The sequence below is a fragment of the Serratia sp. CY40230 genome (assembly GCF_052168835.1).
In the GTDB taxonomy this organism is placed as follows: Bacteria; Pseudomonadota; Gammaproteobacteria; order Enterobacterales; family Enterobacteriaceae; genus Serratia; species Serratia nematodiphila.
In genome coordinates, this window is the sequence record NZ_JBJNLX010000002.1 from 397,389 (window position 1) to 847,940 (window position 450,552).

Sequence of the window (450,552 nt, forward strand, 5' to 3'; positions counted from 1 at the left end):
GTTCCAACCGATTTGCGTCAGCGTAGCTTCCGCCTGGCCGATGTAACCCGCCATATCTATCTGTTCGAAATGACTGAAATTGGCGGCATTGCTGCTCACCGTACTGATGCGCACGCCAAAAAGATCGAGCGTCGAGGTCATTTTGACGATCAGGTTGGCGGACAAAATATCGTGCCCGTCACCGCCATCGGCGCTGAATATCCACCCCACATGATTGGCGCCGCCATCGGCATTGCCTCCCCACAGCAGGCTGTCATTGCCGTTGTTCAGATAAAAGTGCCCTTGGGCGGCGGCGAGATCGGCCTGCGAAGTGAGCTGCACCCGATCGTCGCCATAGGTGCCATGCACTGTCACATTGGCATTGTTTAGCGTCATCTCCACCCCATACCGAGCCGCAGGGCTATTATGCAGCCGGATATCCGCCGCAGCGTCGCCATTGACGATCAGGTAAGAAAGCTGCGAGGCATAGCTCAGGTCAACCGTAACGTCCGCGTCAGCATCCAGGAACACCCTGAACAGCACGGCGGTCTCCGCATTGCTCAGCGTATGGTGAGCATGCGTATTCACCGTACCCGACGCGTTGCCGCCGCCCTCGCTGGTGGCGAGAGAAGCAGTCGTTTTATACGCCAGGCTGGCGCCGACATCACGCGCGAACATCCACTGTTCATACTGAACGTCACCTGCCGGCGGCGCATTGATCAGATCGGCGATCACCGCCTGCGTGACCAGTGCCTTGTCGCCGCCCAACGCCCGATAGTGTTCCAACTGCTGTTCATCCGCCGCCCGGCCATGCACCGCCTGATAGACGTGCTGAATAAAGTCGTCCCCCTGCAAACCACCGATCTGCGCCTGAAATTCCGGCGTCGCCAGAAGGGCCGAGACCAATTCGGTATAGCTCAACGTACCGGAAGCCAGCGTCTTGCTCCAATTGTCCAGCGAGACGCTGTCCACCGCCCGCTCGGGCAATGCACGGAACAGCGCCGATATCTGCTCCAGATACTCGGTCGCCGGCAGTTCGCCCGGCGAATATTCCTGGCCCGCCGCATTGAAATGCTGTTGAGCCGCCGCATCTTCCGGCGCCACCACCCCGCGCAACTGCGCGATCATATCCACCAGCAGATCGCCACGCGTCGCGCCTTCCGCCAGCCGTTGCTGGTAAGCGGCCAGTTCAGGTGCCGTCGGCGGCCGTTCGAATCCCTGAGCGAACAGATGCAAAATGAAGTCATGATCGGAAAGGTCGTTAAGCGGCAGGGTGGCAATCTTGCTCTGCGCCAACGCAGCCAGATCGCCCCCCTGATTGAGCAGCTTGCCGTCATGCGCAATTTCATCGGTCTGCCAGGGCGCTCGCAGCAGATAAAACATCGCCTGCGCGTCGCCGCTTCCGCCGGCGGCATCGGCGGCCGTGCCGGGGTACAAACCTTCAGCAATGCGCTGATCGAGCGCATCACGCTGCGCCAGCATCACCGGGTCGTCCCCCAGATAGTTGAAGAGGTCGATAACAACGCTGGCGACAGCGCTGTTGAAATGCCCCTGTTGCAGTAAGGCATTGATGTAATCCGGATCGGGAGCGGTATTGTAAACGGAGAAATAAACCTGGCTGAGAATGTCGTATTCGCTTTGGCCGCTCATCCAACCGGCATCGGGTTGGCTCATTAAAATACTGGCCATATAGGCGGGCGGCTGGCTGCCGATATCAAATGCGCTGTCGTAGAAATCGATTTCCGCCGCCGTCGGCAAACGCCCGAAAATGCCGATGATTAAGGCGCCGACCTCTTGTTGCGTAGCTAAAGGAATCATAATAAATCCCGTCAGTGTAATGGACTAAGTTCGCGGCATGGCTGCGCCGCGGCCTGTCTCCTACATCGCGAAGAGAGACATTGCACACTGCCTGGAGGGGTTTTTATAGGTATGACTACAGTTAAGAAATGCTGATGCGATAAGTCAATAAAACGGGGAGAACCGATTCTCGGTATGGGACTTTGCTCCCATACCGAGGCACCTGAAGACCTAGCGCCAGCGTTCGGCTGCCCAGGCGGCCTGTTGCTCGGCGTCGTGGAAGGTCCAGGCGACGAAGCGGCTGATCTTCTGCCCTTGCGCCATCTCGATGGTGCGCACCTCGGCCGCCCCCGCCACGTTCAACGCATGGTAGATGGCCGGCAACGTGGTGTTTTTCGAGATGAGCGAGGTGAACCACAGGCAGTTGTTGGCCTTGCCGACGCTCTCTGCCACCATCTTGCGCACAAAGGTTTCTTCGCCGCCTTCACACCACAGCTCATTGTTCTTGCCGCCGAAGTTTTGCACCGGCTTGGCGGCCACTTCCCCTTTGCCCAGTTTATGCAGTTTGCGGCGGGTGCTGGCGCGCGCTTCCTGCTCGGACGCGTGGAACGGCGGGTTGCACAGGGTGGCGTCGAATTTCTCGGCCGCGCCGATAATGCCGCTGAAAATCAGCTCAGGCTGTTTTTGCAGCCGCAGGCGCACGCTGTTGCGCAGCGTCGGGTTCATCTCGACGATCATCTTGGCCGAGTTGAGCGACACCGGATCGATTTCGGAGCCGGTGAAACGCCAACCGTATTCGCGCAGGCCGACGATCGGGTAAATGCAGTTGGCGCCGACGCCGACGTCGAGGATCGCCACGCCCTTGCCGCGCGGGATCTCGCCGCCGTTGCTGGTCGCCAGCAGATCCGCCAGGTGATGCAGATAGTCGGCGCGGCCGGGGATCGGCGGGCACAGATAATCAGCCGGAATATCCCAGTGTTCGATGCCGTAAAAGTGTTGCAGCAACGCACGGTTGAGCATTTTCACCGCCGCCGGATCGGCGAAGTCCACCGAGACATCGCCCCAGGCGTTCGGTTTTACGAACGGCGCCAGCGCCGGGCAACTGGCGATCAGCGCCGGGAAGTCGTAGCGCGAACGATGACGGTTGCGCGGATGCAGGCCGCTTTTCTGCTGCGGGAAGGTTTTCTTTTTTTCCACCGTGACGGGCTCTCTTGAAGGGATTTCCGGCGCGTAAGATAACACATCCGGCCCGCAATGGCGCAGCGGCGGGAAACCCGGCACAATGAAAGCCTCATCGATTGCCGCAGGGTCTCCCATGAACCGTGAATCTCGTTATTATTATGAACCCGCCGCCGGCCACGGCCTGCCGCACGATCCGCTGAACGCCATCGTCGGCCCGCGCCCCATCGGCTGGATCTCTTCCCGCAGCGCCGCCGGCTTGCGTAATCTGGCGCCCTACAGCTTTTTCAACTGCTTCAACTATCGCCCGCCGATCATCGGTTTCGCCAGCACCGGCTGGAAAGACAGCGTGGCGAATATCGTGGAAACCGGTGAGTTCGTCTGGAACCTGGCGACACGCCCGCTGGCGGAAGCGATGAACCACAGTGCCATCAACCTGCCGCGCGGCGAAGATGAATTCGCCTTCGCCGGCGTCACGCCGCTGCCCGGGCGCCGGGTCAAAGCCGAGCGCGTGGCCGAAAGCCCGGTGAACTTCGAATGCCGCCTGACCCAGTGCATTCAGCTGCAAACCGCCGCCGGCGAACAGGTGGAGACCTGGCTGATATTGGGCGAAGTGGTGGCGGTGCACCTCGATCCGGCGCTGCTGGACGAACACGGCGTCTACCAGACCGCTGCTGCCGAACCTATCCTGCGCGCCGGCGGCCCAACCGCCTACTATGGCATTTCCGAACAGCACCGTTTCGATCTGGCGCGCCCGACGCGCTGATCGTCTCCCCCTGTTTATGCAGAAGATGAACGGGGGAATTAACAATCAAAAAATCTGAACAAAACTGTCAACACTCTCCGATTTCATCCCGCCTGTCACTGCGCAATAATCCTCCCATCGAAAGGCAAACCCCTTTCTCCCTAATTCACTTTGACAGGAATGACCAACATGAAAACCATCAAAACTTTTGCTGCCTCTATCGCCCTGGCCACCGCTTCTTTCACCACTTTCGCCGCTGAACACGTCAGCGCCCAAGATGCCGCCCAATTCGAAAAAGCCGGCGTGATCGTCGCCAGCGGCGCAACCGACCTGAGCAGCCTGAAGTCTCAGCTGGCCGCCAAAGCCGATGCCGCAGGCGCCAAGGCTTTCACCATCACCTCCACCAGCGGCAATAACCTGATGCACGCGACCGCGGTTATCTACAAATAATCGCCGCCCCAGACGTCAAAAAGCCCGCCGGATATCACCCCGGCGGGCTTTTTTTATGTTCGCGTACGTCAGCGCTGAATGGGCACAACAGCGAATTTCTTGCCGTCCGCTTTATCAGCAACCCACGCGCCAACAAGCCGGAAAACTCTGTCGCAAACAGGCAGAAACCCTGTATTCAATGGGGTTTGCGGGGGGCTTGCACACACATTTTTTTACCTGCCCATGGCTGGACTAACGGGAGAGGATGATTATCATGTTACGCAGACTACAGATGCAGAGAGCGTTGTATGCAACATATCATTGAAGGTTTCCTCAGTTTCCAGAAAGAGATTTTCCCACAGCGTAAGGAACTGTTTCGCAGCCTTGCCTCCAGCCAAAATCCTAAAGCGCTTTTCATCTCCTGTTCCGACAGCCGTCTGGTGCCCGAGCTGGTGACGCAGCAAGAACCTGGGCAGCTTTTCGTTATCCGTAACGCCGGCAACATCGTCCCTTCCTTCGGCCCGGAGCCGGGCGGGGTTTCTGCGACCATCGAGTATGCAGTGGTGGCGTTGGGAGTTACCGATATCGTGATTTGTGGCCACTCGAACTGTGGCGCCATGAAGGCTATCGCGTCCTGCCAGTGCCTCGACCCTATGCCTGCGGTAGCTCACTGGCTACACTATGCGGATGCGGCCAAAGCAGTGGTCGAGAAGAAAACCTGGAATAGCGAAACAGACAAAGTTAACGCTATGGTGGAAGAGAACGTTATTGCTCAGCTAAATAATATCAAAACCCACCCTTCTGTGGCGGTGGGTCTGCGCAACAGCGGGCTGCGCCTGCACGGCTGGGTGTACGACATCGAAAGCGGCGAAATTCGCACGCTGGACAGAAACACCAAGAGCTTCGTGTCTCTGGCCGATAATCCCGACGTCTATTTCGAATAAAATCACGCCTGGTTTTAACCATTAAATAAAATCCACGCTTCCGCGTGGATTTTATTGCCAGCCTTAAACCAAACGCGCCTCTATCGCCGCGGCGAAGTCGCGGCACATCCGTTCGTCACCGTCGGCGTTGTCTGCCAATACCGTCTCGCCATCCACCACCCGAATATGCGCCTGCAAATCGAAATCCGCCGGCGGCTGCGGGCGTGCAGCGGCGGCGGCCATCGTCTGCTGCGCCTCATGCCACGCCTGCGCCACCGTCTGGTTGCAGGCCTGCGCCAGATAGTCCGGATTAAACCCTTCGCCGGTCAGGCTGCGCAGCGTGTCGTCGTGGCTGACGCTGTTGCCCGGCAACCAGTAGTGTTGCGCCAGATCCGGGCCAATGGCCGGGTTGTCCGTCAGATAACCGTCGCGCTGCAGGAAGAAGTGACGGGTTTGCTCCACCGCTATCATCGCCAGCAAATAACCCTGATAGGAACAGGCGGACTCCAGCGACAGCAGATGCGGGATCGCCAGCGTCGGGCGCGGGCTGCCGCTGATGCCGAGGATCTTCTGCTCGACCTCGCGCGCCAGCGCGGTGATGGCTTCCGGCGTGCGCTGCTCGTCATCCCACTGATACAGCGCCCACTCGAAGTACGGCACCAGCAGGATATGGCGTTCGTTGAACGCGCGCATCGGCTGGCGCGCCGCGATGCCGGCTTCGATCAGCGCATCGGGCACCGCCTCACCGGCGGCGTTTTTCGCATAGCGTTTCAGCCAATCGGCGTCGTCCAGCAGGCTGTCGCAGAACATCGACTGGGTTTCGGCATAGGCCATCGAGGTCGGCGGGAACTCCTGCGAGAAGCACGGCGCATTCTGGCGAATATTGGCGAAGTGCGCCGCGTGGCCGCCCTCGTGGAACAGGGTGTTGAGCCCGTAAGCGCCGCTGCCCACCTGCCCCGGCTGCGCCAGGCTGGTGAAGTTGATGCGCGCCGGCACCCATTCCCCCTGGCGCACAAACGGCGGCACCGGGCCGTGCATGAAGCCGTTCTCATACTTGCCTTTGCGCACCAGCAGATCGAGGTTCATCTCCGCGCCGCCAAAACCGATGTGCAGGCGTTTGAAGCTGTCGACCCAGCGTTCCAGCGAACGGGAAAACGGGAAGTAAGGATCCAGTTGGCGGGTGACGTCGCCGGCGCTGGCGAAGCGCACGTTCCACGGCTCCAGCGCCTGGCTGCCCCTCTCGGCCGCCAGCTGCTGCAGGCTGCGCGCGTTGGCCTCGCGGGTTTCCCGCTCGAAACGATCCAGAATGGCGAACAGCTGCTCCGGCGTCATGCGCTCGGTTTTGTTCACCTTGTAGTCGAAATAGTTGCGATAGCCCATCTGGCGCGCAAAGCGGTTGCGCAGGCCAATCAGCTCCGGCAGGCCGTTATGCAGCAGCCATTGCTCCAGATCGCGCAGCGCCTGCTGCGAGCTGCGGCGATACTCTTCGTTCGGGTTGGTCGCCTGATTGGTCAGCAGCTCGCCGAGCGAAGCCGCCACGCGCTGGCCGTCGGCGTTCAGATGGGTGACCTGATAGCCCTTGCGGCGCGAGTAGAGATCGGACTCGGCGTGGATGATCTGATCCAACAGCGCCTGCGCCTGAGGATCTTCGATGGCGTTGCAGTCGAAAAAACGCAGCCAACCCTGCAGGCCGTGGATCAGCGCATCGCGCTGCGCCTCCTGCGGCAACGCTTCCAGCCCAGCCAGCAGACTGCGGATCTCCCCGAGCCGGCGCGGTTCGGCGATAAAGCGCTTATAGGCGCTTTCGGCGGCGGAAAAGCGCGCCGAGACGTCTTCGCCGCCGGTGCCCATGTAGTTTTGCCAGAACAGCTCTTCTTTGGCGCGGTGTACGTCGAGGTAATCCTGGTTCAATTGATTGAAGTAATCGAGAGCCTGTTGCATAACCGTCCTTCTCAGCCGATGAGGAAATATCCCAGTATAGTCTCGCCTAGGCCTGATGCAGGCGACGCAGCCCCTGCTCCAGCGTCTCGCTTTCACCGGTGGCCACCAGACAACAGGCGATCTGCCGCTGAATGGCCAGCGGGATCGCCACCTCGCCGGCCAGGCAGCGCTCGGTCCAGCGCGCGGTGGTTGCCGCGTCTTTCGCCGCTGGCAAGAGAGGCGTTTCATCCTGCAAGGTGCGTTCCAGCAAGATGCGCTGTTCGCCGCCGACGATATGGTGAATCTGCGGGCAGCGCAACGGGTTGGCGTAGGCTTCGCCTTCCGTGCCGTGCATCAGCAGCCCGCGGGCGCCGATCTGGCGGAAAAACGACGCCACCCGGCCGACATACTCCGGGTGTGAAACGCTGGCGAGGCGCAACGCATCCTGTTCGCCGAACGGCGTCGCCAGCTTGGCCAGCGTATGGGCGCTGTTACGCACCCCCATGCGCCAACGCAGCCCGAGCTGCCGCGCCAGCGGCGCCGACAGCGCGGAAACCGGCATGAATACCGCCTCGCCGTTATCGAGACGCTGTTGGGCGTGAGCGGCCTGTTCCGACCACGGCAGCCCAAGCGCGCGGAAAATCTCGGCGCTGGTCACGCGGGTGCTGTCGTCCAGCACGCCGTGCACCACCACCGGCAGGCCCACTTTCGCCAGCAGCAGCGCCAGCAGCGGCGTCAGGTTGGCCTGCTTGCGCGCGCCGTTGTAGCTCGGCAGCACCACCGGCAATGGCCTCCCCTGCGGCGCCTGCAACGGCAAGACCTGCTGTTGCATCGCCTGGTAAAAACCCAGCATCTCTTCTTCGGCTTCGCCCTTGATACGCAGCGCGATCAGAATGCCGCCCAACTCCAGCTCGGGGACCTCCCCGGCCAGCATCGCCTGATACAGCTCAAAGGCGGTCTGTCGATCCAGATCGCGCGCATGGTTTTTGCCGCGGCCTATTTCTTTGATAATTTTGGTGTAATCCATCCGAAGGTTCCCTCAGCCCACTCTTCGGTTAGCATACCCTATCCGCGCCGCCGCTCAACCTCCGCCGCCAGTCGCCGCTGCGCTTCATCGCCGTCGCGCAGCCCGGCGATCACCCCGCCGGCATCCTCGGCGCTGCGGTTTTGGCTCATTTTCCATTTGCCTTCGCGCCGGGTGACGGCGATCTCAATACCGACGATGCCTTTAAGCTGTGCGGCGATGTAGTTGGCCGGCGCATCCTCGAGCCGCCAGGGTTCAGGACGCCGCCCTTCCTGCTGCGCGGTGAGATCGATCAGTTGGCGGCGCAGCCAGGCCGGGTCGTCCGTCACCGTCGGCACGCCATGCAGTTGCACCACGCTATAGTTCCAGGTCGGCACCACCTTGCCGGTCTGGCGCTTGCTCGGGTACCAGGAGGGCGACACATAGCCCTCCTGGCCCTGAAAAATCACCAGACATTCCGCCGCCTGTTGCAACCGTCGCCAGTGCTCGTTGGCGCGCGACAGGTGCGCCCGCAGCCGGATCTGCCCCTGTTCGACATCGGCCAGAAACGGCAGCGGATCGGCCGTCAATCCCTGCTCGCCGTGGCTGACCAACAGCCCCAGCGGGTGGGCGCGCACCAACGCCAGTTGGGCATCCAGATCGTCTTCGCGAAATGCGGCGGGTTGAAACATCAGTGTGGCTCCTTATCGCGCTCTCATGATGACGACAGTAAAGCACCCGCCAGCGGCCTACTTAAGATCCGCTTTCTGAGTATTTCGAGTGATCCGGTTTAACAAGATCAGGGCGACGCCCATCGCCACCAAATTACAGAGCATCGCACCGGCAAAGGCCTGGGCATAGCGTTCCGCCGCGCCGCCGCTCGCCAACAGCGGCACAAAACCGACGCCGCTGACCACGATACCCAGCGCCCCTCCCACCTGCTGCACGGTGGCCACCAGACCCGCCGCCATGCCCGCCTGCCGCTCCTGCGCCAAACCCAGCACCAGATTCAGCAGCGGCGTCATACTCAGCGCCTGGCCGAATCCCAACACCACCAACCCCGGCAGCAGCCGCAGCGGATGCGCCAGCGCCTCCCCCCACAGCGCCTGCGCCATCAATAGCGCCAACCCGGCGGCGTAAATCGCCACGCCCACGCTCAGCACGCCGTTGCCCCAACGCAGCGTCAGCCGGGGCGCCAGCATCGAGGCCAGCATAAAGGCCGCGCTGGCCGGGGCGAACAGGCTGCCCGCCTGAAAAGGCGTCAGCCCCGCCCCCGCCTGCAGCAGCAGCGCGAAGCACAAGAAAAACGAGGAAGCGGTGGCATAAATCGCCAGCACCACCGCCATACCCGGCGCGAAGCCCGCCTGGCGGAACAGCGCCGGATCGAGCACCGCATCATCACCGCGCTGCGCCAGGCGGCGTTCCCAACGCAGGAAGCCCCACAGCGTCAGCAGCGCCAATGCCAACATCGGCGCGATCCACCACGGCCAACCGCGCGCCGGGCCTTCCAGCAACGGCAGCAGCAACAGCGACAGGCCGGCCGCCGCCAGCCACAGGCCGACGCCGTCCAGCCGCTGCGCCTGCGCCACCCGCGATTCGGGAATGCGCCGCGCCGCCCACAGCGCCAGCGCGCCGATAGGCAAATTGATCAAAAAGATCATGCGCCAGCCGCTGCCGAACAGGTTGGCCTCAATGATAAAGCCGCCGAGGATCTGGCCGAAGATTGCCGCCAACCCCAGTGTCATGCCCAGCCAGGCGAAAGCACGCCGCCGCTGTTGCGGCGCGTACAGCACCCGCATCAAGGCGTAAATTTGCGGGAACAACAGCGCCGCCGCCGCCCCCTGCAGAATACGCGCGGCGATCAGCAGGCCGAGCGATCCCGCCAGCCCGCACAGCAGGGAGCTCAACGTGAATCCCAGCATGCCGAGGCTGAACAAGCGCCGACGCCCGAAGCGATCGCCCAGACGCCCACCGGCGATCAACAGCACCCCAAACGCCAGTTCATAACCGGCGACGATCAAACCGATACCGGCGAAATCGGCGGCGAACTGTTGCTGGATCACCGGCGCCGCCACGTTGACCACAAACAGATCGAACACCGTGACGAAGCCCCCCAACAGCAGCACCGGCAGGCCGGGCAATCCCCGCCGTTCAACAGATAATGAATGTTCCATACCACCTCCAGAGATTATGATGGTCGCAGTATGGAATAGAGTTTAAACTGTTACTATATAGCCATTTATACTATTACTAACAGCAACAGGACGGCCGACATGCCCCCACGCACCCTCGAACGCACCCGCCACGAACTGGGGGATTTTCTGCGGCAAAAGCGAGAACAACTGTCGCCGGAGGCAGTCGGCTTGCCGAGCGGCAGCCGCCGCCGCACGCCGGGCTTGCGGCGCGAGGAGGTGGCGGCGCTGGCCGGCGTCGGCCTCACCTGGTACACCTGGCTGGAGCAAGGCAGGGAAATCAATGCGTCGGTGACGTTTTTGGAAAATCTGGCGCGGGTGCTGCAGCTCGATGCCGCCGGCCGCTACCACCTGTTTTTATTGGCACATCAGCGCCCGCCGGTGCCGGTCGGCCATCAGTGGTGCCAGGTTTCGCCGTTGGTGCGGCGCCTGCTGGACGACCTGACGCTGCGGCCGGCCTACGTCATGAACCTCAGTTGGGACATCATCGCCTGGAATCCGGCGGCGCAGCGGCTGTTCGCCATCGGCGAGCGCCCGGCGCAAGAGCGCAACATGTTGTGGATGCTGTTTGCCGATCCGCAGCTCAATGCGCGCCTGCTGGAGTGGCGGGCGCAGGCGCCGCAAATCCTGGCCAGCTTCCGCCGCGACTACGCCCGTGCGCCGGAGGATGAGGTGATGCGCCAACGGGTACAGGCGCTGGAGCAGGCATCGCCGCAGTTCCGCCAGCTCTGGCGGCAGCATGATATTCACGGACGTTGCCAGGGGCGGCGCAGCTTCACCCTCCCGGAGATCGGCCCGGTCACCTTTGACCACGCCTCTTTCATCGTCGACGAAGAGAACCACCTGCGGCTGGTGATGTACAGCGCGCTGCCGGACGAACCGGCCAGCGCAGCGTTTGAAGCGCTGCTGCGCGAAGATTAACGACGGCTGTCGAAAATGAGTTTGCAGGCCAGCCCGGCGAACACGCCGCTCAGCAGATAGTTCGGCCAACGGGCGCTGAAGCGACGGCCGACAAAACGGCTTTTCATGCCGCTGACCGCCAGGATCACCCCGCCGTTAATCAGCAAGCCGACCAGATTCAGCACCGTCGCCAGCGCCAGCATCTGCACCACCACCGAGCCGGCGCGCGGATCGATAAACTGCGGGAACAGCGCCAACACGAACAGCGCCATCTTCGGGTTGAGGATGTTGGTGAACAATCCCTGACGGAAAATGCGCGCCGTCGGCACCGCCTGCAACCCGGAAGAAGCCTGCAGACTGCTGCCGGATCGCAGCGTTTTCCACGCCAGATAGAGCAGATAGGCCGCGCCCAGCATTCTCACCGCGTCGTAAGCCAGCGGTACGGCGACGAACAGTTGCGACAACCCCAGCGCCGCCGCCAGCGCGTGGCAGTAAGTGCCGAGCTGAATGCCCGCCAGCGAAGCGAAACCGGCGCGCCGCCCCTGGCTGACGCTGCGCGAAGCGATCAGCAGCATATCCGGGCCGGGGGTCAGCGCCAGCGCCACGCAGGCGCCGGAAAACAACAACAGCGTTGCGGCATCAATCATGAATCACCTGATAAGAAGACGGACGGGGATGGAGCTTCCATCATAGCGACGCTGACGTAGCTTGTCAGCGCCGCTCGCGTCAGATCACCCACAAATCGAGGTACTCGTTGACCGGCATCTGCGCCAGCCGCTGCCGATCCAGCGACACCTCGAGAATGCGCTGCTGCTGCAGGGCCGGGAACTGGCGCGCCAGGTTGGTTTTGAACTTCTCGATCAGCAGCGGGATGCCCTCTTCGCGCCGCCGCGCATGGCCGATAGGGTACTCCACCGCCACCTCATCCAGACGGCTGCCGTCGGCGAACTCCACCGTCAGCGCATTGGCGATCGAGCGTTTTTCCGGATCGTGATAATCGCGCGTGAAGGCGGGATCTTCATGGCAATGTATCTTGCTACGCAATGCGTCGATGCGCGGATCTTCGGCCACCCGGTCCTCGTAATCCGCCGCCGTCAGCCGGCCGAACAGCAGCGGGATCGCCACCATATACTGAATGCAGTGATCGCGATCCGCCGGGTTATCCAGCGGCCCTTGCTTGTCGATAATGCGCAGGCAGGCTTCGTGGGTGCGGATGCTCACCCTGGCGATATCGGCGGCGGTTTTGCCGGCGGCCTGCATCTGGCGGTGCAGCGTCATGGCCGCCTCCACGGCGGTCTGGGCATGGAACTCCGCCGGGAACGAAATTTTAAACAGCACGTTCTCCATCACATACGCGCCGTACGGCCGCTGGAAGCGGAAAGGTTTGCCGTTGAACGAGACGTCGTAGAATCCCCAGGTCGGCGCCGTGAGCGCCGAGGGATAGCCCATCTCGCCGGTGGCGGCCATCAGCGCCAGCCGCACCGCGCGCGCGGTCGCATCCCCCGCCGCCCAGGATTTGCGGGTGCCGGCGTTCGGCGCGTGGCGGTAGGTGCGCAGCGACTGCCCGTCCACCCACGCCAGCGACACCGCGTTCAGGATCGCCTCGCGGCTCAGGCCGAGCAGCTGCGCCACCACCGCGGTGGACGCCACCTTCACCAGCAGCACGTGATCCAACCCCACCCGGTTGAAGGCGTTTTCCAGCGCCAGGCAGCCCTGGATCTCGTGCGCCTTAATCATGGCGATCAGCACCTGCCGCATGGTCAGCGGCGCTTTGCCCGCCGCCACCGCCTGACGCGAGAGCCAGTCGGCCACCGCCAGGATCCCGCCCAGGTTGTCCGACGGGTGGCCCCACTCCGCCGCCAGCCAGGTGTCGTTGAAGTCGAGCCAGCGGATCATGGCGCCGATATTGAACGCCGCCTGCACCGGATCCAGCTGGAAGCGGGTGCCCGGCACCCGGCTGCCGTTCAGCACCTCGGCGCCCGGCACCACCGGCCCCATCAGTTTCTTACAGGCCGGATAGCTCAGCGCCTCCAGCCCGCAGCCGAGGGTATCGAGCAGGCAATAATGGGCGGTACGGTACGCCGCCGGGGTATCGACGGCCTCTTTCATCACATAATCGACGATATCGACCATCTCGCGATCGAACGGCGGACGGCCGGTGTTGGCAGACTCAAGCATCATGATCCCCAAAGGCTCCATAGTGAAAACGACACGATAACGATCGGCGCTCAGCGCTGATCCAGCGGTACGAACGCCCGCGCTTCCGGCCCGGTATAGTTGGCGGACGGGCGAATGATTTTGTTGTCCTGCCGTTGCTCGATGATGTGCGCCGACCAGCCGCTCACCCGCGCCATGACAAACAGCGGCGTGAACATTTCGGTAGGCACCCCCAGCTGGTGGTAAGACACCGCCGAGAACCAGTCGAGGTTGGGGAACATGTTTTTGGTGTCGCGCATCACGCTTTCCAGCCGGTCGGCGATGTCATACAGCTTCATCGCGCCCGCTTCCTGCGACAGGCGCAGCGCGATCTCTTTGATCACCTGATGGCGCGGATCGGAGACGGTGTACACCGGGTGCCCGAAGCCGATCACCACCTCTTTGTTGTCGATGCGGCGGCGAATGTCGGCTTCCGCTTCGTCCGGCGTTTCATAGCGCTGCTGGATCTCCAGCGATACCTCGTTGGCGCCGCCGTGCTTCGGCCCGCGCAGCGCGCCAATGGCGCCGACGATCGCCGAATAGACGTCGGATCCGGTGCCGGCGATCACCCGGCCGGCGAAGGTCGAGGCGTTGAACTCATGCTCGGCGTACAGGATCAGTGACGCGTGCATCGCCTGCTCCCAGCTGGTGGAAGGCGCTGCGCCGTGCAGCAGGTGCAGGAAGTGGCCGCCGATGGAATCGTCGTCGGTCTCCGGCTGAATGCGCTCGCCGTTGTGGCTGTAGTGATACCAATAGAGCAGCATCGATCCCAACGACGCCAGCAGCCGATCGGCGATGTCGCGCGCGCCGGCTGCGCCGTGCTGTTCTTTTTCCGGCAGGGTGCAGCCGAGGGCCGAAACGCCGGTGCGCATCACGTCCATCGGGTGAGACGCCGCCGGCAGCGCCTCCAGCACCGTGCGCACGCTAGCGGGCAGGCCGCGCAGCGCTTTGAGACGGTGTTTATAGGCCTGCAGCTCGTCGCGGTTGGGCAACTTGCCGTGGATCAGCAGATGGGCGACCTCTTCAAACTCGCAGTGGCGCGCGAGATCGAGAATGTCGTAACCGCGATAGTGCAGATCGTTGCCGCTGCGTCCTACGGAACACAGCGCGGTATTCCCGGCGGGCACGCCGGATAACGCCACGGATTTTTTCGGCTTAACGCCAGTCGGGCTTTGCGGGGGGATCGCTTGGCTCATACTGTCCTCATTTGGCTTCTGCGTGAATGGCGCTTATTCGTCGCGCTGGCGAGCGAACAGAGCGTCGAGTTTCTCTTCGAACAAATAGTAGTTGATGCTTTCGTACAGCTCGTTGCGGGTCTGCATGGTGTCGATGACGTTTTTCTGCGTGCCCTCTTCGCGCAGGGCGCGGTATACCCGCTCCGCCGCCCGATTCATCGCCCGGAAGGCCGACAGCGGATACAGCGCCATATCCACCCGGGCGCTGCGCAGCTCGTCGGTGGTGAACAGCGGCGTCGCGCCGAATTCGGTGATGTTGGCGAGGATCGGCACCTGCGTCGCTTCGGCGAAGCGGCGGTACATGCCCAGTTCGGTGATCGCCTCCGGGAACAGCATGTCGGCCCCGGCCGCCACGTAAGCCTGAGCGCGCTCGATGGCCGCCTCCAGCCCCTCCACCGCCAGCGCGTCGGTGCGCGCCATGATCACGAAGTCTGGATCGCTGCGCGCATCCACCGCCGCCTTGATGCGATCCACCATCTCTTCGGTGGAGACGATGGCCTTATTGGGCCGATGGCCGCAGCGCTTGGCGCCGACCTGATCTTCGATATGCAGCGCCGCCGCCCCGGCCTTGCTCACCGAGCGCACCGTGCGGGCGACGTTGAACGCCGATGCGCCGAAACCGCTGTCGACATCCACCAGCAGCGGCAGCGGGCAGACGTCGGTGATACGGCGAATATCGGTCAACACATCGTCCAGCGTCGAAATGCCCAGGTCCGGCAGCCCCAGCGAACCGGCCGCCACGCCGCCGCCGGAAAGATAGATGGCCTGGAACCCCGCCCGCTGGGCCAGCAGGGCATGGTTGGCGTTGATCGCGCCGGCGATTTGCAGGGGTTTCTCTTTACTCAGGGCCTGTCGAAAGGCGAGCCCGGGTGAGCGCAGCGTCATGACGTTCTCTCCGATTAGCTAGATGGAACAGACAGAGCAAGGGGCGGGCCAGGTTGCACTTTGGCGGGGAAAAAATTAAAAGCGATAAAAATAAGTGAGTTATAAAATTCGCGTCGCCATTGGGCAGACCAAGCGATAAAAAACGTTTCAGTTAACGTTTCAATCGCGGTTTCACGCGGCATATTTGAAACATGACTGAAACAAGGCTACACCTAATGCAGCCACTTTCATTCGGTAACCCACCATGAGCGATCACATCACGCCGTCCCGCACGCCGGACAAACCGGTGATCTGGACCGTCTCCATCACCCGCCTGTTCGATCTGTTCCGGGATATCAGCCTCGAGTTCGACCATCTGGCGGTCATCACCCCGATCCGCCTCGGCTTTGAGGAGGCGGTGCAGCATATCCGCGCTCGCCTGGCGACCGAGCCTTGCGACGCCATCATCGCCGCCGGCTCCAACGGCGCCTACCTGAAAAGCCGCCTGTCGGTGCCGGTCATTTTGGTCAAACCCGGCGGCTTCGACTTGCTGCAGGCGCTGAGCAAGGCGCGCAGAACCGCCGATCGAATCGGCGTCATCACCTACAAAACGCCCCTGCCCGCGCTGCTGGAGTTCCAGCAAACCTTCGATCTGCCGCTGGAGCAGCGCAGTTACGTCACCGAAGAGGACGCGCGCGGCCAGATCGCCGAGCTGAAAGCCGCCGGCATTCAGGCGGTGGTCGGCGCCGGCCTCATCAGCGATCTGGCGGAAGAGGCCGGGCTCACCGCCATTTTTCTCTATTCCGCCGCCACCCTGCGCGCCGCCTTCAGCGACGCGCTGGACGTGACGCGCCTGATGCTGGGCGGCGCCAAACGCGGCGGCGACTACGCCGCGCGCAATACCCTGCAGCCGCGCTATGGGCTCGGCGATTTACAGGGCGATTCCCCGCAGATGGAGCAGACGCGGCGCACCATCATGCTGTACGCCCGATCGCCGGCGGCGGTGTTGATCGAAGGCGAAACCGGCACCGGCAAAGAGCTGGCGGCGCAGGCGATCCACCGCGAATACTTTTCCCGGCGCGGCGCGACGCCGCCGTTCGTCGCCATCAACTGCGGCGCCATCGCCGAATCGCTGCTGGAGGCGGAACTGTTCGGCTATGAGGAAGGCGCCTTCACCGGCTCACGGCGCGGCGGCCGACGCGGGCTACTGGAAACCGCCAACGGCGGCACCCTGTTTCTGGATGAGATCGGCGAAATGCCGCTGCACCTGCAAACCCGACTGCTGCGGGCGCTGGAAGAAAAAACCGTCACCCGGGTGGGCGGGCAACAGCCGGTGGCGGTCGATTTTCGCGTTATCAGCGCCACCCACAATCGCCTGGAGCAGGCGATTCAACAGGGCGATTTTCGCGCCGATCTGTTTTACCGCCTGAGCGCCCTGCGGCTGCAGCTGCCGCCATTGCGGGCGCGCGGCGACGATATTGCGATGCTGGCGGAACACTTTCTGAAACAGTCGCTGGCGGCGCTCGACGTGCCGCTGACGGAGCCGCTGCGCGCCACCCTGGCCGGCTGCTACGCCGCGCTGAGTCATTACGCCTGGCCCGGCAACCTGCGCGAGCTGCGCAACATGATGGAGCGGGTGGCGCTGATGCTGAGCACCGGCGTCGCGCCGAGCGGCGAGACCCTGGAGTGGCTGCTGCCGGAGCTGGCGGTGGCGCCGCCGCCCGAGACGCCGGCGGCGCCCGTCTCCGCCCACGAAGCCCTGGCGCGGTGCGGAGGCGACCACGCCGCCGCCGCCCGGTTGCTTGGGATCAGCCGCACCACTTTATGGCGCCGGCTGAAAAAACCGCGCTGAGCATCAGCCGGCGCGCCGGCCGTCCGAGGCCGGCAGCAGTCGCGCTCGCCGCTCGCCCAGCAGGTTCATGCCCGCCGCCGCCAGCAGGATGATCGCCGCGCCCAGCAGCTGCCACACAGACAGCCGGTGGCCAAACGCCAGGCGATCCACCAGCATGGCGGCGATCGGGTAGATGAACGACAGCGAGCCGATCAGATTGGTGGGCAGCTTCTGCAGGGCGCCGTACATCAACACGTACATCAGGCCGGTGTGCAGCACGCCGAGCGTCGCCAGCATCCCCCACTGCCCAACGCTGGCCGAAACGTGGAAATCCACCAGCGGCAACAGCATCACCGCCCCCACCGTCACCTGGATCAGCGCAATAAGATGCGGCGGCGTGCCCTTCAGCCGCTTGGCCGCCAGCGCCATCAGGGCGTAGAAAAACGCCGCGCCGAGCGCCAGCGCGATGCCCGCCAGATAATGACTCTGTTCCCCCGCCTGCCGCGGCTGCGCCAGCACCACCAGCATCATGCCGCCGAACGCCAGCCCCAGCCACAGCAGCTTGCGGGCGGTCAGCCGTTCCCCCAGAAACAGCGCCCCCAGCCCCACCAGCATAAACGGCTGGGTGTTGTACACCGCGGTGGCGATGGAGATAGACGCATAGGAATAGGCGGCGAACAGCAGCAGCCAGTTGATCACCAGCGCGACGCCGCCGGCGATCGCCAGCAGCAGCGTGGCGCGCGTCAGCGCATCGCGTCGCAGCTGCCCCAATACGCCGCACACCGCCAGCAGCACCAGCGCGCCTACCGCGCAGCGCCAAAACACCACGTTGATAACCGGCTGGCCGGACATCAACACAAACCAGCCGATGGAGCCGGAAATCAACATCGCCGCCGCCATCTCCAGCGATCCGCGTTTTATCTCTGCATTCATTCTGCGTTCCTCGAAGCTTGCCCAGAGACATAGCTTGCGGCTTCGCCGGGCGGCTTTCCATAGCATAAAAAAGGCAGATATGCTTAACTGCCTTTTTCTCGAAGCTATAATAAATAAAATACCTAACGGAGGCGTTATGGATGATATCGATCGCCAAATCCTGACCATTCTGGCGGACGATGCGCGCGCATCGTTGAAGACGCTGAGCGCGCAGGTGGGCCTGTCGTCGCCGAGCACGTCGGAAAGACTGCGGCGGCTGGAGGAAAGCGGCGTGATCCAGGGCTATACCCTGAACGTCAATCTACAGGCGGTGGGCTACGCCTTCGAATCGCTGGTGCGCATCAAGCCGCTGCCGGGCATGCTGAAGAAGGTCGAGCAGCTGATTCAGGCGATCCCGGAAGTGGTCGAATGCGATAAGGTTACCGGCGAAGACTGCTTTATCGTGCGGCTGGTGGCGCACTCGATGGAACAGCTCGACCACACCCTCGATCGGCTGGCCGAACACGCGCAGAGCAACACCTCGATCGTGAAAACCACGCCGGTCAAGCGCCGCCTGCCGCCGCTGCTCTGATTAACGCCGCCGCTTGCGGGCGAACGGGTTGCCGCGCTTCTTCTCTTTTTTGGCCGCGTCGGCGGCGGATTTCAGCGCCGCCAGATGCGCCTTGTCGGCCTCCGGCACCGCGCGCTGCTCGATCGGGAACACCGGCAGCGACGCCAACAGCCGCGAACCGTAATTTTTGGTCAGCAACCGGCGATCGTAGATCACGATCTCGCCGTAGCATTGGTTGCTGCGGATCAGACGGCCGACCTGCTGGATCAGGTTGAACGAGGCGCTCGGCAGGCTCTGCACTTCGAACGGATAGCGCTTCAGCGATTTCAGCCACTCACCTTCGGTGATGATCACCGGGCTGTCGATCGGCGGGAACGCGATTTTGTGAATGTGCACCTGGGTCAGCAGTTCGCCTTTCAAATCCAGCCCTTCGGCGAACGATTGCAGCCCCACCAGCACGCTGGCGACGCCCTTCTCCACCCGCTTGCGGTGCTCTTCCACCAGCCGGTAGCGCGGCTGGTCGCCCTGCACCAGCAGCATCAGCCGCAGATCGGTCACGTAGCTGAGGAAAGTCTGCATCGCCCGGTGGCTGCTGAACAGGATCAGCATGCCTTTGTGCTTGCCGCTCGCCTGCTCGGCGCGGAAAAACCGCGCCATCTCCTCGAGGTGCTCCGCCTCGTTGGCGAGCGCCGGTTCGTAGCGCATCTGCGGAATAACAATCTTGCCCTGTTCGACGTGATTGAACGGCGAAGAGAGCGTTTCGAAGCGATCGCCGGCCTTCTCGCTCAGCCCGCTCATCTCCTGCAAACGCGCGAAGCTGTTCAGTGAACGCAGCGTGGCCGAGGTGACCACCACGTGCGGCACCTTGCGCCACAGCAGCTTCTCCAGCTGATCGCTGACGCGGATGCCGACGCAGTGCAAATACAGATGGGTGACGTTATCGCGCAGTTCGCGCGTGACCCATTTGGAGATCGGCGCGTTGGACGACTTGTCGAGCGCCGCCAGCCGCCACAGCTTGCTCATCGCCTCCAGATAGCCCAGCGTGCGGCTCATCTGAATGATCGAGCGGTGCAGGCGCATGATGTCGTGCTTGCCGGTCTGCTCAGTAAGATCGTTAAGCACGAACTCCGCCAGCCCGCGCAGTGCATCGGTCAGTTTAAACAGCCGCGCGCAGCTCTCCACCATCTCCGCCGGCAGCTCGCCCATTTCAAAACGATGCTCGGCCGCCACGCTGTCGCCGGGCAGGTAGGCGCTGACCTGATGCTCGAAGATCTGCACCAGTTCGCGCAGCTCCTCGCAATGGTTTTTCAGCCGTTCGCTGCTGGCCAGCCCCGGCGGATTCTTCGGCCGGTACTGCGTCATGCACTGTTCGACCTGGCGCACGATCATGTCCAGTTGCAGGTTGGTCGACAGCGCGGTGATTTCCCCGTCGATCTCCAGCGCGTCGCGCGCCACCTCCGGCAAATGGTGGCCTTCGTCCAGCACCAGCAGCAACTCTTTCGGGTTCGGCAGCACCGATTCCGTCTCCAGCGCCGCCATCACCAGCGCGTGGTTGGCCACCACCACGTCGGCGCTCTCGATCTCTTTGCGGGCGATATAGAACGGGCATTCGCGAATGTAGTGACAGTTGCGCCCCAGGCAGTTGGCCTTGTCGGTGCTCAGCTTGGCCCACAGCGGATCGTCGATGCTCTGCTGATAGTGATCGCGCAGCCCATCCCACTCAAAGCGGGCCAGCGCCTTGGTCAGTTTCTGGCACAGCGCCTGCTCTTCGCCGCTGGACGGCGCCAGCTCGTCGTCGAGGAACAGCGTCAGATCGCCCTGTTGACTGACGTCGGTGCTCATCGCCGCCAGGTTGCGCGGGCAGACGTAACGCCCGCGGCCAAAGGCGCCGGTAAATTTCAGATCGGGGATAATCTTCTTCAGCAGCGGCAAATCCTTGCTGTAAATCTGATCCTGCAGCGCCACGTTGGCGGTGCTCACCACCAGCGGCTTGCTCTCCGCCCGTCCGACGGCGATGCCCGGGATCAGGTAAGACAGCGTTTTGCCGACGCCGGTCGGCGCCTCGATCGCCAGATGGCGCGGGTAGTCGCCGGCCAGCGTCTTGGCCACCTCGGCGATCATCTGGCGCTGGGGCGCGCGGGAAATAAAATCCGGTATTTGCTGCTGCAGGGCTTTGTACCACTGGCCAATCTGATCTTTAACTGCGGAGGAGAGCGCCATTCAACTCTTATCTAAACGAAATGATGGCGCTATTGTCCCACAGACCGCCGACGACGTCAGCCCGAGTTACGTCTGCGGATCGATCATTGAGGCGCGCCCGCCGCCGAATGACCACTCGTCCAACTGGGTGGTGGCGATCACCACCATCACATCCTCGGGGTTCAGCCGCAGGTTTTCCGCCAGCAGCGCCGTCAGCCGCCCGTAGAAGCGCCGCTTGGTGTCGCTGTCGCGCGGCCGCCCGGCGGTGATGTAAAACAGCACGAAATCCGCGCTGCGCGGCCCGCCGAGATAGTCGCGATCGTAGATAAGCTCACCGGGGCGGTATTGATCGATCGCCTGAAACCTGTCCGCCGGCGGCACCTCGAAGGCCTCCACCAGCGCCTGATGCAGGCTGTCGGACAAGGTTTGCAGATAGTCGGCGGACTTGCCCTGATGCAGGGCGATGCGGCTAAACGGCATGGGGCGCCTCCGGTTCCAGCTCGCGCAGGCGCGCCACGGCCGACGCCGCCGCGGGCCAGCCGGCGTAAAACGCCAGGTGGGTGATGAGCTCCGCCAATTGCGGGCGATCGACGCCGTTGCGCTGCGCCAGCTGCAGATGAAACGGCAGTTGCTCCAGGCAGTTGAGCGCCACCAGCGCGGCGACGGTGATCAGGCTGCGCTCGCGCGGGCTCAGCTCTGGCCGCTGCCAGACATCGTCAAACAAGACGCTGTCGCTGAGCTGCGCCAGCTTGGGGGCGATATCGCCGAACGCCTGTTGCCCGGCCTGGGATTTTGATGGCATCACTCTCTCCTGTCAGTTGCGGATAGCGTTACGCTACCCGCCGCCGAGGCGAGTGAAAATCGGGATTTTCGGCACTCTCAGTTCAGAAAAACGGGAGGGTTCCCCGCCAGGCGGCGGGGCGATTTCACGGTTCCAGCGAGGCAACGCCGTCGAAATGGGCGCTCAGCAGCGCATTCAGCTCCGGCCGCTGCTCCACCCGTTCGGCAATGGCGTACAGTCGCGGGCAGTGTTGCCGGAACCACGCGCGGCCCGGCCGCCAGTTGCACATTACCGCCACGTACAGATCCAGCGCGCTGAAGCTCTTGCCGAGAAACCACGGGCCAGACGCCCCAGCGGCGGCGTTCAACTGCCGCAACAAACGCTCGCGATAATCCATTACCGCGTTTTTCAGCTGTTCCGCCCCTGCCGCCTGCGGCTGCCAGCGCTGCGGATGGTCAGCATAGGTGAAAGTGGGGTAAATCTCCGCGTTGATGAACAGCAGCCAGCGCAGAAAACGCGGCAACAGCGGCGAACCGCCGGGCGGCGCCAGCTCGGCATGCGGCGCGCGATCGTGCAGCAGCAGGATAATCGCCGCACTCTCCGTCATCACTTCGTCATTGGGCAGCACTAAGGTGGGCACCTGACCCAGCGGGTTCAGCGCCAACAGGCGATCGCGCTCCGGGCCGTCCTGCGTGTAATCCACCTCCTCATAGCCCCAAGGGAAGGCGGTCAACGCCAACGCGGCGGCCACGATGGTCGAACCGCAGCCCTGCGTACCGAACAAAGTATAAGTATCGTGCATGATTCCTCCCGCAGCGGAACAAGGTATCGGTAACTGTAGACCAGCCGCCGACCATCGGCTGAAGAAAAAATTCACCCTTTGCGCGACTTTTTTAATCGTTCGACATGAAAATGAATTTTTTGTCATAAATAGATCACATTACTACGGTAAAAATTCTCCGCCGCCAACAATCAGGCGGCACAGTAAAACAGCAATGCAACTGATGATAAGCGTCTTTCAATCGAATAAAGCAGGGTAACCCATGAAACGTAATCTTCTGGCCGTTATTATTCCGGCACTTTTACTTGCGCAAGCGGCACAGGCAGCAGAAATCTACAATAAAGACGGCAACAAACTCGATTTTTACGGCCGTGTGAAAGCCCTGCATTATTTCTCTGATGATGCCGGCAATGATGGTGATAAAACCTACGTCCGTATCGGCTTTAAAGGCGCCACCCAGATTAACGATATGCTGACCGGCTATGGCCAGTGGGAATATCAGATCGCCGCCAACCATTCTGAATCCGACGGCACCAAAGACACCAAAACGCGTCTGGGCTTCGCCGGTCTGAAATATAAGGACCTCGGCTCCTTCGACTACGGTCGCAACTACGGTATCATTTACGACGTCGGCGCCTGGACGGATATGATCCCTGAATTCGGCGACGATGCTTATATCAAGACCGACAACTTTATGAACGGCCGTACCAATGGCGTCGCCACCTACCGTAATAACAACTTCTTCGGTCTGGTTGACGGCCTGAAATTTGCCGTGCAGTACCAGGGCAAGAACGAAAACGACGGCCGCTCCGCCAGCAAGGCGAACGGCGACGGCTGGGGTCTCTCCTCCAGCTATGAAATCATTGACGGCCTGAGCGTGGGCGCCGCCTATGCCTCTTCCAACCGCACCGCCACGCAAAAGGCGGGCACCTTCGGTAAAGGCGACAAGGCCGATATCTGGGCCGGCGGTCTGAAATACGACAACAACAATGTCTACCTGGCCGCGACTTATTCGCAGAGCCGCAATATCGCGCCTATTTCCGGCACCGCTACCATCAATAATAACTCGACCTCCGTTAGCGGCTTCGCCAATAAAGCGGAAGGGATTGAATTGGTCGCGCAATATCAATTCGACTTCGGTCTGCGCCCATCGCTGGGTTACGTTCAGCAGAAAGGCAAAGATATTGAAGGCATCGGCGACGTCGATCTGGTGAAATATTTCGACGTAGCGGCGACCTATTACTTCAACAAAAACATGTCCACTTATGTCGAATATAAAATCAACCAGCTTGATGACGACAACAAGCTGGGTCTGAAAAACGACGACGTCGTTGTTGTCGCCCTGACCTACCAGTTCTGATGTGATGAATGAATAACCACCACTGCAAACTTTAGCGTCACTTGATACCCAGAGTTTTATTTCGCCGGGCGGCTGCGTCCGGCTTTTTTGTTTTTATTTTCCCCGCCGGCGAATCCCCCCGCTTGCCTTGCAAAACAAACGGGTCTACATGTATAGCTTTCCCCCGAGCGAAATCAGCCATGCATAACGACGGACGCTTCGACTACCACAACGCCTTGCGCTACAGCAGCGACGAACTGGCCAACATCCTCAACCACTGTTTTGAAAACTACATCGTGCGTTTCGTGCTCGACGGTTCAACCTTCGCCGCCCGCTTCGGCGCCGAAGACCTCAGCCTGAACGACAGCCTGATCGTCACCCACCGCCATGAACCGGTGGCGGTGGCGCTGATCGCCCGCCGCGGCCGGCACAGCCGGGTGGCGGCCTTTTCCGTGCGCCCGGAGATGCGCGGCCAGGGGCTGGGCAAGGCGCTGATGCAGCGGCTGGTGGCGGATGCCCGCCAGCGCGGCGATCGGCGGCTGTCGTTGGAGGTGATCGAAGGCAACGAAGCCGCGCTGGCGCTGTACCACCGCGCCGGGCTGCGCATCGTGCGCACCCTGACCGGCCATCAGGCGCCGGCGGAAGTGCCGCCAGGCACGGCGGCGCTGCAGGCGGTCGATCCGCTGACCGTCAGCCATCGCCTGACGGCGGAAGGCGCCACCGACCTGCCCTGGTTGATCGCCCCCGAATCGCTGTTCAAGCTGCCGGGCAAACCGCAGGCCTATACGCTCAATCGTCAGGCCTACGCCGTGGTGATGCCCGGCGCCGAGCACTGCTGGCTGCGCCTGATCTACGTGCCGCCGCAGCACCGCGGCCAGGGGCATGCCCGCGCCTTGCTGGCCGCCCTGCAAGCGCAGTTCGCCCCTTTGCCGCTGACCGCCAACGTTTTTGTGCCCGAGGTGGCCGCCCCCTTCTTTACGCATCTTGGCTGGCGGCAGGATCCTCTGCGCCAGTTCGAGATGGATATGCTGCTGGACAGCCCACAAAAATAAAACCGAGAGAGATAACGATGGCAGGAAAACAGGCAAGGAAACTCACCCTCGGCGCGGCGGTTGGCGTCGCGCTGCTGACGTTGGCCGGTTGCGCGCAGCCGCCGCACACCGACGCCCAGGCCCAGCAGCGGCTGGCGGATCAGTCGGTGCTGGCGGTGAACTGGTTCCAACAGTCCGGCGAATACCAGGCGCTGGCCCACCAAGCGTTCAACAGCGCGCAACGCGCCTTCGATCGGGCCAGGGCCGCGCCGGGCCGCAAAAAGGCGGTGGTGGTCGATCTGGATGAAACCATGCTGGACAACAGCGCCTACTCCGCCTGGCAGGCGCAGCAGGGCCAGCCGTATGACGGCGCCACCTGGGCCCAATGGACGCAGGCCGAACAGGCCGGCGCGGTGCCGGGGGCAGTGTCGTTCGCCCGTTACGTTAACGCCCACCAGGGGACGATGTTCTACGTCTCGAACCGCAAACAGAGCGACTACGCCGCCACGGTGGCCAACATGCAGAAGCTCGGTTTCACCGGCATGTCGGAAAAAACCGTCTTGCTCAGTACCGACACGTCCAATAAGCAGGCGCGCTTCGACGCCATCAAACAAGCTGGCTATGACATCGTGGTGTACGCGGGCGACAACCTGAACGACTTCGGCGCCGCGACCTACCACCAGGATAATGCGCAGCGCCGGGCGTTTGTCAGCGAGAACCAGAACAAATTCGGCACCGAATTCATCGTGCTGCCCAACCCGCTGTACGGCGATTGGGAGAGCGGCCTGGCTCGCGACTACAACAAGCTGACGCCGCAACAGAAGCTGCAGGTGCGCCAACAGGCGCTCAAGGCCTGGCGCGGGCGCTAAGCCTCACAGCAGTTTGTACATATAGCAGGTGGCCTCCAACGCCCCGCCGTCGCTGGCGCGGGCGTATTGCGGGATGTCGCCCGCCGCCTCGAACCCCAATTGGCGGTACAGCCCCTGCGCCGCGCTGCCGCTCAGGGTGTCCAGCACCAACAGGCTGCGGCGATGACGCGCCGCCAGCGCCTGCACTTCCTGCATCAACAGCCGGGCAACGCCCTGCCGCCGCGCCTGCGGGTGCACCATCAGCTTGACCACTTCCGCGCGGTGGCGGCCGTTGTCTGGCATAGCCAGCAGCAGTTGCACGGTGCCGACCGGTCGGCCGTTCGCGAGCGCCACCAGCATCGCACGCTCTCCCCGCGCCAGAGCCGGCAGCACCCCCTGCCAAAATGCCTGCGCCTGTTCCTGCGTAAAGGGCATGACAAAACCGATGCTGGCGCCGTGCGCCACGCTGGCGTGCAGCATCTCGGCCAAGTCGGCAATGGCGCTTTGCGCCGCAGCGGCATCCCACTGTTGCAATTCAATCATGGCTATGGCCTACAGATAACGAGCGTGTAATGAGCCGGCTCATCGCCGGGGACATGGAAACGGGAGGCACCGAACAGGCGGTAGCGCAGACAGTCGCCGGCCGACAGCCGGAAAACGCGCTCTTCCAGGATCAATTCCAACTGCCCGGACAGCAACCAGAGATGATGTTCCAGCGCCGGAATCGACGGCAGGTCGTAATCGATCTGCGCGCCGGCATCAAGCCGGGCTTCGATAAACTCGGCCTTATACAGCGCGGCGGGTGGGGAAACGGAGCGACGGTGAAAACCGCTGGCGCGATCGACCCACACCGGTTGCTGCTGCGGCCGCAGCAGCTCCGGCGGCTCGTCTTCGATTTCGCTCAACAGGCGCGACATGGTCAACCCGTAGGCGGCGCACAGCCGGTTCAGCAACGACGCCGTCGGGCTGGTCTCGGCGCGCTCCACCCGCGAGAGCGTCGCCCGGCTAAGACCGGTGCGCTGCGCCAATTCCTCCAGCGACCACGCCCGCTGCTGGCGCAAATCCGCCAGCCGCTGCGCCAACCTCAGGTCGGCAGTCTCCAAACCGTTATCCACCGCTCACACTCCGCTTAAAAATCCCATATAAGAGAAATAATCTCAAATAAGAGATATAGCAAGCGGATTTTAAAAAATATCGCGCAGGAAGAACGCCAGGATCACCGCAAACATCGCCGAATGAGGAGAAGCGTTCTAGCACTCGCGCGAGGGTGGAGTTTGTACAAAATTGCCCGTCTCTGCGACCGGCGGCGCGATCGCGGCGCAGCGCCAGGCGCTGAATACCGCCAGCAGCGGCGCCAGCGCGAACGCCAGGAACAGCCAACGCGCCGCCGATGCCGCGCCCGCCGCGCCGCCCGGATCGTTCAGCCCCGCCAGGTTGGCCGTCATCCCGGCCAGCGCCGCGCCGAATGCGGTGGCGAACAGCTGCACCGTGGTAATTGAAGCGCCGGCGATGTCTTTGTCCGCTTCAGGCGCCACCTGCAAAATGCGCGTCAGCAGATGCGGCCAACCGAAGCCGATGCCGAATCCCACCAGCGACAACGCGATGACGATCGGCGTCAGCGCCTGCCAGTCACCGCCGGAGGGCGTCGGCATCAGGATTGCCAGCGCCAGCAGACCCACCAGCACGAACAGCGGCCCGCTGACGATCGCCCGGCGAATGCCCGCCCCGCGCCAGCCGGAGCTGAGGATTTCGGACAACGTCCAGCCGGCGGCCATGGTGGCGGCGATATAGCCGGAGATCAGCGGCGACTGGCCGTGCAACAGCTGCAGGAAATAGGGCACGAAGATTTCGCTGGTCATGCCGATCACCAGCAACGAGATCGTAATATAGAGCGCCGCCAGCGATGAGCCGCGCCGCAGCGAGCCATGCGGCAACAGGCGCGCGCGTGCGTGCGCCTCGCGCTTCATCAGCCAGGCCATCAGCACCAGCGAAAGCGCGATGCCCGCCAGATTGATCCAGACGCTGTGCGCCAGGCTGCCGGCGGACACCACCAGCACCGCCACGGTCAGCAACAGCAGTTGCGCAGTCGGCAACGGCGCGGCCGCCTGCTGCGCCTTGCCCTTGGGCAGGATCAGGAAGGTAAACGCAGCGTACAGCGCCATGATCGGCAGCAGAATGCCGAAGGCCCAACGCCAGGCGTGCAGCTCGGCAAAAATGCCGCCCACCGCCGGCCCCACCAGGGTGGCGATGCCCCACATCGCCGAGATAAGCGCCATGGCGCGCGGCCACAATCGCTGCTCGAACACCAGGTTGATCATCGCGTAGGAGAGCGCAAAGATCAGCCCGCCGCCGAAGCCCTGCACCGTGCGGCCGATCAGCATCACCGGCATGCTCGGCGCCAGCGCGCACAGCGCCGCCCCGACGATAAAGAACAGCGAAGCCACCAGATAGGCGCTGCGTGCGCCATAGCCGCTGAGCAACCGGGCCGACAGCGCGGAGCCGAGGATCGACGCCACCACGAACAGCGTGGTGTTCCAGGCATAGAGATCCAGCCCGCCGATATCCTGCACCACCGAGGGCAGAATGGTGGTGGCGACCAGAATATTGATGGCATGCAGCGCCACGCCGAGCGAGAGCGCGATCGCACTGGCCGCATTTTTGCCGGAGAAAAGGTCGCTCCAGCGGCTATCGTCATGGGTTATCACGGTTGTTGTCCTGTTTTCAGAGGAATGGCATTGAGTTGGTCATGAGATTGCGTTAAATTTAACAAGAGTTATCTTGGAATAAGTTAGGGCGAGGCGGAGAAATATGTCAAGAATAAACTTGGAAAATAGCGGCAGCACCGCACAATCGGTCAGTGACCGCTTGCTGACGTTATTGAAAACCCGCGGCCCACAGCTAGCTTCTGACGCAGGAAAAGTGCTCGGCACCACCGGTGAGGCGGCCCGCCAGCAGTTCGTCAAGCTGGCGAAAGAGGGGTTGGTCGAAGCGGTGGCGGAAACGCGCGGCGTGGGCCGCCCGGTGCAGCTGTGGCATTTGACCTCTGCCGGGAACGCGCGCTTTCCCGATACCCATGCGGATCTGACGGTGCAGCTGCTGCGCACCGTGCGCGACAAGTTGGGCGAACAGGCGATCGACGTGCTGATCGAGACCCGCGAACAGGAAAACCGCATCAACTACAAGCAGGCGATGATCGGCGCCACCGAGCTGCGCGAACGCGTGGCGCGCCTGACCGAGATCCGCTGCCGCGAAGGGTATATGGCCGAATGGCGCCAGGAGGAGGACGGTTCCTATCTGCTGGTGGAAAACCACTGCCCGATCTGCGCCGCCGCCACCGTCTGCCAGGGCTTCTGCCGCGCTGAGCTGAGCATCTTCACCGAAGTGCTGCAGGCGCAGGTGGAGCGCGCCGAACACATTCTGGCCGGTTCACGCCGCTGCGCCTACCGAATTTCTCTCTTGTAACACCGGTTTTTGCCCGCGTTTTCAACCGGTACAGATTATTCTGCTTGTGCACCCCGCACCTTCCCTTCTAAGGTTGAATTATCGAATATTCAGGCAAACAACGGGCCCCGCGCCCGTTCTGACACCTCCGTCGGCGCTTGGCGCAGCGGCAGAGTAACCCCACGGGAGTTGAACGATGAAGAAGCCGCATGCCGGATTCTGGCTGGCGACGCTGGGACTGGGCGTTTGCTGGCTGCTGGCGCTGCTGACTCGCGATCGGCTCAACGGCATACTGCTGGCCGGCGCGGCGCTGGCGCTGATCTTTACCCCTGCCGCCCGCCGCAAAGGCGCAGCCCTGGCCGCCCTGGGCGGTATCGGCATGGATGGGCTGTGGAGCTACAGCGGCGTGCTGCACTACAGCGGGCAACACGGCCTGCCGCTCTGGACCATCGCGCTGTGGATCGGCTTCGGCTGCTGGTGGTATTGGTTGTTGGACGTGGTCAGAGCGGCCCCCTGGCCGCTGGCGGTGTTGGGCGCCGCCGTTGGCCCCTTCGCCTACGCCGTGTCCTGGAAGCTGGACGCCTTGTTGCCCGGCGTGCCGCCCGAGTTCATGCTGCTGCTGCTGGCCGTCGGCTGGTCGATTTACCTGCCGGCCGTCAGTTGGCTGCAGTGGAAACAGCAAGGCCATTGAACGGCTTTCGGCCGTCGGAAAAATAATGCCGCAGGCCATTGCTTATCGGTTGCCCGATCGGGTTTACTGAGCGTTCTAATAATAATCATTCCCGCAAAATACAATCCTATGCTTAGCCAACAAAGCCGTAGCGTCCTGCCGTTGATCGGGGCGTTGTTCACGTTATATATCGTTTGGGGTTCCACCTATTTCGTCATTCGCCTCGGCGTCGAACAGTGGCCGCCGCTGATGATGGCCGGCATTCGCTTTCTAATAGCCGGCATCGTGCTGTTCAGTTTCCTGGCCTGGCGCGGCCACGCACTGCCGACGCCGAAGCAGTGGCTGGCCGCCGGCGCCATCGGCATTCTACTGCTGGCGGTGGGCAACGGCCTGGTGACGGTGGCGGAACACCAACACGTGCCGTCCGGCATCGCCGCGGTGATGGTGGCAACGGTGCCGCTGTTTACCCTCTGCTTCAGCCTGCTGTGGGGCATGCGCAATACCAAACTGGAATGGGCCGGCATCGCGCTCGGGTTGGTGGGCATCGTGCTGCTCAACACCGGCAACAACCTGGTGGGCAACCCGACCGGCGCGCTGCTGATTTTGCTGGCTTCGGCCAGCTGGGCCTTTGGGTCGGTGTTAGGATCGCGCATCTCGCTGCCGGCCGGGCCGATGGCCGGCGCGACGGAGATGCTGGTCGCCGGCGTGGTGTTATTGGCAGCCAGCCAGCTGAGCGGCGAGCGCCTCACTCAGATGCCGAGCACCGGCGGCTTTCTGGCGCTGGGCTATCTGATCGTCTTCGGTTCGATGCTGGCGATCAGCGCCTATATGTTCTTGTTGAAGAATGTGCGCCCGGCGGTCGCCACCAGTTACGCCTACGTCAATCCGGTGGTGGCGGTGCTGCTCGGCATCGGTTTTGCCGGCGAATCGCTGGCGCCGCGCGAGTGGCTGGCGCTGGTGATCATCGTGGCGGCGGTGGTGCTGGTGACGCTGGGAAAATACCTGTTCGCCCGCCCGGCCAACGTGCAGGCCATCGACTGCGAACGGCGATGATCACAAAGGGCGGTCTGCGGGCCGCCGTTAAAAACGATTCTTGTTTCACCCGGCGAAGGGGCTATAATTCACGCTGTTCCAAGCAACCTGCGAAATTATTCCTATGCTGAAAAAAGCGTTCGTCATCGTCATCGCCCTGTGCGCCTTCGGTTCTCTGGGCGGCGTATTCCTCGCCGGGCTGAACATCTACACCCGTTCTACCACCCCGCACGAAGAAAGCGCGCCTGCCGGGGATACCGCCGCTACGCCGGCGCAAACCGAAACTCTTCAGGCCAAGTGATCGTCCATCCAGCGCTGGCAGCGCTGCTGTAAAAAGCGCTGCAGTTGCCTGACGCGCTCCGACACCTGCGAACGATGCGGGCAGACCAGATTGATCGGCACCGCGTCGCTGCGCCATTCCGGCAACAGTTGCACCAACCGCCCGGCGCGAATATCCGACGCCACGTCGATCGCCGACTTGCGCACCACGCCGTGCCCGGCCAGCGCCCAGCGCCGCGCGACCTCACCGTCATCGGTAAAATAGCTGCCGTTCAGCGGCAGCTCGACCCCCTCCTCACCGCGCCACAGCCGCCATTCCACCTGCCGTTTGCCGCTGGGCTGATACACCAGAATGCTGTGCCGAACCAGATCGGCCGGCGTTTGCGGCGCGCCATGCCGCCGCAGATAATCCGGGCTGGCGCAGATCAGCCGCCGATGCTGCGGCAGGATCGGCAGCGCCACCAGCGAAGAGTCGGCCAGCGGCCCGAAGCGCAACGCCACATCCACCGGTTCGCGGAACAGATCCGCCTGCCGATCGTTGATCAGAAGCTGCAGCTGAATGTGGGGATGCTGCAGGCGGAACTCATCCAGCCAGCCGAGCAGCAGATTGCGGCCAAAATCCGACGGCGCGGAAATCTGCAGCATCCCGGACAGCCCCTGATGCTTCTCGCGGATCGCCTGCTCTCCTTCGGCCAACGCGCCCAGCGCCAGGCGCGCGCTGTCGAGATAGCGGGCGCCCTCCTCCGTTAACCTCAGGCTGCGGGTGGAACGCACCAGCAGCCGCGCGCCCAACTGCTGCTCCAGCCTTTTCACCGCAATGCTGGCCGCCGCCGGCGTGATATCCAGCGCGCGCGCCGCGGCGGAAAAACTGCCGCCGTCAACCGTGCGGACAAACACCTCGAGATCGACAAATGAGGTCATCTGCTCCCTCTCTTTTTAGCCCAATCAATTATTAATATTAATTTACAAGTGTTTGCTATTAGGCGGGCTTTTTTCCTCATTTTCAATCAGGAAAGATAGATTCCGTTGAAACTTACCTAAAAAGAGGCCTTAACATGACGATTCCCGACTCCCCCCTGAAACGACAAAAGCTGGTGATCCTGGGCGGCACCAGCGGCATTGGCGCCGCGGTGGCCTACGCGGCGGCGGCGCGCGGCGCTGAAGTGGTGCTGGCTTCGCGTCGTCTCCCTCACGCCGGGGAGAAGAACGACGCGCTGCGCCTGATGCAGGCCGATCTGACCGATGACGCGTCGCTGCGCGCGCTGTTCGCCGCCGTCGGCGCTTTCGACCATTTGGTGATCACCGCCGGGCCGTTGGTGCAGGCGAAGCCGCTGGCGGAGACCGCCCTTGAACAGGCGCAGGCCGACTTCAACGTCAAATTCTGGGGAAGTTTGCGCGCGGTGCAGGCGGCGCTGCCGACGCTGGCGCCGCAGGGCTCGATCACCCTGACCTCCGGCCAGCTGTCGCGTAAATACCTCGGCGGTCAGTTGGTCAAAACTGCCATCAATGCCGCGCTGGAAGCGGTCGGCAAACAGCTGGCGAAGGAGCTGGCGCCGCGGCGGGTGAACGTGGTCAGCCCCGGTATCACCGCCACCGAAGCCTACGACGGCATGAGCGCCGCACAGCGTCAGGCGCTGTTCGAACGGGTTGGCGTCAGCCTGCCGGTCGGCAGGGTCGGGCAGGCGGCTGACGTCGCGGCGGGTTATCTGCTGGCGATGGAGAATGGCTTCGTCACCGGCAGCGTGATCGACATCGACGGCGGCGGCCTGCTGTAACGGCGGCTAGAGCGCCGTCACGCCCTGCGCGGCGGCCTGCTGTTCCAGCACGGTGATAATCTGGTAGGCCGAACGCGGCACCAGGCTGAAATCGCCGATCAGCAGGCGGTCGCTGACCGCCTCATCCAGCATCGCTCGGGCGCCGGCGCGCAGGATTTCCACCTGTTCCGGCGGCGTGCCGGCTGCGGTGATCAACGGCAGGCCCGGCACCGCCGCCGTGCGGCCGATGATTTTTAGCCCCTCCAGCGCCTGCGGTTGCGCGCGGCGCAGCAGTTCCATGCTGATCGAATCGATGGCGGCGATATCCGCCTGCCCGCTGCGGATCAGCTGCAGCGACTGATAATGCGCGCCGGAGGCGATAGCCGCACCGAAGAATTTCCCGTCCTGCGCCAGCGGCGCGATCAGCGCGCGCAGGCCGTTGTAGCCGGACTGGGAATCGGTGCTGTTATACGCCGCCGTTCGGCCGCGAAAATCCGCCAGCCGCTCGCCGGGGTCGTCCGCGCGCACCACCAGCCAGCTGCGGTAATTCGGCCCGTCGCACCCTTCCACCCGATAATGATAGGTGCCGATCAACTGTACCTGCGGCAGACTGCTGACCAACGGATAACCGCAGGTTTGGCTGAGCAAGAGATCCTCGCGTCGCCAGTGCTGCGCCAGATCGTCCGGCCAACTGAGCCGTTCCGGCGCCGCCGGCAACCCCAGCCGCAGCAGCTTGTCGCGCAACACCTGCCAGAAGGATTCGGCCTGCTCCCGGCCAACGCCGTACATCAGTAGAGACACCTGCATCATTTCCCCCTTACCCCGCCGGAGTGGTCGCCAGCGTCTGCTGACGCCAGGCGGTGAGATAACGCACCCAACGTTCGAACAGCATATCGGTGATAATAGCCAACAACGCCACGACCGCCGCGCCCTGGATCACATAGGCGGTGTTAAACCCGCTCAGGCCGATAATGATCGGCGAGCCGAGCGTCTTGGTGCCGACGGTGGAAGCGATGGCCGCCGTGCCGATGTTGATGATCACCGAGGTGCGGATCCCGGCGACGATCACCGGCGCCGCCAGCGGCAGTTCAACCCGCCACAGAATTTGCCAGGCGCTCATCCCCACGCCGCGAGCGATCTCGCGCGTGGCGGGCGGCACCGATTCGATGCCCGCCAGCGTGCCCTGCAGGATCGGCAGCAGGCCGTACAGCACCAGCGCGATGATCGCCGGCTGCTCGCTGAAGCCCATCACCGGCACCGCCACCGCCAGCACCGCCACCGGCGGGAAGGTCTGCCCCACCGCCACCACCGTTTCCACCAGCGAACGAAACTCCCGGCCGCTGCGTCGGGTCACGGCCACGCCTGCCGCCACGCCGAGAGCCACCGCGATCAGGCTGGAGATCGCCACCAGCGACAGGTGCGCCCCCACCAGCGCGATAAAGCTGTCCTGCTGATAAATGGGCCGCTCCAGCTCGGGGAACCAGGCGGCGAACAGACCGCGCAGATGATCCATGCCGAACACCAGCGCCAACAGCAGCGCCAGCGTCCAGGGCAAAGGATCGCGCAGCAGGCGCCCGATGCGCCCGCTCATGACAGCGCCTGCCCGGCGATCAGATCGTTGAAGTGCAACACCCCCAACGCTTCGCCCCGTTCATCCACCACCGGCAGACAGTCGCTGCCGCGCGCCACAAACACCGACAGCGCCTCGCGCAGGCTCATGGCGGCGGCGATCGGCTCGCCCCCGGCGACACCGGGCCGCACCCGCTCCGCCACCGTCCCCAGCGACAGCAGCTTGATGCCGCGATCGCTGCGCCCGAAGAAATCACGCACGAAATCGTTGGCCGGGGCGGTCAACAGCGTCAGCGGCGTGCCCTGCTGCACCACCCGCCCCTGATCGAGCAGCACCAGACGATCCGCCAGGCCCAGCGCTTCGTCGATGTCGTGCGTCACCAGCACGATAGTGCGGCCGGAGAGCTGATGGATGCGCGCGATCTCCGCCTGCAGCGCCGCGCGGGTGACCGGATCCAGCGCGCCGAACGGTTCGTCCATCAGCAACACCTCGGGATCGGCAGCCAGCGCGCGCGCCACCCCCACCCGCTGCTGCTGCCCGCCGGACAGCTGGTGCGGATAGCGGCGGCGAAACAGATCCGGCTCCAAATGCAGCAGCTCCAACAGTTCGGTCACCCGATCGCGAATGCGCGCGCGCGGCCATTTCAGCAGCTGCGGCACGGTGGCGATGTTCTCCTCCACCGTCCAGTGCGGAAACAGGCCGATCGATTGGATCGCATAGCCCATGCGCCGCCGCAGATCCTGCGGTTTGAACGACTGGATCTCTTCGCCGGCAAAGAGAATCTTGCCCCGATCGTGTTCGATCAGGCGATTGATCATTTTTAACGTCGTGGACTTACCGGAACCCGAGGTGCCGATCAACACGGTGAATTCGCCCTCGGCGATGTGCAGCGTGAGATCGTCGACCGCCGGCTTGCCCTGAAAAATTTTGCTGACTTGCTCAAAGTGAATCATCGGCGCGATACGTCCAGGATTGAAACCCAAAATTTAAACAGCGAATCGACGATGACCGCCATCATGACCACCGGGATCACCCCCAGCAGAACCAGATCCAGCGCGCTGCTGAGCAGCCCCTGAAATACGATGGCGCCAAAACCGCCGGCGCCGATCAGCGCCGCCACCACCGCCATGCCGACGGTCTGCACCGCCAGAATGCGCACGCCGGTCAGGAACAGCGGCAGCGCCAACGGCAGCTGCACGCGCAGGAAGATCTGCCCGCGCGTCAACCCCATGCCGGTGGCGGACTCAATCACGCCGGCCGGCACGCTTTGCAGCCCCGCCACCACGCTGCGCACCAGCGGCAACAGCGCGTACAGCACCAGCGCCACGATCGCCGGCGCCATGCCGATACCGCTGACGCCGTGTTCCGCCAGCCAGGGCACCGCCACCGCCAACCCCGCCAGCGGCGCGATCAGCAGGCCGAACAGCGCGATCGACGGCACGGTCTGGATAATGTTCAACACGGAGAAGATCGGCCGCTGCCAGCGCTCGGAACGAAAGCACAGCACCCCGAGCGGCACACCGATCGCCAGCGCCGGCGCCATCGTCGCCAGCAGAATGGTCAGGTGCTGCAACAGCGCGGCATCAAACACTTCCTGCCGATTATGATACTCCTTCAGCAGCGACAGCTGATCGAGCTGATGGCCGAACAGCAGCAGCGCCGGCGGCACCAGCACCAGCGCGTTGCCGAGCATCCGCCGCAGGTGCGACGCGGTGAGACGCGCCATGGCGTCGGCGGCGATCAGCAGGCTCAGCGCCATGGTCAACCAGCAGCCGCTGCCCCAGGAAGTGCGTGCCAGGCGCGATCCCTCCTGCGCCAGACGCCCGGCGGCCTGCCCGCTGATCCAGAACGCCAGCGTCAGCACCCCGCAGGCGGCCAGTGCCGCCAGCAGCGCCCGCCCCCGCGTCGGCGGCAACAGGCTGAGGATCGCCAATGCCGCCAGCGGCAACAGCAGCCACAGCGCCGGGCCGTTCAGCAGGGAGAACAAGGAGAGGCTTTTGCCCGACAACAGGCGATTGGGGGCATAACTGAGGAACGGCAGGCCGAACGCGGCCAGCAGCAACAGCATGAACAGCGTCAACAAGACGCGATGTTTTACGGCGATAGTCAAAGAAACGCTCCGGCTCCCTCGGTTTACCCCCTCTCCCGACGGCAAAGGGGGCACCTCGGCATTATCCCTTAACAAACCCTTTCTCTTTCAGGTAAGCAGCCGCCACCTGTTTGGCGTCCTGGCCTTCCACAGCGATCTGCGCGTTGAGTTTTTGCAGCGTCGGCCCGTCCAGCGAGGCGAACACCGGCTTCAGCAGCTCAGGCAGATTGGCGTGCGCCTTCAGCGCCGCTTCGCGCACGATCGGCGCCGGCGCGTAGATCGGCTGTACGCCTTTCGGGTCCGCCAGCGTCTGCAGCCCCAGCGCCGCCACCGGGCCATCGGTGCCGTAGGCCATCGCCGCGTTGACGCCGGAGGTCTGCTCCGCCGCCGCCTTGATGGTCACCGCCGTATCGCCGCCGGCCAGGGACAGCAGCTGATCCTGATTCAGCTTGAAGCCGTAGGCGTTCTGGAACGCCGGCAGCGCATCCGGCCGCTCGATAAATTCCGCCGAGGCCGCCAGCTTGAACTTGCCGCCGCCGTTGATCCACTTGCCGAGATCCGCCAGCGTTTTGAGATGGTTGGCGTCCGCCACGTCCTGACGAATGGCGATGGTCCAGGTGTTGTTGGCCGGCGCCGCATCAAGCCAGACGATTTTGTTTTTGTCGTAGTCGAGCTGCTTCACCTTCTCGAAGCCGGCCTGGGCGTTCTTCCACGCCGGATCTTTCTCATCGGAGAAGAAAAACGCGCCGTTGCCGGTGTATTCCGGGTAGATGTCGATCTCGCCGGAAGTGATGGCGCCGCGCAGCACCTTGGTGGTGCCGAGCTGCAGCTTGTTGGTGGTTTTGATGCCGTTGGCTTCCAGCACCTGCACGATGATGTTGCCGAGCAGCGAACCTTCGGTATCGATCTTGGAGCCGACGCGCACCGAGTCGGCCGCCTGTGCCAGACCGCCGACGGCCAGCAGAGCCAGCGCGACGGCAAAGGAACGTCCGCGTGATAAGGTGATTGCCATACTTTTCCTCTGGTTATATGTTTTCCGGCTCATGGGCCAGTTCGGTTGGAAAATCCTGAGAAACGCGCTTCCAGCGCGCAATAAGTTTTTTCTTCGGCAGGACATCGCGTTCCTCCCGCCGTTCGCCGGCGCTCAGCGGATGCACGCCGACGTCGATCGGCGTCAGTGCGTAATCGCGCAGCCACTCGCCATAACCCTGCGCGACGAATCCCTGGCTGCGGCGCTGATACGCCTCGCGTTCCGCCAGATAGACTTCGCGCAGGCCATACCAGGGCAGGCCGGGCAAATCGTGATGCACTAAATGGTAGTTCAGATTGAGAAACAGCAGCCGCCACGGCCAGCCCGCCTCATTAATAATAGAACGTGCCTGCGGTGCGTCCACGGCGCGATGCTCAAAAAACGATCTTACCTTGGTCAGCGCCAGCGCCGGGTAGCTGATGGCCAACAGGTAAAACGCCGCGCCGATGCCCTGCATCTGCAGCCAGTGCAGCAGCGCCGCCAACAGCGACAGATGCGCCAGCCACATCGCCCAGGCGCGCAGATCGCCCGCTGCAAGCGTCTTCACTGCGCCGAACAGCGTGGTGACGATATCCAGCGCCGGGCCGAGGAGCACCCGGCCGATCAGCGTATTGCGCACCGCGGCCAACAGCGGCAGCAGGCGGGGATAACGCCGCCACTGCGCAGCGCTGAAGTAGTAACTTTCGGGATCTTCATGCGGATCGGTCAGGTGGTCGTTGCGGTGGTGGCACAGATGCGAATCCCGATACAGCCCATAGGGATACCACACCGCCAGCGGCAACAGGCCGAACAGCTGATTGACGCGCGGCCAGCGCGTCGGATGGCCGTGGATCAGCTCGTGTTGCAGCGACATATACCCGGTGGTCAGCAGGATCAGCAGCGGCGCGCCAAGCCACGGGCCCAGCGCCTGCCAATAATGCGCCACGCCGAACCAGCCGCCGTACACTGCCGCCATGATCCCCCAGGTAGGCAACTCCAGCCGCCAGTGCCAGCGCCGATGAAGCCGCCGGATGCGGTCGCGTTGTTCAGGGTGCAAATAGTGGGCGTGGGACATGCTGCGGCTCGCGGTTGGGAATTTTCCCCCAGTATCGGTGAGCCACAGTGACGTTCAAAATAACGAAAATGGCAAAGCTAAGTGAAAATTCAGCGGGTTGCGTACTCGGCCTGCGGTTCGCACGCCACCGGGAAATTCACCGAGTTGGCGATAAAGCACAGGTGATGTGCCTGCTCGTGCAGCTGTTGCGCCAGCTGCAGATCGTCGCCGTCGCGCACCGTGACCTGCGGCCGCAGCGTCACCGAGGTGAAAAAGCCACCGCGCGCCGCATCTTCGCGCATCACCCCGACGGCGTTGTCCTGATAGGCCAGTACGGAAATGCCCGAGGTAGCGCATAAATGCAGATACCATAATTTGTGACAGGCGCTGAGCGAAGCCACCAGCAAATCCTCCGGATTCCAGCGCGTCGCGTCGCCGCGAAAGGCCGGATCGGCTGAACCGGCGATGTCTGCCTTGCCCACCGCGCCAATCAGGTGATCGCGCCCATAGGCGCGGTAATCCTCGGTGCCTGCCCCCAAATTCCCCTGCCAGGTGACCGCCACCTGATAATGATGCTCACCTTTCATGCCTTTTTCTCCCGTTGGCCGGCCAATGAAAAATCGCCTTGCTGCATGCCCGGAGAACACTATTGGCGGAAAAGCGCGAAGATGCAAACGGCGAAACGATAAAAAACGGGCCGCGCAAGCGGCCCGTCGCTCACATGCTTTCAGGGAACGAAATCGAGCACCACGGCGTTGAACAGCGCGTATTCGGTAGCGCTGGCCATCGGCGGAAACTGCGCGCGCTGCACCGCAGCGCTCGCCGCTGCGCACAGGGGCGCATCGCCTCTTACGATCTTGCTGCTCGCCAGCTTGCCGTCCGGCTGCAAACGGATAGCGAGGGTGCAACGCTGACCGTGCGCATGTTCCGGCAAGCGCAGCTCGCGGCTCACCGCGTTATGTACCCGCTCCGGATAACTGAGCTGCGTTGCGGCCAATGCCGGGGCCTGCGGCAACGGTATGCCGGCCTCACGCCCGGCGCCGCAGCCGCTCAGCAGCAACAACGCCAACAGGCTTAGTGTCTTTTTCATTCCCTATGTCCTTATTGGGGGATTTATCCTTATCGAGCGGCCCTCACTGCGCCGCCGGGTAGGCCTCGCCGTCGTCCGCGTAGCGCTGCAGCCGTTCGCGCCACCATTTGGCCGCCAGGCCGCTGGCGCTTTCCCGCCAACCGAAATAGGCGATGTCGCTGCAGCGTTCCGATTCAACGCGTTTCGCCACCAGTTCGCCGCTGTTCAGGTAAGGTTCCGCCAAAGAACGCGGCAGATAGCCGCAGCCCAGCCCGGCCAGCTGCGCCTGCAGCTTGGCGTCGAAACCGAAGACCGTCAGCGTATCCTGCTCTTCCAGCAGATTCAGGCTCTGCGGCGCGTTGACGCGCGAAGTGTCGCGCACCACCACCGCCCGGTGCTGACGGATTTCGTCCTTCGGCAACGGTTCCGGCAATGCCGCCAGCGGATGCTGCGGCGCGACGGCGAACACGTAGTCCAGCTGCCCCAGGCGGCTGAACGCATAACCCACCCGTGACGGCGGCTCGCAGATGGCGCCGATGATAATGTCGGCGCAACCGTAGACCAGCGACTCCCAGGAGCCGGCCAGCACTTCGTGGCTGAAACGCAGCCGGGTATGGTGATGCTGCCGATAGAACTCGTCGATCAGCGGCAACAGGCGGGCAAACGGGAAAGAGGCGTCAATCCCGAGCGTGATTTCGCTTTCCCAGCCGTTTTCGACATAGCGCGCCTGCTGCTCCAGATCCTGCGCCGCCCGCAGCAGCACCCGCCCCTTTTCCAGCATCAACTTGCCGGTATCGGTGAACTTCGCCCGATGACCGGAGCGATCGAGCAGGGTGATGTCGAGATCGTTCTCCAGCTTTTGCACCATATAGCTCAGTGCCGAAGGGGTTTTAAACAGTGCGGCGGCCGCGGCGGCGAAAGATCCGTGCCGGTCCAGCGCGTCCAAAATCAGCAGCGCTTCCAGGTTTAATCTCATGCTTTCTCCCGTGTATAAAAAAACTCAACAAGTCGGCAAAAATTCTGCGGTATCTTTGAAATCGCCCTCTGCCTACCATGGGTTTTATCGGCGTTACACTCATCAGATGTTCAACCGAAATATCACTGGGAAGGTAAATTATGTCCAAGTTTCAACTGCTTGATAAAGACAATTCCGCACTGATTTTTATCGATCATCAACCACAAATGGCCTTCGGCGTGGCTAATATTGATCGTCAGCAACTGAAAAACAACGTTGTTGGTTTGGCGAAGGCAGGCAAGATTTTCAACGTTCCCACCCTTTTCACCTCGGTCGAAACCGAAAGCTTCAGCGGCTATATCTGGCCGGAACTGCTGGCGGTACACCCTGAAATCACCCCGATTGAACGCACCTCGATGAACTCCTGGGAAGACGCGGCCTTCGTTAAAGCCGTGGAAGCCACCGGCCGTAAAAAGCTGGTGATCTCCGCGCTGTGGACCGAAGTGTGCCTGACTTTCCCGGCGCTGATGGCGCTGGAAGCCGGCTATGAAGTGTATGTGGTGACCGACACCTCCGGCGGCACCTCCGTCGATGCGCACGAACGTTCGATCGACCGCATGGTGCAGGCCGGCGCCGTACCGGTGACCTGGCAGCAGGTGTTGCTGGAGTACCAACGCGACTGGGCGCGCAAAGATACCTACGACGCGGTGATGGCGCTGGTGCGCGAACACAGCGGCGCGTACGGCATGGGCGTCGACTACGCTTACACCATGGTGCACCACGCACCGGCCCGCACGGTGAAATAATTCCCCTTGCCCCGGCCTCGCGCCGGGGTATTTTCAGGAGTCGGTTTTATGGCCCATCCGCAGCATGTCACGCTGGTGATCACCCACCGTTTGGCGCCGGGGAACGAACAGGCCTATGAGGCCTGGCTGAACCGCATCATGCCCGACGCCGCGGGCTTCACCGGCCATTTAGGCGTCAACGTGATTCGCCCTTCCGGCGACGAACAGGCCTATACGGTGCTGGTCCGCTTCGACAATCTCGACAATCTCTACCGCTGGCTCAACTCGCCGCAGCGCAAGCAATACATCGAAGAAGTCACTCCGCTGTTGCTGGAGAACGACCATATCGAGATCCGCCCCGGCGCAGAGTTCTGGTTTACCCCTCCCAACCCCAGCGTGCGCCAGCCGCCCCAGTGGAAGCAATTCATCATCACCCTGCTGGTGATCTTTCCATCCACCAATCTGGTGCCCTGGTTTTGGGGGCTGGTGCTGCCGCAGCTGGACGGCTCGCTGCTCGGCCATTTTCTCAATGACGCCACCGTGGTCGCCCTGGTGGTGTACCTGTGGATGCCTATCGTGACTCGCGTTTTTCATCAATGGCTGACCCGCCGCTAGGCGGTTCGCCGGGAGAATGTTATGAACCACCACGCTTCATTGATCATCACCAACGGCAAGTTTCACACCGTCGATCGCCAACACCCCACCGCGCAAGCGGTCGCCATCCGCGACGGCAAGTTTCTGGCGGTCGGCAGCGAAAGCGAAGTCATGCAGCACGCCGGGCCGGAAACCCAGGTGATCGATCTGCACGGCCACACCGCCATTCCGGGCCTGAACGACTCGCACCTGCACCTGATCCGCGGTGGCCTGAACTATAACCTGGAGCTGCGCTGGGAAGGCGTGCCCTCGCTGGCCGACGCGCTGCGCATGTTGAAAGAACAGGCGCTGCGCACCCCGAGCCCGCAATGGGTGCGGGTGGTCGGCGGCTGGACCGAATTCCAGTTCGCCGAGCGCCGCATGCCGACGCTGGACGAAATCAACCAGGCGGCGCCGGACACGCCGGTATTTATTCTGCATCTCTACGATCGCGCGCTGCTCAACCGCGCGGCGTTGAAGGTGGTCGGCTACACCAAAGACACGCCGAACCCGCCGGGCGGCGAGATCCAGCGCGACGCCAACGGCAACCCGACCGGCATGCTGATCGCCAAACCCAACGCCATGATCCTGTACGCCACGCTGGCGAAAGGGCCGAAGCTGCCGCTGGAGCAGCAGGTCAACTCCACCCGCCAGTTTATGCGTGAGCTGAACCGCCTCGGTCTCACCAGCGCCATCGACGCCGGCGGCGGCTTCCAGAACTACCCGGAGGATTATCAGGTGATCGCCGAGCTGCACGAGAAAAAGCAGCTGACCATCCGCATCGCCTATAACCTGTTCACCCAGCGGCCTAAACAGGAGCTGGAAGACTTCGAGCTGTGGACCGACATGCTCAAGCCGGGCCAGGGCACCGATTTCTATCGCCACAACGGCGCCGGCGAGATGCTGGTGTTTTCCGCCGCCGACTTCGAAGACTTCCTGCAGCCGCGCCCGGATCTGCCGCCGGGCACCGAAGACGAGCTGGAGCGGGTGGTGCGCCATCTGGTCGAGCACCGCTGGCCGTTCCGCCTGCACGCCACCTATGACGAATCCATCAGCCGCATGCTGGACGTGTTCGAGAAGGTGAACCGCGACATTCCGTTCAACGGCCTGCACTGGCTGTTCGACCACGCCGAAACCATTACCGAGCGCAATATCGAGCGCGTCAAGGCGCTGGGCGGCGGCATTGCGGTGCAGCACCGCATGGCGTTCCAGGGGGAGTATTTCGCCGACCGTTACGGCATCGAAGCCACCAAACATACGCCGCCGGTGGCGAAAATGCTGGCGGCCGAGCTGCCGGTCGGGCTGGGCACCGACGCCACCCGCGTCGCCAGCTACAACCCTTGGACGGCGCTGTACTGGCTGGTTTCCGGCCGCACCGTCGGCGGCATGGCGATGTACGACGACAGCGCGCGGCTGGATCGCGAAACGGCGCTAATGCTGTGGACGCAAGGCAGCGCCTGGTTCTCCACCGAGCAGGGCAAGAAAGGCCAGATCAAGGTCGGCCAGTTGGCGGATTTGGCGGTGCTGTCGCAGGACTACTTCAGCGTGCCGGAAGAGCAGATCAAAGGCATCGAGTCGGTGATGACGGTGGTGGACGGCAAAGTGGTCTACGCCGCCGGCAGCTTCTCGCCGCTGGCGCCGCCGCCGCTGCCGGTGCTGCCGGAGTGGTCGCCGGTCACCCAGGTGCCGGGCCATTACCGCTCCGCACCGCCGTCGGCGGCGGCCCGCGTCGGGGTAGTGAGCCAGGCGCATCAATGCTGCGGCCCGTGCGGCGTGCATGCACACCAGCATGACATCGCGCGCCGCTCCAGCATCCCGGTGTCGGACGAGAATGCCTTCTGGGGCGCGTTCGGCTGTTCGTGTTTCTCGTTCTAAGTTATCAAGCCAATAACTTATTATAAAGTTAACTTAATAAGCTATTAAGCTGGCAACATAATAAATTAATGGCGCTGTCCACGGGAGAGCGCCATTTCATTTTCAATCGCGGTTGATCTCCAGCCAGCGCCGCTGTTCGGCGGAGGCGGCTATCGCGTCCAGCACGCACGACACCTTCCAGCCCTCTTCAAAGTCCGGCCACATGCGATCGCCCGCGGCGATGCCGTTGACCAGATCGCGGATCTCCACCGTCTTCTGATCGTTAAAACCAATGCCGTGCCCGGCGCTGATGCAAAACGCCGCATAGTCCGGGTGCTTCGGCCCCACCAGCAACGTCTTGAACCCCTGCCGCTCCGCCGGTTCATCGTGCCGATACAGCTTCAGCTCCGCCATCCGCTCCTGGGTATAGCTCAGCGTGCCTTTGGTGCCGGTAACCACATAGGTCAGCCCCATCTTGCGCCCGCAGGCGATGCGCGACGTTTCGATAGTGCCCATCGCGCCGCCGGCGAAACGCAGCAACGCACTGGCCTGATCTTCGTTTTCCACCGGGTGCAGGCGCGTCGGGTCCTGCGGATCCGGGCGCTGTTTGATCACGGTCTGCATATCGCCGGAAACCGCCACGATATCACCCACCAGGTAGTGCGCCATATTGACGATGTGCGCCGCCAGATCCCCGAGCGCGCCTAATCCGGCGCTGGCGCGGCGGCAGTGCCAGTCGATCGGCGTGCGCGGATCGGCCAGATAATCCTCATTGTGGGTGCCGTAAAAATGCACCACCTCGCCGATTTCGCCGTTGGCGATAATTTCGCGCGCCAGTTGGCTGGTGGGGTTTTTCATGTAGTTAAAACCGACCAGCGTTTTCACCCCCTTGGCGCGCGCGGCCTGCACCATCTCCGCCGCGTCGGCGGCGTCCAGCGCCAGCGGCTTTTCCGAATACACGTGCTTGCCGTGGCGGATCGCCGCCAGCGCCATCTCTTTATGCAAAAAGTTGGGGGCGCAGATGTCCACCACATCGATCGCCGGATCGGCCACCAGCTGCCGCCAGTCGCCGGTCGAGCGCGCAAAGCCGAATTCGGCGGCGCGCTGCGCCGCCAGCTCGGGCGTCACTTCCGCCAGCATCTCCAGCACCAGTTCCCCTTTCAGAGGAAAGACCGTGGCGGCCTGCGCATAGGCGATAGCGTGACAACGCCCGATATAACCGGTGCCGATTAACCCAACGCGTACCTGTTTCATCATTTTCTCCCGTGACCAAAATTCTGCGTAGGACCAGGCGTCGCTCAATGAAACGCGCCGGTTGATAACGGGTTTATATGGAATATAAATTTCAATAACAAGCACACAGGAAAATAAAGTTCATATTCGTGATGCCGTTCATGAAACGTTGACGGGATGATGTAATAAGGAAAGTCCGGGCACGGTGGGGCGTATCCGGACAAGATGAAATGAACCGTTTATTTCATATCACGGTAAACCGTTAGCACCGTGCTGCACATAGCCAGGGCGTTGCAACAGGCGCTGCTGATAGGCCGCCAGCGCCGCATAATGCGGCCGCTCGAACGGCGTCATCAGCCAGCGGTTCAGCGACAGCCCCAGCACCACGTCCGCCAGCGTGAAGGCGGCGCCGGCGGCATAAGGGCCGTGCTGCGCCAGATGTGCGTCCAACAAGCCCATCAGCCGGTTCCATTCGCGCTCGGCGGCTGCCAGGCTGGCGGCATCCTGATAATCCGCATGCCCACGCACCCGCGACATAAACACGTAGCGCCAGGCGCCGTTCAGATCGGTGGCCTGCCAGTCCATCCACATCTCCACCGCCGCGCGCGCGCCGGGTGCCTGCGGCAGCAGATCTTGCCGCCCTTCCCGCCCCGCCAGATAGCGGCAAATGGTATTCGACTCCCACAGCACCCGCTCGCCGTCGATCAGCACCGGTACCAGGCCGTTGGGATTCAGCGCCAAAAACGCCGGCTCCTGCGTGGAGCGATAACCGCTGCCCCAGTCCTCCCGTTCCAGCGTCAGCCCCAACTCCTGACAGGTCCATAACACCTTGCGCACGTTGATCGATGAGGCTTTACCCAATAATTTCAGCATTGACTTTCCTTATTCTCTCCAGAACGGTTTATACCCTTCCCTCCAGGCCTCCGCCCGCGTCAGGCCGATATCCGCCAACTGCCTGTCGTTCAACAGCAGTAACTCTCTGCGCGTTCTGCGACGCAACAAATACCAACGCCAGCGTGACCAGCCTACCCGTCGCCACATCGTCATGCCATCAAACAGAGCCATCTTATATCCCCCCTGATGTTTTCGCCTGGTAGTGATGATGCGCGCCAGGCAAAAAACAATACAGATTCACGCTGGCGCTATTTTTTTCATACAGCTGCGCCAAAAAACCCGCTGAATGGTTTATTTTGAACGTATCTGTACCGGTTTTTTAATCCTGACCACCGATGAGAGGCCTCTGTATGACACGCTACGCCACGCTGGCCGCCATTCTCAGCCAACGCATTCAGCAAGGGTTGTATCCGGCCGGCCATCGCCTGCCTTCGGTGCGCGCGTTGAGCCAGGAGCACGGCGTCAGCATCAGCACGGTACAGCAAGCCTACCGGTTGCTCGAGGAACAGCGCCTGGTGGAAGCGCGGCCGAAGTCGGGCTACTTCGTGCATACGCAGCGCGCGCAGGCCGAGCTGCCCGCCATGACGGCGCCGGTGCAGCGGCCGGTGGACATTTCGCAATGGGAGCAGGTGCTGGAACTGGTGCGCAGCCGGCCGCGCGAAGGCCTGATCCAGCTGGGGCGCGGCATGCCGGATATCGCCGAACCGACGATGAAACCGCTGATCGTCGCCCTGCGCAACGCAGCCCGCCACGGCGACCTGCGCAGCCTGTATTACGACAGCATTCAGGGCGTGGCCGCGCTGCGCGAACAGGTCGCCCGTCTGCTGCTGGACTCCGGCTGCCAAATCGGCCCCGATCAGCTGCTGATCACCACCGGTTGTCAGGAAGCAATCTCCGCCGGGCTGCGCGCCGTTTGCCAACCCGGCGACATCGTGGCGGTCGATTCGCCCTGCTTCCACGGCACCATGCAGACGCTGAAGGGGCTGGGCATCAAGGCGCTGGAAATCCCCACCGATCCGCTCACCGGCGTCAGCCTGGCGGCGCTGGAGATGGCGCTGGAACAGTGGCCGGTCAAGGCCATCCTGCTGACGCCCAACTGCAATAATCCGCTGGGCTACATCATGCCCGACGCCCACAAACAGCGGCTGCTGACGCTGGCGCAGCGCCACGACGCGGCGATCATCGAAGACGATGTCTACGGCGACATCGCCTACCACTACCCGCGGCCGCGCACCATCAAGTCATTCGACGACGACGGCCGCGTGCTGCTGTGCAGCTCGTTTTCCAAAACGCTGGCGCCGGGGCTGCGCGTGGGCTGGATCGCGCCCGGCCGCTACCTGGAACGGGTGCTGCACATGAAGTTCATCGGCTCCGGCGCCACCGCCACCCAGCCGCAGCTGGCGATCGCCGAATTTATCCGCGGCGGGCATTACCTGCAGCACCTGCGGCGCATGCGCGCACGCTACCAGCAGAACCGCGACCGCATGACCGATCTTATCCTGAAACACTTCCCGGCCGGCACCCGCGTCAGCCGGCCGCGCGGCGGTTTTATGCTGTGGATCGAACTGGACGAAGCGTTCGACACTCTGCGGCTGAACCGCCATCTTGAACAGCAAGGCGTACAAATCGCCGTCGGCAGCATCTTTTCCGCCGCCGGCAAGTACCGCAACTGCCTGCGCATCAACTATGCGCCGACGTTGACGACAGAGATCGAGCTGGCAGTGCATAAGGTCGGCGCCACCATCCAGCGGCTGATGCCGGTCGACAGTTTGGCGCAATCGGATTAAATCTTGACGCGATCGGATTATCGCTGCGCTGCCCGGCGCTCTAAAGTGGCATCACACCCACTCGCAATCAGGAAGGTCATGATGTCTCAGTCACAGGTATGGTTAATCACCGGCAGTTCCCGCGGCCTGGGCCAACAGCTGGCGCAGGCGGTGTTGGCCGCCGGGCACCGTCTGGTCGCCACCGCCCGTCAGCCGCAACAGCTGCAGCCGCTGGTGGAACGCTACGGCGATCGGGTCGCCACGGTCGCGCTCGACGTCACCGACGCCGCCGCCGCCGAACGCGCGGTGCGCACGGCGATTGAACGCTTCGGTCGGCTGGACGTGCTGGTCAACAACGCCGGCTACGGCAATATCGCGCCGGTGGAGGAAGCCGATGAAGCCGATTTTCGCGCGCAGCTCGAAACCAACTTCTTCGGCGTGTTCAACGTCACCCGCGCGGCGCTGCCGATATTACGCCGGCAGGGCAGCGGCCATATCATCCAGATCGCCACCATCGGCGCTCGCCTCGGCATTGCCGGCCTCAGCGCCTACCATACCGCCAAGTGGGCGGTCGAAGGGTTCTCCGAATCATTGGCCAAAGAGATGGCCCCCTTCGGCGTCAAGGTGACGATGGTCGAACCCGGCGGCTTCCGCACCGACTGGGCCGGTTCTTCAATGACCATTGCGCCGATCGGCGAAGCCTATCAGCCGACGCTGGGGCCGATGCTGGCCTTCCTGCAGCAGCATAACGGCAGCCAAACCGGCGATCCGGCCAAGGCGGCGCAGGCGATCCTGCAGTTGGCGGCGCTGGAAGCCCCTCCGCTACGCCTGCTGCTCGGCAGCGACGCGGTGCATATGGCGGCGCAGGTGTTGGCAGAACGCCAGGCGGAGGACGCCGCGTTTCGCGCCCTCAGTCTCAGCACCGACCACGATGACAGCTCGCCGGATCACGCCGCGATGGCGGCGGTGGTGACGGGAAAATCCTAAGGAGCCCGCATTGAGCAGCGATCAAATTCCGGTTTCCGGCGCGCTGGCGGTACACCTGGCGTCGCAGGGCGTCGATATTGAGCAGCTCGGCCGATTGGCCGGGTTGCCCGCCGGGCTGTTCGGCGAACGGCGCGACAAGATTAAACTCACTACGCAACAATTCTTCTCTCTTTGGCGCAGTCTGCCGCAGTTGAACGACGATCCCGCCTTCGGTCTGCGTCTGGGCGGCGAGGCGGCGCCGGAACACTATGACATTGCCTTGGTCGCCGCGTTGCATTCCGCCACGCTGGGCGAAGCATTGCAAAAGGTGGCGCGCTATAAACGGCTGGTTTGCCCGGAAGAGCTGATGCTGGTGGAAGACGGCGACAGCATGCGCCTGCACACCCGCTGGACCATGAGCGAAGGCCACGCGCCGGCGCTGCTGATCGACGCCATGTTCGCCGCCATCACAGCTCTGTGTCGGCGCGGCACCGGCTTGCCCCTGCAGCCACAGGCGATCGAATTGACCCGGCGAGCGGACGCCGCCTCGCCGCTGGCGCGCTATTTCGGCTGCCCGGTGACATTCAACGCCCCGCTGGACGTGCTGGTGTTCGATCGCGCGTTGATGCGTCAACCCTTCGTCACCTACAACCAGGCCATGCTGGCGGTGCTGCTGCCGGGGCTGGAGGCGGAGCTGGCCAAATCTCAGTCGGCGCACGATCTGCCCACGCAGGTGATGGCGATCCTCAGCCGCAGCATGCGCGGCCAGCGCCCCAGCGTCAACAGCGTGGCCGCTGAACTCTATCTCAGCCCGCGCACGCTGCAGCGCCGCTTGCAACAGCACGGCTACAGCTACCAGCAATTGTTGGACAAAACCCGCCACCGCACCGCCTGCCGGCTGTTGGCGGAAACCGACCTTGAACCGGGCGAAATCGCCTTTGTGCTGGGATTCGAAGAGCTGAATTCGTTCAGCCGCGCCTTTATTCAGTGGGAAACGCTGACGCCCAGCCGCTGGCGCACGCAGCGCGCCGCTGGCCAGTGGGAGAACAGAACATGAAAGTGATTATTTTCGGCGCCAGCGGCATGGTGGGCCAGGGCGCACTGCGGGAATGCCTGCACGAACCGCGCGTCAGCGAAGTGCTCAGCATCGGCCGAAGCCCGTTGGCCCAGAGCCACGCCAAACTGCGCCAGCTTTCTGTGCCCGATCTGCGTGATCTGTCGGCGCTGGAGCCGCAGCTCGCCGGCTACGACGCCTGCTTCTTCTGCCTGGGGATTTCGTCCTCCGGCCTGAGTGAAGCTGAATATCGCGCGGTGACTTACGATCTGACGCTGGCCGCCGCCCGCCCGTTGGCGACGCTGAATCCGTCGATGGTCTTCGTCTACGTCTCCGGCCTCGGCACCGACAGCAGCGAACGCGGCCGCAGCATGTGGGCCAGGGTCAAGGGCGCCACCGAAAACGCGCTGCTGGCGCTGCCGTTCCACGCGGTGATGTTCCGCCCCGGCGCCATTGTGCCGCTGCACGGCATTCGCTCCAAAACCCGCCTCTACGATCTGGCCTATCGGCTGTTCAAGCCGCTGTGGCTCGGCGCATTGCGGCTGTTTCCCGCCCGGGTAAGCAGCACCGAACGAATCGGGCGGGCGATGCTGGCGGTGGCGCGACGGGAAAGCGCGCTACGCATCATCGAACCGGCGCAGATCAACCGGCTGGCGGCACCCTGAACAACGGGGTTAACCGCCCTGCCGCCAATACTCCGCCACCCGGCGGCGCAGGTGTTTGATACCCTGCGGATGGTGAATAAACTGCTCCACCGGCATCATCCGCCAACGCTGCCCCTCGTCGCCGAAACGTATGGCGGCGATCTGCACCGGAGTGATCATCCCGGCCATAAACCAGGTCGGCGGATAGCCGGGCAAAATGCCGTCGTAGCGCCGCCGCCAGACAACCTGACGTTCGGCGATCGCCACGCCGAACTCTTCCTGCGTCTCCCGCTGCACGCACTGCAGCGGCGTTTCGCCGTTTTCCCGCCCGCCGCCGGGCAGATCCCACAGGCCGGGCCACGGAATGCCCGGTTTATCGTCCCGTTGGTAAACCAGCAGGAAACCATCGCACAGCAGCGCGATCTTGGCCCCGCCAAACGCCTCGTCCGTCATGATTTTTCCGCTCCCTGCCCATTGCCTTTGACTGAACATCATACTTCATCCCCGCGCGGCCTGGTGTATAGTGAAAATCCGTTTTCACAACAGGCGAACAATAACGATGAACTCTCCGTTTCTGGTGACCCCTCAATGGCTTGCGCAACATATCAATGATGAAAATCTGGTGGTGATCGACGTCCGGATGTCGCCGGTGGGGCTAACGCCGAAAAAGGACATGCTTGCCGAGTTCGAACGCGGCCATATCCCCGGCGCGGTCTATTTCGACATCGACGAAGTGGCGGACAAAAACACCGCGCTGCCGCACATGCTGCCGACGGCGGCGGAGTTTGGCGCGGCGGTGGGCAAGCTGGGCATCAGCGAGCGCGATACCCTGGTGATTTACGATGAGGGTAACCAGTTCTCCGGGCCGCGCGGCTGGTGGACCTTCCGCAATTTCGGCGCCCAGCATGTTTACGTACTGGACGAAGGGCTGAACGGCTGGACAGCGCAGGGCCAGGCGCTGGCCACCGGCCCGGCGCAGCCTGAACCACAGGTGTTCAACGCCCGGTTCAACGCCGACGCGGTGGTGGATATGCGGCAAGTGGAACAGGCGTTAGGCACGCCGGTGCAAATTCTCGACGCGCGCGCCGCGCCGCGCTTTTATGCCGAAGCGCCGGAGCCGCGCCCCGGCCTGCACCGCGGCCACATTCCCGGCAGCATCAACATTCCGTACGGCGAGCTGCTGGAAAACGGCCGCTTCAAATCGCTGGAGGCGCTGCGCCAAACCTTTAGCGACAAGGGCGTGGATATCAACGGCCCGATCATCACCAGCTGCGGCTCCGGCGTGACGGCGGCGGTGCTGGCGTTCGGCCTGCTGTCGCTCGGCGCCCCGCAGGTCAAGCTGTATGACGGCGCCTGGAGCGAATGGGGCCAGCTGAGCGGCAAACAGCCGATCGCCAAAGATTAGGTTTCGATCCGCTCGACCACGATCTGCGCCAGCCGCTGCACGGCCGCCGAGGGCTGATCCTCGGCGCGGTGCAGCACCACGCCGAGCTGGCCGAGAACGGGCAGCAGTTCAGGCGCCAACGGTGACAGGCCGGGCGGCAAACCCGCCGCCGTGCGCACCGTGACGCCCAACCCGGCGCTCACCGCCGCCCAAACGCCGTTCAGGCTGCGGCTGGTAAAGGCGATGCGCCAGGGAATGCCGGCGCGATCCAGCGCCTGCGTCGCCGCGCTGCGCATCAGACAGGGTGCGTCGAACATCACCAACGGCAACGGCTCATCCCCTTCTCGCCACGGCGCCAGCGCGAAGCCGGGCGAGGCGATCCAGTGCAACTGCCGCTGCCCCAGCGCCTGATGAAACGGCGTGCTCAGACCGCCATCCCACGCCAGCGACAGATCCAGCTGGCCTTTCAGCACCCAGTCGATCAGCTCGGCATTGCGGGCGATGCGCGCCTCGATGCGCACCTTCGGATTGGCGCGCGCGAAGCTGCCCAACACCTGCGGCAGAAACGTCTCGCCGAAATCCTCCTGCAGCCCCAGCCGCACCGTGCCCTGCAGATCCAACCCGCGCACCGCGGCGGCGGCTTCGTCATTAAGCTCCAGCAGGCGGCGCGCGTAACCGAGCAGGGTTTCCCCCGCCTCGGTCATCACCATGCCGCGTCCGGCCTTGCGCAGGATCGGCGCGCCGACCTGCTGCTCCAGCTTTTTCAGGTGAGCGCTGACCGCCGACGTCGAACGCCCCAGCCGTTCCGCCGCCTTGGCGAAGCTGCCCAGCTCGACGCCGGTGACGAAGCTGCGCAAATCCTCGAGATCGAACGTGATTCGCCCCATGCTGACCATCCTGATTTTCTGAACCATCAATCAAAATAATACCGATTTTACTGATAAAGATGGCGTGTCACGCTCTCCCGGTCAATGTCTTTGCGGAGAATCCTTATGCTCGCGATGCAATACCGTTTCACCCTGCCCGCCGATTACGACATGGCGATCGTCCGCCGCCGCATCGCCGATTTCGGCCATCGGCTCGACGCCTGCCCGCAGCTGATCGTCAAAGCCTATCTGTACGCGCAGCGCAGCGAAGGCAGCGCCGAAAATCTCTACGCTCCCTTCTACCTGTGGAACAGCAGCGCCGGCATGAACGATTTCCTGGCCGGCGAAGGTTTCAGAGGCCTCAGCCAGGCGTTCGGCTGGCCACGCGTCAATCATTGGCTGCCGTGGCTGACGCATTTCGATCGCCCTCATCTGGCCGAGGCCGCCTGGGCAACCTGTCAGGAACAGGCCATCATCCCCTACAGCGATCTGCCTGCGCTGCGTCGGCAACATCAGGCGGCGCCCGGCGCGCTGGCCTCCATCGTGGCGTTCGACCCCGCCGAGTGGCGGTTAGTGCGGCTGGATTTATGGCGTGAACCGCCGCAGGCACGGCCGCAAAACGGCCAGCTGTTCCGCGTCGGCCATCTGTCCGCCCCCTTTGACCACACTGCGCCGCGGGTTGACAGTCAAACTTGATATTGATAATCATTATCAACATTAAACATTCACTTGCGGCTCGCGGGATGCGGGCCGCTCTCCGGGGTCAACCGTCATGTCGTCATCACCAATCACACCTTACGCCACCACCTGCTGCATCGTGGGAGGCGGCCCCGCCGGGCTGATGCTCGGCTATCTGCTGTCGCGGGCGGGGATCGACGTGACGGTGCTGGAGAAGCACGCCGATTTCCTGCGCGATTTTCGCGGTGACACCATTCACCCGTCGACGCTGGAAGTCATGCATCAACTGGGCCTGCTCGACGAACTGCTGACGCTGCCGCATCAGCGCGCGGAATCTCTGCACGCCGAAGTCGCCGGCCGCGACATCAAACTGGCGGATTTCACCCGCCTGCCGACGCGCTGCAAATTTATCGCCTTTATGCCGCAGTGGGAGTTCCTCAACTTTTTGGCGCAGCAGGCCGCCGCCTTCCCCCATTTCAGGCTGCTCACCTCGACGCAGGTTCATGAGCTGCTGTATGACCGCGGCCAGGTATGCGGCGTGCTGGCCGACGCGCCGGAGGGCCCGATCCGCGTGCGCAGCCAGCTGGTGATCGGCACCGACGGCCGCAACTCGGTGGTGCGCGAGCAGGCGGCGCTCAGCAGCCGCTCCTTCGGCGCCCCGCGCGACGTCTTGTGGATGAAGCTCAGCAAGCAGCCGGGCGATCCGGCCTGGTCGATGGGCCACACCGGGCCGAAGCAAAACTTCATCATGATCGATCGCGGCGACTACTGGCAGTGCGGCTATTCGATCGACAAAGGCAGCTTCGACGCGATCCGCCGCAGCGGGCTGGAGAAATTTTTGCTGCACCTCGCCGAGGTGGCGCCGTTCCAGGACGATCGCCTGCAGGAGATCGTCGAGTGGGATCAGGTAAAACTGCTGAGCATTCGCATCGATCGTCTGGATCGCTGGGCCAAACCGGGCGTGCTGTGCATCGGCGACGCCGCGCACGCCATGTCGCCGATCGGCGGCGTGGGCGTCAACCTGGCGATTCAGGACGCGGTGGCCGCCGCCAACGCCCTGATCCCGCCGCTGCGCCAGCATCGGCTGCAGCTGAAGCATCTGCTGAGCGTGCAGCGCCGGCGCGAATTTCCCACCCGGGCCATCCAGTTTTTGCAGATCAAAATGAGTCAGCGTAAACCAGGTCAGCGCCGCGCGGCGGGCGGCTCACGCCTGATCGCCCGCGTCGGCAACAGCCGCTGGCTGCCGCGTCTGTTCGGCCGCATCATCGGCCTGGGCTTTCGCCGCGAAACGCCGCGGCATCTTGAAAATTAACCCGCTATACTCATCGGTTCTCGCTTCGATGAGGTTCACTCATGTTCACCGTCCGTCAGGCATTGCTGGAAGATTTAACCCTGGTGCGCGATATCGGCATCCGCACCTATCGCGCCCACTTCGGTGAGCTGTGGCGCTACCCGCACGAGCTGGAGGCCTTTCTGGCGGAGGATTTTTCCGTCTCCGCGCTGGAACAGACGCTGCGCCAGCCCGACGTGTGCTGGCTGTTGGCCTATGAGAATGACGCCCTGGTCGGCTATGCGCGGGTGAACTTCGACAGCCTGCTGGCACCAACCGAACAAATCGGCGCAGAGCTGCAGAAAATCTATTTCCTGCCGGGCCATGCCGGCAACGGCTATGGCCAGCGCCTGTTCGAACAGGTGCAGCAGCGGGCCATCGAGCGCCAGCAGAAGACGCTGTGGCTGGAGGTGCTGCAACGCAACACCGGCGCCCAACGTTTTTATCAGCGTCAGGGATTGAGCATGTGTGGCGAGACCTGCTACACCAGCGCCCAGGGCTCGATAGGCATTTGGTATATGAGCAAGGCGCTGTAACCGCGCCCCGCTCCGCCTTCGTTAGCGCGGCTCCCGCTGCAGCATCAGGAACAGCAAGGCAAACGCATTGGGCGCCAGGTAGATCAGCGCCCCCAGCTGCACCGCCAACGGATCCTTCTTGGCCTGCCAGGCCATAAACCAGTCGCCGGCGACCACCATAAAGCCGACGCCCCACACCGCGATCGCGCAAAGCGCTCCCAGCATCGCCCAGGCTTTGCCCTTGGCGAAGGCGGCGTAAGGGCCTTTCAATCGCCCGATCATCAGCACCACGCCCGCGGCCGCGAATAGGCCGGCCAGCGTTTCCAGCGTGGTGATGACCGCCAACCCCAACATGCAGGCCCAGTCGGCGCGGATCGCGCGCCACATCAGCCCCGGCGTTTGATAAGTATCCTGCATGGCAAGCAGCGGCCCCACCGCATTGCGCGCGGTGCCGGCGAAATCCGCCGTATTGTTCAACAGGCTGAACAGCCCCCACAGGGCCGGAAACAGGGACAGGACGATGCAACCGAGGCGTGACACAGTGATTTCGTTCATGGTTATCCTTAATGAATAAACGAGTGGCTCCCATCCTCATGACGGGACCGCTATTGAGATCCTGATTGTTTGATGTGCACAATGTAAGAACTAATCTTACAATGACGCAGCATAGCCGAAAGTGAGGAGGAACAATGGGCAGAACACTAACGGTAGATCTGGGTGACGAACTGCGTAGCTTCGTCGAAGACCTGGTTGCCAGCGGCGATTACCGCACGCCCAGCGAAGTCATCCGCGAATCCGTGCGCACTTTGCGCGAACGTACCGCCGCCTCAAAGCTGGAAGAGCTTAGGCGCTTGATCGCTGAAGGAGAGAACAGCGGCGAAGCCGTCGAATGGGATCGTGATGTGTTCATGGAAAGAATACGGAGCAAAGCAAAAGGATGCGCAGGAGAGTAACCGTTCGTCCAAAAGCCTTGGACGATATGGAAGAGATCTATTTTTACGGGTTGGCGCACTTTGGCTTACAGGTGGCCGAAGATTATCTGCGCCGCCTGCATCAGGCTTTCGATAACCTTGGCCACCACCAACTCGGCAGAAACCTCGATGCAATCGGCCCCGGTCTATGGGTATTACCCGTCGCCAACCACCTGATTTATTTTCGACAGCACAGGCGGGAGGTGAATATCATCAGAGTGCTGCATCATTCCCGCGATCCGCTCAGCCAATCCTTTTTCAGCTGACCCAACGTCAAATCGCCACCAGCCCGCGTACGCCGTCCTGTTCCATATTGCTGCCGGCGCCACGCTGCACGATGCTGCCGCGCGACATCACCAGATAGCTGTCCGCCAGATCGGCGGCGAAGTCATAGAACTGCTCCACCAGCAGGATCGCCATATCGCCGCGCGCCGCCAGCTGTTTGACCACCGCGCCGATCTCCTTGATCACCGAAGGCTGGATCCCTTCCGTCGGCTCGTCGAGGATCAACAGCTGCGGCCGGCAGGCCAGCGCTCGGCCGATCGCCAGCTGCTGTTGCTGCCCGCCGGAAAGATCGCCGCCGCGCCGATCCTTCATCTGCCGCAGCACCGGAAACAAATCATAGATCGGATCCGGCACCGCGCGCGCGTCGGCGCCGGAAAAGCGCGCCAGCCCCATCAGCAGATTTTCCTCCACCGTCAAGCGCGGGAAGATTTCCCGCCCCTGCGGCACATAGGCGATGCCCGCCTGCACCCGCTGATGCGGCTTTTTACCGGTGATGGCTTCGCCCTGCCAACGGACGCTGCCGCTGCGCGCCGGGATCAGCCCCATCAGGCATTTCAGCAGCGTGGTCTTGCCCACGCCGTTGCGCCCCAGCAGGCAGGTCACCTCGCCGATGCGCGCCTCGAACGACAGGCCGCGCAGAATGTGGCTGCCGCCGTAAAACTGATTCAATTCCTCTACCTGCAGCATGATTACGCCTCCTCAGCGCCCCAGATATACCTCAATCACCCGTTCATCGGCCTGCACCTGCGCCAGCGATCCTTCCGCCAGCACCTGCCCCTGATGCAGCACCGTCACGCGATCGGCAATGGTTTCCACAAACCCCATGTCGTGCTCCACCACCATCAGCGAATGCTTGCCCGCCAGCTCGCGGAACAGTTCGGCGGTGTAGTCGGTTTCGGCGTCGGTCATGCCGGCAGCCGGTTCGTCCAGCAGCAGCAGGTGCGGTTCCTGCACCAGCAGCATGCCGATCTCAAGAAACTGTTTCTGCCCGTGGGACAGCAACCCGGCGGGCCGGTGGCGCTCATGCCCCAGCCGCAGGGTCTTCAGCATCTCATCGATGCGATCGCGCTGTTCGCTGCTCAGGCGCGCGCGCAGGCAGGCCCACACCGACTTGCGGGTTTTCTGGGCGATCTCCAGATTTTCGAACACCGTCAGCGCCTCGAACACCGTCGGTTTTTGAAACTTGCGGCCAATGCCGGCGTGGGCGATCTGCATCGGCGCCAGCCGGGTCAGGTCGACGGTCTGATCGTAAAACACCCTGCCGCTGTCCGGCCGGGTTTTGCCGGTGATCACATCCATCAGCGTGGTCTTGCCGGCGCCGTTGGGGCCGATCACGCAGCGCAGTTCGCCGACGCCAATGCGCAGCGACAGATCGGTCAGCGCGCGAAAACCATCGAAGCTGACGTTGACGTTGTCGAGCTGCAGCACCGGATCGGTTTGCTGCCGGTATTTGTCCGCCGGCAGCGGATGGGTAAACAGTTCGTCGGTCACTTGCATCGCCTTCATGAGGTTTTCCTCCGCCGCAGCAGGCCGATCACCCCTTTGGGCAGAAACAGCGTGACGACGATAAACATCAGGCCGAGGAAGAACTGCCAGTATTCGGGAATGGCCATGGTGAACCAGCTCTTGGCGCCGTTGACGATGCCGGCGCCGAGCAGCGGCCCCACCAGGGTGCCGCGCCCGCCGAGCGCCACCCAGATGGCGGCCTCGATCGAGTTGGTCGGCGACATTTCGCCGGGGTTGATGATGCCGACCTGCGGCACATAGAGCGCGCCGGCCAGCCCGCACAGCACCGCCGACAGCGTCCAGACGAACAGCTTGAAGCCCTTCGGATCGTAGCCGCAGAAGGTCAGGCGGTTTTCCGCATCGCGCACCGCGGTCAGCACCCGGCCGAACTTGCTGCGCGCCAGGGCAAAGCCGATGGCCAGGCTGGCGGCCAGCAGCAGCACCGTCGCCAGGAACAGCGCCACCCGCGTGCCGGCGGCGGTGATGGGAAAGCCGAGCAGCGTGGTGAAACCGGTAAAGCCGTTATTGCCGCCGAAACCGGTCTCGTTGCGAAAGAACAGCAGCATGCCGGCATAGGTCAGCGCCTGGGTCATGATCGAGAAATACACCCCTTTGATTTTCGAGCGAAAGGCGAAGTAGCCGAACAGAAAGGCCAGCAGGCCCGGCACCAGCACGATCAGGCACAGCGCCCAGGCGAAATGCTGGGTGCCACTCCAGAACCACGGCAGCTCAGTCCAGGAAAGGAATGCCATAAACGCCGGCAACCCGTCGCCCGCCGCCTGCCGCATCAGGTACATGCCCATGGCGTAGCCGCCGAGCGCGAAGAACAGCCCGTGGCCGAGCGACAGCAGCCCGGCATAGCCCCACACCAGATCGAGCGCCACCGCCACCACCGCGTAGCACAGGATCTTGCCCGCCAGCGTCAGGGTATAGGTGGACACCGCCAGCGGATGATCCGCCGGCAACAGCGTCATGAACGGCATCACTAGCAGCGCCAGCAACGCCAACCCGCCGATGCTCAACGCCAGCCGGGGCGCTTTCTGCACGCCGGTTACGGTCAATGGTTGGCTCATCAGTCAATCACCCTGCCCTTAAGGGCGAACAGCCCCTGCGGGCGCTTTTGAATAAACAGAACGATCAGCACCAGGATCAGGATCTTGCCCAGCACGGCGCCGATCTGCGGCTCGAGGATCTTATTGACGATGCCGAGGCCAAAGGCCGCCGCCACCGTCCCCGCCAGCTGGCCGACGCCACCGAGCACCACCACCAGGAACGAATCGATGATGTAACCTTGCCCCAGCTCCGGCCCGACGTTGCCCAGCTGCGACAGCGCCACCCCGCCGAGCCCGGCGATGCCGGATCCCAACCCGAAGGCCAGCATGTCCACCCGCCCGGTGGGCACGCCGCAGCAGGCGGCCATCGCGCGGTTTTGCGTCACCGCGCGCACGTTCATGCCGAGCCGGGTTTTGTTCAGCAGCAGCCAGGTCAACGCCAGCACCAGCAGCACGAACGCGATCACCGCGATGCGGTTCCACGGCAACACCAGATTCGGCAACAGCTGCACGCCACCCGACAGCCACGCCGGGTTGGCGACCTCGACGTTCTGCGCGCCGAACAGCACCCGCACCAGCTGGATCAGCACCAGACTGATGCCCCAGGTGGCCAGCAGGGTTTCCAGCGGCCGGCCGTACAGGTGGCGGATCACCGTGCGCTCCAGCGCCATACCGATCCCGGCGGTGATGGCGAACGCCACCGGCAGCGCCGCCAACGGATAGAGCGCCAACCACTGCGGCGCAAACTGTTGAAACAGCCCCTGCACCAGATAGGCCGAATAGGCGCCGAGCATCAGCATTTCGCCGTGCGCCATATTGATGACGCCGAGCAGGCCGTAGGTGATCGCCAGACCAAGCGCCGCCAGCAGCAGGATCGAACCGAGCGACAGGCCGCTGAACGCCTGGCCGAGCAGATCGCCGATCATCAGGCGATGCTGCACGCGCTGCAGGCTGCGTTGCGCCTCGGCGCGCACCGCGGCGTCCGGCTCATTGGCCGCGTCGGTCAACGCCTGCAGGCGCGCGCGGGTTTCCGGCTCGCCCGATTCCCCCAGCAGCCGCACTGCATTGAAGCGCACCTGCGGGCTGGCGTCGGTCAATTGCAGGTTCGCCAGCGCAATGCTCAGCGCGTCGCGTACCTGCGGGTCTTTCTCCTGCGCCAGCCGCCGGGTCAACAGCGGCAACTGCTCGCCCTGCGCCTCGCGCTGCAGCGCGGTCGCCGCCTGCAGCCGCACCGCCGCATCCGCGCTGACCAGCCGCTGCGCCGACAACGCGTTGGCGATCAGAATGCGCAGCCGGTTGTTCAGCCACACCTTCTTCGGTTCACCAACCGGGGCCGCCCCACCTTCAAGCGGCAGATAGCGATCGCCCTGGCGGATAAAGGCGCGTTTCGCCCCGTCGATCGCCACGGTTTCCTGCTGCAGCCCCTGCAGCAACGGCAGGCGCGCGGGATCCGGCTCGGCCGCCCACGCCTGCAGCAGTTTGGCCTGCTGCACGCGAGTGGCCGCCGCGAACTCATCGGCCGGCCCGGCCTGCGCCAGCAGGGGCCAGGCGCACAGCAGCCACAGCCCGGCGCGCAGAGAGGATAAAAACGGAGATTGCATCAGCTGCCTCTTCTGTTGGGCCGGCGCGCGTCGAGCCGCGCCGGCGCTGAGTGAAGTTACTTGCCGCCTTTCACCGGGTAATCCGGTTTTTTGTCGTTGCCGGCGATATAGGGGCTCCACGGCTGCGCGCGCACCGGCGCTTCGGTCTGCCACACCACGTTGAACTGGCCGTTGCTCTCGATTTCGCCAATCATCACCGGTTTGTGCAGGTGGTGGTTGGTTTTGTCCATGGTCAGCGTGAAGCCCGACGGCGCGGCGAAGGTTTGCCCGGCCATCGCCGCGCGCACCTTATCGACGTCGGTGGTGCCGGCCTTTTGCACCGCCTGCGCCCACATGTGGAGGCCGACGTAGGTGGCCTCCATCGGATCGTTGGTGACCGCAGTGGCGTAATTCGGCAGATTGTGCGCCTTGGCGTAGGCCTTCCACTGGCTGACAAACTGTTTGTTGGTCGGGTTATCCAACGATTCGAAGTAGTTCCAGGCCGCCAGGTTGCCCACCAGCGGTTTGGTGTCGATGCCGCGCAGCTCTTCCTCGCCGACCGAGAAGGCGATCACCGGCACGTCGGTGGCCTTGACGCCCTGGTTGGCGAGTTCTTTGTAGAACGGCACGTTGGAATCGCCGTTGATGGTGGAAATCACCGCGGTGTTGCCGCCGGCGGCGAATTTCTTGATGTTGGCGACGATGGTCTGGTAATCGCTGTAGCCGAACGGCGTATAGACCTCTTCGATATCCTTGTCCTGCACGCCTTTGCTGTGCAGGAAGGCGCGCAGGATCTTGTTGGTGGTGCGCGGATAGACGTAATCGGTGCCCAGCAGGAAGAAGCGCTTGGCACCGCCGCCGTCCTCGCTCAGCAGGTATTCCACCGCCGGGATCGCCTGCTGGTTCGGCGCCGCGCCGGTGTAGAACACGTTCGGCGACATCTCTTCGCCTTCGTATTGCACCGGATAGAACAACAGCCCGTTCAGCTCCTCAAACACCGGCAGCACCGACTTGCGCGACACCGAAGTCCAGCAGCCGAACACCGCCGCCACCTTGTCCTGGCTCAGCAGCTGGCGCGCCTTTTCGGCGAACAGCGGCCAGTTGGAGGCCGGATCCACCACCACCGGCTCCAGCTTTTTGCCGAGCACCCCGCCTTTGGCGTTGATCTCGTCGATGGTCATCAGCGCCACATCCTTCAGCGGCGTCTCGGAAATCGCCATGGTGCCGGAGAGCGAACTCAGAATGCCGACCTTGATGGTGTCGGCGGCCTGCGCGCTCCAGGCCAGACCCATGCCGATCGCGGCGGCGGACAGCGCAAAAGCTTTGATAAAACGACGACGTTGCATAGTTCAAACTCCTGATGTGTGTGAAATCAAAATCGTTACGCCGAGCGCGCAGGCTGCTGAGCCCGCGCCTGGTGCAACATGTGCAGCGTTATTTTTCGTACCTCTGCCTTGCTGACGGCGATATGCTCGCCGAGCAGCGTTTGCGCCGCCCCGCTTTGCCGCTGCAGGATCGCCTGCAAAATGGCGGCGTGTTCGCGGTAGGTGGCGTCCACCCGCGCCTGCTGGGTGAAATCCAGCCGGCGAATGATGCGGATCTTTTCGGTCAGTTCGCGGTGAATGCGCGCCATTTCGCCGTTGCCCGCCGCGGCCACCAACGCCTGATGAAACTGCTCATCGTGCTGCGACACCGCCTTGCCGTCCGCCAGTCGCGGCGCTTCGGCCCAAAAACGGCTCAGCGCCGCCAGCGCGCCTGGCGTTTCCCCGGCCGGGCGTTCGCACAGCCGTTTCACCGCCTCTTGTTCCAGCACGATGCGCAGGTCGTACAGCTCTTCGAAGTAGGCGAAATCGAACGGCCGCACCTGCCAGCCGCTGCGAAACAGCACCTCGACATAGCCTTCGCGCTCCAGCCGAAACAGCGCCTGGCGCACCGGCGTGCGGCTGGCCGCCATGCGCTGTGCCACCTCGCTTTCGCTGAAGCGATCGCCCGGCAGCAGGCGAAACTCGAAGATGTCGGCCTTGAGCTGCAGATAAATGCGCTCCGCCAGCCCCTCCGGGCGCGCCTTGTGCTCTCCGTTGGTGATTTGCATCATCGCTCCTCCGTTCAGACCGCCTTTTCCAGCCACAGCAGGGCGTCGCCCGGCCCGACCGGCCGCCCCTGCCGGCAGCTGATGCGTTTAACGATCCCGGCGCGCGGCGCGGTGACCGCCAGCTCCATTTTCATCGCCTCGACCACGATCAGCGGCTGCCCGGCCGCCACCGCCTGCCCCGGCTCTACCAGGATCTTCCACACGCTGCCGTTCAGATCGGCGCTGACCAGATCGCCGTCGATGGCGTCTTCTTCCTCCGGCGGCAACAGCTGCGCCTCGGCCTCGTCGTCATCGCTGCGCCAGCGCGCCACTTCGGCGCTGAACGCCTGCTGCTGGCGATGCTGGAAGTCGGCGATCGCCCCGGCGTTGTCGGCCAGGAAACGGGTGTAGGCGGCGAAGTCGAACTCGCTCTCGTCGATGCGCACCTGCATGCGCCCTTCGCGGAACGCTTCGCGCTGCTCGTCCAACTCTTGCTCGCTGACCGGGTAGAAGCGCACCTGATCGAAAAAGCGCAGCAGCCAGGGCTCACCGGCGGTGAACTGCGGGTTTTTGAGGAATTTGTTCCAGATCGGCAGCGTGCGCCCCACCAGCTGGTAACCGCCCGGCGAGTCCATGCCGTAGATGCACATGTACATGCCGCCGATGCCGACCGTCCCTTCGGCGGTATGGGTGCGCGCCGGGTTGTATTTGGAGCTCAGCAGGCGATGGCGCGGATCGAGCGGCACCGCGCAGGGCGCGCCGAGGTACACGTCCCCCAGCCCGAGGATCAGGTAGCTGGCGTCGAACAGAATGTCGCGCACCTGCTCGCGTCGGCTCAGGCCGTTGATGCGCTGAATGAAATCGACGTTGTTCGGCAGCCAGGGCGCCGAGGCGCGCACCGTCTGCTGATAGCGATCCACCGCCCCCAGCGTGGCCGAATCCTCGAACGCCATCGGCAGCCACACGGTGCGCGTCGGCACCTTCAGACGGCTGACGTCCCCCAGCGCCCGTTCGCGCGCCAGCAGGCGCTGCAGCAGGTCGGCCTGGCTAATCTGCCGGCTGTCGTAGCGGATCTGCAGCGAACGCACGCCCGGAGCCAGCTCCGCCACGCCCGGTATCGCCTCCTCACGCAGCGACTGCATCAGCAGATGAATGCGCAGGCGCAGCGCCAGATCGAGCACGTTGTCGCCGTACTCCATCAGGATGTAGCCGTCCCCCGCCTGGCGATACGCCACCGCCGGGCGCCCCTCCGCCGCCGGCAGCGCCGCCAGCACCGCGGCGGAAACGGTCTCCGCCGGGGCCAGATCCGGCGGCGGCAGGGTGATGGCCTTCACCGCCGCCAGCGCTTCGATGCTGCCAAGCTGCGCCTGCTCCAGCGACTGCGCCTGCCGGAAGCCGATCGGATGGAAACGGATGCGGTCGCCCGGCTTCACCTGCCCCACTTTCCACAGTTCAGCCTTGGCGATGGTCACCGGGCAAACGAAGCCGCCGAGGCTGGGCCCGTCGCGGGTCAGGATCACCGGGAAGTCGCCGGTGAAGTTGATCGCGCCGATGGCGTACTCGCAGTCGTGCACGTTGGAAGGATGCAAACCGGCCTCGCCGCCGTCCTCCCGCGCCCACTCGGGCTTCGGCCCCGCCAGGCGCACGCCGAGGCGGTTGGAGTTGTAATGCACCTGCCAGTCGGTGGCGAAGAAGGCCTCTATCGATTCGGCGGTGAAAAAGTCCGGCGCGCCGTGTGGCCCGTACAGCACGCCGATGTGCCATTGATCGCCGTAGTGCGGGATCAGGCTGTCGTCCATCGCCTGCGGCGCGGCGATCGGCGCCGGGGTGGTGCTGGCCGCCAGCGCCGGTTGGGCGATCGCCAGCATGTCCGCCACGCGCAAGGTGCGCCCGGCGTGGCCGCCGAACTGCCCGAGCGCGAAGGTAGAGCGGCTGCCGAGATATACCGGCACGTCGAAGCCGTTACGCACCGCCAGATAGGTACGGCAGCCGTGCGTAGCGCGCCCCAGCGTCAGCACCTGCCCGGCCCGCACCGTAATCGGCCGCCAATACGCAACCGCCTCGCCGTCCAGATCGGCCGGGCAGCTGGCGCCCGTCAGCGCGATGGTGGCGTCGCAGTGAAAGCGCAGCGTCGGCCCCTGCAGGGTAAACTCCAGCCCGGCCGCCGCCGGGTGGTTGCCGACGATGCGGTTGGCCAGCCGAAACGCGAAGTCGTCCATCGGGCCGGACGGCGGCACGCCGATGTCCCAATAGCCGAGGCGGCCGGGATAATCCTGCACGCTGCTGTAGGTGCCGGGTTGCAGCACTTCGAGGCAGTGCGGCTGGAAACGCAAATCGTCCAGCAGGCGCGTCCAGACGTCGCCGCGCTGAAATTGCGGCGTGGCGATCACCTGCCGCAGATAGTCGAGGTTGGTGGCGATGCCGTGCAAACGGGTCGCCGCCAGCGCCACGCGCAATTTTTCCAGCGCCTGCGCCCGATCCGCGCCGTGCACGATCAGCTTGGCGATCATCGGGTCGTAAAACGCCGAGACTTCGCTGCCGGTCGCCACCCAGCCGTCGAGGCGCACGTCCGTCGGGAAATGCACCTCGGTCAGCACGCCAGGGCTGGGCTGGAAGTTTTTCAGCGGATCTTCGGCATAGAGGCGCACCTCGATCGCCGCGCCCTGCGGCGCGCGGCGCAATGCCGCCCAATCCAGCGCGTCGCCCGCCGCCACCTGCAGCATGCATTCGATCAGATCCAGACCGGTGACCATCTCGGTAACCGGGTGCTCTACCTGTAAGCGGGTGTTCACTTCCAGGAAATAAAACTCGTCGCGCGCGGCGTCGTATATGAATTCCACGGTGCCGGCGCTGCGGTAATTCACCGACTCGCCCAGCGCCACCGCCGCCCGATGCAGCGCCTGGCGGGTCGCCGCCGGCAGATGCGGCGCCGGGGTTTCCTCCACCACCTTTTGGTTGCGGCGCTGCAGCGAACAGTCGCGCTCGCCGAGCGCAGCCACCCGCCCCTGACCGTCGCCGAAAATCTGTACCTCGACGTGGCGCGCGCGATCGACGAAGCGTTCGATAAAGGCGCCGGCGTCGCGGAAGAACTGTTCTCCCAGCCGTTTGACGCTGTCGTAGGCGTCGCGCAGCGCCGCCTCGTCGTCACAGCGCGTCAGGCCGATGCCGCCACCGCCGGCGGTGCTTTTCAGCATCACCGGGTAGCCGATGCGCGCGGCGGCGGTAACCGCCTGCTCAACGCTCTCCAGCAAGCCGGTGCCCGGCGTCATCGGCACCCCGGCCAACGCCGCCAGCTCGCGCGCCCGGTGCTTGAGGCCGAACTCGCGCATCTGCGCCGCCGTCGGGCCGATAAAGGCGATGCCCGCCGCCTCGCAGGCTTCGGCAAACTCGGCGCTCTCGGACAAAAAGCCGTAGCCGGGGTAGATCGCCTGCGCGCCGGTGGCCGCTGCGGCCGCGAGGATCTTGTCGATGCGCAGGTAACTGTCGGCGGCCTTGTCGCCGCCGAGCGCCACCGCCCTGTCGGCTTCGGTGACGTGCGGCGCATTGCGGTCGGCGTCGGAATAAACCGCCACGCTGGTGACGCCCAGGCGTTTCAGGGTGCGAATGGCGCGGCAGGCAATTTCGCCGCGGTTAGCGATCAGTACGGTAGTAAACATGTTCATGCCCCCTTAACGCTGGCGAGATAGTCGCGCCAGCCGCCAAACTCAGTGATATCCGTGGCACCTTCCAGCGCCCAGGCTTCGCAGATAAATCCCTTCACCCGCCGGCCGTCCGCCAGCAGCAGCGTGCCGATGCCCAATGGCGCCGGGATTTCCGCCACAAACTCGCCGAAACGGGCCAGCGGGATGTCCCACAGCTCTACGCGGATCGCCGCCCCCTGCGCCGCACGCGCCAGCCCCGGCTTCGGCGGCTCGGTCTCGGCCAGCGCGTACAGGCGGTAACAGGGGGCGGTGACGGTTTGTTCCACCCGCACCGCGTCGCGCTGCGTCAGCTGGACGTTGAGCGGCATGCCACTGAGGTGAGCACCCACTACCGCCAAACGCACGTGTCCCGAAGACGGGGCCGGCGCCGGCTGCGGCGGCAATGCCCGGCCGATAGCGCCGAGCGGCAAGGCGCTTTGCCGTTGCCAGCGCAGGCCAAACGCCGCCAGCGCCCGGTCATGCCAGGCGGGCGCAATCAGGGTGATACCCGCCGGCAGACCGTCTTCGCGCAGCGGCCCCGGCAGCGCCAGCGCGCTCAGATCGGCCAGGTTGGTGAAATTGGTGTAAGTGCCGAACTGCGAATTGAACAGCACCGGTTCCTGCGCCATCTCCGCCAGGGTGCGGATAGTGGGCGCGGTCGGCACCACCAGCGCGTCGAACGACGCCAGCCGCTGGCCGATCTGCCGCGCCAGCTCGGCGCGCAGGTATTCCGCCTTGTAGGCGTCGCAGGCGCTGTAGCCCAGGCCGTTACCAACGATGCCGCGCACCACCGGATCGATGGCCTGCGGGCTCGCTTCCAGCACCTGCTCAATCGCCACCGTGCGCTCCGCTACCCAGGGCCCGTAATACAGCTGTTCCGCCAGGGTGCGAAACGGCGCGAAATCGAGGGGTTCCAGCGTGGCGCCGCCCGCCTGCAGCTGCGCCAGCGCTCGGTGAAACGCCCGCTCGGCCTGCACGTCGCCGAAAAACTCCAGCTGGGCGGGAACGGCGAAACGCGGCGCGGCGGGGATATCCGCCGGCGCGGTATACGGATCGGCACGAGAATATGGGTCTGCCGCGTCAAAGCCGCTCGCCAGCTCCGCCACCTGCGCGGCATCGGCCACCGTCAACGCGAAGACCGACACCGTATCGTTCAACCGGCAGGCCGGCACCACGCCGCGGTTGGACAACCGCCCTTTGGTCGGCTTCAGCCCGACGATGTTGTTGAACCCGGCAGGCACGCGCCCCGAACCGGCGGTATCGGTACCCAGCGCGAACGGCACCAGGCCGCGCGCCACCACCGAAGCGGAGCCGGAACTGGAACCGCCGCTGACGTAGCGACTGTCGAAGCTGTTGACCACCGCGCCATAAGGTGAGCGGGTGCCCACCAACCCGGTAGCGAACTGGTCGAGGTTGGTTTTACCGAGGGCGATCGCCCCGGCGGCGCGCAGGTGGGCGACCACGGTGGCGTCCGCCGCGGCCTGATAGGTGAACGCCGGGCAGGCGGCGCTGGTCGGCCAGCCGCCGACGTCGATATTGTCTTTGATGGCAAAAGGCACGCCGAACAGCGGCAGGCGGCTGAGATCGCCGGCGACCGCCTCGAGCCTCTGTGCCAGCTGCCGATACTGCTGCTCGCGCTGCGCCGGCGTGGCGAGATACAGCCAGGCGTTATCGTCCGGGTTCAGGCCGGCGACCAGCGTTTCGATCGTCGCACTGACGCAGGCAAGGCGCTCGCCCGCCGGACGGGTTTGATAATGGTGCTGCCATTCACTGAGGGTAAAACCGCACGCTTCAACAGGTTCGCTCATCGGCTGAATTCCATCTGGTACACAAGATGGGATCCAACAGAGCAACCGTCGTGCCAATTTTTAATCTCATGATTTCAATAAATTATAATTAAAACTTATGACAGCGGCGGCAAACGGGCTGCACCAGCGGTGCGCAGCGGGGGAACAAAAAGAGTGCAATGGCGGGATGACGCAGAGGAAAAAACGGGGCGGCGACACTCGCCGCCCCACAGGCCGATGGGGATCAGTCGTTGATGCGTTTCAAACCGACCGGCGTAATGCAGTAGGTCTGTTGCTTGCCCTTCTCCGTCAGCCGCAGGTGCTGCATTTCGTTGACGATCGCCAGGCGGTTGTCCGGCTCTTCATGCCGCAGATGAATCACTTCACCGCCGTAACCCGACAGCGGCAACACCCAGGTTTTGGCCGGTTGATTCTGGCTGCCGATGACGTCGTAACTGAGCAAGACATTGCCGTCCGCATCCGTCACGCTGAGGAAGGCGTAGCTGTCGGCAAAGTAGTGGTGAGCAATCCCCGCCGCCAGCGTGACGGTAACGGTTTTCTTCACCAGATCGATGGCGCCGGTCAGGAACTGGCGATCGCCAATCCCTTTGCACGCCACGGTAAACGCATTGCCGACGTTAGCGCCCGGCGGCGTATTGTCGGCCGGCAGACAATCCCGATAGGTCGCCAACAGTGACTCGCGCTGCGGCTCGGCAAAGGCGCCGATCGCCAGATAAATATCATCTTTGAACGACGACGATGGTGCATAGTAAGCCGGCAGCAGATGGCGCAAACGCTGCGCCGCCTGTTCCAGGCGCGTCAGCAGCGCTTGTTCAGGATCGCCGGACAGCGCCGGGTTTTTCAGCCCGCTTTTTTCGATACGCAGCACGTTGGTTTTGTTTTTATTATCGATAACCCCGGTCGCCGCCGGATTCAGGCGCACCCGACTCGGCTCCACATGGTAAATCTCGATGTCATCGCCCTCGGCAAACGGCAGCTCGTCATGACTTAAGGTAGCCTGAGTGCCCTGAATCTCCTTGCTGAAGCGCACCGCGCCCTGCCGATCGCGCAGCGTCACCCGGGCATAGGTTTCACCGGGGAAGTAGGCGTGCGGCGTGGTGCTGGTCACGTCAACCACCACCGCTCCTTTGGCGCGATCGACAACCACGGTGGCGAAGACCGCATCGCTCAGGCCCAACAGATTGATCTCCTGCGAAACGATCGGCGAAGCGGCTTTGCGCTCAAAGCGAAGCGTGACCGCGTTTTTCCCCTGCCTCACCGTCAGGTAACCCGCCGTCGGCCGATATTTGCGATCTTTGCCGGTCGGCAACCGCAAGGTATACACGCCGATCGGCAGCGCAGTCAGCGCCAGGGTCGGCGTGTCGATACGGACTTTGTGGGCATAGCGCGCCCCTTCCATCAGGATCAGGTCTTCACCGTAGATCTGCGCAAAGTCATCGATATCCAGACTCAGAGTGACATCGCCTTTCAGGCCGCTCGCCTTGAGCTGATAAGAATCGACCAGGCGCAGGGAGGAATCCAGCTTCAGCTGCGCCTGCACCGCCGGCAAGCTCTGCGCATCCACCAGTTGATACAGCGGATATACCGCCCTGGCGTGGCTGAATGCGTTGAGATCGCGCTGCGTTTGCGTGATCACGCCGCCGGTCAACTCGACGAACGGCGTCACGTCGATCTGCTCGCCGGCCGCGGCGAAGCTTGCCGACAGCAGATCCAGCAAGGCATGTTCGGACGGCACGAAGCCCGGCGTGTTGCAGCTTTGACGATATTGCTGATTAAAGTGCGTGAAGGCGTTCTTGCCTGCCTTGTCGACCATCAGCATCGCGAAGAACAGCTTGGAGCGCAGATCCCACTGGTTGAGCGGCGTGCCCTGAGCGATCAAATCGATGATTTTCTTCTCGACGCCGGCCGCGTTGCCGTAGTTATACAGCCACCCTTCCTGGTATTTACGCTCTCCCAGCATCACGTCCTGATAGCAAGCGGCATAAATATTGTTCCACATCTCACCGGTGGAGAAATATTTGTCGCCCATAAAATGTCCCTGATAGCCGTGCGCGATCTCATGCAGGCTGCCCCAGTTGCTGTCTTTCGGCGTCAGCCAGAAGCTGCTGACCGAGTCGCTGGTTTCCGCCGTCCAGCGGCCGCCGTAATACGCGGCGCCGGCGCCGTGCTTATCGGCCTTCATAAAATAGCGGTTGCGAATATTGCGATCGGATTCGTGTTCAGCCTCGAACGAGACGCCGGTCAGCGCATTGTAGAAAGTGAAAATGCGATCGTAGTAGGCGATCAGACCGTCGATGTTTTTCGCTTCGCCCAGAGACTTCAGCGCCGGTTTACTGATTTTCGGCACCAGCAACACCGCGTACTCCGCATCGACCAGGGCAAACTCGGCGTCCCGATCGTCCCAGCGGGCAAAGAATGCGGCTTCGTTTTCGCCACGGCGATAGACCGGCAGCGCTTTCGCCGTGTCCGGGTACTCGAACTCCAGCGCCGGCTCGCCCTGCCCATACGGCGTATCGATGAACGGCACCGAGACGGCATTGACCTGGGCCTCGACCCAGCTCGCGCCAACGCTGAATTCCGCCTCCGTTTTGCTGTCGTCATTCAGCAAGCGCAGCGTGAGCTTGCCGGTAAACGCCGCGTTGGTCTGGCGTACTCGCAGCACCTGCCCGGCGGCGAGAATAATGCCCAGGTGCTGGCGATCGTGGTCGATGCCCTTGCTCATGCCTGCCGCATCCAGCCAGACCGGCCGGGTCAACGTGTAAAGTGATTGGGTTTTCGTGATGGTTGGCATCCTGCTTTCCTCATGGTTTGGGTGATTGAATTGACCATGAAAAAGTAACCGGATAGGCGGCACGCCCTCCATCGATGACGGATGGCTGAGGGCCTGTACAACAACGGCGGGCGGGAGAGCGGCAATAAAAAAGGCGCAACCTTGCGATTGCGCCTGATGTTCGGTGAACGCTGCGCGTTACTCGCCGCGAACGCGCTGCGCCAGCCCTTTGAGGAAGTAGCGCAGCATCTGATCGCCGCACGGGCGGTAGTTCTTGGTGCCCTCTTTGCGGAACAGCGCGCTCAGCTCCGGCTTGGAGATGCGGAAGTCCACCGCGGTGAAGATCTGGTGCATGTCGGTGTCTTTCAGCTCGAACGCCACGCGCAGCTTTTTCAGCACCAGGTTGTTGGTGATTGGCAGCTCAACCGCCGGCGCCGGGAACTTGTCGTCCTTGCCGCGCTTGAAGAACACCAGGCCATTGAGGAAGTGCGCCATCACTTCGTCCGGGCACTTCTCGTAGCCCGGCTCGCCTTCTTTGATCACGTAAGCGTCCATCGCCGACACCGCCACCTCGAAATCGTCCAGTTTGATAATCTCGACCATTTTGGCGTTGTTAATGCTCAGCATATAGCGCACGCTGCGCAGCACGTCGTTGTTCATCATGGGATTGCATTGCCTTATTTGTCTAACGGGGACGTGCGCACATTGCGAAACGAAATGACTGCCACACACCTTGAATGTGCGGCAGTATAGGGATCGGCAAGGGGTTTCTCAATCGATTTGGCTTTTTTGCTGATACAGCGGGATGTCTTCGCCGATGATGTACTTGTTGCGCAGCAGCGACGAGACCTTGTCCATGATCATCACCACCACCACCAGGATCAGGGTGATGAACATCACCACGTCCCAGTTCCACAGCCGCATGTTCTCCGCGTACACCAGGCCGATGCCGCCGGCGCCGACGAAGCCCAGCACCGCCGCAGAGCGGGTGTTGGATTCGATCTGGTACAGGCTGAGCGCCAGGAAGGTGGGGAACGACTGGGTGAAGATGCCGTAGCGGTGCTTCTGCAACCCGTTGGCGCCCACCGCCGTCAGGCCGCGGCTCGGGGACTTGTCCACCGCCTCGTGCCCTTCGGCGTACAGTTTGCCCAGCAGCCCGACGTCCTGCATCACGATAGCCAACACCCCGGCCAGCGGCCCCATGCCGACGGCGCGCACGAAGATCAGCCCCCAGATCGCCATATCGATACCGCGCAGCACGTCGAGCAAGCGGCGCACCAGCACGGAGATCGGCCGCAGCAACGGCGTCGACATCACGTTGCGCGCGGCGAAGAACGACAGCGGCAGCGCGATCAGCGACGCGGTGATGGTGCCGGCGAACACGATGGCGATGGTGATGCCAATCTGCTGGAAGTAGTACATGAACGGCCAGTTGGCGAAGTCATGCCAGACGAACATGCGCAGGAAATAGCGCCCCAGCTGCTGGCAGCCGTTGATAAACTGCGGCCAGCTAATGCCGAAGACCAGGAAGAAGAACACGTAGTACAGCACGATCGCCAAGGCGATCAGGCCGACGGTGCGCAGGTAGCGCCCCTGCTGCGCGAAGATCGCCGGATGCTGCTGTTTCAACTGGCGCAGCGTTTCCGCCGATGCCGGAGTGCCCGCTATCATTTTTCCCCCTCCACCACGCGCTTGCGCAGCTCGCCCGACACGTAGTCGAGCACGGAAACCACCACGATGATCAGCAGCAGCGTCATGCTGACCTGATCGTAGCGGTCGAGTTTAATGTTGGTCATCAGCTCCTGGCCGATGCCGCCCGCCCCCACCAGCCCCAAAATGGTCGACTGGCGAAAGTTGATCTCCAGCCGCATGAAGCTGTAGGAGAGAAACACCGGCTTCACCTGCGGCCACAGGCCAAAGCGCATGCGCTGCAGCGGCGTGGCGCCGCAGGCCGCCAGCCCGCGCACCGGTTTGTTGGAGGCGGTTTCGATCGATTCGTAGAACAGCTTGGTCAGGCTGCCGATGGTGTGCAGCGCCAACGCCAGGAAGCCGGGAATGGCGCCGATGCCGAACGCCATCACGAACATCACCGCCCACGCCAGCTCCGGCATGGTGCGCAGAAACGCCACCAGCGTGCGGATTGCCAGCCGCACCGAGGCCGGGGTATAGGTGTTGCCGGCCGCCAGAAACGCCAGCACGGTCGCCACCAGCACCGAAAAAATGGTCGCCGCCAGCGCCAGCTGCAGGGTCTCCCAGATCAGCGGCAGTTGGATGTTCAGGCGATAGCCCCAATAGGCCAGCGAGCCTTCGGTGCGCCCGTCAGCGAACAGCAGGTGCCAGTGCAGCGTCGGAACGGTTTCGGCCAGATAGTCGAAGAAGTGCGGAATAGACACCCAGACGGTGTGCAGGTTGAACTCGGCGAGGTTGCCGGCGCCCAGGTACAGCACCACCAGCCCGAGCGACCACAGCAGCGCTTCGCGCTTTTGCTTGCTGCGGATCCGTTGGTAATAGTGTGCGAAATCGGTATTCAAAACAGGTCTTCCATCGTTATGGAACAAGGGGTTCAGCATGCTGAACCCCTTCATTCGGGCGGCCGAGGCAGCCGGGAATCAACGGTCACCTTTGGTCAGCTCGCGCTTCATATCGATGATGGTCTGGTATTCCGCCAGGGTGGTGTCGCCGATGTGCTGTTTGCCGCCCATCGCTTTGATAAAGCACGCGTGATCGTCTTTATCCAGCTTCTTGATGGCGGTGACCACTTTGGCCTTGAAGTCGGCCGGCAGCGAGTTGCTCACCAGGATCGGGCCGTTCGGGATCAGCGGCGACTGCCAGATGATGCGGATCTGTTTCATCAGGTCCGGGTGATCCATGCGGATCATGCGGGTGAACGCGCCGCTGGTGTAGCCGGTGTTGTAATCGCCGATCATCGACGCCCAGGTCACCGCGCCTTCGAACTGGCCGTTCAGCACGCCGAGGATGTCCTGCTCGTGGCCGCCGGAGAAGGTGACGCTGGAGAAGGTGTTGTTGTATTTGTTGTCGACCGTGCCGCCGAACAGCTTTTTAAACGCCTGGTTCGGGATCAGGAAGCCGGAGGTGGAATCCGGATCGGCGAAGCCGATGGCTTTGCCCTTCAGGTCTTCCAGTTTCTGGTATGGGCTGCCGGCCTTCACCACCACCACCGAGTGGTAGCCGCGCGACTGGTCGACGTCGTCGACCGCGATGCCGACGATGTCCACCGCTTTCGGATCCTTGATGTAGACCGAGGCGAACGACGACGGCGACATGCTCAGCACCAGGTCAATCTTGCCGCCCAGCAGGCCCTGGATCACGCCGGAATAGTCGGACGAGTTGCGCAGCTTGGTATCGACGTTCAGCTCTTTATCCAGGAACTGCTTCACGCACTGGTTATCACCGATCTGCTGGGTGGCGTTCTGGCCGCCGAGAATGCCCAGGTTCAGCTCTTTCGGCGCATCCGCTGCGGCAGCATTAAAGACCATCATCGCGCCGGCCATCAGGGTGGTCAGACTCAATACTTTTTTCATTAGGTGTGCCTTGTGTGTATAGGGTAAAGGTCAAAAGTGCTTCAATGGATCTGATTGGCTTCCTCGCCATACAGCTGGTGCAGGATCCGTTCGTTCAGTTGCGAAGGATGCCCGTCAAACACGATCTTCCCGTGGGCGATGCCGATCACCCGCGAGCAATACTCTTTCACCAGTTCGACCGAGTGCAGGTTCACCATCACCGCGATGCCGTCTTCGCTGATTTTCTGCAGCGCGTCCATGATGCGGCGGGTGTTTTTCGGATCGAGCGACGCCACCGGCTCATCGGCCAGCAGGATTTGCGGGTTTTGCATCAGCGCGCGACAGATGGCGACGCGCTGCATCTGGCCACCGGAGAGGTGCTCGGCGCGCTGCAGCGCGTGCGGCAGCATGTTGAGCCACTGCAACAGCTCGATGGCGCGAGCGCGGTCGGCGTCATCGAACAGTTTGAAGAAGGATTTCAGGGTGGAGGTGTGGCTCAGGCGCCCCAGCAGCACGTTGGTCATCACGTCCAGCCGCGGCACCAGGCAGAAGTCCTGGAAGATCATGCCGCAGCGCGCGCGCCACTGGCGCATCTGGCGACCGGCAAGCTGGGCGATATCCTGCGCCACGCCATCGTCTTCGAAGTGCAGCATCTCGCCGCAGCTGGAAGGAATGGTGCCGTTGAGGGTGTGCAACAGCGTGGACTTGCCCGCGCCGGAACGGCCGATCACCGCCACGAACTCGCCGGCGTGCAGATCGAAATTGATGTCATCCAGCACGCGCTGCTGCGCTTTGTAGGCCTTGCCGAGCCCCTTTACCGATAACACTTTGCGGGATGCGGCGGCATGCTGCCCTGGGAACTCGTGCTGCGCCAATTTTAACAGTGCCTGAGCCATATGATTTCTCTGGTTTCAGTGGCTAATCATTATGGGCACCTATTAACGGATAAGTTTATGACAGTGGGATGATGGTTTTATGGCCGGGGCGTGACGCGTGCCGCCCCGGCGTGCGCATCATTCCAGGCTAAAGAAGTCCAGCCCCAGCGCCGCCTTGACCTGCTGCAGCGTCTGCTGGCTGACCTGATGCGCGCGGCGGGTGCCGTGCTGCAGGATGCGCGTCAGCTCGCCTTTATCGGCGATGAATTCGGCGCGGCGGGTGCGGATCGGTTCGAGCAGGCTCTGCAGGCAATCCTCCAGCAGCCGTTTGATTTTCACGTCCCCCAACCCGCCGCGCCTGTAGTGCGCCTTCAGCTCCGCCACCAGCGCGGCGTCTTCGCAGAAGGCGTCCAGATAGGTGAATACCATGTTGCCCTCCACCCGGCCGGGATCGCTGACGTTGAGATGGCCGGGATCGGTGAACATGCTCATCACCGCCTTATGCACCTCGTCGGCGCCGGCGCCAAGCTGAATGGCGTTGCCGCGCGATTTCGACATCTTGCCCTGCCCGTCCAGCCCCGGCAGACGCCCGACGTTGCTTAACAGCGGCTGGCACTCCGTCAGCACCGGTTGGCCGACGATGTGGTTGAAGCGCCGCACGATCTCGTTGGTTTGCTCCAGCATCGGCAGCTGATCCTCGCCGACCGGCACGTGGGTGGCGCCGAAGGCGGTGATGTCCGCCGCCTGGCTGACCGGATAGATCAGAAAACCGGCCGGCAGGCTGCGGGCGAAATCCTTCTCGGCGATTTCGTTTTTCACCGTCGGGTTGCGTTCCAGCCGCGCCACGCTGACCAGATTGAGGTAGTACATCGTCAGCTCGGCCAACGCCGGCAGCGCCGACTGCAGGCAAATGGTGGTCTTGTGCGGATCGATGCCCACCGCCAGATAGTCGGCCACCACGTTGAGCACGTTGGCGCTGATTTTTTGCGGGTTGCTGCCGTTATCGGTCAGGCCCTGCAGATCCGCCACCATCACCGTTTGGTTATGCTGGTGCTGCAGTTCCACGCGCTGGCGCAGCGAGCCGACGAAGTGGCCTAAATGCAGTGGGCCGGTGGCGCGATCGCCGGTAAGAATGGTGTAGCTCATGACAGTGCTCCTGAAGGTCTGTAGACCGCCGGATCAACGCCACAAAAAATAATGCCGCCAAACCGGCGGCATTAAAAAGAGATGTGAATACTCGTGCCGCCTCAGAAGAGGCGCCACCATGACTGATTGTGGGTGGAGTGCATCGATATATTCATGGTATCAAGGTATACCCGCTGCGGCAGCGCGTCAATAACCCGCCGCCGGTGCGTAAGACGACGTTACACTCCGGCATTTGCGTTCCTGGCCTGGCGCGCTAGGGTAAAACCTTCAACCTGAAAAAGGAGCGCATGATGAAGATCGGATTTGCCGGACTGGGTGGGATGGGCAGCGCCATGGCGGCCAACCTGTTGCAGGCGGGCTTCGCCTTAACGGTATGGAACCGCTCGCCGCAGGCGGCGCAGCCGCTGGTGAGCGCCGGCGCGCGGCAGGCCGAACGGCCGGAACAGTTGGCCGATGCCGACGTGCTGATCACCATGCTGGCCGACGATGCCGCCACGCAACAGGTGGTGGTGGACAGCGGATTGCTGCAGCGGATGAAACCGGGCGCGCTGCATATCAATATGGCGACCATCTCGGTCGAACTCGCCAAACGCCTGACAACGCTGCATGCGGAACACGGCATCGGCTATCTCGCCGCGCCGGTGCTGGGGCGGGTCGACGTGGCGGCCGCCGGCAAGCTGAATATTCTGGCGGCCGGCGATAGCGAGCGGCTGAAGCAAGCGCAGCCGCTGTTCGATGCCCTTGGCCAGAAAACCTGGCACTTCGGTGCCGATCCGGCGCAGGCTAACGTGGTCAAAATCGCCACCAACTTTACCTTGGCCAGCGCCATTGAAGCGATGGCGGAAGGCAGTGCGCTGGTACGCAACTACGGCGTGTCCGGCGCCGACTACCTGCAGATGCTGAGCAGCACCGTCTTCGCCGCCCCGGCCTATCAGGGCTATGGCGCGCTGATCGCCGCCGAGAAGTATTCACCCGCCGGATTCCGGCTGGCGCTGGGGCTGAAGGACGTCAGGCTGGCGCTGGCCGCCGGCGCCGACAGCCATACGCCGATGCCGTTCGCCGGGGTGCTGAAAGACAACTTCCTCGACGCGATGGCGCAGGGGGATGCGGATCTGGACTGGGCGGCGCTGGCCAAGGTGGCGGCGCGGCGGGCGGGCCTGAAATAACGAACGGGGGCGTTGGCCCCCGTTTTCCGTTCTCAGAACACGATGTCCGCCGCGGGCACTGCGCGGATCGGCACGCCGAAGCTGTCGATGTTCGACAGCGTCTCGTTATGGTGGGTGCGGATCAGCAGGCCATCGGCATAGGATTTGTCGTGGCAGGTATGCGCATCCGCCGCCAGCGTCACCGGATAGCCGCGCGCCGCCGCGCTGCGCACCGTGGTATCGATGCAAAACGGCGTGGAGTAGCCGCAAACCACCAGCTGCGATACGCCGTTGGCGATCAGTAACGCGCCGAGCGAGGTGCGCAGGAACGAGTCCGGCGTGGTTTTCTCCACCCGATGGTCGCCCGGCGCCACCGTCAGCGCCGCGAGCACTTGCCAGGCGGCGCTGCCGTGCGGCAACTCATCGTCCGGCGTATGGTGCTGAATGACGACAACCGGCGCACCGACCCGGCGGGCGCGCTCGCTCAGCTGATTGATGCGCGCAACGGTGCCCGCGGCATCCGCCGGCGGCGGCGTAAACAACCCTTCCTGCACATCGATAATCAACAGCGCGGTGGTCATGGCGGCTCCTGAAGAAAAGATAAGCGCGTCAGCACACCGGCTGGCGCGGGCGGAAAATATGGTCGACGCCCTGCTCGCGCAGCCTGTGCACCAGATCGTGCCCGCCATTCGGCGTGGCGTGCGCCAATTGGCGCTCGGCGGTAAACACCGGGCTGGCCCAGAACAGGTTAACCGGATCGCCATACTGCTGCGGCAGAGCCAGGTGCGCGTGATGCGGGTAGAAGGACGACGATAAAATATAGCCCTCATAGCCCAGCGGCGCCACGTCGGACTCCAGCGTATGCCCTTCGCCGATCCAGGTCAGCCGCGCCCACGGCGCATGAGCGAAACCGGCCAGCGCGCTGGCCATCTGCACCGCGTTGTCTTCGGTCATGTATTGGCTGTCGATGGCGATCGCCATCTCCATGCGGCGATAGCGCGAAGCCTCGTCGTTGAACAGGATCTCCACCCACGGCATCGGCCGGATGCTGACCCCCATGGTGAGGAAGTAATAGATGCCGTCGCGTTCGTGCTGGGTGATGGCCATCGGCGGCCACTTGCCCTGATCGATGGCGTAGTATTTTACCGAGGGGCCGAAATGCGGCTCATAGCGCGCCTGAAAATCGCGCTGCATCTTCGGCCACGGATTGCCCTCTTCACGCTGCCAGCTGCGCCAAAACTGGCGGGTGCTCTCCGCCTGCGCATATTGGGTGTTGGTCGAGGCCGAACCGAGCGGATAGGCCAACGGGCTCTCCTTGATGCAGCTGGCGGAATAGCACACCGAATGGTCGATATACAGGCTCCAGCCGGGGATCACCGCCAACAGTTGGCCGTAATACCACAGGGCCGCGCCGTCGTCGCTTTCGCTCCACACCACCATCAGCCCTTCCGGGTTCAGCGGCGCTTCCCCTTCCAGGTTGCGGCAATACTCCGCCGCCAGCATCGGCGGCTGCCCTTGTTCCAGCGCAGCGCGATCCTCCTGCAGCGGCGCGGCGGCCAGGTTGCGCAGCCAGCAGGCGCGCACCTGATAGCGATCGCTGTAGGCTTCGGCGGGATAGATGTAAAAATAGGCTGCCCGGTGATCTTGCTGAACCACCGCGACCAGCGTCTGGTTCTCATTGCTGACTTCAGCAAGTACGTATGACTCGTTCATATCACCTCAATAGGGTCAGGGCGCGGCAGAATCGGCTGCGCGCCAAAAATGGACTGTGGCTTTGCCCCAAGTGTAAAACGCATTACTGGCCGGATCACCCGTAAAAGTCTCAAAAACGGCCGTAAACGAAGATAAACAAAGGCTAATTATAGCGGCTGCGGCTCATGACGGCTGAGTGATGCGCCGCACCGCACGCTGATAGGAACCGTTGCGCATCGACGCGCCCAGCACCTTGCCCAAACCGGCGGCGCCCGTTCGCACCAGCCGCCGCCGCAGCGCGCCCGGATGAAAACCGAACTGCCGCTGCGCCCAATCGGGTAACAGATCGATGCCCGCCTGCATCACCACCCCGCCGAGGGGGCGCGCCAATGCGCTCGGCGCCGGCGCCTTCAGCAGAATGCGCGCCACCTCTTGCGTGCGTTCATCGCACACCAGCTGCGGCCGCATCGCCTGCAGGTATTCTTCGACCTCCGCGCAGGACTGAGGAATTGCCGTCGCCCCCAGCGCGGCGGCCACGCGCGCCGCTTCACGATAGTATTGATCCTGCAAATCGCGGGAAAGGTGCGGGTTGCGGTAGCGCAGGTGGCTGGCCAGAAAACGGCTGCTCTCCGCCACGTGCACCCAGGTCAGCAGCGCCGGATCGCTGGCGGCATAAGGCGTGCCGTCGCTGCCGACGCCGGTCACCCGCAGATGGATGGCTTTGACTTTGGCGATCAGCCGCTGCGCCTCGGCGGTCGGGCCGAAGGTGGTGACCGACACGAACTGGCTGGTGCGGCGCAGGCGGCCGATCATATCTTCGCGAAAATTGGAGTGATCCCACACTCCGGCCAGCGCCAGCGGGTGCAGCATTTGCAGCAGCAAGGCGCTGACGCCGCCGCACAGCATCGGGGTGAAGTCGCGATGTACCTGCCAGATGACAGACTGCGGACCGAACAAGCCCGGATCGCCCGGCGGGTTCTCAAAATCGACGCCGCCGAGCGCCAGCCCGGTCAGGCTGAGCACCTGTTTTTCTATCGCTGCGCGTACCGCTTCCATCCTGCCGCCCTCTTGCTGGTTCAGCGGCCAGTGTATCACGCGACGAACGCCTCATTGCGCCCTGCGGCGGTTGAAAGCATTAACTTGCTGAATTACAGTTGTTATACCGCTTGCGAGAAGGCGGGCCTATTCGATCCACTGCAGAGGCGCTTTGCAGGGCGTTAACCCACGTTAATTCGGCACTAACCCCACAAAACCTCTATCTAGTTTCTTTTCCTTCAACTTAGATAGCAGAGAGTTCGATGATTACCATCAGAGCACGCGCGGCGGAAGACAACGCGCAATTGGCAGATATCTGGCTGCGTTCGGTGCGCGCCACCCACCATTTTTTAACCGAAGACAACATCGCGCAGCTGTTCCCGCTGGTGCTGAACGACTACCTGCCGGCGGTCAACGTTTGGGTGGCCGAGGACCGACCGGGGCATCCCTGCGGCTTTATCGGCCTGAACGGCAACAAGGTGGAGATGCTGTTTATCGACGCCGCTCAGCGCGGCCAAGGCGTGGGCAAAGCGCTGTTGACCCACGCGGAAACGCTGCACGATGAGCTGCAGCTGGACGTGAACGAGCAAAATCCGCAGGCCAGCGGCTTCTACCGCCACTACGGGTTTGTCATCACCGGCCGCTCGCCGCTCGACGGCCAGGGCAACCCGTTCCCGCTGCTGCACATGAAGCTGGACAAACGCTAGCCTTCCGCCGGCCGCCCTGCGGCCGGTCAGTCTATTGACAAAGAGGGGAAAAAGCGTGGTTTTTCCCCTCTTTGTGGTGATCAGCCGAAAATCAATAAATTGATTTTCCTTGTTTTTTATTCGGTGCTCTCTGCCAACCCGGCAAGGGTATAAGGTTTGTCATCAATCTCGCCGGCCGCCCTGCGGCCGGTTTTCTTCCCCCGCCTCCCCCGCCGCCTTATATATCAAATCAGAATAAGTAATAGATTTTACATTCTTCCTGTCACTATCAACCCTCGGTAGGATTGCCCGGTATTCACCCGCAACAGAGGTTCCGTCAGCCGAAAAGCCGAACGATCTCTGTCCGGCGCACCGCGCTCTGGACGGAATGCTGTGATGTATCGATAAGGATCCGCTTCGCTATGATCGTTCTTTCGAACGTTTGCAAAACTTTTGACAGCACACAGGGCCGCGTCGTAGCGGTAGACAACGTCAGCCTGGCGGTAGAGGCCGGGCAAATTTACGGCATCATCGGCTACAGCGGCGCCGGCAAAAGCACCCTCATCCGCCTGCTCAACGGCCTGGAAACGCCCACCAGCGGCCGCATCGACGTCGGCGGCTTCGATATCGCCCGCGCCAAAGGCAGCCATCTGCGCCAGGCGCGGCTGAAAATCAGCATGGTGTTTCAGCACTTCAATCTGCTGTGGTCGCGCACCGTCAGCCAGAACATCGCGTTTTCCATGCAGATCGCCGGCGTGCCCAAGGCGCAGATTGCGCCGCGCGTGGCGGAACTGATCGCGCTGGTCGGCCTGCAGGGGCGCGAAAACGCCTACCCGTCGCAGCTCAGCGGCGGCCAAAAGCAGCGCGTCGGCATCGCCCGCGCGCTGGCCAATAACCCGAGCGTGCTGCTGTGCGACGAGGCCACCTCGGCGCTCGATCCGCAGACCACCGACGCCATTCTCGACCTGCTGTTGGACATCAACCGTCAGCTGAAATTGACCATCGTGCTGATCACCCACGAGATGCACGTGGTGCGCAAAATCTGCCACCGCGTGGCGGTGATGGAAAACGGCCGCATCGTCGAAGAAGGCCCGGTGCTCGACGTGTTCACCCGGCCGCAGCAGCCGATCACCCGGCAGTTCGTCAAACAGGTGTCGCAGTATGCGGACACCGAAGAGAGCTTCAACCCGCAGCTCACCGCCCACCTGCCGGGGGCGATTTTCAAGTTGACCTTCGTCGGCGTGCAAACCCATCAGGCGGTGATCTCTGAAGTGATCCGGCGCTACGCCCTGACCATCAACATTCTGCACGGCAAGATCAGCCACACCCTCAACGGTTCGTTCGGCGAACTGTACATCCACGCCGAAGGCAACGAACAACAAGTCGCCGACATGCTCAAGTTGCTGAACGAAAGAAACATCGCCGTCGAGGTTATCCAACATGATTGAATCCCTGTTCCCCCACCTGCGTCTGGACCAACTGTGGGACGCCACCTGGGAAACGCTGTACATGACCGGCATCGCCGGTTTGGCCACGCTGGTGCTGGGCATCGTGCTCGGCGTGCTGCTGTTTTTAACCTCGAAGGGCCAGCTGTTGCAGAACCGGGCGGTCTACTCGCTGATCTCCGTGTTGGTCAACGTCTTCCGCTCCATTCCGTTCATCATTCTGATCGTGCTGCTGATCCCGTTCACCAAGTCGCTTATCGGCACCATTCTCGGCGCAGATGCGGCCCTGCCGGCGCTGATCGTCGGCGCGGCGCCGTTCTATGCCCGGCTGGTGGAGATCGCGCTGCGCGAGGTCGACAAAGGAGTGATCGAAGCGGCGCGCTCGATGGGCGCCAAAAACCGCACCCTGATTTTCCGCGTACTGCTGCCGGAAAGCTCGCCAGCGCTGGTTTCCGGCATCACCGTCACCCTGATCGCGCTGGTGAGCTACACCGCGATGGCCGGGGTGATCGGCGCCGGCGGCCTGGGCAACCTGGCCTATCTGGAAGGCTTCCAACGCAACCACAGTGACGTGACGCTGGTGGCGACGCTGACGATCCTGCTGATCGTTTTCGTCATTCAGTTCATTGGCGACACCCTGACAAGAACGCTCGATAAACGTTAATTAACCAAGGAAAACGATGATGAAAAAGCACTTACTGATGTTGGCTTTCGCCTCCGTCGCCACTCTGGCTTCTTTTGGCGCCGCCGCGGCGACCAAGCTGGTGGTCGGCGCCTCCAACGTGCCGCACGCCGAGATCCTCGAACAGGCTAAACCGATACTGGCGAAGGAAGGCATCGATCTGCAGATCAAGCGCTTCCAGGACTACATCCTGCCGAACACTGCGCTGGCCAGCCATGACATTGACGCCAACTATTTCCAGCACGTGCCTTACCTGAACTCGGTGCTGAAAGACCACGCCGACGACAAGAGCTACGACTTCGTCAGCGCCGGTGCGATCCATATTGAGCCTATCGGCATCTACTCGAAGAAGTACAAGAGCCTGAAAGATCTGCCGGAAAACGGCAAAATCATCATGCGCGACGCGGTGGCGGAAGAAGGCCGCATCCTGTCTATTTTTGAACGGGAAGGCGTGATCAAGCTGAAGCCGGGGGTGAGCAAAGTGGACGCGCGCATCACCGACGTGGTGGAAAACCCGAAACACCTGAAGTTCCAGGCCAACGTTGAGGGCGCCCTGCTGCCGCAGATGTATAACAACAACGAAGGCGACGCGGTGGTGATCAACGCCAACTACGCCATCGACGCCGGGCTGAATCCGACCAAGGATCCGATCGCGGTCGAAAGCGGCGAAAACAACCCGTACGCCAACATCATCACCGTGCACAAAGCCGACGTGAACAAGCCGGAGATCGTGGCGCTGGTGAAAGTGCTGCACTCCAAGCCGATTCAAGACTTTATCCGCGAGAAGTACCAGGGCGCGGTGATCCCGGTCAATCAGTGACGTTGTATACGGCCCGGTGAAAACCGGGCCTGTTTCTACACCTTATTGCCAATCTGGCTGAGACGCGGCCACACCAGCATCAGCGCCTCCAGCAACCGCAGCAGATCGCTGCGGCTTGCCCCTTCGCGCGCCTGCACCGACATGCCTTCAATGGTGCAAATGACGTATTTCGCCAGCAGCGCGGTGTCGGTCTTCGCCAGCAGTTCACCCTGCTGCACCTTACGATCGAAACAGGCTTTCAGCGCCGCTTCCTGGGCATGATGTTTTTTGCGCAGCATCTGGGCGACGTCGTCGGACGCGGACGACAGCGCGGCGGAGGCGCACACCATAAAACAACCTGACGGCGTATCGGGATCGGTAAACACTTCGACGGAAGAACGCACGTAGGCCTCGACGATCTCGGCTACCGGCAACGCCTGTTCCAACAGTTGGTTGGTGCAGGTGGTGTATTTTTGCAGATAGCGTTCCACCGCCGCGCGGAACATCCCTTCCTTGTTGCCGAATTCCGCATACAGCGTTGGCGCTTTGGCGCCGGTCACTTCCACCAGATCGGCCAGCGAGGTGGCTTCATAGCCGTGCCGCCAGAACAGATCGAGCGCGCTTTCCAGCGCCCGGTCGCGATCAAATTGTTTCGGCCTGCCACGGCTCTTTTTGCCGCAGACCTCTTCATTGATGCTCATCATTCTCTCCTGTCCCGCTCCACAGCAGGGTTAGCACAAATAACTTAACGATCATTATAAAAAAATATTGCGCCCTCGTCGAGAACCGATTAGCATTTAGTTATCGATCGTTAAGATAATTTAGCGAAGCGGATTAAACCCCTCTATTCACCGTTATCGGAAAGGAATTAACATTATGAAAAACTTAAAATTAACCTTAGCAGCCCTCACTCTGGCCAGCATTTCCTTCGGCAGCTTCGCCGCTGATTTGGTCCAGAACCAACCGGCTGACCAGCAGAAAGTGGGCGTCATTACCGTCAGCGGCGCATCCGATCTGACCTCGCTGGAAAGCAGCCTGGCCGCCAAAGCCGATCAGGCCGGTGCAAAATCCTTCCGTATCATCGGCGCCGGCGGTAACAACCAGCTGCACGGCACCGCAGAAATCTATCAATAACAATGAATTAAACCAGCGGATCGCGATAAGTTTTGCTCCCGACGCCAGGGCGTCAAAAAAAATTAATTAACGAGCATTAAAAAAATACTTGCAATCCGTCAAACCGGCATCTAACATTAAATTATCGATCGTTAATTAATTTAACGACCTTACAAAACAAACATCGTAAAGAACAAAGATAGGAAATAAGACCATGAAAAACCTGAAAATGACCATCGCCGCCATCGCACTGGCTTCCGTCTCCTTCGGCAGCTTCGCCGCCGAACTGGTTAACGCACAACCCGCCGATCTGCAAAAAGCCGGCGTCGTCACCGTCAGCGGCGCGTCCGACCTGAGCAGCCTGGAAAACAAACTGGCGGCCAAAGCCGATGCGGCGGGCGCAAAATCCTTCCAGATCATCGCCACCACCGGTGACAATAAACTGCACGGCACCGCGATCATCTACAATTAATGGCCGGATCGGCAATCGTGCAAAAGGGCGGCTCAGGCCGCCTTTTGTTTGCTTTAACGCCAACGTTCTGTTGTAAGCTGTAGCGACCTTTTTCCGCTGAGCCGAGCAACGCCATGACTCCCCTGCTGTTCCACAAATATCACGGTCTGGGCAACGACTACCTGGTATGCCACCGTTCGGTCGCCGATCGGCTGAGCCATGAACAGATCCGCCTGCTGTGCCACCCGCATTACGGCATCGGTTCCGACGGCCTGCTGATCGACAGCGGCGACGCCATCAATCCCACCCTGCGCATCATCAACCCGGACGGTTCCGAAGCGGAGAAGAGCGGCAACGGCCTGCGCATCTACGCGCGCTATCTGTTTGACAGCGGCCGCGTGGGGCATCAGCCGTTTTTGGTGCACACCGCCGGCGGCGACGTGCGCTGCCAGGTGGCGCAAGACGCGCATCAGATAACGGTGGAAATGGGGCGCGCCAATTTCAGCCCGGCGGCGCTGCCGGCGTTGATCGATCTGCCGGAGGCGCTGAACTATCCGCTGCCCCTGAGGGAGGAGACGTTAAGCGTTTCGCTGGTGTCGATGGGCAACCCGCACTGCGTGGTGCCGGTGGAAAAACTGGATCTGGCGCAGGTGCATCGGCTCGGACCGCAGATTGAACGCCATCCGCTGTTCCCGAAACGCACCAATGTACAACTGGTGGAAGTGGTCGATCGCCAGACGCTGCGCATCGGCATCTGGGAGCGCGGCGCCGGTTTTACCCTCGCCTCCGGCAGCAGCAGCTGCGCCGCCGCCAGCGTGATGCGCAAGTTGGGACGAGTCGGCGATCGGGTTAGCGTGCGGATGCCGGGCGGCGAGCTGCAGATCGCCTTCAGCGGCGATTTTCAGGTCAGCATGCGCGGACCGGTGCATAAAATCGCCACTCTGACGCTGGACGAAGATTGTTTTGCCGGCGGCGCAGGGCTGTTTACGGGATCCACCCCAGCAGTCTGAACCACAGATAATCCAACGGCACCAGCAGCGCAAAGCTGAGCGCGGCCAACAGCAGGCACAGCTTCAGCCCCTCGCGCGCCGGCACTTTGCCCATCCCCATCGCCACCACGATCGGCGCAGCCTGATACGGCAGCAGCGGCGTGGCGTAACCGATCACCTGGGTCATCAGCACCGTCAGCAGCGGTAAACCGCTGCCCGCCGACAGCGCCTCCGCCAGCGGGGTAAACAGCGCCGGTACGCCATTGGCGGTCACCACGAAATTCAGCAACGCGGTGATCCCCACCAGCGAACCGAACGCAGCGAACGGTTTGTCATGCAGATCCGGCATCATCGCCAGCAGCGCACCGCCCAACCGATCGCCGAGCCCCGAGTGGCTGACCAATGCGGTCAGCCCCAGGATCCCCGCCACGTAGATACAGGTGCGCACGTTAACCCCGACGGCGAACTGCTCGCCGTTGAGAAACCCGATACGCGGCAACAGGCAGAAACACGCCGCCGCCAACCCCACCCAGGCGGGAGCGATGCCGTGCCAGCTGTCGGTCATCCACAGCAACACCGTGGCGCCCAACAGCGCGATCAGCCGCCATTCGGCGGTGCTGAGCGGGGTTTGCGCCGCCTCGGCCGCCACCGGCTGCGGCCGCGCACGGAACAGGCCGCAGATGCACAGCGTCAGCAGCGCGCCTTTGGCGATCCCGAGCACCGGGGCGTGCAACAGCAGGTAAGAAAGATAAGCGAAGTGGCTGCCATAGGCGCTTTCCGCCGCGCCGCTCATCACCAGATTGGGCACGTTGGCCGGCAGGATGCTGGCAGAGAGCTGGAAGGTGCCGAACCCCACCGCCAGCGCCAAACCGATGCGGCCGCGCGAGCCTTCCGCCAGACCGGCGCGATTGGCCAACGCCATAACGATCGGCATCAGCAGCGTAATGCGCCCCATATTGGAAGGCATGACAAACGCCAGCGCGTAGCTTATCGCCACCACGCCACCCACCAGCCGGGGCCAGGAACCGGCCAGATGCGGCAAGAGCCGGTTGGCCAGGCGATCCGCCAAACCGGTGCTGCGGATGGCGGAGCCCAGCACGAAACCGCTGAGCACCAGCCAGAATGCGGAAGACGCGAAACCGGAAAAGGTCACCGCGGCGGGCGCCAGCTGCAAGACCATCACCGCCGCAAAGAACAGCAGCGCGACCACATACTCCGGCAAGCGGGCGCTGGCCCATAGCACGATGACCACCAGCGTGACCAGCGCGGGCAGCGCCATCGGATCCCCCAACATAGTTTCCTCCCTGATAAAACGTTGTGATTGTTATCAAACGGTTAACAGGGTGACACAAGGCGCGGGCGCTAACCTTGAAACCGCTCACATATCGTCGCTCTGGAGATTTTTCAGCATGCATACGTTGCAGCCGTGGTGGCCGGTATTGCCGCGCCGTTCCGTCAACAGCGTGAACCCCAGCGCATAGTACAACCCGATCGCCTCTTTCAACTGTTCGGTGGTTTCCAGGTAGCAGTAGCGATACCCTGCCGCCCGCGCCGCCTTCAGCGCCTGCACCACCATATGGCGCGCCATGCCCAACCCGCGCGCGCCGGGTTTGAAAAACAGTTTTTGCAGCTCGCAATAGCCGGGCTCTTCGCCGGCCAGCGGCGCCATGCCGACGCCCCCCACCACCTGTCCGTCCCGCTCCAGCACCCAGTAGTGGCCGCCGTTGTCGCGATACAGACCGGTCAGCCGATCGAGATCCGGATCGTGCAGACTGACCCCTTCCATTTTGTCCATGCCGTACTCGCGAAACACATCGCGAATGATCGCCGCCATTACCGCATCGTCGCGCTCGGCGATCGGCCGCACCCGCAGATTGGCGTCGCGCTGTTTGCGCGCGCTGCGCAGCGCCGCGGTCATCTTTTTCATCGCTGCGGTGGTGCTCGCCAGCTCATCGTCGTCCAACTGCGCCAGCGCCGCCTGCATAAAACCGTCGGCGTCGCTCTCAATGCCGGCCAGCGTCTTGCCGCCCTGTTTACTCAGCCGATGCAGGTTGTGCCGCTTGTCATCAGGATGATCCACCGTTTCTATCACGCCGGCGGCCACCAGGCTGCGCAGCGCCCGGCTGGCGCTGGCCTTGTCGATGCAAAGCCGGGCCGCCAGCTCGGTGACGCCCAGCGGCTGCTCGCTGACTTCGATCATCAGATGGATCTGCAGCGGCGAAAAGCGCGAGCCGTTGCTCTGCTTGTTCAACATGCCGAATTCTCTGACCAAACTGCGCGCCAATGCTCTGAAATCCCTGATGTTCACAATTGATATCCCCGATTCGCTACCGATGAAAAATGACATTTGGTTGATAGTGTTACCTAATTTTCACTACCTTACCGGATCATCAAGCCGCCATGAACCCCGACATAACAGATGAGCTGATGCAAAATGTAATATCATCCAATATATAAAACTTATTAATTGAAAAATTTCAGAATAAACATCCATATATTTAAGATTAAAAAAACCATAAACCAGTTAAAAAACGTACAACCGTGAAAAAAACTTGCAGGAAAGAGAGAGAATCGATACTAATCCATTTAATTCCAATAGGTTACAACGATGTTAATAGCGGCATTAACGCCGATATCTTGTTGTAATTTGTTACATATTCATGGCAGGATCGCGGCGTTTCTATAACGACGACAACGCTCGTTATATCAACGTCGGGCGCGGGTTGCTCCCGCGCTGTTTTATGCTCATGGAGAGATTGCACGCCAATGAAAAAATCACTCGCCGTCTGTTCCGTCGCCCTTTCCGTCACTTTGCTGGCGGGCTGCGCGACCGAATCTTCTCGCACTTTGGAAGTGCCGAAAGTGGCTTCCTACAACACCACTTATCAGGGCCCACGCAGCCCTATCGCCGTCGGCAAATTCGACAACCGCTCCAGCTACATGAACGGCATCTTCTCCGATGGCGTCGATCGGCTGGGCAATCAGTCCAAGACTATCCTGATCACGCATTTGCAGCAGACTGGCCGTTTCAACGTGCTGGATCGCGCCAATATGGAAGAGCTGAAAACTGAAGCCGGTATCAAAGGGAAGGCACAAACGCTGAAAGGCGCCAATTATGTGATTACCGGCGATGTCACCGAATTCGGCCGTAAAGAAGTCGGCGATCATCAGCTGTGGGGGATTTTGGGCCGTGGTAAATCACAAGTCGCTTACGCCAAAGTCAATCTGAACGTCGTAAACGTACAGACCTCAGAAGTTGTCTTTTCCTCTCAGGGTGCCGGTGAATACGAACTGTCCAATCGCGAAATCATCGGTTTCGGGGGCACCGCCAGCTACGACTCCACCCTTAACGGCAAGGTGCTGGATCTGGCCGTGCGTGAAGCCGTCAATAACCTGGTCACCGGTATCGAAAACGGCGCATGGCGCCCTGCTAACTAACGGACTAGAAGCAGAAAGATGATAACTAAAAAAATGGGCGGGGCGCTGTTTGCAGCGACCCTGCTGGCCGGCTGCGCCGCGCCGAAAACGCTTTACAATTGGGATGGCTACCAAACCTCTCTCTATCAATACTACCAGCAGGAGGGGCAAAGCCCTGAGCAGCAGATCGCCACGCTGAAAGAGATCGTCGAGGAATCCCGCGCCAAGGATAAAGCCGTACCGCCGGGGCTGCATGCGCAACTGGGGCTGCTGTACAGCAAAACCGGCAACGACGGACAAGCCATGAGTGAATTCAACACGGAAAAAACGCTGTTCCCGGAATCAGCTCCGTTTATGAATTTCCTGATGGCCAAGGATAAGGGGAGCTTTAAATGAAACGTGTACTCTCTTTCCTCAGCGTTGCCGCCATCCTGTTGCTGAGCGGCTGTGCCAAGCAAACGCCTTATGACTATGCGGCATTCCATGAGAGCAAGCCGAAGTCGATCCTGGTCTTGCCGCCGGTTAATCAGTCGCCGGACGTCAAAGCCAGCCACAGCGTGCTCGCCAGTGCAACCTTACCGCTGGCCGAGGCCGGTTACTATGTGCTGCCGGTCGCTGTAGTGGAGGAAACCTTCCTGCAAAACGGTCTGACCAACGCCAACGACATCCGCGCCGTCAGTCCGAAAAAACTGCACCAGATTTTCGGCGCCGACACCGTGCTGTACCTGGATGTCACGCAATACGGTACCAGCTACATGGTGATCAGCAGCGAAACTCGCGTTACCGTAGCCGCTCGCCTGGTTGACCTGCGCAACGGCAAACAGCTGTGGGCCGGCACCGCCACCGCATCCAGCAACGAAGGCAACAACAATTCCGGTGGCCTGCTGGGCATGGTGATCAGCGCCGCGATTTCACAAATCGCCGATACCATCAGCGACAAAGGGTTCGACATTGGCGCCATCGCCAACACTCGCCTCCTGTCGGCAACAGGTCAGAACGGCGCCATTCTTTATGGCCCGCGCTCGCCTCATTACGCCAGCCAGCGTTAAGCAGTCTCTCGGGCGGCCTTCTCAGGCCGCCTATGCCAAACTTGTCCCTTTTGCCAAAAGTAGCCCATGCTTTAACTGCTCCTTTCCTTCTGGCTAACCGGGACGCTGGCTCATGACGAAAAAAACCACCCTGCTGCAATTCTTCCACTGGTACTACCCCGACGGCGGCAAACTGTGGCAGGAGGCCGCCGAGCGCGCCCCGCACCTGGCCGAACTGGGCATCACCGATCTGTGGCTGCCGCCCGCCTGCAAGGGCGCTTCCGGCGGCTACTCCGTCGGCTACGATACTTACGATCTGTTCGATCTGGGCGAGTTTGACCAGAAAGGCAGCGTGGCGACCAAATACGGCGACAAGGCGGCGCTGGAACATGCCGCCAATACGCTGCGTGAACACGGCGTGGGCGTGCTTTACGATGTGGTGTTCAACCACAAGCTCGGCGCGGACGAGAAAGAACGGGTGCACGTGTTCAAGGTGGACGCCAACAACCGCAACGACATTGACGATCAGGGCTTCGACGCGCTGGCCTACACCCGCTTCACCTTCCCCGGCCGCCAGGGCGTGCATTCCGAATTTATCTGGGATTACAAATGCTTCAGCGGCGTCGACTATGTTGAGCAGCCGGACGACAAAGGGGTGTTCAAAATCGCCAACGACTATGGCGACGACGGTTGGAACGATCAGGTCGACGACGAGAAAGGCAACTACGACTATCTGATGGGCGCCGACGTGGAGTTCCGCAATACCGCCGTGACGGAGGAGCTCAAATACTGGGCGCGCTGGCTGTTGGAAACCTTGCCGTGCGACGGCTTCCGCCTCGACGCCGCCAAACACATTCCCGCCTGGTTCTTCAAAGAGTGGGCGGATCACGTGCGCGGCAGCGCGCAACGCGACCTGTTTATCGTTGCCGAATACTGGTCGCACGATCTCAGCGCGCTGCAACAATACATCGAGTTGGTGGACGGCAAGGTGATGCTGTTCGACGTGGCGCTGCACCTGAAGTTTCATCAGGCGTCGAAGCAAGGCGACGGCTTCGACATGGCGCAGATCTTCACCGATACCCTAACCGCCGCCGATCCGGCCCACGCGGTGACGCTGGTCGCCAACCACGATACCCAGCCGCTGCAATCGCTGGAAGCGCCGGTGGAACCCTGGTTCAAACCGCTGGCCTACGCGCTGATCCTGCTGCGCGAACAGGGCGTGCCCTGCGTGTTTTACCCCGACCTGTATGGCGCCAGCTACCGCGACAAGGGGCGCGACGGCGGTGAATACCAGATCGACATGCCGGCGATCCCGGAGCTGGAGAAGCTGATCGCCGCGCGCCAGCGCTTCGCCAACGGCCCGCAAACCGACTACTTCGACGACAGCCACTGCGTGGCCTTCAGCCGCGCCGGCACTGCCGAGGCTCCCGGCTGCGTGGTGGTGCTGACCAACGGCGGCGAGAGCGGCAAGACGGTTACGCTCGGCGCCGATCTCGCGCACACCGCCTGGCGCGATTTCCTCGGCAACCGCCCGGAGGAAATCACCGCCGACGACCAGGGCAGCGCCCATTTCCCGGTTAACGCCGGCAGCGTCAGCGTCTGGGTGCCGGCCGCCAGCCTCTGATCGCCCGCCGCCGCGTAATGATGACGCGGCGGCAAAACTAATGTTTGCCTTTCGGGTCTAACTTACGCTATCAACTGCGCAAGCCATTCACACCGGAGCCTAAATAGGGTACAAGGCTGCATGAAAATTCCAAAACGACTCCAGCCGCTGGTGGATGACGGGTTAATCGACGACGTCATCCGCCGGTTGAAAAGCGGCAAAGAAGCCGACGTGTTTATCGTGCGCTGCGGCGATGAGATCCGCTGCGCCAAAGTGTACAAAGAGGCCGAGAAGCGCAACTTCAAGCAGGCCGTCCACTATCAGGAAGGGCGCAAGGTGCGCAACAGCCGCGACGCACGCGCCATGAGCAAAGGCTCCAAATTCGGCCGCCAGCAGCAGGAAGAAGCCTGGCAAAACACCGAAGTGGACGCGCTGTATCAGCTGGCCAAGGCCGGGGTGCGGGTGCCGCAGCCGGATATCTGCCTGGACGGCGTGCTGCTGATGGAGCTGATCACCGACGAAGAAGGCCTGGTGGCGCCGCGCCTGAGCGATGTCATCCTGACGCCGGAACAGGCGCGCGCCGATCACGCCCTGATGATGAACTACGCGGTGCGCATGCTGTGCGCCGGGCTGGTGCACGGCGACCTGTCGGAATTCAACGTGCTGATGGATAAAGACGGACCGGTGATCATCGATCTGCCGCAGGTGGTGGACGCCGCCGCCAACAACCACGCCAAAAGCATGTTCGAGCGCGATATCGGCAATCTGGCCGAATATTACGGCCAGTTCGCGCCGGAACTGCGCGACAGCCAATACGCCAAAGAGATTTGGGCACTGTATCAGGAAGGCAACCTGACGCCGGACAGCGCCCTCAGCGGCCGGTTCAACGAAATCCAGAAGCGCGCCGACGTCGGCTCGGTGCTGGAAGAGATCCAGGCCGCCAGCGAGGAACACCAGCGCCGCCTCATGGCGCGCAATACGGAAGAGTAACGGCCGCGCTATTCGACGCGAAACACCTCCGGCCGCTGCGGCGTCGCGGCCTCGTGATAAATATCCCCCAGATAGCCGGCGATCTCCTCTTCGCGCAGATCCGCCGGCAGCACGATATCGTAGCTGGGAGCATATTTGCGCTCCGGCAGCGTCACGCGGAACAGCCGCCATTCGTCCCCGATGCGCTTCACGCCCAGCAGACGGCCGAACACGTTAAAAATCATCATCCGCCATTCCCCCACTCGTCGCTTTCAGGCTATAACACTGTGATGCCGCCGCAGTGAAAAGGAAAGCGTATGAGTGAAAAAACGCCGCAGTTCTGGCGCGATCCGCAGTTGCCGTTCGTCGAAGCCCGCGCTATCGCGGATGGCCGCCAGGTATGTTACAGCCTGCACAGCCACGAATTCTTTTCCATCGGCGCCATCACCGGCGGCGTCAGTACCTATGTCAACGGCGAGCGGCGCATGCAGGTCAGCGCCGGCGATCTGGTTGTCATCAACCCGCAGCAGGCGCACGCCTGCAACCCCATCGCCGATCGCCGTTGGTCGTACGTCATGTTCTATCTCGATCTCGCCTGGCTCGGCGCGCTGCAGCAGGAGCTGCTCGGCGGCGAGGGCGACCGTTTTGTTCCGTTCAGCCAGCCGCTCAGCCGCGATCCGGCGCTGTTCCACGGGCTGAACCGGCTTTATGCGCTGCTGACGGATCCGCTGTGCAGCGCGCTGGAAAAACAGATCGCCATGGTGGAGTATTTCAGCGCCCTGCAGCTCGGGCTGGGCGATGTCCGCCAGCCGGAGACGCCGCCGCATACCCGACTGGAAGCGGCGGCGGCATTCATCGACGCGCACTGCACCCAGGCACTGACGCTGGAAGACATTTGCCGCGCCGCCGCGCTGTCCCCTTCTTACCTGATCCGCGCCTTCCGCCAGCGTTACGGCATGACGCCGCACGCCTATCTGGTCAACCGCCGCGTACAGCACGGCCATCGGCTCTTGAAAAGCGGCCTGCCGATCGCTGCGGCCGCCAGCGAAAGCGGCTTTGCCGATCAGGCGCACTTTCAGCGCACCTTCAAACAGCTGTTGGCCGCCACGCCCGGCCAGTATCAAAAACCCTCCGCCAACAGATAGCAAGCGCTGGCCGCCAGCAACGCCGCCATCGCGCGATTAAAGCGCTGTACGTTGCGCGCCTGCCTGAGCAGGCCGCGCAGCATCGAGCCGACATAGGCCCAGCAGGCTACCGAGGCATAGCAAATCACGAAGTAGAGCCCGGCGAACTGCCACAGCAGCCGAATGTCACCGTCGCCGACAAAGGCGCCGAGGCTGGCCACCGACGCCAGCCATGCCTTGGGATTCAGCCATTGCATCAGCGCGCCGTACCAACAGGAAGGCGCCTGCGCCGCGCCGTTGCCCAGTCTGCCGTCGTCAAACGCCAGCCGATAGGCCATAAACAGCAGAAAGGCCACGCCGGCCCACTGGATCAAGCGGGTCAGCCCCGGCCACAGGATCAGCAGTTGGTGCATGCCCAATCCCAGCAGCACCAGCAACAGGGTAAACCCCAGCGTGGCGCCGAACACATGGCGCTGGGTTGCGCCAAAGCCGAATTGCGCCCCGGCGCTCAATGCGACGATGTTGACCGGGCCGGGAGTGATGGAGGCCGCCAGCGCAAACGCGGCCATGGAAAGGTAGATATTCATGATGGACACCTGAGAAAATATTCACAGGCGCCAGAATGCCGACCGCCGCCGACAGCGTATTGAACAGAATTACCCTATTCGGTTTAGCGCACGGCGACGGCCCGGCGGCGCGGCAGCCCGAAGGTGTTGACCGCCATGCCGGCCAGCACCAGCAATGCGCCGCCGAACTGCGCCGGCGACAACGCTTCGTCCAGCAGCAGCCAGGCGGCGAACAGCCCGACCAGCGGCACCAGCAGCGTCAGCGGCGCAACGCGCCAGGTTTCATAGCGCCCCAGCAGGCTGCCCCACACCGAATAACCGAACAGCGTGGCGGCGAACGCCAGATAGGCCACCGCCAGCCAGGTGCCAACCTGCACATGGCTCAGGCTGCTCAGCACTACCTCAGGGCCGTCGAACAGCCAGCTGCAGGCCAGGAACGGCACGACCGGGATCGGCGCGCTCCACACCACCAGCGATAAGATATTACGCTGCGGGAAACCGGCCAGGATCTTCTTGTTGGTCAGGTTGCCCAGCGCCCAGGAAAACGCCGCCGCCAGCGTCAACAGCAGGCCCGCCAGAGGGACCGCGCCGCTGCCCGGCTTATGCAGGCTGGCCTGCGCCAGCACCAGCATGCCGCCGCTGGCGATAGCGATGCCGACGAAATGGTTGATCCGCAGCTTTTCTCCCATCAGCACAACGCCCAACAGCAGGGTGAAGAACACCTGCGCCTGCAGCACCAGCGAGGCCAGCCCCGCCGGCATGCCCACCTTGATGGCGACGAACAAAAACGCGAACTGCGCGAAGCTCATGGTCATGCCGTACAGCAGCAGCCATTTCCACGGAATAGTCGGGCGCGGGATAAAGAAGATCGCCGGCAACGCCACCAGTAAAAAACGCATCCCGGCCAGCAGAAACGGCGGCATACCCTGTAAACCGAACTTGATCACGACGAAATTCACGCCCCAGATCACCACCACCAACAGCGCCAACAGCCGATCGCGCAATGTCATCCTCGCCCCGCTTATCCCATTGAAAATTCGCTTTGCCTTGCAGGTTACAACCAAACCGGGCGCATGGACACCGGCAAACGCCGGCGATTATTCAGGCATCAGGCCGATAAAGGTGGTCTTCTTGCGCGGGCCGGTCATCAGCGCTTCCAGCTTCTCCACGCACTGCAGGTAGTGCGGGGTCTGCTTGTGCGCCGCCACCGCCTGCTCGTCGCGATAGGCTTCGTAGATGTAAAACCGCGTCGGGATCTGTTCATCCTGCAGCACATCGAAGCGCAGGTTGCCCGGCTCTTCGATCGCGCCCAGGTGATTGGCGCGGAAAACATCGATAAATTCGTCGATTTTGTCTTGTTTAACGTTGATCTCAACCAATGTGACGTGCATGGCAACTCCTTGTTTAAACGGCGCGCCGTAACATGGCGCTTTCCAACCATAGGTTTATTCCCGTCGATTGCCCTGCCGCAACGGCAATTTTGCCGCCTGGCTCACAAATCGCGTCGGCGACGCCCACTCCTCCCCCGGCGGGGTAAGGCGGCGGCATCTATAGTTAACATTCCTCCCCCTGAGAGCATAGGCTATGGATAACTACTTGATGGCGCTGGACGCAGGAACGGGCAGCATTCGCGCGGTGATCTTCGATCTGGCAGGTAACCAGATCGCGCACGGCCAGGCGGAGTGGCAACACCTCGCGGTGCCGGGCGTGCCCGGCTCGATGGAGTTTGACCTCAGCCGCAACTGGCAGCTGGCCTGCCAGTGCATCCGCCAGGCGATGCAACGTGCAGGATTGAGCGCTCAGGCGATCCGCGCGGTGGCCTGCTGCTCGATGCGTGAAGGCATCGTGCTGTACGACCGCAACGGCGTGCCGATCTGGGCCTGCGCCAACGTCGACGCACGCGCCAGCCACGAAGTCAGCGAGCTGAAAGAGCTGCACAACCACGGCTTCGAACGCGAGGTGTACCAGCACTCCGGCCAGACGCTGGCGCTGAGCGCCATGCCGCGCCTGCTGTGGCTGGCGCACCATCGGCCGGACATCTACCGCCAGGCGGCGACGCTGACCATGATCAGCGACTGGCTGGCCAACATGCTGAGCGGCGAACTGGCGGTCGATCCTTCCAACGCCGGCACTACCGGCATGCTGGATCTGACCAGCCGCGACTGGCGGCCGGCGTTGCTCGACATGGCCGGCCTGCGCGCCGATATTCTGTCGCCGGTGAAAGAGACCGGCAGCATGCTGGGGCGCGTCACAGAACAGGCGGCGCAGGAGAGCGGGCTGCTGCGCGGCACCCCGGTGGTGATGGGCGGCGGCGACGTGCAGCTCGGCAGCCTGGGGCTCGGCATCGTGCGCGCCGGGCAGACGGCGGTGCTCGGCGGCACCTTCTGGCAGCAAATCGTCAACCTGCCGGAGCCGGCCATCGATCCGGAGATGAACATCCGCATCAACCCCCACGTCATTCCCGGCATGGCGCAGGCGGAATCCATCAGCTTCTTTACCGGCCTGACCATGCGCTGGTTCCGCGACGCCTTCTGCGCGGAAGAAAAACTGCTGGCGGAGCGGCTGGGGGTCGACGCCTACAGCCTGCTGGAAGAGATGGCGGCCAGAGTGCCGCCGGGCGCCTACGGCGTGATGCCGATTTTCTCCGACGCCATGCATTTCAAAACCTGGTATCACGCAGCGCCGTCGTTCATCAACATGTCGATCGACCCGGAGCGCTGCAACAAACAGACGCTGTTCCGTGCGCTGGAGGAGAATGCCGCCATCGTCTCCGCCTGCAATCTGGAACAGATCGCCGCCTTCTCCGGCGTGCAGGCCCGTTCGCTGGTGTTCGCCGGCGGCGGGGCCAAGGGCAAGCTGTGGAGCCAGATCCTCAGCGACGTCACCGGGCTGACGGTGCGGGTGCCGGTGGTGAAAGAGGCCACCGCGCTGGGCTGCGCGATCGCCGCCGGCGTCGGCGCCGGGCTGTACGCATCGCTGGCCGAAACCGGCGAGCGCCTGGTGCGCTGGGAGCGCGAGCATCAGCCGGACATGATCCACCACGCGCTGTATCAGGAGCAGAAAGAAACCTGGCGGCGGATCTACGCCGATCAGTTGACGCTGGTGGACAACGGCCTGACCACCTCGCTGTGGAAAGCGCCGGGGCTGTAAGCGCCGCGCGGCATTCGGTCATAACCTTATGCCGTTTTATTCCTTTCCCCTCGGCGCGGCGCAAGCCGCGCTTTAACTCACTGCCGCGATTGTTCCCCCTCAGAAACAGTGTAACCACCGCAGATGGATTTATCCGCGACTTGCACCTGCCGTAGATTGTGACTTCGGTCACACCGCGCCCCGCGCGCGGCCTGCGCATTCACCTGAGACGAGCGGCATTATGCTGAATAATAAAGATAACCCTGCATCATCCCCGTGGCCGGCGATCTTCTCGCTGACGGTCGCCTGTTTTGTCATGGTCACCACCGAGTTTCTGCCGATCGGCCTGCTGACCAACATCGCCCCTACGCTCGGTGTCAGCACTGGCACCGCCGGGCTGATGGTCACCATGCCCGGCATCGTGGCGGCGGTGGCCGCACCGGTATTGAGCCTGGCTTCCGGCCGGCTGGACAGACGCCTGCTGATGCTGGGGTTGTCGCTGCTGCTGATGGTGTCCAACCTGGTGGCGGCGCTGGCCGTCAACTTCCCGATGATGCTGCTGGGCCGCGTGCTGCTGGGCATCTGCGTCGGCGGCTTCTGGTCGTTCGCCGCCAACTACGGCCGCCATCTGGTGCCGGAAGCCAGCCAGGGCCGCGCCACTGCGCTGATCCTCAGCGGCATCTCGGTCGGCGCGGTGTGCGGCGTGCCGGCCGGGGCGCTGATCGGCGATCTGTTTGGCTGGCGCGCCGCCTTCTTCGGCGGTGCGGCGCTGGCGGTCGGCGTACTGTTGGCGCAGCTGCGTTTGCTGACCTCGGTGCCACCGTCCCGGCCGGTCACACCGCGCGATCTGGTACTGCCGCTGCGCCTGCCGATGGCGCGCATCGGCCTGATCGCCATCGTGCTGTTGTTCATCGGCCACTTCGCCGCCTACACCTATCTGCGGCCCCTGCTGCAGCAGGTGTTCGTGCTCAGCCCGTCGGCGATCTCGCTGCAGCTGTTGGCCTATGGCGCCATCGGCCTGCTGGGCACTTTCCTCGGCGAGCGTCTGGGGGAATACAGCCTGCGCGCCACCTTTATTCTGATCGCTGCCATGCTGGCGGGCATTTTGATCGTTTCGCCGCTGCTCAGCGGCCTCGCCGGCGCCACGCTGATGGTGCTGGTGTGGGGGCTGGCCTTTGGCGCCGTCCCGGTGTGCGCCACCAACTGGATGTTCGCCGCGGTGCCGCAGGCGCCGGAAGCCGGCCAGGCGCTGTTGGTGTGCGTCATCCAGATCGCGCTGGCCTCCGGCGCGCTGCTGGGCGGCGAGGTGGTGGACTGGCAGGGCGTCAGCAGCGCCATGCTGTTCGGCGGCGCGCTGATCCTCTCCGCCACGCTGGTGTTCGGCCTCAGCTTGCGCTCCGGCGCGATTGGCGCTAAACAGTGTTAATCATTATCTATCTGCAGAAACATGCCCCGGTCACCGCCGGGGCATGGCGTTGAGAACCCTATGGACCATCATTTGCTCGCTATCCGGGTATTTAACCGCGTGGTGGAAACCGGCGGCTTTACCCGCGCCGCCGATTCGCTGGGCATGCCGAAAGCGACGGTCACCAAGCTGATCCAAAACCTGGAGGATCACCTGCAGACCAAGCTGTTTCAGCGCACCACTCGCAGCGTGTCGGTCACCCGCGAAGGCGAATGCTATTACCAAAATACGGTGAAATGGCTGGCGGATTTGGAGCAGATGGAGGGCTGCCTGACCGAGTCGCAAAGTTCTCCGCAGGGCGTGCTGCGCATCGACACCGGCAGCGGCACCGCTCGCCAACTGCTGTTGCCGGCGCTGCCCGGCTTTTTGGAACGCTACCCGCAAATCCAAATCGATCTCAGCATCGGCGATCGCGTTATCGATCTGATCAGCGACAGCGCCGACTGCGTGATCCGCAGCGGCCCATTGGCCGACTCCAGCCTGATCGCCCGGCGTCTTTTCGATCTGGACTGGGTCAGCTGCGCCACCCCGGCCTATCTGGCGCGCCACGGCACCCCGCGCCACCCGTGCGATCTGGAACAGGGCTTTCCGATGGTGCACTACCGCCATCCGGTCAACGACCGCATCCATCCGCAACGCTATGTCGAGCGCGGCAAAGAGATCGCCATCCAGCAGCGCTACCCGGTCAGCATCAATGAAGGCAACGCGCTGCTGGCGGCGAGCCTGGCCGGATTAGGCATCATCCAGATTTATCGGTTTATGGCGCAGCCACACCTCGAGCGCGGCGAGCTGGTCAGCCTGCTGCACGACTGGCAGCCGCCGCCGGAGCAGATGTACGTGGTCTACCCGTCCAATCGCCACCTCAGCGGCAAGCTGCGGGCGTTCATCGACTGGGCGGTGGAGACGTTTCATTAACCGATCGCCCCGGCTATAGTGGCTTCTCTTACGGACAATAAAAACGGGCAAACCATGCATATCGAACCGCTGCTTGCACATCGTCAGCGCATTGACGAACTGGCCGAATTACTGCATCAGGAATGGGGCGCCTTTGCGCAGTGGAGCAACCGCGACGCCATCAGCCGGCGGCTGGCTGAACGCTGTGCGCCCGAGAGCCAAGGCGTCGTGTTGCTGGCGCTGTCGCCGCAGCAACAGATCGTCGGCACCGCCAGTTTGACGCGGTATGAATTGACAGATAAACCGGAGCGCCAATACTGGCTGAGCGAAGTCTTTACCCACCCGCAGCACCGCGGCCAAGGCATTGCCCGCAACCTGATCGCACGCTGCATCGAGCACGGCCGAACCCAGGGCATCAGCGAACTGTATCTGTATACGCCCGACCAGCAGACGCTGTATCAGAAACTCGGCTGGCGCCCTCTGGAGCAACGCCAGGTCGCCGGTGAAACCGTCACGGTGATGAGCCGCACGTTGTAGCCGCACGCACTGTGGTATTATTGGCCGCATATTGATTCCCGACGGACGACCACCATGGCCTATATCCCCAAAAACTATGCGAAGCTGGAAACCGGCTACCGCGAAAAAGCGCTGAAACTGTTCCCCTGGGTATGCGGGCGCTGCTCACGCGAATTCGTTTATTCCAACCTGCGCGAGCTGACGGTGCACCATATCGATCACGATCACAGCAACAACCCGGAAGACGGCAGCAACTGGGAAATGCTGTGCCTGTATTGCCACGACCACGAACACTCGAAATACACCGAGGCCGATCAATACGGTTCGACGGTGGTGGCCGGTGAAGATGCGCAAAAAGATATCGGCGTCGCCACCCACAACCCGTTCGCCAACCTGAAGGCGATGATGAAGAAATAATGTCGACAACAGCTTAATGAGTCACTAACTTATTAAGCTGTTAAATTAATAAAACCCCCCTCCGCATCGCCACTTCCCAGAGAATTCCTACTTACCCATCCGGGCCATCCAGCGCAAAATAAGCTGCACAGTTAACGACATACTGGCTTGGCAAGCCGCCGCAGTTGGTGCATATTGTTCGCGAGTTGTTCTTGTTAACCTGTTTGATTATCAACCTAATAAGCACATTAACTTAATAAGTTACCTGCTTAATAACTTGAGAGATGGCAGCATGATTGTTCTGATTGGCTCGCAAAAAGGCGGTGTCGGCAAGTCGACGAAAGCGGTGAATATCGCCGGGTATCTGATTCTTAAGCAAGGCAAGACGGCGATCATCGTCGATGCCGACGACCAGAAATCGATCATGACCTGGTACAACGACCGTCAGAACGTCGAGGGGTTGCCGCACATTCCGGTGGTGGCCGCGTCGGGCAAAATCAAGGAAACGCTGCTGGAGCTCGATCGCCATTACGACTACGTGATCGTCGACACCGCGGGCCGCGACAGCGCCGAACTGCGCTCCGGCCTGCTGGCCGCCGATCTGTTCCTCTCGCCGCTGCGCCCTTCGCAGATGGATCTCGACACCATCGGCTACCTGTCGGAGATGTTCTCCACCGCGCAGGAGTATAACGAGAAGGTCAAAGGCTACATTGTGCTGAACATGTGCCCGACCAATATCTTCATTAATGAAGCCAACGAAGCGGCGCAGGTGCTGAGCGAATACCCGGAGTTCACCCTGGTGAGCCACCGCCTGTGCGACCGCAAAATTTACCGCGACGCCTGGGGCGAAGCCATCACCGTGCATGAGGCGAACAACGAAAAGGCGCAGGCCGAGATCGAATGCCTGGTGAAAGAGGTGATCCTGTGAAGAAGCGCACCCCCACCCACCGCATGTCGGAAGACGAATTCATCAACAGCGCCACCTCACACACGTTGCCGGTTGCGGCGCCCGCGCCGGAAGCCAAGCCGGCCGGCCGCAAGCGCACCTATAAGGCGATTTCCGTCAGCCTGACGGACAACCACATCGAAGCCATCGATGAGGTGATCGTGCAGGCGGCGCGCAACGGCATCGTGCGCATCACCCGCTCCGACATCATCAAGCTCGCCATCGACGGGCTGGCGGAGAAAAGCGAAACGCAGCTGCTGGCATTGCTGAAAAAACTCTGACCGCACGGCAGCCGCCGGCTGACTTCGCCGGCGGGCCGTTAAACGGATGAAAACTGGCGCGGGAACGGCATAGTACGATAGGTTTTGCCTGTGGCCTTATGCAGCGCGCTGGCCATCGCCGGAGCGACCACCGCAGTAGACACTTCCCCGCATCCCTGCGGCGCACGCGCGCTGTCGAGCACCACCACTTCCACCTTGGGCATTTCGGCGATCGCGAGCAGCGGATAACGATCGAAATTCCCTTCCACCACGCCGCCCCGTTCAAAATGCAGTTCGCTGTGCAGGCAGGTGGTCAGCGCAAAGCCGATGCCGCCCTCTACGTTGGCGCGCACCAGATTCGGGTTTATCACCTTGCCGCAGTCAATCGCGCATATCGCGCGGAGCACCCGCAGTCGCCCCTCCTGAATGGCGATTTCAACCACCAAACCGACGTAAGTGGTGAAAGCGTTATTGCGGCCAACCCAAATATTGCACGACATCCCGCGATAAACGCCCGGCGGCGGTTCATGCTGCCAACCAGACGCCGCCGCGGTGGCGTCCAGTACGCGCAACGCTTCCGGGGTGTCCTGCAACAGATGCCGCCGATACTGGTACTCGTCCAGGTTGGCCTTATGGCTGAGTTCGCTGATAAAGCTTTCCAAAAAGAACAGGCTGGCGACGCTGCCGACGCCGCGCAGATAGCTCAGGGAAATCGGCTGTTCGACGATGCCGGCCTCCACTTTCAGATGAGGGATGCAATACGGCGTGCTGTAAACGCACTCCACCATACTTTCATCCCATCCCCCGGCCTCGTGTACCGTTTCGCGCCGCATCTGCCAGAAGAGCGACTGCCCGGCATAGCGCGCCCACAGTGCCTGCGGGTAGCCGTTTTCATCCAACAGCGCCCGATAATGGCTGGTGCAGGCCGGACGATAGTATTCATGCCGCATGTCGATCTCGCGCGGATAGATCACTTTGACCGGTTTCCCCACCGCCCGGGAGGCGGCGGTAGCATGCATCACGGCATCCGGCAGATATTTGCGCCCAAAGCTGCCCCCCAGGTAGGTCGTATTCACCACCACATCCGTCGGCTTCAGCCCGAACATTTTCGCCAGAACGTTGCGCACCATGTCCTGCCCCTGGAAAGGGCCCCAGGTTTCGATACGGCCCTCTTCATAATGGCTGGTGGCGTTGCAAGGCTCCAGGGTGGCATGCGCCACATAAGGCGCGCTGTAACGCGCCTCATGCAGGCGCGAATCCTGCTCAGCGTTATGAATCAACGCCGACGCCTCGCCGCGATCGACCGCCGGCACCAAGGTATCGCCGTCCAGCATCGCCAGATTCTCCGCCGCAATCGCGCTGCCGGTCAGCGCTTGCCCTGCGCCCGGCAGCCAGTCGACCTCCAGCAAATCCGCCGCCTTTTTGGCCTGCCAGTAGCTCGCAGCCACCACGATCACCGTATTGAGTGACATATCGTGATCCAATCCGACCATGTTGTTCATCGACCACTGCCGGGTCAGCACCAGATCCACCACGCCCGGCATGGCCCGAATCTGCCGTTCATTACGCACGGCGACCAGCTTTCCGCTGAGGTCGGGCACCATCCAGGGTACGCCGATCAGCATCTCCGGCAGATCGATATCGATACCGTAAATCGCACTGCCGTCCACTTTCTCCGGCGTATCGACCCGCAACAGCGGCTTGCCGATGAGACTCTCTTGCTCTTGCGCTTCGCTCTTTAAAGCAGGCTGCGGATCCAACGGCAGCTCGGCGGCATAGCGCACCAGATCGCCATAGGCGATCTTGCGCTGCCCGCCCTCCTCAAGCACCCAGCCTTTCTCCGTGCGGCACTGCTGCGGTGAAAGCGCGAAATGTTTTGCGCCGGCGCGCAGAAAGAAATCTCTCGCCTGTGCGCCGGCCAGCCGGGTGCGCTGATAAAATTTGGTCATTGAGGTTGAAGCGGCGACAAACTGCGCGAAAGCCTCGCCCCCGGCAACCTGACGGTAAGCATCACGCCCGGTGACGAATTTCACCGTCACCTGCGCCCAATCGGCATCCATCTCCGCCGCCACCACTTCGGCCAGGCCGGTATAAATCCCCTGCCCGACCTCGCATTGCGACACGCCGATGACGATGCGGCCACCGCTATCGATCCAGATCCAATCGTTTAATTCGTACTGACCGTCCGGTGGCGCCGCGTCCTGCGAAACCACGGCCGCCAGGCTGCGCGTCGATATCGGCAGCAGCATGGCGGCCACCGCCAAAGCGCTGCCTTTAATCAAGGTTCTGCGGGTGATCGCCATGCTTAGGGTTCTCCCTTGTCGGCGGCGCGATGCACCGCCGCGCGGATTCGATGGTAGGTGGCGCAGCGACACAGATTGGTCAGACCCGTATCTATCTGCCGATCGTCCGGCCTCGGATGTTCCGCCAGCAGTGCGCTGACCGCCATGATCATGCCCGATTGGCAGTAGCCGCACTGCGGCACATCCTCCGCAATCCAGGCCTGCTGCACCGGATGACTGCGATCGGTGGACAACCCTTCGATGGTGGTCACCTGCCGATCGCGCACCAATTGCAGCGGATAGCAACATGAACGCACTGCCTTACCGTCGACATGTACCGTACAGGCGCCACAGGCGCCGATACCGCAGCCGAACTTGGTGCCGGTCAACTTAAAATGTTCTCGGATCGCCCATAGCAGCGGCGTATCCGGCTCGCCGTTAAATTCGACCGCCTGGCCGTTCAGATTGAACTTCATGCCATCCTCTCTTAGATCAATGCTTCATCCGACGTTTCACCCACGCCCCGATGACGATCAATGCCAGCAATACACTGCCCCAGAACACATAAGGCAATGACGCGATCAACAGCGGTTTTTCACCGCCCGCCCGCTGCCGAGCCACTTGCTCCGGCGTTATCCTGACTGCCGGATTGCCGAATTGCTGCAATACATAGTTGCCCAACTCGGCCAGTTGTCGGTCATCCAGGCTATCGGCGAATCCCGGCATCCAGGTTTGCAGCGTCTCTCCCTGGCGCTGCACGCCATGCAGCATCACCATGATCAGGTTATTGACCCGCTCGCTGCCTACGGTGGAATTGTGAGTCAAAGCAGGGAAATGGCCGTCATAGGCGCCTTCGCCGCCCAGGCGATGGCAGCTGGCGCAGGCAGCGGCATACAGCGCCTGCCCGGCTGCACGGCCTTCACCGCCCCCTTGGTATTGATAGGCTGCTTTCGTTCCTTGCACGGTGACGATCGGCGGAGTCTGTTTAAGCCAGTCGGCGATGGCGTTGAGATCGTCGTCACTCAGGAAACGCAGGCTATGCTCCACCGCCTCCGCCATGCCGCCGGCCGCCTGGGCTTTGTCATTGCGCCCGGTACGCAGATACTGCACCAACTCTTTCCGGCTCCAGCCGCCGATGCCGCTGACGGGATCCGAGGTGATATTCGGCGCGATCCAACCGCCGGCCTCCCCTCCCGCCAGATAACGATCGTCGCGTTCGGCCATCATCCCGTTACGCGGGCTGTGACACGCCGAGCAATGCCCCAAAACATCCACCAGATAGCGACCCCGCGCTTTTTTCTCATCTTCATCGCCGGGCCTTTTTTTCAGAAACAGCCAGTTCCAGCCGTGGATCGCATAACGCCAGGAAAAAGGGAACGCCAGTTGGGTCTCAGGCACCGCACGATCGACCGGTGCGACCCCGGTCATAAAATAACGATACAGTGCGTGCAGATCGTCATCGCTCAACCCCTGATAAGCGGTATAAGGCATGGCGGGATACAAGGGTTGACCGTCTCGCCGGATACCCTGCGTCAACGCGCGGCGAAACTCTTGCTCACTGTAGTCGCCAATGCCGGTCCCCTTGGCGGGCGTGATATTGCTGGCGATGATGTCGCCCATCGGCGAAGCGATGGCATAACCGCCGACGTAGGGGGCGTCCTGTTGGCTGCTGCCGCGGTGACAAGCCGCGCAATCTGCGGCGGTAGCCAGATATTTTCCCCGTGCGATGACCTGTTGGTCATTCTGGCTGGCGAAGACCGGGCAGGAGAAGATCCCCAACGCGATAACGCACAGCTGTTGTGCTCTCCGCCAGCGGCCGTTCACGCTTCACCTTCCGGCTTCATCGCTCCCGCGCGCTCCTCCGCCAGCAGCGCAAACTCGTCCGGCAACAGATTTTCCTGTTCGAGCATCGCTATCGCGTTATGTTTGATGCCAAACAATACGCGGTAAAAAGCCTCCAGATCGTTGGCCGAAATGCCGTTGAGCAGTTTTTCCCTCGCTTGCTGGCTGGAATGATCCAACTGCGCCAGCATCTCCTGCCCGGCCTCGGTCATTCTCACCCCTTTGGCGCGCTTATCTTCGGACAGAGCATCGCGAGCGATCAGCCGGTTTTTTTCCAGAAATAGCAGCGCGCGCGACATCGTCGAGACTTCGGCGTTCAAATGCTGCGAAACGTCTTTCAACGTGCAGCCATCCCCCAGATCGGCAATCGCACTCAGCGCCAGCCAATGCGGGCGCGTCAGATTGGTCATTTTCACCGACTGGTCCATCGCCGTGCGCCATAGACGGTTGGTGACATCCAGATGGATGCCCAGTGCAGCAGGAAGTTTGCGTGGTTGAGACATATCAGATGGCTCTCGATTATTTATTTGCTTGTGCAAACAAATAATAGATCGGACGTTATGACGGGATCAAGCAGATGAGAGAGAATAAAATAAAAATGAGTTAATACATTTGGTTAGTTCGTATCGCACGGCATACGCTCCCCAACGACGGGGAGCGATAAGAAAAACTCAGTTCCCCGCGACCTCGCACCGGTAGTCCTGAATTTCGCCGGCCGAGCCCAGGTTCAGGTCGGTCAGCTTCAAACGGTTCGCCAACAGCAGCATCTCGCCCTGCGGGCTGACCGCCAGCGCCAGGCCGTAATTGCCGATGCTGTCGCCCTGCTCGACCACATAGTTCTGCAGTAAACGGAAAGGATCTTCCTGGGTTAAATCGGTGCCCGCCAATTTTCTGGCCAGATATTGGTGGCCGACCAATTTCACCGCCAGCGGCCGCCACTGTTGATCTAATTGTTCCGCCTGCTGCCCCAGCGCGTTATAGACATCCTGGCGCAAGCAGGCAACGTGAATATGCAGCTGATTCTGAGAGCGACCATATTTCGAATTGACCGCCAGAGAAACCCATGCGTCTTTTAACGGTTTACCCAGCTCGCTGGATATATGTTCGCGGTTATTCCAGGCCTGGGCGAAATAAGGTGGCGTTCGCACCGCTTGCAATATCGGGCTCTCGATGCCGCTGACCTTTTCGGTCGGCATCACCAGATCGTGATAGGGGCCTTTGCTGTCCTTAAACAGCACATAACCCTCGGTTAAATCAACCTTTAAACAGGGCGCCGGATCGTTGTTCTGCTGCTGATTGGGCACGCACTGTTGGCTGACGATTTGCCACAGCGCATTCGGATTACCGCGCCCGAAGAACCACCACAGCACCGCCGCCAGCAGCAAAATGACAAGCAAAATAATTAATAGTCTGAAAAGTCTTTTCATCGCGACGCCCTGTTTACCTATTCCATCTTGAAAGAAGCGCCAGCATAAACCAAGGCTCTTATCATCACCAGAATATTAGCCTTAACGTCACCTTTTATTGACGTCTTGTTAGCAATGCAAATTAAAAAACCCACGCCCACCTGAGTAATTTAAGGTAAATTAATACCGCAGGTTGAATATGAGTGTGATATAAGCAGCCGGACTCTCTTTATATAAGGAACCGACAAGATGCCAACGATGGGCAAATCCCTGCATTATCTCGACGTGGGCTCAGGCTTTCCGTTGCTGCTGGGCCACAGCTATCTGTTCGATCTGAACATGTGGGCACCGCAGTTCGAGGCGCTGGCGAAACGCTACCGCCTGATCGTGCCTGATCTCTGGGGACACGGCGACTCCCCGGCGCTGCCGCCTGGGCGAAGCAGCCTGTCGGATATCGCCGCCGATCATTTGGCGCTGATGGATCATTTGGATATTGCAGAGTTCGGCATCGTCGGCCTGTCCGTCGGCGGCATGTGGGGCGCGGAACTGGCGGCGCTGGCGCCGGAGCGGGTGAAAGTGCTGGCGCTGCTGGACAGCTACCTGGGCGACGAAACGCCGGAGGCTCGGCAGCGCTATATGGGCATGCTGGCCGCCGTGGAACAGGCCGGCGCCATCACGTCACCGCTGCTGGAGTACATCGCCGCGCAGTTTTATTCCGACGAAGTACCCGATGCGTTGTCGCAGCCATTGCTGGCCCATCTGCAGAGCCTGCCCGCCGAGCGCCTGCGCGACAGCATCGTGCCGCTGGGCCGGATGATCTTCGGCCGCCCCGACAAGCTGGCGCTGCTGGAAAACATCACCGCCACCAGCATCGTCATCACCGGCGCGCAGGATAAGCCGCGCCCGCCGGCAGAAGGCCAGCGCATGGCGGACCTTCTCGGCTGCCGACACGTGCTGATCCCCAACACCGGGCATATCAGCAACAAGGAAAATCCGGCGGCGGTCAACGAAACGCTGCTGGCGTTTCTGGCTGAAAACACCACCCCGCTGTTTTGGTGAGATTCTCCGGGCCGCCTGGCCCGGAGATTCCCTTCAGACGAAGCCTTAGGGAGGGGGAGGCTACATCCGGCGTTTATTGACCGATAGACGTCAGACCCTGGCGGATCCCTTCGTCAGCCTGCTGGCACCATGTCTGCAGACCCTGTGGCGCTTCTTTTTCCAACGCAACCACTTTGCCGTCGTCGTTCAGCACATTGCCTTCACGGCCCATCGCTTCACGCTTGTCACCGTCGCGGGTGTCGACACCGCCGGGAATGGCGGCCACGTAGGCCACCATTTTCTTGGCGTTGTCGATACTGTCCGCTTTCAGAAAACCTTTATCGACGCAGTAAGACATCAGCCCGCTGGTATTACGCGTAATGTCATAGACGTTTTTCAATGCAGCAGGGTCCATCCCTTCGGCATTAGCGGTATTGAACAGGCCCAGAGTCGCGGCAATCATGCCGGTCAGAATGCTCTTTTTCATTGTTATCTCGTTTTAATAATTAATTATTTAGCTTTGAATTATTCACAAAAATAATGTGAATGTCGGTACGGTATAACGGCGGCTCAGATTAACACAACCCAAACGCGTTAATAACTGTGATTAAGTTAACCTCCAGTAAAATAAAAATGCATGATGGGGTTATTACTCCGCCCGACGTCAGTTTTTACGTTCGACATTAACCGCACCCAATTCAATTTTAAAATAGTCTCACCAGGGAATTATTTACAACGTAAGCGTTGGCCTGCGGTCAATCGCGCCCCCGCCCTTTGCTAAAACCGCAGGCGTAACATAGCCTGTTAAGACGCGCCATGCCTTAGTGGGAGGGGATTCACATGAACCATTCCGTCCGGCCGCCGCAATGCGACGACAAAACCATTCTCGATATCACGATGAATTTATATCTCTATCCGGCGGCGCTTATTGCGCACCGCCTGGGCATCTTTGAATTTATTGCATTGCGCCCCCGCAACCTGACCGATATATGCGCTCAGGCCAATGTGGAAAGACGCCCGGCAGGGACACTGGTCATGGCGCTAGTGGCATTGAAATTGATAGACAGAGACGGCGAAACATTCTCTCTGACGCCGGAAGCGGAAACCTTTTTGTTAAAAAACAACCCGCATTATTTCGGCTATTTTTGGGATTTGATGATTGAAAACAGCGAGATTTTCACGCTGAAAAACCTGGAAAGCGCCATCAGAAAGAATGCCTCGCAGGTGTACGGCGAGCAGGAGCTGTTTGAAACCCATACGCTCGACGCCGACAGAATGCAGCTGTTTACCCACGCCATGCACAGCCTGAGCATGGGATCGGCCAGCGTTTGGCCTACGCTGTTGCCCCTCGGTGCCTGCCGCACGGCGCTGGATATCGGCGGCGCCTCCGGCGCGCATGCCATCAGTCTGGCGACCCACTGGCCGGCGCTCACGTGCACCGTGTTCGATCTGCCGGAGGTGTGCCCGCTCGCCGCCGACTACGCGCACGATCACGGCCTCAGTCAGCGCATCGGCACCCACAGCGGCGATATGTGGCGCGATCCCTACCCGGCGGCGGATCTGCACCTGTACTCCAATATTTTCCACGACTGGCCGATGGACAAGAACCGCTTCCTGGCGCAAAAGAGCTATGCGGCCCTCCCGCCCGGGGGCAGGATCGTGATCCACGAAGTGCTGTACAACGATGACGGCGACGGCCCACCTGCCGCCGCGGGGTACAGCCTGATGATGATGGGATGGACGCAGGGCCGCCAATACTCCGGCAAGGAAATCGGCGACCTGCTGCGCGACGTCGGCTTCGGGCCCGCTCAGGTGCTGCCGTCGCTCGGCTATTTCAGCATCGTCACGGCGCAAAAACCCCAGGCTTAGCGGTTCACCGAGCGCGCCATGCGGCTGTAGGTGTGGCGCACGCCGCGGATCGCCACGCTGTAGGCGAAGATGTTTTCCGGCAGCGCCAACCCCAGATAGCCGGTATCGCCGATATGGTGCAGATCCGCCCCGGCCATTTTGCTCATCAGCGCGATCTGCCGCACGGTCTGCACGTCGGCCCCCTCTTGCGAGGTGCCGATCGCCGTCATCGCCAGCGCCCCCTGCCGCTGGGCAAAGGCGATCAGCGCCGCCACTTTCTCCTGCGACATGCCGGGAATGGTGCCCGGCGCCGGCAACAGCACGATGTCCGCGCCGTTCTCCACGAACAGCGCGATATCCTGCTCGCCGATCAGCTGGCTGCCGCTTTCGCGCACGATGCCGGCGCCGTGCATCTTGCCGGTCACCAGCACCATCTCGTCGCCCACTTCCTCGCGGATCGCTTTCAGCGCGGCGGCGATCGCCTGATTGCTGACGCCGTTGTTCGGGTTGCCGGTCAGCACCAGCATGCGCGCGCCGAGCTGATACAGCTTGCGCGCATTCTCGGCGGTGGCGGCGCGGCCCGCCGTCATCTGCCAGAAATCGTTATGTTCGGTGGCGAAAGCCGGATCGACAGCCTCCAGATTCACCCCGATCACCCGCCCGGTCAGCCGCTGCAGCGTGCGCAGCGCCTCCTGCGGCGGCACGTCGGCGGGCAGACCCGCGATATGCGGACGATCGACGTCGAACAGGTTCAACAGCAGCAGATCGGCGCCCTGGCTGGCCGCCAGTTCGGCGTTGGTGACGTTATTGAGCAGCGGCTGAGTGACCGCGATGGTTTCGCTGACCAAGATGCGCCCTTCGCTGGCGCGGATGGCGTAGAGCAGATCGGCTTTGCCGATATCGGCCAGATCGCTGGCGCTGCAGTCCAGATAGCGTTTCATGAGGCAAGCTCCGGTGACGTTAGCGGAAAGGGATGGATGCCCCCTCTCCCACCGCAGTGAAAGAGGGGGAAAAGGTTACTTCAGGGTAAAGCTTTGCACCTGCACGTTGTCGGAATCCAGGCCGACGAACACGTTGAATTTGCCCGGCTCCGCCCCCCACTTCAGGCTGGCGTTGTAGAACTTCAGATCGTCTTCGCTAATCGGCAGCTCAACCTGCTGCGACTGACCGGCCTTCAGCGTCACTTTCTTGAAGTTGCGCAGCTCTTTCACCGGGCGGCTGACCGACGCGGTGACGTCCTGCAGATACAGCTGCACCACCGTGGCGCCGTCGTACTTGCCGGTATTCTTCAGCGTGACGCTGGCGGTTAACTTGCCGTTGCGCGCCATCGTCGGGCTGGATAACTTCAGATCCGACAGGCTGAAGGTGGTGTAGCTCAGGCCGTAACCAAACGGATACAGCGGGCCGTTCGGCGAATCGAAGTAGCGCGAGGTGTACTTGCCCGGGTTCTCCTTGCCGAACGGCCGGCCGGTGTTCAGGTGGTTGTAGTACATCGGGATCTGGCCGACCGAGCGCGGGAAGGTCATCGGCAGCTTGCCCGACGGGTTGTAATCGCCGAACAGCACGTCCGCCACCGCGTTGCCGCCCTCGGTGCCGCTGTACCAGGTTTCCAGCATCGCGTCCGCCTGCTCGCTCTCCCAGCTCAGCGCCAGCGGGCGGCCGTTCATCAGCACCAGCACCAGCGGCTTGCCAGTGGTTTTCAGCGCGGCGATCAGATCGCGTTGGCTCTGCGGAATAGTGATGTCGGCGCGGCTGGAAGCCTCGTGCGCCATGCCCTGCGATTCGCCCACCACCGCCACCACCACGTCGGCCTTGTTCGCCGCCTGCACCGCTTCGTCGATCATCTGCTGCGGCGAGCGGGTATCGAACGCCACCGCCGGCTCATACTCGTTGAGATAGTCGATGATGCCTTTATCCTGCGTGACGTTGGCGCCCTTGGCGTACAGAATGCGCGCCTTGTCGCCCACCGCCCGCTCCAGCCCTTCGCGCAGGGTGACCGACTGCTTGACCACCCCGGCAGCCGACCAGCTGCCCATCACGTCGCGCTGGCTGTCGGCCATCGGCCCGACCAGCGCAATGGTCGCCTGCTTGCTCAGCGGCAGCGTCTGCTTATCGTTCTTCAGCAGCACCATCGTCTTGCGCGCCACCACCCGCGCTTCGGCGCGGTGCAGGCGGCTTTCGGCGTTGGTGTCCTGCGGATCGGAACCCGCCGGCCCCAGATGCACGTAAGGATTGGTGAACAGCCCCATGTCGTACTTGGTGTTCAGCACGTCGCGGCAGGCGCGGTCGATATCGCTTTCAGACACCAGCCCGTCTTTCACCAGACCCGGCAGGTATTTGTCGTAAAACTCGTCGCTCATGCTCATGTCGACGCCGGAGGTGATCGCCAGGCGCACCGCGTCGCGCGCGTCGGCGGCCACGCCGTGTTTAATCAGCTCTTTGATCGCGCCGTGGTCGCTGATGGTGATGCCTTTAAAGCCCCACTGGTCGCGCAGCAGATCTTTCAGCAGCCACGGGTTGGCGGTGGCCGGTACGCCGTTGATCGCGTTGAGCGACACCATCACCCCGCCGCTGCCGGCGTCCACCGCCGCTTTGTAAGGCGGCAGATAGTCCTGATGCATGCGCAGCGGGCTCATGTCGACGGTGTTGTAATCGCGGCCGCCTTCGACGGCGCCGTATAATGCAAAGTGCTTGACGCTGGCCATCACCGAACCGGGTTTGGCCGGATCGCCGTTCTGGAAACCATCGACCATCACCTTGGCGATTTTCGATACCAGCCAGGTGTCTTCGCCGAAGCCTTCGGAGACCCGGCCCCAGCGCGGATCGCGGGTGATATCGACCATCGGCGCGAAGGTCATGTTCAGGCCGTCGTCGCTGGCCTCCTGCGCCGCCACGCGGGCGCTGAGCGCAATGGCTTCCAGATCGAAGCTGGCCGCCAGCCCCAGGCTGATCGGGAACACGGTGCGCTGGCCGTGCACCACGTCATAGGCAAAGAACAATGGGATTTTCAGGCGGCTGAGCTGCATCGCCTGATCTTGCATCACCCGGATATCCGGCCGGGTGACGGTATTAAAGATGGCGCCGATCTGCCCTTTGCGGATCCCCTCGCGGATCGCTTCTTTCGGGTTATCCGGCCCGACGCTGATCAGCCGCAGCTGGCCAATCTTCTCTTCCAGCGTCATCTGCTTCATCAAATTGGACACGAAGGCGTCGCGCTGCTGGGCGTGAATGCCCTGCGTTATCGGCGTTTCCTGCGCAAAAGCCGGGCTGAGGGCCAGACCGGACAACATACTCACCACACAAAGCCATTTCATCTTGTTTTATCTCAGGCGTGTTTCCGCCGCCAACGCCGCGGAGTTTAATCGGAGTGAAGAAACAGTTTGCCACACTCTGTTTCATCGCCAAGGGAATTCGCATCGCTAATGTTTACAAAGCATTACAGGTTATCGGCAGGTAATTCTGCAGCCGGGCGCGGCTGTCGGCGGCCTCCGCCGCCAGAAAATCGACCAGCGCGGTTAACGTCGGCGGCGCTACCGTGCGTTCAGGATAGACCAAATAATAGGCCGCGCCGCTGCTGACGCAGAGCGGGAACGGCGTGACGATGCGCTGCGCCTGAATATCCTCCTCCAGCAGGCACAGATCGCCGATGGCGATGCCAAACCCTTGCAGCGCGGCGCTCATCGCCAGATCGAGGGTATCGAAATGCTGGGCCTTGCCGGACGGCAACGCATCGGCGCCCGCCGCCTTCAGCCAGCGCAGCCAGTCGCGCCGATCGCGCGTCGGGTGCAGCAGGGTTTTGTCCGTCAAGTCCGTCAACCGGGCCGCCGGCGGCAGGAACGTCGGCGTGCAGACCGGCGTGAGGATTTCATCGAACAGCAAGTGCGCGGTCAGCTTTTTACCCGGCGGCCGGCCGAACACCACCGCGGCGTCAAACTGCTCGGTAGTGAAATCCAGGCCGTGCGACACCGAGGCGGTCAGCTCGATATGCATGTCCGGCCGTTCATTTTGCAGGCGAATGATACGCGGCAGCACCCAGCGCATGGCGCAGGTCGGGCATTTGATGCGCAGCGCCCCCGGCGGAGCGGCGGCCCGCGTCAGGGCTTCATCCAACTGCCCCAGCGCCTGCTGTACCGGCGCCAGCAGCTGCGCGCCCTGCGGCGTCAGCGCCAGACCACGCGCCTGGCGGCTGAACAGCGGATAGCCCAGGCGCTGTTCCAGCCCGAGGATTTGCCGGCTGACCGCTCCCTGCGTCAGGTGCAACTGCCGGGCGGCATGGGTAAAGTTAAGGCGTTGCGCCACCACCACGAAGGTTTTCAACACGTCGAGCGACGGCAGGGATATCGGCATAGCGAGCCTCGATTAGGTATGATCGTAGTGCATGGCAAGTATGACAAACTTTCCCTTGTCCGCCTACGCCGGCTGATGCTTAATCGCTCAACACTTCCCTGTTTGCCTGGAGCCCATCATGCAGAGCGCCTGCTCATCCCGCTCGAAGCTGCCGGACGTCGGCACCACTATCTTCACCGTCATTGGCCAACTCAGCGCCGAACATCAGGCCCTCAACCTGTCGCAGGGCGCGCCCAACTTCGCCGGTGACCCGCAGCTGATCGAGGCAACGGCGCAAGCCATGCGCGCAGGTCATAACCAATACGCGCCGATGAGCGGCGTGGCGGCGTTACGTGCTGCCCTGGCGGAAAAAGCTGAACGATTGTATGGCGCGCGCTATGACGCCGACGAAGAAATAACGGTGATCGCCAGCGCCAGCGAAGGGCTGTACTCGGCGATCAGCGCGCTGGTGCATCCCGGCGACGAGGTGATTTATTTCGAACCGGCGTTCGACAGCTATGCGCCGATCGTGCGCCTGCAGGGCGCCACGCCGGTGGCGATCAAACTGTCGCTGCAGGATTTTCGCGTCGACTGGGACGAAGTGGCCGCCGCCATCAACGGCAAAACGCGCATGATTATCGTCAACACGCCGCACAACCCGACCGGCGCGGTGTTTGACGCGCAGGATATCGACCGCCTGACCGCCCTGACCCACGACACCGACATCGTGATCCTGTCCGACGAGGTCTACGAGCACGTGGTGTTCGACGGTGAAATTCATCACAGCATGGCGCGCTATCCGCAGCTGGCGGAACGCAGCGTGATCGTGTCGTCGTTCGGCAAAACCTACCACGTCACCGGCTGGCGCGTCGGCTACTGCCTGGCGCCGGCGGCGCTGATGGACGAGATCCGCAAGGTGCACCAGTTCATGGTGTTCTCCGCCGATACGCCGATGCAGCACGCCTTCGCCGCCGCGCTCGCCAACCCGCAGAGCTACCTGGGGCTGGCGGCGTTTTACCAACAAAAGCGCGATCTGCTGGCCCGCGCCCTGCTGGATTCGCGCTTTGAGCTGCTGCCCAGCCGCGGCAGCTTCTTCATGCTGGCCCGCTTTAGCGGCTTCAGTCACGAAAGCGACAATGATTTCGCCGTGCGCTTGATCCGCGAAGCGAAGGTGGCGACGATCCCGCTGTCGGCGTTCTACAGCGACGGCACCGATACCGGCCTTATTCGGCTGAGTTTTTCCAAAGATAACGAGACCCTGCTGGAAGGCGCGCGCCGCCTGAGCCAGGTGTAATTTTTTGTCCGACCATGGGAAAGGGGCACTGCCTATGAAAGCTTTGAAAACGCTGTTCGCCGCCGGATGCCTGCTGGCCGCCGGCTCTTCTCTGGCGGCGGAAAACAGCCTGCGCTTCGGTCTGGAAGCGCTGTATCCGCCGTTCGAATCCAAATCCGCCAGCGGCAAACTGGAAGGGTTCGACATTGAATTGGGCGACGCGGTGTGCGCCGCCGCGCAGTTGCAATGCAGCTGGGTGGAAACCTCGTTCGACAGCCTGATCCCGGCGCTGCAGGCGCGCAAGTTCGACGCCATCAACTCGGCGATGAACGTGACCGAACAGCGGCGCCAGGCGATCGCCTTTACCGACGCCATCTATCAGGTGCCGAACCGCCTGATCGCCAAGGCCGACAGCGGCCTGCTGCCGGACGCCAAAGCGCTGGCGGGCAAACACGTGGGCGTGCTGCAAGGCTCAATTCAGGAGATCTACGCCAAAACCCATTGGGCGCCGGCGGGCGTGGATGTGGTGTCTTACCAGGATCAGAATCAGGTGTATCTCGATCTGGCGGCCGGTCGGCTCGACGCCACGCTGGTGATGGCGCCGTCGGGGCAAAGCGGCTTCCTGTCGCAGCCGGACGGCAAGGGCTTCGCCTTCGTCGGCGAGGCGGTGCGCGACGACAAAATCCTCGGTGAAGGCATTGCCTTCGGCCTGCGCAAAGGGGATGAGGCGCTGAAGAAGAAACTGGATGCCGCCATCGCCAAAGTGAAACAGCAAGGCACGGTGGCGGCGCTGTCGAAGAAGTATTTCGGCGATATCGACGTGACGGTGAAGTGATGGACGGGGGCGGCACCGCCGCCCCCTGCCGCGTTTAGCGATCGAACACCGAACTGTTCAGCGCGCGATCCTGCTGGTGGCGCTCCAGCGCCAATTCGATCAGGCGCGTGATCAACGCCTGGTAGCTGACGCCGCTGGCAGCCCACAGCTTGGGATACATGCTGATGTTGGTGAAGCCCGGCAGCGTGTTGATTTCGTTGATTACCACCTGGTTGTCCGGCGTCAGGAACACATCCACCCGCGCCAACCCGAAGCACTCCAGCGCGCGGAACGCCTTCAGCGCCACCTCGCGGATGTGGTCGCTCACTTCCGGCGCGATCGCCGCCGGCACCACCACCTGAGCGCCCTGCTCATTGATGTATTTGGTGTCGTAGGAGTAGAAGGCGTCGCTCAGCACGATCTCGCCGCATACGCTGGCCTGCGGATCGTCGTTGCCCAGCACCGCACACTCGATCTCGCGGCCGACGATCGCCGACTCCACCAGCACCTTGTGATCGAAACTGAAGGCCAGTGCCACCGCCGCGTCGAACTCGGCGCGGTTTTCCACCTTGCTGACCCCGACCGACGAGCCCTGGTTGGCCGGCTTGACGAACAGCGGCAGGCCGAGGCGCTCGCTCAGTTGCTCAAACGTGAACCCGGCGCGGTTGGTGCGCGTCAGGGTGACGAACGGCGCCACCGCCAGCCCGGCGTCGCGCAGCAGGCGTTTGGTCACGTCTTTATCCATGCTGACCGCCGAGCCGAGCACCCCGGCGCCGACGAACGGCATATTGGCCATGCGCAGCAACCCCTGCAGCGAGCCATCCTCCCCCAGCGTGCCGTGCACGATCGGGAAGATGACGTCGAGCTGGCCCAGCGCGCCGGCGCTGCCCGCTTCGATCAGCTGCTGCTTTTCCTGGCCCGGGATCAGCGCCACGTTCTTGTTCGAGCGGTTCAGCGCGATCAGCGCCGGGTTCTCGGCATTGAGCAGATAGTTGGAGGCGTCGTTGATGTGCCACTGCCCCTGTTTGTCGATCCCCAGCAGCGTGACGTCAAACTTCTCTTTGTCGATTGCATCCACAATGTTTTTGGCCGACTGCAGAGACACCTCATGCTCCGCCGATTTACCGCCAAAAATCACCCCAACACGTAGTTTAGTCACGCCTTAAATCCTTCTGAAAAATCATGGCAAAAAAGTCGTTTATCACAATAAACGCATTGCCTGGCGGCGGCAATCGTTGTTGCCAGAATCTTCTTACGCCACAGAATGCCACATCGCGACCATCCAAAACGTATACACTTCGTATATTGTTCATTTATGGAGACGCCGATGGGCATCGTAAAAATTTCGGACGCGCTGCATGACGATCTGCGCCTCGCCAGCCTGACCATGACGCGTTCGATCAACGCGCAGGCCGAGTACTGGATCAAGATCGGCATGCTGGCGGAGTTCCATCCGGAACTGACCTACCCGCAACTGGTAAAAAAAATGATGAAAGATAACGCGCTGACGCTGAAGGAGATTGTCGGGTGAAACAGATTGTGATTAAAACGCCGGAAGAGATTGCCAAAATGCGCCATTCCGGCGCCCTGCTGGCCAAAGTGTTTGCTATGCTCGATGAAGTCATCGTCGAAGGCATCTCCACCATGGAGATCAACGACCGCGCCGAGGCGTTTATCGTCGAAGAGCTGAAGTCGCGCCCGGCCAGCAAGGGGCAGTATGATTTCCCCTATGTGCTCAACACCTCCGTGGACGACGTGGTATGCCACGGGGTGCCGTCGGCCAGCAAAATCCTGCGTTCCGGCATGATCGTCAACGTGGATATCACGCTGGAAAACGGCGGCTATATCGCCGACTCCAGCAAGATGTACTGCATCGGCCAGGTGACGCCGCTGGCCAAACGGCTGGTGAACAACGTCTATGAATCGATGTGGCAGGGCATTCGCGCGGTCAAACCGGGCGCCACCCTGGGCGATATCGGCCACGCCATCCAGCGGCACGCCGAGCAGGCCGGCTACAGCATCGTGCGGGAGTATTGCGGCCACGGCATCGGCCGCGACATGCACGAAGAGCCGGCGGTATTGCACTACGGTCAACCCGGCAGCGGCATGGCGCTGCAGGAAGGCATGGTGTTCACCATCGAGCCGATGATCAATCAGGGCGACCGCCGCATCAAGCAGAAGAAAGACGGCTGGACGGTGGTGACGCGCGACAAAAAACTGTCGGCGCAGTGGGAGCACACCGTGGCGGTCACCGCCGACGGCGTGGAAATCCTGACGCTGCGCGACGAAGAGCGCCAGGCCGGCTACGCCGAGCGCTACTAAACCCGCAAGCCATTAGCCCACCAAGCTGATAGCTTAATAAGTTATTTAATTGATAACCTCTTAGCTTATTGCGCGGCACCCCGGCGCCGCGGTTAAGGCGACGGGGATGACAGGGAGACAGGCAGCATGCAGTCAGGCAATCAGACGTTTATCAATCAGCTTAAGGACATCGTCGGCGGCCCGCAGCTGTTGACCGGCGATCGCAACACCGAGCGTTATCGCAAGGGCTTCCGCTCCGGCGAAGGCCAGGCGCTGGCGGTGGTGTTTCCCACCAGCCTGCTGCAGCTGTGGCGCATTCTGCAGGCCTGCGTGGCCGCCGACAAAATCGTCATCATGCAGGCCGCCAATACCGGCCTGACCGAAGGCTCAACCCCCAGCGGCAACGACTATGATCGCGATATCGTCATCGTCAGCACCCTGCGCCTCGATCATATTCAGGTGCTGGACAACGGCAAGCAGGTGGTCGGTTTTCCCGGCAGCACCCTGCACCACCTCGAGAAATTGCTCAAACCCTACGGCCGCGAACCACATTCGGTGATCGGCTCTTCCTGCATCGGCGCCTCGGTGATCGGCGGCGTGTGCAACAACTCCGGCGGCTCGCTGGTGAAACGCGGCCCGGCCTATACCGAAATGGCACTGTACGCCCAGCTAGGGGAAGACGGCCAGCTGCACCTGGTGAACCATCTGGGCATCCGGCTTGGCGACACGCCGGAAGAGATCCTCACCCGGCTGGAAAAAGGCGACTATCGCCCGGAGGACGTCGAATACGGTGAGCTGCGCGCCTCGGATAACGAATACGCCAGCCGGGTGCGCGACGTCGATGCCGACACCCCTTCCCGCTTCAACGCCGACAAACGCCGCCTGTACGAAGCTTCCGGCTGCGCCGGCAAGCTGGCAGTGTTCGCGGTGCGGCTTGACACCTTCGAGAAAGAGGGCAAAGAGCAGGTGTTCTATATCGGCACCAACGACACCGCGGTGCTGACCGAACTGCGCCGCCACATGCTGAGCAAATTCGAAAACCTGCCGGTGGCCGGTGAATACATGCACCGCGATATCTTCGACATCGCCGAGGTGTACGGCAAAGACACCTTCATGATGATCGACAAACTCGGCACCGATCAGATGCCGCGCTTCTTCACCCTGAAAGGCCGCATGGACGCCAGCCTCAACAAGCTGCCGCTGCTGCCGCACAACCTGACCGATCGGCTAATGCAGGGCCTGAGCCATCTGGCGCCGAGCCACCTGCCGAAGCGCATGAAGGAATACCGCGAACGTTTCGAACACCACCTGCTGCTGAAGATGGCCGGCCCCGGCGTGGAAGAGGCCCAGCGCTACCTGACCGACTATTTCGCCCAGGCCGAAGGCGCCTTCTTCGCCTGCACGCCTGACGAAGGCAAAAAGGCCTTCCTGCACCGCTTCGCCGCCGCCGGCGCCGCGGTGCGCTACCACGCGGTGCACGCCGACAAGGTGGAGGATATTCTGGCGCTGGACATCGCCCTGCGCCGCAACGACACCGACTGGTTCGAAGCGCTGCCGCCGGAAATAGACAGTCAGTTGGTACATAAGCTGTATTACGGCCACTTTATGTGCCACGTCTTCCACCAGGACTACGTGGTGAAAAAAGGCGTGGACAGCCATGCACTGAAAGAAAAGATGCTCGAGATCCTCAACCGGCGCGGCGCCGAGTACCCGGCGGAGCATAACGTCGGCCACCTGTACCACGCCAAACCGGATCTGCAGGCGTTCTACCGCACCGCCGATCCGACCAACAGCTTCAACCCCGGCATCGGCAAAACCAGCAAACGCAAAGGCTGGGCCGAAGCCCCCCGCTAAGAGCGCCCGATTGGCCTGCCGACGCGGGCCACCTCACCTTCCTGTTGACCTTCAATGGCCCATTCAGCGTTCCGCGCGCAGCAGCAAGGAGACGATGAACGCGCCCCCCAGCCCCGCCGTAATGATGCCGATGGGCAGCTCCTGATTGGGGATCAGGCTGCGGCTGAGCATGTCGCCGCCGGTCAGCAGCATCGCCCCCAGCAGGCCACACATCGGCACGGACAAGCGGTGGCGCACGCCCACCAGGCGCCGGGCCAGATAAGGCACCATCAGCCCGACAAAACCGATCACGCCCGTCAGCGAAACGAGAAACGCCGTGGACAGTGCGCAGCACAGAAAGGTCTCGGTGCGCAGGCGCGCGACGTTGACCCCCATCGAATGGGCGGTGTGCTCGCCCGCCAGCAGCGCGTCCAGCGCCCGCCAACGCAGCGCCGTAAACCCGGCCAGCAGCACGAAACTCGCCAACGGAATGAACAGATTATCCCAACGCGCCAGCCCCAGCCCGCCCAGCGACCAGAACAACACCGAACCGGCCGCCCGCTGATCGCCGGAAAACACCAGGTAGCTGGTGAGCGCGCTGAACAAAAACGAGACCGCCAGGCCGCAGACGATCAGCTGCTCGGCGCGCCTGACCCGGCTGACGCGAAACAGGATCATCACCGCCATCGCGGACAAAATGCCGCCGGCGAAAGCGGACAGCGGCAACGTCAGCGCGCCCAGCGCGTCGCCGAAGCGCGTGATGACCAGCACCGCGCCGGCGGAGGCGCCGGAGGAGAGCCCAAACAGAAAAGGATCGGCCAGCTCATTGCGGGTAGTGGTCTGCAGCAACGCGCCGGTCATCGCCAGCCCGGCGCCGGTCAACGCCGCCAACAGGGCTCTGGGCATTCGCAGTTGCACGACGATGGTATCCAGCATGCCGGAGAGGGGCGCCGAACCGAGCCCTAACGCCGCCAACGCCTGCCGCCATGACAGCGCAACGCTGCCCAGCTGCAGGCTCCAGATCATTAGCCCACACAATACCGACAGCGCCAGCGGCGCGAGCAGCATAAATCGCCGGGTCGGCGAGTTCATTCAGCCTCCGGCGCGTACAGCGCCCGCGCCAGCTTTTCCACCGCGCCGATGTTGGCCGGCCCCGGCGTCAGCTCCGCATACTGCAGTTTCAGATAACGGTGGTGCCGTACGGCCGGCGTCAATTTCATCAACGGGTGAGATTCGAGGAAACGCCGCAGCGCATCGGCCCCCGAACCGGTCTGGTAATCCAGCAGAATAATGAAGTCGGGCTCGGCCGCCGCCACCGCCTCCCAGGACGCCGTCGTCCAGCTCGCCGGCAAACCGTCCATCACGTTGCGGCCGCCCGCCGCTTCGATGATCGCCGTCGGCATGGCGTATTTGCCGCTGGTAAAAGGCTTCTCCTCCCCCGAGTCATAGACGAACACCTTGAGCGGTGGCTGGCCCGCCGGTCTGGCGGGAAGCGCAGCCAACCGGCGCCGCCAGCCTTCAACCAGCGCGGCGGCCTCTTGCGGCTTGCCGAAAATCTTGCCGAGCTTCAGCTCATCGTCATACAGCAGGTTCATATCGGCCTTCTGCGGCCGCCCGCCGGCCTGCACGCAGCTCTCGCTCAACACCAGCGTTTTGATGCCGAACGGGGCGAGCTTCTCCGGCGTGACGTCGCCGCCGATCTTCATACCGTAATTCCAGCCGGCGAAGAAGAAATCCGGCTGCGCCGCCAGCAACGTTTCCAAAGCGGGATATTTCGGCGCCAGTTCGGGAATGGCGCCCATCGCCGCCTTGAAGTCGGGCGTCAGTTTGTACCAGCCGGTGATACCGGTCAGCCCGACAATGCGATCCTGTAGATGGAGCGCAAAGGCCATCTCGGCCATGTTGATGTCGTTGATGACGGCGCGTTGAGGCGCCTGGTTGAAGGTGATCGGCGAACCGCAGCTGTCTACGGTGACGGGAAATTTTTCGGCCGCCGCCGCCCCGCCGGCCAGCAGCAGGAGCAGGGGGAATACGCGTGTGTTCATATTTCTCTCTGGTTTATCAAGCGCAATGGGGAACGTCAAAAATACGCAGCGTTTTCCCGCTGACGGGGTGCGCCACCTTGAAACTGTTCATGCCGAACACCGGCAGAATAACCGGGGTCTGCAACACCGCCTCGGGCGTACCACAGGCTACCTGGCGGCTTTCGTTGAGCACCAGGATCCGATCGGCAAACGCCTCCGCCACGGGCAAATCGTGCAGCACCGCAATCACGGCGATATCTTTATTTTTCACTAACGACAACAGCGCCGAGCGCCCGGGCGGATCGAGATGATTGGTCGGTTCATCCAGCAACAACAGCTCGGGAGACTGCGCCAACGCCCGGGCCAGTGCGGCGCGCTGGCGCTGGCCGCCCGAGAGCCGCCCCAACGGGTGGTGCCTGAGCGGCGCCAGCCCGGTTTCCCCGATGGCCTCATCAACGATGCGCTTTCCCGTCGCAGAGCGTTTGCCATGCGGTAAACGGCCCAACGCCACGTAATCCTCAACCGAAAGCCGCAAATCCGGCAGATCGTTTTGCGCCAGAAAGGCGATGCTTCTGGCGCGCTCCGCCGCCGGCCACGCGGACAAGGCGCGCCCTCGCCAGTAAATGCCGCCGCTGTCCGCCCGCGTTTCGCCGATCAGGGTGCGCAACAGGCTGGACTTGCCGCTGCCGTTGGGGCCGATCACCGCCAGCTTCTCACCGGCGCGGAGCGCGAAATGGATGTTGTCGAGTATCAATGCCCCGCCGTGTCCGGTCAGGCTAACTCCATCAACATGGAGGATGTCGTGAACTGAATTCATTATGCATAAATTGTTATATTATAACATATCAGTGTTTTTACCACGATTGCTCGCCTTCTGCAAAAGCGAATCGCAAATTCTGATGCCGCACGCGCTGCGTGAAGCAAGGCAGAGGGCAAGCCACGCCCTGCGTCAAAACGGCGTGGTTAAAGCAACATAGCACACCTTTTTATTAATGATAATGATTTTCATTATCATTAATATCTCTGTGATTTCCGATTGCACGCCCCGCTGAACTTGGTTATGTTTGAAGCGATTCGTCTCAATCCCGATTTTCAGGAACTCACATGACCTATCTGGCGCACAGTACAGATCCGACAAACGCGACCGTTCCGGCCGTCGTTTTGCTGTGTGCTTCCTCTGCCCCACCCGCCGTTTCTTCTGTCGTTTCTGCGGTTGCCGCTTACCCGCCACGCCTTGTGGTTGTGCGTTAAGCCAAACCGACTTTTTACCTCCGGCTTAGTGATCTGTTGCGTTCAGGCGTAGACCGCCGCGCGCGCCGGAGCCTGTAATTTTCACGACAGGTGAAATTGATATGCGATTACCTTCTCTCTGGGCCAATGCCGGCCTGGCTACGCTGTTCGTCCTGCTCTGGAGCAGCGGCGCGATCATCTCCCGTTGGGGATTGGAGCACGCCTCCGCCTTCGCTTTTCTGTTCTTCCGCTGCGCCATCGCGCTGGCGGTGCTGTTGGCCATCGGCCTGTGGCGGCGCCAGTGCCTGCCCGCCCCCGGCACCCGCCGGCGCGTCGCGCTGATCGGCGTGTTGATGATCGGCAGCTATCAGATCTGCTATCTGCTGGCGTTGGAACAGGGCATTACGCCCGGCGTGCTGGCCACATTACTCGGCGTACAGCCGATCCTCACCCAGTTCATCACCGAACGGCGCTGCACCGGGCTGCGCGCATTCGGGCTGGCGCTGGCGATGGCCGGGCTGACGCTGGTGGTGTACCAAAGCCTGATGGTGGCTCATTTCTCGCCGAGCGGCATGCTGTTCGCCTTTATCGCATTGGGGAGCATGACCGCCGGCACCCTGCTGCAAAAGGGCATGACGCAGCCGCCGCTGGCGGTCTTGCCGCTGCAGTATGCCATCGGGCTATTGATGTGTACGCTGGCGCTGCCGTTTGAGCCGCTGCGGGTCGACTGGCGGCCTGAGTTCGTGCTGCCGCTGCTGTGGATGGCGGTGGTGATCTCGGTGCTGGCGACGTTCTTGCTGTATCGCCTGATCCAGCGCGGCAACCTGGTGCAGGTCACCAGCCTGTTCTATCTGATCCCGGCGGTGACCGCCCTGCTGGATTATCTGCTGCTCGGCCACGCGCTGGCCGCGCTGAGCCTGTTGGGGATGGCGGGCATCGTGCTCGGCGTGATGCTGGTTTTCCGCCGCGCATAAAAGCAAAAGCCCCCGCGCCGTTCCACCGGCGCGGGGGCGACAACAACAGCCGTTAACTCAGAATAACCAGGAACCGTACCCCCACAGCAGCACCGTCACCCCAAGCAGCAGCTCGAGCAACAGGATGCCGATAGCGAAGGTCGAGCTGGAGAAGATGAACCCTTCCTTACTGTCGATATTCAGGAAGTGCGGGATCCCCAGATTCAGCAGATAGCCCGAATAGCACAGGCCGATAATGCCGACAAACAGACACAGCCAGACGACCGGATAGAGCGCCACCACCCCGCTGAGGAACATCGGGGTCGCCACGTAGCCGGCGAACACCATGCAGCGGTGCAGGCTGGGGCGCGATTCATAGCGCCGCGCCATCCAGTGAATGACTTTCCCCATGGCCGCTACGCCCGCCAGCATCAGCAGGTAGAACGCCACGGCGGTATAAAGCGCGGTAAACATGTCGAGCCTGATGGCATGTCCCTCGCCGGAGAGCCAGCCCAACTGGGTGGTGCCGATAAAGGCGCAGACCACCGGGATGGCTGCCAAGAGCAACACGTGATGGGTGTATAGGTGCGAGACGCTTTCATTCTCGCTTTTGATCTGTTCGAACTCGGCGCTGGGATGCGCCAGAAGTCCCCAAACATGACTGACCATGAGACACCTCCAATCTCGCCGTAGGCCGCGATCGGCGAACGAATTTCACACCTCTGACGGACTGCTACCCGTGCGAGGATTGCGGCCACGGGGCTCTCTCCCCTGTACTAATTATAGTCTTTCGGCGAAAAAACGTGCGGAAAGCGCAACGCCGCGGCGCTTTGTCTTATACTCCCACCATGAAAACCAGGCTGTGAGGAAGGTCATGTCATCCGTTATCACCACCCGCCAGGCGGGGATCGTCGACGTCGAAGCCGGGCGCAACGTTACCGTGATCGAACCCTGCAATCTGTACGGTTGCCGGCTCGGTGACGATGTCTTCGTCGGCCCGTTCGTCGAGATCCAGCGCCACGTCAGCATCGGCGCGCGCAGTAAAATTCAGTCGCACAGCTTTATCTGCGAATACGTCACCCTCGGCGAAGCGTGCTTTGTCGGCCACGGCGTCACCTTCGCCAACGATCTGTTCAAAGACGGCGCGCCCAATGCCGATCCGGCCAGCTGGGGGCGCACCTGCATCGGCGATCGGGTGTCCATCGGCTCCGGCGCCACGATCCTGGCGGTGGAGATCTGCAGCGACGCGGTGATCGGCGCCGGGGCGGTCGTGACCCGCGACATCACCCGCAAGGGGATCTACGCCGGCAACCCGGCGCGTCTGCTGCGGGAGCTGCCGTAATGAACCCGGCCATCCGCATCGTGGCCATTGAGACGTTGCCCGACGATTATCTGGCCCGCGGCGATTTCAGCTTCACCATCGCCTGTTACGCCCTGCCGCAGTTCGACAGCCCGGTCGACAGCTGGCCAACCCGCCCGGTGGCACCGTTTCGCAAGCAGTATCCGCTGGCGCCGTTCGCCAACGAAGACAGCGTGACCTTCCTGGCGTATCGCCAGGACGACGCCGTTGGCCACATCACGCTGAGCAAAAACTGGAACGGCTACACCCTGATCGACGAGATCGCGGTCAGCGCTGACGCGCGCCGTCAGGGCATCGCCGGGGCGCTGGTGGACTGCGCCAAACAGTGGGCGCGGCAGCAGGAAACCTCAGGTATGATGCTCGAAACGCAGAACAACAACCTGGCGGCCTGCCGCTGCTACCAGCACTATGGGTTTATCCTCGGCGGCATCGATCGCTTGCTGTACCGCGCCGAACCGGAGATCGCCGATCACGAAATCGCGCTGTTCTGGTATTTGCCGTTCAATAGCGAAATCGGTTACTGATTTATCGATTGCCATTGAGGCTATGTTTACTTTTTAACCCCTACCATCGGATGAGAACTGTTATCACTTACTCTGATAAACCAGCGACACCCATGGAGGGCCGTATGAACAAGAACAAGGCTGTTTTACTGATGTTAGCTATCGCCATGAGCGGATGCGCCGATCGCCCCACCGCCGTCACCCCCGCAACGCCGCCGACCGACGCCGCCGTTTCGCCGCCGAACCTGCAACCGCAGATGGATGACAGCACCCGCAGCAAGCTGCGTGAGATCCTCGCACTGCGCGCCGGTTGGCCCGCCGCGCAGCCGCATGGCCGCACCGTCGATTTGATTTCGCGCGAATTCCTCGGCACGCCCTATCTCGCCAACCGCCTGATCGGTTCGCAGAGCACGCCCGAGCAACTGGTGATCGACTTCCGCGGGCTGGATTGCTTCACCTACATCGATTATGTCGAAGCGCTCAGCACCGCCCGCAGCGAAGCCGAGTTCGTTCAGCGCCTGGTGGACATCCGCTACGTCGACGGCAAAATCGCCTTCCCGCAGCGCAAGCACTTCTTCACCGACTGGGCGCAGCGGCCGAAAAAAGTGGCCGAAGACATCACCGCCCAGCTCAGCCCACACGCCGTCAGCCTCGTGAAAAACCTCAATCAGAAAGCCGACGGCGGCAGCTACCTGCCCGGCTTGCCCGACGTACAGCGCAGCGTGACCTATATCCCCAGCGACCGCGTCGACGACAAGGTGCTGGCCCAGCTGCGCACCGGCGATTACATCGGCATTTACACCAACCTCGCCGGGCTGGACATGACCCACACCGGCATCTTCGTGATGACCGACAACGGCCCGGTGCTGCGCAACGCCTCTTCGCGCAAAGCCAACATGCGGGTGGTCGATTCGCCCTTTATGGATTACGTGATGGCTACGCCGGGCATCGTCGTGCTGCGTTCGCTCAGCCGATAATCCCCCATCGCATAACGGCTATAAGCTATAGCCGTTTATGCTGAACGAGCGTTTGACTTCATCGGCGGTTCAGGCTTAGCTGTAAGAACAAAAACCAACTGATTTTATTGTTCTTTTCAGGGAGACTTCGATGACCTTACGCTGGCGTATCACCCCTCTGGCGGCGGCCTTCGCCGCCGTATTGGCGCTTCAGGGCTGCGATCAAAAAACCGACCAAAACCATATCAAAGTCGGCGTCATCAACGGCGCGGAACAAGACGTGGCGGAAGTCGCCAGGCAGGTGGCGAAAGAGAAATACGGGCTGGACGTCGAGCTGGTCGGCTTCAGCGGCTCGCTGTTGCCGAACGACGCCACCGACAAGGGCGAATTGGACGCCAACGTGTTCCAACACCGCCCATTCCTCGAACAGCAAAACAAAGATCACGGCTACAAGCTGGTGGCGGTCGGCAATACCTTCGTCTTCCCGATGGCCGGCTACTCCAAAAAGATAAAATCGCTGAAAGAGCTGCCGGACGGCGCGGTGATCGCCATTCCGCTCGATCCGACCAACCTGGGACGCGCCCTGCTGCTGCTGGAAAAAACCGGGCTGATTAGCCTGAAGCCTGGCAAAGGGTTGCTGCCTACCGCGCTGGATATCAGCGCCAACCCGCATCATTACCAGATCATGGAGCTGGAAGGCGCGCAGTTGCCGCATGTGCTGGACGATCCGAAAGTCACCGTCGCCGTCATCAGCACCACCTACATCAACCAGACCGGCCTGTCGCCGACCAAAGACGGCATCTTCATCGAGGATAAAGACTCGCCGTACACCAACATCATCGTCACCCGCGAAGACAACAAGGACGCGCCGAACGTGCAGAACTTCATCAAGGCCTATGAGTCGGAAGAAGTGGCCAAGGCCGCCGAGAAAATCTTCAACGGCGGCGCGGTGAAAGGCTGGTAAATTCGGCCAACATCAAGGCGGATTCTGCGTACGAATCCGCAATATTTCACTTTCATTCCCCGTTTCCTTACGCCACACCTTTCTCTAAAAGCAAAACGCCCGCATGCTCATTCCTCCATAACACGGATTGTTCACAACAAAGGAGTGTCTCGATGCCGATCAAATTTGCCCCCAAGGTCGGGGAAATTCTTGAGTGCAACTATGGCAACTATCCCCTATCAGTCTGCCAACCGCATGAAGCCGGCTTTTATGATGGCCACATTCCACCAGAAATGGTGAAGAACCGTTTAGTTGTTGTGTTAAATGGCAAAATTAACGGCAATGCCTGCATTATCGTACCGCTGTCGACCACCAGAGATTCGAACAAGATCGAACGGGGATTGCACATCGAAATTACGCGTGAACTCATCGAAGATATGAGATTCTTTCATCCGCAAACCCGCTGGGCAAAGGGCGATCTGGTGCAGCAAGTCAGCCGCCAACGGCTGAACAGAGCCCGTAAAGAGAGAGGCTTTCTTACCCAGTGTCTGTCGCGCGAGCTTGTTGCTGACATACAACGCGCCGTCATTAAGTCGATCAATGCCAAAAATATGCTGTTCTGACCAGTACGCTGTTGTTGACAAAACAGACAAATCAGGTGAAATTGTCGCCGTAGCCGATAAAGGCCCTTATGCTATACCCTCCCTTTCAGGGACCTGCGAAGCCCAGCCATCCAGTTGGGCTTTTGCCTATCAAGCGCCCACCGATTTCTTATCTTTCCGCTCTTGCCCCCTCAGCCTTTCTACCCCGGCTGATGCGCGGTTGACGACCCCATAGGGTTTTCTTATCTCACCATAAGAAAACCCGATTTACCCCGGCGGCAAGCGGCACGCATAATGGCGTTTATCCGCTGATTTTCAAGGTAAACAGCCATCACCATGACGCTCTCCGCTCCCGTACTCAGCCTCCTTGACGCCACACCGGACGATATGGCCGCCGTGCAGCGTATTTACACCCACCACGTGCTGCACGGAGCCGCCTCGTTTGAAGAACAACCGCCGACGCTGGCGGAAATGCAGCTGCGGCTGGCCAAGGTGCAAGCAGCCGGGCTGCCCTGGCTGGTGGCGAAAAGTGAAGGCCGTATTGTGGGCTACTGCTATGCCACGCCGTATCGCCCCCGGCCGGCCTATCGCTTTACCGTGGAAGACTCGGTGTATATCGCCGAAGGGCAGCAGGGCAAAGGCGTCGGCAAGGCGCTGCTGAGCGCGCTGATCGCCCGCTGCGAGCAAGGTCCCTGGCGCCAGATGCTGGCGATCGTCGGTGATTCCGCCGCCAACCGCGGCTCGCTGGCGCTGCACCAGTCGCTCGGCTTTACCAGCGTCGGGACGTTAAAGGCCGTGGGATTCAAGCTGGGGGAATGGCGCGACACCCACATCATGCAGCGCGCGCTGGGCGCGGGCGACAATCAGCATCCTTGAAGACATGGCGACGCACGATAGGGAGTTAGCGTCTATAGTGAAGAGTGATTTCATTGAGTTAGCGCCAATCGCGCGCCACCTTTAACCGGTAAGGGAGAATCAAATGAAAATTATTCTGTGGATAGTCGCCATCATCTTTATCGTGGGTTTGTTGACGATTACCGGCGTTCTCAAACTGATCTTTTAATGCGCTTAATACGTCCCGCCCCTTCCGGGGCGAGACTTTTCATCATGCCTTGAAACGCGCGCGTACCGCCCCCAGCGCCGATACCACCGCCAGCACCACGCCGCCGGCCACCAGCCCGAACGCCACGTTCAGCAGGGCCGGAACCACACCCTGCAAAAGATGGCCAAACGTCGGCACCACGGTGGTGTACGAGGCCCAATCTTCGAACAGGTGATGCACCGGCGGCAAACCATGGGTCAGAATACCGCCGCCGACCATAAACATGGCGACAGTGCCGACGATCGACAGCGTTTTCATCAGATAAGGCGCGGCGCGCACGATGCCGCTGCCGATGGCGCGCGCCAACGCGCTGCCTTTGCGGCTCAGATACAGCCCCAGATCGTCCAGCCTGACGATGCCAGCGACAATGCCGTACACGCCGAGCGTCATCACGACGGCGATGCCGCACAAGACGATCACCTGCTGGCTGAAGGTGGCGCCGGCGACCGTACCCAGCGTGATGGCGATGATCTCGGCGGACAGCACAAAGTCGGTGCGTATCGCCCCCTTCACCTTGCGCTTCTCATAGGCTGCGGCATCCTCATTGGCGCCGGGCCCGTCCGATTTTTCCTCCTGCGTCGCCTTGCCGTGGCTCAGGCTGTGGAACACCTTTTCGAACCCTTCGTAGCACAGGTAGGCGCCGCCCACCATCAGCAGCGGCGTAATCGCCCAGGGCGCGAAGGCGCTGATCAAGAGCGCCAACGGCACCAGGATCGCCTTGTTGATCAGCGAGCCTTTAGCGACGCTCCACACCACCGGCAGTTCACGGTCGGCTTTAACGCCGGTGACCTGCTGCGCATTGAGCGCCAGATCGTCCCCCAGCACCCCGGCGGTTTTTTTTGCCGCCATCTTGCTCATTAAAGAGACATCGTCCAGCAACGAGGCGATGTCGTCGATGAGAGTGAGTAAGCTACTTCCTGCCAAAATGATTCATCCTTTTCATATTCACGGGCCATTCTATGTTTAGCATAGCGGTAAAGCGTCATAAAAGGATATGAGAGGATCGCGGAAAACGCCGGGCGGGCGTTAAGCCCCCTCGCCCGCCAGCCCCTCATCGGATCCGATAGCGGACACACGCGAGATATGTTGAAGGACAAGGCGATGGGCATCAAAGACGCACGATAAATGCGTGCTGCCTTCAAGCAAACCAAAGGCGGTTTGGGCGTTGCCATGCTGTTCGACGAAGCGCTGCATCGCTTGCGCATTGAACAACTCGTCCTGCGCGGCCGCCAGCAGCAAGGTCGGCAATCGCAGCGCCGCCAGTTGCTTGGCCGGGGCGCGAGGCGTCAAGGCGTTAGCCATATTAACGCTGTATTGGCAGATAAAATCGGGGGAGGCGGCCAGTACGGCCGGGGGAAAATTCAGGCTGACCGCCCGAGATTGCCCAAACCATCGCCCACCGCTAAGCGCATTGGCCACAAAAGGCCATTGACGCACCTGGGCAAAACGAGCCGTCGCCGCCAGATCGCGGGCTATGCCGGAAAATGGCCCCAGCTCGGGTGCCAGCAGGATCAGGCTATCCGCCTGCTGCTCGCTAGGATAGCGGGTCAGGTAGTTGAGCAACATCCCGGCGCCGCTCGAATGGCCCAGCAGGTGCCTGCGCGCCAACGGAAACCGGCGGCGCATTTCCGCCAGGATGACATCGACATCGCGCCAAATACGCTCAGGCCGCTCAACCGTCCCCCGCTCTCCCGTGGAATCGCCATGTCCGCGAATATCGACCAGGCACACCGCGAGCGTTGGCTCGGCCGCCAACTGGCGCGCAAGAACGTCATACCCGGCGGCGCTGTTAACCCCGCCGCCGTGATACACCACCATCACGTCTGCACTCGCGGCAGTTTGCCGATACAGGCGATAGCTCAACCCCTCGACGCAACCGGACGACATCTCCACGTGCCCGCCCGGCCACTCGCCGTAAGACTTCGCTTGCTCAACATAGCGGTCAAAATCAATCAAAGCGCACCTTTCCATGAATGTTGTCGGTATTGCCCACGGCAGAATTCCCTGCCACCACGGGGGTAAGCATATGAAACAACCGCAGGCGCTACCATCCCTTTTGCACGCCCTTGGCGTCAGGGTAGATCCCCCGCCGGCACATTGAGCTGCCAAGAGAGGCCGAAACGATCGTTCAGCCAACCGAACCGGGCGCTGAAGCCGTAGTCATCGAGCGGCATCAGCACCTTGCCGCCTTCCGCCAGCCGGTGGAACGCCCGCTCCAACGCTTCTTCGTTAGGCAGGTTGATGAACAGCGACACCGCCGGGGTGAAGCTGAAGTCATGGCTGATCGGGCTGTCGATGAACACCAGGTTCTGCCGGTCGAAATCGATGGACGCATGCTTGATCAACCGCCGGCCGTCCGGCGTCGGATCGTAATGCTGCACCTGCATGAGCCGAAAACGCTCGAACACCTGGCTGTAAAGGTCGATCGCCCGCTGCGCCTCTCCCTGGAACATGACAAAGGTCGAAACCTGACTCATAACATCCCCTCCGACAATCGTTGTGGTATTAATGGAGGATAGCGGATTACCGTTGAAGCGGCGGAAAGGAGCAATCATGAGCATCATTCATCGCCTGGCGCAGCCGGACGATCTCAACGGCCTGTTAGCCTTGTATCGCGAGCTGCGCCCGCAGGACGCGCCGCTGCGCGCCGACGACGCGCGCCGTGCCCTGCAACGCCTGCTGGACGATCCGGCGATCCGCCTGGTGGTGGCGGCGGACGAGGAACAGCCGATCGCCACCTGCATGCTGGCGCTGATCCCGGGGCTGGCGCACCAGGCGCAACCGTTCGGCGTCATCGAACACGTGGTGACGGCGGAGCCCTACCGCGGCCACGGCGTGGCGCTCGCCATGATTGAATACGCGCTGCAGCTGGCCTGGCGCAAGGGCTGTTATAAGGTGATGCTGCTGTCGGGGCAGCAACGCACCGGCGCGCACCAGCTTTATCTCAAAGCGGGTTTCGACGGCGATCGCGAGCGGGGATTTGTCATCAGACGGCCCGAGGGCCGATAGCGGCCCGCCGCAAACGGGCGGACCGCCAGGCGGGTTATTCGCTGTCGTTCTTCGCCAGACGGGCGTCTTTTTGGCGGCGATAGTCGCGGGCAGCGGCCGGGATCGGTGTCACCTTACCGGTTTCAATCCAGCTGCGCAGACGGTTGGCGTCGGCGAAGTGAGTGTATTTGCCGAAGGCGTCCAGCACCACCAGCGACACCGAGCGGTTGCCGATCATGGTGCGCATCGCCAGGCAGTGCCCCGCCTGGTTAGTGAAGCCGGTCTTGGTCAGCTGAATGTTCCATTTCGGGTTGTACACCAGGTGGTTGGTGTTGCGGAACGGCAGCGTGTAGTTGGGATCCTTGAAGCTGGCCATGCGCTCAGTGGTGGTGCTGAGCTGGCCGATCAACGGATATTGCTTGGTGGCGATCAGCAGTTTGGTCAGATCGCGCGCCGTCGACACGTTATGAATAGAGAGCCCGGTCGGTTCCACGTAATGGGTGTTGGTCATACCCAGCGCCCTGGCCTTGGCGTTCATCGCTTTGATGAAGGCGTTGTAGCCGCCCGGATAGTGGTGCGCCAGGCTGGCGGCCGCGCGGTTTTCCGACGACATCAGCGCCAGCAGCAGCATATCCTTGCGGCTGATTTCGCTGTTCAGCCGCACCCGTGAATACACCCCTTTCATCTCCGGCGTCTGGTGGATGTCCACCGACAGCATCTCGTCGAGCGGCAGGTGCGCGTCCAACGTGACCATGGCGGTCATCAGTTTGGTGATCGAGGCGATCGGCACCACTTCATCCGGGTTGCGCGCGTACATCACCTTATGGGTTTGCATATCGACGACCATCGCGCTGCCGGAGGCCAGCTCAGGCTGAGTGGCGTGCAGGGCGGCAGCGTTGTCGCTGGCCAGCGCGCGCGGCGCAAAGCCTGCGCCCGCCTGCAAAGCGAGCAGGGTCAGAACCAAAACACGTATTTTCACAGGCATTACTCTGAAATGGGGGCTTGAACTCAGCGAATTATATGTGAGGGTTCAGCGCTTGGCACTGGGATTATAGGGCGGATTTGTGACAAATTCTGTCGGCCGAAAATCGGCACAGCCCGCGGGCGCTCTGGGATGAACGCCCGCGTAGAAAAAGTTACAGCGCCGGCTGCCAGGCCGATTGCGGCAGCAGGTACAGCCCCGGTGTTTGCCGCGCCCCTGCACCGACGATATGGCCGATGCCGGCCGTCATCACCGCCAGCGTGACGTCGAAGGCATTGAGGCTGTCGCCGTAGCCGGCGGTCAGGTTGAACATCGAGCCGTTGGCCAGCAAATAGACCGTCTTCTCATTGAGTTGGTAAGCGTTCACATAAGGCATCGGCTCGTGGTGCGGCAGGCCTTTGAGGAAGCCGACGTCGATCTCTTCCGCCACGTGGCCGACGTTGAGGATAAATACGCCGTCCTGCGTCTGTTGCAGATGCTGCGCCGAAAGCACGTTTTTCGCGCCGGTCGCGGTAGCGATCACGTCCGCCTGCGCGACCCCGCTCGCCAGATCCACCACCTGCCAGCCGTCATAACGCGCCTGCAGCGCACGCGCCGGATCGATTTCCGCCACCATCACCTGGCCGCCGTAGGCCCTGGCCGCGGCCGCCGTCCCCTGCCCGACCAGACCGTAGCCAATCACCAGCACGCGCTTTTCATGCAGCGTCAAATGGGTGGTCTGGAAGAAGGTGTGCCAGGCGGTCAGCCCAACCATATGCCGATTGTGCAGCCCTTCTTTCACCGGCAGATCGTCCCAGTTGAAGATCGGGTAGCGCGGCGCCACGCCGTTTAACCGATTGATGCCCGATCCGGTGGCCTCCAGCCCGGCGACGATCTGCGGGCCGTTCGGCGATTGGTGCAAACGGGTGGTCAAATCCGCTCCCATTTCGCACAGGTGGGTCGGCTGCCAGGCCAACGCGCGATCGAAAGATTCCGACCATTCGCCGGCGCTCATGTCACGCCAGGCATAGGCCTGCGCGCCCCGCCGTTCCAGCCAGGCCACCACGTCGTCCTGCACCGTAGTGGGATTGCAGGTGGTCAGAAAGATCGCCGCGCCCTTGTCCAGCAGGCCGGCCACCAGCGGCGCCATTTTCAGATCCAGGTGCATATTGCACGCCAGCCGCACCCCGTGCAGCTCCGGCAACGCCGCCACCGCCGCCCGGGTGCGCGGCATATGACGCGTCGCCCAGCTCAATTCGCTCTCAAAATCCTGATACATCCGTTGCTCCTCTGGTGTGCCCCGCCGCCAGGCGTGGCAAAAAAGTTATCCCGCGCGGCCGAGCCGGCGGATCGCCTGCGGCGACAGGCCAAATACGCGGATAAACGCCCGCCTCATGCGTTCCGGATCGCTGAACCCCACCGAACGGGCGATCGCTTCCAGCGGCTCGGCGCTCTCTTCGATGCGCACCCTGGCCGCCTCTACCCGCAATTGCTCGACCACCTTGGCCGGCGTCTGCCCGGTTTCAGCGCGGAACAGCCGGCCGAATTGCCGCTCGCTCAGGCAGGCGGCGTCGGCCAGATCCGCCACCGACAGCGGCTGGTGCAAATGTTCGCGCGCGTACGACAGCGCGGCGCGCATGCGATCCGACGACGGGTTCAACGCCAGCAACAGCGAGTACTGCGACTGCCCGCCGGGGCGGCGGTGATAGACCACCAGCTGCCGCGCCACGGCCGCCGCCAGGGTGGCGCCCAGATCGTCCTCGATCAGCGCCAGCGCCAGATCGATGCCGGCGCTGATGCCCGCCGAGGTCCAGATATCGCCGTCGCGGATGAAAATGCGGTTGCTGTCGACGCGGATACGCGGATAACTCTGCTGCAACCGCGCCGCATGATACCAGTGAGTGGTGGCGCGTTTGCCGTCCAGCAGCCCGCAGGCCGCCAGAATAAACGCTCCGGTGCATACGCTGGCGATACGCCGCGCTCGTCGGCTTTGGTTGGCCAGGAACGCCACCAGCGCCGGTGACTGTGCCGCCATCACGTTGCCGCTGCCGCCGGCCACCACCAACGTATCGAAACGCTCGTCGCCGCACGGCTGCGTGGCGATTTCCACCCCGGCCGAGCTGGCGACCATGCCGCCCTGCGGCGAGATCGCCATGCAGCGGTAGGCCGGCGGGTCAGTGAACTGGTTGACGTTATCGAACGCCGCCAGCGGGCCGGCAAAGTCCAGCAGGTTGAAACCGGGAAAAACCACAAAACCGATCGTTTTCATGATGGCGCTTTTTGAGGGTTATCTGTCATATCAGCCAAAAACAGGGCGGCTATTATGGCCCAGGTCCAACGATAAAAATGAGGCGAATGTCATGTCTGAACCACTGGTGATTGTATTTCCCATCTATCAAGGCGTCACCCAGCTCGATTTCACTGGCCCACTGCAGTTTCTGCGCCGCATGCCGGGCGCGGAAATCATCGTCGCTTCAGTAGACGGCGCGGATGTCGAGTCGGAAGGCTTGCACTTCACCCAGCTGCGCCCGCTGCCGGAGATCGCGCGCTGCGATGTGCTGTGCGTGCCGGGCGGCAGCGGCTGCACCCAGGCGCTGCAGGATAAAGCATTCATGCAGCAAATCCGGCGGCTGGGCGCCGATGCCCGCTATCTGACTTCGGTATGCACCGGTTCGCTGATCCTGGCCGCCGCCGGCCTGCTGCCGGGCAAACGCGCCGCCTGCCACTGGTCGATGCGCGACAGCCTGAAGCTGTTCGGCGCCATACCCAGCGCTGCACGCGTAGAGCGTGACGGCAACGTGATCAGCGGCGGCGGCGTTACCGCCGGCATCGACTTTGCACTGGCGCTGATCGCCGAACTGCACGGCGAAGACACTGCCCAAACGATCCAGCTCTATCTGGAATACGCCCCGGCCCCGCCGTTCGAGGGCGGCACGCCGGAACTGGCCCCGCCGCACATTTACGCCAGGGTACAGGCGCAGATGGCGGAGAGCCTGCAGCGGCGCAGAGCGTTGGTGGCCCAGATCGCCCAAGGCTAGCGATCGGGCGTATACTTGCCCTTATGCGTCAGTCACATAAGGAGTAAGGAATGACCGATTTGGCCCACTACATTACGGACTATGGCTACTGGGCATTGTTTATCGGCTGCCTGGCTGAGGGGGAAACCATCACGCTGCTGGGCGGCATCGCCGCCCATGAAGGGCTGTTGCACTGGCCGTGGGTGATCGCAGTAGTGGCGCTCGGCGGCATGATGGGAGACCAACTGTTGTACTTCGCCGGCCGCCGGTTCGAAGGCAAAGTCATCTCGCGGCTCAAGGGGCAGGAAAAGCGCATCGCGCGCGCCAGAAGGCTGATCGCCCGCCACCCGATGCTGTTCGTTATCGGGGTGCGCTTTATGTACGGTTTCCGCATCATCGGCCCGGTGCTGATCGGCGCCAGCCGCCTGCCGCCGTCGCGCTTCGTACCGCTCAATATCCTCGGCGCCATTTTATGGGCGACGATCTTCGTCATGCTCGGCTATTTTGGCGGCCAGGCGATCGAACGCTTCGTTACCGGCTTCGACAAAAAGCTCTCCAGCCTGCTGTTTGTCGCGCTGGCGATCGCCGCCATCCTGCTGGTGCGTTTCTGGTGGCGTAAACGCCACCCGGAGTAAGCAAACGCAGCGGGCGTCAGCTTTCCTGCGGCGCCGCGCGCATCAGCTCGACCAGCTCGCGCGCCGCTTTGTCCAACGGGCGATTCTTAAGCCAGATCAAATGCATCGGCAAGCGCAGCTCGTTCTTGGTGTTTTTGAATTTCAGCCGCACCAACCGCCCCTGCGCCAGCAGCGGCTCGGCCAGCGACAGCGGAAAATTGCCCCACCCCAGGCCCGCTTCCACCATGTTCAGCGCCATCGGCAGGCTGTCGGTGCGCCAGTAAGCCTCCGCCACCTGGGGACGCAGATCGCCGATCGGCAGATCGCGGCTGGCCACCATGATCTGCCGCACGTTGACCAGATCCTCGAGAAACAGCTCGCCCGCCGCGCCGTCCAGCGCCGGGTGCTGCGGCGACAGCATCGCCACCAGCGACTCCGCGCCGACGAAGTGGAACTGTTCCGCGCTGTTGACGTTCAGCCCGCCGAACGCCAGACAAACGCCGATGCGCCCCTCGTGCAGCATGTGCAGCACGTCGTCCTGCGGCGCGCTGAGCACTTCGATGTTCAGCAGCGGATAACGCTGCGACAGCGTTTTCACCGCCGCCAGCAGGCCGGCGCCGTTGATATCCGACGCCACGCCGATCGAAAGCCGGCTCTCCAGCCCCTGGGACAGTTCGATGGCGTGCACCTGCAGCTGCTTGAGCTGCCCGGCGATCAGGCGGGCGTGCGGCGCCAGCGCCAGCGCCAGCGCAGTCGGCGTCGGTTCACGGTGAGAACGGTCGAACAAGGCGAAACCGAGCTCCGCCTCCATGTTGGCGATGGCCATGCTGACGGCGGAGGGCACGCGCCGCAGCGCGCGGGCGGCGGCGGAAAACGAGCCGCGATCGAGCACCGCCAAAAACAGTTCGATATTGTCGCTGGAGAAATTCATTGTTTTATCTGTCAGTAAAACTGACAACTCCTGACTTTTTCTATCAATGTGGTTGACGTTATCTTAGCCGTCGTCGCCACAGAGGCAACTAAAAACAGATCGGGAGAAAACGATGCAAGGCGTCAAACGCAAACTGGTGTATGTCACCGCTTATGAAATCATCGGCATGGCGATCTCGGCACTGGGGTTGGCGCTGCTGTCGGGTCATGCGCCGAGCAGCACCGGGCCGCTGGCAGTGGTGATCACCACCATCGCGGTCAGCTGGAACTTTATTTACAACTATTTATTCGAGTGGTGGGAAAGCCGCCAGGCGTCGCGCACCCGCACGCTCAAACGCCGCATTTTGCACGCCGTCGGCTTTCAGCTGACGCTGGTGGTGTATCTGATCCCGCTGATCGCCTGGTGGATGGGCATCACGCTGTGGCAGGCGCTGCTGCTGGATATGGCGCTGATCGTCATCATTCCTTGCTACACCTTCCTGTTTAACTGGGCGTTCGACAAGCTGTTCGGCCTGCCCGTATCGGCCCTGCCGGCCGGTGAATCGGCCTAAGACTCGTTACGCACCCACCGACCCGTTGCTGATGCCATTTTCTGCGCGGGTCGCCATTTCCTTCCTCTTATTTCTCGCCGAAAAATATAAGAACAACACCCTGTAATTTGCACGGTAATTATTATTTTGTGATTTTAATCACTTTTTATTCTTCGATATTTCCGTCTTGATAAAACATCACATCTTTTTGAATAATATATCCTTTTATATTTGGATTAAAAAATAAACACACTTGTTCACGTTTTATGCGCAGTATTTTTTGCCACCATTACGGAGAAAAGGTAGCATGCTTCGCCGTTATTTTAATGATGGCTGTATACACAATAAACAGCGGAATGATGCCACGACCTCATTCTCATAACGATTGGTCATAGCAATCGTTTGCTCTCATTAAGAGCAGGGTTAACATAGACAGGTAAACAGGACGGATAATGCACTCACAAAAAAAGTCGGCGGATGACAAACACGCCGCCAGAAGACGCTGGCTAGACTCTCATGAATCCGGTTATCACAAAAGCATGGGCAACCGGCAAATCCAAATGATCGCCATCGGCGGCTCCATCGGCACCGGCTTGTTCCTCGGTACCGGCGGCCGTCTCGAACTGGCCGGGCCGGCGCTGGCGCTGGTCTATCTGGTGTGCGGGATCTTCTCTTTCTTCATCCTGCGCGCGCTGGGCGAACTGGTGCTGCATCGCCCTTCCAGCGGCAGCTTCGTTTCTTACGCCCGCGAATTCCTCGGTGAAAAAGCCTCTTACGTCGCCGGCTGGATGTATTTCCTCAACTGGGCAATGACCGGCATCGTCGACATCACCGCCGTGGCGCTGTACATGCACTACTGGGGCACCTTCGCCGACGTGCCGCAATGGCTGTTCGCCCTCGGCGCGCTCGGTATCGTCGCCACCATGAACATGATCGGCGTGAAGTGGTTCGCCGAGATGGAGTTCTGGTTCGCGCTGATCAAGGTCGCCGCCATCGCGCTGTTCCTGATTGTCGGCGTCGTCTTCCTCGGCACCGGCACCCCGGTCGCCGGCCACACCACCGGCATGCACCTGATCACCGAAAACGGCGGCATGTTCCCGCACGGCCTGCTGCCGGCGTTGGTGCTGGTGCAAGGGGTGATCTTCGCCTTCGCCGGCATCGAGCTTATCGGCACCGCCGCCGGCGAGTGTAAAGATCCGGCCAAAATGATGCCTAAAGCGATCAACAGCGTGATCTGGCGTATCGGTCTGTTCTACGTCGGCTCCGTGGTGCTGCTGGTGCTGCTGCTGCCGTGGAACGCCTATCAGGCCGGCCAAAGCCCGTTCGTCACCTTCTTCAGCAAGCTGGGCGTGCCTTACATCGGCACCATCATGAACATCGTGGTGTTGACCGCCGCGCTGTCCAGCCTCAATTCCGGCCTCTACTCCACCGGCCGCATCCTGCGTTCGCTGGCGATGGGCGGCTCCGCGCCGAAGCTGATGGCTAAAATGAGCAGCCAGCAGGTGCCTTACGCCGGCATCCTGGTCACCTGCGGCATCTATGTGATCGGCGTGGTGCTCAACTACCTGGTGCCGGCGCAGGTGTTCGAGATCGTGCTGAACATCGCTTCGCTGGGCATCATCGCCTCCTGGGCGTTTATCATCGTTTGCCAGATGCGCCTGCGCAAAGCCGTGCGCGAAGGCCGCGCGCAGCCGGTGTCGTTCAGAATGCCGGGCGCGCCGTTCACTTCGTGGCTGACGCTGGCGTTTCTGCTGATCGTGGTGGTGATGATGGCCTTCGACTACCCGAACGGCACCTGGACCATCGCCACCATTCCGGTGTTGGCGGTGCTGCTGACGCTGGGCTGGTTCGGCCTGCGCAAACGCGCGCAGGAAGTGAAGCTGGAACAGCAGGCTCACGAAGAACAGAGCCAACGCTGAATCGACAAACCGCCCTCCGGGGCGGTTTTTTTTATCCGCTATAACCGCCCGTAGAACGTCATTCTGGCGCTTTCCGACAGCATCACGTCCGGCTGCGCATTGTAGGCCAACACCACCAGCATGCGCGTGGTGTCGCCTTCGGTCGGCGTCACCCGGTGCATGGCGTTGCGCCCGCGAAACAGCACCAAATCCCCCTCCTCCATCGCCAGCCGTTTGACCGCCCGCTCGCCGTCCAGCACCTGCGTGACCCCGGCATAGTTCATCTCGCCGCGATCGGCGTCGCGCAGGTTCTCCACGTATTCGAAGCGCCCGCCCGCCTGCGGTTTCTGGATCAGCAGCGTGATGGCGAACGAGGAGTTGTCAAAATGCCAGCCCAGCTCCTGGCCGGTGTGGGCGTAATGCAGATTGATCGACGACAGCCGATCGGCGTAGGGGTAGAGCTGCGCCTCGCCCAGCACCTCACACAGGAACGCGCGAAACGCCGGGGCGTCGTACAGCGCGCGCAACGGCGACTGCGGCGGAATATCCTCGTCGGTAATGCACCCCTTGGACGACACCATCAGCCGGTTGCGCGCATGGTCGGCCGGCAGCGCGTCGTCCTGCGGCCGTAGATACACGTTGTGTTTGCTGGTGGCGTAAAACGCCGCATGGTGCTGTTCAGCGCCCTCCAGCCGCACCGTCGCCAGCGCGGCTTCACGCAGAAATCCCGGCAGCACCAGCGCGCCGGCGCGCGCCAGCGTTTGTCGGCAGCGGGTGCGGAACGCGGCGTCGTCGATGGGATGGGCGGACAGATCGATAATATCGGCAAGTGGCGGCATGACGTTCCCCTCGTGTGCGAAAGCCGGATGCCTCTCACTGTAGCGAATGCCGCATTGCCGCCATAACAAAAATACGTTATGGATAAGTTAACGAATTCTTAGCGATAAGCCCTGCTCATGCACTCACCGTCCCGTGCGCGCTTGCCCAAGCTGAGCGCCATTCTGGCGTTCGAAACCGCCGCTCGCACCGGCAGCCTGGCCCGCGCGGCGGATGCGCTGGCGCTGACCGCCGCCGCCGTCAGCCAGCAGATCCGCCAGCTCGAACAACATCTGGGCATCACGCTGTTCATTCGCGCCAAAAGCGGCGTCACGCTGACCGAACAGGGCGCGGACTACCTGGCCTACGTGCAGGAGGCGTTTGAAACGCTGCGCGTGGCGCAGCAACACGTCGAACGCCAGCGCGGCAAGCAGACGCTGACGGTGTTCACCTTGCCGGCGTTGGCCTCCAAATGGCTGAACCCGGCGCTGGGCGACTGGCTGGCGCAGTGCCCCGACGGCGATCTGCGGCTGCACGCGACCCATGCGGCGGTCGATTTCGCCCATTCGGCGGCGGATTTCGCCCTGTGCTTCGGCGATCAGGATTACCCGCTGCTGGAAAAGGTGCAGCTGTTTCAGGATCGGGTGCAGCCGGTATGCAGCCCGGCGCTGCGCGATCGCGGCGACTGGACGCAGCTGCCGCTGATCCACGTCGACTGGGGCAAGGAGAGCCAGTTTCTGCCGGGCTGGCACGAGTGGTTCACCGCCGCCGATCGGTCGCCGCCGCCGCGGCGCGGGCTGACCTATAACCTGACCTCGCTGGCCATCGACGCCGCCGTACAAGGGCGCGGGGTGCTGCTCGGCCAGCGGCGGCTGATCGCCCGTGAACTGGCGGAGGGCCGGCTGGTCACCCTGGCCGAACCGGCGCTGCCGCTCAGCAAACCCTACTACGTGGTTTACCCGCCGCGCACGCTGGAAAAACCCGGCGCAGCGGCGTTTCTCCGCTGGCTGCAGGCGCTGGCTCAGCACGCGGTATAACCGCCGTCGATGCTGTAAAACGCACCGGTGGTGAAACTGCTGTCGTCCGAAAGCAGGAAAGCCACCGTTTTCGCCACTTCTTCCCGCGTCGCCATTCTCCCCATCGGGTGCGAAGCGGCCATCTGCGCCCGCGCCGACGCCGGCAGTTCCCCCATCGCCGGCGTATCCACATAACCCGGCCCGACGGCATTAACGCGCACGCCGCGCGTAGCGAATTCCAGCGCCGCCGAGCGCGTCAGGCCCAGCACGCCATGCTTGGCGGCGGTATAGGGCGCAATCCCGGCAATGCCCACCACGCCGTTGGCGGAAGAGAGGTTCACCACTGCCCCGCCGCCGCCGGCGACGATCGCCGGCAGGCCGTACTTCATGCCGAAAAACGTGCCGCTCAGGCAAGTGGCGATCACCTCATGCCAATCTTCGACCGCGTACCGATCGATATCCACCTCGTGCGGGCCGGTGATCCCGGCGTTGTTGACCAGCAGATGCAGCGCGCCGCAGCGCCGCACGATCTCTTCAATACCCTGTTGCACCGACTGCGCGTCGCGCACGTCCATTCGCAACGTCATCAACCGCCGGCCGTCGGGATCGAGCCGCGCGGCGGCGGCGGCGAGAGGCGCAGTGTGGCGGCCGGTCATCACCACCGTGGCGCCGCGCCGAAACAGCTCGGCGGCGATCGCTTCGCCAATGCCGGTGGACGCGCCGGTCACCAGCGCCACCCGATGTTTGAAATCTTGCATAGCCGTTTTCCTGCCAAGTTGAGTTCAAGGGGAACAGGCTAGCGCCGGCAAGTGACAGTTTGCGGCAGCAGTGATGCCCAACGCGGCGAGGAATAAAAGGAGTAATGCTTATCAATATTTTATCTATACGATGGAAGTAAATTGTATAACCATTTTATTTTCATCATTAAATGTGTAAGGCGCACCCGCTCTGACGCCAAAACTCATTATAACTTTTTATATATTAGTTAGATTAAACCCCTATTTTCCCCGCTGTCACAAAACTGTCATAGATAAATGCATCTTAACTTTTCGGAGCATTTATCATGGCAAAGACTCGCATTATCGCTACCATCGGCCCCGCCTCTCGCCACATCAACACGTTGGCAGCGCTGGAAAAAGCCGGCATGTCCGTCGCCCGATTGAACGGTTCGCACAACACGCTCGACTGGCATGCGGAAACCATCGCCCTGCTGCGTAAAACGTTGCCGGATACGCCGGTGCTGTTGGACATTCCCGGTAGAAAAATCCGCACATTGCAACTGAAACACGAACCCTCATTCACTAAAGGGCAAACGCTGATCCTCACGACCGATACCTCGCATAACGGGGAGGAAAAAGTCCCGGTGGGGTACGGCCGGTTGCATGAACGGCTGACGGTGGGCGATAAGGTTTTCGCCGATGATGGCACCCTCTCGTTCCAGGTCGTTAACATCGTCGATCGGGACATCCACCTACAGGCCGACATGGACGGCCAACTGAAAAGCCGCAAAGGCATCAATGTGCCTGGCATCGATCTCGGGCAGGCGCTGATAACGGAGAAAGATCGCGACATGATCGCCTTCGCCAAAGCACATCAAGTGGACTACATCGGCATAAGCTTCGTCGAAAGCGCGGCACACATCAACGCGATCAGAACGCTGATCGGAGGCGATACGCCCCGCATCGTGGCGAAAGTGGAAAACAGCGGCGGCATAGAGCATCTGGAGGAAGTCATCGCCGCCGCCGACGTTATCATGATCGATCGCGGCGATCTGGCGGTGGAAACCTCGATCGACCGCGTTTCTCTCTACCAAAAACAGATCCTCCGAGCCGCCTCCCATGCGGGCAAACCCACCATCGTAGCGACGGAATTGCTGCACAGCATGATAGAGAACCCGCTGCCAACCAAAGCGGAGGTCAGCGACATCACCAACGCGGTGCTGGATGGCGCCGCGGCGGTGATGCTCTCCGGTGAAACCGCCGTAGGCCGCTATCCTCTGGAGGCCGTTGCCCGTATCGCCAGCGTAGCCCATCAGGCGGAACAGCATTTAGCGCATGCGCCCCACTCATCCCCCCCTGCGCAGATTGACGATATTCGACAGGCTGTCGGCGCCCTTATCCGCGCCTTGCCGATCTCCCGGGTGGTGGTGTTTTCTCGCACAGGTTACAGCGTGCGCATCGCCGCCATGGCCAACATCGGCATCCCGATCGTCGCATTCGGCAACGATGCGGCGACGGTGCGCAGCTGGAATATGCTGCCAGGCATCACTGGCCTGACATTGCCTCGGATCGATCTGACACAGCCGGAAACCGAACGTTTGGCTCTGAATGTCCTGTCAGACAATGGATTGATAAATCGGCACGATGTTTTGCTGCTGGTCAGCGCCCAGCAAGACAATCAGCATATCAGCGGGAATATCTTGCGCACGCTCAGCGCCGATGCCTACCTGCAATCTGACGCGGCACGGGAACCTCACCGGAAAGAAGAGGTGGCCTGATGGATAATCATGCGTTGTTCTATCTGGTGATTGCGCTATTTGCCGTGATCCAATCGGTTTTCGGCATGGGCATCTTGGTGTTCGGTACACCGACGCTATTAATGCTGGGCGTTGATTTCTCCTCCGTACTTGGGCTGCTGCTGCCGTCGTCGGTGCTGATCTCTCTGACGCAGACGCTTGGCGCCCGACGGATTGCTTTTCCCGCTCGCGAAAAGGTCAATATGCTGATTTGCGCCATTTTCGTCATTCTGGCGCTGAGCCTGGTCTTGCATTCGACGGTGAAGATGAATGTCGATCTGCTGGTGGGCGCCATCCTGCTGTTTTCCGCCTTGATGCGCTTTCGTCTGTCACTGCAGGAAACCGTGAAGCGTTATCTCGGCAAACATCAGCGCGCTTATGTCGCAGTCATGGGCCTGATACATGGCGTCACCAACATGGGTGGCGCCTTGCTGGCACTCTACGCTACCGCCAGCCATCGCGAGAAACTGGAGATAAGAACCACCGTCTCCCGTTACTACCTGATGTTCGGTTTAATCCAATTGGCCACGCTGGCCTGCATTAAATGGCAAGCCCTGAACCTCGACGGTTTCGCCGCGGCGCCGCTGGCTCTGCTGGTGTATCTGGTCGTCGGCAATCTGCTGTTCAAGAGGGCCAGCGCTCCCGTTTATGAAAAAATGGTAACCGGCTTTATTGCCTTCTATGGCGTGGCCGTTCTCACTAAAGGCTATTTATAGGCTCCCCATGACGACGACTCTCTTTTCTCTGATCCCGGTGATATTTTTAATCGCCATGGGATTCACTCTGCGGCACAAAAACCTGATCGATCGGGCTTTCTGGCTGCCCTGCGAGAAGCTGAACTACTTTTATCTCTTCCCGGCGCTGATGTTTATTCAGGTCGGCAAAGCCGACCTGAGCCAGTTTCCGGTACGGCCGATCGCCCTGTCGGTCCTGGGCGCCGTGTTGATCGGCGCCTTGTCGTTGTACCTCTGGCGAATCTGGCTAAAACAGCCCGGGCCGGTTTTCTCTTCCGTCATACAGGGCGCTCTGCGCCCCAATACCTACATCGGGGTTGCCGCAGCGGCGGCGACTTTCGGCCACACCGGCCTGACGGTGACCTCAATCAGCATCGCCGTCGCCATCCCGCTGTTGAACGTGGCCTCGATTGTCATACTGATGCATTACGGCCAGGGCTCCCGCCCCGGCGGCAGACAGATCGCCAAAGCGCTGGGGAAAAACCCAGTGATCCTTTCGGTCTTGGCCGGGCTGGCCTTCAACGCCAGCGGCTGGTCGCTCGGCACGGCGCTGGAGAACATTCTCACCATTCTCGGCGGCGCCTCTCTGCCGTTGGGGTTGCTGGCGGTCGGCGCGGGGCTGGATATCAAGGCGGCGCGTACGGCACAGGGCCCCGTACTGCAATCGACCTTCGTCAAGTTACTGCTGGTACCGCTGTTGACGCTGGGAATCGGCATCACCCTGGGCATCTCCGGCCCGGTGCTGGCGACTATCGTCCTGTTTAACGCCTTACCCTGTACACCTTCCGCCTACATCATGGCGAAACTGCTGGGCGGCGATCATCGCTTGTCGGCCGGTATCATCACGATCCAAACGTTGCTGGCGGCGGTCACCATCCCTGTTATTTTGCTGCTGACCCAGTTTTCAGCTCATCCAGCTTAAGATGGGCCTCATACTTCCGCCACAACGCGTCGAACCAGCCGTCGTCTCCATGACGATCGTTGATGCGCTCGATCGCTTCCGCACACTGTCGGCGGGCCAAGGCCAACAGGCCGGCCTCACCCGCCGATAAAACAGCCAATAAGCGCGCCATTTCCACCAGATAGTGACGGGCAAAGGGGACATCGTAATCGGTAATGTTTTTGCTGTTGTCAATCAAGTCGCACAGTTTGATGGTCTGCGCTTCCGCACAGGCCTGCGCGCTGTGCCGCAGATTGGCATTTTTACGATGCAGACGCTCACCGCCGTAACTGCGAGGCTGCACGTCGGTCAACATTTCCACATAACGCTCGACCGTCGGACCGAATTCTCGCCGGATATCCGCCAGGGTCACCGCCGTATCTTCTACCGTATCATGCAGCCAGGCAGCGGCGACCATTTCTGGCGTCGGCTTAGCCCGCTGCAGCAAATCCACCACCGCCGCGGGGTGCACGATATACGGCTCCCCGGTGAACTTGCGCCGCTGATTGCAGGCATGGTGAGCGTCATTGGCAAATCGCTGCGCTTTCAAGGTTAAATCCATACTTTCTCCTTATCCATATCGATTCAGTGTAACGGCAGCCATGCTGACATCTGAGTCGATTTGGTTATGAGTTATGCCGACAACGCAGCACGTAATGCGCTCACAAACGCCGCAAAGCCCGCTATTTTATGCCTACTTTTTCTCATGCGAGACACCCTGTGGATACCCAACGCTACCTGCAGCATATCGGCTTTGCCGGCACCGCCCGTCCTGACCTCCCCACGTTGCAACAGCTGCACCATCGCCACATGCTGAGCGTACCGTTCGAGAACCTGAGCATTATTTATCATCAGGGTATTCAGCTGGCGCCCGAAGCGCTGTTCAGCAAGGTGGTCGAGCGTAACCGCGGCGGCTTCTGTTATGAGCTGAACACGCTGTTCGCCCTGCTGTTGCGGGAGATCGGTTTCAAGGTGAGCTTCATCTCCGGCGAGATCCGCGCGCGCGACGGCCATTTCGGCCCGCCCTACGATCATCTGGCGCTGCGGGTGGATCTGGCGGGGCAGGCCTGGCTGGTGGATGTCGGTTTCGGCGATTCCTTCCTGACACCGCTGAAGATAGTCGTCGCCGAGCCGCAACCGCAGGCCAGCGGCACCTTCCACCTGGAGCGGGAAGGCGAATATTACCTGCTGGAACGCCGCAACGGCGACCAGCGCTCGCATGCCAAAACCCTGTATCGCTTTACCGTTCAGCCGCGCGAGTTGCCCGAGTTCGACGAGATGTGCCGATTCCACAGCACCTCGCCGCAGTCGCACTTCACCCAGCGCCTGGTGTGTTCACGGCCGACCGAACAGGGCCGGGTGACCCTCAGCGACATGAAGCTGATCGTGACCGAAGATCACCAGCGCCACGAAACGACGTTGCATTCGGAAGAGGAACGCCGCGCCGCGCTGTGGCAGCATTTCGCCATCGATCTGGAGCGTTGACGGCGCCGGCGACGCCCTTTTATTACGATTCTGTTACACCGATTGCATAACCGCGCTTGGCTGATTGCCAGCACCGCGGCGGCAGGCATCATAGGGCCATGATTCGGCAACAGAGTGCGAAAAATGATCCGTGTGATACTGGTGGATGACCATGTGGTGGTGCGCTCCGGCTTTGCGCAATTGCTCAGCCTCGAGGACGATCTCGACGTGGTGGGGCAATACAGCAACGCAGCGGCGGCCTGGCCGGCATTGCTGCGCGACGACGTCAGCGTCGCGGTGATGGACATCGCCATGCCGGATGAAAACGGCCTGAGCCTGTTGAAACGCCTGCGGGCGCAGAAGCCGCAGTTTCGCGCGATCATACTCAGCATTTATGACTCCCCCACCTTCGTGCAGAGCGCGCTGGATGCCGGCGCCAGCGGTTATCTGACCAAGCGCTGCGGGCCGGAAGAGCTGGTGCAGGCGGTGCGCTCCGTCGATATGGGCGGCCATTACCTGTGCGCCGACGCGCTGCGGGCGCTGCGCGGCGGCGAGCAGCCGACCGCGGCGCTGGAAGCGTTGACCCCGCGCGAGCGCGAGATCTTCGATCTGCTGGTCAAAGGCGACAGCGTAAAGGAGATCGCTTTCAAGCTCGATCTCAGCCACAAAACGGTGCACGTGCATCGCGCCAACGTCCTGGGCAAGCTGCAGTGCAGCAGCACCATCGAGCTGGTGCATTTCGCCCTCGACCATCAGCTGCTGGCGGGGCATTGATGGCACCGCGCTTCCGGCCCTGGGTTATCTCGCTGTTTATCCTGTTGGCCTGGGGCAGCGGCTGGCTGATGCTGTGGACGCTCGGTTTCTACCTGACCCACAACGGCAATCAGGCGGCGCTGTTTCTGCCTCACGGCGTCTATCTCGCGCTGCTGATCCTGCTGGCGCGCCGCTATTGGCCCGCCCTGATAATACCGCCGGTGCTGCTGCTGTTCTGGCTGCACGGCGAACGCCTGCTGAGCGGCTACAGCCTGCTGGCCGCGCCGTTCATCACCCTGCTCCCGGCCGCGCTCGCACAGCGATTCTGGCGCCGTTTTCCACTCTACTGGCAGCGGCTGACGCTGCTGCTGGCCGCAGTGACCGCCGCTTCGCTGCTCAATACCGCCCTGCTTGCGCCTTTCGCACACAGCCCGGCGATGCTGCTCGGCCTGGCGTCATTTACCGGCGGCGTCTTGCTGACCCCGTTCGTCTACCTGATTTTTGAATTTCTGCGCCAGCAGCACCGTTACCATCTGCTGGGGCTGGACACCAGCAACCCGCCCCTGCGCGCGTCCTTAATCATCTGGTGCAGCCTGTTTTTCGTTATCGGCATCGGCACCCAGATGGTGCTGTCGCCGGAAATCGAACGCCTGCTGCTGATCGTGGTGTTTTTGCCGAACGTGGTGATGGCGTGGAAGTTCGGCTGGCAGGGCGGCGTGCTGTCCGGCCTGCTCGGCAGCATGATGATCACCCTCGCGCGGCAGGTCGGCGTGGGGTTCGGCAATCTGGTCGAGCTGGAAATCTTTCTGGCGACCCAGGCGCTGCTCGGCATCGGTCTGGGCATCGCCATCAGCCGTCAGCAGCACCTGGCGCAAAACCTGCACCACTATCGCCGACGGCTGGAAGAAGAGCTGGCAGCGCGGCGGGCGTTGACCGAAAAACTGATCCACACCGAAGAAGACACGCGAAAGAACCTGGCGCGCGAGCTGCACGATGAAATCGGCCAGAACATCACTGCCATTCAAATTCAGTCGCAGCTGGTCAAGCGGGCGCGCGATCCGGCGCAAACCCAGGCCGCCGCGAACCAGATTGCCGATCTCGCCCGGCGCATACATCACTCCACGCGCCAGCTGCTGCGCCAGCTGCGCCCGCCCGCGCTGGACGAACTGGCGTTCAAAGACGCGCTTCACCACCTGCTGAATGAATTCGCCTTCAGCGAACGGGGCATCCGTTGCCGTTTCGACTACCGGCTCATCGACACGCCCGCCGGCGAGACGGTGCGCTTCACCCTCTACCGGCTGCTGCAAGAGCTGCTCAACAACGTGTGCAAACACGCCGAAGCCAGCGAAGTCGCCATCGTTTTGTATCAACAGGGGGCACTTTTGCACCTCGAGGTGCGGGACAACGGCATCGGCATCCGTGCGGACAAGGCGCCCGGCCTCGGCATTCAGGGGATGCGCGAACGGGTCAGCGCGCTCGGCGGCGAACTGACGCTGGACACGCAGCGCGGCACGCGGGTAATTGTTAACCTGCCCACAAATTTGCAACAAACCGCCGACTAACTAGGAAAAAGTCTTAGCCAGTCCGGACTTTCTCTCATCCCCTTTCCCTTTCATCTTCTTATAGTCATCACCAGGGAGACGGCTATGCAGACACGCTCGGCATCTGAAATCGACCATCGTTACCGCGCGCTGCGCCCGCGACTGCTGCTGTACATGGTCATCGGCTACGCCGCCTTTTACCTGACGCGCAAAAGCGTGAATTACGTGCTGCCGGCGCTGCAAATGGATTTGGGGCTGGATAAAGGGGACATCGGCCTGCTCGGCTCGCTGTTTTATCTGAGCTACGGCCTGTCGAAATTCGCTGCCGGGTTGTGGCACGACGGCCACGGGCAGCGCAGGTTTATGGGGATCGGCCTGTTCGCCACCGGCGTGCTGAACGTGGCGTTCGCCTTCGGCGAATCGCTGACGCTGCTGTTGGCGGTCTGGGCGCTGAACGGCTTCTTTCAGGGCTGGGGCTGGCCGCCCTGCGCGCGGCTGCTGACCCACTGGTATTCGCGCAACGAGCGCGGCTTCTGGTGGGGCTGCTGGAATATGTCGATCAACCTCGGCGGCGCGATCGTGCCGCTGATCAGCGCCTTCGCCGCCCAGCGCTGGGGCTGGCAGGCGGCGATGTTGATCCCGGGGGCCGTCAGCATGGTGTTGGGCCTCTGGCTCACGCGGCGGCTGACAGGCACGCCGCAGGAAGAAGGCCTGCCGTCGGTCGGCCAGTGGCGCCACGATCCGCTGGAACTGCGCCAGGAACAGCAAAGCCCGCCGATGGGGCTGTGGCGGATGTTGCGTACCACGATGCTGAAGAACCCGATGATCTGGCTGCTGGGCGTCTCTTACGTGCTGGTCTACCTGATCCGCATTGCGTTGAACGACTGGGGCAATCTGTGGCTGACGGAAAGCCACGGCGTCAACCTGCTCAGCGCCAACGCGACGGTGATGCTGTTCGAGATAGGCGGCCTGCTCGGCGCGCTGTTCGCCGGCTGGGGATCGGATGTGCTGTTCGGCGGGCAGCGCGCGCCGATGATTTTGCTGTTCACGCTCGGGCTGATGGTTTCCGTCGCCGCGCTGTGGCTGGCGCCGGTGCATCACTACGCGCTGCTGGCGGGCTGTTTCTTTACGGTGGGCTTTTTTGTTTTCGGCCCACAGATGCTGATTGGCCTCGCCGCCGTGGAATGCGGGCACAAAGGCGCCGCGGGCTCCATCACCGGCTTTCTCGGCCTGTTCGCCTACCTGGGGGCGGCGCTGGCGGGCTGGCCGCTGTCGCGGGTCATCGAAGGCTACGGCTGGTCGGGCATGTTCAGTTTGCTGTCCATCGCCGCCGTTCTTATGGGTTTATTGCTGATGCCGCTGCTGATGGCGAGCGTTACCACCTCTACCGAGAGAAGGATAAAACAATGAAAAAAACGTGGGTCACTACCCTGATAGCGTCCGGCATCGCGCTGGCGACTCTGAGCGGCGCCGCGCACGCCAAGGGCCGCCTGGTGGTCTACTGCAGCGCCACCAATGAAATGTGCGAAGCGGAAACCAAAGCCTTCGGCGAGAAATATGACGTGAAAACCTCGTTCATCCGCAACGGCTCCGGCAGCACGCTGGCGAAAGTGGACGCCGAGAAGAAGAACCCGCAGGCGGACGTCTGGTACGGCGGCACGCTCGATCCGCAATCCCAGGCCGGTGAAATGGGGCTGCTGCAGCCGTACAAATCGCCGAACCTCGACCAGGTGATGACGCAATTCCGCGATCCGGCCAAGCTGAAAGGCAACTACTCCTCGGCGGTCTACGTCGGCATTCTCGGCTTTGGCGTCAACACCCAACGCCTGAAAGAGAAAAACCTGCCGGTGCCCAAATGCTGGAAAGACCTGACCAAGCCGGAATACAAGGGCGAGATTCAAATCGCCGATCCGCAAAGCTCCGGCACCGCCTATACCGCGCTGGCGACCTTTGCCCAGCTGTGGGGAGACGATCAGGCGTTCGATTACCTCAAGCAGCTGAACGCCAACGTCTCGCAGTACACCAAGTCCGGCATTGCCCCGGCGCGCAACGCCGCCCGCGGTGAAACGGCGATCGGCATCGGTTTCCTGCATGACTATTCGCTTGAAAAAGAACAGGGCGCGCCGCTGGAGCTGATCTCGCCTTGCGAAGGCACCGGCTATGAAATCGGCGGCGTCAGCATCCTCAAAGGCGCGCGCAACCTCGACAACGCCAAACTGTTCGTGGATTGGGTGCTGTCGAAAGAGGCGCAGGAGCTGGCGTGGAAGCAAGGCAAATCCTATCAGATCCTGACCAACACCACCGCCGATACCTCGCCGAACTCGCTGAAGCTCGACGATCTGAAGCTGATCAACTACGACATGGACAAGTACGGCTCGACCGAGGTCCGCAAGGCGCTGATCAACAAATGGGTCAGCGAAGTCAAGATGGGTAAATAAGCCCACATTCTGCGCCTGTTGCCGGGTAAGCCCCACGGTTTGCCCGGCCTGAACATCCGGGAAACTTATGTCACATACACATGCACTCCATCTCGTAAAAAAACGAGATGCGATATTCCTTTGGGTTTTGCTCGGCTGGCTGGCGTTCGCCCTGCTGCCGAGCTGGAGCCTGGATTACGGCCTGCTGGAGTCCACCGGCGAAGAGATCCTCGCGGCCTACGGCTGGTCAAATCGCAATGTCAGCTGGCTTTGGTGCCTGCTGCCGAGCCTGCTGCTGCTGCGCCCTTACGCTGCGGCGGGCGGTGAACGGCGGCGGCGCCACGCGTTCGACGCCGGCTGGGCGCTGCTGTGCATGGCCTTTATCGTCGTCAGCGCCACGGTAGCGGGACGCGGTTTAGGCTACGCTACCCTGGTGCAGTTGACCGCGCTGGGCGCCATCATGACGTTGGCGCTGACCCGCCTCGACTGGCTGGGCGGCGACCGTTTCGTTATCGGCGCGCTGGTCACCATCGTGGCGCTGATCGGCGTCTTCATCGTCTGGCCGAGCATCGCGATTTTCATTCCGATGTTCACCGACCAGACGGGCGCCTTCGCGCCGCTGGCGTTTATGAACGTGCTGTCGCAGGCGCACATCGTCCAGGTGATCCTCAACTCCATCGCCCTGTCGATCGCGGTAGGCACCGGCTGCACCTTCTTCGGCCTGGTGCTAGCGATTTACACCACCCGTATCGCCAGGCGCAGCGCCATTATCGGCCGCATCTTCTCCATCTTGCCCATCGTCACGCCGCCGTTCGTCGTCGGGCTGGGGGTTACGCTGATGATGGGGCGCTCCGGCTACGTGACCGAGTGGATGGTGGCCTGGTTCGGTCTGACCAACACCAACTGGCTGTACGGCTTTACCGGCATCTGGCTGGCGCAGGTGCTGGCGTTCACCCCGATGGCGTTCATGATCCTCGACGGCGCGATCAAGACCATTCATCCTTCGCTGGAAGAGGCCTCCTACACCCTGCGCGCCAGCCGCTGGCAAACCTTTAACGGTGTGTTCGTGCCGCTGCTAAAACCGGCGCTGGCCAACGCGTTTCTGATCGTGGTGGTGCAATCGCTGGCCGACTTCAGCAACCCGCTGGTGCTCGGCGGCAACTTCGACGTGCTGGCGACGCAAATCTATTTTTACATCACCGGTTCGCAGCTCGATTATCAGGCCGCCAGCACCCTCGGCGCCTTCCTGCTGCTGTTCTCACTGCTGGTGTTCTGCATCCAGTATATGTGGATCGGCAAACGTTCCTACGTCACCGTGTCCGGCAAATCGTATCGCGGCGACGTGCAGCCGCTGCCGGTCACGCTGGTGTGGGGCGTGATCGCGCTGCTGGCGGTGTGGGTAGCCTTTAATGCCCTGCTTTACGGCAGCATTTTCTACGGCAGCTTCACCGTCAACTGGGGAGTGGATTACACGCTGACGCTGGATAACTTCATCAAACTGTTCGGCCAGGGCATGAGCGACGGCGCGTGGCCTTCGCTGCTCGACACGCTGCTGTACGCCGGGATCGCCGCGCCAATCACCGCCGCGTTCGGCCTGCTGATCGCCTGGATCGTGGTGCGCCAGCAGTTCAAGGGCAAAAAGACCATCGAGTTCACCACTATGCTGTGCTTTGCGGTGCCGGGCACCGTGGCGGGCGTCTCTTACATTCTCGCCTTTAACGGTGCGCCGGTGTACCTCACCGGGACGGCCGCCATCGTGATTATCTCGATGGTGATGCGCAACGTGCCGGTGGGCATTCGCGCCGGGATCGCCGGGCTGGGCCAGATAGACAAATCGCTGGACGAAGCCTCGCTCAGCCTGCGCGCCGGCTCGCTGCGCACCATCACGCACATCCTGCTGCCGCTGCTGCGCCCGGCGATCCTGTCGGCGCTGATCTACAGCTTCGTGCGCGCCATCACCACCGTCAGCGCCATCGTCTTCCTGGTGACGCCCGATACCCGCGTGGCCACCGCCTACATCCTCAACCGCGTGGAAGACGGCGAATACGGCGTGGCGATCGCCTACGGTTCAATTCTGATCGTGGTGATGCTGGCGATTATTTTCCTCTTTGACTGGCTGATCGGCGAGGCACGCATCTCCCGTTCAAAAGCCAAAAACCAGGCGTAATGGAGCCCATGATGAGCCAGAAAAATTTCGTTGAACTGCGCAACGTCTCCAAACGGTTCGGCAACAACACGGTAATCGATAACATCACGCTCACCATCCCGCGGGGGCAAATGGTGACGCTGCTCGGCCCTTCCGGTTGCGGCAAGACCACCATTTTGCGCCTGGTCGCCGGGCTGGAAAAGCCGAGCGACGGGCAGATATTCATTGATGGTGAAGACGTCACTCATCGTTCCATACAGCAGCGTGATATCTGCATGGTGTTCCAGTCTTATGCCCTGTTCCCGCATATGTCACTGGGAGAGAACGTCGGCTATGGGCTGAAGATGCTCGGCATCCCGCGCGCCGAAGTGAAAGCGCGCGTGCAGGAAGCGCTGGCGATGGTGGACTTGGCGGGATTCGACGATCGCTATGTCGATCAGATCTCCGGCGGCCAACAGCAGCGCGTGGCCCTGGCGCGCGCGCTGATCCTCAAGCCGAAAGTGCTGCTGTTCGACGAGCCGTTGAGCAACCTCGACGCCAACCTGCGCCGCAGCATGCGTGAAAAGATCCGCGAGCTGCAAAAGCAGTTTGATATCACGTCGCTGTACGTCACCCACGATCAGAGCGAGGCTTTTGCGGTCTCCGACACCGTGCTGGTGATGAACAAGGGGCATATCATGCAGATGGGCTCGCCGCAGGATCTCTATCGGCAGCCCGCCTCGCGCTTTATGGCGAGCTTTATGGGGGACGCCAACCTGTTCCCGGCCAGCTTCAGCGCCGACCATGTCGATATCAGCGGCTATCGCCTGCCGCGCCCCGCGCACTTTGCCGCCCAGGGCGCCGGCACGGTGGGCGTGCGCCCGGAAGCGATCACGCTGAGTGAGCACGGCGAGGAAAGCCAGCGCTGCGTGATCGAACATGTCGCCTACATGGGGCCGCAGTATGAGGTGACGGTGGCGTGGCACGAGCAGCAGATTTTGCTGCAGGTCAACGCCACCCGCCTGCAGCCCAACGTCGGCGAGCAGTATTATCTGGAAATACACCCCTACGGCATGTTTATGCTGGCGGACGCGGCATAATAAGCATCACCCTTAAGCGTTAGAATAACGGTCATTCCGTATGGAATGACCGAAAATAACCGCCAAAAAAACCGTATTTATCTATTTTTACAATTCTACCCAAGTCCTTGTTCAGCCGAATAATAAATATATCCGCATTCATTGAAAAATAACCCACAAGGCCACCGAGGGTGATATTTTTATTTAGATAGGGTAAGCTTAGTCCCGCAGTCGAAATTATTTAACGGCCAACTCAAGGAGAAATTCATGAGCAACAATGCAAACGCACAGGCGCAGCTGGATAATTTACGCAACGTCACTTCCCAGCTGAAAGAAATGCGCCACTATGCACAGGCGAATACCGAGACGCTCTCCGCACACTGGCTGGCCTTCGATCAGGGGGAATGCAAAAATAAGGCATTCGCCGAAGCCATTAACGACCTGTTGAATAAACAGGGCGCCTGTCTGGAAGGGCTGGAAAAAACCATTCAGGATATCGAGATAGAATTGAACCGTCTCGACAAAGCCGCCTGATAATACCGATTTAAATAAACCCGCCGCGCGCGGGTTTATTTTTAGCTGCGGCAGATGACGCGCGCAATATCCCCGGATGTCGTCAGCGCGCGTATTTCGCTGAACAGTTCGGTGGCTTCGTCATATTCTTTGCGCAAATAGCCCAACCACTGTTTGATGCGCGCCACGTGATACAGGCCGGTGTCGCCCTGCTTTTCCAGATGGACGTATTTTTGCAGCAGCTCAACCACCTGCGGCCAGGGCATGCGCGGTTCGTTGTACTTCACCACCCGGCTCAGATTCGGCACGTTGAGCGCGCCGCGCCCCAGCATGATGGCGTCGCAGCCGGTCGCCTGCAGGCAATCCTGTGCGCTCTGGTGATCCCAGATCTCGCCGTTGGCGACAACCGGGATGCTGAGCCGCTGACGGATCTCGCCGATCGCCGCCCAGTTGATGCGATCCGCCTTGTAGCCGTCCTCTTTGGTGCGGCCGTGCACCGTCAGCTCACTGGCGCCCGCCTGCTGCACCGCATCGGCGATTTCAAAGCTGCGATTGGAGGAGTCCCAGCCCAGGCGCACCTTCACCGTGACCGGCAGATGGGCCGGCACCGCCGCGCGCATCGCTTTGGCGCCCTGGTAGATCAATTCCGGATCTTTGAGCAGCGTCGCCCCGCCGCCGCTGCCGTTCACCAGCTTGGACGGGCAGCCGCAGTTGAGATCGACGCCGTAAGAGCCCAATTCCACCGCGCGCGCGGCGTTCTCCGCCAGCCACTGCGGATACTGCCCCAGCAGCTGTACCCGCACCAGCGTGCCCGACGGTGTGCGGCTGGCGTGGCGCAGCTCCGGGCACAGCCGGTAGAACGACTTGGCCGGCAGCAGCTGATCGACCACGCGCAAAAATTCGGTGATGCACAGATCGTAGTCGTTCACTTCGGTGAGTAACTCACGCACCAAAGAATCGAGAACGCCCTCCATCGGAGCCAATAATACGCGCATGACCAATCCCAGCTAAAAAAAGACCCGCAATGATACGGGTGAATGCCCGCGCCAGACAAGCCTCAGCGGGCATTAAAAATACCGTCAGCCCAGCCGGCGGATCGGTTGGCCGGCAAGGAACGCCGCAATGTCCTCGACCGCCTCGGTGAAGTAGGCGCGGTAATTGTCGTCCGCCACATAACCCACATGCGGCGTCGCCAGCACGTTGGGCAACTGGCGAAACACGTCGTCGGCCGGCAGCGGCTCCGTCTCGAACACGTCCAGCCCGGCGCCGGCGATCTTCCGCTGTTGCAGGACGTCCACCAACGCCGCCCGATCGACGATGCCCGCGCGCGAGGTATTGATCAGGTACGCGGTGGGCTTCATCGCCGCCAATTCATCACGCCCCACCAACCCGCGGCTGCGATCGCTCAGCACCAGGTGAATGGAGACAAAATCGCTCTGCTCAAACAGCGCCCGCTTGGACGGCGCCAGCTCAGCGCCCTCCTGCGCCGCCCGTTCCGCCGTCAGGTTCTGGCTCCAGGCCAGCACCCGCATGCCGAACGCCTGCGCCACCCTGGCCATCTGGCCACCGATCTTGCCCAGCCCCAGCAGCCCCAGCGTTTTTCCTTGCAGCGTGACGCCCAAGCCCAGCTGCCACGGGCCGTTGTTCCGCAGCCCGACGTTTTCCGGCACGATATGCTTCGCCAGCCCGAGCAGCAGCGCCCAGGTCAGTTCCATCGGCGCGGCCGAGCCGCTGGCGGTGCCGCACACCATCACGCCGCGCTCGGCGGCGGCGGCCAGATCGATAGCGGCGTTGCGCATGCCGGAGGTGATCAGCAGCTTCAGCTTCGGCAGCCGCGCCAGCAGCGAGGCGGTCATCGGCGTGCGCTCGCGCATGATGACCAGAATGTCGCACTCCTGCAGATGCACCGCCAGCTCCGCTTCATCGGTAAAGTGCGCGCTGATGGCCGACACCTCCACCCGATCGGCCAGCGCCGACCAGTCCGCCATCTTGAGCGCCACCTGCTGGTAATCATCGAGAATTGCGCACTTCAATTTCATTTCCGTCTCCTGGAATCTAGGGGTAGCCACCGTCCAGCCTAGTACGAAAATGCCGTTCCGCCAGGCAAAAAAAAAGCCGCCCGTATCGGCGGCTTACTCTTTGAGCAATCAGGCTTATTCGGCCGGTTTGCGGTTGCGCGGGCGACGCGGGGCCGGCGCGCCAGAACGGCGCTGGCCGTCACCCTGCGGGCGAGCGTTGCCGTTACCGTTGCCACGGTTTTCACGCTGGCCGCCGTTGGCGTTACCGCTGCGCTGACCGCCGCCGTTACCGGAACGTTGGCCGCCGCCGTTGCCGCGCGGCGCACCGCGTCCGCCGCCCTGGCGGCCGTTGATGATCGGCTCGGCCTTGATGGTCGGATCCGGCTCGTAGCCCGGCAGCGCAATGCGCGGAATTTCACGCTTCAGCAGACGTTCGATGTCGCGCAGCAGCTTGTGCTCATCCACGCACACCAGCGAGATAGCTTCGCCGGTACGCTCCGCACGGCCGGTACGGCCGATACGGTGCACATAGTCTTCCGGCACGTTAGGCAGCTCGTAGTTCACCACGTGCGGCAGCTGGTCGATATCCAGACCGCGCGCCGCGATGTCGGTCGCCACCAGCACGCGGATGCGGCCGTCTTTGAAATCGGCCAGCGCACGGGTACGGGCGCCCTGGCTCTTGTTACCGTGGATCGCAGCGGCGGTGATGCCGTCTTTGTTCAGCTGTTCCGCCAGGTGGTTGGCACCGTGCTTGGTGCGGGTAAACACCAGCACCTGTTTCCAGTCGCCTTCGCCGATCATCTGTGACAGCAGTTCCCGCTTACGCTTCTTGTCGACGAAGTGCACGCTCTGCTCAATCTGCTCGGACGCGGTGTTGCGGCGCGCCACTTCCACCGAGGCCGGGTTATGCAGCAGCTTGTTGGCCAGCGCCTTGATGTCGTCGGAGAACGTGGCAGAGAACAGCAGGTTCTGGCGCTTGGTCGGCAGCTTGGCCAGCACGCGGCGGATGTCGTGGATAAAGCCCATGTCCAGCATGCGGTCCGCTTCATCCAGCACCAGAATTTCGATTTTGGACAGGTCAACCGCGTTCTGATGCTCCAGATCCAGCAGACGGCCCGGCGTCGCCACCAGGATATCGACGCCGCCGCGCAGCTTCATCATCTGCGGGTTGATGCTCACGCCGCCAAACACCACCAGCGAACGCAGGCGCAGGTGTTTGCTGTAGGCATCGACGTTTTCGCCGATCTGCGCCGCCAGCTCACGGGTTGGCGTCAGGATCAGCGCGCGCACCGGGCGACGGCCCTTGACCGGATGGTCATGCTTGCTCAGCAGCTGCAACAGCGGCAGGGTAAAACCGGCGGTTTTACCGGTGCCGGTCTGGGCGCTGGCCATCAGGTCACGACCTTCAAGCACGACAGGGATAGCCTGACGCTGGATTGGCGTCGGTTCGCGATAGCCCTGTTCTTCAACAGCGCGCACAATTTCAGCACTTAAGCCGAGGGTTTCAAATGACATAAAGAGAAAAACTCCAGATCCCCCCTAACCTAACGGTGTTCGGTGCAGTTTCCTGGGAGGATGATCAGACGGGGCATTAAGCATGACCACGAGGGATTGGCACAAACTGCAGTGCACCAGGCGGCGATTGTAACAGAAGTCGCGCAATAAAAAGCACTTTTACGCACCCAGAGCACAATCTGCCGTAAATTCAGCATTGTCTGAAGCCGATCACATAACTCATTGTGGTTAGCGGTTGCGTTTTAGACAATCTGGCATAAAGTTAATCATATGATTGATTAACTTCGAGCGTGACCCATGCCAGCTTCCGTACCTCATCAGGCCGCCGGCCGGGCGCGCGGCGAGCAAACGCGCCGGCAACTGCTCGCCGCGGCGACCGAACTGTTCGGCGAATTCGGCCTGCAGGGCGCCACCACGCGCGATATCGCCCAGCGCGCCGGCCAGAACATCGCCGCCATCACCTACTACTTCAGCTCCAAAGAGGGGCTGTATCTGGCCGTGGCGCAGTCGCTCGCCGATTTCATCCAGCAGGCGTTCGCCCCGTTGGCCGAAGAGGTCGATCGCTTTGGGCAAGAAGCGCCCGAACAACGCTCACCCGACGCGGCGCTACGCTTGCTGCAGCGCGGCCTGCTGGCCTTCAGCGAGCTGATGACCCAGCCGCACACGCTGAACCTGAGCAAAATCATGTCGCGCGAACAGCTCGCCCCGACCGAGGCCTATCCGCTGATCCACCGCCAGGTGATCGCGCCGATGCACGAGCGGCTGTGCCGCCTGCTGTCTGCTGCCACCGGCATTGACGAGCACGCCACTCGTCTGGTGCTGCATACCCACGCGCTGATCGGCGAGGTGCTGTCGTTCCGCGTAGCGCGAGAGACCATCCGCCGCCAGGCCGGCTGGCAAGAGATTGGTGAAAGTGAAGCTGCGCAGATCGCGGCGGTGCTGAGCGAACATATCGAGATTTTGGTTATTGGGCTGCGCCAACGTCACGGCGCGTAAATTCAGGCAGGGAGTGTTATGAACAAAAAACGCAGTGCCTTGATCGTGTTGTTAATTCTGCTGATCGCGGCCGCCGCTTACGCGGTCTGGCATTACCAACAGCAGCAGGATAAGCCGCTGACGCTGTACGGCAACGTCGATATCCGCACGGTCAACCTCGGCTTCCGCGTCGACGGCCGCCTGGCGTCGCTGACGGTAGATGAAGGCGATACCGTTCAGCCGGGCCAGCTGCTCGGCAAACTGGACGATGCCCCCTATCACAACGCGCTGCAGCAGGCCGAGGCCAACGTCGGCAGCGCGCGTGCCAAACTGTCGCTGCTGCAGGCCGGCTATCGCACCGAAGAGATCGCCCAGGTGCAGTCAGAAATGGCGCAGCGCCAGTCCGCCTTCGCTTACGCCGACAGCTTCCTGAAGCGCCAGCAAGGGCTGTGGGCGAAAAACGCTACGTCCGCCGACGCGCTGGAGGATGCGCGCACCGCCCGCAATCAGGCGCAGGCCAACCTGCAGGCGGCGAAGGACAAGCTGTCGCAATACCGCAGCGGCAATCGCCCGCAAGAGATTGAACAGGCCAAGGCCGACGTGGCGCAGAGCGAAGCGGCGCTGGCGCAGGCGCAATTGAACCAGCAAGACGCCACGCTGGTCTCCCCGTCCGCCGGCACGGTACTGACCCGCGCGGTGGAGCCGGGCACCATGCTCGGCGCCGGCGGTACGGTGTTCACCCTGTCGCTGACCCGGCCGGTGTGGGTGCGCGCCTACGTCAACGAGACCAGCCTGAGTCAGGCGGTGCCCGGCACCGAGCTGGAAATTTACACCGACGGCCGCCCCGACAAGCCTTACCACGGCAAGATCGGTTTCGTCTCGCCGACCGCGGAATTCACGCCGAAAAGCGTTGAAACGCCGGATCTGCGCACCGATCTGGTGTACCGCCTGCGGGTGATCGTCACCGACGCCGACGACGCGCTGCGCCAGGGCATGCCGGTCACCCTGCGCTTCGCCAAACCCTGAGGCCGGCCATGGAACAGGCGCACACCATCGAGCTGGAAGGGCTGGAAAAACGCTTCCCGTCGCTTGAGAAACCGGCGGTCGCCAGCCTGACCACCACCCTGCGCAGCGGCGCGGTCATCGGGCTGGTCGGCCCGGACGGCGCCGGCAAAACCACCCTGCTGCGCATGCTGGCCGGGCTGCTGCAGCCCAGCAACGGCAAGCTGCGGGTCGCCGGGCTGGATCCGATCGCGCAGGATCGTCAACTGCACGCGATCCTCGGCTACATGCCGCAGAAGTTCGGGCTGTATGAGGATCTGACGGTGATGGAGAACCTGACGCTGTACGCCGATCTGCGCGGCGTTACCGGCGATCTGCGGCGCCAGACCTTCGAACGGCTATTGAAATTTACCGATCTGACGCGTTTCACCGAGCGCCTGGCGGGCAAACTGTCCGGCGGCATGAAACAGAAGCTCGGCCTGGCCTGCACGCTGGTCGGCGAACCCCAGGTGCTGTTGCTGGACGAGCCGGGCGTCGGCGTCGATCCGATCTCGCGCCGCGAGCTGTGGCGCATGGTGCACGAGCTGGCCAACGACGGCATGTTGATCCTGTGGAGCACCTCTTATCTCGACGAGGCCGAGCAGTGCCGCGAAGTGCTGTTGCTCAACGAGGGTGAGCTGCTGTTCAGCGGCGCGCCACAGGATCTGACCCAGCGCATGGCCGGGCGCACGGTGTTGATCGCCGCGCCGCCGGGCAGCCATCGATCGTTGCTGCAGCGGGCGATCTGCCTGCCGGCGGTCACCGACGGCGTGATCCAGGGCAAGTACCTGCGCCTGATCCTGAAAGAAGGCGAAGATCACCGGCAGCTGCTGCAGGCGCTGGATCTACCGGACGCCGAACTGGACGAAGCGGATCCGCGCTTCGAGGATGCGTTTATCGATCTGCTCGGCGGCGGCCCCAACCATCGCTCGGCGCTGGCGGAGATCATGCCGACCGTCAACGGTGAAAGCGGCGAAACGGTGATCGAAGCGGTGCAGCTGACCAAAAAATTCGGCGACTTCGCCGCCACCGATCACGTCGACTTTCAGGTGCGGCGCGGAGAAATCTTCGGCCTGCTCGGCCCGAACGGCGCCGGCAAGTCCACCACCTTCAAAATGATGTGCGGCCTGCTGGTGCCGTCCGGCGGCAAGGCGCTGGTGCTGGGGATGGATCTGAAGACCAGCTCCGGCAAGGCGCGCCAGCGCCTCGGCTACATGGCGCAAAAATTCTCGCTGTACGGCAACCTGACGGTGGCGCAGAACCTGAAGTTCTTCTCCGGCGTCTACGGCCTGAGCGGCAAGGCGCAGCGCGACAAAATCGACGAAATGTCGCGCGCCTTCAACTTCGCACCGATCCTCGATCAGACGCCGGACGCGCTGCCGCTCGGCTTCAAACAGCGCCTGGCGCTGGCCTGCGCGCTGATGCACGAACCGGATATTCTGTTCCTCGACGAACCGACTTCCGGCGTCGATCCGCTGACGCGGCGCGAGTTCTGGCTGCACATCAACGGCATGGTCGACAAGGGCGTCACGGTGATGGTGACCACCCACTTTATGGACGAGGCGGAATACTGCGACCGCATCGGCCTGGTGTATCGCGGCAAGATCATCGCCGCCGGCACGCCGGACGATCTCAAACAACAGGTGGCGCGCGACGACAATCCCAGCCCTTCGATGGAGCAGGCGTTTATCGAGCTGGTGCAGGGCTACGACGAGGAGGAAACGCGGTGAGCGATAACCGACCCCCAATCGACGACGGCGGCTTCTCCTGGCGCCGGCTGCGGGCGCTGTGCCTGAAGGAAACGCGGCAGATACTGCGCGATCCCAGCAGCGGCCTGATCGCCTTCGTCATCCCGCTGATGCTGCTTTTCATCTTCGGCTACGGCATCAACCTGGACTCCAGCAAGCTGCATCTGGGCATTCTGATGGAGCAACAGAGCGAAGACGCGCGCGATCTGGCCCACGCCTTCGCCGGTTCGCCCTATATCGAACCGACCATCAGCGACAACCGCCAGCAGCTGATCCAGCAGATGCAGGCTGGCACGATCCGCGGCCTGGTGGTGATCCCGGTGGATTTCGACCAGCGCATGGCGCGCCCGCACGACAGCGCCCCTATCCAGGTGATCACCGACGGCAGCGAGCCGAACACCGCCAACTTCGTGCAGGGCTATGCCCAGGGCGTATGGCAAGTTTGGCAACAGCAACGCGCCGCCGATCGGGGGAGCAGCGACAAGCCGCTGATTGACGTGCAGATGCGGTACTGGTTCAACCCGGCGGCCATCAGCCGGCACTACATCATTCCCGGCGCCATCACCATCATCATGACGGTGATCGGCGCCATTCTCACCTCGCTGGTGATCGCCCGCGAATGGGAGCGCGGCACCATGGAGGCTCTGCTGTCCACCCAGGTGACGCGCAGCGAGCTGCTGCTCTCCAAGCTGATCCCCTATTACTTCCTCGGCATGATCGCCATGGCGCTGTGCATGGCGGTGGCGGTGTGGGTGCTCGGCGTGCCCTATCGCGGTTCGCTGCCGATCCTGCTGCTGATCAGCAGCCTGTTCCTCGCCAGCACCCTCGGCATGGGCCTGCTGATCTCCACCCTCACCCGCAACCAGTTCAACGCGGCGATGGTGGCGCTGAACGCCGCCTTTCTGCCGTCGATCATGCTGTCCGGCTTCATTTTCCAGATCGACAGCATGCCGGCCATCGTGCGCGCGGTGACCTACATCATTCCGGCGCGTTACTTCGTCAGCACGCTGCAAACGCTGTTCCTGGCGGGCAACGTCGGCACCGTGCTGGCGATCAATCTGCTGTTCCTGATCGCTTCCGCCGTGGTGTTCATCGGCCTGACGGCCTGGAAAACCCAGCGCCGGCTGGATTAAGGAGAAAGAGCGATGTTTCACCGTCTGTTGACGCTTATCATCAAGGAAATGCAGGCGCTGCTGCGCGATCCGCAAACCCGCGCCATCCTGATCATGCCGGTGATCCTGCAGGTGCTGCTGTTCCCGTTCGCCGCGACGCTGGAAGTCACCAACGCCACCATCGCGGTCTACAGCGAGGACAGCGGCCAGGCCTCGGTGGAGCTGACCCAACGCTTCGCCAAGGCCAAAGCCTTCTCCCATGTGCTGCTGCTGCGCAATCCGCAGGAGATAAAGACCACCATCGACAACCAGCGGGCGCTGCTGCTGATCCGCTTCCCGGCGCAGTTCTCGCGCGATATCGCCGCCGGCCACACCGCGCCGCTGCAGCTGCTGCTCGACGGGCGCAACTCCAACAGCGCGCAGATCGCCGCCAACTACGTGCAGCAGATCGTGCAGGAATATCAGAACGAACTGCTCGGCAGCCGCGCCAAACCCAACAACAGCGAACTGGTGGTGCGCAACTGGTATAACCCGAATCTGGACTACAAATGGTTTGTGGTGCCGTCGCTGATCGCCATGATCACCACCATCGGCGTGCTGATCGTCACCTCGCTGTCGGTGGCGCGCGAACGCGAACAGGGCACGCTGGAACAGCTGCTGGTCTCGCCGCTCACCACCTGGCAGATCTTTATCGGCAAGGCGGTGCCGGCACTGATCGTCGCCAGCTTCCAGTCCAGCATCGTGCTGTTGATCGGCATCTTCCTGTACCAGATCCCGTTCGCCGGATCGCTGTTGCTGTTCTATGCCACCATGCTGCTATACGGGCTGTCGCTGGTCGGTTTCGGCCTGCTGATCTCGTCGCTGTGCGCCACTCAGCAACAGGCGTTTATCGGCGTGTTCGTGTTCATGATGCCGGCGATCCTGCTCTCGGGGTATGTCTCGCCGGTGGAGAATATGCCGGTGTGGCTGCAGGATCTGACCTGGGTGAACCCGATACGCCACTTCACCGACATCACCAAGCAGATCTACCTGAAGGACGCCAGCTTCAGCATCATCTGGCGCAGCCTGTGGCCGCTGCTGGTGATAACCGCCACCACCGGCAGCGCCGCCTACGCGCTGTTCCGCCGCAAGATCGCATAAAAAAAGCTCTGCATATCACATGCAGAGCTTTTTGATCGCCAGATACCCTAAGGCTTGAAAGACGACGGATTTAGCGGCGGTTGCCGAAGATGCGCAGCAACATCAGGAACAGGTTGATAAAGTCCAGATACAGCGTCAGCGCGCCGACGATGGCGTACTTGCGGAAGCCGTCTTTATCATCGGCGTTCAGCTGCTCGCCCATCGCCTTGAGTTTTTGCGTGTCGTACGCGGTCAGACCGACGAACACCACCACCCCGATGTAGGTAATCGCCCACATCAGCGCGGTGCTTTTCAGCCAGATGTTCACCAACGAGGCCAGCACGATGCCGATCAATGCCATGAACAGCATGCTGCCAAAGCCGCTCAGATCGCGCTTGGTGGTGTAGCCGTACAGGCTCATGGCGCCGAACATGCCGGCGGTGACCACGAAGGTGCTGGCGATTGAGCTGTAGGTATAAGCGATGAAGATGCTCGACAGCGTCAGCCCGGTCAGCGCCGAGTAGAGCATGAACAGCGAGGTGGCCACCGCGCCACTCAGGCGGTTGACCATGCCGGAAATCACGAACACCAGCGCCAACTGGGCGATGATCAGACCGAAGAAGGTGATCTGGCTGGAGAAGATGAAGTTGAGGATCGCGGGCGTATTGGCCGCATACCAGGAAACGAACGCCGTCAGCAGCAGACCGCAGGTCATCCAGCCGTAAACCTGCGCCATGTAGGCCTGAATGCCGCTGTTGGCACGTTCGACGATTGAACCATTAGAGCGTGGATATCGGTCCATGACGGTTACCTTTTGCGTTGTAAACAAGATTCCGAAGCCCCGCGAACGGGGCTTCGCCTGCTATAAGCGTACCACAGAATAGGCCGCGCGAAAGCGGCAAAGGTCTTGATTTGTTTCCGCTGTTGACGCGCTATTTAGCCGCTTTTTGCCAGCGCTGCGCCGCCTCGCGATCGCTGTCGCGGGCGTCCACCCAACGATCGCCCTGGCCGGTGGCTTCGCGCTTCCAGAACGGCGCTCGGGTCTTCAGGTAGTCCATGATGAACTCGCTGGCGGCGAACGCCATGCTGCGGTGCGCGCCGGTCACGCCAACGAACACGATCTCGTCGCCGGGATACAACGCGCCAACGCGGTGGATCACCGTCACGCGCTGCAGCGGCCAGCGGCTGCGCGCCTCGGCCACGATCTCCGTCAGCGCCTTCTCGGTCATGCCGGGGTAGTGTTCCAGCGTCAGCGCGCTGACGTCGTCCCCAAGGTTATGGTTGCGCACCTTGCCGGTGAAGGTCACCACCGCGCCGTCGGCGTCACACTGCGCCAGCCACTGATACTCGTCGCCGACGTTGAACGGCGCTTCGCCCACGCGAATGCGGGTGTTTTCCATGCTTACCCCCCGGTGACCGGCGGGAAGAAGGCCACCTCATCGCCGGCGCGCAGCGGGTGATCCGCCGCCACCAGCGACTGATTGACCGCCGCCAACAGCTTGCCGGACTCCAGCGCCAGCGCCCAGCGATCGCCGCGCGCGCACAGCGCCTGGCGCAGCGCCTCGACGGTCGGGTAATCCGCCGGCATCGACAGCGTGCCGGTGCCCACCAGTTCGCGCACCTGCGCGAAGAAAAGAATATCGATCATGCGTTCACCTTAAAATCGCCGGATTTGCCGCCGCTTTTCGCCAGCAGGCGCACCGGGCCGATCACCATGTCTTTCTGTACCGCTTTGCACATGTCATAGATGGTCAATGCCGCCACCGAGGCGGCGGTCAGCGCCTCCATCTCGACGCCGGTTTTGCCGGTCAGCCGGCAGCAGGTTTCGATGCGCACCCGGCTGTGCTCCGTCTGCGCCTCCAGCTGCACTTCGACTTTGCTCAACATCAGCGGGTGGCACAGCGGGATCAGCTCCCAGGTGCGTTTGGCCGCCTGAATGCCGGCGATGCGCGCCGTGGCGAACACGTCGCCCTTGTGATGGCTGCCGTCGACGATCATCGCCAGCGTGGCGGGCAGCATCTCGACGAAGGCTTCGGCGCGCGCCTCGCGCACCGTTTCGGCCTTGGCGGAAACGTCGACCATATGGGCTTCGCCGGCGGCGTTAATGTGGGTTAGCTGTGTCATGACTCAGGGCTTCTTTAAATGGGGCTGGAAGTTGCACGGCCGATGGCGCGCGTCCAACTGCTCTTCGATAATCCGCTCCCAGGCGGTGCGGCAGGCGCGGGTGGAACCCGGCATGGCGAAAATCACCGTGCGGTTGGCCAGGCCGGCCAGCGCGCGCGACTGGATCGTCGCGGTGCCGATCTCTTCGTACGACACCATGCGGAACAGTTCGCCGAACCCCTCCACCTCTCTGTCGAACAGCGGCAACAGCGCTTCCGGCGTGTTGTCGCGCGCGGTAAAACCGGTGCCGCCGGTGATCAGCACCGCCTGCACGTTGTCATCGGCAATCCACGCGGAAACCCGCGCACGGATCTGGTAAATGTCATCTTTGACGATGGCACGATCCACCACCTGATGGCCGGCTTCCCGCGCCGCGTCCTGCAGATATTGGCCGGAGGTGTCTTCCGCCGCGCCGCGGCTGTCGGACACGGTCAGGATGGCGATATGCGCCGCAATAAACTCGCTGCTCGCATGGCTCATGGTTCAATAAGCTCCTATTGGCTGTCAGCCGCCGATAAACGACAGGTTCTGGGTGATCCCGCTGTTGCCCTGATGCAGGAAATGGGTCTGCTTCTTGCTCAGCAGCCCGCTCTGGATGCGCGCCTTCAGCGCGTCGAGCTGGCCGTCGTCCGCCAGCAGATCGCGCAGGGGCACCCCCTGCTCGCCGAACAGGCACAGGTGCAGATTGCCGATGGAAGAAACGCGCAGCCGGTTGCAGCTGGCGCAGAAGTCTTTTTCATACGGCATGATAAGACCCACCTCACCCTGGTAGTCCGGGTGGCTGAATACCTGCGCCGGGCCGTCGCTGCGGCCGCGCGCCTGACGCTGCCAGCCCTGCTGTTCCAGCTGCCGGCGAATCACTTCACCGGAAACGTGGTGTTTGCGAAACAGCTCGCCGCCCTCGCCGGTTTCCATCAGTTCGATAAAACGCAGCTGGATCGGCCGATCCTTGATCCAGGCGAGAAAGGCGCCGAGCTGCTGGTGATTGACGTCGCGCATCAGCACGGCGTTGACCTTGACCTTGCTGAAACCGGCGCTAAAGGCGGCGTCGATGCCGTCCATCACCTGGCGGAACTTGTCCTGGCCGGTGATGGCGTGAAACTGACGGGGATCCAGGCTGTCGATGCTGACGTTGATCGCCGTCAGACCGGCATCACGCCAGGCGGCGACGTCGCGCGCCAGACGGTAGCCGTTGGTGGTGACCGCCAGCGTGCGGATGGCCGGGTTTTCCCGCACGGCGGCGATGATCTCGGTAAAATCACGGCGCAGCGAAGGCTCGCCGCCGGTCAGGCGCACCTTTTCGGTGCCCAGTTCGGCGAACGCGCGGCTGACGCGGCGGATTTCATCCAGCGACAGGAAGCTTTTCGGGCTGCCGCTCGGCTTGTAGCCATCGGGCAGACAATAGGTGCAACGAAAGTTACACACGTCGGTGATCGACAAGCGCAGGTAATAGAACTTGCGCTCATAAGCATCAATGAGTTGCGGTACCATAACACCTTTCCAAAGTCGGGAGATGCGAGCGTTTCCCCTCTGCACCCTGGTGGCTGACTTCGCCACGGCCCAGGCGCCATATCGTTCCGGATGAACAACGTAGGCGCAGGGGCTAGGAGTTTGATTTCTCTTCCCGCTACCTTGAGTAGCCGGAATGAAACCGTGGTTTTCAGCAGAATTCTAGCGCTAATCGGCAACGATAGCCAACGCGTTAATTCGCTATATAATTGTCTATACAGCGTTTTTAGACGCCGTCTATTCGGGTAAACCATGATAAACATCGCTTGCGTGGACGAATTGACCAGAATCACGCAAATGACACTCTTTATCGCGTTTTTATGCCGGATCCGCTACCTTATGCGGGCAGTTCAGCCCCTTTGTAAGGAAATTTATGCGTAATCGTACCCTGGCCGATCTCGACCGCGTGGTGGCGTTGGGCGGCGGACACGGTCTGGGCCGTGTGATGTCGGCCCTGTCGTCCTTAGGCTCCCGCCTGACCGGCATCGTCACCACCACCGACAACGGCGGTTCCACCGGCCGCATCCGCCGTTCGGAAGGCGGCATTGCCTGGGGCGATACCCGCAACTGCCTCAACCAGCTGATCACCGAGCCGAGCGTCGCCTCGGCGATGTTCGAATACCGCTTCAGCGGCAACGGCGAACTGGCCGGCCATAACCTGGGCAACCTGATGTTGAAAGCGCTGGATCACCTGAGCGTGCGCCCGCTGGAAGCGATCAATCTGGTGCGCAGCCTGTTGAAGGTGGACGCGGCGTTGATTCCGATGTCGGAACAGCCGGTGGATTTGATGGCGCACGATCACGAAGGCAACCATGTTTACGGTGAAGTGAATGTTGACCAACTGACTCTTATGCCGCAGGAGCTGATGCTGTCGCCCCCGGTCAACGCCACGCGCGAAGCGCTGGACGCCATCGCGCAAGCCGACGTGATCCTGATCGGGCCGGGCAGTTTCCTCACCAGCCTGATGCCGCTGCTGCTGCTGGACGATCTCACCCAGGCGCTGCGCCGCAGCAGCGCCAGCATGATCTATATCGGCAACCTCGGCCGCGAACTGAGCGTGGCCGCCGCGGCACTGTCGTTAAAGGATAAGCTAACGCTGATGGAAGAGAAGATCGGCCGCCGGATGATCGATGCGCTGATTGTCGGCCCGGCGGTGGACACCAGTGAAGTGCAGGATCGGGTGGTGATTCAACAGCCGCTGGAAGCGAGCGACATCCCCTACCGCCACGATCGCCAGCTGCTGCGCCAGGCGCTGGATCACGCGCTGGTGGAGCTGGCTGCCCGCCGCTGACCGAATTTAACCGTCTCGCCCGCGCAGCCAGGGATTATCGCTGGCCGGGGCGGGATGGCTGACCATATCGATATACAGCTCTTCCACCTCTTTGCGCGCCCAGGGCGTGCGACGCAAAAACTTCAGGCTGGACTTGATGCTCGGATCGCTGCGGAAGCAGTTGATGCGAATGCGCGCGCCCAGTTCGGACCAACCGTAGTGATCCACCAGTTTATTCAGCAGTTGCTCCAGCGTCACGCCGTGCAGCGGGTCTTTAGACTGGTGTTGGCTCATGTTCGGTACTCTTCGTGGTCAAATCGGGCCGCACACCATAACAGCTTTGACGCGGCCGACAAGGAATTTTGACGCCCACAGCGCGGGCGCCGTCCAACGGTCAGGAAATCGCGATGAACTGCTCGCGCAGCTGGTGGATTTCGTCGCGCAGCGCAGCCGCCTGCTCAAACTCCAGGTTCTGCGCATGGGTGTACATCTGCGCCTCCAGATCGCGGATTTTCTGATCCAGCGCTTTCGGCGTGAGGTTCTGCAGCTGAGCGCCGCCGTCCGCCGCCTTGCTCCTGCCTTTACCCTTGGCGCGGTTGACCGGCTGGCCGATCTGCAGAATATCGCCGATCTTCTTGTTCAGCCCCTGCGGCACGATGCCGTTGGCTTCGTTATAGGCCTGCTGCTTGGCGCGGCGCCGCTCGGTTTCACCGATCGCCTTGGCCATCGAATCGGTGATGCGATCGCCATACAGGATCGCCTTGCCGTTCAGGTTACGCGCCGCGCGGCCGATGGTCTGGATCAGTGAACGCTCGGAACGCAGGAAGCCTTCCTTGTCGGCGTCCAGAATCGCCACCAGCGACACCTCAGGCATGTCGAGGCCCTCACGCAGCAGGTTGATGCCCACCAGCACGTCAAACTCGCCCAGACGCAGGTCACGGATGATTTCGACCCGTTCCACGGTATCGATGTCCGAGTGCAGGTAGCGCACGCGCTCGCCATGCTCTTCCAGGTATTCGGTCAGGTCTTCCGCCATGCGTTTGGTCAGGGTGGTCACCAGCACGCGCTCGTTGATCGCCGCGCGCTTGCGGATCTCGGAGAGCAGATCGTCCACCTGAGTGGCGACCGGCCGCACTTCCACGATCGGATCCAGCAGCCCGGTCGGGCGCACCACCTGATCGATCAGATCGCCGCCGGATTTCTCCAGCTCATATTTGCCCGGCGTGGCGGAAACATAGATGGTCTGCGGCGCCAGCGCCTCGAACTCCTCGAAGCGCAGCGGGCGGTTGTCCAGCGCCGACGGCAGACGGAAGCCGTACTCCACCAGCGTTTCCTTGCGCGCGCGGTCGCCCTTGAACATCGCGCCGATCTGCGGAATGGTCACGTGGGATTCGTCGACCACCAACAGGCCGTCCGCCGGCAGGTAGTCGAACAGCGTCGGCGGCGGCTCGCCCTCGGCGCGCCCGGAAAGGTAGCGCGAGTAGTTTTCGATGCCCGAGCAGTAGCCCAGCTCGTTCATCATCTCCAGATCGAACTGGGTGCGCTGCGTCAGGCGTTGCTCTTCCAGCAGCTTGTTGTTGGCCAGCAGCACCTTGCGGCGGTCCGCCAGATCGACCTTGATCTCTTCCATCGCCTGCATGATCCGCTCGCGCGGCGTCACGTAGTGCGACTTCGGGTAAATGGTAAAACGCGGCACCACCTGCTCAATCTGCCCGGTCAGCGGATCGAACAGCGACAGCCGTTCCACTTCTTCGTCGAACAGCTCGACGCGCAGCGCCAGCTCGTCCGATTCCGCCGGGAAGATGTCGATCACCTCGCCGCGCACGCGGAAGGTGGCGCGCTGGAAAGCCTGATCGTTGCGGGAATACTGCAGCTCCGCCAGGCGGCGCAAAATGGAGCGCTGATCGATGATCATCCCCTGGGTCAGGTGCAGCATCATCTTCAGGTAAAGATCCGGATCGCCCAGGCCGTAGATCGCCGACACCGACGCCACCACCACCACGTCGCGCCGCTCCAGCAACGCCTTGGTGGCGGAAAGACGCATCTGCTCGATGTGCTCGTTCACCGAAGCGTCTTTTTCAATGAAGGTGTCGGAGCTGGGCACGTAGGCTTCCGGTTGGAAGTAGTCGTAGTAGGAGACGAAGTATTCCACCGCATTCTCCGGGAAAAACGCTTTCATCTCGCCGTACAGCTGCGCCGCCAGCGTCTTGTTCGGCGCCAGCACCATGGTCGGCCGATTCAGATCGGCTATCACGTTGGCGATGGTGAATGTCTTGCCCGAACCGGTGACCCCCAGCAGCGTCTGGTGCGCCAGGCCGTCTTCCAGCCCCTCTTCCAGCTTGCGGATGGCTTCCGGCTGATCGCCGGCCGGTTTGAACTCGGAATGCAGTTTGAAAAGTTTACTCATTGCTCGGCTACCCTGTGGAGATGCGCGCGCTCAGGCGGCCAGCCGGCTCTGCGCCGGACATGGCCCCTAATTATGGAAAGTGTCGGCGATTTGCGCCAGTGCTCATGATACTGGATATAAAACCAGCTTCAAGCGGATTCGTCGCTGCGCCCGGCACGGCGGCGATGCCGTTGCACCGTGAGGTTACAGCCGGGTGACATTTTTATTGTCAATAACAGATTTATCCCCAGAACTTGCCGCGAATTAACTTATTGATAGCACCGCGTCGAAAAATCATACATAGAGACCTGATCAATACCCCTGTGTCTTGATTTTAATTAATCTATTGATATATAAGATATTTAATAAAAAGACGAGAATGCGGGCAAAGCGAACAGAACCCGCGTCGGCTCTCGCTTTACAGCGTTTTTCTAAATCTAATGCACAAGGTTATCCACAGGAATAGTGGATAACTCTCACCGCCCCGCCCGGGGCGGGAGTTACAGAAAGAAAGCTTTTCGCCCTTTACACTCGCCAAAATGGCTTTTTTAGTTATTTTTTCATAAAAATATCGCTTTGTTTATGCCGATTAATACTAAAAATCCCCATTGCCAAAATCTCATTGCCCCCTTTCTCGCGTATCGCGCTTGACGGCGGCGCAATGCCTTGCACCACGCCCTCACCGGAGAGCACCACAAGAGTGCAAAAAACGTCCGGGTTAACTTCCCGGCGTATTTTCAGGCCGCCGCGGCAGAGCGCGTCAGGCCTGATTAGCGGTTAACAAGGCGATAACAACCTCCCGTTTTCACCCGGCGACAAAATTGGCCTGGGAGTTGCTTTATCTTCCTGCGTATCAATGCGGTGCGGCGGCGTGATGCGCTGCCAGCCGCAGCGTGTACCCCTCGCGGTGCTATCGCCTGTAAAAGCGCAAGAACGACACCAAGTCGTCACAAGCGTCGTTTTTAACGACATATTGACTGTCATTCCGTCCACCGCAGACCTTGCTCTGGCTCATCGGACGGACGGCATCTTGTTCCAGACATTGCCACACTCGGGAAATTCGCCGCGCATGCGGCCTTTGCTGTCCCCCGCCAACGAGTGAAACGAGCGTCTATGAGGAGAATGCCAAATGCTGAGCCTGAGATCGGTCAATCAATTCTACGGTCAAAACCACACCCTGTGGGACATCAACCTGGAGCTGCCGCGCGGCCAGTGCACCGTGCTGCTCGGGCGCAACGGCGTGGGCAAGACCACGCTGGTCAACTGCATCATGGGGCATTTGCCGGTAGTGAGCGGCAGCATGACCTGGCAGCCGGCAGATCAGCCGCCGCAAAACCTGCTGCTGCAACCGATGGAGCGCCGCGCCGCACTCGGCATCAGCCACGTCCCGCAAGGGCGGCAACTCTTCTCGCAGCTGAGCGTAGAAGAGAATCTGCAGGTGGCGCAGATGGCCGTGCGCGGCGCCCCTCGCCGCATTCCGCCGCTGATCTACAGCCTGTTTCCCAATTTGCGCCAGATGCGTACCCGCCGCGCCGGCGATCTGTGCGCAGGCGCCCAGCGCCAGTTGGCGATCGGTCGTGCGCTGGCGCAGGAACCGGCACTGCTGATCCTCGACGAACCCACGGCGGGCGTGCCGCCTTCGATCGCCGCCGACATCGGCAACGTGATCCGCAGGCTCAACTTTGAGTTGGGCATGACCATTTTGCTGGTAGAGCATCAGTTGCCGTTCGTGCGCCGGGTGGCGGACCGCTTTTGTCTGCTCGATAGCGGGCGCACCGTGGCGCACGGCGCGCTGACGCAGCTGGATGAGGCGCTGATCGGCGCCGGGCTGGCAGGACAGGACGGAGGATGAGGGAGCGAGGCTCCCTCATTGAGAGTTTATAACAGGCTGATATCCAGATACTGCCCCAGCGGCGCTCGTTCGGCCTGCGGCAGGTGCGGGATTTCACCCAGCAGCGGCGCCGGCAGCATGCGGCGCAGCGTGGCCAGGTATTCCTGATGCCGCCGCCCCGGCGGCGCCACGTCGTTGGCGATCCAACCGGCCAGCGTCAGCCCCGCCTGTTGCACCGCCTGCGCCGTCAACACCGCATGGTTGATGCAACCCAGTTTGATACCCACCACCAGGATCACCGGCAGTTGCTCCTGCTGCACCCAGTCGGCGAAGGTGTACTGCGCCGACAGCGGAGTAAACCACCCGCCGGCGCCCTCGACCAATACCCAGTCGGCGCGCTGTTCCAGCCGGCGCAGGCCGTCGGACAGCCGAGCTGCGTCGATCGGCCGGCCTTCATCGGCGCTAACGATATGCGGCGAAGTCGGTTCGGCAAAAACGTAAGGGTTCACTTCGTCGTACCCCAGCGCCACGCCGCTGTTGGCCTGCAGCGCCAGCGCGTCGCCGTTGCGCAGCCCCTCGGCGGTCATCTCGCTGCCGGAAGCCACCGGCTTATAGCCGGCGCTGCGGTAGCCCGCCAGATTGGCGGCCTGCAGCAAGGCGCTGCTGGCGACGGTTTTCCCCACTTCGGTGTCGGTGCCGGTCACGAACCAACGTTTAATCACGATAAATCACTCCATAAGCCAGATGATAGCTGAGCGGGAACTGCCCCTGCCGGCACGGGTAAGCCGCCTGCAGCGCGGCGAGGCGGCCGCGCGACATCAGGCCGCCCTCGCGTCCCTGGTGCAGATGCGTCGCCCCGATGCCCTTGAGCGAACGCATCAGCGTCATCACGTCCGGGTAATTCAGGGTGCGCAGCTCCGTCACCAGCTCGTGTCGATAGTCGGCACAGGCGGCGCGGATCTGCGCCAGCGGCAGGAAGGCGTTCACGTGACGTTCGCCGTCCACCTGTTGCCAGGCGTCCCCCAATTCCTGCAGCGAGCCCGCCGCCAGCGTGGAGAACAGGATCACACCGCCGGGCCGGGTGACGCGATACAGCTCTGCCAGCGCGGCGGGCAGATCGCTGCACCACTGCACCACCAGGCTGCTGAAACAGATGTCCATCGCCGCGTCGGGCAACGGCACCTGCTCGATATCGCCCAGCAGATAATGGTGCGCCGCCTGTTGCTGGCGGGCGAATGCCAACATCCCCGGCGCCAGATCGAGCGCCGTCACCTGCTTGCCGCGCTCGCGCCACAGACGGCTGAAATAGCCGGTGCCGCAGCCGGCATCCAGCAGCCGTTCGCCCGGGTGGGAACTCCCCATCCCCAGTAAGCGCTCGCCAACATCACGCTGCAGCGCGGCGGCGGCGTCGTAGCTGCCGGCCGCGCGGCTGAAGGCCGAGGCGACCGCCTGTTTGTTCACTGTGTCATTGGCTGACGTCATGCAATACCTCCAGCAGGCGATCGATATCCTGCGGCTGGTGCGCCGCCGTCAGGGTAATGCGCAGCCGCGCGCCGCCCGGCGGTACCGTCGGCGGACGGATGGCGCTCACCCACAGGCCGCGATCGCGCAGACGGGTCGCCAGATCGAGCGCACGCTGATTGTCCCCCACCAGCAGCGGCTGGATGGCGGTGTCGGAATCCGTCAGGGTAAGCGCCAGCGGCGCCGCGCCCTGGCGGAAACGCCGGATGTTGTCCTGCAGCCGGGCGCGCAGTTCATCGCCCTCTCGAATGCAGGCCAGCGCCGCCTGCAGTGCGCAGGCCTGCGCCGGCGGCATCGCGGTGCTGTAGATCAGATGGCGAGCGAACTGCAGCAGATACTCGGCGGTCGCCTCATCGCACAGCACTGCCGCGCCGCTGACGCCGAACGCCTTGCCGAAGGTCGCCACCAGCAGTTCAGGACGCACGCCCTGCTGCCAGCAGCTGCCGCGGCCTTGCTCGCCGCGCACGCCGACGCCGTGGGCATCGTCCACCATCAGCCAGGCGCCCGCCGCGCGGGTTAAGCGATGCAGCTCCGCCAACGGTGCGCCGTCGCCGTCCATGCTGAACACCCCTTCGGTCACCGCCAGCCGCTGCCCGTCGCAGGGTTTGGCCAGCAGATCCGCCAGCGCCTGCGGCTGATTGTGCTGGAAGCGGCGCAGCTCGGCCGGCGACTGAGCCGCCGCCTCCAGCAGCGAGGCATGGCTGAGGCGATCGGCCAAAATGCGATCGCCCTTCTGCATCAACGCCGCCAGCACCGCCTGGTTGGCGGCGTAACCGGAGATGAACAGCAGCGCGCGCGGATAGCCGAGCCACGCCGCCAGTTGCTCTTCCAGCGCCTGATGCGCCGCGCTAAAGCCGGTGACGTGGCCCGAACCGCCGCTGCCGACGCCGTAACGCTGCGCGCCCTGCTGCCAGGCGGCGATCACCCGCGCATCCTGGCTCAGCCCCAGGTAGTCGTTACCGGAGAAGTTCAGGTAGAGACGATCGCCGAGCCGGATCTGGCGGCCGTTGCCACCCTCGGTGGTCTGTCGCCGGCGGTAGGCGGCGTTGAGGCGCCGCTCTGCCAGCGCCTGCTCGATGCGTTGCTGCCAGCTCATCACGGCGCCGCGTTGTAAAACTCGGCGGTATCGGCGTTCAGCAGTTGCCTGGCCAGCACCTGCTGTTGCTGGTTGTCGCCGTGTTCGGTTGCGGTCTGCTGCGGGTTGAGCCCCAGCTTGCGGAACAGCTGCAGATCCTTATCTTCTTCCGGGTTCGGCGTGGTCAGCAGCTTGCAGCCGTAGAAGATGGAGTTGGCGCCGGCCATGAAGCACATCGCCTGCGTCTGTTCATTCATCTGTTCACGGCCGGCGGAGAGACGGACATAAGAGGCCGGCATCATGATGCGCGCCACCGCGATGGTGCGGATGAAATCGAACGGATCGACGTCATCGTTATCCGCCAGCGGCGTGCCTTTCACCTTTACCAGCATGTTGATCGGCACGCTCTCCGGCGGTTTCGGCAGGTTGGCCAGCTGCACCAGCAGCCCGGCGCGATCGCGCACCGTTTCACCCAGCCCGACGATGCCGCCGGAGCATACTTTGATGCCGGCGTCGCGCACCTTGTCGAGCGTATCCAGGCGCTCCTGGTAGCTGCGGGTAGTGATGATGCTGCCGTAGAACTCCGGCGAGGTGTCGAGGTTATGGTTGTAGTAATCCAGCCCGGCCTCCGCCAGCCGCTCGGCCTGAGTACCGTCAAGCGTGCCCAGCGTCATGCAGGTTTCCATGCCCATCGCTTTCACGCCCTGCACCATCTGCTGCAGATAAGGCATATCGCGCTCGTGCGGGTTCTTCCACGCCGCGCCCATGCAAAAACGGGTCGAGCCGTTCGCCTTGGCCTTGCGCGCCGATTCCAGTACCTGCTCGACCTGCATCAACCGCTCCGACTCCAGGCCGGTCTTGTAGCGCGAGCTCTGCGGGCAGTATTTGCAGTCTTCCGGGCAAGCGCCGGTTTTGATCGACAGCAGCGTGCTGACCTGCACCTGACGCGGGTCGAAGTGCTGACGGTGTACGGTTTGCGCTTCGAACAGCAGTTCCAGCAGCGGTTTATCAAACAGGGCCTGGGCTTGCCCTACTGTCCAGTGAATGCGGTCGGCCATCATGGCGTCTCCAAAACGAAAAAGTGTCGCCAGTTTAAATATTGTGGATATACTGTCAACCAATCTTAATTCAATTTGGTTTACAAGTATGTCTGTCACCGCTTCCGACCTGGCGTTTGACCAACGTCATATCTGGCACCCCTACACCTCCATGAGCCGCCCGTTACCCTGTTACCCGATCGAGTCGGCCAGCGGCGTCGAGCTGCAGCTGGCGGATGGCCGGCGCCTGGTGGACGGCATGTCCTCCTGGTGGGCGGCGATCCACGGTTACAACCATCCGAGTCTGAATCAGGCCGCCAGCCAGCAGCTGGAGAAGATGTCGCACGTGATGTTCGGCGGCATCACCCATCCGGCCGCCATCTCGCTGTGCCGTCGGCTGGTGGCGATGACGCCGGAAGCGCTGCAGTGCGTGTTCCTGGCAGATTCCGGTTCGGTGGCGGTGGAAGTGTCACTGAAGATGGCGCTGCAGTACTGGCAGGCGCGCGGCGAGCGCCGGCAGCGCATCCTCACTCTGCGCCACGGCTATCACGGCGATACCTTCGGCGCGATGTCGGTCTGCGATCCGGACAACTCGATGCACAGCCTCTATCAGGGCTATCTGGCGCCGCACCTGTTCGCCACCGCGCCGCAGTGCCGCTTCGACGAGGAATGGCGCGAAGAAGACATTGCGCCGTTCGCCGCGCTGCTGGAGCAGCACGCCGGTGAAGTGGCGGCGGTGATCCTGGAACCGGTGGTGCAAGGCGCCGGCGGCATGCGCATCTACCACCCAACCTACCTCAAGCGGGTGCGCGAGCTGTGCGATCGTCATCAGGTGCTGCTGATCGCCGACGAGATCGCCACCGGCTTCGGCCGCACCGGCAAGCTGTTCGCCTGCGAACACGCGCAGGTGGTGCCGGACATTCTCTGCCTGGGCAAGGCGCTGACCGGCGGTTACATGACCCTGTCCGCCACCCTGACCACCCGCCACGTGGCGGAGACCATCAGCAACGGCGCGGCCGGCTGCTTTATGCACGGGCCAACCTTTATGGGCAACCCGCTGGCCTGCGCGGTAGCGGACGCCAGCCTGGCGCTGCTGGCGGAAAATCGCTGGCAGGCGCAGGTGAGCGCCATCGAAGCCCAGCTGAAGCAAGAACTGCTGCCGTTGGCGGCGCTGCCGAAAGTGGCGGACGTGCGGGTGCTGGGGGCGATTGGGGTGGTGGAGATGCGCGAACCGGTGGATGTCGCCGAGCTGCAGCGCGGGTTCGTCGAGCGCGGGGTGTGGATCCGGCCGTTCGGCAAACTGATTTACCTGATGCCGCCTTACATCATCGAAGCGGAACAGCTCAGCCGCCTGACCGCCGCCGTGGCCGCCGCCGCGCGTTAATGCCTTACCAATGCTGGTCCAGATAGCGGGCCAGCAATCCCAGACACAGCAGCCAGAGTAAAATGATCATCACCGCCGCCATGCGGCCGGTGGGGTTGTCGACGCGCTTTTGCGCCTTCTCGCGCAGCTCGGCCATCAGCGGCTTGGGGATCAGGCGCACCGCCAGCATGATGCCCAACGGCACGATGATCACATCGTCCAGATAGCCCAGCACCGGAATGAAATCCGGGATCAGATCGATTGGCGAGATCGCATAGCCGGCCACCAGCAGCGCGATCAGCTTGGCGTACCATGGGGTGCGCTTATCACGGGCGGCCAGCCACAGCGCGTAGATATCGCGCTTGATGCCTTTGGCCCAACGGCGCAGCCAGCCGAACCACGGCGTGCGTTTTTTCAGTGAAATCATGATTACTTCATATAAGAACGTAAAACGGTCATCAATTGCTCGATGTCCTGCTCGCGCTGCTGCGGCGTAGCGTCCGCGGCAGCCAGATGTTCGCGCACATGCCCTTCCAGCACCTGCGCCATTAAACCGTTGACCGCGCCGCGCACCGCCGCGATCTGCTGCAGCACAGCAGAACATTCGCCGCCGCTCTCCAGCGCGCGCTCCAGCGCTTCGGCCTGCCCTTTAATGCGGCGCACCCGCGCCAACAGCTTCTTTTGATCTCTGAGGGTATGGCTCATTATTTCCGCCTGATTGTTATTTACTATACTGGGGTATAGTATATTTCAGCACACTACCTTTTGCTGAGGAACTTCACCATGACGTCTCACGCGCCCGCTTTGCACCGCGAGCACAGCCACGTTTTTGACGATGGTAACCCATTGGCCGAAAGAAACACCAGATGGGCGGTGATACTCACCGCCAGTATGATGGTCATCGAGATAGCCGGGGGCTGGCTGTTTAACTCGATGGCATTGCTGGCCGACGGCTGGCACATGAGCTCGCATGCGCTGGCTCTGGGCTTGTCGCTGCTGGCTTACGGCGCCGCACGCCGGTTGGCCAAGGATCGCCGCTTCAGCCTCGGCACCTGGAAGATAGAAGTGCTGGCCGGTTACACCAGCGCGGTGTTGTTGGTGCTGGTGGCAGCGCTGATGCTGTTTCAGTCAGCGCAGCGGCTGCTGAATCCCAGCCCGATTCATTATAACGAAGCCATCGCCATCGGCGCGATCGGGCTGGCCGTCAACCTGCTCTGCGCCTGGCTGTTGCGCGGCGGCGGCCACCATCACCACCACGGGGATCACCACGATGACCATCATCATGACCTCAACCTGCGTTCCGCCTATATCCACGTCATCGCCGACGCCGCCACCTCGGTGTTGGCCCTCGTCGCGCTGTTCGGCGGCAAGCTTTGGGGCGCCGCCTGGCTCGATCCGTTGATGGGCATCGTCGGCGCGGTGATGGTGGCCGCCTGGGCCTATAGCCTGATGCGCGATAGCGGGAAAGTTTTGCTGGATGCCGAAATGGACGCCCCCGTGGCGCAAGAGATACGTCAGACCCTGGCCACCTCCGGCCACCCACTCACGCTGACCGATTTGCATTTAGGCCGCATCGGTAAAGGAAAATATCATTGCGTCCTCGCCCTGAGCAGCGCCGATCGCGCCCTCACCGCCGACCGGGTGCGCCAACTGTTGGCCGCGCATCCCGAACTGGTGCACGTTACCGTCGAGATCAACCGCCCACCGTTGGCGCAAGGGGTTGTATTGTTCCACCGAAAAGATCTAGCTTAAGGGCTCTGCTTTTATCGCAACTGGGAGTCATTATGGCTTTTCGTTTGTACAGCAACGATCTGCAGGACGGCGGCAAGATGCCGCAGCAGCAGGTTTTCAACGGCATGGACTACCACGGCGATAACCTGTCGCCCCACCTGGCCTGGGACGGCGTGCCCAAGGGCACCAAGAGCTTCGTTGTCACCCTGTACGATCCCGATGCCCCTACCGGCTCCGGCTGGTGGCACTGGGTGGTGGCCAATATTCCGGCCGACGTGCGTGAGCTGCCGCAGGGCGCAGGCTCCGGCAAAACGCCGCTGCCGAACGCCGCGCTGCAAACCCGTACCGACTTCGGCTCGGCCGGTTACGGCGGCGCCGCGCCGCCGAATGGCGAAAGCCACCGCTATCAGTTCACCGTGCACGCGCTGGACGTGGAAAGCATCGAGGTGGATGAAGGGTCCAGCGGCGCGCTGGTGGGCTTCAACGTCCATTTCCACAGTCTCGGCAGCGCCACGCTGACGGTGATGTTCAACTGATTGATCTCCGCCTATAAAAAAGCGCGGTCAACCGCACCGCGCTTTTCTACTCTGCCCGCCGAATTACTTCGCCAGCACGCTCACCCACATCGGGCCTTTGCCCACCGGATAACGCGCCAGCATGGTCAGCTCGCCGCTGCTCTGGTCAATTTCATGCACCGCGATGTGATCGGACTTCTGGCCGGACGAAATCACGAAGCGGCCGCTGTGATCGATATTGAAACCGCGCGGTTGCGCTTCGGTCGGATAATACCCGACCACGCTCAGCGTGCCGCCGTCTTCGGAAACGCTGAAGAGGGTCAGAATGCTGGCGGTGCGATCGCTGGTGTACAGGAAGCGGCCGTTCGGCGTGATATGAATGTCCGCCGCCCAGCGGGTGCCGTCGAAATCGCTCGGCATGATGTCCAGCGTCTGCGTCACACTGTACTTGCCGCCGTTTTCCGAAATGGCCAGCACGTCCACCGTGCCGTTCAGCTCATTGACGCAGTAAGCGAACTTGTCGTTGTGGTGGAACGCCATATGGCGCGGACCGGCGCCGGCGGCGATATCCACCGCGTCCTGCGCGTGCGGCGTCAGCTGGCCCGCCAGGCTCAGGTTAAACAGACGAATGCGGTCTTCTTTCAGACACGGCACCAGCACCAGTTGGTTGGTCGGATCGATGTTCGCCGAGTGCGGCGCACTCAGGCCGTCGATCTGTTGGATCGGCGCCGTGACCACGCCGTCGTGGCCGATCGGGCTGATGCTGGCGCAGTTGCCGCTGTAGGAAGCGGAGAACAGGTAACGCCCCTGCAAATCGGTCGAGATATGGGTCGGGCTGCCCGGCAGCGGCGCCATGCCGGCCTGCTGCAGCGTGCCATCCGCCTCGATGCGGTAGCTGACGATACCGAACGCCGGACGCACGCCGACGTACAGGTGAGTCTTGTCCGGATGAAGGGTCATCGGCTGCACCTGGCCCGGCACGTCAACGGTTTGCAGCAGCGCCAGCGCGCCGGCGTCGTCCAACTGCCAGACGTGGATCTGCTGGCTCTCCGGGCTGGCGACATAAACGATTTGCTTCATGTGTTCTCCTTGCAAAGGGTAAAAGAGGAACCGGTTTCAGGCCGTTCGCTTGCCCCTAGCTTACCGCACATCCGTCGCATGGCAACCCTGCTTAGCACCGGAAGCTCACGCGGTTTTCTCCATAGGCTATCCGGTGTACCATCGGATTAATTTTATGGCTAACGATAACGAGAACCCTATGAGCTACCGCGTCATCGCCCTCGATCTTGACGGCACCCTGTTGGACAACCAAAAACGCATCTTACCGCAGTCGCTGGAAGCGCTGGCGCAGGCGCGCGCCGCCGGCGTCCAGGTGGTGGTGGTCACCGGCCGCCATCACGTCGCCATCCATCCGTTTTACCAGGCGTTGCAGATAGATACCCCGGCCATCTGCTGCAACGGCACCTACCTGTATGATTTTCAGCAGAAAAAGGTGCTGGCCGCCGATCCCTTGGCGAAGGAGCAGGCCAAACAGGTGCTGCAGATGCTCAAACAGACCGACATTCACGGGCTGATGTACGTTGACGACGCCATGCTGTATCAGGAACCGAGCGGCCACGTGATTCGCTCGCTGGCCTGGGCCGAAACCCTGCCGCCGGCGCAGCGCCCGACGCTGCTGCAGGTCGGCAGCCTGACGCAGGCGGCCGACGACGCGCAGGCGATCTGGAAATTCGCCACCTCGCACGCCGATATTCCGGCGCTGCGCGAGTTTGCCGACACGGTGGAAAAAGAGCTGGGGCTGGCGTGCGAATGGTCCTGGCACGATCAGGTGGATATCGCCAAAGGCGGCAACAGCAAAGGCAAACGCCTGCGTCAATGGGTAGAGTCGCAGGGGTTGAGCATGGATCAGGTGGTGGCGTTCGGCGACAACTACAATGACATCAGCATGCTGGAAGCGGTCGGGTTGGGCGTGGCGATGGGCAATGCCGATGACGCCATCAAGGAACGTGCCGATCTGGTGATCGCCGATAACCTGCAGCCGGGCATCGCCGAGGTGATCCGCACCCGCGTGCTGTAGTCTTTTCGCCCTCCCGCCGGGAGGGCCTGCCTTAGCGGCTCTCGCGGCTGATAGACACGCTCTTCACCTGCGCATACAGCCACTGCCCGGGGCGGATCGCCAGTTCATCGCGCGCCCATGGCGTAATGCGCGCCCACAGCACGTGTTCGCCGACCGCCAGTTTCACTTCCACCTGCCCGTCCACGTCCAGACACTCGCTCACCTTGGCTGGCAAGACGTTGCGAATACTGCTGTTGACCGGCGGCTGCAGCACCAGCGAGACGTCGGCGGCGTTGATGCGGATGCGCAGTTGGGTGCCCAATTCAGCGTCGATGCCGCTGACCCACAGCCTTTGATCGCCAAGCGCCAGCGCCGTCATGGCATAACGTTGATGATGCTCGATCACGCTGACGCGCAGCACGCTGCTCTGATCTTCACGCTGCAGCCACGGCCGCAGCGCGCTGCTGGCCCAGACTTCTTCCAGCCCGCCGAACGCGCGCACTTCGCCGCGATCCAGCACCATCACCTGCTCGGCCAGCCGCAGGATCTCGTCCAGGCTGTGGCTGACGTAAAGGATGGGGATGTTCACGTCCTGCGCCAACCGCTCCAGATACGGCAGCAGCTCGCGTTTGCGCGGCAGATCGAGCGAGGCCAGCGGTTCATCCATCAGCAGCAGTTCCGGCGCGGTCAGCAGCGCGCGGCCGATCGCCACCCGCTGTTTTTCACCGCCGGAGAGCGTCAGCGGCAGCCGGTTCAACAGCGGCCCGATGCCCAGCAGCTCGACGATGGTATTGAACTGCGCGCGCATGCCGGCCGCCATGCCGTACTGCAGGTTGCCGCGCACCCGGTAGTGCGGGAACAGCCGCGCATCCTGAAACACATAGCCGATACGGCGCTTTTCCGGCGGCAGGCAGAGGCCGGAGGCGGTATCCACCAGCGTACGGCCATTGAGCGCGATGCGCCCCTGCTGCAAACGGGTCAGGCCGCCGATGGCGTTGATCAGGGAGGTTTTGCCCGCGCCGGACAGGCCGAAAATCGCGGTGATGCCCTGCGCCGGCAAATCGGCGCGGACGTTGAGATTGAGGTCGCCCAGCTGCTGCGAGAAATCCAGCTCCAGCATTTACACCCCCATCCGTTTGCGGCCCCAGCGGGCCAGCCATTCGGACACCATCAGCGAAGCCAGCGACAGCACGATGGCGATCACGCACAGACGCGCGGCGGCGGCCTCCGCCCCCGGCGTTTCAATCAGCGTATACATCGCCAGTGGAATGGTGCGGGTTTCACCGGGAATGTTGGAGACGAAGGTGATGGTGGCGCCAAACTCCCCCAGCGAACGGGCGAAGGCCAGCACCACGCCGACAATAACGCCGGGCAGCGACAGCGGCAGAGTGATGGTGAAAAACACCCGCCACGGATTGGCGCCCAGCGTGCGCGCCGCCTGCTCCAGCCGGGTATCCACCGCCTCCAGCGCCAGCCGGATGGCGCGCACCATCAGCGGAAACGCCACCACCGCCGACGCCAGCGCGGCGCCGCGCCAGCTGAAACTGAAGCTGAAACCGAACCAGTCGTACAGCCACTCGCCGATAACGCCGCGCCGCCCCATGGCGATCAACAGCAAATAGCCAACCACCACCGGCGGCAGCACCAGCGGCAGGTGAATGACGCCGTCCAGCAGCGCCTTGCCGGGGAAGCGGCAACGCACCAGCACCCAGGCCATCAGAATGCCGAACGGCAGGCTGCAGACCACCGCCAAACCGGAGACTTTCAGGCTCAGCTCAACCGCCTGCCACTCGTACTCACTCAGAATCATTTACGCGGGGTGAATCCATAATGTTCGAAAATAGCGGCCGCTTCCGGGCTCTTCAGATAGGTATAGAAAGCGCTGACCGTCGGATTTTGACGATCTTTCACCATCGCCATCGGATATTCAACCGGTTTGTGGCTGTCTTCCGGGAACACGCCCACCACTTTCACCTTGTCGCTGGCGACCGCGTCGGAGCCGTAGACGATGCCGAGCGGCGCTTCACCGCGCTCCACCAGCGCCATGGCGCTGCGCACGTTGTTGGCGCGCGCCAGTTTCGGCTCCAGCAGGCTCCAGGCGCCCAGGTGTTCCAGCGCTTCCTTAGCGTAGATACCGGCCGGCACATGATCCGGATCGCCCACCGCCAGGCGGCCGCCGTTGAGCAGCTTGGCCCAGTCGGTCTGCTTGTCGATGGCGATCTTGTCTTGCTTATCGCTCTTGGCGGCGATCAGCACCAGTTCGTTGCCCAGCAGCGTGTAACGGGTGTCTTTCACCATCTGCTGCTTGTCGATGGCGTAATCCATCCACTGCTGATCGGCGGAGATAAACAGATCGGCCGGAGCACCCTGCTCAATTTGGCGCGCCAGCGTCGAGGACGACGCAAAGGAGGAAACCACCTGCACGTCCTTGCCTTTTTGATATTGGGTGGCGATGTCCTGCAGCGCGTTGGTCAGCGACGCGGCAGCGAACACGGTGATCTTTTCCGCCGCCGAAGCCTGAGCCACCAGGCCCGATGCCAGAACGATCCCGCCAACCCATTTGGTCCATTGCTGTTTCATTGTTTTTCTCCGCAAGTTAACGTGCATTATCACTCTTCGTTATATAAAAAATAATATAACGTTGCGCGAAAGCTTGTCATGCGGTTTATCGGCAAAGCGTGAGATAACTTGAGGAATGCCCGCCGGGGAATGCCGGCGGGTATCGGGATGGGGAACGGTCAGTGCTGGGTGCGGTTTTCTTTCGAACGGCCCACTTTGGAGAAGACGTTGAACACTTCGCCAAAACCGTAGATCAGGCCGAGAATGAGCGCCATGACCACCGGCACCATCACCACGGCGAACAACAGACTTTTCAATAATTCCAACATGATAGCCTCGCTTAACTGCCCATTGAGCGGCAAATGCCTTTCACCGCATATCCGGTTATTCTAACCCAAAAAAATCGGTAAAACGGAGTTATTTTAGCCAGCGAGGCGAAATTGTGATCGGCCAAACGTGCCCTTTCAACCGCCCTCATCCCGGCGCGGGGTAATAGATCAACGGCGGCGCATAGCCGGCGGGCGCCGCCAGCCTGGCCTCCACCCCGTATACCGCGTGAATGTTCTCCGGCGTCAACGCCTGCCGCGGCACGCCCGCCGCACAGATCCCGCCCCGCTGCAGCAGCGCGATCCGATCGCAATAACAGGCCGCCAGATTAAGATCGTGCAGCGTCACCACCACGCTGAGTTTCAGCCGCCGCAGCAAGGCCATAAACTGCTGTTGATGGGCGATATCCAGATGATTGGCGGGCTCGTCCAGCAGCAGCCACGGCGTTTGCTGCGCCAGCGCGCGCGCCAAATGCACCCGCTGCCGCTCGCCGCCGGACAGCCGCTGCCAATCGCGATCGGCCAGGTGGCTGATGCCCACTTGCTCCATCGCCTGCCCGGCGAGGCGGCGATCCTCGGCGCCGAAGCCGCGCCAGCGGCCGGTATGGGCCAGGCGCCCCAGCAGCACCGCCTCCTTCACCGGCAGCGCGAAGGCGCCGGGGGCGGATTGCTCGAGAAAGGCGATGCGCCTGGCGCGCTCCCGCCCGGAAAACGCGGTAATTTCGCGCCCTTCCAGCCAAACGCGGCCCCCGGCGGCGGGCTGCAGCCCGGCCAGCAGCTTGAGCAGCGTGGATTTACCGCTGCCGTTGACGCCCAGCACGCCGGTGACCTCACCGGGCAAGGCGCAGAAACTGAGATTTTCCAGCACCGTGCGTGCGCCCGCTCGCCAGCTCACCGCCTCGGCGCACAGGCCAGTGCGCGCTTTTTCAATCGTCATGCATTGACCTTCCGATACAGCAACAGCAGGAATACCGGCACCCCCAGCAGTGCGGTCAGCACCCCGACCGGCAGCTCGCGCGGGGCAAACAGCGTTCTGGCCAGCGTGTCCGCCGCCACGGCGAACAGCGCGCCGCACAGCGCGCTGGCCGGCAACAGCAGCCGATGCCGCGAACCGACCAGCCGCCGGGCGACATGCGGCACCGTCAGCCCGATAAACCCCACCGCGCCGCTGAACGCGACGATCGCCGCCGTCAGCGCGGTGGTCGCCACATACAGCAGCAGCTTCAGCGGGGCCACCGCCACCCCCAGCGAAGCGGCGGTCACGCCGCCAAACGCCAGCGCGTCCAGCTCACCCGCCCGCAGCCAGCAAAGCAGCAGCGCCGCCGCCAGCGCCAGCCCGCACAGCCCGACCTGCGGCCAGCGCGCGTCGCTGAACGATCCCAGCAGCCAGAACATCACGCCGCGCGTGGCGTTGGCGTCCGCCTGCCAGAGGGTGATCAGCGAAGTCAGCGCGGAGAGCAGCTGCGTCACCGCCACCCCGGCCAGAATAAACAGCGTGGACTCCCCCTGCAGCGAACGCCCGGCCAGCAACATCACCAACGCAAACGCCGCCAGCGCGCCGATAAACGCCCCGCCGGACACCGACAGCAGGCCGCCTCCCAGCCCCAACACCAACACCGTCACCGCCCCCAAGCCGGCGCCGGAGGAGATCCCCAGCACCCAGGGATCGGCCAGCGGGTTGCGGGTCAGCGACTGCAGCACGGTGCCCGCCAACGCCAGCCCGGCGCCGGCCAGCGCCGCCAACAGCGCGCGCGGCATCCGCAGCGACCAGATGATGCGCTGATACACCTCGGCATCGGACGCTGCGCCGCCGCTGACGCCGAGTACAATGCGCCAGGCGTCGCGCCACGCGATCGGCGCGGGCCCCGACAAGGTGGCGCCCAGCAGGGCCAGCGGCAGCGCCGCCGCCAGCAGCAACAACCAGCCGGCCTCACGGCCGGGCAGTAACCGCCGGCTCATGCTATTTCCAGCCTGCGATCACATAGTCGTCCAACAGTTGCCATACCGTCCCCGCCTCGCTGAAACCGGCTTGTCTGAGGGCCGCGAGCTGGAAATCCACCGGCGTCGGCGGCGGTACCGGGCGGCCGGCGAACAGCGCTTCGCGCTCGGCCTGATAAGCGGCCAAGGCCGGCGATTGCAGTGCGCCGGCGAACCAACGATCCCAATCCTCAACGCCGCTGTCCCAGGCGCGCTGTTGGGTCTGCTCGTCGTGCCGCTCCGCCAACGCTTTCAACCTCGGCTGACGGTGGTCACAGCGCTGATGATCGGCATTGAGGAACACGCCGCCGTCGGCCAGCAGCCCGGCGACGTTGCGGAACAGCGCCAGCTGCTGTTCCGGCATCAGCCAGTGCAGCGCCGTGCTGGACACCGCCGCCTGCGGCGCGGGGCCGGACAACGCGGAAAAACAGGCCGGATCCGCCAGATCGGCCTGCAGGATACGGATCCGATCGCCATACTCCGCCAGCGCGCCGCGCGCCACCGCCAGCAGCAGCGGATCGAGATCGATGGCGGTCACCCTGGCCTGCGGAAAGCGCTGCAAAATACGCAGGCTCAGCGATCCCGGGCCACAGGCCAGATCCAGCACGTGAAAATCCTGGCCGACGGCCAGCGCCAGCACGTCCAGCTGGGCGTTAAAACGCGCTTCGCGTTCGGCGATGTAGGCCGCCTGCTGGCGATCCCAGGAGTCCAGCAGCGAAGAGAATGAAACGGCAGTCATATCAAGGTTCCTTGTTGGAAAGCGTCGGAGCCTGCGGCGGCAAGGCCGCCAGGCCCCGAATCAAACGGCCCAGCGCCGCCACGGTGCGGGCGGAAGGGTCCATGTCGTAACCGGGGAGGATCACGTAGCGCCGCTGACGCACGGCGCGCAGCGTCGCGGTCAGCGGGTGATGCTCCAGAAAGGCGATCTTGTCGGCCGCGCTGTCCCCGAAGCCGCCGCGCGGCAGATCGCCAAGCACGATCGCATCCGGATCGCGGGCGGCGATAATCTCCCAGGACACCGTCGGCCACAGCTCGGGCAGATCGCCGAACAGGTTCTCGCTGCCGACGCTGCGGCTCAGCAAGCCTGGCGCGCCGCAGCAGCCGGCCACATAGGGCGTCTGCGCGCCGGCATACCACCACAGCAGCCGCAAATGCGGCAGCTGTGCGCGCTGCGGCTCAAGCACCCTCAACTGCCCGCGCAGCCGTTCGATCAGCGCTTCACCGGCGCGGCTGACGTTGAAGATACGCGCCAGCTCCCGCAGCTCGGTGAAAATGTCTTCGAACGTCAGCGCGGCGGCGATCGCGCTTTGCTGGCCGCTGCAGGCGCCGGGAGAGAGATAAGTGCCGATGCCCCATTCCGCCAGCCGCGCCCGATCGGGCGTTTCCGGGCTGTGCAGCCAGTAATAGCTGGCCGAATAGACAAAATCCGGCCGCATCAGCAGCAACGCTTCCGCCGTGGGCGGCGCCGGGCTGGCTGGCGCCCGCAGCGCCTCGGCCGGCGCCGTCGGCGCGGGATCGCGCGCGCGGTCATACCCGATCACGCCGATCGCACGGCCGGCCAGCCCCAGCGCCAGCAGGTTTTCCAGCGCCGGGTTGGCGTAAACCAGCACCCGCTGCGGCGGCTGCGGGTAATCGCGCGTTACCCCGCAATTGTGCAGGCTGACGGCATCGGCACGCAGCGGCGCGCCCCAGCCCAATCCCAGGACGCACAACAACAGGTAAAGCGAGCGTTTCACGCCGTCAGAACCTGACCGAGACGAAGGTTTCATAGCTACGCGGCGGCGCAATCAGCGCCTGATCCGGGTAGGTGCGCTGATAGGCGTACAGCTGGTTGGTGGCGTTGCGAATGCGGAAACCGACATCGACGATCGGCGTCAGCTGATAGTCCGCCGCCAGATCAAGCGTGGTGTACGCGCGCATCTTGCGCCGGTTGGCATCGTCGTTGTAACTGCTGCCGACGTAGCGCAGCGAAGAAGCCAGCCCCAAACGTTCCGTCGCCTGATAATGCACGCTGAGGTTGGCGGTCCAGTCCGGGATATAGGCCGGGCGATTGCCGTTGTAGCTGCGCAGCGGGCTACCGCCGCGATAGTCGTCGTAGCGGGCGTGCGTGTAGGCGGCGTTGCCGGCCAACTCCCAGCGCTCGTCGGGGCGCAGCACCACGCCAAGCTCGATGCCGCGCGACGTCTGCCTGCCTACCGCGTTCAACGCATCCGGCCGCTGTGCGTCAGGCACAAACAGGTTGTCCTTGCGCAGTTCGTACAGCGCCAGCGTCGCCTCGCCCTTGTTACCCCAAAACTGCCCTTTGGCACCGGCCTCCCACTGGCGCGCTCGCGTCAGCGGCCGATCGGTCTGCGTCGGGCTGAGGAAGAACAGATCGTTGCCCGGCTCCTGGCCGGTGGTGTAGTTGGCGTAGAGCGTGAGGTTATCGGTCAATGCATAGCTGGGGCCCAGGCTCCAGGTGCTGAACACGTAGGTGTGCGCGCGGCTCTCTTCCTGCGGCCCCTGGAAGCGCCAGTCCATGTCCATATGGTTGTAGCGCAACTGGCCCAGCAACGCTAAACGCTCGGTCAGGCTGAAGCGATCTTCAAGAAAGGCGGCGTACTGATTCTGGGTGACGTGGCGCACCGGCGCGCGTTGGCGATCGGTGCCCTGCGCGAACGGCTCTCTGGGCGGCGCGCCGAGCGGCACGTCTTCGGAACCGGGGAAACCGTTGGAGTAGTACTGAAAATGCCGCTTGCTCAGATCGAAGCCGACCAGCAACCGGTTATCGAAACCGGCAATGGCGCGATCGAACACCAGCGAACTGCGGTTGCCGATCAGATCGTCGTCGTGTGCCAGGGCGCCGAAAGAGTCGCGGTTGACGTCGCCGGGCCGGGCCGCCGCCGCGACGCGGAAACGCTCGACGTTGCGCCATTCGCGAAAGCCGCTGTAGTAATAGAATTGGTTATGCCACTCCACTTCGGGCGTCATAAACCAGTCCAGACTGGCCTGAAATGCGGTGGCGTTGCTCTGGATGCGGCTGTCGGTCAGGTTGTTGTAATTGATGTCGCGCAGCTCGCCGGCAATGCGCCCATCCAGCAGCGGCGTGCCGTAGTAAGGGTTGTTGGTGCGGTTGAGCATGCGGTCCAGGCTCAGCGTCAACAGCGCATCGTCGGTCAGCTTAAACAGCAGCGAGCCGGAAACCCGCTTCTGCCGATCGCGCTCGTCCTGCACATTGCTGCCGCTGTCGTTGCCGCTGACGTCCAGCCGATACGCCACCGCATCGTCCACCAGCGCACCGCCGGCTCCCAGATGCAAGCGCTGGCTGCGGTAGCTGCCGAGGCCATAATCGAGCTCGAACGGCTGGCGGCTGAAGGTCGGCCGCCGCGAGATCAGGTTGACGCTGCCGCCCGCGGCGCTCAGGCCGTTCAGCGCCGATCCCGGCCCGCGCAGCACCTCAATGCTGTCGTAATGCGCCGGATCGCCCAGCTGCAGCGTGCTGCCGGGCATTTCTACGCCGTTATACAGCCAGGCGATCGGCCGGAAACCGCGCGCGGAAAAGTTATTGGATAACGTCGGCGAGGCCACGCCGGACAGGCCGGTGGCGTGCTCAACGGCGGCGGCCAGCGAGCGGTCGCCCCGCTGTTGGATCGCCCGTGCGCTGATGATATCGATACTGCGCGGCGTCTCCCGAGCGCTCAGCCCGAGCTGCGACGCGCTGCGGCTCACGGCGTTCAACGCATCGTAGCGCCCGGCGGGGGCCGCCGCCTCCACGGTGAGATGTTCTTCGCATCCCGTGGCATTGCGGGCTTTATCACAGTCGGCGGCGAAAGCCAGCGGCGCCGTCAGTGCGCCAGCGACCCAGGCGGCGGCCAGGCATAAAGATTTTCTGGGCGCGCTAAGACGCCAGCGTGTCGTACTCATGTGGAGCATCCCTGTGGTGAAATAAAAACCGGCCGCAGCCGGCGTAAAGCCTTATTGTTTTTCTGTTATGTTATATTATAACAACAAAACAATACCAGTCTTTATTACCCCGCTCTCCAGCGCACTGCGTTTGGCGCTTTGCCGCCAAATCGGCGACAATACGGTTTTTGCCGCCGACAGGATGCGCTATGCAGGCCGAAATTCTTCTGACTCTCAAACTCCAGCAAAAGCTGTTCGCCGATCCGCGCCGCATCGCGCTGCTGAAACAGGTGCAGCACACCGGCTCCATCAGCCAGGGCGCCAAACTGGCGGGCATCAGCTACAAAAGCGCCTGGGATGCCATCAATGAGATGAACCAGCTGGCGGAACAAACGGTGGTGGAGCGCGCCACCGGCGGGAAAGGCGGCGGCGGCGCACAGCTGACGCGCTATGGCCAGCGGCTGATCCAACTGTATGACCTGCTGGGCCAGGTGCAGCAAAAGGCCTTCGACGTGTTGCAGCAGGACGATCTGCCGCTCGACAGCCTGCTGGCGGCCATCTCGCGCTTCTCGCTGCAAACCAGCGCGCGCAATCAATTCTTCGGTACCGTCATCGAACGCGATCATCAGCAGGTGCAGCAGCACCTGGCGATTTTGTTGAACGACGGCAGCACTCGCCTGACGGCGGCCATTACCCAGCAAAGCGCCGACCGGCTGCAGCTGACGCCGGGCAAAGAGGTGCTGGCGCTGATCAAGGCGCCGTGGGTGCGGTTAAGCGTCGAGACGGCGGAACATGCCGGCGCGGATAACGCGCTGGTGGGCGTGGTGGCCGGCATTCAGCCAGGCGCCGAACACAGCGAGGTGCTGGTGACGCTGGCGGGGGGCGAAACCCTGTGCGCCACGCTGACGACGGCGGAGCTGCAGCGTCTGCAACTGAGCGTCGGCGCCGCCGTACACGCCCTGTTCAACGCCGACCACGTGATTGTCGCCACGTTGTGTTAAGCGCAACGTAACGTTGCATTTTTGTTGATTGACATCCCCCTGCAATGCGCCTATTTCTAAGGCAAATAATTGCAAAAAAAGGAACAGGTGATGTCGTCGTTGCACATTTCGCAAGGTTCATTCCGCTTAAGCGATACCCGCACCCTGACGCTGGACGCGCTGGAAATCCAGGCCGGCGACAGCTGGGCCTTCGTCGGCGCCAACGGCAGCGGCAAATCCGCCCTGGCACGGGCGCTGGCCGACGAACTGGTTCTGCTCGGCGGCGAGCGCCGCAGCGACTTTCAGCACGCGGTGCGCATCTCCTTCGAACAGCTGCAAAAAATGGTCAGCGACGAGTGGCAACGCAACAACACCGATCTGCTCAGCGCGGACGAGGACGACACCGGCCGCACCGCGGCGGAAATCATTCAGGAAGAGGTGAAAGACGCCGCGCGCTGTGAGCGGCTGGCCGCGCAGTTCGGCATCACCGCCCTGCTGACGCGCCGCTTCAAATACCTCTCCACCGGCGAAACGCGCAAGACCCTGCTGTGCCGGGCGCTGATGCCCGAGCCTGACCTGCTGATCCTCGACGAGCCCTTCGACGGGCTGGACGTGCACTCGCGCGCGCAGCTCGCCACGCTGCTGAGCGAGCTTTCCGCCCAGGGCCAGACCCTGGTGCTGGTGCTCAACCGGTTCGACGAAATCCCGGATTTTGTCCGGCGGGTGGGCGTGCTGGCGGACTGCACCCTGACCAGCCGCGGGCCGCGCAGCCAGGTAATGGCGGACGCGCTGGTGGCGCAGCTGGCGCACAGCGAAAATCTCAGCGGGCTGGCGCTGCCGGAAACCGAGGATCCGACGCAAAAAGTAGCCCTGCCGGCGGATCGGCCGCTGATCGTCCTGCGTGACGGCGTGGTCAGCTATAACGATCGGCCGATCCTCAATCACCTCGACTGGCAGGTAAATCCCGGCGAACACTGGCAGATCGTCGGCCCGAACGGCGCCGGCAAATCCACATTGCTCAGCTTGATCACCGGCGATCATCCACAGGGCTACAGCAACGATCTGACGCTATTCGGCCGCCGCCGCGGCAGCGGGGAAACCATCTGGGAAATCAAACGCCATATCGGCTACGTCAGCAGCAGCCTGCATCTGGATTATCGCGTCAACACCAGCGTGCGCAACGTGGTGATGTCAGGGTTTTTCGATTCGATCGGCATTTATCAGGCGGTTTCGGATCGTCAGCGGCAGCTGACAGAGCAATGGCTGGCGCTGCTCGGGCTCGACGGCGCGCGCGGTGACGCCCCGTTCCACAGCCTTTCCTGGGGCCAACAGCGGCTGGCGCTGATCGCCCGCGCGCTGGTGAAACACCCGGCGCTGCTGATCCTCGACGAGCCGCTGCAGGGGCTGGATCCGCTCAATCGCCAGCTGGTGCGCCGCTTCATCGACGTGCTGATCGGCCAGGGCGCTACCCAGCTGCTGTTCGTCTCGCACCATGCCGAAGATGCGCCGCAGTGCATCACTCACCGCCTCAGCTTCGTGCCCGACGGCGAAGGCGGCTATGGTTACCAACAGCAACGGCTGGAGGCGCCCTCCGCCTGAAACGCGGCGTAAACATATCCGGCAACACTTCACCGCAGCACATCACATTTGGCCTTTTATCATAGAAAGGAAGAAGGCCATTTCTGGAGACGCCATGTCCGCTGCGTTGATTATCATCGACCTGATCGAAGATCTGATCGGGCCCAAAGGGCGCGCCAACCACTGCCGCGAACAGGTGGCAGCGACCCACCTGCTCGCCAACGTCAATGCCGCCGCGGCCTATGCCCGGGTGCGAAAAATCCCGGTGATTTGGGTGCGGGTGGGATTCGCCGACGATTATCATGACATTCCGCCCCATTCGCCGCTGTTCAACCATCTCAAGCAGATCGGCGCGCTGCGGTTAAACGGCCCGGGCTGCCGCTGGATGCCCGAACTGCATCAGGAAGAGACCGATCTGCAGTTTGAAAAAACGGCAGTCAGCGCTTTCTCCGGTAACAATTTGTTAGCCTGGCTGCGGCAACATCGGTGCCACCATCTGCTGCTGGCGGGCGTCAGCACGCCGCTCGCCATCGAGAGCACCGCGCGGCAGGCGCACGACGCCGGCTTTCAGGTGACCGTACTGCACGATCTGTGCGCAGCCCCCACGCAGGAGATCCACCAGCAGAGCCTGGATACCCTGCAAAACCTGGCCGAAATCACCCGTTCGCAGGCATGGATGAAAGGCTAACCCTCATCGCCGCCGGTCGTGTGGGCCGGCATTATGCACAAATCCGTCACTGCCCCGACCTTTAGCGTCATTTGGGTGTGCTACTATCCGCTTTAGCGCTCAATTTCGCCATCATCGCACGCCGCAAAGGCGCTGAGCGCCGTGTACATATTTTAAAGGGACATATTATGTGGGGCGTACTGGCTGCTTCGTTATTTTTCTTGCCGTTCAATCGGCTGATAGCCTGGGTGATCCTGGCCGCCTCGGCGGGCATGGGGCTTTATCATGGGGTACTGACGCCGCTCAGCCTGGGTTACCTGTTGGCCATCGTGGCACTGGCGGGGCTGCGCCACCATTTTCGCGAGCAGCGTAATCTGGCGATTGCGCTCGAAGGGCTGGTGGTCGCCGGCTGCGTGGCGCTGTTCTTGCACCTGGTGCCGGGCATCCACAACCCGCTGATGATCGACGGCGAAAAAGCCGGCCCGCTCAGCGCACCGTTCACCATGTATTACAACTTCGATAAGGCGATGGTGCCCTTCCTACTGTTCGCCTGCTTGCCCACGCTGTTTTCCGCCGAACGCGGCGGCAACGCCGGCAAAACGGGCTGGATTGCGCTGCTGCTGGCCGTGCCGGCGCTGTTGCTGCTGGCCGTCGCGCTGGGCGGCTTAAAAATCGAGTTGCATGCGCCCGCCTGGATCCTGCCTTTCGTGATGGCAAACCTGTTCTTCGTCTGCATGGCCGAGGAAGCGCTGTTTCGCGGCTACCTGCAACAGCGTCTCAGCCAGTGGCTGGGCGCCTGGCCGGCGCTGATCGTCGCCTCCCTGGTGTTCGGCGCCGCGCATCTGGCGGGCGGTACGCTGATGGTGATCTTCGCGACCCTCGCCGGGGTGATCTACGGCCTGGCGTGGATGTGGAGCGGCCGTCTGTGGGTGCCGATTCTGTTCCATTTCGGGCTTAATCTGACCCATCTGCTGTTCTTCACCTATCCGCTGTACCAGCATTCTTAACGGCTGAAGCCGGCAGAGAGCCCCTCTCTGCCGGCTGGTCGGGTGAAAACGCTATCACCGGCACCTCACCGCAATGCCCTCAATCACGTTGTCGCCCGCTTTTCTTCGCCCTTCCTGCGCTTTTCAATGAAGTGTAAACGATTCCATTTTTCGCGTTAGATCACCTTTTTACCGCCGCGGGCGTGCTATCTTTCTGCGCAATAGCCTCTCCCTGTTCAGCAACGGGCGTCTCAAGACGGTAATTGGAAGCGATTACACTTTCGTCGGCGCCAAGAAAGGAACCGTATGACGGAATTTAACCCTATCGATCATCCGCACCGCCGCTACAACCCGCTCAGCGGCCAGTGGGTGCTGGTTTCACCGCACCGCGCCAAGCGCCCCTGGCAGGGCCAACAAGAAGCCGTCCCAACGGAAACGCTGCCGGCGCACGATCCCGACTGTTTCCTGTGCCCGGGCAATGCGCGCGTCACCGGCGATCGCAATCCGGATTATCGCGGTACCTATGTTTTCGCCAACGATTTCGCCGCGCTGATGAGCGATACGCCACCGGCGCCCGATAGCCAGGATCCGCTGATGCGCAGCCAGAGCGCGCGCGGCGTCAGCCGGGTGATCTGCTTCTCTCCCGATCACAGCAAAACCCTGCCCGAACTGGCGCTGCCGGCGCTGGAACAGGTGGTCGCCGCCTGGCAGGCGCAAACCGATGAGCTGGGCAAGCACTATCCCTGGGTACAGCTGTTCGAAAACAAAGGCGCGGCGATGGGCTGCTCCAACCCGCACCCGCACGGGCAAGTCTGGGCCAACAGCTTTCTGCCGAACGAGGCCGAACGCGAAGATCGCCTGCAGCACGACTATTTTCGGGAACACGCCTCCCCGCTGCTGCTGGATTATGCGCAGCGCGAGCTGGCCGCAGGCGAGCGCATTGTGGTGAACACCGAACACTGGCTGGCGGTGGTGCCCTACTGGGCCGCCTGGCCGTTTGAAACGCTGCTGTTGCCGAAAGCGGCGGTGCAGCGCATTACCGATCTCAGTGCGGCGCAAAGCCGCGATCTGGCGCTGGCGCTGAAGAAGCTGACCAGCCGCTACGACAACCTGTTCCAATGTTCCTTCCCCTATTCGATGGGATGGCACGGCGCGCCGTTCAACGGTGCCGACAACCGGCACTGGCAGCTGCACGCCCATTTCTATCCGCCGCTGCTGCGTTCAGCCAGCGTGCGCAAGTTTATGGTCGGTTACGAGATGCTGGCGGAAACCCAGCGCGATCTGACCGCCGAACAGGCCGCAGAGCGTCTGCGCGCCGTCAGCGATATTCATTACCGTGAAGCCGGAGCCCAAGCATGAGCCTGAAACCGCTAACCCATTCCCTGTTTACCGAACACTTCGGCTACGCGCCGGCGCTGACCATCCAGGCGCCGGGGCGGGTGAACCTGATCGGCGAGCATACCGATTACAACGACGGCTTCGTGCTGCCCTGCGCCATCGATTATCAAACCGTCATCGCCTGCGCCAAGCGCGACGACCGCCAGATCCGCGTGCTGGCCGCCGATTATCAGAATCAGCAGGATCAATTCTCGCTCGACGAGCCGATCGTCAGCCACCCCGATCAGCGCTGGTCCGACTATGTGCGCGGCGTGGTGAAACATCTTCAGCGTCGCAACGCCGACTTCGGCGGTGCGGATCTGGTGATCGCCGGCAATGTACCGCAAGGGGCGGGACTCAGCTCCTCCGCCGCGCTGGAAGTGGCGGTGGGCCAGGCGCTGCAGGCGCTCTATCAGCTGCCGTTGGACGGCGTGGCGCTGGCGCTGAACGGCCAGGAGGCGGAGAACCAGTTCGTCGGCTGCAACTGCGGCATCATGGACCAGCTGATCTCCGCGCTCGGCCGGCGCGACAGCGCTCTGCTGATCGACTGCCGCTCGCTGGAGACCCGCGCGGTGCCGATGCCGGACAACGTCGCGGTGGTGATCGTCAACTCCAATGTGCAGCGCGGGCTGGTGGACAGCGAGTACAACACCCGCCGCACACAGTGCGAAGAAGCGGCGCGGTTCTTCGGCGTCAAGGCGCTGCGCGACGTTAGCCCCGAACAGTTTGCAGCGCGTCAACATCAGTTGGATCCGTTGGTGGCCAAACGCGCGCGGCACGTCATCAGCGAGAACGCCCGCACGCTGGCGGCGGCCGACGCGCTGGCGGCCGGCGACCTGCAGCGCATGGGGCGACTGATGGCGGAATCCCACGCCTCGATGCGCGATGACTTTGAAATCACCGTGCCGCCGATCGATCGGTTGGTCGAGATCGTCAAAGCGACGATCGGCCCGCGCGGTGGCGTGCGCATGACCGGCGGCGGCTTTGGCGGTTGCATCGTCGCGCTGATGCCGCAGGATCTCGTGGAGACGGTGCGTGCCGCCGTGGCGCACGAGTATCCGCGGCAAACCGGCGGATTGCAGGAAACCTTCTATGTCTGCCAGGCTTCGCAGGGGGCCGGTACATGCTGACGGCAACCACGGCTGCGGCGCCCGATGGGCAACCTTACCAGCTGACACTGCTGCAAAACGCCGGCGGCATGACGGTGACGCTGATGGACTGGGGCGCCACCTGGTTGTCCGCCGTCTTGCCGCTCAAATCTGGTGAAAAGCGCGAGCTGTTGCTGGGCTGCCACAGCCCGGCGGACTACCCACGTCAGGGCGCCTATCTGGGTGCCACCGTCGGCCGTTACGCCAACCGCATCGCCAACGCCAGTCTGCCCATCGACGGGAAACCCCATGCGCTGGACGCCAATCAGGGCGCCCATCAGTTGCACGGTGGCCCCGACGGTTTTCATGCCCGCCGCTGGCGCCGGGTGCAGCATGATGCGCAGCAGGTCTGCTATGCGCTGCATTCGGCGGAGGGCGATCAGGGTTTCCCCGGCAATCTCGACGTGCAGGTTTGTTACCGCCTGACCTCGGATAATCGCCTGGAAATCAACTATCTGGCGCAGGTCGATCGCCCCTGCCCGGTCAATCTGACCAACCATGCCTATTTCAATCTGGACGGCGCCGGCACCGACGCCCGCGCCCAACGGTTGCAGCTGTTCGCCGATCGCTACCTGCCTGTCGACGCCGAGGGCATTCCCTGCGCCGGGCTGACGCCGGTGGACGGCAGCGGCATGGATTTCCGCCAGCCGAAAACGCTGCTGCAGGATTTTCTGCGCGATTGCGACCAGCAGCGGGTGAAAGGCTACGATCACGCCTTTCTGCTGCATCGTACCTGCGGGGCGCTGGAGAGCCCGGCGGCGCATTTGTGGTCCGCCGACGGGCAAGTGCAAATGAGCGTGTTCACCGACGCGCCTGCGCTGCAGCTCTACAGCGGCAATTATCTGGCCGGCACGCCGGCGCGCGATGGCGGCAGCTACGCCAACCATGCCGGCGTGGCGCTGGAGAGCGAGTTTTTGCCGGACAGCCCGCACCATCCCGAATGGCCGCAGCCGGACTGTTGGCTGCAACCGGGGAGCCGCTACCGCAGCGCCACGCATTATCAGTTTTATCCTATCTGACCCGCTACGCCCCTCGCCGTGCGGCCGGGGGCAATTTGTTATAAATGCTTACCTTTTAGCGCCATCCCCCCACCGGCGCCCACCTTCCCTTATTCCAAAGCGCGCACTACACTCAGGCTACCGTGATAAGCACAACGCCTTGTGCAACGTCACAATTTTCGGCCGATGGCGGCCAATCAATAGCTGAAGGAACACCTATGCGTCTGATTACTGCACTTCCATTGCTGGCGGGCTTAATGCTGAGCACCAATCTGATGGCGGCCGACGCGACGACGGCGACGAAAACGCCTTCGCCGGCGCAGGCGGCCCAACAGAAACGCATGACCGATTGCAACCAGCAGGCATCCAGCAAGTCGCTGAAAGGCGCCGATCGCTCCACCTTTATGAGCACCTGCCTGAAGTCCGAAGGCACCGCTGCGTCCGGCAAAACCCTGACGCCGCAGCAGCAGAAAATGAAAAGCTGCAATGCCGACGCCAAGACCAAGGATCTGAAGGGCGACGCGCGTAAAACCTTCATGAGCAACTGCCTGAAAAAATCGGCCTGATTTTCCCCACGCCACGGCGCGTCCGGAGCGATTCCGACGTGCCGTTTCTCCCCCTTCCGCCTCAGCCTGAACGATTCAGCTTTTTCCTTTCGCCAGCCCTTACTTTGCGGCAAGAAATTGGCTATGGTTAGACACTATCGATTGCCGAGCCCCGGCCCGCGGCAATATAATGATTTTCGTTATCATTGAAATGTCAGATTATTAAGGAGTTAAGCTATGGCTGTAACTAAGCTGGTTCTGGTGCGTCACGGCGAAAGCCAGTGGAACCAAGAAAACCGCTTCACCGGTTGGTATGATGTTGATCTGTCCGACAAGGGCCGCACCGAAGCGAAAGCAGCAGGCAAGCTGTTGAAAGAAGAAGGTTTCACTTTCGACTTCGCTTACACCTCCGTACTGAAGCGCGCGATCCACACCCTGTGGAACATCCTCGACGAGCTGGATCAGGCCTGGTTGCCAACCGAAAAATCCTGGAAGCTGAACGAACGTCACTACGGCGCGCTGCAGGGTCTGAACAAAGCGGAAACCGCAGAAAAATACGGCGACGAGCAGGTGAAACAATGGCGTCGCGGCTTCGCGGTGACCCCACCTGAGCTGACCAAAGAAGACGAACGTTACCCTGGCCACGATCCGCGCTACGCTTCGCTGACCGAGCAAGAGCTGCCGCTGACCGAAAGCCTGGCGCTGACCATCGATCGCGTTATCCCTTACTGGGACGAAGAGATCCTGCCACGCATCAAGAGCGGCGAGCGCGTGATCGTTGCGGCGCACGGCAACTCGCTGCGCGCGCTGGTGAAATACCTGGATAACCTGAGCGAAGATGAAATCCTCGAGCTGAACATCCCAACCGGCGTGCCGTTGGTGTATGAGTTCGACGAGAACTTCAAGCCAACCAAACGTTACTACCTGGGTAACGCCGACGAGATCGCAGCAAAAGCAGCGGCCGTAGCGAACCAGGGTAAAGCGAAGTAATTTCGCCCGTTCACGAAAAAGCCCCCGGTTTTCACCGGGGGCTTTTTTATTGCTGCTGCGCCATCGCCTCATTCACCGCATCCAGCCGTTCCTGCATCGCCGGATGGGTGCTGAGCCAGGCAGGCAGCGCCCAGTCATCGGTCTTTTCTCGTTCAGGCGCCTGCGCCAACGCGCGGTAGATCGCCGCCATTTCCGCCAGCGAACGCCCCTGGCGCTGCATTTCCGCTATCGCAAACGCATCCGCCTCACGCTCCATCCCGCGAGAAAACTGCATCTCATTCACGAAGGACGCAGACTGCAGCAGCGTGTCGCCGATGCCGCTGACGTCACCCGTCATCCACATCAGCGTCAACGCCACCAGTGACGAACGCACCAACATGCGCATCGGGTGACGATGAGCGTGATGCCCCATCTCATGCAGCATCACCGCCGCCAGGCCATCGTCGTTTTTTGACAAGGTGACCAGGCTATCGCTGAGCACCAGCGTGCCATCGGGCAACATAAAGGCGTTCGGCGCACCGGGCGCCGCCATCAGCTTCAGCGAGAGCGGCGTGCGCTCCTGGCGCATCTCGGCCGGCATCACCTGCCGGAATAGCTGCTGCAACGCCCGTTGCCGCTCGGCCGGCAGTGCAGAGGGCGCGAAGCCGCTCTGGTCCAAAAACGTCTGCGTATGTTTGCCCAGCGTCTGTTCCACCGAGGTGGGGATGCGCATGGCGATCTCGCTGCTCGCCCACGGCAGCACCACGTAAACGTAAGCCACTACCGCCAGCAGCGTCATCAGCAGCGCCAGGGCGACGCCGCGTTTATGGCGTTCCAGGCGATGCACCCACCCTGGCGAACGGCGCTGATAGAACCAGCGGCGAAAGGCCGCGTCGTCGTCAGGCACAAAGCGCCCGCCGCCCTTGAAAGTGAGCGTCAGCGGAATATTACCCAGCGCGGCAGAAACGGTGATGTCCGTCAGCGGGATGTAACGCTGTTCATCCTGCCGCTGCAACGTCACGCCTTCGCCGCTTTCGTTCACCAGCAGACGAGCCGCCTCACGTGCGGCCCGTCCCGGCAACTGATAAGCGCCTTCAAGGATCATCGGCGCCTCAGAAGTTGCCGCCCAAATCCAGCGCCTGCAGCGCTTCTTCGGCCACCGCGCTGTTGGCGCTTTCCTGATGCGCCGTAATGTCCAGCAGCGCCAAATCGCCTTCAACCGCCGTGCAGGCCGCCAGATAACGGGCATGACGCACTTCCGCCACCGGCGCCGCCAAACCGAGCGAGAACAGGGTAATCAGGGTATTGGTGATCAACAATCCCATGTATGGCAGCGTTTTCATTGAGGAATGCAGCTTGATGTCGCCGTTCAGCCTTGCCTGGTTAAACAGATAATTGCGCTGGGCAACGACCTGGTAGCTGCTGGCCACCAGCGCGCCGATCAACAGCACCACCATCATCAGCAGAAGGCTGCTGATATTGTCCAGCACCAGCACATCAATGGCTTCGTTGGTTAACATCCCCATCAACACCATCTGATAGAGAGTAAAGAAGAACGAACCGATGCACACCAACGCGACCAACATGAATGGCAGGAATATGAGCAGGCCGATCAAGGCAAATTTGATAAAGGCCGATTTCTTCAGTTCGGCAATAAACGGAGTGCGCCCGAAGAACAGGTTATTAACGTACAAATCATGCTGCAGTGCGCTAATAATACCATTTACCGCCGCAAATGCCGGCACGGCCAAAATCAGCGTCAGCACCAGCATAAAAGCGATGGCGTTGATGCTGCCAAGACCGCTGCCAATGCCGAGCAAGATGATCAGACCGACATACAGCCCGATAATCAGCAATAACGGGCAGAACAGTAAAGCCCAATAGGCGCGCCCGGTGCGGCAGACATAATTAAAACGCACGCCGCGATAGCTCGACATAATCGCATTGTAGCGCCAGCTGCGGATAACGATCCACGGCAGCAGGGCAAGCAACACCAGCAAAGCCAGCAGCCCCAACAGTGGCGTTATCGCCAACAAGATATAAAACACGATGATGCCGCCGATCACCAACAGCCGCCCTTTCAGAATTTGCAGCGGTTGTGCATGGTAGTCGAAACGATCGCCGTCCAATTCCGTGTTGCCGTAAAAATAGCGGCGACGGCGCACCGTCGCCCAGGCGGAATAGATGCCCAGGGTCAGGGCGGTCAATAATGCATTGACTAACCAAATTGCGAAGTACTCACCACCTTTCCCATGGAATTTAATCCGGTGCAGCCCCAGCGGCTGCGAGGTATTGTCTGTCATAATTCTTTCATCCTGAAAGGAATAAGGTCATACCACTCCCCACTTATTAGGCCTGCGGGGTTTATGGAATAAAAAAAGCGTCTTATATAAGCACAATGCCGCGAGCAGTGACAATTATTCTTTTCTTAAATAGGAATAATGCGAAGGGGGTCGCTTAATGACTTAATTGGCCCATTAACTGTAAGCCTTAAAGTCGTGGAATATAGAGAAGTGCAATGGCAAAGATAAAACAAGGGCCCGCTATCGGGCCCTTTTCATTGTTTGCGGTTATCCGCGGCGCGCTTTTACCGCCGCCGCCAGATCGCGCAGCACGGTTTCAGTGTCCTGCCAGCCGATGCAGCCGTCGGTCACGCTCTTGCCGTAAACCAGCGGTTCGCCGCTTTCGAGGTTCTGGTTGCCTTCCACCAGGTGGCTTTCGATCATCACGCCGATGATCGCTTTTTCACCGCCGCTGATCTGCCCGCACACGTCCGCACTCACGTCCAGCTGCTTTTTGAACTGTTTGCTGCTGTTGGCGTGGCTGAAGTCGATCATCACCTGCGCCGGCAGCCCGGCTTTGCTCAGGCCGGCTTTGACGTCCTTCACGTGCGCCGCGCTGTAGTTCGGCTCTTTGCCGCCGCGCAGGATAATGTGGCAGTCGCCGTTGCCGCTGGTATTAACGATCGCCGAGTGGCCCCACTTGGTCACCGACAGGAAGCAGTGCGGCGCGCCGGCGGCGTTGATGGCGTCGATCGCCACCTTGATGGTGCCGTCGGTACCGTTCTTGAAACCGACCGGGCACGAGAGGCCGGAGGCCAGCTCGCGGTGCACCTGCGATTCCGTGGTGCGCGCGCCGATGGCGCCCCAGCTCATCAGATCCGCCAGGTACTGCGGCGTGATCATGTCGAGGAATTCGCCGGCGGCCGGCAGGCCGCTGTCGTTGATCTCCACCAGCAGCTTGCGCGCCAGGCGCAGGCCGTCGTTGATGTTGAAGCTGTTGTCCATCTGCGGATCGTTGATCAGGCCTTTCCAGCCCACGGTGGTGCGCGGTTTTTCGAAGTATACGCGCATCACCACTTCCAGCTCGCCGCTCAGTTCTTCACGCAGCGCCAGCAGGCGCCCCGCGTACTCTTTGGCGGCTTGGGTATCGTGGATGGAGCAAGGGCCAATCACCACCAGCAGGCGATCGTCGCTGCCGCGGAGGATATTGTGAATTGCGCTGCGGGCCTGGGACACCGTCTTTGCCGCGCGTTCAGTGGCCGGGAATTTCTCCAGCAGAGCCACCGGCGGCAGGAGTTCCTTAATATCATTAATGCGTAAATCGTCGTTTTGGTAATTCATAGCTTTTCCATTCGGTATCGAGGGGTATTTCGCAGTGCGTAACGGTGTAGATCCCAACAATCTAGCCTGTGGGAATGGCGCTGTAAATCACCTTTGCCCCCCTCCGCTGGAACCGCCAAATTAACAGCAGATTGTGCTGTTTCATCAGGGGAGCACAGAGCCTCCTTTTTCGCTATGCTAGCGATCGGAATATAAAGCGACCCGAGTTGAACATGCCTTCTCTGTTATTAGTTGATGACCACCCGGTGGTTCATGTCGCACTGGAAGCGGCGCTAATGAAATCATCCCGCCCCTACCGTCTGCAGGCGGCGCAGGGTGACGTCCAGGCGCTGGCTCTGCTGGCCGAGACCGCTTTCAGCCTGGTGATCCTGGATATCGGCCTGCCGCAGGTCGACGGGCTGCAGCTGTTGAAAAAAATCCGCCGCCACTACCCGCAACAAAAGATCCTGATCTATACCGCGCAAGAGGCCGATGTCTATGCGCGCATGGCGCATGCCGCCGGCGCCGACGGTTTCGTCAATAAAGGCAGCTCGCTGGCGGAGTTGGTGCAGGCGATCGAGCAGGTGCTGGACGGTGAAACCAGTTTCCCCGCCGCCGCGCTGGCCGAAGAAGCGCCGACGGCGGACGGCGGGCTGCTCACGCCCAAGGAGCTCGAGGTGCTGGGCTTGCTGAGCCAGGGGCTGTCCAACCTGCAGATCGCCGACCGGCTGCACATCAGCAACAAGACCGTCAGCACGCACAAAAAAAACATCCAGCGCAAAACCGGCGCCGGCAACCTGCTGGAGCTGGTGGCGGTGTTTAAAGAGCTGGCGCCATGATGCGCCGCGCCCTGCTGCTGCTGATCCTGTGGTGCGGCCTGGCGCAGGCGGGGGAGCCGGTGCGCTATCAGCTGGTCAGCAACCTGAATACCCCCGAGAATATGCTGATCGTCGGCGAGAAAAATCCCTGGCGCGACCGCACGCTGCGCGTCGGCATCATCAGTGAGAACACCAGCCCGTACAACATCATTGTGGATGACGATCTGTATGGGCTGAACGCCGACTACCTCGGCTATATTCAGCAGGTGACCGGCATCCGCTTCGCCATTTACGGCTTCGCCGACCTGACCCAGCTGGAACAGGCGCTGCACGACGGCAAGGTCGATCTGCTGTACGGCATCCCGCAGAGCGAAGCGCTGCACGGGCTGGAGATCTCCCAGCCTTACTACGTCAGCAACCTGCGCGTATTGCGCGATCGCAGCAACGATCGGCCGGTGATGCTCAATTCCGCCAACGCCCGCGTCGCGATCGGCGCGCTGACCGACATGCAGTCCGGCGGCGCCCTGCAGGCGGTGGCGTCGCAGATCCAGCGCTACGACAACAACCTGCAGGCGGTCTATTCGTTGCTGAACGGCAGCAGCGACTACTTTATCGCCGACGAGGCCAGCGCCAGCTTTATCATCGACCAGCTGCAGCTTGGCCAGCTCTATCAGATTGAAAGCAACGAGAACCTGGGCAACCTCTCCTTCGTGTTCGCCGCCGCCGATCCGCGGCTGATAGACACGCTGAACACCGCCATCGCCGACGCGCCGATGGAACTGATGAATGCCCTGCAGAGCCGCTGGAGCAAAAAGATCCCGAGCTACCTCGATACCGGCAATGCCGATCTGACGACGATGGAGAAGAATTGGGTAGCGAGCCACCGCGTGGTTTACTACGCCGCCATCGAGAACAACTTCCCGTTCGCCTACCGCGGTTCCGACGGCCAGCCGCGCGGCTACGCCATCGATATTCTCAACATCATCGCGCAAAACACCGGGCTGCGTTTCGCGCCGCTGTGGGCGCGCAACGCCGAGCAGGCCGATCAGCTGGTGCAGTCCGGCCAGGCCAGCTTCCGCGCCGCCCTGCCGCTGGCGCGCGGCGTCAAGGCGCGCTACGGCGCCAGCATGCCGATCCACCGTTCGCTGTGGGGCGTTTACGTCGGCCAGTATGCCAACGGCGTCTCGACCTGGGGCGATCTGGCCGGCAAGCGCATCGGCGTACTGCAGGGCGATTTGGCTCAGGGGCTGGTGCCGGAGCAGGAACAGACCGTCAGCTTCGCCGACAGCAAGTCGATGTACGACGCGCTGGCCAACGGCCAGCTGGATGCGCTGGTGGATAACGTCATCTCCGCCAACTTTTTGGCGCTGTCGCGCTATTCCGGCGCCATCAAGCTGGCCTTCGCCGCCAACAACATCCCCTATCCGGTGGCCTTCGGCGTGCGCCGCGATCAACCGCTGCTGCTGGCGATCCTCGATAAGAACCTGATGCAGATCCCGGCGGATACCCTGCAATCGCTGCGCGACGAGTGGATCGTCGACCGCAGCAACCTGATCGACGCGGTGAACGACAACCGCATGCCGCCGCAGACCACCTGGCTGCTGGCGCTGTTGGCCGCCGCCACCGTGCTGCTGCTGGCGCTGACGCTGCGCCGTTTCATGCTGCAACGCCGTGAAAAACGCGAACGCGAAGAGCTCGAGCAGGCGCGCCGCCGCGCCGAAGCGGAAAATCGCATGAAGAGCAAATTCCTCGCCACCGTCAGCCATGAACTGCGCACGCCGATGCACGCCATCCTCGGCCTGCTGGAACTGGAGCTCAAACGCCAACCTGCGCCGGAAGGCCTGCCGGTGATTTACAGTTCGGCCTCATCGCTGCTCAACCTGCTCAACGACCTGCAGGATCACGCGCGGCTGGAAACCGGGTCGTTGACGTTGGCGCCAAAACCGGTGGCGCTGCGCCCCTGGGTCGCGCGCATCGACGCCCTTTACCGGCCGCTTATCGGCGAACGGCCGTTGACCTTGAGCGTGGTGGCGGATCCGGCGCTGCCGGAGGCGGTGATTATTGATGGTGAGCGTTTACTTCAGGTGGCTAACAACCTGATAAACAACGCGATAAAGTTCACGCCGCGCGGCGCCATTCAGGTCGACGTCGGCTGGCGCGCACAGGATGAACGACGGGGAGAGTTGCAGTTAACGGTGAACGACAGCGGCTGCGGCATCGCCGCCGATGAGGTAGGCAAGCTGTTTCAACCGTTTTACCGCGCGCGCGGCGCGCAACGCATCTCGGTGCAAGGTACCGGTTTGGGCCTGTCGATCTGCAAAGAAATCGTCGAACAGATGGGCGGCCGCATCGAGTTGCACTCGCAGCCGGGCGTCGGCACCCGCGTCGAGGTCGCGATACCGGTCGAGCTGAGCGGCGCCGCGACGGCTGGCGCCCAGGAGGAGCACACCTTTGCTCTGCCGTCTCCCGCCTTGCGTACCGCGCTGATCGACGACCATCCCACCAATTTGTTGTTGCTGGAACGCCAGCTGCGCCACTTCGGGCTGCAGCCGGCCCGCTTTGAACAAGGCTATGCGCTGCTGAAAGCTCAGCGCCGGCAGCCTTTCGATCTGCTGTTTATCGACTATAACATGCCACGCCCGGACGGCCTGACGCTGGCCAGGCTGATCCGCCGCGACGAACAGCGGCTACGGCGCCCGCCTTGCGGCATCGTGCTCTGCTCGGCAGACGTGCAGGAGTTTACCCGCATCCCGCCAGGGCTGGTGGCGATCGACCACTTCCTGACCAAGCCAATTTCACTGGCGGCGATCGGCCAGGTATTGGCTCAGCAACCGCAGGTTCAGGAAGAAAAGTTAGTCCTTACTGACCTGCGGCAAACGCTGGCCGAAATGGCGGGCGGCGATCGCGCCATGATGCAGCGGCTGGCGCAGACGCTCAGCGACACGCTGCGGCAAGACCGGCAGCGGCTCGCGGATGCCGTCGCCGCGAGCGACTGGCCACGCCTGGAACAGGCGGCGCACCGCATCAAGGGCAGCCTGCTGATGCTGCAGCTGCCGGAAGCCGCGCAGCTGTGCCAGCAACTGGTGGAAACCGCACGTCGGGGCGAGCTTGCCGCCGCCGCTTATACTAAATTAAAGGCGTTAGTGGCGCAGATAGAACCGGAGCTGGACGCTCTGCTCGCCGCCGCCCCCACTTTCGCTATGCATAAGGATGAATAATGTCGGACACTCCACACGTACACCTGCCGAAAGACAGTAATAGTAAACGCCTACTGACCGCTTTTTTAGTCACCGCCGTCTTTATGGTGGCCGAGGTGGTCGGCGGCCTGTTGTCCGGCTCGCTGGCGCTGTTGGCCGACGCGGGGCACATGCTGACCGATGCCGCCGCGCTGCTGGTGGCGCTGATGGCGGTGCACTTTTCCCAGCGCAAGCCCAACGCGCGCCACACCTTTGGCTATCTGCGCCTAACCACCCTGGCGGCCTTCCTCAACGCCGCGGCGCTACTGGTGATCGTGGTATTCATCCTGTGGGAGGCGATACGGCGTTTCTTCGAACCCCAGCCGGTGATGGGCACTCCGATGCTGATCATCGCCATAGCGGGGCTGCTGGCGAACCTGTTCGCCTTCTGGCTGCTGCATCGCGGCAACGAAGAGAAAAATATCAACGTGAGGGCGGCCGCGCTGCATGTGCTGGGCGACCTGCTCGGCTCGGTGGGGGCCATCGTCGCCGCCATCGTTATTCTCGCCACCGGCTGGACGCCGATTGACCCGATCCTGTCGGTGCTGGTCTCCTGTCTGGTGCTGCGCAGCGCCTGGCGGCTGCTGAAGGAGAGCTTCCACGAGCTGCTGGAAGGCACGCCGCAGGAGGTCGACATCGCCAAGCTGCAAAAAGACCTGTGCCTGAACATCCCGGAAGTGCGCAATATCCACCACGTACACGTCTGGCAGATCGGCGAACAGAAGCTGATGACGCTGCATGCGCAGGTGATCCCGCCGCATGACCACGATGGGCTGTTGCAACGCATCCAGGCTTATCTGTTGGAACACTACAAGATCGGACACGTGACTATTCAGATGGAGTACCGGCACTGCGAGACGCCGGACTGCGGCATCAACCGGGCGCCGGAGCCGAGTGAACACTCACATGCCGAAGCGCATTCGCACCTGGGGCATCGCCACTAAGCCAAGAGGGCGCCATCACGGCGCCCTCTGCTGTTATTACGGAGCGGAAGATAACGGATTGGAATGGTTGCGCCCGGCGCTCTTGATCCACAGCCAGGAGCCGTTCAGCGCGATCAGCGTCAGAATGACGTACTCCAGCGCCATCGCATACACGCCCTGGTAAGCGAAGATCGCCACGCTGATGACATCGATCACCACCCACAGCAGCCAGTTTTCCACGTACTTGCGCGTCATCAGGATCATCGCCACGATGGAGAGCACCATCATCGCCGAATCCCAGAACGGGAAGGCGTCCGGCTGCAGCGTCGGCATCTGTACGTTCAGCCCCAGCCCTTGCATCACCGCCACCGCAATCTGCGTCAGCCAGGCGAACACGCGGTCGATGTTAAAGGTCATCAGGCCAATGCCGATGACGCACACCGCCGCCCAGGCCAGCGCTTTCGGCAGCGGCAGCCAGCGGATCTGCAGCTCGGCCTGATTATCCTGGGTTTGGCGGCTCCAGGCATACCAACCGTAAATGTTGGCGCCGAAGAAAAACAGCTGCAGCAGCAGGCTGGCGTACAGCTGGATCTGGAAGAAAATCACCGCGAACAGCGTGACGTTGATCAAACCGAACAGGTAGTTGATGATTTTTTCCTTGCTGGCGTACCAGATGCACAGCAACCCGAACAGTGTGCCGATGGCTTCGATCCACGACAGATCGTAACCGCCCGCGCCAAGCGGAATATGCACCAGAATATTGCTGGTACTGAAGAAGCTCATGAGGTCATCCTTTTAAACGGTTAAGCGTTGCCTTTAACCTGCATCTTAAGCTGAGCGGCGAAATCAAGCATGCGGTTCAGCGGCACCAGCGCCTTTTCACGCAGCGCGGCGTCCACGTGGATCTCATGCTGCGCGCCCCCCTGCTCCAGCCCTTCGGCAATCGCCTTCAGGCCATTCATCGCCATCCACGGGCAATGCGCGCAGCTGCGGCAGGTCGCGCCTTCTCCGGCGGTCGGCGCCTCGAACAGTTCCTTGTCCGGACAAGCCTGCTGCATCTTGTAAAAGATACCGCGATCGGTGGCGACAATCAGCTGTTGATGCGGCAATGTTTTCGCCGCCTGAATCAGTTGGCTGGTCGATCCCACCGCATCCGCCAGCTCGACCACCGCCTGAGGTGATTCGGGATGCACCAGGATGGCCGCCTGCGGATAGAGCGCCTTCATGCGCCGCAGCGCCTGGGTCTTAAACTCGTCATGGACAATGCAGGCACCTTGCCAGCACAGCACGTCGGCGCCGGTCTGCTTCTGCACGTAGCTGCCGAGATGACGATCCGGCGCCCAGATAATTTTCTCGCCCAGGCTATCCAGATGCTCGATCAGTTCGACGGCGATGCTGGAGGTCACCACCCAGTCAGCGCGCGCTTTGACCGCCGCCGAGGTATTCGCATAGACCACCACGGTGCGATCGGGATGACTGTCGCAAAACGCATGAAATTCCTCTTCCGGGCAGCCCAGATCCAGCGAACATTCGGCAAACAGCGTCGGCATCAGCACCTGCTTTTCCGGGCTGAGGATCTTGGCGGTTTCCCCCATGAAACGTACGCCGGCCACCAACAGCGTGGAAGCCGGATGCGCGCTGCCGAAGCGCGCCATTTCCAGCGAATCCGCCACGCAGCCGCCGGTTTCTTCCGCCAGCGCCTGGATTTCCGGGTCGGTATAATAATGGGCGACCATTACCGCGTTGCGCTGCTTGAGCAGGGTTTTGATCTTCTCGCGATAAAAGGCTTTTTCCGCTACGTCCAGCGGTACCGGTTTCGGCGGGAAGGGATACACCGCCGCGTTGACATCAAACATTTCACTCATCGCTGCAATCTCATGCTAGGCTGGGCGCCTGCCGCGTGAATATCGCCTGCCGCAACACCCATCGTTTTATATACTAAACAAAATACCTAAAACCGCGCGAAAAGTCCGCTGATATTTTCATATTTACGCACTCAGTGTTTAATAGATTAAAAATACAGACATTGACCACACAGATCACGACGGATAATGTCCTGGTGGGGGGCGTATGGCGTTCAGAGAAAAGCGGGATGATGATCGGTGTGTTGTTGAAACGATAAAGCAGGGATTCAGGTTGGGGTGTTGCAGAGGCGAAAAAAGCGCCAAAAGGCGCTTTTTTCTGAATGGGTGGGTCGTGCAGGATTGATTCGGCCTGTGGCCTCACCCTACGGGCAACGCTACGCGTTGTCGTATCGCTGCGCGATGCTCGAACCTGAACGCAGGATCTCACCCGCACGACTCAGTGGGCCATGTCAGTAAGCGGATAAAGGCAGAGCCAGGTGGCGCAGATGCGAAAAAAGCGCCAAAAGGCGCTTTTTTCTGAATTGGTGGGTCGTGCAGGATTCGAACCTGCGACCAATTGATTAAAAGTCAACTGCTCTACCAACTGAGCTAACGACCCGCAGTGTGGTGGGTGATGACGGGCTCGAACCGCCGACCCCCTCCGTGTAAAGGAGATGCTCTACCAACTGAGCTAATCACCCACTGCTGTGGTACTGCTATTTTTCACACCTTGCTCTATCAAAGAGTGGTGGGTCGTGCAGGATAACTCGGCCTTTGGCCTCGCCCTAACGGGCCATCACCGGGGTGATGTTGTCTCGCTTTGCGAGACTCGAACCTCTACGGTTCTCATCCTGACGATTTAACACCTTGCTCTATCAAAGAGTGGTGGGTCGTGCAGGATTCGAACCTGCGACCAATTGATTAAAAGTCAACTGCTCTACCAACTGAGCTAACGACCCACTGATGTGGTTTACTGCTGATGGCGAATAGGTTACAAAAACCGACTCGCGGAAAACAAGGATGGGGATGTTCAGGACAACTCGACGGGTACTCGACTCGGACCTTTACTTTGCCACATCAAACCGATTCTGAAGCTGCCATTCTCTAAGAATGGTGGGTCGTGCAGGATAACTCGGCCTTTGGCCTCACCCTTGCGGGCCATCACCGGAGTGATGTTGTCTCGTTTCGCGAGACTCGAACCTTTACGGTTCTCATCCTTTACGATTCTCTATTGCAGCCATTCTCTAAGAATGGTGGGTCGTGCAGGATTCGAACCTGCGACCAATTGATTAAAAGTCAACTGCTCTACCAACTGAGCTAACGACCCATAACAGTGGTGGGTGATGACGGGCTCGAACCGCCGACCCCCTCCGTGTAAAGGAGATGCTCTACCAACTGAGCTAATCACCCACTGTTGTGGTTACTGCTACTTCAGAAATTGGTGGGTCGTGCAGGATGACTCGGCCTTTGGCCTCGCCCTGACGGGCCATCACTTCGTGATGTTATCCTTCCCGATTCCACTTCATTTCTTGCTTCAAAATTGGTGGGTCGTGCAGGATTCGAACCTGCGACCAATTGATTAAAAGTCAACTGCTCTACCAACTGAGCTAACGACCCAATTTCCCTGCCGCTTTAACATCTTGCAAGATGTCTTGGCAACGGCGGCATATATTACTAATTTATCTTGGCAGCGCAACCTAAATTTTTTACTGATGCGTTCAACTGCTTGTTCTTCACGCGAATGAGCCCAGAAATCGGTCAAATCGACTAACTTCTGGGCTCATTTTTCTAACCGTTAACCGCCTACGCGACTTTTCGCCTGCTTGGCCGCCGCACTGGTTGGGTATTGTTTAATCACCTGCTGGAACACGGCCTTGGCTTTATCAGCCTGCCCTTTTTCCTGCATGATGATACCCACCTTGTACATGGCGTCCGGCGCCTTCGATGATTTAGCGTAATTCTTCACCACCACCGCAAAATAATAGGCCGCATCGTCTTTTTTACCCTTGTTGTAGAACAACTGACCCAGCCAATAGTTGGCGTTGGGCTGGTAAGTAGACTTCGGGTACTGTTTTACGAAGGACTGAAAGGCGGAAATCGCCTGGTCATACTGTTTTTTTTCCAGCGCCAGAGAAACAGCGGCGTTGTAGTCACTGTTCTCATCACCGCCACTCGGCGTTGCAGAAGCGGCTGCAGGCGCGCTGCTGCCCGCATCGGAAGAAGCGGCTGCACCGCCGGCAGCGCCCGCTGCCGCAGAGGCGCTCTGAGCGCCGCCCTGGCTGAGGCTATCCATCTGTTGATAGATTTGCTTCTGGCGTTCAACGACCTGATTCAACTGATACTGGCTTTCCTGGATTTGCCCACGGAGAGAATCAATGTCGCGTTGATTGTCAGAGAGTTGCTGCTGGAGTTGGTTTAAAAGCTGGCCTTGAGCATTGCTGATGCGCTCAAGCGAGGTGACACGGTCTTCGACCGAGCCGGAGCCGACATTACTGATTGGCGCTTGGGCAGTAGCGGCCCAAGGGGCCGCTACGCCAACCAGTAACGACAGACTCAACAGGTGACGTCTGAAGTTACTGTTCATGCGATTCTCTTAGTAAACCAGAACGGCACGACGGTTTTTAGCATAAGCCGCTTCGTCGTGGCCCAGTACTGCTGGTTTTTCTTTACCGTAAGAAACGATAGAGATCTGGTCAGCGGAAACGCCTTTACCTTGCAGGTACATTTTAACGGCGTTAGCACGACGCTCACCCAGAGCGATGTTGTATTCCGGCGTGCCGCGTTCGTCAGCGTGGCCTTCAACGGTCACTTTGTAAGACGGGTTGTTACGCAGGAATGCAGCGTGCGCGTCCAGCATCTGAGCGAATTCGGAGCTTACGTCATACTTGTCCAGGCCGAAGTAAACGATGTTGTTCTTCTGCAGTTCTTGCATCTGCAGACGAGCTTGTTCTTCGGAAGACAGGTTGCTGCTGCCGTTTTCCATACCAGTGCCGGCGCCAGCGCCCATACCAGATTGGTCGTTGTTCGCGCTTTTGTTAGAACTACAAGCTGCTACAGCCAGAACTGGCAGTGCCAGCAGAAGCCCTTTCAGCACTTTGTTCAGTTGCATTTCTTTGATCCTTTTATAGTTTGCCATACATATTTACACATGCATCACAGATACGGCGACCAGGCAGGGAATTTGACCTGTCCATCAGTTGCCGGAAGACGCGCTTTGAAACGCCCATCAGTTGACACCAACTGCAGCACGGAGCCCATACCTTGCGTGGAGCTATAGATCACCATGGTGCCGTTTGGCGCAATACTAGGCGTTTCATCCAGGAAGGTGCCGGTCAAAACCTGAACGGCGCCCGATCCAAGATCTTGTTTGGCGATGTGTTGTGCACCACTGTTGGTACTCACCATCACCAGGAATTTACCGTCGGAGCTGACTTCAGAATCCTGGTTCTGAGAGCCTTCCCACGTCAGACGCTGCGCGGCACCGCCGCTGGCGCTGATTTTATAAATCTGCGGACGCCCGCCCTGGTCGGAGGTAAACGCCAGAGACTGGCCATCCGGGAACCAGGTCGGTTCGGTGTTGTTGTTGCGGCCATCGGTCAGCTGCGTGATCTGGCCGGAGCCGAGGTTCATCACGTACAGGTTCAGGCTGCCGCTCTTGGACAGCGCGAAGGCCAGCTTGCTGCCGTCCGGCGAGAACGCCGGCGCACCGTTGTGGCGCGGGAACGAGGCGATCTGGCGGATAGCGCCGTTAGCCAGGGTCTGCACCACCAGCGCAGAGCGGCCGCTCTCGAAGGTCACGTAAGCCAGTTTGCTGCCGTCCGGCGACCAGGCCGGCGACATCAGCGGCTCAGGCGAACGGTGCACCGTGAACTGGTTGTAACCGTCGTAATCCGCTACGCGCAGCTCATACGGGAATTTCCCGCCGTTGGTCTGCACCACGTAGGCGATACGGGTGCGGAACGCGCCCTTGATGCCGGTCAGCTTCTCGAACACTTCGTCGCTGGCGGTATGAGCAGAATAACGCAACCACTGTTTGGTCACTTTATACTGGTTCTGCGCCAAGACAGTGCCCGGCGAACCCGAGGTGTCCACCAGTTGGTAGGAAATCAGGTAGCTGCCGTCGGCGCCAGGTTGAACCTGGCCGACCACCACGGCGTCGATGCCCAGCGCAGTCCAGGCCGCCGGCGTCACTTCAGACGCGGAGGTCGGTTGCTGCGGCATACGCGCCACGTCGATCGGGTTGAATTTGCCGCTGTTGCGCAGATCCGCGCCGACAATCTTGCCGATATCTTCCGGCGGCGTGCCTGGGCCCGCCCATTTAAACGGCACCACGCCAATCGGGCGAGCGGAGTCGACCCCTTGGGTGATTTCAATGCGAACTTCCGCGTGCAACACGGACGCCCACAGAATTAAAAAACCTAGCGCTACTCGAAATGCCTGCTTCATCTCATCTCCCTTATCCAGGCGGGATGCCTGCGATAAATTAGCAGAATTTTAACAAACCAACTCACGTAAAACTACATAATCCCTGTTGGTTACCTTAGTACATCCCTGTGATATTACTCAGCTCAAACAACCATTATTGCGGCTTGAACGTAAGGGGAGCATTCTTAAACACCTCATAAACCGCCTGGCTTGGCGGTTTCGGGATCTTCGCCTGTTTCGCCGCGGCTATCGCCGCCTGACACAGTGCCGGATCGCCCCCTTCAGATTTTACGTCTACCAGAAAACCGTCCGGCGCCAGCTTGATTCGCAGGTCACATTTACGGCCCTTGTACAGATCCGCATCGTAGAACTTGCTTTGAATGGCAGCGGTAATCTGGCCAAGATAGCCATTGATTTCCGCCCCGCTGGCGCCAGCCGTTTTGGCATTGCCCTGGCCAGCCGGTTTACCGTCACCCTTCTGCTTGCCGCCACCTTTCGGCGCGTTCTTGCCGTCCGCCAGGCCACCAAACAGGTCATCAACTTCCGCCGACTGCTTCGCAGCCTCGGCGGCGGCTTTTTTCTTCTCTGCAGCGGCTTTCTTGGCTGCCGCAGCTTTCTCAGCGGCGGCCGCTTTCTTCTCTGCCTCGGCGGCAGCCTTCTTCTCGGCTTCCGCTGCGGCTTTTTTCTCAGCTTCAGCGGCCGCTTTCTTCTCCGCAGCCTCTGCAGCTTTTTGCTCTGCCGCGGCGGCGGCGGCTTTCTTCGCCTCTTCCGCCTGTTTCTTGGCGGCGGCAGCGGCGGCCGCTTCTTTCTTGGCTTCCGCTTCGGCTTTCTTCTGGGCTTCCGCCTGCGCCTTGGCGACCTTGTCCGCTTCAGCCTTCGCCTTGGCGGCGGCGGCTTCGGCGACCTTCTGTTGCTCTTTGGCCTTGGCTGCGGCGGCTTCCGCCGCTTTTTGCTGCTCGGCGGCCTGCTTCTGCTGCTCCGCCGCCTTCTGCTGTTGCTCAGCCTGCGCCTTGGCGTCCTGCGCGGCTTTCTCCTGCGCTGCCAAACGCTCTTTCTCCAGCTCTTTCAGGCGCTGCTGTTGCTCCGCCTGCTTCTGCTGAAGCTCTTCGGCCTGTTGCTCCGCTTTTTTCTGGCGCTGCTTCTCGGCACGCTGCGCATCGTTGCTCTGCTGCTGCTGGCGGTTGTACTGCTCCACCACAGCGCCGGGATCGACCATTACCGCACCCACTACAGAACCATCGCCGCCGCCACCGGCGCTCATGTCGACCTTTTCCTGCAGCGATCCCCAAATCAGCAGGGCAATCAGTATGAAGTGCAGAACGACCGAAACAATAACGGCGCGGTTCAGCTTATCGTTTTGCTCAGTTGCCTTTACCAAAATAGATTCCCAAAAACTGGTGTTGCTTATACGGGGTTCCTGAGCCGCAGCGCAGGAACCGGGTTGCCGTTCGCCTTACGGTCAGATCGGCTGGGTCATCAGCCCCACGGAAGCCACGCCCGCCTGATGGAGAATATTCAATGCCTTGATAATCTCATCGTAAGGGACTTCCTTCGCACCGCCGATCAAAAAGACCGTTTTCGGGTTAGCCGCCAAACGCGACTTGGCTTCGGCCGCGACTTGCTCAGGCGGCAGCAGCTCCATACGGTTGTGATCCACCACCAGGGTGTATTGACCTACGCCGGAAACCTCGAGGATCACCGGCGGATTGTCATCGCTGGACACCGTCTTGGAATCGGTGGCGTCCGGCAGGTCAACCTCCACGCTCTGCGTGATGATTGGCGCGGTTGCCATAAAAATCAGCAGCAGCACCAGCAACACGTCGAGCAGCGGAACGATGTTAATTTCGGACTTCAGCTCACGCCGACTACGTCCACGTACTCTCGCCATGCTACCTCCTACTTATTTGCTGTCGCTGGAGAAGGCCTGACGATGCAGAATAGCGGTGAACTCTTCCATAAAGTTGTCGTAATTCTGCTCAAGCTTGTTGACGCGCTGGTTGAGACGGTTGTAGGCCATTACCGCCGGGATGGCGGCGAACAGACCGATCGCGGTGGCGATCAGCGCTTCGGCGATACCCGGCGCCACCATCTGCAGCGTGGCTTGCTTCACCGCGCCCAGCGCGATAAAGGCGTGCATGATCCCCCACACGGTGCCGAACAGGCCGATGTACGGGCTGATCGAACCGACGGTGCCGAGGAACGGAATATGGGTTTCCAGCGTTTCCAGCTCGCGGTTCATCGAAATGCGCATCGCGCGCGACGCCCCTTCGATCACCGACTCCGGCGCATGGTTGTTGGCGCGGTGCAGGCGGGCGAACTCTTTGAACCCGGAATGGAAGATCTGCTCGGAACCGGTCAGGCTATCGCGACGCGCCTGACTTTCCTGGTACAGACGGGAAAGCTCGATACCGGACCAGAATTTGTCTTCAAAGGCTTCGGCGTCACGCGTCGCCGCATTGAGGATGCGGGTGCGCTGAATGATGATCGCCCAGGAGGCTACCGAGAAGCATATCAAAATCAACATGATAAGCTTAACCAGCAGGCTCGCCTTCAAGAATAAATCTAGGATGTTCATGTCAGTCACTGCTTAAACTCCGCGACAATAGACTTAGGAAGCGCTCTTGGCTTCATTTGGTGTGGATCAATACAGGCAATCAGGACATCTGCCTGGCTCAGTAGGGCCCCGTCAGAATTGACAATGCGTTGAGCAAACGTGAGAGAAGCCCCGCGCAGAGAGGTGATTTCACTCTGGACCTCCAGTTGCTCGTCGAGACGAGCCGGAGCCAGATAATCCACCGTCATGCGCCGGACGACAAAAGCGACTTGTTCACTGAGCAGCTGCTGTTGATGAAAGTTGTGCTGACGCAGCATCTCTGTGCGCGCTCTTTCAAAAAAGGCGACGTAGCGGGCGTGATAGACCACACCACTGGCATCGGTATCCTCGTAGTAAACGCGAACCGGCCATCGAAACAACGTATTACTCACTCTACTTCCCAGCAATGCAATTTAACGCTGCTACTATACGCAAGACGGATCGGGTTGGGAATGGGTTACAAGATGGGAATGAAAATAATTATGGGCCGTGAGGGCCCATAACGTGGGGACATCGGGGAGATTATAAAGAAACGTAAAGTAATCCTGCGCACAAGATCACAATTGCAGGAAGCGGCGCGAAAAAAGCGCGCCAGACGCTGCGCTGCGGGCGGAATCCGAAGCCGTGGATCACTCCGGCACATACGGCCCAAATCAGCGACAGCCCTTCCCAAATCTCCAGCGAGCTGGTTTTGGCGGCGAAACGCGTCGGATCCCAGAACACGCACCCCGCCAAAATCAACGCCAGCACCAGGGAAAGGGCCCGAACCGGGCCCTTGTCGGTGACAGCGTACAGCTTGTCAATCACGGACGAGCTCATTACTTACCGTCTTGCTGAGCTTTGGTCGCTTCGCTCTGCTCAAGCGCCAGCGCCGTGATGATGCCGAAGGCGCAGGCAAGAAGCGTTCCGAGAATCCAGGCAAAATACCACATGGTTTAGCTCCTTATCCTTAGTACAGCGAATGCTTGTTGTTTTCGATGTAGTTCTTGTCGAGACGACCGAACATTTTGTAGTACGACCAGCTGGTGTACGCCAAAACGATAGGCACGAAAATCGCCGCCACAACGGTCATCACTTTCAGCGTCAACAGGCTCGAAGTCGCGTCCCACATGGTCAGGCTGACGTTAGGCACGGTGCTGGACGGCATCACGAACGGGAACATGGTGACCCCGGCGGTGAGGATGACGCAGGCGATGGTCAGCGACGAAGTGACGAACGCCAGTGCGCCTTTCTCCAGACGCGAGAACAGGATGGTGAACAACGGCAGCACCACGCCCAGTGCAGGCAAGGCCCACAGCAGCGGATACTTGTTGAAGTTGATCAGCCATGCGCCGGCCTGATGCGCCACTTCTTTACGCAGCGGGTTGGATTCCGCCATGGTGTCCAGCGCCGAAGTGATCACGTAGCCGTCGATGCCTTTCACCAGCCACACACCCGCCAGCAGGAAGCATACCGCCATGATCAGCGTCGCGATCTGCGCTGCGGCGCGTGACCGCAGGTGGATCTCGCCGGTGGTGCGCATCTGCAGGTAGGTCGCGCCCTGAGTGACCAGCATGGTCAGACTGACCACGCCTGCCAACAGACCGAACGGATTCAGCAGTTGGAAGAAGTTGCCGGTATAGAACAGACGCAGGTATTCGTCCACATGGAACGGCACGCCCTGCAGCAGGTTGCCGAACGCCACGCCGAACACCACTGCCGGCACGAAGGAGCCGATGAAGATGCCCCAGTCCCACATGTTGCGCCAGCGGCTGCTCTCCAGCTTGGAACGGTAGTCAAAACCGACCGGGCGGAAGAACAAGGCCGCCAGCACCAGGATCATGGCGACGTAGAAACCCGAGAAGGCCGCTGCGTAGACCATCGGCCAGGCGGCGAACAGCGCGCCGCCGGCGGTGATCAGCCACACCTGGTTACCGTCCCAGTGCGGGGCGATGGAGTTGATCATCACCCGGCGCTCGGTATCGGTTTTACCGATGATGCGCACCAGGATGCCGACGCCCATGTCGAAACCGTCGGTGACGGCGAAGCCGATCAGCAGTACGCCAACCAGCACCCACCAGATAAATCGCAGTACTTCATAGTCAAACATACGTGGACTCCTGTTTAGCGCGCTTCCTGCACGGCGGCAGTCGGTTGTTCAAAGTGGTAGCGGCCGGTTTTCAGGCTGCTTGGACCCAGACGCGCAAACTTGAACATCAGGTACATTTCAGCCACCAGGAACAGGGTGTACAAGCCGCAAATCAGCCCCATCGAGAACAGAATGTCGCCCGCGGTCAGCGAAGAGTTGGCGACTGCGGTCGGCAGCACCTCACCAATCGCCCACGGTTGACGGCCGTATTCCGCCACGAACCAGCCGGCTTCCACCGCGATCCACGGCAGCGGCAGGCCATACAGCGCCGCACGCAACAGCCATTTCTTCTGGCCGATGCGGCCGCGCACCACGCTCAGGAAGGACAGGCCGATAATCAGCAGCATCAGCACGCCACAGGCCACCATGATGCGGAAGGCGAAGTACAGCGGCGCCACGCGTGGAATGGAGTCCTTGGTCGCCTGCTGGATCTGCGCTTCCGTCGCGTCGCTGACGTTCGGGGTATAACGCTTCAGCAGCATGCCGTAGCCCAGGTCTTGCTTGGTTTTGTTGAATTCCGCACGCACCGCAGGATCGGTATTGCCGCCGCGCAGCTCTTCCAGCAGTTGGTAGGCTTTCATGCCGTTGCGGATGCGCACTTCATGTTGCGCCAGCAGATCTTTCAGGCCAGTGACCTGAGTGTCGGTGGAACGCGTGGCGATCAGGCCAAGCGCATACGGGATCTGAATAGAGAAGGAGTTTTCCATCTTGTCCTGATCGGGAATGCCGAACAGGGTGAAGGACGCCGGTGCCGGCTGGGTATCCCACTCCGCTTCGATGGCGGCCAGTTTGGTTTTCTGTACGTCGCCCATTTCGTAACCGGATTCGTCACCCAGCACGATCACCGACAGCACCGCAGCCATGCCGAAGCTGGCGGCAATGGCGAAGGAGCGTTTGGCGAAAGCGATGTCGCGGCCCTTCAGCAGGTAGTAAGCGCTGATGCCCAGCACGAACATGGCGCCGGTGGTGTAGCCTGCAGCCACGGTGTGAACGAATTTCACCTGCGCAACCGGGTTAAGCACCAGCTCGGAGAAGCTGACCATCTCCATGCGCATGGTTTCGAAGTTGAAATCCGACGCGATCGGGTTCTGCATCCAGCCGTTGGCGACCAGGATCCACAGCGCGGACAGGTTTGAGCCGAGGGCCACGAACCAGGTTACCGCCATGTGCTGCACCTTGCTCAGACGATCCCAGCCGAAGAAGAACAGGCCGACCAGCGTCGATTCAAGGAAGAACGCCATCAGACCTTCGATGGCCAGTGGGGCCCCGAAGATATCGCCGACGTAGTGAGAGAAATACGACCAGTTAGTCCCGAACTGGAACTCCATGGTCAAACCGGTGGCCACACCCAGAGCAAAGTTAATCGCAAATAACTTTCCCCAGAATTTGGTCATGTCTTTATAGATTTGTTTGCCAGACAGGACATATACCGTTTCCATAATTGCCAGCAAGAACGCCATACCGAGCGTTAATGGGACAAATAAGAAATGGTACATCGCCGTTAAAGCAAACTGTAAGCGCGACAGTTCGACAATATCAAACATCTTGACTCCTTGCTCCTCGCAGGAAGACTCCGACACGCGGTTATCGGCATACTTCTTTCAAAGCCGCCAGTAACGCCCCGCAGTGAATGCCCTTAAACACAACAAATTTGATCCAGCTTCTCCGCTTTCAACCGCACACTCGGCCAATAGCCCCTCGGGCCGCCGACAAGCACGCCACTGAAAACCGACAACGGGTAACAAATGCAACAAGATCAACCATCCATAATCACAACATGGATGATACTCGCCCAATCCCACACAATAAATAGGTTTTTACGTGACGTGGGTTGGACTTTTGGTTACAGGTCAAATCTTAGCCGAAAGAGGTACTTCGGGCTAATTTGATCTGAGACAATTTAAGCCTATCCGCATATTATTTCCATATTCATCAGCACATTTCGCCTATTTTTCTTGAGGGCATGTTGCGCAATGGTTTAATTGTTTTTTAATGATATTTTTGTGTTAAATAAATGTAATTTAAAAGAGCCGCCATTGTATTATTACGCGCTTATTCTGCGACATAATTAACCTTTTATTTCCATTAAGCCGTGACAGTGATTGCAGTCACAAAACAACAAATCTCTCTCCAATATTAGTCTATTTCTCGCGATGGGATCGTAAAGGTTGCGATTTTGTAGCAAAATGACCACTTATGTTAAAATTCCATTGAGTGACAATAAGTTATGAAAAAAATCATCTTTGCCTCTGTCTTGGGACTCTCGGGAAACGCCATGGCCGCCGAAACGGTAAACATCACCCTGCTGGGCACCTCCGATCTGCACGGCACCTTCGTGCCCTGGGACTACGCCAGCGACACGGAAAACCTGGCGGGCAGCCTGAGCCAGATAGCCACTCAGGTCAAAAAGGTGCGCGCCGAGCAGCCTAACCTGATCCTGGTGGACGCCGGCGACACTATTCAGGGCAACTTCGTTGAAACCTTCAAGCATGAGGCCGTCAGCCCGATGATGCTGGGCCTCAATGCACTCAATTACGACGTCTGGGTGATGGGCAATCACGAGTTCGACTTCGGCCTGCCGGTGCTGGCCACCCCGCTCAAGCAGTTCAAGGGCGCGGCGCTGGCGGGCAACATCGTCTGGGACAACGGCAAGCCTTATCTGCCGGCCTACACCATCCTCGAACGCCAGGGCGTGAAGATCGGCATTATCGGCATGGACACGCCGATGACCGCTGAATTCGCCAAGGGCACCGATCGTATCAAAGGGCTGAACTTCACCGATCCGGTGCAGGCGGTGAAACAGGTCATCAAACAAATCGACGGCCAGGTCGACGCCATCGTACTGGTGGCGCATATGGGCATCGACAACGAGAACCAGCGCCCGGGCACCGGCGTGGCCGACATTGCCAACGCCAACCCGGAACTGGCGGCAATCGTCGCCGGCCACATGCATGTGAAGATCGACAAGGCAGTGGTCAACGGCGTCATCATCACCGAACCGGACAAATACGGCCGCGCGCTGTCACGCATCGATCTGCAATTTGAACGCCGCGACGGCAAATTCACGCTGATCGACAAAAACAGCTACACCTACCCGATCAAAGGGCTGACGCCGGACAGCGCCATGCAGGCTCTCTACCAGCCGTATCATGACATTTTGCGCGCCAACGCCAACCGGGTGGTGGCGAAGCTGAGCGGCAGCGATCTGGTGCCTGCCGACGAGTTCCGCGGCATTCCTCAGGTGCACGTGCAGGATACCGGCATCAGCGCGCTGTTCCAGCAGGCCGCCCGTCACTATGCGCCGCTGGCGCAGGTGATCGCCCTGCAGATCGACAACGATCGCGCCAAACTGGACGTCGGCGACATCAAGGCCAAGGATATCGCCTTTAACTACCAATACGCCGGCGGCGAGATCACCGTTTATCAGCTTAACGGTAAAGCGCTTAAACGCTACATGGAGTGGTCCGCCGGCTACTTCAATCAGCTGCAGCCGGGCGACGTCACCTACAGCTTTAACCCGGCGCGGCGTTCGTCCAAATATTCCACCAACGATTTCTTCGATGGCGTCACCTATACCATTGATCTGCGCCAACCCGCCGGTTCGCGCATCGTCGATCTGCGCCTGGCGGACGGCACGCCGGTCACGGACGACATGCCGATCCATCTGGGCATGAACAGTTACCGCATGGGCCACCTGACGCAAAAGGGCGGCGCGCTGGAAGGGCAATCCTTCCCGGTGCTGTTCGACAGCAAAGCGCAGTACGGTGAAGAAGAAGGCACCATTCGCCACCTGGCCCTGCGCTACCTGACAGAAGTGAAACACGGCCAATACCAGGGCGTGCCGCCGCAGCGCTGGAAACTGATCGGCATGGAGGGATACGAACCGCAGCGGGCGATCGTTAAACGGCTGCTGAATGAAGGCGTTATCCAGGTGCCGACCACCGACGATGGCCGCTACACCAACGTCGCCTCGATCAACGTCAAAGACGCGCTGTTCCGCAACCCCGACGATTACCGCGCCGCCCTCGCCTCGCTGGAGCAGCAGCGGCAAGCCGCCGCGGATCCGGTGCAGCAGCGCCGCCTGCAGGATCGGATCGCGCTGATCAAGGCGCTCAACGTTTTCTGAGTTTCGCCCATAAAAAAGGCCACCCAATGGGTGGCCAAACATGTCGAGATATTGTTATTTCGTACTAGGTTCTTAGCGCTTCAGCACCGCTTTTACCGCATCGCCGATGTCCGCCAGGCTGCGAACGGTTTTCACGCCCGCCGCTTCCAGCGCAGCAAACTTCTCGTCTGCCGTGCCTTTGCCGCCGGCGATGATGGCGCCTGCGTGGCCCATACGCTTGCCTTTCGGCGCGGTCACGCCGGCGATGTAGCCGACAACCGGTTTGGTGACGTGTTCTTTGATGTAAGCCGCCGCTTCTTCTTCTGCGCTGCCGCCGATCTCACCGATCATCACGATCGCTTCGGTCTGCGGATCCTGTTGGAACATCTTCAGGATATCGATGAAGTTGGAGCCCGGGATCGGGTCGCCGCCGATGCCCACACAGGTGGACTGGCCCAGACCGGCATCGGTGGTTTGTTTCACCGCTTCATAGGTCAGGGTGCCGGAGCGGGAAACGATGCCCACTTTGCCCGGCAGGTGGATGTGACCAGGCATGATGCCGATTTTGCACTCGCCAGGGGTGATCACACCAGGGCAGTTCGGCCCGATCATGCGCACGCCGGCTTCGTCCAGCTTCACTTTTACGGTCAGCATGTCCAGGGTCGGGATGCCTTCGGTGATGGTGATGATCAGTTTGATGCCGGCATCGATCGCTTCCAGAATGGAGTCTTTGCAGAACGGCGCTGGAACGTAGATGACGGAGGCCGTCGCGCCGGTCGCTTCAACCGCTTCGCGCACGGTGTTGAACACCGGCAGACCCAGGTGCTGAGTGCCGCCTTTGCCTGGGGTGACGCCGCCAACCATTTTGGTGCCGTAAGCGATAGCTTGTTCGGAGTGGAAAGTCCCCTGGCTACCGGTGAAGCCCTGGCAAATTACTTTGGTGTTTTTATCGATTAAGATGGACATTATTTACCCTCCACTGCTGCAACAACTTGCTGAGCCGCATCAGTCAGGCTGGTCGCAGCAATGATATTCAGGCCGCTGTCCGCCAGTTTCTTGGCGCCCAGTTCGGCGTTGTTCCCTTCCAGGCGCACAACGACCGGGACGTTAACGCCCACTTCAGCCACTGCGCCAATGATGCCGTCGGCGATCAGATCGCAACGTACGATACCACCGAAGATGTTAACCAGAACCGCTTTCACCTTGTCGTCGGACAGGATGATTTTGAACGCTTCGGTCACGCGCTCTTTGGTCGCGCCGCCGCCCACGTCCAGGAAGTTGGCCGGTTCGCCACCGTGCAGTTTAACGATGTCCATGGTGCCCATCGCCAGACCGGCGCCGTTCACCATGCAGCCGATGTTGCCGTCGAGGGCAACGTAGTTCAGCTCCCACTGGGCCGCACGGGATTCACGCTCGTCTTCCTGAGAAGGGTCACGCATTTCACGCAGTTCAGGCTGACGGAACAGGGCGTTGCCGTCGGCGCCCAGTTTGCCGTCCAGGCACACCAGATCGCCCTGCTTGGTGATCACCAGCGGGTTGATCTCAACCATCGCCAGGTCGCGCTCCAGGAACAGCGTCGCCAGGCCCATGAAGATCTTGGCGAACTGGCTGACTTGCTTGCCGGTCAGGCCCAGTTTGAAGGCCAACTCACGGCCCTGGTAAGGCTGTGGACCCGCCAGCGGATCGATGGTCATTTTGTGGATCAGTTCTGGGGTTTCTTCCGCCACTTTCTCGATTTCCACGCCGCCTTCGGTAGACGCCATGAATACGATGCGACGGGTCGCGCGGTCTACGACGGCGCCCAGGTACAGTTCTTTATCGATGTCGGTCGCCGCTTCAACCAGGATCTGGTTAACCGGCTGGCCCAGCGCGTCAGTCTGGTAAGTCACCAGACGCTTGCCCAACCAGGCTTCCGCGAAAGCACGGATATCTTCTTTGCTGTTGACGACTTTAACGCCGCCCGCTTTACCGCGGCCGCCAGCATGAACCTGACATTTCACCACCCACGGGCCGGAGCCGATTTTGGATGCGGCTTCTTCTGCTTCACGCGGAGTGGTACAGGCGTAACCGGTCGGTGCCGGCATGCCATACCGAGCAAACAGCTGTTTTGCCTGATATTCGTGTAAATTCATGATGTTCTATCCATTCAGTTCTGAAGGTTTTTAGCCGGACCATTATTACGCGGTAAACCGCATGGTTTTCCGGCCACATAGCACAGAGTGCGGGCGCGGCACGCCGCGCCCGGCAAGGGTTACTAGACGTCCAGCAGCAGACGAGCCGGATCTTCCAGCATCTCTTTGACCGTCACCAGATAACCGACGGATTCCTTACCGTCGATCAGGCGGTGGTCATAAGACAGCGCCAGATACATCATCGGCTGGATCACCACCTGACCATTGACCGCCATTGGGCGATCTTTGATGGCGTGCATGCCCAGGATGGCGCTCTGCGGCGGGTTGATGATCGGGGTGGACATCAGCGAGCCGAATACGCCGCCGTTGGTAATGGTGAAGTTACCGCCGGTCAGCTCTTCCACGGTCAGTTTGCCGTCGCGGCCCTTAACGGCCAGCTCTTTGATTTTCTTCTCGATGTCAGCCATGCTCATGGCATCTACATCGCGCAGTACCGGCGTCACCAGGCCGCGCGGGGTAGAAACCGCGATGCTGATGTCGAAGTAGTTGTGGTAAACCACGTCGGAACCGTCGATCGACGCGTTCACTTCCGGGAAACGCTTCAGCGCTTCAACCACCGCCTTGATGTAGAAGGACATGAAGCCCAGACGCACGCCGTGGCGTTTCTCGAAGGCTTCGCCGTACTGCTTGCGCAGATCCATGATCGGCTGCATGTTGATTTCGTTGAAGGTGGTCAACATCGCGGTGCTGTTTTTCGCTTCCAGCAGACGCTCGGCGACGCGTTTGCGCAGGCGGGTCATCGGCACGCGTTTTTCGCTGCGGCCGGCCAGAGCAGGCTGCGGCGCGGCTTCAGCGGCGGCTGGTTTGGCAGCGGCGCCGCCTTTGGCCAGGTGCGCTTCCACGTCTTCACGCGTAATGCGGCCACCCACGCCGGTGCCTTTGATGGCGCCGGCATCGAGGTCGTGTTCAGCAATCAGGCGGCGAATCGCCGGGCTGAGCGCGTCATTGCTTTCTTCTTCCAGGCTCGCGGTCGCGCGCTGTGCAGGTGTGGCTTCTTTCTCCTGGCTCTTCTCAGCGGTCGGCTTGCCGGAGCTGTCGCCTGGGCGGATGCGGCCGAGCAGCTGGCGAGACAGCACGGTCGCGCCCTCTTCTTCCACGATAGCATCGAGAATGCCCGCTTCACTGGCCGGCACTTCCAACACCACTTTGTCGGTTTCGATTTCAACCAGGACTTCATCACGCTGCACGCTGTCGCCCGGTTTTTTGTGCCAGGTGGCTACGGTCGCATCGGCAACCGATTCAGGAAGGTCAGGAACCAGAATATCTACGCTACTCATTTAGCTTTCCCTTAAGTTTTTTATCATCTGCTTGCCGGCCCCTCGGCCGGCAAGCGAGCGAACATTAGTCAATATTCAGCGCGTCGTTCACCAGAGCCTGCTGCTGCTTCTGGTGTACGGACATATAGCCCACCGCCGGAGAAGCGGAGGCCGGACGTCCTGCGTAACGTAAAGAAGCCCCGAACGGCACCACTTCACGGAAGTTGTGCTGGCTGCAGTACCAGGCGCCCTGGTTCAGCGGCTCTTCCTGACACCAGACGAAATCATGCACGTGCGAGTATTGCTCCAGCACGGCCTGCACGGCCTGATGCGGGAACGGATACAGCTGCTCGATGCGCACGATGGCCACGTCTTTCTGCTCGTTCTTGCGACGCTGTTCCAGCAGGTCGTAGTAGACCTTGCCGGAGCACAGCACGACGCGCTTGACCGCTTTCGGATCCAAGTCGTCGATCTCGCCGATCGCCGGCAGGAAGGTGCCGTTGGCCAGCTCGTCCAGCGAAGAAATCGCCAGCGGATGACGCAGCAGCGACTTCGGCGACATCACCACCAACGGACGGCGCATACCGCGCAGCGCCTGACGACGCAGCATATGGTAAACCTGCGCCGGCGTAGACGGGACGCACACCTGCATGTTCTGCTCTGCGCACAGCTGCAGATAGCGTTCCAGACGCGCGGAAGAGTGCTCAGGGCCCTGGCCTTCATAGCCGTGCGGCAGCAGCATCACCAGGCCGCACATACGGCCCCATTTTTGCTCGCCGGAGCTGATGAACTGGTCGATAACGACCTGTGCGCCGTTGGCGAAGTCGCCGAACTGCGCTTCCCAGATGGTCAGCGTGCGCGGTTCCGCCGTGGCGTAGCCGTATTCGAACGCCAGCACCGCTTCTTCAGACAGCACGGAGTCCCAGACTTTGAATTCGCCCTGGCCGCTATGGATGTTCGCCAGCGGAACGTAGACCGAACCGTTTTTCTGGTTGTGCACCACCGCGTGACGGTGGAAGAAGGTGCCGCGGCCGGCGTCTTCGCCGGAGATGCGGATTGGAATGCCTTCATCCGCCATGGTGGCGTAGGCCAGCGTTTCGGCGGCGCCCCAGTCGAACGGCTTGTTGCCTGCGGCCATCTCGGCGCGGTCCGCGTAGATTTTCGCCACGCGCGACTGCATTTCGATCGCTTCCGGCACGGTGCTGATGCGGCGGCCCAGCTCCTGCAGGCGCTTCATCTCAACCTTGCTCGGGTACTCTTCGTCCCACTCGTGGTTCAGGTACGGCGACCAGGTGAAGGAGTGCAGGTTCATCGGACGCCACTCTTCAACCACGCAATCGCCGCGGTCGAGCGCATCACGATACAGGTTGACCATTTCCGTGGCATCTTCCAGGCTGGCCACTTTCTGTTCGGTCAGAACGTCAGCGTAGATTTTGCGCGGCGTAGGGTGTTTCTTGATCTTCTGATACATCACCGGCTGGGTGGCGCTCGGCTCGTCGGCCTCGTTGTGCCCATGGCGACGGTAGCAGACCAGATCGATCATCACGTCACGCTTAAAGGTGTTACGGAAATCCAACGCCAGGCGGGTGACGAAGGCCACGGCCTCCGGATCGTCAGCATTAACGTGGAAGATCGGTGCCTGAACCATTTTGGCGATGTCGGTGCAGTATTCGGTAGAGCGCGCATCCAGCGGGTTGGAGGTGGTGAAGCCAACCTGGTTGTTGATGACGATGCGCACGGTGCCGCCCACTTCGTAGCCGCGAGCCTGAGACATGTTCAGGGTTTCCTGAACCACGCCCTGGCCGGTGATGGCGGCGTCGCCGTGGATGGTGATCGGCAGCACCATGTTGCTGCGCGCTTCGTCCAGACGATCGCGACGGGCGCGTACCGACCCCATGACCACCGGGCTGACGATCTCCAGGTGCGACGGGTTGAACGCCAGCGCCAGGTGAACCATGCCGCCTTCGGTTTCCACGTCGGAGGAGAAGCCCTGGTGATATTTCACGTCACCGGTGCCGAGGTGTTCTTTATGCTTGCCGGCGAATTCGTCGAACAGATCGGCCGGCTTTTTGCCCAGCACGTTGATCAGCACGTTCAGACGGCCGCGGTGGGCCATGCCCAACACCACTTCGCGCGTGCCGTTCTTGCCGGCATGGCGCACCATCTCTTTCAGCATCGGCACCAGCGCGTCGCCGCCTTCCAGCGAGAAGCGTTTGGCGCCCGGGAATTTGGCGCCCAGGTAGCGCTCCAGGCCTTCCGCCGCGGTCAGCTCGTTCAGGAAACGGCGTTTTTCGTCGGCGGTAAAGCTGGCGCGCCCCACCACCGACTCGATGCGCTGCTGGATCCAGCGTTTCTCTTCGGTGTTGGTGATGTGCATGTACTCAGCGCCGATCGACCCGCAATAGGTCTGCTTCAGCGCGGCGTACAGATCGCCCAGCTTCATGGTTTCTTTGCCGATGGCGAAAGAGCCCACGTTGAAGGTTTCCTGGAAATCGGCTTCGGTCAGGTTGTGGTAAGCGGGATCAAGGTCAGGAACTTGCTCGCGCTGCCACAGGCCGAGCGGATCGAGGTTGGCATGCTGATGCCCGCGGAAGCGGAAGGCGTTGATCAGCTGCAGTACCTTGACCTGTTTGGCGTCGGTTTCCGGATCGGTGATGGTGGTGTTGTAGCGCGCGGAGTCTTTCGCCAGGCGGCGGAAGTAATCGCGCGTTTGAGAGTGAAGCTGATCGGGTTTGACACCCGCGGTTGGTAGCTGTTGAAAAATGGAACGCCAGCTATCTTCAACGGAACCCGGATCGGTTAAGAAGTCTTCATAGAGCTGCTCTATGTAAGACTGGTTCGCGCCCGCCAGATAGGAGGAATCCAGCCAGGCCTTCATTGCGCCGTTCTGCATCATGATCCCTTAAGCTTTGAAGCTTTAGTTTTCGCCGTGGTTAACATAATTACCGTGATGAATACGGTTTGCCGTAAAACGGTTCACTCGACGTACTTGCGGCCATGTCGGCCCGATACGTTCTGTTATGGACCTTGCGGTCCCTTACAAGGAACCTCTAAAAACCGGCGGAAGAACCAGGCTGCATAGCGCCGCAGCCGCGGGTCAGTTTTTAGAGGTTCCCTCCCCTATGGGACGTGCGCCGGAAAAGAGCCCGGCGCAGCATCTCATTCCGTTTATGCGCCGCGTTGCAGCAGCATGGACTTGATATGCCCGATCGCACGCGTCGGGTTCAAGCCTTTAGGACATACACTGACACAATTCATAATGCTATGGCAGCGGAAAACACTAAAAGCGTCGTCCAGATCATCTAAACGTTCTTGCGTTTCCGTGTCACGGCTGTCGATCAGGAAGCGATATGCCGCCAACAGACCGGCTGGGCCGATGAACTTGTCCGGGTTCCACCAGAACGATGGGCAAGAGGTCGAGCAGCAGGCGCACAGAATGCACTCGTACAGACCGTCCAGCTTGGCGCGCTGCTCCGGCGACTGCAGGTGCTCGCGCGCCGGCGGGTTCTTGCCGTCGTTCAGCAGGTATGGCTTGATCTTTTCATATTGGGTATAGAACTGGCCCATATCCACCACCAGATCGCGCACCACCGGCAGGCCCGGCAGCGGACGGATCACGATCTTGCCGTTGCCTTTGCGCAGCGACGAAATCGGGGTGATGCACGCCAGGCCGTTTTTACCGTTCATGTTCAGGCCGTCGGAACCGCACACGCCTTCGCGGCATGAGCGACGGAACGACAGGGTCGGGTCTTTTTCTTTCAGCTGGATCAACGCATCCAGCAGCATCATGTCACGGCCTTCTTCCGCTTCCAGGGTGTAGTCCTGCATGTGCGGGGCGTCGTCGACATCCGGGTTGTAGCGATAAATGGAAAATTCGAGTTTCATCTGTCGATCTCCGCAATTAGTAAGAACGCACTTTCGGCGGGAATGCCGGGCGCAGCTTCGGTTGCATGTTCACTTCGCGGCGCGTCATGCTTTCCGATTGCGGCAGATACAGCGAATGGCACAGCCAGTTGGCGTCATCGCGTTCCGGGTAGTCGAAGCGGCTGTGCGCGCCACGGCTCTCGGTACGGAAGTTGGCCGACACGGCGGTGGAATACGCGGTCTCCATCAGGTTATCCAACTCCAGGCATTCGATGCGCTGGGTGTTGAACTCGCTGGAGGTATCGTCCAGGCGTGCGTTCTTCAAACGTTCACGGATCACTTTCAGTTCTTCCAGGCCCTTGGCCATCGCATCGCCTTCGCGGAATACCGAGAAGTTGTGCTGCATGCAAGACTGCAGCGCTTTGCGAATTTCAACCGGGTCTTCGCCGGAACGGGTGTTGTTCCAACGGTTCAGACGGTCCAGCGAGGCTTCCACGTCGGAGTCGCTGGCGTCACGGCTCACGCCCTGCTCTTCCAACGATTCCTGCAGGTGCATGCCGGCGGAACGGCCGAACACCACCAGGTCGAGCAACGAGTTGCCGCCCAGGCGGTTGGCGCCGTGCACCGATACGCAGGCGATTTCGCCCACGGCGAACAGCCCCGGGATCACCACGTCTTCGCCTTTCTCGTTCACGGTCAGCGCCTGGCCGGTCACCTTGGTCGGAATGCCGCCCATCATATAGTGACAGGTTGGGATAACCGGGATCGGCTCTTTCACCGGATCGACGTGCGCGAAGGTGCGGGACAGCTCCAGAATGCCCGGCAGACGGGATTCCAGCACCTCTTTGCCCAGGTGATCCAGCTTCAGCTTGGCGTGCGGGCCCCAAGGACCGTCGCAGCCGCGGCCTTCGCGGATTTCGATCATGATCGAACGGGCAACCACGTCACGCCCCGCCAGATCTTTGGCGTTCGGCGCATAACGCTCCATGAAGCGCTCGCCGTGTTTGTTCAGCAGGTAACCGCCTTCGCCGCGGCAACCCTCGGTCACCAGCACGCCCGCGCCGGCGATGCCGGTCGGGTGGAACTGCCACATTTCCATGTCCTGCACCGGCACGCCGGCGCGCAGCGCCATGCCGACACCGTCGCCGGTGTTGATGTGGGCGTTGGTGGTGGACTGGTAAATGCGACCTGCACCGCCGGTCGCCAGCACGGTGGCCTTGGCTTTGAAGTAAACCACTTCACCGGTTTCGATGCAGATAGCCGTGGTGCCGACCACCGCGCCGTCCTGGTTTTTCACCAGATCGAGCGCATACCACTCGGAGAAGATGGTGGTGTGGTTTTTCAGGTTCTGTTGGTACAGGGTGTGCAGCAGCGCATGGCCGGTACGGTCGGCTGCGGCTGCGGTACGCGCCGCCTGCTCGCCGCCGAAGTTCAGCGACTGGCCGCCGAACGGGCGCTGATAGATGCGGCCGTCGTCCAGACGAGAGAACGGCAGCCCCATGTGTTCCAGTTCCAGAATCGCTTCCGGGCCGGTTTTACACATATATTCGATGGCGTCCTGGTCACCGATATAGTCGGAACCTTTCACCGTGTCGTACATATGCCATTCCCAGTTGTCCTCGTGGCTGTTGCCGAGCGCGACGGTGATGCCGCCCTGTGCGGACACGGTATGGGAACGGGTCGGGAAAACTTTGGACAGCAGGGCACAGGTCGAGCCCGCTTGGGAAATTTGCAGCGCGGCACGCATGCCCGCACCGCCGGCGCCGATTACGACGGCATCAAACTCTCTGACTGGCAGTTTCATTTAAGCACCCCACACTACGATTGTTCCGTACAGTAAATAGACCAGCAACGCGACCACGACAGCCAGCTGCAACACCAGGCGAACCGCCAGCGGCTTGACGTAGTCCGTCAGCACCTGCCACAGCCCGATCCAGGCGTGCACCAGAATCGACAGCAGGGTCAGCAGAGTGAACACTTTCGTAATGGAAGTGGCGAAGAAACCGCGCCAGATGTCATAAGTGAGTTCCGGAGCCGTGACGAAAAAGCCCAGGATATACAGGACGTACAGGGTAATGATGATAGCGGAAGCGCGCAGCAGCAGCCAATCGTGCACGCCGTTGCGCCCTAATGCAGAAACGTTGTTTACCATACGAGGACTCCAGCCAGAACTGACAGCACGACGGTCAGACCGATCGCCACCTGGGCGGAACGGGTGCCGGCGGCCAAACTCTCTTCGATGTAGCCAAAATCCATTAACAAGTGACGGATGCCACCGCAAATGTGATAGGCCAGCGCCGTGAGGATGCCCCAGAATATGAATTTGACGATGAAGCTATTCATGATGGCGGCCGCCTGCAGGAACCCCTCTTGGGAAGAGAGTGACAGGCCCAGCAGCCAGAGGAGGATACCCACGGCAACGAAGGTAATTACGCCAGAGACTCGGTGTAAGATAGACGCTATCGCAGTTACGGGGAACCGGATCGTTTGCAGATCCAAGTTGACAGGTCGTTGTTTTTTCACGTATTTGCCCACACAGCTCTTATTATTTTCCTTCCTCCGGGCCTGGGCGGGGATCAGACAGCGTTAAGAGCCTAAAACCCTTACACGTCACGCGCTCAAACATCAACATCCTCTGTGCTCAAACGGCGCGCATTTATAACGCTGGGTGCTCCTACTTCAGGGTAATCCGGAGACCTGGCGGCAGTATAGGAGGATCACATTCTGATTACAATTCTCATACAACCGCTTTGATAACATTTCCCCCGAACAGTGATTCAGATCACGGATTTCACAATTAGTGCAAAATTAATTATCTGATTTGACAAGAGATCAACATTTCCATTACATATAGGGGCACAAACGGTCCTATGATGCGCTATGGGTCAGCAGATACACTTCCTCCCGGGTTCGAGTTATGCAACAGTGTATTTGGCGAACCTATCCCAATAGCCGTTGTTTCCCGCTCGAGTTTGCCGGCGTCAAAAGCAAATAAAGCACACAAAAACAGATTATTGGGATAGGTTCACATCTCTTCGAACAGCTCATAGGTAAGATTAACAGACTATAACGAATTACTATGAATCGTTAACAACTGGTCACCCGTCTCGTTCGCCTGGTCAGCACTCTGTACCCTACCCGCGCACAGTTGCGCAGTCGCTCACAGAGTTAGCGTCCGCACCATTTTTTTGCGGGCAACCTGCAGAGATTTAAGGTATTTCAGTTGTTAGTGGTTTTTAAAATAAGGCGCTAAGGAGACAGTAAATGACTGATAAGAAAGCGACGCTAACCATTAACGACAGCGAAGCTCCGATCGAACTGGGCGTATTGACACCGACACTGGGCCCCGATGTCCTCGATGTCCGCGCTCTGGGTTCCAAAGGTTATTTCACATTTGATCCCGGCTTTACCTCCACCGCTTCTTGCGAATCCAAGATTACCTTCATCGACGGCGACAAAGGCGTGCTGCTGCACCGCGGCTTCCCTATCGAGCAGCTGGCGAAAGAATCTTCCTACCTGGAAGTGTGCTACATCCTGCTGTACGGCGAGACCCCAACGCCGGAAGAATTCGAAACCTTCAAGACCACCGTGACCCGCCACACCATGATCCACGACCAGATCACCCATCTGTTCCGTGGCTTCCGTCGCGACTCGCACCCGATGGCGGTGCTGTGCGGCGTGACCGGCGCGCTGGCGGCGTTCTACCACGATGCGCTGGACGTCAACAACGAGCGTCACCGTGAAATCACCGCGTTCCGTCTGCTGTCCAAAATGCCGACCGTGGCCGCGATGTGCTACAAATACTCCCTGGGCCAGCCGTTCGTTTACCCGCGCAACGATCTGTCCTACGCCGGCAACTTCCTGCACATGATGTTCGCCACCCCGTGCGAAGAGTACGTGGTGAACCCGGTACTGGAACGCGCCATGGATCGCATCCTGATCCTGCACGCCGACCATGAGCAGAACGCCTCTACCTCAACCGTGCGCACCGCCGGCTCTTCCGGCGCCAACCCGTTCGCCTGCATCGCGGCCGGCATCGCCTCCCTGTGGGGGCCGGCGCACGGCGGCGCCAACGAAGCGGCGCTGAAAATGCTGGAAGAGATCAAGACCGTCGAGCACATTCCGGAATTCATCAAGCGCGCCAAGGACAAGAACGACTCCTTCCGCCTGATGGGCTTCGGCCACCGCGTGTACAAGAACTACGATCCGCGCGCCACCGTGATGCGCGAGACCTGTCACGAAGTGCTGAAAGAGCTGAACAAGAAGGACGACAACCTGCTGCAGGTGGCGATGGAGCTGGAACACATCGCGCTGAACGACCCGTACTTCATCGAGAAGAAACTGTACCCGAACGTCGACTTCTACTCCGGCATCATCCTGAAGGCGATGGGCATTCCTTCTTCCATGTTCACCGTGATCTTCGCCATCGCGCGCACCATCGGCTGGATCGCCCACTGGAACGAAATGCACGACGAAGGCATCAAAATTGCCCGTCCGCGTCAGCTGTACACCGGCTATGCCGAGCGTGATTTCAAATCCCAGCTGAAAACCAAGTAAGCCGCTTCCCCGGCTGAAACCGCACAGCGCCGCCCCTTCGGGCGGCGTTTTTTTTTGCTTATTTCTGGCAGCCCGGGCACCAATAAAACGGCCGCGACGACAGCTCGGTGCGCACGATCATCCCACCGCAGCGCTCACAGGGCTCGCCGCTGCGATGAAACACCTTGAAGCGAAACAGCGCGCCGTGATGGCGGTTGTCATCCGCCTGCCCGCGCGTCTGGTAGGAAAGGCGCGGCACCGCCAGCAATGCCTCCGCCAGGTGGCGCAGCGCCTCTGGCGCCAGATCCTGCGGTTTGTGCTGCGGCGCCAACTCGGCCTGCCACAGGATTTCGGCGCGCAGATAGTTGCCCAATCCGGCGAGAAACGCCTGGTCGAGCAGCATGCCGCTCAGCTGCCGGCGGCGAAAACGCGGCGTCAGCAACCGCTCCACCACATCGTCTACCGTCAGCGACATGTCCAACACGTCAGGGCCGATGCGTTGCAAAAACGGGTGTTGCTCTATTTCCTCGCGCGGCCCGACGGTAATATCGGAAGCGCTGTAGAGCAAAATCGCGCTATGAGCGGTTTCCAGCCGCACCCGCAGATCGCGCTTGGTCTCCGGCGTCTCCCCCGCCGCCGCCACTTTCCACACGCCGTACAGCTGGTTATGGCTGTACATCGTCAGCCCGTTGGAAAAGTGGGTCAGCAGCGCCTTGCCGCGCGGCTCGATGGCGACGATACGCTCGCCGAGCAGACGCTGGCGATAGTGCTTCAACTGGGGAAAAGCGAAATCGACGGCGGTCAGCGGCTGATCGATCACCGCCGCCGCCAGTTTGTCCGCCGCCCGGCGGATCTCCGGTCCTTCCGGCATAGACCACTCCTTGCGTAGACCCGGCGCAGCCCGATGCGCCGGGGATTCTCTTGATTAATGCGTTGCGCCGCCCGCCACTTTCAGATCGTGTTCCACCTGCAACGCGATGGAAACGGCCAGCTCCAGCGCAAACAGCACCGTCGAGGCCGCCATGCTCGGTGCGCCGGGGTGCGCCGCCGCCTGTTCCGGCAGGTACGGGATATGAATAAACCCGCCCTTCACCTCGCGCTGGCCGCTCAACCGGTGCAGCAGGCCGTACATGACATGGTTGCACACGTAGGTGCCGGCGGTCTGCGAAACGGAGGCCGGAATGCCGGCCTCGCGCATCGAGCTGACCATCGCCTTGATCGGCAAGGTGCTGAAATAGGCCGCCGGGCCGCCGGCGACGATCGGCTCATCCACCGGCTGCTGCCCCTGATTGTCGGGGATACGCGCGTCGTCGACGTTGATCGCCACCCGTTCAATCGTGATGTCGGTACGGCCGCCGGCCTGGCCGACAGCCAGCACCATCACCGGCTGCACCTCGTCGATCGCCGCATTGAGCGCCTCCAGCGCCGCGCCGAACACGCACGGCAGTTGGCGCGCCACAATGCGCGTACCCACCAGCTCCATATCATTGAGCTGCTTCACCACTTCCCAGGAAGGGTTGAGGCGCTCACCGCCAAACGGCTCGAAGCCGGTAATCAATACTTTTTGCATCCTTACTCCTACAGGAACATCAGGAAATACAGCAGGAACACGTTAACCAACAGCAGCAGCACGCCGGTCGGCACCTGCGCCTTGATCACCGCATTCTTGTCCGGCAGCTCCAGCAGCGCCGCCGGCACAATGTTGAAGTTCGCCGCCATCGGCGTCATCAGGGTGCCGCAATAGCCGGAGAACATGCCGATCGCCGCCATCACCGCCGGGTTGCCGCCGTGTTGCAGCACCAGGATCGGAATGCCGATGCCGGCGGTGACGATCGGGAACGCGGCGAAAGCATTACCCATCACCATGGTCAGCACCGCCATACCGATAGCGTAGACCGCCACGGCGATAAAGCGGTTATCCACCGCCAGATACTCCTGGGTTAAATGCGAGATCGCGGTGCCGACGCCGGCGACGGTAAACAGCAGGCCAAGCGTGGCGAGGATCTGCGGCAGAATGAACGCCCAGCCGATCGAATCCAGCAGGCGCCGCGCTTCCTGCACCGGCTGCAACGCCTTCTCATGGGTCATTTTCACCGCGATCGCCAGGCCAATCAGGCAGCCGACGGTCATCGAGAACAGGGTGATCAGCGTCGCATGGTTACCGCTGCCGAACACCGCGCTTTGCAACGCCGGAATGTTGTTGAACAGCAGCACGCCGATCACCGTCACCACCGGGATCGCCAGCGCGGGGATAAACAGCTTGTTGCCCAGGCGCTTGGCGCTGGCCTCGCGTTCCTGCGGCGTTCGCTGATGATAGCTGCCGAGGCGCACGCCGCCGAAGCCGGCGATCAGGGCCATCACCACCACCACCACGCCAACGATGATGTGCAGCATGCGTTTCTCGTTGCTGCCTTCGCCGAGCACGTCGCCCAGCAGGCGGTAAGTCCAGTCGCCGACCAGGAACACCAGGCCGTACAGCCCCCAAAACAGCCCGGTGGTGATGCGGCGCGGGTTGGCGCGATCGCGGAAGGACATCACCGCCACAATCAGCAGCACCGCGCCGGCCAGCCAGTAGAGATATTGTTGCTGGAAGTTCATCGTGCTTCCCCCTTCGCCTGCAGCGCCGCCTGATTCAGCTGCGCCAGCTCGGCACTCAGCTGTTTATCCATCCGATACAGCCGGAAGGCGTGGATCAGGAAAGCGAAAATGGCGGTCGGAATGCCCCACAGCGCGATATGCAGCGGCTCGGTCTGAATGCCGCCGGACTCCAGCATAAAGTTGTGCATGAAGATGATCGCGCCGAAGGCCACGAAGATATCTTCGCCGAAGAACAGCCCGACGTTGTCGGTGGCGGCCGACATGGCGCGCAGGCGGTGGCGGGTACGCTCCGGCAGCTCGCCGTAACGGTTTTCCGTCGCCCCTTCCGCCATCGGCGCCAGCAGCGGCCGCACCATCTGCGGATGCCCGCCCAGGCTGGTCAGCCCCATCGCCGCGGTGATCTCGCGCACGAACAGGTACACGATCAGCAAACGGCCGGCGGTGGCGCTTTTGATCCTGGCGATCCACGCCTGCGCCCGCTCTTTCAACCCGTGGCGCTCCAGCAGGCCAATCACCGCCAGCGGCAGCAGCAGGATCAGCGGCAGGTTTCGGGTATTGAGAAAGCCCTCGCCGAGCTTTTCCAGAATGACGTCCAGCGGCATCAGCGCCGCCAGACCGGTGATGATGCCGGCGGCGATCACCACCAGCACCGGGTTGAAACGCAATACAAACCCGACCACGATAGCGGCGATGCCGATCAGTGGCCAGAGATTCACGGCCTGTTCCATAGTCTTCCCTCGATATTTTCTAATAGTTTTTTGCTTGTGATGTTGTGTCTTGCTTTACTGCTCCGCGCTGACGCGGATCCCCTGCTGAACAAAACTGTCCCGCAGCTTGCGCGCATACGCCAGCGCATGCTCGCCGTCCCCATGCAGGCAGACGGTTTCCGCCTGAACCGCGGTCCAAACGCCATCGACGCTGCGCACCCGGTGATGGCGCACCATCTCCAGCGTTTGCGCCAGCGCCTGTTCGTCATCCTCGATCAATGCCCCCGGCAAACCGCGCGGCACCAGCGTGCCGTCGGCCTGATAACCGCGATCGGCGAACACCTCCTGCCGGGTGGTCAGACCGAGCCGTTGCCCGGCGCGGATCAGCTCGCTGCCGGCCAGCCCCACCAGCCGCAGCGCCGGATCGACCGCCTGCACCGCCCGGGCGATCGCTTCCGCCAGCGCCGGCTCAACCGCCGCCTGGTTGTACAGCATGCCGTGCGGCTTGACGTGCACCATCACCCCGCCCTCGGCACGGGCGATGGCCGCCAGCGCCCCGAGCTGATACACCACCTGCGCGTAGACCGTTTCCGGCGGCAGCTGCATGCGGGTGCGGCCGAAATTCTCCCGATCGGGAAAACTCGGGTGGGCACCGATCGCCACGCCGTACTGCAATGCCCAGCGCACCGACTGACGCATGGTCTGCGCATCGCCGGCGTGGAAGCCGCAGGCGATGTTGGCCGAACTCACCAATTGCAGCAGCGCCTGGTCGTTGGCGCAGCCCTCGCCGAGATCGGCGTTCAAATCAACGATCATGTAACCCCCAGGCAATCTGTCGAAGGAAGAGATCCTGCTCGGCCTTGGCGCGCTGCGCCTCCGCCAGAGAGCAGAGAACGAAGTGGATCGGTTCGCCGAGCCGGATCTGCGCCAAATGGTAGAGATCGGCTTCGATCACACAGGCAATGCGCGGGTAACCGCCGGTGGTTTGCGCATCGGCCATCAGCACGATCGGCTGGCCGTTGTGCGGCACCTGCACCACGCCGGGCAGCAGGCCGTGCGACAGCATCTCGCGGCCGGTGGTGCGCGCCAGCGGCGTGCCGCCGTGCAGACGGTAGCCCATGCGGTTGCTCTGCGGGCTGAGCTGCCAGGCGGTACGCCAGAACGTCTCCTGTGCCTCTTCGCTGAATTCAGCGTACTCCGGCCCCGGCAACGCGCGGATGCGGTTGGTGAACAGCAGTTGCTTCACGCCGCAGGAATGTTGCGGTTGAGCGGCGGAGTTACCGAGCGGCAACCGGTCGCCGTCCTTCAGATTACGCCCCTCGCATCCGCCAAAGGCGGCTTTCATATCGGTGCTGCGCGAGCCCAGCATTTCCGGCACGGCGATGCCGCCGGCGATCGCGAGATAACTGCGCATGCCGCGTTTCGGCGTGCCCAGCGTCAGCCGCTGCCCCTTTTTCACCGGGTAGCGCCAGCCGGTCCACAGCGGTTTGCCGTCCAGCTGAGCGTCGCAGCCGGCGCCGGTCAGGGCGATCCAGCCTGCGCGGGTAAACTCGGCGCTGAACTGGCCGAGGGTGATCTCCAGCCCGGCGGCCTCCGGCGCATTGCCCACCAGCAGGTTGGCTATCTTCAGCGCCGGTTGATCCAGCGCTCCGCCGGTGCTGATGCCCAGACGGCGGAATCCCTCGCGGCCCAAATCCTGCACCGTGGTATAGATGCCGGCGCGCAGAATAATCAGCATACGCCCTCCTTCTGCGGCACAAAGCGTACGTTATCGCCCGGACGCAGCAACGTCGGCGGCATTTCATGCGGATTGAACAGCGCCAGCGGCGTGCGGCCAATCAGCTGCCAGCCGCCGGGCGTCACCAGCGGATAGATGCCGGTCTGGCCGCCGCCGATGCCGACGGAACCGGCCGCCACCGCCAGACGCGGTTCAGCGCGGCGCGGCGTCGCCAGTTGTTCCGGCATGCCGCCCAAATAGGAGAAGCCCGGCTGAAAGCCGAGGAAATAGACCACATAGGCCGCCGCCGCGTGGCATTCCACCACCTGTTGCGGCGTCATGCCAGTATGACGCGCCACCTCATCCAGGTCGGGGCCCTGTTCCCCGCCGTAGATAACCGGAATATCCACCTGACGCGATTCCGGCGTCAGGCGCTCTTTGCTCTCCCACCCCTGCTGCAGCAATTCCAGCATCGCTTCGGCGTCGGCCTGCGGCGTATGCAGCAGCAGCGTCAGGTTATTCATCCCCGGCACCACTTCCCGCACGTCGGGATGGTGATTCAGCTTTTCCGCCAGCGCCCAGATGCGCTGCTGGCTCGGTAACGTCACCGGCGGCGACAGTTCAAGCACTACCGCTCTTTCACCCAACAGGTAATAACGTGCTTGTTGCACCCTTATTCTCCTTATTATCGCGCTGAAAAACATACCAGTTATGCGTGACGCGGCCCCGGCTGTCAATAGAACGCAACCATAAGGAAAATAAGGAAATAGCGCGGTAAAAGGATTCAGCCGGCGCGCAGGCCGGGCTGGATCCGGGGAAGAAAAAGATCAGGCGGGATTCGGGATATCGATAAAGGTCACATCAAAGCCGTGGTGCTGGGCCAGCCAGTCCCCCAACGCCTTCACGCCGCCGCGCTCGGTGGCGTGGTGACCGGCGGCGAAGAAATGCACGCCCATTTCGCGCGCGCTGTGAATGGTCTGCTCAGACACTTCACCGCTGATGAACGCATCGACGCCGAAGCGCGCCGCGCTGTCGATAAAGCCCTGGCCGCCGCCGGTGCACCAGGCCACCCGGCGAATATGCTCAGGCGCGTTATCGCCGCAGTGCAGCACCGCGCGCCCCAGCCGGCTTTCGATGCGCTGTTGCAGCGCTTCGCCGGTCAGCGGCTGTTCGAATTCCCCGTGCGGCACCAGCGGCTCGATTTCACCAATCACCCGAATGCCCAGCGCCTGCGCCAGCTGCGCGTTGTTGCCCAGCACCGGATGCGCGTCCAGCGGCAAATGATAACCGTACAGGTTGATGTCGTGGGTCAACAGCGTTTTCAGGCGGTTGCGCTTCATGCCGCGCACCGCCGGCGCCTCGTTTTTCCAGAAATAGCCATGATGCACGATAATCGCGTCGGCCTGATGCGCCACCGCGGCGTCCAGCAGCGCCTGACAGGCGGTGACGCCGGTCACGATGCGCTGCACGTGCGGACGGCCTTCTACCTGCAATCCGTTGGGGGCGTAGTCCTGAAACGCCGTGGCGTTCAGTTCCGTGTTGATCAGTTGTTCCAGATCGAGGTTACGCATTCTCTTCTCTCTTCATAGTCAAAATGTCTGCCGGTCGCCCTGCGCCATCAGGATGAATTTCACGCCCAGATCGTTGCCCTGCGCCAGCTGTTGCGCAATGGCGGCGCGCGTGTCTTCGCCCTGCTTCAGGCTGGGCTTGATGTGGCTGATCACCACCGGCAAACCGTTCAGCGAGCCCTCGCCGCCGCTGTACTGCGTCAGGTTCTTCAGCTCCTTCAGCAGCCAGGCCGGCGTCAAATGGCCGTACAGATGTTTGTCCTCCACCCCGTTGGGGTAAGAGGTTTCGATAATCATGCCCTTGAGCTTTTTCTGCTCGACAAGCGGCCCCAGCACGCGCCAGACGGTATCGAGATCGCGCGACTGCTCCACCTTATCCGGCCCGGTATCGCCGAAATAGGCGAAGAACTCGTTGCCGTTGGAAATCAGCAGCATCGACGACGGGTAGCGATCGTGGCTGAGCGGATACATCACGCCGGTCAACCCGGTCAGGCCGAGGGTAAACCGCTGCTGCGGCCGCACCGTTTGCAGCCGGTAGGTGCCCAGCCGCGCACCATTGCCGGCATCGGTAAAGTTCGGCCAGGCCTTCCAGTTAAAGTAATGGTTGCGCAGGGTCAGCACGGTGTCCGCCTGGGCGTAAACGGTTTTTTTATTGTCTTCCGGCGAGCCGACGATCAGCCCCGCCACGTGGTCCAGATGGCCGTGGCTGATAAAGTAGCTGCCGATCAACTGCCGGAACACATAGCCCTGCGGCGTGTAAGGCGCGGCCAGCTCGGGCGTCACCTGCGGGAAGCTGCCCTTCTCCAGCCCTTTGGCGATACCCGGCAGCAGCGAACCGGCGTCCAGCGCCACATACTGCGGCTGATTGTCGCTGCGGATCAGGTAGGAAGTCAGGTTGCCGTCGCTGACGCCGCCGTCGACGCCCAGCGCCACCACGTCAAAGCCGGCAATCGCCAGCGCGGAATAGCCGCTCAGGCACAGGGCCAACACCTTTTTCATCATTGCGTCGCTCCTTGCAGTTGCCTCAAGACTCTCCCCGTTTCGCCGCCTCGAACGCCGCCAGCGTCTCCAGACGGGCTTGCTTATGATCGACGATCGGCAGCGGGTAATTCAGCACGCATGGCCGCTTTTCCGCCCAACGGTGAGGATGATGGATGTCATTGTCGGGCACATCCGCCAGTTCCGGCAACCATTTACGGATAAAAGTGCCTTGTGGATCAAAACGTTCACCCTGGGTGGTCGGGTTAAAGATGCGGAAATACGGCGCGGCGTCGGTGCCGGTGGAGGCCGCCCACTGCCAGCCGCCGTTGTTGGCCGCCAGATCCCCGTCCAGCAGTTGCGACATGAAGTAGCGCTCCCCAGCCCGCCAGTCGATCAGCAGATCCTTCACCAGGAAACTGGCGCTGATCATGCGCAGCCGGTTATGCATCCAGCCGGTAGCGTTCAGCTGGCGCATGGCGGCATCGACGATCGGATAGCCGGTCTCGCCCCGCTGCCAGGCCTGCAGCTTCGCCGCGTCATCGCACCAGCGCACTTTGTCCGTCCAGGCGATAAACGGCCGATGGCGGCACAGCTCGGGGTAGGCCACCAGCAGATGGCGGTAGAACTCGCGCCAAATCAGCTCGTTCAGCCAGGCGAAAGCGCCGCTCTCGCGATCTTCCAGCAGCTGCGGGCATTCGGCGCGCAGGCGGTTAAAACACTGGCGCGGCGACAACACGCCGATCGCCAGATAGGGCGACAGGCTGCTGGTGCCGGCGAGGGCGGGCAGATCGCGCTGGCGAAGGTAATCCTGCACTTGCTCACGACAAAAGGCGCGCAGCCGCTGCAGCGCGGCCTCCTCGCCGGCGGGATAATCATCCCCGATGTCCGCCGCGGGATAATCGAACGCCGCCGGCGCTTCAGGCGCTGGCAACGCGCCATCGGCACGGATCTTCGGCGCCGGCAGGCAGCTCACGTCGGACGCAGTCAGGCGCTGAATAAAGGCGTTGCGAAACGGCGTATAAACCTTGTACATCTCGCCGCCGCCGGTTAGCACGCTGCCCGGCGGCAACAGCAGGCTGTCATCAAAACCGTGGCACGTTACCCGTCCATTCAACTGCTGCTCCAGCCGCGCATCGCGTCGCCGTTCATTCAGTTCGTACTGGCGGTTGTAAAATAGCGCGTCCACCTGCTCTCGCCGGCAATACTCCGCCAGCCAGTCGATTGACGCGGCAAAGTCCGTGCCGGCATGGCAATGCAGCGCAATGCCCTTTTGCGCCAGCGCCTGCTGTACCGCCCGCAGGCTGGCGTGGATCAGCGCCGCCTGCCGCGGCGACATCTCATGCTGCCGCCACTGCTGCGGGGTGGCGATAAACACCGCCAGCACCCGGGCTTTGGGATCGCTGCAGGCAGCATGCAGCGCTTTGTTGTCGGTGATACGCAGATCGTTACGCAACCAGACCAGATGCGTGGTCATAAAATTCCCTTGTCAATCAATGGCCGTAACGCAAACGCAGCGCCTCCGGATAAGGTTCGAAATAGCGTTGTTCCGCCAGATAACTGTCGGGGTATTCCGCCATGTAATGCTTAAGCAAGGCGATCGGCGCCAGCAGCGGCTGCATGCCCTGCCGGTAGCGGTCGATCAGGTGCGCCAGCTCCTGGCGCTGCGCCGCGCTGAGCTGGCGGCGGAAGTAACCCTGCACGTGCATCAGCACGTTGGTATGGTTGCGGCGCGTCGCCTTGTGCGCCAACAGCGCCATCAGGCGGCTGCGGTACTCCACGGCGAAGGCCTCCAGCGAGTCCCAGCGATGAATGTCGGCGACGAAACGCCCCAGTTCGCGGTACGCCGGCTGCGAATGCGCCAGCAGCGACAGCTTGTAGCGGCTGTGAAACGCGATCAGCCCGCCGCGGGTCAGCCCCTGACGCCACAGCATATTCAACTCATACAGCGCGTACACCCGTTCAATGAAGTTTTCCCGCAATGCCGCATCCTGCAATCGTCCGTCTTCTTCCACCGGCAGCCACGGCATCTGACGCAGCAGTTCGGCGGTAAACAGCCCGACGCCGTTTTTACGCGAGTCCTTGCCGTTCTCACTGTAGACCCGCACCCGCTCCAGGCCGCAGCTCGGCGATTTGGCGCAGACGATATAACCGCACAGGTGCTGCAACGCGGCCACCCGCTGCGCGGAGAAACTGCGCATCTCCTCGGTCAGATCCACGCCGGCGTCGTTGCTGTAGCGCATCGCCGGCCAGGGCTGCGCCTGTTTCACCAGGCGCAGCGCCGGGCGCGGCGTGGGCAGGCCGATCGCCATTTCCGGGCATACGGGCTCAAAGCGCACATAGGGCGCCAACTGTTCCACCGCGAAGGCCAGCCGCTTGTGGCCACCGTCGAAACGCACCGCGTCGCCCAGTAAACAGGCGCTGATGCCGATAGGGATCTTGTCACTCATACCGTTCTCTCGTGGTGTTGGTCGATGGGGAAAGTGTAGAAGAATGGCTTGCCAAATACGACCTTGCGCTTGACGGCAGCGGGCTTGGGGCATAAAAAAACCCCCGCCGCAGGGCGAGGGTTGTTCGTGAATCGGCAGTGAATCAGTAGAAATCGCAGGACGCCAATTCCGCCTGCTGCAGCCAGACCGGCTTGTCGCTGGTTTTTGACCAGACGCGGTGCAGGTAGCTGTAAAAACGCCCGCGATCGCTGCGGAACAGCATCACCGGCAGGGCCAAAATGCCCGCGATGACCACTGCGCTGCGGCGCAGGAGAATCCGATGCAGTGAATAAGCGTGATAGGTCGTAGACATGCGAACCTCCTTAAAAACGCCTGCCGTTGATTTGTCAGGGAAAACGGCGTCGGCGTATCAAATGAACAATCGGTAATTTGGTAACTGGACAAAATTTTAGCGCACTTGATGAAAGTTTACTACTCATCCGACCACTAAATCGCACAAAAAATCGCTAATCGCCGCGGCGATTCGTAATTTTGTTACAATCAAGTTAATTTTTAACTAAACATGGGTTACATTGTGGTTATTATTCGGTTCTTCATCCCACGCCCCAGCCCCGGCTTATTCACGCAACAGGCGCAATCTCGCCGCAAGCAGGCTGCCTGAAACGGCCAATTTCCGCTGAAATTTCAGCCATTTTTATACTTTTTTTACACCTGCCCGCGCGATTTTTTCATCTTCTTTCTACCCCTCTCCCTACACTGCCTCTATCAAAAACAACACCTCTGGAGGTGTCCCGTGAGTTTCAGCGTTATTGGTGGTGCGCTGTTGGTTCTGCTGCTGTTGGCCTATCTGGTCTACGCCCTGTTTAACGCGGAGGATTTCTGATGGCGGCTTCAGCCTTTTTACTGATCGCCAGTTTCCTGCTGGTGCTTCTGCTGCTGGCACGGCCGCTGGGCGGTTTTATGGCGCGCCTGATCGAAGGTGAGCCGCTGCCTGCACTACGCGGGGTGGAAGCCGGCGTCTGGCGCGCCTGTGGCATCCGCGCCACCGAGATGAACTGGTGGCAGTACGCGCTGGCGATACTGGCATTCAACCTGCTCGGCCTGGCACTGCTGTTCGCCTTGCTGATGACGCAGGGCTCGCTGCCGCTCAACCCGCAAGGCTTCCCGGGCCTCTCCTGGGATCTGGCGCTCAACACCGCCGTCAGCTTCGTCACCAACACCAACTGGCAGGCCTACAGCGGCGAAAGCGCCCTCAGCTATTTCAGCCAAATGGCCGGGCTGGCGGTGCAGAACTTCGTCTCCGCCGCCACCGGCATCGCCGTGGCCTTTGCGCTGATCCGCGCCTTTACCCGCCGCGCCGGCAAGACCGTCGGCAACGCCTGGGCCGATCTGTTCCGCATCACGCTGTACGTGCTGCTGCCGATCGCGCTGCTGATCGCCCTGTTCTTCGTCAGCCAGGGCACGCTGCAAAACTTCCTGCCTTACCTGCACGTCACTACGCTCGAAGGCGCGCAGCAGACGCTGCCAATGGGGCCGGTGGCCTCGCAGGAAGCGATCAAGATGCTCGGCACCAACGGCGGGGGGTTCTTCGGTGCCAACTCGGCGCACCCGTTCGAAAACCCGACCGTGCTGACCAACTTCGTGCAGATGCTGGCCATCTTCCTGATCCCCTGCGCGCTGTGCTTCTCCTTCGGCCAGTTGGCCGGTGAAAACCGTCAGGGCCACGCGCTGATCTGGGCGATGGCGCTGATCTTCGTGGTGGCGGTGGTGGTGGTGATGGTTGCCGAGCTGGCGGGCAACCCGCACCTGAGCGCGCTGGGCGCCGACAGCAACATCAATATGGAAGGCAAAGAGTCGCGCTTCGGCATTCTCGCCACCAGCCTGTTCTCGGTGGTGACCACCGCCGCGTCCTGCGGGGCGGTCAACGCCATGCACGATTCCTTCACCGCGCTGGGCGGCATGGTGCCGATGTGGCTGATGCAGATCGGTGAAGTGGTGTTCGGCGGCGTCGGCTCCGGCCTGTACGGCATGCTGCTGTTCGTGATGCTGACGGTGTTTATCGCCGGTCTGATGATCGGCCGCACCCCGGAATACCTGGGCAAGAAAATCGACGTCTATGACATGAAGATGACCGCGCTGGCGATCCTGGTCACGCCGACGCTGGTATTGCTGGGCAGCGCGCTGGCCATTGGCACCGACGCGGGCCGCGCCGGCATCCTCAACCCGGGCGCCCACGGCTTCAGCGAAGTGCTGTACGCCCTGTCTTCAGCCGCCAACAACAACGGCAGCGCCTTCGCCGGGTTGAGCGTCAATACGCCGTTCTACAACCTGCTGCTGGCCTTCGCCATGTTCGTCGGCCGCTTCGGGGTGATCCTGCCGGTGCTGGCGATCGCCGGTTCGCTGAGCGCCAAGCCACGCCAGCCGGCGGGCAACGGCACCCTGCCAACCTATGGGCCGCTGTTTATCGGCCTGCTGATCGGCACCGTGCTGCTGGTGGGCGCGCTGACCTTCGTGCCGGCGCTGGCGCTGGGCCCGGTGGCCGAGCATTTGCAGCTTTGGTTGGCAAACTAACCGACGTCACAGAGAGAGAATAAGAGATGACTCGCAAACAACGCGCGCTGTTTGAACCGGCTCTGGTGCGCACCGCGCTGATCGATGCGCTGAAAAAACTGGACCCTCGCGTTCAATGGCGCAACCCGGTGATGTTCGTGGTGTATATCGGCAGCCTGCTGACCACCGCCATCTGGCTGGCGATCCTCGCCGGCCAAACCGACGGCGCCGCCGCCTTTACCGGCAGCGTCGCCCTGTGGTTGTGGTTCACCGTGCTGTTCGCCAACTTCGCCGAAGCGCTGGCCGAAGGCCGCAGCAAGGCCCAGGCGGAAAGCCTGAAGGGCACCAAGAAAACCAGCTGGGCGAAAAAGCTGGCCGGCCCGCGCCGCGACGGCGCCACGGAGAAAGTGGCCGCCGAGAGCCTGCGCAAAGGCGATATCGTGCTGGTGGAAGCCGGCGACACCATTCCGTGCGACGGCGAAGTGCTGGAAGGCGGCGCTTCGGTGGATGAAAGCGCCATCACCGGCGAATCCGCCCCGGTGATCCGCGAGTCCGGCGGCGACTTCTCCTCGGTCACCGGCGGCACCCGCGTGCTGTCCGACTGGCTGGTGGTGCAGTGCAGCGTCAACCCGGGGGAAACCTTCCTCGATCGCATGATCGCCATGGTGGAGGGCGCCAAGCGCCGCAAAACGCCGAACGAGATCGCGCTGACCATTCTGCTGGTGGCGTTGACCATCGTGTTCGTGCTGGCCACCGCCACCCTGTTCCCGTTCTCGCAATACAGCGTCGAGGCGGCCGGCAGCGGCAGCGTGGTCACCATCACCGTGCTGGTCGCGCTGCTGGTTTGCCTGATCCCCACCACCATCGGCGGTCTGCTGTCCGCCATCGGCGTGGCCGGGATGAGCCGCATGCTCGGCGCCAACGTGATCGCCACCAGTGGCCGCGCGGTGGAAGCCGCCGGCGATGTGGACGTGCTGTTGCTGGATAAAACCGGCACCATCACGCTGGGCAACCGTCAGGCTTCGGAGTTCCTGCCGGCGCCGGGCGTGAAAGAGCAAGAGCTGGCGGATGCCGCGCAGCTGGCTTCGCTGGCGGACGAAACGCCGGAAGGCCGCAGCATCGTGGTGTTGGCCAAACAGCGCTTTAACCTGCGCGAGCGCGATCTGCAGGCGCTGAACGCCACCTTCGTGCCCTTCTCCGCCCAGACCCGCATGAGCGGCGTCAACGTGCAGGAGCGCATGATCCGTAAAGGCGCAGTGGACGCCATTCGCCGCCACGTCGAATCCAATCAGGGCCACTTCCCGCGGGCGGTGGACGATCTGGTGGAAAGCGTGGCGCGCACCGGCGGCACGCCGCTGGTGGTGGCGGAAGGCGCCCGGGTGCTGGGCGTGGTGGCGCTGAAGGATATCGTCAAGGGCGGCATCAAGGAACGCTTCAATGAGCTGCGCAAGATGGGCATCAAAACGGTGATGATCACCGGCGATAACCCGCTGACCGCAGCGGCGATCGCCGCCGAAGCCGGGGTGGACGACTTTCTGTCGGAAGCCACGCCGGAAGCCAAGCTGGCGCTGATCCGCCAGTATCAGGCGGAAGGCCGTCTGGTGGCGATGACCGGCGACGGCACCAACGACGCCCCGGCACTGGCGCAGGCCGATGTGGCGGTGGCGATGAACTCCGGCACCCAGGCCGCCAAAGAGGCGGGCAACATGGTCGATCTGGATTCCAACCCGACCAAGCTGATCGAAGTGGTGCATATCGGCAAACAGATGCTGATGACGCGCGGTTCGCTGACCACCTTCAGCATCGCCAACGACGTGGCCAAATACTTCGCCATCATTCCGGCGGCGTTCGCGGCCACCTATCCGCAGTTGAACGCGCTGAACGTGATGCACCTGCACTCCCCCGCCTCCGCCATCATGTCGGCGGTGATCTTCAACGCCCTGGTGATCGTGTTCCTGATCCCGCTGGCGTTGAAAGGGGTGAGCTACAAACCGATGAGCGCCGCGGCTCTGCTGCGCCGCAACCTGTGGCTGTACGGGGTCGGCGGTCTGCTGGTGCCGTTCATCGGCATCAAACTGATCGACCTGATCCTGGTCGCGCTGCACGTCGCCGGTTAACCATTGAGGGAAATGAACATGACGTATTTACGACCTGCGCTGGTGATGTTGATCCTGCTGACTCTGATCACCGGCATCGCCTATCCGCTGCTGACCACCGGGCTGGCGCAGCTGCTGTTTTCGGGCGCGGCCAACGGTTCGCTGCTGTACCAGGGCGACAAGGCGGTCGGCTCTGCGCTGATCGGCCAGAACTTCACGCGCGCCGACTATTTCTGGGGCCGCCCGTCGGCGACCGGCGATTCGGCTTATAATCCACAGGCCTCCGCCGGCAGCAACCTGGCGGCCACCAACCCGGCGCTGGATAAGGCTATCGCCGAACGCGCGGCGCAGCTGCGCCAGGCCAATCCGGCCATGAGCGGCCCGCTCCCGGTGGATCTGCTGACCGCCTCCGGCAGCGGGCTGGATCCGCAGATTTCGATCGCCGCGGCGCGGTATCAGCTGGCGCGGGTCGCGGCGGCGCGTCATCTGCCGCCGGAACAGGTCGCCAAACTGATCGAAGACAACACCGATCGGGCCACGCCCAACTTTATGGGGGAATCGGTGGTCAACGTGCTGAAGCTGAACCTGGCGCTGGATGCGTTGAAGTAACGCGCCGTATTCAGCATAGTGATAGGGTTCGGCATGCCGAACCCCTTTTTGCTTGGTAACACAAGGAATTGTCATGGTCGAAGAAGAACAGCAGCGTCCCGATCCCGATAGCCTGCTGGCGCTGGCCAATGAAAAACCGCGCGGCCGGTTGAAGGTATTCTTCGGCGCCTGCGCCGGCGTGGGCAAAACCTACGCCATGCTGCAGGAGGCCCAGCGTTTGCGCGCTCAGGGGCTGGATGTGCTGGTCGGCGTGGTGGAAACCCACGGCCGCAGCGAGACCGCCGCCCTGCTCGACGGCCTGGCGCTGCTGCCGCAAAAGCGCATCCAGCATCGCGGCCGGCTGGTGCATGAATTCGATCTCGACGCCGCGCTGGCGCGCCATCCGGCGCTGATCCTGATGGATGAACTGGCGCACAGCAACGCCCACGGTTCGCGCCACCCCAAACGATGGCAGGATGTGGAAGAGCTGCTGGACGCCGGCATCGACGTGCTGACTACCGTCAACGTGCAACATTTGGAAAGTCTGAACGACGTGGTGGGCGGCGTGACCGGCGTGCGGGTGCGCGAAACGGTGCCCGACCACGTGTTTGACGAGGCCAGCGAAGTGGTGCTGGTCGATCTGCCGCCGGACGATCTGCGCCGACGGCTGCACGAAGGCAAAGTGTATATTCCCGGCCAGGCCGAGCGCGCCATCGAGCATTTTTTCCGTAAAGGCAACCTGATCGCCCTGCGCGAGTTGGCGCTGCGCCGCACCGCCGATCGGGTCGATGACCAGATGCGCGAGTTTCGCGACACCCAGGGGCGCGAGAAAGTGTGGCACACCCGCGACAGCATTCTGCTGTGCGTCGGCCACAACAGCGGCAACGAAAAGCTGGTGCGCATCGCCGCCCGGCTGGCGGCGCGGCTCGGCTGCCACTGGCATGCGGTCTACGTGGAAACCCCCAAGCTGCACCGGCTGCCGGAAAACCAACGCCGCGCCATTCTGCGCGCGCTGCGGCTGGCGCAGGAGCTGGGCGCCGAAACCGCCACCCTGGCCGATCCGTCCGAAGAGCGTGCAGTGCTGCGCTACGCCCGCGAACATAACCTCGGCAAAATCATCATCGGCCGCCGCAGCGAGCAACGCTGGAAGCTGCGCGGCAGCTTCGCCGATCGCCTCGGCCGGCTGGGCCCGGATCTCGATCTGGTGATCGTCGCGCTGGACAGCGACGCCGCACCGCCGCCGCCGGGCAAGGAGCACGACGGCCGCAGCTTCAATGAGAAATGGCGCATGCAGCTGCGCGGCTGCGCGGTGGCGGTGGCGCTGTGCGCGCTGATCACCCTGCTCTCGCAGTGGCTGCTGCCGGGCTTCGATCAGGCCAACCTGGTGATGGTCTACCTGCTCGGCGTGGCGATCGTCGCGCTGTTCTTCGGCCGCTGGCCATCGGTGCTGGCGGCGGTGATCAACGTCGCCAGTTTCGATCTGTTCTTCGTCCAGCCCGAATGGTCGTTCGCCGTCAGCGATATGCAGTATCTGCTGACCTTCGGCGTGATGCTCGCCGTCGGTATCATCATCGGCAACCTGACCGCCGGGGTGCGTTATCAGGCCCGGGTGGCGCGCTACCGCGAGCAGCGGGCGCGCCATCTGTACGAAATGTCACGCGGGCTGAGCCGCGCGCTGACCGTGGCCGACATCGCCAACACCAGCCGTCATTTCCTCTCCAGCAGCTTCCAGGCGAAAACCGTGCTGCTGCTGCCGCAGGAAGACGGCCGGCTGCAGCAAATGATCGGCGAAGAAGGCGGGCTGCTGTCGGTAGACGAAGCCATCGCGCGCTGGAGTTTCGATAAAGGCTTGCCGGCCGGCGCCGGCACCGACACCCTGCCCGGCGTGCCTTACCAGCTGCTGCCGCTCAATACCCCCAAACAGACCTTCGGCCTGTTGGCGATCGAACCCAACAACCTGCGCCAGCTGATGGTGCCGGAACAACAGCGGCTGCTGCAAACCTTCGCAGTGCTGATCGCCAGCGCGCTGGAACGGCTGCACCTGGCGCGCAGCGCCGAAGAAGCCAAGCTGGACGCCGAACGCGAGCAGCTGCGCAACTCGCTGCTGGCGGCGCTGTCGCACGATCTGCGCACCCCGCTGACCGTGCTGTTCGGCCAGGCGGAAATTCTCACGCTGGACCTGGCGGCCGAAGGCTCCAATCACGCCACCCAGGCCAGCCAGATCCGCCAGCAGGTGCTGAGCACCACCCGGCTGGTGAACAACCTGCTGGATATGGCGCGCATCCAGTCCGGCGGTTTCAGCCTGCGTAAAGAGTGGCAGTCGCTGGAAGAGATCGTCGGCGCTTCGCTGCACATGCTGGAGCCGCTGCTCAGCCAGCATCCGATCGAGGTCGAGCTGCCGCCGGAACAGATCCTGGTCAACTGCGACGGCAGCCTGCTGGAACGGGTGTTCACCAACCTGTTGGAAAACGCCAATAAATACGCCGGCGCCGAGGCCACCATCGGCATTCGCGCCCGCACGCTGCCCGAGTGGCTGGAAGTCGAGGTCTGGGATAACGGCCCCGGCATCCCCGCCGATCAGCTGCAGCTGATTTTCGACAAGTTTTCACGCGGCAATAAAGAGTCGGCGATCCCCGGCGTCGGCTTGGGGTTAGCCATTTGTCGTGCCATTATTGAAGTGCATGATGGCCGCATCTGGGCGGAAAACGGCGCCAACGGCGGCGCCAGCTTCCGCTTCGTGCTGCCGCTGGAAAAACCGCCCGAGATCGACGGCGACGCCTTCGATCTGTAATCAACGCAGGGGAAACGTGAGCATAACGCCAACCAACATTCTGATTGTTGAAGATGAAAAAGAGATCCGCCGCTTCGTGCGCACCGCGCTGGAGAGCGAAGGCCTGCGGGTGTTTGAAAGCGAAACCCTGCAGCGGGGGCTGATTGAGGCCGGCACGCGCAAACCGGATCTGATCATCCTGGATTTGGGCTTGCCGGATGGCGACGGGCTGAGCTACATCCGCGATCTGCGGCAGTGGAGCGCCATTCCGGTGATCGTGCTGTCGGCGCGCAACGCCGAAGAGGACAAAATTGCCGCGCTGGACGCCGGCGCCGACGACTACCTCAGCAAGCCGTTCGGCATCGGTGAGCTGCTGGCGCGGGTGCGGGTCGCGCTGCGCCGCCACTCCGCCAGCCAACAGGAAAGCCCGCTGGTGAGCTTTTCGGCGATCACCGTCGATCTGGTGAATCGCCGGGTGCTGCGCAACGACGAAGATCTGCACCTGACGCCGATCGAGTTTCGCCTGTTGGCGGAGCTGCTGGCCAACGCCGGCAAGGTGATCACCCAACGCCAGCTGTTGAGCCACGTCTGGGGGCCGAACTACGTGGAGCACAGCCACTATCTGCGCATCTACATGGGCCATCTGCGGCAGAAGCTGGAAGCCGATCCGGCCCGGCCCAAACACCTGCTGACCGAAACCGGCGTCGGCTACCGTTTCATGCCTTAACCCCGACGGGCGCGGTTTGCCGCGCCTTTACGCCGCCGGGCCCTTCTTCAATCCGACCATAAATTCCTTGAACGCCTCGCGCAGCGGAGCGAACACCGGGTGTTTGCGGTTTTCGATCATCACTTCAGAGAACAGTTTCAACCCCACGGCGAAGGCCGCGCTCTGCTCAGGGCCGAAGTTCAGATCGTCACGCGCCCGAATGCGCTCGACGATCTCGAGAATATCGTCGTGGTTGGTCACCTCAAAACTCAGCGGTGCCTTCTCGACGGGGTTGCCCTGGCGGTCGCTCAGGGCTTCAACGGTAATGTTAAAACGGTGGCCGGGCATCAGTTCTCCTCCTGCTGCGTGGGTTGAATGTGCATTTCGCTTTCGATCGCCGCCACGGCGGTCAACAGTGCGGCGTTGATGCGCTCCACCTGCTGCGGCGTAAGATCGGCGCGCATCACGTTGCCGCGCAGCAGACTGCGCAGACGGTTCATGGCGTCGTAAATGCCTTCCGCCAGGTTGCCGTGCCGATGATGCTCGCGGCCGGCGCCCGCCAGACGCGCCAGAATGACCTCAACCACCTGTTGATGCTTTTGCAGCTCGCCCTCACCCGCCGAGGTGATGCGGTAGCTTTTGCGGCCGTTGCCGGTGGTGAGCGGTTCGAGAAAATCCTGCTCTTCCAGCAGCGTCAGCGTGGGGTAAATCACCCCCGGGCTCGGCACATACAGGCCGGATGACGCTTCCTCGATCGCCTTGATCAATTCGTACCCGTGGCTGGGCTTGCGCGCCACCAGCGCCAGCAGCACCAGGCGCAGATCGCCGTGTTCGAACAGACGATGACGCCCGCCCCGGCCGCCGCGTCCGCCACGGCCATGCTCTTCGCCGTCGCCGCCGAAGTGATGGCGCCCACCGCGATGACGGCGCCCCTCTTCACATTCATGATGGTGATGATGCCGGTGTAAACCTAATCGATGAAACATAGGGTGATACCTCGCTTTAACAGTGAACATCAATACGAGGTTGTTTAGATATATCTAAACAGCGTCGATAACGCTAATCTAGATCGATATATCTAAATGAGCAAGCCTACGCCGAGAAAAAGATATATCTAAATTACAGGCATAAAAAAAGCGCTGTAAAAACAGCGCTTTTTATCAGACGAGAACAGCGATTATTTGGCGGAAGCCAGCACTTCGCTGACGATCTCAACCGCTTCGTGCTCAATTTTCTCGCGGTGTTCCGCCCCGAGGAAGCTCTCGCAGTAGATCTTGTATGCCTCTTCGGTACCGGAAGGACGGGCCGCGAACCAGCCGTTGTCGGTCATGACTTTCAGGCCGCCGATCGACGCGCCGTTGCCCGGCGCTGCGGTCAGACGCGCGGTGATCGGGTCCCCGCCCAGCGTACTGGCCTTGACCATCTCCGGTGACAGCTTGGACAGCGCCGCTTTCTGCGCATGGGTTGCCGGCGCCTGGATGCGGTTGTAGCTTGGCGCGCCGAAGCGCTTGGCCAGATCGTCATAGTGATGCTGCGGATTTTCACCGGTTACCGCGGTGATTTCAGCCGCCAGCAGGCACATGATGATGCCGTCTTTGTCGGTCGACCACGGCTGGCCGTTGAAGCGCAGGAACGAGGCCCCGGCGCTCTCTTCGCCGCCGAAGCCCAGGCTGCCGTCGAACAGGCCGTCCACGAACCATTTGAAACCGACCGGCACTTCCACCAGCTTGCGGCCCAGGTCAGCCACCACGCGATCGATCATCGCGCTGGACACCAGCGTTTTACCTACCGCCACATCGGCGCCCCACTGCGGGCGATGCTGGAACAGGTAGTTGATGGCTACCGCCAGATAGTGGTTCGGGTTCATCAGGCCCTTCGGCGTGACGATGCCGTGACGGTCGTAATCCGGATCGTTGGCGAACGCCAAATCGAATTTGTCGCGCAGCGCCAGCAGGCCGGCCATCGCCGACTCGGACGAGCAGTCCATGCGGATGATACCGTCGTGATCCAGGTGCATAAAGCGGAAGGTCTGATCGATGGAGTCGTTTACCAGCGTCAGATCCAGCTTGTAGTGTTCCGCCACGCGCTGCCAATAGGCGATGCCGGAACCGCCGAGCGGATCCACGCCCAGCTTCAGGCCGGCGCGTTGAATGGCCGGCATGTCGACCACGTCAACCAGGCCTTCGACATAAGGCTGCACCAGATCTTTGGCGTGCAGGTGGCCGCTGTTCCAGGCCTTGTCCAGCGACTGACGCTGAACGCCTTTCAACTGCTGCGCCAGCAGATCGTTGGCGCGTTTTTCGATCACCGACGTCAGGTTGGTGTCGGCCGGGCCGCCGTTCGGCGGGTTGTACTTGATGCCGCCGTCTTCCGGTGGATTATGGGACGGCGTAATGACGATGCCGTCGGCCTGCGCGCCGCCGCGGCGGTTGTGGCACAGAATGGCGTGCGATACCGCCGGCGTTGGCGTGAAGCCGTTGTTTTCCTGCACGATCACATCGACGCCGTTGGCGGTCAGCACTTCCAGCACGGAAATAAAGGCCGGCTCGGACAGCGCATGGGTGTCTTTACCCACGTAGCACGGGCCGGTGGTGCCCTGCTGATGACGAACTTCGGCGATCGCCTGGGCGATGGCGAGGATGTGCGCTTCGTTGAAGCTGTGGCGCTGCGCGCTGCCGCGGTGGCCGGAGGTGCCAAACTTCACCGCATGTGCGGCATTGCCGGCTTCCGGTTGCAGCACATAGTACTGCGACGTCAGCTGGGCTACGTTGATCAGATCGCTTTGACGGGCGGGCTGCCCGGCACGTGGATTATTCGCCATCGACATATCTCCCTCATCCCTGTCGGTGACCGGGCAAATACGTCGCGCACGGCCATCATGACGGGCTGTTCGCTAAATTAGACGGTACCGCAAACTTTCTCGATCAGTTCCGCCGGGAACTGCATCGCCTGCATGATGTGTTCGATCATGCTGCGTTTGCGGCCGGTATTGGTATTGGTGATCACCCAGTAAGGGGTGCCCGGCACATGCTTCGGCTTGGTATGCGTGCCGTTGGCCAGCAGGGTCTGCTGATCGCCGGCGAAATAGGTGCGGGTACGGCCGGTCAACGCCTCGGTGGCGGCGGCAAAACCGGCAGCATCAAGGGTGTACAGCGTGGACAGCACCAGCATGAAACGGTTGACCGCTTTGTTCTGCTCGGCGTATTCATCCGACAGCAGCAGTTCACGCACGGCGCGCACGCGATCGCGCGGGCGCTGAACCGACGCCGTTTTTTCCTGTTCGACGGACTGCGACGCACTGGCGGCAGGCAACGCGCGCACCGGCTGGCCGGCGGTGAATTTCAACATGCGGCGTAAAATATCGGACGCGCTTTCACCGATGTGTTGCGTGTGGCTGGCAATATAACGGTAAAGCTCTTCGTCGACTTCAATAGTTTTCATCTTTATCCAATACTGTTTTTTCTACTTAGAACCTGAAGCCAGATCCTGCATTCAAGCCATGGGATTATAAGGTTAAAAGCGCTGGGGCGAACACAACAATGTGCCTCCGGACGGCAAATGCAGACTAATACCTATAGCCGGCACTGCCAAGCCCGCGCCGCGAAAATTCCGCATGATTCATCGTGCGATTCAATCATGATACCCTAATCTGAATCTCTCTCAGTATGAACTTCGCCATGAAATTACATTATCAACTGCTGGCCGCCGAGTCAGACGCGCTGCCGGTGCTGCTGATCCACGGGCTGTTCGGCAATCTCGACAACCTGGGCGTGCTGGCGCGCGATCTGCATAAACAGCACAGTGTGATCAAAGTCGATCTGCGCAACCACGGCCTTTCCCCGCGCGCCGACGATATGAACTACCCCGCCATGGCGCAGGATCTGCTGGCGCTGCTCGACGAACTGCAGCTGGAGAAAGCGATCGTCATCGGCCACTCGATGGGCGGCAAAGCGGCGATGGCGCTGACCGCCATCGCGCCCGAGCGCATCGCCAAGCTGATCGTCATTGACGTCGCGCCGGTGGATTACCAGACCCGACGCCATGACGAGATCTTCGCCGCGCTGAAGGCCGTCAGCGCCGCCGGCATTACCCAGCGCCAGGCGGCCGCCCAGTTGATGCGCGACTATCTGCAGGAAGAAGGCGTGATCCAGTTCCTGCTGAAGTCCTTCCATAACGGTGAATGGCGCTTCAACCTGCCGGTGCTGATCGAACGCTACGAAGACATCACCGGCTGGCAGGACGTGCCGGCCTGGCCACACCCGACCCTGTTCATTCGCGGCGGCCTGTCGCCGTACGTGCAGGACAGCTACCGTGCAGACATCGCCCGCCAATTCCCGCAGGCACGCGCGCACGTCGTCGCCGGCACCGGCCATTGGGTGCACGCCGAAAAACCGGAAGCGGTGCTGCGCGCCATCCACCGTTTCCTCGGCGAAGCCTGAAAAACGCGCTCACCTGGCGAAAAAACGCGCTAAAGATAACGGCTTAGCGCGTTTAGCCCGCAGTTAGGCATTGTCGCCGCTCCATCTGCTGGGGTAATATGGCGCGCTATAATTTTGCCGCCGCGCCAGCGCGTTCGCGAACGCCGGTTCGGGGGTAAATTTGGGTTAGGGTTTATTGGCCCGAAGTGTGTTAACCGATGCCTCCGGAAGCGTGCGAGCGCTTTTTGATGCAAACTCCCTTGCAGTACCGCTACCTATGGCAAAAGAACAAACGGATCGCACGACGCTGGATCTGTTCGCAGATGAACGCCGTCCGGGGCGCCCGAAAACCAACCCGCTTTCCCGCGATGAACAGCTTAGAATCAATAAGCGCAATCAGTTACGGCGCGATAAAGTGCGCGGATTGCGGCGCGTAGAGCTGAAAATCAACGCGGATGCGGTGGACGCCCTGAACAAACTGGCGGAACAGCGCAACATCAGCCGCAGCGAACTCATCGAGCAGATGCTGTTGGCGCAACTGGCGGAAGAACAGCCGGAACATTGATCTCTTCGGCCGCACGCGCGGCGCGGCGTTAAGGACAACGCCGGATCGACCACGCTTTTCTTCATCCTTCGGCATCGCATAAATGCGATAAAACCCCGGCGCCACTTTCTGGCATGATACGCATTTACCGGTAAGAGACTGCGCCTGTCGGCGCCCGCCACCGTGGCGAAAGGCTCTTGCCATGGCATCATTTTAATCGGCGGCAGTGCCGGCGCCGAGTAATGCAATTAATTGAATTTAAAGGTTATACGCGATATGGCTACTGTAGGCATTTTCTTTGGCAGCGACACTGGCAATACCGAAAACATTGCCAAAATGATCCAGAAAATTCTCCAGAAACAGTTTGGCGACGACGTCTCTGAAGTGCACGACATCGCCAAAAGCAGCAAAGAAGACCTGGAAGGGTTCGATATCCTGCTGCTGGGTATCCCGACCTGGTACTACGGTGAAGCGCAGTGTGACTGGGACGATTTCTTCCCGACGCTGGAAGAAGTCGATTTCAACGGTAAACTGGTGGCGCTGTTCGGCTGCGGCGACCAGGAAGACTACGCGGAATACTTCTGTGACGCGATGGGCACCATCCGCGACATCATCGAACCGCGCGGCGCGGCCATCGTGGGCCACTGGCCGACCAAAGGCTACCACTTCGAAGCTTCCAAAGGCCTGGCGGACGACAACCACTTCATCGGTCTGGCGATCGACGAAGACCGTCAGCCGGAGCTGACCAACGAGCGCGTCGACGCCTGGGTCAAACAGATCGTCGAAGAGCTGAGCCTGGCCGATATCGTCGGCTAAACGCCGGGACTGGCGAAAGGTTGAACAAAGGCCCTGTAAAGTGCATAGTGTGCCGACAGGGCCGTCATCGGCAACAGGGATTGCTGCGATAGAAGCTACAGATTTGTAACTTCCCACCCCGTCACGGTAGACTGAGATATCGGTTTATCCCATCCATCAAGGCGTTGCATGCAAAACATGCAATAGTGCAATTATATCTTTGTTAACAACCGGCGGTTTCCATTTAGTACAACCGGTTCTATAATGAGACGCATTAACTCTTTGTGCCGACCGATGCCACAGGCGAGTACGCCTCAACTTGATTAGCATAGTAACAGGACTGAATTCGCATGACCGACAACAACATCGCATTGAAGAAGGCCGGCTTAAAAGTCACGCTTCCGCGACTCAAAATCCTGGAAGTACTGCAAAATCCGGAATGCCATCACGTCAGTGCGGAAGATTTGTACAAAAAACTGATTGATATGGGCGAAGAGATCGGCCTGGCAACGGTTTATCGCGTACTGAACCAGTTTGACGATGCGGGCATTGTGACACGTCACAACTTCGAAGGCGGCAAGTCCGTGTTCGAGCTGACCCAACAGCATCACCACGATCACCTGATTTGCCTGGACTGCGGCAAAGTGATCGAATTCAGCGACGAATCCATCGAAGTGCGCCAGCGTGATATCGCCAAGCAGCACGGCATCAAGCTTACCAACCACAGTCTGTACCTGTACGGCCACTGTGAAACCGGTGACTGCCGCGAAGACGAATCGCTGCACGACAAGAAATAAGCCTCACCGGCTATGAGAAACCGCCTCACATTGAGGCGGTTTTTTTATGCCCGCCGTACAACGGGCAAAAAAATCCCCGGACCAGCCGGGGAAAGATCATGTCATGAAATACTACAATTGCAGCGGCACTGCGACTCCACGTACTGCTCTCACTTCAACATCCGCCCCACGCCGGCACGCGCGGGGGCGAACGCATTCCCCCTTCGTTAAGCGGCCCGCCGCCATGACGACAGGCCGATGTGCCGGGCTTAGACCTTCTCGGCGCGGCTGTAACGTTTACCGTCCGGACTGACCGAACGCACCTGCACCTCACCCGATACCGCCGGCTTGGCCTTGGCGTCATAACGCTGCCACTGCTTGCCGCCGTCGGTGGAGTACTCGATGCCCAATCCCGGCAGCGCGATATTCGCTTCCAGCTTGCCGCCCGCCACGCGGGCGCCCGGCACCGGCAGACGGTAGGCGACGCCGCCTTTGTCCAGCTTGGCCAGTTCTCGTTGGCCCAGGATATTGGCGAAGCGCAGCCAGTCTTTCTCCAGCGCCTTGGTGTCGACAAAGTGGGTTTCCCCGCCTTTGTATTCACGGCCGGCGCGATAGTCCTGCTCCCAACCGGCGCGGTGCCAGGCGCGTTCCGCCACCGACAGCGCGCGCGGGAAGATCATGTATTCCATCTGCGGATCGGTGCGCTGGGTTTCGCTCCACAGCTGAGCGGACAGACCGTAGGCGCCCGGCCACGGCTTGTCGCTTTTGGCGTTAAAGTGGTTGCCGTCGCGGTCGACCGAGGTTTCCGCGTTCTGCGGCATGTTGTCCGGCGCGAAGCTGAACACCTTGCGCTCGTCGCTGAAGCGGGTGCCCCAGTAGTAACCACGCTCGTCCGGGTTCACCTCGTAAGGGAAGTCCATGTAGACGTAGTCCGGGTTGGAGACCACCACTTCATATCCTTTGTTGGCCCAGTCGTTGACGCTATCGAAACCGCCCCAATACAACGTATCCCAGAAGTTGACGCCCACGCGCGAGGTGGCGAACGCCTTTGCGTTCTCGGCGTCTTTCAAGCCGTCTTGCCAGGCCTGCATTCTGTCGATGCCGTGCGCCTTCACCAGCTTGCTGACCTCCTGGCCGAAGTAGCTCGGCAGGTGTTCCATGTCGGCCACCTTGCCTTCTTTGATCATCGTCTGGCAAACCTGCGACTTGGCCCACGGCTTGTCTTCGTTGCTCTGGTCGATGATGCCTTTACCCGGCTCCGGTTTCGCCTTGTCGGTATAGCCGGCGCCCAGGCGGATGTTTTTCGCCTCATCGCCGCCGAAGTGCCAGGTTTTGATCGGCTGCCCGGCTTCTTTATGCATCTGGGCAATCTCGCCAATCACCTTGTCGACAAAGCGCTGGGAGGAATCCAGGCACGGGTTCAGGTAGCTCTGGCGGTTAAAGAACTGCACCGAGGTGGTATTGGAGGTATCGGTCGGATCCACCAGGCGGAATTCGTTGGCCTCCTGCTCTTTGCCGGCAGCATGCAGCTTTTTATAGCGCGCCTCCATCGACACCACCGCGGCGCGGGCGTGCGCCGGCATGTCGATCTCCGGGATCACCTCAATCTGGCGCGCCTGGGCGTATTTGATGATGTCGATATAGTCCTGACGGCTGAAGAAGCCGCCGTAGACGTCCGGCCCCTGGCCGTACTGCGGCAGCAGGCAGGTGGTTTCGCTCAGATCGTGGCAGCGCTGGCCGCCGACTTCCGTCAGCTCCGGCAAACCGGGGATCTCGATGCGCCAGCCTTCGTCATCGCTCAGGTGGAAGTGGAATTTATTGAGCTTGTAAGCCGCCATCTGATCCAGCAGGCGCAGCACCGCGTCCTTCTTATGGAAGTTGCGCGCCACGTCGAGGAAAATGCCGCGATACTGGAAGCGTGGCGCATCGCTGGCGTCCAGCGTGGCGATCTTGCCGCTGCCGTCGCTCGGCACTAACGACAGGATCGACTGCAACCCGTAGAACACCCCGGCCTGATCGAAGCCGATCACCCGCGCCTCTTTCTTACCGATTTTCAGCTCATAAGCGCCCGGCACCGCCATCGCGCCTTTAAACTTGCCCGGCTGGATGTGGGTCTTGATCGGGTAACCGTTGGCCTGAACCGGCACGCCCAGCAGCGCGAAGCGCTGGTTGACGACGTCCGCCGCCGGCTTGACCAGCGTGCTCAGATCCGGCGATACCCCTTTGCGCAGGTCGGCGTCCTGTGCGTGGATCTTCACCTGCATCGGTGTCGGCACGATCTGGCCGCGCAGCGCGCCGGCGGGCAACGTCTGCAGATCGGCATTGCTGACAAAGCGCGAAGCCGGCGTCATCAGAATGTTTTTGTCGTCCTTAGTGCGCTTCCACTGATCGCCGGTGAACGGCGCCACGAACTGGTCCAGGTTTTCGGTGTCGGTATTCGCCAGCATTTTCGGCTTGGCGTCGCCGGAGGTGGCATACCAGCGCGGCAGGAAGTCGTTTCTGAACAGCTGCCAGTATTCGGCGACCACCGGGATTTCCACCGCCTTGCCGGCAGGGAAACCGCTGAATTTGGCGGTCGGCTCCAGCTTGTACAGATCGCCGGTCAGATGCGCGATCTTGAACTGATCGTTATCCACCCGCAGGGTCTGGCGCGGGCTGTGGAAATAGATGACCCAATCCTTGCCGTCGATCGCCTGCCCGTCGTTGCTGAGGGTGAATAACACCCGGTTGCATGAGGCCCAGTCGGCGCCCAGCGCCGCGCAATCCACGCCGTTTTCGCCGGCGCGGTTATCCAGCATTTTCACATTCAGCTTCAGCTGGCTCAGCTGATCCACCAGCTGCTGATCGGCCATGGCATTACCCATGCCGCCCAGGAATCCCATCGTTGCCGTCAAAGCGGCAAGCGCGCTCAGTTTGAATACATTCATCTTCTCGTCCTTCTTAATTATTGTTATCGCGAATTTCTTGCCACAGCTTGCCGCACTTGGCGTCGTAAGCCTGACCGTTACCGCTGTGCACCGCCATAATGCAGTTCTGATAATCCATCACCCGCACCGTTTCCTGCGCGGCGAACTGCTGGTGCTGTTTCTCTTGTTTCAGCACGTTCAGCACCGCCTTGCAGGGCTGCAGACGCTCCGGCGAACCTTCGGCGGTGTTGATGCAGGCGCTGTAAGCCTGCTTCAATTTGGCGTCTTCCGGCGGCGCGGCGGGTTGCGCGCAGGCGCTCAAGGCCGCGGCGGCCGCCAACATCAGCATGATTTTTTTCATCGTTGAATTCCCTTAACTGCCCCCGGCGACAAGGCCGGGGAACGCATCAGAAGATGGTGAATGGCGCGATGACCATGAACTTGACGTCTTTCTCGTCCTGGAAGATGTTGCCGTAACCGCCGCCCCAGCTCGGGATGTTGGTGTGGTTGTCATACTGGGTGTAGTGCAGCTTGATCAGGGTGCCCTTGGCGCGCCCTTCCTGGATGGTGTACATCGCGTCCAGGCTCCAGGCGCTCTCTTTCAGGCGCTGGCTCTGATCGTAGATCGGGTTGGTGCTCGGCTTGGCGTCCCAGGCGTAGACATAAGAGCCTCCGACCGCCATGCCCGGCAGGTTCCAGTTGCTGAGGTCATACATCACGCCGGCGTACACCGCTTTCTCGCCGTTGGCATTAAAGTCGGAGCGGTTGTCCCACCACACATCCAGACGACCGTTAGACGAGGCATAGGTCGGGGTCATGCGCTGCAGGAAGAAGCCCTGATTGCCTTCCGCCTTGACCATGGTGCCTTCCAGACGCCAGTTGAACTGGCCGGTGGTATAACCGAAGGTCAGCGCCTGCAGCCAGGCCAGCCCGTCGTAGATGCTGTTCGGATCGTTCTTGTCGCTGATGCGATCTTCCGCACCGTAGAACTGGTAACTGGTGGTCAGCGGGTTGCCCAGCACATCGAATTTGTAAGACGCCTTGGTGAAGTACTGATTCACATAACCCTGGGCCTGGCCGAAGGCGGCTTCCAGCACCAGATCGTTTTTGAAATCGTACTTGGCGCCCAGCGAGTGCAGGTAGGAGACGCGGGTTTTCTTATCGTTCTGGCGGAAGTCGTCCACCTCGATATGCCACGGCGCCTTGTATTTGTCGGCCCACATGTAGGAGAAGCTCAACGCGCCGGCATCGCCGTAGTCGAACTTGGCGCCGGCCTCGGCGCCCTGATAGGTGCCCGGCATAAAGCTCCAGTGCGGCGCCAGCAGGGTTTGGCCGCTCGGCTGAATATAGCCGGCGCGTGCCCAGACCGGGCCGTATTTGAACTTGGCGGCGGCTTTGTACAGGCTGACGCCGCCTTTGTCACCGGAATAGTCTTCGTCGTAGGTACGGTTTTTTGAGGAGAACGCGATCTCGTTAGGGTGGCCGCTGGCGCTGGATTCCGCCAGCTCGATGGCGGTAAAGGCACCGACGTCCAGACCGAACATGTCCCAGGCATAACCCGAAGCGAAATCCAGGCTCAGGTTGGCGGTAGAGTGCGACAGGTTGGTGGTGTATTGGTTGTAATCCTTGCTGTCCGGATTGAGATCTTTACGGTCGCGCTCACGTTGCCAGTAATAGATGCCGCCGGTCAGCGTGGAGTCATCGATAAACCCTGCGGCTTTCGCCTCAGGCGCCATGGCAAACCCTGTTCCCAACAGCGCGCCCGCGACTGCGAGCGCCAGCGTTTTACGCTGAGCACCGTGCGTACCCATATTGAAATTCCTCTTTGACTTAACTTAAAAGTTGCAGCCGCCTGTGTTCACCACTGCCCTGCACGACTGCCAATAAAAAACCCGAACGGGTAAAAAAAAATTGCCGACGAGATGTTATTCCCACAGCACTAATTGCTACAGACAGACTATTTTTCGCGACGCGAATTATCAAATGAAAAATGCGGGAGATTTGTCAAAATATGACAAGGAGCACATATCAGTGAGATTTTGTTACGCCGGTGTTCATGGAAGGTGTCGAATAAAAAATTCAATTAAATCAGAATAAATTGAGATACAAGGTCAACCAGAGACGATTAATGGTTTCAGCCTGACCAAATCCGTCATTCAGACAATAAAAATTGAGAGCGCTCTCCAAATGAAATTAATTCGCATCACGAATATATAAGTAAAAATTAAGACTATTAAGCCAGATATCAGAAAACTTATTGATTAACGCACCGCGGTTAATTAAGCACAGCCAGGAATAACGCTGCAGAAATAGATGATTTGCTCGATGGCAGACATAAAAAAAGCGCGGCCTAAGCCGCGCTGATTCATTAATTTCCAAGGCGAATAAGATTAGCCTTCGATTTTCGCCCAGGTATCACGCAGGCCAACGGTGCGGTTAAACACCAGATGCTCGGCCGACGAGTAACGATTGTCGGCACAGAAGTAGCCTTCACGCTCGAACTGGTAGGCCTTCTCCGGCTGGGCGGCCGCCAGACTCGGCTCGACGAAACCGTGCTTGATGACCAGCGATTCCGGGTTGATGGTGGAGAGGAAATCCTCCGCCGCGCCCGGGTTAGGCACGCTGAACAGGCGATCGTACAGGCGAATTTCCGCCGGCAGCGCGTGCGCCGCGGACACCCAGTGGATCACGCCCTTCACCTTGCGGCCGTCGGCAGGATCTTTGCTCAGCGTTTCCGCATCGTAGCTGCAGAAGATAGTGGTGATCTCGCCCGCTTCGTCCTTCTCGACGCGCTCGGCCTTGATCACGTACGCATTGCGCAGACGCACTTCCTTACCCAGCACCAGACGCTTGTACTGCTTGTTGGCTTCTTCGCGGAAGTCGGCGCGATCGATATAGATCTCGCGGCTGAACGGCACATCGCGGCTGCCCATTTCCGGCTTGTTCGGGTGGTTAGGCATGGTGACCATTTCCACCGCGTCGCCCATGTTCTCGATGACGATTTTCACCGGATCCAGCACCGCCATGGCGCGCGGGGCGTTCTCGTTCAGATCGTCGCGAATGCAGGATTCCAGCGCCACCATCTCGACGTTGTTGTCTTGCTTGGTCACGCCGATGCGCAGGCAGAACTCGCGAATCGAGGCGGCGGTATAACCGCGGCGGCGCAGACCGGAGACGGTCGGCATGCGCGGGTCATCCCAACCTTCGACGATCTTCTCGGCCACCAGTTGGTGCAGCTTGCGCTTCGACATGATGGCGTATTCGAGGTTCAGACGCGAAAATTCGTACTGCCGCGGGTGGCAAGGAATGGTGATGTTATCCAGCACCCAGTCATACAGACGGCGGTTATCCTGGAACTCCAGGGTGCACAGCGAATGGGTGATCCCTTCCAGCGCATCGGAAATGCAGTGGGTGAAATCGTACATCGGGTAGATGCACCATTTGTTGCCGGTCTGGTGGTGTTCGGCGAACTTGATGCGGTACAGCACCGGATCGCGCATCACGATAAACGGCGAAGCCATATCGATCTTGGCGCGCAGGCAGGCGGCGCCTTCGGCGAACTCGCCGTTGCGCATCTTCTCGAACAGCGCCAGGTTCTCTTCCACGCTGCGGTCGCGGTACGGGCTGTCTTTGCCCGGCGAGGTCAGGGTGCCGCGATATTCACGGATCTGCTCCGGCGACAGCTCATCGACGTAGGCCAGCCCCTTGGTGATCAGCTCAACCGCATACTGGTGCAGCTGATCGAAATAGTCTGAGGAGTAATGAACGTTGCCGCTCCACTCAAAGCCCAGCCACTCCACGTCGTGCTTGATTGACTCCACGAACTCGATGTCTTCTTTCACCGGGTTGGTGTCATCGAAACGCAGGTTGCACTGGCCCTGATAGTCCTTGGCGATGCCGAAGTTCAGGCAGATGGACTTGGCGTGGCCGATATGCAGATAGCCGTTAGGCTCCGGCGGGAAACGGGTATGTACCGACGTGTGTTTCCCCGACGCCAGATCTTCATCGACGATCTGACGGATAAAATTGGTTGGGCGGGCTTCAGCCTCACTCATTTCACTGTTCCTCAATGCAAAGCGCTACACATAACCGCCTATGATCCAACAAGCCACGTCTGGAAACAACCGTTTGTTTCACGAAAAATGCGGCAGATTGCACCATCGGCGCGCAGCGCACCGCCGTGGAGCGAAACGGGATAAAAAAAGCGGGAAGAGATCGCTCTCTTCCCGCCAAGTCGGGGCAAACTCCGCCATGATGCGTGACCGGCCCCGGGTACTACTCAGGTAAAAACAGCCTTATTTCTGGATCTCGTACAGCTTGGTCTGACCGGCGACCACAGAGCCGCTGGCCAGCGCCGCCAGGCCGGCATAGTCGTCAGAATTGCTGACTACCACCGGGCTTATCATCGAACGCGCATTGGCGTTCAGGTAATCCAGATCCAGTTCCAGAATCGGTTGACCGGCTTTCACTTCCGCGCCCTCTTCCACCAGGCGTTTGAAGCCCTGGCCTTCCAGCGCGACGGTGTCGATCCCCATGTGCACCACGATCTCAGCGCCCTTGTCGGTTTCCAGGCAGAAGGCGTGGTTGGTGTTGAAGATTTTCACCACGGTGCCGTCAGCCGGCGCCACGACGATGCTGTCGGTCGGGCGAATCGCCAGGCCGTCGCCTACCGCCTTGCTGGCGAAGGCTTCGTCCGGCACCTGATCGAGCGCCACCACTTCACCAGTTACCGGTGCCACCAGCGTTTCAAACGCGGCTTTCGGTGCGTTCGGCACCGCCTGCGGTTTGGCTTCTGCAGCAGGGGCCGCCGCCGGAGCCGCCGCAGCCGCTATCGGGCCGGCCGCGATCACGTTGCGCATCGCGCTGGCGATAAGTTCGGCACGGGTGCCGACGATCACTTGCACGCTCTGCTTGTTCAGGCGGATAACGCCCGATGCACCGAGGCGTTTCGCCAATGCGTCGTTCACCAGCGCGGAGTCTTTCACGTTCAGGCGCAGACGGGTGATGCAGGCATCGATGCCGGTCAGGTTGTCGGAACCGCCGATCGCGCCGACGTAGCGACGGGCCAGCGTGGTGGTTTCGTTCTCGTCTTTACCGGCGTTGCTGTCGACGTTGACGTCGTAGCCGTCGGTTTCGTCACCGGCAACCGCCAGTTCGCGGCCCGGGGTCATCAGGTTGAACTTATTGATGGTGAAGCGGAACACCACATAGTAGATAACGAAGAACACCAGGCCTTGCGGGATCAGCATGTACCAGTGGGTCGCCAGCGGGTTGCGGGACGACAACACCATATCCACCAGGCCGGCACTGAAGCCGAAACCGGCGATCCAGTGCATGCTGGCGGCGATGAACACCGAGATACCGGTCAGCACGGCGTGGATCACGTACAGCACCGGCGCCACGAACATGAAGGAGAATTCCAGCGGTTCGGTGATACCGGTAAAGAAGGCGGCGAACGCGGCCGCCAGCATGATGCCCGCCACTTTGGCTTTGTTCTCAGGACGCGCGCAGTGATAAATGGCCAGCGCCGCACCCGGCAGACCGAACATCATGATTGGGAAGAAGCCCGCCTGGTAACGGCCGGTGATGCCGACAACCGCTTTACCGGCTTCGATCGACTGCTGGCCGCCGAGGAAGTTAGGAATATCGTTGATGCCGGCCACGTCGAACCAGAACACCGAGTTCAGCGCGTGGTGCAGGCCAACCGGAATCAGCAGGCGGTTGAAGAAGGCATAGATGCCCGCGCCGACCGAGCCCATTTTCTGGATGTGTTCACCGAAGTTCACCAGACCGTTGAAGATCACCGGCCAGATGTACATCAGAATGAAAGCCACCAGGATCATCAGGAAGGAGATGAGGATCGGCACCAGGCGGCGGCCGCTGAAGAACGACAGCGCCTTAGGCAGCTCGACGCCGCTGAAGCGGTTGTACACTTCGGCGGAAATGATGCCCACCAGAATACCGACGAACTGGTTCTGGATTTTGCCGAACGCGGCAGGCACCTGATCCAGCGGGATCTTCTGAATCATCGACACGGCGGCCGGCGAACAGAGGGTGGTCAGCACCAGGAAGCCGACGAAGCCGGTCAACGCGGCGGCGCCGTCCTTGTCTTTGGACATGCCGTAGGCCACGCCGATAGCGAACAGCACCGACATGTTGTCGATGATAGCGGAGCCGGATTTAATGAAGAAAGCGGCGAGCGCGTTGTCGCCGCCCCAACCAACAGGGTCAATCCAGTACCCGACGCCCATCAAGATGGCGGCGGCGGGCAGCGTGGCAACCGGCACCATCAGCGCCCGTCCCACCTTTTGCAAATAACTAAGAATGTTCACCTTTTCCCCCTATGTTGTCCGCGGACGGACCCTATTAGTAGTTTATTTGGAGCTCTCACTACCTTTTTAGAAACAACGCATGGCACGTATCACTCATGCCGAGTGTAAAAAATTTATTTTGTATCGCAAATTAAAACCTCCCTTTTTGTGATAAATATCACCAAAAAGTAGTCTTTACCTCCCAGATTGCTGGCCATCACACAAAACTTATTTTATCATTCAAAAAATCAACCGGACGGACGATTCACGCGAGAATCATAAAGCTGGGTTACGCTTAGGACTCCCGCAGGCCCGTACAGTATAGCTTTAGTTTACTTATCCCAAGAGGTGTTAGATGAGACTTATCCCACTGAAAGATACCGCACAAGTCGGCAAATGGGCCGCGCGTCATATCGTTCAACGCATCAACGCATTCAAGCCAACCGCAGAGCGCCCGTTTGTACTCGGCCTGCCTACCGGCGGCACGCCGCTGGAAGCCTACAAACATCTGATTGCGATGCACAAAGCAGGTGAAGTAAGCTTTAAGCATGTTGTGACTTTCAACATGGACGAGTACGTTGGCCTGCCGCAGGAACACCCGGAAAGCTACCACACCTTCATGTACCGCAACTTCTTTGATCACGTTGATATTCCTAGTGAAAACATCAACCTGCTGAACGGCAACGCCGCGGATGTCGACGCCGAGTGCCGCCAGTACGAAGAGAAGATCAAGTCTTACGGCAAAATTAACCTGTTCATGGGCGGCGTGGGCATCGACGGCCATATCGCGTTCAACGAGCCGGCTTCGTCCCTGGCTTCGCGCACCCGCATCAAAACGCTGACCGAAGACACCCGCATCGCCAACTCGCGCTTCTTCGGCGGCGACGTCAGCCTGGTGCCGAAATATGCGCTGACCGTCGGCGTGGGCACGCTGCTGGACGCGGAAGAAGTGATGATCCTGGTGACCGGCCACGCCAAGGCGCAGGCGCTGGAAGCCGCAGTGGAAGGCAATATCAACCACATGTGGACCATCAGCTGCCTGCAGCTGCACGCCAAAGCGGTGGTGGTGTGCGACGAACCGGCCACCATGGAACTGAAAGTCAAAACCGTCAAATATTTCCGCGAGTTAGAAGCGGAAAGCGTGAAAAGTCTTTAATCTTTGCAGGGGGCTACGATGTTCGCTTTAACCCACGGCCGAATCTATACCGGCCACGACGTACTTGATGACCATGCAGTCATTATCGCTGATGGGCTGATCGAGAAAGTCTGCCCGGTGGCTGAATTGCCCGCCGGCATCGAAACGCGCGACCTGGGTGGCGCCATCCTGGCCCCCGGGCTTATCGACGTGCAGCTGAACGGCTGCGGCGGCGTCCAGTTCAACGATTCGCTGGAAGCGATCTCGGAAGAAACGCTGGAGATCATGCAGCGCGCCAACGAGAAATCCGGCTGCACCAGCTATCTGCCGACGCTGATCACCAGCAGCGACGAATTCATGAAGCACAGCGTCGACGTGATGCGCGCTTATCTGAAAAAGCACCAAAACCAGGCGTTGGGCCTGCACCTGGAAGGGCCGTACCTCAGCCCGGTGAAAAAAGGCACCCACAACCCGGCGTTCATTCGCAAGCCGACCCAGGACATGATCGATTACCTGTGCGCCAACGCCGACGTGATCACCAAGGTGACGCTGGCGCCGGAAATGGTTGAGCCGCACTTTATCAAGCAGCTGACCGAGGCCGGCATCGTGGTCTCCGCCGGCCACTCGAACGCCACCTACGATCAGGCGCGCACCGGCTTCGCCGCCGGTATCAGCTTCGCCACCCACCTGTACAACGCCATGCCGTATATCACCGGCCGCGAACCGGGGCTGATGGGGGCTATCTTCGACACGCCGGAGGTCTATACCGGCATCATCGCCGACGGCCATCACGTGGCCTGGGTGAGTATCCGTAACGCCAAACGCCTGAAAGGTGATAAATTGGTCTTGGTCACCGACGCGACCGCACCGGCGGGTGCAGATATTGACCAATTTATTTTCGCCGGTAAAACAATATACTATCGGGACGGGCTGTGCGTGGATGAGAACGGCACCCTGAGCGGTTCCGCGCTGACCATGATCGAAGCGGTGCAAAACAGCGTCGAGCATATCGGCATCGCGCTGGACGAAGCGCTGCGCATGGCGACGCTGTACCCGGCGCGCGCGATCGGCGCCGATCGCCGTCTGGGCACCATCGAAGCCGGCAAGGTGGCTAACCTGACCGCCTTCACCCGTGATTTCAAGATCACCAAAACGCTCGTTAACGGTAACGAGGTTTAATTCAATGAACAGCGAGTAACATTATTGATGAGCACTGGCGGACAAGCACAAATAGGGAACGTTGACTTAGTCAAACAACTTAACGGCGCGGCAGTTTATCGCCTGATCGACCAACAGGGCCCGATCTCGCGCATTCAAATCGCCGAACTCAGCCAGCTCGCCCCCGCCAGCGTCACTAAGATTACTCGCCAGCTGCTGGAGCGCGGGCTGATCAAAGAAGTCGATCAGCAAGCCTCCACCGGCGGCCGCCGCGCGATCTCCATCGTGTCGGAAACCCGCCATTTCCATACCGTCGCGGTGCGCCTCGGCCGCCACGACGCCACCATCACGCTGTATGACATGAGCGGTAAATCGCTCAGTGAAGAACACTATCCGCTGCCGGAACGTACCCAGGAAACGCTGGAGAATGCGCTGTTTGCCGCCATCGCCCAATTCATCGAAGCGAACCAGCGCCGCCTGCGCGAACTGATCGCCATCGCGGTGATCCTGCCTGGCCTGGTGGATCCGGCGCTGGGCGTGGTGCGCTATATGCCGCACATCAGCGTCAGCAACTGGGCGCTGGTAGACAACCTGCAGCAGCGCTTTAACGTCACCAGCTTCGTCGGCCACGACATCCGCAGCCTGGCGCTGGCGGAGCACTACTTCGGCGCCACCCGCGACTGTGAAGACTCGATTCTGGTGCGCCTGCACCGTGGTACCGGCGCCGGCATCATCGTCAACGGGCAGATTTTTCTCGGCAACAACGGCAACGTCGGCGAGATCGGCCATATCCAGATCGATCCGCTCGGCGAACGCTGCCACTGCGGCAACTTCGGCTGCCTGGAGACGGTGGCCGCCAACGCGGCGATCGAACAGCGCGTGCGCCAGTTGCTGAGCCAGGGCTACCCGAGCAAACTGACGCTGGAAGACTGCGGCATCAACGCCATCTGCAAGGCCGCCAACCGCGGCGATCTGCTGGCCAGCGAAGTGATCGAACACGTCGGCCGCTATCTGGGCAAGGCGGTGGCCATCGCCATCAACCTGTTCAATCCGCAGAAGGTGGTGATCGCCGGTGAGATCACCGAAGCGGACAAGGTGCTGCTGCCGGCGATCCAAAGCTGCATCAATACTCAGGTGCTGAAGGACTTCCGCAAAAATCTGCCGGTGGTGACCTCCGAACTCAATCATCGCTCGGCGATCGGCGCTTTCGCCCTGGCCAAACGCGCGATGCTCAACGGCGTGCTCTTGCAGCGATTGCTGGAAAGCTGATCCGCCGCTTCTGGCAGGTGTGTTATCGTCACTTCTTGCCTGCCGTAATCATGAGAAACAGCGACAAATGAAAATCAAAAACGTTATATGCGATATCGACGGCGTGCTGCTGCATGACAATACGCCGGTGCCCGGCGCCGATCTGTTCCTGGCGCGCATCCAGGAACAAGGCATGCCGCTGGTGGTGCTGACCAACTACCCGTCACAGACCGCACAGGATTTGGCGAACCGCTTCGCCGCCGCCGGGCTGGAAGTGCCGGAGAGCGCGTTCTATACCTCGGCGATGGCCACCGCCGACTTCCTGCGCCGTCAGGAAGGCAAAAAAGCCTATGTGGTCGGTGAAGGCGCGCTGATCCATGAGCTGTACAAAGCCGGTTTCACCATCACCGACATCAACCCGGATTTTGTGATCGTCGGTGAAACCCGCTCTTACAACTGGGACATGATGCACAAAGCCGCCTACTTCGTCAGTAACGGCGCGCGCTTTATCGCGACTAATCCGGATAGCCACGGCCACGGCTTCTCGCCGGCCTGCGGCGCCCTGTGCGCGCCCATCGAGAAGATCACCGGCCGCAAGCCGTTTTATGTCGGCAAGCCCAGCCCGTGGATCATTCGCGCCGCACTGAACAAAATGCAGGCGCACTCGGAAGAGACGGTGATCGTCGGCGACAACCTGCGCACCGACATTCTGGCGGGCTTCCAGGCCGGCCTGGAAACCGTGCTGGTGCTGTCCGGCGTCTCCACGCTGAGCGACATCGAAACCATGCCGTTCCGCCCGAGCTACGTCTACCCTTCCGTCGCCGATATCACCATTTTCTGATGCGACCATGGCGGCCGCCCGGCCGCCGTTATTTCCTTCTCCCCCAGCGTCAGTTTGAATTTAATTCGTTCATGGCCGTAAAAGGTTTCAGCCTGCCTGCGCTAAAAATCCTCATTATAACGTTACGCCCCGCCAATAGCTGATATTGCCGGCGAGCGGAAAACTCTTACCCCTAATTAATGAGGCTACCATGAGCACAAATAACACTATTAATGCCGTCGCCGCCGATGACGCGGCCATTATGCCGTCTATCGCCAATAAAAAGATCCTGATGGGTTTCTGGCACAACTGGGCCGCCGGCGCCAGTGACGGCTACCAGCAAGGGCAGTTCGCCAATATGAACCTGACCGACATTCCCGCCGAATACAACGTGGTGGCCGTCGCCTTTATGAAAGGCCAGGGCATCCCGACTTTCAAGCCTTACAACCTGTCCGACACCGAGTTCCGCCGCCAGGTGGGCGTGCTGAACAGCCAGGGCCGCGCGGTGCTGATCTCCCTCGGCGGCGCAGACGCGCATATCGAGCTGAAAACCGGCGACGAAGACAAGCTGAAAGACGAGATTATTCGCCTGGTGGAAGTCTATGGCTTCGACGGCCTGGATATCGATCTGGAACAGGCGGCGATCGGCGCCGCCAATAATAAAACCGTCTTGCCTGCGGCGTTGAAAAAAGTAAAAGACCATTACGCCGCGCAGGGAAAAAACTTTATTATCAGCATGGCGCCGGAATTCCCGTATTTACGCACCAACGGCATCTACCTGGATTATATTAATGCCCTCGAAGGCTATTACGACTTTATCGCGCCGCAATATTATAACCAGGGCGGCGACGGTATTTGGGTGGATGAACTCAATGCCTGGATCACGCAGAATAACGACGCCATGAAAGAGGACTTCCTCTACTACCTGACGGAAAGCCTGGTCACCGGCACCCGCGGCTATGCGAAGATCCCGGCGGCGAAATTCGTCATCGGCCTGCCAAGCAACAACGATGCCGCCGCCACTGGCTACGTGATCGACAAACAGGCGGTGTATAACGCTTTCTCGCGTCTCGACGCCAAAAACCTGTCGATCAAGGGCCTGATGACCTGGTCAATCAACTGGGACAACGGCAAGAGCAAAGCCGGCGTCGCCTACAATTGGGAGTTCAAAACCCGCTATGCGCCGCTGATTCAGGGCGGCGTCACCCCACCGCCGGGAAAGCCTAATGCGCCGACGGCGCTGACGGTCGCCGAGCTGGGCGCCACCTCGCTGAAACTGAGCTGGGCCGCCGCCACCGGCGCTTTCCCGATCGCCAGTTACACCGTCTACCGCAACGGCAACCCGATCGGCCAGACCGCCGGTCTGTCGCTGGCCGACGGCGGTCTGACGCCGGCGACCCAGTACAGCTACTTCGTTACCGCGACCGATAGCCAGGGCAATACCTCGCTGCCGAGCAGCGCGCTGGCGGTCAAAACCGCCAACGACGGCACGCCGCCCGATCCGGGGGCGCCCGAGTGGCAGAACAACCACAGTTACAAGGCTGGCGACGTGGTGAGCTATAAAGGCAAGAAATATACCTGTATCCAGGCGCACACCTCCAACGCCGGCTGGACGCCGGACGCCGCCTTCACCCTGTGGCAGCTCATCGCCTAATCGCTAATCGATTGCCGGCCAAACTGGCCGGCAATCCCGCCATCACGCTAAAAATTGCATAATCGATAATTTTTCACGTCGATAACTGAACATCCGTTAAAAACCACACCTAAGCAAACAACTATTTCTCAACGCATGGCTAAAACGCTTGCATCTCCCGCAGCTTTTGGCGCATTTTCATAACCACAGCGCAGCAAAACCGGGTTATCGCTGATAAATCGGCAATGCTGCCCATAACAGTAAAAAACAACATCACAGTCATAAAAGCCCGTTAGGAGAGTTGTATGTGTTCTATTTTCGGTGTGCTCGATCTGAAGTCCGATCCCGTTGAACTGCGTAAGAAAGCGCTGGAGCTGTCACGTCTGATGCGCCACCGCGGCCCGGATTGGTCCGGCGTTTACGCCAGCGACAAAGCCATTCTGGCTCACGAACGCCTGTCGATCGTCGACGTCAACAACGGCGCTCAACCGCTGTACAACGCTGCGCACACCCACGTTCTGGCGGTCAACGGCGAAATTTACAACCACCAGGCGCTGCGCCAACAGCTGAGCGACCGCTACGCGTTCCAGACCGGCTCCGACTGTGAAGTGATCCTGGCGCTGTATCAGGAGAAAGGCCCGGACTTCCTCGACGATCTGCAAGGCATGTTCGCCTTCGCCCTGTATGACACCGAAAAAGACGCCTACCTGATCGGCCGCGATCACCTGGGCATCATTCCGCTGTACATGGGCCACGACGAGCACGGCAACCTGTACGTCGCCTCGGAAATGAAAGCGCTGGTGCCGGTGTGCCGCACCATCAAGGAATTCCCGGCCGGCAGCTACCTGTGGAGCCAGGACGGTGAGATTCGTGAATATTATCGCCGCGACTGGTTCGATTACGACAGCGTCAAGGACAACGTGACCGACGCCGCCGCCCTGCGCACCGCGCTGGAAGAGTCGGTGAAAAGCCACCTGATGTCCGACGTACCTTACGGCGTGCTGCTGTCGGGCGGGCTGGATTCCTCGGTCATTTCGGCGATCACCAAGAAGTACGCCGCGCGCCGCGTGGAAGATCAGGAACGCAGCGAGGCTTGGTGGCCACAGCTGCACTCCTTCGCCGTCGGCCTGGAGGGCTCGCCGGATCTGCGCGCCGCGCAAGAGGTGGCCAACCATCTGGGCACCGTGCACCATGAAATCCACTTCACCGTACAGGAAGGCCTGGACGCCATCCGCGACGTGATTTATCACATCGAAACCTACGACGTCACCACCATTCGCGCCTCGACGCCGATGTACCTGATGTCGCGCAAAATCAAGGCGATGGGCATCAAGATGGTGCTTTCCGGTGAAGGCGCGGACGAAGTGTTCGGCGGCTACCTGTACTTCCATAAGGCGCCGGACGCCCGCGAATTCCACGAAGAGACCGTACGCAAACTGCTGGCGCTGCACATGTTCGACTGCGCGCGCGCCAACAAGGCGATGTCCGCCTGGGGCGTCGAAGCCCGCGTGCCGTTCCTGGACAAGAAATTCCTCGACGTGGCGATGCGCATCAACCCGAAAGATAAAATGTGCGGCAACGGCAAAATGGAAAAACACATCGTTCGCGAATGTTTCGAGTCCTATTTGCCGGCCAGCGTGGCCTGGCGCCAGAAAGAGCAGTTCTCCGACGGCGTCGGTTACAGCTGGATCGACACGCTAAAAGAGGTGGCTGCGCAGCAAATCAGCGATCAACAGCTCGAAACCGCGCGTTTCCGCTTCCCGTACAACACGCCGACCTCGAAAGAAGGCTACCTGTACCGCGAGATCTTCGAAGAGCTGTTCCCGCTGCCGAGCGCCGCCGAATGCGTGCCGGGCGGCCCGTCCGTCGCCTGCTCGTCCGCCAAGGCCATCGAATGGGATGAATCGTTCAAGAAGATGGACGATCCTTCCGGCCGCGCCGTCGGCGTGCACCAGGCCGCCTATAAATAAACGCGCGGCGTTTTCCCTTGAGGCGGGCCTTTTGGCCCGCCTTTTTGTTGCCTTTTCCGCCCGCCAACTGCCTGAATTGCCGATTTTATCGCCATAATGTTCACAACCCAGACAAACGGCGCTTCCGGGCGCTTTTTCGGGAAAAAACTTGTTGACGCAAATCGGTCATATACGCATAATGCGCCCCGCAACGCCGATGAAGGCAAAGCAAAAAAAAGAGGGCTACGTAGCTCAGCTGGTTAGAGCACATCACTCATAATGATGGGGTCACAGGTTCGAATCCCGTCGTAGCCACCATCTCTTTTTTGCATTTGCGGGAGTGGCGAAATTGGTAGACGCACCAGATTTAGGTTCTGGCGCCGCAAGGTGTGCGAGTTCAAGTCTCGCCTCCCGCACCATTTCTCTTCATCGTCGGCGCAGTATGTTGATGGGGTATCGCCAAGCGGTAAGGCACCGGTTTTTGATACCGGCATTCCCTGGTTCGAATCCAGGTACCCCAGCCATATTCTTTCGGGAACGGGGTTTCAACATAAGATTTGTTTGCAGGTGGGGTATCGCCAAGCGGTAAGGCACCGGTTTTTGATACCGGCATTCCCTGGTTCGAATCCAGGTACCCCAGCCATAACAAACTGCTTGCAAATCAAAGAAGTAAAAAGTAACATCGGCTACGTAGCTCAGCTGGTTAGAGCACATCACTCATAATGATGGGGTCACAGGTTCAAATCCCGTCGTAGCCACCATAATTGGGGTGTCGCCAAGCGGTAAGGCTCTGGTTTCTGATACCAGCATACCCAGGTTCGAATCCTGGCACCCCAGCCATATTTAGAAAAGCCCGCTTCGGCGGGCTTTTTGCTGTCTGGCGTTCAGCCATCCTGAATAGGCCCAGCCGCCGCTGAGCCCTGTCGGTTACAATCCCAAGGCGTACTTCAACGCATGTTCTTTCAGCTTGCCCGCCCGCTGCGCGGCCATCAGCGCCAGATTGCGCGCCACGTTCAGCGGAGCCAGATTATTGCTGAAGGCGGTATAAAACAGATCCATGCCGCTCTGCATCAGCAGATTGTCGGTACGGCGGCGGCGTTGATAGCGCAGCAGCACCGCCTCGCTGCTCCAGTCCTCTCCCTGCTCCCGCGCTTCGCTCAACACGCTCAGCAAGGCATCCACGTCGCGATATCCCAGATTGACGCCCTGCCCGGCCAGCGGGTTGATGGTATGCGCCGCATCCCCCAGCAGCGCCAACCCCGGCAGCACGTAACGCTGCGCATGACGCCGCGTCAACGGGAACGATCCGGCGGCGTGCACCTTGACCGGGCCCAGCCGCGCTGGAAAAGCGGTGGCGATCTCGCGCTCCAGCTGCGCCGGCGGCATCGCCTGCAGTTGGCGAATGCGCTGCGGGCTGTCATACCACACCAGCGATGCCCAGCTGTCGTACAGCGGCAGGAAGGCGCGCGGCCCGGACGGGAAGAAGCGCTGCCAGGTCACATCCTGCTGCGGCGCGCCGGTATCGACGGTGATCAACATGCACGCCTGACGATACTGCCAGCCGTTGGTGCCGATCGCCGCCAGCTTGCGCACCTGCGAGTTGGCGCCATCGGCGCCGATAACCAGCCGCGCCTGCAGCGTTTCACCGCTGTCTAGCGTCAGCTGCCAGGCCTTGCCCGCCCGCTGCAGCGATTGCAGCCTGGCGGGGCACAGCAGCGTCAAATTGGCGCACTGCGCGAACTGCTGCCACAGCGCCAGCTGCAGAATACGGTTTTCCACCATAAAGCCCAGCTCCGGCAGCCCCAGGGACAGCGCATCGAACGCCACCCGCGACGATGCCCATTCCCAGGTCTCCAGCCGGCGATACGGCGCCGTGCGCATCGCCGTCACGGCCGGCCAGGCGCCGAGCTGTTTCAACAGCCCCACCGAGGTGCAGCCGATAGCGGAAATGCGCAGGTCCGGCGGGCTTTGCGCCTCGAACGCCTGCGGCGCCTGATGTTCCAGCAACGCCACCGACCAGCCCGCCTGCGCCAGCCCGAGGGCCGCCGCCGCGCCGACCATGCCGCCGCCCACCACCACCGCGTCATACCGATTTTGAGATGTCTTCATATTGGCTATGTTTTCTGTGTGAATGCTCGCCATCCCACCCGGCATGGCGTTTTGCGCAGTGTACCGGATTTTCGCGTCGGCTTCAGGTTGCGTGCCATTTTCCCCCGCGCTGGTCACAACGGCGGCAAATGATTACAATACGCGCCCTGCATGTCGCGTAACGCAACTTTCGCTCCGCACTGAGTAATGGCAAGTCAATGACGAAAAAACTACATATCAAAACCTGGGGCTGCCAGATGAATGAGTACGATTCATCGAAAATGGCCGACCTGTTGAACAGCACGCACGGCTTCGAGTGGACCGACAACGCCGAAGAAGCGGACGTGCTGTTGCTGAACACCTGCTCGATCCGCGAAAAAGCGCAGGAGAAAGTTTTCGCCATGCTGGGGCGCTGGCGCTTGCTGAAAGAAAAGAACCCGTCTGTCATCATCGGGGTCGGCGGTTGCGTGGCCTCGCAAGAAGGGGAGCTTATCCGCAGCCGCGCGCCCTGCGTCGACGTGGTATTCGGCCCGCAGACCTTGCACCGCCTGCCGGAAATGATCAACCACGTTCAGGGCACCCGCAGCCCGGTGGTTGATATCAGCTTCCCGGAGATCGAAAAATTCGACCGTTTGCCGGAACCGCGCGCCGAAGGCCCGACCGCGTTCGTGTCGATCATGGAAGGCTGCAACAAATACTGCACTTTCTGCGTGGTGCCTTACACCCGCGGTGAAGAAGTGAGCCGGCCGAGCGACGACGTGCTGTTCGAAATCGCCCAACTGGCGGCGCAGGGCGTGCGCGAGGTCAACCTGCTCGGCCAAAACGTCAACGCTTACCGCGGCGCCACGCATGACGGCGATATCTGCTCGTTCGCCGAACTGCTGCGCCTGGTGGCGGCCATCGACGGCATCGATCGCATTCGCTTCACCACCAGCCACCCGATCGAGTTCACCGACGATATCATCGCGGTGTACGAAGACACGCCGGAGCTGGTCAGCTTCCTGCATCTGCCGGTGCAGAGCGGTTCGGATCGCATCCTGACCATGATGAAACGCGCGCATACCGCGCTGGAGTACAAGGCGATTATCCGCAAGCTGCGCAAGGCGCGCCCGAACATTCAGCTCAGCTCCGATTTCATCGTCGGTTTCCCGGGCGAGAGCCAGGCCGACTTTGAACAGACCATGAACCTGATCGCCGACGTCAACTTCGACGTCAGCTTCAGCTTCATCTATTCGTCGCGCCCGGGCACCCCGGCGGCGGACATGGTTGACGACGTCAGCGAAGAAGAGAAAAAGCAGCGGCTGTACATTCTGCAGGATCGCATCAACCAGCAGGCGCTGCAGTTCAGCCGCCGCATGCTCGGCACCGTCCAGCGCATTCTGGTGGAAGGCACCTCGCGCAAAAGCGTGATGGAACTGGCCGGGCGCACGGAATGCAACCGTGTGGTAAACTTCGAAGGCACGCCTGACATGATCGGCCAGTTTGTCGACGTGGAAATTACCGAGGTGCTGACCAACACCCTGCGTGGCGCAGTGGTGCGCACCGAGCAGCAGATGGATCTGCGCGTACATGAATCCCCGCAGTCGGTGATCGCCCGTACCCGCAAAGAAAACGCGCTGGGCGTCGGCATTTACCAGCCCTGACGCCGCGGCGGCCGCCTTATCGCCGCCCGTTCGCGCTACTCCTTACCGTTTCTCCGCCGGGCGTCCGCGCCCGGTGATGTTCTTTTTTTATTTTTTTATTGTTGAAGAGGCGACATAACATGCAACTCCCACACTGCCCGAAGTGCAACTCCGAATACACCTACCAGGACAATGCCCTGTTCATCTGCCCTGAGTGCGCCCATGAGTGGAGCGACAGCGCCCCGGCGGAAGATCAGGACGCGCTGATCGTCAAAGACGCCAACGGCAACCTGCTGGCGGACGGCGACGCGGTCACCGTGATCAAGGACCTGAAGGTCAAAGGCAGTTCCTCGATGCTGAAAATCGGCACCAAGGTGAAAAACATTCGTCTGGTGGAAGGCGATCACAACATCGACTGCAAAATCGACGGTTTCGGCCCGATGAAACTGAAATCCGAATTCGTGAAAAAGAACTGATTCCCAGCTGTCTTGTCCTGTGATGACGCGGCGGGCTTTGCGCCCCGCCGCGTTTTTTCCTTGTCTTCCCTTGAATTCCGCCGACGGCGCACAGATAGATCAGCGGTAAACTTGCGCCGTTGCGGCGCACCATGAATAATTCAAGAAAGAGAGTATTCAGGCTCGTCCTGAACGCGCGCGTCCCGGACGCGCTATGTGACATCAACCAGGCCCGATGTGACCTAGAGGAATAGTTTGAACGTCGCAACACAAGAAATTTTGTTAGAGCCCGCAGACAACCAGCGTTTGCTCAGCCTGTGCGGCCCGTTTGATGACAACATCAAGCAACTCGAGCGCCGATTGGGCATCGAAATCAATCGCCGCGACAACCGTTTCAAGCTGGTCGGCAAGAACCTGTGCGTGGTCGCCGCCGCCGATATCCTGCGCCATCTTTACGTGGATACCGCGCCGATTCGCGGCGTGATCCCGGATATCGATCCGGAGCAAATCCATCTGGCGATCAAAGAGAGCCGGGTGCTGGAACAGGTGGCCGACAGCGTGCCGGATTACGGCAAGGCGGTCACCATTAAAACCAAGCGCGGCATGGTGAAACCGCGCACGCCTAACCAGGCGCAATACATCGCCAACATTCTCGATCACGACATCACCTTCGGCATCGGCCCGGCGGGCACCGGCAAAACCTACCTGGCGGTCGCCGCCGCGGTGGATGCGCTGGAACGCCAGGAAATTCGCCGCATTCTGCTGACCCGTCCCGCGGTCGAAGCCGGCGAAAAGCTGGGCTTCCTGCCGGGCGATCTGAGCCAGAAGGTCGATCCTTATCTGCGCCCGCTGTACGACGCCCTGTTCGAAATGCTGGGCTTCGAGCGCGTGGAGAAGCTCATCGAACGCAACGTGATCGAAGTCGCGCCGCTGGCCTATATGCGCGGCCGCACGCTGAACGACGCCTTTATCATTCTGGATGAGAGCCAGAACACCACCATCGAACAGATGAAGATGTTCCTGACGCGCATCGGTTTCAACTCGAAGGCGGTCATCACCGGCGACGTCACCCAGATCGACCTGCCGCGCAACCAGAAATCCGGCCTGCGCCACGCGGTGGAAGTGCTGTCGGACGTGGAAGAGCTGAGCTTCAACTTCTTCCACAGCGAAGACGTGGTGCGCCACCCGGTGGTGGCCCGCGTGGTCATCGCCTATGAGGCCTGGGAAGCGGCCGAACAGAAACGCAAAGACGCGATTGCCGAACAACGTAAGCGCGAGGCGCTCGCCGCCTCCGAGCAGGAGACACCATGAGCCAGGTGATTTTGGATTTGCAGATTGCCTGTGAAAGCAGCGACGGCCTGCCGGACGAGGCCACCTTCCAGCGCTGGCTGGAAGGCGTGCTGCCGCAATTTCAGGAAGAGGCCGAGGTGACCGTGCGTCTGGTGGACGAAGCGGAAAGCCACGAGCTGAACCTGACCTACCGCGGCAAAGACAAACCGACCAACGTGCTCTCTTTCCCGTTCGAAGCCCCGCCGGGCATCGAGCTGCCGCTGCTCGGCGATCTGATCATCTGCCGCCAGGTGGTTGAACAGGAAGCGATTGAGCAAGGCAAGGCGCTGGAGGCCCACTGGGCGCATATGGTTGTCCACGGCAGCCTCCATCTGCTAGGGTATGACCACATCGAAGACGATGAAGCCGAAGAAATGGAGTCTTTGGAAACCGAAATCATGCACGGACTGGGCTATCCTGATCCGTACCTGGCGGAAAAAGACCCCGTCTGACGTCAGCCGTTTACCCTACAGCCCCTCGCGGGGCTGTCGCTGACGCCCCTTAACTCTGACATGAGTGACAGTAACGAAAACGCCATGAGCGACGACCATTCACAAAGCAATGACAGCCCCAGTCCCAAGAAGGGGTTCTTTACTCTTATCCTTAACCAGTTGTTCCACGGCGAGCCCAAAAACCGTGGCGATCTGGTCGAGCTGATCCGCGATTCCGAACAAAACGACCTGATCGATCCCGATACCCGCGACATGCTGGAAGGCGTGATGGATATCGCCGAACAGCGCGTGCGCGACATCATGATCCCCCGCTCCCAGATGGTGACACTCAAGCGCAACCAGACGCTGGAAGAGTGCCTGGACGTGATTATCGACTCCGCCCACTCGCGTTTCCCGGTGATCAGCGAAGACAAAGATCACATCGAAGGCATCCTGATGGCCAAGGATCTGCTGCCGTTCATGCGCGCAGATTCCGAGCCGTTCAGCATCGACAAGGTGCTGCGCACCGCGGTGGTGGTGCCGGAAAGCAAGCGCGTCGACCGGATGCTGAAAGAATTCCGCTCCCAGCGCTATCACATGGCGATTGTCATTGACGAATTCGGCGGCGTGTCCGGCCTGGTCACCATCGAAGATATCCTGGAACTGATCGTCGGCGAGATCGAAGACGAATACGACGACGAAGACGATCTGGATATCCGCCAGCTCAGCCGCCACATGTACACCGTGCGCGCGCTGGCCCCGATCGAAGACTTCAACGAAGCCTTCGGCACCCACTTCAGCGATGACGAGGTCGATACCATCGGCGGTCTGGTGATGCAGGCCTTCGGCCACCTGCCGGCGCGCGGGGAAACCATTGAAATCGAAGGTTACCTATTTAAAGTTGCCATGGCCGACAGTCGACGTATCATCCAGGTTCATGTAAAAATTCCGGACGATTCTCCACCACCGAAACTGGAAGATTAAATCCAACATGGCTAAAGCCTCATTACTTGAACGCCAGCGGGTTCGCGCCCTGCTGGCGCTGTTGTCAGGTGCCGGCGGGACGCTGGCGTTCTCGCCCTACGACTTCTGGCCCGCGGCCATCGTCTCCCTGTTCGGCCTGCTGGCCGTTACCCTCAATCGCACCACCAAACAGTCCGCCCTGCTCGGCTTTGTCTGGGGCTTCGGGCTGTTCGGCAGCGGCATCAACTGGGTGTATGTCAGCATCGCCGATTTCGGCGGCATGCCGTTCGCCGTCAACGTCTTCCTGGTGGTGCTGCTCGCCGCTTACCTGTCGCTGTACACCGGGCTGTTCGCCGGGCTGCTGACGCGCCTGTGGCCGACCACCAGTTGGTGGCGGCTGGCCATCGCCGCGCCGGCGCTGTGGCAGGTGACCGAATTCCTGCGCGGCTGGGTGCTGACCGGCTTCCCGTGGCTGCAGTTCGGCTACAGCCAGATCAACGGCCCGCTGAAGGGCATCGCGCCGCTGCTGGGTGTTGACGCCATCACCTTTGTGCTGATGGCCATCGCCGGCCTGCTGGTGTACGCCGTCAATCAACGGCGCCTGTCGGCAGCCGTGATCGCCGCCGCGCTGCTGCTGTTGCCGTGGCCGCTGCGCCAGCTGCAGTGGTTTACCCCGCAGCCGGAGAAAGCGGTGAACGTCGCCATGGTGCAAGGCAACATTCCCCAGTCAATGAAGTGGGATCCGAGCATTCTGCTCAGCACGCTGCAAACCTATCTGGACGAAACCCGCCCCTACATGGGCAAGGCGCCGATCATCATCTGGCCAGAGTCCGCCATCCCTGACTTCGAGCCGCGTCAGAACGGCTTCCTGACCATGATGGATGACCTGATGCGGGCGAAGAACAGCAGCCTGATCACCGGCATCGTCGATGCGCGCGCCACCCCACAAGGCGTGCAGGAATACAACAGCGCCATCGTGCTGGGCGAACCGACGCCGTACAGCTACCCGGCCAAAGATCGCTACAACAAGCATCACCTGGTGCCGTTCGGCGAGTTTGTGCCGCTGGGTGAACTGCTGCGCCCTATCGCACCGTTCTTCAATCTGCCGATGTCCGGTTTCAGCCGCGGCGACTACGTGCAGCCGCAGCTCAGCGTACGCGGCTACAACCTGACGGCGGCCATCTGTTACGAGATCGTGCTGGGCCAGCAGGTGCGCGATAACTTCCGCCCGGACACCAACTTCCTGCTGACCATCTCCAACGACGCCTGGTTCGGCCACTCCATCGGCCCGTGGCAGCACTTCCAGATGGCGCGCATGCGGGCGCTGGAGCTCGGCCGGCCGCTGCTGCGCAGCACCAATAACGGCGTCACCGCCGCGGTGGATGCCAACGGCGAGGTGACCGCCGAGATCCCGCAGTTTACCCGCCAGGTGCTCGAAGTGAAGGTCACGCCGACCACCGGCGTCACGCCTTATGCGCGTTTCGGCGCCACACCGCTGTGGGTGATTACCCTGCTGCTGGGCGGCTGGGCGCTGATGTTGGGCTTGCGCCGCAAATAATCCTCTTCGCCGGGGCGCGCCCGCCGCGCCCCGCGTTCCCGTCAATATCCCCGCCTCAGTCAGAAAACGTCGTTAAATCAACGCGGCTGGCACACTCCTTGCTTTTATCTATGGCGACATCGCGCGCCGGTTTACTTTTGCTGACGTTTTGTCGCACCTGCGCACATTTTGGGTGCATTAAGCGCACCACGCGGGTGCGCCGACGTTTTGTTGCATTGATTTGGTGCGCGCGGCGTCTCAAAAAATGAAACATTTTAGTTTCAAGGTGTTCACAATCGGTTATTTTTTAACAGCGTTCAGTTCATAAGACTATCTTTATAACTTGAGCAATAAACAGTCGATTTAACCTGACGCTCTTTAGTCAGAGCCACAACAACAGCAAAGGAGTTGGACCATGCAAATGCGTAAATTGGCGTTATCGTTACTGCTGCTCGGTGCGGCAGGTAGCGTGGCGCATGCGGAAGACCTGACCGGTACGCTGAAGAAAATCAAAGACAATGGCGTGATCGTTGTCGGCCACCGCGAATCGTCAGTGCCGTTCTCCTACTACGACAACCAACAAAAAGTTGTGGGCTACTCTCAGGACTACTCCAACCAAATCGTTGAAGCCGTTAAGAAAAAGCTGAATGCGCCGAATCTGCAGGTGAAAATGCTGCCGATTACCTCGCAGAACCGCATCCCGCTGCTGCAAAACGGCACCTATGATTTCGAGTGCGGATCCACCACCAATAACCTCGAGCGCCAGAAACAGGCCGCCTTCTCCGACACCATTTTCGTGGTCGGCACCCGCTTGCTGGTGAAAAAAGGCTCCGACATCAAAGACTTTAAAGACCTGGCCGGCAAACCGGTGGTGGTCACCTCCGGCACCACCTCCGAAGTGCTGCTGAACAAGCTGAACGACAGCGACAAGATGAACATGCGCATCATCAGCGCCAAAGACCACGGCGATTCCTTCCGCACGCTGGAAAGCGGCCGCGCCGTGGCCTTCATGATGGATGATGCCCTGCTGGCGGGCGAACGCGCCAAGGCCAAGAAACCGGATCAGTGGGAAATCATCGGCACGCCGCAGTCGAAAGAGGCCTACGGCTGCATGCTGCGCAAAGACGATCCTGAGTTTAAAAAGCTGGTCGATGACACCATCGCCCAGGCGCAAACCTCCGGTGAAGCGGCCAAGTGGTTTGAGAAATGGTTCAAGCAGCCTATTCCACCGAAAAACCTCAACATGAACTTCGAACTGTCAGACGACATGAAGCAACTGTTCAAAGAGCCAAACGACAAAGCGTTGAACTAAATAGAACAAAAGCCGGGGCGGCCGCCAGGCCAAACCGGCCCAGTTGATGACTGGGACAGACAGGAATGAGGGGGGCCGTTCCCCTCCCTCATTTTCCCCAAGGCGCATCACCGACACCCGTACACAACAAGCCAGCCAGACTGGCCGCGCGGCGATCGGCGCTCATCAAGTCATCACTCTTCGGCGCCCTGCGCCCGTTTATCGGAGTTTGTTATGTCAATAGATTGGAACTGGGGTATCTTCCTGCAGCAGGCCCCGTTTGGGAACACCACTTACCTCGGCTGGATCTGGTCCGGCTTTCAGGTCACGGTGGCCCTCTCCGTCTGTGCCTGGATTATCGCTTTCTTCGTCGGTTCACTGTTCGGTATCTTGCGTACCGTGCCTAACCGCTTTCTTTCCACCCTCGGCACCTGTTACGTCGAACTGTTCCGCAACGTGCCGCTGATCGTGCAATTCTTTACCTGGTATCTGGTGATCCCCGAGCTGCTGCCGGCCAATATCGGCACCTGGTTCAAAACCGAGCTGGATCCCAACGTGCAGTTCTTCGTCTCTTCCATGCTCTGCCTGGGGCTGTTTACCGCCGCCCGCGTTTGCGAACAGGTGCGCGCCGCCATTCAGTCCCTGCCGCGCGGCCAGAAAGCCGCCGGGCTGGCGATGGGCCTGACGCTGCCGCAAACCTACCGCTACGTGCTGCTGCCGAACGCCTACCGGGTGATCGTGCCGCCGATGACCTCGGAGATGCTCAACCTGGTCAAAAACTCCGCCATCGCCTCCACCATCGGCCTGGTGGACATGGCCGCACAGGCCGGCAAGCTGTTGGATTACTCCGCACACGCCTATGAATCCTTTACCGCCATCACGCTGGCTTATATCGGCATCAACGCCGTTATCATGCTGTTTATGCGTCTGGTCGAAAAGAAAGTGCAGTTGCCTGGCAACCTGGGGAGTAAATAATGTACGAATTTGACTGGGCGTCGATCGTCCCAAGCTTCCCTTATCTGCTGCAAGGCATGGTGATCACGCTGAAGATCACCGTGACCGCCATCGTGGTCGGCATCCTGTGGGGCACCGTGCTGGCGGTGATGCGTCTGTCGCCGTTCAAGCCGATAAGCTGGTTCGCCACCCTGTACGTCAACCTGTTCCGTTCGGTGCCGCTGGTGATGGTGCTGCTGTGGTTCTATCTGGTGGTTCCAAGCTTATTACAACAGGTTCTAGGGCTGTCGCCGAAAACCGATATTCGCCTGATCTCGGCTATGGTAGCCTTTTCCCTGTTTGAAGCGGCCTATTACTCGGAAATCATCCGCGCCGGTATCATCAGCATCTCACGTGGCCAATCCTCCGCCGCGCTGGCGCTGGGCATGACCCACTGGCAGTCCATGCGGCTGGTGATCCTGCCGCAGGCGTTCCGCGCTATGGTGCCACTGCTGCTGACCCAGGGCATCGTACTGTTCCAGGATACCTCGCTGGTTTACGTACTGAGCCTGGCCGACTTCTTCCGCACCGCGTCGACCATCGGCGAACGCGACGGCACCCAGGTTGAAATGATCCTGTTCGCCGGTTTTGTCTATTTTGTTATCAGCCTCGCCGCCTCTGCGCTGGTAAGCTATTTGAAGAAAAGGACTGTTTGATGATATCCCTGAAAAATGTTTCCAAGTGGTACGGTCACTTCCAAGTGTTGACCGATTGCACCACCGAAGTGAAAAAAGGCGAAGTGGTCGTCGTCTGCGGTCCTTCAGGTTCCGGCAAATCCACCCTGATCAAAACCGTCAACGGCCTGGAGCCGATCCAGCAGGGAAGCATCCTGGTGAACGGCACCCCGGTCAACGACAAGAAAACCAACCTGGCGCAGCTGCGTGCCAAAGTCGGCATGGTGTTCCAACACTTTGAGCTGTTCCCGCACCTGTCGATCATCGACAACCTGACGCTGGCGCAGGTGAAAGTGCTCAAGCGCGATAAGACCGCCTCACGCGAGAAGGGCCTGAAGCTGCTGGAACGCGTCGGCCTCTCCGCCCATGCCAACAAGTTCCCCGGCCAGCTGTCCGGCGGCCAGCAGCAGCGCGTCGCCATCGCCCGCGCGCTGTGCATGGATCCTATCGCCATGCTGTTCGATGAACCGACCTCGGCGCTCGATCCGGAAATGATCAACGAAGTGCTGGACGTGATGGTCGAACTGGCGAACGAAGGCATGACCATGATGGTGGTAACCCACGAAATGGGCTTCGCCCGCAAGGTGGCGAATCGGGTAATCTTTATGGACGAAGGCAAAATCGTCGAAGACCGCAACAAAGACGATTTCTTCAACAACCCCGAGTCCGACCGCGCCAAGGACTTCCTGGCCAAGATCCTGCACTAAACGCTCTCGATGCGCCCCGCCAGGGGCGCATCTTTTCTCCCGGCACTAAAAGCGCTTGTTTCTCCCCGGTTTTGATCCGATGCTCGCTGGATAACAAACAGAGGAGAAAGAACATGCCCCGCCCTATTATCATCGATTGCGATCCCGGCCTCGACGACGCCATCGCGCTGGCCATGGCGCTGCGTTCGCCGGAGCTGGACGTCAAAGCCATTACCACCTCCGCCGGCAACCAGACGCCGGAGAAAACCCTGCATAATGCGCTGGGCCTGCTGACCCTGATGCAGCGCGAGGACATCCCGGTCGCCGCCGGCGCCGGCGGCCCGCTGATGCGCGAGCTGGTGATCGCCGACTATGTCCACGGCAAAACCGGCATGGGCAACACCCACCTGCCGACGCCGACCCTCAAACCCGATCCCCGCGGCGCCGTCGAGCTGATCGCCGACCTGCTGCGCGCCAGCCCGCAGCCGATAACCCTGGTGGTGACCGGCCCGATGACCAATATCGCCCTGCTACTGGCCCAGCATGCCGAGTTGAAAAGCCGCATCGAGCGCATCGTATTCATGGGCGGCGGCATGAACGCCGGCAATACTACGCCGGTGGCGGAGTTCAACATCTTCGTCGATCCCGAAGCCGCCGAAATGGTGCTGAAATCCGGCGTGCCGCTGACCATGGCCGGGCTGAACGTCACCCATCAGGCGCTGGTGTTGCCGCAGGATATCGAGCGCATTCGTCAGATAGACAATCCGGTCGCGCAGGCGGTCGCGGAGATGCTCGATTTTTATCTGCCGCTGTACCTCAGCCATCCGCGCGGCCTGCCCGGCGCAGCGATGCACGATCCCTGCACCATCGCCTGGCTGCTGGCGCCACAGCTGTTCACCGGCGTTGAACGCTGGGTCGGCGTGGAGACCAAAGGGGAATACACCGTCGGCATGACGGTGGTGGACTATTTCCAGCAAACCGGCAACGCGGCCAACGTGGAAGTGCTGACCGGCATCAACCGCGAGGGCTTTATCGATCTGCTGGCCGAGCGCGTAGCGCGTTATTGATCCTATCGGGGCGCGCTCGCGCCCCTCATTCAACTTTTTTGATTTAACTCAGCGAATTTTTGCGCTATCACTGTTCATGGCTTGCCTCTACCATGCATTTACACCGACTGACATCGTTACCGATTAGCCTTCGCCTGGAGATAAGCCAATGAGCCGCGTACTGGTCCTGAAATCAAGCATTCTGGGTGAATATTCCCAGTCTGGAAAATTAGTCGATTTTTTTGTTGAACAATGGCGTGAAACTCACCCTGAAGACACGTTTACCGTGCGTGATTTGGCCAACCCAACGCTGCCGGAGCTGGATGGTGAAGTGATGGCCGGCTTTACCGCCGGCGACAAACCGCTGACGCCGCATCAGCAAAGCACCCTGGCGCTGTCCGATGAGCTGATTGCCGAGCTGAAATCGCACGACACGCTGATCATCAGCGCCCCGATGTACAACTTCAACATCCCGACGCAGCTGAAGATCTACTTCGATCTTATCGCCCGCGCCGGCCAGACATTCCGCTATACCTCCGCCGGCGCCGAAGGGCTGGTGACGGGCAAGAAAGCGATCGTCATCTCCAGCCGCGGTGGCATCCACGCCGACACGCCGACGGATCTGATCACGCCGTACGTGAAGTTGTTCCTGGGCTTTATCGGCATCACCGACGTTGAATTCGTGCTGGCGGAAGGCTTCGCCTATGGCCCGGAAGCGGCGGAGAAAGCCGCCCAGGACAGCCGCATCGCAGTCGTGCAAAAAATCCCGGCCGGCGTCGCCGTACCGGCCAGCGCACCGGCGCAGGCGGACGTTGCCCCGGCAACCGTCAGCGGCGGTTTCCTGAGCAACCTGCTGAAGAAACTGTTCCGTTAAACGCCGGCCTTAGCGTTCCCCGCCCTGGCGGGGAACGTCATCAAGGTTCAAACGGCCGGCGCTGGAACTGGTCGTGACCGCATTTCGGGCAGAGCGGCAGCACTTCCGGCGTGTAAAACGCCAGATGGTAGTGACACTGCTCGCACACCAGATTGCCCAGCCCCACCACTTCACCGCTGTGGTAAACGCCGTGGTGGCTGACATCCTTGAACACCTCGCGCCACTCCAGCTGGGTTTTGTCGGTGATATCCGCCAGTTCCTGCCACAGGCTCTCTTTGATCACGCGCATAAACACGCTGTCGGTAAACTCGTCCCGGCTCTCCTGATAGCTGCGAGCGAACTCCTCCAGATCGCGCCGCACCGCCTGCGTCACCTGCCGCACTTCGTCGCGGGTCAAATCTTCGGCCTCGTTCAAGCGCCGCTCCGCGCTGGCCACCAGTTCATCGATATCGCGTTCGCCGTTTTTCAGGCGTTCGCTCAACGATGCCACCAATTCGCGGTAATACTGAGCAACCTTGTTCATAGACTCTCCTCGATAAACGCTGCGCCGGACTTGGCTGTAGGGATCCCCCCTAAGCTACTTGTTCTTATTTTAGCCGTAAATGACTGATGTCACTTGGCAAGACGCGGGATCCGCAGGTTGTGAGCCGCGTCATGATGGCGTTTTTTTTAAATGTGCCGAGTCAGGCGCTTGGAGTTGTTGCCGGGAGGTCTTATCAGCTATGCTATGCGGATCTACGAATACTAAATGTTCATTGCGTTGCCTCTGACCGGGGCAACGGTTTACACCTACAGGACCACCGGCCGCCATGCAAGAGCAATACCGTCCAGAAGACATAGAATCGAACGTACAGCTTCACTGGCAAGAGAAGCAGACTTTCAAAGTTACCGAAGACGACAGCAAGGAAAAGTACTACTGCCTATCCATGCTGCCTTACCCGTCCGGCCGACTGCACATGGGCCACGTTCGTAACTACACTATCGGCGACGTGATCTCGCGCTATCAGCGCATGCTGGGCAAAAACGTACTGCAGCCGATCGGCTGGGATGCGTTCGGCCTGCCGGCGGAAGGCGCCGCGGTGAAAAACAACACCGCGCCGGCCCCGTGGACCTACGACAACATCGAATACATGAAGAACCAGCTGAAACTGCTGGGCTTCGGCTACGACTGGGATCGCGAAATCGCCACCTGCCAGCCGGAATACTATCGCTGGGAACAGTGGTTCTTCACCAAGCTGTATGAAAAAGGCCTGGTCTACAAGAAGACTTCGGCGGTGAACTGGTGTCCGCACGATCTGACCGTGCTGGCCAACGAACAGGTTATCGACGGCTGCTGCTGGCGCTGCGACACCAAGGTCGAGCGTAAAGAGATCCCGCAGTGGTTCATCAAAATCACCGCTTACGCCGATCAGCTGCTGAACGATCTGGACACGCTTGAAAGCTGGCCGGAGCAGGTGAAAACCATGCAGCGCAACTGGATTGGCCGCTCCGAAGGCGTGGAAATCACCTTCGACGTGGCGGACAGCGAAGAGAAGCTGACGGTCTACACCACCCGCCCGGACACCTTCATGGGCGCCACCTACGTGGCGGTCGCCGCGGGCCACCCGCTGGCGCAACAGGGCGCGCGCAACAATCCGGCGCTGACCGAGTTCATCGACGAATGCCGCAACACCAAAGTGGCCGAAGCCGAAATGGCGACGATGGAGAAGAAAGGCATGCCGACCGGCCTGTTCGTGGTCCATCCGCTGAGCGGCGAGAAGCTGCCGGTATGGGTCGCCAACTTCGTGCTGATGGAATACGGCACCGGCGCCGTGATGGCGGTACCGGCGCACGACCAGCGCGACTGGGAATTCGCCACCAAATATGATTTGCCGATCAAACCGGTGATCCTGAACCTCGACGGCAGCCAGCCTGACGTGAGCGCCGAAGCGATGACCGACAAAGGCGCGCTGTTCAACTCCGGCGAGTTCGACGGTCTGGACAATGAAGCCGGCTTCAACGCCATCGCCGACAAACTGGTCGCCAAGGGCGTAGGCCAGCGTAAGGTTAACTACCGTCTGCGCGACTGGGGCGTTTCCCGTCAGCGTTACTGGGGTGCGCCAATCCCGATGGTGACGCTGGAAGACGGCACCGTAATGCCGACGCCGGAAGACCAGCTGCCGGTGATCCTGCCGGAAGACGTGGTCATGGACGGCATCACCAGCCCGATCAAGGCCGACCCTGAGTGGGCGAAGACCACCGTCGACGGCCAGCCGGCGCTGCGCGAAACCGACACCTTCGACACCTTTATGGAATCTTCCTGGTACTACGCGCGCTACACCTGCCCGCAGTATGACCAGGGCATGCTGGATCCGGCCGCCGCCAACTACTGGCTGCCGGTCGATCAATATATCGGCGGCATCGAGCACGCCATCATGCACTTGATGTACTTCCGCTTCTTCCACAAGCTGATGCGCGATGCGGGCCTGGTGGATTCCGATGAGCCGGCCAAGCGCCTGCTGTGTCAGGGCATGGTGCTGGCCGACGCCTTCTACTACACCGGCAACAGCGGCGAGCGCGTCTGGGTATCCCCGGTTGACGCCACCGTCGAGCGCGACGACAAGGGCCGCATCATCAAGGCTACGGATCCGCAAGGCCGTGAACTGGTCTATGCTGGCATGAGCAAAATGTCGAAGTCGAAAAACAACGGCATCGACCCGCAGGAGATGGTGGAAAAATACGGCGCGGACACCGTGCGTCTGTTCATGATGTTCGCTTCACCGGCAGAAATGACGCTGGAGTGGCAGGAATCCGGCGTGGAAGGGGCTAACCGCTTCCTGAAACGCGTGTGGAAACTGGCCTATGATCACGTGGAAAAAGGCGCGGTACAGCCGCTGAACGTGGCGTCGCTGAACGAAGATCAGAAAGCGCTGCGCCGCGATCTGCACAAAACCATCGCCAAGGTGACCGACGATATCGGCCGCCGTCAGACCTTCAACACCGCAATCGCCGCCGTGATGGAGCTGATGAACAAGCTGGCCCGCGCGCCGCAGGAGAGCGAGCAGGATCGCGCGCTGCTGCAAGAAGCGCTGCTGGCCGTGGTGCGCATGCTGTATCCGTTCACCCCTCACGTGTGCTTCACCCTGTGGCAGGCGCTGGGTGGCGAAGGCGACGTGGACACCGCGCCATGGCCGGTTGCCGACGAACAGGCGATGGTCGAGGACTCCAAGCTGGTGGTGGTGCAAGTGAACGGCAAGGTTCGCGCTAAAATCACCGTATCTGCCGATGCGACCGAAGAGCAAGTGCGCGCGCGCGCTGCCGAAGAGCATCTGGTGGCTAAATATCTGGACGGCGTCACGATTCGCAAAGTGATTTACGTTCCGGGCAAACTGCTTAACCTGGTTGTGGGTTAACACAAGGAGGAGTTGTGCGACAACGTATTCTGACGCTGTTGCTGGGGTTGGCGGTGCTGGTCACCGCCGGCTGCGGTTTTCACCTGCGTGGCACCACGCAGGTGCCTAATGAAATGAAAACGCTGATCCTGGACAGTTCGGATCCTTACGGGCCATTGACGCGCGCGGTGCGTGAGCAGCTGCGTTTGAACGCCGTGACCATCGTCAGCGATCCGAAGCGTAAAGACGTGCCTTCCCTGCGCATCGTCGGCGCGACGGAAAGCCAGGATACCGCCTCGATCTTCCAGGACGGTAAAACCGCCGAGTACCAGCTGGTGCTGACCGTGCAGGCGCAGGTGCTGCTCCCGGGCCACGACCTGTATCCGCTGTCGGTGAAAGTGTTCCGTTCGTTCTTCGACAACCCGCTGACCGCGCTGGCCAAAGACTCCGAGCAGGAGATCATTCGCCAGGAAATGCGTGAGCAGGCGGCGCAGCAACTGGTGCGTAAACTGCTGACCGTGCATGCGGCGGAAGAAGAAAACCGGCAGAAAGCCGCTGCCGCCGGCGAACGAGCGGCAAGCCAAACCGCACAATGATCCGTATTTATCCGGAACAACTTGCCGCGCAGCTCCGTGAGGGGCTGCGCGCTTGTTATTTATTGAGCGGCAATGAACCGCTGCTGCTGCAGGAGAGCCAGGATTTACTCCGGCAGGCCGCGCAACAGCAGCAGTTCAGCGAGCACTACAGCATTTCCCTCGACGCCCATACCGACTGGGACGCCATCTTCGGCATCTGCCAGGCGATGAGCCTGTTCGCCAGCCGCCAGACGCTGCTGCTGATCTTCCCGGAAAACGGCCCGACGGCGCCGATCGGTGAGCAGTTGAGCAAACTCGCCACGCTGCTGCACGAGGATATTCTGCTGATCCTGCGCGGCCCGCGCCTCACCAAAGCGCAGGAAAACAGCGCCTGGTTCAAGGCGCTCAGCCCGCACGGCGCTCTCGTCAGTTGCCAGACGCCTGAACAGGCGCAGCTGCCGCGCTGGGTCGCCGCGCGCGCCAAGTCGATGAAACTGGAGTTGGACGACGCGGCCAATCAGCTGCTGTGCTACTGCTACGAAGGTAACCTGCTGGCGCTGTCGCAGGCGCTGGAGCGGCTGTCGCTGCTGCACCCGGACGGCAAGCTCACGCTGCCGCGCGTCGAACAGGCGGTGAACGACGCCGCCCACTTCACGCCGTTCCACTGGCTGGACGCCCTGCTGGCCGGCAAGAGCAAGCGCGCCTGGCATATTCTGCAGCAGTTGCAGCAAGAGGACGTGGAGCCGGTGATCCTGCTGCGCACCCTGCAGCGCGAACTGCTGCTGTTGCTGACGCTGCAGCGCCGCATGGCTTCCGCGCCGCTGCGCTCGCTGTTCGATCAGCACAAGGTCTGGCAGAACCGCCGCCCGCTGGTGACCCAGGCGTTGCAACGCCTGTCCGGCCCCCAGCTGCAGCAGGCGGTACAGCTGCTGACGCAAATCGAGCTGACCCTCAAGCAGGACTATGGCCAGTCGGTCTGGCCGGAACTGGAAACCCTGTCGATGCTGCTGTGCGGCAAACCACTGGCCACGAGTTTTAGCGATGCCCACTAACCCGGAACACCCCACCGTTTTGCACGCGCTGTTCGGCGGCACCTTTGATCCAATCCACTACGGCCACCTGCGGCCGGTGGAGGCGCTGGCCGCCGAAGTGGGCCTGAATCGCGTCACGCTGCTGCCTAACCATGTGCCGCCGCACCGCCCGCAGCCGGAGGCCAATGCGCAACAGCGCCTGAAGATGGTCGAGCTGGCGATCGCCGGCAACCCGCTGTTTGCGGTCGACGATCGCGAACTGCACCGCACCACGCCCTCCTACACCATCGAGACGTTGGAAACGATTCGTAAAGAGCGTGGCGCCGCCCAGCCGCTGGCGTTTATTATTGGCCAGGACTCACTGCTGACGCTGCATAAGTGGCACCGCTGGCAGGCGCTGTTGGACGTCTGCCACCTGCTGGTGCTGGCGCGCCCGGGCTATAACGATCGCATGGACACGCCGGAACTGCAGCAGTGGCTGGAACGCCATCGCACCGCCGACCCGGCGCTGCTCAGCCGTCGCCCGCACGGCCATATCTATTTGGCCGATACGCCGGAGCTGGAAATTTCCGCCACCGAGATCCGCCAGCGCCGCCATCAGGGCCTCAACTGCGACGACCTGCTGCCGCGCCCGGTGCAGCGCTATATCGAGTTGCAGGGTTTATATCGCTAGTGAAAGGTGCGTGATATACTGCGCCGCTATTTTTCAGGTATCCGCTGAAAACCCCGGAAACCTTAGCTGGCCGGGCAGTCACCAGTTAGCTGGCTTTCAGCGGCAGCCTGCCGAAACCATTATCCGGTTACGCCGCGGCGCGCGCATTTTGCCCGCCGCAGCCGACTGAACAGAACACACCCGAGGGGGAACCTTTGCAAGGTAAAGCGCTCCAAGATTTCGTCATCGATAAAATCGATGATCTGAAAGGCCAAGACATTGTCGCTCTGGACGTCCAGGGCAAATCCAGCATCACCGATTGCATGATCATCTGCACCGGCACCTCAACGCGCCACGTGATGTCGATCGCCAGCCACGTGGTGCAGGAATCCCGCGCCGCGGGCATGGAACTGTACGGCATGAAAGGCCAGGAAGCCTCCGACTGGATCGTGGTCGATCTGGGCGAAGTGATCGTGCACGTGATGCAGGAAGAAAGCCGTCGCCTGTACGAGCTGGAAAAACTCTGGAGCTAAGCGGTGAAACTGCAATTGGTGGCGGTCGGCACCAAAATGCCAGACTGGGTGCAAACCGGCTTTATGGATTACCTGCACCGCTTTCCCAAAGACATGCCGTTTGAGTTGACCGAGATCCCGGCCGGCAAACGCGGCAAAAACGCCGACATCAAGCGCATTCTGGACAAGGAAGGCGAACAGATGCTGGCGGCGGTGGGCAAAGGCAACCGCATCGTTACGCTGGATATCCCAGGCACGCCGTGGGAAACGCCGCAGCTGGCGCAGCAGCTTGAGCGCTGGAAGCAGGATGGCCGCAATGTCAGCTTGCTGATCGGCGGCCCGGAAGGGCTGGCGCCCGCCTGCAAAGCCGCTGCCGAGCAGAGCTGGTCACTTTCTCCGTTGACGCTGCCGCATCCTTTGGTGCGCGTCCTGGTGGCCGAAAGCCTCTACCGCGCCTGGAGTATTACAACAAATCATCCTTACCACCGGGAATAGCCGGTGGTGACCGTGACAGAGTGAAATAAAGCAGCGGGATGAAAATAGAACGTAACCCTTTTCGCGACTATACGGCTGAATCCGCCCTGTTTGTACGCCGCGCCCTGGTGGCGTTCCTGGTCATCCTGGTGCTGTCCGGCATCCTGATCGCCAACCTGTATAATCTGCAAGTGGTCCGCGTCGAGGATTACCGCACCCGCTCCAACGAAAACCGCATCAAACTGGTGCCCATCGCGCCCAGCCGCGGCATTATCTACGATCGCAACGGCACCCCGCTGGCGCTCAACCGCACCATTTATCAGCTGGAGCTGATGCCGGAGAAGGTCGACGATCTCAAGGCCACGCTGCAGGCGCTGCGCACGGTGGTCGATCTGACTGACGACGACATCGCCAATTTCGAAAAAGAGCGCAAGCGCTCGCGCCGTTTCGTCTCCATTCCAGTGAAAACCGCGCTGACCGAGGTGCAGGTCGCCCGCTTTGCGGTCAATCAGTTCCGCTTCCCCGGCGTGGAAGTGAAAGGCTATCAGCGCCGCTACTATCCTTACGGATCCGCCCTCACCCACGTCACCGGCTATGTGTCGAAGATCAACGACCGCGACGTTGAACGTCTGGACAAAGACGGCAAGCTGGCCAACTACGCCGCCACCCACGATATCGGCAAGCTGGGCATCGAACGCTATTACGAAGACACGCTGCACGGTAAAACCGGTTACGAAGAGGTTGAAGTCAACAACCGCGGCCGGGTGATCCGCCAATTGCACGAGCAGCCGCCTTCCGCCGGCCAGGACGTCTACCTGACGCTCGATCTTGATCTGCAGCGCTATATCGAACAGCTGCTGGTTGGCAGCCGCGCCGCGGTAGTGGTGAGCGATCCGCGCACCGGCGCCATCCTGGCGATGGTGTCCAATCCGAGCTACGATCCGAACCTGTTCGTGGACGGCATTTCCAGCAAGGACTATCAGGGTCTGCTGAACGATCCGAATCGTCCGCTGATCAACCGTGCCACGCAGGGGGTTTATCCGCCCGCGTCGACGGTGAAACCTTATATCGCCGTGTCGGCACTCAGCGCCGGGGTGATCACCAAGAACACCGTAGTGTTCGATCCCGGCTGGTGGCAACTGCCCGGCTCGGAAAAACGCTTTCGCGACTGGAAAAAATGGGGTCACGGTCGCCTGAACGTCACCAAAGCGCTGGAAGAATCCGCGGATACCTACTTCTATCAGGTCGCCTATGATATGGGGATCGATCGGCTGTCGAGCTGGCTGACCAAATTCGGTTACGGCCAGTACACCGGCATCGATCTGGCCGAAGAGCGCTCCGGCCTGATGCCGACGCGCGAATGGAAGCTGAAACGCTATAAAAAACCATGGTATCAGGGCGACACCATTCCGGTGGGCATCGGCCAGGGTTACTGGACCGCCACGCCGATCCAGATGGCCAAGGCGCTGAACACCCTGATCAACGACGGTACCGTCAAAACGCCGCACCTGCTGCAGAGCACCCGCGTCAACGGCGCGCTGGTGCCGTTCAAACAGGAAGAGAGCACGCAGATCGGCGATATTCACTCCGGCTTCTGGGAAATCGCCAAAGACGGCATGTACGGTGTGGCCAACCGTCCGAACGGGACGGCGCGCAAGTACTTTGCGGACGCATCTTATAAAGCCGCGGCGAAATCGGGCACCGCACAGGTCTTCGGTTACGAAACCTACAACGCCCATAAACTGGCGGAGCACCTGCGCGATCACAAGCTGATGACCGCCTTTGCGCCGTTCAACAACCCGACGGTGTCGGTCGCCATCATTCTGGAAAACGGCGGCTCCGGTCCGGCGGTGGGCACCATCACCCGCCAGATCCTCGACCATATTCTGCTGGGCGACAACAATACGCAATTGCCAAGCGAGGCCCCGCTGCCGCCTGGCGTAGAAGGTGACTAAGGTAGAACATGACTGAAAGCCAACAAAAAGGCTCGATCTGGACCAAAATCCACATCGATCCGACGTTCCTGCTGCTGATCCTGGCTCTGCTGGTCTACAGCGCCTTCGTGATGTGGAGCGCCAGCGGCCAGGACATCGGCATGATGGAGCGCAAGATCGGGCAGATCGTCATGGGGCTGATCGTGATGGCCGTCATGGCGCAGATCCCGCCGCGCGTATACGAAAGCTGGGCGCCCTATCTGTATATTTTCTGCGTGATTTTGCTGATCCTGGTGGACGCCTTCGGGCAGATCAGCAAAGGCGCGCAGCGCTGGCTGGATCTCGGCGTGGTGCGCTTCCAGCCGTCGGAAATCGCCAAGATCGCCGTGCCGCTGATGGTGGCGCGCTTTATGAACCGCGATGTCTGCCCGCCTTCGCTGAAAAACACCGCCATCGCGCTGGTGCTGATCTTCCTGCCGACGCTGCTGGTGGCCGCGCAGCCGGATCTCGGCACGTCGATCCTGATCGCCGCCTCCGGCCTGTTCGTGCTGTTTCTGTCGGGCATGAGCTGGAAACTGATCGCCGTCGCCGCCGTCGCGCTGGCGGCCTTTATCCCGGTGCTGTGGTTCTTCCTGATGCACGGCTATCAGCGCGACCGCGTGATGATGCTGCTCGATCCGGAAAGCGACCCGCTCGGCGCCGGTTATCACATTATTCAATCCAAGATCGCCATCGGCTCCGGCGGCCTGTCCGGCAAAGGCTGGCTGCACGGCACCCAGTCGCAGCTGGAGTTCCTGCCGGAGCGCCATACCGACTTTATCTTCGCCGTGTTGGCCGAAGAGCTGGGGCTGATCGGGGTGTTGGTGCTGCTGGCGCTCTACCTGCTGGTGATCATTCGCGGGCTGATGATCGCCGCCAAGGCGCAAACCACCTTCGGCCGCGTGATGGTCGGCGGCTTGATGCTGATTTTGTTCGTTTATGTCTTTGTTAACATCGGTATGGTCAGTGGCATTTTGCCGGTAGTTGGCGTACCTTTGCCTCTGGTCAGTTACGGGGGTTCGGCGCTGATAGTGTTGATGGCCGGTTTCGGCATCATCATGTCGATCCACACGCATCGGAAAATGCTGTCTAAAAGTTTATAAGAGGTGAGTAATGCGTAAGGAATGGCTTTGGATCGGCGTCGCGGCGGTGTTGCTCTCCGCCTGTACCGCCCCGACCACGGAACAGCAAGCCCCTCCGCAGCCGTACAACGGCCCGGTGGTGGAAATCGGCGGCGTCGAGCCTCAATATGAACCCTATAACCCTAATAACATGCAGGATTATAAGGTTAATGGCGATACTTACCGCATCGTAAAAGATCCGCAGAACTTCTCGCAGACCGGCCTGGCGGCCTGGTATGGCGAAGAAGCCAACGGCAACACCACCGCGCTGGGCGAGCAGTTCGATCCTAATGGCCTGACTGCGGCCCACCCAACGCTGCCGATCCCAAGCTACGTGCGCGTCACCAACCTGGCCAACGGCCGTCAGTTGGTGGTGCGCGTCAACGATCGCGGGCCTTACACCAAGGGCCGTATCATCGATCTGTCGAAAGCCGCCGCCGATCGCCTCAACCTGTCCAACAACACCAAGGTCAAAGTCGATTTCATCAACGTGGCGCCGGACGGCACGCTGAGCGGCCCTGGCACCATCGGCACCATCGTGGCGAAACAGAGCTACGCATTGCCGGCGCGCCCGGATCTTGGCTCCAGCGGCATGGGCACCCCGATCCAACAGGACGTGCCGGTCGCCAGCGGCGCGGCGGTGCGCCCTATTGATAACAGCACCCTGCGCACCGATGACGACGCGCCTGCGAACGCCGGCAACGCCGCCAACGGCCGCAGTGGTTTCCTCGGCGCGCCAAGCGCGGTGCCGGCCGGGGTGCTGGAAGGTTCCGAGCCTGAAGCCGCCGCAGTAGCCGCACCGGTCGCGGCCGGCGCTGCCGCTGCCGGCATGGCTGCCGCTTCCTCCTCCGGCGGTTACGTGGTGCAGGTCGGTGCGTTGAGCAGCGCCGAGCGCGCCCAGAGCTGGCAGCAAAGCCTGAGCCAACAGTTTGGCGTACCGGGCAAAGTGGCGGCCAACGGCAATGTTTACCGCGTCCAGCTCGGCCCGTTCAGCAGCCGTCAGCAGGCGGCCCAACTGCAACAACGCCTGGCCAGCGAAGCGCAACAACAGTCTTTCGTTACTGCTGCACCCTGAGCGTTAAACCCGGCGGGCATTCACGGCTGTTAAGCGGTTATTTAGCTGAAACATTTTCTTGCAGCTAAAAGGACACTAACCGCAATTAGTCAGATGAATGGATAATGCCTGCCGGGATCGCATCTGCTATAGTGTGGCTCGTTTTTTAACTTTACTTTCACGGATGTTGTAGTCCCGATCATGAAACAAGTAACTTCTTTTCGCTTAATCAAAAGCATCGCACTCGGCACCGTTATCGCAATGAGCGCAGCCTCCGTTGCACATGCCGATGACGTTAACATCAAAACCATGATCCCAGGTGTCCCGCAGATCGATGCGGAAGCGTACATCCTGATTGATTACAACTCCGGCAAGGTGCTGGCCGAGATGAACGCTGATGCGCGTCGCGATCCGGCCAGCCTGACCAAAATGATGACCAGCTACGTCATCGGCCAGGCGCTGAAAGCGGGCAAAATCGGCCAGGACGATCTGGTGACCGTCGGCCAGGACGCCTGGGCGACCGGCAACCCGGTGTTCAAAGGTTCCTCGCTGATGTTCCTGAAGCCGGGCGATCGCGTGCCGGTCTCCAAACTGACCCGCGGCATCAACCTGCAGTCCGGTAACGACGCCTGCGTGGCGATGGCCGACTACGTCGCCGGCAGCCAGGACGCGTTCGTCAACCTGATGAACACCTACGTCAGCAAGCTGGGCCTGCAGAACACTCACTTCCAGACGGTACACGGCCTGGATGCCCAGGGCCAGTACAGCTCGGCGCGCGACATGGCGCTGATCGGCCAGGCGCTGATCCGCGACGTGCCGGAAGAGTACGCGATTTACAAAGAAAAAGAGTTCACTTTCAACAATATCCGCCAGATGAACCGCAACGGTCTGCTGTGGGATAACAGCCTGAACGTCGACGGCATCAAAACCGGCCACACCGACGCGGCGGGCTACAACCTGGTGGCTTCGGCGACCGAAGGCCAGATGCGTCTGATCTCTGCCGTGATGGGCGGCCGCACCTACAAAGGCCGCGAAGCCGAGAGCAAGAAACTGCTGACCTGGGGCTTCCGCTTCTTCGAAACCGTGGCGCCGCTGAAAGTCGGTAAAGAGTTCGCCTCTGAGCCGGTCTGGTTCGGCGATGCCGATCGCGTTGAGCTGGGCGTGGATAAAGACGTTTACCTGACCATCCCGCGCGGCCGCATGAAAGATCTGAAGGCCAGCTATGTGCTGAACACGCCGGAAATTCACGCGCCGCTGGCGAAAAACCAGGTGGTGGGCAGCATCAACTTCCAGCTGGACGGCAAAACCATCGACCAGCGTCCGCTGGTGGTGATGAACGAAGTGAAAGAAGGTGGTTTCTTCAGCCGCATCGTGGACTACATCAAACTGATGTTCCACCACTGGTTCGGTTAACGGTTGAAACGGGCGAAATTGCCCCCATATACTGAATAACATTAACTCCCGCCCCGGCGGGAGTTATAATTTATAGATTAGCTAGCACTCTGGAGCGCACGCACATGCAAAAAACTAAACTGAACGAACTGCTCGAATTCCCTTGCTCGTTTACCTACAAGGTGATGGGCCTGGCGCAGCCTGAGCTGGTTGACCAGGTAGTTGAAGTGGTGCAGCGCCATGCGCCGGGCGATTACAACCCGCAGGTTAAGCCAAGCAGCAAAGGCAACTACCACTCGGTCTCCATCACCATCAACGCCACTCACATCGAGCAGGTCGAAACCCTGTACGAGGAGTTGGGCAACATTGAAATTGTTCGCATGGTGCTGTAATTCCAGCATAAAACCCTGCTTATCAACCCGGGATGGCGCAGCGTCTTCCCGGGTTGCGCATTTTTGGTCAGCGAAAGGCTGGCCGCCAGCCGGAGCGCCCGGTATAATGGCTTTACCACTTCTGTAACCTGACGATGACTCTTTTGCAACCAGACAAGATCATTTTGCGTCAGCTGGGGTTGCAGCCCTACGCGCCTGTATCCCAAGCCATGCATAACTTCACCGACAGTCGTACCGAGACTACGCCGGACGAGCTGTGGCTGGTGCAGCATCACCCGGTATTCACCCAGGGCCAGGCCGGCAAAGCCGAACACGTGCTGATGCCCGGCGATATCCCGGTTGTCCAGAGCGATCGCGGCGGCCAGGTGACCTACCACGGGCCGGGCCAGCAGGTGATGTACGTGATGGTCGATCTGAAGCGCAATAAGGTCGGCGTACGCCAATTGGTCACGGCGATAGAAGATACGGTTATCAACACCCTCGCCCACTTCCGCCTCGCATCGCGCGCCCGTCCGGATGCGCCCGGCGTGTACGTGGGGGAGCAGAAAATCTGTTCGTTGGGTTTGCGGATCCGCAAAGGCAGCTCATTCCACGGCCTGGCCCTGAATGTGGCGATGGATCTCAGCCCCTTCCAACGCATCAACCCTTGCGGTTACGCCGGCATGCAGATGACGCAGGTCAGCGCGCTGGCGCCCGGCGTTGGCATTGAAGACATACACCCAATCCTGGTACAGGAATTTGTTCATTTACTCGGCTACCAGACGGTCGAGCTTCGTAACTGGAACCTGCACGATTATGAGTAAACCAATTCAGATGGAACGCGGCGTCAAATACCGCGATGCTGACAAAATGGCGCTGATCCCGGTCAAAACGGTGGTCACCGAACGGCAGGAGCTGTTGCGTAAACCCGAGTGGATGAAGATCAAACTGCCTGCCGACTCTACGCGCATTCAGGGCATCAAAGCCGCGATGCGTAAAAACGGCCTGCACTCCGTCTGTGAGGAAGCCTCGTGCCCTAACCTGTCCGAGTGTTTCAACCACGGTACCGCCACCTTTATGATCCTCGGCGCCATCTGCACCCGTCGCTGCCCGTTCTGCGACGTGGCTCACGGCCGCCCGATCGCGCCGGACGCCAACGAGCCGGAAAAGCTGGCGCAAACCATCGCCGACATGGCGCTGCGTTATGTGGTGATCACCTCGGTTGACCGCGACGATCTGCGCGACGGCGGCGCTCAGCACTTTGCCGACTGCATCTCGGCCATCCGCGCCAAGAGCCCGAACATCAAAATTGAAACGCTGGTGCCGGACTTCCGCGGCCGTATGGATCGCGCGCTGGAGATCCTCACCGCCACGCCGCCGGACGTGTTCAACCACAACCTGGAAAACGTGCCGCGCGTATACCGCCAGGTACGCCCGGGCGCCAACTACGAGTGGTCGTTGAAGCTGCTGGAGCGCTTTAAAGAAGCGCACCCGGATATCCCGACCAAATCCGGCCTGATGGTTGGCCTGGGCGAAACCAACGCGGAAATCATTGAAGTGATGCGCGATCTGCGTCGCCACGGCGTGACCATGCTGACGCTGGGCCAGTACCTGCAGCCGAGCCGTCACCACCTGCCGGTGCAGCGCTACGTCAGCCCGGCCGAGTTTGACGAGATGAAAGAAGAAGCGATGGCGATGGGCTTCACCCATGCCGCCTGTGGCCCGTTCGTGCGTTCGTCTTACCACGCCGATCTGCAGGCCAAAGGGATGGAAGTGAAATAACGCGTAATAGTTTGTTACGCTAAAGACGGCGAAAACGCCAAAAAACGGATGTCCGCAAGGCATCCGTTTTTTATTGTGCGCCATCAGACGAGATTAAACGTCTTTCTTCTCGACGCTCTGCTGCGCGGACTGGCTTTCGGCGGCATTGTTGCCGGCGGCCGGCGGCGTACTGTCGTCGCCTACGGCTTTTTTAAAGCCTTTCAGCGCCGCGCCAAGATCGGCGCCGAGCGTGCGCAGTTTGCTGGTGCCGAACAGTAAAATCACCAACACCGCAATCACCAGAAGTTTGGTAATGCTGATACCTTCCATACTCACCTTCTTATCATAGAGCGCTGCGTGAACAGCGAGAAAAACTGACCTTGCCTGCGAATATTTAGCGACTTTCCTTCAGCTCGCACAACCGCAACATGTAACAGAGTGAGATCCGTCGCAGGAATGCCACACGGCTTCACGGCGTGAATCCCAGACTATTCTTAGTTTATCACCCGCATGCTACTCTGCCGTGATGCTTATCAGGGAGATGCCGGATGTATATTGCTCCACCCATTTTCGATGCCCGAAAATCCGGCCTCAGCTTCGCCAAACGCACCTATCTGCCCCGCGTCGCCGGTCTGGGGCTCGGCTTTATCTGCGTTTGCGCCGCGCTCTACCCCTTGGCTCCGCCCACGGCGGTGTGGCTATTGCTGGCCTTTCACGGCTTTCTCTGGCCGCATCTCGCCTATCGCCTGGCCTGCCGCGCCAAAGATCCGTTCAAAGCCGAGATCCGCAACCTCTTGATCGACTCCGCCTTCGGCGGCTTCTGGGCGGCGATGATGGCGTTCAACGCGCTGCCCGCCATCGTCATCCTGTCGATGATGAGCATGAATAACATCGCTTCAGCCGGCAAAACGCTGTTTGTGAAAGGATTGGCCATTCAACTGGCTACGGCGATGCTCACCGCCGCGTTGCTCGGCTTCCCGTTTCACCCGCACAGCACGGCGCTGCAAATCTATCTGTGCCTGCCGATGATCTACCTTTATCCGACGCTGCTCGGGCTGGTGACCTACCGCACCGCCAAACGGTTGGCGGAAAAGAAACAGGAGCTGCAGCGCATCAGCACCCGCGATGGGCTGACCGGCCTGTATAACCGCCGCCACTGGGAGCACCTGCTGCATCGCCAGTTCGACAGCTGCCGCCGCTACCAGGATAACGCCACGCTGATCCTGATGGATATCGATCGCTTCAAAACCATCAACGACACCTTCGGCCATCCGCTGGGAGATGAAGCCCTGGCGGCGTTGGCGGAAGAGCTGCTGATCGGCATGCGCAACGTGGATATCGTCGGGCGTTACGGCGGCGACGAGTTTGGCGCAGTGCTGCCGAACACCAGTGCTGAGCAGGCGGAAATCGTTCTGCGCCGCATCCAGCAGCGGCTGGACGCGGTCAGCTTCAAGGAGGCGCCGCAGCTGCGGCTGCAGATCAGCGCCGGCATCGCTAACTACCACCCCGCGCTGGGCGGTTATCTGGACTGGCTGAAAGCGGCCGACGGCGCGCTCTATCGGGCGAAGCAGAATGGCCGCAACCGGCTGGAAACGGCGGCGCCGCCAGGGGAGTAACTTACTGACTTAATAACTTGGCAAAATACTTCGGCGCTTCGACAAAGCCTTCACGCCGGTAAAACGCATGCGCCCGCTCGCGGCGGCTGTGGCAATGGACTTCCAGCCGATCGCAGCCGCGACGGTGCGCTAGCGCCTCGCCTGCCGCCAGCAACCGCCGCCCTACGCCCGCGCCGCGCGCCCGATCGTCGACGCAAAAATAGCTGATGCGGCCAATGTCGCCGGCCAACGCCAACTGCGGCAGAAAATGCAACGACAACACGCCCAGCACTTGTTCGCCCTGCTCCGCCACCAGCAACGCCTCGTCCGGGTGCGCCAGAAGTTGGTGCATCCGCTGTGTCAGAAACGCCTCGGTGCCGGGATAATCCAGCGCCGTCATTAATTCAGCGATAGCGTGCCGGTCGCTCAGACGCGCCGTTCTGATTTCCATCCGTTTTACCTCGCAGAGTGTCGATACTACAAAATAGGCGGCATTAGGTGTAACATCCACCGGGTGCGGCGAAAAAGGCCGTGCGGCACGCTGGAGATGACATTCCTCCCTAACCGCCTTCACAGGCTGATGATGTCTACGTAACCTCTCGGAGAGAGGCGCGTAGCGTTACGCCTGTCCCTTTCCGAGCCTCGTGAATTTCTCTGATTGAAAGGTAGTTGCCCCATGTTGAGCTCTTTACTGGCCGTATTTATCGGCGGCGGCGTCGGCAGCGTTTTGCGCTGGGCGGTAAGTATGAAAATGAATCCGCTGAACGCCCACATTCCGCTCGGTACGCTGATGGTCAATCTGATCGGCGGTTTTATCATCGGCCTGGCGATGGCGATTTTCACCCGCATGACGCATCTGGATCCCACCTGGAAATTACTGATCACCACCGGATTCTGCGGCGGCCTGACCACCTTCTCCACCTTTTCGCTGGAGGTGGTATACCTGATGCAGGATGGCCGCTTCGGCTGGGCGCTGGCCAACATGCTGCTCAACCTGGCCGGCTCGCTGGCGATGACGCTGCTGGCCTTTATGCTGGTGATGTGGGTCAACGGGCGATAAGGCCTTAATGTTTCCTTAATCTTGCATGCGCATAATCTCATCCAGTACCCCTGACTGGATGAGAAATCGCTATGTTTAGCCTGCCGAAAACCGCCGCCGAAGCGATCGCCGTTGCGCTGTGCGTGCTGATCGTCGCCGCCTTTATCAAATCCTACCTGTTCGCTTAAACGCCTTTTATCGCAGCACGCGTTCATCTTGCGTCTTTCCGGTCGGTTACACTACAATTGAGAATGAACGTTCACACCCAAAAATGTGGACCCGGCTCACGCGTAGCAAAGGATCGGGCAGATGCTCTCCCCCAACGACAGTAAACAGGCCAAGGTGCAGGCTCGCCGCGATCAGATCGTCGAAGCGGCGAAAACCAGCTTTCGCCGCCACGGCTTCCACGCCGCCAGCATGGCGGAGATCGCCCAAGGCTCGCAGCTTAGCGTCGGGCAAATCTATCGCTATTTCGCCAATAAAGACGCGATCATCGAAGAGATCGTCAACCGCATCATCACCAACAAGATGCAGCGGCTGGAAAACCTTGGCGATCACATCAACCTGATCGCCGGCGTGCTGGCGGCGCGCACGCTGTTTCAGCAGCCGGGCGAGAGCGAAACCGATCACATGCTGATGCTGGAAGTGACCGCCGAGGCCACGCGCAACCCGGTGGTGGCCAAAATGCTCAGCGATGCGGAAGCGCGGCTGTTTCGCCACGTGTGCCACAATCTGCAGCGGCTGTACCCCCATTTCAGCGCGGAAGAGATCGCCGCCCGGGTGGAGTTTATCGCCGTCATGAGCGAAGGCACCGGTTACCGGATCCTTACCACGCAAAAAGCCGATGCGTCCCTGCTGCGCGATCTGTATCAGCAGGCCATTTCTCACCTGTTCAGGAAACTCTAATCTCCCATGACCAAACACTTAGCCAGACAACGTCTGGTGTACGCCGTCGTGCTTGGCCTGCTGGCCGCGCTGGGGCCGCTGTGCACCGATCTCTACCTGCCCGCCCTGCCGGAGATGGCGGGCGAGCTGAATACCTCCACCGCCGCCGCGCAGCTCAGCCTGACCGCCGGGCTGCTAGGCCTGGGCGTCGGCCAGCTGATTTTCGGCCCTTACAGCGACAAGCTGGGCCGCATGCGCCCGCTGCTGCTGTCGCTGATCCTGCTGCTGGGCGCTTCGCTGTGGTGCGCGCTGGCGCCCACCATCGACCAGTTGCTGATCGCCCGCCTGCTGCAGGGCATCGCCGGCGCCGGTGGCGCGGTGATTTCCCGCGCCATTGCCCGCGATCTGTACGCCGGCCATGAGCTGACCCGTTTCTTCGCCTTGCTGATGCTGGTTAACGGCCTGGCGCCGATCGTCGCGCCGGTGCTGGGCGGCGTGATGCTGCAGGTGATGAACTGGCGCGGCATCTTCGGCGTACTGGCGGCCATCGCGGTGCTGCTGTTCAGCCTGTCGGCGCTGAAGCTGCGCGAATCCCTGCCGGTAGAGCGCCGCAGCCAGGGCGGTATCCTGGCGATGCTGATGTCACTCGGCGGGTTGCTGACCCAGCGCTATTTTATGGGGCTGTGCCTGACGCAGGGCTTCGTAATGGCCGGCATGTTCGCCTATATCGGCGCTTCGCCTTTCGTCTTGCAGCAGATCTACGGCCTCAGCCCGCAGATGTTCAGCCTGTGCTTCGCCATTAACGGCGTCGGGCTGATCATTGCGGCGCAGCTGGCCAGCCGTCTCAGTTCACGTTGGGGGGAACGCCGGGTGTTGAGGGGCGGGTTAACGCTGGCGGCCGTCGCATCGCTGTTGCTGTTGTTGGCCGCCGCGCTGCATGCGCCGCTGGTCGTGTTGCTGGTGCCGCTGTTCTTCTCGGTGGCGGTGATCGGCATCGTCGGCCCGACCGCCTCGTCGCTGGCGATGCAAAGCCAGGGGGACAAAGCCGGCAGCGCATCGGCCTTGATCGGCGTGTGCATGTTCGCGCTCGGCGCCTGCGCCGTGCCGCTCACCGGGCTGGGCGGCACCTCAGGCCTGTCGATGGCGCTGACCATCGTCGGCTGCTACGCCGTCGCCATCCTGCTGTTCAGCCTGTTGGCCCGCCGCAGCGACGCATAACGCGCCCAATAAAAAACCCGCTCAATGAGCGGGTTTTAAGAAATTCAGCTACGCAGCTTAGATAGCAGTAACGTTAGCGGCAGATGGGCCTTTGGCACCGTTCGTGATTTCAAATTCTACACGCTGGCCTTCAGCAAGCGTTTTGAAACCGTTGCTAACGATGGCAGAGAAGTGAACGAAAACGTCCTTGCTACCATCTTCCGGAGTAATGAAACCGAAGCCCTTGGATTCATTAAACCACTTAACGCTACCTTTAATCTTAGACATCAAACTTACCTTTAACGTGAATGAAAGACACAAAACCTGTGTCGATTACAGTACAGCAAGCAGGCAGGATTTTGTCCACCACCGCGATCACAGAAATCCGATAAAGAGTGAAAAAATCCGTGTTGCCCGGTGTAAATGCATTGCACCGGTTGCGATACGTTACCGTTCCAGGCCAATCCTCTCCCTGCGCCGGCGAACAACGCGCGAACGCCTAAACCAGCCCCTTCCCCCCATCGTTGACGCGTCGTGCAGACACAATCGCTATGAAATATAACCAGATGGTCTTTTTGCTTCGGCGGCCCCTGCACTAGGGTTAGGGTTTATTTCCCACTGTGAGCCAAGCCTATGACCAGCCAGTTGGCAGACAAGATCATCGCCTATCGGCGTGAACTGCACCAAAACCCGGAGCTTTCCAATCACGAATTCGCCACCACCGCCCGCCTGACCCGCTGGCTGCAAGAGGCGGGCATTCGTATTCTGCCGTTGGCGCTGAAAACCGGCGTCGTGGCGGAGATCGGCAGCGGCAAGGGGCCGATCATCGCCCTGCGCGGCGACATCGACGCCCTGCCAATCGACGAAATCGCCGACGTGCCCTTTAGCTCGCAAAACAGCGGCGTGATGCACGCCTGCGGCCACGACTTTCACACCTCGGTGATGCTCGGCGCCGCGCACCTGCTCAAAGCGCGTGAGGCCGAGCTGCCCGGCACGGTGCGCATCTTCTTCCAGCCGGCGGAAGAGACCTTCAACGGCGCCCGGCACCTGATCGACGCCGGCGCGCTGGATAACGTCGCGGCGGTATTTGGTCTGCATAACGCGCCGGAGCTGCCCACCGGCACCTTCGCCACCCGCGCCGGGCCGTTCTACGCCAACGTCGATCGCTTCCAGATCCGCATCACCGGCAAAGGCGCCCACGCCGCCAAACCGGAACAGGGCGTCGATACCATCGTCACCGCCAGCCAGATCGTCGGCGCGCTGCAGACGCTGCCCAGCCGCAGCTTCAGCTCGCTGGAATCGCTGGTGGTGAGCGTGACGCGCATCGAAGGCGGCAATACCTGGAACGTGCTGCCGCAAACCGTGGAGCTGGAAGGCACGGTGCGCACCCACAGCGACGCGGTGCGCCGCCAGGTGCCGGATAAAATTCGCCAGGTGATCGACGGCGTCGCCGCCGCGCTGGGCGCCCAGGCTGAACTGCACTGGCAGCCGGGGCCGCCGGCGGTGATCAACGACGCCCATTGGGCGGCATTCAGCAAAACCGTCGCCGCCGAGGCCGGCTACCGGGTCGAAGAGGCGGAGCTGCAGATGGGCGGCGAAGATTTCGCGCTGTATCTGCATCACGTGCCGGGCGCGTTCGTCAGCATCGGCTCCGCCAGCGAATTCGGCCTGCACCATCCGCGTTTCAATCCCGATGAGCGCGCCCTCTTCCCTGCCGCCCACTATTTTTCGCTGCTAGCGGAGCGCACGCTGCAACAATTAACCCCCGCAGCGAAAAAAGCCCTCAGCAACGCCTGAATAACGTGAAGTAGTATTTCCCCGACGCCGCTGATGCCGCGTCGGGGATTATTATTTTCGCTCGCCGTGATATTTGCAGTTTTCAACATTTGAATATGCTGTTTTGTTGTTTTACATCCCGACAGCGCTCATCAATAGTGGACGCATCAGACACCGCGCGCCTTTCGGCGCATGACAGGATAATCACGATGAGCGACAACGCGAATAATCAACGGCAATTACGGCTGGGCGCCATTCTGCACGGCGCATCGGGAAATATGTCCGCCTGGCGCCACCCGGACGCCACCGCCGACGCCAGCATTAACCTCGAATTTAATATCGCCTCGGCGAAAAAAGCCGAACAAGGGAAATTCGATTTCGTCTTCGTCGCCGATGGCTTATATATCAACGAAAAGTCCATTCCGCATTTTCTTAACCGTTTCGAGCCGTTGACCTTATTGGCCGCACTGTCCGCCGCCACCGACAAAATTGGCCTGGTGGGCACGCTCTCCACCTCCTACAGCGATCCGTTCACCGTCGCCCGCCAGTTCGCCAGCCTCGATCACCTGAGCGGCGGGCGCGCGGGCTGGAACGTGGTGACATCGCCGCTGGAGGGGTCGGCCAAAAACTTCTCGCGCAAAGAACACCCGGAGCACAGCCTGCGTTACCGCATCGCCGGCGAGTTTCTCGACGTCGCCAAAGGACTGTGGGACTCCTGGGAAGACGATGCCTTCGTGCGCAATAAGGCCAGCGGCGAATTTTTCCGCGCAGGGAAACTGCACACCCTCAATCACCAGGGGGAGTTCTTCTCGGTGCAGGGGCCGTTGAACATCGGCCGCACGCCGCAGGGCCGCCCGATCCTGTTCCAGGCCGGCGCCTCCGAAGACGGCAAACGGCTGGCGGCCAAGCACGCCGATGCGATCTTCACCCATCACGACACGCTGGAGCAGGCGCAGGATTTCTACCAGGACGTGAAGCGGCAGTTGGTGGAACAGGGGCGCGAACCGGACGACCTGCGCATCTTCCAGGGCGTCAGCGTGATCGTCGGCGACGACGATGCGGACGTCGAGCGTCAGTACCAGGAGACCGCCCGTCTGGTCAGCATCGAGAACGCCCTCAACTACCTTGGCCGCTACTTCGAACATTACGACTTTTCCCGCCATCCGTTGGACGCCCCCTTCCCGGACATCGGCGATTTGGGGCAAAACAGCTTCCGCAGCACCACCGACGCCATCAAGCGCAACGCCCGCGAGCGGAACCTCACGCTGCGCCAGGTGGCGCTGGAAGCCGCCTCGCCACGCCCGGTGTTCAGCGGCACGCCGGAAGCGGTGGCGGACGGCCTGCAACGCTGGTTCGACGGCGAAGCCGCCGACGGCTTCATCATCAGCGGCGGTACGCCCAACGCCTTCGGGCACTTCGTCGATCGGGTGGTGCCCATCCTGCAACAACGTGGCCTGTTCCGCCGGGCGTACCACGGCGATACGCTGCGCGAGCACCTGGGCCTAAAGCGTCCGTTAAACAGATTCACCCAATAATAAGATCGTTTTCAGGGATACCCGCTATGCAGAAAACCGTTACCGCCGCTCTCGTGGCGGCCTTGCTGAGCCTGACCGACGCCGCGCAGGCGGGCACCGGCATCGATTTACAGGCCAATGAAACCCCGATCCACGCGCCGAAAAACCCGCAGGCGATCGCCAAACTGCCGGCCGATTTCCACTTCGTGAAGCCGGGACAATTCACCGTTGCAATCGCCGCGCTCAACACGCCGCCGCTGGCGCTGTTCGCTGCCGACAACCGGCGGCTTATCGGCAGCGAAGTGGATATCGCGCAGCTGGTGGCCGACAGCCTGGGCCTGGAGCTGAACGTAGTGCAAACGTCGTGGGAAGACTGGCCGCTGGGAGTGGTTTCCGGCAAGTATGACGCGGCCATCACCAACGTCACCGTGACCAAAGAGCGCAAAACCCGCTTCGACTTCGCCACCTACCGCATCGACTCGCTCGGCTTTTACGTCAAAACCGGCGGCAAGATCGCAACGATCAAACAGCCTGCCGATATCGCCGGATTAAAGATCATCGTCGGCTCCGGCACCAATCAGGAAGCCATCTTGCTGGCGTGGGATAAACAGAACCGGCAGCAGGGGCTCAAACCCTTCCAGCCGATCTACGTGACCGACGATGCGGCCGCCACGCTGGCGATCCAGTCCGGCCGGGCCGACGCCTATTTCGGGCCGAACGTGCTGGGCGCCTATAAAGCGGCGTTGAACGGCCGCACCCGGCTGGCGGGCACGGTGGAAGGCGGTTGGCCCAAGGCGGCGCACATCGCCGTCACCACCCGTAAAGGCAACGGGCTGGTGCAGGCGGTGAATGAAGCGCTGAACGGCACGATCCGCGGCGGACAGTACGATCAGGTGCTCAATCGCTGGGGCGAGAGCGTCGAACGCCTTGCGCAGTCGGAAATCAACCCGCCCGGCCTGGGCGATTAGGAGCGCGCAATGACGCAAGACACCTTCATTCAGACGTTGCCGACCGACCCGCTGATCGCCCCGGTGATCGAGGGGCTGTTCGGTGAATATCGCCAGCGTTACGGCGACTATTTTGGTGACCAGGAACCGGAACCGCTGGACCTGTATGCACCGCCGCAAGGGGCCTTCATCGTGCTGCTGCGCGCCGGTGCGCCGATCGCCATGGGCGCCTTCAAGCACTATGACGCGCAAACCGCCGAGCTGAAGCGCATCTGGACCCGGGGCGATCTGCGCCGCCAGGGCCTGGCGCAGCGGGTGTTGCAGCAGTTGGAAACGCTGGCGCTGGCGCAGGGGTATCGCCGGCTCTACCTGACCACCGGCTTTCGCCAGCCCGAAGCGGTGGGCCTGTACCTGAGCAACGGTTATCAGCCGCAGTTCGATCCCACCGTTGACAGCGAGGTTTACAGCCACCCGCCCTACGATGGCCGCCTGCCGTTCCGCAAAAGCCTGATTGCAGAGGACGCGTGTTGTTGCGCGTCGGAAAGGAAAATCGCCTAAACCCCCTTTATCTGTAGTCAGGAGACATGACATGTCCAAACAAGAAGTCTTGAAAGTGGTGCCCGCCCGCTATCCGCTGCGGCTGATCGGCGCCCTGTTCTCGCTGTTTATTCTGGCCGCCATCGTGCAATCGGTGGCGGGCAACGCGCGCTGGGAATGGGGCGTGTTCGCCGAGTGGTTCTTCGCCCCGGCGGTGCTGGCGGGGCTGGGGCAGACCCTGCTGCTGACGCTGCTCGGCACGCTGTTCAGCATCCTGTTCGGCACCCTGCTGGCGCTGGCGCGGCTGTCGCGCTCTTACCTGTTGGCGTCGCTGGCCTGGGGGTATATCTGGCTGTTTCGCTCGCTGCCGCTGATCCTGGTGCTGATCATCCTGTATAACTTTTCCTATCTGTACGACGCCATCTCGCTGGGCATTCCCTTTACCTCGGTGGTGTTCGCCAGCTACCCGACCATCGATATCCTCGGCCAGTTCGCCGTGGCGGTGCTGGGCCTGACGCTGGTGCAGTCCGCCTATACCGCCGAGATCATCCGCGGCGGCATCCTGGGCGTGGATTACGGCCAGCACGAGGCGGCGGCGGCGCTGGGCCTGCCGGGCTATCGCCGCACCTTCCGCATCATTCTGCCGCAGGCGCTGCGATCCATTATTCCGACCGGATTCAACGAGATCATCAGTCTGGCGAAAGGCACCTCGATCGTGTACGTGCTGGCGCTGCCGGAGCTGTTTTACACCATCCAGGTGATCTATAACCGCACCCAGCAGGTGATACCGCTGCTGATGGTGGCCACCGTCTGGTATCTGTTCATTACCACCGCCCTGTCGGTGATCCAATACTACATCGAGCGCTATTTCGCCCGGGGCGCGGTGCGCGAACTGCCGCCGACGCCCTGGCAGAAACTGGCCGGCTGGCTAAAACGTTAGGAGACCCGCATGTCTGAAGCCATTGATTATTACGCCTTGCCCGAACAGCCGGCACGCAACCTCACCCCGGTGCCGGCGCGCGGCCTGATCGAAATCAGCAACGTCAGCAAGTTTTTCGGTAAACACAAGGCGCTGGACGACGTCAGCCTGACGCTGCAGCCGGGCACCGTAACCGTGATCCTCGGCCCTTCCGGCTCGGGCAAATCGACGCTGCTGCGGGCGATCAACCACCTGGAGCGCGTAGACGAGGGCTTTATCCGCATCGACGGCGACTACGTCGGTTACCGCCGCAAGGGCAACCGGCTGTACGAGCTGAAGGAAAAGGCCATTCTCCGGCAGCGCATCAACGTCGGCTATGTGTTCCAAAACTTCAACCTGTTCCCGCACCTGACGGTGCTGGAAAACATCATCGAAGCGCCGGTGGTGCACAAAATTCACTCCCGCGAACGGGCGAAGGCGGTGGCCTATGAGCTGCTGGATACCGTCGGGCTGCGCCACAAGGCGGATGCCTACCCGCGCCACCTCTCCGGCGGCCAACAGCAGCGCATCGCCATCGCGCGCGCGCTGGCGCTGAACCCGAAGGTGATCCTGTTCGATGAGCCGACCTCCGCGCTCGATCCCGAGCTGGTCGGCGAAGTGCTGGACGTGATTAAGGGATTGGCGGATCTGGGCGTCACGCTGGTGGTCGTCACGCATGAAATCGGCTTTGCGCGCGAAGCGGCGGATCGGGTGGTGTTTATGGTCGACGGGCAGATCGTCGAACAGGGCGACGCCAGGCAGGTGCTGGCTCAGCCGCAGCACCCTCGCACCGTTAACTTTCTCAACAAAGTGCTGTGAGCGTCGGGGCGCCACAGCGCCCCGCTCAGGAGCAGGTTAAAGACCGGCGAAACGCCGCTTCTCGGCGGCGAAATCCAGCGGGCGAATTCCCTGCTGGTTTTTATCCTCTTCGGTCAGCAGCGCCGGCGGAATAAACCAGGTCACCTCGAACAGCAGCCCGTCCGGATCGTGGCCATAAATGCTTTTGTGCACGCCGTGATCCTCTTCCAGCCCGAGAATGCCGCGTTCGGCCAGCTGGTGACGAATGCGCTCCAGCTCTTCCAGGCTGTCCACTTCCCAGGCCAGATGGTACAGCCCGGCCGGTGGCTCATGCTCTGCCGGCGGCTCGTTGTTGGCGCGAAACACCCCGGCGCGCTGCTGGCCCAGATTCTTGCTGAACAGCGCCAAATCGTGATCGTTGTCCGAATCGGCGGCCTGGGTAAATACCGCCCGGTCGGGGCTGTCGGACGGCTTCAGCTTGAAGCCCAATACCTGATGATAAAAGTCGGCGCTCTGCCGCACGTCGCTGACATACAGCACGGCGTGATTGAGACGTTTGATACCCATCGATATTCCTTTTTCGCATTGAATGAAGTCAGCATGAACATAGCATGTGGGGGGAAAGCCGCTAAATGCCGTTATCGCATGACTAAATGCCGCCCGCGCAATCTGTCGCTGCAAGGCATTCCGCGCTATCATAAGCGCTGTATTGATCCCTTTTGTGAGAATAACGATGAACGGCAAGATAACGACTTTTTTTGAAGACAAAGGCTTCGGCTTTATTACCGACGAGAACGGAGAAAATCGTTATTTTCACGTGATTAAAGTGCAGAATCCGGAGCTGATTAAGAAAAACGCGGCGGTGACCTTCGAACCGACCAACAACACCAAAGGCCCGTCGGCTTATGCGGTCAAAGTGTTGGCGCCCAGCAAATACATCATCATCGCCAATGAAAGAATCAAGATCGCCAGCATCAAGTCTTTCAATACCTTCACCAAGGAAGTGCCGGTCAAAGCCGATGTGGATAAAGAGAACACCGTGCTGTCGGTCGGCCTGCTGATGAACCGCATTCGCCCGCAGTCCGAAGACCAGGCGCAGGCCATGCAAACGCTGCGCATGCTGACCATAACCACCTTCCAGAACACCACCCATACCTTCTCCGAGCACGAGATCGACATGGATGAAACCATCAAGGCGTTGAAAAGCCTGTAAGCCTCTGCGTACAGAAAATAACCAACGAAATTTGTCGTCGCCTGTGTTAGCGTGAGTTTTCACCTGACACAGGCTATTGATATGTCCGATTCCAGCAGCGTCAAAGGTTTTATCAACCGCTCCACCCAAATCGTCTGCCCTAAATGCGGCTATGTTACCCGGCAAAAATGCGCGGCAATGCTGCAAGACGTGATACTGATTTGCCCTAATTGCGAAACTCGCTTCGAGCCCAGGCAAGGCTGAAAACGGTTAGCGGAACAGAATATGCTCGACGCTGTTGCCGTTCACCACGTTGAACGACTCCACCCGATTACGCCCCTGCGATTTGGCGCGATACAGCGCGATATCCGCCATATTCATCAACTGCTCCAGCGATTTCACTTCGTTCATCGCCAGGCTGGCGACGCCGACGCTGATGGTGATTTTCAGCGTCTGTTTGCCTTCCGCCTGCAGTTCCGCCTGCTCCACCAACCGGCGCAGATGCTCGCCCAGCGCCACGCCCTGCGCCGCCAGCGCGCGCGGCAGCATGATGGCGAATTCTTCCCCGCCCAGGCGGCCGAACAGCTGATCGTGCCGCAGCTCGCGCCGCACGATGTGCGCGAACGACGCCAACACCTGATCGCCGGCGCTGTGGCCGTGCGTATCGTTGATCTGCTTGAAATGATCGATGTCGATCAGCAGTAGCGACACCGCCTCTTTCGAGCGGTGCTTGTGCTCCAGCAGCTCGCCCGCTTTGCGCGTCATCGCGCTGCGCGCCAGCACCCCGGTCAGGAAATCGTGGTTGGCGCTGTGCTCCAGACGCCGCATCAGCTTGCGATTGGCGGCGATAGAGCTGGCGAGGATCAGCGGCCCCATCACCAGCATGGCGATGCCCAAGCGGGCAGACATCAGGGTGTCGAGGAAGGCGTTGTGATTGTTCGGCGTTTCATACAGCACCAGGTTGGCTGAAATGTTGCTGATCTCGGTCATGCCGGTCAACAACGTCAACAGCGTCACGGGGAACAACTGGTAGCGCACTGCGCACCACAGCAGCGCCGGGATCGGGAAAGCGATGGCGCCCGGTCCGCCGATATAGACGCTGAACGCCAGCGACAGCAGTAGCGCCAATAGCGGCAGGCAGCCTTTCAGGCGCCAACGCACCTGCATGCGAAACAGCTGTTTCAACCGCGGCGCCGCCATCAGCACCGGCAACAACAGCAAGGTCGTCGAGAACTGCTCACTGAACCAGGCCAACCAGGCGACCACCACCGTATTGTTGTACAGGCTGTCGTTACGCAGCACCGACAGCGTCGACGCCACCGCCGATCCGGCCAGACTGGCGCTGAACATATAGAGTATCGCCTGGGGTTTGCCCATGCGCCGTTGAGATTGCGGCAGCATCAGCATGATGCCGTAACCGACGGCGATCAGCGACATGTTGCAGGCGTTCAGCCACAGCGCCAGGGACCAGCCCTCGCCGGTACTGAGATCGGCGGCGACCATGCCCAGATAAGTGGTGAGCCAGCCGAGCGGCGTAGCGTAAACGGGTTTACGCAGCAGCAGCCCGAGCAGAATCGCGTTGACCGGCCAAAATAAAGAAAGTGAACCTATCGGCCGGCTAAGAATACCCACCAGGGAGAGTAAAAAGGCCAGCATGAAAAGATTGATCAGCTGCACCGTTAGCGGCAGGCCATGCCTGGCGTTTATTCTGGCGCTCATCGCCTCGCCCATATTTTGCTAATAACCAGAATAATAATATGCATACTCTCTCGCCCGGCCAGTGAGGGATAGTCAATCCGAATTTCAACCAAAAAAGCCAGACAAATCAATAATAAAAAACATTAACATTTAATTAACAGAATTTTCTTAGCCTGATGCGGCCGCGGCGTAACTCCCCGCATAGCGTCAGCAAATAATGCCTGCTCTGCTGTCAGCATAGCGCATAGCGTAATAGGCCGCCGAGAGCGTTAATTACATTAATAAACCTGTGGTTATTGGTCATTAAATGAAGTTTGAATCACTGTGCGATTATTTTCCTGCAACTGGGCCGCCTGTGCAATAACAACCCAAAAAAAGCCCGCATGAAGCGGGCTTGCTTGAACAACAGCAAATCGACAGTTACGACACGGCCATGCATTGCATGACCGTGCTGACACGCAGTATAGCGGTGAAAGCTTAAGCAGACCTTAGCAACAAAAAACCCGGCCTAGGAACCGGGAATATTTGTACGAAATGCAGTGTTAGCCCAAGCAGGCTAATAACATTTCGCAGATTACACGCCAATTGTGCAGAGAAAATGAACGCGGCATCCGTTCAACCGCACCGCCGTCCCATCTACACGATAGGTCTTACGCCAGTTTGGCGGCAAAGCCCGCTACGCGCTGACCATAGAGCTTGGCGGTCGCCAGATCGCCCGACAACATCTCATCCACGCCGGCATCCGCCGGGGTCTGCACCAGCAGCCCCACCGAACCGCCCAGGTTATTGACGTCGGTGCGCTGCGCCGATTTGGTGTTGGCCGGCAGCAGCCCCAGGCTGACCCACAGGCCGCCATGTTGCGAAGCCAGCGTCTGCAGCGCGATCAGCGTCACCTGCTTGTCGCCGTTCAGGCTGGCGCTGTTGGTAAAACCGCCGAACACTTTATCCTGCCACTTGCGGCCGAACCAGGCTTTGGAGCTGGCGTCGGCGAATTTCTTGAACTGCCAGGATGGGCCGCCCATATAGGTCGGCGAACCAAAGATGATGGCGTCCGCCTCATCCAGCGTCTGCCAGGCTTCGTCGCTGATATCGCCGTTCTGATCGATGGCGATCAGTTCCGCCCCGGCGCCTTCCGCCACCACTTTCGCCAAACGCTCGGTATGGCCGTAGCCGGAATGAAACACCACTACTGTCTTCGCCATAGAAATTCCCCACTCATTGCACAAAGGCGCCGACGGCGCCCCTCTCGCGTTCAATCTAATCAAGCGCACAGCGACTGAATACCGAATAAAACTGACGGTGTTATTCAAAAAAATCGCGTTACGCGCCAGGCATGCACAGATAAAAAAAATCCCGCACAAGGCGGGATAAACTTAACAGGGATGGGGTAATACACTACAGGGAATGGATAACACACAACATCATCGGGTAGAGCTACAGTACCAATCTCAATGTATAGAACTGTCATCCCCGCGTAAGTTTGCTCGGCCAGATGTAACGCCGAATGGGAAATATGACATTTTGCTCAACGCACCACGAACAGGCGCGACTCAAAACAGCCGCTCTTGAAGATAACGGTGTTGACCCACCCCGGCGAACGGCCCTCATCGGATTTCAACGGTGATATCCGGGTAGGCCTTCTCCCCATCGCTGAGGTAATGCCCCAACGCCCGGTATGCCATGACGTACAACACGGCGGCGGCGCACAGGCACAACAAAGTCACGAGAAAGAATCTGGATTTGCGCACGATAGGCTCCATGGGGAAATTTTCGCCTATTGTAGCGCGGCAAAATAAACGAAGGCTCAATTGGTGGCGGGTAGGCGCCACTCGCAGATGTCCGTCACTCCGCCCGATCCCAGACGCCGTCTGGCATACCGGGTGCGACTTACTCATCGTGAACAAAAAAAGCATCATGTTGAAAAACGGCAACATTGCCCGTCTCTTTATACGCTTTTGATGAAGCGAACATGCACAGCAAGAAAACGCACACGCCAAATAGAAGATATGTTTCCAGATGTCACAGCAAGCAAAAGCAGAACGTAATGACATGATAAACAACATCATACATTGAGACTAACGCCTTATTTATCGCCAAAATTACAGATTAACCTTATTGACGCCTGATTTTTTGGCTATTTTTTAATCAAAACAAGCCAGATTATAAATCTGCTTTAAGCGTTAAAACAAACAACAAATCAGAACAAAAAACCACAATAAAATAAATAGTCAGTTATTAACACTAAATAAACCATAAGCTAAAAACAAACCAGACAATGCAATGCCATTCTAGGTAAAATAGAGCTTTATAAATTCAAAAAAAAATTTAGCCAAAGACGCTTTGGCATGCTTGTTATGAAAGGGAATTTTTTCATGAAGCGTTTTTATAATGAAACACTGCGTTGGATGATTGCACTATTTTTCATTGCGGTACCATTTAACCCATATATATCAGGAATGACCTTTTATTTATGGATATTATTAATTTTCGCCGACACAACATTTCTTAGTCGAATGCAAACCATCAGTCGCAAGACGATTGCATTTTTGTTCATTTGGATGGCGACTTGCTTAATCACAATAAATCCTACCATCGCAATAAAGTCTGCAGTTCTGGCATTGGGAGTTTTCTACTTTGTCACAATGCGCAATGAAATATCCCGAAAAGTCTACTTTAGCTTTTTAATTTCCCTGGTATGGTGCCTAATGCAATTTACGGCATTTTTCTTCGACAAATCGCTGGCGTTGGCAATGGGGCCTAAAAACCTCTCCCAATTAATCTGGGGGCAGTTCGCAACCAAAACCTCGAGCAACCAATTTGCTATCATTCTTTTCCCTCGCATGTCTGGTTTATCCCGGGAAGCGGGTTTCTTTGCCTCGCTGCTTGCCGTCGTGTTCTTGATAAGGCTGCGCGAGGGCAATGTGAAGAAGAAAGAATATGCACTGTTCGCAGCAGGTTTTCTATGCAGTCTGTCAAAAGTATCCTTCTCACTGTTAATCATTGGCATCCTTTATCCTCTAAAACGGATAATAAACAAGATCCCCGTAACGATCACCTATGTCGTATTTTTCTTATCGCTGGTATCATTTGCCACTTATTTAAACATTGGCGATCCCAAGTTTTACATCCCTAATGAGTCAATCGCTCACAGACTGTCAGCCTCTTATATGATTCAGTATATGGATGTAAAGAGTCTCTTCTTCGGTTGTACCGATGACTACAGCTGCTTTGACAACTCCAAAATGGGTATGGTCAATTATTTGATCTCTCGTGGCGGCGGGGCAGGATTCACGCCCAATGTAGGCATGAACGGTATATTTATTAACCTGGGCGTGCTCGGCTTCATCATGGCAGCCATAGGACTACAGGTCTTGAACTTCAAAAGTTTCGATCTGATTCTTTTGATCATCTTCACGTCTACCGTTTCGCTGTTTACAATAGATGGTTTTGTTATCGCCATTTATTATTACATCCTGACCGACAAATATTACGCCAAAAGAAAACTCCCAACCAGGTCTCTTAACACCTCGGTGAACGTACCTATATCGAAATAACGTCCCATCGCTTATATGAGCCATAGGTTAACCCCGGCTCATATAAGCGCCTTTCTAGCGTTGATGCCCCCCTGGGCTCCCCTTCTTTTATCACTCTCATGCTAACCATGAGCATCATATCTAGTTAACCGTGTGCTCACCTCTTCACTTTCAGACCATTAACGATAGAGCCACACCTTGCTCCGGACGTCAAAATACAAAAAAAATACAATCCAGCAGTTTCACATCTATATTTCATAGTGGTTCATCGAAACCGTGGCAGACTGACTGAATGGAGGAGGCGTGAGAATAAACAAGCGCCGCTTGCGATACGATGTCCTGCGATACAGTGCATTGGCTTTTGCTGTTATCGTCTATCTTGCTTACCTTTATTTAATTTAATGAGTTAGCGTTACCTAGTACACAAAACCCTCGCTTCGGCGAGGTCTTTTGCCGCCGTTGAGCCGCAATGAGCGCATCGCCGAAGCCAGTCCGGCGCTCCGGGCGAAAGTGATGGCGCAAAAAGAGTCACTCCACCTGCTGCAAACTGCGACGGGAGAGAAAAGAGAGCCATTCTCAGCCGCGCAAAGAGAACCCGACCTCGAGGTAACGCCGCAGCGGCAGTTGCGGGGGACAACATTATCGGGGCATCTATATGCAGCGATTGGCGTTTCCGCCAGGATTGTCGGCCTCCAGGTACTTCCCACACTCCGGTAGCGGCGAAAAACTATCGGTGTGCGGGGAGCTTCAAGACAAAGGGCATTTATCCGGCTATCTGATATCGCGCACCACGAACAGGCGCGACTCAAAGCCGCCGCTCTTGAAGGTAACAGTGTTGACCCACCCCGGCGGCGAACGGCCGAAGTCCTGGTTGAAATCGCCGCCGCTGACCAGCCAAATCCGGCGATGGCCCTTCGATAAGGCGCTGAGCTTATCGACGTAGGTCTGCGCCGCCCGATCGTGGAAAAAGGTGCCGAAACCATAGGCGTTGGGCTTACCGGAGATGCCGTTGGGCCTGGTCGGGGTATACAGCAAGGCGCGATAGCCCTGCTTGTTGTAATACACATAGCTCAGGTAGTTGAACATGTTGCTGACCACCACCGCATCGTTGAGCTGATAGTGGCTGTTGATATAGTGCACCATCACCTTGAACTCATCTTTCTCGGCCGGGTAATCGTTACGCACGCCGCAGCCGAACAACAAACTGAAGAACAGCAGCAAAGAGATCCCGCGCACTCGGTTTTTCGTTCCGGCGATCAGCACGCCCAACACCAGCGGAATGCCGAGCGCGGCGGAATAGAGATAGCGATCGACAAACAGCGGCGAGCGCCAAGAAATGGCGAATACCAGCATCACCGGGATCAGCATGCCGCAGAGCAGCAGCAGAGATAATTTTCTCGGCATCTGGCGCCGCCACAGCAGCAGTGAACATAAAGCGACAAACATCGCCGGCAACAGCCAGAGAATGATCGTGGGATAGTTGCTGCCATCATGGCCGGTGAGAAAACGCCAGAACATCGCCGGCAGATCGCTCCAGGAAACCTGAGGGATCCAACCGACGTCGCCGCCGACCCTCAGCTCGGCGATATGCGCCAGCAGATTGAACAACACCAGCAGCCAGGGAATGTAGGCCACCCCGATCGCCGCATTGGCCAGCCACCATGCCGGTTGCTTGATATAACACTCGCCTTCGCGGCGGCACGACAGCGCCAACACCACCAGCCAATGCGCGATCAGCGTGAAAATCGTGAAGTAATGGGTATAAAAGCTCAGCGTCATCACTAACGCATACAGCGCCAGATAACGGCGATTATCCGGCGTTTTCAGCCACTTCGCCAACGCCATGGCGGCGGCGATCGCCAGCAGCCCCATCAGCGCATACATGCGCGCCTCCTGGCTGTAGCGCACCGCCATCGGCATGATCGCCATCAGCCAGCCCGCGATCAGCGCCGCCCGTTCATTGGCCAGCCAACGGATAAAGCGCATCGCCAGTGCCACTGTCGCCACGCCGAACGCCAGGCTCAACGAGCGGGCCGCCAGAATACCGTCGCCGAACAGCGCCATCCAGCCATGCAGCAGCAGGTAATAAAGCGGCGGGTGAACATCGAAGGAAGCGTGATAGAGCAACGCGCCCACATCGTAACGGCTGGTCAGCACGCTGGAGGCTTCATCGCACCAAAAATACCTGTCGGTTAAGGATATAGACCGTACGAGCGCCGAAAACGCCACGATCGCCAACGCATAATGTTTGTAACCGATGCCCTTTAAGCCGTTGTTGCTTAAAGAGACATTCGAAACCTGCTGCAGTGACATAACCGCATTCCGCCCAAGAGAACCACACCGTGTGGAGACGCTGCGTCATCATTGCCGACGGCGAGTAAATGGCGGGTAAATCAGTGCGAAAAAGTCGGCGCAGTCCCCTTCAGGCCGCACGGCTCTCAGCGAATTTCAACGCTGATATCCGGGTAGGCCTTCTCGCCGTCGCTGAGGTAATGCCCCAGCGCCCGATATGGCATCACGTACAGCACGGCGGCGGCGCACAGGCACAGCAAGGTCACGAGAAAGAATCTGGATTTGCGCACGATAGGCTCCATGGGGAAATTTTCGCCTATTGTAGCGTGGCAAAATAAGCGAAGGTTCAATGCCGCTTGCCGTTTCCTGTGACTGCGCTCGGTGTCAGACAAAGTCCCGTCACTTAACCCCCCCCCCCCCCCCCCGCAGTGAACAGTAACCTGCCGCCCATCCCCTTTATGAACAAAAAGAGAAAAGTGAATTGCCCGCCGGTCCCTTTTTCCACCGATGCGCCCTCTCTACTATTGGCCCTATCCAGCCGCTTAACGCTCAGCTGGCCGACCTCACTACCGCCTTAGGCATGAGTGATTCGGGATAGCAGCGTGCTTCACCGCCGCTTTTCAGCTACGACACATTAAAGGAGTTGCGACAATGGCTGTAAAATTTCCTTATGCAGGCCAATCTTTTACCATCAAGATGGACAATGGTCTCGAAGTTAAAAACGCCTACCATGCCAGTGAAAACACCATTACCGTTGAGTTTCTAAACGGAGAACTTCGCGGAACCATTATGAATGTGCCTTTCCAGTGGCGTTCATTGGCTGACGGCTATTTCATGATTTCCTGGCAAGAATCCGATAAAAATACCGTTGTTCACTGCGATAATTTCGAAAAACACATTTGTTATGCTTACTACACAACGATGAGTGGATATTTTTACGTGATGGAAGGGAAAATTCTTTAATTTACTTCAACGCCTTTAATCCTTTACGCGTATTAATTGCCGCTCTATCAAATAGCCTATCCTTTGGCGTGGCCATTTTTATGACTTTCACATATCTATCCCACATGACGCAAAAAACGGCCATAGCCGTTTTTTTAATCAATCCGTCAGGATCCCCCCCCAGAGTTGGGGCATTTCTTCAACATGTAGATAAACGAATCGACGATTTCACCGCCGACGGTGGTGACGCTGACCGCCACCCGTTCATAGCCGTCGCCTTCGAACGAGTCGAGAACCGGCCAATGGTTGACGAGGTTGGCGGAGCGAAACAGAAAACCGTTCACCCGATTGCCGCTGTTATCCAGCACGATGCCCGGGTAGCCCATCTCGGCTCCCCAACCTTCGTTAAGCAGCGTGCCGCCGACGCTGCCTTCTTCCCAGTTGCCGCCGATGGCTTCCATAATGTGCGCATTGGGCCTGCCCGGCCCCAGGGTACCGTACACGAATAAGCTTTGCATTTTTCTCTCAACTACTCACTGAAAGTTAGCGAAATAACATAGCATGACAACGAGCGCGTCTCGGTGTGAACAAAGAGTAAATTGTTGAGTTCAAATAACTTTGAACACAGCATCACTCTACGTCATGCCGGAGACATCTTTGCATGCCTGATATCTCCGGCCAGTATCCTACGACAAAGAATCAATCAAAGATCGTTTTGAACATCGGCACCAACAGTTTATTCCCGTATTCACTTACATGATTATCATCATAATAAATAGGGCGCCCGCTATATGTGCTTTCACATTTTCCGTCGCTACAAACCAGCGGTAATGGATTCAGGATTTTCACGCCGCATTTTTCTGCAGCTTCGTCCTGCGCTTGCCATACAAACGAATGACGTTTCATATAGTCAGCTTCCGACAGATAAATATGAGGCGCGTCCTTCCCCAACATCATGGCCCGCGACAGCGTTTTAGGGACATTAGACATCATTTCCGGCATAGGCCGCATCATGAAAACAGGATGTTTGGCGGCCAACTCACAGGCAGACTCAACCAAAGATGACTTGAATTCCGCGAGGAATTCGGGCTTCGGAGTCTTGCTGATATCAGAAAAATAGACGATCGGCGTACGTGTTTTTTCTTCAACATTATGCCGTCCAAAAGCATACACCGAGGTTCTGTTGATGATCACGATAGGAATAGCACTATCCAGGCTTGCCAGTTTTTTCCGCTGCCATTGATTGAAGCCATAACAATCCTGATGATCCTCAGCTTCACCAGGTACCGTTTTAGCCCGGTAGAGCGTAGGACAACCCGCATAGGTAAGATTCAACACGCCATCTTCTTTGCTTGGCAATGCCGCTTCCACGGCTGTCACCATGGCATTACCATGGCTATCACCGACGACCACCGCCTTAATTTCACTGCCGCCGAATACGCATCCCGGCGAGGTCGTGCCCGTCGTAGCGAAGCAGTCAGCGTGCTTGGGGTTGGAATTGAGACTTTCATTAGCGATAAGATCGATCTGTTCCGGTACGCGGTTGATAAAATGGTGTTTAAACATGACGACAGTAGCGGCGCAGATAATCACCATGCAGGAACCGATACTGAAAACATTCCCCCAATCGCTTTGCTTAGCTAATTTCTTGCGAGCCGGATTTTCAATAAAACGCAGAGAAAGCTCACCTAAAACCAAACTGAGCAGTAATCCTCCCAGCACCCATCGCCAATCTCCCGCGGTATTATTGTAAGCAAGAAAAACCACTACGGGCCAATGCCAAAGATAAATAGAGTACGACGAGACACCCACTCGCTCTGCAATATAGTTCGAGGTAAAAATTGAGCCCTGTCTAGCCGCAGCAAGCACCAGCATCGCCCCCGCCACTGGCACCATCGCATAGACTCCCGGCCATGCAAGCTTAGGGGTGAAAAACACGATTGCGACAACGATCAGGATGAAACCCACCAGCTCCATCATTTGAGCTTTAGTTTTCGAGAAGTGGCTATTTCGAGTCAGCCACCATACGGCCCCTCCTGCCAACATCTCCCACGCCCTTGTCGGCAACAAAAAGAACGCGGCGCTGGGTAAGGTGACAGCTAAATAGCAAGCGAGTGCAAAGGAGAGCAAAAAACCGCCAAACAGGGTGAGTTTCACCCCAGACGTTTTCCAAAAACGCCACATAACCAACAAAACGACGGGAAGTGCAATATAGAATTGCCATTCAACCGATAATGACCAAGTATGAAGCAGCCACTTTTCATGCGATGCGGCATCAAAATAGCCGGATTCTTTCCAAAACTTTACGTTTGAAATAAACAGCGCGGCAACCAGCACATGCTTTGAAAGGGTATTGTAGTCTACAGAGGTGAGGAAAAACCAACCGAGAATCAGTAGGGTAAAACTCAAAGCCAACAATGCGGGGATGATTCTGCGTGCGCGAGCCAGATAGAAGCGCCAAAGGGAGAAGTTGCCATTTTCTATACCAGAAACAATTATTTGCGTCATCAGGAAACCTGAGATCACAAAAAACACATCCACCCCTACAAAGCCACCAACAAAGCCAGGAACGCCAAAATGGAAAAGAACGACAGCGATTACTGCCCAAGCGCGAAGCCCATTGATGTCATGCCGGAAAACCCTTGCATTAGAAGACATAGCAACACTCATTAATCAAGATTTATGCAGATAGCGAAGACGTCGCATTTTGCACCATGAGTAGAATTTTACCTATAGCAGCCCTCAATTAATCGGATTTTTACCACTCAGCAGAGAACCCATTTTGATAGAGACCGCATGGTAGCGGAAGTCTCGTCGGGGAATAAGGGCATCCCTCTTAGTGAGGTTTTTCTTAATTCCCTTTCTGGCTGCACAGGATCCGGCATAAAAGGCTTTGACGAGGAGCATCGCCCTCAGAAAGTCCGGGGATGGCCTTACTTGGGTATAGCCGAGTGCAACCATAGCGGTACTTGGAAAATACAATAATTGAGGGGAAATAAGGGCAAAAAAGACTTGGTTTAGGGAGGCTCAAAATGGCACGCCCTATAGGATTCGAACCTATGACCTACGGCTTAGAAGGCCGTTGCTCTATCCAACTGAGCTAAGGGCGCATTGAGATGCGGCAACCTGCGGCTGCGGGTTGCGATTATACGGTCAGAGGTTAGCGAGTCAATGCCTTTTCATGACGTTACGACGGCGGCCGTGCTTTATGGCGTTTTTTCCGCCAGCGCCCGCACGGCGAGGGTTCTCGTCAACGGGCGCCGTTACGCTGAGCCAGCCCGGCGCCTACGTAAATCGGCGTGCGCTCAGCCTCTTGCCGCCCACCGCCCCGCCGCAGACAAAGGCGCGTAGACTGCACCACTGCGGCAATGTCCCCCCAATCGGCATGCTCAATCACCCGTGTGTTGCAAGTCGCCGCTACGCTTTCAACCCATGCGGCGTCAGGGCGTGCGCTGTTTAAAGAAGCCTGGCTCCCCGATGCCCAAACCAGCAACAGCGTGCAGCCTGCCCATACGCTGCCGTTCATGCGCACAGCTTCCGCCACAGCGCGCTCAGGCGCGACCGCCAGGACGGCGCCGACTGGTGCTGACAAAGCTGGTGCAGCGCGGTGAGTTGCGCGCCGTCCGCCGGGTGCAGCGAAGAATCGAACACCGTCTCGCCAACGTGCTTAGGCTGCGCCGGTTGCGCGCCAGGCTGGTGATGCAACGGATAAAGCCGGGTTATCGCTCTCATGATCCTGCCCTCTTTCGCCCTGTGTATGGCCCCAGCGTATGCAAATGCCGGTAAAAATGGCGTAGAGGTTCCTAAAGCCGGCATAAAAAAAGCGTAAATCGGCCTCGCCAACGGCGGCGAGGGTGATTCTGCGCCTGACAGCGCGCTCAGCTTCTGACAGAATAGCGGCATCCCCGCTTTTCTTAATTGATGGATTTCCACACTGATGTCAGCAAAGATTATTGATGGTAAAACGATTGCGCAGCAGGTTAGAAACGAAGTGGCTGAGCAAGTGAAACAACGTCTGGCGGCCGGCAAACGCGCCCCAGGCCTGGCGGTTGTGCTGGTCGGCGAGAACCCGGCCTCGCAAATTTACGTCGCCAGCAAGCGCCGCGCCTGCGATGAAGTCGGCTTCCTCTCCCGCTCCTACGACCTGCCCGCTGCCACCAGTGAAGCCGAGCTGCTGGCGCTGATCGACCAGTTGAACGCCGATGAGGAAATCGACGGCATTCTGGTGCAGCTGCCGTTGCCGGCCGGCATCGATAACGTCAAGGTGCTGGAGCGCATCCATCCGGATAAAGACGTCGACGGCTTCCACCCCTACAACGTCGGCCGCCTGTGCCAACGTGCGCCCAAGCTGCGCCCGTGCACGCCACGCGGCATCGTCACCCTGCTGGAGCGTTATAACATCGATACCTACGGCCTGAACGCCGTGGTGGTCGGCGCCTCTAACATCGTCGGCCGCCCGATGAGCATGGAGCTGCTGCTGGCCGGCTGCACCACTACCGTCACCCACCGCTTCACCAAAAATCTGCGTCATCACGTCGAGAACGCCGATCTGCTGGTGGTGGCGGTCGGCAAACCGGGCTTCATCCCGGGCGACTGGATCAAACCGGGCGCCATCGTGGTAGACGTCGGCATCAACCGTCTGGAAAGCGGTAAAGTGGTGGGCGATGTCGATTTTGACGCCGCCAGCGAGCGCGCCGCCTACATCACCCCGGTGCCGGGTGGCGTTGGCCCGATGACCGTGGCTACACTTATCCAAAATACCTTGCAGGCCTGCGAGGAATATCACGACGTTCAACCTAAATAAGTAAGGCAGTATGGAAATTTTCAATCTGGACAATCATCCCCACGTCGAACTGTGCGATCTGCTGAAGTTCCAGGGCTGGTGTGAAAGCGGCGGCGCCGCCAAAGAAGTCATCGCCGAAGGGCTGGTGAAAGTCGACGGCAAGGTCGAAACCCGCAAGCGCTGCAAGATCGTCGCCGATCAGGTGGTGGAGTTCAACGGCGGCAAGGTCATGGTTAAACCCTAACCTGTAGCCATAGAAAAAGGCGCTGAATTCAGCGCCTTTTTTGTTTTCACTTCGGCCGGCTTACTTACGGCGCCAGGTGGTGCCCTGCGGCCCGTCTTCCAGCACGATGTTCATCTCGTTCAAGCGATCGCGAGCGGCGTCCGCCAGCGCCCAGTTCTTGGCGGCGCGCGCTTCGTTACGCTGTTTGATCAGCGCTTCGATCTCCGCCACTTCGCCGTCGTCAACCTGTGCGCCCCCTTGCAGGAACTGCTCCGGCTCCTGCTGCAGCAGGCCGAGCACTTTCGCCAGCTTGCGCAGCTCCGCCGCCATGCCGTTGGCCGCCGCCATGTCTTCCCCCTTCAGGCGGTTAACTTCGCGCGCCAGATCGAACAGCGCCGAGTAGGCTTCCGGAGTGTTGAAGTCGTCGTCCATCGCTTCGCGGAAGCGAGCTTCGAACGCTTCGCCGCCGGCCGGCGCGGCATCGGCGTCGGTGCCGCGCAGCGCGGTATAGAGGCGCTCCAGCGCGGTGCGCGCCTGCTTAAGGTTCTCTTCGCTGTAGTTCAGCTGGCTGCGATAGTGCCCGGACATCAGGAAGTAACGCACCGTCTCCGCATCGTAATGGCCGAGCACGTCGCGGATGGTGAAGAAGTTATCCAGCGATTTGGACATCTTCTCTTTGTCGATCATCACCATGCCGGAGTGCATCCAGTAATTGACGTACGGGCCGTCGTGGGCGCAGCTCGACTGCGCGATCTCGTTCTCGTGGTGCGGGAACATCAGATCGGAACCGCCGCCGTGGATGTCGAAGTGGGTGCCCAGCTGTTTGCAGTTCATGGCGGAGCATTCGATATGCCAGCCCGGACGGCCCGGCCCCCACGGCGACTGCCAGCTCGGCTCGCCCGGCTTGGACATTTTCCACAGCACGAAGTCCATCGGGTTACGCTTCACGTCGTCGATCTCCACGCGCGCGCCGGCCTGCAGCTGATCCAGATCCTGACGCGACAGCAGGCCGTATTGCGGATCGCTGTCGATGGAGAACATCACGTCGCCGTTGCTGGCCACGTAAGCGTGATCGCGATCGATAAGACGCTGCGTGATCTCGATGATCTCGGCGATGTGCTGGGTCGCGCGCGGCTCTTGATCCGGGCGATCGATCAGCAGCGCGTCGAAGTCGGCGTGCATTTCCGCCAGCATGCGTTCGGTCAGCTGGTCGCAGGTCTCATGATTTTCCGCCGCGCGGCGAATGATTTTGTCGTCTACGTCGGTGACGTTGCGCACGTAGTTCAGCGAATAGCCGAGATAGCGCAGATAACGCGCCACCACGTCGAAAGCGACAAAGGTACGACCGTGGCCGATGTGACACAGGTCATAGATGGTTACCCCGCACACGTACATGCCCACTTTCCCGGCATGAATGGGTTTGAATTCCTCTTTTTGACGACTCAGGGTATTAAAAATCTTTAGCATCGGGAGATTCCGTGGTGTGCGTGATAACAAAAAAGATAACCGGGCTTCAGGTTTTACGCCCGGTAGCGTATTGAAACCTGAAGCCTGATCTATTGCAAGGTTAAGGCCAAGCTTTGCTGACTTCACGCGAATAAAATGCGCGAAATTCGCCGGCTGGCACAATTGTTATAATATAACACAAATGCAATTACCACAGACAGTGCGCGGTTGAGCCGCTGCTGACTCGCTGGGGCGGATATGTTATAAGGGCGGTCTGAATGTTCACTCGCTTTACGTGACGTCTCACTTCACCTTGTTAGGATTAAAACTATGGTTACTTTCCACACCAATCACGGCGATATCGTTATCAAGACCTTTGCTGACAAAGCGCCGGTTACCGTTGAAAACTTCCTGAACTACTGCCGCGCCGGTTTCTACGACAACACCATCTTCCACCGTGTGATCAACGGCTTCATGATCCAGGGCGGCGGTTTCGAGCCGGGCATGAACCAGAAAGCGACCAACGCGACCATCAAGAACGAAGCCAACAACGGTCTGAAAAACACCATCGGTACCCTGGCAATGGCGCGCACCAACGATCCGCACTCCGCCACCGCACAGTTCTTCATCAACGTGGCTGACAACGACTTCCTGAACTTCCGCGGCGAAAACGTGCAGGGCTGGGGCTACTGCGTGTTCGCTGAAGTGGTTGAAGGCATGGACGTGGTCAACAAGATCAAAGGCGTGAAAACCGGCCGCAGCGGCATGCACCAGGACGTACCGGTAGAAGACGTCGTCATCAACAGCGTGACCGTCAGCGAGTAATCGCGGCTGCATGAGTACGCTGTTCATCGCAGATCTGCACTTGTGCGCACAGGAACCGGCAATCACTGCCGGTTTTCTGCGTTTTTTACGGCGCGAAGCGGTGCACGCCGACGCGCTGTACATCCTCGGCGACCTGTTTGAAGCCTGGATCGGCGACGACGATCCCGAGCCGCTGCACGCGGAGATCGCCGCGGCGCTCAAAGCGCTGCAACAGGCCGGCGTGCCCTGCTATTTCATCCACGGCAACCGCGATTTTCTGCTCGGCAAGCGCTTCGCCCGCGCCAGCGGCATGCAGCTGCTGCCGGAAGAAAAAGTGCTGGAGCTGTACGGCCGCAGGATCCTGATCCTGCACGGCGACACCCTGTGCACCGACGATCAAGCCTATCAGCAATTCCGCCGTAAAGTGCACAACCCGCTGATTCAAAAATTGTTCCTCGCGCTGCCGCTGCGCTGGCGACTGAAGATCGCCGCCAAGATGCGCGCCCGCAGCCAGCAATCCAACCAGTACAAGTCGGAAGCCATCATGGACGTCAACCCGCAGGCGGTCGAGCAAACGATGCTGCGCCACGACGTGCACTGGATGATCCACGGCCATACCCATCGCCCGGCGGTGCACCGGCTGGCGCTGAGCAACGGCGAAGCCCATCGCGCGGTGCTGGGTGCCTGGCACGTCGAAGGATCGATGATCAAAGTCAGCGCCGACGCCGTCGAGCTGATCCAATTCCCATTCTGAGTTCCGCGCAGGCGCGCGAGTGAAAATTCGCGCTTTCGCCGGTGAAAACCGGCGACGCAACCGTTTTCCTCGCCGTGCGCTCATGGTATGCTCTACGCCCTCATTCGGCCTTCAGCCGACGCCAGACAAATCACAGGAGCCTTACACCCATGGGAGCCAACGCCGCTTCAGCCGCCAATGCCGGGGCTAAAATCGCAATTGTAATGGGATCGAAAAGTGACTGGGCCACCATGCAGTTCGCCGCCGAAGTCCTGACCCAGCTCGATGTCCCCTTCCATGTCGAAGTCGTTTCCGCTCACCGCACGCCGGACAAGCTGTTCAGCTTCGCCGAGCAGGCTGCCGCCAACGGCTTTGACGTGATCATCGCCGGCGCCGGCGGTGCGGCGCATCTGCCGGGCATGCTGGCGGCGAAAACCCTGGTGCCGGTGCTGGGCGTGCCGGTGCAAAGCGCCGCGCTGAGCGGCGTAGACAGCCTCTACTCCATCGTGCAGATGCCGCGCGGCATTCCGGTGGGGACGCTGGCGATCGGCAAAGCCGGCGCCGCCAACGCCGGGCTGCTGGCGATGCAGATCCTGGCGCTGCACGACGCCGCGCTGGCGCAGCGTTTGGCAGACTGGCGTCAGGCGCAGACTGAAGACGTTTTGAACCACCCCGATCCGCGGGAGGACGCATGAAGCCGGTTTGCGTACTGGGCAACGGCCAGCTGGGGCGCATGCTGCGCCAGGCCGGCGAACCGCTGGGCATCGCCGTCTATCCTGTCGGCATCGATGCCGAACCCGAGGCGGTGCCGTATCAGAACAGCGTCATTACCGCCGAGATCGAACGTTGGCCGGAAACCGCGCTAACGCGCGAACTGGCGACCCACAGCGCCTTCGTCAACCGCGACATTTTCCCGCGTCTGGCCGATCGCCTGACGCAAAAACAACTGCTCGACCAGCTCGGCCTGGCGACCGCGCCGTGGCAGCTGCTGGCGAGCGCCGCCGAATGGCCGCAGGTGTTCGCTTCGCTGGGCGAGCTGGCGATCGTCAAACGCCGGGTCGGTGGCTATGACGGCCGCGGCCAGTGGCGCTTGCGCCCGGGCCAGGAAACCGAACTGCCGGCCGACGCCTATGGCGAGTGCATCGTCGAGCAAGGCATCAATTTCTCCGGTGAAGTGTCGCTGGTGGGCGCGCGCGGCCACGACGGCCGTTCGGTATTCTACCCGCTGACCCACAACCTGCATGAAGACGGCATCCTGCGCACCAGCGTGGCGCTGCCGCAGCCCAACCCGGCGCTGCAGCAACAGGCCGAGCAGATGCTGGCGGCGATCCTGAACGAGCTGAACTACGTCGGCGTGATGGCGATGGAGTGCTTTATCGTCGGCGATCGGCTGCTGATCAACGAACTGGCGCCGCGCGTGCACAACAGCGGCCACTGGACGCAAAACGGCGCGTCCATCAGTCAGTTCGAGCTGCATCTGCGCGCCATCCTTGGCCTGCCGCTGCCGCAGCCGGTGGTGAGCACACCGTCGGTGATGGTCAACCTGATCGGCACCGCCGTCAACGAACAGTGGCTGTCGCTGCCGCTGGTGCATCTGCACTGGTATGAGAAAGAGGTGCGCCCGGGCCGCAAGGTCGGCCATCTCAATCTGAACGACCCGAGCGCCGCCGATCTGCGCCAGGCGCTGCAGGCGCTGGCGCCGCTGCTGCCGGGCGAGTACCAAAGCGGGCTGGCCTGGGCACAGCAGAAGCTGGCCTAAAGCGCACGCCGCCGAAAGCAAAAGGGGTTAGCCTTAAGCTAACCCTTTTTTCATCGAGCTAAGCCAACATCACCCCTCATAACTGCGGAACAGCGCCTTGCCGCGCAGCAGGCGCACGCCCAGCCAGCCGCCGCACAGCGACAGCAGCAGCGCGCTGGCCAGCGGCAGCGCCCACCACAGCACCGGCGTCGGCGTCCACGGGAAGTCAAACACCCGGCTCTGCAGCAGCCACAGCGCCGCCTCGGCGCCCACCGCCGCCGCGATGCCCGCCCCCAGCCCCAGCAGGGCGAACTCGCACCACAGCGTGCGGCGTAGCAGCCGTTTGCCGGCCCCCTGCGTACGGTACACCACCAACTCCTGCCGCCGTTGACGCATGCCGACCTGCACCTGCGCCAGCAGCAGCAGGCCGCCGCACAACACTACCAGCACCACCATCACCTCCAGCGCGCGGCTGACCTGTTGCAGCACGCCGCCGACCTGTTTCAGGATCGCGCCGATGTCCAGCAGGCTGAGCGTCGGGAACTGGCGATTGAGCTGGGTCAGCATCTGGCCGTCACCGTCGTAGCGGAAGCTGGTGAGCCAGGTCTGCGGCTGGCCGTCCAATGCGCCCGGCGGGAAGATAAAGTAAAAGTTCGGCTTCAGGCTCTCCCAATCCACCTGGCGCAAGCTGGTGACTTTGGCGCTGAACGCCTGGGTATCGCCGCTGAAGGTCAGCGTGTCGCCCAGCTTGATCTTCAGCCGCCCGGCGATGCCTTCATCCATTGAAACCTCACCGGTTTTCGGCGGCCAATTGCCCGCCACCAGCGGATTGTGATCCGGCAGATCGGCCAACCAGGTCAGGTTCAGCTCACGGTTCACCGCCTCGCCGCCCGGATCGTCTTCATGCACCCGCTCGGTCGCCACCTGCTGGTTTATCTCGGTCAGGCGCACCCGGACGATCGGGTAATAGGTTTCCGGCTTGATCTGGTGCTGCTGCAGGAAGGTTTTCACCTGCGGCACCTGCGCCTCGGTCATGTTGAGCAGGAAATAGTTCGGGCTGTCCGGCGGCAGCTGTTGCTGCCAGCGTTCGAGCAGATCGCCGCGCAGTACCAACAGCAGCGCCAACAGCATGAACGACAGCGAGAACGCCGCCAGCTGGCTGATGGTCACCCACGGCTGATGCAGCAGGCGATTGACCGCCAGCCGCAGCGCCAGGCTCTTGAGCGTGATGCGGCGCAGCAGCAGCAGGCTGCCCCAGCCGATGCCGCCCAACAGCAACGCCAGCACCGCCATACCTGCCAAAATCGCCCACAGCAGCGTACTGGCCCCCATCAGCGCCACCAACAGCGCCACCACGATCGCCGCCGTCACCGGCAGGAAGTAGCGCAGTGGCCAGACGTTGGCCGTCACGTCGCGGCGCAGCACCCGCAGCGGCTGGGTGGCCAGCAGCTGGCGATACGGCCGCAGCCCGACCAGCAGCGAGATCAGCACCAGCGCGCCGAGCGCCCACAGCCACGGCCAGGCGCCGGCGGCGGGCAACGCAGCCGGTAATACCGGCTTCAGCAGGCGGATCAGCAACGCTTCAAACGCCAGCCCGATTGCTCCACCGCACGCCGCCGCCAGCGCCATCACCGCCAGCCACTGGCCGACGATCAATTTGCGCAGCGCGCCACGCCCGGCGCCAAGGGTTTTCAGCACCGCGATCAGATCGTAGCGGCTGCGGCAATAGTGGCTCATCGCCACCGCCACGGCGGCGATCGACAACAGCAGCGTCAGCAGGGCCGACAGCAGCAGGAACTGTTGGGATCGCTGCAGCGACTTGCCGAGCGCGCTGCCGGATTCCTGCAGCCCGAACCAGCGCTGATCCGGCGTCAACTGCGGCGCCAGCCGTTCCTCGTAACGCTGAATATCCGGCTCGGCGCCGGCGAACATGTAGCGGTAGGTCAGGCGACTGCCCGGCTGCACCGCGCCGGTCTTATCGACGTCCGCCAGGTTGATCATGATGCGCGGCGCGGTCTGGAACGGATTGAAGCCGGCGTCCGGCTCCTGAACGATTTCACCGGCGATGCGCAGCGTAGTGTCGCCCACCTCCAGCGAATCCCCCACTTTCACGTTCAGCAGCGCCAGCAAGCGCGGCGCCACCAGCACGCTGCCCGGTTCGGGTTTGATGTTGGCCGGGCGCGTTTCCAGCTTGCCGTACAGCGGATAGGTCAGATCGGTGGCTTTCACGTCCGCCAGCTGCGGCCGATCGCCGGCATAGGTCATGGTGGTGAACGACAGCTGACGGCTCACCGTCAGCCCCTGCTGCTGCGCGTCCAATAGCCAGCCTTCCGGCACCGGATGCGCGCTGCGCAGCACCCGATCGCCGGCGATAAAATCGCGGCTCTGCTGGCTGAGCCCTTTGTCCATGCGATCGCTGATGCTGCCCAGCGCCAGCACGCAGGCGACGGAGAGCGTCAGCGCCAGCCACACGATCAGCAGCGACGGCGAGCGCCATTCGCGCCAGAACCAGCGCCAGATCATGCTTCCTCCCACAGCTTGCCTTCACGCAGCCGCAGCCGCCGCTGGCAGCGCGCCGCCAGGGTTTCGTCATGGGTCACCAGGATCAGGGTGGTGTCGAAATCGCGGTTGAGAGAGAACAGCAGGTCGGCGATGCGATCGCCGGTCTGACGATCGAGGTTGCCGGTCGGTTCATCGGCGAACAGCACCCGCGGCCGGCCGCTGAAGGCGCGCGCCAGCGCCACGCGCTGCTGCTCGCCGCCGGACAGCTGCGCCGGCAGGTGATCGAGACGTTTGCCCAGCCCCAGCTGTTCCAGTAACTGCACCGCCTGCTCGCGACTCTGCCTGTCGCTCTCGCCGCGCAGCAGCGCCGGCAGCTGCACGTTCTCCAGCGCGTTCAGCGTCGGCACCAACATGAACGACTGAAACACGAAGCCGACATTTCTGGCGCGCAACGCGGCGCGCCCCTCTTCGTCCAGCTCGGTCAGCGACTCGCCCAGCAAGCGCACTTCGCCTTCACTGCCGTCATCCAGCCCGGCCAAAATGCCCAGTAAGGTCGACTTGCCCGATCCGGATTCGCCGATCAGGGCGATCGTCTGCGCGGGTTTGACAAGCAGCTCGACTCCGGTAAGGATGGTGAGCTGATGCTCACCCTGACCAACGTGTTTACTAAGATGATGAACTTCAAGAACGTTTTCCGCTGGCATCTTCCCTTCCTTTTGCTGTTGGGATTATTCAGTTTACGCGCTGCCGCTGCCGATACCTTATTGATTTTGGGCGACAGTTTAAGCGCCGGCTATCGCCTGCCGATCGAGCGGGCCTGGCCGACGCTGTTGGCCGAACAGTGGCAGAAAAAACCGGGCGCACCGCAGCTGGTCAACGCCAGCATCAGCGGCGACACCGCCGCTCAGGGGCTGGCGCGTCTGCCCGCGCTGCTGAAACAGCATCAGCCGCGCTGGGTGCTGATCGAGCTGGGCGCCAACGACGGCCTGCGCGGCTTCCCGGCGCAGGACGTACAGCGCGATCTCGGCCAAATCATCACGCGGGTGCAGCAGGCCGGCGCGCAGCCGCTGTTGATGCAGATCCGCATCCCGCCGAACTACGGCCGCCGCTACACCGAGGCGTTCAGCGCCGTCTACCCGGCGCTGGCCAAGCAGTTCAACATTCCGCTGCTGCCGTTCTATATGGAACAGGTGGTGGTGAAGCCGGAATGGATGCAGGATGACGGATTGCACCCCAATGGGGACGCTCAGCCGTTTATCGCCACCTGGATGGCGGAGCGCCTGGAACCGCTAGTAAAGCATGAGTCTCACTAAATTAGGGTCGTACACTAGGTAAAGTTATGCAAAAAGCGGTATTGATAACCGGCTGTTCCAGCGGGATTGGCTTGATTGCGGCGCAGGATCTGCGCAACCGCGGCTATCGGGTGCTGGCCGCCTGCCGTAAGCCGCAGGACGTGGAAAACATGCGCCAGCTCGGGCTGGAAGGCATCGAGCTGGATCTGGACGACAGCGCCAGCGTCGAGCGCGCCGCCGCCGAGGTGATCGCGCTGACCGACGGCCGCCTGTACGGCCTGTTCAATAACGGGGGGTTCGGCGTTTACGGCCCGCTCAGCCGCATTTCGCGCAGCCAGCTGGAGCGGCAGTTCGCCACCAACCTGTTCGGCACCCACCAACTGACCCAGCTGCTGTTGCCGGCGATGTTGCCGCACGGCGAAGGGCGTATTATTCAGACCAGCTCGGTGATGGGTCTGGTCTCCAGCGCCGGGCGCGGCGCCTACGCCGCCAGCAAGTTCGCGCTGGAAGCCTGGTCGGACGCGCTGCGCATGGAGCTGCACGGCAGCGGCATTCAGGTCAGCCTGATCGAACCGGGGCCGATCTCCACCCACTTTAGCCAGAACGTCAACCAGGCGCAGAGCGACAAGCCGGTGCACAACCCCGGCATCGCCAAGCGCCTGACGCTGCCGCCGGAGGCCATTCTGCCCAAACTGCGCCACGCGCTGGAAAGCCCGCGCGCCAAACTGCGCTATCCGGTCACCCTGCTGGCGCACGCGATGAGCGTGCTGCGCCGCATTTTGCCGGGCCGCTGTCTGGATTGGCTGCTGCGCAGTAACGCTTAATTCGCCCGACGGGGTTGAAGAATGGCGGCGCGCCCCCATTTACACCCCATGGCTCCGCACGATCAGAGAGAAAAAAGATGCTAGCTCAAGCTGTTGTTGATATTAACGAAACTAACCTGCACCAGACGCTGGAACAGTCGATGTCCATTCCGGTGCTGTTCTACTTCTGGTCCGAGCGCAGCCAACACTGCCTGCAGCTCACGCCGGTGCTGGACAAGCTGGCGGCGGAATACGCCGGTCAGTTCATTCTGGCCAAGGTGGACTGCGACGCCGAGCAGATGATCGCCTCCCAGTTCGGGCTGCGTTCTATCCCGACGGTCTACCTGTTTAAAGACGGCCAGCCGGTCGACGGCTTCCAGGGCCCGCAGCCGGAAGAAGCGATCCGCGACCTGCTGCAGCGTTTCCTGCCGAAGGAAGAAGATCTGAAACTGGCGCAGGCGCAAGAATTGCTGGCCGCCGGCAACGCCGCCGAAGCGCTGCCGCTGCTGAAAGACGCCTGGCAGAGCAGCCAGCAGCGCAGCGACATCGGTCTGACGCTGGCCGAAACCCAGATCGCGCTCAGCCGCAGTGAAGATGCCGAAGCGGTGCTGGCGACCATCCCGCTGCAGGATCGCGATACGCGCTATCAGGGCCTGGTGGCGCAGATTGAACTGTTGAAGCAGGCAGCGGACACGCCGGAAATCCAACAGCTGCAACAGCAGGTGCAGCAAGAGCCGGACAACGTCGAGCTGGCGGTGCAGCTGGCGCTGCAACTGCATCAGGTCGGGCGTAACGAAGAAGCGCTGGAACTGCTGATGGGGCATCTGAAGAAAGATCTGGCCGCCGCCAACGGCAACGCGCGCAAGACCCTGATGGACATTCTGGCCGCACTCGGCACCGGCGACGCGCTGGCCGCTAAATATCGCCGCCAGCTGTACTCCCTGCTGTACTGATATCCGTCATACCTGAAGCTGCATCCAGGCGGCAAATGTGAGAAGCCCTGGGAGCTTAGATAACTAAGTGACCAGGGCTCGAACGTGCAGCCAGCTTGAGATATGACGGGGACTAGCGATAGACCCTCACCCCGCCCTCCACGCCCGCCGGGCTGAACAACACCTGCCACAGCTGAATGTTGCGCGAACGAAACGCGCCGGCGCAGGCGTTCAGGTAATAAGTGAACATGCGCTCGAAGCGCTCAGAATAACCGCCCGCCAATTCCGGCCACGCCCGTTTGAAATTCTCCAGCCAGGCCATCAGCGTGCGATCGTAATCGGCGCCGAAGTTGTGCCAATCCTCCATCACGAAACGCCCTTCGCTGGCCTCGGCGATATGCCGCACCGAAGGCAGACAGCCGTTGGGGAAGATGTATTTGTCTATCCAGGCGTCGACGTTAAGGTCGGTTTGATTGGAACCGATGGTATGCAGCAAAAACAGGCCGTCGGGCTTCAGGTTACGCGCCGCGACGCTGAAATAGGTCTCGTAGTTTTTCGGCCCGACGTGCTCGAACATGCCGACCGACACGATGCGATCGAACTGAAGATCCAGATCGCGGTAATCCTGCAGCAAGATCTCGACGTCCAGCCCGGCGCAGCGTGCCTGCGCCAGCTTCTGCTGCTCGGCTGAAATGGTCACGCCGTGCACCGAGACGCCGTAGTTTTGCGCCGCAAACTGCGCCAACCCGCCCCAGCCGCAGCCGATATCCAGCAGCGTCATGCCCGGTTTCAGCTGCAGTTTTTCGCAGATCATCTTGAGCTTGGCCTGCTGCGCCTGCTCCAACGTTTGCGCTTCTTTCCAGTAGCCGCAGGAGTATTGCATGTAAGGATCGAGCATCGCCTGGAACAGGTCGTTGCCGATGTCGTAATGCTCTTTGCCCACCTGCCAGGCGCGCTTGCGCGATTGGCGGTTGAACAGCCGGGCATAGGCGATGCGCGCGATGTCGCTCAGGCTTTTCGGCAGCCGCTCATCGACACCGGCCTGCAGAATGCGGGTAAACAGCATGTCCAGCCGTTCGCATTCCCACCAGCCGTCCATATAGCTCTCGCCGAAGCCGAGCGAGCCTTCCTGCAAAATGCGTTTGAACAGCGCCGGGTTATGCACCCGGATATCCCAGGCGCGCGGGCCGTTGATGGCGACGCCGGCTTCGGCCAGCATCTCCTCTACAATGCGATACCAGCGGTCTTTCTTCTGGGCGAGTTCATCAACACTGAGCGAATCCATAACAATCCTTGGCCGAAATGTCATTTCAAAAAGCATAGTCGCAAATAAAAATGACAAATTTTTGACGGTAAACACGTGGGTGTTTTTACTCTAGCCAGGGCGAGCAACATCATGAAATGAATAAAAATTATTGAAATCATGCCATTTAGGCATACTTATCTGCCAACTGTGCCAGACTTATTTCAATAACGTTTTTCTCCCTGTTCGGAACAGCGGTTCCGCTTATGGCGGAATCACCAACGCCCTGTATTAAGTCGCGGTATCGGTAGGCATTTTTCCTGCGCTGGCGTAATATCTGTTTACATATGTCTGACAGGAGGTTTGCATGCTTACTTTTATTCCCATCGTGATCGTCGTCGCGCTGATTGTGGTGTTCGCCGGCGTCAAAATTGTGCCGCAGGGGTTCCAATGGACGGTAGAACGCTTCGGCCGCTACACCAAAACGCTGATGCCGGGCCTGAACCTGGTGGTGCCATTCATGGACCGCATCGGCCGTAAAATCAATATGATGGAGCAGGTGCTGGACATCCCTTCGCAGGAAGTGATTTCCCGCGATAACGCCAACGTGGCCATCGATGCGGTGTGCTTTATCCAGGTGGTCGACCCGGCGCGCGCCGCCTACGAGGTCAGCAACCTCGAACAGGCGATCGTCAACCTGACCATGACCAACTTCCGCACCGTGCTCGGCTCGATGGAGCTGGACGAAATGCTGTCGCAACGCGACAGCATCAACAGCCGCCTGCTGCACATCGTCGATGAAGCGACCAACCCTTGGGGGGTGAAGATCACCCGTATCGAGATCCGCGACGTGCGCCCACCGGCGGAACTGATCGCCTCGATGAACGCCCAGATGAAGGCCGAGCGAACCAAGCGCGCCGACATCCTGGAGGCGGAAGGGGTGCGCCAGGCGGCCATTCTGCGCGCCGAGGGTGAGAAACAATCGCAAATCCTGAAGGCCGAGGGCGAACGCCAGTCGGCGTTCCTGCAGGCGGAAGCGCGTGAGCGCGCCGCCGAGGCCGAGGCGCGCGCCACCCAGCTGGTGTCCGACGCCATCGCCAGCGGCAACATTCAGGCGGTGAACTACTTCGTGGCGCAGAAATACACCGACGCGCTGCAGAAGATCGGTTCCTCCAACAACAGCAAAGTGGTGATGATGCCGCTGGACGCCAGCAGCCTGCTCGGCTCGATCGGCGGCATTACCGAACTGCTGAAAGAAAGCAAAGGCAAATAATCATGCTCGAACTGATCGCGGCGAATCCGCTGTGGTTTTGGCTCTCCCTCGGGGGCGTGTTGCTGGCGGCGGAAATGCTCGGCGCCGGCGGCTACCTGCTGTGGAGCGGCGTGGCGGCGCTGTTGGTCGGCGTCCTGATCTGGCTGCTTCCGCAACTTTCCTGGGCGTGGCAAGGCGCGATCTTCGCCGTCCTGACCGTCGTCGTCGCTTACCTGTGGTGGTACTGGCTGCGCCGGCGCCCGGCGGCCGCATCCGGCGGGTCGCCGGTGCTCAACCAGCGCAACCGCCAGCTGCTCGGCACCCGCGCCACGCTGACAGAACCGATGCACAACGGCATGGGCCGAATCAATATCGGCGACAGCAGCTGGCGCGCGCAGGCGGCGGAAGATCTGCCTGCCGGCACCGAAGTGGAAGTGGTGGCGGTGGAAGGGGTCACGCTGGTGATCCGCGCCATCAGCCGTTAATTCGAACGACAGCATCCCGCCAGATTATTGATGATGGGGCACTCCGCCCCCTCGTCGCCCGGACATTGTTCCGCCAGCGTCAACAGGCGTTGGCGCATTTCTCCCAGTTCGCTGATGTGCCTTTCGATCTCCGCCACCTTCTGCAGCGTGCGCGCCTTCACGTCGGCGCTGTGGCGGGCCGGATCGTTGAACAACGCCACCAGCTCGCGGCACTCGTCCAGGTTGAAGCCCACCTGCCGCGCCTGGCGCAGCAGCGTCAGCTCTTCAACGTGCCTGGCGGAATAATGGCGATAACCGTTATCGCTGCGGATCGGGGCGGTAATCAGCGCTTTCTCCTCGTAAAAACGAATCGTCTTGCTGGTTAACCCGGTCTTTTTCGCGACGTCGCTAATATTCATTTTTTCCTCCGGAATGCTCCTGCTCACCCTCTATCTTAAGACGCTTTCCGCCACTCACCAAGCCTCAACGCCCTACCGTCGATAGCGATGAGAAACCGATAGCCACAGCCAAAAGATAGATACTTCACCTGCAAAGTATTCATCAAAAAACAATAGACAATCTAACCTATTAAAATTTGATCAAATTAAGATTTTTATTATATGTAAATTTTTGTGTATAAATAACACAAAATAAAACACAATTAAAACAATAAAATAAAAACACAAATTAACAAAATTGTAATAATAGACCACACAAATAAACATTTATTTACATTTGCCATTACTGCGCCTGTTTGAGTTTTGGCCACCTCCAAACTAGAAATATTAGCTAATTTAATCTCTCAACCCGATGGCGGAGTTCGTCATGGATTTTAACTTATCAAGCGAGCAGCAGGCTCTAAGCGAATCCGCTCAGCGTTTTGCCCGCGAGGTGCTGGATCAGGATGCGCATGATCGGCTTTCACGGCAGGTATTAAGCCTGGATTTGTGGCGACAAGCCGCCGCCTATGGTTTTACCCGAGCCCCCGTGGCGACCGCGTTCGGCGGATTGGGCATGAGCGCGCTCGATACTGCGCTGATGATTGAGGCGCTGGGTAAAGGCAGCCGCGACATCGGCATGTCCTTTTCGCTCTGCGCCCATCTGTGCGCCTGCGTGATCCCGCTTTCCCGCTTCGGTTCCGAAGCATTAAAAGCGCAGTATCTCGAAGCGTTGGCGGCCGGAAAACTGATCGCGGCGAATGCGGCGACGGAGCCGGACGCCGGTTCCGATATTTATGCCATGAAATCAACCGCTCAACCCTGTGAAGGCGGCTACCGGCTCAACGGAAACAAAATTTTCATCACCAACGCGCCGATTGCCGACATCTTCATCGTCTATGCGAAAACCCATCCCGAACATGGCTTTATGGGCGTGTCCGCATTTGTGCTCGAGAAAGGGATGCCAGGCTTAAACGTAGGCGCCGTCAGCCCGAAAGATTGCCTCTCCAACTGCCCCTGGAGCGAACTGACCTTCAACGACGTCTTCATTCCAGAGGCCCAACGGCTCGGCATGCCGGGCGCCGGCGGCGCCATCTTCCACGATTCAATGATCTGGGAAAAGGGCTGCCTGTCGGCTCTGTTTATCGGCGCAATGGAGCGCGTGCTCGACAGCGCGCTGGACTATGCCAAACAACGCCGACAATTCGGCAAAGCGATCGGCCAATTTCAGTCCGTCTCCAACCGCATCATCGAGATGAAACTGCGTCTGGAACAGTGTCGGCTAATGCTCTACCGCGCCTGTTGGAAACACGATCGGGGCCAGGATGCCGAGATCGACATCGCCATGAGCAAACTGTTGATTTCCGAATATGCCGTGCAGTCCGCGCTGGACGCGATTCAAATCTTCGGCGGAGCCGGCATGGATCAAGAACTCGGTCTGGTGCGCCACTTGCTGAACGTGATCCCCAGCCGGATCTTCTCCGGCACCAACGAGATACAAAAAGAAATTGTCGCCCGCAAGCTGGGTCTGCGGGGAGGCGCATGATGATCGTTCAACGCGTTTTTGCCGTGCTCTATATGTTGGCCGGCCTGGCGAAAGCCTTCCCTCAGTTGGAAAACGTCGCCGATATTCTGCAGCAGGCAGCCGTGGCGAACCAGGGCACCTGGTACGCCGGGGCGACGGCTTGGCTGGCGGCGCAGGGTACAGCGGTTAACGCGCTGATCGGCGTGGCGCTGTTTGCCTCCGGTGCGGTCTTGATGTTCAACCCGCGTTGGACGCCATTGATCATCTACTGCCAGCTGCTGATGATGGCGGGATTTGTCACGATCCTGCACCGCGCCCAGCCGCAGGTCATATTGCTCGATGCGATTTTCGCGCTGGCGGCGCTGTACATGCTGCGGCAGCAACACCACCGCAAACCCAAGCCGCGCACGTTCCCCACGCGCGACTTTTCCACGCCCACGCCGGCGTCAGCCGGCTCGGTAACCCCCACGCTGGACGGCGAGTATGACGTGGTGATCATCGGCGGCGGCGTCTCCGGTTTGGCCGCGGCCAGCGAACTGACCGAACGCCGGGTTCTGGTGCTGGAAAAAAGCGCTTCCTTTGGCGGCAACGCGCGCTACCGCGCGGTGAATCGCCTGAAGTTTCCCATCGCCGGCGTCTGCTTCCAGGAGCCATTGCCGGGTTCGTTCATGTTGCAACTGCTGAAGAAAATCGGTCTGAGCGGCGCCTACAAGTCCAATGAAAAGGACACGCTGGTGTTTTTCGACACCTTCTTGCTGCTCCGATGCCTGGGTGAAGTCGTCGTTGGTTTTCTCAAACAGCCGGTCTACCTGCTGAAACCCGCCGTCTGGCGCCTGACGGGACAACTATTCCTGCATGCCTTGATCGGTAAACCTTATGTTATCGCGGCAAAACAGCTGGGCGATCCGATCTTTGCCGATCTGTACGCCTTCCTCGATACCTTCTCGCCGCGCGGCGAGCGCTACCCCAGCCTGCCCTGGACACCGCAGAGCGCCTGGAGCAAGGCGAATATGGCGCTGCTCGACACTATCCCGCTGTACACTTATCTGTTCGAACCGCACAAACTGGATCAGATCCCGGCGGATCTGCGGCCACCGAGAAAATTCGGCAAGCTGGTAGAGAATGCCGTCAGCACCACGCTGCGCGTGGAATGTCTCGATATTCGCGAAGTCTCCGCCTATGTCGGATTGCACTTCCTGGTGGGGTATTTACGCGGTAATCTGGTCACGCTGCCGGGTGGTAACGGCAGCATCAGCGCCGGGCTGCTCGACTATCTTGAGGAGCAAAACAACGTCAGGCTGCAAAGCCGCGTACAGCTTCAAAGCATCACGCCCGGCGGCGACGAAACGGTGATCCGGTTCAGCGTCAATGGCGCGGCCAGCGAAATCAGAGCCAAACAAGTGATCTGGGCTGCCCCCAAAACGCATGTGCCCACCTGGTTGCCCACCCTGCCCAAAGAGCAATTGGCGGCGATCCGTCAGATCCGCCATGAAGATTACTACCTGGCGAACGTGCTGTTGAAAAAGCCGATCCTCGAACACTCGTTCGGCGGCTATCTGATCGAGCCGGAAAACACCCGCACACCTTACTATTGGAGCAAAGCCGGCACCTGCCTGATCGCCAATTGGATGGACAATCACCTCAGCGCGGAAGCCGGGGTATTAACCCTGCTCAAACCGACCACTCGCCCAGAGCGGCAAGGTCGCACCGCGCAGAACGAGTTCCCGGCGCTGCAGCAACAGACCTATGTCGAAATCGCCAAAGTGCTGGGCAACATGGGCATTGACGCCGACATCATTGAAGACATTCAAATCTGGTTCTGGCCCGCGGGTCTGGTGACCTCGGTCGCCGGACAACAGGCTCAGGGCGTGTTTCACCAGGCCAGCAGGCCGTTTGAGAATATTCACTTCGCCAATCAGGACAGCGTGGGCATCGGTAATATCGAAAGCGCGGTGTTAGCCGGGTTGAACGCCGCCAAAGCGGTGAGAGAACGCCTCGCAATGCCCGTTACGCCTGCGGAGGTGATGTCATGAATCCTACCCTGGTGGTTGAACTTTCCGGCGATAAAACGCTGGAACCCCATCGCCTGGGCGGCAAAGCCCATTCGTTGAATCATTTGATTCAGGCGGGCTTGCCGGTGCCGCCGGCGTTTTGCATCACCGCGCAGGCTTACCGGCAGTTTATCGAATTCGCCGTGCCGGGAGCGCTGCTCGACACGGGCGCGCCGGGCAACGTGCGCGATATGATTTTGAGCGCCGCCATCCCCGCCCCGCTCGATCTGGCGATCCGTCACGCCTGCAAACAGTTGGGCGACGGCGCCTCGCTCGCCGTGCGCTCTTCGGCGCTGGAAGAAGACGGCCTGACCCACTCTTTCGCCGGGCAATACGACACTTACCTGCACGTGCGCGGGGATGACGAGGTGGTGCGCAAGGTGCAATCCTGCTGGGCGTCGCTCTGGGCGGAACGCGCCGCCCAGTATAGCCGGACATCGGCGGCGCAGAGCGATATCGCCGTCGTCTTGCAAATCATGGTGGATGCAGACGCCGCCGGCGTCATGTTTACCCAAGATCCGCTGACAGGCGATGCCAACCACATCGTCATCGACAGCTGCTGGGGACTGGGGGAAGGCGTGGTCTCCGGACAGGTCACCACCGACAGCTTCATTTTGGATAAGGCGAGCGGCGAGATCCGCGAGCAGCAAATTCGTCACAAACCGCACTATTGCCAACGCGATCCGCAGGGACAGGTCACGCTGCTGCAAACGCCCGAAGCCAGGCGAGACGCTCCCAGCCTAACCCCGGAACAGCTGCAACAGCTTGCCAGGCTGGCCAGGCAAACGCGGATGATTTACGGCGCGGAACTGGATATCGAATGGGCGGTGAAAGACGATCGCGTGTGGCTCCTGCAGGCGCGGCCGATCACCACGCAGGCCAAACCGGTTCAGATGCTTTACGCCAACCCGTGGGAAAGCGATCCGGCGATCAAGGAACGGGCCTTTTTCTCCCGAATGGACACCGGCGAGATCGTCACCGGCTTGATGACGCCGCTGGGGCTGTCGTTTTGCCAGTTCTACCAAAAGCATATTCATGGCCCGGCGATCAAAACCATGGGGCTGGCGGATATCGGCGATTGGCAGATTTATATGGGGTATTTGCAAGGCTACGTCTATCTGAATATCTCCGGATCGGCCTACATGCTCCGCCAATGCCCGCCCACCCGCGACGAAATGAAGTTCACGACCCGCTACGCCACCGCCGATATCGATTTCAGCGGGTACAAAAACCCCTATGGCCCCGGCGTACAGGGATGGGCCTATCTCAAGAGCGCCTGGCATTGGCTGAAACAGCAGAGGCATAACCTGCGCAGCGCCGGCGCGACCGTCGATGCCATGATCGCCCTGCGCCAGCGCGAGACGCGCCGCTTTCTGGCGCTGGATCTGACCACCATGACGCATCAGGAGCTGGAGCGGGAACTCAGCCGCATCGACGGTTACTTCCTCGACAGCTGCGCCGCCTATATGCCCTTCTTCCTTCAGTCGTTCGCGCTCTACGATGCGCTGGCGCTGACCTGCGAACGTTACCTCAAAGGCCGCGGCAACGGATTGCAAAATCGCATCAAGGCGTCGATGAACAACCTGCGCACCATCGAAGTCACGCTGGGCATTCTCAGCCTGGTGGAGACGGTCAATCGTCAACCGGCGTTGAAGGCCGTGTTCGAGCGACACAGCGCACAGGAACTGGTCACCGTCCTGCCCACCGATCCCGAATCGCGCGCCTTCTGGCAAAGCGACTTCAGCGCCTTCCTGTTCGAGTTCGGCGCCCGTGGCCGCCAGGAGTTCGAATTGAGTCTTCCGCGCTGGAACGACGATCCCAGCTACCTGCTGCAAGTGATGAAAATGTATCTGCAACATCCGGTGGATCTGCACACGAAACTGCGGGAAACAGAGCGGCTGCGCCATGAAGACAGCGCGACGCTGCTTAAAGCGATGCCCTGGTTTGGCCGGATGAAGCTGAAGTTCATCACCAAACTGTATGGCGTGATGGCCGAACGCCGCGAAGCGACCCGGCCAACCTTCGTCACCGAAACCTGGTTCTACCGCCGCATCATGTTGGAAGTGCTGCGGCGCCTGGAGGCGCAAGGCCTGGTCAAACAGGCCGATCTGCCCTATGTGGACTTCGAGCGCTTCCGCGCGTTTATGGCGGGGGAACAGTCGGCGCAGGAGGCGTTCGCCGCCGATCTGATCGAGCGCAATCGCCACCAGCATCTGCTGAACCTGCATGCGGAAGAGCCGCCGATGGCGATCGTCGGGGGGTATCAGCCCAGGATGAAAGCCCCCACGGCGGAAAACGCCGCCGGCATGCTGTCCGGCCTGGCGGCCAGCCCTGGCAAAGTGGTGGCGAAGGCGCGCGTCATCACCGATCTGCTGGCGCAGGCCGGCGAGCTGCAGCCCAACGAAATCCTGGTGGCGCGCTTTACCGACGCCAGTTGGACCCCGCTCTTCGCGCTGGCGGCGGGCATCGTCACCGATATCGGCTCCGCGCTGTCCCACAGCTGCATCGTCGCACGCGAATTCGGCATCCCCGCGGCGGTCAATCTCAAGAACGCCACCCAGCTGATCAACAGCGGCGACACCTTGATTCTCGACGGCGACAGCGGGACGGTCATTATTCAACGCGGAGAACGTGCCGATGGCTAGTCAGCACCACATCCGGCGAAGGTAAACCATCCGCCTGAAAACAGCACAATTCAACGAAGGTGATGCGCGCGGCAACCGCCGCCTGCAGAGACCGTCGCGGGCTTTGTCGTGCCGAATTTGCCCGCCAGGCTGAAGCCGTCACTCCATTTTGGCTGCACAAGGAACTCATCATGACGACCCTGACAGGACAAGCAAGACTCACCAACTCCGCCGCCTACGAGCAAGTGTGGCAAGCGGAGCGCCAGGCCTGCCGCACCGACGCAGATCCCGACACTCTGACGGTCGGCGTGGTGGTGGTGACGCGCAACCCGGCGTTTTTCCAAACCGGGCTCAGCGTACTGAACGATATCCGCGATTATGTTTTCAACCGCGTGCATATCCAGTCCGAGATGCCGCTGAAACTGTTGGATCTGGCGGCGGACTCGCTTTATCAGGCCGCGCGCGAAAAGGCGCTGCACTTTCTCAAAGGCCAAAACAAGGCTATCAACGTTCGCATCATCCAATGCGCCAGCCTGGCCGAAGCCACCGGCAAGATCATCTATACCCATGCGCTGGAACAGCGTCCCGAATTTCATTTGGGCATGCTGTTCTACGATCAGACCACGCCGGCCGGCGTCGATGACAGCATCGAACAGATCGATCGCGATCTGGACGCCTTTTACAGCGCCTTGCAGCGCAGCGGCATTCCCGCGTTTTACACCACCTTCTCCACCGTTGCGTTCATTCGCCAGCTGCGATCGCCCTTCCGCTACCTGCCGCAGCAATACCGCGAAATCGTGCGCAGCGAAGATCCGGCGATCTTCCAAACCGAGCTGTTGTGCCTGTGGATGGACTTCTTCGAGATGAACTACACCAACCGCCGGGTCAAGCCGATCGGCGCGCTGGCGCTGCACAACACGCTGGGTGAGCAGTTGATTCAATTTTTCGAGCGTACCGCCGCCGAACGCTGGCTGGTGTCCTATTACACCGGGTCGATCATCTCCAATCTGATCGGCTATCTGGATCGGCATGCGGAGGCGCGCGGCGCGCTGATCCTGCGCGGCCCTAACGAACACGCCATCGCCTGCGGCGCCATGGCCAACTGGCAGCTGTATCGCATGCCGTTCCTCGGCGTAGTGACCTCCGGAATGATGGATGAATTCAAGGGGACGCTGGCCAACCTCAAGGAAACCGCCGCCCAGGGCATCATCGTCGCGGCGGAAAACCGCGGCAATCAATGGTACAGCTTCCAGGGAACGCTGACGCCGACGGAAGACATGCGTGAAGTGCTCGTCGCCCGCCGCATCCCGTTCGTTTATATCGATGACGTCGAAACGATCGGCACCGGTTTGACGGAAGCCTTCCGCCTTTATCATCAAGGCCAGGGGCCGGTGGTGATTCTGGCGACGCAAAACGTGCTGGAGTCGACCCTGTCGCTGGAGGGCGCCGTCTGCGATCCCTCGCCGATCCCGGTTCTGTCGGCGGACGATCCGCTGCCGATGAGCGAAAGCCTGGCACAGGCGATAGCGCTGATCAACCGCGGGCCGGAACGGCTGGTGTGGCAGCTGGGCCCGGTCAGCGACGACGAATACGCCCTGATCCATGACATCGCCGACGCCGCCGGCATCGCCCTGGTGGACTCATTGGCCCATCCAGGCTCGGCGCCGAAATATTATCAGGGTCGGCGCAATCCCCACTACCTGGGCACCCTGGCGATTTACGGCTACAGCCCGCGCGTCTACAACTTCCTGCACACCAACGACAAGCTCAACGCCATGAGCGAGCAGAGCCTGTTTATGATCAAAAGCCGCGTCGCTCAGATCACCACCCCCTTCTCCGACGGCAGGCTGGAGCGCAAGGTTCACCTGGTGCAGCTCACGCACGATGAGCGCCATCTGTCGCCCTATGCCGATCTGCACCTGCACATGAACTGTCTGGCGTTCCTGCGCACGGTGAAAGCGCATCTCGACGTCGAACCGGCATTGCGGGAAAGACGCCGCGCGCTGATCGCCGCCTATCTCGATTCGCCTTCCGACGTGGTCAGCCAGCTTCCCAGTCTGCCCATGTCGGCCAACTACTTCTTCTGCCAGTTGAACCGAATGATTGAAGAGCTGATCGAAACGGAGGGGTTCGATTTTACCGGCGTATATGACGTCGGCCGGTGCGGCATCTCCGCCGCGCGCAACGTCGCCAAAACGCGCCGCGGCTTTTCCGGCTGGTATGGCCGCGCCCTGATGGGCGACGCTCTGCTGGCCACCGGCTACCTGGCTTACACCAGCCCAAGCCACGTGATGGCGTTTATCGGCGACGGCGCTAAAGGGATCGTACCGGACATCCTGCCGGCTTTTATCGACAACATTCTTACCCATCCGCAGTTGCTGAATAAAAGCATCACCGTCTTCTATTTATGCAACGGCGGGCTGTCCGTCATCAATACCTATCAGGAACGCATTCTGTTCAACCGCACCTCACGGCAAATGCGGTTGGTGAACGTCGAACAGCCGGACGTCGAACAAACGGTCAATAACTTCCATATCCAGAGCAAAACGCTTACGCATTTCGACGAAGACGTCATTCGCCAGGCGCTGACCACGCCGCACCGACTCAATCTGTTCTCCGTGGTGCTGGGGCACAACAATGAAGGCGACGGTATCTCGCTGGCCACCGCCAAAGGCTGGCAGCGCGATCCGAGCGACCACGACGCCCTGCAGGAGCGCAAAGCCTGGGCGGCCCAACAGCCCGAATCGACCAGCACCGCCTTCGACCAAGATCCTACACAGGAAGCCACCTCATGAAATTCGGATTCATCGCTCATCCCACCTCGCTGGGGTTGAAACGTTACGTCAAAATGCTCGATCTGCTGCAACGCAACTCGACCGAGCAGCACAGCGGCTATACGCGTGAACTGTGGGAACGACAAAACCTGGTTCCCTTTATGAACTTCGCCAGGATCACCTCGGCGACCGGCGCCACTTGCGAAGGGGTGATCAAATACATGCCGCTGGTGGCGGATGAAATGCTGGCCGACGCACGCGGTATCGCCGCCAGGGTGGTCCAAGGCATCGAAGAGCTGGCCGGCGATGGCGCCGAACTGGTCGGTCTCGGCGGTTTTACCTCTATCGTTGGGCGACGCGGCGAAGCCACTGCGGAAAAGTCGCCGGTGCCGGTCACCTCCGGCAACTCGCTGACCACCTACGCCGGCTACAAGGCCTTGATGCAGATCCAGTCCTGGCTGGAAATCCGCCCGGAGGAGGAACCCGTCGCCATCGTCGGCTATCCGGGATCGATCTGCCTGGCGCTAAGCCGTCTGCTGCTGGCGCACGGTTTCTCTCTCCATTTGCTGCACCGCGCCGGCAACCATGATCGCAGCGAACTGCTCAGCCATTTGCCCGAGGAGTATCACTCGCGCGTCACCCTGACCAGCGATCCCGAAGATCTCTACCCGCGCTGCAAACTGTTTGCCGCCGCGACCTCCGCCGGCGGCGTGATCGACCCCGCCAGACTGCAACCCGGCTCGATCTTCATCGACGTGGCGCTGCCGCGCGATATCGCTTCGGAAACGCGCCCGGCGCGGGATGACATTCTGATCATCGACGGCGGCTGCGTCACCGCCACCGATGCCGTCAAGTTGGGTGGAGAATCGCTCAACGTCACCATCAAGCAACAATTGAACGGCTGCATGGCGGAAACCATTGTGCTGGCACTGGAAAACCGGCGGGAAAACTTTTCGCTGGGGCGCTATCTGGCGCCGGAAAAAGTGCTGGAGATCGGTGAAATCGCCGAGCGCCACGGGTTCTTCGCCTATCCGCTGGCCTCGTACGGCGAGCGCATCGATCGGCAGAGCGTGACCAATCTCAAGCGCTACTACCACCATGACATCTATGCCGGGGAACCGGCTGATGCGGCGTTGCCCGCATCGCGCCTGGCGTTTATCGACGCGGTCATCGCCCAAACGCCGGCCAGGGAAGACACCCTCGACCGCTATCATCAATACATCAACCCCATGATGGTGGACTTCCTCAAGTTGCAGCGCTGCGACAACGTTTTCCGCAGCGCCGCCGGCACCCAGTTGTATGACGATGCGGGCGAGGCTTTCCTGGACATGGTGGCGGGCTACGGGTGCCTAAACCTGGGCCACAACCCGCAGCCAGTGGTCAACGCGCTGAAAAACTACCTCGACGCCCAAGGTCCCAACTTCATTCAATACATTTCCATTCCCGAACAGACCGCCAAGCTGGCCGAAGTGCTCTGTCGTCTGGCGCCGGGCAACATGGGCCGGGTGTTCTTCAGCAACTCCGGCACCGAAGCCGTCGAGGCCGCGATGAAGATCGCCAAGGCCTCGACGGGCAAGCCGGGCATCGCCTATCTGCGCAACAGTTACCACGGTAAAACGCTGGGCGCGTTGTCCATCACCGGACGAGACAAACACCGCCGCTATTTCACACCGCTGCTGGACGCGATGGTGGAAGTGCCGTTCGGCGATCTCGCCGCGCTGCGGGAAGCGCTGAACCGTGAAGACGTCGGCGCGCTGATGATCGAACCGATCCAGGGCGAAGGCGGCGTGCATATCCCGCCCGCCGGTTACCTGCAGGCGGTGCAGCAGCTCTGCCGCGAGACCGGCGTGCTGCTGATGGTGGACGAAGTGCAAACCGGGCTTGGGCGCACCGGCAAACTTTTCGCCTGCGAATGGGACGGTATCGAGCCGGACGTGCTGATGCTGTCGAAATCCCTGTCCGGCGGCCTGATCCCCATCGGCGCCACGCTGTGCCGAGCCGATCTTTGGCAAAAAGCCTATGGCACGGCGGATCGCTTCCTGGTGCACAGCTCCACCTACGGCGGCGGCAACCTCGCCTCGGTCGTCGCCCTCAGCGCGCTGCGCGAGATCCTGGCGCAGGATTTGGTCGGCCATGCCGAACGGATGGGCGCCTACTTTAAGCAGGCACTGAGCGAGATCGCCGCCCGCTATCCGTTCGTCAGCGAGGTGCGCGGCCGCGGCCTGATGCTGGGGATCCAGTTCGACCAGGCGTTCACCGGCGCGGTCAACGCCTCCGCCCGCGAATTCGCCACCCGGCTGCCGGGCGATTGGCACACCACCTGGAAATTCTTGCCCGATCCGGTGCAAGCCCATCTGCGGGCGGCGATGGATCGCATGGAACAGGCGCTCGGCGAAATGTTCTGCATGAAATTCGTCACCAAGCTGTGCCAGGACCACAAGATCCTGACCTTCATTACCGCCAACAGCTCGACGGTGATCCGTATTCAACCCCCGCTCATCATCAGCAAAGCCGAGATCGACCGTTTCGTCGGCGCCTTTGCCACGGTGTGCGAGGAACTCTCCACCTTTTTAGACTAGGGAGCCAGCAATGCCTTTAACCAAGCAAGATGCCGTCAATCAGATGATGGGCTTTTTCCAGGCCAAGGCGCTGACCGCCGCGCTGGCGCTGAAGCTGTTCGATCAGCTGCGCGATCGGGACGCCGACGCGGCGCACATCGCCGCGCGGCTTGACTGCCCGGCGCGTTCGACCGAGCAGTTGCTCATCGCGCTGCGGGCCATGGGGTATCTCGACCAACGAGACGGCCTTTATCATCTGCCCGCCGCCCACCGGGCTTTTCTGTTGAGCGACGAACCGCAGTGGCTGGGATGGCTGGGCCGCCACATCGATACCTTCCTGTATCCGCTGTGGGGCGAGCTGAAAACGGCGGTGCGAAACGATGCCCACCAGCGCCGCACGGTATTCGGCGATGACCGCAGTTGGTTCGACATCCTGTACCAAAATCCGGACGACGTGGCGGACTTCCAGGAGTTTCTCGGTAAATTCGCCGCGCCCTTTATCGCCGGCTTTGTTCGCGATTACGACTTCTCGCAACACCGTGCGTTTTTGGATATCGGCAGCGGGATCGGCAGCCTGCCGATGGCGATCGCCGACGCTTATCCGGGGATCGCACTGGCGATCTGCGAACTGCCGCAGGCCTCGGCGTTTTTGCGCGACAAGCTGACGCTGCAAGGCTATGGCGAACGCATTGACGTCGTGGAGGGCGATGTCATCAGCGGCGATCTGCCGATCGGCGGCTATGACCTGATCCACCTGGGATGGATGCTGCACGACTACGCCCCGGAAACCCAAATGACCATCCTGCGCAACATCTATCGGGCGATGCCGGCCGGCGGCCGCTTCATTGCTTCCGAAACGCCGCTGAACGAAGACAAATCAGGGCCGGAATTTACCGCCCTGCTGTCGCTGAACATGCTGGTCTCCACCGACGGTGGCATAGAGAGCAGCACGCAGGAATACCTGGACAGATTCCGTCTGGCGGGGTTCAGCAACGCGCGCATCATGAAAATTGCCGGCCCACGCACCCTGATCGTCGGCGAAAAATAACCAGTTAGCAACGGGAGCTCGCAATGTTAGAAAGCAAATTGATCCAGCATATCGCCACCCAGTATCTGGATGGCGATCACGACGGCCTGAACGCTCAAACCCCGCTGTTTGAACTGAACGTCGTCGATTCCGCCTCCATTTTCGATCTGGTGGATTTTCTGCGTCAGGAGTCTCATGTCGCCATCGGCATGCATGAGATCCATCCGGCGAATTTCGCCTCGGTGCAGGCGATGGTCGCGCTGGTGCAACGGTTGCAAGCGCAAGTCGCCGCAGGGGGTGTCGCATGAGCGTTCACGCCGTCGATAGCGCCGCAAACGCGCATGAAGCCGTCCGGCAGTCGGTGCTGCACACCTTCGCCCGGCTGACCGAGTATGAACCGTCGGCACTGGCCCTGACCAGCCATCTGGAAAACGATTTGGGCGTCGACTCCATCGCGCTGGCGGAAATTGCCATGGTGCTGAACCGTCAGTTTCAATTAAATACGCCGCTGGAGATCCAGGAGATCAAAACCATTCAGGATGCGCTCGACGGTATTTTGCAGCGCGGTTTCACGCTGCCGACGCCGAACGCCGCCGCGCAACCTGCCCCCGAGACGCCTCAGGCCTGGTTGAGCGCTCTCGTGCGCCAGGTGTTCGTCACCCACAGCGGATATGAAGTGCGTGATCTGTCCCCCGACGCCGCCATCGAAGGCGACCTGGGCATCGACTCCGTCGCGGTGGTGATGGCGCGCAACGAGCTGCTCAAAACGCTGGGCCTGGACGATAACGCAGCGCTGGCGGAGTGCCGCACGTTGGCTGAGCTGGAGCACAACCTGGCGGCGCGGCTGCTTCAGGAACAGGGCGAAGCGTGGTTCAGCCGCTTTGGCCAGCACACCGCCGCGTCCGCTGCGCCGCAGCCCACCAAAGCGCCCGCGTCGCCGGACGCGCGCGATGAGCTCGGCGATCCGCGCACCATGCGGGACTTCGTCGGCATCGAGCACCCGGATTTGTTCCATAAAACGCGTGAGTTTGGCGCTTTTTATCGCGATAAAAAACAGCGTCAGCTTTACTGGTACGGCATGCCGCTTGAAACGCCGTGCAAAAACCGCGCGGTCATGTTCGACGAGGTCACCGGCAAAAGCCGCGAATTTCTGATGTTCGGCTCCAACAGCTATCTGGGATTGTCGAACCATCCGGAAGTGATCCACGCCATCCAGGACGCCGCCGGCCTGTACGGCGCCACCAATACCGGGTGCCGCATCATCGCCGGCAGCAACGTGCTGCATCTGGAATTGGAGCGCAAACTGGCCAAGCTCAAAGGGCGCGAAGACTGCATCGTCTATCCGTCCGGCTACTCGGCCAACCTGGGATGCATCTCGGCTCTGACCAGCCGACACGACCTGGTGTTCACCGACGCCATCAACCACATGAGCATCCAGGACGGCTGCAAGTTGGCGGGCGCGCAGCGGAAAATTTATGACCACTCTTTGACCAGCCTTGAGAAATCGCTGGCCAAATACGCCGATCACCCCGGCGGCAAGCTGATCGTCACCGATGGCGTTTTCAGCATGCACGGCGATATCGTCGATCTGCCGCGCCTGATGAAGCTGGCCGAACGCTACGGCGCACGCGTATTGGTCGACGACGCGCACGCGACCGGCGTCTTGGGCAAAACCGGCTCGGGCACGGCGGAACACTTCAATATGAAAGGCCGGGTGGATCTCGAGCTGGGCACCATGAGCAAGGCGCTGTCGGGGTTAGGCGGCTTCGTTTGCGCCGATGGCGAAGTGGTCGAATACCTGCGTTTCTACTCCAACTCCTATGTTTTCGCCGCCACCATCCCCGCCGCAGTCGCCGCCGGCGTGATCGCCTCCATCGACGTGATGCTGCGTGAACCCGAGCGACTGGCCAAGCTGTGGGACAACATCTACTACTTCCGCACGCTGCTGCTTAACGCCGGTTTTGACCTTGAGCATTCCGACTCGGCCATCATTCCGGTGGTGGTGGGCGACGACGCCAAAACGCTGCTGTTCGGCCGCGCCGTCCGGGCGCGCGGGCTATTCTGCCAGACCGTGGTCTTCCCGGGCGTCAGCGTGGGTGACGCCCGCTTACGCATCAGCGTGACCAGTGAACACACGCGTGAAGATCTGGATGAAGCCTACGCCATTTTGGTGGCGGCGGCGCTGGAGACCGGCGTGCCGGTCAACGGCGATGTCCGACGGGTAGAGCGCGCACGCGCCGCCGAGGTCTGACATCATGGCAACCTTCATTTCACCGATACTGGAGGCCCTGTTCCGGCACGCCCGCCAAGCGCCGGAAAGCACCGCTCTGCTGTGCGGCGATCGGCGCTGGAGCTATCGTCGCCTGGCCGATCGCGCCTGCATGATGGCGGCGGCGCTGCGACATGCCGGGTTAAAGCAGCAGGCCGTGCTGCTCAACCTGCAGAAAGGGCCCGACGCCGTCGCCGCCATGTACGCATGTTGGCTGAGCGGCAACCACTATGTCCCTATCGATTTCAGCCAACCGACGGCGCGCATCGAACGCATTATCGCCGCCGCCTCACCCGCGCTGATCGTCGATGAGGGCTGGTTGAGCGCGCTCGATGGCCGCACCGATCTCGATGGCGCCTGGCCGGAAGCGATCGCCGCGCTCGGCTCCCCCCTAGCCGCCATTCTCTATACTTCAGGCTCCACAGGCACCCCGAAAGGGGTGCAAATCACCCATGACATGCTGACGTTTTTCATCGGCTGGGCCGTCAGCGATACACAACTGACGGCGCGCGACGTGCTGGCCAATCATGCCAGTTTCGCCTTTGATCTGAGCACCTTCGATCTGTTCGCCGGCGTTTGCGCCGGCGCCGCGACCTGGATCGTGCGCGAAGATGAACAGAAAGATTGCCAGGCTCTCGTTCGCGGATTGCAAACGCACGGCGTCACTCTGTGGTACAGCGTGCCTTCGATTTTAGCCATGCTGGAAAAGAGCGCGTTGCTGGCGCCATCGACGGTGAAAACGCTGCGCCAGGTCACGTTCGCCGGTGAGCCTTATCCGGCCGCCGCGCTGAGGCGTCTGGTTGCGCATCTGCCGGCCCGGTGCCGCGTCAGCAACTGGTATGGCCCGACGGAAACCAATGTCTGCACCGCCTACGCGCTGGATCGAACGCAGTTGGCGACGCTGGAGCAGATCCCCATCGGCCATCCGTTGCCCGGCTTGACGGCGCAGTTGGTCGATGAACAGGGGCGCCTGCAGCCGATTGACGGTACGCCGGGCCGACGCGGAGAATTGCTGATCGGCGGGCCGTGCGTTACCCCCGGCTACAGCAACGTCGCCTCATCGCGGCAAGCGCAATGGCATCCGCGCCAATGTCACGCGACCGGCGACTGGGTGGAGACGACGGCGAATGGGCTGGTCTACCGCGGCCGGCTGGACGACATGGTGAAAATCAACGGCTACCGGGTGGAATTGGGTGAGATTGAATCGATCCTTCATCACCATCCCTCGGTCAGCCAGGCCGCACTGTATGTCGAGCTCGGCGAGCTGAAGCAAAAACTGATCGCCGTGATCACCCTCCATCCCGGCGCGCTCCGCCCCAACCTGCTGGAGCTCAAGCAGTTCCTGCAGCCCAGGCTGCCCGCCTATATGCTCCCCAGCCAACTGGTGGTCGCCGACAGCCTGCCCACCAACGCCAACGGCAAGGTGGACAGAGGACGTTTGTCTGAGGTGAACGCGCGATGAACCAGGAAATTCATGCCGCGCCGCTGGCGCTGGTCGGCATCGGCTGCGCACTGCCCGGCATCGATCGTATCGATCTGTCCAACGGCGCCGCCTGGTCGGCGCTGTTCGACGCCCCGCCGCCGATGCCGTGGAGCGATGCGGCCACGCCGATCCGCGGTCGCCAGATCGACGACGCCGCGTTTGATTTCAAAAAATTCGCCATCCCGCCGCTGTTTCGACTGGCGGTCAGCCGCGAGACCCGCCTGGCGCTGCAGGCCGCCTCCGCCGCCATGCAGCATCTGACGTTATCCGACGCGTTGCGCGACCGCTGCGATCAATTTTGCGCCACCCATTTGGGCAGTGATGCGGCCTATCGCAACGCCACCAAAATCGGCGCGCTGCGCAGGCTGGCCGAACGGCTTGACGCTCAGGGGCTCTCACCGGCAGCGGTCATGCGCCGGATTGACGATTACAAACAGCCGCTGGCCCAGGCGTTCGGCAGTTCATCCCACGATCGCGTAGGGGAAATGGCCTCCAGCATTCCCGCGCGCATCGCCCATTTCGCCCGCACGCGCGGTAAATGCCAAACCCTCGACGGCGCCGATCTGGGCGGCCTGCGCTTGCTGCAGTTGGCGCAAGACTGTTTTCGCCATGCCGACAGCCGCATGGCGGTGCTGACCGCCGTACAATGCTTCCACCATCAACCCCAGGCGGACATGCTGTTGGCGCAGGGCGTTTCCTCTTCGGCCTGTTGGCTGGAGGGGGCGATCAGCCTGGTCGTTTGCCCGCTGGACGTCGCTCAGGAACAGGGATGGCCAGCGATCGCGCAATTGTCGACCCTGATCGCCGAACGACAGGATGCCGCGCCGAGCGCCGGCTATTTTGCCGGCGCCAATCAGGTTTTCTGCCATCTCCTCGACATGCTGTTGCAACGGCAACAGACGTGCGTCGGCCACTCGTTCACCGGCTACCGCTGGCGGATTGACGCGGCGTCTCCCCCCTCATTAAAACCGACGGCTTCGCCACGCATCAGCATCATCGACTATCAGCCCATCACCGCGCAGGGGCTGGATAAAGCGCGTTTCTGGCAGGCCTTGCGCAACGGTGAGGACGCCCTGCGCGATCACAGCCCCGAGCAGTTGCACCCCGGCGCCTTCGTGCGACCCACGCCGCAAAAGCTCAGCGCCTACACCGCTCATGCCATGTGCTTCCCAACGCACGATCCGGTGCGGCTTGAGCTGACGCGGCCTATGATGCCGGCCAAAAAGCAGCGCCTCGACATCACACAACTGCACGCCCTCAACGGCTGCGCGGCGTGGCCCGACAGCCTGCGACGCTTTGAACGCATCGCCATTATCGTCGCCAGCAACCTGTCTTTGAGCGCCGATCGACAACAGGCCATGAGCGCGCTGTGGCCGGCATTGCCTTCCGCCGACGTCCCCCTTTCGCCACCGCCCCAACCCGCGATCAACCGCTGGAGCTGGCATGGCGCCTGCGGCCTCGGCACCGCGCAGCTGTTGGCGCAACAGCTCGGCGTCGAGGCGGACTGCTACGCGGTCGAGGCGGCCTGCGCCAGTTCGCTGGCCGCCTTGCACAATGCGGTCAGGGCGTTACAGGCCGGCCGCTACGATGCGGTGCTCGTCGGCGGCATAGAAACGGCGACGCTCGAACGCGATATGGTGCTGTGCAGCGCGCAAATGATGCTTTCCGCTTCGCGTATGCGGCCTTTCGCCCGACAAGCCGACGGTTTTACTCCCGGCGACGGTGGCGGCTTCTTCATTCTGACCGGCCAGGCGACATCGCGGGCCATCGCCACCATCGAAGCGATATCGGGATCTTGCGACAGCTATTCCATGACCGCGCCCGATCCCGAGGGCCAGGCGTTGGCAATCGAAAAAACCCAGAGCCTGAGCGCCGTCGAAGCGCGCCAGATACAGTATCTCGAAGCGCACGGCACCGGCACCGAACTGGGCGATCGGGCAGAAGTCGCGTCATTGCATCAGGGGTATCACCGCGCCGCGCGCGCCCCTTTGTACATCGGTTCGGTGAAGTACAACTTCGGCCACTGTTTCGCCGGCGCCGGTGCGCTCAGCCTGTGTAAAGTGCTGAGCGCTTTCGAACACGGTCAAATCCCGCCCACGCCGGTGGCGACATTGAATGCCGAACTGCCGCTGGCGGCGATCCCGGCCGAAATCCCGCAAATCGCGCTCGACTGGCCACAGGGTGAAGACGGGCGTCGGGCGGCGATCAACGGCTTTGGCACCGGTGGCATCAATTACCATTTGCTTATCCATCAACCCATTTAAAAAGGCCGCCCAGATGCACATTATCGTCCATAAGATTCGGCTAAAAGACATCGCCCACCGCGCCGCGTTTCGCGACTGGGTGGAGACGACCGATTACCAGGCTTGCCGCCACCTCGATGCGGTACGCGCCTTCGATGTCATCGAAGTCAGCCCTTCGGCGGAGGCGCCGTTTCACTTTATCGAAATCATTCAGCTGAACTCGCTGAAAATGTTCGAGCGCGAGATGCAAACCCCGCTGTTTCAAAGCCTGGTTGAACGCTTTAATCAGTTGGCGGAAGTCGTTGACGAAATCAGCGGAGAACGCATCGCCGATGGTTATCGAGCTTAGCGTGGCGCCACGTATCGTCATCGCGCTGGGCGGCCCCCACCGCTGCGCCGCCGTTCCGGGATTGCGGCGTCTGTCGGCGGTGAAAAACCGCGCGCGGGCACAGGCCATCGCGCTGCTGAACCGGACATGGTGCCGGGGGGACGCGACCGACTTTACGCTGCGCCATGAGGCGAGTGGACAACCGTTCGGCGAACACCTCCTGCTGGGACGCCGCCACATTTCTCTCAGCCATTCGCATGCCTGGTACGCCAGCGCCACCGGCGATATCCCGCTCGGCATCGATCTGCAGCATTATCGCCCCTTCTCCGGCGCGGCGCTGCGCTGGGCCTTTGGCGAGGCGGAGCAGCGATTGGGACGCATACAGGCCTGCGCCGTCTGGGCCATTCGCGAAGCATTTTTAAAAAGCCACGGCCGCGGCCTGCCCTACGAATTGCGGACGATCGACATCGACTGGCACACCGGGTTGGTCTCAAGCGCCGACGGCAGTTTGGCGAGCAGACGCTTCTGGCTGTGGCGCAGCCTGGACTGGGCATGCGCACTCTGCTTTCCGGCGGAGGAAAGCATGTCGTTCAGAGCGAACGTTACCGTATTTTCCCTGCCCGCCCCTTCCGCTTTTGGAGCCTTATCATGACCCAAGACCTTTTCGCCGCGGCGCTGCAACAGGCCGTGGACATCGCGCGGCAGGCGCCCTCTTCACACAACTGCCAACCCTGGTCTCTCCACTATGACACCGCCGCCCGATGTGGCCGGTTGGCTATCGACCGCCGTCGCGCTTTGCAGAGCCTGCCTTCGCTGGAACGCGAGATGCTGATGAGCTGCGGGATTTTCTTCGAGTACCTCAGCGCGCTGCTCAACTGTGCAGGCACGCCTCTCGCCTGGCGTTGGGAGCATGGCTCCACGCATTTACTGAGCTTTGCCCCCGCCGCGCCTGCCGCGCCCGATCGCGCCGCCCATCGCCAATTGGCGCAGCTGATCGGCGAGCGGCATACCGCACGGGCGGCCTATCAGCCTACGCCAATCAATGAAGCGCAGCGGATGCAGCTGCAGACCTTGTTCGACGGAACGGCGAGTTCGCTCAGTATCGCAGGTGACGAACGCGCTCGCCGTCGGGTCGCGCAGCTCACCGCTCGTCACGCCGCGCTCGATTTCTCGGATCGCCAAGCCTGGCGCGAAACCTATCAATACATCCGCTTCAACGAACGGCAGCCTACCGACGACGGTTTTCACCTGCACCACCTGTTTGGCCCGGTATCCCCAGCATTCAAGTGCTTCTTCCAAGTGGCGTTTCATCCTCGCTTAAGCCGGCTGGCGACCGGGCTGCGCTTGCCGGCTTATATGGCGCAAGGGCTGGCGCAACGCGTCGCGGAAGGCCCGCAATACCTGGCGCTGTGTCTGAACGACGAAAGTGCCGAGCACCTGTTCGCCACCGGCATGCGGCTTGGACGTCTGTGGCTCACGCTGCAACACTGGGGTTGGGGATTGCATCCGATCAGCGTTCTGGTGCAACACGCCGAGGCGCGTCGCGAGCTCGCAGCAACCCTGGCGCTCAGCGCTCCCCCGGTGTTTTTTGCCCGTTTCGGCCACCTGCAACAATGGGGCAGCGCAGCGCCCAGACGCAGCTGGCAAAGCATTTTGACCGCGCCGCCATCCGGCGAATGCGCGCCCCCGGGGAACGATTCCCCCTAATCCGCTGAGGAGAACACAATGAACGTATGGATTGCTTTGGCCGCTGTTTTGTTGATCCTTGCCCTGCTGGCGTTTATTACCAGCCGCGGCGCTCAGGACACTCGCCCGATGTTTCTGTGGGGGTTCAACGCCATGGGGCCGGTTACCCTGGTCTATTGCTATTTCGGCGAGGGCGATCTGAGCCACAAAGCCCTGATCCTTGTCATGGTCGGCCTGTACCTGCTGCGCATGAACATCGTGCTGACACGTTGGTACGGCAACACCGCCGCGGCCAAACTCAAGGACGTGATGCCCACGCAGCAGGTGCCATGGCTGGCGGTGATGATGGTCATGATCTTCGGCGGCCTGTACTGCCTGCCCTTCTACTGGGCCAGCCAGCTGCAGGGGCCGTGGGGCGCGCTGCAATGGCTGGCCATTGGGGTCTACCTGATAGGCACGCTGTTCCACTTCGGCAGCGATTATCAAAAACGGCGCTTCAAACAGGATCCGAACAATAAAGGCCGGCTGCTGAACAGTGGCTTTTGGGGGTTGGCGCGCCATCCGAATTATTTCGGCGACTTTCTTATTTTCGTCAGCTTCGGGCTGCTTGCCGGCAACCTGTTTGGCCTGATCGCACCGCTGACTAACCTGGTGCAGTATTTCGCCGACGCCATTCCCAAAAGCGAGAAAATGGCCGAGAAGCGCTACGGTGAGGTTTGGCGCAACTATAAACGTCAGGTTAAATGTTTCATTCCTTTCGTGCTGTAACCCCAACGCGGCAGCGCGGTTCGGGCAAGCCGACCGCGCTGCCGCCGATAAAACACCTTGTTATACAACACAAAACGACCGTCACGCCCGCGCAAGTAAAAACCGCCTTGACCTTACCCTTGCTGGAAGGTTTAAGCTCCATTCTTAGTGAAAACAGGTCAGGCGGTCAACCTTTAAACACCGCCTTCTAAGCAAGGAGTCCAATCATGTCACACACCACTATGCTGGCATTGCAGGGGCTGTCCTGCATGAACTGCGCGCAGCGGGTGAAAAAAGCCCTGGAAAGTCGCAGCGATGTCGAACAGGCCGAGGTTAACGTCCAATACGCCAAAGTGACCGGCGAAGCGCCGGACAGCGCGCTGATCGACAGCGTGATCGCCGCCGGTTATCAGGCCGAAGTCGCGCCGCGCGCCGATACCGAACTGCAGCTGAGCGGCCTGAGCTGCATGCACTGCGTCGGCACCACCCGCAAGGCGCTGGAAGCGGTGCCGGGCGTGTTCGCCGCCGACGTCGAGATCGACAGCGCGAAAGTGTACGGCGATGCCGATCCGCAGGCGCTGATCGCTGCGGTGGAAGATGCCGGTTATCACGCCAGCGTGGCGGGCGCCGTCGTCCCAAAAACTGAGCCGTTGACTGACGCAACACCTTCGTTGCCGGACGTTCAGCCAGCGGCGCAACCTTCCCTTCCGGCAACCGACAGCGCGGACGACAGCGTACAGCTGCTGCTCAGCGGCATGACCTGCGCCAGCTGCGTCAATAAAGTGCAGCAGGCGCTGCAAAGCGTACCCGGCGTAGAGCACGCGCGCGTCAACCTGGCGGAACGCAGCGCGCTGGTGACCGGCGCCGCCGATGCGCAAGCGCTGGTGGCGGCGGTGGAAAAAGCCGGCTACGGCGCCGAGATGATTCAGGACGAGACCGAACGTCGCGAACGCCAGCAGCAGACCGCACGCGCCAACATGAAGCGCTTTAGCTGGCAGGCGGCGCTGGGGCTGGCGTTGGGTATCCCGCTGATGGCCTGGGGGCTGTTCGGCGGCAGCATGACGCTGACGCCGGAAACCCAGCGCCCCTGGCTGCTGGTCGGCGTCATCACCCTGGCGGTGATGGTGTTCGCCGGCGGACACTTCTACCGCAACGCCTGGCGCGCGCTGATGAACGGCAGCGCCACCATGGATACTCTGGTGGCGCTCGGCACCGGCGCCGCCTGGCTTTACTCGATCGCCGTCAACGTTTGGCCCGATTTCTTCCCGATGGCGGCGCGCCACCTCTATTACGAGGCCAGCGCGATGATCATCGGTTTGATCAACCTCGGCCATGCGCTGGAGCAGCGCGCTCGCCAGCGTTCTTCACAGGCGCTGGAGCGGCTGCTGGATCTGACGCCGCCCACCGCCCGGCTGGTGACCGACGACGGCGAGCGCGATATCCCGCTGGCGGAGGTGCAGCTCGGCATGACGCTGCGGCTGACTACCGGCGATCGCGTGCCGGTCGACGGTGAAATCGTACAGGGCGAAGTCTGGCTCGATGAAGCGATGCTGACCGGCGAAGCGGTGCCGCAGCAGAAAGGCGCCGGCGATACGGTACATGCCGGGACGGTGGTCGACGACGGCAGCGTGCTGTTCCGCACCGCCGCCATCGGCAGCCAAACCACGCTGGCGCGCATCATCAAACTGGTGCGTCAGGCGCAGAGCAGCAAACCGGCGATTGGCCAACTGGCTGACCGCGTCTCGGCGGTGTTCGTGCCAGCGGTAGTGGCTATCGCCCTGTTCAGCGCGGCGATATGGTACTTCTTTGGCCCGCAGCCGCAGCTGGTCTATACGCTGGTGATCGCCACCACGGTGCTGATCATCGCCTGCCCGTGCGCATTGGGTCTGGCGACGCCGATGTCGATCATCTCCGGCGTCGGCCGCGCGGCGGAGTTCGGCGTGCTGGTGCGCGACGCCGACGCCCTGCAGCAGGCCAGCCAACTGGACACCCTGGTGTTCGACAAAACCGGCACCCTGACCGAAGGGAAACCGCAGGTGGTGGAGATCCTGACCTTCAATCAGGTCAGCGAACAGCAGGCGATCGGCTGGGCCGCCGCGCTGGAACAAGGCTCCAACCACCCGCTGGCGCGCGCCATCATGGAACGCGCCGCCGGGCAAACGCTGCCGCAGGTCGCGCAGTTCCGCACCCTGCGCGGCGCCGGCGTCAGCGGGGAGATCAACGGCGTGCAGGTGCTGCTGGGCAACGCCGCGCTGCTGGAACAGCATCAGGTCGCGACCGCCGAACTGGATGCGCCGATGCGCGCCCAGGCCGAACGCGGCGTAACGCCGGTGCTGCTGGCCGTGGACGGTAAACCGGCCGCGCTGTTCGCCATTCGCGATCCGCTGCGCGAGGACAGCGTCGCGGCGCTGCAGCGCCTGCACCAGCAGGGGTATCAGTTGGTGATGCTGACCGGCGACAACCCGGTAACCGCCAACGCCATCGCCAAAGAGGCCGGTATCGATCGGGTGATTGCCGGCGTGCTGCCGGACGGCAAAGCGGCGGCGATCAAACAGTTGCAGGCGCAGGGCCAGCGCGTGGCGATGGTCGGCGACGGCATCAACGACGCCCCGGCGCTGGCGCAGGCCGACGTGGGCATCGCGATGGGCGGCGGCAGCGACATCGCCATCGAGACCGCCGCCATCACCCTGATGCGCCACAGCCTGCACGGCGTGGCGGATGCGGTGGAGCTGTCGAAGGCCACGCTGCGCAACATGAAGCAGAACCTGTTCGGCGCCTTTATCTACAATACGCTGGGCATTCCGATCGCCGCCGGCGTGCTCTACCCGCTGACCGGCACGCTGCTCAGCCCGGTGGTGGCGGGCGCGGCGATGGCGCTGTCGTCCATTACCGTGGTCAGCAACGCCAACCGGTTGCTGCGTTTTAAACCGCAGAAGTGATCACCGGGGCGCCGTCATGGCGCCCCGCTGTTTTCCGGGCTTTCCTGCGCGGCGGATAGCGTTTAGCATGAATAACGATTTCCCCTCGCCTTTCATGCTGAAACGCGCACCCGTTATTCAGGAGCCACGCCGTATGGGTCAACTGTTACGCCGCCTCGCCGCCTTTCTCGGCCTGATCTCGCCCAAGCGTTACGCTTATCCGGCGTTGGACATCACCCTGCCTGGCGATCGTCGGCTGCATCTGGTGGGCAGCATCCATATGGGCACCGTCGATATGTCGCCGTTGCCGCCCCGGCTGGCCGCCCGGCTGCAGCAGGCCGACGCGCTGATCGTCGAAGCCGATATCACCGACTCCGCCTCCCCTTTCGACCACGCCGAGCTGCAGCCGGAGCTGGAACAGCGCCTGTCCGCCGAAGAATATCAACGGTTGCTGGCGCTGTGCCATGAGCTGGGCGCCGACCCGCACGCCTTCGCTACCCTGCCCGGCTGGCAGGTGGCGCTGATGATGCAGGCGCGCCAGGCTCAGCGTTTGGGGCTGCGCGCGGAATATGGCGTGGACTATCAGCTGCTGCAGGCCGCCCGGGCGCAGGACAAACCGGTGATCGAGCTGGAAGGCGCGCAGCAGCAGCTGGCGATGCTGGAACAATTGCCGGAGGGCGGCATTGCGCTGCTGCGCGATACGCTGGAGCACTGGCATACCAACGCGCGGCTGCTGCAAACCATGGTGAGCTGGTGGCTGGACGCCAAACCGCGCGGTACGCTGGACACGCTGCCCGCCACCTTCAGCGCCGGGCTGTATGACGTGCTGATGCATCAGCGCAATCGCGACTGGCGGCATCAGCTGGAGGCGCTGCCTGCCGGTGACTATGTGGTGGCGGTTGGCGCATTGCACCTGTACGGCGAGGATAACCTGCCGGCGATGCTGCAGCCGCAGGGGTAAAAAAGAGGCCAATATCGCTATTGGCCAGTCAAAGAGGAATTTCTTGTATTCTAGTTATACGCATAGCAACCGTGTTAACGGTTACAGTAAACAGGGTAGCAACCCGGTGAATATCTTGGCAACCCGCTTTATGTAACAGCCGCTCAGGTTGCCGGGCAGGTTGGATTTTTGTATTTTTAAGGCTGGTTATCACCCTTTCCCCGCCGGGGACATTTTGGACAACACATCATGACGCCCGCAGTCGTTCTGCTTGAGAAACAAAAGGTCGCCTTCACCCTCCATCCTTATCACCACGACAGCGACGAAACCAACTTCGGCGACGAGGCGGTGAGAAAGCTGGGGCTGGATGCCGATCGGGTTTACAAAACCTTGCTGGTGGCGCTGAACGGCGACGCCAAACACCTGGCGGTGGCGGTCACCCCGGTCGCGACCCAGTTGGACCTGAAGAAGGTCGCCCGCGCGCTCGGCGCCAAAAAGGCCGAGATGGCCGATCCGCAGTTGGCGCAGCGCGTCACCGGTTATCTGGTGGGCGGCATCAGCCCGCTGGGGCAGAAAAAACGGCTGCCGACGGTGATCGACAGCCCGGCGCAAGCGTTCGCCACCATCTACGTTTCCGGCGGCAAACGCGGGCTGGACATCGAACTGGCCGCCGCCGATCTGTGCCGCCTGCTGGCCGGCAGCTTCGCCGACATCGCCAAACGCGACTGACGCCGCGCGCTCAGCGGCACACCACCGTGGCGTCACAGGCCGCCAGCGTCTCCACCAGGCGGTCCTCCAGCGCCTTCACCTGCGCGCCGGGCACCAGGTAGTTATTGCTGATGATGGCGAATGCCAGCGGCCGCCCGGTCGCCGAATCGACATAGCCGCTGAGCGACGATACGCCGGTCATGGAACCGCTCTTGGCGTGGGCGCGCCCCGCCGCCGCGCTGTTCACCATGCGGCTTTGCAGCGTGCCGCCTACCAGCAACCCCGGCTCGCCCGCGACGGGCAAGGCGTGATACCAGTCGGCAAACCACGGCTGTTTTCTGGCCGCCAGCAGCAGCGTCGTCAGCTGCTGCGGCGTGATTTGGTTCATGCGCGACAGCCCGGAACCGTCCACCTGGCGATACGCGTCGGCCGCGACGCCCTGGCTTTGCACAAATCCGTTTATCGCCTGAAGGCCGGCGGCCCAATCCCCTTTACCCTGCGTCTTGCGGCCCATCGCCTTGGTCAATATCTCGCCGTAGCCGTTATTGGAGACTTTCAGGAAGGTGACGACCAGGCGGGAGAGCGGCGGCGAGGTTTTTTGCGCCAGCAGCTGTGCGCCGGCCGGCGTCACGCCTTCTTCAGCGTTGCCGCGCAGGGTGATGCCGTGCGCACGCAGAGCATGTTGCAATAAAGCACCGACGACGAGGGACGGTTGATCGACGGTAATCAATCGCGAGCTGGCCTCCGCCTGCGCGGCGATGGTGCCGCTGACCACGATCCGGTTGCTGCCCGGCCGGCGCTCGTACGTCAGCGCGGTGTCACTACCGGTGGTGGTGCGGTTGACCAGCGTCACCGCGTCATTGGCGGGATAGAAGCTCACCCGTCCCGGCGCGCCGGCGCGGGCGCCCGGCCGCACCGCCACCTGCACCACGTTGATATCGCCGCCGGGAGTAAAGGCGTAGTTCAGCGCCGAGATCGGCGCAGCGAAGGCGAAAGGTTCATCGTCCCAGCTCCAACCGGCGCCGAATGGCGTCTGATCGAAGGCGCCGGCATCCAGCAACAACCGCCCCTGTATATGACGGATGCCGCGCTTCGCCAGCGCTGCGGCGAAGGTGTCGAGATCGTCCGGATGCAGCGTCGGATCGCCGCTGCCCTGCAGATAAAGATCCCCTCGCAAGGTGTCGCCGCGCTGCTCGCCGGCGGTCAACAACCGGGTTTCAAAGCGGTAATCGGCCCCCAGCACGCCGAACGCCGCCAGAGAGGTGAACATCTTCATGTTGGAAGCCGGCGCCAAACGCTGATCCGCGTGCGCCTGATACAGCACCTTGCCACTCTCGGCATCGCGCACCATCACGCCGCTCGACGCCCCAACCAGCGCCTTGTCCTGACCGATGGCCGCCAGCGCCTGGCTGAGGGTTTGTTCGTGACGTTGGCCGGATGACGAACACCCTGCCAGCGCCACGATGGCGGGCAGCAGCCAGCCTGCGGTTTTCAACATGTCATCTTCCTGTTTGCGTTATCAAAACCAAATTGTCGCTCAGGCTATCATTGGAAGGCGGCGGCGGCGACTTTTGCGTGCGTTTGGGGCGGGATTTTCGGCGGGAAAACAGGCGGCCCGCCCATGGGGCAGGCCGCTGCGGTGGCGATTAGCGATAAACGATTTCGCCCTTCGGTTCGTAAGCCGCCGCATCCAGCGGCGAGTGTTTCTCGATGTATTGCTTCAGCACTTCGGCGTCGATAAAGCCGGTGTTGACGTAGCTCGGCAGCCCGTCCAGCTTCGGATAGCCGTCGCCGCCCAGCGCGTTGAAGTTCAGCGTCGCCATGCGGTAAATTTTATCCGCCTGCAGCGGCTGGCCATTGATCTTCACCTCGCTGACGCCCTTGCCGTCCGCCACCAGACTGACGTTGGCGAACTGGGCGTAGGCGCCGGAATCCGGCTTCATGTTGGCCACCACCGCCAGATACTCCTCAACCTCGCTGCCTTTCATATCGACATGCACCAGGGTGTTGCCGAACGGCTGCACCTTGAGCACATTCTTGTAGGTGATATCGCCGCTTTCAATCGAATCGCGCACCCCGCCGCCGCTCATCACGGCGAAGTCGGCGTCGGCGCGCTCCCTCTGCGCGGCCAGCATCACCCGCGCCAGGTTGGTCTGCACGAAGCGCACCTTGCTGCGGTCGCCTTCAAGCTTGCCGTTGACGCTGCCGATCTTCACTTCCAGCTGCGCCTTGCCCTTATCCTGGAACGGCGTCAGCAGCTTCATCATGGCCGGATCTTCCTCAATCTGCCGGGTGTAGTACACCCGCTCGCTGGTGCCGTCCGCTTTCTCCACTTTCTTCTTCAGGTTCACCGGGATCAGCTGATAATGCACCAGCTTCAGCTCGCCGTTGCGGAATTCGAAATCGGCGCGCCCCACGTATTTGCCCCACTCGTGCGCCTGCACGATCCAGGTGCCGTTCTGGCGATCCGGCGAGCACGGCGTGCCCGGCACATAATCCACCTGTTTGCGGTTGTCGCCGGCCATGCACACCGGATCCTGCGAGTGGCCGCCGACGATCATGTCGAGATATCCGGCCGGCAGGCTGCGCGCCATTTCTACGTCGCCCGGCGCGTTAGAGCCGTGTTCGCCGTTGTCATAGTGCCCCATGTGGGTGGCGGCGATAATCACGTCCGGCTTCTCGTCCTTACGCAGTTGCTCCACCACCTGCTTCGCCTCCTGCGCCGGCACGCGGAACTCCATGTCGGTGAAGTACTCCGGGTTGCCTATCTTGGCAGTATCGTCGGTCGTCAGGCCGATCACCGCGATCTTGATGCCCTGCTTGTCGAACAGGGCGTAAGGCTTGAACAGGCGCTGGCCGGTGCTTTTCTGATAAATGTTGGCGGACAGCAGCGGGAAGGTCGCCCACTTCTCCTGCTGGCGCAGCACGCTCAGCGGGTTGTCGAATTCGTGGTTACCGATCGCCATCGCGTCGTAACCCACCAGGTTCATGCCGCGGAAGTCCGGCTCGGCGTCCTGCAGATCCGATTCCGGCACGCCGGTATTGATATCGCCGCCGGACAACAACAGCAGGCTGCCCCCCTGCGCCGCCACTTCGCGGCGAATGCCGTCCACCAGCGTTTTCTGCGCGCCCAGGCCATATTCGCCGTGATCGTTCTGCCAGAAGTGACCGTGATGATCGTTGGTGTGCAGAATGGTGATGGCGTAGGTCTTATCCTTTTCCCAGGCACTGGCGGCCCCCGACAGCAACGTCAGGGAAACGGCCAACGCGCATGCGGTGGTTTTCAGCGAAAAACGCATGGCGGATCTCCGTGTATTAAATGGCTTTTATGATGAGGCCGAAATTGTAGCGCGAATTAATGACAGCTGATTTCAATTTTTTGCGATGTGAGTCTGATTATTTCAGATATGGTAAAAATTGAACGTCCTGCCTAAGATGTCATCTCTGTGCTCAACAACTTATCAGGCTAATAATAATATGACCGACAGTAGCCAAAGCGCGATACCGCCCGCCAAAGGCAGTGCGGTGAAAGGCACCGCCTTCTCCATCCTTGGCGCCATCAGCGTGTCTCACCTGCTCAACGATATGATCCAGTCGCTGATCCTGGCGATTTACCCGATCCTGCAAGCCGATTTCCATCTCAGCTTCGTGCAGATCGGCATGATTACCCTGACCTATCAGCTAACGGCCTCGCTGCTGCAACCGCTGATCGGCTATTACACCGATAAACACCCGCAGCCTTACTCGCTGCCGATCGGCATGGGCTTTACCCTGTCCGGCCTGCTGCTGCTGTCGGTGGCGAGCACCTTCCCGCTGGTGCTGCTGGCGGCGGCGCTGGTGGGCACCGGCTCATCGGTCTTCCACCCGGAATCCTCGCGCGTGGCGCGCATGGCCTCCGGCGGGCGGCACGGCCTGGCGCAGTCGCTGTTCCAGGTCGGCGGCAACTTCGGCAGCTCGCTCGGCCCGCTGCTGGCGGCGCTGATCATCGCGCCTTACGGCAAGGGCAACGTCGCCTGGTTCTCGCTGGCGGCGCTGCTGGCGATCGTGGTGTTGCTGCAGGTCAGCAAGTGGTATCAACATCAGCATCGGGCAACTAAAGGGCAGCCGAAAAGCCCGTCGCTGCTGAAACCGCTGCCAAAACGTACCGTGGCCTACTCACTGGGCATCCTGCTGGTGCTGATTTTCTCCAAATACTTCTATCTGGCCAGCATCAGCAGCTATTACACCTTTTATCTGATACATAAGTTCGGTGTTTCGGTGCAGAATGCCCAAATTCACCTGTTCGCCTTCCTGTTTGCGGTAGCAGCAGGCACCATTATCGGCGGGCCTCTTGGCGACAAGATAGGGCGTAAATACGTGATTTGGGGCTCTATTCTCGGCGCTGCGCCGTTTACCCTTGTTTTACCCTATGCATCCCTCTATTGGACCGGCATTTTGACGGTGATCATCGGGGTTATTCTCGCCTCGGCGTTCTCCGCCATTCTGGTCTACGCTCAGGAGCTGATCCCCGGTAAAGTGGGCATGGTTTCCGGCTTATTCTTCGGTTTTGCTTTCGGTATGGGCGGGTTAGGTGCGGCAGTTCTTGGTTATGTCGCCGATTTGACCAGTATCGAACTGGTCTACCAAATCTGTGCTTTCCTGCCACTGATCGGCATTATTACTGCGCTACTGCCCAATATGGAGCATAAACCACAATAACCCCGCGAACCGCCCGGATGAAATTATTTATTCATCCGGGTTATCCTACGGATAAATCAATGTTATTTGGTTTATCTGTCCCAAAACCCCCTCATTGCCACACCTTAAGTGAAATCCTCTGCTTTTTTACAAAAAAGGCCAAATTAGCCAAGCAAGCCGCGAACAAATGCAATAAACTAAATGTATCTTTTCGTAACTTTGTTGCGTTTCTCCCGTGCCGCGATGCATAGCCAGAAGGAGTATGGATGCATAATTCAACACCGCTCATCACCACCATCGTCGGAGGGTTAGTACTCGCCTTCCTCCTCGGCATGCTGGCGAACCGCCTGCGCATCTCCCCTCTGGTGGGGTATCTGGCCGCAGGGGTGCTCGCCGGCCCGTTCACCCCCGGTTTCGTCGCCGACACCTCACTGGCGCCGGAACTGGCGGAAATCGGCGTTATCCTGTTGATGTTCGGTGTTGGCCTGCACTTCTCTTTGAAAGACCTCCTCGCAGTAAAATCTATCGCCATTCCCGGCGCCGTGGCGCAGATAGCCGTCGCTACCCTGCTCGGCATGGGGCTGTCCAAGCTGCTCGGCTGGGATCTGATCTCCGGTCTGGTGTTCGGCCTCTGCCTCTCCACCGCCAGCACCGTGGTGCTGCTGCGCGCCCTGGAGGAACGGCAACTGATCGACAGCCAGCGCGGGCAAATCGCCATCGGCTGGCTGATCGTCGAAGATTTGGCGATGGTGCTGACGCTGGTATTGCTGCCGGCCTTCGGCAATATGCTGGGCAATGACAACGCCAGCAGCAGCCAGTTGCTGATGGAGCTGGCGCTGACCATCGGTAAAGTCATCGCCTTCATCGCGCTGATGATCGTGGTCGGCCGCCGCCTGGTGCCGTGGATCCTGTCGAAAACCGCCAGCACCGGCTCGCGCGAGCTGTTCACCCTGGCGGTATTGGCGCTGGCGCTCGGCATCGCCTACGGCGCGGTGAAGCTGTTCGACGTTTCCTTCGCGCTGGGCGCCTTCTTCGCCGGCATGGTGCTGAACGAGTCCGAGCTGAGCCACCGCGCGGCGCACGACACCCTGCCGCTGCGCGACGCGTTCGCGGTGCTGTTCTTCGTCTCGGTCGGCATGCTGTTCGATCCGATGATCGTGATTAACGAACCGCTGGCGGTGCTGGCGACGCTGGCGATCATCGTGTTCGGCAAATCCGCCGCCGCGTTCCTGCTGGTGAAAATGTTCGGTCACTCCAAGCGCACCGCGCTGACCATTTCCGCCAGCCTGGCGCAGATCGGCGAGTTCGCCTTTATTTTGGCGGGCCTCGGCATCGCGCTCGGCATGATGTCGGAGCACGGCCGCAATCTGGTGCTGGCCGGCGCCATTCTGTCCATCATGCTCAACCCGCTGTTGTTCACCCTGCTGGAACGCTATCTGGCCAAAACCGAAACCATCGAAGAGCAAATCCTCGAAGAGGCGGTGGAAGAAGAGAAACAGATCCCGGTGGATATGTGCAATCACGCGCTGGTGGTCGGCTACGGCCGCGTCGGCAGCCTGCTGGGCGGCAAACTGGCTGAGGCGGGCATTCCGCTGGTGGTGATCGAGAACTCCCGCCCGCGGGTGGAAGCGTTGCGCGAACAAGGTATCAAGACGGTGCTGGGCAACGCCGCCAATCCGGAAGTGATGGATTTGGCTAGGCTCGACTGCGCGCGCTGGCTGCTGCTGACCATCCCGAATGGCTACGAGGCCGGCGAGATCGTCGCCTCGGCGCGCGCCAAGCGGCCGAATATCGAGATCATCGCCCGCGCCCACTACGACGATGAAGTGGCCTACATCACCGATCGCGGCGCCAATCAGGTGGTCATGGGCGAACGCGAGATCGCCAACAGCATGCTGAACATCCTGCAGCTGGACACCCTGAGCGAAGAAGAAAAAATGGGCGGCTGCCCGATCTGAGGCACCGCGCATAAAAAAAGGTCCGGCATGCCGGACCTTTTCTTTTTCAGCGGGTTAACGCTCCCAGTATGACTCTTCCAGGCTGTCTTCCCGCTCCGGCAGGCCGCGCGTGAGGCGTGGCGAATGCTGGTTCAACACCTGGTAGCTGACGCGGTTGGCGTATTTGCACACCTGCGCCAGGGAGGAGTAGGTCAGGTAACTACGCACATGCTTGCTGGAGTTCGGCACGTTGTGGCGGTGATAGCCGTTGGCGGCGATATCGTGCAGCAACGCCGACAGCGCGCCGTCGCCGGCGCCGTTGGTGTTCATGATCTTCTCCGGCCCGCCCATATACGGCGCGATATGCGAATAAACGCGCAGCGGATTTTCACAGTGCTCGCGGCGCATGGCGCGGCTGAACTCGTAGCGGTTGAACTCGGCGATATGCCCCGGCAGCAGCGGGTGCTGGGTCTGGCGCTTATTGGCTTCTTCGGTGTAGCCCGCCATATACAGGCCATTCGGCCCGGCGGTGCACAGCACCAGATCCACCCACTCCAGCGCCATGTCCGAGGCGGTCAGCGGATCGCTCAGCCCGGTCAGCTCCAGCGCTTCGTCTTCGTTCATCGCCAGAATCGTCACATTTTCCTTCAGGAAGTCGCGCCACCACTGCGGGTTGTCGGCAATGACGTACTTGGTACCCAGGGTCAGCACCACCGGCACATCGTGTTTTTTGGCGTACTCGATCGCCTGCAGGGTAGCGTCCTTTATCGGCTCCCCTTCCTTGCAGCGCACCAGGTAAGAACTCAGCACCAGCGCCGACGCGCCGGCGATCACCTCTTCAGGAATGCTTTCCGGGCGCAGCTGGTTCATCTGGCCGGGGTTGATCGCGAAGGTGCGCTCGCCGCTTTCGCCGATCAGCGTGAAACAGCGGCCGATGGCGCCATCAACGCCCTGCAAATAGTTAAGATCGGTGCGGCTGGAGGTATTGCACAGATAACGGTAGGCGTAGCTGCCGATTTTCACGTTGCTGCACATCACGCCGAGCAGCACCGAACGGTCGTCCGCCAGCACCGAATAGTTGTGCATGGTATTGCCGATGGTGCCGCCGGCGAACTGATGGGTGACCAGGTTGTTTTCATTCAGTTCCTGATACAGCGCCTCGGCGACGTCGTCTTCGATCACCAAAGAGTGGCCCAGGCTCAGGCCGTAACGCTGGACAAAAGCATCGTCCACTTTTGCCTCGATATCCACCAGCGTCTGGTCGATGCCGACAATATACGAGGTGCTGATTTCACTTTCGGGCTGGGCCTGCTGCAGAAGCGGATCGCGGGCGCTCACCGGAAAATAGTGTTTGGACTTGCGTTTACCAGGAAATTTCATGTGATTGGCGGTGGTGACGGTTTAACAAGCGGAGAATGTTAACACATCCCCGCCCGATCACGATGCACCTAATAGACAGATTATGGATGATTACAGACGCTGCGCCACCAGCTGCTGCATCATGTCGATATGCGCCGGCTCGTCGTTCAACGCCGAGATATATTCAAACTTCTCGCCGCCGGCCTTAAGGAAGATCTCGCGGTTCTGCTCTTTGATCTCTTCCAGCGTTTCCAGGCAGTCAGCCGAGAAGCCGGGGCAAATCAGTTGAATGTGCTTCACGCCCTGCGCCGGCAACCCCTTCAGGGTTTCATCGGTGTACGGCGTCAGCCACGGCTCGCGGCCGAAGCGCGATTGGTACGTCATCATCACCCGCTCCGGCGCCAGCGGCAGCGTGGCGCTCAGCGCGCGCAGCGTATCCTCGCAGCGCTGCGGGTAGTCGTCGCCGAGCCGCGCATAGCGCTTGGGGATGCCGTGGAACGACAACACCAGCCGGTCCGGCTGGCCGTGCTCGGCGAACGAGCGCTCCACGCTTTGCTGCAGCGCGGCGATATAGGCCGGGTGTTCGGCGTAGTCGCGAATGAAGGCCACCGACGGCAAGCGGCGATAACCTTTCAGCACCCGCGCCACGCCATCCCATACCGCCGCGCTGGTGGAACAGGAATATTGCGGATAGAGCGGCAGCACCACCAGGTTGGTCACGCCCTGCGCCAGCAGCTTGTCGATGGCTTCCGCCAGACTTGGCGAACCGTAGCTCATGCCCAGCTCCACCGGCGTATTCGGCATGCGCGCCGCCAGCGTCCGCTGTTGGCGGCGGCTGTACACCAGCAGTGGCGAACCCTCTTCCATCCACACCGACTGATAGAGTTTCGCCACGCGTGGCGAACGGATCGGCAGGATCGCGCCGTTGAGGATCGGCCACCAAATCAGCGGCGCCGTGTCGACCACGCGATCGTCACTGAGGAATTCCTTCAGATAGCGTTTGACCGCAGACGAGGTCGGCGCATCTGGCGTGCCCAGGTTCACCAGCAATACGCCGTGTTTCTCTTGCTTCATCTCAGTTCCCCTCATTTCCTTTCCGGCCGGCATTCCGTTCTGGGTCGGGATGTCAGCAGCCATTAATGCCGGCTATTGTAACGGAAAAGTCCTGCATCGAAACCGATAACAGCAACAGGCTATGCCTGTGGGCTTCTTCCCTGCGCCAGCTGCCATACCGCCGCCACGTTGCGCGCCGTCACCTGCAGATTGCGATCGGCGTCCGTCAGCGCTTCTTCCAGCGTCACGATGCGATCGAGCACCGAAAACGCCGCATCGATGCCGTGCTGATGCACCACCGAATAATCCGGCGTCAGGCTGCCGGCGATGGCGATCACCGGCACGCCGTGACGCTTGGCCACCCGCGCCACGCCAATCGGCGTTTTGCCGTGAATCGACTGGCTGTCCAACCGCCCTTCGCCGGTGATCACCAAGTCGGCATCGCGCACCGCCTCATCCAGGCACAGGGTTTCGGTGACGATCTCGATGCCCGGCCGCAAGCGCGCATCGAGCATGCCGAGCAGCGCCGCCCCCATGCCGCCCGCCGCCCCCGCGCCCGGCTGGGTGAGCACGGCGCGGCCGGTTTCCCGTTCCAGCAGCTCGCCGTAGTGGTGCAGCGCCGCATCGAGCTGCGCCACCATCTCCGGCGTCGCCCCCTTCTGCGGCCCGAACACCGCCGAGGCGCCCTTTTCGCCGCACAGCGGGTTATCGACGTCGCAGGCGGCGGTCACGCTCACCCGTTGCCAACGCGCGTCCAGCCCGGCGAGATCGAGATGCGCCAGCTGCGCCAGCGCCGCGCCGCCCACCGGCAGCGGGCGAAGATCCTTATCCAGCAACTTCACGCCCAGCGCCTGCATCATCCCGGCGCCGCCGTCGTTGGTGGCGCTGCCGCCGATGCCGAGAATGATCGCCTTCACGCCGCGTTCCAGCGCCGCCAACATCAGTTCGCCGGTGCCGTAACTGGTGGTGATGCGCGGATCGCGCCGGCCGGGCGGCGCCAGATGCAGCCCGGAGGCGGCGGCCATTTCAATCACCGCGGTTTCGCCATCGCCCAGCAGGCCATAGAATCCCTGCACCGGCTCCCCCAGCGGCCCGGTGACCGTCACCTGGACGATCTCGCCGCCGGTGGCCTCCACCATCGACTCCACCGTGCCTTCACCGCCGTCCGCCATCGGCAGCTTCACGTAGTGCGCCTGCGGATAAATCTGACGGAATCCCCGCTCGATGGCGTCGGCGACGCCGAGCGCGCTCAGGCTCTCTTTGAAAGAATCCGGGGCAATAACCACTTTTTTCAGCGTTTTCATCACTGTTCCTTATCCCGCCAGGTTAAATACGCCAAACATCAGCGCCGAGATTGCCGCGATGGTGAACCCCACCAGCGTCTCATACGGCAGCAGCTTGAGCCGCTCGTGCACCGCCATATTGACGCTGCCGCCGGTGGCGTGGAAGAAGCTGCCGTGCGGCAGGTGATCCAGCACCGTGGCGCCCGCGTGGATCATCGCCGCGCCGGCCAGCCCGCTCACCCCCAGCTCCAGCAGCGTGGAGCTGAACACCCCGGAGGCGACGGCGGTGCCGGCGGTGGTCGAGGCGGTCGCCATCGACATCAGCGCGCCGGACAGCGGCGCCAGCAGCCAGGCCGGCAGCCCGGTATGCGTCAAACCGTTAATCAGGACATCCTTCAGCGCCGAGTTGGCGATAATGCCCGCCAATGTGCCGGTGCCGAGCAGCATGATCGCCACCGGCGCCATGCGCGACAGGCCGGAGACCATGAACTGATTGCACTGGCGAATACGCCCCATCAACAGCGCGCCCGCCAAACCGCCGGCCGGCAACGCGATCAGCGGATCGACGGCGATCCCGGCGATCGGCCGCAGCGACAGCAGCAGGATCGCCACCAGCGGCGCGCTGATCGCCGCCGCGAAGCCCGGCCGCGCCCCTTCGGCATGCTGAGTCAGCTCTTCGGCCATCACCTTGCTGCCTTTATCGCTCAGGCGGCGCGCCAGCAGATAGGCCACTACCAGGCCGCACAGCCCCGGCACGATGCCGGCCATCATCACCGAGGTGAGCGGCACGTGGAAATTGTCCGCCGCCGCGATGGTGTTCGGGTTGGGCGACATCACGTTGCCGGCCTTGCCGCCGCCGATCATCGCCAGCAGGATCGCCGCGCGTGAAATGCCGGCCTTCTGGGCGATCGACAGGGCGATCGGCGCGACGGTGATCACCGCCACGTCGATAAACACCCCCACCGCCGTCAGGATCAGTGTAGCCACCGCCAGCGCCAGCAGCGCGCGGGTTTCGCCCACCTTGCGCACGATGGTTTCGGCGATGGTGTGCGCCGCGCCGGATTCGATCAGCACCCCGGCCAGCACCCCCGCCGCCAGAATGCGCATCACGGCGTTGGTGATGCCCTGCGCCCCACCGATCATCAGCGTCACGGTCTGCACCAGATCGGCGCCGCCGCACAGCCCGCCCGCCAGCGCGCCGGCAATCATGCCGTAAGCCGGCGGCACCTTGCGTAGAATCAGGACGATGGCGACGGCTAACGCCACCAGCGCCCCTAGAGTGGATACGGTTGTCATTGTTGTTTTCTCCGTGGTTGATGTGCAGGCCAACATATCGCGCGCGCCCGGCGCAGACCTGAGGGAAAACAACAAAAAATCGCCGGGGGAACGGCGCGGAATTTGTGGGTTGGCACAATTCAGTCGTGCATCAGCATGCCGATATACAACCGCAGAGAGTCAGTTAATTGATTGATTTTCATGCCGGTTATCACCTCGATGCGCTGCAGGCGATAACGCAGGGTATTGACGTGAATATGCAGCTGCGCGGCGGTCTGCGTCTGATCACAATTCTGCGAAAAATAGTGGCGCAGCGTACTGCGCAGCACGCCTTTTTCGTCCTGTTCGCCCAGCGTTCGCCAGGGACGCCCCAGCTCTTGCGCGCGCCAGTCCTCTCCCAGATCGCACAGCAGCGACGGCAGCGGATAGTCGTGGTAGAACAGCGTGGCGTGACGCAATTTCAGGCGCTGCGCCATCGCCTGGGTGGCTCGCGCCGTCAGGCTGGAGCGGTAGGCGCCTTGCGGATCGTCATAAAAACCGCCGACGATCAGCCGCACCCGAAAGCGGTGCTTGAGCTGGTTTTGCAGACGCTGCGCCTGTTGGCGCTCCAGCTTCAGGCTCCATTCGCCTTGCGCCATGCTGGCCGGGCGCAACAGAGTCATTTCATTGAAGCCGGTAATGGCGATCAACGCGTCACGCTGGGTGGCCTCCAGCTCGGCCAGCAGTTCGCGCAGCAGGTGCGGCTGCGCCTCTTGCAGTTCGACGATCCAGACGATGCGCGCCTGGCGCAGATCCAACCCCAGATACGCCGCCATCGCCTCCAGCGACGCGGTGTTCGGCTGCGGCTGCAGCAGCTGATTCGCCAGCTCTTCCCGGTAGCGTTTTTCCCACTGGTGCTGATCCAGCAGCGCCGCCTGCTCCACCATCATCTCCGCCGCCATCTTGACCAGCTCGGCGTAGGCGCGCACCTCGGCCGGCTCGCCGGAAATGCCGATCACCCCCACTCGCTGATTACGAAAGCTGAACGGCAGGTTGATGCCAGGCCGCACCCCTTTCAGATGCTCGGCGGTGGCGCGATCGATCTCCACCACCCGATTCTCCGCCAACGCCAGCACCGCGCCCTCATGGCGCTGAAACAGACGCTGCGGATTGCCGGAGGCGATGATCACGCCGTTGCTGTCCATCACGTTGACGGAATGGCTGATGATGCCCATCGCCCGCTGGACGATCTGGCGCGCGGTGGCTTCCGCCAGAAGAGTGGTTTGTCTGAGCATGCCCGGCTCCCTGCTGAGGGTGAAAACGCAGGCTTGTTATACGCCATTTGGCGCGGGCGATTAACGGGCACGGTTGCAACAAGCCGCCGCGATCACAATTTAACGGGAAAACGGCAAAAAAAAACGCCGGGCCACGGGCCCGGCGTCATGCACGATGCGCTTGCGATCAACCGAGGATGGTCGCCAGCTCTGCGCTCACTTCGGCTACCTTGCGGGTGCCGTCGATTTTGCGGTATTGGGTGTTGCCCGCTGCCGCTTCTTTGCTGTAGTAAGAGATCAGCGGCGCGGTCATCTGATGGTATTCCACCAGACGCTTGCGCACGGTCTCTTCCTGATCGTCCTTGCGCGTGGTCAGCTCTTCGCCGGTCACGTCGTCTTTGCCTTCCACCTGCGGCGGATTGAACTTCACGTGGTATACGCGGCCGGACGGCGCGTGCACGCGGCGGCCAACGATGCGGTCAACGATCAGCTCGTCCGGCACGTCGAACTCCAGCACGAAGTCCACGTTGATGCCGGCTTCTTTCATCGCGTCAGCCTGCGGAATGGTGCGTGGGAAACCGTCCAGCAGGAAGCCCTTGCGGCAATCTTCCTGAGCGATGCGCTCTTTGACCAGCGCGATCACCAGCTCATCGGTCACCAGCTTGCCGGCGTCCATGATCTCTTTCGCCTGCTTGCCCAGTTCACTGCCGGCCTTCACGGCTGCGCGCAACATATCACCGGTGGAGATTTGCGGAATGCCGTATTTCTCCATGATGAATTGAGCCTGAGTACCTTTACCAGCGCCCGGAGCGCCCAGCAGAATGATACGCATTGCGTAAATCCCCTTGCTATGTAGTTTTTATAAAATTGCGAAAACGCTCAACGATACCATTTCAGGGGGGGCAGGCTCAAGGCGCGCGAAGGAAATCGATTGCGGAATGTGCAAAAAAACCGACGAACAAAAGGCGAGAAAAGGCGGGAAAAAACCGAAAATGCGCCCCTAACGGTGCCGTTAAGGGCGCATATAATCAACTTCAGGCGGACAGCAACTTGTTCATGCGGCGGATGAACAGGTTCGGATCCTCCAGCGTGCCGCGTTCAGCCAGCAGCGCCTGATCCAATAACAGGTCGATCCATTCGGCGAAATGTTCGTTATCGCCCACGTCGGATGCGCGTTTGACCAGAGCATGTTCCGGATTAAGCTCGAAAATGTACTTCACTTCCGGCGCCTGCTGGCCCGCAGCGGCGAACAGCTTGGCCATCTGGGTGCTCATCTCGTCGGCGTCGGTCACCACGATCGCCGGCGTATCGGTCAGGCGGTGCGTCAGGCGCACATCCTTCACGCGATCGCCCAGCAGGGTTTTCACGCGTTCGATGAACGGTTCCAGTTGCTTCTCGGCGGCCTTCTGCTCTTCGGTTTCATCCGCCAGTTTATCCAGCGCTTCATCCGCCTTGCTGACCGACTGGAACGGCTTGCCGTCGAACTCGGTCAGGTAGCTCATCATCCACTCGTCGATGCGATCGGACAGCAGCAGCACCTCGATGCCTTTCTTGCGGAACAGCTCCAGGTGCGGGCTGCTCTTGGCCGCGGCGTAGCTGTCGGCGGTGATGTAGTAAATCTTCTCCTGCCCTTCCGCCATCCGGCTGACGTACTCTTCCAGCGATACGGTCTGCGCCGAGCTGTCACCGTGGGTAGAGGCGAAGCGCAGCAGTTTGGCGATCGCTTCCTGGTTACCGTTGTCTTCCGCCGGGCCCTCTTTCAGCACCAGACCGAACTGTTGCCAGAATTTCTGGTAGCCTTCGGCGTCGTCTTTGGCCAGCTTATCCAGCATCTGCAACACGCGCTTGGTCAGCGCGCCGCGCAGGTTTTGCGTCACACGGCTGTCTTGCAGGATCTCGCGCGACACGTTCAGCGGCAGATCGTTGGAGTCGATCAGGCCGCGCACGAAGCGCAGGTAGTTCGGCATGAACTGCTCGGCGTCGTCCATGATGAACACGCGCTGCACATACAGCTTCAGGCCGTGCTTGTGATCGCGGTTCCACATGTCCCACGGCGCCTGCGCCGGGATGTACAGCAGGCTGGTGTATTCCTGCTTGCCCTCCACCCGGTTGTGGCTCCAGCTCAGCGGATCGGTGAAGTCGTGGGCGATGTGTTTGTAGAACTCTTTGTACTCTTCGTCGGTCACGTCAGCCTTGCTGCGGGTCCACAGGGCCTGCGCCTTGTTGATCTTCTCCCAGGTGACGGTGTCGTCTTCTTCGTTTTTGCTTTCGATCTCCACCGGCAAGGCGATGTGATCGGAATATTTGCCGATCACCGAACGCAGGCGCCAGGCGTCGAGGTACTCATCTTCGCCTTCGCGCAGATGCAGGGTGATTTCGGTGCCGCGGGTCTCTTTGGTGATGTCGGCGATGGTGTAGTCGCCTTCGCCGGCGGACTCCCAGAACACGCCCTCGTCATCGGCGGCGCCGGCGGCGCGGGTGCGCACGGTCACTTTGTCCGCCACGATGAACGCCGAGTAGAAACCGACGCCGAACTGGCCGATCAGTTGGCTGTCTTTCGCCTGATCGGAACCGATGGATTCCAGGAACGCTTTAGTGCCTGACTTGGCGATGGTGCCGAGGTTTTCAATCACTTCTTCGCGGCGCATGCCGATGCCGTTGTCGGCGATGGTCAGGGTGCGCTGCTCTTTATCGAAGGACAAACGTACGCGCAGCTCGCCGTCGCCGGCGTACAGCTCTGGCGCGGACAGGGCGCGGAAGCGCAGCTTGTCGGCGGCGTCAGAGGCGTTGGAAATCAGCTCGCGCAGGAAAATTTCTTTGTTGGAGTACAGCGAATGGATCATCAAATGAAGCAGCTGTTTTACTTCAGACTGGAACCCGCGGGTTTCTTGACCTTTCATACTCATTGATTACCTCAAAAGACAATGGCTACCAAAATCGAACAATGAGGATCAGATGAGGGTCAGGGTGTTGTTTTTCAAGCGGACGGCGGGATTTTTTTGGCAAAAAACAATGGGGCCGGGCGGCCCCATCCGGGAAAACATCAGAACTTGATGGCGTGGCGCCCGGCCAGCGAATGCGACAGCGTGGTGCCATCGACCATCTCCAGCTCGCCGCCCACCGGCACGCCGTGGGCGATGCGGCTGGCGAGCACGCCATACTGGCCACACATCTCGGCGATGTAGTTGGCGGTCGCCTCCCCTTCCACCGTCGGGTTGGTGGCGAGGATCACTTCGGTGATGCTTTCCTTTTCCAGCCGTTGCTCCAGGCGATCCAGACCGATATCGCCCGGCCCGATGCCGTCCAGCGGCGACAGATGCCCCATCAGCACAAAGTAGCGCCCGGCGAACTGGCCGGTCTGCTCGATGGCGTGGATATCCGCCGGGCTTTCCACCACGCAAATCTGGCCGTTTTGCTGGCGGCGCGGATTGGCGCAGATGGTGCAGACGTCCTGTTCGGTGAAGGTGCGGCAGTCGGCGCAGTGGCCAATCTCCGACATCGCGCGCGTCAACGCCTGCGCCAGGCGCATGCCGCCGCTGCGATCGCGCTGCAGCAGTTGAAACGCCATGCGCTGCGCCGATTTCGGGCCGACGCCCGGCAAACAGCGCAGCGCCTCCATCAGGGATTCAAGGAGCGGGCTGGTTTGCATCAGAACGGCATCTTGAAGCCAGGCGGCAACTGCATGCCGCTGGAGACGGAGGCCATTTTCTCTTTCTGGGTCTCTTCGATGCGGCGCGCGGCGTCGTTAAACGCCGCGGCGATCAGATCTTCCAGCATCTCTTTGTCGTCTTCCATCAGGCTTGGATCGATTTCCACGCGGCGGCAGTTGTGCGCGCCGTTGATGGTGACTTTCACCAGGCCGGCGCCAGATTCGCCGGTCACTTCCAATTTGGCGACTTCTTCCTGCATCTGCTGCATTTTTTCTTGCATTTGCTGGGCTTGCTTCATCAGGTTGCCCAGACCGCCTTTACCAAACATAGTCGTCTCTCGTCGCTAGGGCCGCGCACCTCGCGCGGCGTTTAAAGGGGGCGAATACTCTCTTCATCCAGATCCGCGTCGAAGAATCGGCGCAGCGTCTGAATGTTGGTATCCGCTTCGATGGACTGGCGCGCCTGCGCCAGTTTTTCTTCATAGATGGCTTGTCGCCATTCCAGCGGGGTGCGCCCCGCCGGATTATCGTCCTCCACCACGGTCAGCTCAATCGGGCCGCCGTACAGCTCACCGAGCGCGTCGGCCAGCGTCTTCTGCGCCGAAGGCGAATTCAGATGGCGCTGCGAAGACCGCAGATGGAGGTTAATTTTGCCCGGCTCCGGCTGCTGCTTGAAGGCGTTCAACGCCAGCTGCTGCACCAATTTCGGGATCTTCAGCTTATCGATTTCTGCCGCCCAGGCGTCGCGCTCCAGCGACTCCACCACCAGCTTGGCGGCCAGTTCCGGCGTTTTCTCGTGTTCCAACGCCGTGCGCAGCGCTTTCGGCGTTGCCAGCGGTTCCGGCGCCGCTTCCGGCTCGGTTTGCGCGCGCCAACGATAGGCTTCCGGCTTCGCCGGTTTTTCCGGTACCTTCTTCTCCGCCAGGCGCTGCTGGCTGCGCTCGGTCACCGAAGCCAAACGCCCCAGCGCCGAGTTTGCCGGCCGCGCTATTCCTGGCGCCGCCGGCTCATTCTTTTTTGGTGTGGATGCTCCCTGCTGCCGTTGCAGCTGGGACCGCGCTTTCAACAGCTGGGCGGTGGCATCCGGTAAAGGGGCCGATGATTGTCGCTGCGGCGCGGCCGGCTGCCCTAGCGGCGGCGGCGCGTCCTGAAACTGCGGCGGCTGTGGCGATGCGGCCTGCTGCGGCTGCGCCATCGGCGCCGGCGCGGTCTGCACCAACGCCACCGGCTCTGGGATCACCGCTTTCGGGTGAAACGCCAGCGCACGCAGCAGGGTCATCTCAACCCCCATGCGGCGATCCGGCGCATAGGCCAGCTCTTTGCGGCCCACCAACAGCGTTTGGTAGTAAAGTTGCACATCGGCCGGCGGCAGGGTGCGCGCCAGCTCGCGCAGCCGTTGCTCCACGGCGGCGTATTGGTTGTCGAGCATCGAAGGCAACAGCTGCACCATCGCAATGCGATGCAGCAGCGCCAGCGTCTCCACCAGCAAGTTTTCCCAGTCCACACCGCGCGAAGCGGCCTGCGCGACCTGCGCCATCACCTTTTCGCCGTCGGCGCTGACCAGCGCTTCGAGGATCGCCAGCGGCTGCTCGTCATCGAGCGTGCCGAGCATCTGGCTGACGGTAGCGGCGGTCACCTGCCCCTGCCCCATGGCGATCGCCTGATCGGTCAGGCTCAGCGCGTCGCGCATGCTGCCATCGGCGGCGCGCGCCAGCAGCTGCAGCGCGCGGGCGTCGCTGGTGATCTGCTCCGCCGTCAGCACCGTTTCCAGCTGCTGACGGATCTGATCGACGTCCAGCGCTTTGAGGTGGAACTGCAGACAGCGCGAGAGAATGGTCACCGGCAGCTTTTGCGGATCGGTGGTGGCCAACAGGAATTTGACGTGCGGCGGCGGCTCTTCCAGCGTCTTCAGCAACGCGTTGAAGCTGTGGCGCGAGAGCATGTGCACTTCGTCGATCAGGTAGACCTTGAAGCGGCCGCGCGCCGGCGCGTACTGGACGTTGTCCAGCAGATCGCGGGTATCTTCCACCTTGGTTCGGGAAGCGGCGTCGATCTCGATCAGATCGACAAAGCGCCCCTGCTCGATCTCGCGGCAGTTGTCGCATTGGCCACATGGCGTGGCGGTGATGCCGGTTTCACAGTTCAGGCCTTTGGCCAGCAAGCGGGCGATGGTGGTTTTCCCCACGCCGCGCGTGCCCGAGAACAGATAGGCGTGATGGATCCGCCCCAGCGAGAGGCCGTTGGCCAGCGCGGTCAGGACATGTTCCTGGCCGACCACGTCTGCGAACGTTTGAGGGCGCCACTTACGGGCGAGAACCTGATAGCTCATTAATACCGGAGAAGTCGAGGAATCTGGAGGGTCATGCTAACACAGCCCCGCGGCGATCCGCGAGGCCGTTGTACCCAAGGGGCAATGCCGCATCAATGGCCGGCGAAGTCCACCAGGCAGTAGCAATCGATGCCCAGCTTGTTCAGACGCGCTTCCCCGCCCAGATCCGGCAGGTTGATGATGAACGCGGCGTCGTTCACTTCACCGCCCAGACGGCGGATCAGTTTGGTGGTCGCTTCGATGGTGCCACCGGTCGCCAGCAGATCGTCCACCACCAGCACTTTGTCACCCGCGGTGATGGCATCGGTGTGGATCTCCAGCTTGTCGGTGCCGTACTCCAGCTCATAGCTTTCGCTGAGCGTGGCGCGCGGCAGTTTGCCCGGTTTGCGCACCGGCACGAAACCGACGCCCAGCGCCAGCGCGACGGGCGCGCCGAACAGGAAACCACGCGCTTCGGTACCCACCACCTTGGTCACGCCCGCTTCGCGATAGCGCTCAACCAGCAGCTCGATGCTGGCGGCATAGGCCAACGGGTTTTCCAGCAGGCTGGTCACGTCGCGGAACAGGATGCCCGGCTTCGGATAATCCGGGATGGTTTTGATACTGTCTTTAATAAACTGAAGCTGCTGCGCAGTAGCGGTCATAATTGTTGCCTGATAAAACTGCCTGAAAACCGGCGCGCCGCTCACCCGCCGCCCCCGGGAGAAACACACCGGAGAAGAAATGGAAGGCGATCCGCGCACGAAAACGCCCAAATCTATGCAAACTGGCGGACAAATGCAACCAGCGGCGCACAATCAGCGCTGTTTTTGTTGCGGCAGGTCAATAACCGGCAGACGCAGCATAAAGGTCAGCAAAATGGCCAGCATCAGCAGCAACAGCCCGCGCACCCACCAGATTTTCACCAGCCACAGCGAACAGGCGAAGGTCAGCACGATCACCAGCACCGCCTTCCACTTCGCCCCCGGCGGCAGCGCGCGATGCTGCTGCCAGTGGCGCAGGTAAGGGCCGAACCAGGAACGGTGCAGCAGCCAGTGATGAAAGCGCGGCGAAGAGCGGGCGAAACACCAGGCGGCCAACAGCAGGAACGGCGTGGTCGGCAGCAGCGGCAGCACCACGCCCAACGTCGCCAGCACCACCGCCAGCCAGCCCAAAATGATCAATAACCCACGCGTCATGCGGCTCTTCGCTCCTCAACCTGTTGCCGCCTACTGTAGCATCGGCGCCGCGCCGGCGGAATATGCATGCGGCGCTTGTTTCACAGCAGCATCGCGGGCAAGCTTACGCCTGTTGAAATCAAGAGGGAGCTTATGTGAGCACTCAGCGTCTATTACAGGTGTTGGCACAGCAGATCGCGGCGCTGGCGGCCGAAGTGACCCCGCGCGGCGACGTTCCGATCCCGCAGGCGCGCTTCGACGCCGCCCTGTTCGCCAATCGCGGCACGCGGCTGCGCGACTACCTGGCCGAGGTGGAGAAGAATTTCGCCCAGCTGCAAAGCGCCACCAACGACAACCGCACCAGCCAGGTGGCCTTTCTGGCCGAAAAACTGGTGGCTCAGATCGCCGCCCTGCAGCGCGAGCTGGCGACCCAGGCGCTGCGGCGCAAGAACCAGCCGAAAGAAGCCCCCGAGGCCGATCTGTACCACAAGCTGGCCGAACATCAGGACTACGAACGCCGGCTGATCGCCATGATTCAGGATCGGGAAAGCCTGCTCGGCCGCCAAACCACGCTGGCGGCACAGCAAAAACTGCAGCACGAGCTGGCGGCGCTGGAGGGGCGGCTGATGCGCTGTCGTCAGGCGTTGGCGCGCATCGAGCGCAATATCGAGCGCAAAGAAAACGGTTTTTGAAGATTTATCACAATATTTTAATGATTATTCCCGGTTGCGCGCCGGGTTCACTATACTCTGCCGGTACGCGAGTTATTCATCCCATTAATTAATAAGCGCAGGTGCTATGTCTCTGGAAAACGCCTCACCCGAACTGCAGCTGGCGGTAGACTTGATTTACCTGCTGGAATGCAACGAGATCGATCCGGTCACCGCACTGGCGGCGCTGGATATCGTCAAACGGGATTATCAGGAAAAGCTGCAGCGCGCCGGCGTCACCTCGCCCTATCTGCCCGCCGGACAGTAACCAGGGACAGCGCCGCGCTGTCCCTTTCGTCTTTCAACGTTCATCAGCCCGCCGTCTGGCCGCCGTCGTCCGGCGACAGCGTTCTTTTCACTTCCTGCACTTCGTTGCCCTGCTGGTTATGCAGATATACCTCCAGCTGGTTGAAAGCGATGTCGATGTCGTTTTCCCGGCACAGGCGGTCGATTGAGCGGTTCAGTTCGTCTACCGTGTAGCTGCGATCGCGCAGTTCGCGCACATACAGCCGCAGTTCGTGATCCAGCGTGCTGGCACCGAAGTTGAGGAAGAACACCTGCGGTTCGGGATCGGTCATCACCCGCGGGTTGTCGTGCGCCGCCTGCAGCAACACCTTTTTCACCTTGTCGAGATCGGAGCCGTAAGCCACCCCCACCTTGATCAGCACGCGAGTGATGGTATCGGACAGCGACCAGTTGATCAGCCGCTCGGTGACGAACGCCTTGTTCGGAATGATCACCTCTTTGCGATCGAAGTCGGTAATGGTGGTGGCGCGAATGCGGATCTTGCTGACCGAACCGGAGAAGGTGCCGATGGTGATGGTATCGCCGATGCGGATCGGGCGTTCGAACAGAATGATCAGGCCGGAGACGAAGTTGGCGAAGATCTCCTGCAACCCGAAGCCCAGCCCGACCGTCAGACCGGCGGCCAGCCATTGCAGTTTGTCCCAGGAGACGCCGAGCGATCCCAGCGCAACCACGGCGCCCACGGCGGTAATCAGGTAAGTGAGCACGGTGGTGATGGCGTAAGACGCCCCCTGCCGCAGCTGCAGCCGCGACAGCACCACCACCTCCAGCAGACCAGGCAAGTTGCGGGTGAGCACGTAGGCGACGATCACTGCGGCGATCGCCACCATCATGTTGCCCAGCGTCACCGCCTGCGCCACGCTGCTGCCCGCCACGGTGCTGGTGTAATGCCACAGCGTGATGCTGTCCAGATAGGCGATGACCGTCACCAGATCCGACCAAATGGCATAGAAGGCGCTGGCGAAGATGGCGAACAGCACCAGGGTGGTCAGGCGCAGCGACTGCTGGTTGATCTGATCGAGCGCCAGCGGCGGCTCTTCCACCACCGGTTCACCGCCTTCGGCCCCCTCTTTCGCCACGTTTTGCCGCCGCGCCAACGCGCGCCGGTAGGCCAGACGCCGCGCCGCCACGCTCAGGCCACGCAGCGCGGTCAGGTACACGATATTCCACAGGAAAAACAGATACAGGCTGTCTATCCAGCGGCTGGCCAGCCGCAGCGTGGTATAGAAGTAACCGGCGAACATCAGCCCCAGCAGGATCAGCGGCGTGGCGGCGATGGCAGTAACCACCATCAGCCGCACGGCGTGCGAGCCCTTTTCGCGCCAGCTGTCGCGACACAGCGGGAACACCAGCACCGCGAGCAGCGCCAGCGTCAGCATCACCACGATCTGGCCGATAACATCTTCCACCAGGCGCAGCGGCGCTTTTTCGCCCAATACCGACCAGAAGATCAGCGGCTGCAGCGCCAATCCCAGCCGCAGCGTCTGCCGGCGGTAATGCGCGCACAGATTGGCGCCGAAGTTGAAATGCCGCTCGGCGATGCCGCCCGGTTTCAGCATGCGATAGCTGAAGCCGAACACCAGCCACGACAGCGCCAGCTGCTGCGACAATGCCCAGATAAAGTCGCTGATGCCGAAATCGGCGCGATACATCCAGAAACCGACGCCGAGCAGCAGCGCGGCGCCGGGCAATACCTTCAGCAAGGTCAGCGCGATGGCCTTCGGCGTATGCAGTTGGCCGTCGCGCTTCAGTTGCCCCACATCGCTGGCCAGCTTTTGTAAATGGCCGTCGATCAGCCGGTAGCGCCAGCGCAATACCCCGATCGCCAACAGCAGCGGGATCAGGAACACCAGCGCATTCAACCCGCCCTGCACCAGCTTGCCGCCGTCGAATTTGAGATCGAGCCCGGCAAGCTGATCGCGCACCGCCTCCGGCATCGCCTTCAGCCACGCCAGATCGACCGGTTTATTGCTGTTGACCCAGAAGATCTGCTGGGTCAGCGTATCCTGCAACGAACCGTAGACGCTGGTGAGCTGCTGCTGATTGATCTGCAGGTTGATCGACAGCGACAGCTGGTTGCTGAGCTGCTTGTTCAGCTGATCCAGCAGCTCGCGGCGCATGTCGACGATCTCGTTCAACGCGTCGATCACTTCCGGGCCGGCCTTTTCCTTGCTTTCGGCCACCAGTTGGTTGATGTAATCCTCCCCCTTGAACAGATCGTCGCGTTGCTGATTGATATCGAACTGCTCCAGCCGCAAATCGGCGATGCGCGTGTCCATATCCGCCAACAGCGTGCCCTGCGGCAGGCTCTGCTGCTGCTGATACAGGATGCGCGATAGCACCAGGCTGCCCTTCAGCACCTGGATCTGCTCTTTCAGGTTACGCTCCGCCTGCAGCCCGCGATCGAGCCAGTTTTTGACCCGAATATTCTGCTGGAACAGGGTGTTGCTCTCTTCGGTGGCGGCGATCAGCCGCTGGCTCAGCTGGCGGTTGACGTCCAGCTGCTTGCTGACCAGCTGATCGTGCTGGATATCAGTGGCGTCTTCCGGGTTCTGCGCCTCTTTGGCGGTCTTTTCAGATAGCGTCAACCGCTTGCTGTTGACGATCTCCTGCAACAACTGCACCGCCCGATCCAGCGCGTCGATATGCGCCGTGGTGTAGTCGCGCTGTTTTTGCAGCAGATCCTGCAGCGTGGTATTGGCTTCCAGGCTTTTGCGCTGCAGCTCCAGCTGCGCATTGAGCAGCGCCTGCTCGGTGCTCAGCATCACCTGCTGGCTGTTGCGCAGCGAATCTTGCCCCGGCGTCTGGCCGCTAAGCTGGCTGCGGATCTCCTGCAGGCGCTGCGAGGCGGCGTACATGGTGCTTTGTACCCGTTCGGGCTGGGTTTGCAGCGACACCAGTTGGCTGTTGTAGGTGGAGAGGCTCTCCTGCGCGTTTTGCAGCTCGTCGAGCGTTTGATACAGCCGGCTTTCCAACTGGCGCAGCGACAACGGCAACAGCGCAGCGCGCGCCGCCGCATTGTCCACCGGCTGCTTCAGCGCATCCAGTTCGGCGGTCACCTGATTGAGCTTCACCGGCGCCTGCTGCACCTGCTGTTTAAGCTGCGCGGCGTCCTGCCGGTTGCGCTCGATGGCGTCCAGCAGCTCCAGCGTGCGGGTCAAATCCTGCTGGGACAGCTTTTCGACCGGCGTCAGGGCTTTTTGCTTGTTCAGCGTTTCCAGCTGACTTTGCACTTCGCTGCGCTGCGGCAAATCGCCGTTCAGCGCCGCCTGCGCCGGCAAGCTCAGCGCGCAAATCAGGAAAAGAAGTGTCGCGGCGGCGATGCGCCGCCGGCATGCGCCGACAAACGAGCGCGGCGCCAGAGAGGGCAGAGTCAACCAGCGATGCATGATTTAGCTTCGGAATCGGTTAAGAAGCCTGAAGATTATCACGACAGCCGGCAGGCAACGAACAACAAAAGCGTTGCCGGTGATGTCCCATTGTCGCGAAATCAGAAAGTCAGCACTTTCTCCGCCGCCAGCGTCCACTGCGCCAGCTCGACCAGCGTGCCGATCGCCACGCCGTCCGCCAGCGGCAAGCGGCTGACGCCGCGCGCGTCGGCGCAGGTCTTGCACAGCTTGACCGGCACCTGCTGCGCGGTGAGGATTTCCAGCATCTGCTGCAGGTGGTACCCCTCGTGCGGCTGCTGCCCGGCCAACCCGGCCACCACCGCATCGGACATCAGAAACAGCCGCAGATCGAGACTGCTCTGCTGCTCTTTCATGGCGATGGCCAACCGCAGCGCATTGAACAAGGATTCGTGGCCATAGGCGGCGCCATTGGCGATGAGAACGACTGATGACATGAAATCTCTCCTTATAAAGGCAGGGAGCCGGCGTTGGACGGTGCTGCCGTCGGCATATCGGATCTGAGGCGCAAGGTGGGGCAAAACTGCAGCATCTCCAAAAACGCATCCACCAGCGCTTCGGCTTCGGCCCGCAAATCGAAACTTTCCGGCATAAACAGCCAGTTTTCCAGCAGGCCGGTGATATAACCGCGCAGGATGATCGCCGCGCGACGAGTGTGCAGATCGGCCGGCAATTGCCCGTGGTGAATGCAGTTGTACAGCACCGCTTCGATGCGTTCGTAACCGGCGAGGTACAGCACCTTGCGCGAATCCAGCAGCGGCATCATTTCACCGACAAACTCGCATTTGTGGAATATAATTTCCATCAACGCCCGCCTGCGGCCGTCTTCAACCGTAGACGTCAGAACGTAAATCAGAATTTCCCGGATAACCCGCAGTGGATTATCGGGAAACTTTGCCTGATACTCTGTTTCGAGCTGGTCAATTTTCGGCTCGGTAGATTCCCAAACTTCATTAAACAGGTCTACCTTATTCTTGAAGTGCCAGTAAATGGCTCCACGCGTAACCCCAGCAGCGGTGGCAATATCTGTCAGTGACGTTGCAGCAACGCCACGTTCAGAGAACTCTCTCACCGCAGCATCGAGGATTTGCTGTCGGGTTTCTTGCGCCTGCTGTTTGGTTTTTCGTGCCATGGCATTGTTATTTAGGGGGAGTGTGATTTACATACATTCGCGAATGTATGTACCATAGCACGCACATATAATTAACGCAGCAATGGGTTTTAAAGCTTGTGATCCATTGATCATTTTGAAATCGGACACTTGAGGTTTTTCTATGAACAAAAACAGAGGGTTAACGCCTCTGGCGGCCGTTCTGATGCTTTCAGGCAGCTTAGTGCTAACAGGATGTAACGATAAAGAAACCCAACAGCAAGGTGCCCAACAACAGGCACCTGAAGTGGGCGTAGTCACCTTGAAGGCCGAGCCTCTCAACATCACTACCGATCTTCCTGGCCGCACCGCTGCGTATCGTATCGCCGAAGTTCGCCCTCAGGTCAGTGGCATCATCCTGAAGCGCAACTTCGTCGAAGGCAGCGATATCAAGGCCGGGACGTCTCTGTACCAAATCGATCCCGCCACCTATCAAGCCAGCTACGACAGCGCGAAAGGCGATTTGGCCAAAGCACAGGCCAGCGCTTCCATCGCACGCGTGACGGTAAACCGCTACAAGCCATTGCTGGGTACCAGCTATATCAGTAAGCAGGACTACGACAACGCCGTCTCCACGCTGCAGCAAGCGGATGCCGCCGTCGTGGCCGCCAAGGCCGCCGTCGAAACCGCGCGCATTAATCTGGCGTACACCAAAGTGACCTCCCCGATCTCCGGCCGCATCGGCAAATCCGCCGTGACCGAAGGCGCGCTGGTCAGCAACGGCCAGGCGACCGCCCTGTCCACCGTGCAACAGTTGGATCCGATGTATGTCGACGTCACCCAGTCGAGCACCGACTTCCTGCGCCTGAAGCAAGAACTGGCCAGCGGCGCGCTGAAGCAGGAAAACGGCAAGGCCAAGGTGAAACTGATGCTGGAAAACGGCACCGAATATGCGCAGGAAGGCACGCTGGAATTCTCTGACGTCACCGTCGATGAGACCACCGGCTCCATTACCATTCGCGCCCTGTTCCCTAACCCGAACGATACGCTGTTGCCGGGCATGTTCGTGCGCGCCCGTCTGGACGAAGGCGTACGCAGCGATGCGCTGCTGGTGCCGCAGCAAGGCGTCACCCGCAACCCGCGTGGTGAAGCGACGGCGTTAGTGGTCGGTGCAGACGATAAAGTTGAGCTGCGCACGCTGAAGGCGGACCAGGCGATTGGCGACAAATGGCTGGTTACCGATGGCCTGAAAGCCGGCGATCGCGTGATCGTCTCCGGCCTGATGAAAGTGCATCCAGGCGCGCAGGTAAAGGTGCAGGAAGTTGACACTCAGGCGCAAAAACAGCCGCAGTCTGAAGCGCAGAAGTCATAAAAAGGAGCCTGTAATACATGGCTAAGTTCTTTATAGACCGCCCAATTTTCGCCTGGGTAATCGCCATCATCGTCATGTTGGCGGGGGTGCTTGCAATAATGAAACTGCCGATCGCGCAGTATCCCACTATTGCACCGCCGGCGGTGAGTATTTCCGCCACCTACCCGGGCGCAGATGCCAAAACGGTGCAGGATACCGTCACGCAGATTATCGAACAGAACATGAACGGTATCGATAACCTGATGTACATGTCCTCCACCAGTGATTCCTCTGGTAGCGTCACCATTACCCTGACGTTTGAATCCGGCACCGATCCTGACATCGCGCAGGTTCAGGTCCAGAACAAACTGTCGTTGGCCACCCCGCTGCTGCCGCAAGAAGTTCAGCAGCAGGGCCTGAAAGTAGAAAAATCCAGCAGCAGCTTCCTGATGGTGGCCGGCTTCGTTTCCGACGATCCGAACATGACGCAGGACGATATTGCGGACTACGTGGCATCCAACATCAAGGATCCGATCAGCCGTTCGTCCGGCGTGGGTGAAGTGCAGCTGTTCGGTGCCCAGTACGCGATGCGTATCTGGCTGGACCCGAACAAGCTGAACAACTACCAGCTGACGACCACGGACGTGACCTCCGCGATCACCGAGCAGAACAACCAGATCGCCGCTGGCCAGCTGGGCGGCCTGCCGCCGGTGCCGGGGCAGCAGTTGAACGCCTCGATCATCGCGCAGACCCGTCTGACTTCGCCGGAAGAGTTCGGCAAGATCCTGCTGAAGGTGAATACCGACGGTTCCCAGGTGCGCCTGCGCGACGTCGCTCACATCGAGCGCGGCGCGGAAAGCTATGCCGTTACCGCACGTTATAACGGCAAGCCTGCCGCCGGCCTGGGTATCAAGTTGGCAACCGGTGCCAACGCCTTGAACACCGCCAAAGGTGTGAAAGACGAGCTGGCCAAGATGGCGCCATTCTTCCCGCAAGGGATGAAAGTGGTTTATCCGTACGACACCACCCCGTTCGTTAAAATCTCCATCAACGAAGTGGTGAAAACGCTGATCGAAGCCATCATCCTGGTGTTCCTGGTGATGTATCTGTTCCTGCAGAACTTCCGCGCGACGCTGATCCCAACCATCGCGGTGCCGGTAGTACTGTTGGGGACCTTTGCGATACTCGCGGCGTTCGGCTTCTCGATAAACACCCTGACGATGTTCGGCATGGTGTTGGCGATCGGCCTGCTGGTGGATGACGCCATCGTGGTGGTGGAAAACGTCGAGCGCGTCATGTCCGAAGAGGGGCTGCCGCCGAAAGAAGCCACCCGTAAATCGATGGGCCAGATCCAGGGCGCGCTGGTGGGCATCGCCATGGTGCTGTCAGCGGTATTCGTGCCGATGGCGTTCTTTGGCGGCTCAACCGGCGCCATCTATCGCCAGTTCTCGATCACCATCGTGTCCGCGATGGCGCTGTCGGTGCTGGTGGCCTTGATCCTGACGCCGGCGCTGTGCGCCACCATGCTCAAACCGATCCCGAAAGGCGATCACGGGGTTAAAACAGGCTTCTTCGGCTGGTTTAACCGCATGTTCGAGAAGAGCACGCATCACTATACCGACAGCGTGGGCAACATCCTGCGCAGCACCGGCCGCTATCTGATCATCTACCTGCTGATCGTGGTTGGCATGGGCCTGCTGTTCCTGCGCCTGCCTTCCTCGTTCCTGCCGGACGAAGATCAGGGCATCCTGTTGACCATGGTGCAGTTGCCTGCCGGCGCCACCGAGTCCCGCACCAACAAAGTGCTGGAAGAAGTCTCTGACTACTTCCTGAACAAGGAAAAGGACAACGTGGTTTCGGTGTTTACCGTCGCGGGCTTCGGCTTCAACGGTAACGGCCAGAACAACGGCCTGGCATTCGTCAGCCTGAAAGACTGGGGCGAGCGTCCGGGGGCCGGGAACAAGGTCGAAGCGATCGCCGGTCGCGCCATGGGCGCCTTCTCGCAGATTAAAGAAGGCCTGGTGTTCCCGTTCAACCTGCCGGCGATTATCGAACTCGGTACCGCAACCGGCTTCGACTTCGAGCTGATTGACCAGGGCGGCCTGGGGCACGAAAAACTGACCGAAGCGCGTAACCAGCTGTTGGGCATGGTTGCTCAGCATCCGGATGTGCTGGTGGGCGTGCGCCCGAACGGCCTGGAAGATACGCCGCAGTTCAAACTGATCGTCGATCAGGAGAAAGCCAAGGCGTTGGGCGTCAGCATCACCACCATTAACAGCACGCTGAGCACCGCGCTGGGTGGCTCGTACGTCAACGACTTCATCGACCGCGGTCGTGTGAAGAAGGTGTACGTACAGGCCGAAGCGCCGTTCCGCATGCTGCCGGAAGACATCAACAAGTGGTACGTGCGCGGTACCAGCGGCCAGATGGTGCCATTCTCCGCCTTCTCTTCGGCGAAATGGGAATACGGCTCACCGCGTCTGGAACGCTATAACGGCTTGCCGTCGATGGAAATTCTGGGCCAGGCCGCACCGGGCAAGAGTACCGGTGAAGCGATGAACCTGATGGAGCAACTGGCATCCAAACTGCCAAGCGGCATCGGTTACGACTGGACCGGCATGTCCTATCAGGAACGTCTGTCGGGCAACCAGGCGCCGGCGCTGTACGCCATCTCGATTCTGGTGGTGTTCCTGTGTCTGGCGGCGCTGTATGAAAGCTGGTCCGTGCCGTTCTCGGTCATGCTGGTATTGCCGCTGGGGGTTATCGGTGCGTTGTTGGCCGCGACGATGCGCGGCATGAACAACGACGTATACTTCCAGGTAGGGCTGCTGACCACCATTGGTCTATCGGCGAAGAACGCCATCCTGATCGTGGAATTCGCCAAAGACCTGATGGAAAAAGAAGGCAAAGGCCTGATCGAGGCGACATTGGAAGCGGTGCGTATGCGTCTGCGTCCAATCCTGATGACGTCCCTGGCCTTCATCCTCGGGGTTCTGCCGCTGGTTATCAGCAGCGGTGCGGGCTCCGGCGCACAGAACGCGGTTGGTACCGGCGTAATGGGCGGGATGATCACCGCTACCGTCTTGGCGATCTTCTTCGTACCGGTGTTCTTCGTGGTGGTTCGCCGCCGCTTCAGCAAGAAGAACGAAGACCTGGAACACAGCCATCCGGTAGAGCACCACTGATCGCTAAGTGATGTGAGCTCCACCCGATAATCGAAAAGGCCGCGCATGCGGCCTTTTTCTTTTGCTTCAGTTGCTTAATGCAAACCGTTCTCATTAATTCGCTCGTGAGTGCAATTTACGCTTGATCATGATGTCAGGTCGGCGCATAATTATTGTTATAGTATAACATTACATGAGAGAGCCATTATGAAACCCGGCATCCATCCCGATTACCGCACCGTGGTGTTCCACGACGTCAGCGCCAATGCCTACTTCAAAGTGGGATCGACTATCAAAACCGATCGCACTATCGAACTGGACGGCGAAAGCTGGCCGTATGTCACCCTCGACGTCTCTTCCGCTTCGCATCCGTATTACACCGGTAAGCAGAAAGACTATTCCAAAGAAGGCAGCACGGCGCGCTTCCAGCAGCGCTTTGGCCGCTTTATCGGCAATAAGTAACAAGGAAACCCCATGCAGGTATTGAGTTCATTGCGTTCGGCGAAAAATCGCCATCCGGATTGCAAAGTCGTGCGTCGTCGTGGCCGCATCTATGTGATCTGTAAAAGCAATCCGCGATTCAAAGCGGTACAGGGACGTAAGAAAAAGCGTTAACTCCCAAGTGTCATCTGTCGCAAAGCCCCGTTGCTGCTCAACGGGGCTTTTTTTATGGCGAGAAAGTGCCTGCAAGCTGTCCCCCACCCGCGGGCGGGGGCAGAGATTACTTCATGCTGCTCAGCAACGTGTCGACATTGTGTTTGAACGCCTGCTCATAGGTGGCCGCCGGGCCGCCGGCGCGGGAGAGCGCTTCAGGGTACAGCTCGCCGCCCGCCTTGGCGCCGGTGGCGGCGGCAATCTGCTTCACCAGCCGCGGATCGGTCTGGTTTTCGATAAAGTAAGCGTTAACCTTCTCCTGTTTAATCTGCTTAATCAGGTTCGCCACGTCGCTGGCGCTGGCTTCCGCTTCGGTGGAAAATCCGACCGGGGCAAGGAAGGTGACGCCATACTCTTGTCCAAAGTAGCCAAAAGCATCATGGCTGGTCAGCACCTTACGTTTCTGCGGCGGCACTGCGGCAAACTGGGTTTTGGCCCACAGATCCAGCTTTTGCAGCTGCTGAATGTAGTCGGCGCCGCGCTGGCGAAAATAGTTGGCATCCTCAGGATCGGCGGCAATCAGGGCGTTCATCACGTTGGTGGCGTACTGCACGCCGTTTTTCATGCTGTTCCAGGCGTGAGGATCGGTAATCGGTTTGCCATCCTCTTCCATCTGGCGGGTGTTGATGCCCTGTGAAGCGGTGATCACCTGCCCTTTATAACCCGAAGCCTTGACCAGGCGATCGATCCACCCTTCCAGCCCCAGGCCGCTGACGAATACCACATCAGCCTGAGCCAGCTTCTTGCCGTCCTGCGGCGAAGGCTCGAAACTGTGCGGATCGCCATCCGGCCCCACCAGCGTGCTGACCTTGACGTGATCGCCGCCCACCTGCTTGACGATATCTCCAAGAATGGAAAAGCTGGCGACGGCGTCGACGGTCTTCGCCATCGCCAATGGGCTGGCCAGCAGAGCAGCTACCGCCAGCGATATAGGTAAACGTTTCATATTTTCTCCTTGCAAATGGCACTTCTCAACGGCGCGCAAAGGCGTAAATGCCTCCGCGCGTTCCAAACAGGATCGAGACAAAAAAGAGGATGCTGGCGCTGAGCACGATCGCCGGGCCGGCGGGAAGCGAAGCGTGATAGGACCACACCAGCCCAATCAGACTGGAAAGCGCGCCGATGCCCATCGCCGTCGCCAGCGTCTGCGGCAGATTGCGCGCCCAGAAGCGCGCGCTGGCGGCGGGCAACATCATTAACCCAACCGACATCAGGGTGCCGAGGATCTGGAATCCCGCCACCAGATTGACCACTACCAGCGCCAAAAACAGGCCGTGGATCAGCGCCAACCGGCGCGGCGCGTTAACGCGCAGGAAAGTGACGTCGAAGGATTCGATAACCAGCGCGCGGTACAGCGCCGCCAGCGCCAGCAGCGAAACCGAGGCGATCGCACCGACCATCAGCATCGCCTGCGCATCTACCGCCAGGATCGAACCGAACAACACGTGCAGCAGATCCACGCTGGAACCGCGCAGCGAGACCAGCGTGACCCCCAGCGCCAGTGAGCCCAGATAGAATCCGGCGAAGCTGGCGTCCTCTTTCAGCGGCGTGCGGCGGCTCACCAGGCCGGACAGCATCGCCACCGCCAGCCCGGCGATAAAGCCGCCTACGCCCATCGCCACCAGCGACATGCCGGAAATCAGATAGCCGATCGCCGCGCCGGGCAACACCGCGTGGGACAACGCATCCCCTACCAGGCTCATGCGGCGCAGCAACAGAAACACGCCCAGCGGGGCTGCGCTGAGCGATAACGCCAGGCAGGCCATCAGCGCGCGGCGCATAAAACCGAAAGAGAGGAAAGGATCGATAAGCCCATGCAACAGCATCATGGCGCCACCGCCCGCAGATCCGGCAGCCGGTCGGCGGCGTGATACCTCGGCACCTGTTCCAGCACTTGCTCGGCCGCGCCCCAGTGGCAAGCCTGCGGCGTCAGCAACAGCGCCTGCGGAAAATGCTCGGCGACCATCGACATATCGTGCAGCACGGCGATCACCGTTTTCCCCTGCCGGTGCAGTTGCGCGATCGCCTGCAGCAGGATCTGCGTGGTGGCGCTGTCGATACCGGTGAAAGGTTCATCCAGCAAAATCAGCGGCGCCTGTTGGACCAGCAGGCGCGCAAACAACACCCGCTGCAGCTGGCCGCCGGAGAGCTCGCCCACCGGGCTGTGCGCCAGCGCACTCATGCCGACGCTCGCCAGCGCTTCATTAACCTGGCTCGCCGCATGCTGGTTCATACCGCCGAACATGCCACTTTGCGGCCAACATCCCATCGCCACCAGATCGCTTACCGCGATCGGGAACTGCCGATCCAGCTCCGCCTGCTGCGGTAAGTAAGCTCTGCGCGGCGGCTTTCCGCCGCTGAAATTCAGGCTGCCGCCCATCGGCGGCAACAAACCGGCGAGCGTTTTCAGCAATGTCGATTTTCCGGCCCCATTGACGCCCACCACCGCGGTTAACGAGCCGGCGGTAAACTGCCCGCTCAGCGGCGGGAAAAGCGGCGTGGCGCCATAACCTAGCACCAGCTGACGCAGGATGATCATGGCAGCGATACCGCCCAAAAGATGCCGAGCCACAGCAGAGCCAGCAGCACAACGGCCCCCGCACAACGCGCGGCAGCGGAGGTGGTAAACAACGAATTCAGTGACGGCGCGGCGCCATGTCGTGAAGTGGGAATCAATGTTATGACCAAAATGATGGATAAGAGTTATAATATAACATCACAACAACTACCGTAGCTCAAGCTATGGCGCGACAATAATGCAACGGAACGTAACAATCCCTCGCACAGCGGATCTCCCCCCGCCCCCTTACAAAACCCAGGGATATTTCCATTCGGTTGGAATGTTGGCGTAAGGTAAAGAACAGCGGTAAATCGAAAAATTTACCGACGAGGGCGGAAAAGGAGTAAGATAAGCAGATAACATTGTTGTTGGCCGAGATTAATGCTTGTTACCCTTGCCTGTAACCTGGACGTCAACGCACTTTCTGTTAAAAAATTAAAGAAAGTGGTTCATGACAATATTGCGGAGTTAGTGCCGGCGCTGACCAGCGGACTCAGCTTTTATTCTGAAAGCGCACGCTATGCCGAAGATTCATTAGAAATACTTGATATAGTGCAGCAAGGTGACAGCGATTATTCAATGAGTTATCGTTATAAGTGGGGCATTTTTAATGCCTGCCTGGATATCAACAGCGAAGATATCATCAACGACAGCGTCCGGTTTCGAGTGACGGCGCGGGGTTTAATCTTCGACATCATTGATAACTCACGCCCATCAACTGCGGATGAATTGTAAGTTTAAGTAATAACTACAGGCCAAACGCGAAAAAATGATTTATATTCATTTTACGGGAAGTTTATTTAACCACCGTTAAGCTGCCTCCGTTCATGATGTAAATCAGCTTACTCACATAGTGTTATCACACCGCAATTAAGACTTACGGAGGGGATGATATGGATGAGTATTCGCCTAAGCGACACGACATTGCTCAGCTCAAATTCTTGTGCGAAAATTTGTATGATGAAGGTATCGCTACCCTGGGAGACAGTCATCATGGGTGGGTCAACGATCCGACGTCCTCCGTCAACCTGCAGCTTAATGAGTTGATCGAACATATCGCTTCGTTTGTGATGAGTTATAAAATTAAATACATGGACGAATCTGACCTGTCGGAGTTAGTCGAAGAATATCTCGACGATACCTATACGCTGTTCAGCAGCTATGGTATCAATGATTCCGACCTGCGCCGCTGGCAAAAAACCAAGGCGAGATTATTCAGAATGTTCTCAGGAGAGGACATCTGTACGACAATGAAAACTTAGGGGATAATTATTCCCAAGCTATTTTACGGTTATTAAACTAAAGGCCACCATGACTAAAACCGACTATCTGATGCGTTTACGTAAATGCACCACGATTGATACTCTCGAACGTGTTATTGAGAAAAATAAGTACGAGCTTTCCGATGATGAACTGGAGCTGTTTTACTCAGCGGCAGATCATCGTCTGGCAGAGCTCACCATGAACAAACTGTATGACAAAATCCCCACCTCCGTTTGGAAATATGTCAGATAATCAGCCCCCAACGCGTTGAGCCGATGCTTTTATCGGCCTCAATGTTCAAGTTGAATACGTACTTTTCCTATTGACAGTAAAACTTCACTTGCGTTCCCTCTTCCGATAATAATATTGCGCGGAAACAATTTTCTTTTTTAATCGAGACAGGTTATCTCATCGCCCACCTCACTGTGCCCGCTCCCCAGAACCGCTAATTCATTATCCAAAAGAATTGAAGGCGGGAAGAAAAGAAATGCGTGTCGCTCTGCCTGATGACAGAAATGGATAATAGATACGTGGAGGAGAGGCGGCAAAAGCGCGGATTGGCGAAGCCCAAATGGGTGGGGACCCTGCCAGCTACATCCCGGCACACACGTCACCTGCTGCGGCTGCTTCCTTCCGGACCTGACCGAGTTCACAAGTTAGTGTTGCGGGAGAACCAACAGGGCCCCCATTGACGGCTTCTGTACTCCGAAGCGGTGGGCATTATCGGCGATGCCCCACCAAATAGCAAGCCAACCGGGGCCAACCGCTGTTTTCTTACCCACCTGCGCTGTGGCACACTCTTCGCCTGGGTTTTGACTCGTGCAGGAACAGCAATATGCAACCAGAAGACGCCTCTTTCAGCCAGCGGGTTTTCCATATCGTGGCCGCCATCCCGTTCGGCAAAGTCACCACTTACGGTGAAGTCGCCCGGCTGGCCGGCTCGCCGCGCGCCGCGCGTCAGGTTGGCGGCGTGCTGCGGCGTTTGCCGGAAGGCAGCACGCTGCCCTGGCACCGGGTGATCAACCGCCACGGACAGATCTCGCAGCAGGGGGAGGATTTTCAACGGCAACGGCAGGCACTGCTGGCGGAGGGGATAATTTTCGGCCCGCACAGCACGGTCGATTTCGAACGCTACGGCTGGCGCTGGTAAAACAAAACAGCCTTTAGCCGAAGCGCAAAGGCTGTTGATTTCATCTTGCTGTACCGCAGTAAGTTTACTGCATGGCGGTTGGCGCAGCCTGAATCGGCACACCCTGAACCGGAACCAGCAGCAGATCGGCACGGGTGCCGTTGCGGTTAACCACTTCCTGGATGGTGTCGGTAATGAACATCAGGCGCCCGTTGACCGTCACCGCCGCGCTCAGAATGATGCGCGCATTCGGTTGGATGTCGGACGGGTTGTACGGCAGCGTAAAGCTGAATGGCGCCTGCTGCCCTTCAGTACGTACCGCGCGCTGTGCAATCACTTTGGACGGCGCATCTGCCAGCGAAGCGTCAGAGAGGGTGACCGTCAGTACGGCGTCCGGCGGCAGCGCAATGCGCTGACGTATATTAACCGAACCTGTCACCGCCGGGCCCTGAATCTGCGTTTGCGCAGCCGCCGGGTTACCGGCCGCCTGTGTAGGCACATCGGCACTCTTTTGCGCGCATCCTGCCAGCGTGATCATCAGTGCCGCGGCACCGCCTACGATTTGCCAGAGTTTCATGGATCGGTCTCCTTTTTTATTATCAACATATTGGTGGCTTTCACCACCTCACCTATTAAACCTAGCACAAAACACTGATAAATCCACTTTACCCCGCCTATTAATCACTTAAACAGCCCAAGGCATCCATGATTAAGAGCATTCTCATCGGCCCCTTAACGCAAAATGTTGACGCCGCGCCGTGATATTCCGCACACTGCGCAAAATGATTATTAGAAAGGTAACAACTTTATGAGCCAGGCATTGCAAAACCTCCTCGATCTGCTGGATCTGGAGAAAATCGAAGAAGGGTTGTTCCGCGGTCAGAGTGAAGATCTGGGGCTGCGCCAGGTGTTCGGCGGGCAGGTGGTCGGCCAGGCGTTGTACGCCGCCAAACAGACGGTGCCGGACGAACGCAGCGTGCATTCGTTCCACAGCTACTTCCTGCGCCCGGGCGACAGCAGCAAGCCTATCGTTTACGACGTGGAAACCCTGCGCGACGGCAACAGCTTCAGCGCGCGCCGCGTCAGCGCCATCCAGCACGGCAAACCTATCTTCTATATGACCGCCTCCTTCCAGAGTCCGGAAGCGGGTTTCGAGCATCAGAATCTGATGCCGGACGTGCCGCCGCCGGAAGGGCTGTTGTCTGAGTCAGAGATCGCCCAGAAGCTGGCGCATATGCTGCCGGAAAAAGTGCGCGAAAAATTTATCGGCCAGAAGCCGATCGAAATGCGCCCGGTGAAATTCCATAACCCGCTGAAAGGCAGCGTGGAAGAGCCGCATCGCTACGTGTGGTTCCGCGCTAACGGCAGCATGCCGGACGATCAGCGCATCCACCAATATCTGCTGGGCTACGCGTCGGACTTTAACTTCCTGCCGACGGCGCTGCAGCCGCACGGCGTCGGTTTCCTCGAGCCGGGCATGCAGGTGGCCACCATTGACCACTCAATGTGGTTCCACCGTCCGTTCCGCATGGATGACTGGCTGCTGTACGCAGTGGAGAGCTCCTCCGCCTCCGGCGCACGGGGCTTTGTGCGCGGCCAGATTTATACCCGCGACGGCGTACTGGTCGCCACCACCGTGCAGGAAGGGGTGATTCGCCAACGCGACGCCTGATCCGCAGCATACAGAAAGGGGCGATGTTTCCATCGCCCCTTTTGGCTTCATCATTATTTTAGTCTTTAGCGCACTGCCCTGCTTTGAGCCTTACTGGTTGTAGGCGCTCTCGCCGTGGCTGTTGACGTCCAGCCCCTCGCGTTCCTGCTCCTCCGGCACTCTCAATCCAACCATGGCGCCCGCGATCTTGAAGGCGATAAAGGCGGCGACGCTCGACCACACCAGCGTGATCAGCACGCTCACCAGCTGGATCCAGACCTGATGGCCCATCGTCACCCCTTCGGCGTAACCGGTGCCGCCCAGTGAAGAGGCGGTGAACACCCCGGTCAACAGGCAGCCGACGATGCCGCACACCCCGTGCACACCGAACACGTCGCAGGTGTCGTCCACTTTCAGCCATTTTTTCAGCGTCACGACGCCCCACAGGCCGGCGACGCCGCCCACCAGGCCGATGATCAACGCCCCGCCCACGCCCACGGTGCCCGCCGCCGGCGTCACTGCTACCAGCCCGGCGATCATGCCGGAGCAGGCGCCCAGCAATGAAGGCTTGCCGCGCAGCACCCACTCGGCGAAGGTCCAGGAGAGAATGGCGCCCGCAGTGGCAACCACGGTGTTGAGGAATGCCAGAGCCGCAATGCCGTTGGCCGCGCTGGCGGAACCGGCATTGAAGCCGAACCAGCCGATATACAGGATGGACGCCCCGGTAAACACCATCGGCAGGTTGTGCGGTTTGAAGGCCTCTTTACCGAAGCCGGCGCGCTTGCCAATCAGGTAGGCGCCGATCAACCCGGCGCTGGCGGCGTTGATGTGCACCACGGTGCCGCCGGCGAAGTCCAAGGCGCCGTCGGCGGCCAGGTAACCGCCGCCCCACACCATGTGCGCGATCGGCAGATAAGACAGCGTGAACCAGAGGATCGCGAAGATCAGCACCGCCGAGAAGCGAATGCGTTCGGCGAAGCCACCCACCACCAGCGCCACGGTGATACAGGCGAAGGAGGCCTGGAAGGCGACGTGGATCATCTGGCTGATGCTGCCGGTGACGCTGTCGATGCCGATGCCTTTCAGCATCGCCGTTTCGAACCCGCCGAACACCGCATTGCCCTCGCTGAACGCCAGGCTGTAGCCATACAACACCCACAGCACGCAGACCAGCGCGAAGGTGACGGTGACCTGCGTCAGCATCGACAGCACGTTTTTGCCGCGCAGCAGGCCACCGTAAAACAGCGCGATGCCCGGCAGCGTCATGAACAGCACCAACGCGGTGCAGATCATCATAAAGGCGTTGTCGGCCTTATCGGCGACCGCCGGGGCGGCCAGGGCCAAAGAAGGAACCAGGGTTACCGAACTCAGGCCCAACATGGATAACAGTCTTTTCATTATCAATCATCCCCATCACTTAACTGAGTTCGCGGTTACAGTGCCGATTCGTCGGTTTCGCCGGTGCGAATACGGATCACGCGTTGCAATTCGGCAACGAAAATTTTGCCGTCGCCGATTTTGCCGGTGTAGGCGGCTTTGCTAATCACATCAACCACTTCATCCAACTGATCGTCGGCGATGGCGATATCGATTTTGACCTTGGGCAGGAAATTGACGTTATATTCGGCGCCGCGATACAGCTCGGCGTGCCCCTTCTGGCGGCCAAAGCCCTTCACTTCGGTTACGGTCAACCCCTGAATGCCCACGGAGGACAAGGCCTCGCGCACGTCCTCCAGCTTGAACGGTTTGATTACCACGGTCACCAGCTTCATATTGCCCCTCCACGAATTAAGCCCAAACTCACCCCTGGTACGCGTCATATGTAGCAAGGGCTGTGCCAAATTTAATTTTTCAGGGCGATTCAGCGGATTAGCGGGCACGCGGGCGCAGCCGCGAGGCAGCACGGCACCGATACCTTGAATAGGTTAAATAATGCGCACTGATTTGGTGCGCATCGCGTCGAAAAAGTGCAGAAAGGGGGCGTGGCCCAGATGGTTTGCCTGCTTATGGTGCGTTGGAAAGAAAGAAGGGCCGCGAGCGCGGCCCATATTCAGGCGGGTTGGCTCTCCTCGCGCACCGCTTCCGCCAACTGCTCGCCCGCCAACTGCAGCTGGTACATCTGGTAGTAACGCCCCTGCTGCGCCAGCAGCTGCTGATGGTTGCCCTGCTCCACCGCCTGGCCGCGATGCAGCACCAAAATGGAATCGGCGTCGACGATGGTCGACAGCCGGTGGGCGATCACCACCAGCGTGGTGTGCTCGCGGATCGCACGCAGCGCGCGCTGGATAGCCTGTTCGGTGCCCGAGTCGATATTGGCGGTCGCCTCGTCGAGGATCAGGATCTGCGGCGCCTGCACCAAGACCCGCGCCATCGCCAGCAGCTGTTTCTGCCCAACCGACAGGTTATTGCCCTGCTCCCCCAGTCGGGTGTGAATACCCTGCGGGAAGCCGCGCACCAGCTCCGCCAGCTGCACCGTTTCCAGCGCCCGCCAAACGGCGTCTTCCTCGATATTGCGCCCCAACGTGACGTTGGCCAGCACCGAATCGGCGATCACCACCGGATCCTGCTGCACCATCGCCACGCCCTGGCGCAGCGTGCGGTGCGACAAGCTGGAGATCGGGCGGCCATCGAGACGCACTTCTCCCTCGCTGACCGGGTAATAACCCATCAGCAGGTTGGCCAAGGTGCTCTTGCCGCTGCCGGTGTGCCCGACCAGCGCCACGAAGCCGCGCGACGGCACCGACAGCGAAATATGCTGCAGCACCTTTTTGTCCGCGCGGTAAGCGAAGCTCAGATCGGTGATGTCGATGCGGCCGCCGGCCAACGGACTATCGTCTGTACCGTAACTCTGCTGGCTGCGATCCATCAGTTCGAAAATGCGTTCGCCGGCCACCACCGCCTGCTGCAGGATCGACTGTTGTGACGTCAGCTCGATCAATGGTTCGTTCAAACGCCCCAGGTAGTTGATGAAGGCATAGAGTACGCCGACGCCAATCACGCCTTCACCGCTGAAGCCGAACAACATCAGTAAACCGCACAGCACCAGCGCCGAAAACAGGCTGAGCAGCGGCCGCAGCAGGAAACCGTCGAGCCGCAGCGTCTGCATGCGCGCGAGATAGTGCGACTGGCTGGCGGCGCTCATGCGCTCGCCGAAGCGCACCTGCTGGCGGAATTGCTGGATCACGCCCATGCCGTTGATCACTTCGTTGAAGCCGTCGTTGATGTCCGCCAGATAACTGCGCACCCGGCGCACAATCGGCGTGCTGTAATATTGATAGATGCCCATCACCACGAACACCGCCGGGAAGATGCAGATAGCCACTAACGCCATGCGCCAGTCGAGGCTGAACATCGCCACCAGCATGGCGCCGATCAGCGCGGCGCTTTTCAGCACCGTGGAGACCACCATCACGTACAGGTCCTTGATCACTTCGGTGTCGTTGGTGACGCGCGAGATCAATTGCCCGACCGGTTGCGTGTCGAAGGCGCTGAGCGGCTGGCGCAGCGCGGCGTCCATCACGTCGGTGCGCAGCCGCTGCACCACGCCTACCGCCGCCTGATTGAACAGCAGCGCCTGGAAGTAATGCAGCGCCGCCGCCAGCAGCTCCAGCAGAATGTAGGCCGCCGCCAGCCCGCCGACGATCATCAGCGGCAGTTGCCCTTTGGCGACGTAATTATCGATAAAATAGCTCACCAGGATCGGCCCGGCGACTTCCGCCGCCGCCGCCACCCACAGCATCAGCACCGCCACCCCCAACGGTTTGCGGTACGGCGAACCGTAGGCCAGCAGGCGCTTCAGCGTCGGCCACAGCTTTTGCACTTTATTCATCGGCCAACGCCTCCTCGCCGTTTTCCGGCGCTTCGTCCAGCGCCGCTTCCAGCTGCTGATAGCGGTACATATCGCGATACCAGCCCGGCTGTGCCGCCAGCGCCGCCGGATCGCCGCGCTGCGCCACGCCGCCGTGCTGCATCACCAGGATTTCGCTGGACTCGGTTAATGCCGACAGCCGGTGTGCGCTGATGATCACCGTGCGATCTTGCCCCCAGCTGCGCAGGTTGTGCAGGATCTGGTGTTCGGTACGGCCATCCACCGCCGATAGCGCATCGTCGAGGATCAGGATCTCCGCATCCAGCAGCAGCGCGCGCGCGATGGAGATGCGCTGTTTCTGCCCGCCCGACAGCATCACGCCGCGTTCGCCCACCTCGGTGTCATAGCCCTGCGGCAGCCGCAGAATGTCCTCATGGACGCTGGCCAACCGCGCCGCCTGTTCGATCTGCGCCTGCGTCGCCCCCGGATGGCCCAGTGCGATGTTGTTCGCCACGGTATCGGAGAACAGGAACGGCGTTTGGCTCACCACCGACAGCCGCGAACGCCAGTCGTCGAGTTTGATCTGCGGCAACGGCAGGCCGTGATAGCGGATCTGCCCTTGATCGACGTCGAACTGGCGCTGGATCAGCGACAGCAGCGTCGATTTGCCGGCCCCGGTCGGCCCGCACAGCCCCAGCATTTGCCCTGGTTTCAGCGTCAGCGCCACATCGTGCAGCGCCGGATGCGGGTTTTCCGGGTAGTGGAACGCGCGGATATCCACCTCCAGCACGCCGCGCCCGGCCGGCAACGCCTGCGGGCCATCCTGCACCGCCGGCGCCTCGTCGAGCAGGCTGCGGATGCGGCTGTAGGCCGCGCTGCCGCGCTCGACGATATTGAACATCCAGGCCAGCGCCAGCATTGGCCAGATCATCAGGCCGAGGTACATCACAAAGCTGGTCAGTTGCCCGAGCGTCAGCGAACCGTTCACTACCATCCAGCTGCCGCCGCCGATAGCCAACAGGTTAGACGCGCCGATGGCGATATAAATGGTCGGATCGAAGCGCGCATCCACCCGCGCCACGTGCATGTTCTTGGCCCCGGTCTGCGCCGCGACGTCGGCGAAACGGTTGGATTGGTGATCTTCCAGCCCGAAGGCCTTGATCATGCGGATGCTGGTCATGCTTTCCTGCGCCTGATCGTTCAGGCTGGAAAACGCCGCCTGCGCCGATTTAAAGCGCTGGTGCAGCTGGTCGCCGTAATATTTGATGGCGATCGCCATCAGCGGCATCGGGATTAACGCCAACACCGTTAGCTGCCAGCTGATTTGGGTGCTCATCACCACCAGCACCACCACCCCCATCACCAGCGAATCCACCAACGTCAGCACGCCTTCACCGGCGGCGAACACCACGCGATCCACATCGTTGGTGGCGCGCGCCATCAGGTCGCCGGTGCGATGACGCAGGTAGAACGCCGGGTTTTGTCGGCTGAGCTGGCGATAAAAGTTTTCGCGCAGTTCGACCGCCAGCTGGTAGGAAGCGCCGAACAGCAGCACCCGCCACACATAGCGCAGCAGGTAAACGACGATCGCGGTGCCGATCATCAGCCCGAGCCAGGCCAACAGCACGCCGGTGGACATCTGTTTTTCGGTGACGCCGTCCACGATGATGCCGACCAGCTTAGGCGGCAACAGTTGCAGGATGGCGATGACGACCAGCAACACCACCGCCCCGAGGTAGCGGCGCCACTCCCGGCGGAAGTACCAGCCGATTTGTGCAAATAATCTCACGCAGTTTGATTCCAGGATTTTATGGGATTTGTCTCTTTTTCTGCTTCAGCAGAGCAGGATACCACCGTTGAGCCGCCCGTCCGGTTAACTTTTCACTCCGGCACCGGCAGCGCAGTGGTGTATTTGATTTTTTCCATGGCAAAGCTCGAGGTGACGTCAATAAGGCCCGGTACGCCGTTCACCAGGCGCTTATAAAAGCCGTCGTAGCTTTTCATGTCCGCCACTTCGACCTGCATCAGGTAGTCGTACTCCCCCGCCATCCGGTAGAACGCCAGCACCTCGGGCATCTGGCTGGTCAGCTGCACAAACGCCTGATACCACTCGCTGCTGTGCTGCTGGGTCTTGATCAGCACGAACGCCGTCAACCCCAGGCCGAGCTTTTCGTTATCCAGCAAGGCCACTCGGCCGCGGATATAGCCTTCGTCTTCCAGACGCTTCAGCCGTTTCCAGCACGGCGTCGAAGTCAAATTGACCGCATCGGCCAGTGCCTGCAGCGACTGGGTGCAATCTTGCTGCAGCATGCACAGCAGCTTACGGTCTGTTTTATCTAACATAGCGGCCACCCGGAGAAAAATTTTCTCCCATTAGGCGATTAAACAGGGAAAATGGCAATCCTTTTTTCCCGCCGACAGGCTATGCTACGCCATAAACCAGCCCCCTATTCTGAGGCCATATCATGACAAACTCTTGGGTAAAATATGCTATCGGTGAAATAGAAGCGGATTTTCAGCGCTCCGCCGATACGCACCTGATTCGCCTGAACCTGCCGGCGTTTCCCGGCATCTGCCTGTACCTGAAAGATGAAAGCACTCACCCGACAGGCAGCCTGAAACACCGCCTGGCGCGCTCGCTGTTCCTTTATGGCCTGTGCAACGGCTGGATCACCGAGAACACCACCATCATCGAGGCCTCGTCCGGCAGCACCGCGGTGTCCGAAGCCTACTTCGCCCGTCTGATCGGCCTGCCGTTCATCGCGGTGATGCCGTCCTGCACCGCGCGCCGCAAGGTGGAGCAGATCGCCTTTTACGGCGGCCGCTGTCACTTCGTCGATCATGCCGCCCAGATCTACGCTGCCTCCGAACAGCTGGCGAAAGAGCTGAACGGCCACTATATGGATCAGTTCACCTACGCCGAGCGCGCCACCGACTGGCGCGGCAACAACAACATCGCCGACAGCATCTTCCGCCAGATGGCGCGCGAACCTTTCCCGGTGCCGAAACACATCGTGATGAGCGCCGGCACCGGCGGCACCTCTGCCACGCTGGGGCGCTACATCCGCTATCAGGGGCACGACACCCAATTGACGGTGGTTGATCCGGAAAACTCGGTGTTCTATGACTGCTTCCACCACGGCGATCGCACCCTGATCGGCAGCTGCGGCAGCCGTATCGAAGGCATCGGCCGCCCGCGCGCCGAGCCGTCGTTCATCCCGTCGGTGGTCGACAACATGCTGCGCGTGCCGGATGCCGCCAGCGTCGCCACCATTCACTGGCTGGAAGGCGTGCTGGGCCGCAAGGTTGGCGCCTCTACCGGCACCAACGTTTGGGGTGCGCTGCAGTTGGCGAAGCAGATGCGGGAAAACGGCGAGCAAGGGGCGATCGTCACCCTGCTGTGCGACAGCGGCGAGCGTTATCTGGATACCTATTACAACCCGGAATGGGTCAGCAACAACATCGGCGATCTGCAGCCGTATCTCGCGCAGCTGGCGGATTTGTAACGCCAGGCTTCGGGTAAAAAAAAGCCGGGTAGTCATACCCGGCCGGCTGTAAGGAGAACCTCATTCTTCGGGGGAATAGGTGAGGCAAGGTGAACGCAGCCAATGTTGCAAATAGTGAGCCACCGCCTGTTGTTGGCAATGGCCGATAACCGGTAGCTGCGGCAGCAGGGATTTCAGCTGCGGCAGGGCGTTGCCCATCACCACGCCGTGCCCCACCGCTCCCAGCATCTCTTTGTCGTTCATCGCGTCGCCGAACGCCATGCAGTCGGCCATCGTCAGCCCCAGATGACGGCTCAGCCGCTCCAGCGCCGTGCCTTTGTTGCAACCGAGCGGCAGCACCTCCAGACAGTCGTAGGCGGAAAAGCACAGGTCTGCCTCATCGCCCAATTGCGCCCGCAGCTGCACCTGCAACGCCAGCAACTCCTCATGTGGCGCGACAAAGCACACCTTGCTGTTGCCGAACGCCGGCAGACGGCGCACATCGGCCAGTTGAAAACGAAAACCGCTCAGGTGATGCGCCCGCAGCATCTCTTCCGGCACGGGAAACTCGGTCAGCCAACCTTCGTCGCGGAATACATGCATGCTGGCGCGGGTGCGCCAATGATGATGCAGCACCTCTTCGGCCACCGCCGCCGGCAGGTCGGTGGCGTGCAGCTGTTGGCCGCGGTTGTCATATACCCGCGTGCCGTTGCCGGTGATCAGGTAACCCTGCAGCCCCAGTTGCGCCATGATCGGTTGCGCATCGAGGTAGTGGCGCCCGGTGGCGAACGTCACCACCATCTCCCGCTCCACCAGCTGGTTCAGCACCGCCAGCGTTTCCGGGCCAACCCGGTGATCCGGCATCAACAGCGTGCCGTCCATATCGAAAGCTGCCAGGCGATACATAAAGACCTCATGAATGTGAACGCGATTACAATCACTGCAGTATGGGATGGTATTTGCGGAAGTAATAGTGAACAATTTGAGAAAACTGTTCCGGATTTCTGCCCATGCGCCTGGTTCACCGTCTCAGCCAATATCAACGCCTGTATCAACAGCTCGGCAGCGCGCCGGTCGCCGTGACCATCGGCGAGCTGGCGGCGATGTTCTACTGCAGCGAGCGGCACGCCCGCACGCTGGTGCAGCAGCTGCAGGATCAGGGCTGGCTGAGCTGGTATTCGCAGCCCGGCCGCGGTAAGCGCGCTCGCCTGCACTGCCTGAAAACCCCGGATGAACTGCGCGCGCAGCTGCTTCAACAGCTGCTGCAACAGGGCAATCATCAGGGAGCGCTGGAGATGGCGCAGCTCGATCCGCAGCACCTGCAGGATCTGCTCAACCCGCACCTCGGCGGGCAATGGCAGGCCGGCAGCCCGACGCTGCGCATTCCCTATTACCGCACGCTGGAAGCGCTCGACCCGCTCACGTTGACCGGCCGCGCCGAACAACATCTGGTGTCGACCCTGCACGCCGGACTGACGCGCCTGATGACCGGTAACCCGGAACCGCAGCCCGATCTGGCGCACCATTGGCAGATTAGCGATCGCGGCCTGCGCTGGCGCTTCTTTCTGCGCAGCCAGCTGCGCTGGCACAACGGCGAACCGTTGACCGGCCACCAATTGCTGCAAACGCTGGAAAAACTGCAGCGCCATCCGCGCAGCCAACCGAGCCTGGCCAACGTCGCGCGCATCAGCCTGCCGCATCCGTTGTGCATTCAGTTCGATCTGCACCTGCCGGACTACTGGCTGGCCCACCGGCTGGCGGAGCTGCCTTGCCTGATGACTCACCCGGAGCTGCCGGCCATCGGCGCCGGCCCGTTCAAGCTGACACTGAATGAGCCGCAACTGGTGCGGCTGGAACAGCACGCCGGTTATCATCTGCAGCATCCGTATCTGGATACCATCGAATACTGGATCACCCCCGATTTACCTACCGCCGGCACCTACACCAGTTGCCAGCATCCGGTGCGCATCACCATAGGCCAGCAAGACGATTTGGCGCAGGCCCGGCCGGTGCAGCGCAGCATGAGCCTGGGCTGGTGTTATCTGGCGCTGAACCTGCGCCACGGCGTGCTGAACGAAGCCCAGGGGCAAAAGCTGCTGATGCTGATCCAGCAGTCCGGCCTGCTGAGCCATCTGCCGATCCCCAACAGCGTGATCACCCCCAGCCATGAAATGCTGCCCGGCTGGCGCATCCCCCACCAACAGGTCGAAGAGGACGTCGCCCTGCCCGTCCGGCTGACGCTGCTGTATCGGCCGCCGGTCGAGCTGGAAACGGTGACGGCCGCGCTACAGCGGTTGCTCGCGCAGCACGGCTGCGAGCTGGAAGTGCGTTACTATGCCGGTAAGCGCTGGCAAAGCGAGGAACAGATCGCCCAGGCCGATCTGCTGCTGGCGGACAACCTGATCGGCGAAGCGCCGGAGGCGACGCTGGAGAGCTGGCTGCGGCAGGATACGCTGTGGCGCGGCATCCTGACGGAAAGCCGCTGGCAGCAGCAACAGGATACGCTGCGGCAGATCCAGCAGCTGCAGGCGCAGCAACCGCGTTTCGCACGGCTGCAGGCCTATTATCAACGGCTGATGGCCGCCGCCATCATCACGCCGCTGTTCCACTACCAGTATCAGATCAGCGCGCCGCCGCGCATGCATGGCGTCACGCTGACCGCCCACGGCTGGTTCGATTTTTGCCAGGCGTGGCTGCCGCCGCCGGTGGACGATGCACCGGCCTGAGCCGAACCGCCCTGCGCCTGGCGGCCCTTTCTGCTACTATTGTCGCCGCAACGCAATTTTTATCCTGCCGCCCGAATGTGTATCGGGAGAGGCCAAAGCCCAAAAAGGTGATTTTATGAAGCGCGCGGTTGTCGTTTTCAGCGGTGGACAAGACTCCACGACCTGCTTAATCCAGGCATTGCAACAGTATGACGAAGTTCACTGCGTCACGTTCGATTACGGCCAGCGCCATCGCGCCGAGATTGAAGTGGCTCAAGAGCTGTCGGTAGCCCTCGGTGCCAAGGCGCACAAGGTGCTGGACGTAACGCTGCTCAATGAGCTGGCCGTCAGCAGCCTGACGCGCGACAATATTCCGGTTCCCGCCTACGATCCCAACCAGAAAAATGCGCTGCCGAGCACCTTCGTGCCGGGCCGCAACATCCTGTTCCTGACGCTGGCGGCGATCTACGCCTACCAGGTCGAAGCGGAAGCGGTGATCACCGGCGTGTGTGAAACCGATTTCTCCGGCTACCCGGATTGCCGCGACGAGTTCGTTAAAGCGCTGAACAAGGCGGTGACGCTGGGCATCGCCCGCGATATCCGCTTCGAAACGCCGCTGATGTGGCTGAACAAGGCCGAGACCTGGGCGCTGGCGGATTATTACCACCAGCTGGATCGCGTACGCCAGGATACGCTGACCTGCTACAACGGCATCAAAGGTGACGGCTGCGGCGAGTGCGCCGCCTGCAACCTGCGCGCCAATGGCCTGACGCAGTACCGGGCCAACCAGGCAGAAGTGATGGCGGCGTTAAAACAGAAAGCCGGCCTGGCCTGAGGGCAGTGACGGCGGCAGCCTATGCCGCCCGTGAGCTTACTGCGGATTATCCTTCAGCGTGAGCGCCTCCAGGTGCTCGCGCAATTCTCCTTCGATCGGCAGCGCACGCTGCGTTTTCAGATCGACGCACACGAAAGTCAGCAGCGCGTCTGCCACCGGCGTCCCCGCCGGATCCTGCGTCACCTTTTGGCTCAGCACCCCGCTCTTGCCGTTGAGCTGCACCATCTGGCTGTCGATACGCAGCTTATCCCCCAATACCGCCGGGCTGCGGTAATTGATGTTGATGTTCACCACGATGAAAGCGATGTTGTTTTCCGTCATCCAGCGGAACCCGGCTTCGTTCTCCAACCACTCCCAACGCGCCTCTTCCAGAAACTCCAAATAGCGGGCGTTGTTAACGTGCTGGTAAACATCAAGGTGATAACCGCGAACTTTGATAAAGGTTTGCATAGGGAACGATCGCTCCTGCCTGGTGATTACAGAAAGAGGGAGCCGCGCTGGCTCCCTCGCCCGTTTGGTCAACGCGCCAAACTGGTAAGACCTGTAAAATGTAGCAGAGGAGTCACGGCCTCAGCGCCATTTTGCCACGCAGCCGCGACCGGGATCACATTTTCAGCCGGGTGCGGTTCTTCTCAAACAGCGCCGGCCCGATGCCCGGCACCTCCTGCAACTGCTCAACCTGGGTGAACGGCCCGTTCTGTTCGCGATAGCGCACGATGCCTTCCGCCTTCTTCAGGCCGACGCCGCTCAAGGCGGCGGCCAGTTGTTCGGCAGTGGCCTGATTGATGCTGACCGCCGCCTCTTCGGTTGCCTTGGTCATCACCGATTGTCCGCCATGGCTCGCCGGTGTTGAGAGCATCGGCGCCTCGTTTTTTTCCACCGCGGCGGCCGGCCCGGCCAGGCATAACAACAGCGCGGTCAGCGCGGCGTTAACGTGACGACGGTAACCGAAAAACGCTTTTTTCTCTGAATATTGCATGCTGTATCCTCCTTGTGTGTGACAGCACGGCTACCTTGCCGCGGCGGCGAATATTCAGCAATCGACGGATGTCAGATATGGAAAAGGCCGCGAAAGCGGCCTTTGTTTGTTGCACTGCGTTGCAGAAAAATGCGGCGATTACTGAGGCTGTTGCTCAGCGGCGCCCATTTTGATCTTGGCTTCTTTACGCAGGCTCGCCAGCAGCGAATCGAAGGAAACGCCGGTCGCGCCCTCTTCCATCTTGCCGACGAAGGTTTTCATTTCGTCTTCCGGCAGCGTGCCTGGCTTCACCGCATCAAGCGCAATCAGCACCACGTTGTCCTGACGATCCTGCGACATGCCGTACACCGGCTTACCGTCCTGCGGGTGCGGCAGCGCGAATACGCTCTCCACCAGCTGGCTGTCTTCCGGCGCGCGCGCCATCTTCTGCACGGCGCCAAAGCTCAGGCCGGCGGCTTTCATCGCTTCGTCGCCCTTGCCCTGCTTCAGCTCAACCAGCAGCTTCTCGCCCTGCAGCTTCGCTGCCTGCAGCGCCTTGTTGCGTTTCACCAGTTCCGCCACGCGGTCTTTTACCTGGTCGAACGGTTCGATGCCTTCCGGCTTGTGGCCGCTCACGCGCACCACGAAAGCGCGGTCGCCGTCTACGGTGATCACGTCGGAGTTGCTGCCCGGCGCGCCGTTCTCGCCGATCAGCGAGCCGTCGAAGATCGCCTGCACCACCGGTTTGAAGTTCAGCGCGGCAGGGATGTTGTCGCGGGTGAACCAGTCGCTTTGCGCCGCTTTCACGCCGGCCGCTTCCTCAGCCGAGGCCAAAGATTCGTTGTCGCTGGTCGCCGCCTCGCTCACCTTCTGCTGCAGCGCGTAATAGGCGTCTACCGCTTTCTCCTGCTGCACCTGCTTGGCGATGGCGTCATGCACTTCGCTCAGCGGTTTCAGTTTCTCAGGTTCGATGTCGTTCAAACGCACGATCAGGTAGCCTACGGAGGATTTCACTACGCCAGACAGCTGCCCTTTCTCGGTCAGGTTAGCCTGCTTCAGCTCGTCGGCGGTGGTTTCCGGCTCCAGCCACCCCAGTTCGCCGCCGATGCGGCGTGAGATGATGTCGGTGGATTTCTCTTTCGCCAGCGTGGCGAAATCGGCGCCCTTCTTCAGCTCGTCCAGCGCCGCGTTGGCTTCCGCCTCGGTTTTCAACTGGATCACGCTGTAGTTTTTACGCTCCGGCTGGCCGTAGCTGCTCTTGTGCTGGTCGTAGTAAGCGTTGATGTCCTCTTCACTCACTTTCACCTTGTCCTGCATGGACGCGGCGTCCAGCGGGATATAGCTCACCTTCACCTGCTCCGGGGCGATGAAGCTGTTCTTGTTCTGATCGTAATACGCCTTCAGTTCGTCGTCGCCGGCGCTCTGTTTCGCCTGCAGCGCTTTCAAATCGATGGTCGCCAGGCGCACGTCGCGCTCCTGCAGCACCAGCGCCGCCATGGCTTGCGATTCGGACGGCAATACGAAGCCGGATTCGCCGAAGGCCTGAATCAGCTGCTGATTGACCAGCTGCTGACGCATCGATTGCGCGAAGTTGTCGGCGGTGTAGCCCATACGGCCGATCAGGTCGAGGTACTTGGCGTTATCGAACTGGCCGTTGGTTTGGAAATAAGGCGCCTTGCGGATGGCGTCCTTGATCTGATCGTCGCTGACCGCCAGGCCCAGCTTCTTGGCGTATTGGTCGAGCAGCATGTTGTCGATCAACTGGGACAACACCTGACGGCGCATCTGCTGCATGTAGCCTTCGTTGCCGGCCAGCGCAGAGAACTGGTCACCCAGCTGCTGCTGCATGCGGCTACGCTCGCTTTGGAAAGCCTGTTCCAGCTGAGCGCGTTCGATCGTCTGACCATTTACTTTCGCAGCATAATCGCCGGAGCCGCCGATAAGGTAGTTACCCACCCCGGTCAGGACGAATGACAGGATGATCAGGGCCAGGATGATTTTGAGCACGACGTGATTGGCAGCCGCGCGTAAATTGTCCATCATAGTGTGACAACACTCCGCTGTGATGTGGATTAACAACCCTTGTGCAGGCGCGTTCCCTGCGACAAAAATAAAAAAAGCGCATCAGTCCGATGCGCCTTGTATCTTACCTTACCAGCACCGCTGCGTCAGGTGATTGTTTATTACAAAACCCTGTTACGCTAAACGGTTAGACGCCAAATCAGTTTACAGCGTCTTTCAGCGCTTTCCCTGCACGGAAGGCAGGTACTTTGGCTGCCGCGATCTTGATCTCTTTACCGGTTTGCGGGTTGCGGCCGGTACGGGCCGAACGTTCACGCACGGTAAAGGAACCGAAACCTACCAGAGCCACGTCATCCCCTGCTTTCAGGGAGTCGGTAACGGAAGCGATTACTGCGTCTAAAGCACGTCCCGCTGCCGCTTTGGAAATATCAGCACCTGCGGCAATCTTGTCGATCAGTTGTGACTTATTCACTCTATCATCCCCTCTAGAATTCTATCGTCGCACCGAAAAATCCCTACGGTTGCGACAGCGCAGCTGTTATATCAATCCCATCGAACCTTGGCAAGCCACCGACTGGGTGACAAAACGCGGGCCGACAGAGATCTAACTTAGCGGTACAAAAAAATACTGGCAAGTCCGAAATGGCTTGCCAGTATAAGTTTTATCAATGGTTTTTGCGATTCGTCACTATTTTGCCGCTACCGGCAGTGCGCCGAAGGCCGGGTTTTGCAACGCAATGTTCAAAACTTCATCGATTCGCTGCACCGGATGAATCTCCAGATCGGCGATAACATTGTCCGGAATCTCTTCCAGATCGCGCTTGTTCTCGTAAGGGATCAGCACGGTTTTGATGCCGCCGCGATGCGCCGCCAGCAGCTTCTCTTTCAGGCCGCCGATCGGCAACACCTGACCGCGCAGCGTGATCTCGCCGGTCATCGCCACATCGGCGCGTACCGGGTTGCCGGTCAGGCAGGAGACCAGCGCGGTGCACATCGCAATACCGGCGCTCGGGCCATCTTTCGGCGTCGCCCCTTCCGGCACGTGCACGTGGATGTCGCGTTTCTCGTAGAAATCGGCGTTGATGCCCAATTTCTCCGCGCGCGCGCGCACCACGGTCAGCGCCGCCTGAATCGATTCCTGCATCACTTCACCCAGAGAACCGGTGTAGGTCAGCTTGCCTTTGCCCGGCACGCAGGCGGTTTCGATGGTCAGCAAATCGCCGCCCACTTCCGTCCACGCCAGCCCGGTGACTTCGCCCACGCGGTTTTCGGTATCCGCACGGCCGTAATCGACGCGCTGCACGCCCAGGTAATCCTTCAGGTTGTCGCCGTTGATCTCGATATGCTTGCGCTTCTTGTCCATCAGCAGCGTTTTCACCGCTTTACGGCACAGTTTGGAGATTTCACGCTCCAGGCTGCGCACCCCGGCTTCGCGGGTATAGAAGCGAATAATGCCGATGATGGCGCTGTCGTCGACCGTCAACTCGCCTTTTTTCAGCGCATTGCGCTCGAGCTGCTTCGGCAGCAGGTGCTGTTTGGCGATGTTGAGCTTCTCGTCCTCGGTATAACCCGACAGGCGGATCACTTCCATACGGTCCAGCAGCGGCGCAGGAATGTTCATCGAGTTCGAGGTGGCGACGAACATCACGTCGGACAGATCGTAATCCACTTCCAGGTAGTGGTCGTTGAACGCCACGTTCTGTTCCGGATCCAGCACCTCCAGCAGAGCGGAGGCCGGATCGCCGCGCATGTCGGAAGACATCTTGTCGATCTCATCCAGCAGGAACAGCGGGTTCTTCACCCCAACCTTGGCCATCTTCTGGATCAGTTTGCCCGGCATCGAACCGATGTAGGTACGACGGTGACCGCGGATTTCAGCTTCGTCACGCACGCCGCCCAGCGCCATGCGCACGTACTGGCGCCCGGTCGCCTTGGCGATCGACTGCCCCAGCGAGGTTTTACCCACGCCCGGCGGCCCCACCAGACACAGGATCGGCCCCTTGATTTTGCTGACGCGGCTCTGTACCGCGAGGTACTCGAGGATGCGATCTTTGACGCGCTCCAGGCCGTAGTGATCGGTATCGAGCACTTCCTGCGCCTTGTTCAGGTCTTTTTTCACCTTGCTGCGCGCATTCCACGGCACCTGCAGCATCCAGTCGATGTAGCCGCGCACCACGGTCGCTTCCGCCGACATCGGCGACATCATCTTCAGCTTTTGCAGTTCCGCTTCGGTTTTTTCGCGCGCCTCTTTCGGCATTTTCGCCGCATCGATCTTGCGCTTCAGCGCTTCGTGCTCGTCCGGCGCGTCGTCCATCTCGCCCAGTTCTTTCTGAATCGCCTTCATCTGCTCATTCAGATAGTACTCGCGCTGGCTCTTCTCCATCTGCTTCTTGACGCGGTTACGGATGCGTTTCTCAACCTGCAGCAGGTCGATCTCCGACTCCATCATCGCCATCAGGTATTCCAGACGCTCGGTGATGTCAGACATCTCGAGCACCGACTGCTTATCGCTGAGTTTCAGCGGCATATGAGCGGCGATGGTGTCCGCCAGGCGCGCGGCGTCGTCGATGCTGTTGAGTGAAGTCAGCACCTCCGGCGGGATTTTTTTATTCAGTTTGATATAGCCTTCAAACTGATTGATCGCGGTGCGCACCAGCACTTCCTGCTCGCGCTCGTCGATAGCCGGCGACTCAAGGTATTCCGCCTGCGCGGCGAAATGCTCACCGCTGTCGGACAGCGTAGTGATGCGTGCGCGCTGCAGCCCCTCGACCAGCACTTTTACCGTGCCGTCCGGCAGCTTCAGCATCTGCAGGATCGACGCTACGGTGCCGACCGAGAACAAGTCGTTAATGCCAGGTTCATCCGTTGAGGCCTCTTTCTGTGCCACCAGCATGATCTTCTTATCGTGATCCATTGCGGCTTCGAGGCACCGAATCGATTTTTCCCGGCCAACAAATAACGGGATCACCATGTGCGGATAAACCACCACGTCGCGCAATGGCAAAACGGGGATTTCAATGCGTTCGGAACGCTCAGGGTTCATAGAGCTCTCTCTTAGTTTAATTTCCGCCAGGTTGAGGGGGAATCTCATGAGACGCAAGCATCTAACGTTTCATAAAATCTGGTTAATGAGTATATGGGGATGAATCTCTTACATTCAACGGCAAGAATGCAGGAAAAAGAAATGGGGGATGAAATCCCCCATTTTGCTGATAACGCGCTGGTTTAACTGGCTAATTATTCGCCAGACGCCTGGGCTTCAGGCTTGCCGTAAATCAGCAGCGGTTTGGATTGGCCGGCGATCACCGACTCGTCGATCACCACTTTGTCTACGCTGTCCATCGACGGCAGATCGTACATGGTGTCGAGCAGCGCGCCTTCCACGATGGAACGCAGGCCGCGGGCGCCGGTTTTGCGCGCCATGGCTTTCTTGGCGATGGCGTTCAGCGCTTCGTCGCGGAACTCCAGCTCCACGCCTTCCAGATTGAACAGCGCCTGATACTGCTTGGTCAGGGCGTTCTTCGGCTCTTTCAGGATCTGAATCAGCGCGTCCTCGCTCAGCTCGCTCAGGGTCGCCACCACCGGCAGACGGCCGATGAACTCAGGGATCAGACCAAACTTGATCAAATCTTCCGGTTCGGCCTGCAGCAGCAGTTCGCCTTCGGTTGCCTTCTCGGACTCGCCCTTGACGGTCGCGCCGAAGCCGATGCCGGAGCCGGTGTTGACGCGTTGACCGATCACCTTATCCAGGCCGGCAAATGCGCCGCCGCAGATAAACAGGATCTTGGAAGTATCGACCTGCAGGAATTCCTGTTGCGGATGCTTGCGCCCGCCCTGCGGCGGAACCGCGGCGATGGTGCCTTCAATCAGCTTCAGCAGCGCCTGCTGCACGCCTTCACCCGAGACGTCACGCGTGATCGACGGGTTGTCGGACTTACGGGAAATCTTATCGATTTCATCGATATAAACGATGCCGCGCTGCGCTTTCTGCACGTCATAGTCACATTTTTGCAACAGCTTCTGGATAATATTTTCCACGTCCTCGCCCACGTAACCGGCTTCGGTCAGGGTGGTGGCGTCGGCCATGGTGAACGGCACGTCCAGGAAGCGCGCCAGCGTTTCCGCCAGCAGCGTCTTGCCGCTGCCGGTCGGGCCGATCAGCAAGATGTTGCTCTTGCCCAACTCGATACCGTTGCTGGTATCGCCGTTGCGCAGGCGTTTGTAGTGGTTGTACACCGCAACCGCCAGCACTTTCTTCGCCTGCTCCTGGCCGATGACGTAGTCATCCAGGTGGTGGCGAATTTCGTGTGGCGTCGGCAGCGCACTGCGCTCACGATGCGGGGCAACTTCTTTAATCTCTTCGCGAATAATGTCGTTACACAGATCGACACATTCATCGCAGATATACACTGACGGCCCGGCAATCAGCTTACGCACTTCATGCTGGCTTTTGCCGCAAAAAGAGCAGTACAGCAGCTTTCCTGAACCGTCTTTGCGCTTATCTGTCATCAGTCAAACCTCTTCTTTAGTCTTGTCCCGCAGGAAAATCACGGCGGCAGTGCGCCCAAACTCATATCGGGAACGCCGAGGGGCCGCAACAGAACGAGCCCCTGCCCACTCTGATTACTATAGTCCATCGGCGCCGCGTGGTTCTAGCTGCGGTGTGTCAGAATGCCGTCAACCAGGCCGTATTCCACGGCTTCTTCCGCGGTCATAAAGCGATCGCGCTCGGTATCGCGCTCGATCTGCTCCAGCGGCTGGCCGGTATGCTCGGCCATCAGTTCGTTCATGCGCGCTTTCACCTTGAGGATTTCACGCGCGTGGATTTCGATGTCCGTCGCCTGGCCCTGGTAGCCGCCCAGCGGCTGGTGAATCATCACGCGCGAGTTCGGCAGGCAGAAACGTTTGCCTTTGGCGCCCGCGGTCAGCAGGAAGGAGCCCATCGAGCACGCCTGGCCCATACAGATGGTGCTGACGTCCGGCTTGATGAACTTCATGGTGTCATAAATCGACATGCCCGCGGTAATTACCCCACCCGGCGAGTTGATGTAGAGGTAAATGTCTTTTTCCGGGCTTTCCGCTTCGAGGAACAGCATTTGCGCCACGATCAGGTTGGCCATGTGATCTTCCACCTGGCCGGTCAGGAAAATGATGCGCTCTTTCAGCAGGCGGGAATAAATGTCGTAAGAACGCTCCCCGCGTGAAGTCTGCTCTACCACCATCGGCACCAGCGCCATGTTCGGTGCAAATTGATCTCGTTCGCCACTGTATGACATTACCGTCTCCTAATAGAAATTGCCTTGGCGGCCAGGGTGTCACCCTAATACGCCGATTCTACTTGAGAACGGCCATGATGACTATGCTCAAGCATTCGACCCGCGCCGCACGTACCCGACGGTTGTTTTATCCCGCGCACTTTGGCAAACAGCCCCAGAATTATTCTTTACAGATGGGGGGATCCCGGCGCGATTTCAAGCCCAGGAGCCGATTTTCTCCGCGCGCCGAAAACGATGCCGTTATTCTGACCGTTATCATGCCAGCCAGTTCCCCAGGCAACAGGGTAAATATAGTGCATATTATCCCGCTTAACCTGAGATTAATCAGCAACGTGGCAAAAAGAAAAGCCCGCAACCTGAGGTTGCGGGCTTTTTCATCGTGCGCCGGTTCGCCAGGCGAAACCGGGGGCGCCGTTCATCGCGCCCGACACGCCGGCATTACGCCTGTTGAGTCTGGTTCATCAGCTCGCTGAAGGTAGTGGCTTTTTCAGTCACTTTCGCTTTCGCCAGCAGGGCTTCAACCGCTTGCTCTTCCAGAGCCACGTTGCGCATGTTGTTCATCAGCTCTTTGTTTTTGCTGTAGAACTCGATGACTTCGCTCGGATCTTCGTAGGCAGAAGCCATTTCTTCGATCAGCGTCTTCACGCGGTCTTCGTCAGCTTTCAGATCGTTGGTGCTGATCACTTCGCCCAGCAGCAGGCCAACCACTACGCGGCGTTTCGCTTGCTCTTCGAACAGTTCACGTGGCAGTTCCAGCGCTTGCTTCTCGTTGCCGCCGAAACGCTGTGCAGCCTGACGACGCAGCACGTCGATTTCGCCGTCGATCAGGGCAGCAGGCACGTCGATTTCGTTCGCGCTCACCAGGCCGTCGATCGCCTGAGACTTGATGCGGTTACGCACGGCGCCTTTCAGCTCGCGCTCCATGTTCTTGCGAACTTCGGTGCGCAGGCCGGCAACGGAACCGTCCGCCACGCCGAAACGCTTGATGAACTCTTCGGTCAGTTCCGGCAGCTCGCGCTCTTCAACTTTCTTCAGCACGATAGCGAATTTGGCCGCTTTGCCCTTCAGGTTTTCCGCGTGGTAGTCTTCCGGGAAGTTCACGTCGATGGAGAACTCTTCGCCCGCTTTGTGACCGACCAGGCCCTCTTCGAAGCCTGGGATCATGCGGCCCTGGCCCATTGCCAGCACGAAGTCGGACGCTTTGCCGCCTTCGAACTCTTCACCGTCGATAGAACCGGTGAAGTCAACGGTCACGCGATCTTCAGCTTCCGCCGCGCGATCGGTTTCTTTCCAGGTGGCCTGCTGCTTGCGCAGGGTATCCAGCATCGCGTCGACGTCTTCGTCGTTCACTTCAACTACAGGTTTTTCGACTTCGATGTTTTCCAGGCCTTTCAGCTCAACTTCTGGATACACTTCGAATTCAACGGCGAAAGTGAAGTCTTCACCTTCTTTGTACTCGCCCGGCACGTAGTTTGGTGCGCCGGCCGGATTAATCTTTTCTTTGATGATCGCGTCAACGAAGCTGCGCTGCATTGCTTCGCCCAGCACGTCCTGACGAACAGAGGCGCCGTAACGCTGTTCCACGATGTTCATCGGCACTTTGCCTTTGCGGAAGCCGTCGATACGCACGCTTTTCGCTGCGTTGATCAGCTCTTTCTTCACCGCCTGCTTGATAGTATCAGCCGGTACAGTAATAGAGAGACGGCGCCCAAGGCCTTGAGTGGTTTCTACTGAAACTTGCATCTTGTTACCTCAAAAAAATCACAGTGCTCGGTCAACTCCGTTCCAAGAACCAGGACGGCTACAGATAAGAACCGAGTTCCCTGATGACAGAAGCGTCCCGAAACCATTCCGGAAAAATAAGACGCGACATTATAGCGGCGCATGCGTGGCGAGTCGAGGAAAGCTAGGCGGCGCAGGCGCGCTAAAACTCACACTTTTGCCGATTCGATCGCCCAAAGGCCGCCAAAACAGACCGAACGTTGGCCACATTGCGCGTCGGCCGTGTCGTCGTCAAAAACAGAAACGGCCCGCAGGCCGTTTCAAAATTCGTCAGTAGTAATACCCTAATTCAAGGGCAAAGTTCCACTGATACCTGAAAATTTCCCCCTCAGGCCAGCGTGCCGGCGCCGCGGCACGGCGGCGAGGCCGGCACGGTATCCTGCAGACCTTCCCACTCTTTGAGCGTATAGGTGTGCAGCGCCAGCGCGTGTACGCCGTCCGCCAGCTCCTCCGACAATACGCCGTAGATGGAGCGGTGGCGCGTCAAAAAACGTTCGCCGACGAAGCGATCGCTGACCAATACCACTTTGAAATGGCTTTCTGAACCCGCCGGAACGTTATGACGATAGCTTTCATCAACGACTTCCAGATACGCGGGCTCAAACGCCGCCCTTAACTTTGCTTCTATTTGCTCGCGAATCATAGGATCTCCTTACAACACCGGCAGAGGACCGTGCCCATCTAGTTCAATATTAGCCGGTTTTCCCCCGTTTAGACCATCGCCGGGACAAATTTCTCTTTTCTGCGGTCAAATGATGAGCGCCATCCCCGCCGCTTGGGGGATTATCCGATTGAGCGGGCCAAAAAAGCGTGTTTTTATCAACGGCAGGTAAAAATTTGTCACTCAGGCGCCTTCCGCGCTTCCACCGCACGGCGGCGATGCTATGATGTCGGCAATTTGTTGTCGGCTATCCCGCTCTGATTATTGCTAAATCCATCGAGAATGAGACAGAAAACATGTTAAAGAAACTTTGTCTTCCTTTGCTGGCCGCCCTGCTGCTGGCCGGCTGCGCGACCAGCAGCAACACCCTGAACGTCACGCCGAAAATCGTTCTGCCGCAGCAGGATCCTACCCTGCAGGGCATCACTGTCAGCATCAACGGCGCGGATCAGCGCACCGACCAGGCGCTGGCCAAGGTGAACCGCGACGGCCAGTTGGTCACGCTGACGCCATCGCGCGATCTGCGTTTCCTGCTGCAGGAAGTGCTGGAGAAACAGATGGGCGCACGCGGCTACATGATCGGTGCCGACGGCCCGGTGGCGCTGCAAATCGTCGTCAATAACCTGTACGCGGACGTCGCCGAAGGTAACCTGCGCTACAACATCACCACCAAAGCCGACATCTCGATCATCGCCCAGGCGAAGAACGGCAACAAGCAGGTGAAGAATTACCGCTCGACCTATAACGTGCAGGGCGCCTTTACGGCGACCAACGAGAAGATCACCGACGCCGTCAACTCCGTGCTGGGCGACGTGATCGCCGACATGGCTCAGGACACCAGCGTCAACGATTTCATCAAGCAAAACGCGCGCTAATCGGCGCGCCTGGCGCCGCCCGGCGGATCGGGCGGCGCAGACAGGGAACTCATGTCGAAACACTATCTGAACATCTTCACCCAGCGTAACTCCGCCATTCTGCTGCTGCTGGGCTTCGCGTCGGGTCTGCCGCTGGCATTGACCTCCGGCACGCTGCAAGCCTGGATGACCGTCGAAAATATCGATCTGAAAACCATCGGCATCTTCTCGCTGGTAGGCCAGGCCTACGTCTTCAAATTCCTCTGGTCGCCGTTCATGGACCGCTATACCCCGCCGTTTCTCGGGCGGCGGCGCGGTTGGCTGCTGATCAGCCAGCTGTTGCTGGTGGCGGCGATTGTGGCGATGGGCTTTATGCAGCCCGCGCAGCACCTGTGGTGGCTGGCGGCGTTGGCGGTGCTGGTGGCGTTCTGCTCCGCCTCGCAAGATATCGTGTTCGACGCCTATAAAACCGATCTGCTGAAAGCCGAAGAACGCGGCACGGGCGCGGCGATCTCGGTGCTGGGTTATCGGCTGGCGATGCTGGTTTCCGGCGGCCTGGCGCTGTGGCTGGCGGATCGCTATTTCGGCTGGCAAGCCACCTACTGGCTGATGGCCGGATTGATGCTGATCGGCGTGGCCGCCACGCTGTTGGCGCCGGAGCCGGACGAAAGCATCCCGGCGCCGCGCACCATGGAACAGGCGGTCGTCGCGCCGCTGCGCGATTTCTTCGGCCGCAACAACGCCTGGCTGATCCTGCTGCTGATCGTGATGTACAAAATGGGCGACGCCTTCGCCGGAAGCCTGAGTACCACCTTCCTGATCCGCGGCGTGGGGTTCGACGCCGGTGAAGTCGGGCTGGTGAACAAAACCCTCGGCCTGTTCGCGACCATCGTCGGCGCCCTGTTCGGCGGCGTGCTGATGCAGCGTCTCAGCCTGTTCCGCGCGCTGATGCTGTTCGGCGTCCTGCAGGCGGTCTCCAATCTCGGGTATTGGATCCTGGCGGTGACCGACAAGAGCCTGCTCACCATGGGCAGCGCCATCTTCCTCGAAAATCTGTGTGGCGGCATGGGCACCGCGGCCTTCGTGGCGCTGCTGATGACGCTGTGCAACCGGTCGTTCTCCGCCACCCAGTTCGCGCTGCTGTCGGCGTTGTCCGCCGTAGGGCGCGTCTATGTCGGCCCGATCGCCGGCTGGTTCGTTGAAGCCCACGGTTGGCCGTTGTTCTACCTGTTCTCTATCGCCGCTGCCCTGCCCGGCTTGCTGCTGCTCGGTATCTGTCGTCAGACGTTGGAGCACACCCAGCAGCATGGCAATTTTATGCCGCGCACCGAGTTTTCAGAATCTTACCGTTGGGCGCTGCGCTTGCTGACGCTAGGCTGTTCGCTGTTGGGCCTGTGGTTGCTGTTGCTTATCGCCAATGCGCTGGATTGGACGCAGGCCCCACAGTTGGCCGATCGGCTGCTGCAGGTCGGCGCCGCGCTGAGCCTGCTCGGCGTCGCCATGGGCAGTACGTTGGATTACCTCGCCCTGCGCCGCACCCGTTTGGCATAATCTGACCGGCCGGTGATTTCGCCGGCCGAAAAAAAAGCGATCCGGGGATATATTTATTTCGGTAAAAAAAGATAATCGGCGCGGAAATTATTTTTTTATCCGACTGCCGCACTCGGAAATAAAATTAAATTCACCTTTAAGACACAATTATTTTACATTAAATAAACCTTTTCTGCGTATTTCCCCGCCGCGCATTTCTTCGCCAAATTCATCATACCTTTAGTTTTCCTTAACATACGGGCTGCTCGTCACGATTCAGCGTGCCAACGCGTTGTTGTCATTGGTAAATTGTCACGCAGGGTTACATCTGTGACCCCCTTAACAGAAAGTGTCAACAAGCCGCTGACACTCCCTTAAGCATGTTTACAGTACTGCAACCTTCCCGTAAAATGCCCGCACACATGAAACGACAATTGAGCCTTTGTTATTGAGGTCGTTAGATGAGACTTAAGAAATACAATAAAAGTATTGGGATGCTGTCATTAATCGCAGGCACTGTATTGCTCAGTGGCTGCGATATGGTTTTGATGAATCCCAAAGGAGCAATTGGTGTTGAGCAACGGACACTGATTATCACTGCAATCGCATTGATGTTGATCGTAGTGGTGCCAGTTATCTTCATGGCGTTCGCCTTTGCCTGGAAGTATCGCGCTTCCAACAAAGACGCCAAGTACAGTCCGAACTGGGCCCACTCCAACAAGATCGAAGCGGTCGTCTGGACCATTCCTATCATTATCATCGCCATCCTTGGCACCATTACCTGGAAGACCACCCACGAACTCGATCCGTTCAAGCCGATTGTCACCGACAAGAAGCCGATGACGATCGAAGTGGTGTCGCTCGACTGGAAATGGCTGTTCATCTACCCGGAACAAGGCATTGCGACCGTTAATGAGCTGGCTTTCCCGAAAGATGTTCCAGTCGAATTCAAGATCACCTCTAACTCGGTAATGAACTCGTTCTTTATCCCGCAGTTAGGTGGACAGATTTATGCGATGGCCGGCATGCAGACCAAACTGCACCTGATCGGCAACGAAGCCGGTGCCTACAAAGGCATCTCCAGCAGCTACAGCGGCGCAGGCTTCTCCGGTATGAAATTCACCGCGATCGTTACCCCGACCGAAGGCGACTTCGATCAGTGGGTGGCCAAGGTGAAGGCATCGTCTAAAAACCTGAACACCACCGACGACTTTAACAAACTGGCAGAGCCGAGTGAAAACAACCCGGTTGAGTACTTTGCCGCTGTCAAACCGAATTTGTTCAAAGAAACAATTGCCAAATTCATGGGCGACATGGATATGCACAAGGGCGCTGGCGCGCACGAAGGCATGGACATGAGCCAAGGTATGGACATGGGTGAACATGCTGCTCACGCCGGAGCCGAGGAATAACTGATGTTGGGAAAATTAACACTTGATGCGGTTCCGTACCACGAACCGATCATCATGGTCACCGTAGCCGCAATTATTGTCGGGGGCCTGGCAGTGCTGGCGCTGCTGACGTATTTCGGTAAATGGAAGTGGCTGTGGAGCGAATGGCTGACTTCGGTCGACCATAAAAAAATTGGTATCATGTACATCATCGTGGCGATGGTCATGCTGCTGCGCGGCTTTGCCGACGCCATCATGATGCGTAGCCAGCAGGCGTTGGCGTCCGCCGGCGAAGCCGGGTTCCTGCCGCCGCACCACTACGACCAGATCTTCACCGCGCACGGCGTCATCATGATCTTCTTCATGGCGATGCCTTTCGTGGTTGGCCTGATGAACGTTGTGGTGCCGCTGCAAATCGGTGCGCGCGACGTCGCCTTCCCGTTCCTGAACTCCCTGAGCTTCTGGTTCTTCGTGGTGGGCGTGGTGCTGATCAACATCTCCCTGGGGGTCGGTGAGTTCGCTCAGACCGGTTGGCTGGCGTATCCGCCGCTGTCGGGTAAAGAGTACAGTCCTGGCGTCGGGGTCGATTACTGGATCTGGAGTCTGCAGATTTCCGGTCTGGGTACCCTGCTGACCGGCGTGAACTTCTTCGCCACCATTCTGAAGATGCGTGCCCCTGGCATGCCTATGATGAAGATGCCGGTGTTCACCTGGGCGGCGCTGTGTACCAACGTCCTGATCATCGTTTCTTTCCCAATTCTGACCGTCACCATCGCGCTGCTGACCCTGGATCGCTATCTGGGCACCCATTTCTTCACCAATGATATGGGCGGCAACATGATGATGTACATCAACCTGATTTGGGCCTGGGGTCACCCAGAGGTGTATATCCTGGTTCTGCCGGTGTTCGGCGTGTTCTCCGAAGTCACCGCGACCTTCTCCAGAAAACGCTTGTTCGGCTATACCTCACTGGTATGGGCAACCATCGCGATCACCGTTCTGTCGTTCATCGTCTGGCTGCACCACTTCTTCACCATGGGGTCCGGCGCGAACGTTAACGCCTTCTTCGGTATTGCCACCATGATCATTTCCATCCCGACCGGGGTGAAAATCTTCAACTGGCTGTTCACCATGTATCAGGGCCGCATCAAGCTCAACTCCGCAATGCTGTGGACCGTTGGCTTCATCATCACCTTCTCCGTGGGTGGTATGACCGGCGTTCTGCTGGCGGTGCCAGGCGCGAACTTCGTGCTGCACAACAGCCTGTTCCTGATCGCGCACTTCCACAACGTCATCATCGGCGGCGTGGTGTTCGGTTGCTTCGCGGGCCTGACCTACTGGTTCCCGAAATCCTTCGGCTTCACGCTGAACGAAAAATGGGGCATCCGCGCGTTCTGGTTCTGGATCATCGGCTTCTTCACCGCCTTCATGCCGCTGTACGCATTGGGCTTTATGGGCATGACCCGTCGTATCAGCCAGAACATCAACCCTGAGTTCCACCCTCTGCTGCTGGTTGCAGCCGGCGGTGCGGCGCTGATCGCCTGCGGCATCCTGTGCCAGCTGACCCAGATCTTCGTCAGTATCCGTGACCGCGAACAGAACCGCGATCTGACCGGTGACCCATGGGGTGCTCGTACTCTGGAGTGGTCAACCTCGTCTCCACCGCCGTTCTATAACTTTGCCGTAGTGCCGCAGATTCATGACCGTGATGAATTCTGGGACATGAAAGAAAAAGGCGAAGCTTATAAGAAACCGGCTAAATACGAACCGATTCATATGCCTAAGAACACCGGTGCCGGCGTTATCATCGCCTTCTTCAGCCTGGTATTCGGTTTCGCAATGATTTGGGAAATCTGGTGGATGGCTCTGGCCGGCTTCATCGGTATGATCGTTGTCTGGATCGGCAAGAGCTTCGATCACGATGTTGACTACTATGTGCAGGTTGATGAAATCGAGCGCATTGAGAACCAACACTACGAACAAATCCGTAAAGCAGGCGTGAACCATGTCAACTGAAACTCTGACCAATCATAACGCAGCCCATGCAGAGCATGGGCACCACGACGCGGGAGAGACCAAAGTCTTCGGATTCTGGATCTACCTGATGAGCGACTGTATTTTGTTTGCGAGCTTGTTCGCGACTTATGCAGTCCTGGTGAACGGGACCGCTGGCGGTCCCTCAGGCAAAGACATCTTCGACCTGAAGTTTGTCCTGGTCGAAACTTTCCTGCTGTTGTTCAGCTCCATCACCTACGGCATGGCGATGATCGCCATGAACAAGGGTAAAGTTGGCGGTGTAAACACCTGGTTGTTCCTGACCTTCCTGTTTGGTCTGGGCTTCGTGGCGATGGAAATCTATGAATTCCATCACCTGATCGCCGAAGGCTTCGGGCCGGATCGCAGCGCGTTCCTGTCCAGCTTCTTCGCGCTGGTCGGCACCCACGGTCTGCACGTGACTTCCGGCCTGATTTGGATCATCGTGCTGATGATTCAGGTGAGCAAGTTCGGCCTGACCGCGACCAACAAAACCCGCCTGATGTGCCTGAGCCTGTTCTGGCACTTCCTGGACGTGGTCTGGATCTGCGTATTTACCGTTGTCTACCTGCTGGGGGTTATGTAATGAGCCATTCATCCCATGAAACCTCTCACGGCGGCGCAAGCCACGGCAGCGTGAAGTCATACCTGATCGGCTTTATCCTGTCGATCATCCTGACGGTAATTCCATTTGCGATGGTAATGAACGGCACTGCCTCTCATTCCACCATCCTGGCGGTTGTTGTCGGTATGGCGGTTATCCAGGTGATTGTTCACCTGGTTTACTTCCTGCACATGAACACCTCATCGGAAGAGCGCTGGAACCTGGTGGCATTGCTGTTCACCGCTATGATCATCGGTATCGTTGTTGTAGGTTCACTCTGGATTATGTACAACCTCAACATCAATATGATGGTCGATTAAGAGCTGAGCTGCACGTGATGATTAAGCAATACCTGCAAGTCACTAAACCAGGAATTATTTTCGGCAATTTAATTTCTGTCGTTGGGGGATTCCTGCTCGCTTCCAAAGGGAGCATCGACTATCCCCTGTTTCTCGCCACCCTGGTGGGTGTCTCGTTGGTGGTCGCGTCGGGCTGTGTGTTTAACAACTACATCGACCGCGATATCGACAAGAAAATGGAGAGAACGAAGAATCGGGTGCTGGTAAAAGGCCTGATCGCGCCGAGTGTCACCCTGGTTTATGCGACCGTGTTGGGTATTGCGGGCTTCGCGTTGCTGTATATCGCGGCCAACCCGCTGGCCATGTGGCTGGCGGTGATGGGCTTCGTGGTTTATGTCGGCGTTTACAGCCTGTACATGAAACGCCATTCGGTCTACGGCACGCTGATCGGCAGCTTGTCGGGCGCCGCGCCGCCGGTTATCGGCTACTGCGCGGTGACCAACGAGTTCGACGCCGGCGCGTTGATCCTGCTGGCTATCTTTAGCCTGTGGCAGATGCCGCATTCTTATGCGATCGCTATCTTCCGCTTTAAAGATTACCAGGCGGCCAACATTCCGGTGCTGCCGGTGGTGAAAGGCATTTCCGTCGCCAAGAACCACATCACGGTCTACATCCTGGCATTTATGATCGCCACGCTGATGCTGACCCTGGTGGGCTACGCCGGCTACAAGTACCTGATCGTCGCTGCGGCGGTGAGCGTATGGTGGCTGGGCATGGCGCTGCGCGGTTACAAGACCGAAAACGACAGCGTCTGGGCGCGCAAACTGTTCGTGTTCTCCATCGTCGCCATCACCTCGCTGAGCGTGATGATGTCGATCGACTTCAGCGCCACGGCGGCGCCTGAAGCGCTGGTGACCTACGTTTGGTAAGCCAAATCATCTGTGAATGGGCCGCTTTTGCGGCCCATTTTATTTGTCACGCCGAAAAGCGGCCAAACTGTAATATCTGTTAAACAACATTCGATTTACCCCCCCTGCCCCGCACACTAAAATGACGCAGCTTTACAGAAATCATGCCATCAGGCGCTGTCTCAACGTCTGATGGCATGGTTTTTACCGAGGTTTGATGTGAACGATAATTCAATGACCCCGCAGGAGCGTCGCGCCACCTGGGGATTGGGCACCGTATTTTCCCTGCGCATGCTCGGCATGTTTATGGTATTGCCGGTGCTGACCACCTACGGCATGGCGCTCAACGGCGCCAGCGAAGCGCTGATCGGCATCGCCATCGGCATCTACGGCCTGGCGCAGGCGGTGTTTCAGATCCCGTTCGGCCTGGTGTCCGATCGCATCGGCCGCAAGCCGCTGATCGTCGGCGGCCTGCTGATCTTTGCCCTCGGCAGCGTGATCGCCGCCGCGACCGACTCTATCTGGGGTGTGATCCTCGGCCGCGCGTTGCAGGGCTCCGGCGCGATCGCCGCCGCGGTAATGGCGCTGCTCTCCGATCTGACCCGCGAGCAGAACCGCACCAAAGCGATGGCGTTCATCGGCGTCAGCTTCGGCATCACCTTCGCCATCGCCATGGTTCTGGGCCCTATCATCACTCACGCCTTCGGCCTGCACGCGCTGTTCTGGATGATCGCCGTGCTGGCGCTGGCCGGCATCGCCATCACATTGGCGGTGGTGCCTTCCGCCGATACTCACCTGTTGAACCGCGAATCCAGCATTGTGCGCGGCAGTTTCCGCAAAGTGCTGAGCAACTCGCGCCTGCTGAAGCTCAACTTCGGCATCATGTGTCTGCATATCCTGCTGATGTCGAGCTTCGTGGCGCTGCCGCTGGCGATGGAGAAAGCCGGGCTGGCGGCCAGCGAACACTGGATCGTCTACCTGGTGACCATGCTGGTGTCGTTCGCCGCCGTGGTGCCTTTCATCATCTATGCCGAAAAATATCGCCGCATGAAGCAGGTGTTTATGGGCTGCGTGGCGGTGCTGTTTTGCGCCGAAGTGCTGCTGTGGCTCTCCGGCGCGCACCTGTGGGGCATCATCGCCGGCGTGCAGCTGTTCTTCATGGCCTTCAACGTGATGGAAGCCATTCTGCCTTCGCTGATCAGCAAAGAATCACCGGCCGGCTATAAGGGCACCGCGATGGGGGTCTACTCCACCAGCCAGTTTATCGGCGTGGCGATCGGCGGCAGCCTCGGCGGCTGGCTGTACGGTTTGCAGGGGGCAGGCCTGGTGTTTATCGCCGGCGCGGTATTGGCCGCCGTTTGGTTCCTGGTCAGCAGCACCATGAAAGAGCCGCCGTATGTCAGCAGCCTGCGCATTACGCTGTCTGAACTGGCGGTGAAGGATTCGGCGCTGGAAAGCCGTCTGAGGGCGCAGCCCGGCGTGGCCGAGGCGATCGTGGTGCCGGAAGAGCGCAGCGCCTACGTCAAGGTGGACACCAAGCAGACCAATCGCGGTCAGTTGGAAGCGCTGGTCAATTCGCTGTAAAGAAACGGGGCCGGCAATGCCGGCCCCGTCGAGATTAATCGCGGAAGTTCTTGAACTGGAACGGCTGCCCCAGATCGCCGCCGCGCACCAGCGCCATCACGCTCTGCAAATCGTCGCGTGACTTGCCGGTCACCCGCACTTCTTCGCCCTGGATCTGCGCCTGCACCTTCAGCTTGCTGTCTTTGATCAGCTTGACGATTTTCTTCGCTACAGAGGTTTCAATCCCCTGCTTCAGCTTGGCTTCCACGCTGTAGGTTTTACCGCTGTGGGTAAACTCTTCCGGGATCTCCAGCGCGGCGCCGTCGATGCTGCGCTTGCTCAGCTTTTCGCGCAGAATGTCGAGCAGCTGTTGCACCTGGAAATCAGACTCGGTGGCAACCTTGATGCTTTGATTCTTCTCGTTTAGCTCAAAGCTGGCCGGCACGTTGCGAAAATCCCAGCGGGTGCCGAGATCGCGGGTGGCGTTCTCAACGGCGTTACGCACTTCCTGCATATCAATTTCGGAAACGATGTCGAAAGATGGCATACTTCTTCCTCCTGAATGAGTGCCTAATAGCTTAGGCGATTTTGATGCCGAGCATGATAACCGCTTTGCCGCCTCAGACAAAATCTGCTGAACGCACGCAGGGATAGCGCTTCAGGCTGCCATAAAGCCTATAGTTAGATCACGGTAATTGAGCGGTATTCCCGTGTTTCCAAGGAGACTGAATGAAAATAACCATTCTTGGTTGCGGCGCGCTCGGACAACTGTGGCTCTCCCGGCTGTATCAGCAGGGCCACGATGTACAGGGATGGCTAAGAGTGCCGCAGCCTTTTTGCGCCGTGAACGTGATCGAGCCGGAAGGCGTCTCGTTTAATCGCAATTTGCCCACCAACGATCCTGAGCACCTCGCGCAGAGCGAGCTGCTGCTGGTGACGCTGAAAGCCTGGCAGGTCTCCAGCGCGGTCAGTGCGCTGCTGCCGAAGCTGAATCCTCAGTGCGCCATTTTGCTGTTGCATAACGGCATGGGTACCCAGGAGGAGCTGCCGCAAAACGGCCAGCCCATCCTGCAGGGCACCACCACCCACGCCGCGCGCCACGAAGGCAGCACCATTATTCACGTCGCCACCGGCATCACCCACATCGGTCCCACCTCACCGGCCGCCCAGCATCTCAGCCACCTGGCGGAAGTGCTGCATCAGGCGCTGCCCGACGTCGCCTGGCACAACAACATCGCCTCGGCCAACTGGCGCAAGCTGGCGGTCAACTGCGTGATCAACCCGCTGACGGCGCTGTACGGCTGCCGCAACGGCGATCTGCAGCGCTACCCGGAGCAGATCGAAACGCTGTGTCGTGAAGTCGCCAGCGTGATGGCGATGGAGGGCTACCACACCTCCTGCGAAGGCCTGATGCAATATGTGATGGACGTGATCCACAGCACCGCCGACAACGTTTCGTCGATGCTGCAGGATATCCGCAGCCAGCGGCATACCGAGATCGACTACATCACCGGCTACCTGCTGCGCCGCGCGCGCAGTCACGGCCTCACGCTGCCGGAGAATGCGCGGCTGTTTGAATTGATTAAACGAAAGGAAAATGAATATGAGCGTATCGGCGCTGGTTTGCCTGGCACCTGGTAGCGAAGAAACCGAAGCCGTCACCACCATCGATCTGCTGGTGCGGGCGGGCGTAAAAGTCACCACCGCCAGCGTTGCCGGCGACGGCGAGTTGACTATCGTCTGTTCGCGCGGCGTCAAACTGCTGGCCGATGCGCCGCTGGTGGCGATCGTCGATGAGCCTTTCGACGCCATCGTGCTGCCCGGCGGCCTGAAGGGGGCGGAATGCTTCCGCGACAGCCCGCTGCTGGTGGAAAAGGTGCGGCAAATGCACCTGCAGGGCAACATCGTCGCCGCCATCTGCGCAGCGCCGGCGCTGGTGCTGCAGCACCACGATCTGTTCCCGGTCGGCAACATGACCGGCTTCCCGGGCCTGAAAGACCAGATACCGGTGGATAAATGGATGGAACGCCGCGTGGTGTACGACGCTCGCGTTAACCTGCTCACCAGCCAGGGGCCGGGCACCGCGATGGAGTTTGCGCTGAAACTGATCGATCTGCTGCTTGGCAAGGCCAAGGCGGCGGAGATCGCCGCGCAGCTGGTGCTGATCCCCGGGATGTACGATTTCCGCGACTGATCGATTTGCCGATAAAAAAAGGGCTGAACACCGGTTCAGCCCCTCTCGTTTATGACGCTGCCCGCGTTACGGGCGATAAACCTTCACGTTGCTGAAGCCCTGCTCCAGCAGGTACAGCGCCTGCAGGCGGCTCATTACGCCGCGCTCGCAGTACAGCAGATAGGTTTTGCTCTGATCCAGATCGCCGAACTGAGTGCTCAGCTTGTAGAACGGCAACGCTTTCACTTCAACCTGTTCCAGCTGCAGCGGCTTCTCTTCCTGCTCGTCGTTGGAACGGATATCCAGGATCACCTCGTCGGCGCCGAAGGCCGCGACGGTTTCCACTTCGGTCACCTGCTCCTGCGCCTGCTCGGCGATAGAGCGGATATCGACGTTCTTCGCATCGCTCACCACCCGATCGAGAATGCTGAAATCGAAGTGGCTCTCTTCCTCTTCGATCTTGGCCTTGACGGCTTTCACCGTCGGGCTCTTCGAAATCACGCCGCAATATTCCGGCATGGTTTTGGCGAAGTCTTCGGTGCCGATTTCGCGCGCCAGCTTGATGATGTGCTCTTTATCATGCGAGATCAGCGGACGCAGGATCAGGGTGTCGGACGCGTTATCGATCAGGCGCAGGTTGGTCAGCGTCTGGCTGGACACCTGCCCCAGCGCTTCACCGGTCACCAGCGCCTGCACGCCGTAGCGTTCTGCCACTTGCGAAGCGGCGCGCACCATCATGCGCTTGAGCACCACGCCCATCTGGCCGTCGTCGACCTTCTCCAGGATCTCGCCCACCACCGGCTCGAAGTCGATGGCGACGAAGCGCACCTTGTGCGAGCTGGCGAAACGGTTCCACAGGTAGTGCGCCACCTGCTTCACGCCAATCTCGTGCGCGGCGCCGCCCAGGTTGAAGAAGCAGAAGTGCACGCGGCAGCCGCGGCGCATCAGCATATAGCTCGACACGCCCGAGTCGAAACCGCCGGAAATCAGCGACATCACGTCTTCCTGAGTGCCGACCGGATAACCGCCGATGCCTTCAAGACGGCGTTTGACCAGCATCAGCTTGTCGTCTTCAATCTCCAGGTTTACCGTGACCTGCGGTCGGGTCAGGTTAACGCGCGCGCTCTCGATATTCTGATTCAGGCCGCCGCCGACGTAACGCTCCACGTCCTGCGAATTGAACGCCTGCTTGCCGCGACGCTTGACGCGCACGCAGAAGGTTTTGCCTTCCAGCTGGGCGCGGTAGGCTTCCAGCGTCTGCTCGAAGATGTGGTGGATATCGGTATAAGCGCGATCTTCCACTTCCAGAATATGGTGGATGCCGGGAATGCGCGTCAGCGCGTCGGCAATGATCGGCCGCTGGTTTTCATCTTTGGCGCGAACTTCGATATGATCCCAGTGACGGACGACCGCCAGCGTTTCATCATACTGCTTCAGGACGTTGCGAATATTGGTCGAGAGAATCTTGATAAAGCGCAAGCGCACAGATTGGCTCTTGATGGTGATTTCCGGGAACAATTTAATGATAAACTTCATGGCGGTCTTTGTTGTCAGATAAGAATTACGGCGCGGAGTATATCACCATATCGCCGTGCTCTGCGCACAAAACCACACATGAGCGCCATGATTTGCTAATCAAGATCCGCTAGGATAGGCTCTGGCGCCACGGTTCACATGATGACGTAAAAAGAAAATTATGCCGAAAAAACCAGCACAATCAGCCAGTACAGAGCAAACTGCCAGCTTTGAAAGCGCCCTCGGCGAGCTGGAAAGCATCGTGACGCGTCTGGAGTCGGGCGAACTGCCGCTGGAAGACGCGCTGAACGAATTCGAACGCGGCGTGCAGCTGGCGCGCCAAGGCCAGCAGAAACTGCAACAGGCGGAACAGCGTGTGCAGATACTTCTTAACGACAGCGCCGACGATGCGGCGCTGGCGCCTTTCACACCGGATGCCGAGTAACCGACATGTCTGAGATCGCCCCATCGGCCGCTTTTGCCGATCAACTGCAGATTTTCCGCCAGCGCGCCGATCGCGCGCTGCTGGACTTCATCGCCCCGCTGCCGTTCAACGACGGCAACATGGTGGCGGCGATGCGTCACGGCGCCTTGCTGGGCGGCAAGCGTCTGCGTCCGTTCCTGGTGTACACCACCGGCCAGATGTTCGGCGTGTCGCTGAGCAACCTGGACGCGCCGGCGGCGGCGGTGGAATGCATCCACGCCTACTCGCTGATCCATGACGATCTACCGGCGATGGACGACGACGATCTGCGCCGTGGCCAGCCGACCTGTCACATTAAATTCGGCGAAGCCAACGCGATCCTGGCCGGCGATGCGCTGCAAACGCTGGCGTTTTCGATCCTGGCCGATGCCGAAATGCCCGACGTGGCGCTGCGCGATCGGCTGGCGATGGTTTCCGAACTGGCGAGCGCCAGCGGCGTAGCCGGCATGTGCGGCGGCCAATCGCTGGATCTGGAGGCCGAAGGCAAGCACGTCGACCTGCAGGCGCTGGAGCAGATTCACCGCCACAAAACCGGCGCGCTGATCCGCGCGGCGGTGCGCCTGGGCGCGCTGAGCGCCGGCGAAGCAGGGCGAGCGGCGCTGCCGCAGCTGGATCGTTACGCCGCTGCGGTTGGCCTGGCGTTCCAGGTGCAGGATGACATTTTGGACGTTGTTGGCGAGACTGAAAAGATCGGCAAGCGCCAGGGCGCGGACCAACAACACGGAAAGAGTACCTACCCGGCGTTACTCGGGCTTGACAGCGCGAAAGCAAAAGCGTGGGATCTCTATCAGGAAGCATTAGCTGCATTAGACACTTTGGCAGCGCAATCTTATAACACAGCGCCATTGCGAGCGTTAGCCAGCTTCATTATTGAACGCGACAATTAACGTGTGACGTTAACTCCTCTGATATGAGTATCGAATGAGTCTTGATATAGCCAAATACCCAACCCTGGCGCTAGCGGAAAACCCCGAGGAACTCCGCTCACTGCCCAAAGAGAGCTTGCCGAAGCTGTGCGATGAGCTGCGGCAATACCTGCTGAACAGCGTCAGTCGTTCCAGCGGCCACTTTGCCTCCGGGCTGGGTACCGTCGAACTGACGGTGGCGTTGCATTTCGTCTACAACACGCCGTTCGATCATCTGGTGTGGGACGTCGGCCACCAGGCCTACCCGCACAAAATTCTGACCGGCCGCCGCGACCGGATTGCCACTATCCGGCAAAAGAATGGCCTGCACCCCTTCCCGTGGCGCGCCGAAAGCGAATACGACGTGCTGTCGGTCGGCCATTCGTCGACTTCGATCAGCGCCGGCCTCGGCATGGCGGTGGCGGCAGAGCGTGAAGGCAAAGGCCGCCGCACGGTGTGCGTGATCGGCGATGGCGCCATCACCGCCGGCATGGCGTTCGAAGCGATGAACCACGCCGGTGATATCAATCCGGACATGCTGGTAGTGCTGAACGACAACGAGATGTCGATCTCGGAAAACGTCGGCGCGCTGAACAACCATCTGGCGCAGCTGCTGTCCGGCAAGCTTTACTCCACCCTGCGCGAAGGCGGCAAAAAAGTGCTGGCCGGCGTGCCGCCGATCAAGGAGCTGGTGAAACGCACCGAAGAGCACCTGAAAGGCATGGTGGTGCCTGGCACGCTGTTCGAAGAGCTGGGCTTCAACTACATCGGCCCGGTAGACGGCCACGACGTGCAGGGGTTGGTCGCCACGTTGAAAAACATGCGCGATCTGAAAGGCCCGCAGCTGTTGCACATCATGACCAAGAAAGGCCGCGGTTACGCGCCGGCAGAGAAGGATCCGATCAGCTTCCACGCGGTGCCGAAGTTCGATCCCGCCAGCGGCACGCTGCCGAAAAGCGCCGGCGGTCTGCCGACCTATTCGAAAATCTTCGGCGACTGGCTGTGTGAAACCGCCGCCAAAGACAGCTCGCTGATGGCGATCACGCCGGCGATGCGCGAAGGCTCCGGCATGGTGCAGTTCTCTCGCGACTATCCGCAGCAATATTTCGATGTGGCGATCGCCGAACAGCACGCGGTCACCTTCGCCGCCGGGCTGGCGATCGGCGGCTACAAGCCGGTGGTGGCGATCTATTCCACCTTCCTGCAACGCGCCTACGACCAACTGATCCATGACGTGGCGATCCAAAACCTGCCGGTGATGTTCGCCATCGATCGCGGCGGCATCGTCGGCGCCGACGGCCAGACCCACCAGGGGGCGTTCGATCTGTCGTTCATGCGCTGCATCCCGACCATGGTGATCATGACGCCGAGCGACGAAAACGAATGCCGCCAGATGCTGTATACCGGCTATCACTATAACGACGGCCCGAGCGCCGTGCGCTATCCGCGCGGCACCGGCACCGGCGCGGCGCTGGAGCCGCTCAACATGCTGCCGATCGGCAAAGGCGTGGTGCGCCGCCAGGGGGAAAAGATCGCCATTCTCAACTTCGGCACCCTCCTGCCGGAGGCCGCGCAAGCGGCGGAAGCGCT

The 450,552-nt window shown here is 60.9% G+C and carries 429 protein-coding genes, 13 tRNA genes, 4 other RNA genes, 2 riboswitches and 1 other annotated feature (2 of these 449 running past the window's edge); of the genes, 223 read left to right on the top strand and 223 right to left on the bottom strand.

The genetic code is table 11. From position 1 onward, the window contains the following. Window positions 1-1,797, bottom strand: the 5' portion of a protein-coding gene (locus tag ACJ8IJ_RS09010) for a DUF4214 domain-containing protein (RefSeq protein ID WP_442518548.1). It extends 1,206 nt beyond the left edge of the window; only the first 1,797 of its 3,003 coding nucleotides appear in the window; it begins with the start codon at window positions 1,795-1,797; its stop codon lies off the left edge, out of view. Window positions 1,798-2,007: 210 nt separating this feature from the next. Further along, complete coding sequence (rlmF, locus tag ACJ8IJ_RS09015) at window positions 2,008-2,973, bottom strand: 23S rRNA (adenine(1618)-N(6))-methyltransferase RlmF (RefSeq protein ID WP_442518549.1); 966 nt, start codon at window positions 2,971-2,973, stop codon at window positions 2,008-2,010. Between the two features lie 118 nt (window positions 2,974-3,091). Between rlmF and ACJ8IJ_RS09020 the strand changes: the two genes are divergently transcribed. The 3 genes from ACJ8IJ_RS09020 to ACJ8IJ_RS09030 all read left to right on the top strand — a co-directional run bounded on the left by ACJ8IJ_RS09020 (window position 3,092) and on the right by ACJ8IJ_RS09030 (window position 5,073). Then, window positions 3,092-3,721, top strand: a complete 630-nt coding sequence (locus ACJ8IJ_RS09020) for a flavin reductase family protein (protein WP_015377149.1) — start codon at window positions 3,092-3,094, stop codon at window positions 3,719-3,721. A 168-nt stretch (window positions 3,722-3,889) separates the two neighbouring features. Then, the gene (gene bhsA / locus ACJ8IJ_RS09025) at window positions 3,890-4,150 is read left to right on the top strand and encodes a multiple stress resistance protein BhsA (protein WP_442518550.1); all 261 of its coding nucleotides are present in this window, start codon (window positions 3,890-3,892) and stop codon (window positions 4,148-4,150) included. A gap of 287 nt (window positions 4,151-4,437) precedes the next feature. Further along, complete coding sequence (locus ACJ8IJ_RS09030) at window positions 4,438-5,073, top strand: carbonic anhydrase (RefSeq protein ID WP_004939270.1); 636 nt, start codon at window positions 4,438-4,440, stop codon at window positions 5,071-5,073. A 63-nt stretch (window positions 5,074-5,136) separates the two neighbouring features. On the opposite strand, the gene ACJ8IJ_RS09035 is transcribed toward ACJ8IJ_RS09030, so the two are convergent. Genes ACJ8IJ_RS09035 through ACJ8IJ_RS09050 form a run of 4 tightly spaced genes read right to left on the bottom strand, consistent with a single transcriptional unit; the run spans window position 5,137 to window position 10,149 of the window. Next, window positions 5,137-6,993: a M3 family metallopeptidase gene (locus ACJ8IJ_RS09035; RefSeq protein ID WP_442518551.1), complete on the bottom strand. Its 1,857-nt coding sequence runs from the start codon at window positions 6,991-6,993 to the stop codon at window positions 5,137-5,139. A gap of 46 nt (window positions 6,994-7,039) precedes the next feature. Beyond that, a complete protein-coding gene (gene ybiB / locus ACJ8IJ_RS09040; protein WP_442518552.1) occupies window positions 7,040-7,999 on the bottom strand; it encodes a DNA-binding protein YbiB in 960 nt (319 codons plus the stop codon). A gap of 38 nt (window positions 8,000-8,037) precedes the next feature. After that, on the bottom strand, window positions 8,038-8,667 hold the full coding sequence (locus ACJ8IJ_RS09045; RefSeq protein WP_131164502.1) for an FMN-binding negative transcriptional regulator: 630 nt from the start codon (window positions 8,665-8,667) through the stop codon (window positions 8,038-8,040). 57 nt (window positions 8,668-8,724) lie between these two features. After that, on the bottom strand, window positions 8,725-10,149 hold the full coding sequence (locus ACJ8IJ_RS09050) for an MFS transporter (RefSeq protein WP_154870583.1): 1,425 nt from the start codon (window positions 10,147-10,149) through the stop codon (window positions 8,725-8,727). Between the two features lie 99 nt (window positions 10,150-10,248). Here ACJ8IJ_RS09050 and ACJ8IJ_RS09055 point away from each other — a divergent pair, with 99 nt between their 5' ends. Then, complete coding sequence (locus tag ACJ8IJ_RS09055) at window positions 10,249-11,088, top strand: helix-turn-helix transcriptional regulator (protein WP_154870582.1); 840 nt, start codon at window positions 10,249-10,251, stop codon at window positions 11,086-11,088. On the opposite strand, the gene ACJ8IJ_RS09060 is transcribed toward ACJ8IJ_RS09055, so the two are convergent. The 4 genes from ACJ8IJ_RS09060 to prpB form a co-directional block, all read right to left on the bottom strand. Next, window positions 11,085-11,714, bottom strand: coding sequence for a LysE family translocator (locus tag ACJ8IJ_RS09060; protein WP_004939288.1), 630 nt, complete (start codon window positions 11,712-11,714; stop codon window positions 11,085-11,087). The genes ACJ8IJ_RS09055 and ACJ8IJ_RS09060 overlap by 4 nt on opposite strands. Window positions 11,715-11,793: 79 nt before the next feature. Continuing rightward, on the bottom strand, window positions 11,794-13,245 hold the full coding sequence (locus tag ACJ8IJ_RS09065) for a bifunctional 2-methylcitrate dehydratase/aconitate hydratase (RefSeq protein ID WP_351107262.1): 1,452 nt from the start codon (window positions 13,243-13,245) through the stop codon (window positions 11,794-11,796). Between the two features lie 50 nt (window positions 13,246-13,295). Beyond that, window positions 13,296-14,459, bottom strand: a complete 1,164-nt coding sequence (gene prpC / locus ACJ8IJ_RS09070; protein ID WP_325962132.1) for a bifunctional 2-methylcitrate synthase/citrate synthase — start codon at window positions 14,457-14,459, stop codon at window positions 13,296-13,298. 33 nt (window positions 14,460-14,492) lie between these two features. Then, a complete protein-coding gene (gene prpB / locus ACJ8IJ_RS09075; protein ID WP_103085787.1) occupies window positions 14,493-15,383 on the bottom strand; it encodes a methylisocitrate lyase in 891 nt (296 codons plus the stop codon). Between the two features lie 244 nt (window positions 15,384-15,627). Here prpB and prpR point away from each other — a divergent pair, with 244 nt between their 5' ends. Next, window positions 15,628-17,214 carry a propionate catabolism operon regulatory protein PrpR gene (gene prpR / locus ACJ8IJ_RS09080; RefSeq protein ID WP_442518553.1) on the top strand — a complete coding sequence of 529 codons (1,587 nt, stop codon included), beginning with the start codon at window positions 15,628-15,630 and terminating at the stop codon, window positions 17,212-17,214. Window positions 17,215-17,217: 3 nt separating this feature from the next. On the opposite strand, the gene ACJ8IJ_RS09085 is transcribed toward prpR, so the two are convergent. Next, a complete protein-coding gene (locus ACJ8IJ_RS09085) occupies window positions 17,218-18,126 on the bottom strand; it encodes a DMT family transporter (protein WP_004939309.1) in 909 nt (302 codons plus the stop codon). Window positions 18,127-18,262: 136 nt separating this feature from the next. Between ACJ8IJ_RS09085 and ACJ8IJ_RS09090 the strand changes: the two genes are divergently transcribed. Beyond that, window positions 18,263-18,697, top strand: coding sequence for an Lrp/AsnC family transcriptional regulator (locus tag ACJ8IJ_RS09090; protein WP_004939311.1), 435 nt, complete (start codon window positions 18,263-18,265; stop codon window positions 18,695-18,697). On the opposite strand, the gene dinG is transcribed toward ACJ8IJ_RS09090, so the two are convergent. The 4 genes from dinG to ACJ8IJ_RS09110 form a co-directional block, all read right to left on the bottom strand. Then, window positions 18,698-20,896: an ATP-dependent DNA helicase DinG gene (dinG, locus tag ACJ8IJ_RS09095; protein ID WP_325962133.1), complete on the bottom strand. Its 2,199-nt coding sequence runs from the start codon at window positions 20,894-20,896 to the stop codon at window positions 18,698-18,700. A gap of 66 nt (window positions 20,897-20,962) precedes the next feature. Beyond that, window positions 20,963-21,355, bottom strand: coding sequence for a tautomerase family protein (locus tag ACJ8IJ_RS09100; RefSeq protein WP_004939317.1), 393 nt, complete (start codon window positions 21,353-21,355; stop codon window positions 20,963-20,965). Continuing rightward, complete coding sequence (locus tag ACJ8IJ_RS09105; protein ID WP_280630790.1) at window positions 21,345-21,677, bottom strand: carboxymuconolactone decarboxylase family protein; 333 nt, start codon at window positions 21,675-21,677, stop codon at window positions 21,345-21,347. The genes ACJ8IJ_RS09100 and ACJ8IJ_RS09105 overlap by 11 nt, the downstream gene beginning before the upstream one ends. A 124-nt stretch (window positions 21,678-21,801) precedes the next feature. Continuing rightward, complete coding sequence (locus tag ACJ8IJ_RS09110; RefSeq protein ID WP_154870579.1) at window positions 21,802-22,458, bottom strand: glutathione S-transferase family protein; 657 nt, start codon at window positions 22,456-22,458, stop codon at window positions 21,802-21,804. Between the two features lie 241 nt (window positions 22,459-22,699). On the opposite strand from ACJ8IJ_RS09110, the gene ompC reads away from it, so the two are divergent. The 3 genes from ompC to ACJ8IJ_RS09125 all read left to right on the top strand — a co-directional run bounded on the left by ompC (window position 22,700) and on the right by ACJ8IJ_RS09125 (window position 25,676). Next, window positions 22,700-23,797, top strand: a complete 1,098-nt coding sequence (gene ompC / locus ACJ8IJ_RS09115; protein ID WP_004939326.1) for a porin OmpC — start codon at window positions 22,700-22,702, stop codon at window positions 23,795-23,797. 179 nt (window positions 23,798-23,976) lie between these two features. Next, the gene (locus ACJ8IJ_RS09120; RefSeq protein ID WP_442518554.1) at window positions 23,977-24,828 is read left to right on the top strand and encodes a GNAT family N-acetyltransferase; all 852 of its coding nucleotides are present in this window, start codon (window positions 23,977-23,979) and stop codon (window positions 24,826-24,828) included. Window positions 24,829-24,845: 17 nt separating this feature from the next. Continuing rightward, entirely contained in the window at window positions 24,846-25,676 is an 831-nt protein-coding gene (locus ACJ8IJ_RS09125) for a 5'-nucleotidase, lipoprotein e(P4) family (RefSeq protein ID WP_049187267.1), read from the top strand. Between the two features lie 3 nt (window positions 25,677-25,679). Here ACJ8IJ_RS09125 and ACJ8IJ_RS09130 read toward each other — a convergent pair whose 3' ends face one another. The 3 genes from ACJ8IJ_RS09130 to ACJ8IJ_RS09140 all read right to left on the bottom strand — a co-directional run bounded on the left by ACJ8IJ_RS09130 (window position 25,680) and on the right by ACJ8IJ_RS09140 (window position 28,360). After that, complete coding sequence (locus tag ACJ8IJ_RS09130; RefSeq protein WP_004939331.1) at window positions 25,680-26,198, bottom strand: GNAT family N-acetyltransferase; 519 nt, start codon at window positions 26,196-26,198, stop codon at window positions 25,680-25,682. Between the two features lie 2 nt (window positions 26,199-26,200). Beyond that, entirely contained in the window at window positions 26,201-26,770 is a 570-nt protein-coding gene (locus tag ACJ8IJ_RS09135; RefSeq protein ID WP_004939334.1) for a helix-turn-helix domain-containing protein, read from the bottom strand. Between the two features lie 135 nt (window positions 26,771-26,905). Beyond that, entirely contained in the window at window positions 26,906-28,360 is a 1,455-nt protein-coding gene (locus ACJ8IJ_RS09140; RefSeq protein ID WP_442518555.1) for an MFS transporter, read from the bottom strand. Window positions 28,361-28,463: 103 nt separating this feature from the next. Here ACJ8IJ_RS09140 and ACJ8IJ_RS09145 point away from each other — a divergent pair, with 103 nt between their 5' ends. The 4 genes from ACJ8IJ_RS09145 (at window position 28,464) to ACJ8IJ_RS09160 (ending at window position 31,099) form a co-directional block, all read left to right on the top strand. After that, window positions 28,464-29,117 (top strand): helix-turn-helix transcriptional regulator, encoded by a 654-nt coding sequence (locus ACJ8IJ_RS09145; RefSeq protein WP_075685442.1) that lies wholly within the window; start codon window positions 28,464-28,466, stop codon window positions 29,115-29,117. A gap of 175 nt (window positions 29,118-29,292) precedes the next feature. After that, on the top strand, window positions 29,293-29,787 hold the full coding sequence (locus ACJ8IJ_RS09150; RefSeq protein ID WP_015377128.1) for a DUF2878 domain-containing protein: 495 nt from the start codon (window positions 29,293-29,295) through the stop codon (window positions 29,785-29,787). A 108-nt stretch (window positions 29,788-29,895) separates the two neighbouring features. Then, the gene (gene yedA, locus ACJ8IJ_RS09155; RefSeq protein WP_442518556.1) at window positions 29,896-30,819 is read left to right on the top strand and encodes a drug/metabolite exporter YedA; all 924 of its coding nucleotides are present in this window, start codon (window positions 29,896-29,898) and stop codon (window positions 30,817-30,819) included. 103 nt (window positions 30,820-30,922) lie between these two features. Then, window positions 30,923-31,099, top strand: coding sequence for a hypothetical protein (locus ACJ8IJ_RS09160; protein WP_004939348.1), 177 nt, complete (start codon window positions 30,923-30,925; stop codon window positions 31,097-31,099). On the opposite strand, the gene ACJ8IJ_RS09165 is transcribed toward ACJ8IJ_RS09160, so the two are convergent. Then, complete coding sequence (locus ACJ8IJ_RS09165; RefSeq protein ID WP_442518557.1) at window positions 31,087-31,998, bottom strand: LysR family transcriptional regulator; 912 nt, start codon at window positions 31,996-31,998, stop codon at window positions 31,087-31,089. The two genes, ACJ8IJ_RS09160 and ACJ8IJ_RS09165, sit on opposite strands and share 13 nt — an antisense overlap. A 134-nt stretch (window positions 31,999-32,132) precedes the next feature. Here ACJ8IJ_RS09165 and ACJ8IJ_RS09170 point away from each other — a divergent pair, with 134 nt between their 5' ends. After that, complete coding sequence (locus ACJ8IJ_RS09170; protein ID WP_442518558.1) at window positions 32,133-32,852, top strand: SDR family oxidoreductase; 720 nt, start codon at window positions 32,133-32,135, stop codon at window positions 32,850-32,852. A 6-nt stretch (window positions 32,853-32,858) separates the two neighbouring features. Here ACJ8IJ_RS09170 and ACJ8IJ_RS09175 read toward each other — a convergent pair whose 3' ends face one another. From ACJ8IJ_RS09175 to ACJ8IJ_RS09215, 9 genes are all read right to left on the bottom strand, one after another. Then, window positions 32,859-33,620, bottom strand: a complete 762-nt coding sequence (locus tag ACJ8IJ_RS09175; RefSeq protein ID WP_021503932.1) for a phosphate/phosphite/phosphonate ABC transporter substrate-binding protein — start codon at window positions 33,618-33,620, stop codon at window positions 32,859-32,861. Between the two features lie 28 nt (window positions 33,621-33,648). Beyond that, on the bottom strand, window positions 33,649-34,422 hold the full coding sequence (locus tag ACJ8IJ_RS09180; protein ID WP_442518559.1) for an ABC transporter permease: 774 nt from the start codon (window positions 34,420-34,422) through the stop codon (window positions 33,649-33,651). Further along, entirely contained in the window at window positions 34,419-35,354 is a 936-nt protein-coding gene (locus tag ACJ8IJ_RS09185; protein WP_016928556.1) for an ABC transporter ATP-binding protein, read from the bottom strand. Before ACJ8IJ_RS09185 ends, ACJ8IJ_RS09180 begins: the two co-directional genes overlap by 4 nt. Beyond that, window positions 35,351-36,511, bottom strand: a complete 1,161-nt coding sequence (locus ACJ8IJ_RS09190) for an ABC transporter permease (RefSeq protein ID WP_021503933.1) — start codon at window positions 36,509-36,511, stop codon at window positions 35,351-35,353. Before ACJ8IJ_RS09190 ends, ACJ8IJ_RS09185 begins: the two co-directional genes overlap by 4 nt. 61 nt (window positions 36,512-36,572) lie before the next feature. Continuing rightward, complete coding sequence (gene osmF / locus ACJ8IJ_RS09195; RefSeq protein ID WP_004939374.1) at window positions 36,573-37,502, bottom strand: glycine betaine ABC transporter substrate-binding protein OsmF; 930 nt, start codon at window positions 37,500-37,502, stop codon at window positions 36,573-36,575. A 13-nt stretch (window positions 37,503-37,515) separates the two neighbouring features. Then, window positions 37,516-38,574 (bottom strand): fatty acid desaturase, encoded by a 1,059-nt coding sequence (locus ACJ8IJ_RS09200; protein WP_197752925.1) that lies wholly within the window; start codon window positions 38,572-38,574, stop codon window positions 37,516-37,518. 89 nt (window positions 38,575-38,663) lie between these two features. Next, the gene (locus ACJ8IJ_RS09205) at window positions 38,664-39,140 is read right to left on the bottom strand and encodes an OsmC family protein (protein ID WP_004939379.1); all 477 of its coding nucleotides are present in this window, start codon (window positions 39,138-39,140) and stop codon (window positions 38,664-38,666) included. A gap of 140 nt (window positions 39,141-39,280) precedes the next feature. Continuing rightward, entirely contained in the window at window positions 39,281-39,643 is a 363-nt protein-coding gene (locus ACJ8IJ_RS09210; RefSeq protein ID WP_021503935.1) for a cell envelope integrity TolA C-terminal domain-containing protein, read from the bottom strand. Window positions 39,644-39,686: 43 nt separating this feature from the next. After that, complete coding sequence (locus ACJ8IJ_RS09215) at window positions 39,687-40,598, bottom strand: LysR substrate-binding domain-containing protein (RefSeq protein WP_004939387.1); 912 nt, start codon at window positions 40,596-40,598, stop codon at window positions 39,687-39,689. 140 nt (window positions 40,599-40,738) lie between these two features. On the opposite strand from ACJ8IJ_RS09215, the gene ACJ8IJ_RS09220 reads away from it, so the two are divergent. From ACJ8IJ_RS09220 to ACJ8IJ_RS09230, 3 genes are read left to right on the top strand one after another with little or no spacing between them, the layout of a single operon-like run. After that, window positions 40,739-41,383, top strand: a complete 645-nt coding sequence (locus tag ACJ8IJ_RS09220; protein WP_004939390.1) for a hydrolase — start codon at window positions 40,739-40,741, stop codon at window positions 41,381-41,383. 48 nt (window positions 41,384-41,431) lie between these two features. Beyond that, a complete protein-coding gene (locus tag ACJ8IJ_RS09225) occupies window positions 41,432-41,977 on the top strand; it encodes an antibiotic biosynthesis monooxygenase (protein ID WP_085336457.1) in 546 nt (181 codons plus the stop codon). 21 nt (window positions 41,978-41,998) lie between these two features. Further along, window positions 41,999-43,870, top strand: a complete 1,872-nt coding sequence (locus tag ACJ8IJ_RS09230) for an amidohydrolase (protein WP_015377117.1) — start codon at window positions 41,999-42,001, stop codon at window positions 43,868-43,870. 102 nt (window positions 43,871-43,972) lie between these two features. On the opposite strand, the gene ACJ8IJ_RS09235 is transcribed toward ACJ8IJ_RS09230, so the two are convergent. The 3 genes from ACJ8IJ_RS09235 to ACJ8IJ_RS09245 all read right to left on the bottom strand — a co-directional run bounded on the left by ACJ8IJ_RS09235 (window position 43,973) and on the right by ACJ8IJ_RS09245 (window position 46,147). Continuing rightward, complete coding sequence (locus ACJ8IJ_RS09235) at window positions 43,973-45,103, bottom strand: Gfo/Idh/MocA family protein (protein ID WP_033640958.1); 1,131 nt, start codon at window positions 45,101-45,103, stop codon at window positions 43,973-43,975. Between the two features lie 228 nt (window positions 45,104-45,331). Continuing rightward, window positions 45,332-45,955 carry a glutathione S-transferase family protein gene (locus ACJ8IJ_RS09240; protein WP_004939402.1) on the bottom strand — a complete coding sequence of 208 codons (624 nt, stop codon included), beginning with the start codon at window positions 45,953-45,955 and terminating at the stop codon, window positions 45,332-45,334. Window positions 45,956-45,964: 9 nt separating this feature from the next. Further along, window positions 45,965-46,147: a DUF1127 domain-containing protein gene (locus ACJ8IJ_RS09245; protein WP_004939404.1), complete on the bottom strand. Its 183-nt coding sequence runs from the start codon at window positions 46,145-46,147 to the stop codon at window positions 45,965-45,967. Window positions 46,148-46,326: 179 nt separating this feature from the next. On the opposite strand from ACJ8IJ_RS09245, the gene ACJ8IJ_RS09250 reads away from it, so the two are divergent. The 4 genes from ACJ8IJ_RS09250 to ACJ8IJ_RS09265 all read left to right on the top strand — a co-directional run bounded on the left by ACJ8IJ_RS09250 (window position 46,327) and on the right by ACJ8IJ_RS09265 (window position 50,427). Next, a complete protein-coding gene (locus ACJ8IJ_RS09250) occupies window positions 46,327-47,763 on the top strand; it encodes an aminotransferase-like domain-containing protein (protein ID WP_442518560.1) in 1,437 nt (478 codons plus the stop codon). A gap of 81 nt (window positions 47,764-47,844) precedes the next feature. Beyond that, on the top strand, window positions 47,845-48,729 hold the full coding sequence (locus tag ACJ8IJ_RS09255; protein ID WP_060558937.1) for an oxidoreductase: 885 nt from the start codon (window positions 47,845-47,847) through the stop codon (window positions 48,727-48,729). A gap of 10 nt (window positions 48,730-48,739) precedes the next feature. Further along, entirely contained in the window at window positions 48,740-49,765 is a 1,026-nt protein-coding gene (locus tag ACJ8IJ_RS09260) for an AraC family transcriptional regulator (RefSeq protein ID WP_442518561.1), read from the top strand. Beyond that, the gene (locus tag ACJ8IJ_RS09265; protein WP_442518562.1) at window positions 49,762-50,427 is read left to right on the top strand and encodes an epimerase; all 666 of its coding nucleotides are present in this window, start codon (window positions 49,762-49,764) and stop codon (window positions 50,425-50,427) included. Before ACJ8IJ_RS09260 ends, ACJ8IJ_RS09265 begins: the two co-directional genes overlap by 4 nt. Before the next feature lie 9 nt (window positions 50,428-50,436). On the opposite strand, the gene ACJ8IJ_RS09270 is transcribed toward ACJ8IJ_RS09265, so the two are convergent. Continuing rightward, a complete protein-coding gene (locus tag ACJ8IJ_RS09270; RefSeq protein ID WP_131164518.1) occupies window positions 50,437-50,859 on the bottom strand; it encodes an NUDIX hydrolase in 423 nt (140 codons plus the stop codon). Window positions 50,860-50,965: 106 nt separating this feature from the next. On the opposite strand from ACJ8IJ_RS09270, the gene sseA reads away from it, so the two are divergent. After that, on the top strand, window positions 50,966-51,811 hold the full coding sequence (gene sseA, locus ACJ8IJ_RS09275; protein WP_442518563.1) for a 3-mercaptopyruvate sulfurtransferase: 846 nt from the start codon (window positions 50,966-50,968) through the stop codon (window positions 51,809-51,811). Here the strand turns inward: sseA and ACJ8IJ_RS09280 are convergent. Next, window positions 51,808-52,677: a LysR substrate-binding domain-containing protein gene (locus tag ACJ8IJ_RS09280; protein WP_015377109.1), complete on the bottom strand. Its 870-nt coding sequence runs from the start codon at window positions 52,675-52,677 to the stop codon at window positions 51,808-51,810. The genes sseA and ACJ8IJ_RS09280 overlap by 4 nt on opposite strands. Window positions 52,678-52,782: 105 nt before the next feature. On the opposite strand from ACJ8IJ_RS09280, the gene ACJ8IJ_RS09285 reads away from it, so the two are divergent. The 3 genes from ACJ8IJ_RS09285 to ACJ8IJ_RS09295 all read left to right on the top strand — a co-directional run bounded on the left by ACJ8IJ_RS09285 (window position 52,783) and on the right by ACJ8IJ_RS09295 (window position 55,200). Continuing rightward, entirely contained in the window at window positions 52,783-53,352 is a 570-nt protein-coding gene (locus ACJ8IJ_RS09285; RefSeq protein ID WP_048322487.1) for a DUF4865 family protein, read from the top strand. 76 nt (window positions 53,353-53,428) lie between these two features. Beyond that, window positions 53,429-54,646: an FAD-dependent oxidoreductase gene (locus tag ACJ8IJ_RS09290; protein WP_442518564.1), complete on the top strand. Its 1,218-nt coding sequence runs from the start codon at window positions 53,429-53,431 to the stop codon at window positions 54,644-54,646. Window positions 54,647-54,687: 41 nt separating this feature from the next. After that, the gene (locus ACJ8IJ_RS09295) at window positions 54,688-55,200 is read left to right on the top strand and encodes a GNAT family N-acetyltransferase (RefSeq protein ID WP_049187242.1); all 513 of its coding nucleotides are present in this window, start codon (window positions 54,688-54,690) and stop codon (window positions 55,198-55,200) included. A 21-nt stretch (window positions 55,201-55,221) separates the two neighbouring features. On the opposite strand, the gene ACJ8IJ_RS09300 is transcribed toward ACJ8IJ_RS09295, so the two are convergent. Beyond that, a complete protein-coding gene (locus ACJ8IJ_RS09300) occupies window positions 55,222-55,734 on the bottom strand; it encodes a DUF2165 family protein (RefSeq protein WP_004939438.1) in 513 nt (170 codons plus the stop codon). 134 nt (window positions 55,735-55,868) lie between these two features. On the opposite strand from ACJ8IJ_RS09300, the gene ACJ8IJ_RS09305 reads away from it, so the two are divergent. Then, window positions 55,869-56,132 carry a type II toxin-antitoxin system ParD family antitoxin gene (locus ACJ8IJ_RS09305; protein ID WP_004939442.1) on the top strand — a complete coding sequence of 88 codons (264 nt, stop codon included), beginning with the start codon at window positions 55,869-55,871 and terminating at the stop codon, window positions 56,130-56,132. Continuing rightward, window positions 56,117-56,416, top strand: coding sequence for a type II toxin-antitoxin system RelE/ParE family toxin (locus tag ACJ8IJ_RS09310; RefSeq protein ID WP_049187241.1), 300 nt, complete (start codon window positions 56,117-56,119; stop codon window positions 56,414-56,416). Before ACJ8IJ_RS09305 ends, ACJ8IJ_RS09310 begins: the two co-directional genes overlap by 16 nt. Before the next feature lie 7 nt (window positions 56,417-56,423). Here ACJ8IJ_RS09310 and urtE read toward each other — a convergent pair whose 3' ends face one another. From urtE to trpS, 15 genes are all read right to left on the bottom strand, one after another. After that, on the bottom strand, window positions 56,424-57,122 hold the full coding sequence (gene urtE, locus ACJ8IJ_RS09315; RefSeq protein ID WP_004939445.1) for an urea ABC transporter ATP-binding subunit UrtE: 699 nt from the start codon (window positions 57,120-57,122) through the stop codon (window positions 56,424-56,426). A 12-nt stretch (window positions 57,123-57,134) separates the two neighbouring features. Continuing rightward, the gene (gene urtD / locus ACJ8IJ_RS09320; protein WP_015377102.1) at window positions 57,135-57,941 is read right to left on the bottom strand and encodes an urea ABC transporter ATP-binding protein UrtD; all 807 of its coding nucleotides are present in this window, start codon (window positions 57,939-57,941) and stop codon (window positions 57,135-57,137) included. Then, a complete protein-coding gene (gene urtC, locus ACJ8IJ_RS09325) occupies window positions 57,938-59,014 on the bottom strand; it encodes an urea ABC transporter permease subunit UrtC (RefSeq protein ID WP_049187239.1) in 1,077 nt (358 codons plus the stop codon). Before urtC ends, urtD begins: the two co-directional genes overlap by 4 nt. Further along, window positions 59,014-60,594 (bottom strand): urea ABC transporter permease subunit UrtB, encoded by a 1,581-nt coding sequence (urtB, locus tag ACJ8IJ_RS09330; RefSeq protein WP_154870565.1) that lies wholly within the window; start codon window positions 60,592-60,594, stop codon window positions 59,014-59,016. Before urtB ends, urtC begins: the two co-directional genes overlap by 1 nt. A gap of 56 nt (window positions 60,595-60,650) precedes the next feature. Next, a complete protein-coding gene (gene urtA / locus ACJ8IJ_RS09335; RefSeq protein WP_154870564.1) occupies window positions 60,651-61,919 on the bottom strand; it encodes an urea ABC transporter substrate-binding protein in 1,269 nt (422 codons plus the stop codon). A gap of 35 nt (window positions 61,920-61,954) precedes the next feature. After that, window positions 61,955-62,665, bottom strand: coding sequence for a GntR family transcriptional regulator (locus ACJ8IJ_RS09340; RefSeq protein WP_033634128.1), 711 nt, complete (start codon window positions 62,663-62,665; stop codon window positions 61,955-61,957). Between the two features lie 14 nt (window positions 62,666-62,679). Next, window positions 62,680-66,300 (bottom strand): urea carboxylase, encoded by a 3,621-nt coding sequence (uca, locus tag ACJ8IJ_RS09345; protein ID WP_442518565.1) that lies wholly within the window; start codon window positions 66,298-66,300, stop codon window positions 62,680-62,682. A gap of 2 nt (window positions 66,301-66,302) precedes the next feature. Then, window positions 66,303-68,132, bottom strand: coding sequence for an allophanate hydrolase (gene atzF, locus ACJ8IJ_RS09350; protein ID WP_004939467.1), 1,830 nt, complete (start codon window positions 68,130-68,132; stop codon window positions 66,303-66,305). Window positions 68,133-68,355: 223 nt separating this feature from the next. Beyond that, complete coding sequence (locus tag ACJ8IJ_RS09355; protein WP_442518566.1) at window positions 68,356-70,923, bottom strand: putative mucin/carbohydrate-binding domain-containing protein; 2,568 nt, start codon at window positions 70,921-70,923, stop codon at window positions 68,356-68,358. A gap of 177 nt (window positions 70,924-71,100) precedes the next feature. Further along, on the bottom strand, window positions 71,101-71,565 hold the full coding sequence (locus tag ACJ8IJ_RS09360; protein ID WP_004939471.1) for a DUF1456 family protein: 465 nt from the start codon (window positions 71,563-71,565) through the stop codon (window positions 71,101-71,103). Window positions 71,566-71,673: 108 nt separating this feature from the next. Further along, window positions 71,674-72,573, bottom strand: coding sequence for a phosphonate ABC transporter, permease protein PhnE (phnE, locus tag ACJ8IJ_RS09365; RefSeq protein WP_048322480.1), 900 nt, complete (start codon window positions 72,571-72,573; stop codon window positions 71,674-71,676). Then, window positions 72,570-73,433, bottom strand: a complete 864-nt coding sequence (phnE, locus tag ACJ8IJ_RS09370; RefSeq protein ID WP_442518646.1) for a phosphonate ABC transporter, permease protein PhnE — start codon at window positions 73,431-73,433, stop codon at window positions 72,570-72,572. Before phnE (ACJ8IJ_RS09370) ends, phnE (ACJ8IJ_RS09365) begins: the two co-directional genes overlap by 4 nt. Before the next feature lie 78 nt (window positions 73,434-73,511). Next, a complete protein-coding gene (phnD, locus tag ACJ8IJ_RS09375; RefSeq protein WP_004939482.1) occupies window positions 73,512-74,444 on the bottom strand; it encodes a phosphonate ABC transporter substrate-binding protein in 933 nt (310 codons plus the stop codon). Between the two features lie 41 nt (window positions 74,445-74,485). Beyond that, entirely contained in the window at window positions 74,486-75,319 is an 834-nt protein-coding gene (phnC, locus tag ACJ8IJ_RS09380) for a phosphonate ABC transporter ATP-binding protein (protein ID WP_004939485.1), read from the bottom strand. 117 nt (window positions 75,320-75,436) lie between these two features. Next, window positions 75,437-76,444 carry a tryptophan--tRNA ligase gene (gene trpS, locus ACJ8IJ_RS09385; RefSeq protein WP_442518567.1) on the bottom strand — a complete coding sequence of 336 codons (1,008 nt, stop codon included), beginning with the start codon at window positions 76,442-76,444 and terminating at the stop codon, window positions 75,437-75,439. Window positions 76,445-76,734: 290 nt separating this feature from the next. On the opposite strand from trpS, the gene ACJ8IJ_RS09390 reads away from it, so the two are divergent. Further along, a complete protein-coding gene (locus ACJ8IJ_RS09390; RefSeq protein ID WP_437189802.1) occupies window positions 76,735-77,610 on the top strand; it encodes an NAD(P)-dependent oxidoreductase in 876 nt (291 codons plus the stop codon). 32 nt (window positions 77,611-77,642) lie between these two features. On the opposite strand, the gene ACJ8IJ_RS09395 is transcribed toward ACJ8IJ_RS09390, so the two are convergent. From ACJ8IJ_RS09395 to ACJ8IJ_RS09405, 3 genes are all read right to left on the bottom strand, one after another. Next, window positions 77,643-78,170, bottom strand: coding sequence for a cysteine hydrolase family protein (locus ACJ8IJ_RS09395; protein ID WP_437189178.1), 528 nt, complete (start codon window positions 78,168-78,170; stop codon window positions 77,643-77,645). A 28-nt stretch (window positions 78,171-78,198) separates the two neighbouring features. Next, a complete protein-coding gene (locus tag ACJ8IJ_RS09400; RefSeq protein WP_437189179.1) occupies window positions 78,199-79,302 on the bottom strand; it encodes a suppressor of fused domain protein in 1,104 nt (367 codons plus the stop codon). 162 nt (window positions 79,303-79,464) lie between these two features. Further along, entirely contained in the window at window positions 79,465-80,337 is an 873-nt protein-coding gene (locus ACJ8IJ_RS09405) for an oxygenase MpaB family protein (RefSeq protein ID WP_004939498.1), read from the bottom strand. A 242-nt stretch (window positions 80,338-80,579) separates the two neighbouring features. Between ACJ8IJ_RS09405 and ACJ8IJ_RS09410 the strand changes: the two genes are divergently transcribed. The 4 genes from ACJ8IJ_RS09410 (at window position 80,580) to ACJ8IJ_RS09425 (ending at window position 83,949) form a co-directional block, all read left to right on the top strand. Further along, window positions 80,580-81,023 carry an acetyltransferase gene (locus tag ACJ8IJ_RS09410; RefSeq protein WP_437189181.1) on the top strand — a complete coding sequence of 148 codons (444 nt, stop codon included), beginning with the start codon at window positions 80,580-80,582 and terminating at the stop codon, window positions 81,021-81,023. Between the two features lie 401 nt (window positions 81,024-81,424). Beyond that, the gene (locus tag ACJ8IJ_RS09415; RefSeq protein ID WP_021503958.1) at window positions 81,425-82,450 is read left to right on the top strand and encodes a methionine ABC transporter ATP-binding protein; all 1,026 of its coding nucleotides are present in this window, start codon (window positions 81,425-81,427) and stop codon (window positions 82,448-82,450) included. After that, the gene (locus ACJ8IJ_RS09420; protein WP_004939505.1) at window positions 82,443-83,111 is read left to right on the top strand and encodes a methionine ABC transporter permease; all 669 of its coding nucleotides are present in this window, start codon (window positions 82,443-82,445) and stop codon (window positions 83,109-83,111) included. Before ACJ8IJ_RS09415 ends, ACJ8IJ_RS09420 begins: the two co-directional genes overlap by 8 nt. A 19-nt stretch (window positions 83,112-83,130) precedes the next feature. Next, window positions 83,131-83,949 carry a MetQ/NlpA family ABC transporter substrate-binding protein gene (locus ACJ8IJ_RS09425; protein ID WP_004939506.1) on the top strand — a complete coding sequence of 273 codons (819 nt, stop codon included), beginning with the start codon at window positions 83,131-83,133 and terminating at the stop codon, window positions 83,947-83,949. 35 nt (window positions 83,950-83,984) lie between these two features. On the opposite strand, the gene ACJ8IJ_RS09430 is transcribed toward ACJ8IJ_RS09425, so the two are convergent. Then, the gene (locus ACJ8IJ_RS09430) at window positions 83,985-84,629 is read right to left on the bottom strand and encodes a TetR/AcrR family transcriptional regulator (protein ID WP_004939509.1); all 645 of its coding nucleotides are present in this window, start codon (window positions 84,627-84,629) and stop codon (window positions 83,985-83,987) included. Window positions 84,630-84,804: 175 nt separating this feature from the next. Between ACJ8IJ_RS09430 and bhsA (ACJ8IJ_RS09435) the strand changes: the two genes are divergently transcribed. From bhsA (ACJ8IJ_RS09435) to dapF, 3 genes are all read left to right on the top strand, one after another. Next, window positions 84,805-85,062 (top strand): multiple stress resistance protein BhsA, encoded by a 258-nt coding sequence (bhsA, locus tag ACJ8IJ_RS09435; RefSeq protein ID WP_015377085.1) that lies wholly within the window; start codon window positions 84,805-84,807, stop codon window positions 85,060-85,062. 193 nt (window positions 85,063-85,255) lie between these two features. After that, window positions 85,256-85,513 carry a multiple stress resistance protein BhsA gene (bhsA, locus tag ACJ8IJ_RS09440; protein ID WP_004939517.1) on the top strand — a complete coding sequence of 86 codons (258 nt, stop codon included), beginning with the start codon at window positions 85,256-85,258 and terminating at the stop codon, window positions 85,511-85,513. A 113-nt stretch (window positions 85,514-85,626) separates the two neighbouring features. Then, entirely contained in the window at window positions 85,627-86,502 is an 876-nt protein-coding gene (gene dapF / locus ACJ8IJ_RS09445) for a diaminopimelate epimerase (RefSeq protein ID WP_131164526.1), read from the top strand. Here the strand turns inward: dapF and ACJ8IJ_RS09450 are convergent. Both ACJ8IJ_RS09450 and ACJ8IJ_RS09455 read right to left on the bottom strand, forming a co-directional pair. Then, the gene (locus ACJ8IJ_RS09450; RefSeq protein WP_131164527.1) at window positions 86,477-87,775 is read right to left on the bottom strand and encodes an SLC13 family permease; all 1,299 of its coding nucleotides are present in this window, start codon (window positions 87,773-87,775) and stop codon (window positions 86,477-86,479) included. The genes dapF and ACJ8IJ_RS09450 overlap by 26 nt on opposite strands. Before the next feature lie 84 nt (window positions 87,776-87,859). Then, the gene (locus ACJ8IJ_RS09455) at window positions 87,860-88,765 is read right to left on the bottom strand and encodes a bifunctional helix-turn-helix transcriptional regulator/GNAT family N-acetyltransferase (RefSeq protein ID WP_131164647.1); all 906 of its coding nucleotides are present in this window, start codon (window positions 88,763-88,765) and stop codon (window positions 87,860-87,862) included. 482 nt (window positions 88,766-89,247) lie between these two features. On the opposite strand from ACJ8IJ_RS09455, the gene ACJ8IJ_RS09460 reads away from it, so the two are divergent. The 5 genes from ACJ8IJ_RS09460 (at window position 89,248) to ACJ8IJ_RS09480 (ending at window position 93,519) form a co-directional block, all read left to right on the top strand. Continuing rightward, window positions 89,248-89,919 (top strand): CsgG/HfaB family protein, encoded by a 672-nt coding sequence (locus ACJ8IJ_RS09460; protein ID WP_004939528.1) that lies wholly within the window; start codon window positions 89,248-89,250, stop codon window positions 89,917-89,919. Between the two features lie 18 nt (window positions 89,920-89,937). Next, window positions 89,938-90,294 (top strand): DUF4810 domain-containing protein, encoded by a 357-nt coding sequence (locus ACJ8IJ_RS09465; protein ID WP_131164529.1) that lies wholly within the window; start codon window positions 89,938-89,940, stop codon window positions 90,292-90,294. Further along, entirely contained in the window at window positions 90,291-90,947 is a 657-nt protein-coding gene (locus ACJ8IJ_RS09470) for a DUF799 domain-containing protein (protein WP_004939534.1), read from the top strand. Before ACJ8IJ_RS09465 ends, ACJ8IJ_RS09470 begins: the two co-directional genes overlap by 4 nt. A 112-nt stretch (window positions 90,948-91,059) precedes the next feature. Beyond that, window positions 91,060-92,550 (top strand): alpha-amylase, encoded by a 1,491-nt coding sequence (gene amyA, locus ACJ8IJ_RS09475; protein ID WP_021503962.1) that lies wholly within the window; start codon window positions 91,060-91,062, stop codon window positions 92,548-92,550. 120 nt (window positions 92,551-92,670) lie between these two features. Then, window positions 92,671-93,519 carry a PA4780 family RIO1-like protein kinase gene (locus ACJ8IJ_RS09480; RefSeq protein WP_131164530.1) on the top strand — a complete coding sequence of 283 codons (849 nt, stop codon included), beginning with the start codon at window positions 92,671-92,673 and terminating at the stop codon, window positions 93,517-93,519. An 8-nt stretch (window positions 93,520-93,527) separates the two neighbouring features. Here ACJ8IJ_RS09480 and ACJ8IJ_RS09485 read toward each other — a convergent pair whose 3' ends face one another. Beyond that, window positions 93,528-93,746: a DUF7661 family protein gene (locus ACJ8IJ_RS09485; RefSeq protein WP_015377079.1), complete on the bottom strand. Its 219-nt coding sequence runs from the start codon at window positions 93,744-93,746 to the stop codon at window positions 93,528-93,530. 69 nt (window positions 93,747-93,815) lie between these two features. On the opposite strand from ACJ8IJ_RS09485, the gene ACJ8IJ_RS09490 reads away from it, so the two are divergent. Then, on the top strand, window positions 93,816-94,643 hold the full coding sequence (locus ACJ8IJ_RS09490; RefSeq protein WP_154870556.1) for an AraC family transcriptional regulator: 828 nt from the start codon (window positions 93,816-93,818) through the stop codon (window positions 94,641-94,643). Here ACJ8IJ_RS09490 and ACJ8IJ_RS09495 read toward each other — a convergent pair. The 3 genes from ACJ8IJ_RS09495 to lsrG form a co-directional block, all read right to left on the bottom strand. Continuing rightward, window positions 94,619-95,209, bottom strand: a complete 591-nt coding sequence (locus ACJ8IJ_RS09495) for a LysE family translocator (RefSeq protein WP_442518568.1) — start codon at window positions 95,207-95,209, stop codon at window positions 94,619-94,621. The genes ACJ8IJ_RS09490 and ACJ8IJ_RS09495 overlap by 25 nt on opposite strands. A gap of 83 nt (window positions 95,210-95,292) precedes the next feature. Next, window positions 95,293-96,198: an EamA family transporter gene (locus tag ACJ8IJ_RS09500; RefSeq protein ID WP_021503964.1), complete on the bottom strand. Its 906-nt coding sequence runs from the start codon at window positions 96,196-96,198 to the stop codon at window positions 95,293-95,295. An 87-nt stretch (window positions 96,199-96,285) separates the two neighbouring features. Next, window positions 96,286-96,579 (bottom strand): (4S)-4-hydroxy-5-phosphonooxypentane-2,3-dione isomerase, encoded by a 294-nt coding sequence (gene lsrG / locus ACJ8IJ_RS09505; protein WP_004939559.1) that lies wholly within the window; start codon window positions 96,577-96,579, stop codon window positions 96,286-96,288. Between the two features lie 193 nt (window positions 96,580-96,772). Here lsrG and lsrK point away from each other — a divergent pair, with 193 nt between their 5' ends. The 7 genes from lsrK to ACJ8IJ_RS09540 all read left to right on the top strand — a co-directional run bounded on the left by lsrK (window position 96,773) and on the right by ACJ8IJ_RS09540 (window position 102,815). Beyond that, the gene (lsrK, locus tag ACJ8IJ_RS09510; RefSeq protein ID WP_049187213.1) at window positions 96,773-98,338 is read left to right on the top strand and encodes an autoinducer-2 kinase; all 1,566 of its coding nucleotides are present in this window, start codon (window positions 96,773-96,775) and stop codon (window positions 98,336-98,338) included. Between the two features lie 220 nt (window positions 98,339-98,558). Continuing rightward, window positions 98,559-99,743, top strand: a complete 1,185-nt coding sequence (locus ACJ8IJ_RS09515) for an MFS transporter (RefSeq protein ID WP_004939567.1) — start codon at window positions 98,559-98,561, stop codon at window positions 99,741-99,743. Between the two features lie 60 nt (window positions 99,744-99,803). Further along, entirely contained in the window at window positions 99,804-100,697 is an 894-nt protein-coding gene (locus ACJ8IJ_RS09520; RefSeq protein WP_015377073.1) for a LysR family transcriptional regulator, read from the top strand. A 54-nt stretch (window positions 100,698-100,751) separates the two neighbouring features. After that, window positions 100,752-101,213, top strand: a complete 462-nt coding sequence (locus ACJ8IJ_RS09525; protein ID WP_015377072.1) for a GNAT family N-acetyltransferase — start codon at window positions 100,752-100,754, stop codon at window positions 101,211-101,213. Window positions 101,214-101,267: 54 nt separating this feature from the next. Continuing rightward, window positions 101,268-101,609: an HNH nuclease YajD gene (gene yajD / locus ACJ8IJ_RS09530; protein WP_004939576.1), complete on the top strand. Its 342-nt coding sequence runs from the start codon at window positions 101,268-101,270 to the stop codon at window positions 101,607-101,609. Window positions 101,610-101,880: 271 nt separating this feature from the next. Further along, window positions 101,881-102,516: an AAA family ATPase gene (locus ACJ8IJ_RS09535; RefSeq protein WP_015377071.1), complete on the top strand. Its 636-nt coding sequence runs from the start codon at window positions 101,881-101,883 to the stop codon at window positions 102,514-102,516. Continuing rightward, complete coding sequence (locus tag ACJ8IJ_RS09540) at window positions 102,513-102,815, top strand: hypothetical protein (protein ID WP_004939584.1); 303 nt, start codon at window positions 102,513-102,515, stop codon at window positions 102,813-102,815. Before ACJ8IJ_RS09535 ends, ACJ8IJ_RS09540 begins: the two co-directional genes overlap by 4 nt. Window positions 102,816-102,853: 38 nt before the next feature. Here the strand turns inward: ACJ8IJ_RS09540 and ACJ8IJ_RS09545 are convergent, their stop codons facing one another. The 5 genes from ACJ8IJ_RS09545 to ACJ8IJ_RS09565 form a co-directional block, all read right to left on the bottom strand. Further along, window positions 102,854-105,097 (bottom strand): molybdopterin cofactor-binding domain-containing protein, encoded by a 2,244-nt coding sequence (locus ACJ8IJ_RS09545; RefSeq protein WP_442518569.1) that lies wholly within the window; start codon window positions 105,095-105,097, stop codon window positions 102,854-102,856. A gap of 2 nt (window positions 105,098-105,099) precedes the next feature. After that, on the bottom strand, window positions 105,100-105,552 hold the full coding sequence (locus ACJ8IJ_RS09550; protein WP_049299480.1) for a (2Fe-2S)-binding protein: 453 nt from the start codon (window positions 105,550-105,552) through the stop codon (window positions 105,100-105,102). A gap of 16 nt (window positions 105,553-105,568) precedes the next feature. Beyond that, window positions 105,569-106,900, bottom strand: coding sequence for a c-type cytochrome (locus ACJ8IJ_RS09555; RefSeq protein WP_442518570.1), 1,332 nt, complete (start codon window positions 106,898-106,900; stop codon window positions 105,569-105,571). Further along, window positions 106,897-107,421 (bottom strand): MarR family winged helix-turn-helix transcriptional regulator, encoded by a 525-nt coding sequence (locus ACJ8IJ_RS09560; RefSeq protein WP_080350166.1) that lies wholly within the window; start codon window positions 107,419-107,421, stop codon window positions 106,897-106,899. Before ACJ8IJ_RS09560 ends, ACJ8IJ_RS09555 begins: the two co-directional genes overlap by 4 nt. 168 nt (window positions 107,422-107,589) lie before the next feature. Then, entirely contained in the window at window positions 107,590-108,345 is a 756-nt protein-coding gene (locus ACJ8IJ_RS09565; RefSeq protein WP_280630811.1) for a CDP-diacylglycerol diphosphatase, read from the bottom strand. Between the two features lie 237 nt (window positions 108,346-108,582). Here ACJ8IJ_RS09565 and ACJ8IJ_RS09570 point away from each other — a divergent pair, with 237 nt between their 5' ends. Then, window positions 108,583-109,383 carry an alpha/beta fold hydrolase gene (locus tag ACJ8IJ_RS09570; RefSeq protein ID WP_442518647.1) on the top strand — a complete coding sequence of 267 codons (801 nt, stop codon included), beginning with the start codon at window positions 108,583-108,585 and terminating at the stop codon, window positions 109,381-109,383. Window positions 109,384-109,456: 73 nt separating this feature from the next. Here ACJ8IJ_RS09570 and ACJ8IJ_RS09575 read toward each other — a convergent pair whose 3' ends face one another. Next, the gene (locus ACJ8IJ_RS09575) at window positions 109,457-109,849 is read right to left on the bottom strand and encodes a hypothetical protein (RefSeq protein ID WP_004939596.1); all 393 of its coding nucleotides are present in this window, start codon (window positions 109,847-109,849) and stop codon (window positions 109,457-109,459) included. A gap of 353 nt (window positions 109,850-110,202) precedes the next feature. On the opposite strand from ACJ8IJ_RS09575, the gene ACJ8IJ_RS09580 reads away from it, so the two are divergent. After that, window positions 110,203-111,231, top strand: a complete 1,029-nt coding sequence (locus tag ACJ8IJ_RS09580) for a methyltransferase (protein WP_442518571.1) — start codon at window positions 110,203-110,205, stop codon at window positions 111,229-111,231. Here ACJ8IJ_RS09580 and ACJ8IJ_RS09585 read toward each other — a convergent pair. The 3 genes from ACJ8IJ_RS09585 to ACJ8IJ_RS09595 form a co-directional block, all read right to left on the bottom strand. Next, window positions 111,228-112,151: a DUF7916 family protein gene (locus ACJ8IJ_RS09585; RefSeq protein ID WP_442518572.1), complete on the bottom strand. Its 924-nt coding sequence runs from the start codon at window positions 112,149-112,151 to the stop codon at window positions 111,228-111,230. The two genes, ACJ8IJ_RS09580 and ACJ8IJ_RS09585, sit on opposite strands and share 4 nt — an antisense overlap. 75 nt (window positions 112,152-112,226) lie before the next feature. Beyond that, the gene (gene bglX / locus ACJ8IJ_RS09590; protein WP_442518573.1) at window positions 112,227-114,524 is read right to left on the bottom strand and encodes a beta-glucosidase BglX; all 2,298 of its coding nucleotides are present in this window, start codon (window positions 114,522-114,524) and stop codon (window positions 112,227-112,229) included. Window positions 114,525-114,636: 112 nt separating this feature from the next. Continuing rightward, entirely contained in the window at window positions 114,637-115,557 is a 921-nt protein-coding gene (locus ACJ8IJ_RS09595) for a LysR substrate-binding domain-containing protein (protein WP_154870553.1), read from the bottom strand. 118 nt (window positions 115,558-115,675) lie between these two features. Here ACJ8IJ_RS09595 and ACJ8IJ_RS09600 point away from each other — a divergent pair, with 118 nt between their 5' ends. Then, on the top strand, window positions 115,676-116,830 hold the full coding sequence (locus tag ACJ8IJ_RS09600; RefSeq protein ID WP_342578209.1) for a methionine aminotransferase: 1,155 nt from the start codon (window positions 115,676-115,678) through the stop codon (window positions 116,828-116,830). 34 nt (window positions 116,831-116,864) lie between these two features. After that, a complete protein-coding gene (locus ACJ8IJ_RS09605) occupies window positions 116,865-117,644 on the top strand; it encodes an ABC transporter substrate-binding protein (RefSeq protein WP_015377062.1) in 780 nt (259 codons plus the stop codon). Between the two features lie 34 nt (window positions 117,645-117,678). Here the strand turns inward: ACJ8IJ_RS09605 and ddlA are convergent, their stop codons facing one another. After that, the gene (gene ddlA, locus ACJ8IJ_RS09610; RefSeq protein ID WP_082996975.1) at window positions 117,679-118,782 is read right to left on the bottom strand and encodes a D-alanine--D-alanine ligase; all 1,104 of its coding nucleotides are present in this window, start codon (window positions 118,780-118,782) and stop codon (window positions 117,679-117,681) included. Between the two features lie 168 nt (window positions 118,783-118,950). Here ddlA and ACJ8IJ_RS09615 point away from each other — a divergent pair, with 168 nt between their 5' ends. From ACJ8IJ_RS09615 to dld, 3 genes are all read left to right on the top strand, one after another. Beyond that, window positions 118,951-119,154 (top strand): ParD-like family protein, encoded by a 204-nt coding sequence (locus tag ACJ8IJ_RS09615; RefSeq protein ID WP_006324220.1) that lies wholly within the window; start codon window positions 118,951-118,953, stop codon window positions 119,152-119,154. Beyond that, on the top strand, window positions 119,151-119,945 hold the full coding sequence (gene map / locus ACJ8IJ_RS09620; protein ID WP_049299472.1) for a type I methionyl aminopeptidase: 795 nt from the start codon (window positions 119,151-119,153) through the stop codon (window positions 119,943-119,945). Before ACJ8IJ_RS09615 ends, map begins: the two co-directional genes overlap by 4 nt. 126 nt (window positions 119,946-120,071) lie before the next feature. Further along, window positions 120,072-121,778, top strand: a complete 1,707-nt coding sequence (gene dld / locus ACJ8IJ_RS09625) for a D-lactate dehydrogenase (protein ID WP_442518574.1) — start codon at window positions 120,072-120,074, stop codon at window positions 121,776-121,778. 63 nt (window positions 121,779-121,841) lie between these two features. Here dld and ACJ8IJ_RS09630 read toward each other — a convergent pair whose 3' ends face one another. The 3 genes from ACJ8IJ_RS09630 to ACJ8IJ_RS09640 are packed head-to-tail and all read right to left on the bottom strand — an operon-like array spanning window position 121,842 to window position 124,535. Beyond that, window positions 121,842-122,849, bottom strand: coding sequence for a FecCD family ABC transporter permease (locus tag ACJ8IJ_RS09630; protein ID WP_015377058.1), 1,008 nt, complete (start codon window positions 122,847-122,849; stop codon window positions 121,842-121,844). After that, window positions 122,846-123,802, bottom strand: a complete 957-nt coding sequence (locus ACJ8IJ_RS09635) for an ABC transporter substrate-binding protein (protein ID WP_342578163.1) — start codon at window positions 123,800-123,802, stop codon at window positions 122,846-122,848. The genes ACJ8IJ_RS09630 and ACJ8IJ_RS09635 overlap by 4 nt, the downstream gene beginning before the upstream one ends. Window positions 123,803-123,818: 16 nt before the next feature. Next, complete coding sequence (locus ACJ8IJ_RS09640) at window positions 123,819-124,535, bottom strand: ATP-binding cassette domain-containing protein (protein WP_197752952.1); 717 nt, start codon at window positions 124,533-124,535, stop codon at window positions 123,819-123,821. Between the two features lie 598 nt (window positions 124,536-125,133). Between ACJ8IJ_RS09640 and ACJ8IJ_RS09645 the strand changes: the two genes are divergently transcribed. Then, entirely contained in the window at window positions 125,134-125,985 is an 852-nt protein-coding gene (locus tag ACJ8IJ_RS09645; protein WP_131164544.1) for a DMT family transporter, read from the top strand. A 57-nt stretch (window positions 125,986-126,042) separates the two neighbouring features. Here the strand turns inward: ACJ8IJ_RS09645 and ACJ8IJ_RS09650 are convergent, their stop codons facing one another. Then, entirely contained in the window at window positions 126,043-126,633 is a 591-nt protein-coding gene (locus tag ACJ8IJ_RS09650; protein WP_033633836.1) for a Yip1 family protein, read from the bottom strand. A 205-nt stretch (window positions 126,634-126,838) separates the two neighbouring features. Between ACJ8IJ_RS09650 and ACJ8IJ_RS09655 the strand changes: the two genes are divergently transcribed. From ACJ8IJ_RS09655 to ACJ8IJ_RS09685, 7 genes are all read left to right on the top strand, one after another. Beyond that, window positions 126,839-127,306 carry an acyltransferase gene (locus tag ACJ8IJ_RS09655; RefSeq protein WP_004939644.1) on the top strand — a complete coding sequence of 156 codons (468 nt, stop codon included), beginning with the start codon at window positions 126,839-126,841 and terminating at the stop codon, window positions 127,304-127,306. Continuing rightward, a complete protein-coding gene (locus ACJ8IJ_RS09660) occupies window positions 127,306-127,848 on the top strand; it encodes a GNAT family N-acetyltransferase (protein ID WP_442518575.1) in 543 nt (180 codons plus the stop codon). The genes ACJ8IJ_RS09655 and ACJ8IJ_RS09660 overlap by 1 nt, the downstream gene beginning before the upstream one ends. 104 nt (window positions 127,849-127,952) lie before the next feature. Next, entirely contained in the window at window positions 127,953-128,804 is an 852-nt protein-coding gene (locus tag ACJ8IJ_RS09665) for a DUF1460 domain-containing protein (RefSeq protein ID WP_442518576.1), read from the top strand. Window positions 128,805-128,934: 130 nt separating this feature from the next. Continuing rightward, a complete protein-coding gene (locus tag ACJ8IJ_RS09670; protein ID WP_004939656.1) occupies window positions 128,935-129,747 on the top strand; it encodes a MetQ/NlpA family lipoprotein in 813 nt (270 codons plus the stop codon). Between the two features lie 152 nt (window positions 129,748-129,899). After that, a complete protein-coding gene (locus ACJ8IJ_RS09675) occupies window positions 129,900-130,349 on the top strand; it encodes a type II toxin-antitoxin system PemK/MazF family toxin (protein ID WP_004939660.1) in 450 nt (149 codons plus the stop codon). A 315-nt stretch (window positions 130,350-130,664) separates the two neighbouring features. Continuing rightward, window positions 130,665-131,204 (top strand): GNAT family N-acetyltransferase, encoded by a 540-nt coding sequence (locus tag ACJ8IJ_RS09680; protein ID WP_033645837.1) that lies wholly within the window; start codon window positions 130,665-130,667, stop codon window positions 131,202-131,204. A gap of 103 nt (window positions 131,205-131,307) precedes the next feature. Then, on the top strand, window positions 131,308-131,391 hold the full coding sequence (locus ACJ8IJ_RS09685) for a membrane protein (protein WP_016928643.1): 84 nt from the start codon (window positions 131,308-131,310) through the stop codon (window positions 131,389-131,391). 42 nt (window positions 131,392-131,433) lie between these two features. Here the strand turns inward: ACJ8IJ_RS09685 and ACJ8IJ_RS09690 are convergent, their stop codons facing one another. The 3 genes from ACJ8IJ_RS09690 to ACJ8IJ_RS09700 all read right to left on the bottom strand — a co-directional run bounded on the left by ACJ8IJ_RS09690 (window position 131,434) and on the right by ACJ8IJ_RS09700 (window position 133,907). Then, window positions 131,434-132,354 carry a DUF808 domain-containing protein gene (locus tag ACJ8IJ_RS09690; protein ID WP_280630819.1) on the bottom strand — a complete coding sequence of 307 codons (921 nt, stop codon included), beginning with the start codon at window positions 132,352-132,354 and terminating at the stop codon, window positions 131,434-131,436. Window positions 132,355-132,456: 102 nt separating this feature from the next. Further along, on the bottom strand, window positions 132,457-133,386 hold the full coding sequence (locus ACJ8IJ_RS09695) for an alpha/beta fold hydrolase (protein WP_442518577.1): 930 nt from the start codon (window positions 133,384-133,386) through the stop codon (window positions 132,457-132,459). A 116-nt stretch (window positions 133,387-133,502) separates the two neighbouring features. Continuing rightward, window positions 133,503-133,907, bottom strand: coding sequence for a VOC family protein (locus tag ACJ8IJ_RS09700; RefSeq protein ID WP_015377047.1), 405 nt, complete (start codon window positions 133,905-133,907; stop codon window positions 133,503-133,505). Between the two features lie 76 nt (window positions 133,908-133,983). On the opposite strand from ACJ8IJ_RS09700, the gene ACJ8IJ_RS09705 reads away from it, so the two are divergent. After that, the gene (locus ACJ8IJ_RS09705) at window positions 133,984-134,439 is read left to right on the top strand and encodes a GNAT family N-acetyltransferase (protein WP_004939676.1); all 456 of its coding nucleotides are present in this window, start codon (window positions 133,984-133,986) and stop codon (window positions 134,437-134,439) included. A gap of 34 nt (window positions 134,440-134,473) precedes the next feature. Here the strand turns inward: ACJ8IJ_RS09705 and pbpG are convergent, their stop codons facing one another. The 3 genes from pbpG to ACJ8IJ_RS09720 form a co-directional block, all read right to left on the bottom strand. Next, window positions 134,474-135,403, bottom strand: a complete 930-nt coding sequence (pbpG, locus tag ACJ8IJ_RS09710; protein WP_015377045.1) for a D-alanyl-D-alanine endopeptidase — start codon at window positions 135,401-135,403, stop codon at window positions 134,474-134,476. Between the two features lie 151 nt (window positions 135,404-135,554). Beyond that, window positions 135,555-136,658 carry an adenosylhomocysteinase gene (locus ACJ8IJ_RS09715; RefSeq protein ID WP_442518578.1) on the bottom strand — a complete coding sequence of 368 codons (1,104 nt, stop codon included), beginning with the start codon at window positions 136,656-136,658 and terminating at the stop codon, window positions 135,555-135,557. Between the two features lie 45 nt (window positions 136,659-136,703). Continuing rightward, the gene (locus ACJ8IJ_RS09720; protein WP_004939686.1) at window positions 136,704-137,648 is read right to left on the bottom strand and encodes a GlxA family transcriptional regulator; all 945 of its coding nucleotides are present in this window, start codon (window positions 137,646-137,648) and stop codon (window positions 136,704-136,706) included. Window positions 137,649-137,739: 91 nt separating this feature from the next. Between ACJ8IJ_RS09720 and ACJ8IJ_RS09725 the strand changes: the two genes are divergently transcribed. Together ACJ8IJ_RS09725 and ACJ8IJ_RS09730 are read left to right on the top strand one after the other, a co-directional pair. After that, a complete protein-coding gene (locus tag ACJ8IJ_RS09725) occupies window positions 137,740-138,417 on the top strand; it encodes a DJ-1/PfpI family protein (protein WP_154870544.1) in 678 nt (225 codons plus the stop codon). Between the two features lie 50 nt (window positions 138,418-138,467). Beyond that, entirely contained in the window at window positions 138,468-139,031 is a 564-nt protein-coding gene (locus tag ACJ8IJ_RS09730) for a DedA family protein (RefSeq protein ID WP_004939690.1), read from the top strand. A gap of 16 nt (window positions 139,032-139,047) precedes the next feature. Here ACJ8IJ_RS09730 and ACJ8IJ_RS09735 read toward each other — a convergent pair whose 3' ends face one another. Continuing rightward, a complete protein-coding gene (locus ACJ8IJ_RS09735; RefSeq protein ID WP_004939692.1) occupies window positions 139,048-139,941 on the bottom strand; it encodes a LysR family transcriptional regulator in 894 nt (297 codons plus the stop codon). 112 nt (window positions 139,942-140,053) lie between these two features. On the opposite strand from ACJ8IJ_RS09735, the gene ACJ8IJ_RS09740 reads away from it, so the two are divergent. Next, window positions 140,054-140,491, top strand: a complete 438-nt coding sequence (locus ACJ8IJ_RS09740) for a PACE efflux transporter (protein WP_442518579.1) — start codon at window positions 140,054-140,056, stop codon at window positions 140,489-140,491. Between the two features lie 431 nt (window positions 140,492-140,922). Then, window positions 140,923-142,389: an L-asparagine permease gene (ansP, locus tag ACJ8IJ_RS09745; RefSeq protein WP_049239954.1), complete on the top strand. Its 1,467-nt coding sequence runs from the start codon at window positions 140,923-140,925 to the stop codon at window positions 142,387-142,389. Window positions 142,390-142,427: 38 nt separating this feature from the next. On the opposite strand, the gene ACJ8IJ_RS09750 is transcribed toward ansP, so the two are convergent. Next, window positions 142,428-143,207: a HalD/BesD family halogenase gene (locus ACJ8IJ_RS09750; RefSeq protein ID WP_442518580.1), complete on the bottom strand. Its 780-nt coding sequence runs from the start codon at window positions 143,205-143,207 to the stop codon at window positions 142,428-142,430. Window positions 143,208-143,324: 117 nt separating this feature from the next. Here ACJ8IJ_RS09750 and ACJ8IJ_RS09755 point away from each other — a divergent pair, with 117 nt between their 5' ends. Next, window positions 143,325-144,221, top strand: a complete 897-nt coding sequence (locus ACJ8IJ_RS09755) for a LysR substrate-binding domain-containing protein (RefSeq protein ID WP_085336487.1) — start codon at window positions 143,325-143,327, stop codon at window positions 144,219-144,221. Here the strand turns inward: ACJ8IJ_RS09755 and ACJ8IJ_RS09760 are convergent. Beyond that, window positions 144,206-144,958 (bottom strand): SDR family NAD(P)-dependent oxidoreductase, encoded by a 753-nt coding sequence (locus ACJ8IJ_RS09760; protein ID WP_442518581.1) that lies wholly within the window; start codon window positions 144,956-144,958, stop codon window positions 144,206-144,208. The two genes, ACJ8IJ_RS09755 and ACJ8IJ_RS09760, sit on opposite strands and share 16 nt — an antisense overlap. Window positions 144,959-145,263: 305 nt before the next feature. On the opposite strand from ACJ8IJ_RS09760, the gene pyk reads away from it, so the two are divergent. From pyk to ACJ8IJ_RS09775, 3 genes are read left to right on the top strand one after another with little or no spacing between them, the layout of a single operon-like run. Then, window positions 145,264-146,697, top strand: a complete 1,434-nt coding sequence (pyk, locus tag ACJ8IJ_RS09765) for a pyruvate kinase (protein ID WP_442518582.1) — start codon at window positions 145,264-145,266, stop codon at window positions 146,695-146,697. Continuing rightward, complete coding sequence (locus ACJ8IJ_RS09770) at window positions 146,697-147,431, top strand: TSUP family transporter (RefSeq protein ID WP_004939707.1); 735 nt, start codon at window positions 146,697-146,699, stop codon at window positions 147,429-147,431. The genes pyk and ACJ8IJ_RS09770 overlap by 1 nt, the downstream gene beginning before the upstream one ends. Before the next feature lie 7 nt (window positions 147,432-147,438). Further along, window positions 147,439-148,371 carry an AEC family transporter gene (locus ACJ8IJ_RS09775; RefSeq protein WP_015377036.1) on the top strand — a complete coding sequence of 311 codons (933 nt, stop codon included), beginning with the start codon at window positions 147,439-147,441 and terminating at the stop codon, window positions 148,369-148,371. Here the strand turns inward: ACJ8IJ_RS09775 and ACJ8IJ_RS09780 are convergent. After that, window positions 148,331-148,951 carry an HD domain-containing protein gene (locus ACJ8IJ_RS09780; RefSeq protein WP_004939713.1) on the bottom strand — a complete coding sequence of 207 codons (621 nt, stop codon included), beginning with the start codon at window positions 148,949-148,951 and terminating at the stop codon, window positions 148,331-148,333. The two genes, ACJ8IJ_RS09775 and ACJ8IJ_RS09780, sit on opposite strands and share 41 nt — an antisense overlap. A 158-nt stretch (window positions 148,952-149,109) precedes the next feature. Between ACJ8IJ_RS09780 and ACJ8IJ_RS09785 the strand changes: the two genes are divergently transcribed. The 8 genes from ACJ8IJ_RS09785 to ACJ8IJ_RS09820 all read left to right on the top strand — a co-directional run bounded on the left by ACJ8IJ_RS09785 (window position 149,110) and on the right by ACJ8IJ_RS09820 (window position 158,302). Beyond that, window positions 149,110-149,874, top strand: a complete 765-nt coding sequence (locus ACJ8IJ_RS09785; protein WP_442518583.1) for an arylamine N-acetyltransferase family protein — start codon at window positions 149,110-149,112, stop codon at window positions 149,872-149,874. A 123-nt stretch (window positions 149,875-149,997) separates the two neighbouring features. Then, window positions 149,998-150,627: a response regulator transcription factor gene (locus ACJ8IJ_RS09790; RefSeq protein WP_004939719.1), complete on the top strand. Its 630-nt coding sequence runs from the start codon at window positions 149,998-150,000 to the stop codon at window positions 150,625-150,627. Continuing rightward, window positions 150,627-152,168, top strand: coding sequence for an MASE1 domain-containing sensor histidine kinase (locus tag ACJ8IJ_RS09795; protein ID WP_442518584.1), 1,542 nt, complete (start codon window positions 150,627-150,629; stop codon window positions 152,166-152,168). The genes ACJ8IJ_RS09790 and ACJ8IJ_RS09795 overlap by 1 nt, the downstream gene beginning before the upstream one ends. A 66-nt stretch (window positions 152,169-152,234) precedes the next feature. Beyond that, the gene (gene uhpC, locus ACJ8IJ_RS09800; protein ID WP_276324918.1) at window positions 152,235-153,557 is read left to right on the top strand and encodes an MFS transporter family glucose-6-phosphate receptor UhpC; all 1,323 of its coding nucleotides are present in this window, start codon (window positions 152,235-152,237) and stop codon (window positions 153,555-153,557) included. Next, a complete protein-coding gene (locus tag ACJ8IJ_RS09805; RefSeq protein WP_004939729.1) occupies window positions 153,554-154,585 on the top strand; it encodes an ABC transporter substrate-binding protein in 1,032 nt (343 codons plus the stop codon). Before uhpC ends, ACJ8IJ_RS09805 begins: the two co-directional genes overlap by 4 nt. A gap of 67 nt (window positions 154,586-154,652) precedes the next feature. Then, window positions 154,653-156,731, top strand: a complete 2,079-nt coding sequence (locus ACJ8IJ_RS09810) for an ABC transporter permease (RefSeq protein ID WP_049187169.1) — start codon at window positions 154,653-154,655, stop codon at window positions 156,729-156,731. A gap of 11 nt (window positions 156,732-156,742) precedes the next feature. Then, on the top strand, window positions 156,743-157,789 hold the full coding sequence (fbpC, locus tag ACJ8IJ_RS09815) for a ferric ABC transporter ATP-binding protein (RefSeq protein ID WP_442518585.1): 1,047 nt from the start codon (window positions 156,743-156,745) through the stop codon (window positions 157,787-157,789). Between the two features lie 246 nt (window positions 157,790-158,035). Then, window positions 158,036-158,302 (top strand): hypothetical protein, encoded by a 267-nt coding sequence (locus ACJ8IJ_RS09820; protein WP_442518586.1) that lies wholly within the window; start codon window positions 158,036-158,038, stop codon window positions 158,300-158,302. A 41-nt stretch (window positions 158,303-158,343) separates the two neighbouring features. Here the strand turns inward: ACJ8IJ_RS09820 and dusC are convergent, their stop codons facing one another. The 3 genes from dusC to rhlE all read right to left on the bottom strand — a co-directional run bounded on the left by dusC (window position 158,344) and on the right by rhlE (window position 161,814). Further along, entirely contained in the window at window positions 158,344-159,276 is a 933-nt protein-coding gene (gene dusC / locus ACJ8IJ_RS09825) for a tRNA dihydrouridine(16) synthase DusC (protein WP_004939740.1), read from the bottom strand. A gap of 84 nt (window positions 159,277-159,360) precedes the next feature. Continuing rightward, on the bottom strand, window positions 159,361-160,320 hold the full coding sequence (locus tag ACJ8IJ_RS09830; RefSeq protein ID WP_442518587.1) for a D-2-hydroxyacid dehydrogenase family protein: 960 nt from the start codon (window positions 160,318-160,320) through the stop codon (window positions 159,361-159,363). Between the two features lie 114 nt (window positions 160,321-160,434). Beyond that, a complete protein-coding gene (gene rhlE, locus ACJ8IJ_RS09835; RefSeq protein ID WP_442518588.1) occupies window positions 160,435-161,814 on the bottom strand; it encodes an ATP-dependent RNA helicase RhlE in 1,380 nt (459 codons plus the stop codon). 297 nt (window positions 161,815-162,111) lie between these two features. Here rhlE and cecR point away from each other — a divergent pair, with 297 nt between their 5' ends. From cecR to ACJ8IJ_RS09860, 5 genes are read left to right on the top strand one after another with little or no spacing between them, the layout of a single operon-like run. Further along, entirely contained in the window at window positions 162,112-162,810 is a 699-nt protein-coding gene (cecR, locus tag ACJ8IJ_RS09840; RefSeq protein ID WP_021503995.1) for a transcriptional regulator CecR, read from the top strand. 18 nt (window positions 162,811-162,828) lie between these two features. Further along, window positions 162,829-163,815: a secretion protein HlyD gene (gene hlyD, locus ACJ8IJ_RS09845; protein ID WP_442518589.1), complete on the top strand. Its 987-nt coding sequence runs from the start codon at window positions 162,829-162,831 to the stop codon at window positions 163,813-163,815. Between the two features lie 8 nt (window positions 163,816-163,823). After that, complete coding sequence (locus tag ACJ8IJ_RS09850; RefSeq protein WP_286093949.1) at window positions 163,824-165,560, top strand: ATP-binding cassette domain-containing protein; 1,737 nt, start codon at window positions 163,824-163,826, stop codon at window positions 165,558-165,560. Beyond that, entirely contained in the window at window positions 165,557-166,711 is a 1,155-nt protein-coding gene (locus tag ACJ8IJ_RS09855; protein WP_033633869.1) for an ABC transporter permease, read from the top strand. Before ACJ8IJ_RS09850 ends, ACJ8IJ_RS09855 begins: the two co-directional genes overlap by 4 nt. A gap of 12 nt (window positions 166,712-166,723) precedes the next feature. Continuing rightward, window positions 166,724-167,830 (top strand): ABC transporter permease, encoded by a 1,107-nt coding sequence (locus ACJ8IJ_RS09860; RefSeq protein WP_048322433.1) that lies wholly within the window; start codon window positions 166,724-166,726, stop codon window positions 167,828-167,830. Between the two features lie 70 nt (window positions 167,831-167,900). Here ACJ8IJ_RS09860 and ACJ8IJ_RS09865 read toward each other — a convergent pair whose 3' ends face one another. From ACJ8IJ_RS09865 to moaA, 6 genes are all read right to left on the bottom strand, one after another. Further along, window positions 167,901-168,611 carry a Bax inhibitor-1/YccA family protein gene (locus ACJ8IJ_RS09865; RefSeq protein ID WP_004939761.1) on the bottom strand — a complete coding sequence of 237 codons (711 nt, stop codon included), beginning with the start codon at window positions 168,609-168,611 and terminating at the stop codon, window positions 167,901-167,903. A gap of 130 nt (window positions 168,612-168,741) precedes the next feature. Beyond that, the gene (gene moaE, locus ACJ8IJ_RS09870) at window positions 168,742-169,209 is read right to left on the bottom strand and encodes a molybdopterin synthase catalytic subunit MoaE (RefSeq protein WP_286093948.1); all 468 of its coding nucleotides are present in this window, start codon (window positions 169,207-169,209) and stop codon (window positions 168,742-168,744) included. Window positions 169,210-169,211: 2 nt separating this feature from the next. Then, window positions 169,212-169,457, bottom strand: coding sequence for a molybdopterin synthase sulfur carrier subunit (gene moaD, locus ACJ8IJ_RS09875; protein ID WP_049187156.1), 246 nt, complete (start codon window positions 169,455-169,457; stop codon window positions 169,212-169,214). After that, window positions 169,454-169,933: a cyclic pyranopterin monophosphate synthase MoaC gene (gene moaC / locus ACJ8IJ_RS09880; protein ID WP_004939770.1), complete on the bottom strand. Its 480-nt coding sequence runs from the start codon at window positions 169,931-169,933 to the stop codon at window positions 169,454-169,456. Before moaC ends, moaD begins: the two co-directional genes overlap by 4 nt. A gap of 3 nt (window positions 169,934-169,936) precedes the next feature. After that, window positions 169,937-170,452 carry a molybdenum cofactor biosynthesis protein B gene (moaB, locus tag ACJ8IJ_RS09885; RefSeq protein WP_021503999.1) on the bottom strand — a complete coding sequence of 172 codons (516 nt, stop codon included), beginning with the start codon at window positions 170,450-170,452 and terminating at the stop codon, window positions 169,937-169,939. A gap of 24 nt (window positions 170,453-170,476) precedes the next feature. Beyond that, window positions 170,477-171,463, bottom strand: coding sequence for a GTP 3',8-cyclase MoaA (gene moaA / locus ACJ8IJ_RS09890; protein ID WP_033641045.1), 987 nt, complete (start codon window positions 171,461-171,463; stop codon window positions 170,477-170,479). Further along, a riboswitch (molybdenum cofactor riboswitch) is annotated at window positions 171,450-171,594 on the bottom strand. It overlaps the preceding gene by 14 nt. A 260-nt stretch (window positions 171,595-171,854) precedes the next feature. Between moaA and ACJ8IJ_RS09895 the strand changes: the two genes are divergently transcribed. Continuing rightward, window positions 171,855-172,772 (top strand): gluconeogenesis factor YvcK family protein, encoded by a 918-nt coding sequence (locus ACJ8IJ_RS09895; protein WP_004939781.1) that lies wholly within the window; start codon window positions 171,855-171,857, stop codon window positions 172,770-172,772. Between the two features lie 6 nt (window positions 172,773-172,778). Here ACJ8IJ_RS09895 and ACJ8IJ_RS09900 read toward each other — a convergent pair whose 3' ends face one another. Beyond that, window positions 172,779-173,045, bottom strand: a complete 267-nt coding sequence (locus ACJ8IJ_RS09900) for a VF530 family DNA-binding protein (protein WP_044031724.1) — start codon at window positions 173,043-173,045, stop codon at window positions 172,779-172,781. A 100-nt stretch (window positions 173,046-173,145) separates the two neighbouring features. Continuing rightward, window positions 173,146-175,158 (bottom strand): excinuclease ABC subunit UvrB, encoded by a 2,013-nt coding sequence (uvrB, locus tag ACJ8IJ_RS09905; protein WP_442518590.1) that lies wholly within the window; start codon window positions 175,156-175,158, stop codon window positions 173,146-173,148. A gap of 1,108 nt (window positions 175,159-176,266) precedes the next feature. Here uvrB and ACJ8IJ_RS09910 point away from each other — a divergent pair. Continuing rightward, window positions 176,267-176,989: an ATP-binding cassette domain-containing protein gene (locus ACJ8IJ_RS09910; RefSeq protein ID WP_049187151.1), complete on the top strand. Its 723-nt coding sequence runs from the start codon at window positions 176,267-176,269 to the stop codon at window positions 176,987-176,989. Between the two features lie 26 nt (window positions 176,990-177,015). Here ACJ8IJ_RS09910 and bioD read toward each other — a convergent pair whose 3' ends face one another. The 4 genes from bioD to bioB are packed head-to-tail and all read right to left on the bottom strand — an operon-like array spanning window position 177,016 to window position 180,622. Continuing rightward, window positions 177,016-177,690, bottom strand: coding sequence for a dethiobiotin synthase (gene bioD / locus ACJ8IJ_RS09915; RefSeq protein WP_021504003.1), 675 nt, complete (start codon window positions 177,688-177,690; stop codon window positions 177,016-177,018). Beyond that, window positions 177,683-178,450, bottom strand: coding sequence for a malonyl-ACP O-methyltransferase BioC (bioC, locus tag ACJ8IJ_RS09920; protein ID WP_015377013.1), 768 nt, complete (start codon window positions 178,448-178,450; stop codon window positions 177,683-177,685). The genes bioD and bioC overlap by 8 nt, the downstream gene beginning before the upstream one ends. Then, entirely contained in the window at window positions 178,434-179,585 is a 1,152-nt protein-coding gene (bioF, locus tag ACJ8IJ_RS09925; protein ID WP_075684768.1) for an 8-amino-7-oxononanoate synthase, read from the bottom strand. The genes bioC and bioF overlap by 17 nt, the downstream gene beginning before the upstream one ends. After that, entirely contained in the window at window positions 179,585-180,622 is a 1,038-nt protein-coding gene (bioB, locus tag ACJ8IJ_RS09930; protein WP_004939801.1) for a biotin synthase BioB, read from the bottom strand. Before bioB ends, bioF begins: the two co-directional genes overlap by 1 nt. A gap of 88 nt (window positions 180,623-180,710) precedes the next feature. On the opposite strand from bioB, the gene bioA reads away from it, so the two are divergent. Next, window positions 180,711-181,985, top strand: a complete 1,275-nt coding sequence (gene bioA / locus ACJ8IJ_RS09935) for an adenosylmethionine--8-amino-7-oxononanoate transaminase (RefSeq protein ID WP_049276828.1) — start codon at window positions 180,711-180,713, stop codon at window positions 181,983-181,985. Between the two features lie 4 nt (window positions 181,986-181,989). On the opposite strand, the gene ACJ8IJ_RS09940 is transcribed toward bioA, so the two are convergent. Then, the gene (locus ACJ8IJ_RS09940) at window positions 181,990-182,391 is read right to left on the bottom strand and encodes a YkvA family protein (RefSeq protein WP_016928691.1); all 402 of its coding nucleotides are present in this window, start codon (window positions 182,389-182,391) and stop codon (window positions 181,990-181,992) included. A 2-nt stretch (window positions 182,392-182,393) separates the two neighbouring features. Then, window positions 182,394-182,669 (bottom strand): metal/formaldehyde-sensitive transcriptional repressor, encoded by a 276-nt coding sequence (locus ACJ8IJ_RS09945; RefSeq protein WP_004939805.1) that lies wholly within the window; start codon window positions 182,667-182,669, stop codon window positions 182,394-182,396. A gap of 78 nt (window positions 182,670-182,747) precedes the next feature. On the opposite strand from ACJ8IJ_RS09945, the gene dmeF reads away from it, so the two are divergent. Further along, window positions 182,748-183,716, top strand: a complete 969-nt coding sequence (gene dmeF / locus ACJ8IJ_RS09950) for a CDF family Co(II)/Ni(II) efflux transporter DmeF (RefSeq protein WP_442518591.1) — start codon at window positions 182,748-182,750, stop codon at window positions 183,714-183,716. Between the two features lie 32 nt (window positions 183,717-183,748). Further along, window positions 183,749-184,231 carry a kinase inhibitor gene (locus ACJ8IJ_RS09955; RefSeq protein ID WP_442518592.1) on the top strand — a complete coding sequence of 161 codons (483 nt, stop codon included), beginning with the start codon at window positions 183,749-183,751 and terminating at the stop codon, window positions 184,229-184,231. A gap of 63 nt (window positions 184,232-184,294) precedes the next feature. Here the strand turns inward: ACJ8IJ_RS09955 and pgl are convergent, their stop codons facing one another. Beyond that, window positions 184,295-185,290 (bottom strand): 6-phosphogluconolactonase, encoded by a 996-nt coding sequence (gene pgl, locus ACJ8IJ_RS09960; RefSeq protein WP_049187142.1) that lies wholly within the window; start codon window positions 185,288-185,290, stop codon window positions 184,295-184,297. Window positions 185,291-185,468: 178 nt separating this feature from the next. Between pgl and ACJ8IJ_RS09965 the strand changes: the two genes are divergently transcribed. Beyond that, window positions 185,469-186,287, top strand: coding sequence for a pyridoxal phosphatase (locus ACJ8IJ_RS09965; protein ID WP_171455030.1), 819 nt, complete (start codon window positions 185,469-185,471; stop codon window positions 186,285-186,287). A gap of 31 nt (window positions 186,288-186,318) precedes the next feature. On the opposite strand, the gene modC is transcribed toward ACJ8IJ_RS09965, so the two are convergent. The 9 genes from modC to ACJ8IJ_RS10010 all read right to left on the bottom strand — a co-directional run bounded on the left by modC (window position 186,319) and on the right by ACJ8IJ_RS10010 (window position 195,031). Beyond that, a complete protein-coding gene (gene modC, locus ACJ8IJ_RS09970) occupies window positions 186,319-187,386 on the bottom strand; it encodes a molybdenum ABC transporter ATP-binding protein ModC (RefSeq protein ID WP_004939810.1) in 1,068 nt (355 codons plus the stop codon). Continuing rightward, a complete protein-coding gene (modB, locus tag ACJ8IJ_RS09975) occupies window positions 187,387-188,076 on the bottom strand; it encodes a molybdate ABC transporter permease subunit (RefSeq protein WP_015377003.1) in 690 nt (229 codons plus the stop codon). Then, the gene (modA, locus tag ACJ8IJ_RS09980; RefSeq protein WP_075685567.1) at window positions 188,073-188,846 is read right to left on the bottom strand and encodes a molybdate ABC transporter substrate-binding protein; all 774 of its coding nucleotides are present in this window, start codon (window positions 188,844-188,846) and stop codon (window positions 188,073-188,075) included. Before modA ends, modB begins: the two co-directional genes overlap by 4 nt. Before the next feature lie 158 nt (window positions 188,847-189,004). Next, window positions 189,005-189,154, bottom strand: coding sequence for an AcrZ family multidrug efflux pump-associated protein (locus ACJ8IJ_RS09985; RefSeq protein WP_004939813.1), 150 nt, complete (start codon window positions 189,152-189,154; stop codon window positions 189,005-189,007). 145 nt (window positions 189,155-189,299) lie between these two features. After that, window positions 189,300-190,088 (bottom strand): ABC transporter ATP-binding protein, encoded by a 789-nt coding sequence (locus tag ACJ8IJ_RS09990; RefSeq protein WP_131164563.1) that lies wholly within the window; start codon window positions 190,086-190,088, stop codon window positions 189,300-189,302. Beyond that, on the bottom strand, window positions 190,085-191,110 hold the full coding sequence (locus tag ACJ8IJ_RS09995; RefSeq protein WP_442518593.1) for a FecCD family ABC transporter permease: 1,026 nt from the start codon (window positions 191,108-191,110) through the stop codon (window positions 190,085-190,087). The genes ACJ8IJ_RS09990 and ACJ8IJ_RS09995 overlap by 4 nt, the downstream gene beginning before the upstream one ends. A 1-nt stretch (window position 191,111) precedes the next feature. After that, a complete protein-coding gene (locus tag ACJ8IJ_RS10000; protein WP_049278110.1) occupies window positions 191,112-191,867 on the bottom strand; it encodes a class I SAM-dependent methyltransferase in 756 nt (251 codons plus the stop codon). Window position 191,868: 1 nt separating this feature from the next. Next, window positions 191,869-192,864, bottom strand: a complete 996-nt coding sequence (locus ACJ8IJ_RS10005; protein WP_442518594.1) for an ABC transporter substrate-binding protein — start codon at window positions 192,862-192,864, stop codon at window positions 191,869-191,871. A gap of 4 nt (window positions 192,865-192,868) precedes the next feature. Then, window positions 192,869-195,031, bottom strand: a complete 2,163-nt coding sequence (locus tag ACJ8IJ_RS10010; protein ID WP_442518595.1) for a TonB-dependent siderophore receptor — start codon at window positions 195,029-195,031, stop codon at window positions 192,869-192,871. 188 nt (window positions 195,032-195,219) lie between these two features. Here ACJ8IJ_RS10010 and modE point away from each other — a divergent pair, with 188 nt between their 5' ends. The 9 genes from modE to gpmA all read left to right on the top strand — a co-directional run bounded on the left by modE (window position 195,220) and on the right by gpmA (window position 204,279). Continuing rightward, window positions 195,220-196,011 carry a molybdenum-dependent transcriptional regulator gene (modE, locus tag ACJ8IJ_RS10015; protein WP_442518596.1) on the top strand — a complete coding sequence of 264 codons (792 nt, stop codon included), beginning with the start codon at window positions 195,220-195,222 and terminating at the stop codon, window positions 196,009-196,011. 90 nt (window positions 196,012-196,101) lie between these two features. Continuing rightward, window positions 196,102-197,589, top strand: coding sequence for a molybdate ABC transporter ATP-binding protein ModF (gene modF, locus ACJ8IJ_RS10020; RefSeq protein ID WP_131164568.1), 1,488 nt, complete (start codon window positions 196,102-196,104; stop codon window positions 197,587-197,589). Window positions 197,590-197,683: 94 nt separating this feature from the next. Further along, entirely contained in the window at window positions 197,684-198,256 is a 573-nt protein-coding gene (locus tag ACJ8IJ_RS10025; RefSeq protein ID WP_004939825.1) for a cysteine hydrolase family protein, read from the top strand. 167 nt (window positions 198,257-198,423) lie between these two features. Continuing rightward, window positions 198,424-199,242 (top strand): CPBP family intramembrane glutamic endopeptidase, encoded by an 819-nt coding sequence (locus ACJ8IJ_RS10030; RefSeq protein ID WP_442518597.1) that lies wholly within the window; start codon window positions 198,424-198,426, stop codon window positions 199,240-199,242. 285 nt (window positions 199,243-199,527) lie between these two features. Beyond that, entirely contained in the window at window positions 199,528-200,580 is a 1,053-nt protein-coding gene (gene galT / locus ACJ8IJ_RS10035) for a galactose-1-phosphate uridylyltransferase (protein WP_049187125.1), read from the top strand. Continuing rightward, window positions 200,577-201,728 carry a galactokinase gene (galK, locus tag ACJ8IJ_RS10040; RefSeq protein ID WP_049187123.1) on the top strand — a complete coding sequence of 384 codons (1,152 nt, stop codon included), beginning with the start codon at window positions 200,577-200,579 and terminating at the stop codon, window positions 201,726-201,728. The genes galT and galK overlap by 4 nt, the downstream gene beginning before the upstream one ends. Continuing rightward, window positions 201,722-202,765, top strand: coding sequence for a galactose-1-epimerase (gene galM, locus ACJ8IJ_RS10045; RefSeq protein WP_049187121.1), 1,044 nt, complete (start codon window positions 201,722-201,724; stop codon window positions 202,763-202,765). The genes galK and galM overlap by 7 nt, the downstream gene beginning before the upstream one ends. A 197-nt stretch (window positions 202,766-202,962) precedes the next feature. Next, entirely contained in the window at window positions 202,963-203,310 is a 348-nt protein-coding gene (locus tag ACJ8IJ_RS10050; protein WP_048322413.1) for a PsiF family protein, read from the top strand. 216 nt (window positions 203,311-203,526) lie between these two features. Beyond that, the gene (gene gpmA, locus ACJ8IJ_RS10055; RefSeq protein WP_004939834.1) at window positions 203,527-204,279 is read left to right on the top strand and encodes a 2,3-diphosphoglycerate-dependent phosphoglycerate mutase; all 753 of its coding nucleotides are present in this window, start codon (window positions 203,527-203,529) and stop codon (window positions 204,277-204,279) included. 46 nt (window positions 204,280-204,325) lie between these two features. On the opposite strand, the gene ACJ8IJ_RS10060 is transcribed toward gpmA, so the two are convergent. The 3 genes from ACJ8IJ_RS10060 to aroG all read right to left on the bottom strand — a co-directional run bounded on the left by ACJ8IJ_RS10060 (window position 204,326) and on the right by aroG (window position 207,881). Next, a complete protein-coding gene (locus tag ACJ8IJ_RS10060; RefSeq protein WP_004939835.1) occupies window positions 204,326-205,363 on the bottom strand; it encodes a M48 family metallopeptidase in 1,038 nt (345 codons plus the stop codon). A gap of 7 nt (window positions 205,364-205,370) precedes the next feature. Next, window positions 205,371-206,561 carry a YjgN family protein gene (locus tag ACJ8IJ_RS10065; protein WP_049187118.1) on the bottom strand — a complete coding sequence of 397 codons (1,191 nt, stop codon included), beginning with the start codon at window positions 206,559-206,561 and terminating at the stop codon, window positions 205,371-205,373. Between the two features lie 267 nt (window positions 206,562-206,828). After that, the gene (gene aroG, locus ACJ8IJ_RS10070) at window positions 206,829-207,881 is read right to left on the bottom strand and encodes a 3-deoxy-7-phosphoheptulonate synthase AroG (protein ID WP_004939837.1); all 1,053 of its coding nucleotides are present in this window, start codon (window positions 207,879-207,881) and stop codon (window positions 206,829-206,831) included. 212 nt (window positions 207,882-208,093) lie between these two features. Between aroG and ACJ8IJ_RS10075 the strand changes: the two genes are divergently transcribed. From ACJ8IJ_RS10075 to zitB, 3 genes are read left to right on the top strand one after another with little or no spacing between them, the layout of a single operon-like run. Further along, window positions 208,094-208,699 carry a response regulator gene (locus tag ACJ8IJ_RS10075; protein ID WP_048324882.1) on the top strand — a complete coding sequence of 202 codons (606 nt, stop codon included), beginning with the start codon at window positions 208,094-208,096 and terminating at the stop codon, window positions 208,697-208,699. Next, a complete protein-coding gene (locus tag ACJ8IJ_RS10080) occupies window positions 208,696-211,896 on the top strand; it encodes an ATP-binding protein (protein ID WP_442518598.1) in 3,201 nt (1,066 codons plus the stop codon). Before ACJ8IJ_RS10075 ends, ACJ8IJ_RS10080 begins: the two co-directional genes overlap by 4 nt. After that, window positions 211,896-212,858 (top strand): CDF family zinc transporter ZitB, encoded by a 963-nt coding sequence (gene zitB, locus ACJ8IJ_RS10085; protein ID WP_015376984.1) that lies wholly within the window; start codon window positions 211,896-211,898, stop codon window positions 212,856-212,858. The genes ACJ8IJ_RS10080 and zitB overlap by 1 nt, the downstream gene beginning before the upstream one ends. A gap of 36 nt (window positions 212,859-212,894) precedes the next feature. Here zitB and pnuC read toward each other — a convergent pair whose 3' ends face one another. From pnuC to cydA, 22 genes are all read right to left on the bottom strand, one after another. After that, complete coding sequence (gene pnuC, locus ACJ8IJ_RS10090) at window positions 212,895-213,620, bottom strand: nicotinamide riboside transporter PnuC (protein ID WP_021504601.1); 726 nt, start codon at window positions 213,618-213,620, stop codon at window positions 212,895-212,897. Window positions 213,621-213,640: 20 nt separating this feature from the next. Next, entirely contained in the window at window positions 213,641-214,702 is a 1,062-nt protein-coding gene (gene nadA / locus ACJ8IJ_RS10095; protein WP_015376982.1) for a quinolinate synthase NadA, read from the bottom strand. A 322-nt stretch (window positions 214,703-215,024) separates the two neighbouring features. Beyond that, a non-coding RNA gene (locus ACJ8IJ_RS10100) (RtT sRNA) lies at window positions 215,025-215,149 on the bottom strand. 75 nt (window positions 215,150-215,224) lie between these two features. Beyond that, window positions 215,225-215,300: transfer RNA gene (locus tag ACJ8IJ_RS10105), tRNA-Lys, on the bottom strand. A 6-nt stretch (window positions 215,301-215,306) separates the two neighbouring features. Beyond that, window positions 215,307-215,382: transfer RNA gene (locus tag ACJ8IJ_RS10110), tRNA-Val, on the bottom strand. A 45-nt stretch (window positions 215,383-215,427) separates the two neighbouring features. Further along, window positions 215,428-215,551, bottom strand: a non-coding RNA gene (locus tag ACJ8IJ_RS10115) — RtT sRNA. Window positions 215,552-215,564: 13 nt separating this feature from the next. Continuing rightward, a tRNA-Lys gene (locus ACJ8IJ_RS10120) sits at window positions 215,565-215,640 on the bottom strand. A 152-nt stretch (window positions 215,641-215,792) separates the two neighbouring features. Beyond that, a non-coding RNA gene (locus ACJ8IJ_RS10125) (RtT sRNA) lies at window positions 215,793-215,917 on the bottom strand. Between the two features lie 15 nt (window positions 215,918-215,932). Continuing rightward, window positions 215,933-216,008 (bottom strand) — tRNA-Lys (locus ACJ8IJ_RS10130). Between the two features lie 7 nt (window positions 216,009-216,015). Beyond that, a tRNA-Val gene (locus tag ACJ8IJ_RS10135) sits at window positions 216,016-216,091 on the bottom strand. A 131-nt stretch (window positions 216,092-216,222) separates the two neighbouring features. Further along, window positions 216,223-216,298, bottom strand: a tRNA-Lys gene (locus ACJ8IJ_RS10140). A 178-nt stretch (window positions 216,299-216,476) separates the two neighbouring features. Continuing rightward, window positions 216,477-217,265 carry a cell division protein CpoB gene (gene cpoB / locus ACJ8IJ_RS10145; RefSeq protein ID WP_442518599.1) on the bottom strand — a complete coding sequence of 263 codons (789 nt, stop codon included), beginning with the start codon at window positions 217,263-217,265 and terminating at the stop codon, window positions 216,477-216,479. Window positions 217,266-217,274: 9 nt separating this feature from the next. Beyond that, window positions 217,275-217,790 carry a peptidoglycan-associated lipoprotein Pal gene (pal, locus tag ACJ8IJ_RS10150; protein WP_004939853.1) on the bottom strand — a complete coding sequence of 172 codons (516 nt, stop codon included), beginning with the start codon at window positions 217,788-217,790 and terminating at the stop codon, window positions 217,275-217,277. A 44-nt stretch (window positions 217,791-217,834) separates the two neighbouring features. Further along, the gene (gene tolB / locus ACJ8IJ_RS10155; RefSeq protein WP_004939856.1) at window positions 217,835-219,127 is read right to left on the bottom strand and encodes a Tol-Pal system beta propeller repeat protein TolB; all 1,293 of its coding nucleotides are present in this window, start codon (window positions 219,125-219,127) and stop codon (window positions 217,835-217,837) included. Window positions 219,128-219,260: 133 nt separating this feature from the next. Beyond that, complete coding sequence (tolA, locus tag ACJ8IJ_RS10160; RefSeq protein WP_049186582.1) at window positions 219,261-220,484, bottom strand: cell envelope integrity protein TolA; 1,224 nt, start codon at window positions 220,482-220,484, stop codon at window positions 219,261-219,263. An 81-nt stretch (window positions 220,485-220,565) separates the two neighbouring features. Continuing rightward, entirely contained in the window at window positions 220,566-220,994 is a 429-nt protein-coding gene (gene tolR / locus ACJ8IJ_RS10165; protein ID WP_004939859.1) for a colicin uptake protein TolR, read from the bottom strand. A 12-nt stretch (window positions 220,995-221,006) separates the two neighbouring features. Continuing rightward, entirely contained in the window at window positions 221,007-221,690 is a 684-nt protein-coding gene (gene tolQ / locus ACJ8IJ_RS10170) for a Tol-Pal system protein TolQ (protein WP_004939862.1), read from the bottom strand. Next, on the bottom strand, window positions 221,687-222,091 hold the full coding sequence (gene ybgC, locus ACJ8IJ_RS10175) for a tol-pal system-associated acyl-CoA thioesterase (protein ID WP_004939863.1): 405 nt from the start codon (window positions 222,089-222,091) through the stop codon (window positions 221,687-221,689). Before ybgC ends, tolQ begins: the two co-directional genes overlap by 4 nt. Before the next feature lie 130 nt (window positions 222,092-222,221). Then, the gene (gene ybgE / locus ACJ8IJ_RS10180) at window positions 222,222-222,518 is read right to left on the bottom strand and encodes a cyd operon protein YbgE (protein WP_442518600.1); all 297 of its coding nucleotides are present in this window, start codon (window positions 222,516-222,518) and stop codon (window positions 222,222-222,224) included. Next, window positions 222,518-222,631, bottom strand: a complete 114-nt coding sequence (gene cydX, locus ACJ8IJ_RS10185; RefSeq protein ID WP_004939868.1) for a cytochrome bd-I oxidase subunit CydX — start codon at window positions 222,629-222,631, stop codon at window positions 222,518-222,520. The genes ybgE and cydX overlap by 1 nt, the downstream gene beginning before the upstream one ends. A 17-nt stretch (window positions 222,632-222,648) precedes the next feature. Next, on the bottom strand, window positions 222,649-223,788 hold the full coding sequence (cydB, locus tag ACJ8IJ_RS10190; RefSeq protein ID WP_004939871.1) for a cytochrome d ubiquinol oxidase subunit II: 1,140 nt from the start codon (window positions 223,786-223,788) through the stop codon (window positions 222,649-222,651). Window positions 223,789-223,802: 14 nt separating this feature from the next. Continuing rightward, the gene (cydA, locus tag ACJ8IJ_RS10195) at window positions 223,803-225,371 is read right to left on the bottom strand and encodes a cytochrome ubiquinol oxidase subunit I (protein WP_004939873.1); all 1,569 of its coding nucleotides are present in this window, start codon (window positions 225,369-225,371) and stop codon (window positions 223,803-223,805) included. Window positions 225,372-226,054: 683 nt separating this feature from the next. Here cydA and ACJ8IJ_RS10200 point away from each other — a divergent pair. Further along, complete coding sequence (locus ACJ8IJ_RS10200) at window positions 226,055-227,953, top strand: bifunctional metallophosphatase/5'-nucleotidase (protein ID WP_442518601.1); 1,899 nt, start codon at window positions 226,055-226,057, stop codon at window positions 227,951-227,953. A gap of 72 nt (window positions 227,954-228,025) precedes the next feature. On the opposite strand, the gene sucD is transcribed toward ACJ8IJ_RS10200, so the two are convergent. From sucD to sdhC, 8 genes are all read right to left on the bottom strand, one after another. Then, entirely contained in the window at window positions 228,026-228,898 is an 873-nt protein-coding gene (sucD, locus tag ACJ8IJ_RS10205; protein WP_004939878.1) for a succinate--CoA ligase subunit alpha, read from the bottom strand. Beyond that, a complete protein-coding gene (gene sucC / locus ACJ8IJ_RS10210; protein WP_015376978.1) occupies window positions 228,898-230,064 on the bottom strand; it encodes an ADP-forming succinate--CoA ligase subunit beta in 1,167 nt (388 codons plus the stop codon). The genes sucD and sucC overlap by 1 nt, the downstream gene beginning before the upstream one ends. A gap of 122 nt (window positions 230,065-230,186) precedes the next feature. Next, the gene (gene odhB / locus ACJ8IJ_RS10215) at window positions 230,187-231,401 is read right to left on the bottom strand and encodes a 2-oxoglutarate dehydrogenase complex dihydrolipoyllysine-residue succinyltransferase (protein WP_033642197.1); all 1,215 of its coding nucleotides are present in this window, start codon (window positions 231,399-231,401) and stop codon (window positions 230,187-230,189) included. 64 nt (window positions 231,402-231,465) lie between these two features. After that, window positions 231,466-234,273: a 2-oxoglutarate dehydrogenase E1 component gene (sucA, locus tag ACJ8IJ_RS10220; protein WP_015376976.1), complete on the bottom strand. Its 2,808-nt coding sequence runs from the start codon at window positions 234,271-234,273 to the stop codon at window positions 231,466-231,468. Window positions 234,274-234,548: 275 nt separating this feature from the next. After that, window positions 234,549-235,265 carry a succinate dehydrogenase iron-sulfur subunit gene (locus ACJ8IJ_RS10225; protein WP_004939885.1) on the bottom strand — a complete coding sequence of 239 codons (717 nt, stop codon included), beginning with the start codon at window positions 235,263-235,265 and terminating at the stop codon, window positions 234,549-234,551. 16 nt (window positions 235,266-235,281) lie between these two features. After that, entirely contained in the window at window positions 235,282-237,048 is a 1,767-nt protein-coding gene (sdhA, locus tag ACJ8IJ_RS10230; protein ID WP_015376974.1) for a succinate dehydrogenase flavoprotein subunit, read from the bottom strand. Next, window positions 237,049-237,396, bottom strand: coding sequence for a succinate dehydrogenase membrane anchor subunit (gene sdhD / locus ACJ8IJ_RS10235; protein WP_004939891.1), 348 nt, complete (start codon window positions 237,394-237,396; stop codon window positions 237,049-237,051). Next, complete coding sequence (gene sdhC, locus ACJ8IJ_RS10240) at window positions 237,390-237,779, bottom strand: succinate dehydrogenase cytochrome b556 subunit (protein WP_004939893.1); 390 nt, start codon at window positions 237,777-237,779, stop codon at window positions 237,390-237,392. The genes sdhD and sdhC overlap by 7 nt, the downstream gene beginning before the upstream one ends. Window positions 237,780-238,508: 729 nt before the next feature. On the opposite strand from sdhC, the gene ACJ8IJ_RS10245 reads away from it, so the two are divergent. Beyond that, window positions 238,509-239,801, top strand: a complete 1,293-nt coding sequence (locus ACJ8IJ_RS10245) for a citrate synthase (RefSeq protein WP_004939895.1) — start codon at window positions 238,509-238,511, stop codon at window positions 239,799-239,801. A 58-nt stretch (window positions 239,802-239,859) separates the two neighbouring features. On the opposite strand, the gene nei is transcribed toward ACJ8IJ_RS10245, so the two are convergent. From nei to ACJ8IJ_RS10305, 12 genes are all read right to left on the bottom strand, one after another. Further along, the gene (nei, locus tag ACJ8IJ_RS10250) at window positions 239,860-240,651 is read right to left on the bottom strand and encodes an endonuclease VIII (protein WP_049186580.1); all 792 of its coding nucleotides are present in this window, start codon (window positions 240,649-240,651) and stop codon (window positions 239,860-239,862) included. Window positions 240,652-240,705: 54 nt separating this feature from the next. Continuing rightward, window positions 240,706-241,350 carry a pyroglutamyl-peptidase I gene (gene pcp, locus ACJ8IJ_RS10255; protein ID WP_049186579.1) on the bottom strand — a complete coding sequence of 215 codons (645 nt, stop codon included), beginning with the start codon at window positions 241,348-241,350 and terminating at the stop codon, window positions 240,706-240,708. Between the two features lie 8 nt (window positions 241,351-241,358). Continuing rightward, window positions 241,359-242,378: a DUF979 domain-containing protein gene (locus ACJ8IJ_RS10260; protein ID WP_004939900.1), complete on the bottom strand. Its 1,020-nt coding sequence runs from the start codon at window positions 242,376-242,378 to the stop codon at window positions 241,359-241,361. Continuing rightward, entirely contained in the window at window positions 242,375-243,106 is a 732-nt protein-coding gene (locus ACJ8IJ_RS10265; RefSeq protein WP_015376970.1) for a DUF969 domain-containing protein, read from the bottom strand. Before ACJ8IJ_RS10265 ends, ACJ8IJ_RS10260 begins: the two co-directional genes overlap by 4 nt. Window positions 243,107-243,160: 54 nt before the next feature. Then, window positions 243,161-243,901, bottom strand: coding sequence for a 5-oxoprolinase subunit PxpA (gene pxpA, locus ACJ8IJ_RS10270; RefSeq protein WP_004939906.1), 741 nt, complete (start codon window positions 243,899-243,901; stop codon window positions 243,161-243,163). After that, the gene (gene pxpC / locus ACJ8IJ_RS10275) at window positions 243,891-244,823 is read right to left on the bottom strand and encodes a 5-oxoprolinase subunit PxpC (protein ID WP_049186577.1); all 933 of its coding nucleotides are present in this window, start codon (window positions 244,821-244,823) and stop codon (window positions 243,891-243,893) included. The genes pxpA and pxpC overlap by 11 nt, the downstream gene beginning before the upstream one ends. Then, on the bottom strand, window positions 244,817-245,473 hold the full coding sequence (gene pxpB, locus ACJ8IJ_RS10280) for a 5-oxoprolinase subunit PxpB (protein WP_442518602.1): 657 nt from the start codon (window positions 245,471-245,473) through the stop codon (window positions 244,817-244,819). Before pxpB ends, pxpC begins: the two co-directional genes overlap by 7 nt. A 156-nt stretch (window positions 245,474-245,629) precedes the next feature. Continuing rightward, window positions 245,630-246,373, bottom strand: a complete 744-nt coding sequence (locus tag ACJ8IJ_RS10285) for a type 2 GTP cyclohydrolase I (protein ID WP_044031755.1) — start codon at window positions 246,371-246,373, stop codon at window positions 245,630-245,632. Between the two features lie 18 nt (window positions 246,374-246,391). After that, window positions 246,392-247,372, bottom strand: coding sequence for an MBL fold metallo-hydrolase (locus ACJ8IJ_RS10290; protein ID WP_076740480.1), 981 nt, complete (start codon window positions 247,370-247,372; stop codon window positions 246,392-246,394). 22 nt (window positions 247,373-247,394) lie between these two features. After that, the gene (gene phrB / locus ACJ8IJ_RS10295; RefSeq protein ID WP_442518603.1) at window positions 247,395-248,825 is read right to left on the bottom strand and encodes a deoxyribodipyrimidine photo-lyase; all 1,431 of its coding nucleotides are present in this window, start codon (window positions 248,823-248,825) and stop codon (window positions 247,395-247,397) included. A 16-nt stretch (window positions 248,826-248,841) separates the two neighbouring features. Further along, window positions 248,842-249,798 (bottom strand): YbgA family protein, encoded by a 957-nt coding sequence (locus ACJ8IJ_RS10300; RefSeq protein ID WP_004939915.1) that lies wholly within the window; start codon window positions 249,796-249,798, stop codon window positions 248,842-248,844. Between the two features lie 142 nt (window positions 249,799-249,940). Continuing rightward, window positions 249,941-250,150, bottom strand: coding sequence for a YbfA family protein (locus tag ACJ8IJ_RS10305; protein WP_004939916.1), 210 nt, complete (start codon window positions 250,148-250,150; stop codon window positions 249,941-249,943). A gap of 441 nt (window positions 250,151-250,591) precedes the next feature. On the opposite strand from ACJ8IJ_RS10305, the gene ACJ8IJ_RS10310 reads away from it, so the two are divergent. The 6 genes from ACJ8IJ_RS10310 to kdpE all read left to right on the top strand — a co-directional run bounded on the left by ACJ8IJ_RS10310 (window position 250,592) and on the right by kdpE (window position 258,529). Then, window positions 250,592-250,681, top strand: a complete 90-nt coding sequence (locus ACJ8IJ_RS10310) for a K(+)-transporting ATPase subunit F (protein WP_016928742.1) — start codon at window positions 250,592-250,594, stop codon at window positions 250,679-250,681. Next, on the top strand, window positions 250,681-252,369 hold the full coding sequence (gene kdpA, locus ACJ8IJ_RS10315; protein ID WP_442518604.1) for a potassium-transporting ATPase subunit KdpA: 1,689 nt from the start codon (window positions 250,681-250,683) through the stop codon (window positions 252,367-252,369). Before ACJ8IJ_RS10310 ends, kdpA begins: the two co-directional genes overlap by 1 nt. Window positions 252,370-252,395: 26 nt before the next feature. Beyond that, window positions 252,396-254,465 (top strand): potassium-transporting ATPase subunit KdpB, encoded by a 2,070-nt coding sequence (gene kdpB, locus ACJ8IJ_RS10320; RefSeq protein ID WP_442518605.1) that lies wholly within the window; start codon window positions 252,396-252,398, stop codon window positions 254,463-254,465. Between the two features lie 18 nt (window positions 254,466-254,483). After that, complete coding sequence (gene kdpC / locus ACJ8IJ_RS10325; protein ID WP_442518606.1) at window positions 254,484-255,053, top strand: potassium-transporting ATPase subunit KdpC; 570 nt, start codon at window positions 254,484-254,486, stop codon at window positions 255,051-255,053. Window positions 255,054-255,126: 73 nt separating this feature from the next. Further along, complete coding sequence (gene kdpD / locus ACJ8IJ_RS10330) at window positions 255,127-257,823, top strand: two-component system sensor histidine kinase KdpD (protein ID WP_004939924.1); 2,697 nt, start codon at window positions 255,127-255,129, stop codon at window positions 257,821-257,823. Window positions 257,824-257,839: 16 nt separating this feature from the next. Then, window positions 257,840-258,529, top strand: a complete 690-nt coding sequence (kdpE, locus tag ACJ8IJ_RS10335; protein WP_033637458.1) for a two-component system response regulator KdpE — start codon at window positions 257,840-257,842, stop codon at window positions 258,527-258,529. 27 nt (window positions 258,530-258,556) lie between these two features. Here kdpE and ACJ8IJ_RS10340 read toward each other — a convergent pair whose 3' ends face one another. The 4 genes from ACJ8IJ_RS10340 to seqA all read right to left on the bottom strand — a co-directional run bounded on the left by ACJ8IJ_RS10340 (window position 258,557) and on the right by seqA (window position 261,949). Beyond that, window positions 258,557-258,856: a DUF3861 domain-containing protein gene (locus ACJ8IJ_RS10340; protein WP_004939927.1), complete on the bottom strand. Its 300-nt coding sequence runs from the start codon at window positions 258,854-258,856 to the stop codon at window positions 258,557-258,559. Continuing rightward, on the bottom strand, window positions 258,856-259,494 hold the full coding sequence (locus ACJ8IJ_RS10345) for a PadR family transcriptional regulator (protein WP_015376959.1): 639 nt from the start codon (window positions 259,492-259,494) through the stop codon (window positions 258,856-258,858). Before ACJ8IJ_RS10345 ends, ACJ8IJ_RS10340 begins: the two co-directional genes overlap by 1 nt. Before the next feature lie 191 nt (window positions 259,495-259,685). Next, entirely contained in the window at window positions 259,686-261,329 is a 1,644-nt protein-coding gene (gene pgm, locus ACJ8IJ_RS10350) for a phosphoglucomutase (alpha-D-glucose-1,6-bisphosphate-dependent) (RefSeq protein ID WP_060560416.1), read from the bottom strand. A 77-nt stretch (window positions 261,330-261,406) separates the two neighbouring features. Then, window positions 261,407-261,949, bottom strand: a complete 543-nt coding sequence (gene seqA / locus ACJ8IJ_RS10355; RefSeq protein WP_076740483.1) for a replication initiation negative regulator SeqA — start codon at window positions 261,947-261,949, stop codon at window positions 261,407-261,409. A 224-nt stretch (window positions 261,950-262,173) separates the two neighbouring features. On the opposite strand from seqA, the gene ybfF reads away from it, so the two are divergent. The 4 genes from ybfF to fur all read left to right on the top strand — a co-directional run bounded on the left by ybfF (window position 262,174) and on the right by fur (window position 265,062). Beyond that, on the top strand, window positions 262,174-262,947 hold the full coding sequence (gene ybfF, locus ACJ8IJ_RS10360) for an esterase (RefSeq protein ID WP_080286931.1): 774 nt from the start codon (window positions 262,174-262,176) through the stop codon (window positions 262,945-262,947). Window positions 262,948-263,203: 256 nt separating this feature from the next. Beyond that, window positions 263,204-263,491: a LexA regulated protein gene (gene ybfE / locus ACJ8IJ_RS10365; protein ID WP_004939936.1), complete on the top strand. Its 288-nt coding sequence runs from the start codon at window positions 263,204-263,206 to the stop codon at window positions 263,489-263,491. A 255-nt stretch (window positions 263,492-263,746) separates the two neighbouring features. Continuing rightward, entirely contained in the window at window positions 263,747-264,286 is a 540-nt protein-coding gene (gene fldA / locus ACJ8IJ_RS10370) for a flavodoxin FldA (RefSeq protein WP_004939938.1), read from the top strand. 329 nt (window positions 264,287-264,615) lie between these two features. Next, on the top strand, window positions 264,616-265,062 hold the full coding sequence (fur, locus tag ACJ8IJ_RS10375; RefSeq protein WP_004939939.1) for a ferric iron uptake transcriptional regulator: 447 nt from the start codon (window positions 264,616-264,618) through the stop codon (window positions 265,060-265,062). Window positions 265,063-265,310: 248 nt separating this feature from the next. Here fur and ACJ8IJ_RS10380 read toward each other — a convergent pair whose 3' ends face one another. The 5 genes from ACJ8IJ_RS10380 to nagE all read right to left on the bottom strand — a co-directional run bounded on the left by ACJ8IJ_RS10380 (window position 265,311) and on the right by nagE (window position 274,279). Then, window positions 265,311-267,968, bottom strand: coding sequence for a beta-N-acetylhexosaminidase (locus ACJ8IJ_RS10380; RefSeq protein ID WP_280630851.1), 2,658 nt, complete (start codon window positions 267,966-267,968; stop codon window positions 265,311-265,313). A gap of 13 nt (window positions 267,969-267,981) precedes the next feature. After that, window positions 267,982-268,308 carry a ChiQ/YbfN family lipoprotein gene (gene chiQ, locus ACJ8IJ_RS10385; RefSeq protein WP_004939944.1) on the bottom strand — a complete coding sequence of 109 codons (327 nt, stop codon included), beginning with the start codon at window positions 268,306-268,308 and terminating at the stop codon, window positions 267,982-267,984. A 46-nt stretch (window positions 268,309-268,354) separates the two neighbouring features. Further along, window positions 268,355-269,758 carry a chitoporin ChiP gene (gene chiP / locus ACJ8IJ_RS10390; RefSeq protein WP_004939945.1) on the bottom strand — a complete coding sequence of 468 codons (1,404 nt, stop codon included), beginning with the start codon at window positions 269,756-269,758 and terminating at the stop codon, window positions 268,355-268,357. Window positions 269,759-270,337: 579 nt separating this feature from the next. Beyond that, on the bottom strand, window positions 270,338-272,002 hold the full coding sequence (gene glnS, locus ACJ8IJ_RS10395; protein ID WP_015376953.1) for a glutamine--tRNA ligase: 1,665 nt from the start codon (window positions 272,000-272,002) through the stop codon (window positions 270,338-270,340). Window positions 272,003-272,242: 240 nt separating this feature from the next. Next, complete coding sequence (gene nagE, locus ACJ8IJ_RS10400) at window positions 272,243-274,279, bottom strand: N-acetylglucosamine-specific PTS transporter subunit IIBC (RefSeq protein WP_442518607.1); 2,037 nt, start codon at window positions 274,277-274,279, stop codon at window positions 272,243-272,245. A 334-nt stretch (window positions 274,280-274,613) separates the two neighbouring features. Between nagE and nagB the strand changes: the two genes are divergently transcribed. The 12 genes from nagB to ACJ8IJ_RS10460 all read left to right on the top strand — a co-directional run bounded on the left by nagB (window position 274,614) and on the right by ACJ8IJ_RS10460 (window position 283,041). After that, window positions 274,614-275,414, top strand: a complete 801-nt coding sequence (nagB, locus tag ACJ8IJ_RS10405) for a glucosamine-6-phosphate deaminase (RefSeq protein WP_033655301.1) — start codon at window positions 274,614-274,616, stop codon at window positions 275,412-275,414. A gap of 18 nt (window positions 275,415-275,432) precedes the next feature. After that, on the top strand, window positions 275,433-276,572 hold the full coding sequence (gene nagA / locus ACJ8IJ_RS10410) for an N-acetylglucosamine-6-phosphate deacetylase (protein ID WP_154871346.1): 1,140 nt from the start codon (window positions 275,433-275,435) through the stop codon (window positions 276,570-276,572). Between the two features lie 27 nt (window positions 276,573-276,599). Next, window positions 276,600-277,820 carry a DNA-binding transcriptional regulator NagC gene (gene nagC / locus ACJ8IJ_RS10415; RefSeq protein ID WP_004939956.1) on the top strand — a complete coding sequence of 407 codons (1,221 nt, stop codon included), beginning with the start codon at window positions 276,600-276,602 and terminating at the stop codon, window positions 277,818-277,820. Window positions 277,821-277,887: 67 nt separating this feature from the next. After that, on the top strand, window positions 277,888-278,640 hold the full coding sequence (locus ACJ8IJ_RS10420; protein WP_004939957.1) for an HAD-IIA family hydrolase: 753 nt from the start codon (window positions 277,888-277,890) through the stop codon (window positions 278,638-278,640). 190 nt (window positions 278,641-278,830) lie between these two features. Next, complete coding sequence (locus tag ACJ8IJ_RS10425; protein ID WP_342579395.1) at window positions 278,831-280,273, top strand: carbohydrate-binding protein; 1,443 nt, start codon at window positions 278,831-278,833, stop codon at window positions 280,271-280,273. A gap of 284 nt (window positions 280,274-280,557) precedes the next feature. After that, a complete protein-coding gene (gene asnB, locus ACJ8IJ_RS10430; protein WP_004939961.1) occupies window positions 280,558-282,222 on the top strand; it encodes an asparagine synthase B in 1,665 nt (554 codons plus the stop codon). A 220-nt stretch (window positions 282,223-282,442) separates the two neighbouring features. Then, window positions 282,443-282,519: transfer RNA gene (locus ACJ8IJ_RS10435), tRNA-Met, on the top strand. A 16-nt stretch (window positions 282,520-282,535) separates the two neighbouring features. Next, window positions 282,536-282,620, top strand: a tRNA-Leu gene (locus ACJ8IJ_RS10440). A 30-nt stretch (window positions 282,621-282,650) separates the two neighbouring features. Beyond that, window positions 282,651-282,725, top strand: a tRNA-Gln gene (locus tag ACJ8IJ_RS10445). A gap of 44 nt (window positions 282,726-282,769) precedes the next feature. Then, window positions 282,770-282,844, top strand: a tRNA-Gln gene (locus tag ACJ8IJ_RS10450). A gap of 41 nt (window positions 282,845-282,885) precedes the next feature. Beyond that, a tRNA-Met gene (locus ACJ8IJ_RS10455) sits at window positions 282,886-282,962 on the top strand. A 4-nt stretch (window positions 282,963-282,966) separates the two neighbouring features. After that, window positions 282,967-283,041 (top strand) — tRNA-Gln (locus ACJ8IJ_RS10460). An 87-nt stretch (window positions 283,042-283,128) separates the two neighbouring features. On the opposite strand, the gene ubiF is transcribed toward ACJ8IJ_RS10460, so the two are convergent. Further along, the gene (gene ubiF / locus ACJ8IJ_RS10465) at window positions 283,129-284,310 is read right to left on the bottom strand and encodes a 3-demethoxyubiquinol 3-hydroxylase (RefSeq protein ID WP_275095536.1); all 1,182 of its coding nucleotides are present in this window, start codon (window positions 284,308-284,310) and stop codon (window positions 283,129-283,131) included. 197 nt (window positions 284,311-284,507) lie between these two features. Between ubiF and miaB the strand changes: the two genes are divergently transcribed. The 12 genes from miaB (at window position 284,508) to ACJ8IJ_RS10525 (ending at window position 296,190) form a co-directional block, all read left to right on the top strand. Then, entirely contained in the window at window positions 284,508-285,932 is a 1,425-nt protein-coding gene (gene miaB / locus ACJ8IJ_RS10470; RefSeq protein WP_004939964.1) for a tRNA (N6-isopentenyl adenosine(37)-C2)-methylthiotransferase MiaB, read from the top strand. Between the two features lie 119 nt (window positions 285,933-286,051). Then, window positions 286,052-286,387: a zinc ribbon domain-containing protein YjdM gene (locus tag ACJ8IJ_RS10475; protein ID WP_004939967.1), complete on the top strand. Its 336-nt coding sequence runs from the start codon at window positions 286,052-286,054 to the stop codon at window positions 286,385-286,387. Between the two features lie 234 nt (window positions 286,388-286,621). Beyond that, window positions 286,622-287,677 (top strand): PhoH family protein, encoded by a 1,056-nt coding sequence (locus tag ACJ8IJ_RS10480; protein ID WP_004939969.1) that lies wholly within the window; start codon window positions 286,622-286,624, stop codon window positions 287,675-287,677. Further along, a complete protein-coding gene (gene ybeY / locus ACJ8IJ_RS10485; protein ID WP_004939970.1) occupies window positions 287,674-288,147 on the top strand; it encodes an rRNA maturation RNase YbeY in 474 nt (157 codons plus the stop codon). The genes ACJ8IJ_RS10480 and ybeY overlap by 4 nt, the downstream gene beginning before the upstream one ends. A gap of 84 nt (window positions 288,148-288,231) precedes the next feature. Next, window positions 288,232-289,110, top strand: coding sequence for a CNNM family magnesium/cobalt transport protein CorC (gene corC / locus ACJ8IJ_RS10490; protein ID WP_004939973.1), 879 nt, complete (start codon window positions 288,232-288,234; stop codon window positions 289,108-289,110). Window positions 289,111-289,117: 7 nt separating this feature from the next. Next, complete coding sequence (lnt, locus tag ACJ8IJ_RS10495; RefSeq protein ID WP_442518608.1) at window positions 289,118-290,647, top strand: apolipoprotein N-acyltransferase; 1,530 nt, start codon at window positions 289,118-289,120, stop codon at window positions 290,645-290,647. 394 nt (window positions 290,648-291,041) lie between these two features. After that, a complete protein-coding gene (locus tag ACJ8IJ_RS10500) occupies window positions 291,042-291,938 on the top strand; it encodes an amino acid ABC transporter substrate-binding protein (protein ID WP_004939976.1) in 897 nt (298 codons plus the stop codon). Between the two features lie 213 nt (window positions 291,939-292,151). After that, window positions 292,152-292,892, top strand: a complete 741-nt coding sequence (locus tag ACJ8IJ_RS10505) for an amino acid ABC transporter permease (RefSeq protein ID WP_004939979.1) — start codon at window positions 292,152-292,154, stop codon at window positions 292,890-292,892. Further along, on the top strand, window positions 292,892-293,566 hold the full coding sequence (gene gltK, locus ACJ8IJ_RS10510) for a glutamate/aspartate ABC transporter permease GltK (protein WP_004939982.1): 675 nt from the start codon (window positions 292,892-292,894) through the stop codon (window positions 293,564-293,566). Before ACJ8IJ_RS10505 ends, gltK begins: the two co-directional genes overlap by 1 nt. Further along, window positions 293,566-294,291, top strand: a complete 726-nt coding sequence (locus ACJ8IJ_RS10515) for an amino acid ABC transporter ATP-binding protein (protein WP_004939983.1) — start codon at window positions 293,566-293,568, stop codon at window positions 294,289-294,291. Before gltK ends, ACJ8IJ_RS10515 begins: the two co-directional genes overlap by 1 nt. A 113-nt stretch (window positions 294,292-294,404) precedes the next feature. Continuing rightward, window positions 294,405-295,337: a pyrimidine-specific ribonucleoside hydrolase RihA gene (gene rihA / locus ACJ8IJ_RS10520; RefSeq protein WP_015376943.1), complete on the top strand. Its 933-nt coding sequence runs from the start codon at window positions 294,405-294,407 to the stop codon at window positions 295,335-295,337. A 148-nt stretch (window positions 295,338-295,485) separates the two neighbouring features. Then, window positions 295,486-296,190 carry an FMN-dependent NADH-azoreductase gene (locus ACJ8IJ_RS10525; protein ID WP_015376942.1) on the top strand — a complete coding sequence of 235 codons (705 nt, stop codon included), beginning with the start codon at window positions 295,486-295,488 and terminating at the stop codon, window positions 296,188-296,190. Window positions 296,191-296,230: 40 nt separating this feature from the next. On the opposite strand, the gene ACJ8IJ_RS10530 is transcribed toward ACJ8IJ_RS10525, so the two are convergent. Next, window positions 296,231-296,713 (bottom strand): zinc ribbon-containing protein, encoded by a 483-nt coding sequence (locus tag ACJ8IJ_RS10530; RefSeq protein WP_004939988.1) that lies wholly within the window; start codon window positions 296,711-296,713, stop codon window positions 296,231-296,233. A gap of 286 nt (window positions 296,714-296,999) precedes the next feature. Here ACJ8IJ_RS10530 and leuS point away from each other — a divergent pair, with 286 nt between their 5' ends. The 13 genes from leuS to lipA all read left to right on the top strand — a co-directional run bounded on the left by leuS (window position 297,000) and on the right by lipA (window position 310,498). Then, window positions 297,000-299,582, top strand: coding sequence for a leucine--tRNA ligase (gene leuS / locus ACJ8IJ_RS10535; RefSeq protein ID WP_031299996.1), 2,583 nt, complete (start codon window positions 297,000-297,002; stop codon window positions 299,580-299,582). A 14-nt stretch (window positions 299,583-299,596) separates the two neighbouring features. Further along, window positions 299,597-300,157, top strand: a complete 561-nt coding sequence (lptE, locus tag ACJ8IJ_RS10540) for an LPS assembly lipoprotein LptE (RefSeq protein WP_015376940.1) — start codon at window positions 299,597-299,599, stop codon at window positions 300,155-300,157. Then, the gene (holA, locus tag ACJ8IJ_RS10545; RefSeq protein ID WP_154871342.1) at window positions 300,154-301,188 is read left to right on the top strand and encodes a DNA polymerase III subunit delta; all 1,035 of its coding nucleotides are present in this window, start codon (window positions 300,154-300,156) and stop codon (window positions 301,186-301,188) included. The genes lptE and holA overlap by 4 nt, the downstream gene beginning before the upstream one ends. After that, complete coding sequence (gene nadD / locus ACJ8IJ_RS10550) at window positions 301,178-301,840, top strand: nicotinate-nucleotide adenylyltransferase (RefSeq protein ID WP_015376938.1); 663 nt, start codon at window positions 301,178-301,180, stop codon at window positions 301,838-301,840. Before holA ends, nadD begins: the two co-directional genes overlap by 11 nt. A gap of 194 nt (window positions 301,841-302,034) precedes the next feature. Next, complete coding sequence (gene rsfS / locus ACJ8IJ_RS10555) at window positions 302,035-302,352, top strand: ribosome silencing factor (RefSeq protein WP_015376937.1); 318 nt, start codon at window positions 302,035-302,037, stop codon at window positions 302,350-302,352. A gap of 3 nt (window positions 302,353-302,355) precedes the next feature. After that, window positions 302,356-302,826, top strand: coding sequence for a 23S rRNA (pseudouridine(1915)-N(3))-methyltransferase RlmH (rlmH, locus tag ACJ8IJ_RS10560; protein WP_004940002.1), 471 nt, complete (start codon window positions 302,356-302,358; stop codon window positions 302,824-302,826). Between the two features lie 38 nt (window positions 302,827-302,864). Next, on the top strand, window positions 302,865-304,760 hold the full coding sequence (mrdA, locus tag ACJ8IJ_RS10565; protein WP_004940004.1) for a peptidoglycan DD-transpeptidase MrdA: 1,896 nt from the start codon (window positions 302,865-302,867) through the stop codon (window positions 304,758-304,760). Window positions 304,761-304,768: 8 nt separating this feature from the next. Further along, window positions 304,769-305,881, top strand: coding sequence for a peptidoglycan glycosyltransferase MrdB (mrdB, locus tag ACJ8IJ_RS10570; protein ID WP_004940006.1), 1,113 nt, complete (start codon window positions 304,769-304,771; stop codon window positions 305,879-305,881). 10 nt (window positions 305,882-305,891) lie between these two features. After that, window positions 305,892-306,974 (top strand): endolytic peptidoglycan transglycosylase RlpA, encoded by a 1,083-nt coding sequence (gene rlpA, locus ACJ8IJ_RS10575; RefSeq protein WP_166444935.1) that lies wholly within the window; start codon window positions 305,892-305,894, stop codon window positions 306,972-306,974. Window positions 306,975-307,154: 180 nt separating this feature from the next. Beyond that, a complete protein-coding gene (gene dacA / locus ACJ8IJ_RS10580) occupies window positions 307,155-308,366 on the top strand; it encodes a D-alanyl-D-alanine carboxypeptidase DacA (protein ID WP_004940010.1) in 1,212 nt (403 codons plus the stop codon). 104 nt (window positions 308,367-308,470) lie between these two features. After that, entirely contained in the window at window positions 308,471-308,737 is a 267-nt protein-coding gene (gene ybeD / locus ACJ8IJ_RS10585) for a DUF493 family protein YbeD (protein WP_004940012.1), read from the top strand. Between the two features lie 134 nt (window positions 308,738-308,871). After that, complete coding sequence (gene lipB / locus ACJ8IJ_RS10590) at window positions 308,872-309,540, top strand: lipoyl(octanoyl) transferase LipB (protein WP_015376934.1); 669 nt, start codon at window positions 308,872-308,874, stop codon at window positions 309,538-309,540. Then, window positions 309,533-310,498: a lipoyl synthase gene (lipA, locus tag ACJ8IJ_RS10595; protein ID WP_004940018.1), complete on the top strand. Its 966-nt coding sequence runs from the start codon at window positions 309,533-309,535 to the stop codon at window positions 310,496-310,498. The genes lipB and lipA overlap by 8 nt, the downstream gene beginning before the upstream one ends. A gap of 93 nt (window positions 310,499-310,591) precedes the next feature. Here the strand turns inward: lipA and tatA are convergent, their stop codons facing one another. After that, complete coding sequence (tatA, locus tag ACJ8IJ_RS10600) at window positions 310,592-310,807, bottom strand: Sec-independent protein translocase subunit TatA (protein ID WP_004940019.1); 216 nt, start codon at window positions 310,805-310,807, stop codon at window positions 310,592-310,594. A gap of 218 nt (window positions 310,808-311,025) precedes the next feature. Here tatA and ACJ8IJ_RS10605 point away from each other — a divergent pair, with 218 nt between their 5' ends. After that, entirely contained in the window at window positions 311,026-312,093 is a 1,068-nt protein-coding gene (locus ACJ8IJ_RS10605; RefSeq protein WP_166444934.1) for a diguanylate cyclase, read from the top strand. Window position 312,094: 1 nt separating this feature from the next. Here the strand turns inward: ACJ8IJ_RS10605 and ACJ8IJ_RS10610 are convergent, their stop codons facing one another. Next, complete coding sequence (locus tag ACJ8IJ_RS10610; protein WP_049188489.1) at window positions 312,095-312,523, bottom strand: GNAT family N-acetyltransferase; 429 nt, start codon at window positions 312,521-312,523, stop codon at window positions 312,095-312,097. Window positions 312,524-312,606: 83 nt separating this feature from the next. Further along, a riboswitch (Fluoride riboswitch) is annotated at window positions 312,607-312,669 on the top strand. Window positions 312,670-312,748: 79 nt separating this feature from the next. Here ACJ8IJ_RS10610 and crcB point away from each other — a divergent pair. From crcB to ACJ8IJ_RS10625, 3 genes are all read left to right on the top strand, one after another. After that, window positions 312,749-313,132 (top strand): fluoride efflux transporter CrcB, encoded by a 384-nt coding sequence (gene crcB, locus ACJ8IJ_RS10615; RefSeq protein ID WP_004940022.1) that lies wholly within the window; start codon window positions 312,749-312,751, stop codon window positions 313,130-313,132. Window positions 313,133-313,420: 288 nt separating this feature from the next. Further along, entirely contained in the window at window positions 313,421-314,017 is a 597-nt protein-coding gene (locus tag ACJ8IJ_RS10620) for a TetR/AcrR family transcriptional regulator (protein WP_265260900.1), read from the top strand. A 6-nt stretch (window positions 314,018-314,023) separates the two neighbouring features. Beyond that, a complete protein-coding gene (locus tag ACJ8IJ_RS10625) occupies window positions 314,024-315,214 on the top strand; it encodes a multidrug effflux MFS transporter (protein ID WP_015376928.1) in 1,191 nt (396 codons plus the stop codon). A gap of 57 nt (window positions 315,215-315,271) precedes the next feature. On the opposite strand, the gene cspE is transcribed toward ACJ8IJ_RS10625, so the two are convergent. Continuing rightward, window positions 315,272-315,481: a transcription antiterminator/RNA stability regulator CspE gene (cspE, locus tag ACJ8IJ_RS10630; protein WP_004940030.1), complete on the bottom strand. Its 210-nt coding sequence runs from the start codon at window positions 315,479-315,481 to the stop codon at window positions 315,272-315,274. A 345-nt stretch (window positions 315,482-315,826) separates the two neighbouring features. On the opposite strand from cspE, the gene ACJ8IJ_RS10635 reads away from it, so the two are divergent. The 6 genes from ACJ8IJ_RS10635 to ACJ8IJ_RS10660 all read left to right on the top strand — a co-directional run bounded on the left by ACJ8IJ_RS10635 (window position 315,827) and on the right by ACJ8IJ_RS10660 (window position 321,744). After that, a complete protein-coding gene (locus tag ACJ8IJ_RS10635) occupies window positions 315,827-316,990 on the top strand; it encodes a M20 peptidase aminoacylase family protein (RefSeq protein WP_171403124.1) in 1,164 nt (387 codons plus the stop codon). Between the two features lie 188 nt (window positions 316,991-317,178). After that, entirely contained in the window at window positions 317,179-318,504 is a 1,326-nt protein-coding gene (locus ACJ8IJ_RS10640; RefSeq protein ID WP_342579114.1) for an LLM class flavin-dependent oxidoreductase, read from the top strand. A 26-nt stretch (window positions 318,505-318,530) separates the two neighbouring features. After that, window positions 318,531-319,451 carry an ABC transporter substrate-binding protein gene (locus ACJ8IJ_RS10645; protein ID WP_286093919.1) on the top strand — a complete coding sequence of 307 codons (921 nt, stop codon included), beginning with the start codon at window positions 318,531-318,533 and terminating at the stop codon, window positions 319,449-319,451. Window positions 319,452-319,460: 9 nt separating this feature from the next. Beyond that, the gene (locus ACJ8IJ_RS10650) at window positions 319,461-319,988 is read left to right on the top strand and encodes a GNAT family N-acetyltransferase (protein ID WP_075685629.1); all 528 of its coding nucleotides are present in this window, start codon (window positions 319,461-319,463) and stop codon (window positions 319,986-319,988) included. Window positions 319,989-320,019: 31 nt separating this feature from the next. Beyond that, window positions 320,020-320,907, top strand: a complete 888-nt coding sequence (locus ACJ8IJ_RS10655; RefSeq protein ID WP_004940038.1) for an amino acid ABC transporter permease — start codon at window positions 320,020-320,022, stop codon at window positions 320,905-320,907. A gap of 9 nt (window positions 320,908-320,916) precedes the next feature. Beyond that, window positions 320,917-321,744 (top strand): amino acid ABC transporter ATP-binding protein, encoded by an 828-nt coding sequence (locus tag ACJ8IJ_RS10660; protein ID WP_015376924.1) that lies wholly within the window; start codon window positions 320,917-320,919, stop codon window positions 321,742-321,744. Window positions 321,745-321,780: 36 nt separating this feature from the next. Here ACJ8IJ_RS10660 and ACJ8IJ_RS10665 read toward each other — a convergent pair whose 3' ends face one another. Continuing rightward, window positions 321,781-322,290, bottom strand: a complete 510-nt coding sequence (locus tag ACJ8IJ_RS10665) for a VOC family protein (protein WP_004940041.1) — start codon at window positions 322,288-322,290, stop codon at window positions 321,781-321,783. 166 nt (window positions 322,291-322,456) lie between these two features. Between ACJ8IJ_RS10665 and ACJ8IJ_RS10670 the strand changes: the two genes are divergently transcribed. Together ACJ8IJ_RS10670 and ACJ8IJ_RS10675 are read left to right on the top strand one after the other, a co-directional pair. After that, the gene (locus tag ACJ8IJ_RS10670) at window positions 322,457-322,936 is read left to right on the top strand and encodes a cold-shock protein (RefSeq protein WP_015376922.1); all 480 of its coding nucleotides are present in this window, start codon (window positions 322,457-322,459) and stop codon (window positions 322,934-322,936) included. An 81-nt stretch (window positions 322,937-323,017) separates the two neighbouring features. Next, complete coding sequence (locus tag ACJ8IJ_RS10675) at window positions 323,018-323,179, top strand: YnfU family zinc-binding protein (protein ID WP_015376921.1); 162 nt, start codon at window positions 323,018-323,020, stop codon at window positions 323,177-323,179. A 6-nt stretch (window positions 323,180-323,185) separates the two neighbouring features. On the opposite strand, the gene ACJ8IJ_RS10680 is transcribed toward ACJ8IJ_RS10675, so the two are convergent. The 3 genes from ACJ8IJ_RS10680 to ACJ8IJ_RS10690 all read right to left on the bottom strand — a co-directional run bounded on the left by ACJ8IJ_RS10680 (window position 323,186) and on the right by ACJ8IJ_RS10690 (window position 326,361). Continuing rightward, entirely contained in the window at window positions 323,186-324,634 is a 1,449-nt protein-coding gene (locus ACJ8IJ_RS10680; protein WP_033645856.1) for a GGDEF domain-containing protein, read from the bottom strand. Between the two features lie 629 nt (window positions 324,635-325,263). Continuing rightward, on the bottom strand, window positions 325,264-325,815 hold the full coding sequence (locus tag ACJ8IJ_RS10685) for a flavodoxin family protein (RefSeq protein ID WP_004940045.1): 552 nt from the start codon (window positions 325,813-325,815) through the stop codon (window positions 325,264-325,266). Between the two features lie 402 nt (window positions 325,816-326,217). Next, on the bottom strand, window positions 326,218-326,361 hold the full coding sequence (locus ACJ8IJ_RS10690) for a hypothetical protein (protein ID WP_162838026.1): 144 nt from the start codon (window positions 326,359-326,361) through the stop codon (window positions 326,218-326,220). A 624-nt stretch (window positions 326,362-326,985) separates the two neighbouring features. Between ACJ8IJ_RS10690 and ACJ8IJ_RS10695 the strand changes: the two genes are divergently transcribed. Next, window positions 326,986-328,167 carry a hypothetical protein gene (locus ACJ8IJ_RS10695; RefSeq protein ID WP_131164588.1) on the top strand — a complete coding sequence of 394 codons (1,182 nt, stop codon included), beginning with the start codon at window positions 326,986-326,988 and terminating at the stop codon, window positions 328,165-328,167. 750 nt (window positions 328,168-328,917) lie between these two features. Here ACJ8IJ_RS10695 and ACJ8IJ_RS10700 read toward each other — a convergent pair. Next, window positions 328,918-330,459, bottom strand: coding sequence for a glycosyltransferase family 39 protein (locus ACJ8IJ_RS10700; protein ID WP_286093917.1), 1,542 nt, complete (start codon window positions 330,457-330,459; stop codon window positions 328,918-328,920). Between the two features lie 125 nt (window positions 330,460-330,584). Further along, complete coding sequence (locus ACJ8IJ_RS10705; protein ID WP_162838025.1) at window positions 330,585-330,728, bottom strand: hypothetical protein; 144 nt, start codon at window positions 330,726-330,728, stop codon at window positions 330,585-330,587. 361 nt (window positions 330,729-331,089) lie between these two features. Here ACJ8IJ_RS10705 and ACJ8IJ_RS10710 point away from each other — a divergent pair, with 361 nt between their 5' ends. Then, on the top strand, window positions 331,090-331,401 hold the full coding sequence (locus ACJ8IJ_RS10710) for a MoaF-related domain-containing protein (RefSeq protein WP_286093916.1): 312 nt from the start codon (window positions 331,090-331,092) through the stop codon (window positions 331,399-331,401). A 146-nt stretch (window positions 331,402-331,547) separates the two neighbouring features. Here the strand turns inward: ACJ8IJ_RS10710 and ACJ8IJ_RS10715 are convergent, their stop codons facing one another. The 4 genes from ACJ8IJ_RS10715 to ACJ8IJ_RS10730 form a co-directional block, all read right to left on the bottom strand. After that, window positions 331,548-331,898: a gamma-glutamylcyclotransferase family protein gene (locus ACJ8IJ_RS10715; protein WP_442518609.1), complete on the bottom strand. Its 351-nt coding sequence runs from the start codon at window positions 331,896-331,898 to the stop codon at window positions 331,548-331,550. A 181-nt stretch (window positions 331,899-332,079) separates the two neighbouring features. Next, entirely contained in the window at window positions 332,080-334,038 is a 1,959-nt protein-coding gene (locus ACJ8IJ_RS10720; RefSeq protein WP_004940060.1) for an acyltransferase family protein, read from the bottom strand. Window positions 334,039-334,413: 375 nt separating this feature from the next. Continuing rightward, a tRNA-Arg gene (locus ACJ8IJ_RS10725) sits at window positions 334,414-334,490 on the bottom strand. Window positions 334,491-334,902: 412 nt separating this feature from the next. After that, window positions 334,903-335,112 (bottom strand): hypothetical protein, encoded by a 210-nt coding sequence (locus ACJ8IJ_RS10730; RefSeq protein WP_342579055.1) that lies wholly within the window; start codon window positions 335,110-335,112, stop codon window positions 334,903-334,905. Window positions 335,113-335,317: 205 nt separating this feature from the next. Between ACJ8IJ_RS10730 and folD the strand changes: the two genes are divergently transcribed. After that, window positions 335,318-336,184: a bifunctional methylenetetrahydrofolate dehydrogenase/methenyltetrahydrofolate cyclohydrolase FolD gene (folD, locus tag ACJ8IJ_RS10735; protein WP_004940177.1), complete on the top strand. Its 867-nt coding sequence runs from the start codon at window positions 335,318-335,320 to the stop codon at window positions 336,182-336,184. Between the two features lie 10 nt (window positions 336,185-336,194). After that, on the top strand, window positions 336,195-336,407 hold the full coding sequence (gene ybcJ / locus ACJ8IJ_RS10740) for a ribosome-associated protein YbcJ (protein ID WP_015376914.1): 213 nt from the start codon (window positions 336,195-336,197) through the stop codon (window positions 336,405-336,407). 60 nt (window positions 336,408-336,467) lie between these two features. Here the strand turns inward: ybcJ and cysS are convergent, their stop codons facing one another. Beyond that, window positions 336,468-337,853, bottom strand: a complete 1,386-nt coding sequence (gene cysS, locus ACJ8IJ_RS10745; protein ID WP_442518610.1) for a cysteine--tRNA ligase — start codon at window positions 337,851-337,853, stop codon at window positions 336,468-336,470. A 309-nt stretch (window positions 337,854-338,162) separates the two neighbouring features. Here cysS and ppiB point away from each other — a divergent pair, with 309 nt between their 5' ends. The 4 genes from ppiB (at window position 338,163) to purK (ending at window position 341,128) form a co-directional block, all read left to right on the top strand. Next, the gene (ppiB, locus tag ACJ8IJ_RS10750; RefSeq protein WP_004940183.1) at window positions 338,163-338,657 is read left to right on the top strand and encodes a peptidylprolyl isomerase B; all 495 of its coding nucleotides are present in this window, start codon (window positions 338,163-338,165) and stop codon (window positions 338,655-338,657) included. A 10-nt stretch (window positions 338,658-338,667) separates the two neighbouring features. Then, window positions 338,668-339,390: a UDP-2,3-diacylglucosamine diphosphatase gene (locus ACJ8IJ_RS10755; RefSeq protein ID WP_004940186.1), complete on the top strand. Its 723-nt coding sequence runs from the start codon at window positions 338,668-338,670 to the stop codon at window positions 339,388-339,390. A 149-nt stretch (window positions 339,391-339,539) separates the two neighbouring features. Further along, window positions 339,540-340,064, top strand: a complete 525-nt coding sequence (gene purE / locus ACJ8IJ_RS10760) for a 5-(carboxyamino)imidazole ribonucleotide mutase (RefSeq protein WP_004940188.1) — start codon at window positions 339,540-339,542, stop codon at window positions 340,062-340,064. After that, window positions 340,061-341,128 (top strand): 5-(carboxyamino)imidazole ribonucleotide synthase, encoded by a 1,068-nt coding sequence (gene purK / locus ACJ8IJ_RS10765; RefSeq protein ID WP_154871308.1) that lies wholly within the window; start codon window positions 340,061-340,063, stop codon window positions 341,126-341,128. The genes purE and purK overlap by 4 nt, the downstream gene beginning before the upstream one ends. A gap of 69 nt (window positions 341,129-341,197) precedes the next feature. Here purK and ybbP read toward each other — a convergent pair whose 3' ends face one another. Together ybbP and ybbA are read right to left on the bottom strand one after the other, a co-directional pair. After that, window positions 341,198-343,630, bottom strand: a complete 2,433-nt coding sequence (gene ybbP, locus ACJ8IJ_RS10770) for a putative ABC transporter permease subunit YbbP (protein WP_442518611.1) — start codon at window positions 343,628-343,630, stop codon at window positions 341,198-341,200. Then, on the bottom strand, window positions 343,627-344,313 hold the full coding sequence (ybbA, locus tag ACJ8IJ_RS10775; RefSeq protein WP_154871306.1) for a putative ABC transporter ATP-binding protein YbbA: 687 nt from the start codon (window positions 344,311-344,313) through the stop codon (window positions 343,627-343,629). Before ybbA ends, ybbP begins: the two co-directional genes overlap by 4 nt. On the opposite strand from ybbA, the gene tesA reads away from it, so the two are divergent. The 3 genes from tesA to ACJ8IJ_RS10790 all read left to right on the top strand — a co-directional run bounded on the left by tesA (window position 344,284) and on the right by ACJ8IJ_RS10790 (window position 346,657). Next, complete coding sequence (gene tesA / locus ACJ8IJ_RS10780) at window positions 344,284-344,922, top strand: multifunctional acyl-CoA thioesterase I/protease I/lysophospholipase L1 (RefSeq protein ID WP_161545168.1); 639 nt, start codon at window positions 344,284-344,286, stop codon at window positions 344,920-344,922. The genes ybbA and tesA overlap by 30 nt on opposite strands. 26 nt (window positions 344,923-344,948) lie before the next feature. Continuing rightward, complete coding sequence (locus ACJ8IJ_RS10785; RefSeq protein WP_004940195.1) at window positions 344,949-345,725, top strand: SDR family oxidoreductase; 777 nt, start codon at window positions 344,949-344,951, stop codon at window positions 345,723-345,725. A gap of 77 nt (window positions 345,726-345,802) precedes the next feature. Continuing rightward, complete coding sequence (locus ACJ8IJ_RS10790; RefSeq protein ID WP_004940198.1) at window positions 345,803-346,657, top strand: co-chaperone YbbN; 855 nt, start codon at window positions 345,803-345,805, stop codon at window positions 346,655-346,657. 112 nt (window positions 346,658-346,769) lie between these two features. Here ACJ8IJ_RS10790 and cfa read toward each other — a convergent pair whose 3' ends face one another. Then, a complete protein-coding gene (cfa, locus tag ACJ8IJ_RS10795; protein ID WP_442518612.1) occupies window positions 346,770-347,921 on the bottom strand; it encodes a cyclopropane fatty acyl phospholipid synthase in 1,152 nt (383 codons plus the stop codon). A gap of 325 nt (window positions 347,922-348,246) precedes the next feature. Between cfa and ACJ8IJ_RS10800 the strand changes: the two genes are divergently transcribed. Both ACJ8IJ_RS10800 and ACJ8IJ_RS10805 read left to right on the top strand, forming a co-directional pair. Further along, window positions 348,247-349,152, top strand: a complete 906-nt coding sequence (locus ACJ8IJ_RS10800) for an SPFH domain-containing protein (RefSeq protein ID WP_004940203.1) — start codon at window positions 348,247-348,249, stop codon at window positions 349,150-349,152. Between the two features lie 2 nt (window positions 349,153-349,154). Beyond that, window positions 349,155-349,616, top strand: a complete 462-nt coding sequence (locus ACJ8IJ_RS10805; RefSeq protein ID WP_442518613.1) for an NfeD family protein — start codon at window positions 349,155-349,157, stop codon at window positions 349,614-349,616. Here ACJ8IJ_RS10805 and cueR read toward each other — a convergent pair. Beyond that, window positions 349,613-350,014, bottom strand: coding sequence for a Cu(I)-responsive transcriptional regulator (cueR, locus tag ACJ8IJ_RS10810; RefSeq protein WP_015376888.1), 402 nt, complete (start codon window positions 350,012-350,014; stop codon window positions 349,613-349,615). The genes ACJ8IJ_RS10805 and cueR overlap by 4 nt on opposite strands. 406 nt (window positions 350,015-350,420) lie before the next feature. On the opposite strand from cueR, the gene ACJ8IJ_RS10815 reads away from it, so the two are divergent. The 17 genes from ACJ8IJ_RS10815 to ybaK all read left to right on the top strand — a co-directional run bounded on the left by ACJ8IJ_RS10815 (window position 350,421) and on the right by ybaK (window position 375,934). Next, window positions 350,421-351,578 carry an acyl-CoA dehydrogenase family protein gene (locus tag ACJ8IJ_RS10815; RefSeq protein ID WP_049188593.1) on the top strand — a complete coding sequence of 386 codons (1,158 nt, stop codon included), beginning with the start codon at window positions 350,421-350,423 and terminating at the stop codon, window positions 351,576-351,578. After that, window positions 351,575-353,590, top strand: a complete 2,016-nt coding sequence (locus tag ACJ8IJ_RS10820) for an FAD-dependent oxidoreductase (protein ID WP_257214258.1) — start codon at window positions 351,575-351,577, stop codon at window positions 353,588-353,590. Before ACJ8IJ_RS10815 ends, ACJ8IJ_RS10820 begins: the two co-directional genes overlap by 4 nt. Beyond that, complete coding sequence (locus tag ACJ8IJ_RS10825) at window positions 353,587-356,253, top strand: PEP/pyruvate-binding domain-containing protein (RefSeq protein WP_275095519.1); 2,667 nt, start codon at window positions 353,587-353,589, stop codon at window positions 356,251-356,253. Before ACJ8IJ_RS10820 ends, ACJ8IJ_RS10825 begins: the two co-directional genes overlap by 4 nt. A gap of 170 nt (window positions 356,254-356,423) precedes the next feature. Continuing rightward, entirely contained in the window at window positions 356,424-359,027 is a 2,604-nt protein-coding gene (locus ACJ8IJ_RS10830) for a biosynthesis protein PigD (RefSeq protein WP_275095518.1), read from the top strand. Further along, window positions 359,024-361,585 carry an aminotransferase class III-fold pyridoxal phosphate-dependent enzyme gene (locus ACJ8IJ_RS10835; RefSeq protein ID WP_286093906.1) on the top strand — a complete coding sequence of 854 codons (2,562 nt, stop codon included), beginning with the start codon at window positions 359,024-359,026 and terminating at the stop codon, window positions 361,583-361,585. Before ACJ8IJ_RS10830 ends, ACJ8IJ_RS10835 begins: the two co-directional genes overlap by 4 nt. 10 nt (window positions 361,586-361,595) lie before the next feature. Further along, window positions 361,596-362,612, top strand: coding sequence for a methyltransferase (locus ACJ8IJ_RS10840; RefSeq protein ID WP_154871301.1), 1,017 nt, complete (start codon window positions 361,596-361,598; stop codon window positions 362,610-362,612). A gap of 23 nt (window positions 362,613-362,635) precedes the next feature. Further along, on the top strand, window positions 362,636-362,899 hold the full coding sequence (locus tag ACJ8IJ_RS10845; protein WP_004940224.1) for an acyl carrier protein: 264 nt from the start codon (window positions 362,636-362,638) through the stop codon (window positions 362,897-362,899). Beyond that, entirely contained in the window at window positions 362,896-364,842 is a 1,947-nt protein-coding gene (locus ACJ8IJ_RS10850; protein WP_442518614.1) for an aminotransferase class I/II-fold pyridoxal phosphate-dependent enzyme, read from the top strand. Before ACJ8IJ_RS10845 ends, ACJ8IJ_RS10850 begins: the two co-directional genes overlap by 4 nt. A 4-nt stretch (window positions 364,843-364,846) precedes the next feature. Next, window positions 364,847-366,322: an L-proline--[L-prolyl-carrier protein] ligase PigI gene (pigI, locus tag ACJ8IJ_RS10855; protein WP_232471573.1), complete on the top strand. Its 1,476-nt coding sequence runs from the start codon at window positions 364,847-364,849 to the stop codon at window positions 366,320-366,322. Further along, complete coding sequence (locus tag ACJ8IJ_RS10860) at window positions 366,319-368,607, top strand: polyketide synthase (RefSeq protein WP_442518615.1); 2,289 nt, start codon at window positions 366,319-366,321, stop codon at window positions 368,605-368,607. The genes pigI and ACJ8IJ_RS10860 overlap by 4 nt, the downstream gene beginning before the upstream one ends. A 13-nt stretch (window positions 368,608-368,620) precedes the next feature. After that, window positions 368,621-368,935, top strand: coding sequence for a RedY-like protein (locus tag ACJ8IJ_RS10865; RefSeq protein WP_004940233.1), 315 nt, complete (start codon window positions 368,621-368,623; stop codon window positions 368,933-368,935). After that, window positions 368,919-369,566, top strand: coding sequence for a 4'-phosphopantetheinyl transferase family protein (locus tag ACJ8IJ_RS10870; RefSeq protein WP_442518616.1), 648 nt, complete (start codon window positions 368,919-368,921; stop codon window positions 369,564-369,566). The genes ACJ8IJ_RS10865 and ACJ8IJ_RS10870 overlap by 17 nt, the downstream gene beginning before the upstream one ends. Continuing rightward, window positions 369,563-370,621 carry a prodigiosin biosynthesis protein PigM gene (locus ACJ8IJ_RS10875; protein ID WP_442518617.1) on the top strand — a complete coding sequence of 353 codons (1,059 nt, stop codon included), beginning with the start codon at window positions 369,563-369,565 and terminating at the stop codon, window positions 370,619-370,621. The genes ACJ8IJ_RS10870 and ACJ8IJ_RS10875 overlap by 4 nt, the downstream gene beginning before the upstream one ends. Window positions 370,622-370,639: 18 nt before the next feature. After that, window positions 370,640-371,368 (top strand): DUF1295 domain-containing protein, encoded by a 729-nt coding sequence (locus ACJ8IJ_RS10880; RefSeq protein WP_021504656.1) that lies wholly within the window; start codon window positions 370,640-370,642, stop codon window positions 371,366-371,368. Between the two features lie 206 nt (window positions 371,369-371,574). Then, on the top strand, window positions 371,575-374,286 hold the full coding sequence (gene copA, locus ACJ8IJ_RS10885) for a copper-exporting P-type ATPase CopA (RefSeq protein WP_442518618.1): 2,712 nt from the start codon (window positions 371,575-371,577) through the stop codon (window positions 374,284-374,286). A 133-nt stretch (window positions 374,287-374,419) separates the two neighbouring features. Next, a complete protein-coding gene (locus ACJ8IJ_RS10890) occupies window positions 374,420-375,226 on the top strand; it encodes a TraB/GumN family protein (protein WP_015376874.1) in 807 nt (268 codons plus the stop codon). A gap of 228 nt (window positions 375,227-375,454) precedes the next feature. After that, a complete protein-coding gene (gene ybaK / locus ACJ8IJ_RS10895) occupies window positions 375,455-375,934 on the top strand; it encodes a Cys-tRNA(Pro)/Cys-tRNA(Cys) deacylase YbaK (RefSeq protein WP_004940240.1) in 480 nt (159 codons plus the stop codon). Between the two features lie 10 nt (window positions 375,935-375,944). Here the strand turns inward: ybaK and dacB are convergent, their stop codons facing one another. Both dacB and ushA read right to left on the bottom strand, forming a co-directional pair. After that, a complete protein-coding gene (gene dacB, locus ACJ8IJ_RS10900; protein ID WP_049188611.1) occupies window positions 375,945-377,411 on the bottom strand; it encodes a D-alanyl-D-alanine carboxypeptidase/D-alanyl-D-alanine endopeptidase in 1,467 nt (488 codons plus the stop codon). A 148-nt stretch (window positions 377,412-377,559) separates the two neighbouring features. Continuing rightward, on the bottom strand, window positions 377,560-379,212 hold the full coding sequence (gene ushA, locus ACJ8IJ_RS10905) for a bifunctional UDP-sugar hydrolase/5'-nucleotidase UshA (RefSeq protein ID WP_442518619.1): 1,653 nt from the start codon (window positions 379,210-379,212) through the stop codon (window positions 377,560-377,562). Window positions 379,213-379,390: 178 nt separating this feature from the next. Between ushA and ACJ8IJ_RS10910 the strand changes: the two genes are divergently transcribed. Further along, window positions 379,391-380,611: an MFS transporter gene (locus ACJ8IJ_RS10910; protein ID WP_131164600.1), complete on the top strand. Its 1,221-nt coding sequence runs from the start codon at window positions 379,391-379,393 to the stop codon at window positions 380,609-380,611. A 245-nt stretch (window positions 380,612-380,856) separates the two neighbouring features. Further along, complete coding sequence (gene ybaL / locus ACJ8IJ_RS10915) at window positions 380,857-382,548, top strand: YbaL family putative K(+) efflux transporter (protein WP_004940247.1); 1,692 nt, start codon at window positions 380,857-380,859, stop codon at window positions 382,546-382,548. Between the two features lie 54 nt (window positions 382,549-382,602). Here the strand turns inward: ybaL and ACJ8IJ_RS10920 are convergent, their stop codons facing one another. The 12 genes from ACJ8IJ_RS10920 to ACJ8IJ_RS10975 all read right to left on the bottom strand — a co-directional run bounded on the left by ACJ8IJ_RS10920 (window position 382,603) and on the right by ACJ8IJ_RS10975 (window position 395,906). Beyond that, window positions 382,603-383,907 carry an inosine/guanosine kinase gene (locus ACJ8IJ_RS10920; protein WP_004940249.1) on the bottom strand — a complete coding sequence of 435 codons (1,305 nt, stop codon included), beginning with the start codon at window positions 383,905-383,907 and terminating at the stop codon, window positions 382,603-382,605. 90 nt (window positions 383,908-383,997) lie between these two features. Then, a complete protein-coding gene (hemH, locus tag ACJ8IJ_RS10925; protein WP_442518620.1) occupies window positions 383,998-384,960 on the bottom strand; it encodes a ferrochelatase in 963 nt (320 codons plus the stop codon). A gap of 119 nt (window positions 384,961-385,079) precedes the next feature. Next, window positions 385,080-386,243, bottom strand: a complete 1,164-nt coding sequence (locus tag ACJ8IJ_RS10930; protein ID WP_197753055.1) for a glycerate kinase — start codon at window positions 386,241-386,243, stop codon at window positions 385,080-385,082. Between the two features lie 9 nt (window positions 386,244-386,252). Further along, window positions 386,253-387,518, bottom strand: a complete 1,266-nt coding sequence (locus ACJ8IJ_RS10935; protein WP_015376868.1) for a GntP family permease — start codon at window positions 387,516-387,518, stop codon at window positions 386,253-386,255. A gap of 119 nt (window positions 387,519-387,637) precedes the next feature. Beyond that, window positions 387,638-388,771 (bottom strand): sugar diacid recognition domain-containing protein, encoded by a 1,134-nt coding sequence (locus ACJ8IJ_RS10940; RefSeq protein ID WP_265260917.1) that lies wholly within the window; start codon window positions 388,769-388,771, stop codon window positions 387,638-387,640. 166 nt (window positions 388,772-388,937) lie between these two features. Continuing rightward, window positions 388,938-389,582, bottom strand: coding sequence for an adenylate kinase (gene adk, locus ACJ8IJ_RS10945; RefSeq protein ID WP_004940261.1), 645 nt, complete (start codon window positions 389,580-389,582; stop codon window positions 388,938-388,940). A 202-nt stretch (window positions 389,583-389,784) separates the two neighbouring features. Next, window positions 389,785-391,650: a molecular chaperone HtpG gene (gene htpG / locus ACJ8IJ_RS10950; protein ID WP_280630867.1), complete on the bottom strand. Its 1,866-nt coding sequence runs from the start codon at window positions 391,648-391,650 to the stop codon at window positions 389,785-389,787. Between the two features lie 143 nt (window positions 391,651-391,793). Then, window positions 391,794-392,399: a recombination mediator RecR gene (gene recR / locus ACJ8IJ_RS10955; RefSeq protein ID WP_004940263.1), complete on the bottom strand. Its 606-nt coding sequence runs from the start codon at window positions 392,397-392,399 to the stop codon at window positions 391,794-391,796. Further along, window positions 392,399-392,728: a YbaB/EbfC family nucleoid-associated protein gene (locus ACJ8IJ_RS10960; protein WP_004940264.1), complete on the bottom strand. Its 330-nt coding sequence runs from the start codon at window positions 392,726-392,728 to the stop codon at window positions 392,399-392,401. The genes recR and ACJ8IJ_RS10960 overlap by 1 nt, the downstream gene beginning before the upstream one ends. 41 nt (window positions 392,729-392,769) lie before the next feature. After that, window positions 392,770-394,728, bottom strand: coding sequence for a DNA polymerase III subunit gamma/tau (dnaX, locus tag ACJ8IJ_RS10965; protein ID WP_004940265.1), 1,959 nt, complete (start codon window positions 394,726-394,728; stop codon window positions 392,770-392,772). Continuing rightward, window positions 393,373-393,437 (bottom strand) — a sequence feature (DnaX frameshifting element). (Overlaps the previous gene by 65 nt.) 92 nt (window positions 394,729-394,820) lie before the next feature. Next, on the bottom strand, window positions 394,821-395,372 hold the full coding sequence (apt, locus tag ACJ8IJ_RS10970; protein WP_015376864.1) for an adenine phosphoribosyltransferase: 552 nt from the start codon (window positions 395,370-395,372) through the stop codon (window positions 394,821-394,823). A gap of 153 nt (window positions 395,373-395,525) precedes the next feature. Then, window positions 395,526-395,906, bottom strand: coding sequence for a DUF454 family protein (locus ACJ8IJ_RS10975; protein WP_004940275.1), 381 nt, complete (start codon window positions 395,904-395,906; stop codon window positions 395,526-395,528). A gap of 134 nt (window positions 395,907-396,040) precedes the next feature. On the opposite strand from ACJ8IJ_RS10975, the gene priC reads away from it, so the two are divergent. Then, window positions 396,041-396,577, top strand: a complete 537-nt coding sequence (gene priC / locus ACJ8IJ_RS10980; RefSeq protein WP_131164603.1) for a primosomal replication protein PriC — start codon at window positions 396,041-396,043, stop codon at window positions 396,575-396,577. A 106-nt stretch (window positions 396,578-396,683) separates the two neighbouring features. After that, complete coding sequence (gene rsmS / locus ACJ8IJ_RS10985; protein ID WP_004940278.1) at window positions 396,684-396,863, top strand: pleiotropic regulatory protein RsmS; 180 nt, start codon at window positions 396,684-396,686, stop codon at window positions 396,861-396,863. A gap of 43 nt (window positions 396,864-396,906) precedes the next feature. Here the strand turns inward: rsmS and mscK are convergent, their stop codons facing one another. The 3 genes from mscK to acrR form a co-directional block, all read right to left on the bottom strand. Further along, entirely contained in the window at window positions 396,907-400,290 is a 3,384-nt protein-coding gene (mscK, locus tag ACJ8IJ_RS10990; protein ID WP_442518621.1) for a mechanosensitive channel MscK, read from the bottom strand. 101 nt (window positions 400,291-400,391) lie between these two features. Continuing rightward, window positions 400,392-400,745: a DsrE/DsrF/TusD sulfur relay family protein gene (locus ACJ8IJ_RS10995; RefSeq protein WP_004940282.1), complete on the bottom strand. Its 354-nt coding sequence runs from the start codon at window positions 400,743-400,745 to the stop codon at window positions 400,392-400,394. Window positions 400,746-400,756: 11 nt separating this feature from the next. Further along, complete coding sequence (gene acrR / locus ACJ8IJ_RS11000) at window positions 400,757-401,440, bottom strand: multidrug efflux transporter transcriptional repressor AcrR (RefSeq protein WP_049188633.1); 684 nt, start codon at window positions 401,438-401,440, stop codon at window positions 400,757-400,759. A gap of 142 nt (window positions 401,441-401,582) precedes the next feature. Here acrR and sdeX point away from each other — a divergent pair, with 142 nt between their 5' ends. The 4 genes from sdeX (at window position 401,583) to ykgO (ending at window position 406,528) form a co-directional block, all read left to right on the top strand. Continuing rightward, entirely contained in the window at window positions 401,583-402,770 is a 1,188-nt protein-coding gene (sdeX, locus tag ACJ8IJ_RS11005) for a multidrug efflux RND transporter periplasmic adaptor subunit SdeX (RefSeq protein ID WP_004940290.1), read from the top strand. Between the two features lie 17 nt (window positions 402,771-402,787). Next, the gene (gene sdeY, locus ACJ8IJ_RS11010; protein WP_004940301.1) at window positions 402,788-405,934 is read left to right on the top strand and encodes a multidrug efflux RND transporter permease subunit SdeY; all 3,147 of its coding nucleotides are present in this window, start codon (window positions 402,788-402,790) and stop codon (window positions 405,932-405,934) included. 186 nt (window positions 405,935-406,120) lie between these two features. Then, entirely contained in the window at window positions 406,121-406,375 is a 255-nt protein-coding gene (locus ACJ8IJ_RS11015) for a type B 50S ribosomal protein L31 (RefSeq protein WP_004940303.1), read from the top strand. Window positions 406,376-406,387: 12 nt separating this feature from the next. Next, window positions 406,388-406,528: a type B 50S ribosomal protein L36 gene (ykgO, locus tag ACJ8IJ_RS11020; protein WP_004940304.1), complete on the top strand. Its 141-nt coding sequence runs from the start codon at window positions 406,388-406,390 to the stop codon at window positions 406,526-406,528. A gap of 106 nt (window positions 406,529-406,634) precedes the next feature. On the opposite strand, the gene ACJ8IJ_RS11025 is transcribed toward ykgO, so the two are convergent. From ACJ8IJ_RS11025 to ACJ8IJ_RS11035, 3 genes are read right to left on the bottom strand one after another with little or no spacing between them, the layout of a single operon-like run. Beyond that, on the bottom strand, window positions 406,635-407,513 hold the full coding sequence (locus ACJ8IJ_RS11025; protein WP_004940307.1) for a metal ABC transporter substrate-binding protein: 879 nt from the start codon (window positions 407,511-407,513) through the stop codon (window positions 406,635-406,637). A 25-nt stretch (window positions 407,514-407,538) separates the two neighbouring features. Continuing rightward, window positions 407,539-408,396 (bottom strand): metal ABC transporter permease, encoded by an 858-nt coding sequence (locus ACJ8IJ_RS11030; protein ID WP_004940309.1) that lies wholly within the window; start codon window positions 408,394-408,396, stop codon window positions 407,539-407,541. Further along, window positions 408,393-409,106, bottom strand: coding sequence for a metal ABC transporter ATP-binding protein (locus ACJ8IJ_RS11035; RefSeq protein WP_004940310.1), 714 nt, complete (start codon window positions 409,104-409,106; stop codon window positions 408,393-408,395). Before ACJ8IJ_RS11035 ends, ACJ8IJ_RS11030 begins: the two co-directional genes overlap by 4 nt. A 402-nt stretch (window positions 409,107-409,508) precedes the next feature. Here ACJ8IJ_RS11035 and ACJ8IJ_RS11040 point away from each other — a divergent pair, with 402 nt between their 5' ends. The 3 genes from ACJ8IJ_RS11040 (at window position 409,509) to ACJ8IJ_RS11050 (ending at window position 410,642) form a co-directional block, all read left to right on the top strand. After that, a complete protein-coding gene (locus tag ACJ8IJ_RS11040; protein ID WP_004940311.1) occupies window positions 409,509-409,862 on the top strand; it encodes a hypothetical protein in 354 nt (117 codons plus the stop codon). A gap of 158 nt (window positions 409,863-410,020) precedes the next feature. Further along, window positions 410,021-410,389: an Hha toxicity modulator TomB gene (gene tomB, locus ACJ8IJ_RS11045; RefSeq protein WP_004940312.1), complete on the top strand. Its 369-nt coding sequence runs from the start codon at window positions 410,021-410,023 to the stop codon at window positions 410,387-410,389. 49 nt (window positions 410,390-410,438) lie between these two features. Next, a complete protein-coding gene (locus tag ACJ8IJ_RS11050) occupies window positions 410,439-410,642 on the top strand; it encodes an HHA domain-containing protein (RefSeq protein WP_004940313.1) in 204 nt (67 codons plus the stop codon). Window positions 410,643-410,972: 330 nt separating this feature from the next. Here ACJ8IJ_RS11050 and ffs read toward each other — a convergent pair. Next, an RNA gene (ffs, locus tag ACJ8IJ_RS11055) (signal recognition particle sRNA small type) lies at window positions 410,973-411,069 on the bottom strand. 156 nt (window positions 411,070-411,225) lie between these two features. Here ffs and ACJ8IJ_RS11060 point away from each other — a divergent pair. Next, window positions 411,226-411,540, top strand: a complete 315-nt coding sequence (locus ACJ8IJ_RS11060; protein ID WP_004940317.1) for an MGMT family protein — start codon at window positions 411,226-411,228, stop codon at window positions 411,538-411,540. Between the two features lie 64 nt (window positions 411,541-411,604). Here the strand turns inward: ACJ8IJ_RS11060 and ACJ8IJ_RS11065 are convergent, their stop codons facing one another. Next, on the bottom strand, window positions 411,605-412,096 hold the full coding sequence (locus ACJ8IJ_RS11065; RefSeq protein ID WP_442518622.1) for a YbaY family lipoprotein: 492 nt from the start codon (window positions 412,094-412,096) through the stop codon (window positions 411,605-411,607). A 231-nt stretch (window positions 412,097-412,327) separates the two neighbouring features. Between ACJ8IJ_RS11065 and tesB the strand changes: the two genes are divergently transcribed. After that, entirely contained in the window at window positions 412,328-413,191 is an 864-nt protein-coding gene (tesB, locus tag ACJ8IJ_RS11070) for an acyl-CoA thioesterase II (protein WP_004940320.1), read from the top strand. 90 nt (window positions 413,192-413,281) lie between these two features. On the opposite strand, the gene amtB is transcribed toward tesB, so the two are convergent. The 5 genes from amtB to ACJ8IJ_RS11095 form a co-directional block, all read right to left on the bottom strand. Beyond that, on the bottom strand, window positions 413,282-414,568 hold the full coding sequence (gene amtB / locus ACJ8IJ_RS11075) for an ammonium transporter AmtB (RefSeq protein ID WP_004940322.1): 1,287 nt from the start codon (window positions 414,566-414,568) through the stop codon (window positions 413,282-413,284). 35 nt (window positions 414,569-414,603) lie between these two features. Next, the gene (gene glnK / locus ACJ8IJ_RS11080; protein ID WP_004940327.1) at window positions 414,604-414,942 is read right to left on the bottom strand and encodes a P-II family nitrogen regulator; all 339 of its coding nucleotides are present in this window, start codon (window positions 414,940-414,942) and stop codon (window positions 414,604-414,606) included. A 278-nt stretch (window positions 414,943-415,220) separates the two neighbouring features. Then, on the bottom strand, window positions 415,221-416,999 hold the full coding sequence (gene smdB, locus ACJ8IJ_RS11085) for a multidrug efflux ABC transporter permease/ATP-binding subunit SmdB (protein ID WP_075684436.1): 1,779 nt from the start codon (window positions 416,997-416,999) through the stop codon (window positions 415,221-415,223). Beyond that, the gene (gene smdA / locus ACJ8IJ_RS11090; RefSeq protein WP_442518623.1) at window positions 416,992-418,767 is read right to left on the bottom strand and encodes a multidrug efflux ABC transporter permease/ATP-binding subunit SmdA; all 1,776 of its coding nucleotides are present in this window, start codon (window positions 418,765-418,767) and stop codon (window positions 416,992-416,994) included. The genes smdB and smdA overlap by 8 nt, the downstream gene beginning before the upstream one ends. A gap of 92 nt (window positions 418,768-418,859) precedes the next feature. Further along, a complete protein-coding gene (locus ACJ8IJ_RS11095) occupies window positions 418,860-419,321 on the bottom strand; it encodes an Lrp/AsnC family transcriptional regulator (RefSeq protein ID WP_004940330.1) in 462 nt (153 codons plus the stop codon). Between the two features lie 122 nt (window positions 419,322-419,443). On the opposite strand from ACJ8IJ_RS11095, the gene ACJ8IJ_RS11100 reads away from it, so the two are divergent. Further along, window positions 419,444-420,484, top strand: coding sequence for a PLP-dependent cysteine synthase family protein (locus tag ACJ8IJ_RS11100; protein WP_004940335.1), 1,041 nt, complete (start codon window positions 419,444-419,446; stop codon window positions 420,482-420,484). A gap of 60 nt (window positions 420,485-420,544) precedes the next feature. Here the strand turns inward: ACJ8IJ_RS11100 and cof are convergent, their stop codons facing one another. Beyond that, a complete protein-coding gene (cof, locus tag ACJ8IJ_RS11105) occupies window positions 420,545-421,369 on the bottom strand; it encodes an HMP-PP phosphatase (RefSeq protein WP_004940341.1) in 825 nt (274 codons plus the stop codon). A gap of 104 nt (window positions 421,370-421,473) precedes the next feature. On the opposite strand from cof, the gene ACJ8IJ_RS11110 reads away from it, so the two are divergent. Then, window positions 421,474-423,189 carry an SgrR family transcriptional regulator gene (locus ACJ8IJ_RS11110; protein ID WP_442518624.1) on the top strand — a complete coding sequence of 572 codons (1,716 nt, stop codon included), beginning with the start codon at window positions 421,474-421,476 and terminating at the stop codon, window positions 423,187-423,189. 115 nt (window positions 423,190-423,304) lie between these two features. Then, a complete protein-coding gene (gene queC, locus ACJ8IJ_RS11115; protein WP_004940343.1) occupies window positions 423,305-424,003 on the top strand; it encodes a 7-cyano-7-deazaguanine synthase QueC in 699 nt (232 codons plus the stop codon). A 36-nt stretch (window positions 424,004-424,039) separates the two neighbouring features. Here the strand turns inward: queC and ACJ8IJ_RS11120 are convergent, their stop codons facing one another. The 9 genes from ACJ8IJ_RS11120 to bolA form a co-directional block, all read right to left on the bottom strand. Then, window positions 424,040-424,453: an acyl-CoA thioesterase gene (locus ACJ8IJ_RS11120; protein ID WP_004940344.1), complete on the bottom strand. Its 414-nt coding sequence runs from the start codon at window positions 424,451-424,453 to the stop codon at window positions 424,040-424,042. 154 nt (window positions 424,454-424,607) lie between these two features. Further along, window positions 424,608-424,982 (bottom strand): ComEA family DNA-binding protein, encoded by a 375-nt coding sequence (locus ACJ8IJ_RS11125; RefSeq protein WP_004940345.1) that lies wholly within the window; start codon window positions 424,980-424,982, stop codon window positions 424,608-424,610. 138 nt (window positions 424,983-425,120) lie between these two features. Continuing rightward, window positions 425,121-427,004, bottom strand: coding sequence for a peptidylprolyl isomerase (ppiD, locus tag ACJ8IJ_RS11130; protein WP_442518625.1), 1,884 nt, complete (start codon window positions 427,002-427,004; stop codon window positions 425,121-425,123). 178 nt (window positions 427,005-427,182) lie between these two features. After that, the gene (gene hupB, locus ACJ8IJ_RS11135; RefSeq protein WP_004940351.1) at window positions 427,183-427,455 is read right to left on the bottom strand and encodes a nucleoid-associated protein HU-beta; all 273 of its coding nucleotides are present in this window, start codon (window positions 427,453-427,455) and stop codon (window positions 427,183-427,185) included. 216 nt (window positions 427,456-427,671) lie between these two features. Then, window positions 427,672-430,026 (bottom strand): endopeptidase La, encoded by a 2,355-nt coding sequence (lon, locus tag ACJ8IJ_RS11140; protein WP_004940352.1) that lies wholly within the window; start codon window positions 430,024-430,026, stop codon window positions 427,672-427,674. Window positions 430,027-430,220: 194 nt separating this feature from the next. Beyond that, a complete protein-coding gene (clpX, locus tag ACJ8IJ_RS11145) occupies window positions 430,221-431,492 on the bottom strand; it encodes an ATP-dependent protease ATP-binding subunit ClpX (protein ID WP_004940354.1) in 1,272 nt (423 codons plus the stop codon). A 143-nt stretch (window positions 431,493-431,635) separates the two neighbouring features. Continuing rightward, the gene (gene clpP / locus ACJ8IJ_RS11150) at window positions 431,636-432,259 is read right to left on the bottom strand and encodes an ATP-dependent Clp endopeptidase proteolytic subunit ClpP (RefSeq protein ID WP_004940356.1); all 624 of its coding nucleotides are present in this window, start codon (window positions 432,257-432,259) and stop codon (window positions 431,636-431,638) included. Window positions 432,260-432,697: 438 nt separating this feature from the next. Next, the gene (tig, locus tag ACJ8IJ_RS11155) at window positions 432,698-434,002 is read right to left on the bottom strand and encodes a trigger factor (RefSeq protein ID WP_004940358.1); all 1,305 of its coding nucleotides are present in this window, start codon (window positions 434,000-434,002) and stop codon (window positions 432,698-432,700) included. Window positions 434,003-434,369: 367 nt separating this feature from the next. Then, window positions 434,370-434,684: a transcriptional regulator BolA gene (bolA, locus tag ACJ8IJ_RS11160; RefSeq protein WP_004940361.1), complete on the bottom strand. Its 315-nt coding sequence runs from the start codon at window positions 434,682-434,684 to the stop codon at window positions 434,370-434,372. A gap of 314 nt (window positions 434,685-434,998) precedes the next feature. Between bolA and ACJ8IJ_RS11165 the strand changes: the two genes are divergently transcribed. From ACJ8IJ_RS11165 to ACJ8IJ_RS11200, 8 genes are all read left to right on the top strand, one after another. Beyond that, window positions 434,999-435,577 (top strand): lipoprotein, encoded by a 579-nt coding sequence (locus tag ACJ8IJ_RS11165; protein WP_004940363.1) that lies wholly within the window; start codon window positions 434,999-435,001, stop codon window positions 435,575-435,577. Between the two features lie 51 nt (window positions 435,578-435,628). Beyond that, window positions 435,629-437,107 carry a muropeptide MFS transporter AmpG gene (gene ampG, locus ACJ8IJ_RS11170; RefSeq protein WP_004940364.1) on the top strand — a complete coding sequence of 493 codons (1,479 nt, stop codon included), beginning with the start codon at window positions 435,629-435,631 and terminating at the stop codon, window positions 437,105-437,107. A 440-nt stretch (window positions 437,108-437,547) separates the two neighbouring features. Further along, window positions 437,548-438,498, top strand: coding sequence for a cytochrome o ubiquinol oxidase subunit II (gene cyoA / locus ACJ8IJ_RS11175; RefSeq protein WP_004940365.1), 951 nt, complete (start codon window positions 437,548-437,550; stop codon window positions 438,496-438,498). 3 nt (window positions 438,499-438,501) lie between these two features. Further along, on the top strand, window positions 438,502-440,493 hold the full coding sequence (cyoB, locus tag ACJ8IJ_RS11180; protein ID WP_004940366.1) for a cytochrome o ubiquinol oxidase subunit I: 1,992 nt from the start codon (window positions 438,502-438,504) through the stop codon (window positions 440,491-440,493). Continuing rightward, window positions 440,483-441,097, top strand: a complete 615-nt coding sequence (locus tag ACJ8IJ_RS11185) for a cytochrome o ubiquinol oxidase subunit III (protein ID WP_004940367.1) — start codon at window positions 440,483-440,485, stop codon at window positions 441,095-441,097. Before cyoB ends, ACJ8IJ_RS11185 begins: the two co-directional genes overlap by 11 nt. Then, window positions 441,097-441,435 (top strand): cytochrome o ubiquinol oxidase subunit IV, encoded by a 339-nt coding sequence (locus tag ACJ8IJ_RS11190; protein ID WP_004940369.1) that lies wholly within the window; start codon window positions 441,097-441,099, stop codon window positions 441,433-441,435. Before ACJ8IJ_RS11185 ends, ACJ8IJ_RS11190 begins: the two co-directional genes overlap by 1 nt. Before the next feature lie 17 nt (window positions 441,436-441,452). Then, window positions 441,453-442,343 (top strand): heme o synthase, encoded by an 891-nt coding sequence (cyoE, locus tag ACJ8IJ_RS11195; protein ID WP_015376842.1) that lies wholly within the window; start codon window positions 441,453-441,455, stop codon window positions 442,341-442,343. 198 nt (window positions 442,344-442,541) lie between these two features. Continuing rightward, a complete protein-coding gene (locus tag ACJ8IJ_RS11200) occupies window positions 442,542-443,906 on the top strand; it encodes an MFS transporter (protein WP_004940371.1) in 1,365 nt (454 codons plus the stop codon). Between the two features lie 34 nt (window positions 443,907-443,940). Here ACJ8IJ_RS11200 and ACJ8IJ_RS11205 read toward each other — a convergent pair whose 3' ends face one another. Then, window positions 443,941-444,432 (bottom strand): YajQ family cyclic di-GMP-binding protein, encoded by a 492-nt coding sequence (locus ACJ8IJ_RS11205; protein ID WP_004940373.1) that lies wholly within the window; start codon window positions 444,430-444,432, stop codon window positions 443,941-443,943. A 182-nt stretch (window positions 444,433-444,614) separates the two neighbouring features. Between ACJ8IJ_RS11205 and panE the strand changes: the two genes are divergently transcribed. Both panE and yajL read left to right on the top strand, forming a co-directional pair. After that, window positions 444,615-445,526 (top strand): 2-dehydropantoate 2-reductase, encoded by a 912-nt coding sequence (gene panE, locus ACJ8IJ_RS11210; RefSeq protein WP_004940375.1) that lies wholly within the window; start codon window positions 444,615-444,617, stop codon window positions 445,524-445,526. After that, complete coding sequence (yajL, locus tag ACJ8IJ_RS11215; protein ID WP_049188653.1) at window positions 445,489-446,079, top strand: protein deglycase YajL; 591 nt, start codon at window positions 445,489-445,491, stop codon at window positions 446,077-446,079. The genes panE and yajL overlap by 38 nt, the downstream gene beginning before the upstream one ends. Window positions 446,080-446,145: 66 nt before the next feature. Here yajL and thiI read toward each other — a convergent pair whose 3' ends face one another. Beyond that, complete coding sequence (gene thiI, locus ACJ8IJ_RS11220; RefSeq protein WP_131164610.1) at window positions 446,146-447,594, bottom strand: tRNA uracil 4-sulfurtransferase ThiI; 1,449 nt, start codon at window positions 447,592-447,594, stop codon at window positions 446,146-446,148. Window positions 447,595-447,754: 160 nt separating this feature from the next. Between thiI and xseB the strand changes: the two genes are divergently transcribed. The 3 genes in view from xseB to dxs are tightly spaced (at most 34 nt apart) and all read left to right on the top strand, a layout consistent with a single transcriptional unit that may run on beyond the window. Continuing rightward, complete coding sequence (xseB, locus tag ACJ8IJ_RS11225) at window positions 447,755-448,018, top strand: exodeoxyribonuclease VII small subunit (RefSeq protein WP_015376838.1); 264 nt, start codon at window positions 447,755-447,757, stop codon at window positions 448,016-448,018. 5 nt (window positions 448,019-448,023) lie between these two features. Beyond that, the gene (gene ispA, locus ACJ8IJ_RS11230) at window positions 448,024-448,944 is read left to right on the top strand and encodes a (2E,6E)-farnesyl diphosphate synthase (protein ID WP_004940379.1); all 921 of its coding nucleotides are present in this window, start codon (window positions 448,024-448,026) and stop codon (window positions 448,942-448,944) included. A 34-nt stretch (window positions 448,945-448,978) separates the two neighbouring features. Continuing rightward, window positions 448,979-450,552 carry the 5' portion of a 1-deoxy-D-xylulose-5-phosphate synthase gene (gene dxs, locus ACJ8IJ_RS11235; RefSeq protein WP_004940380.1) on the top strand. Its footprint extends 292 nt past the window's final position, so only the first 1,574 of its 1,866 coding nucleotides appear in the window; it begins with the start codon at window positions 448,979-448,981; its stop codon lies beyond the right edge, outside the window.

Excerpts from the sequence above, each read along its gene's own strand:
- ACJ8IJ_RS09020 (WP_015377149.1), top strand. The coding sequence starts at position 3,092 with ATGAACCGTGAATCTCGTTATTATTATGAACCCGCCGCCGGCCACGGC.
- bhsA (WP_442518550.1), top strand. The coding sequence starts at position 3,890 with ATGAAAACCATCAAAACTTTTGCTGCCTCTATCGCCCTGGCCACCGCT.
- ACJ8IJ_RS09030 (WP_004939270.1), top strand. The coding sequence starts at position 4,438 with ATGCAACATATCATTGAAGGTTTCCTCAGTTTCCAGAAAGAGATTTTC.
- ACJ8IJ_RS09035 (WP_442518551.1), bottom strand. The coding sequence starts at position 6,993 with ATGCAACAGGCTCTCGATTACTTCAATCAATTGAACCAGGATTACCTC.
- ybiB (WP_442518552.1), bottom strand. The coding sequence starts at position 7,999 with ATGGATTACACCAAAATTATCAAAGAAATAGGCCGCGGCAAAAACCAT.
- ACJ8IJ_RS09045 (WP_131164502.1), bottom strand. The coding sequence starts at position 8,667 with ATGTTTCAACCCGCCGCATTTCGCGAAGACGATCTGGATGCCCAACTG.
- ACJ8IJ_RS09050 (WP_154870583.1), bottom strand. The coding sequence starts at position 10,149 with ATGGAACATTCATTATCTGTTGAACGGCGGGGATTGCCCGGCCTGCCG.
- ACJ8IJ_RS09055 (WP_154870582.1), top strand. The coding sequence starts at position 10,249 with ATGCCCCCACGCACCCTCGAACGCACCCGCCACGAACTGGGGGATTTT.
- ACJ8IJ_RS09060 (WP_004939288.1), bottom strand. The coding sequence starts at position 11,714 with ATGATTGATGCCGCAACGCTGTTGTTGTTTTCCGGCGCCTGCGTGGCG.
- ACJ8IJ_RS09065 (WP_351107262.1), bottom strand. The coding sequence starts at position 13,245 with ATGCTTGAGTCTGCCAACACCGGCCGTCCGCCGTTCGATCGCGAGATG.
- prpC (WP_325962132.1), bottom strand. The coding sequence starts at position 14,459 with ATGAGCCAAGCGATCCCCCCGCAAAGCCCGACTGGCGTTAAGCCGAAA.
- prpB (WP_103085787.1), bottom strand. The coding sequence starts at position 15,383 with ATGACGCTGCGCTCACCCGGGCTCGCCTTTCGACAGGCCCTGAGTAAA.
- prpR (WP_442518553.1), top strand. The coding sequence starts at position 15,628 with ATGAGCGATCACATCACGCCGTCCCGCACGCCGGACAAACCGGTGATC.
- ACJ8IJ_RS09085 (WP_004939309.1), bottom strand. The coding sequence starts at position 18,126 with ATGAATGCAGAGATAAAACGCGGATCGCTGGAGATGGCGGCGGCGATG.
- ACJ8IJ_RS09090 (WP_004939311.1), top strand. The coding sequence starts at position 18,263 with ATGGATGATATCGATCGCCAAATCCTGACCATTCTGGCGGACGATGCG.
- dinG (WP_325962133.1), bottom strand. The coding sequence starts at position 20,896 with ATGGCGCTCTCCTCCGCAGTTAAAGATCAGATTGGCCAGTGGTACAAA.
- ACJ8IJ_RS09100 (WP_004939317.1), bottom strand. The coding sequence starts at position 21,355 with ATGCCGTTTAGCCGCATCGCCCTGCATCAGGGCAAGTCCGCCGACTAT.
- ACJ8IJ_RS09105 (WP_280630790.1), bottom strand. The coding sequence starts at position 21,677 with ATGCCATCAAAATCCCAGGCCGGGCAACAGGCGTTCGGCGATATCGCC.
- ACJ8IJ_RS09110 (WP_154870579.1), bottom strand. The coding sequence starts at position 22,458 with ATGCACGATACTTATACTTTGTTCGGTACGCAGGGCTGCGGTTCGACC.
- ompC (WP_004939326.1), top strand. The coding sequence starts at position 22,700 with ATGAAACGTAATCTTCTGGCCGTTATTATTCCGGCACTTTTACTTGCG.
- ACJ8IJ_RS09120 (WP_442518554.1), top strand. The coding sequence starts at position 23,977 with ATGCATAACGACGGACGCTTCGACTACCACAACGCCTTGCGCTACAGC.
- ACJ8IJ_RS09125 (WP_049187267.1), top strand. The coding sequence starts at position 24,846 with ATGGCAGGAAAACAGGCAAGGAAACTCACCCTCGGCGCGGCGGTTGGC.
- ACJ8IJ_RS09130 (WP_004939331.1), bottom strand. The coding sequence starts at position 26,198 with ATGATTGAATTGCAACAGTGGGATGCCGCTGCGGCGCAAAGCGCCATT.
- ACJ8IJ_RS09145 (WP_075685442.1), top strand. The coding sequence starts at position 28,464 with ATGTCAAGAATAAACTTGGAAAATAGCGGCAGCACCGCACAATCGGTC.
- ACJ8IJ_RS09150 (WP_015377128.1), top strand. The coding sequence starts at position 29,293 with ATGAAGAAGCCGCATGCCGGATTCTGGCTGGCGACGCTGGGACTGGGC.
- yedA (WP_442518556.1), top strand. The coding sequence starts at position 29,896 with ATGCTTAGCCAACAAAGCCGTAGCGTCCTGCCGTTGATCGGGGCGTTG.
- ACJ8IJ_RS09160 (WP_004939348.1), top strand. The coding sequence starts at position 30,923 with ATGCTGAAAAAAGCGTTCGTCATCGTCATCGCCCTGTGCGCCTTCGGT.
- ACJ8IJ_RS09165 (WP_442518557.1), bottom strand. The coding sequence starts at position 31,998 with ATGACCTCATTTGTCGATCTCGAGGTGTTTGTCCGCACGGTTGACGGC.
- ACJ8IJ_RS09170 (WP_442518558.1), top strand. The coding sequence starts at position 32,133 with ATGACGATTCCCGACTCCCCCCTGAAACGACAAAAGCTGGTGATCCTG.
- ACJ8IJ_RS09175 (WP_021503932.1), bottom strand. The coding sequence starts at position 33,620 with ATGTACGGCGTTGGCCGGGAGCAGGCCGAATCCTTCTGGCAGGTGTTG.
- ACJ8IJ_RS09180 (WP_442518559.1), bottom strand. The coding sequence starts at position 34,422 with ATGAGCGGGCGCATCGGGCGCCTGCTGCGCGATCCTTTGCCCTGGACG.
- ACJ8IJ_RS09185 (WP_016928556.1), bottom strand. The coding sequence starts at position 35,354 with ATGATTCACTTTGAGCAAGTCAGCAAAATTTTTCAGGGCAAGCCGGCG.
- osmF (WP_004939374.1), bottom strand. The coding sequence starts at position 37,502 with ATGGCAATCACCTTATCACGCGGACGTTCCTTTGCCGTCGCGCTGGCT.
- ACJ8IJ_RS09200 (WP_197752925.1), bottom strand. The coding sequence starts at position 38,574 with ATGTCCCACGCCCACTATTTGCACCCTGAACAACGCGACCGCATCCGG.
- ACJ8IJ_RS09205 (WP_004939379.1), bottom strand. The coding sequence starts at position 39,140 with ATGAAAGGTGAGCATCATTATCAGGTGGCGGTCACCTGGCAGGGGAAT.
- ACJ8IJ_RS09210 (WP_021503935.1), bottom strand. The coding sequence starts at position 39,643 with ATGAAAAAGACACTAAGCCTGTTGGCGTTGTTGCTGCTGAGCGGCTGC.
- ACJ8IJ_RS09215 (WP_004939387.1), bottom strand. The coding sequence starts at position 40,598 with ATGAGATTAAACCTGGAAGCGCTGCTGATTTTGGACGCGCTGGACCGG.
- ACJ8IJ_RS09220 (WP_004939390.1), top strand. The coding sequence starts at position 40,739 with ATGTCCAAGTTTCAACTGCTTGATAAAGACAATTCCGCACTGATTTTT.
- ACJ8IJ_RS09225 (WP_085336457.1), top strand. The coding sequence starts at position 41,432 with ATGGCCCATCCGCAGCATGTCACGCTGGTGATCACCCACCGTTTGGCG.
- ACJ8IJ_RS09230 (WP_015377117.1), top strand. The coding sequence starts at position 41,999 with ATGAACCACCACGCTTCATTGATCATCACCAACGGCAAGTTTCACACC.
- ACJ8IJ_RS09235 (WP_033640958.1), bottom strand. The coding sequence starts at position 45,103 with ATGAAACAGGTACGCGTTGGGTTAATCGGCACCGGTTATATCGGGCGT.
- ACJ8IJ_RS09240 (WP_004939402.1), bottom strand. The coding sequence starts at position 45,955 with ATGCTGAAATTATTGGGTAAAGCCTCATCGATCAACGTGCGCAAGGTG.
- ACJ8IJ_RS09245 (WP_004939404.1), bottom strand. The coding sequence starts at position 46,147 with ATGGCTCTGTTTGATGGCATGACGATGTGGCGACGGGTAGGCTGGTCA.
- ACJ8IJ_RS09250 (WP_442518560.1), top strand. The coding sequence starts at position 46,327 with ATGACACGCTACGCCACGCTGGCCGCCATTCTCAGCCAACGCATTCAG.
- ACJ8IJ_RS09255 (WP_060558937.1), top strand. The coding sequence starts at position 47,845 with ATGTCTCAGTCACAGGTATGGTTAATCACCGGCAGTTCCCGCGGCCTG.
- ACJ8IJ_RS09265 (WP_442518562.1), top strand. The coding sequence starts at position 49,762 with ATGAAAGTGATTATTTTCGGCGCCAGCGGCATGGTGGGCCAGGGCGCA.
- ACJ8IJ_RS09270 (WP_131164518.1), bottom strand. The coding sequence starts at position 50,859 with ATGACGGACGAGGCGTTTGGCGGGGCCAAGATCGCGCTGCTGTGCGAT.
- sseA (WP_442518563.1), top strand. The coding sequence starts at position 50,966 with ATGAACTCTCCGTTTCTGGTGACCCCTCAATGGCTTGCGCAACATATC.
- ACJ8IJ_RS09280 (WP_015377109.1), bottom strand. The coding sequence starts at position 52,677 with ATGGGGCGAATCACGTTCGATCTCGAGGATTTGCGCAGCTTCGTCACC.
- ACJ8IJ_RS09285 (WP_048322487.1), top strand. The coding sequence starts at position 52,783 with ATGCTCGCGATGCAATACCGTTTCACCCTGCCCGCCGATTACGACATG.
- ACJ8IJ_RS09290 (WP_442518564.1), top strand. The coding sequence starts at position 53,429 with ATGTCGTCATCACCAATCACACCTTACGCCACCACCTGCTGCATCGTG.
- ACJ8IJ_RS09295 (WP_049187242.1), top strand. The coding sequence starts at position 54,688 with ATGTTCACCGTCCGTCAGGCATTGCTGGAAGATTTAACCCTGGTGCGC.
- ACJ8IJ_RS09300 (WP_004939438.1), bottom strand. The coding sequence starts at position 55,734 with ATGAACGAAATCACTGTGTCACGCCTCGGTTGCATCGTCCTGTCCCTG.
- ACJ8IJ_RS09305 (WP_004939442.1), top strand. The coding sequence starts at position 55,869 with ATGGGCAGAACACTAACGGTAGATCTGGGTGACGAACTGCGTAGCTTC.
- ACJ8IJ_RS09310 (WP_049187241.1), top strand. The coding sequence starts at position 56,117 with ATGCGCAGGAGAGTAACCGTTCGTCCAAAAGCCTTGGACGATATGGAA.
- urtE (WP_004939445.1), bottom strand. The coding sequence starts at position 57,122 with ATGCTGCAGGTAGAGGAATTGAATCAGTTTTACGGCGGCAGCCACATT.
- urtD (WP_015377102.1), bottom strand. The coding sequence starts at position 57,941 with ATGAAGGCGATGCAAGTGACCGACGAACTGTTTACCCATCCGCTGCCG.
- urtC (WP_049187239.1), bottom strand. The coding sequence starts at position 59,014 with ATGAGCCAACCATTGACCGTAACCGGCGTGCAGAAAGCGCCCCGGCTG.
- urtB (WP_154870565.1), bottom strand. The coding sequence starts at position 60,594 with ATGCAATCTCCGTTTTTATCCTCTCTGCGCGCCGGGCTGTGGCTGCTG.
- urtA (WP_154870564.1), bottom strand. The coding sequence starts at position 61,919 with ATGCAACGTCGTCGTTTTATCAAAGCTTTTGCGCTGTCCGCCGCCGCG.
- ACJ8IJ_RS09340 (WP_033634128.1), bottom strand. The coding sequence starts at position 62,665 with ATGCAAATCACCAACGGAGAGCACAAGGCGCGCCCGGAGGGGCTGGCG.
- uca (WP_442518565.1), bottom strand. The coding sequence starts at position 66,300 with ATGTTTACTACCGTACTGATCGCTAACCGCGGCGAAATTGCCTGCCGC.
- atzF (WP_004939467.1), bottom strand. The coding sequence starts at position 68,132 with ATGAGCGAACCTGTTGAAGCGTGCGGTTTTACCCTCAGTGAATGGCAG.
- ACJ8IJ_RS09355 (WP_442518566.1), bottom strand. The coding sequence starts at position 70,923 with ATGCCAACCATCACGAAAACCCAATCACTTTACACGTTGACCCGGCCG.
- ACJ8IJ_RS09360 (WP_004939471.1), bottom strand. The coding sequence starts at position 71,565 with ATGATGAACAACGACGTGCTGCGCAGCGTGCGCTATATGCTGAGCATT.
- phnE (WP_048322480.1), bottom strand. The coding sequence starts at position 72,573 with ATGATAGCGGGCACTCCGGCATCGGCGGAAACGCTGCGCCAGTTGAAA.
- phnD (WP_004939482.1), bottom strand. The coding sequence starts at position 74,444 with ATGAAAAAAGTATTGAGTCTGACCACCCTGATGGCCGGCGCGATGATG.
- phnC (WP_004939485.1), bottom strand. The coding sequence starts at position 75,319 with ATGGCTCAGGCACTGTTAAAATTGGCGCAGCACGAGTTCCCAGGGCAG.
- trpS (WP_442518567.1), bottom strand. The coding sequence starts at position 76,444 with ATGAGCTACACCATTCTTACCGGCGATCGCGCCACCGGCCCACTGCAT.
- ACJ8IJ_RS09390 (WP_437189802.1), top strand. The coding sequence starts at position 76,735 with ATGAAGATCGGATTTGCCGGACTGGGTGGGATGGGCAGCGCCATGGCG.
- ACJ8IJ_RS09395 (WP_437189178.1), bottom strand. The coding sequence starts at position 78,170 with ATGACCACCGCGCTGTTGATTATCGATGTGCAGGAAGGGTTGTTTACG.
- ACJ8IJ_RS09400 (WP_437189179.1), bottom strand. The coding sequence starts at position 79,302 with ATGAACGAGTCATACGTACTTGCTGAAGTCAGCAATGAGAACCAGACG.
- ACJ8IJ_RS09405 (WP_004939498.1), bottom strand. The coding sequence starts at position 80,337 with ATGGAAGCGGTACGCGCAGCGATAGAAAAACAGGTGCTCAGCCTGACC.
- ACJ8IJ_RS09410 (WP_437189181.1), top strand. The coding sequence starts at position 80,580 with ATGATTACCATCAGAGCACGCGCGGCGGAAGACAACGCGCAATTGGCA.
- ACJ8IJ_RS09415 (WP_021503958.1), top strand. The coding sequence starts at position 81,425 with ATGATCGTTCTTTCGAACGTTTGCAAAACTTTTGACAGCACACAGGGC.
- ACJ8IJ_RS09420 (WP_004939505.1), top strand. The coding sequence starts at position 82,443 with ATGATTGAATCCCTGTTCCCCCACCTGCGTCTGGACCAACTGTGGGAC.
- ACJ8IJ_RS09425 (WP_004939506.1), top strand. The coding sequence starts at position 83,131 with ATGAAAAAGCACTTACTGATGTTGGCTTTCGCCTCCGTCGCCACTCTG.
- ACJ8IJ_RS09430 (WP_004939509.1), bottom strand. The coding sequence starts at position 84,629 with ATGAGCATCAATGAAGAGGTCTGCGGCAAAAAGAGCCGTGGCAGGCCG.
- bhsA (WP_015377085.1), top strand. The coding sequence starts at position 84,805 with ATGAAAAACTTAAAATTAACCTTAGCAGCCCTCACTCTGGCCAGCATT.
- bhsA (WP_004939517.1), top strand. The coding sequence starts at position 85,256 with ATGAAAAACCTGAAAATGACCATCGCCGCCATCGCACTGGCTTCCGTC.
- dapF (WP_131164526.1), top strand. The coding sequence starts at position 85,627 with ATGACTCCCCTGCTGTTCCACAAATATCACGGTCTGGGCAACGACTAC.
- ACJ8IJ_RS09450 (WP_131164527.1), bottom strand. The coding sequence starts at position 87,775 with ATGTTGGGGGATCCGATGGCGCTGCCCGCGCTGGTCACGCTGGTGGTC.
- ACJ8IJ_RS09460 (WP_004939528.1), top strand. The coding sequence starts at position 89,248 with ATGAAAAAATCACTCGCCGTCTGTTCCGTCGCCCTTTCCGTCACTTTG.
- ACJ8IJ_RS09465 (WP_131164529.1), top strand. The coding sequence starts at position 89,938 with ATGATAACTAAAAAAATGGGCGGGGCGCTGTTTGCAGCGACCCTGCTG.
- ACJ8IJ_RS09470 (WP_004939534.1), top strand. The coding sequence starts at position 90,291 with ATGAAACGTGTACTCTCTTTCCTCAGCGTTGCCGCCATCCTGTTGCTG.
- amyA (WP_021503962.1), top strand. The coding sequence starts at position 91,060 with ATGACGAAAAAAACCACCCTGCTGCAATTCTTCCACTGGTACTACCCC.
- ACJ8IJ_RS09480 (WP_131164530.1), top strand. The coding sequence starts at position 92,671 with ATGAAAATTCCAAAACGACTCCAGCCGCTGGTGGATGACGGGTTAATC.
- ACJ8IJ_RS09485 (WP_015377079.1), bottom strand. The coding sequence starts at position 93,746 with ATGATGATTTTTAACGTGTTCGGCCGTCTGCTGGGCGTGAAGCGCATC.
- ACJ8IJ_RS09490 (WP_154870556.1), top strand. The coding sequence starts at position 93,816 with ATGAGTGAAAAAACGCCGCAGTTCTGGCGCGATCCGCAGTTGCCGTTC.
- ACJ8IJ_RS09495 (WP_442518568.1), bottom strand. The coding sequence starts at position 95,209 with ATGAATATCTACCTTTCCATGGCCGCGTTTGCGCTGGCGGCCTCCATC.
- ACJ8IJ_RS09500 (WP_021503964.1), bottom strand. The coding sequence starts at position 96,198 with ATGACATTGCGCGATCGGCTGTTGGCGCTGTTGGTGGTGGTGATCTGG.
- lsrG (WP_004939559.1), bottom strand. The coding sequence starts at position 96,579 with ATGCACGTCACATTGGTTGAGATCAACGTTAAACAAGACAAAATCGAC.
- lsrK (WP_049187213.1), top strand. The coding sequence starts at position 96,773 with ATGGATAACTACTTGATGGCGCTGGACGCAGGAACGGGCAGCATTCGC.
- ACJ8IJ_RS09515 (WP_004939567.1), top strand. The coding sequence starts at position 98,559 with ATGCTGAATAATAAAGATAACCCTGCATCATCCCCGTGGCCGGCGATC.
- ACJ8IJ_RS09520 (WP_015377073.1), top strand. The coding sequence starts at position 99,804 with ATGGACCATCATTTGCTCGCTATCCGGGTATTTAACCGCGTGGTGGAA.
- ACJ8IJ_RS09525 (WP_015377072.1), top strand. The coding sequence starts at position 100,752 with ATGCATATCGAACCGCTGCTTGCACATCGTCAGCGCATTGACGAACTG.
- yajD (WP_004939576.1), top strand. The coding sequence starts at position 101,268 with ATGGCCTATATCCCCAAAAACTATGCGAAGCTGGAAACCGGCTACCGC.
- ACJ8IJ_RS09535 (WP_015377071.1), top strand. The coding sequence starts at position 101,881 with ATGATTGTTCTGATTGGCTCGCAAAAAGGCGGTGTCGGCAAGTCGACG.
- ACJ8IJ_RS09545 (WP_442518569.1), bottom strand. The coding sequence starts at position 105,097 with ATGGCGATCACCCGCAGAACCTTGATTAAAGGCAGCGCTTTGGCGGTG.
- ACJ8IJ_RS09550 (WP_049299480.1), bottom strand. The coding sequence starts at position 105,552 with ATGAAGTTCAATCTGAACGGCCAGGCGGTCGAATTTAACGGCGAGCCG.
- ACJ8IJ_RS09560 (WP_080350166.1), bottom strand. The coding sequence starts at position 107,421 with ATGTCTCAACCACGCAAACTTCCTGCTGCACTGGGCATCCATCTGGAT.
- ACJ8IJ_RS09565 (WP_280630811.1), bottom strand. The coding sequence starts at position 108,345 with ATGAAAAGACTTTTCAGACTATTAATTATTTTGCTTGTCATTTTGCTG.
- ACJ8IJ_RS09570 (WP_442518647.1), top strand. The coding sequence starts at position 108,583 with ATGGGCAAATCCCTGCATTATCTCGACGTGGGCTCAGGCTTTCCGTTG.
- ACJ8IJ_RS09575 (WP_004939596.1), bottom strand. The coding sequence starts at position 109,849 with ATGAAAAAGAGCATTCTGACCGGCATGATTGCCGCGACTCTGGGCCTG.
- ACJ8IJ_RS09580 (WP_442518571.1), top strand. The coding sequence starts at position 110,203 with ATGAACCATTCCGTCCGGCCGCCGCAATGCGACGACAAAACCATTCTC.
- ACJ8IJ_RS09585 (WP_442518572.1), bottom strand. The coding sequence starts at position 112,151 with ATGAAACGCTATCTGGACTGCAGCGCCAGCGATCTGGCCGATATCGGC.
- bglX (WP_442518573.1), bottom strand. The coding sequence starts at position 114,524 with ATGAAATGGCTTTGTGTGGTGAGTATGTTGTCCGGTCTGGCCCTCAGC.
- ACJ8IJ_RS09595 (WP_154870553.1), bottom strand. The coding sequence starts at position 115,557 with ATGCCGATATCCCTGCCGTCGCTCGACGTGTTGAAAACCTTCGTGGTG.
- ACJ8IJ_RS09600 (WP_342578209.1), top strand. The coding sequence starts at position 115,676 with ATGCAGAGCGCCTGCTCATCCCGCTCGAAGCTGCCGGACGTCGGCACC.
- ACJ8IJ_RS09605 (WP_015377062.1), top strand. The coding sequence starts at position 116,865 with ATGAAAGCTTTGAAAACGCTGTTCGCCGCCGGATGCCTGCTGGCCGCC.
- ACJ8IJ_RS09615 (WP_006324220.1), top strand. The coding sequence starts at position 118,951 with ATGGGCATCGTAAAAATTTCGGACGCGCTGCATGACGATCTGCGCCTC.
- dld (WP_442518574.1), top strand. The coding sequence starts at position 120,072 with ATGCAGTCAGGCAATCAGACGTTTATCAATCAGCTTAAGGACATCGTC.
- ACJ8IJ_RS09630 (WP_015377058.1), bottom strand. The coding sequence starts at position 122,849 with ATGAACTCGCCGACCCGGCGATTTATGCTGCTCGCGCCGCTGGCGCTG.
- ACJ8IJ_RS09635 (WP_342578163.1), bottom strand. The coding sequence starts at position 123,802 with ATGAACACACGCGTATTCCCCCTGCTCCTGCTGCTGGCCGGCGGGGCG.
- ACJ8IJ_RS09645 (WP_131164544.1), top strand. The coding sequence starts at position 125,134 with ATGCGATTACCTTCTCTCTGGGCCAATGCCGGCCTGGCTACGCTGTTC.
- ACJ8IJ_RS09650 (WP_033633836.1), bottom strand. The coding sequence starts at position 126,633 with ATGGTCAGTCATGTTTGGGGACTTCTGGCGCATCCCAGCGCCGAGTTC.
- ACJ8IJ_RS09655 (WP_004939644.1), top strand. The coding sequence starts at position 126,839 with ATGTCATCCGTTATCACCACCCGCCAGGCGGGGATCGTCGACGTCGAA.
- ACJ8IJ_RS09660 (WP_442518575.1), top strand. The coding sequence starts at position 127,306 with ATGAACCCGGCCATCCGCATCGTGGCCATTGAGACGTTGCCCGACGAT.
- ACJ8IJ_RS09665 (WP_442518576.1), top strand. The coding sequence starts at position 127,953 with ATGAACAAGAACAAGGCTGTTTTACTGATGTTAGCTATCGCCATGAGC.
- ACJ8IJ_RS09670 (WP_004939656.1), top strand. The coding sequence starts at position 128,935 with ATGACCTTACGCTGGCGTATCACCCCTCTGGCGGCGGCCTTCGCCGCC.
- ACJ8IJ_RS09675 (WP_004939660.1), top strand. The coding sequence starts at position 129,900 with ATGCCGATCAAATTTGCCCCCAAGGTCGGGGAAATTCTTGAGTGCAAC.
- ACJ8IJ_RS09680 (WP_033645837.1), top strand. The coding sequence starts at position 130,665 with ATGACGCTCTCCGCTCCCGTACTCAGCCTCCTTGACGCCACACCGGAC.
- ACJ8IJ_RS09685 (WP_016928643.1), top strand. The coding sequence starts at position 131,308 with ATGAAAATTATTCTGTGGATAGTCGCCATCATCTTTATCGTGGGTTTG.
- ACJ8IJ_RS09700 (WP_015377047.1), bottom strand. The coding sequence starts at position 133,907 with ATGAGTCAGGTTTCGACCTTTGTCATGTTCCAGGGAGAGGCGCAGCGG.
- ACJ8IJ_RS09705 (WP_004939676.1), top strand. The coding sequence starts at position 133,984 with ATGAGCATCATTCATCGCCTGGCGCAGCCGGACGATCTCAACGGCCTG.
- pbpG (WP_015377045.1), bottom strand. The coding sequence starts at position 135,403 with ATGCCTGTGAAAATACGTGTTTTGGTTCTGACCCTGCTCGCTTTGCAG.
- ACJ8IJ_RS09715 (WP_442518578.1), bottom strand. The coding sequence starts at position 136,658 with ATGTATCAGGATTTTGAGAGCGAATTGAGCTGGGCGACGCGTCATATG.
- ACJ8IJ_RS09720 (WP_004939686.1), bottom strand. The coding sequence starts at position 137,648 with ATGAAAACGATCGGTTTTGTGGTTTTTCCCGGTTTCAACCTGCTGGAC.
- ACJ8IJ_RS09725 (WP_154870544.1), top strand. The coding sequence starts at position 137,740 with ATGTCTGAACCACTGGTGATTGTATTTCCCATCTATCAAGGCGTCACC.
- ACJ8IJ_RS09730 (WP_004939690.1), top strand. The coding sequence starts at position 138,468 with ATGACCGATTTGGCCCACTACATTACGGACTATGGCTACTGGGCATTG.
- ACJ8IJ_RS09735 (WP_004939692.1), bottom strand. The coding sequence starts at position 139,941 with ATGAATTTCTCCAGCGACAATATCGAACTGTTTTTGGCGGTGCTCGAT.
- ACJ8IJ_RS09740 (WP_442518579.1), top strand. The coding sequence starts at position 140,054 with ATGCAAGGCGTCAAACGCAAACTGGTGTATGTCACCGCTTATGAAATC.
- ansP (WP_049239954.1), top strand. The coding sequence starts at position 140,923 with ATGCACTCACAAAAAAAGTCGGCGGATGACAAACACGCCGCCAGAAGA.
- ACJ8IJ_RS09750 (WP_442518580.1), bottom strand. The coding sequence starts at position 143,207 with ATGCCGCCACTTGCCGATATTATCGATCTGTCCGCCCATCCCATCGAC.
- ACJ8IJ_RS09755 (WP_085336487.1), top strand. The coding sequence starts at position 143,325 with ATGCACTCACCGTCCCGTGCGCGCTTGCCCAAGCTGAGCGCCATTCTG.
- ACJ8IJ_RS09760 (WP_442518581.1), bottom strand. The coding sequence starts at position 144,958 with ATGCAAGATTTCAAACATCGGGTGGCGCTGGTGACCGGCGCGTCCACC.
- pyk (WP_442518582.1), top strand. The coding sequence starts at position 145,264 with ATGGCAAAGACTCGCATTATCGCTACCATCGGCCCCGCCTCTCGCCAC.
- ACJ8IJ_RS09770 (WP_004939707.1), top strand. The coding sequence starts at position 146,697 with ATGGATAATCATGCGTTGTTCTATCTGGTGATTGCGCTATTTGCCGTG.
- ACJ8IJ_RS09775 (WP_015377036.1), top strand. The coding sequence starts at position 147,439 with ATGACGACGACTCTCTTTTCTCTGATCCCGGTGATATTTTTAATCGCC.
- ACJ8IJ_RS09780 (WP_004939713.1), bottom strand. The coding sequence starts at position 148,951 with ATGGATTTAACCTTGAAAGCGCAGCGATTTGCCAATGACGCTCACCAT.
- ACJ8IJ_RS09790 (WP_004939719.1), top strand. The coding sequence starts at position 149,998 with ATGATCCGTGTGATACTGGTGGATGACCATGTGGTGGTGCGCTCCGGC.
- ACJ8IJ_RS09795 (WP_442518584.1), top strand. The coding sequence starts at position 150,627 with ATGGCACCGCGCTTCCGGCCCTGGGTTATCTCGCTGTTTATCCTGTTG.
- ACJ8IJ_RS09805 (WP_004939729.1), top strand. The coding sequence starts at position 153,554 with ATGAAAAAAACGTGGGTCACTACCCTGATAGCGTCCGGCATCGCGCTG.
- ACJ8IJ_RS09810 (WP_049187169.1), top strand. The coding sequence starts at position 154,653 with ATGTCACATACACATGCACTCCATCTCGTAAAAAAACGAGATGCGATA.
- fbpC (WP_442518585.1), top strand. The coding sequence starts at position 156,743 with ATGAGCCAGAAAAATTTCGTTGAACTGCGCAACGTCTCCAAACGGTTC.
- ACJ8IJ_RS09820 (WP_442518586.1), top strand. The coding sequence starts at position 158,036 with ATGAGCAACAATGCAAACGCACAGGCGCAGCTGGATAATTTACGCAAC.
- dusC (WP_004939740.1), bottom strand. The coding sequence starts at position 159,276 with ATGCGCGTATTATTGGCTCCGATGGAGGGCGTTCTCGATTCTTTGGTG.
- ACJ8IJ_RS09830 (WP_442518587.1), bottom strand. The coding sequence starts at position 160,320 with ATGAAATTGAAGTGCGCAATTCTCGATGATTACCAGCAGGTGGCGCTC.
- rhlE (WP_442518588.1), bottom strand. The coding sequence starts at position 161,814 with ATGTCATTTGAAACCCTCGGCTTAAGTGCTGAAATTGTGCGCGCTGTT.
- cecR (WP_021503995.1), top strand. The coding sequence starts at position 162,112 with ATGCCAGCTTCCGTACCTCATCAGGCCGCCGGCCGGGCGCGCGGCGAG.
- hlyD (WP_442518589.1), top strand. The coding sequence starts at position 162,829 with ATGAACAAAAAACGCAGTGCCTTGATCGTGTTGTTAATTCTGCTGATC.
- ACJ8IJ_RS09850 (WP_286093949.1), top strand. The coding sequence starts at position 163,824 with ATGGAACAGGCGCACACCATCGAGCTGGAAGGGCTGGAAAAACGCTTC.
- ACJ8IJ_RS09860 (WP_048322433.1), top strand. The coding sequence starts at position 166,724 with ATGTTTCACCGTCTGTTGACGCTTATCATCAAGGAAATGCAGGCGCTG.
- ACJ8IJ_RS09865 (WP_004939761.1), bottom strand. The coding sequence starts at position 168,611 with ATGGACCGATATCCACGCTCTAATGGTTCAATCGTCGAACGTGCCAAC.
- moaE (WP_286093948.1), bottom strand. The coding sequence starts at position 169,209 with ATGGAAAACACCCGCATTCGCGTGGGCGAAGCGCCGTTCAACGTCGGC.
- moaD (WP_049187156.1), bottom strand. The coding sequence starts at position 169,457 with ATGATCGATATTCTTTTCTTCGCGCAGGTGCGCGAACTGGTGGGCACC.
- moaC (WP_004939770.1), bottom strand. The coding sequence starts at position 169,933 with ATGACACAGCTAACCCACATTAACGCCGCCGGCGAAGCCCATATGGTC.
- moaB (WP_021503999.1), bottom strand. The coding sequence starts at position 170,452 with ATGAGCCATGCGAGCAGCGAGTTTATTGCGGCGCATATCGCCATCCTG.
- moaA (WP_033641045.1), bottom strand. The coding sequence starts at position 171,463 with ATGGTACCGCAACTCATTGATGCTTATGAGCGCAAGTTCTATTACCTG.
- ACJ8IJ_RS09895 (WP_004939781.1), top strand. The coding sequence starts at position 171,855 with ATGCGTAATCGTACCCTGGCCGATCTCGACCGCGTGGTGGCGTTGGGC.
- ACJ8IJ_RS09900 (WP_044031724.1), bottom strand. The coding sequence starts at position 173,045 with ATGAGCCAACACCAGTCTAAAGACCCGCTGCACGGCGTGACGCTGGAG.
- uvrB (WP_442518590.1), bottom strand. The coding sequence starts at position 175,158 with ATGAGTAAACTTTTCAAACTGCATTCCGAGTTCAAACCGGCCGGCGAT.
- ACJ8IJ_RS09910 (WP_049187151.1), top strand. The coding sequence starts at position 176,267 with ATGCTGAGCCTGAGATCGGTCAATCAATTCTACGGTCAAAACCACACC.
- bioC (WP_015377013.1), bottom strand. The coding sequence starts at position 178,450 with ATGACGTCAGCCAATGACACAGTGAACAAACAGGCGGTCGCCTCGGCC.
- bioF (WP_075684768.1), bottom strand. The coding sequence starts at position 179,585 with ATGAGCTGGCAGCAACGCATCGAGCAGGCGCTGGCAGAGCGGCGCCTC.
- bioB (WP_004939801.1), bottom strand. The coding sequence starts at position 180,622 with ATGGCCGACCGCATTCACTGGACAGTAGGGCAAGCCCAGGCCCTGTTT.
- bioA (WP_049276828.1), top strand. The coding sequence starts at position 180,711 with ATGTCTGTCACCGCTTCCGACCTGGCGTTTGACCAACGTCATATCTGG.
- ACJ8IJ_RS09940 (WP_016928691.1), bottom strand. The coding sequence starts at position 182,391 with ATGATTTCACTGAAAAAACGCACGCCGTGGTTCGGCTGGCTGCGCCGT.
- ACJ8IJ_RS09945 (WP_004939805.1), bottom strand. The coding sequence starts at position 182,669 with ATGAGCCATACCCTCAGAGATCAAAAGAAGCTGTTGGCGCGGGTGCGC.
- dmeF (WP_442518591.1), top strand. The coding sequence starts at position 182,748 with ATGACGTCTCACGCGCCCGCTTTGCACCGCGAGCACAGCCACGTTTTT.
- ACJ8IJ_RS09955 (WP_442518592.1), top strand. The coding sequence starts at position 183,749 with ATGGCTTTTCGTTTGTACAGCAACGATCTGCAGGACGGCGGCAAGATG.
- pgl (WP_049187142.1), bottom strand. The coding sequence starts at position 185,290 with ATGAAGCAAATCGTTTATGTCGCCAGCCCGGAGAGCCAGCAGATCCAC.
- ACJ8IJ_RS09965 (WP_171455030.1), top strand. The coding sequence starts at position 185,469 with ATGAGCTACCGCGTCATCGCCCTCGATCTTGACGGCACCCTGTTGGAC.
- modC (WP_004939810.1), bottom strand. The coding sequence starts at position 187,386 with ATGCTGGAGCTGGATTTCTCGCAGCAGCTGGGCGACCTCAATCTCAAC.
- modB (WP_015377003.1), bottom strand. The coding sequence starts at position 188,076 with ATGATTCTGAGTGAGTACGAGTGGCAGGCGGTTGAGCTGAGCCTGAAA.
- modA (WP_075685567.1), bottom strand. The coding sequence starts at position 188,846 with ATGAAACAGCAATGGACCAAATGGGTTGGCGGGATCGTTCTGGCATCG.
- ACJ8IJ_RS09985 (WP_004939813.1), bottom strand. The coding sequence starts at position 189,154 with ATGTTGGAATTATTGAAAAGTCTGTTGTTCGCCGTGGTGATGGTGCCG.
- ACJ8IJ_RS09990 (WP_131164563.1), bottom strand. The coding sequence starts at position 190,088 with ATGACGATTGAAAAAGCGCGCACTGGCCTGTGCGCCGAGGCGGTGAGC.
- ACJ8IJ_RS09995 (WP_442518593.1), bottom strand. The coding sequence starts at position 191,110 with ATGAGCCGGCGGTTACTGCCCGGCCGTGAGGCCGGCTGGTTGTTGCTG.
- ACJ8IJ_RS10000 (WP_049278110.1), bottom strand. The coding sequence starts at position 191,867 with ATGACTGCCGTTTCATTCTCTTCGCTGCTGGACTCCTGGGATCGCCAG.
- ACJ8IJ_RS10010 (WP_442518595.1), bottom strand. The coding sequence starts at position 195,031 with ATGAGTACGACACGCTGGCGTCTTAGCGCGCCCAGAAAATCTTTATGC.
- modE (WP_442518596.1), top strand. The coding sequence starts at position 195,220 with ATGCAGGCCGAAATTCTTCTGACTCTCAAACTCCAGCAAAAGCTGTTC.
- modF (WP_131164568.1), top strand. The coding sequence starts at position 196,102 with ATGTCGTCGTTGCACATTTCGCAAGGTTCATTCCGCTTAAGCGATACC.
- ACJ8IJ_RS10025 (WP_004939825.1), top strand. The coding sequence starts at position 197,684 with ATGTCCGCTGCGTTGATTATCATCGACCTGATCGAAGATCTGATCGGG.
- ACJ8IJ_RS10030 (WP_442518597.1), top strand. The coding sequence starts at position 198,424 with ATGTGGGGCGTACTGGCTGCTTCGTTATTTTTCTTGCCGTTCAATCGG.
- galT (WP_049187125.1), top strand. The coding sequence starts at position 199,528 with ATGACGGAATTTAACCCTATCGATCATCCGCACCGCCGCTACAACCCG.
- galK (WP_049187123.1), top strand. The coding sequence starts at position 200,577 with ATGAGCCTGAAACCGCTAACCCATTCCCTGTTTACCGAACACTTCGGC.
- galM (WP_049187121.1), top strand. The coding sequence starts at position 201,722 with ATGCTGACGGCAACCACGGCTGCGGCGCCCGATGGGCAACCTTACCAG.
- ACJ8IJ_RS10050 (WP_048322413.1), top strand. The coding sequence starts at position 202,963 with ATGCGTCTGATTACTGCACTTCCATTGCTGGCGGGCTTAATGCTGAGC.
- gpmA (WP_004939834.1), top strand. The coding sequence starts at position 203,527 with ATGGCTGTAACTAAGCTGGTTCTGGTGCGTCACGGCGAAAGCCAGTGG.
- ACJ8IJ_RS10060 (WP_004939835.1), bottom strand. The coding sequence starts at position 205,363 with ATGATCCTTGAAGGCGCTTATCAGTTGCCGGGACGGGCCGCACGTGAG.
- ACJ8IJ_RS10065 (WP_049187118.1), bottom strand. The coding sequence starts at position 206,561 with ATGACAGACAATACCTCGCAGCCGCTGGGGCTGCACCGGATTAAATTC.
- aroG (WP_004939837.1), bottom strand. The coding sequence starts at position 207,881 with ATGAATTACCAAAACGACGATTTACGCATTAATGATATTAAGGAACTC.
- ACJ8IJ_RS10075 (WP_048324882.1), top strand. The coding sequence starts at position 208,094 with ATGCCTTCTCTGTTATTAGTTGATGACCACCCGGTGGTTCATGTCGCA.
- ACJ8IJ_RS10080 (WP_442518598.1), top strand. The coding sequence starts at position 208,696 with ATGATGCGCCGCGCCCTGCTGCTGCTGATCCTGTGGTGCGGCCTGGCG.
- zitB (WP_015376984.1), top strand. The coding sequence starts at position 211,896 with ATGTCGGACACTCCACACGTACACCTGCCGAAAGACAGTAATAGTAAA.
- pnuC (WP_021504601.1), bottom strand. The coding sequence starts at position 213,620 with ATGAGCTTCTTCAGTACCAGCAATATTCTGGTGCATATTCCGCTTGGC.
- nadA (WP_015376982.1), bottom strand. The coding sequence starts at position 214,702 with ATGAGTGAAATGTTTGATGTCAACGCGGCGGTGTATCCCTTCCCGCCG.
- cpoB (WP_442518599.1), bottom strand. The coding sequence starts at position 217,265 with ATGAACAGTAACTTCAGACGTCACCTGTTGAGTCTGTCGTTACTGGTT.
- pal (WP_004939853.1), bottom strand. The coding sequence starts at position 217,790 with ATGCAACTGAACAAAGTGCTGAAAGGGCTTCTGCTGGCACTGCCAGTT.
- tolB (WP_004939856.1), bottom strand. The coding sequence starts at position 219,127 with ATGAAGCAGGCATTTCGAGTAGCGCTAGGTTTTTTAATTCTGTGGGCG.
- tolR (WP_004939859.1), bottom strand. The coding sequence starts at position 220,994 with ATGGCGAGAGTACGTGGACGTAGTCGGCGTGAGCTGAAGTCCGAAATT.
- ybgE (WP_442518600.1), bottom strand. The coding sequence starts at position 222,518 with ATGAGCTCGTCCGTGATTGACAAGCTGTACGCTGTCACCGACAAGGGC.
- cydX (WP_004939868.1), bottom strand. The coding sequence starts at position 222,631 with ATGTGGTATTTTGCCTGGATTCTCGGAACGCTTCTTGCCTGCGCCTTC.
- cydB (WP_004939871.1), bottom strand. The coding sequence starts at position 223,788 with ATGTTTGACTATGAAGTACTGCGATTTATCTGGTGGGTGCTGGTTGGC.
- cydA (WP_004939873.1), bottom strand. The coding sequence starts at position 225,371 with ATGTTTGATATTGTCGAACTGTCGCGCTTACAGTTTGCTTTAACGGCG.
- ACJ8IJ_RS10200 (WP_442518601.1), top strand. The coding sequence starts at position 226,055 with ATGAAAAAAATCATCTTTGCCTCTGTCTTGGGACTCTCGGGAAACGCC.
- sucD (WP_004939878.1), bottom strand. The coding sequence starts at position 228,898 with ATGTCCATCTTAATCGATAAAAACACCAAAGTAATTTGCCAGGGCTTC.
- sucC (WP_015376978.1), bottom strand. The coding sequence starts at position 230,064 with ATGAATTTACACGAATATCAGGCAAAACAGCTGTTTGCTCGGTATGGC.
- odhB (WP_033642197.1), bottom strand. The coding sequence starts at position 231,401 with ATGAGTAGCGTAGATATTCTGGTTCCTGACCTTCCTGAATCGGTTGCC.
- sucA (WP_015376976.1), bottom strand. The coding sequence starts at position 234,273 with ATGCAGAACGGCGCAATGAAGGCCTGGCTGGATTCCTCCTATCTGGCG.
- ACJ8IJ_RS10225 (WP_004939885.1), bottom strand. The coding sequence starts at position 235,265 with ATGAAACTCGAATTTTCCATTTATCGCTACAACCCGGATGTCGACGAC.
- sdhA (WP_015376974.1), bottom strand. The coding sequence starts at position 237,048 with ATGAAACTGCCAGTCAGAGAGTTTGATGCCGTCGTAATCGGCGCCGGC.
- sdhD (WP_004939891.1), bottom strand. The coding sequence starts at position 237,396 with ATGGTAAACAACGTTTCTGCATTAGGGCGCAACGGCGTGCACGATTGG.
- ACJ8IJ_RS10245 (WP_004939895.1), top strand. The coding sequence starts at position 238,509 with ATGACTGATAAGAAAGCGACGCTAACCATTAACGACAGCGAAGCTCCG.
- nei (WP_049186580.1), bottom strand. The coding sequence starts at position 240,651 with ATGCCGGAAGGACCGGAGATCCGCCGGGCGGCGGACAAACTGGCGGCG.
- pcp (WP_049186579.1), bottom strand. The coding sequence starts at position 241,350 with ATGCAAAAAGTATTGATTACCGGCTTCGAGCCGTTTGGCGGTGAGCGC.
- ACJ8IJ_RS10260 (WP_004939900.1), bottom strand. The coding sequence starts at position 242,378 with ATGAACTTCCAGCAACAATATCTCTACTGGCTGGCCGGCGCGGTGCTG.
- ACJ8IJ_RS10265 (WP_015376970.1), bottom strand. The coding sequence starts at position 243,106 with ATGGAACAGGCCGTGAATCTCTGGCCACTGATCGGCATCGCCGCTATC.
- pxpA (WP_004939906.1), bottom strand. The coding sequence starts at position 243,901 with ATGATCGTTGATTTGAACGCCGATCTCGGCGAGGGCTGCGCCAACGAC.
- pxpC (WP_049186577.1), bottom strand. The coding sequence starts at position 244,823 with ATGCTGATTATTCTGCGCGCCGGCATCTATACCACGGTGCAGGATTTG.
- ACJ8IJ_RS10285 (WP_044031755.1), bottom strand. The coding sequence starts at position 246,373 with ATGCGTAACCTCGATCTGGAACAACTGATCAACACGGAACTGAACGCC.
- ACJ8IJ_RS10290 (WP_076740480.1), bottom strand. The coding sequence starts at position 247,372 with ATGATGAAAAAGGTGTTGGCCCTGTGCCTGAGCGGCTATTCCGCGCTG.
- phrB (WP_442518603.1), bottom strand. The coding sequence starts at position 248,825 with ATGACCACGCATCTGGTCTGGTTGCGTAACGATCTGCGTATCACCGAC.
- ACJ8IJ_RS10300 (WP_004939915.1), bottom strand. The coding sequence starts at position 249,798 with ATGAGTGACAAGATCCCTATCGGCATCAGCGCCTGTTTACTGGGCGAC.
- ACJ8IJ_RS10305 (WP_004939916.1), bottom strand. The coding sequence starts at position 250,150 with ATGTCTACGACCTATCACGCTTATTCACTGCATCGGATTCTCCTGCGC.
- kdpA (WP_442518604.1), top strand. The coding sequence starts at position 250,681 with ATGGCGGCTTCAGCCTTTTTACTGATCGCCAGTTTCCTGCTGGTGCTT.
- kdpB (WP_442518605.1), top strand. The coding sequence starts at position 252,396 with ATGACTCGCAAACAACGCGCGCTGTTTGAACCGGCTCTGGTGCGCACC.
- kdpC (WP_442518606.1), top strand. The coding sequence starts at position 254,484 with ATGACGTATTTACGACCTGCGCTGGTGATGTTGATCCTGCTGACTCTG.
- kdpD (WP_004939924.1), top strand. The coding sequence starts at position 255,127 with ATGGTCGAAGAAGAACAGCAGCGTCCCGATCCCGATAGCCTGCTGGCG.
- ACJ8IJ_RS10340 (WP_004939927.1), bottom strand. The coding sequence starts at position 258,856 with ATGCCCGGCCACCGTTTTAACATTACCGTTGAAGCCCTGAGCGACCGC.
- ACJ8IJ_RS10345 (WP_015376959.1), bottom strand. The coding sequence starts at position 259,494 with ATGTTTCATCGATTAGGTTTACACCGGCATCATCACCATCATGAATGT.
- pgm (WP_060560416.1), bottom strand. The coding sequence starts at position 261,329 with ATGGCGAATAATCCACGTGCCGGGCAGCCCGCCCGTCAAAGCGATCTG.
- seqA (WP_076740483.1), bottom strand. The coding sequence starts at position 261,949 with ATGAAAACTATTGAAGTCGACGAAGAGCTTTACCGTTATATTGCCAGC.
- ybfF (WP_080286931.1), top strand. The coding sequence starts at position 262,174 with ATGAACTTCGCCATGAAATTACATTATCAACTGCTGGCCGCCGAGTCA.
- ybfE (WP_004939936.1), top strand. The coding sequence starts at position 263,204 with ATGGCAAAAGAACAAACGGATCGCACGACGCTGGATCTGTTCGCAGAT.
- fldA (WP_004939938.1), top strand. The coding sequence starts at position 263,747 with ATGGCTACTGTAGGCATTTTCTTTGGCAGCGACACTGGCAATACCGAA.
- fur (WP_004939939.1), top strand. The coding sequence starts at position 264,616 with ATGACCGACAACAACATCGCATTGAAGAAGGCCGGCTTAAAAGTCACG.
- ACJ8IJ_RS10380 (WP_280630851.1), bottom strand. The coding sequence starts at position 267,968 with ATGAATGTATTCAAACTGAGCGCGCTTGCCGCTTTGACGGCAACGATG.
- chiQ (WP_004939944.1), bottom strand. The coding sequence starts at position 268,308 with ATGAAAAAAATCATGCTGATGTTGGCGGCCGCCGCGGCCTTGAGCGCC.
- chiP (WP_004939945.1), bottom strand. The coding sequence starts at position 269,758 with ATGGGTACGCACGGTGCTCAGCGTAAAACGCTGGCGCTCGCAGTCGCG.
- glnS (WP_015376953.1), bottom strand. The coding sequence starts at position 272,002 with ATGAGTGAGGCTGAAGCCCGCCCAACCAATTTTATCCGTCAGATCGTC.
- nagB (WP_033655301.1), top strand. The coding sequence starts at position 274,614 with ATGAGACTTATCCCACTGAAAGATACCGCACAAGTCGGCAAATGGGCC.
- nagA (WP_154871346.1), top strand. The coding sequence starts at position 275,433 with ATGTTCGCTTTAACCCACGGCCGAATCTATACCGGCCACGACGTACTT.
- nagC (WP_004939956.1), top strand. The coding sequence starts at position 276,600 with ATGAGCACTGGCGGACAAGCACAAATAGGGAACGTTGACTTAGTCAAA.
- ACJ8IJ_RS10420 (WP_004939957.1), top strand. The coding sequence starts at position 277,888 with ATGAAAATCAAAAACGTTATATGCGATATCGACGGCGTGCTGCTGCAT.
- ACJ8IJ_RS10425 (WP_342579395.1), top strand. The coding sequence starts at position 278,831 with ATGAGCACAAATAACACTATTAATGCCGTCGCCGCCGATGACGCGGCC.
- asnB (WP_004939961.1), top strand. The coding sequence starts at position 280,558 with ATGTGTTCTATTTTCGGTGTGCTCGATCTGAAGTCCGATCCCGTTGAA.
- ubiF (WP_275095536.1), bottom strand. The coding sequence starts at position 284,310 with ATGAAGACATCTCAAAATCGGTATGACGCGGTGGTGGTGGGCGGCGGC.
- miaB (WP_004939964.1), top strand. The coding sequence starts at position 284,508 with ATGACGAAAAAACTACATATCAAAACCTGGGGCTGCCAGATGAATGAG.
- ACJ8IJ_RS10475 (WP_004939967.1), top strand. The coding sequence starts at position 286,052 with ATGCAACTCCCACACTGCCCGAAGTGCAACTCCGAATACACCTACCAG.
- ybeY (WP_004939970.1), top strand. The coding sequence starts at position 287,674 with ATGAGCCAGGTGATTTTGGATTTGCAGATTGCCTGTGAAAGCAGCGAC.
- corC (WP_004939973.1), top strand. The coding sequence starts at position 288,232 with ATGAGCGACGACCATTCACAAAGCAATGACAGCCCCAGTCCCAAGAAG.
- lnt (WP_442518608.1), top strand. The coding sequence starts at position 289,118 with ATGGCTAAAGCCTCATTACTTGAACGCCAGCGGGTTCGCGCCCTGCTG.
- ACJ8IJ_RS10500 (WP_004939976.1), top strand. The coding sequence starts at position 291,042 with ATGCAAATGCGTAAATTGGCGTTATCGTTACTGCTGCTCGGTGCGGCA.
- ACJ8IJ_RS10505 (WP_004939979.1), top strand. The coding sequence starts at position 292,152 with ATGTCAATAGATTGGAACTGGGGTATCTTCCTGCAGCAGGCCCCGTTT.
- gltK (WP_004939982.1), top strand. The coding sequence starts at position 292,892 with ATGTACGAATTTGACTGGGCGTCGATCGTCCCAAGCTTCCCTTATCTG.
- ACJ8IJ_RS10515 (WP_004939983.1), top strand. The coding sequence starts at position 293,566 with ATGATATCCCTGAAAAATGTTTCCAAGTGGTACGGTCACTTCCAAGTG.
- rihA (WP_015376943.1), top strand. The coding sequence starts at position 294,405 with ATGCCCCGCCCTATTATCATCGATTGCGATCCCGGCCTCGACGACGCC.
- ACJ8IJ_RS10525 (WP_015376942.1), top strand. The coding sequence starts at position 295,486 with ATGAGCCGCGTACTGGTCCTGAAATCAAGCATTCTGGGTGAATATTCC.
- ACJ8IJ_RS10530 (WP_004939988.1), bottom strand. The coding sequence starts at position 296,713 with ATGAACAAGGTTGCTCAGTATTACCGCGAATTGGTGGCATCGTTGAGC.
- leuS (WP_031299996.1), top strand. The coding sequence starts at position 297,000 with ATGCAAGAGCAATACCGTCCAGAAGACATAGAATCGAACGTACAGCTT.
- holA (WP_154871342.1), top strand. The coding sequence starts at position 300,154 with ATGATCCGTATTTATCCGGAACAACTTGCCGCGCAGCTCCGTGAGGGG.
- nadD (WP_015376938.1), top strand. The coding sequence starts at position 301,178 with ATGCCCACTAACCCGGAACACCCCACCGTTTTGCACGCGCTGTTCGGC.
- mrdA (WP_004940004.1), top strand. The coding sequence starts at position 302,865 with ATGAAAATAGAACGTAACCCTTTTCGCGACTATACGGCTGAATCCGCC.
- mrdB (WP_004940006.1), top strand. The coding sequence starts at position 304,769 with ATGACTGAAAGCCAACAAAAAGGCTCGATCTGGACCAAAATCCACATC.
- rlpA (WP_166444935.1), top strand. The coding sequence starts at position 305,892 with ATGCGTAAGGAATGGCTTTGGATCGGCGTCGCGGCGGTGTTGCTCTCC.
- dacA (WP_004940010.1), top strand. The coding sequence starts at position 307,155 with ATGAAACAAGTAACTTCTTTTCGCTTAATCAAAAGCATCGCACTCGGC.
- ybeD (WP_004940012.1), top strand. The coding sequence starts at position 308,471 with ATGCAAAAAACTAAACTGAACGAACTGCTCGAATTCCCTTGCTCGTTT.
- lipB (WP_015376934.1), top strand. The coding sequence starts at position 308,872 with ATGACTCTTTTGCAACCAGACAAGATCATTTTGCGTCAGCTGGGGTTG.
- lipA (WP_004940018.1), top strand. The coding sequence starts at position 309,533 with ATGAGTAAACCAATTCAGATGGAACGCGGCGTCAAATACCGCGATGCT.
- tatA (WP_004940019.1), bottom strand. The coding sequence starts at position 310,807 with ATGGAAGGTATCAGCATTACCAAACTTCTGGTGATTGCGGTGTTGGTG.
- ACJ8IJ_RS10605 (WP_166444934.1), top strand. The coding sequence starts at position 311,026 with ATGTATATTGCTCCACCCATTTTCGATGCCCGAAAATCCGGCCTCAGC.
- ACJ8IJ_RS10610 (WP_049188489.1), bottom strand. The coding sequence starts at position 312,523 with ATGGAAATCAGAACGGCGCGTCTGAGCGACCGGCACGCTATCGCTGAA.
- crcB (WP_004940022.1), top strand. The coding sequence starts at position 312,749 with ATGTTGAGCTCTTTACTGGCCGTATTTATCGGCGGCGGCGTCGGCAGC.
- ACJ8IJ_RS10620 (WP_265260900.1), top strand. The coding sequence starts at position 313,421 with ATGCTCTCCCCCAACGACAGTAAACAGGCCAAGGTGCAGGCTCGCCGC.
- ACJ8IJ_RS10625 (WP_015376928.1), top strand. The coding sequence starts at position 314,024 with ATGACCAAACACTTAGCCAGACAACGTCTGGTGTACGCCGTCGTGCTT.
- cspE (WP_004940030.1), bottom strand. The coding sequence starts at position 315,481 with ATGTCTAAGATTAAAGGTAGCGTTAAGTGGTTTAATGAATCCAAGGGC.
- ACJ8IJ_RS10635 (WP_171403124.1), top strand. The coding sequence starts at position 315,827 with ATGACCAGCCAGTTGGCAGACAAGATCATCGCCTATCGGCGTGAACTG.
- ACJ8IJ_RS10640 (WP_342579114.1), top strand. The coding sequence starts at position 317,179 with ATGAGCGACAACGCGAATAATCAACGGCAATTACGGCTGGGCGCCATT.
- ACJ8IJ_RS10645 (WP_286093919.1), top strand. The coding sequence starts at position 318,531 with ATGCAGAAAACCGTTACCGCCGCTCTCGTGGCGGCCTTGCTGAGCCTG.
- ACJ8IJ_RS10650 (WP_075685629.1), top strand. The coding sequence starts at position 319,461 with ATGACGCAAGACACCTTCATTCAGACGTTGCCGACCGACCCGCTGATC.
- ACJ8IJ_RS10655 (WP_004940038.1), top strand. The coding sequence starts at position 320,020 with ATGTCCAAACAAGAAGTCTTGAAAGTGGTGCCCGCCCGCTATCCGCTG.
- ACJ8IJ_RS10660 (WP_015376924.1), top strand. The coding sequence starts at position 320,917 with ATGTCTGAAGCCATTGATTATTACGCCTTGCCCGAACAGCCGGCACGC.
- ACJ8IJ_RS10665 (WP_004940041.1), bottom strand. The coding sequence starts at position 322,290 with ATGGGTATCAAACGTCTCAATCACGCCGTGCTGTATGTCAGCGACGTG.
- ACJ8IJ_RS10670 (WP_015376922.1), top strand. The coding sequence starts at position 322,457 with ATGAACGGCAAGATAACGACTTTTTTTGAAGACAAAGGCTTCGGCTTT.
- ACJ8IJ_RS10675 (WP_015376921.1), top strand. The coding sequence starts at position 323,018 with ATGTCCGATTCCAGCAGCGTCAAAGGTTTTATCAACCGCTCCACCCAA.
- ACJ8IJ_RS10680 (WP_033645856.1), bottom strand. The coding sequence starts at position 324,634 with ATGAGCGCCAGAATAAACGCCAGGCATGGCCTGCCGCTAACGGTGCAG.
- ACJ8IJ_RS10685 (WP_004940045.1), bottom strand. The coding sequence starts at position 325,815 with ATGGCGAAGACAGTAGTGGTGTTTCATTCCGGCTACGGCCATACCGAG.
- ACJ8IJ_RS10695 (WP_131164588.1), top strand. The coding sequence starts at position 326,986 with ATGAAGCGTTTTTATAATGAAACACTGCGTTGGATGATTGCACTATTT.
- ACJ8IJ_RS10700 (WP_286093917.1), bottom strand. The coding sequence starts at position 330,459 with ATGTCACTGCAGCAGGTTTCGAATGTCTCTTTAAGCAACAACGGCTTA.
- ACJ8IJ_RS10710 (WP_286093916.1), top strand. The coding sequence starts at position 331,090 with ATGGCTGTAAAATTTCCTTATGCAGGCCAATCTTTTACCATCAAGATG.
- ACJ8IJ_RS10715 (WP_442518609.1), bottom strand. The coding sequence starts at position 331,898 with ATGCAAAGCTTATTCGTGTACGGTACCCTGGGGCCGGGCAGGCCCAAT.
- ACJ8IJ_RS10720 (WP_004940060.1), bottom strand. The coding sequence starts at position 334,038 with ATGTCTTCTAATGCAAGGGTTTTCCGGCATGACATCAATGGGCTTCGC.
- ACJ8IJ_RS10730 (WP_342579055.1), bottom strand. The coding sequence starts at position 335,112 with ATGAGAGCGATAACCCGGCTTTATCCGTTGCATCACCAGCCTGGCGCG.
- folD (WP_004940177.1), top strand. The coding sequence starts at position 335,318 with ATGTCAGCAAAGATTATTGATGGTAAAACGATTGCGCAGCAGGTTAGA.
- ybcJ (WP_015376914.1), top strand. The coding sequence starts at position 336,195 with ATGGAAATTTTCAATCTGGACAATCATCCCCACGTCGAACTGTGCGAT.
- cysS (WP_442518610.1), bottom strand. The coding sequence starts at position 337,853 with ATGCTAAAGATTTTTAATACCCTGAGTCGTCAAAAAGAGGAATTCAAA.
- ppiB (WP_004940183.1), top strand. The coding sequence starts at position 338,163 with ATGGTTACTTTCCACACCAATCACGGCGATATCGTTATCAAGACCTTT.
- ACJ8IJ_RS10755 (WP_004940186.1), top strand. The coding sequence starts at position 338,668 with ATGAGTACGCTGTTCATCGCAGATCTGCACTTGTGCGCACAGGAACCG.
- purE (WP_004940188.1), top strand. The coding sequence starts at position 339,540 with ATGGGAGCCAACGCCGCTTCAGCCGCCAATGCCGGGGCTAAAATCGCA.
- purK (WP_154871308.1), top strand. The coding sequence starts at position 340,061 with ATGAAGCCGGTTTGCGTACTGGGCAACGGCCAGCTGGGGCGCATGCTG.
- ybbP (WP_442518611.1), bottom strand. The coding sequence starts at position 343,630 with ATGATCTGGCGCTGGTTCTGGCGCGAATGGCGCTCGCCGTCGCTGCTG.
- tesA (WP_161545168.1), top strand. The coding sequence starts at position 344,284 with ATGAACTTCAAGAACGTTTTCCGCTGGCATCTTCCCTTCCTTTTGCTG.
- ybbA (WP_154871306.1), bottom strand. The coding sequence starts at position 344,313 with ATGCCAGCGGAAAACGTTCTTGAAGTTCATCATCTTAGTAAACACGTT.
- ACJ8IJ_RS10785 (WP_004940195.1), top strand. The coding sequence starts at position 344,949 with ATGCAAAAAGCGGTATTGATAACCGGCTGTTCCAGCGGGATTGGCTTG.
- ACJ8IJ_RS10790 (WP_004940198.1), top strand. The coding sequence starts at position 345,803 with ATGCTAGCTCAAGCTGTTGTTGATATTAACGAAACTAACCTGCACCAG.
- cfa (WP_442518612.1), bottom strand. The coding sequence starts at position 347,921 with ATGGATTCGCTCAGTGTTGATGAACTCGCCCAGAAGAAAGACCGCTGG.
- ACJ8IJ_RS10800 (WP_004940203.1), top strand. The coding sequence starts at position 348,247 with ATGCTTACTTTTATTCCCATCGTGATCGTCGTCGCGCTGATTGTGGTG.
- ACJ8IJ_RS10805 (WP_442518613.1), top strand. The coding sequence starts at position 349,155 with ATGCTCGAACTGATCGCGGCGAATCCGCTGTGGTTTTGGCTCTCCCTC.
- cueR (WP_015376888.1), bottom strand. The coding sequence starts at position 350,014 with ATGAATATTAGCGACGTCGCGAAAAAGACCGGGTTAACCAGCAAGACG.
- ACJ8IJ_RS10815 (WP_049188593.1), top strand. The coding sequence starts at position 350,421 with ATGGATTTTAACTTATCAAGCGAGCAGCAGGCTCTAAGCGAATCCGCT.
- ACJ8IJ_RS10820 (WP_257214258.1), top strand. The coding sequence starts at position 351,575 with ATGATGATCGTTCAACGCGTTTTTGCCGTGCTCTATATGTTGGCCGGC.
- ACJ8IJ_RS10825 (WP_275095519.1), top strand. The coding sequence starts at position 353,587 with ATGAATCCTACCCTGGTGGTTGAACTTTCCGGCGATAAAACGCTGGAA.
- ACJ8IJ_RS10830 (WP_275095518.1), top strand. The coding sequence starts at position 356,424 with ATGACGACCCTGACAGGACAAGCAAGACTCACCAACTCCGCCGCCTAC.
- ACJ8IJ_RS10835 (WP_286093906.1), top strand. The coding sequence starts at position 359,024 with ATGAAATTCGGATTCATCGCTCATCCCACCTCGCTGGGGTTGAAACGT.
- ACJ8IJ_RS10840 (WP_154871301.1), top strand. The coding sequence starts at position 361,596 with ATGCCTTTAACCAAGCAAGATGCCGTCAATCAGATGATGGGCTTTTTC.
- ACJ8IJ_RS10845 (WP_004940224.1), top strand. The coding sequence starts at position 362,636 with ATGTTAGAAAGCAAATTGATCCAGCATATCGCCACCCAGTATCTGGAT.
- ACJ8IJ_RS10850 (WP_442518614.1), top strand. The coding sequence starts at position 362,896 with ATGAGCGTTCACGCCGTCGATAGCGCCGCAAACGCGCATGAAGCCGTC.
- pigI (WP_232471573.1), top strand. The coding sequence starts at position 364,847 with ATGGCAACCTTCATTTCACCGATACTGGAGGCCCTGTTCCGGCACGCC.
- ACJ8IJ_RS10860 (WP_442518615.1), top strand. The coding sequence starts at position 366,319 with ATGAACCAGGAAATTCATGCCGCGCCGCTGGCGCTGGTCGGCATCGGC.
- ACJ8IJ_RS10865 (WP_004940233.1), top strand. The coding sequence starts at position 368,621 with ATGCACATTATCGTCCATAAGATTCGGCTAAAAGACATCGCCCACCGC.
- ACJ8IJ_RS10870 (WP_442518616.1), top strand. The coding sequence starts at position 368,919 with ATGGTTATCGAGCTTAGCGTGGCGCCACGTATCGTCATCGCGCTGGGC.
- ACJ8IJ_RS10875 (WP_442518617.1), top strand. The coding sequence starts at position 369,563 with ATGACCCAAGACCTTTTCGCCGCGGCGCTGCAACAGGCCGTGGACATC.
- ACJ8IJ_RS10880 (WP_021504656.1), top strand. The coding sequence starts at position 370,640 with ATGAACGTATGGATTGCTTTGGCCGCTGTTTTGTTGATCCTTGCCCTG.
- copA (WP_442518618.1), top strand. The coding sequence starts at position 371,575 with ATGTCACACACCACTATGCTGGCATTGCAGGGGCTGTCCTGCATGAAC.
- ACJ8IJ_RS10890 (WP_015376874.1), top strand. The coding sequence starts at position 374,420 with ATGGGTCAACTGTTACGCCGCCTCGCCGCCTTTCTCGGCCTGATCTCG.
- ybaK (WP_004940240.1), top strand. The coding sequence starts at position 375,455 with ATGACGCCCGCAGTCGTTCTGCTTGAGAAACAAAAGGTCGCCTTCACC.
- dacB (WP_049188611.1), bottom strand. The coding sequence starts at position 377,411 with ATGTTGAAAACCGCAGGCTGGCTGCTGCCCGCCATCGTGGCGCTGGCA.
- ushA (WP_442518619.1), bottom strand. The coding sequence starts at position 379,212 with ATGCGTTTTTCGCTGAAAACCACCGCATGCGCGTTGGCCGTTTCCCTG.
- ACJ8IJ_RS10910 (WP_131164600.1), top strand. The coding sequence starts at position 379,391 with ATGACCGACAGTAGCCAAAGCGCGATACCGCCCGCCAAAGGCAGTGCG.
- ybaL (WP_004940247.1), top strand. The coding sequence starts at position 380,857 with ATGCATAATTCAACACCGCTCATCACCACCATCGTCGGAGGGTTAGTA.
- ACJ8IJ_RS10920 (WP_004940249.1), bottom strand. The coding sequence starts at position 383,907 with ATGAAATTTCCTGGTAAACGCAAGTCCAAACACTATTTTCCGGTGAGC.
- hemH (WP_442518620.1), bottom strand. The coding sequence starts at position 384,960 with ATGAAGCAAGAGAAACACGGCGTATTGCTGGTGAACCTGGGCACGCCA.
- ACJ8IJ_RS10930 (WP_197753055.1), bottom strand. The coding sequence starts at position 386,243 with ATGAAAACGCTGAAAAAAGTGGTTATTGCCCCGGATTCTTTCAAAGAG.
- ACJ8IJ_RS10935 (WP_015376868.1), bottom strand. The coding sequence starts at position 387,518 with ATGACAACCGTATCCACTCTAGGGGCGCTGGTGGCGTTAGCCGTCGCC.
- ACJ8IJ_RS10940 (WP_265260917.1), bottom strand. The coding sequence starts at position 388,771 with ATGCTCAGACAAACCACTCTTCTGGCGGAAGCCACCGCGCGCCAGATC.
- adk (WP_004940261.1), bottom strand. The coding sequence starts at position 389,582 with ATGCGTATCATTCTGCTGGGCGCTCCGGGCGCTGGTAAAGGTACTCAG.
- htpG (WP_280630867.1), bottom strand. The coding sequence starts at position 391,650 with ATGAAAGGTCAAGAAACCCGCGGGTTCCAGTCTGAAGTAAAACAGCTG.
- recR (WP_004940263.1), bottom strand. The coding sequence starts at position 392,399 with ATGCAAACCAGCCCGCTCCTTGAATCCCTGATGGAGGCGCTGCGCTGT.
- ACJ8IJ_RS10960 (WP_004940264.1), bottom strand. The coding sequence starts at position 392,728 with ATGTTTGGTAAAGGCGGTCTGGGCAACCTGATGAAGCAAGCCCAGCAA.
- dnaX (WP_004940265.1), bottom strand. The coding sequence starts at position 394,728 with ATGAGCTATCAGGTTCTCGCCCGTAAGTGGCGCCCTCAAACGTTCGCA.
- apt (WP_015376864.1), bottom strand. The coding sequence starts at position 395,372 with ATGACCGCTACTGCGCAGCAGCTTCAGTTTATTAAAGACAGTATCAAA.
- ACJ8IJ_RS10975 (WP_004940275.1), bottom strand. The coding sequence starts at position 395,906 with ATGACGCGTGGGTTATTGATCATTTTGGGCTGGCTGGCGGTGGTGCTG.
- rsmS (WP_004940278.1), top strand. The coding sequence starts at position 396,684 with ATGTCTCTGGAAAACGCCTCACCCGAACTGCAGCTGGCGGTAGACTTG.
- mscK (WP_442518621.1), bottom strand. The coding sequence starts at position 400,290 with ATGCATCGCTGGTTGACTCTGCCCTCTCTGGCGCCGCGCTCGTTTGTC.
- ACJ8IJ_RS10995 (WP_004940282.1), bottom strand. The coding sequence starts at position 400,745 with ATGTCATCAGTCGTTCTCATCGCCAATGGCGCCGCCTATGGCCACGAA.
- acrR (WP_049188633.1), bottom strand. The coding sequence starts at position 401,440 with ATGGCACGAAAAACCAAACAGCAGGCGCAAGAAACCCGACAGCAAATC.
- sdeX (WP_004940290.1), top strand. The coding sequence starts at position 401,583 with ATGAACAAAAACAGAGGGTTAACGCCTCTGGCGGCCGTTCTGATGCTT.
- sdeY (WP_004940301.1), top strand. The coding sequence starts at position 402,788 with ATGGCTAAGTTCTTTATAGACCGCCCAATTTTCGCCTGGGTAATCGCC.
- ACJ8IJ_RS11015 (WP_004940303.1), top strand. The coding sequence starts at position 406,121 with ATGAAACCCGGCATCCATCCCGATTACCGCACCGTGGTGTTCCACGAC.
- ykgO (WP_004940304.1), top strand. The coding sequence starts at position 406,388 with ATGCAGGTATTGAGTTCATTGCGTTCGGCGAAAAATCGCCATCCGGAT.
- ACJ8IJ_RS11025 (WP_004940307.1), bottom strand. The coding sequence starts at position 407,513 with ATGAAACGTTTACCTATATCGCTGGCGGTAGCTGCTCTGCTGGCCAGC.
- ACJ8IJ_RS11030 (WP_004940309.1), bottom strand. The coding sequence starts at position 408,396 with ATGATGCTGTTGCATGGGCTTATCGATCCTTTCCTCTCTTTCGGTTTT.
- ACJ8IJ_RS11035 (WP_004940310.1), bottom strand. The coding sequence starts at position 409,106 with ATGATCATCCTGCGTCAGCTGGTGCTAGGTTATGGCGCCACGCCGCTT.
- ACJ8IJ_RS11040 (WP_004940311.1), top strand. The coding sequence starts at position 409,509 with ATGCTTGTTACCCTTGCCTGTAACCTGGACGTCAACGCACTTTCTGTT.
- tomB (WP_004940312.1), top strand. The coding sequence starts at position 410,021 with ATGGATGAGTATTCGCCTAAGCGACACGACATTGCTCAGCTCAAATTC.
- ACJ8IJ_RS11050 (WP_004940313.1), top strand. The coding sequence starts at position 410,439 with ATGACTAAAACCGACTATCTGATGCGTTTACGTAAATGCACCACGATT.
- ACJ8IJ_RS11060 (WP_004940317.1), top strand. The coding sequence starts at position 411,226 with ATGCAACCAGAAGACGCCTCTTTCAGCCAGCGGGTTTTCCATATCGTG.
- ACJ8IJ_RS11065 (WP_442518622.1), bottom strand. The coding sequence starts at position 412,096 with ATGAAACTCTGGCAAATCGTAGGCGGTGCCGCGGCACTGATGATCACG.
- tesB (WP_004940320.1), top strand. The coding sequence starts at position 412,328 with ATGAGCCAGGCATTGCAAAACCTCCTCGATCTGCTGGATCTGGAGAAA.
- amtB (WP_004940322.1), bottom strand. The coding sequence starts at position 414,568 with ATGAAAAGACTGTTATCCATGTTGGGCCTGAGTTCGGTAACCCTGGTT.
- glnK (WP_004940327.1), bottom strand. The coding sequence starts at position 414,942 with ATGAAGCTGGTGACCGTGGTAATCAAACCGTTCAAGCTGGAGGACGTG.
- smdB (WP_075684436.1), bottom strand. The coding sequence starts at position 416,999 with ATGAATAAAGTGCAAAAGCTGTGGCCGACGCTGAAGCGCCTGCTGGCC.
- ACJ8IJ_RS11095 (WP_004940330.1), bottom strand. The coding sequence starts at position 419,321 with ATGTTAGATAAAACAGACCGTAAGCTGCTGTGCATGCTGCAGCAAGAT.
- ACJ8IJ_RS11100 (WP_004940335.1), top strand. The coding sequence starts at position 419,444 with ATGACAAACTCTTGGGTAAAATATGCTATCGGTGAAATAGAAGCGGAT.
- cof (WP_004940341.1), bottom strand. The coding sequence starts at position 421,369 with ATGTATCGCCTGGCAGCTTTCGATATGGACGGCACGCTGTTGATGCCG.
- ACJ8IJ_RS11110 (WP_442518624.1), top strand. The coding sequence starts at position 421,474 with ATGCGCCTGGTTCACCGTCTCAGCCAATATCAACGCCTGTATCAACAG.
- queC (WP_004940343.1), top strand. The coding sequence starts at position 423,305 with ATGAAGCGCGCGGTTGTCGTTTTCAGCGGTGGACAAGACTCCACGACC.
- ACJ8IJ_RS11120 (WP_004940344.1), bottom strand. The coding sequence starts at position 424,453 with ATGCAAACCTTTATCAAAGTTCGCGGTTATCACCTTGATGTTTACCAG.
- ACJ8IJ_RS11125 (WP_004940345.1), bottom strand. The coding sequence starts at position 424,982 with ATGCAATATTCAGAGAAAAAAGCGTTTTTCGGTTACCGTCGTCACGTT.
- ppiD (WP_442518625.1), bottom strand. The coding sequence starts at position 427,004 with ATGATGGACAATTTACGCGCGGCTGCCAATCACGTCGTGCTCAAAATC.
- lon (WP_004940352.1), bottom strand. The coding sequence starts at position 430,026 with ATGAACCCTGAGCGTTCCGAACGCATTGAAATCCCCGTTTTGCCATTG.
- clpX (WP_004940354.1), bottom strand. The coding sequence starts at position 431,492 with ATGACAGATAAGCGCAAAGACGGTTCAGGAAAGCTGCTGTACTGCTCT.
- clpP (WP_004940356.1), bottom strand. The coding sequence starts at position 432,259 with ATGTCATACAGTGGCGAACGAGATCAATTTGCACCGAACATGGCGCTG.
- tig (WP_004940358.1), bottom strand. The coding sequence starts at position 434,002 with ATGCAAGTTTCAGTAGAAACCACTCAAGGCCTTGGGCGCCGTCTCTCT.
- bolA (WP_004940361.1), bottom strand. The coding sequence starts at position 434,684 with ATGATTCGCGAGCAAATAGAAGCAAAGTTAAGGGCGGCGTTTGAGCCC.
- ACJ8IJ_RS11165 (WP_004940363.1), top strand. The coding sequence starts at position 434,999 with ATGTTAAAGAAACTTTGTCTTCCTTTGCTGGCCGCCCTGCTGCTGGCC.
- ampG (WP_004940364.1), top strand. The coding sequence starts at position 435,629 with ATGTCGAAACACTATCTGAACATCTTCACCCAGCGTAACTCCGCCATT.
- cyoA (WP_004940365.1), top strand. The coding sequence starts at position 437,548 with ATGAGACTTAAGAAATACAATAAAAGTATTGGGATGCTGTCATTAATC.
- cyoB (WP_004940366.1), top strand. The coding sequence starts at position 438,502 with ATGTTGGGAAAATTAACACTTGATGCGGTTCCGTACCACGAACCGATC.
- ACJ8IJ_RS11185 (WP_004940367.1), top strand. The coding sequence starts at position 440,483 with ATGTCAACTGAAACTCTGACCAATCATAACGCAGCCCATGCAGAGCAT.
- ACJ8IJ_RS11190 (WP_004940369.1), top strand. The coding sequence starts at position 441,097 with ATGAGCCATTCATCCCATGAAACCTCTCACGGCGGCGCAAGCCACGGC.
- cyoE (WP_015376842.1), top strand. The coding sequence starts at position 441,453 with ATGATTAAGCAATACCTGCAAGTCACTAAACCAGGAATTATTTTCGGC.
- ACJ8IJ_RS11205 (WP_004940373.1), bottom strand. The coding sequence starts at position 444,432 with ATGCCATCTTTCGACATCGTTTCCGAAATTGATATGCAGGAAGTGCGT.
- panE (WP_004940375.1), top strand. The coding sequence starts at position 444,615 with ATGAAAATAACCATTCTTGGTTGCGGCGCGCTCGGACAACTGTGGCTC.
- yajL (WP_049188653.1), top strand. The coding sequence starts at position 445,489 with ATGAGCGTATCGGCGCTGGTTTGCCTGGCACCTGGTAGCGAAGAAACC.
- thiI (WP_131164610.1), bottom strand. The coding sequence starts at position 447,594 with ATGAAGTTTATCATTAAATTGTTCCCGGAAATCACCATCAAGAGCCAA.
- xseB (WP_015376838.1), top strand. The coding sequence starts at position 447,755 with ATGCCGAAAAAACCAGCACAATCAGCCAGTACAGAGCAAACTGCCAGC.
- ispA (WP_004940379.1), top strand. The coding sequence starts at position 448,024 with ATGTCTGAGATCGCCCCATCGGCCGCTTTTGCCGATCAACTGCAGATT.